Origin of the sequence: Pseudomonas sp. MS646 (assembly GCF_036693845.1) — a bacterium.
Lineage (GTDB): Bacteria > Pseudomonadota > Gammaproteobacteria > Pseudomonadales > Pseudomonadaceae > Aquipseudomonas > Aquipseudomonas chlororaphis_E.
Window position 1 is genome coordinate 3,130,304 of record NZ_CP144763.1, and the last position, 461,373, is coordinate 3,591,676.

367 protein-coding genes and 1 pseudogene (2 of these 368 only partly in view) are annotated in these 461,373 nt (G+C 62.7%); 184 read left to right on the forward strand and 184 right to left on the reverse strand.

Features of this window, described 5'->3' with window-relative positions; genetic code table 11:
- Window positions 1-177 carry the end of a sensor domain-containing diguanylate cyclase gene (locus tag V3H56_RS13830; RefSeq protein WP_047738615.1) on the forward strand. Its footprint begins 777 nt before the window's first position, so the window shows 177 of its 954 coding nt (coding positions 778-954); its start codon lies beyond the left edge, outside the window; the stop codon is at window positions 175-177.
- 73 nt (window positions 178-250) lie between these two features.
- Here the strand turns inward: V3H56_RS13830 and V3H56_RS13835 are convergent, their stop codons facing one another.
- The 3 genes from V3H56_RS13835 to V3H56_RS13845 form a co-directional block, all read right to left on the reverse strand.
- The gene (locus V3H56_RS13835; protein ID WP_047738617.1) at window positions 251-1,024 is read right to left on the reverse strand and encodes a creatininase; all 774 of its coding nucleotides are present in this window, start codon (window positions 1,022-1,024) and stop codon (window positions 251-253) included.
- Window positions 1,025-1,093: 69 nt separating this feature from the next.
- Window positions 1,094-1,645 carry a VOC family protein gene (locus V3H56_RS13840; RefSeq protein WP_042729138.1) on the reverse strand — a complete coding sequence of 184 codons (552 nt, stop codon included), beginning with the start codon at window positions 1,643-1,645 and terminating at the stop codon, window positions 1,094-1,096.
- Window positions 1,646-1,692: 47 nt separating this feature from the next.
- Window positions 1,693-3,114 carry a cytosine permease gene (locus V3H56_RS13845; protein WP_047738619.1) on the reverse strand — a complete coding sequence of 474 codons (1,422 nt, stop codon included), beginning with the start codon at window positions 3,112-3,114 and terminating at the stop codon, window positions 1,693-1,695.
- Window positions 3,115-3,444: 330 nt separating this feature from the next.
- Here V3H56_RS13845 and V3H56_RS13850 point away from each other — a divergent pair, with 330 nt between their 5' ends.
- Together V3H56_RS13850 and V3H56_RS13855 are read left to right on the forward strand one after the other, a co-directional pair.
- Window positions 3,445-4,113, forward strand: a complete 669-nt coding sequence (locus V3H56_RS13850; protein WP_047738621.1) for an NAD(P)H-dependent oxidoreductase — start codon at window positions 3,445-3,447, stop codon at window positions 4,111-4,113.
- 32 nt (window positions 4,114-4,145) lie between these two features.
- Window positions 4,146-5,501 (forward strand): amidase, encoded by a 1,356-nt coding sequence (locus V3H56_RS13855; RefSeq protein WP_047738622.1) that lies wholly within the window; start codon window positions 4,146-4,148, stop codon window positions 5,499-5,501.
- On the opposite strand, the gene V3H56_RS13860 is transcribed toward V3H56_RS13855, so the two are convergent.
- Window positions 5,491-6,429: a LysR substrate-binding domain-containing protein gene (locus V3H56_RS13860; RefSeq protein WP_042729142.1), complete on the reverse strand. Its 939-nt coding sequence runs from the start codon at window positions 6,427-6,429 to the stop codon at window positions 5,491-5,493. The two genes, V3H56_RS13855 and V3H56_RS13860, sit on opposite strands and share 11 nt — an antisense overlap.
- 87 nt (window positions 6,430-6,516) lie before the next feature.
- Complete coding sequence (locus tag V3H56_RS13865) at window positions 6,517-7,131, reverse strand: urea carboxylase-associated family protein (protein ID WP_042729143.1); 615 nt, start codon at window positions 7,129-7,131, stop codon at window positions 6,517-6,519.
- Between the two features lie 129 nt (window positions 7,132-7,260).
- Between V3H56_RS13865 and V3H56_RS13870 the strand changes: the two genes are divergently transcribed.
- Window positions 7,261-8,130 (forward strand): LysR substrate-binding domain-containing protein, encoded by an 870-nt coding sequence (locus V3H56_RS13870; protein WP_042729144.1) that lies wholly within the window; start codon window positions 7,261-7,263, stop codon window positions 8,128-8,130.
- A gap of 8 nt (window positions 8,131-8,138) precedes the next feature.
- Here V3H56_RS13870 and V3H56_RS13875 read toward each other — a convergent pair whose 3' ends face one another.
- The 8 genes and pseudogenes from V3H56_RS13875 to V3H56_RS13910 form a co-directional block, all read right to left on the reverse strand.
- Window positions 8,139-8,912, reverse strand: coding sequence for a 1,6-dihydroxycyclohexa-2,4-diene-1-carboxylate dehydrogenase (locus V3H56_RS13875; protein ID WP_042729145.1), 774 nt, complete (start codon window positions 8,910-8,912; stop codon window positions 8,139-8,141).
- A gap of 7 nt (window positions 8,913-8,919) precedes the next feature.
- Window positions 8,920-9,933 carry a benzoate 1,2-dioxygenase electron transfer component BenC gene (benC, locus tag V3H56_RS13880; protein ID WP_047738624.1) on the reverse strand — a complete coding sequence of 338 codons (1,014 nt, stop codon included), beginning with the start codon at window positions 9,931-9,933 and terminating at the stop codon, window positions 8,920-8,922.
- A gap of 10 nt (window positions 9,934-9,943) precedes the next feature.
- Complete coding sequence (benB, locus tag V3H56_RS13885) at window positions 9,944-10,432, reverse strand: benzoate 1,2-dioxygenase small subunit (RefSeq protein ID WP_047738626.1); 489 nt, start codon at window positions 10,430-10,432, stop codon at window positions 9,944-9,946.
- A pseudogene (locus tag V3H56_RS13890) lies at window positions 10,429-11,229 on the reverse strand (SRPBCC family protein); the annotation flags it as partial. The pseudogene V3H56_RS13890 and the gene benB, both read right to left, overlap by 4 nt.
- 417 nt (window positions 11,230-11,646) lie before the next feature.
- Window positions 11,647-12,606 carry an AraC family transcriptional regulator gene (locus V3H56_RS13895; RefSeq protein ID WP_042729148.1) on the reverse strand — a complete coding sequence of 320 codons (960 nt, stop codon included), beginning with the start codon at window positions 12,604-12,606 and terminating at the stop codon, window positions 11,647-11,649.
- Between the two features lie 106 nt (window positions 12,607-12,712).
- Window positions 12,713-13,642 carry a catechol 1,2-dioxygenase gene (gene catA, locus V3H56_RS13900; RefSeq protein ID WP_047738628.1) on the reverse strand — a complete coding sequence of 310 codons (930 nt, stop codon included), beginning with the start codon at window positions 13,640-13,642 and terminating at the stop codon, window positions 12,713-12,715.
- Between the two features lie 54 nt (window positions 13,643-13,696).
- Window positions 13,697-13,987, reverse strand: coding sequence for a muconolactone Delta-isomerase (gene catC / locus V3H56_RS13905; protein WP_042729150.1), 291 nt, complete (start codon window positions 13,985-13,987; stop codon window positions 13,697-13,699).
- A gap of 10 nt (window positions 13,988-13,997) precedes the next feature.
- Window positions 13,998-15,146, reverse strand: a complete 1,149-nt coding sequence (locus V3H56_RS13910; RefSeq protein ID WP_161796104.1) for a muconate cycloisomerase family protein — start codon at window positions 15,144-15,146, stop codon at window positions 13,998-14,000.
- A 126-nt stretch (window positions 15,147-15,272) separates the two neighbouring features.
- On the opposite strand from V3H56_RS13910, the gene V3H56_RS13915 reads away from it, so the two are divergent.
- A complete protein-coding gene (locus V3H56_RS13915; protein WP_042729152.1) occupies window positions 15,273-16,166 on the forward strand; it encodes a LysR family transcriptional regulator in 894 nt (297 codons plus the stop codon).
- Between the two features lie 62 nt (window positions 16,167-16,228).
- Here the strand turns inward: V3H56_RS13915 and V3H56_RS13920 are convergent, their stop codons facing one another.
- From V3H56_RS13920 to V3H56_RS13930, 3 genes are all read right to left on the reverse strand, one after another.
- Complete coding sequence (locus V3H56_RS13920) at window positions 16,229-16,366, reverse strand: hypothetical protein (RefSeq protein WP_160310728.1); 138 nt, start codon at window positions 16,364-16,366, stop codon at window positions 16,229-16,231.
- Complete coding sequence (locus tag V3H56_RS13925) at window positions 16,363-17,058, reverse strand: tRNA (adenine(22)-N(1))-methyltransferase TrmK (RefSeq protein ID WP_123579063.1); 696 nt, start codon at window positions 17,056-17,058, stop codon at window positions 16,363-16,365. The genes V3H56_RS13920 and V3H56_RS13925 overlap by 4 nt, the downstream gene beginning before the upstream one ends.
- 118 nt (window positions 17,059-17,176) lie before the next feature.
- The gene (locus V3H56_RS13930) at window positions 17,177-18,625 is read right to left on the reverse strand and encodes an MBL fold metallo-hydrolase (protein ID WP_080922042.1); all 1,449 of its coding nucleotides are present in this window, start codon (window positions 18,623-18,625) and stop codon (window positions 17,177-17,179) included.
- 196 nt (window positions 18,626-18,821) lie between these two features.
- Between V3H56_RS13930 and V3H56_RS13935 the strand changes: the two genes are divergently transcribed.
- Window positions 18,822-19,691 carry an AraC family transcriptional regulator gene (locus V3H56_RS13935; protein ID WP_042729154.1) on the forward strand — a complete coding sequence of 290 codons (870 nt, stop codon included), beginning with the start codon at window positions 18,822-18,824 and terminating at the stop codon, window positions 19,689-19,691.
- 12 nt (window positions 19,692-19,703) lie between these two features.
- Here the strand turns inward: V3H56_RS13935 and V3H56_RS13940 are convergent, their stop codons facing one another.
- Both V3H56_RS13940 and V3H56_RS13945 read right to left on the reverse strand, forming a co-directional pair.
- Window positions 19,704-20,222: a hypothetical protein gene (locus V3H56_RS13940; protein ID WP_042729155.1), complete on the reverse strand. Its 519-nt coding sequence runs from the start codon at window positions 20,220-20,222 to the stop codon at window positions 19,704-19,706.
- 164 nt (window positions 20,223-20,386) lie between these two features.
- Window positions 20,387-21,793 carry a hypothetical protein gene (locus V3H56_RS13945; protein ID WP_338473454.1) on the reverse strand — a complete coding sequence of 469 codons (1,407 nt, stop codon included), beginning with the start codon at window positions 21,791-21,793 and terminating at the stop codon, window positions 20,387-20,389.
- Window positions 21,794-21,967: 174 nt separating this feature from the next.
- On the opposite strand from V3H56_RS13945, the gene V3H56_RS13950 reads away from it, so the two are divergent.
- Window positions 21,968-22,402 (forward strand): YeeE/YedE family protein, encoded by a 435-nt coding sequence (locus V3H56_RS13950; protein WP_047738635.1) that lies wholly within the window; start codon window positions 21,968-21,970, stop codon window positions 22,400-22,402.
- A 1-nt stretch (window position 22,403) separates the two neighbouring features.
- Complete coding sequence (locus tag V3H56_RS13955) at window positions 22,404-22,823, forward strand: YeeE/YedE family protein (protein ID WP_042729158.1); 420 nt, start codon at window positions 22,404-22,406, stop codon at window positions 22,821-22,823.
- 72 nt (window positions 22,824-22,895) lie between these two features.
- Here the strand turns inward: V3H56_RS13955 and V3H56_RS13960 are convergent, their stop codons facing one another.
- Window positions 22,896-23,291, reverse strand: coding sequence for a cupin domain-containing protein (locus V3H56_RS13960; protein WP_042729159.1), 396 nt, complete (start codon window positions 23,289-23,291; stop codon window positions 22,896-22,898).
- Between the two features lie 99 nt (window positions 23,292-23,390).
- Here V3H56_RS13960 and V3H56_RS13965 point away from each other — a divergent pair, with 99 nt between their 5' ends.
- Window positions 23,391-24,005, forward strand: coding sequence for a helix-turn-helix domain-containing protein (locus V3H56_RS13965; protein ID WP_338473455.1), 615 nt, complete (start codon window positions 23,391-23,393; stop codon window positions 24,003-24,005).
- Here V3H56_RS13965 and V3H56_RS13970 read toward each other — a convergent pair.
- The gene (locus V3H56_RS13970; protein ID WP_042729161.1) at window positions 24,002-24,577 is read right to left on the reverse strand and encodes a TetR/AcrR family transcriptional regulator; all 576 of its coding nucleotides are present in this window, start codon (window positions 24,575-24,577) and stop codon (window positions 24,002-24,004) included. The two genes, V3H56_RS13965 and V3H56_RS13970, sit on opposite strands and share 4 nt — an antisense overlap.
- 139 nt (window positions 24,578-24,716) lie before the next feature.
- Between V3H56_RS13970 and V3H56_RS13975 the strand changes: the two genes are divergently transcribed.
- The 6 genes from V3H56_RS13975 to V3H56_RS14000 all read left to right on the forward strand — a co-directional run bounded on the left by V3H56_RS13975 (window position 24,717) and on the right by V3H56_RS14000 (window position 30,667).
- Window positions 24,717-25,514, forward strand: a complete 798-nt coding sequence (locus tag V3H56_RS13975; RefSeq protein WP_338473456.1) for a crotonase/enoyl-CoA hydratase family protein — start codon at window positions 24,717-24,719, stop codon at window positions 25,512-25,514.
- 111 nt (window positions 25,515-25,625) lie between these two features.
- Entirely contained in the window at window positions 25,626-27,314 is a 1,689-nt protein-coding gene (locus tag V3H56_RS13980; protein WP_338473457.1) for an AMP-binding protein, read from the forward strand.
- The gene (locus V3H56_RS13985; protein WP_080964346.1) at window positions 27,311-28,234 is read left to right on the forward strand and encodes an alpha/beta fold hydrolase; all 924 of its coding nucleotides are present in this window, start codon (window positions 27,311-27,313) and stop codon (window positions 28,232-28,234) included. Before V3H56_RS13980 ends, V3H56_RS13985 begins: the two co-directional genes overlap by 4 nt.
- The gene (locus V3H56_RS13990) at window positions 28,231-28,956 is read left to right on the forward strand and encodes a nitroreductase family protein (RefSeq protein ID WP_338473458.1); all 726 of its coding nucleotides are present in this window, start codon (window positions 28,231-28,233) and stop codon (window positions 28,954-28,956) included. Before V3H56_RS13985 ends, V3H56_RS13990 begins: the two co-directional genes overlap by 4 nt.
- A gap of 21 nt (window positions 28,957-28,977) precedes the next feature.
- Window positions 28,978-29,415 carry a hypothetical protein gene (locus V3H56_RS13995; protein ID WP_212803833.1) on the forward strand — a complete coding sequence of 146 codons (438 nt, stop codon included), beginning with the start codon at window positions 28,978-28,980 and terminating at the stop codon, window positions 29,413-29,415.
- A gap of 94 nt (window positions 29,416-29,509) precedes the next feature.
- Complete coding sequence (locus V3H56_RS14000) at window positions 29,510-30,667, forward strand: PatB family C-S lyase (RefSeq protein ID WP_338473459.1); 1,158 nt, start codon at window positions 29,510-29,512, stop codon at window positions 30,665-30,667.
- Between the two features lie 186 nt (window positions 30,668-30,853).
- On the opposite strand, the gene V3H56_RS14005 is transcribed toward V3H56_RS14000, so the two are convergent.
- Entirely contained in the window at window positions 30,854-31,258 is a 405-nt protein-coding gene (locus tag V3H56_RS14005) for a VOC family protein (protein WP_047739559.1), read from the reverse strand.
- A 125-nt stretch (window positions 31,259-31,383) separates the two neighbouring features.
- Here V3H56_RS14005 and V3H56_RS14010 point away from each other — a divergent pair, with 125 nt between their 5' ends.
- Window positions 31,384-32,241, forward strand: coding sequence for an SDR family oxidoreductase (locus V3H56_RS14010; RefSeq protein ID WP_338473460.1), 858 nt, complete (start codon window positions 31,384-31,386; stop codon window positions 32,239-32,241).
- 65 nt (window positions 32,242-32,306) lie between these two features.
- Here the strand turns inward: V3H56_RS14010 and V3H56_RS14015 are convergent, their stop codons facing one another.
- From V3H56_RS14015 to V3H56_RS14025, 3 genes are read right to left on the reverse strand one after another with little or no spacing between them, the layout of a single operon-like run.
- Window positions 32,307-32,756, reverse strand: a complete 450-nt coding sequence (locus V3H56_RS14015; RefSeq protein ID WP_047738647.1) for a YetF domain-containing protein — start codon at window positions 32,754-32,756, stop codon at window positions 32,307-32,309.
- Window positions 32,757-32,763: 7 nt separating this feature from the next.
- Complete coding sequence (locus tag V3H56_RS14020) at window positions 32,764-33,282, reverse strand: hypothetical protein (RefSeq protein WP_042732059.1); 519 nt, start codon at window positions 33,280-33,282, stop codon at window positions 32,764-32,766.
- Window positions 33,283-33,291: 9 nt separating this feature from the next.
- Window positions 33,292-33,792, reverse strand: coding sequence for a CinA family protein (locus V3H56_RS14025; RefSeq protein ID WP_212803836.1), 501 nt, complete (start codon window positions 33,790-33,792; stop codon window positions 33,292-33,294).
- A gap of 166 nt (window positions 33,793-33,958) precedes the next feature.
- Here V3H56_RS14025 and V3H56_RS14030 point away from each other — a divergent pair, with 166 nt between their 5' ends.
- On the forward strand, window positions 33,959-34,570 hold the full coding sequence (locus V3H56_RS14030) for a Yip1 family protein (protein WP_047738651.1): 612 nt from the start codon (window positions 33,959-33,961) through the stop codon (window positions 34,568-34,570).
- A gap of 82 nt (window positions 34,571-34,652) precedes the next feature.
- Here the strand turns inward: V3H56_RS14030 and ligD (V3H56_RS14035) are convergent, their stop codons facing one another.
- Genes ligD (V3H56_RS14035) through V3H56_RS14050 form a run of 4 tightly spaced genes read right to left on the reverse strand, consistent with a single transcriptional unit; the run spans window position 34,653 to window position 40,818 of the window.
- Entirely contained in the window at window positions 34,653-37,289 is a 2,637-nt protein-coding gene (ligD, locus tag V3H56_RS14035) for a DNA ligase D (RefSeq protein WP_338473461.1), read from the reverse strand.
- Entirely contained in the window at window positions 37,286-38,449 is a 1,164-nt protein-coding gene (locus V3H56_RS14040) for a carboxylate-amine ligase (protein ID WP_042728829.1), read from the reverse strand. Before V3H56_RS14040 ends, ligD (V3H56_RS14035) begins: the two co-directional genes overlap by 4 nt.
- Window positions 38,421-39,422, reverse strand: coding sequence for a class I SAM-dependent methyltransferase (locus tag V3H56_RS14045; RefSeq protein WP_042728830.1), 1,002 nt, complete (start codon window positions 39,420-39,422; stop codon window positions 38,421-38,423). The genes V3H56_RS14040 and V3H56_RS14045 overlap by 29 nt, the downstream gene beginning before the upstream one ends.
- 10 nt (window positions 39,423-39,432) lie before the next feature.
- Window positions 39,433-40,818, reverse strand: coding sequence for an iron-containing redox enzyme family protein (locus V3H56_RS14050; RefSeq protein ID WP_338473462.1), 1,386 nt, complete (start codon window positions 40,816-40,818; stop codon window positions 39,433-39,435).
- Window positions 40,819-41,160: 342 nt separating this feature from the next.
- On the opposite strand from V3H56_RS14050, the gene V3H56_RS14055 reads away from it, so the two are divergent.
- Window positions 41,161-42,495 carry a cation:proton antiporter gene (locus V3H56_RS14055; RefSeq protein ID WP_338473463.1) on the forward strand — a complete coding sequence of 445 codons (1,335 nt, stop codon included), beginning with the start codon at window positions 41,161-41,163 and terminating at the stop codon, window positions 42,493-42,495.
- Between the two features lie 3 nt (window positions 42,496-42,498).
- Here V3H56_RS14055 and V3H56_RS14060 read toward each other — a convergent pair whose 3' ends face one another.
- The 4 genes from V3H56_RS14060 to V3H56_RS14075 all read right to left on the reverse strand — a co-directional run bounded on the left by V3H56_RS14060 (window position 42,499) and on the right by V3H56_RS14075 (window position 49,156).
- Window positions 42,499-43,035 carry a hypothetical protein gene (locus V3H56_RS14060; protein ID WP_042728833.1) on the reverse strand — a complete coding sequence of 179 codons (537 nt, stop codon included), beginning with the start codon at window positions 43,033-43,035 and terminating at the stop codon, window positions 42,499-42,501.
- A 119-nt stretch (window positions 43,036-43,154) separates the two neighbouring features.
- Window positions 43,155-45,086, reverse strand: coding sequence for a PAS domain-containing sensor histidine kinase (locus tag V3H56_RS14065; protein ID WP_042728834.1), 1,932 nt, complete (start codon window positions 45,084-45,086; stop codon window positions 43,155-43,157).
- 102 nt (window positions 45,087-45,188) lie between these two features.
- Complete coding sequence (locus V3H56_RS14070; protein WP_338473464.1) at window positions 45,189-47,495, reverse strand: ATP-dependent DNA helicase; 2,307 nt, start codon at window positions 47,493-47,495, stop codon at window positions 45,189-45,191.
- Window positions 47,492-49,156: a VRR-NUC domain-containing protein gene (locus V3H56_RS14075; RefSeq protein WP_338473465.1), complete on the reverse strand. Its 1,665-nt coding sequence runs from the start codon at window positions 49,154-49,156 to the stop codon at window positions 47,492-47,494. Before V3H56_RS14075 ends, V3H56_RS14070 begins: the two co-directional genes overlap by 4 nt.
- Window positions 49,157-49,378: 222 nt before the next feature.
- On the opposite strand from V3H56_RS14075, the gene V3H56_RS14080 reads away from it, so the two are divergent.
- Window positions 49,379-49,603 carry a YgdI/YgdR family lipoprotein gene (locus tag V3H56_RS14080; protein WP_042728837.1) on the forward strand — a complete coding sequence of 75 codons (225 nt, stop codon included), beginning with the start codon at window positions 49,379-49,381 and terminating at the stop codon, window positions 49,601-49,603.
- Window positions 49,604-49,688: 85 nt separating this feature from the next.
- Here V3H56_RS14080 and V3H56_RS14085 read toward each other — a convergent pair whose 3' ends face one another.
- The 8 genes from V3H56_RS14085 to V3H56_RS14120 all read right to left on the reverse strand — a co-directional run bounded on the left by V3H56_RS14085 (window position 49,689) and on the right by V3H56_RS14120 (window position 62,692).
- A complete protein-coding gene (locus V3H56_RS14085) occupies window positions 49,689-51,542 on the reverse strand; it encodes a polyurethanase (protein ID WP_338473466.1) in 1,854 nt (617 codons plus the stop codon).
- Window positions 51,543-51,704: 162 nt separating this feature from the next.
- Window positions 51,705-54,725 carry an autotransporter serine protease gene (locus tag V3H56_RS14090; RefSeq protein WP_237614130.1) on the reverse strand — a complete coding sequence of 1,007 codons (3,021 nt, stop codon included), beginning with the start codon at window positions 54,723-54,725 and terminating at the stop codon, window positions 51,705-51,707.
- Window positions 54,726-54,964: 239 nt separating this feature from the next.
- Entirely contained in the window at window positions 54,965-56,302 is a 1,338-nt protein-coding gene (locus V3H56_RS14095; RefSeq protein WP_042728840.1) for a TolC family outer membrane protein, read from the reverse strand.
- A gap of 13 nt (window positions 56,303-56,315) precedes the next feature.
- Window positions 56,316-57,650, reverse strand: coding sequence for an HlyD family type I secretion periplasmic adaptor subunit (locus V3H56_RS14100; RefSeq protein ID WP_042728841.1), 1,335 nt, complete (start codon window positions 57,648-57,650; stop codon window positions 56,316-56,318).
- Window positions 57,647-59,422, reverse strand: a complete 1,776-nt coding sequence (locus tag V3H56_RS14105; protein WP_042728842.1) for a type I secretion system permease/ATPase — start codon at window positions 59,420-59,422, stop codon at window positions 57,647-57,649. The genes V3H56_RS14100 and V3H56_RS14105 overlap by 4 nt, the downstream gene beginning before the upstream one ends.
- Window positions 59,423-59,497: 75 nt before the next feature.
- Complete coding sequence (locus tag V3H56_RS14110; protein WP_212803846.1) at window positions 59,498-59,920, reverse strand: AprI/Inh family metalloprotease inhibitor; 423 nt, start codon at window positions 59,918-59,920, stop codon at window positions 59,498-59,500.
- A 76-nt stretch (window positions 59,921-59,996) separates the two neighbouring features.
- Window positions 59,997-61,454 carry a serralysin family metalloprotease gene (locus V3H56_RS14115; protein WP_338473467.1) on the reverse strand — a complete coding sequence of 486 codons (1,458 nt, stop codon included), beginning with the start codon at window positions 61,452-61,454 and terminating at the stop codon, window positions 59,997-59,999.
- A 332-nt stretch (window positions 61,455-61,786) separates the two neighbouring features.
- Window positions 61,787-62,692, reverse strand: coding sequence for a LysR family transcriptional regulator (locus V3H56_RS14120; RefSeq protein ID WP_338473468.1), 906 nt, complete (start codon window positions 62,690-62,692; stop codon window positions 61,787-61,789).
- A gap of 132 nt (window positions 62,693-62,824) precedes the next feature.
- Here V3H56_RS14120 and V3H56_RS14125 point away from each other — a divergent pair, with 132 nt between their 5' ends.
- On the forward strand, window positions 62,825-64,267 hold the full coding sequence (locus V3H56_RS14125) for an MFS transporter (RefSeq protein WP_338473469.1): 1,443 nt from the start codon (window positions 62,825-62,827) through the stop codon (window positions 64,265-64,267).
- Between the two features lie 193 nt (window positions 64,268-64,460).
- Window positions 64,461-64,739: a DUF1652 domain-containing protein gene (locus V3H56_RS14130; protein WP_003201764.1), complete on the forward strand. Its 279-nt coding sequence runs from the start codon at window positions 64,461-64,463 to the stop codon at window positions 64,737-64,739.
- 205 nt (window positions 64,740-64,944) lie between these two features.
- Here the strand turns inward: V3H56_RS14130 and V3H56_RS14135 are convergent, their stop codons facing one another.
- The 5 genes from V3H56_RS14135 to V3H56_RS14155 all read right to left on the reverse strand — a co-directional run bounded on the left by V3H56_RS14135 (window position 64,945) and on the right by V3H56_RS14155 (window position 74,093).
- The gene (locus tag V3H56_RS14135) at window positions 64,945-67,401 is read right to left on the reverse strand and encodes a UvrD-helicase domain-containing protein (protein ID WP_338473470.1); all 2,457 of its coding nucleotides are present in this window, start codon (window positions 67,399-67,401) and stop codon (window positions 64,945-64,947) included.
- A gap of 278 nt (window positions 67,402-67,679) precedes the next feature.
- Window positions 67,680-69,326 (reverse strand): phosphoglucomutase (alpha-D-glucose-1,6-bisphosphate-dependent), encoded by a 1,647-nt coding sequence (gene pgm, locus V3H56_RS14140; RefSeq protein ID WP_053144664.1) that lies wholly within the window; start codon window positions 69,324-69,326, stop codon window positions 67,680-67,682.
- A 91-nt stretch (window positions 69,327-69,417) separates the two neighbouring features.
- The gene (locus V3H56_RS14145; protein ID WP_338473471.1) at window positions 69,418-70,815 is read right to left on the reverse strand and encodes a PLP-dependent aminotransferase family protein; all 1,398 of its coding nucleotides are present in this window, start codon (window positions 70,813-70,815) and stop codon (window positions 69,418-69,420) included.
- Window positions 70,816-70,911: 96 nt separating this feature from the next.
- Entirely contained in the window at window positions 70,912-72,402 is a 1,491-nt protein-coding gene (locus V3H56_RS14150) for a hypothetical protein (protein ID WP_338473472.1), read from the reverse strand.
- A gap of 665 nt (window positions 72,403-73,067) precedes the next feature.
- Entirely contained in the window at window positions 73,068-74,093 is a 1,026-nt protein-coding gene (locus tag V3H56_RS14155) for a zinc-dependent alcohol dehydrogenase family protein (RefSeq protein WP_042730643.1), read from the reverse strand.
- A gap of 257 nt (window positions 74,094-74,350) precedes the next feature.
- Here V3H56_RS14155 and V3H56_RS14160 point away from each other — a divergent pair, with 257 nt between their 5' ends.
- Window positions 74,351-75,265 (forward strand): LysR family transcriptional regulator, encoded by a 915-nt coding sequence (locus V3H56_RS14160; RefSeq protein WP_042730644.1) that lies wholly within the window; start codon window positions 74,351-74,353, stop codon window positions 75,263-75,265.
- Between the two features lie 212 nt (window positions 75,266-75,477).
- On the opposite strand, the gene V3H56_RS14165 is transcribed toward V3H56_RS14160, so the two are convergent.
- Window positions 75,478-76,026 (reverse strand): hypothetical protein, encoded by a 549-nt coding sequence (locus tag V3H56_RS14165; protein WP_338473473.1) that lies wholly within the window; start codon window positions 76,024-76,026, stop codon window positions 75,478-75,480.
- 400 nt (window positions 76,027-76,426) lie between these two features.
- Complete coding sequence (locus V3H56_RS14170) at window positions 76,427-76,927, reverse strand: Lrp/AsnC family transcriptional regulator (RefSeq protein WP_024778535.1); 501 nt, start codon at window positions 76,925-76,927, stop codon at window positions 76,427-76,429.
- Window positions 76,928-77,046: 119 nt separating this feature from the next.
- On the opposite strand from V3H56_RS14170, the gene V3H56_RS14175 reads away from it, so the two are divergent.
- The 5 genes from V3H56_RS14175 (at window position 77,047) to V3H56_RS14195 (ending at window position 82,098) form a co-directional block, all read left to right on the forward strand.
- The gene (locus V3H56_RS14175) at window positions 77,047-78,081 is read left to right on the forward strand and encodes a histone deacetylase family protein (RefSeq protein WP_042730647.1); all 1,035 of its coding nucleotides are present in this window, start codon (window positions 77,047-77,049) and stop codon (window positions 78,079-78,081) included.
- 49 nt (window positions 78,082-78,130) lie between these two features.
- On the forward strand, window positions 78,131-79,183 hold the full coding sequence (locus V3H56_RS14180) for an ornithine cyclodeaminase (RefSeq protein ID WP_338473474.1): 1,053 nt from the start codon (window positions 78,131-78,133) through the stop codon (window positions 79,181-79,183).
- A gap of 143 nt (window positions 79,184-79,326) precedes the next feature.
- Window positions 79,327-80,742 (forward strand): amino acid permease, encoded by a 1,416-nt coding sequence (locus tag V3H56_RS14185; RefSeq protein WP_338473475.1) that lies wholly within the window; start codon window positions 79,327-79,329, stop codon window positions 80,740-80,742.
- 406 nt (window positions 80,743-81,148) lie between these two features.
- On the forward strand, window positions 81,149-81,742 hold the full coding sequence (locus V3H56_RS14190) for an N-acetyltransferase (protein ID WP_338473476.1): 594 nt from the start codon (window positions 81,149-81,151) through the stop codon (window positions 81,740-81,742).
- Window positions 81,739-82,098 carry a cupin domain-containing protein gene (locus V3H56_RS14195; protein WP_042730651.1) on the forward strand — a complete coding sequence of 120 codons (360 nt, stop codon included), beginning with the start codon at window positions 81,739-81,741 and terminating at the stop codon, window positions 82,096-82,098. The genes V3H56_RS14190 and V3H56_RS14195 overlap by 4 nt, the downstream gene beginning before the upstream one ends.
- Before the next feature lie 63 nt (window positions 82,099-82,161).
- On the opposite strand, the gene V3H56_RS14200 is transcribed toward V3H56_RS14195, so the two are convergent.
- Genes V3H56_RS14200 through V3H56_RS14230 form a run of 7 tightly spaced genes read right to left on the reverse strand, consistent with a single transcriptional unit; the run spans window position 82,162 to window position 88,617 of the window.
- Entirely contained in the window at window positions 82,162-82,944 is a 783-nt protein-coding gene (locus tag V3H56_RS14200) for a PhnD/SsuA/transferrin family substrate-binding protein (protein ID WP_338473477.1), read from the reverse strand.
- A 43-nt stretch (window positions 82,945-82,987) separates the two neighbouring features.
- Complete coding sequence (locus tag V3H56_RS14205) at window positions 82,988-84,316, reverse strand: LLM class flavin-dependent oxidoreductase (protein WP_338473478.1); 1,329 nt, start codon at window positions 84,314-84,316, stop codon at window positions 82,988-82,990.
- Between the two features lie 30 nt (window positions 84,317-84,346).
- A complete protein-coding gene (locus V3H56_RS14210; protein ID WP_338473479.1) occupies window positions 84,347-85,252 on the reverse strand; it encodes an ABC transporter substrate-binding protein in 906 nt (301 codons plus the stop codon).
- A gap of 49 nt (window positions 85,253-85,301) precedes the next feature.
- On the reverse strand, window positions 85,302-85,985 hold the full coding sequence (locus V3H56_RS14215; protein WP_338473480.1) for an ABC transporter permease: 684 nt from the start codon (window positions 85,983-85,985) through the stop codon (window positions 85,302-85,304).
- Complete coding sequence (locus tag V3H56_RS14220; protein ID WP_338473481.1) at window positions 85,985-86,614, reverse strand: ABC transporter permease subunit; 630 nt, start codon at window positions 86,612-86,614, stop codon at window positions 85,985-85,987. Before V3H56_RS14220 ends, V3H56_RS14215 begins: the two co-directional genes overlap by 1 nt.
- Complete coding sequence (locus V3H56_RS14225) at window positions 86,611-87,642, reverse strand: ABC transporter ATP-binding protein (RefSeq protein WP_338473482.1); 1,032 nt, start codon at window positions 87,640-87,642, stop codon at window positions 86,611-86,613. Before V3H56_RS14225 ends, V3H56_RS14220 begins: the two co-directional genes overlap by 4 nt.
- Window positions 87,643-87,672: 30 nt before the next feature.
- Window positions 87,673-88,617 carry a fatty acid desaturase gene (locus V3H56_RS14230; RefSeq protein WP_338473483.1) on the reverse strand — a complete coding sequence of 315 codons (945 nt, stop codon included), beginning with the start codon at window positions 88,615-88,617 and terminating at the stop codon, window positions 87,673-87,675.
- A gap of 594 nt (window positions 88,618-89,211) precedes the next feature.
- On the opposite strand from V3H56_RS14230, the gene V3H56_RS14235 reads away from it, so the two are divergent.
- The 8 genes from V3H56_RS14235 (at window position 89,212) to V3H56_RS14270 (ending at window position 97,544) form a co-directional block, all read left to right on the forward strand.
- On the forward strand, window positions 89,212-89,889 hold the full coding sequence (locus V3H56_RS14235) for a thermostable hemolysin (protein ID WP_047738686.1): 678 nt from the start codon (window positions 89,212-89,214) through the stop codon (window positions 89,887-89,889).
- On the forward strand, window positions 89,879-91,360 hold the full coding sequence (locus V3H56_RS14240; RefSeq protein ID WP_047738688.1) for an AMP-binding protein: 1,482 nt from the start codon (window positions 89,879-89,881) through the stop codon (window positions 91,358-91,360). Before V3H56_RS14235 ends, V3H56_RS14240 begins: the two co-directional genes overlap by 11 nt.
- Window positions 91,357-92,031: an iron-containing redox enzyme family protein gene (locus V3H56_RS14245; protein ID WP_047738690.1), complete on the forward strand. Its 675-nt coding sequence runs from the start codon at window positions 91,357-91,359 to the stop codon at window positions 92,029-92,031. Before V3H56_RS14240 ends, V3H56_RS14245 begins: the two co-directional genes overlap by 4 nt.
- Window positions 92,018-92,827, forward strand: a complete 810-nt coding sequence (locus V3H56_RS14250) for an SDR family oxidoreductase (protein ID WP_047738691.1) — start codon at window positions 92,018-92,020, stop codon at window positions 92,825-92,827. The genes V3H56_RS14245 and V3H56_RS14250 overlap by 14 nt, the downstream gene beginning before the upstream one ends.
- Window positions 92,824-93,468: a tetratricopeptide repeat protein gene (locus V3H56_RS14255; protein ID WP_053144681.1), complete on the forward strand. Its 645-nt coding sequence runs from the start codon at window positions 92,824-92,826 to the stop codon at window positions 93,466-93,468. The genes V3H56_RS14250 and V3H56_RS14255 overlap by 4 nt, the downstream gene beginning before the upstream one ends.
- An 11-nt stretch (window positions 93,469-93,479) precedes the next feature.
- The gene (locus V3H56_RS14260) at window positions 93,480-94,142 is read left to right on the forward strand and encodes a response regulator (protein ID WP_042732275.1); all 663 of its coding nucleotides are present in this window, start codon (window positions 93,480-93,482) and stop codon (window positions 94,140-94,142) included.
- A complete protein-coding gene (locus V3H56_RS14265; RefSeq protein WP_047738695.1) occupies window positions 94,139-95,509 on the forward strand; it encodes an ATP-binding protein in 1,371 nt (456 codons plus the stop codon). The genes V3H56_RS14260 and V3H56_RS14265 overlap by 4 nt, the downstream gene beginning before the upstream one ends.
- 178 nt (window positions 95,510-95,687) lie before the next feature.
- Complete coding sequence (locus tag V3H56_RS14270) at window positions 95,688-97,544, forward strand: ABC transporter ATP-binding protein (RefSeq protein WP_338473484.1); 1,857 nt, start codon at window positions 95,688-95,690, stop codon at window positions 97,542-97,544.
- Window positions 97,545-97,592: 48 nt separating this feature from the next.
- On the opposite strand, the gene V3H56_RS14275 is transcribed toward V3H56_RS14270, so the two are convergent.
- Window positions 97,593-98,678 (reverse strand): MarR family transcriptional regulator, encoded by a 1,086-nt coding sequence (locus V3H56_RS14275; protein WP_338473485.1) that lies wholly within the window; start codon window positions 98,676-98,678, stop codon window positions 97,593-97,595.
- Window positions 98,679-98,830: 152 nt separating this feature from the next.
- On the opposite strand from V3H56_RS14275, the gene V3H56_RS14280 reads away from it, so the two are divergent.
- Together V3H56_RS14280 and V3H56_RS14285 are read left to right on the forward strand one after the other, a co-directional pair.
- Window positions 98,831-100,054 (forward strand): multidrug effflux MFS transporter, encoded by a 1,224-nt coding sequence (locus V3H56_RS14280; protein WP_212802596.1) that lies wholly within the window; start codon window positions 98,831-98,833, stop codon window positions 100,052-100,054.
- A 39-nt stretch (window positions 100,055-100,093) separates the two neighbouring features.
- Window positions 100,094-100,795, forward strand: coding sequence for an SDR family oxidoreductase (locus V3H56_RS14285; RefSeq protein ID WP_338473486.1), 702 nt, complete (start codon window positions 100,094-100,096; stop codon window positions 100,793-100,795).
- 681 nt (window positions 100,796-101,476) lie between these two features.
- On the opposite strand, the gene V3H56_RS14290 is transcribed toward V3H56_RS14285, so the two are convergent.
- Window positions 101,477-101,863 (reverse strand): hypothetical protein, encoded by a 387-nt coding sequence (locus V3H56_RS14290; RefSeq protein WP_338473487.1) that lies wholly within the window; start codon window positions 101,861-101,863, stop codon window positions 101,477-101,479.
- Window positions 101,864-102,093: 230 nt separating this feature from the next.
- Between V3H56_RS14290 and V3H56_RS14295 the strand changes: the two genes are divergently transcribed.
- Window positions 102,094-102,315, forward strand: a complete 222-nt coding sequence (locus tag V3H56_RS14295) for a hypothetical protein (RefSeq protein ID WP_338473488.1) — start codon at window positions 102,094-102,096, stop codon at window positions 102,313-102,315.
- Between the two features lie 314 nt (window positions 102,316-102,629).
- On the opposite strand, the gene V3H56_RS14300 is transcribed toward V3H56_RS14295, so the two are convergent.
- On the reverse strand, window positions 102,630-103,040 hold the full coding sequence (locus V3H56_RS14300) for an NUDIX domain-containing protein (RefSeq protein WP_123579082.1): 411 nt from the start codon (window positions 103,038-103,040) through the stop codon (window positions 102,630-102,632).
- A 290-nt stretch (window positions 103,041-103,330) separates the two neighbouring features.
- Between V3H56_RS14300 and V3H56_RS14305 the strand changes: the two genes are divergently transcribed.
- The gene (locus V3H56_RS14305) at window positions 103,331-103,615 is read left to right on the forward strand and encodes a hypothetical protein (protein ID WP_338473489.1); all 285 of its coding nucleotides are present in this window, start codon (window positions 103,331-103,333) and stop codon (window positions 103,613-103,615) included.
- Window positions 103,616-103,955: 340 nt separating this feature from the next.
- Here the strand turns inward: V3H56_RS14305 and fabF are convergent, their stop codons facing one another.
- The 3 genes from fabF to V3H56_RS14320 all read right to left on the reverse strand — a co-directional run bounded on the left by fabF (window position 103,956) and on the right by V3H56_RS14320 (window position 109,475).
- Entirely contained in the window at window positions 103,956-105,242 is a 1,287-nt protein-coding gene (gene fabF, locus V3H56_RS14310) for a beta-ketoacyl-ACP synthase II (protein WP_338473490.1), read from the reverse strand.
- Window positions 105,243-105,309: 67 nt separating this feature from the next.
- Window positions 105,310-108,369 (reverse strand): efflux RND transporter permease subunit, encoded by a 3,060-nt coding sequence (locus V3H56_RS14315; RefSeq protein ID WP_338473491.1) that lies wholly within the window; start codon window positions 108,367-108,369, stop codon window positions 105,310-105,312.
- Complete coding sequence (locus V3H56_RS14320) at window positions 108,366-109,475, reverse strand: efflux RND transporter periplasmic adaptor subunit (RefSeq protein WP_338473492.1); 1,110 nt, start codon at window positions 109,473-109,475, stop codon at window positions 108,366-108,368. Before V3H56_RS14320 ends, V3H56_RS14315 begins: the two co-directional genes overlap by 4 nt.
- Before the next feature lie 220 nt (window positions 109,476-109,695).
- Between V3H56_RS14320 and V3H56_RS14325 the strand changes: the two genes are divergently transcribed.
- A complete protein-coding gene (locus V3H56_RS14325; RefSeq protein ID WP_338473493.1) occupies window positions 109,696-111,156 on the forward strand; it encodes an efflux transporter outer membrane subunit in 1,461 nt (486 codons plus the stop codon).
- Between the two features lie 47 nt (window positions 111,157-111,203).
- Window positions 111,204-111,989: an SDR family oxidoreductase gene (locus tag V3H56_RS14330; protein WP_338473494.1), complete on the forward strand. Its 786-nt coding sequence runs from the start codon at window positions 111,204-111,206 to the stop codon at window positions 111,987-111,989.
- 52 nt (window positions 111,990-112,041) lie between these two features.
- Here the strand turns inward: V3H56_RS14330 and V3H56_RS14335 are convergent, their stop codons facing one another.
- The 8 genes from V3H56_RS14335 to V3H56_RS14370 all read right to left on the reverse strand — a co-directional run bounded on the left by V3H56_RS14335 (window position 112,042) and on the right by V3H56_RS14370 (window position 129,975).
- The gene (locus tag V3H56_RS14335; protein WP_338473495.1) at window positions 112,042-113,313 is read right to left on the reverse strand and encodes an outer membrane protein transport protein; all 1,272 of its coding nucleotides are present in this window, start codon (window positions 113,311-113,313) and stop codon (window positions 112,042-112,044) included.
- 51 nt (window positions 113,314-113,364) lie between these two features.
- On the reverse strand, window positions 113,365-114,144 hold the full coding sequence (locus V3H56_RS14340) for a thioesterase family protein (RefSeq protein ID WP_042730454.1): 780 nt from the start codon (window positions 114,142-114,144) through the stop codon (window positions 113,365-113,367).
- A 223-nt stretch (window positions 114,145-114,367) separates the two neighbouring features.
- Window positions 114,368-114,988, reverse strand: coding sequence for a TetR/AcrR family transcriptional regulator (locus tag V3H56_RS14345; protein ID WP_042730455.1), 621 nt, complete (start codon window positions 114,986-114,988; stop codon window positions 114,368-114,370).
- A 1,118-nt stretch (window positions 114,989-116,106) separates the two neighbouring features.
- Window positions 116,107-124,224 carry a calcium-binding protein gene (locus V3H56_RS14350; protein WP_338473496.1) on the reverse strand — a complete coding sequence of 2,706 codons (8,118 nt, stop codon included), beginning with the start codon at window positions 124,222-124,224 and terminating at the stop codon, window positions 116,107-116,109.
- Window positions 124,225-124,232: 8 nt separating this feature from the next.
- Window positions 124,233-124,754, reverse strand: coding sequence for a hypothetical protein (locus V3H56_RS14355; protein WP_152622921.1), 522 nt, complete (start codon window positions 124,752-124,754; stop codon window positions 124,233-124,235).
- A 129-nt stretch (window positions 124,755-124,883) separates the two neighbouring features.
- Window positions 124,884-126,305, reverse strand: coding sequence for an HlyD family type I secretion periplasmic adaptor subunit (locus V3H56_RS14360; RefSeq protein WP_042730124.1), 1,422 nt, complete (start codon window positions 126,303-126,305; stop codon window positions 124,884-124,886).
- Complete coding sequence (locus tag V3H56_RS14365) at window positions 126,298-128,460, reverse strand: type I secretion system permease/ATPase (protein ID WP_042730125.1); 2,163 nt, start codon at window positions 128,458-128,460, stop codon at window positions 126,298-126,300. Before V3H56_RS14365 ends, V3H56_RS14360 begins: the two co-directional genes overlap by 8 nt.
- Before the next feature lie 105 nt (window positions 128,461-128,565).
- On the reverse strand, window positions 128,566-129,975 hold the full coding sequence (locus V3H56_RS14370) for a TolC family outer membrane protein (protein WP_042730126.1): 1,410 nt from the start codon (window positions 129,973-129,975) through the stop codon (window positions 128,566-128,568).
- Window positions 129,976-132,127: 2,152 nt separating this feature from the next.
- Here V3H56_RS14370 and V3H56_RS14375 point away from each other — a divergent pair.
- The 7 genes from V3H56_RS14375 to V3H56_RS14405 all read left to right on the forward strand — a co-directional run bounded on the left by V3H56_RS14375 (window position 132,128) and on the right by V3H56_RS14405 (window position 143,560).
- Window positions 132,128-132,892 (forward strand): transporter substrate-binding domain-containing protein, encoded by a 765-nt coding sequence (locus V3H56_RS14375; RefSeq protein ID WP_042730127.1) that lies wholly within the window; start codon window positions 132,128-132,130, stop codon window positions 132,890-132,892.
- A gap of 198 nt (window positions 132,893-133,090) precedes the next feature.
- Window positions 133,091-134,344 (forward strand): efflux RND transporter periplasmic adaptor subunit, encoded by a 1,254-nt coding sequence (locus V3H56_RS14380; protein ID WP_042730128.1) that lies wholly within the window; start codon window positions 133,091-133,093, stop codon window positions 134,342-134,344.
- Between the two features lie 14 nt (window positions 134,345-134,358).
- Window positions 134,359-137,538, forward strand: a complete 3,180-nt coding sequence (locus V3H56_RS14385) for an efflux RND transporter permease subunit (protein WP_042730129.1) — start codon at window positions 134,359-134,361, stop codon at window positions 137,536-137,538.
- Window positions 137,535-138,956, forward strand: a complete 1,422-nt coding sequence (locus tag V3H56_RS14390) for a TolC family protein (RefSeq protein WP_042730130.1) — start codon at window positions 137,535-137,537, stop codon at window positions 138,954-138,956. The genes V3H56_RS14385 and V3H56_RS14390 overlap by 4 nt, the downstream gene beginning before the upstream one ends.
- 213 nt (window positions 138,957-139,169) lie before the next feature.
- A complete protein-coding gene (locus V3H56_RS14395) occupies window positions 139,170-140,225 on the forward strand; it encodes a tetratricopeptide repeat protein (protein ID WP_042730893.1) in 1,056 nt (351 codons plus the stop codon).
- A 165-nt stretch (window positions 140,226-140,390) separates the two neighbouring features.
- Complete coding sequence (locus V3H56_RS14400) at window positions 140,391-141,893, forward strand: ATPase domain-containing protein (RefSeq protein WP_047738712.1); 1,503 nt, start codon at window positions 140,391-140,393, stop codon at window positions 141,891-141,893.
- Window positions 141,890-143,560: an ATP-binding protein gene (locus tag V3H56_RS14405; protein ID WP_042730895.1), complete on the forward strand. Its 1,671-nt coding sequence runs from the start codon at window positions 141,890-141,892 to the stop codon at window positions 143,558-143,560. The genes V3H56_RS14400 and V3H56_RS14405 overlap by 4 nt, the downstream gene beginning before the upstream one ends.
- Before the next feature lie 125 nt (window positions 143,561-143,685).
- Here the strand turns inward: V3H56_RS14405 and V3H56_RS14410 are convergent, their stop codons facing one another.
- The 5 genes from V3H56_RS14410 to V3H56_RS14430 are packed head-to-tail and all read right to left on the reverse strand — an operon-like array spanning window position 143,686 to window position 150,202.
- Window positions 143,686-144,063 carry a response regulator gene (locus V3H56_RS14410; protein WP_042730896.1) on the reverse strand — a complete coding sequence of 126 codons (378 nt, stop codon included), beginning with the start codon at window positions 144,061-144,063 and terminating at the stop codon, window positions 143,686-143,688.
- Window positions 144,056-145,321 carry a hybrid sensor histidine kinase/response regulator gene (locus V3H56_RS14415; RefSeq protein WP_047738714.1) on the reverse strand — a complete coding sequence of 422 codons (1,266 nt, stop codon included), beginning with the start codon at window positions 145,319-145,321 and terminating at the stop codon, window positions 144,056-144,058. Before V3H56_RS14415 ends, V3H56_RS14410 begins: the two co-directional genes overlap by 8 nt.
- Before the next feature lie 5 nt (window positions 145,322-145,326).
- Window positions 145,327-145,914, reverse strand: coding sequence for a chemotaxis protein CheB (locus V3H56_RS14420; protein ID WP_042730898.1), 588 nt, complete (start codon window positions 145,912-145,914; stop codon window positions 145,327-145,329).
- The gene (locus V3H56_RS14425) at window positions 145,911-146,726 is read right to left on the reverse strand and encodes a protein-glutamate O-methyltransferase CheR (RefSeq protein ID WP_042730899.1); all 816 of its coding nucleotides are present in this window, start codon (window positions 146,724-146,726) and stop codon (window positions 145,911-145,913) included. The genes V3H56_RS14420 and V3H56_RS14425 overlap by 4 nt, the downstream gene beginning before the upstream one ends.
- Complete coding sequence (locus tag V3H56_RS14430) at window positions 146,726-150,202, reverse strand: response regulator (protein WP_212802602.1); 3,477 nt, start codon at window positions 150,200-150,202, stop codon at window positions 146,726-146,728. Before V3H56_RS14430 ends, V3H56_RS14425 begins: the two co-directional genes overlap by 1 nt.
- Window positions 150,203-150,461: 259 nt before the next feature.
- Between V3H56_RS14430 and V3H56_RS14435 the strand changes: the two genes are divergently transcribed.
- From V3H56_RS14435 to V3H56_RS14485, 11 genes are all read left to right on the forward strand, one after another.
- On the forward strand, window positions 150,462-150,833 hold the full coding sequence (locus tag V3H56_RS14435) for a response regulator (protein ID WP_042730901.1): 372 nt from the start codon (window positions 150,462-150,464) through the stop codon (window positions 150,831-150,833).
- A 77-nt stretch (window positions 150,834-150,910) separates the two neighbouring features.
- Complete coding sequence (locus tag V3H56_RS14440; protein WP_053145062.1) at window positions 150,911-152,203, forward strand: glycosyltransferase; 1,293 nt, start codon at window positions 150,911-150,913, stop codon at window positions 152,201-152,203.
- Between the two features lie 82 nt (window positions 152,204-152,285).
- Entirely contained in the window at window positions 152,286-153,191 is a 906-nt protein-coding gene (locus tag V3H56_RS14445; protein WP_047738721.1) for an AraC family transcriptional regulator, read from the forward strand.
- 334 nt (window positions 153,192-153,525) lie between these two features.
- A complete protein-coding gene (locus V3H56_RS14450) occupies window positions 153,526-154,836 on the forward strand; it encodes a sugar ABC transporter substrate-binding protein (protein WP_042732676.1) in 1,311 nt (436 codons plus the stop codon).
- Between the two features lie 180 nt (window positions 154,837-155,016).
- Window positions 155,017-155,949 (forward strand): sugar ABC transporter permease, encoded by a 933-nt coding sequence (locus tag V3H56_RS14455; RefSeq protein WP_042732677.1) that lies wholly within the window; start codon window positions 155,017-155,019, stop codon window positions 155,947-155,949.
- A 10-nt stretch (window positions 155,950-155,959) separates the two neighbouring features.
- Entirely contained in the window at window positions 155,960-156,790 is an 831-nt protein-coding gene (locus V3H56_RS14460; RefSeq protein ID WP_042732678.1) for a carbohydrate ABC transporter permease, read from the forward strand.
- Window positions 156,791-156,829: 39 nt separating this feature from the next.
- Window positions 156,830-157,933 carry a sn-glycerol-3-phosphate ABC transporter ATP-binding protein UgpC gene (gene ugpC, locus V3H56_RS14465; RefSeq protein ID WP_047738724.1) on the forward strand — a complete coding sequence of 368 codons (1,104 nt, stop codon included), beginning with the start codon at window positions 156,830-156,832 and terminating at the stop codon, window positions 157,931-157,933.
- A gap of 15 nt (window positions 157,934-157,948) precedes the next feature.
- A complete protein-coding gene (locus tag V3H56_RS14470) occupies window positions 157,949-159,430 on the forward strand; it encodes a mannitol dehydrogenase family protein (RefSeq protein ID WP_338473497.1) in 1,482 nt (493 codons plus the stop codon).
- Window positions 159,431-159,545: 115 nt separating this feature from the next.
- Window positions 159,546-161,033, forward strand: a complete 1,488-nt coding sequence (gene xylB / locus V3H56_RS14475; protein ID WP_338473498.1) for a xylulokinase — start codon at window positions 159,546-159,548, stop codon at window positions 161,031-161,033.
- A gap of 12 nt (window positions 161,034-161,045) precedes the next feature.
- A complete protein-coding gene (locus V3H56_RS14480) occupies window positions 161,046-161,984 on the forward strand; it encodes a carbohydrate kinase (RefSeq protein WP_338473499.1) in 939 nt (312 codons plus the stop codon).
- A 194-nt stretch (window positions 161,985-162,178) separates the two neighbouring features.
- The gene (locus V3H56_RS14485) at window positions 162,179-162,439 is read left to right on the forward strand and encodes a DUF2790 domain-containing protein (protein ID WP_042732137.1); all 261 of its coding nucleotides are present in this window, start codon (window positions 162,179-162,181) and stop codon (window positions 162,437-162,439) included.
- An 83-nt stretch (window positions 162,440-162,522) separates the two neighbouring features.
- On the opposite strand, the gene V3H56_RS14490 is transcribed toward V3H56_RS14485, so the two are convergent.
- The 4 genes from V3H56_RS14490 to V3H56_RS14505 all read right to left on the reverse strand — a co-directional run bounded on the left by V3H56_RS14490 (window position 162,523) and on the right by V3H56_RS14505 (window position 166,008).
- Window positions 162,523-162,801, reverse strand: coding sequence for a DUF1652 domain-containing protein (locus V3H56_RS14490; protein ID WP_042732138.1), 279 nt, complete (start codon window positions 162,799-162,801; stop codon window positions 162,523-162,525).
- 395 nt (window positions 162,802-163,196) lie between these two features.
- On the reverse strand, window positions 163,197-164,204 hold the full coding sequence (gene ilvA / locus V3H56_RS14495; protein WP_338473500.1) for a threonine ammonia-lyase, biosynthetic: 1,008 nt from the start codon (window positions 164,202-164,204) through the stop codon (window positions 163,197-163,199).
- 265 nt (window positions 164,205-164,469) lie between these two features.
- Window positions 164,470-165,618 carry a PQQ-dependent sugar dehydrogenase gene (locus V3H56_RS14500; protein ID WP_042731143.1) on the reverse strand — a complete coding sequence of 383 codons (1,149 nt, stop codon included), beginning with the start codon at window positions 165,616-165,618 and terminating at the stop codon, window positions 164,470-164,472.
- 45 nt (window positions 165,619-165,663) lie between these two features.
- Window positions 165,664-166,008, reverse strand: coding sequence for a hypothetical protein (locus tag V3H56_RS14505; protein WP_123579091.1), 345 nt, complete (start codon window positions 166,006-166,008; stop codon window positions 165,664-165,666).
- A gap of 213 nt (window positions 166,009-166,221) precedes the next feature.
- Here V3H56_RS14505 and V3H56_RS14510 point away from each other — a divergent pair, with 213 nt between their 5' ends.
- Both V3H56_RS14510 and ligD (V3H56_RS14515) read left to right on the forward strand, forming a co-directional pair.
- Window positions 166,222-167,121 carry a Ku protein gene (locus V3H56_RS14510; RefSeq protein ID WP_042731141.1) on the forward strand — a complete coding sequence of 300 codons (900 nt, stop codon included), beginning with the start codon at window positions 166,222-166,224 and terminating at the stop codon, window positions 167,119-167,121.
- Between the two features lie 33 nt (window positions 167,122-167,154).
- Window positions 167,155-169,116 carry a DNA ligase D gene (ligD, locus tag V3H56_RS14515; RefSeq protein WP_338473501.1) on the forward strand — a complete coding sequence of 654 codons (1,962 nt, stop codon included), beginning with the start codon at window positions 167,155-167,157 and terminating at the stop codon, window positions 169,114-169,116.
- Window positions 169,117-169,137: 21 nt separating this feature from the next.
- Here the strand turns inward: ligD (V3H56_RS14515) and lpxO are convergent, their stop codons facing one another.
- The gene (lpxO, locus tag V3H56_RS14520) at window positions 169,138-170,037 is read right to left on the reverse strand and encodes a lipid A hydroxylase LpxO (protein ID WP_047738732.1); all 900 of its coding nucleotides are present in this window, start codon (window positions 170,035-170,037) and stop codon (window positions 169,138-169,140) included.
- Between the two features lie 400 nt (window positions 170,038-170,437).
- Between lpxO and V3H56_RS14525 the strand changes: the two genes are divergently transcribed.
- Together V3H56_RS14525 and V3H56_RS14530 are read left to right on the forward strand one after the other, a co-directional pair.
- Window positions 170,438-172,024, forward strand: a complete 1,587-nt coding sequence (locus V3H56_RS14525) for an ABC-F family ATPase (RefSeq protein ID WP_080922119.1) — start codon at window positions 170,438-170,440, stop codon at window positions 172,022-172,024.
- Window positions 172,025-172,299: 275 nt separating this feature from the next.
- Entirely contained in the window at window positions 172,300-173,493 is a 1,194-nt protein-coding gene (locus tag V3H56_RS14530) for an MFS transporter (protein ID WP_042731138.1), read from the forward strand.
- On the opposite strand, the gene V3H56_RS14535 is transcribed toward V3H56_RS14530, so the two are convergent.
- Together V3H56_RS14535 and V3H56_RS14540 are read right to left on the reverse strand one after the other, a co-directional pair.
- Window positions 173,487-174,524, reverse strand: coding sequence for a dienelactone hydrolase (locus V3H56_RS14535; RefSeq protein ID WP_042731137.1), 1,038 nt, complete (start codon window positions 174,522-174,524; stop codon window positions 173,487-173,489). The genes V3H56_RS14530 and V3H56_RS14535 overlap by 7 nt on opposite strands.
- Before the next feature lie 178 nt (window positions 174,525-174,702).
- The gene (locus tag V3H56_RS14540) at window positions 174,703-175,311 is read right to left on the reverse strand and encodes an FMN-dependent NADH-azoreductase (RefSeq protein WP_042731136.1); all 609 of its coding nucleotides are present in this window, start codon (window positions 175,309-175,311) and stop codon (window positions 174,703-174,705) included.
- Window positions 175,312-175,442: 131 nt separating this feature from the next.
- Here V3H56_RS14540 and V3H56_RS14545 point away from each other — a divergent pair, with 131 nt between their 5' ends.
- Both V3H56_RS14545 and V3H56_RS14550 read left to right on the forward strand, forming a co-directional pair.
- Window positions 175,443-176,351, forward strand: coding sequence for a LysR substrate-binding domain-containing protein (locus V3H56_RS14545; RefSeq protein WP_042731135.1), 909 nt, complete (start codon window positions 175,443-175,445; stop codon window positions 176,349-176,351).
- The gene (locus tag V3H56_RS14550) at window positions 176,348-176,701 is read left to right on the forward strand and encodes an MmcQ/YjbR family DNA-binding protein (RefSeq protein WP_053145102.1); all 354 of its coding nucleotides are present in this window, start codon (window positions 176,348-176,350) and stop codon (window positions 176,699-176,701) included. The genes V3H56_RS14545 and V3H56_RS14550 overlap by 4 nt, the downstream gene beginning before the upstream one ends.
- Before the next feature lie 3 nt (window positions 176,702-176,704).
- Here V3H56_RS14550 and V3H56_RS14555 read toward each other — a convergent pair whose 3' ends face one another.
- Window positions 176,705-177,121 carry a DUF1294 domain-containing protein gene (locus V3H56_RS14555; RefSeq protein ID WP_042732652.1) on the reverse strand — a complete coding sequence of 139 codons (417 nt, stop codon included), beginning with the start codon at window positions 177,119-177,121 and terminating at the stop codon, window positions 176,705-176,707.
- Complete coding sequence (locus V3H56_RS14560) at window positions 177,118-177,948, reverse strand: undecaprenyl-diphosphate phosphatase (protein WP_042732651.1); 831 nt, start codon at window positions 177,946-177,948, stop codon at window positions 177,118-177,120. Before V3H56_RS14560 ends, V3H56_RS14555 begins: the two co-directional genes overlap by 4 nt.
- Before the next feature lie 274 nt (window positions 177,949-178,222).
- On the opposite strand from V3H56_RS14560, the gene V3H56_RS14565 reads away from it, so the two are divergent.
- From V3H56_RS14565 to V3H56_RS14605, 9 genes are all read left to right on the forward strand, one after another.
- Window positions 178,223-179,857, forward strand: a complete 1,635-nt coding sequence (locus V3H56_RS14565; RefSeq protein ID WP_042732650.1) for a methyl-accepting chemotaxis protein — start codon at window positions 178,223-178,225, stop codon at window positions 179,855-179,857.
- 186 nt (window positions 179,858-180,043) lie between these two features.
- Window positions 180,044-180,607, forward strand: coding sequence for a nicotinamide riboside transporter PnuC (pnuC, locus tag V3H56_RS14570; protein WP_042732649.1), 564 nt, complete (start codon window positions 180,044-180,046; stop codon window positions 180,605-180,607).
- Window positions 180,604-181,143 carry an AAA family ATPase gene (locus tag V3H56_RS14575; protein ID WP_042732648.1) on the forward strand — a complete coding sequence of 180 codons (540 nt, stop codon included), beginning with the start codon at window positions 180,604-180,606 and terminating at the stop codon, window positions 181,141-181,143. Before pnuC ends, V3H56_RS14575 begins: the two co-directional genes overlap by 4 nt.
- A gap of 295 nt (window positions 181,144-181,438) precedes the next feature.
- Window positions 181,439-181,885 carry a hypothetical protein gene (locus V3H56_RS14580; protein WP_047738741.1) on the forward strand — a complete coding sequence of 149 codons (447 nt, stop codon included), beginning with the start codon at window positions 181,439-181,441 and terminating at the stop codon, window positions 181,883-181,885.
- Between the two features lies 1 nt (window position 181,886).
- Window positions 181,887-182,465 (forward strand): adhesin, encoded by a 579-nt coding sequence (locus V3H56_RS14585; RefSeq protein WP_338473502.1) that lies wholly within the window; start codon window positions 181,887-181,889, stop codon window positions 182,463-182,465.
- A 62-nt stretch (window positions 182,466-182,527) separates the two neighbouring features.
- Entirely contained in the window at window positions 182,528-183,526 is a 999-nt protein-coding gene (locus V3H56_RS14590; RefSeq protein WP_047738745.1) for a hypothetical protein, read from the forward strand.
- 172 nt (window positions 183,527-183,698) lie between these two features.
- Window positions 183,699-184,379, forward strand: a complete 681-nt coding sequence (locus V3H56_RS14595) for a C39 family peptidase (RefSeq protein WP_042730468.1) — start codon at window positions 183,699-183,701, stop codon at window positions 184,377-184,379.
- A gap of 57 nt (window positions 184,380-184,436) precedes the next feature.
- A complete protein-coding gene (locus tag V3H56_RS14600; protein WP_042730467.1) occupies window positions 184,437-185,183 on the forward strand; it encodes a hypothetical protein in 747 nt (248 codons plus the stop codon).
- A gap of 45 nt (window positions 185,184-185,228) precedes the next feature.
- Window positions 185,229-186,512 (forward strand): transporter, encoded by a 1,284-nt coding sequence (locus V3H56_RS14605; protein ID WP_042730466.1) that lies wholly within the window; start codon window positions 185,229-185,231, stop codon window positions 186,510-186,512.
- A 67-nt stretch (window positions 186,513-186,579) separates the two neighbouring features.
- Here V3H56_RS14605 and V3H56_RS14610 read toward each other — a convergent pair whose 3' ends face one another.
- Window positions 186,580-187,905 carry a sigma-54 dependent transcriptional regulator gene (locus V3H56_RS14610; protein ID WP_042730465.1) on the reverse strand — a complete coding sequence of 442 codons (1,326 nt, stop codon included), beginning with the start codon at window positions 187,903-187,905 and terminating at the stop codon, window positions 186,580-186,582.
- A gap of 342 nt (window positions 187,906-188,247) precedes the next feature.
- Here V3H56_RS14610 and V3H56_RS14615 point away from each other — a divergent pair, with 342 nt between their 5' ends.
- From V3H56_RS14615 to nhaB, 3 genes are all read left to right on the forward strand, one after another.
- Window positions 188,248-188,514: a hypothetical protein gene (locus tag V3H56_RS14615; protein ID WP_003181216.1), complete on the forward strand. Its 267-nt coding sequence runs from the start codon at window positions 188,248-188,250 to the stop codon at window positions 188,512-188,514.
- Between the two features lie 183 nt (window positions 188,515-188,697).
- Window positions 188,698-189,987 (forward strand): delta-60 repeat domain-containing protein, encoded by a 1,290-nt coding sequence (locus V3H56_RS14620; RefSeq protein WP_042730464.1) that lies wholly within the window; start codon window positions 188,698-188,700, stop codon window positions 189,985-189,987.
- A 92-nt stretch (window positions 189,988-190,079) separates the two neighbouring features.
- Window positions 190,080-191,582 (forward strand): sodium/proton antiporter NhaB, encoded by a 1,503-nt coding sequence (gene nhaB / locus V3H56_RS14625; RefSeq protein ID WP_042730463.1) that lies wholly within the window; start codon window positions 190,080-190,082, stop codon window positions 191,580-191,582.
- A gap of 111 nt (window positions 191,583-191,693) precedes the next feature.
- Here the strand turns inward: nhaB and V3H56_RS14630 are convergent, their stop codons facing one another.
- From V3H56_RS14630 to gnd, 3 genes are read right to left on the reverse strand one after another with little or no spacing between them, the layout of a single operon-like run.
- Window positions 191,694-192,515 carry a Cof-type HAD-IIB family hydrolase gene (locus V3H56_RS14630; RefSeq protein WP_042730462.1) on the reverse strand — a complete coding sequence of 274 codons (822 nt, stop codon included), beginning with the start codon at window positions 192,513-192,515 and terminating at the stop codon, window positions 191,694-191,696.
- Window positions 192,512-194,032 carry a glucose-6-phosphate dehydrogenase gene (gene zwf / locus V3H56_RS14635; RefSeq protein WP_042730461.1) on the reverse strand — a complete coding sequence of 507 codons (1,521 nt, stop codon included), beginning with the start codon at window positions 194,030-194,032 and terminating at the stop codon, window positions 192,512-192,514. Before zwf ends, V3H56_RS14630 begins: the two co-directional genes overlap by 4 nt.
- Complete coding sequence (gene gnd, locus V3H56_RS14640; protein WP_042730460.1) at window positions 194,029-195,009, reverse strand: phosphogluconate dehydrogenase (NAD(+)-dependent, decarboxylating); 981 nt, start codon at window positions 195,007-195,009, stop codon at window positions 194,029-194,031. Before gnd ends, zwf begins: the two co-directional genes overlap by 4 nt.
- Window positions 195,010-195,284: 275 nt before the next feature.
- Between gnd and V3H56_RS14645 the strand changes: the two genes are divergently transcribed.
- Together V3H56_RS14645 and V3H56_RS14650 are read left to right on the forward strand one after the other, a co-directional pair.
- Entirely contained in the window at window positions 195,285-195,458 is a 174-nt protein-coding gene (locus V3H56_RS14645; protein WP_172679699.1) for a DUF6026 family protein, read from the forward strand.
- A 420-nt stretch (window positions 195,459-195,878) separates the two neighbouring features.
- Window positions 195,879-197,618: a phosphoethanolamine transferase CptA gene (locus V3H56_RS14650; protein WP_042730459.1), complete on the forward strand. Its 1,740-nt coding sequence runs from the start codon at window positions 195,879-195,881 to the stop codon at window positions 197,616-197,618.
- A 93-nt stretch (window positions 197,619-197,711) separates the two neighbouring features.
- Here the strand turns inward: V3H56_RS14650 and zapE are convergent, their stop codons facing one another.
- The 3 genes from zapE to V3H56_RS14665 form a co-directional block, all read right to left on the reverse strand.
- Window positions 197,712-198,830 carry a cell division protein ZapE gene (gene zapE, locus V3H56_RS14655; protein WP_042730458.1) on the reverse strand — a complete coding sequence of 373 codons (1,119 nt, stop codon included), beginning with the start codon at window positions 198,828-198,830 and terminating at the stop codon, window positions 197,712-197,714.
- A gap of 183 nt (window positions 198,831-199,013) precedes the next feature.
- Window positions 199,014-199,355, reverse strand: a complete 342-nt coding sequence (locus V3H56_RS14660) for a nuclear transport factor 2 family protein (protein WP_042732615.1) — start codon at window positions 199,353-199,355, stop codon at window positions 199,014-199,016.
- 51 nt (window positions 199,356-199,406) lie between these two features.
- Window positions 199,407-200,123 carry a YafY family protein gene (locus V3H56_RS14665; protein WP_042732614.1) on the reverse strand — a complete coding sequence of 239 codons (717 nt, stop codon included), beginning with the start codon at window positions 200,121-200,123 and terminating at the stop codon, window positions 199,407-199,409.
- 157 nt (window positions 200,124-200,280) lie between these two features.
- On the opposite strand from V3H56_RS14665, the gene V3H56_RS14670 reads away from it, so the two are divergent.
- Window positions 200,281-200,751 carry an LEA type 2 family protein gene (locus V3H56_RS14670; protein ID WP_042732613.1) on the forward strand — a complete coding sequence of 157 codons (471 nt, stop codon included), beginning with the start codon at window positions 200,281-200,283 and terminating at the stop codon, window positions 200,749-200,751.
- 1 nt (window position 200,752) lies between these two features.
- Here V3H56_RS14670 and V3H56_RS14675 read toward each other — a convergent pair whose 3' ends face one another.
- Entirely contained in the window at window positions 200,753-201,676 is a 924-nt protein-coding gene (locus tag V3H56_RS14675; RefSeq protein ID WP_042732616.1) for a carbon-nitrogen hydrolase family protein, read from the reverse strand.
- Window positions 201,677-201,761: 85 nt separating this feature from the next.
- Here V3H56_RS14675 and V3H56_RS14680 point away from each other — a divergent pair, with 85 nt between their 5' ends.
- Window positions 201,762-202,670: a LysR substrate-binding domain-containing protein gene (locus V3H56_RS14680; protein WP_053145142.1), complete on the forward strand. Its 909-nt coding sequence runs from the start codon at window positions 201,762-201,764 to the stop codon at window positions 202,668-202,670.
- A gap of 3 nt (window positions 202,671-202,673) precedes the next feature.
- On the opposite strand, the gene V3H56_RS14685 is transcribed toward V3H56_RS14680, so the two are convergent.
- Window positions 202,674-202,928 (reverse strand): hypothetical protein, encoded by a 255-nt coding sequence (locus V3H56_RS14685; RefSeq protein ID WP_003181187.1) that lies wholly within the window; start codon window positions 202,926-202,928, stop codon window positions 202,674-202,676.
- A 158-nt stretch (window positions 202,929-203,086) separates the two neighbouring features.
- Between V3H56_RS14685 and V3H56_RS14690 the strand changes: the two genes are divergently transcribed.
- Window positions 203,087-203,404: a DUF883 family protein gene (locus V3H56_RS14690; protein WP_042732611.1), complete on the forward strand. Its 318-nt coding sequence runs from the start codon at window positions 203,087-203,089 to the stop codon at window positions 203,402-203,404.
- A gap of 178 nt (window positions 203,405-203,582) precedes the next feature.
- Here the strand turns inward: V3H56_RS14690 and V3H56_RS14695 are convergent, their stop codons facing one another.
- The 3 genes from V3H56_RS14695 to V3H56_RS14705 form a co-directional block, all read right to left on the reverse strand.
- Complete coding sequence (locus V3H56_RS14695; protein WP_338473503.1) at window positions 203,583-205,451, reverse strand: feruloyl-CoA synthase; 1,869 nt, start codon at window positions 205,449-205,451, stop codon at window positions 203,583-203,585.
- Between the two features lie 131 nt (window positions 205,452-205,582).
- A complete protein-coding gene (locus V3H56_RS14700) occupies window positions 205,583-207,031 on the reverse strand; it encodes an aldehyde dehydrogenase (protein WP_338473504.1) in 1,449 nt (482 codons plus the stop codon).
- 107 nt (window positions 207,032-207,138) lie between these two features.
- Window positions 207,139-207,969 (reverse strand): p-hydroxycinnamoyl CoA hydratase/lyase, encoded by an 831-nt coding sequence (locus tag V3H56_RS14705; protein WP_042732035.1) that lies wholly within the window; start codon window positions 207,967-207,969, stop codon window positions 207,139-207,141.
- A gap of 214 nt (window positions 207,970-208,183) precedes the next feature.
- Between V3H56_RS14705 and V3H56_RS14710 the strand changes: the two genes are divergently transcribed.
- A complete protein-coding gene (locus V3H56_RS14710) occupies window positions 208,184-208,666 on the forward strand; it encodes a MarR family transcriptional regulator (RefSeq protein ID WP_338473505.1) in 483 nt (160 codons plus the stop codon).
- A gap of 57 nt (window positions 208,667-208,723) precedes the next feature.
- Here V3H56_RS14710 and V3H56_RS14715 read toward each other — a convergent pair whose 3' ends face one another.
- Complete coding sequence (locus V3H56_RS14715) at window positions 208,724-210,031, reverse strand: OprD family porin (protein WP_338473506.1); 1,308 nt, start codon at window positions 210,029-210,031, stop codon at window positions 208,724-208,726.
- A gap of 309 nt (window positions 210,032-210,340) precedes the next feature.
- Between V3H56_RS14715 and mhpT the strand changes: the two genes are divergently transcribed.
- Window positions 210,341-211,552, forward strand: a complete 1,212-nt coding sequence (gene mhpT / locus V3H56_RS14720; protein ID WP_338473507.1) for a 3-(3-hydroxy-phenyl)propionate transporter MhpT — start codon at window positions 210,341-210,343, stop codon at window positions 211,550-211,552.
- On the opposite strand, the gene V3H56_RS14725 is transcribed toward mhpT, so the two are convergent.
- Window positions 211,531-212,442, reverse strand: coding sequence for an AraC family transcriptional regulator (locus tag V3H56_RS14725; RefSeq protein ID WP_042732980.1), 912 nt, complete (start codon window positions 212,440-212,442; stop codon window positions 211,531-211,533). The genes mhpT and V3H56_RS14725 overlap by 22 nt on opposite strands.
- A 230-nt stretch (window positions 212,443-212,672) precedes the next feature.
- Between V3H56_RS14725 and V3H56_RS14730 the strand changes: the two genes are divergently transcribed.
- On the forward strand, window positions 212,673-213,446 hold the full coding sequence (locus tag V3H56_RS14730) for an L-iditol 2-dehydrogenase (RefSeq protein ID WP_123579106.1): 774 nt from the start codon (window positions 212,673-212,675) through the stop codon (window positions 213,444-213,446).
- 192 nt (window positions 213,447-213,638) lie between these two features.
- On the forward strand, window positions 213,639-214,490 hold the full coding sequence (locus tag V3H56_RS14735) for a CAP domain-containing protein (protein WP_338473508.1): 852 nt from the start codon (window positions 213,639-213,641) through the stop codon (window positions 214,488-214,490).
- A gap of 701 nt (window positions 214,491-215,191) precedes the next feature.
- Here V3H56_RS14735 and mqo read toward each other — a convergent pair.
- Both mqo and V3H56_RS14745 read right to left on the reverse strand, forming a co-directional pair.
- Window positions 215,192-216,832 (reverse strand): malate dehydrogenase (quinone), encoded by a 1,641-nt coding sequence (mqo, locus tag V3H56_RS14740; RefSeq protein WP_338473509.1) that lies wholly within the window; start codon window positions 216,830-216,832, stop codon window positions 215,192-215,194.
- 351 nt (window positions 216,833-217,183) lie between these two features.
- A complete protein-coding gene (locus V3H56_RS14745; RefSeq protein WP_338473510.1) occupies window positions 217,184-218,389 on the reverse strand; it encodes a heparan-alpha-glucosaminide N-acetyltransferase domain-containing protein in 1,206 nt (401 codons plus the stop codon).
- 520 nt (window positions 218,390-218,909) lie between these two features.
- On the opposite strand from V3H56_RS14745, the gene V3H56_RS14750 reads away from it, so the two are divergent.
- A complete protein-coding gene (locus V3H56_RS14750; RefSeq protein WP_047737935.1) occupies window positions 218,910-219,827 on the forward strand; it encodes an IS110 family transposase in 918 nt (305 codons plus the stop codon).
- A 197-nt stretch (window positions 219,828-220,024) separates the two neighbouring features.
- Here V3H56_RS14750 and V3H56_RS14755 read toward each other — a convergent pair whose 3' ends face one another.
- The 9 genes from V3H56_RS14755 to pedF all read right to left on the reverse strand — a co-directional run bounded on the left by V3H56_RS14755 (window position 220,025) and on the right by pedF (window position 229,904).
- Window positions 220,025-221,395, reverse strand: a complete 1,371-nt coding sequence (locus V3H56_RS14755) for a hybrid sensor histidine kinase/response regulator (RefSeq protein WP_338473511.1) — start codon at window positions 221,393-221,395, stop codon at window positions 220,025-220,027.
- Window positions 221,379-222,536: an alcohol dehydrogenase-like regulatory protein ErcA gene (gene ercA / locus V3H56_RS14760; protein ID WP_157061548.1), complete on the reverse strand. Its 1,158-nt coding sequence runs from the start codon at window positions 222,534-222,536 to the stop codon at window positions 221,379-221,381. The genes V3H56_RS14755 and ercA overlap by 17 nt, the downstream gene beginning before the upstream one ends.
- A gap of 132 nt (window positions 222,537-222,668) precedes the next feature.
- Entirely contained in the window at window positions 222,669-222,740 is a 72-nt protein-coding gene (gene pqqA / locus V3H56_RS14765) for a pyrroloquinoline quinone precursor peptide PqqA (RefSeq protein ID WP_003243383.1), read from the reverse strand.
- A 231-nt stretch (window positions 222,741-222,971) separates the two neighbouring features.
- The gene (locus tag V3H56_RS14770; protein ID WP_042729339.1) at window positions 222,972-224,492 is read right to left on the reverse strand and encodes an aldehyde dehydrogenase family protein; all 1,521 of its coding nucleotides are present in this window, start codon (window positions 224,490-224,492) and stop codon (window positions 222,972-222,974) included.
- A 284-nt stretch (window positions 224,493-224,776) separates the two neighbouring features.
- The gene (locus V3H56_RS14775; protein WP_338473512.1) at window positions 224,777-226,552 is read right to left on the reverse strand and encodes a PQQ-dependent methanol/ethanol family dehydrogenase; all 1,776 of its coding nucleotides are present in this window, start codon (window positions 226,550-226,552) and stop codon (window positions 224,777-224,779) included.
- Between the two features lie 287 nt (window positions 226,553-226,839).
- Window positions 226,840-227,775, reverse strand: coding sequence for a quinoprotein relay system zinc metallohydrolase 1 (locus V3H56_RS14780; protein ID WP_338473513.1), 936 nt, complete (start codon window positions 227,773-227,775; stop codon window positions 226,840-226,842).
- Between the two features lie 16 nt (window positions 227,776-227,791).
- On the reverse strand, window positions 227,792-228,508 hold the full coding sequence (locus tag V3H56_RS14785; RefSeq protein WP_234408022.1) for a quinoprotein dehydrogenase-associated SoxYZ-like carrier: 717 nt from the start codon (window positions 228,506-228,508) through the stop codon (window positions 227,792-227,794).
- Window positions 228,509-228,561: 53 nt separating this feature from the next.
- Window positions 228,562-229,437 (reverse strand): transporter substrate-binding domain-containing protein, encoded by an 876-nt coding sequence (locus V3H56_RS14790; protein WP_047737925.1) that lies wholly within the window; start codon window positions 229,435-229,437, stop codon window positions 228,562-228,564.
- A gap of 5 nt (window positions 229,438-229,442) precedes the next feature.
- Window positions 229,443-229,904, reverse strand: a complete 462-nt coding sequence (pedF, locus tag V3H56_RS14795; RefSeq protein WP_338473514.1) for a cytochrome c-550 PedF — start codon at window positions 229,902-229,904, stop codon at window positions 229,443-229,445.
- Window positions 229,905-230,156: 252 nt separating this feature from the next.
- Between pedF and exaA the strand changes: the two genes are divergently transcribed.
- Both exaA and V3H56_RS14805 read left to right on the forward strand, forming a co-directional pair.
- Window positions 230,157-232,037 carry a quinoprotein ethanol dehydrogenase gene (gene exaA, locus V3H56_RS14800; protein WP_042729333.1) on the forward strand — a complete coding sequence of 627 codons (1,881 nt, stop codon included), beginning with the start codon at window positions 230,157-230,159 and terminating at the stop codon, window positions 232,035-232,037.
- Window positions 232,038-232,167: 130 nt separating this feature from the next.
- Window positions 232,168-232,812 carry a pentapeptide repeat-containing protein gene (locus tag V3H56_RS14805; RefSeq protein WP_042729332.1) on the forward strand — a complete coding sequence of 215 codons (645 nt, stop codon included), beginning with the start codon at window positions 232,168-232,170 and terminating at the stop codon, window positions 232,810-232,812.
- A 183-nt stretch (window positions 232,813-232,995) separates the two neighbouring features.
- On the opposite strand, the gene V3H56_RS14810 is transcribed toward V3H56_RS14805, so the two are convergent.
- Window positions 232,996-233,634, reverse strand: a complete 639-nt coding sequence (locus V3H56_RS14810) for a response regulator transcription factor (protein WP_042729331.1) — start codon at window positions 233,632-233,634, stop codon at window positions 232,996-232,998.
- Window positions 233,634-234,890 (reverse strand): sensor histidine kinase, encoded by a 1,257-nt coding sequence (locus tag V3H56_RS14815; RefSeq protein WP_047737922.1) that lies wholly within the window; start codon window positions 234,888-234,890, stop codon window positions 233,634-233,636. The genes V3H56_RS14810 and V3H56_RS14815 overlap by 1 nt, the downstream gene beginning before the upstream one ends.
- Window positions 234,891-235,299: 409 nt before the next feature.
- On the opposite strand from V3H56_RS14815, the gene V3H56_RS14820 reads away from it, so the two are divergent.
- From V3H56_RS14820 to V3H56_RS14845, 6 genes are all read left to right on the forward strand, one after another.
- Window positions 235,300-236,484 carry an ABC transporter substrate-binding protein gene (locus V3H56_RS14820; protein ID WP_338473515.1) on the forward strand — a complete coding sequence of 395 codons (1,185 nt, stop codon included), beginning with the start codon at window positions 235,300-235,302 and terminating at the stop codon, window positions 236,482-236,484.
- Between the two features lie 27 nt (window positions 236,485-236,511).
- A complete protein-coding gene (locus V3H56_RS14825) occupies window positions 236,512-237,501 on the forward strand; it encodes a YVTN family beta-propeller repeat protein (protein ID WP_042729328.1) in 990 nt (329 codons plus the stop codon).
- Window positions 237,498-238,229 carry an ABC transporter ATP-binding protein gene (locus V3H56_RS14830; RefSeq protein WP_042729327.1) on the forward strand — a complete coding sequence of 244 codons (732 nt, stop codon included), beginning with the start codon at window positions 237,498-237,500 and terminating at the stop codon, window positions 238,227-238,229. Before V3H56_RS14825 ends, V3H56_RS14830 begins: the two co-directional genes overlap by 4 nt.
- The gene (locus V3H56_RS14835) at window positions 238,226-239,017 is read left to right on the forward strand and encodes an ABC transporter permease (protein ID WP_338473516.1); all 792 of its coding nucleotides are present in this window, start codon (window positions 238,226-238,228) and stop codon (window positions 239,015-239,017) included. The genes V3H56_RS14830 and V3H56_RS14835 overlap by 4 nt, the downstream gene beginning before the upstream one ends.
- Window positions 239,018-239,275: 258 nt before the next feature.
- On the forward strand, window positions 239,276-239,809 hold the full coding sequence (locus tag V3H56_RS14840) for a PQQ-dependent catabolism-associated CXXCW motif protein (protein ID WP_047737916.1): 534 nt from the start codon (window positions 239,276-239,278) through the stop codon (window positions 239,807-239,809).
- Window positions 239,810-239,862: 53 nt separating this feature from the next.
- Complete coding sequence (locus tag V3H56_RS14845; protein ID WP_338473517.1) at window positions 239,863-240,528, forward strand: response regulator transcription factor; 666 nt, start codon at window positions 239,863-239,865, stop codon at window positions 240,526-240,528.
- Between the two features lie 158 nt (window positions 240,529-240,686).
- Here the strand turns inward: V3H56_RS14845 and nahK are convergent, their stop codons facing one another.
- The 9 genes from nahK to V3H56_RS14890 form a co-directional block, all read right to left on the reverse strand.
- Window positions 240,687-243,329 (reverse strand): hybrid sensor histidine kinase/response regulator NahK/ErcS', encoded by a 2,643-nt coding sequence (gene nahK, locus V3H56_RS14850; RefSeq protein ID WP_338473518.1) that lies wholly within the window; start codon window positions 243,327-243,329, stop codon window positions 240,687-240,689.
- Window positions 243,259-244,416, reverse strand: coding sequence for a nitric oxide-sensing protein NosP (nosP, locus tag V3H56_RS14855; protein WP_042730214.1), 1,158 nt, complete (start codon window positions 244,414-244,416; stop codon window positions 243,259-243,261). The genes nahK and nosP overlap by 71 nt, the downstream gene beginning before the upstream one ends.
- Before the next feature lie 208 nt (window positions 244,417-244,624).
- The gene (locus V3H56_RS14860) at window positions 244,625-245,152 is read right to left on the reverse strand and encodes a nitrous oxide reductase accessory protein NosL (protein WP_338473519.1); all 528 of its coding nucleotides are present in this window, start codon (window positions 245,150-245,152) and stop codon (window positions 244,625-244,627) included.
- A 30-nt stretch (window positions 245,153-245,182) separates the two neighbouring features.
- The gene (locus V3H56_RS14865; protein ID WP_338473520.1) at window positions 245,183-246,013 is read right to left on the reverse strand and encodes an ABC transporter permease subunit; all 831 of its coding nucleotides are present in this window, start codon (window positions 246,011-246,013) and stop codon (window positions 245,183-245,185) included.
- Window positions 246,010-246,927: an ABC transporter ATP-binding protein gene (locus V3H56_RS14870; RefSeq protein WP_042730211.1), complete on the reverse strand. Its 918-nt coding sequence runs from the start codon at window positions 246,925-246,927 to the stop codon at window positions 246,010-246,012. Before V3H56_RS14870 ends, V3H56_RS14865 begins: the two co-directional genes overlap by 4 nt.
- Entirely contained in the window at window positions 246,924-248,243 is a 1,320-nt protein-coding gene (locus tag V3H56_RS14875) for a nitrous oxide reductase family maturation protein NosD (RefSeq protein ID WP_042730210.1), read from the reverse strand. The genes V3H56_RS14870 and V3H56_RS14875 overlap by 4 nt, the downstream gene beginning before the upstream one ends.
- 26 nt (window positions 248,244-248,269) lie before the next feature.
- Window positions 248,270-250,198 (reverse strand): TAT-dependent nitrous-oxide reductase, encoded by a 1,929-nt coding sequence (gene nosZ, locus V3H56_RS14880; protein WP_047737914.1) that lies wholly within the window; start codon window positions 250,196-250,198, stop codon window positions 248,270-248,272.
- Window positions 250,199-250,252: 54 nt separating this feature from the next.
- The gene (locus V3H56_RS14885; RefSeq protein ID WP_047739526.1) at window positions 250,253-252,403 is read right to left on the reverse strand and encodes a NosR/NirI family protein; all 2,151 of its coding nucleotides are present in this window, start codon (window positions 252,401-252,403) and stop codon (window positions 250,253-250,255) included.
- Window positions 252,404-252,579: 176 nt separating this feature from the next.
- A complete protein-coding gene (locus V3H56_RS14890) occupies window positions 252,580-254,043 on the reverse strand; it encodes a hypothetical protein (protein ID WP_338473521.1) in 1,464 nt (487 codons plus the stop codon).
- Window positions 254,044-254,249: 206 nt separating this feature from the next.
- Between V3H56_RS14890 and V3H56_RS14895 the strand changes: the two genes are divergently transcribed.
- Complete coding sequence (locus V3H56_RS14895) at window positions 254,250-256,916, forward strand: excinuclease ABC subunit UvrA (RefSeq protein WP_338473522.1); 2,667 nt, start codon at window positions 254,250-254,252, stop codon at window positions 256,914-256,916.
- A gap of 458 nt (window positions 256,917-257,374) precedes the next feature.
- On the opposite strand, the gene hemN is transcribed toward V3H56_RS14895, so the two are convergent.
- From hemN to V3H56_RS14915, 4 genes are all read right to left on the reverse strand, one after another.
- Window positions 257,375-258,763, reverse strand: coding sequence for an oxygen-independent coproporphyrinogen III oxidase (gene hemN / locus V3H56_RS14900; RefSeq protein ID WP_338473523.1), 1,389 nt, complete (start codon window positions 258,761-258,763; stop codon window positions 257,375-257,377).
- Window positions 258,760-260,133, reverse strand: a complete 1,374-nt coding sequence (locus tag V3H56_RS14905) for a coproporphyrinogen III oxidase (protein ID WP_338473524.1) — start codon at window positions 260,131-260,133, stop codon at window positions 258,760-258,762. The genes hemN and V3H56_RS14905 overlap by 4 nt, the downstream gene beginning before the upstream one ends.
- A gap of 95 nt (window positions 260,134-260,228) precedes the next feature.
- The gene (locus V3H56_RS14910) at window positions 260,229-260,672 is read right to left on the reverse strand and encodes a membrane protein (RefSeq protein WP_047737903.1); all 444 of its coding nucleotides are present in this window, start codon (window positions 260,670-260,672) and stop codon (window positions 260,229-260,231) included.
- Window positions 260,673-260,875: 203 nt separating this feature from the next.
- On the reverse strand, window positions 260,876-261,793 hold the full coding sequence (locus V3H56_RS14915) for an IS110 family transposase (RefSeq protein ID WP_047737935.1): 918 nt from the start codon (window positions 261,791-261,793) through the stop codon (window positions 260,876-260,878).
- 440 nt (window positions 261,794-262,233) lie between these two features.
- Between V3H56_RS14915 and V3H56_RS14920 the strand changes: the two genes are divergently transcribed.
- The 13 genes from V3H56_RS14920 (at window position 262,234) to V3H56_RS14980 (ending at window position 280,195) form a co-directional block, all read left to right on the forward strand.
- Window positions 262,234-267,846 (forward strand): putative Ig domain-containing protein, encoded by a 5,613-nt coding sequence (locus tag V3H56_RS14920; RefSeq protein WP_338473525.1) that lies wholly within the window; start codon window positions 262,234-262,236, stop codon window positions 267,844-267,846.
- A gap of 674 nt (window positions 267,847-268,520) precedes the next feature.
- Window positions 268,521-269,453 (forward strand): 4-hydroxyproline epimerase, encoded by a 933-nt coding sequence (locus tag V3H56_RS14925; protein ID WP_338473526.1) that lies wholly within the window; start codon window positions 268,521-268,523, stop codon window positions 269,451-269,453.
- Window positions 269,450-270,565, forward strand: coding sequence for an FAD-dependent oxidoreductase (locus tag V3H56_RS14930; protein ID WP_123579123.1), 1,116 nt, complete (start codon window positions 269,450-269,452; stop codon window positions 270,563-270,565). Before V3H56_RS14925 ends, V3H56_RS14930 begins: the two co-directional genes overlap by 4 nt.
- Before the next feature lie 46 nt (window positions 270,566-270,611).
- Window positions 270,612-270,848: a 2Fe-2S iron-sulfur cluster-binding protein gene (locus tag V3H56_RS14935; protein WP_042729823.1), complete on the forward strand. Its 237-nt coding sequence runs from the start codon at window positions 270,612-270,614 to the stop codon at window positions 270,846-270,848.
- Entirely contained in the window at window positions 270,845-272,101 is a 1,257-nt protein-coding gene (locus V3H56_RS14940) for an FAD/NAD(P)-binding oxidoreductase (RefSeq protein WP_042729822.1), read from the forward strand. The genes V3H56_RS14935 and V3H56_RS14940 overlap by 4 nt, the downstream gene beginning before the upstream one ends.
- Window positions 272,102-272,315: 214 nt before the next feature.
- Window positions 272,316-273,065, forward strand: a complete 750-nt coding sequence (locus V3H56_RS14945) for an AraC family transcriptional regulator (RefSeq protein ID WP_042729821.1) — start codon at window positions 272,316-272,318, stop codon at window positions 273,063-273,065.
- A 234-nt stretch (window positions 273,066-273,299) separates the two neighbouring features.
- Window positions 273,300-274,118 carry a transporter substrate-binding domain-containing protein gene (locus tag V3H56_RS14950; RefSeq protein WP_047737892.1) on the forward strand — a complete coding sequence of 273 codons (819 nt, stop codon included), beginning with the start codon at window positions 273,300-273,302 and terminating at the stop codon, window positions 274,116-274,118.
- A 10-nt stretch (window positions 274,119-274,128) separates the two neighbouring features.
- Window positions 274,129-275,907, forward strand: coding sequence for an aconitase family protein (locus V3H56_RS14955; RefSeq protein ID WP_338473527.1), 1,779 nt, complete (start codon window positions 274,129-274,131; stop codon window positions 275,905-275,907).
- A complete protein-coding gene (locus V3H56_RS14960; protein ID WP_042729818.1) occupies window positions 275,900-276,565 on the forward strand; it encodes an amino acid ABC transporter permease in 666 nt (221 codons plus the stop codon). The genes V3H56_RS14955 and V3H56_RS14960 overlap by 8 nt, the downstream gene beginning before the upstream one ends.
- Before the next feature lie 9 nt (window positions 276,566-276,574).
- The gene (locus V3H56_RS14965) at window positions 276,575-277,225 is read left to right on the forward strand and encodes an amino acid ABC transporter permease (protein ID WP_047737887.1); all 651 of its coding nucleotides are present in this window, start codon (window positions 276,575-276,577) and stop codon (window positions 277,223-277,225) included.
- Window positions 277,218-277,940 (forward strand): amino acid ABC transporter ATP-binding protein, encoded by a 723-nt coding sequence (locus V3H56_RS14970; RefSeq protein ID WP_338473528.1) that lies wholly within the window; start codon window positions 277,218-277,220, stop codon window positions 277,938-277,940. The genes V3H56_RS14965 and V3H56_RS14970 overlap by 8 nt, the downstream gene beginning before the upstream one ends.
- Before the next feature lie 117 nt (window positions 277,941-278,057).
- Window positions 278,058-279,086 (forward strand): proline racemase family protein, encoded by a 1,029-nt coding sequence (locus V3H56_RS14975; protein WP_338473529.1) that lies wholly within the window; start codon window positions 278,058-278,060, stop codon window positions 279,084-279,086.
- 191 nt (window positions 279,087-279,277) lie between these two features.
- The gene (locus tag V3H56_RS14980) at window positions 279,278-280,195 is read left to right on the forward strand and encodes a dihydrodipicolinate synthase family protein (RefSeq protein WP_047737879.1); all 918 of its coding nucleotides are present in this window, start codon (window positions 279,278-279,280) and stop codon (window positions 280,193-280,195) included.
- A 208-nt stretch (window positions 280,196-280,403) separates the two neighbouring features.
- On the opposite strand, the gene V3H56_RS14985 is transcribed toward V3H56_RS14980, so the two are convergent.
- The 5 genes from V3H56_RS14985 to V3H56_RS15005 all read right to left on the reverse strand — a co-directional run bounded on the left by V3H56_RS14985 (window position 280,404) and on the right by V3H56_RS15005 (window position 285,767).
- Complete coding sequence (locus tag V3H56_RS14985) at window positions 280,404-281,468, reverse strand: 2,3-butanediol dehydrogenase (protein WP_234408019.1); 1,065 nt, start codon at window positions 281,466-281,468, stop codon at window positions 280,404-280,406.
- Window positions 281,469-281,550: 82 nt separating this feature from the next.
- Window positions 281,551-282,663 (reverse strand): acetoin dehydrogenase dihydrolipoyllysine-residue acetyltransferase subunit, encoded by a 1,113-nt coding sequence (locus V3H56_RS14990; protein ID WP_338473530.1) that lies wholly within the window; start codon window positions 282,661-282,663, stop codon window positions 281,551-281,553.
- Complete coding sequence (locus tag V3H56_RS14995) at window positions 282,663-283,679, reverse strand: alpha-ketoacid dehydrogenase subunit beta (protein ID WP_047737872.1); 1,017 nt, start codon at window positions 283,677-283,679, stop codon at window positions 282,663-282,665. Before V3H56_RS14995 ends, V3H56_RS14990 begins: the two co-directional genes overlap by 1 nt.
- A gap of 34 nt (window positions 283,680-283,713) precedes the next feature.
- Window positions 283,714-284,691 carry a thiamine pyrophosphate-dependent dehydrogenase E1 component subunit alpha gene (locus tag V3H56_RS15000; protein WP_047737870.1) on the reverse strand — a complete coding sequence of 326 codons (978 nt, stop codon included), beginning with the start codon at window positions 284,689-284,691 and terminating at the stop codon, window positions 283,714-283,716.
- A 2-nt stretch (window positions 284,692-284,693) separates the two neighbouring features.
- On the reverse strand, window positions 284,694-285,767 hold the full coding sequence (locus tag V3H56_RS15005) for an NAD(+)/NADH kinase (RefSeq protein ID WP_338473531.1): 1,074 nt from the start codon (window positions 285,765-285,767) through the stop codon (window positions 284,694-284,696).
- 343 nt (window positions 285,768-286,110) lie between these two features.
- Here V3H56_RS15005 and V3H56_RS15010 point away from each other — a divergent pair, with 343 nt between their 5' ends.
- Window positions 286,111-287,991, forward strand: coding sequence for a sigma-54-dependent Fis family transcriptional regulator (locus V3H56_RS15010; RefSeq protein WP_338473532.1), 1,881 nt, complete (start codon window positions 286,111-286,113; stop codon window positions 287,989-287,991).
- A 16-nt stretch (window positions 287,992-288,007) separates the two neighbouring features.
- Here the strand turns inward: V3H56_RS15010 and V3H56_RS15015 are convergent, their stop codons facing one another.
- The 3 genes from V3H56_RS15015 to V3H56_RS15025 all read right to left on the reverse strand — a co-directional run bounded on the left by V3H56_RS15015 (window position 288,008) and on the right by V3H56_RS15025 (window position 290,223).
- A complete protein-coding gene (locus V3H56_RS15015; RefSeq protein WP_042732458.1) occupies window positions 288,008-288,352 on the reverse strand; it encodes a hypothetical protein in 345 nt (114 codons plus the stop codon).
- Window positions 288,353-288,566: 214 nt separating this feature from the next.
- Window positions 288,567-289,805: a cytochrome c biogenesis protein DipZ gene (locus V3H56_RS15020; RefSeq protein ID WP_338473533.1), complete on the reverse strand. Its 1,239-nt coding sequence runs from the start codon at window positions 289,803-289,805 to the stop codon at window positions 288,567-288,569.
- A 154-nt stretch (window positions 289,806-289,959) separates the two neighbouring features.
- Window positions 289,960-290,223 carry a DUF2790 domain-containing protein gene (locus V3H56_RS15025; protein WP_047737861.1) on the reverse strand — a complete coding sequence of 88 codons (264 nt, stop codon included), beginning with the start codon at window positions 290,221-290,223 and terminating at the stop codon, window positions 289,960-289,962.
- 228 nt (window positions 290,224-290,451) lie between these two features.
- On the opposite strand from V3H56_RS15025, the gene V3H56_RS15030 reads away from it, so the two are divergent.
- The 4 genes from V3H56_RS15030 (at window position 290,452) to V3H56_RS15045 (ending at window position 297,291) form a co-directional block, all read left to right on the forward strand.
- On the forward strand, window positions 290,452-291,192 hold the full coding sequence (locus tag V3H56_RS15030) for a response regulator (RefSeq protein ID WP_047737859.1): 741 nt from the start codon (window positions 290,452-290,454) through the stop codon (window positions 291,190-291,192).
- The gene (locus V3H56_RS15035) at window positions 291,189-292,508 is read left to right on the forward strand and encodes a HAMP domain-containing sensor histidine kinase (protein ID WP_047737857.1); all 1,320 of its coding nucleotides are present in this window, start codon (window positions 291,189-291,191) and stop codon (window positions 292,506-292,508) included. The genes V3H56_RS15030 and V3H56_RS15035 overlap by 4 nt, the downstream gene beginning before the upstream one ends.
- 276 nt (window positions 292,509-292,784) lie before the next feature.
- Complete coding sequence (locus V3H56_RS15040) at window positions 292,785-294,578, forward strand: thiamine pyrophosphate-requiring protein (protein ID WP_047737855.1); 1,794 nt, start codon at window positions 292,785-292,787, stop codon at window positions 294,576-294,578.
- 142 nt (window positions 294,579-294,720) lie between these two features.
- Window positions 294,721-297,291, forward strand: coding sequence for an EAL domain-containing protein (locus V3H56_RS15045; protein WP_338473534.1), 2,571 nt, complete (start codon window positions 294,721-294,723; stop codon window positions 297,289-297,291).
- Between the two features lie 333 nt (window positions 297,292-297,624).
- Here the strand turns inward: V3H56_RS15045 and V3H56_RS15050 are convergent, their stop codons facing one another.
- From V3H56_RS15050 to gspG, 9 genes are all read right to left on the reverse strand, one after another.
- Complete coding sequence (locus V3H56_RS15050) at window positions 297,625-310,212, reverse strand: filamentous hemagglutinin family protein (protein ID WP_338473535.1); 12,588 nt, start codon at window positions 310,210-310,212, stop codon at window positions 297,625-297,627.
- A 212-nt stretch (window positions 310,213-310,424) separates the two neighbouring features.
- Window positions 310,425-311,597 (reverse strand): substrate-binding domain-containing protein, encoded by a 1,173-nt coding sequence (locus V3H56_RS15055; RefSeq protein ID WP_042729748.1) that lies wholly within the window; start codon window positions 311,595-311,597, stop codon window positions 310,425-310,427.
- 523 nt (window positions 311,598-312,120) lie between these two features.
- The gene (gene gspF, locus V3H56_RS15060; RefSeq protein WP_338473536.1) at window positions 312,121-313,332 is read right to left on the reverse strand and encodes a type II secretion system inner membrane protein GspF; all 1,212 of its coding nucleotides are present in this window, start codon (window positions 313,330-313,332) and stop codon (window positions 312,121-312,123) included.
- Entirely contained in the window at window positions 313,332-314,750 is a 1,419-nt protein-coding gene (gspE, locus tag V3H56_RS15065) for a type II secretion system ATPase GspE (RefSeq protein WP_042732945.1), read from the reverse strand. The genes gspF and gspE overlap by 1 nt, the downstream gene beginning before the upstream one ends.
- A gap of 169 nt (window positions 314,751-314,919) precedes the next feature.
- Entirely contained in the window at window positions 314,920-317,286 is a 2,367-nt protein-coding gene (gspD, locus tag V3H56_RS15070) for a type II secretion system secretin GspD (RefSeq protein ID WP_338473537.1), read from the reverse strand.
- Window positions 317,283-317,849, reverse strand: coding sequence for a type II secretion system protein GspM (gspM, locus tag V3H56_RS15075; protein ID WP_338473538.1), 567 nt, complete (start codon window positions 317,847-317,849; stop codon window positions 317,283-317,285). The genes gspD and gspM overlap by 4 nt, the downstream gene beginning before the upstream one ends.
- On the reverse strand, window positions 317,842-319,014 hold the full coding sequence (gene gspL / locus V3H56_RS15080) for a type II secretion system protein GspL (protein WP_338473539.1): 1,173 nt from the start codon (window positions 319,012-319,014) through the stop codon (window positions 317,842-317,844). Before gspL ends, gspM begins: the two co-directional genes overlap by 8 nt.
- Window positions 319,011-319,997 (reverse strand): type II secretion system minor pseudopilin GspK, encoded by a 987-nt coding sequence (gspK, locus tag V3H56_RS15085; protein WP_047737840.1) that lies wholly within the window; start codon window positions 319,995-319,997, stop codon window positions 319,011-319,013. The genes gspL and gspK overlap by 4 nt, the downstream gene beginning before the upstream one ends.
- 8 nt (window positions 319,998-320,005) lie before the next feature.
- Window positions 320,006-320,455 carry a type II secretion system major pseudopilin GspG gene (gene gspG / locus V3H56_RS15090; protein WP_042732916.1) on the reverse strand — a complete coding sequence of 150 codons (450 nt, stop codon included), beginning with the start codon at window positions 320,453-320,455 and terminating at the stop codon, window positions 320,006-320,008.
- A 147-nt stretch (window positions 320,456-320,602) separates the two neighbouring features.
- Here gspG and gspI point away from each other — a divergent pair, with 147 nt between their 5' ends.
- On the forward strand, window positions 320,603-320,977 hold the full coding sequence (gene gspI / locus V3H56_RS15095) for a type II secretion system minor pseudopilin GspI (protein WP_338473540.1): 375 nt from the start codon (window positions 320,603-320,605) through the stop codon (window positions 320,975-320,977).
- Window positions 320,978-321,086: 109 nt separating this feature from the next.
- Here gspI and V3H56_RS15100 read toward each other — a convergent pair whose 3' ends face one another.
- The gene (locus V3H56_RS15100; protein WP_338473541.1) at window positions 321,087-321,521 is read right to left on the reverse strand and encodes a type II secretion system protein N; all 435 of its coding nucleotides are present in this window, start codon (window positions 321,519-321,521) and stop codon (window positions 321,087-321,089) included.
- 116 nt (window positions 321,522-321,637) lie between these two features.
- On the opposite strand from V3H56_RS15100, the gene gspH reads away from it, so the two are divergent.
- A complete protein-coding gene (gene gspH / locus V3H56_RS15105; protein ID WP_042732041.1) occupies window positions 321,638-322,090 on the forward strand; it encodes a type II secretion system minor pseudopilin GspH in 453 nt (150 codons plus the stop codon).
- Complete coding sequence (locus tag V3H56_RS15110; RefSeq protein ID WP_338473542.1) at window positions 322,087-322,698, forward strand: type II secretion system protein GspJ; 612 nt, start codon at window positions 322,087-322,089, stop codon at window positions 322,696-322,698. The genes gspH and V3H56_RS15110 overlap by 4 nt, the downstream gene beginning before the upstream one ends.
- 237 nt (window positions 322,699-322,935) lie before the next feature.
- Here V3H56_RS15110 and V3H56_RS15115 read toward each other — a convergent pair whose 3' ends face one another.
- From V3H56_RS15115 to V3H56_RS15125, 3 genes are read right to left on the reverse strand one after another with little or no spacing between them, the layout of a single operon-like run.
- Window positions 322,936-323,877, reverse strand: a complete 942-nt coding sequence (locus tag V3H56_RS15115; protein WP_338473543.1) for a FecR domain-containing protein — start codon at window positions 323,875-323,877, stop codon at window positions 322,936-322,938.
- Window positions 323,878-323,914: 37 nt separating this feature from the next.
- Complete coding sequence (locus tag V3H56_RS15120; protein ID WP_042732043.1) at window positions 323,915-324,460, reverse strand: sigma-70 family RNA polymerase sigma factor; 546 nt, start codon at window positions 324,458-324,460, stop codon at window positions 323,915-323,917.
- Window positions 324,457-325,089, reverse strand: a complete 633-nt coding sequence (locus tag V3H56_RS15125) for a secretin and TonB N-terminal domain-containing protein (RefSeq protein WP_042732049.1) — start codon at window positions 325,087-325,089, stop codon at window positions 324,457-324,459. The genes V3H56_RS15120 and V3H56_RS15125 overlap by 4 nt, the downstream gene beginning before the upstream one ends.
- 206 nt (window positions 325,090-325,295) lie before the next feature.
- Here V3H56_RS15125 and V3H56_RS15130 point away from each other — a divergent pair, with 206 nt between their 5' ends.
- Complete coding sequence (locus tag V3H56_RS15130; RefSeq protein WP_042732044.1) at window positions 325,296-325,637, forward strand: hypothetical protein; 342 nt, start codon at window positions 325,296-325,298, stop codon at window positions 325,635-325,637.
- Between the two features lie 50 nt (window positions 325,638-325,687).
- Here the strand turns inward: V3H56_RS15130 and V3H56_RS15135 are convergent, their stop codons facing one another.
- A complete protein-coding gene (locus tag V3H56_RS15135; protein ID WP_338473544.1) occupies window positions 325,688-326,128 on the reverse strand; it encodes a carboxymuconolactone decarboxylase family protein in 441 nt (146 codons plus the stop codon).
- 203 nt (window positions 326,129-326,331) lie between these two features.
- On the opposite strand from V3H56_RS15135, the gene V3H56_RS15140 reads away from it, so the two are divergent.
- From V3H56_RS15140 to V3H56_RS15155, 4 genes are all read left to right on the forward strand, one after another.
- Window positions 326,332-327,765 carry a PLP-dependent aminotransferase family protein gene (locus V3H56_RS15140; RefSeq protein WP_338473545.1) on the forward strand — a complete coding sequence of 478 codons (1,434 nt, stop codon included), beginning with the start codon at window positions 326,332-326,334 and terminating at the stop codon, window positions 327,763-327,765.
- Window positions 327,766-327,888: 123 nt separating this feature from the next.
- Complete coding sequence (locus V3H56_RS15145) at window positions 327,889-328,182, forward strand: putative quinol monooxygenase (RefSeq protein ID WP_047737828.1); 294 nt, start codon at window positions 327,889-327,891, stop codon at window positions 328,180-328,182.
- 250 nt (window positions 328,183-328,432) lie between these two features.
- Window positions 328,433-328,837 carry a cupin domain-containing protein gene (locus V3H56_RS15150; RefSeq protein ID WP_338473546.1) on the forward strand — a complete coding sequence of 135 codons (405 nt, stop codon included), beginning with the start codon at window positions 328,433-328,435 and terminating at the stop codon, window positions 328,835-328,837.
- Window positions 328,838-329,258: 421 nt separating this feature from the next.
- Entirely contained in the window at window positions 329,259-330,176 is a 918-nt protein-coding gene (locus V3H56_RS15155; RefSeq protein ID WP_047737935.1) for an IS110 family transposase, read from the forward strand.
- A gap of 116 nt (window positions 330,177-330,292) precedes the next feature.
- On the opposite strand, the gene V3H56_RS15160 is transcribed toward V3H56_RS15155, so the two are convergent.
- Window positions 330,293-335,161 (reverse strand): NAD-glutamate dehydrogenase, encoded by a 4,869-nt coding sequence (locus tag V3H56_RS15160; RefSeq protein ID WP_042732100.1) that lies wholly within the window; start codon window positions 335,159-335,161, stop codon window positions 330,293-330,295.
- A gap of 465 nt (window positions 335,162-335,626) precedes the next feature.
- On the opposite strand from V3H56_RS15160, the gene V3H56_RS15165 reads away from it, so the two are divergent.
- The 8 genes from V3H56_RS15165 (at window position 335,627) to V3H56_RS15200 (ending at window position 342,810) form a co-directional block, all read left to right on the forward strand.
- Entirely contained in the window at window positions 335,627-335,980 is a 354-nt protein-coding gene (locus V3H56_RS15165; RefSeq protein ID WP_047738773.1) for a hypothetical protein, read from the forward strand.
- 329 nt (window positions 335,981-336,309) lie between these two features.
- Window positions 336,310-337,335 (forward strand): LacI family DNA-binding transcriptional regulator, encoded by a 1,026-nt coding sequence (locus V3H56_RS15170; protein ID WP_047738775.1) that lies wholly within the window; start codon window positions 336,310-336,312, stop codon window positions 337,333-337,335.
- 147 nt (window positions 337,336-337,482) lie between these two features.
- Complete coding sequence (locus V3H56_RS15175; RefSeq protein WP_042732488.1) at window positions 337,483-338,265, forward strand: AP endonuclease; 783 nt, start codon at window positions 337,483-337,485, stop codon at window positions 338,263-338,265.
- The gene (locus tag V3H56_RS15180) at window positions 338,258-339,238 is read left to right on the forward strand and encodes a sugar kinase (RefSeq protein ID WP_042732489.1); all 981 of its coding nucleotides are present in this window, start codon (window positions 338,258-338,260) and stop codon (window positions 339,236-339,238) included. The genes V3H56_RS15175 and V3H56_RS15180 overlap by 8 nt, the downstream gene beginning before the upstream one ends.
- A 92-nt stretch (window positions 339,239-339,330) precedes the next feature.
- Entirely contained in the window at window positions 339,331-340,629 is a 1,299-nt protein-coding gene (locus V3H56_RS15185; protein ID WP_042732490.1) for an MFS transporter, read from the forward strand.
- Window positions 340,630-340,643: 14 nt separating this feature from the next.
- Entirely contained in the window at window positions 340,644-341,621 is a 978-nt protein-coding gene (locus tag V3H56_RS15190) for a D-glycerate dehydrogenase (protein ID WP_338473547.1), read from the forward strand.
- Window positions 341,622-341,829: 208 nt separating this feature from the next.
- Window positions 341,830-342,141: a hypothetical protein gene (locus V3H56_RS15195; RefSeq protein ID WP_338473548.1), complete on the forward strand. Its 312-nt coding sequence runs from the start codon at window positions 341,830-341,832 to the stop codon at window positions 342,139-342,141.
- A gap of 93 nt (window positions 342,142-342,234) precedes the next feature.
- The gene (locus tag V3H56_RS15200) at window positions 342,235-342,810 is read left to right on the forward strand and encodes a hypothetical protein (RefSeq protein ID WP_338473549.1); all 576 of its coding nucleotides are present in this window, start codon (window positions 342,235-342,237) and stop codon (window positions 342,808-342,810) included.
- 558 nt (window positions 342,811-343,368) lie between these two features.
- On the opposite strand, the gene V3H56_RS15205 is transcribed toward V3H56_RS15200, so the two are convergent.
- A complete protein-coding gene (locus V3H56_RS15205; protein ID WP_042732319.1) occupies window positions 343,369-343,737 on the reverse strand; it encodes a DUF6124 family protein in 369 nt (122 codons plus the stop codon).
- Between the two features lie 601 nt (window positions 343,738-344,338).
- Here V3H56_RS15205 and V3H56_RS15210 point away from each other — a divergent pair.
- From V3H56_RS15210 to V3H56_RS15250, 9 genes are all read left to right on the forward strand, one after another.
- On the forward strand, window positions 344,339-345,298 hold the full coding sequence (locus tag V3H56_RS15210; RefSeq protein ID WP_042732320.1) for a MoxR family ATPase: 960 nt from the start codon (window positions 344,339-344,341) through the stop codon (window positions 345,296-345,298).
- Window positions 345,299-345,307: 9 nt separating this feature from the next.
- On the forward strand, window positions 345,308-346,252 hold the full coding sequence (locus tag V3H56_RS15215; protein WP_042732321.1) for a DUF58 domain-containing protein: 945 nt from the start codon (window positions 345,308-345,310) through the stop codon (window positions 346,250-346,252).
- The gene (locus tag V3H56_RS15220) at window positions 346,249-346,743 is read left to right on the forward strand and encodes a DUF4381 domain-containing protein (protein WP_042732322.1); all 495 of its coding nucleotides are present in this window, start codon (window positions 346,249-346,251) and stop codon (window positions 346,741-346,743) included. Before V3H56_RS15215 ends, V3H56_RS15220 begins: the two co-directional genes overlap by 4 nt.
- Window positions 346,736-347,815: a VWA domain-containing protein gene (locus V3H56_RS15225; protein WP_047738786.1), complete on the forward strand. Its 1,080-nt coding sequence runs from the start codon at window positions 346,736-346,738 to the stop codon at window positions 347,813-347,815. Before V3H56_RS15220 ends, V3H56_RS15225 begins: the two co-directional genes overlap by 8 nt.
- A complete protein-coding gene (locus V3H56_RS15230) occupies window positions 347,812-349,545 on the forward strand; it encodes a tetratricopeptide repeat protein (RefSeq protein WP_338473550.1) in 1,734 nt (577 codons plus the stop codon). The genes V3H56_RS15225 and V3H56_RS15230 overlap by 4 nt, the downstream gene beginning before the upstream one ends.
- Entirely contained in the window at window positions 349,542-351,179 is a 1,638-nt protein-coding gene (locus V3H56_RS15235) for a BatD family protein (protein ID WP_042732757.1), read from the forward strand. The genes V3H56_RS15230 and V3H56_RS15235 overlap by 4 nt, the downstream gene beginning before the upstream one ends.
- Before the next feature lie 225 nt (window positions 351,180-351,404).
- The gene (locus V3H56_RS15240; RefSeq protein ID WP_338473551.1) at window positions 351,405-352,649 is read left to right on the forward strand and encodes an exonuclease SbcCD subunit D C-terminal domain-containing protein; all 1,245 of its coding nucleotides are present in this window, start codon (window positions 351,405-351,407) and stop codon (window positions 352,647-352,649) included.
- Complete coding sequence (locus V3H56_RS15245; RefSeq protein ID WP_338473552.1) at window positions 352,646-356,287, forward strand: AAA family ATPase; 3,642 nt, start codon at window positions 352,646-352,648, stop codon at window positions 356,285-356,287. Before V3H56_RS15240 ends, V3H56_RS15245 begins: the two co-directional genes overlap by 4 nt.
- Window positions 356,284-356,886 carry a glutathione S-transferase gene (locus V3H56_RS15250; RefSeq protein ID WP_338473553.1) on the forward strand — a complete coding sequence of 201 codons (603 nt, stop codon included), beginning with the start codon at window positions 356,284-356,286 and terminating at the stop codon, window positions 356,884-356,886. Before V3H56_RS15245 ends, V3H56_RS15250 begins: the two co-directional genes overlap by 4 nt.
- Before the next feature lie 138 nt (window positions 356,887-357,024).
- Here V3H56_RS15250 and V3H56_RS15255 read toward each other — a convergent pair whose 3' ends face one another.
- The 7 genes from V3H56_RS15255 to V3H56_RS15285 all read right to left on the reverse strand — a co-directional run bounded on the left by V3H56_RS15255 (window position 357,025) and on the right by V3H56_RS15285 (window position 363,488).
- Window positions 357,025-357,150, reverse strand: coding sequence for a hypothetical protein (locus V3H56_RS15255; RefSeq protein WP_338473554.1), 126 nt, complete (start codon window positions 357,148-357,150; stop codon window positions 357,025-357,027).
- 170 nt (window positions 357,151-357,320) lie between these two features.
- Entirely contained in the window at window positions 357,321-357,500 is a 180-nt protein-coding gene (locus V3H56_RS15260) for a hypothetical protein (RefSeq protein WP_042732538.1), read from the reverse strand.
- Between the two features lie 156 nt (window positions 357,501-357,656).
- The gene (locus V3H56_RS15265) at window positions 357,657-358,832 is read right to left on the reverse strand and encodes a lactonase family protein (RefSeq protein WP_042732539.1); all 1,176 of its coding nucleotides are present in this window, start codon (window positions 358,830-358,832) and stop codon (window positions 357,657-357,659) included.
- Window positions 358,819-359,115, reverse strand: a complete 297-nt coding sequence (locus V3H56_RS15270) for a DUF5629 family protein (RefSeq protein WP_042732542.1) — start codon at window positions 359,113-359,115, stop codon at window positions 358,819-358,821. Before V3H56_RS15270 ends, V3H56_RS15265 begins: the two co-directional genes overlap by 14 nt.
- A 235-nt stretch (window positions 359,116-359,350) precedes the next feature.
- On the reverse strand, window positions 359,351-360,931 hold the full coding sequence (locus V3H56_RS15275; RefSeq protein ID WP_042732540.1) for an aldehyde dehydrogenase (NADP(+)): 1,581 nt from the start codon (window positions 360,929-360,931) through the stop codon (window positions 359,351-359,353).
- A 12-nt stretch (window positions 360,932-360,943) separates the two neighbouring features.
- Window positions 360,944-361,936 carry an AraD1 family protein gene (gene araD1 / locus V3H56_RS15280; RefSeq protein ID WP_047738796.1) on the reverse strand — a complete coding sequence of 331 codons (993 nt, stop codon included), beginning with the start codon at window positions 361,934-361,936 and terminating at the stop codon, window positions 360,944-360,946.
- 229 nt (window positions 361,937-362,165) lie between these two features.
- Window positions 362,166-363,488 carry an MFS transporter gene (locus V3H56_RS15285; protein ID WP_042732818.1) on the reverse strand — a complete coding sequence of 441 codons (1,323 nt, stop codon included), beginning with the start codon at window positions 363,486-363,488 and terminating at the stop codon, window positions 362,166-362,168.
- 192 nt (window positions 363,489-363,680) lie between these two features.
- On the opposite strand from V3H56_RS15285, the gene V3H56_RS15290 reads away from it, so the two are divergent.
- The 3 genes from V3H56_RS15290 (at window position 363,681) to V3H56_RS15300 (ending at window position 371,238) form a co-directional block, all read left to right on the forward strand.
- Window positions 363,681-365,417: an IlvD/Edd family dehydratase gene (locus V3H56_RS15290; protein WP_042732819.1), complete on the forward strand. Its 1,737-nt coding sequence runs from the start codon at window positions 363,681-363,683 to the stop codon at window positions 365,415-365,417.
- Window positions 365,418-365,672: 255 nt separating this feature from the next.
- Window positions 365,673-366,392 carry a FadR/GntR family transcriptional regulator gene (locus V3H56_RS15295; protein ID WP_053145315.1) on the forward strand — a complete coding sequence of 240 codons (720 nt, stop codon included), beginning with the start codon at window positions 365,673-365,675 and terminating at the stop codon, window positions 366,390-366,392.
- A gap of 139 nt (window positions 366,393-366,531) precedes the next feature.
- Entirely contained in the window at window positions 366,532-371,238 is a 4,707-nt protein-coding gene (locus V3H56_RS15300) for a DUF6543 domain-containing protein (protein WP_338473555.1), read from the forward strand.
- Window positions 371,239-371,414: 176 nt separating this feature from the next.
- On the opposite strand, the gene V3H56_RS15305 is transcribed toward V3H56_RS15300, so the two are convergent.
- From V3H56_RS15305 to V3H56_RS15340, 8 genes are all read right to left on the reverse strand, one after another.
- A complete protein-coding gene (locus tag V3H56_RS15305) occupies window positions 371,415-373,790 on the reverse strand; it encodes an RND family transporter (protein ID WP_047738801.1) in 2,376 nt (791 codons plus the stop codon).
- Between the two features lie 43 nt (window positions 373,791-373,833).
- The gene (locus V3H56_RS15310) at window positions 373,834-374,886 is read right to left on the reverse strand and encodes a YCF48-related protein (protein ID WP_123578978.1); all 1,053 of its coding nucleotides are present in this window, start codon (window positions 374,884-374,886) and stop codon (window positions 373,834-373,836) included.
- A 356-nt stretch (window positions 374,887-375,242) separates the two neighbouring features.
- Window positions 375,243-377,900: an aminopeptidase N gene (gene pepN, locus V3H56_RS15315; RefSeq protein ID WP_338473556.1), complete on the reverse strand. Its 2,658-nt coding sequence runs from the start codon at window positions 377,898-377,900 to the stop codon at window positions 375,243-375,245.
- 13 nt (window positions 377,901-377,913) lie between these two features.
- Window positions 377,914-378,744, reverse strand: a complete 831-nt coding sequence (locus V3H56_RS15320; RefSeq protein WP_042729993.1) for a DUF2797 domain-containing protein — start codon at window positions 378,742-378,744, stop codon at window positions 377,914-377,916.
- Entirely contained in the window at window positions 378,741-379,001 is a 261-nt protein-coding gene (locus tag V3H56_RS15325; RefSeq protein ID WP_042729992.1) for a DUF1315 family protein, read from the reverse strand. Before V3H56_RS15325 ends, V3H56_RS15320 begins: the two co-directional genes overlap by 4 nt.
- A gap of 83 nt (window positions 379,002-379,084) precedes the next feature.
- Window positions 379,085-379,960: a rhomboid family intramembrane serine protease gene (locus tag V3H56_RS15330; RefSeq protein WP_123578976.1), complete on the reverse strand. Its 876-nt coding sequence runs from the start codon at window positions 379,958-379,960 to the stop codon at window positions 379,085-379,087.
- Window positions 379,957-380,931: a metallophosphoesterase gene (locus V3H56_RS15335; RefSeq protein WP_185057668.1), complete on the reverse strand. Its 975-nt coding sequence runs from the start codon at window positions 380,929-380,931 to the stop codon at window positions 379,957-379,959. Before V3H56_RS15335 ends, V3H56_RS15330 begins: the two co-directional genes overlap by 4 nt.
- Window positions 380,928-381,818: an NAD(+) kinase gene (locus tag V3H56_RS15340; protein ID WP_003180647.1), complete on the reverse strand. Its 891-nt coding sequence runs from the start codon at window positions 381,816-381,818 to the stop codon at window positions 380,928-380,930. The genes V3H56_RS15335 and V3H56_RS15340 overlap by 4 nt, the downstream gene beginning before the upstream one ends.
- A gap of 105 nt (window positions 381,819-381,923) precedes the next feature.
- On the opposite strand from V3H56_RS15340, the gene V3H56_RS15345 reads away from it, so the two are divergent.
- Complete coding sequence (locus tag V3H56_RS15345) at window positions 381,924-382,889, forward strand: DUF1853 family protein (RefSeq protein ID WP_212802654.1); 966 nt, start codon at window positions 381,924-381,926, stop codon at window positions 382,887-382,889.
- A 130-nt stretch (window positions 382,890-383,019) separates the two neighbouring features.
- On the opposite strand, the gene V3H56_RS15350 is transcribed toward V3H56_RS15345, so the two are convergent.
- Together V3H56_RS15350 and V3H56_RS15355 are read right to left on the reverse strand one after the other, a co-directional pair.
- On the reverse strand, window positions 383,020-384,303 hold the full coding sequence (locus tag V3H56_RS15350) for an arsenic transporter (RefSeq protein WP_042729988.1): 1,284 nt from the start codon (window positions 384,301-384,303) through the stop codon (window positions 383,020-383,022).
- Window positions 384,304-384,551: 248 nt separating this feature from the next.
- Window positions 384,552-385,112: an NADPH-dependent FMN reductase gene (locus V3H56_RS15355; protein ID WP_042729987.1), complete on the reverse strand. Its 561-nt coding sequence runs from the start codon at window positions 385,110-385,112 to the stop codon at window positions 384,552-384,554.
- 184 nt (window positions 385,113-385,296) lie between these two features.
- Here V3H56_RS15355 and V3H56_RS15360 point away from each other — a divergent pair, with 184 nt between their 5' ends.
- Entirely contained in the window at window positions 385,297-385,530 is a 234-nt protein-coding gene (locus V3H56_RS15360; RefSeq protein ID WP_053145339.1) for a hypothetical protein, read from the forward strand.
- A gap of 227 nt (window positions 385,531-385,757) precedes the next feature.
- Window positions 385,758-386,651, forward strand: coding sequence for a LysR substrate-binding domain-containing protein (locus V3H56_RS15365; protein ID WP_338473557.1), 894 nt, complete (start codon window positions 385,758-385,760; stop codon window positions 386,649-386,651).
- Here V3H56_RS15365 and V3H56_RS15370 read toward each other — a convergent pair.
- Both V3H56_RS15370 and dnaQ read right to left on the reverse strand, forming a co-directional pair.
- Entirely contained in the window at window positions 386,617-387,231 is a 615-nt protein-coding gene (locus V3H56_RS15370) for a GNAT family N-acetyltransferase (RefSeq protein WP_042729984.1), read from the reverse strand. The two genes, V3H56_RS15365 and V3H56_RS15370, sit on opposite strands and share 35 nt — an antisense overlap.
- 205 nt (window positions 387,232-387,436) lie before the next feature.
- The gene (gene dnaQ, locus V3H56_RS15375; RefSeq protein ID WP_042729983.1) at window positions 387,437-388,183 is read right to left on the reverse strand and encodes a DNA polymerase III subunit epsilon; all 747 of its coding nucleotides are present in this window, start codon (window positions 388,181-388,183) and stop codon (window positions 387,437-387,439) included.
- A gap of 181 nt (window positions 388,184-388,364) precedes the next feature.
- On the opposite strand from dnaQ, the gene V3H56_RS15380 reads away from it, so the two are divergent.
- Window positions 388,365-390,410 carry a patatin-like phospholipase family protein gene (locus tag V3H56_RS15380; protein WP_338473558.1) on the forward strand — a complete coding sequence of 682 codons (2,046 nt, stop codon included), beginning with the start codon at window positions 388,365-388,367 and terminating at the stop codon, window positions 390,408-390,410.
- A gap of 74 nt (window positions 390,411-390,484) precedes the next feature.
- On the opposite strand, the gene rnhA is transcribed toward V3H56_RS15380, so the two are convergent.
- Together rnhA and V3H56_RS15390 are read right to left on the reverse strand one after the other, a co-directional pair.
- Window positions 390,485-390,937, reverse strand: a complete 453-nt coding sequence (rnhA, locus tag V3H56_RS15385) for a ribonuclease HI (RefSeq protein WP_042729981.1) — start codon at window positions 390,935-390,937, stop codon at window positions 390,485-390,487.
- Window positions 390,938-391,028: 91 nt separating this feature from the next.
- Window positions 391,029-391,787, reverse strand: coding sequence for a methyltransferase domain-containing protein (locus V3H56_RS15390; protein WP_042729980.1), 759 nt, complete (start codon window positions 391,785-391,787; stop codon window positions 391,029-391,031).
- 65 nt (window positions 391,788-391,852) lie between these two features.
- On the opposite strand from V3H56_RS15390, the gene gloB reads away from it, so the two are divergent.
- The 8 genes from gloB to fabI all read left to right on the forward strand — a co-directional run bounded on the left by gloB (window position 391,853) and on the right by fabI (window position 402,636).
- The gene (gene gloB / locus V3H56_RS15395) at window positions 391,853-392,620 is read left to right on the forward strand and encodes a hydroxyacylglutathione hydrolase (RefSeq protein WP_338473559.1); all 768 of its coding nucleotides are present in this window, start codon (window positions 391,853-391,855) and stop codon (window positions 392,618-392,620) included.
- 99 nt (window positions 392,621-392,719) lie between these two features.
- Window positions 392,720-394,168, forward strand: a complete 1,449-nt coding sequence (locus V3H56_RS15400) for a transglycosylase SLT domain-containing protein (RefSeq protein ID WP_042729979.1) — start codon at window positions 392,720-392,722, stop codon at window positions 394,166-394,168.
- Window positions 394,169-394,428: 260 nt separating this feature from the next.
- Entirely contained in the window at window positions 394,429-396,258 is a 1,830-nt protein-coding gene (locus tag V3H56_RS15405) for an extracellular solute-binding protein (protein ID WP_161796105.1), read from the forward strand.
- Window positions 396,255-398,111 (forward strand): extracellular solute-binding protein, encoded by a 1,857-nt coding sequence (locus tag V3H56_RS15410; RefSeq protein ID WP_338473560.1) that lies wholly within the window; start codon window positions 396,255-396,257, stop codon window positions 398,109-398,111. The genes V3H56_RS15405 and V3H56_RS15410 overlap by 4 nt, the downstream gene beginning before the upstream one ends.
- Window positions 398,112-398,115: 4 nt before the next feature.
- The gene (locus V3H56_RS15415; RefSeq protein WP_042729169.1) at window positions 398,116-399,189 is read left to right on the forward strand and encodes a microcin C ABC transporter permease YejB; all 1,074 of its coding nucleotides are present in this window, start codon (window positions 398,116-398,118) and stop codon (window positions 399,187-399,189) included.
- Between the two features lies 1 nt (window position 399,190).
- Window positions 399,191-400,210, forward strand: a complete 1,020-nt coding sequence (locus V3H56_RS15420; protein ID WP_042729170.1) for an ABC transporter permease — start codon at window positions 399,191-399,193, stop codon at window positions 400,208-400,210.
- Window position 400,211: 1 nt separating this feature from the next.
- Window positions 400,212-401,822 carry an ABC transporter ATP-binding protein gene (locus V3H56_RS15425; protein WP_042729171.1) on the forward strand — a complete coding sequence of 537 codons (1,611 nt, stop codon included), beginning with the start codon at window positions 400,212-400,214 and terminating at the stop codon, window positions 401,820-401,822.
- Window positions 401,823-401,841: 19 nt separating this feature from the next.
- Complete coding sequence (fabI, locus tag V3H56_RS15430) at window positions 401,842-402,636, forward strand: enoyl-ACP reductase FabI (RefSeq protein WP_042729172.1); 795 nt, start codon at window positions 401,842-401,844, stop codon at window positions 402,634-402,636.
- 106 nt (window positions 402,637-402,742) lie between these two features.
- Here the strand turns inward: fabI and V3H56_RS15435 are convergent, their stop codons facing one another.
- Window positions 402,743-403,705: a sensor domain-containing diguanylate cyclase gene (locus tag V3H56_RS15435; RefSeq protein ID WP_338473561.1), complete on the reverse strand. Its 963-nt coding sequence runs from the start codon at window positions 403,703-403,705 to the stop codon at window positions 402,743-402,745.
- Between the two features lie 147 nt (window positions 403,706-403,852).
- On the opposite strand from V3H56_RS15435, the gene V3H56_RS15440 reads away from it, so the two are divergent.
- Window positions 403,853-404,677 (forward strand): AraC family transcriptional regulator, encoded by an 825-nt coding sequence (locus tag V3H56_RS15440; protein WP_042729173.1) that lies wholly within the window; start codon window positions 403,853-403,855, stop codon window positions 404,675-404,677.
- A gap of 102 nt (window positions 404,678-404,779) precedes the next feature.
- On the opposite strand, the gene V3H56_RS15445 is transcribed toward V3H56_RS15440, so the two are convergent.
- Complete coding sequence (locus tag V3H56_RS15445) at window positions 404,780-405,367, reverse strand: LysE family translocator (protein ID WP_047738822.1); 588 nt, start codon at window positions 405,365-405,367, stop codon at window positions 404,780-404,782.
- Window positions 405,368-405,516: 149 nt separating this feature from the next.
- On the opposite strand from V3H56_RS15445, the gene V3H56_RS15450 reads away from it, so the two are divergent.
- The 3 genes from V3H56_RS15450 to V3H56_RS15460 all read left to right on the forward strand — a co-directional run bounded on the left by V3H56_RS15450 (window position 405,517) and on the right by V3H56_RS15460 (window position 407,919).
- On the forward strand, window positions 405,517-406,599 hold the full coding sequence (locus V3H56_RS15450) for a trifunctional transcriptional activator/DNA repair protein Ada/methylated-DNA--[protein]-cysteine S-methyltransferase (RefSeq protein ID WP_042729175.1): 1,083 nt from the start codon (window positions 405,517-405,519) through the stop codon (window positions 406,597-406,599).
- A gap of 21 nt (window positions 406,600-406,620) precedes the next feature.
- Window positions 406,621-407,235: a DNA-3-methyladenine glycosylase gene (locus V3H56_RS15455; protein WP_042729176.1), complete on the forward strand. Its 615-nt coding sequence runs from the start codon at window positions 406,621-406,623 to the stop codon at window positions 407,233-407,235.
- A 195-nt stretch (window positions 407,236-407,430) separates the two neighbouring features.
- On the forward strand, window positions 407,431-407,919 hold the full coding sequence (locus V3H56_RS15460) for a GFA family protein (RefSeq protein WP_047738824.1): 489 nt from the start codon (window positions 407,431-407,433) through the stop codon (window positions 407,917-407,919).
- A 117-nt stretch (window positions 407,920-408,036) separates the two neighbouring features.
- Here V3H56_RS15460 and miaE read toward each other — a convergent pair whose 3' ends face one another.
- Window positions 408,037-408,642, reverse strand: a complete 606-nt coding sequence (gene miaE / locus V3H56_RS15465) for a tRNA isopentenyl-2-thiomethyl-A-37 hydroxylase MiaE (protein ID WP_047738826.1) — start codon at window positions 408,640-408,642, stop codon at window positions 408,037-408,039.
- A 159-nt stretch (window positions 408,643-408,801) separates the two neighbouring features.
- On the opposite strand from miaE, the gene V3H56_RS15470 reads away from it, so the two are divergent.
- Window positions 408,802-409,665 (forward strand): universal stress protein, encoded by an 864-nt coding sequence (locus V3H56_RS15470; protein WP_053145369.1) that lies wholly within the window; start codon window positions 408,802-408,804, stop codon window positions 409,663-409,665.
- 180 nt (window positions 409,666-409,845) lie between these two features.
- Here V3H56_RS15470 and V3H56_RS15475 read toward each other — a convergent pair whose 3' ends face one another.
- Window positions 409,846-410,316 carry a DUF1289 domain-containing protein gene (locus V3H56_RS15475; RefSeq protein ID WP_042729180.1) on the reverse strand — a complete coding sequence of 157 codons (471 nt, stop codon included), beginning with the start codon at window positions 410,314-410,316 and terminating at the stop codon, window positions 409,846-409,848.
- Between the two features lie 407 nt (window positions 410,317-410,723).
- Between V3H56_RS15475 and acnB the strand changes: the two genes are divergently transcribed.
- Window positions 410,724-413,324: a bifunctional aconitate hydratase 2/2-methylisocitrate dehydratase gene (acnB, locus tag V3H56_RS15480; protein ID WP_042729181.1), complete on the forward strand. Its 2,601-nt coding sequence runs from the start codon at window positions 410,724-410,726 to the stop codon at window positions 413,322-413,324.
- Between the two features lie 260 nt (window positions 413,325-413,584).
- Here acnB and V3H56_RS15485 read toward each other — a convergent pair whose 3' ends face one another.
- Window positions 413,585-414,865, reverse strand: a complete 1,281-nt coding sequence (locus V3H56_RS15485) for a serine/threonine transporter (protein ID WP_042729182.1) — start codon at window positions 414,863-414,865, stop codon at window positions 413,585-413,587.
- A gap of 301 nt (window positions 414,866-415,166) precedes the next feature.
- Between V3H56_RS15485 and V3H56_RS15490 the strand changes: the two genes are divergently transcribed.
- A complete protein-coding gene (locus V3H56_RS15490) occupies window positions 415,167-416,120 on the forward strand; it encodes a 2-hydroxyacid dehydrogenase (protein WP_042729183.1) in 954 nt (317 codons plus the stop codon).
- A gap of 40 nt (window positions 416,121-416,160) precedes the next feature.
- Here V3H56_RS15490 and tssA read toward each other — a convergent pair whose 3' ends face one another.
- The 5 genes from tssA to V3H56_RS15515 are packed head-to-tail and all read right to left on the reverse strand — an operon-like array spanning window position 416,161 to window position 423,707.
- Window positions 416,161-417,243, reverse strand: coding sequence for a type VI secretion system protein TssA (tssA, locus tag V3H56_RS15495; RefSeq protein WP_042729184.1), 1,083 nt, complete (start codon window positions 417,241-417,243; stop codon window positions 416,161-416,163).
- A complete protein-coding gene (locus tag V3H56_RS15500) occupies window positions 417,240-421,097 on the reverse strand; it encodes a type VI secretion protein IcmF/TssM N-terminal domain-containing protein (protein ID WP_338473562.1) in 3,858 nt (1,285 codons plus the stop codon). The genes tssA and V3H56_RS15500 overlap by 4 nt, the downstream gene beginning before the upstream one ends.
- The gene (locus V3H56_RS15505) at window positions 421,094-421,855 is read right to left on the reverse strand and encodes a DotU/TssL family secretion system protein (protein ID WP_338473563.1); all 762 of its coding nucleotides are present in this window, start codon (window positions 421,853-421,855) and stop codon (window positions 421,094-421,096) included. The genes V3H56_RS15500 and V3H56_RS15505 overlap by 4 nt, the downstream gene beginning before the upstream one ends.
- Before the next feature lie 18 nt (window positions 421,856-421,873).
- The gene (gene tssK / locus V3H56_RS15510; RefSeq protein ID WP_338473564.1) at window positions 421,874-423,205 is read right to left on the reverse strand and encodes a type VI secretion system baseplate subunit TssK; all 1,332 of its coding nucleotides are present in this window, start codon (window positions 423,203-423,205) and stop codon (window positions 421,874-421,876) included.
- A 49-nt stretch (window positions 423,206-423,254) separates the two neighbouring features.
- Complete coding sequence (locus V3H56_RS15515) at window positions 423,255-423,707, reverse strand: hypothetical protein (RefSeq protein WP_042732185.1); 453 nt, start codon at window positions 423,705-423,707, stop codon at window positions 423,255-423,257.
- Window positions 423,708-423,930: 223 nt separating this feature from the next.
- Between V3H56_RS15515 and tssB the strand changes: the two genes are divergently transcribed.
- The 10 genes from tssB (at window position 423,931) to V3H56_RS15565 (ending at window position 435,761) form a co-directional block, all read left to right on the forward strand.
- Window positions 423,931-424,491 carry a type VI secretion system contractile sheath small subunit gene (gene tssB / locus V3H56_RS15520; protein ID WP_338473565.1) on the forward strand — a complete coding sequence of 187 codons (561 nt, stop codon included), beginning with the start codon at window positions 423,931-423,933 and terminating at the stop codon, window positions 424,489-424,491.
- Between the two features lie 30 nt (window positions 424,492-424,521).
- Window positions 424,522-426,003, forward strand: a complete 1,482-nt coding sequence (gene tssC / locus V3H56_RS15525) for a type VI secretion system contractile sheath large subunit (protein WP_042732187.1) — start codon at window positions 424,522-424,524, stop codon at window positions 426,001-426,003.
- Between the two features lie 224 nt (window positions 426,004-426,227).
- Window positions 426,228-426,725, forward strand: a complete 498-nt coding sequence (locus tag V3H56_RS15530) for an Hcp family type VI secretion system effector (RefSeq protein WP_024776584.1) — start codon at window positions 426,228-426,230, stop codon at window positions 426,723-426,725.
- A gap of 12 nt (window positions 426,726-426,737) precedes the next feature.
- A complete protein-coding gene (gene tssE, locus V3H56_RS15535; protein ID WP_042732188.1) occupies window positions 426,738-427,181 on the forward strand; it encodes a type VI secretion system baseplate subunit TssE in 444 nt (147 codons plus the stop codon).
- The gene (tssF, locus tag V3H56_RS15540; RefSeq protein WP_047738841.1) at window positions 427,165-428,955 is read left to right on the forward strand and encodes a type VI secretion system baseplate subunit TssF; all 1,791 of its coding nucleotides are present in this window, start codon (window positions 427,165-427,167) and stop codon (window positions 428,953-428,955) included. Before tssE ends, tssF begins: the two co-directional genes overlap by 17 nt.
- On the forward strand, window positions 428,919-429,944 hold the full coding sequence (gene tssG, locus V3H56_RS15545; RefSeq protein WP_338473566.1) for a type VI secretion system baseplate subunit TssG: 1,026 nt from the start codon (window positions 428,919-428,921) through the stop codon (window positions 429,942-429,944). The genes tssF and tssG overlap by 37 nt, the downstream gene beginning before the upstream one ends.
- Before the next feature lies 1 nt (window position 429,945).
- A complete protein-coding gene (gene tssH / locus V3H56_RS15550) occupies window positions 429,946-432,489 on the forward strand; it encodes a type VI secretion system ATPase TssH (RefSeq protein WP_338473567.1) in 2,544 nt (847 codons plus the stop codon).
- A gap of 54 nt (window positions 432,490-432,543) precedes the next feature.
- Complete coding sequence (locus tag V3H56_RS15555) at window positions 432,544-433,191, forward strand: endonuclease/exonuclease/phosphatase family protein (protein ID WP_172679700.1); 648 nt, start codon at window positions 432,544-432,546, stop codon at window positions 433,189-433,191.
- 4 nt (window positions 433,192-433,195) lie between these two features.
- Complete coding sequence (gene tssI, locus V3H56_RS15560) at window positions 433,196-435,205, forward strand: type VI secretion system tip protein TssI/VgrG (RefSeq protein ID WP_338473568.1); 2,010 nt, start codon at window positions 433,196-433,198, stop codon at window positions 435,203-435,205.
- Window positions 435,206-435,218: 13 nt separating this feature from the next.
- Window positions 435,219-435,761: a toxin-antitoxin system YwqK family antitoxin gene (locus V3H56_RS15565; protein ID WP_338473569.1), complete on the forward strand. Its 543-nt coding sequence runs from the start codon at window positions 435,219-435,221 to the stop codon at window positions 435,759-435,761.
- Window positions 435,762-435,974: 213 nt separating this feature from the next.
- On the opposite strand, the gene V3H56_RS15570 is transcribed toward V3H56_RS15565, so the two are convergent.
- Entirely contained in the window at window positions 435,975-436,370 is a 396-nt protein-coding gene (locus V3H56_RS15570) for a DUF4280 domain-containing protein (RefSeq protein ID WP_042732222.1), read from the reverse strand.
- A 173-nt stretch (window positions 436,371-436,543) separates the two neighbouring features.
- On the opposite strand from V3H56_RS15570, the gene V3H56_RS15575 reads away from it, so the two are divergent.
- The 5 genes from V3H56_RS15575 to V3H56_RS15595 all read left to right on the forward strand — a co-directional run bounded on the left by V3H56_RS15575 (window position 436,544) and on the right by V3H56_RS15595 (window position 447,166).
- Window positions 436,544-437,611 carry a phosphotransferase family protein gene (locus tag V3H56_RS15575; RefSeq protein WP_047738853.1) on the forward strand — a complete coding sequence of 356 codons (1,068 nt, stop codon included), beginning with the start codon at window positions 436,544-436,546 and terminating at the stop codon, window positions 437,609-437,611.
- Between the two features lie 25 nt (window positions 437,612-437,636).
- Window positions 437,637-438,404, forward strand: coding sequence for an SDR family oxidoreductase (locus V3H56_RS15580; protein WP_042730564.1), 768 nt, complete (start codon window positions 437,637-437,639; stop codon window positions 438,402-438,404).
- A 349-nt stretch (window positions 438,405-438,753) separates the two neighbouring features.
- Entirely contained in the window at window positions 438,754-439,869 is a 1,116-nt protein-coding gene (locus V3H56_RS15585) for a Gfo/Idh/MocA family oxidoreductase (protein WP_338473570.1), read from the forward strand.
- Window positions 439,870-440,036: 167 nt separating this feature from the next.
- Window positions 440,037-444,368: a SpvB/TcaC N-terminal domain-containing protein gene (locus tag V3H56_RS15590; protein ID WP_338473571.1), complete on the forward strand. Its 4,332-nt coding sequence runs from the start codon at window positions 440,037-440,039 to the stop codon at window positions 444,366-444,368.
- A complete protein-coding gene (locus tag V3H56_RS15595; protein WP_234407895.1) occupies window positions 444,365-447,166 on the forward strand; it encodes an RHS repeat-associated core domain-containing protein in 2,802 nt (933 codons plus the stop codon). The genes V3H56_RS15590 and V3H56_RS15595 overlap by 4 nt, the downstream gene beginning before the upstream one ends.
- Window positions 447,167-447,359: 193 nt before the next feature.
- On the opposite strand, the gene V3H56_RS15600 is transcribed toward V3H56_RS15595, so the two are convergent.
- A complete protein-coding gene (locus V3H56_RS15600) occupies window positions 447,360-448,808 on the reverse strand; it encodes an FAD/NAD(P)-binding protein (protein WP_338473572.1) in 1,449 nt (482 codons plus the stop codon).
- Between the two features lie 19 nt (window positions 448,809-448,827).
- Window positions 448,828-449,391, reverse strand: coding sequence for an XRE family transcriptional regulator (locus V3H56_RS15605; RefSeq protein ID WP_042730567.1), 564 nt, complete (start codon window positions 449,389-449,391; stop codon window positions 448,828-448,830).
- Between V3H56_RS15605 and V3H56_RS15610 the strand changes: the two genes are divergently transcribed.
- The 7 genes from V3H56_RS15610 to V3H56_RS15640 all read left to right on the forward strand — a co-directional run bounded on the left by V3H56_RS15610 (window position 449,386) and on the right by V3H56_RS15640 (window position 456,594).
- Window positions 449,386-450,408 carry a DMT family transporter gene (locus tag V3H56_RS15610; RefSeq protein ID WP_042730568.1) on the forward strand — a complete coding sequence of 341 codons (1,023 nt, stop codon included), beginning with the start codon at window positions 449,386-449,388 and terminating at the stop codon, window positions 450,406-450,408. The genes V3H56_RS15605 and V3H56_RS15610 overlap by 6 nt on opposite strands.
- Window positions 450,409-450,536: 128 nt before the next feature.
- Complete coding sequence (locus V3H56_RS15615; RefSeq protein ID WP_338473573.1) at window positions 450,537-453,458, forward strand: monovalent cation/H+ antiporter subunit A; 2,922 nt, start codon at window positions 450,537-450,539, stop codon at window positions 453,456-453,458.
- Entirely contained in the window at window positions 453,458-453,802 is a 345-nt protein-coding gene (locus tag V3H56_RS15620) for a Na+/H+ antiporter subunit C (protein ID WP_003180540.1), read from the forward strand. Before V3H56_RS15615 ends, V3H56_RS15620 begins: the two co-directional genes overlap by 1 nt.
- Window positions 453,799-455,484, forward strand: coding sequence for a monovalent cation/H+ antiporter subunit D (locus V3H56_RS15625; RefSeq protein WP_042730570.1), 1,686 nt, complete (start codon window positions 453,799-453,801; stop codon window positions 455,482-455,484). Before V3H56_RS15620 ends, V3H56_RS15625 begins: the two co-directional genes overlap by 4 nt.
- On the forward strand, window positions 455,481-455,969 hold the full coding sequence (locus V3H56_RS15630) for a Na+/H+ antiporter subunit E (RefSeq protein ID WP_042730571.1): 489 nt from the start codon (window positions 455,481-455,483) through the stop codon (window positions 455,967-455,969). Before V3H56_RS15625 ends, V3H56_RS15630 begins: the two co-directional genes overlap by 4 nt.
- On the forward strand, window positions 455,966-456,244 hold the full coding sequence (locus V3H56_RS15635; RefSeq protein ID WP_024780040.1) for a K+/H+ antiporter subunit F: 279 nt from the start codon (window positions 455,966-455,968) through the stop codon (window positions 456,242-456,244). The genes V3H56_RS15630 and V3H56_RS15635 overlap by 4 nt, the downstream gene beginning before the upstream one ends.
- Complete coding sequence (locus V3H56_RS15640) at window positions 456,241-456,594, forward strand: Na+/H+ antiporter subunit G (RefSeq protein ID WP_042730572.1); 354 nt, start codon at window positions 456,241-456,243, stop codon at window positions 456,592-456,594. The genes V3H56_RS15635 and V3H56_RS15640 overlap by 4 nt, the downstream gene beginning before the upstream one ends.
- A gap of 216 nt (window positions 456,595-456,810) precedes the next feature.
- Here V3H56_RS15640 and V3H56_RS15645 read toward each other — a convergent pair whose 3' ends face one another.
- From V3H56_RS15645 to V3H56_RS15655, 3 genes are all read right to left on the reverse strand, one after another.
- Window positions 456,811-457,248, reverse strand: coding sequence for a DUF3995 domain-containing protein (locus tag V3H56_RS15645; protein ID WP_042730573.1), 438 nt, complete (start codon window positions 457,246-457,248; stop codon window positions 456,811-456,813).
- 133 nt (window positions 457,249-457,381) lie between these two features.
- Window positions 457,382-458,392 (reverse strand): ABC transporter substrate-binding protein, encoded by a 1,011-nt coding sequence (locus V3H56_RS15650; protein WP_047738866.1) that lies wholly within the window; start codon window positions 458,390-458,392, stop codon window positions 457,382-457,384.
- Between the two features lie 187 nt (window positions 458,393-458,579).
- Window positions 458,580-459,029, reverse strand: coding sequence for a hypothetical protein (locus V3H56_RS15655; RefSeq protein ID WP_047738867.1), 450 nt, complete (start codon window positions 459,027-459,029; stop codon window positions 458,580-458,582).
- 756 nt (window positions 459,030-459,785) lie between these two features.
- Between V3H56_RS15655 and V3H56_RS15660 the strand changes: the two genes are divergently transcribed.
- Entirely contained in the window at window positions 459,786-460,022 is a 237-nt protein-coding gene (locus V3H56_RS15660; RefSeq protein WP_042730576.1) for a DUF2789 family protein, read from the forward strand.
- A gap of 187 nt (window positions 460,023-460,209) precedes the next feature.
- On the opposite strand, the gene V3H56_RS15665 is transcribed toward V3H56_RS15660, so the two are convergent.
- On the reverse strand, window positions 460,210-461,373 hold the 3' portion of the coding sequence (locus V3H56_RS15665) for a methyl-accepting chemotaxis protein (protein ID WP_047738869.1). It continues 441 nt past the right edge of the window; 1,164 of the gene's 1,605 nt are visible here — the last part of the coding sequence; its start codon lies beyond the right edge, outside the window; its stop codon occupies window positions 460,210-460,212.

Genomic DNA, 461,373 nt, shown 5'->3' on the forward strand with positions numbered 1-461,373 from the left:
GCCATCGAAGGCCTGGAAGTGATGCATGGCGACCAGCGCATCCGCTTCACCATCAGCCTGGGCGTCGCCGACCTGAGCCAGCCCGCCAACAGCCATGCGGACCTGATCGCCTGGTCGGACCACGCCCTGTACACCTCCAAGGAGTCTGGGCGTAATCGGGTGACGGTGTATGGGTAAATAGCACGTCAGCCCAGCTCAGTTGATTGCGAGATACCTCAACTGAACTGGGCCTTTGTGGCCTTATCAGGTTTCAGACTTCACCCAGGGCGAACTCGAACCGCACCGCTTGCACGATCCCGCCGATGACATCGCCCACCAGCCATTGGCCCTTTTGCGCACTGGCACCCAACGCCGATGAGAGCACGCCACTGGCGGGCACCCATTCGGTGCGCGTGGGGTACAGGTCGTAGACCGGGAATTCGGCCGGGCCATGGGCGGGAATCCGGTCAAGCGCCACTAATTGCGGGTGATAGTGCAGCATCATCGAGGTTTCGATGACCGCCGCATGTTCCAGGGCGATACCGGGGAAACCGTCGGGGAAAATCCGCTCGATCGTCTGGGGCTGCAAGAACTCCCAATGTTCCAGGCGCATGACCTGCAGGCCAGCGTCCGGGCCGATGTCGCGCAGGGCCAGGTCGATGCCCTCGGTCACGAACCATTGGTTCTCGTAATGCCCAATCACCAGGACCAGGCGCTTGACCCCATGGCGATGAAACTCGCGCACGGCATCGCGGACCATCGCGATCAGCGTCGCGCCGTCCACGCTGGTGGTGCCGCAAAAGTGCTGCCCTCCTCCGCACTTGGGCTGGGATTTGTACCCATAGGCCAGCGCCGGCGCGACGATGCCGTGGATTTCCCGGGCGACGTCTTCGCTGATGGCGCTGGCCAGCAAGGCGTCGGTGCCCAGGGGCAAGTGCGGTCCATGCTGTTCGGTCGCACCGATCGGCAGAAACACCACGGCACCGGATTGCACGCGGCGCTCGTATTCGACCCAACTGAGGTTGTCCATCCGGACGTTGTTCATGGCTGTCTTCCCATCGTCGGTTGTGAGGCAAAAGTCCCGACGCCAGGGGCGCCGGGAGCCGCGTCGTGCCTACGGGCGCGCCGGGTACCAGGATTCGGGTTCCGGATAATCCCAGTCCCCAGGGAACGCATAGGTCTCAAACACGGTGGTGGTGTCGGCCTCGGTGCCGAAGAACGCAAAATGGTTCACCCCCATCCAGGAGCCCGACTGCACGCACTTGAAGCCACGGCGTTGCAACTCGGCGATGCGTTCTTCGAAGGGAATGTTGTTGCAGTCATAGGCCACGTGCTGGATGCCTTCGCCGTGCTTCTCCAGGAAGTCGGCGAAGATCGTCGGGCCGGACACCGGCTCCATCAGTTCCCAGACCATGTTCCCAGACTGGGCGAAACAGACCTTCAGGACGAATTCGGCCGGCTCTCCGTGGTAGGTCTGGTTCTCGGTGTTGTCCGGGCTGAAGGTGTACACCCGCCATGGGCCAATCCCCAGCTTGAGCAAGCCATCCATGGTGCGCTGGTGGTCCCGGGTCACGATCGCGATTTCCACGACGTTGCCCAGGAAGGCGTCGACCTCGGCCCCGGCACTCAATGCCGACAGCACGTTAGTTTGTTCAAGATGAGACATATGCATTGACCTCTTTCATCGTTAATAGGTGTTTTACAGACAACTTCTTATTCAGCGACTGCCGGGGTGTGAACCGTTGCCACTCGCCGGGAAAGATGCAGTAAGTAATAACTGCCGCCGCCCACGCTTAATCCTGCCAACCAAGACAAATCGATTCCGCCCAAGGCCATTGCAATCGGCCCTTGTAATGACGCGACGGTGCCAACTTGAAATAACCAGGCCGCCAGTACACCCACGGCAAGGGCCAATACGCCTTTCCAGTTCACGTCGGTGCAGGCACTTTGCGAGTGGTGGCAGTACAACGAATCGAGATCCACCCGGCCGCGGCGGATCAGGAAAAAGTCCACCAGGGTGATACCCGCCCAAGGGCTGATCCACACCACAAAGAACACCATCAGGTTTTCAAAGGCATGGACGAACTCACCCGATTGCAGGAACAGATAAAGAATGAACAGTGCCACCACCCCCGAGACCAGCGACACCGCCCAGCGCGCAATGCGCAGGTCCAGCGACAGGGTCGCCAACGCCGCCGAGTAGATGACCACGATGTTGGTGGCCACCGGGCCGTGCAACAGCACCAGCAGCACCGGCAGCGCCATCGTGCCGAACACTGCGATGATCAGTTGCGCCGGGTCCGAACCGCCACCCGCCGAAGCAATCGCGGCGCCGAGGAAGGCGAGCCAGACGGTGGGCAGGAACATGCCCAGGAACGTCGAGCGAAACACCTGGCCGTCGGACAGTTTGGTCTGGGTGAACCGGGTGTAGTCCGAGGCGTAGACCAGCCATGAGATGCCCCAGCCGATCCCGATGGCCGTCATCAGGCTGCTCATGGCCGAGAGCTTGCCGATTCCCTGGATGGTGGTCGTTTGCCACTGGATGTCCACGTGCGTGAACGCCAGCACGGTCATCACCATCATGATCACCAGAATCACCGGCATGGTGTAGCGCTCGAAGCACTTGATCGCGTTGAACCCCCAGGCCGCGATGACCACCTGCAGGACCATGACCGCCACGGCGATCAGGTACTTGAGTTCCATGCCGCCACTGACACCGACTTTCTCCAAGGCCGCCACCGACAGGTCGAGGACGATCCAGGTGTTGGTCGCCACCCACCCCATGGGCATCAGCACTTGCATGAGGGTGGGCAGGTAGGCGCCGCGCCGACCGAAGGCGAGCCGCGACAGCACCATCTGCGGCACCCCGGTCCGGTGGCCCATGATGCAGATGCCGCCGAACAGGGCCGCACCCAGCAGGTTGCCGATGACAATCACCAGGAGCGTTTCCATAAGGCTAAGCCCCAACTGGATGCCGATGGCACCGAGCACCCAGTTGATCGGTGCCACGTTGGCGCCGGCCCAGATCCAGAACTGGTCCAGGGGTGTGGACGTACGATGGCTGTCGGGCATGGGTTCAATGCCCAGCACATCGTGATTGACTTGACTGACTTCGGAGTTTCGACGCGTTGACATTATTATTTTCCTCGCTGATCGGCGACCACGTGAATCGCTGCGAATCATTAAATCGAGGTGCGAAGATTTAAGTAATTGATTAAACCTAAAAGGCCGTTTAGAAATATTCGCGGCTTTAGTTTTATTCAATTGCGCGCGACAACCAGAAGTGCAATTGGCACTTCAACGCGCCACAACCGCTCAAAAGAAGATGACCAGGTTAAATAAAATTAGCGGGTTGAGTTTTATTGGCCAAGCGCACAATAAATATCAATAGCCGAGCCGACGACCGTCGTGGCCCACTGGATCCGCTGCCGAGACATTTCGCCTCGGCATTTGAGGGAGTTATTCATGACCACGTTACTTCATATTGATGCCAGTGCACGCTCCGATCGCTCCTTGAGCCGTAAACTGTCCAAGGCGTTCGTCGACACCTGGCTTGAACGCGACAAACTGGCGCGGGTCATTACCCGTGACGTCGGGCACAACCCGCCTCCGTTCGTGACCGAGGCCTGGATTGCGGCGGTATTCACGCCCGAGGCACAGATGACCGCTGAAAAGCGCGAGCAAATCCGCCTTTCGGATGAGTTGATCGATGAAATCGACCGTGCCGACGTCATCGTCATCGGTACGCCGATGTACAACTATGGGATGCCCGCCGCGCTGAAATCCTGGTTCGACAAGGTGATCCGCATCGGCAAGACCTTCACCTTCGACCTGGGCCGGGGCGACTACCCGCTGGAACCGATCATGAGCGGCAAGAAACTGATCATCCTGTCTTGCCGAGGGGAATTCGGCTTTGGCCCCGGTGGTGTACGCGAAACCATGAACCACCTCGAAACCCATATCCAGACCTGCGCGCATTACCTGGGCGTGAACGAAACCCACGTCATCGCCATCGATTACCAGGAGTTCGGCGACGCTCGCCACGAAGCCTCCATCGCCGACGCCTTCGATGCGGTGCCGGTACTGGTCGGGCAACTGATCGGAGAACGACACAACCTGCGTGCGCCGGCTTGAGCAGCCGGCTTAACCCGACGAAGGGAGACGACATGACCACCCTGTTGCACACCGCCGAGCGACTGAAGCAAGGCCTGACGACACCTGACGAACTGGTCGCGGCGGCCTTGGTCGCCGCCCGCCATGGCGCTCATGTGTTCATTGAACTGTTTGAACAACGGGCCATCGAGGCGGCGCGGGCCTCGACCGAGCGCTGGCGGGACGGAACCCCGTTGAGCCCGTTCGACGGCATACCCTATGCGGTCAAGGACCTGCTGGACGTCGCCGGCACCCGGACCACCGCGGGCTCCATCACTCGCCTGGACGCGCCGATGGCGGACGCCGACGCCCAGGTCATCGCTGCGCTCAAGGCGCGGGGGATGATCGCCCTGGGCAAAACCAATCTCTCGGAGTTCGCCTACTCGGGCCTTGGCCTGAATCCACATTTCGGTACGCCGAAGGGCGACATGGCCGTGGGCGAACGCCGCGTACCCGGTGGTTCGTCGTCCGGCTCAGCCATCGCGGTGCAACGAGGCATCGTCAGCTGCGCCCTAGGCACCGACACCGCCGGATCGATTCGCGTCCCGGCGGCGTTCAATGGCGTGGTCGGGTACAAGGCCAGCACCGGTCGCTACAGTATGCACGGCGTCCACCCGCTCGCCGTCACCCTGGACAGCCTGGGGCCGTTCGCCCGGACCGTCGCCGATTGCGTCGCCCTGGATGCGGCCATGCGCGGTGCTGCCTGCCCGGCCATCGAGCCCGGCGCGCTTTTCCGCCTGCGCCTGGTGGTCGACGATGCGGTGCTGGCCGATGACGCGTTGCAGCCAGCCGTCCGCCACAACCTGTTGGCCATGATGGAATGTCTTCGTGGCGCTGGCGCACAGGTTGAACACCGTGCTGTGCGCGCCGTGGCCAGCACCCGGGAGCTGATCGCCCGGGATGGCTGGCTGGGGGCGATAGAAGCCTGGCGGCTGTTGGAGGCGATCGTCGAGGGGCCGGACGGCGCGCGTATGGACCGACGGGTCCGGGCGCGCCTGCGTTCGGCCAAGGCCATCGGCCCTGGGGTCGAAGCCAGGATTCGCCAGGCCCGCGACGAGTTGATGGCGGCCATCGAACGTGAGCTCGACGGTGCTCTGCTGGTCATGCCGACGGTCAAGCATGTCGCGCCGGCGATGGCGCCCCTGGAACAGGACGACGCGCTGTTCGCCGCGGTCAATCTGCAAACCCTGTCGCTGACCATGATCGGCAGCCTGCTGGATATGCCGGGGGTGGCCGTGCCGTCTGGCACGGACCCCGCCGGGCTACCGACCTCGGTATTGTTCTCGGCCCCGCAAGGCCACGATGACGCACTGCTCGGCGCGTGCCTGGCGATGGAAAGCACCCTTCACGCGGCGAAAGTCAGGGGGTAGGCAACGGCTGGCCGGCCAGGTCATCCAAGGTGTTTTCCCGGAATGACCTGGCTTCGCCGAGCAACCAGTCGCGAAACACGCCCAGGCTACGGCGCGAGGCACCCGGGTTGTTCTCTATCAGGTGGTACGTGAAACCTGGCAAGGTCGGGCCTTCGACCCGGCGCATCCGGCCAGAGCGCAACGCTTCGTCCATCAGCACCGTGCTGCACAACAACGGCCCGAGCCCGCGCTCCACCGCGTGCAGCGCCAGGGTTTCCTCGCTGTACCAGGAGATGCGCAATTCCCGCGACGGATCATGCGCGACCCTGGCGAGCCAGGCTGACCAGGAAGGCGCTTCGAGGGCCTGGTTTTTCCACTTGAATGCCAGCAATGCGCGCTGGTGAAAATCATCAATGGTGGGCGCCCGTCCGTCAGGACAGATGCGGGCGTCCGCCACCGCCATGTAACGGTCCTCGAACAGCACCGGCGCGCGGGCATTGGCGGTGAGCGGGCCATAACGAATCGCCAGGTCGACAGTTTCGGTGCGCAGGTCCACGACTTTCTCCGAGGCATGAATCGAGACCACAATGTCCGGGTAAATGGCGTTGAAGGCCGCCAGCCGCGGCATCAGCCACCGTTCGGCGAACGCCCGCGTGGTGGACACCTGGATGGCATCCGCGGCCTTTGGTGCGTCGATCAGGGCGAACGCCTGGGCGATCTGGTCGAAGCCGTCGCGCAACAACGGATAGATCGCCTGGCCGGCCGCGGTGAGCGTGACCGTCCGGCCCCGCTCCAGGAGTTTTTGCCCCAAGCCGTCTTCCAGTTGTCGGACCTGATGGCTGACCGCAGCGACCGTGACGGAAAGCTCGTTCGCCGCCGCTGAAAAACTCTGGTGTCGTGCGACGGCTTCAAACGCCCGAACGGAGTTCAGGGGAGGTATTTTGCGCATGGTTGTGCAGCCTCTTATCGGTGTGGCTTACCACGGACCCAGTATCCTGCTGACCGGTCGCGGCCGCCAGCAGGCTTTACCGGACGCTCAGATCACGCAGTAGTGAATATCCTGGGGCTGCATCCCATTGACGGCCGTGATGTCCTGGGGGCAGGCCGAGAGCACGACCACGGCGTCCATCGCCGCTTGCAGGCAGACGTAGTGCCCTGGTTCGCTGACCGGCGCCGCGAACTCGATGCGCCCGTCCCGATGAACCGGCACGTTCATGAACAGATTCAACGGGCTCGGAGTATCTGGCGCCGTCAGGCCCAGGGTCTGCAAGGCCAGGAACAGGTTCTCGTTGCAACTGGCATGATGGCCGACCACCCCCAGTTGCACGTAGCGGGTCGGATCGCAGGCGGCCACCAGGGAGTCATGGACACCAGGCGAGGTGTCTTCGATGAGCGTCAGGATGATGCGGCGCTGGTTGGTCAACAAGCCGTCTCCCTTGCACGGGTTGAGCTTCAGCCAGAAAGGACGGCTGTGCTCCATTGACATCGACTCCGTCAGGTCATCCGGGTTGAACGCCCAGGTGTCCACGACTTGCTTGCCGTGGGTGTTGACCACCTTCAGGGTCTGCCCCTTGCTCAGGCGGATCGCCACGCCGTGCCGGGCCGGGAGGCGGAGGTGTTCACCGGGATGGATCGAAGTCACTGCGTTCATGTGTTTGCCCCTTCTGGACAGATGGATTGGCCCGTGTACTGGACCCCTGCCCAAAGCAAAACATACGACCCGTGTACAAACCAATAATATAAAGTGGCCTCGGTATAAGTTGGATTTATAGGAAAAACCATGCGAATCCGTCAGCTCGAATGCTTCAGGACGTTGATGATCCACGGCACCATGACCCGGGCGGCAGAGTTGCTGAACATTTCCCAGCCCGCCATCAGCAGCACCATTGCCAACCTGGAGCACGACACCGGCCTGACCCTTTTCGTGCGCAAGGGCGGGCGCCTGCAACCGACGCCCGAGGCGCGGCTGTTTTTCGTCGAAGCGCAACGGGCGCTGGAGGCCGTGGAGAAAACACAGCGCATCGCCAGGGAAATTCGCACCGGCAAGCGCGGACATCTGGCCATTGCGGCCTACGCCAGCCTGTCGATCGCGCTGTTGCCTCGGTTGATGGCCGAGTTCGCCAGGGAACGGCCAGGGCTCGAACTCAAGCTCATTACCCGCAACTCACAATCGGTCCGTGAGCTGATGACCACCCAGCAGTTCGACCTGGCCGTCGCCGAGTTGCCCCTCGACTACCCCGCCGCCCACATGGACGTCATCCGCTATGAATGCCAATGCATGCTGCCGCCGGGCCATCCCTTGGCCGATAGGGACGTGATCACCCCGGCGGACCTGGACGGCGTGCCGTTCGTTTCGCTGTTCAAGGGCGACCCCATCTATCAGCAACTGGCCACGGCCTTCTCAGCCTATGGCGCCGCCTGGAACGTGGTGGCGGAAACAGAGTTCTTTTCCAGCGCTTGCGAACTGGTGCGCTGCGGCCTGGGGGTGGGCCTCGTCGACCCGGTGGTCAGTCGGCCCTTCACCGAACACCTGCTGCTCAAGCCGTTTTCGCCCCCGATCCAGTATGAAATTGCCCTTCTGCTGCCCACCCAGGAAGAACCGTCGCAACTGGCGCGCGCGTTTGCAACGTTCCTCAAGCAGCAGTTGTGAGCACAGGCTCAGCCCAGGTCGCCCCCACCCACCGGCAAGGTCACACCGGTGATGTATGACGCGTCGTCGGACGCCAGGAACAGGATCGCGGCGGCTTGTTCGTCCAAGGTGCCGTAGCGTTTCATCAGGCTGCTGTCCAGGGTCTGGTCGACGATTTGCTGGTACCAGGTTTTTTCCTGCGGGCTTTGCTCGGCGCTGTTTCGCGGGATCAACCGGGGCGGTGCCTCGGTGCCGCCGGGTGCCGTCGCGTTGACCCGCACCCCGCGACCGGCGGTTTCGAAAGCCAGGCACGCGGTCAATGCGTTGACCCCACCCTTCGCGGCGCCGTAGGGCACCCGATTGATGCTGCGCGTGGCGATGGAGGACACGTTGACGATCGCGCCGCTGCCCTGCTCAAGCATCAATGGCAACGCCGCGTGGCAGCACCACAGTGTCGGGAACAGCGAACGGCGCACTTCGGCCTCGATCTGCGGGGCTTCGTAATGTTCAAAAGGCTTGGCCCAGATCGTGCCGCCGACGTTGTTGACCAGCACGTCCAGGCGGCCGAAATGCGCCACGGCGAGGGTCATCACGCGGCGGCACTCGTCGTACTGTTCCAGGTCCGCCGTCAAGGCAAGCACCGGGTGAGCCGATGCCAGTTCCTCCTGCAACGCCAGCACTCGCTCAGAACGGTCCACCAGGATCAACCGCGCACCTTCGGCCGCCATGCGTTGCGCCACCCGCAGCCCGATGCCCTGGGCGGCGCCGGTGATCAACGCGACTTTTTCGTTGAATCGACTCATGAACACCTCAAGCCGCGCTGGCGGCAAATTTTTCGTAGTAGAAGTTCGCCGGGGCAATGCCCTGCTCGCCCATGAACTGGCTGACCGCCTCGACCATGGGCGGCGGACCGCACAGGTAAACGTCGACGTCACCCTCGTTCAGATACCCAGGCTCGATGTGCTCGGTCACATAACCCTTGAGCGGATGCTGGCTGGCCGGGTTGGCCACGCAGGCAGCGAAGCTGAAGCGGGGGATTCGGGCGGCGAAGGCTTGCAGCCGTTCCAGCTCCACCAGATCGACATCGTTGCTCACGCCATAGATCAGGTGGACCGGGTGCTCACTGCCCAGTTCGGCGATTTTTTCCAGCATCGCGGTAAACGGGGCCAGGCCGGTGCCACCGGCCAGCAGCAACAGCGGCCGCCGTATGTCACGCAGGTAGAAACTGCCCAGCGGCCCGGCCAGCCGCAGCGTGTCACCGGCCTTGGCCTGGCCGGTGAGGAAGCTGCTCATCAGGCCGCCCGGCACGTTGCGAATCAGGAAGCTGACTTCGCCGTCGCGCGGCAGTGAGCTGAACGAGTAGGCGCGGGTCTGGTCGCTGCCGGGCACGCCGAGGTTCACGTACTGGCCCGGCAGAAACGCCAGCGAGCTCAGGGCCTCGCCTCTGATCGACAAGGCGATGGTGCTCTGCGACAACTGGCGCACCGCACTGATGTTCGCCTCGAAGTGGGCCTGTTGCGTGCGGCAGACGTCCGAGGATACGGGCACCTTCACCACGCAATCGCTCTGGGCGCGCATCTGGCAGGTCAACACAAAGCCCTGCTGCGCTTCGTCGGCGGTGAGCGCATCGTCGATGTACTCCTCGCCCAAGTCATAGCGCCCGGCCTCGGCAAAGCACTTGCAGGTGCCGCACGCGCCGTCGCGGCAGTCCAGGGGAATGTTGATGCCCTGGCGGTAAGCGGCATCGGCCACGGTTTCGCAGGCGGTGGCCTCGATGAACCGGGTGACGCCGTCTTCGAAGTTCAATGCAATGGAATGAGTCATGACGGCTGCCTCACAGGTGATAGACATCGATGACCTGGCGAACGTAATCGTTCTTCAGGACCACTTTCTTGGCCTTGATCAGCGGGTTTTCACCGCGCATGTCCAGGGTGTAGAAGCTGCTGCCGAAATAGCTGTCGACGGTCTTGTAGCGAAAGCTCAGGGTGTGCCAGTTAAAGCGCACCTGGCACAGGCCGTCGCGTTGTTCGAGCAGCTCGATGTTGCTGAGGTTGTGGGACGTGCGGGTGTCCGGCACGGTGGCGCTGGAACGCTCGGTCTTGATCCGAAAGACCCGGTCTTCCAGGCCGGTGCGGTTGCCGTACCAGATCAGGGAGATTTCCCGCTGCGGGTCTCCGGTCAACTCGTCGTTGTCGTCCCAGGCGGGCATCCAGAACGTCGCATCCGGGGCGTACAGCTCCAGCCAGGCGTCCCATTGGCGGTCGTCGAGGTAGCGGGCTTCGCGGTAGAGAAAGTCGCGCACGGCGTCATGGGTAATGGTCATTGCACGGCCTCCACGGCGATCCGTTCCGACTGCTCGGCCGCCAGGGCCTTGAGCAGGGTTTGCTGCCAATACTTGTGCTGCAACACGAACAAGCCTTCGTCCTCGGTGCGCACACCGCTGAGCAACGGCTGCAGGTCGATCTCCCTCGCGGCCTCATCGGCGCCCTCGACCCAGTGCTCGGCGCCCCGAGACATGTCGTTCCAGGCGGTCGCACTGCCCTGGTAGCCGGTCTGGCAAGAACGGAACTCTTCCAGGTCATCGGGCGTGGCCATGCCACTGACGTTGAAGAAATCCTCGTATTGCCGGATCCGGCTCGAACGGGCCTGGTCGCTCTCGCCCTTGGGCGCGATGCAGTAAATGGTGATTTCCGTGCGGTTGACCGAGATCGGCCGGGCGATGCGGATCTGCGAGCTGAACTGGTCCATCAGGTAGACGTTGGGGTACAGGCACAGGTTGCGCGAGTGCTCGATCATCCAGTCGGCGCGGGCCTTGCCGAAGCCCTGGGCGAGCTCATCGCGGCGCTCGTACAGCGGCCGGTCCTCGGGGTTCGCCCATCGGGTCCAGAGCAGCATGTGGCCGCGGTCGAAGGAATAGAAACCGCCGCCTTGCCGGGCCCAACTGCCGGCGCTCATGGTCGGGTTGCAATCGCCGGCCTCGCGCTGCTTGCGCTGGTTCTGGGTGGCCGCGTAGTTCCAGTGCACGGAACTGACGTGGTAGCCGTCCGCGCCGTTTTCCGCCGTGAGTTTCCAGTTGCCTTCGTAGATGTAGCTCGACGAGCCCCGCAGCACTTCCAGGCCGATACGACTCGAAACGCGCGACCCGGGTCAGGGTCAGTGAACATCTCGCGCTTGCAGCGATAGATGCCGTGTTCCTTGTCGTCTTCAAGCAGGGAGTGAAGGTATTCGGGTCGCAGGGACATGGCCGCCGCCTCCATTGTTTTTGTTCAGGCAGGGCCATGCTAGGACGGGGGGATGGGGTGCACTATCCGAAGGTTGCAGACCTTTATCCGTTTTGCGCAGGGAGAATCGACTGGCGAATTGAGTTGGATGCGTTGCCGTCTTCGCGGGCAAGCCCGCTCCCACAGCGTTATTGGGTGGCTCAAGATGTGTGTCCGCCCCAGACGCCCTTGTGGGAGCGAGCTTGCTCGCGAAGGCGGTGGGTCAGTTGATGAAGAGGTCGACTGACCCACCGCATTCGCGGGCAAGCCCAGCGCATCAGTGGCGGCGTTTCAAGGTCTCGGAAGGCAGTTCGCCGAATTGCTTGCGGTAGCTGTCGGAGAAGCGCCCAAGGTGCAGGAAGCCATAGTCCAGGGCCACTTCGGTGACGTTGCGAACGTTGCACGCAGGGTCGCTCAGGCAAGCCTTGATACGCTCCAGGCGTTGCTGCCGGATGTAGTTCTTCGGTGTGGTGCCGGCATGGCGCTCGAACAACCCGTACAGCGACCGCAGGCTCATCCGCGCCTGGCGGGCCAGCGCCTCGCTGTCGATGTCCTGTTTGAGGTGGCGGGCGATGTAATCGGCGAGCCCCTCGAACGTGGCCGCCTGCGAGCCGAGGCAGGTACGGCTGACATTGGTTTTCATCAGGCCAAGCATCTTGCTGGCGATGATCTGTGCGTAGTGTTCCTGCACCCTGGGCACCGGCTCGCTGGCTTCGGCTTCCTGGCAGATCATGGCCAGCAGGCCGACAAACCCTTCCAGTTCATCGAGCCGATAACGGTTCTCCAGGAACCGCACGCCCTGCCCCGGATACCGCCAGCGTTGCTCGTCACAAAGCGACTCAAGCAGCTGGACCGGCAGCTTGATGATGAATTTCTCGCAGTCGGCCGAATAGGTCAGGTCCACCGGTTCGTCGGGGTTGATCAGCAACAGTTCGCCCGGCGTGAAGGCGTGTTCCAGCCCACGACCGCGCCACAGGCAATGGCCGTGCAACAACACTTGCAGGTGATAGACGTTCTCCAGCGCCCCGGACGTGACGCGCACGCTGCCGCCGTAGCTGATGCGACACAGGTCGAGGCTGGCGAACTTGCGGTGGTTGAGGCTGGCCAGCGGCCGCCCGGAACGGGGCATGCCGATGCGATGGGTACCGACATGCTGGTTGATGTAGCCAGAGACTGCATGAGGGTCGGCGTGATCGAACACGGTACTGCGCTGACTCAAGAGTTGCGCGTGCATCATCGGGTCACTCCCGTTCTTGTTATGGGGCCCAGGCCCTAAGCGGCGCTGCGGCCCAAACGCCGACGGCACGGGAAAAGTCCCGTGCCGCAGGTCACCGTCGTAGGGTTCAGGCTTCGAGTGCGCGAACACGCTCGTGGCGCTGCTGCTCTTCGGGCTGGGCGGACGGCTGCAAGGTAAAGTCAAAATCGATCTCGGCAAACCGGCCACTGACACCCCGGGCGCTGGCGCGCGCCGGATCGTCGCTGAAGGTGATCCTGGCGATCAGTTCGTCGCGGGTCGCGTAAGCGAAATCGTCATGCAGGTACTGGTCGCCATCCAGGTTGATCTGGGTGGTGAGGTGCCGATGGTCCGGTGCCGAGATAAAGAAGTGGATGTGCGCCGGACGCTGGCCATGGCGACCCAATTGATCGAGCAATTGCTGGGTCGGACCGTCCGGCGGGCAGCCATAACCCGACGGCACGATGCTGCGAAAGCGATAGCGGCCCTCGGCGTCGGTGACGATGCGCCGGCGCAGGTTGAACGCCGATTGCGTGGTGTCGAAGTACGAGTAGGTGCCGCCAGTGTTGGCGTGCCAGACGTCCACGACAGCGCCGGCCAAAGGCTCGCCAGCGGTGTTCAGGACTCGGCCCTGCATGAACAGGGTCACGCCCGGGTCGGCGCCGTCATCCAGGCGCGCCTCGCCTTGGCACAACGGCGCGCCGGCCACATACAACGGGCCTTCGATGGTACGTGGCGTCCCGCCGTACTTGCCGGCCTGCTCGTCTTCGGCATCCATCAGCAGGTCGAGGTAATGCTCAAGGCCCAGGCCGGCCACCAGCAGCCCGGCTTCCTGGCGCGCGCCAAGGACGTTGAGGTAATTGACGGCCTTCCAGAATTCCTCCGGGGTCACGCCAAGGTCTTCGATGATGTTCACCGAATCACGCAGGATCCGGTAAACCAGAGCCTTGGTGCGCGGGTTCCCTTCGTCGTTGAACAGGCCGCTGGCTTGCTCGAGAAACTGCTGGACGCCGGCCGTGTGGGAAATCTTGATGTTCATTTCGGTAGTTCCTCATCTTGTAATTATGAGTGTAGCGAGGCGGCCCCAACGGGCTCAGCGATCATCCTCGTGAATCGAGGACGGGTGGCGGCACATCGCAGTGACTTCGATCGCCATGTACGGGTACAGCGGCAGTTGCATCAGCAGGTCATGCAGTCGCTGAACGCTGTCGACGTCGAACACGCTGTAGTTGGCGTAGAGCCCGGCGATGCGCCACAAATGACGCCACGTGCCCTGCGCTTGCAGGCGCTGGGCCAGGGCTTTCTCGTCGGCCTTGAGCCGCGCGGCCCGTTCGGGGTTCATGTCGACCGGCAGGTTCACGGTCATCTTTACGTGGAACAGCATGGGGCTCTCCTCAGGCGCTTTGGACGTGGGTGGCGGTCTTGTCACGGCGCAAGAACGCCAGGCGCTCTTCATCCAGGCTCACCCCCAAGCCGGGGGCCTTCGGCACGTGCAGTTCGAAATCGCGGTAGACCAGGGGGGCATTGAGAATGTCTTCGGTCAGCAACAGCGGGCCGAACAATTCGGTGTCCCAGGCGAGTCGGTCCAGGGTCACGAACGCGTGGGCCGACGCCAGGGTGCCCAGGCCGCCTTCCAGCATTGTCCCGCCGTACAGCGCGATACCGGCCGCTTCGGCAATGGCCGCGGTGCGCAATACAGCGCGCGGGCCGCCGTTCTTGGCGATTTTCAGGGCGAACACCGAAGCCGCGCCTTCGCGGGCGAGATTGAATGCATCCTCTACGCTTTCGATGGATTCGTCGGCCATGATCGGTGCCGGGCTGATGGCGTTCAGGCGTGCCATGCCGGCGCGGTTGTTGCGCGAAATCGGTTGTTCGATCAAGTCGATGCCGTTGCTGCCCAAAACCCGGCAAGCCCGCAGCGCCACCGCCTCGTCCCAGGCCTGATTGACGTCGACCCGCACGCTGGCACGTTCGCCCAACGCTTTCTTGATCGCAATGGCGTGCGCCAGGTCACGGTTGACTTCACCGGCGCCGATTTTCAGCTTGAAGATCCGGTGACGGCGCAGATCGAGCATTTTTTCCGCTTCGGCGATGTCCCTGTCGGTATCACCACTGGCGAGGGTCCAGGCCACCGGCAGTGAATCACGGACCCGTCCGCCCAGCAGTTCACTGACCGGCAGGCCGAGGCGTTTGCCCTGGGCATCGAGCAAAGCGGTTTCGACGCCGGACTTGGCAAAGGTGTTGCCACGGATGCAACGCTCCAGGCGCAGCATCGCGGCGTTGACGTTACGGCTGTCCTGGCCGAGCAGCAGCGGTGCGAAGTGCCGGTCGAGGTTGGTCTTGATGCTTTCGGGGCTTTCGTTGCCATACGCCAGGCCACCGATGGTGGTGGATTCACCAATGCCCTCGATGCCATCGGCGCAGCGCACGCGGATGATCACCAGGGTCTGGTGCTGCAGGGTGTGCATGGCCAGCTTGTGCGGGCGGATGGTTGGCAGATCGACGATGATCGTCTCGATCGACTCAATGGCGGTTTCCAGCATCTCGATACCCATCAGGTTCTTAAAATTCTGGAACCGATTCTGGTACGGCTTTTTTCGGGAAGCCAATATAGAATTGGTCTGAATCGATACCTTGAAGGTATTAACCATTCACTCATGGGAGGCCCCATGGAACTGCGCCACCTCCGGTATTTTCAGGTCCTGGGGCAAACCCTCAATTTCACCCGCGCCGCTGAACGCCTGCACATCGCCCAGCCACCCCTGAGCCGGCAGATCCAGCAGTTGGAAGACGAATTGGGGGTCATGCTGCTGGAGCGTGGGCGTCCACTGAAACTCACCGACGCCGGGCGTTTTTTCTTCGAGCAGACCACCACCCTGCTGGAACAGTTGGAGAAGGTCTGCGGCAATACCCGGCGCATCGGTGAGGGCGCAAGGCGTTGGTTGGGGATCGGTTTCGCGCCGTCAACCTTGTACGGCGTGCTGCCGGAACTGATTCGCCGCCTGCGTAGCCACGAGGCGATGGCGCTGGAACTCGGGCTCTCGGAAATGACCACGCTGCAACAGGTCGAGGCGCTCAAGGCCGGGCGTATCGACATTGGCTTCGGGCGCATCCACATCGACGACCCGGCGATTGTCCAGCGAGTGCTGACGGAGGATCGCCTGGTGGTCGCCCTGCCCGCCGGGCATCCGCTGATCGGTCAGCCGGTGACGCTGGATCAACTGGTCACCGAACCTTTCGTGCTCTACCCCGGCAACCCACGCCCGAGCTATGCCGACCATGTCATGGGCCTCTTCAAGGCGCGAGGCCTGAGCATCAATGTTGCCCAGTGGACCAACGAACTGCAGACCGCCATCGGCCTGGTGGGCGCCGGCATGGGCATCACCCTCGTGCCGGCCTCGGTGCAGGTGTTGCACCGCGACGACATCGGTTTCTGCACGCTGCTGGAGGACGACGCGACCTCGCCGATCATCCAGAGCCGACGGGCCAACGACGCGTCGCCAGCGATGATCCATTGCTTGGCCCTGATCGACGCGCTGAGGGAAGAACTCGGACGGCAATGACGCCTTCTTGCTGCCGGCAGGAAAATTAACGAAACGAGCGGCATCACGGGCGGTCTAGAAAATTAAGCCCATCTGATGAGAGTGTTCTTATGTTGAAATTCCTTGGCGGCACCGTTGGCATCATTTTCCTGATCGGCCTGATCGTGGTCATTGCGCTGTTCAAGTTCATCTTCTGATGACAAGGACGGCTTGATGGTCATGCCAGCAGCGCGGTAATCCACTTCACCTCGCGGGCAACGGCCTGCACCTTCGCCTCGGGCACGGCCTGCCGCGCCTGGGCGAAGCTGGCCAGTGTCTTGTGCTTCTGGCGCAGCAGGCGCTGCCACTTGGCCAGGAAGGCCGGGCTGCGTGACTGCAACTGCAAGGGGCCGAAGTACAGCTCCTGGGCGGTATACAGCACCGGGCCCGTGCGCTCGGCAACGATGATTTCATAGTCAAAGCGGTTCTCCCGCAGCACCTCTTCGCAGAGAATCCGATAGTCGTTCTCCATCAACCACTGGCGCAACGGCTGCTCACCGCCGTTGGGTTGCAGGATCAGGCGTTCTTGTCCGCTCAGGCGCGCTTTTGCGCTGTCGAGGATGTCGCGGATTGTCTCCCCGCCCATGCCGCAAAGGCTGATCGCCGTGATCCCATCACTTGGCTCGATCGCTTCCAGCCCGTTGGCCAGGCGCACCGTGACCTGGCGCTCCAACTCGCTTTCACGCACGGTTCGCTCGGCGGCCGCGAACGGCGTCAATGCCACCTCACCGGCCACTGCGGCTGTAATAGCGCCACGGCGAACCAACGCCACCGGCAGATAAGCGTGATCCGAACCGATGTCGGCCAATCGCGCGCCCAACGGCACGTGCGCCGCCACGCGTTCCAGACGCATGGACAATGTCTGTTCGTTCAACTGCCGCCCCTTTGACCCTCAACGTCCGGCACCTTTTGCCCGGATCGGGGCGCGATTCTGGCGAGCCACGTCGTGTAATTCAAATTTATGCGACAAGTCTCCCTCCAGCGCCGGCCGATCACGACGGGGGAATGGAGATCTGGCCCTCCTGGCCCGCCTCCCGGTATCTCGCCCGCAGCACCTCGGCCAGGCGCTGCTTGGCCTGGTCCTCGCCGTGGATCAGGCGGATTTCCCCGGGCCAGGCCTTCATTCCGGTGACAAAGCCCACCAGGTCAGCCTGGTCCGCATGGGCCGAGTAGCCGCTGACGCTGTCGACACCGGCACGGATGTCGACGCGAGCGCCCTCCAGCATCACGAATCCGCCCTCCGGCCCGTGGGTCAAAATGTCCCGCCCAGGCGTGCCCTTGCCCTGATAGCCGACGAACACCACGTTATGCCTCGGATCGCCCAACATGGCTTTGAGGTAGTTGACGATTCGCCCGCCGGAACACATGCCATTGCCGGCGATGACGATCGCGGGACGAGCGGTGTCGGTAAGGTGCTCGACGATGCGTCGGTGTTCATCATGGCTGTCGACCGTGATCAGTTGCTTGAAGGACAGCGGCTTGCGGCCTTGTTCCAGGCGTTGCCGGGCGTCGTCATCCCAGAAGCCCTGCAGCTCCTTGTAGGTGCGGGTGAATTGGCTGGCGAGCGGTGAGTCGAGAATGATCGGAATCTGCGGCCAGTCGATATCTGCAGCGCCGTTCCTGGCGTTGGCCTGGGGCTCACAGGCCGGGCTGGACAGGCCTTTTTCGTGAAGGATCTCTTCCAGTTCATACAGCAGGTCCTGGGTCCGGCCGATGCTGAATGAGGGGATCAGCACCGTGCCCTGGTCCGCCAACGCCCGCTCGATGGCGGCCAACAGGCGCTCGCGGCGATGGGCCCGGTCTTCGTGGCGGCGGTCACCGTAGGTGCTTTCCATGATCAGCAGGTCGGCGCGCTCAGGTGGCACCAGGTCAGGCAGGATCGGCGAATGTGGCGCTCCCAGGTCACCGCTGAACACCACGCGCCTGCCCGCCGGTTCCTCGTCCAGTTGCAATTCGACATACGCCGAACCCAGTACATGCCCGGCCGGTTGCAGGCGCACCTTGCAACGGGTCTGATCGGTTTCGTGCAGGGTGAACCAGTTGCCATAGGGCAAGGCAATGATCCGTTGCTCGACGACCTTGAGGTAGCGCTCCAGTTGCTCCTGATCGCGACTGATCGACAGGCGAAACGCATCCTCAAGCACGATCGGCAACAGCCGCGCCGAGGGCTCGCTGCACAGGATCGGACCCTCGAAGCCCGCCGCCAGCAGGTTGGGAATCCGCCCGACATGGTCGATGTGCACGTGCGTGACGATCAGGGCCTTGATGCCTTCGATGGAAAAATCCAGGCCCAGCGCATCGTTCCCGCCCTGCCCCTCGTCCTCTCCCTGGAACTGGCCGCAGTCGATCAGCAGACTGTAGGTCTCGTCCATCCAGACCTGATGACACGAGCCGGTCACACCTTCGTGCGCACCGTGGTGAATGACTTTCGGGTTGTTCATCAGGTTTCCTTGGCGGACGCTGGCTTGACGTCTTTTCGGCAACGCGCCGAGCGAGATAGTTTCCGCCGGTTAATGCCCTTCGCCACGCGCGATGGTGGGCTGAGCGGGAATCGACGCCTTGAGCAAGCACGGCTAGGTATCTCTACCGGCTATCGTTGATGCTATTGCCGACCGTACTTCCAGGAAGGTTATTCCAGTGCCTGACATGCCGAACCACCACGCGTACCTGAAACGCTTCAACGCGGTACTCGCCTACATCGAGGCCAATCTCGAAGCAGACTTATCGGTGAATGCGCTGAGCCAGGTGGCGAACTTTTCGGCGTTTCATTTCCATCGACAGTTCACGGCGTTCGTCGGGGTGTCCGTTTCACGCTATGTGCAACTGATGAGGCTGCGACAGGCGGCACACCGGCTCACCGCCCAGGCAGACTGTTCGGTGCTGGATGCCGCCCTCAGTGCTGGCTTCGAAAGTCCCGAAGCCTTCAGCAGAGCGTTCAGACGAGCATTCGGCCGGTCGCCGAGCGTTTTCCGCAAGGCGCCAAACTGGCAGGTCTGGAATGCGGTATTCGCCATCCCTCACTTTTCCAGGACCATCATCATGCAAGTCAAAATCGTGCAACGTGCCGAAGTCAGAGTCGCCGCGCTTGAACACTGCGGCCCTTCCGAACGCGTCGACGAGAGTGTGCGCACATTCGTCGAGTGGCGCAGGCAGAGCGGGCAATCGCCGGTGGCGTCCAGTCGGACGTTCGGCATTCCCTACAGCAACCCCGACACGACCCCGGCGCACGCGTTCCGCTTCGCCATTTGCGGTGAAATTCACGAGGCCGTGGTGCCCAATGAATTCGGCATTCGCGAACACGTCATTGCCGGGGGACGCTACGTGGTGGTGCGCCATTCGGGGTCGCCGGATCACATCGGCGAAACGATCTATCCGATCTATCGCGACTGGCTTCCCAACAGTGGCGAAGAACTGCGCAATGAGCCGCTGTTCTTCGAATACCTGAGTGTCTATCCCGAAACGCCGAAGAGCCAATGGCAGACGGATGTGTATGTACCGCTGCAGTAGCGGCGCGACGCGTTACTTGACCTCGACCAGTCGCTGGGCGTTCGAGCCTTCCAGGGACAGGTGGATGACGCCGGTCTTGCTGGGGAAGTTCGGCGCGTCGTCGTCGGTGTTTTCCATCACGGGGATGTCGATCAGGGTTTGCTCGCCCGCCGGGTCGCTGACCAGCTTGGCATTGAGCTTGTCGATCGAACGCCAGCTGTCACCGCCAATGCGGATGACGTCCAGCAGGCTGTAATGCAGCATGCCTTCTTCGTTTTCTTCAGGCGTGAAGGCGGCCAGGTATTGGCTGTAGTTGTTGCCGCCGCCGAAGCCTTCGATGGTGAACACGGCGAGCGTCACCTGGCTTTCCTCGCCGGTGTTCAAGGTCTGGGCCGTGGTCGCCTCGGGGTAGCCGGTGGCGTAGCTGTCCTGGAGCAGTGCCACCAGGTGTCCGACCTGCTCTTGCAGGGCTTTGGGCACACTGGCCGGCTCGGCGGCGTGGGTCAGGGAAGAAAACAGGAACAGGCTGGCGGCAAGCAGACGCAATGTCATGGTGAGAGATCCTTTCATGATGAGCGATCCAAGGTGTTGGAGATGATCGCGGATGTTAGCGCGTGGATGGGAATTTGCTATCGAATTTCGGGCAGGCAAGCTCCACCCCGATAACCCAAAGGAGCAAGCCTGCCCGCCAAGGCAATGGCTCAGCCGCCCTGAAATCAAGGCTGACGCCTCAGGTACATCCCCGGCAGATCCTCCGGGGACTCGAACGCTTCGTTGTGGCCGATGACCGCGAAGTGGGGTAACAGCTGTATGTGATAAGGCCCGCCGTCGCCCAACGCCTGTGGCCCGCGCACGATGATCAGGTTGTCGGCGTCCATTGGCACCACTTGGTGCTCCCGCAAGACTTCCCGGGCCGTCGCGGCGTCCCTCACGGTCACGGTGAACTCTGCGACTTCCCTGCCCTCGGCATCCCGCTCGGGCAGGATCTTCAAGTCCAGGTCGGCGTCGTGCCCCTGGGCGTCCTTACGCATCTGGTAATGACCGCTGCGCTGGGCGGAACCGACTTTACCGCTCGCTTCGACATCCGGTTCGCCCGCATCACCGTGCAGCATGACCGCCATTTGCCGGTCATTGCCCTTGACGCCACTGATCCAGGTGCCGGTGAAGTCATAGGGCTCGGCCTGTCCCTGAGTGATCCGCCAGATACCTGTCTGGCGGCCATCGTCGGCAAATTCCTGGAGGACCGCGTAGCTGTCATCGCCGTCGTTGTTCATAAAGCCGGCCAGCTTGATCGGTTTACCGTTGCCGCCCTTGGTATAGCGCACTTCACCGATCATCAGCGCGCCCTGTTGCTGGTACCAGAGGTCCACCGGGACTTTGCCGCCGACGGTGCCCTTGAGCATGATCGGGTCCTCGTAGTCCGGCCCGCTCAGGCTGGTCTGCTCGTGCCACTGGCCGTCCTTCAACTCACCGTAGGTCTGGCGTTTATAGCCGCTGGGCATGCTGGAGCTGTCGCCAAGCTCGCTCGGCTCGACCTCATCCTCGCTGGAAGAGCGAAGCCGGACCAACGCGTCACCCTGCATTTGCCACTGGGTGGTACGGGTCGAGCAGCAGCCGCGGTCGGTCTGGGTGAACAAGATATGGTCCAGGGCAATCACCGAGAACATCCCGCTGCTGGCTTGCTTCGCCAGGTCCGTCAGGGCGGCGTTGAGTACCCATTGGGGTTTGTTCGGGTCTTGCAGGTAGACGTCGAACATCGGCTTGTAGCGCGACTCAGGGTCCGTGCCGTTGCGAATCGCCAGGTCCTGGCGACCGTCGAAGTTGAAGTCGGCGAAATACAACAGGCTGAAGGGACCCAGCAGCCAGGGGTTCACCTTGCCGTCGCGATCGACCGGCACATTGCCGGCCGGCGTCTGCAACTGCTGCAAGACTGCCTGCGTGTTGTTGTCGCGCACGGTGATGAACGCTTGCGCCAGTTGCTCGGGGTCTTCGGGCGGGTTCGGGAACAGGACGTCGACCCGATATTGGCCGTCGCGGTCATTGACCGAAAAAGAGCGCGGTTCAGCCATCGCCGGCGCCACCAGGGCCGCGGAAAGAAGCACACCACTGACAAGCGAACGCATCCATCGCTTCCTTGCTGAAAATCGGGGAGGCGCAGTGTAACGACAAGCTCGCCCCCATCGCGACAGCAGGCCGACCTTTCAATGCAGTTGTAAGAACTGCATCACAGGACGACACTTGGATTTTCGCCGCGCCAGGCTCGGTGCGACGGCCAACCCTGCAACAGTGACCCCATCATGACAATCGACTGGCTCAACTTCACTCCGTGGTCCTCCCTCGCCGGCGGCGTATTGATCGGCCTCGCCGCCGCCCTGTTTGTCATCGCCAACGGTCGCATCGCCGGCATCAGCGGGCTGATCGGCAGCCTTTTGCAGCGTGGCAGCGAAGGCGTCGATGAGAAGGCGTTGTTTCTGCTGGGCTTGCTGGTCGCGCCGCTGTTATGGGGTGTGTTTGCCGTGGCGCCGCGAATCGAATTCCAGGGCGGCTGGCTTGGCCTTGCGGTCGCCGGCCTGTTGGTGGGCCTCGGCACCCGCTACGGCTCGGGCTGCACGAGCGGCCATGGCGTGTGTGGCCTTTCCCGCCTGTCACCGCGTTCGATGGTGGCCACGGCCTGCTTCATGTTCAGCGGTTTCGCCACCGTGTTCATCCTGCGCCACGTGCTGGGGGCCTGACATGGTCAAGTTGACGGCTTTTATCGCGGGTGTACTGTTTGGCTTCGGGCTGCTGCTATCGGGCATGACCAACCCGGCAAAAGTACTGGCGTTCCTGGACTTGGGCGGCGCCTGGGACCCTTCCCTGGGCCTGGTGATGGCCGGTGCGATAGGCGCGGCGATTGGCCCGCTGACCTGGGCCCGCCGCCGTTCACGCTCATTACTGGGCAACCCGATGCAATGGCCGGCCAAGCGCGAACTGGACCGGCGCCTGATCGGTGGCAGCCTGGTGTTTGGCATCGGCTGGGGCATCGCCGGCATTTGCCCCGGCCCCGCGGTTGCCCTGCTGCTGACAGGGCATTGGCAAGTCATCCTGTTCAGCGTGGCGATGCTGGTGGGCATGCTGTTGTTCAGCGCCCTTGAGCGCCGAAACCTGCGTTGATGAACAGTCCAATGCCCGGCGGCGCAAGCCAGTCCCTTCGCCACCGGGCAGCCGTGCAGCTGATTTGCACCGTCAGTCGGCGGTGCCGCTGGTGACCACGGTGAATTTGCGGCTGAACTCGAACACCTCGCAGATCCCCGTGTGCCCGGCCGGAATCGACACGCCGTCGCCCGCCCCCATTTCAAAGCGTTCGCCGGTGTCCATCGTGATCGCGATACGCCCTTCAATCAGCACGAAGGCTTCATCGTTGTCAAAACGCCAGTGAAACTTCGCCGGTTGCGAGGTAAAGAACGCGACGGACTTGTGCGGGGTTTTCACGCCGACGGTTCGCAGCAGTTTCATGCGGGTGTCCGGTTGGCCCTCGATGACATCGTCACCCAACGGATAGGCCAGCCAGCCATCTGGCGTGTTCAATGAAGCAAGCGCTACGGAGTCGATGGGGTTGGGCAGTCGGGGACGCGCAGTCATGTCTTCAATACCTCGTGCAGGAATGTATGGATGCGACTTATGACAAATGGCATAGTCGGAGCCGAGCCTACACCCAAATATGACGATTGGCATAACTTTATGAAAATTTCGACTCGGGACCGGATGATCGCCGGCGCGGCGGACCTGCTGCGGCGAAAAGGCATGACCGCCACCAGCATGCGGGAAATCGTGCGTCACTCGAACACGCCACGCGGTTCCATCGCCCACCATTTCCCCGGCGGCAAACGTCAACTGCTCGAAGCGGCCGTGGACCATGCGGGACGGGAAGTGAGCGAGCCGCTGGCCCTACTGCTGAGCAGCAAAGGCCCGGTCGAAGGCCTGGAGCGGTTTGTCGACAGGTGGCGCCAGGCCCTCGAAGACACAGCGTTCCAAGCCGGCTGCGCGGTGTTGGCCGTGGCGGTCGAACATTACGTGTCCGACCAGCGCGGCGAGTCCGAGAGTGAGCTGGAAAGGCAAGTCCAGCGGCAGTTGCTGGATCAAGCCCACGGGATATTCACTCAATGGCAGGCGATCATCGTCCGGGCCTTGACGGACGCAGGTGTAACGCCCACGCGGGCCCACAGCCTGGCACTGTTGACGATCGCCGCCATCGAAGGCTCGGTCGCGCTATGCCGGGCCGCCCGCAGCACGGCACCGCTGGACGTCATCTGGCAGGAACTCAAGCAAACCCTGGAGCAGGCGCTGGCGGTCTAACCGGCGATCTCGGCCGCTTCCAACTGATGCACACCGCGCGCGATCACGCCGTCCAGGTAGCCCGCGTCGCCGTAGATGCGCGTCAACAGGATCGCACCCTCGAAATCAGCCACCAGTTGCCGGGCGAGCGCGGTGGCCTGCTCCTGGTCGTAGCGCCCGATGAAGAGCCTGGAAAACGCGGCGGTCCAGTCGTCCAGGAAGGCGCGGATCGGTTCCATCAGTTCGGTCTTGCCATACGTGGCGTCGATGGCAACCACCCCCATCAGGCAGCCGATCGAATCCTGCTGGAACAACTTCCTGGCCTTGCGCCCCATCGCCTCGAACCGCTCCTGGGGCGAACGGCTTTCATCGTAGGCAATGGCGAACAAGGTTTGCTTGAGGCCGGCATGGGTCCACTCCAGCACATCGCGCAGCAACGACTCCTTGTTGGAGTAATGGTGATAGAACGAAGCCTTGGTCAACCCGCACGCCGACGACAGCGCGTCCATGGTCGTGCCATGGTAACCAAGGCGCTTGAACGTGTTTGCGCAGCGCTGGAGCAGCTCATCACGGGGAATTTTCAACGGTCGCACGGTCAGTCCTGCTCTCGATCAGTGGGATTGATTCTATGACATAAGCCTGGGCGTCTCAATTTGACGGTTACCGAATGTTTGTTTAGTTTCTGCAAACCAAACGTACGTTAAGTAACTGAACAGTGTCCAGGAGCCCTACATGAGCGAAACAAACAGCGGTGCGGGTCGCGTCACCCGCGAGCAACGTGGCCATCTTTTCCTGATCGGCCTTGATCGGGCGGGCAAACGCAACGCCTTCGACAGTGCCATGCTCACCGACCTGGCCCTGGCCTTCGGTGAGTTCGAGCGCGACGAGCAATCGCGTTGTGCGGTGCTGTTCGCCCACGGCGAACACTTCACCGCCGGCCTCGACCTGATGGAACTGGCGCCGAAGCTGGCCTCGGGTGGTTTCCAGTACCCGGACGAAGGCATTGACCCCTGGGGCGTGTCGAAACCGCGTCGGACCAAGCCCGTGGTCGTCGCCGTCCAAGGCACCTGCTGGACCGCCGGCATCGAACTGGTGCTCAACGCCGACATTGCCATCGCCGCCAGCAACACACGCTTCGCCCACCTGGAAGTGCTGCGGGGCATTCCACCCTCTGGCGGCTCGACCGTTCGCTTCACCCAGGCCGCCGGCTGGACCAACGCCATGCGCTACATGCTGACCGGTGAAGCCTTCGACGCCGACCAGGCATTGGCCATGCGCCTGCTGACCGAAGTGGTCGAGCCCGGCCAGGAGTTGGCCCGAGCCCTCGAATACGCCGAGCGCATCGCCAAGGCCGCACCCTTGGCCATCAAGGCCACCTTGCAATCGGCTTTCCAGGCTCGGGATGAAGGCGACGCCGCCGCGCTCTCGAACCTCAATGCCCTGCTGTTCTCGCTGATCAAGAGCGAAGACGTGCGCGAAGGCGTGATGGCGATGATGCAAAAACGTGAGCCGGTGTTCAAAGGTCGCTGACCCTCGGACGCCGCCCGGACGTCCCGATCGCAACGGGTTCGGCAGCACTGGCCGAGCCACTGATCGGGGCGCCCGGATAACTTCAAACGGTCCCTGCGGGATGGAGCAAGCATGAACGGCTCGAACAACGACTGCGCAAGGCTGAAGCTGGTCAACGTAACAGGCAATGCAAGCGTGAACCTCGACCTCGAAGCGACCACTGTCGACGAGCTGCTGCATCAGCGCGCATCCCTCAACCCGCAGTCAACGGCGTTGTCTGCATGGGGGCAGGACATCAGCTATGCACGCCTGCAAGCGCTGAGCGCATCGGTCGCGACCTGGCTCATCAATCAGCGATTGCAGCCCGGTGCCCGGGTGGCTGTCGCCCTGCCGAACATGCTGGCCCATCCGATCGCCTGCCTCGGCGCGATTCGCGCAGGGCTCATACCCGTTTGCGTGAACCCTTTGTATACCGCGCAGGAACTGGCGCAAGTGTTCAAGGATGCGGAGATCAAGGCGGTGTTTTTCTTCGGCCCCATGGCCGCGAGCGTGAGGCACGCCATGGCCGAGGCCGGTACGGGCATCGCGGTGCACATTGCCCCCGGCGACCAATTGGGCTGGCGGCGTCCGCTGGTCAATTGGGTGGCCCGGCGACGTCTTGCGGTTCAGTCCGACAAGGTCGACGGCGCAGTTCCCTGGCGAAAAGTGGTCGCGACGAGGCCGGCCAGCCTCGGCCAGCGGCGCCCCCCTTCAGCCGACCAGGCGGCGTTCATGATCTACAGCGGCGGCACCACTGGCCACCCCAAGGGCGTGCCTATCACCCACGATGCCCTGCTCTTCAACGTTGCCCAACAGTACGCCGCCCTGCGAACGCACCTGGAGCACACCGCTGGAAGCGGCTACACCCTGATGCTCGCGGTGCCGCTCTACCACATCCTCGGCCTGGGTAACCTGCTGTTCACATTGGCCAAGGGGGGCAAAGCGGTCCTGGTGATGAACCCGCGCGACACGAAGGCGCTTGTCAAGGAGTGGGCCCGGCACCGGATCAGCAGCTTCCCCGGCGTCAACACGCTGTACAACTCGCTCGGGGACAGCGCGGCCTTTCGGACGCTTGATTTCAGCACGTTGAAACTCTGCCTTGGCGCGGGCATGCCGGTGAGCGAAACCACGGCAAAACGTTGGCGACAGGTGACGGGTTGCCCGATCACCGAGGCCTACGGCATGACCGAGACCGGCCTGATCGCCTGCAACCCCGCCGGCACATCACATCCAGGCTCCGTGGGACTGCCGGTTGCCGGGATTGAAATTTCCCTGCGCGATGACGCCGACCAGGCGGTCGCTTTCGGCGAAGGAGAAATCTGCGTCCGCAGCCGAGCCGTCATGACCGGGTACTGGCGGCGCCCCGAGGAGAACGCTTCGGCCTTCACCCACGACGGTTTCTTCCGTACCGGAGACATTGGAGTGTTCGACCCCGATGGCTACCTACGCCTGATCGACCGCAAGAAAGAGATGATCATCTGCTCGGGATTCAAAGTGTTCCCCTCGGAAATCGAACGGGTGCTCAACGCTCACCCCGGCGTGATGGAGTCGGCGGTCGTGCCGGCCGCCGATGACAAGACCGGCGAAGTCCCGATCGCCTATGTCGTACGGCGGCATTCGACCCTGGATGAAGCCCACGTACTTGCCCACTGCCAGGAGCACCTGGCCAGCTACAAACGCCCCCGTCGCATCGTCTTCCGGGATGAATTACCCAAGAGCAACGTCGGCAAGATTCTTCGCAAAGAGCTGATCGCCGCCGCACGAACGGAACAACCCTCATGAGCAAACCTGTAACGTCCAAGGCCTTCTCAGTCATCGATCAGGTGAACCTGACAACAAGCGATGGTTTTCGTCTCGCCGCCACCCGCTACTGCGCCCAGGGCACGCCGAAGGGTAACCTGATCATGGCGGGCGCGACGGGCGTGCAACAACGCTTCTATCGGCGCTTTGCCCAACACGCCAGCGCGCGTGGCTTCAACGTGTTGACCATCGATTACCGGGGCGTCGGTGAGTCTCGGCCAAAGACGCTCAAAGGCTTCGAGATGTCTTATCTGGACTGGGGGTACCAAGACCTGGCCGTAGCCGTCGAGTTCATGGACGACGGTCACACCCCGCTATTTTGGGTGGGCCACTCCTTTGGCGGGCACGCACTGGGCCTGCTACCCAACCACGATCGGATCACCGCGGCCTATTGCTTTGGGACTGGCGCCGGCTGGGCCGGATGGATGCCCCGGCTAGAGGCCCTCAAGGTTCGCCTGCTGTGGACATGGGTGCTGCCGTTGATTGTCGCCTGCAAGGGCTACATGGCGTGGAGCATCCTAGGCATGGGCGATGACTTACCGCTGGGCGTCTACAAGGATTGGAAACGCTGGTGCGCCCATCCCCATTATTTTTTCGACGACCCGGCCATGGCGCACGTCGCCGATCTGTACGCCGAGGTACGCCTGCCGGTGGTGTTCGCCAACGCGATCGACGATCCCTGGGCGCCACCCGTGTCACGGGATGCCTTCATCAAGGGGTATCGAAATGCGCCGGTGCTGACCCGCGACCTTGCGCCCGACTCACCCCAGCAGGCCATCGGGCACATGGGCTACTTCCGCGCGTCGGCCACTCGGGCCTGGGATGAGATGCTCGATTGGTTCAGCGCTTCACTTGAATCGGCGGCGCCACGGCATCGCAACGGCACGGGGGATTACCGATGAACGCTCCGGCGCCCCGAACAGGCCATGCCGAAGGTTTTCGTGAATTGGTGAACAGCCGGCGCGCGGTTCGTCGCTTCACGGCCGAGGTGGTGCCGGATGACGTCATTCGCCAGTGCCTGGAACTCGCCATGCTGGCGCCCAGTTCCTGCAACCTGCAGCCGTGGAGCTTCCAGGTCGTACGCAACCCTGCGGTCCTCCAGCGCCTGCACCGGGTGTGCCTCGGCCAGAGCGCAGCCAAGGCGCCCCTGATCATCACCGTATTGGCGCGCACCGGCACCTGGGACCAGGCGTGCCGTGATGTACTCAGGTTCTGGCCCGCCCCCTCGGTGCCTGAAGCCATCGAGCGGTTCTATACAAATACCGCCCCCTTCCAATACAACCAGGGGTGGATGGGGTGGCGTGGTTTTTTCAAGCGCCAATGGGTCAGGCTGGCGGGCCTGGGACGGGCGGTCATGCGCACGCCCAACAGCCAGGAGCAGATGCGTCTGTGGGCCGTGAAATCGACGGCGCTGGCGGCCCAGAACCTGATGCTCGCCTTCCAGAGCCACGGCTACAGCACCTGCCCGATGGAGGGTTTCGACGAGAAACGCCTCAAGCGCGTATTGCCCATCCCTCGCGATGCCAACGCGATCATGCTGCTGGCCGTCGGGATGCCGGGAGAACGCGCGGTCTACAACCCGCGCTTGCGCTTCCCGCTCGAACAAAGCGTTTCCTGGCATTAAGAGCCTGCCGAGGTGTTCATCATGAGAGTCGACCTCCTGCTGCAATTGCACCTGTTCGCCGTGGCCTTCTGGCTAGGCGTCGTCGCGGTCGAGTACCTGATCGAACGAGGTCGGGCGCAAAGCCGAAGCCAGGGCTTCACCGTGGCCGCGCTGCATCGCCGGATAGATCTCCTCTTCGAGACACCGGCGTTCGGCGTGGTCCTGATCAGTGGCTTGCTGCTGATCGAGCCGTCCCGCCTCGACGGCCTCTACGCCTTGAAAGTCGTCGCCGGTACTGTCGCCGTGCTGGGTAACGTGCTTTGCGTCATACCGGTTTTGAGGCGCCATGCCGCGGCGCAAAGGGATGACCTCGCCGCCGTCATCCGGCAGTCCAGGTTGATCGACCTGATTTCCATGCTGGCCATCCCGGCGGGCGGCGTGGCACTGATTTGCGGGTTCTACCTGATGGTGCAACGCTGAAACCCTGCCGCCCTCACCCACAAAGGCCCCTTTTTTCAACGAATCTTTGCTTTATCATGGCCCCCATCCCAATTCCCGGACTGATGGAACGACCATGACTTTCGATTTCGACACGGTGTTCGAGCGCCACGGCACCGGCAGCACCAAATGGAGTCGCTACCCGGCCGACGTGCTGCCGATGTGGGTGGCGGACATGGACTTCCCTGCCCCGCCCGTGGTCATCGAGGCGCTGCACAAGCGCCTCGAACACCCGATGCTGGGCTACAGCGTGGCCCAGGACAACCTTCGCGCAGCGGTCGTGGCCGACCTGTGGAACAAGTACGCCTGGCGGGTCGAGCCGCAGCAGATCGTGTTTTTGCCGGGGGTCGAGCCGGGCTTCAACATGGCCCTGCACGCCCTGGTCGCGCCCGACCAGAATGTCGTGGTGCAGGTGCCCAACTACCCGCCGCTGCGCAACGCCCCGGGGCATTGGCAACTGAACAAGATCGAACTGGGTTTCAATGCGCTCAATGGCGAGTTCCATACGCCCCTCGGCCCGCTGCGTGACGCCCTGCAAGGGGGCGGTGCGTTGTTGTTGAGTAACCCCCACAACCCGCTGGGCAAGGTGTTCGGCCGCGAAGAGTTGCAGGCGGTGGCTGATATCTGCCTGGCGCAGGGTGCCTGGATCATCTCCGACGAGATCCATGCCGACCTGTGCTTCGACGGGCGCGTGCACATTCCGACCGCCTCCCTCAGCCCGGAAATTGCCGCACGCACCATCACCCTGATGTCCGCCAGCAAGGCCTATAACATCGCCGGGTTGAAGACCTCGTTCGCCATCATCCAGGACGCCAGGTTGCGCGAGCGGGTCAACGCTGCCCGCGCCGGCATGGTCGACAGCGTCAATGCCCTGGGGCTGGAAGCGACCTGCGCGGCCTACAGCGAAGCAGGCCCGTGGCTCGAAGCCTTGAAGGCCTACTTGCAAGCCAACCGCGACTACCTGGTGGAAGCGGTCAAGACGCGTCTGCCCGGTGTCACCATGACGGTCCCCCAGGGCACCTACCTCGCCTGGTTGGATTGCTCGGCGCTGGGGCTGGAGGATCCGCAGGGGTTCTTCCTCCAGAACGCCAAGGTCGGCCTGAGCGCCGGCCTGGATTTCGGCGATGACGCCGGCCAGTTCGTGCGCCTGAACTTCGGCTGCCCGCGGACGCTGCTGGAGGAAGGCATTGCGCGGATGGAACGCAGCCTCAAGGCCAGGGTGTGTACGAAATAGTTTGAAACGCAGGTTAGACAAGGCAAAAACCGGCTTGGAAGCGCAGTTGACTGGTTGTCAATGAGCATTCCGAGCCGGTTTTTAACGCCGCATAACCAAGTTTCAAGCTATTTCGTACATAGCCTAGGGGCTGAAGGCGGTGGCGAAGGGCTGCTCCCTCGCCATCCAAGGGGCTGAAAATTGCGCTCACACCCGTAGGTCCGGCGCATGCACGAAGCACAGCTTGTTGCCTTCCGGATCCCGACAATACGCCCCAAAGTATCCGGGCGAATAATGCGCGCGCAGGCCTGGCGCGCCTTCGTCGCAGCCGCCCATGGCGAGCGCCTGTTCCCACGCGGCGCGCACGGTTTGCGGTGAGTCGGCGGCGAAACTGACCTGCATGCCATTGCCCCAGGTGGCGGGCAGACCGTTGAACGGTTCCTGCACGAACACCAGCGGCCATGGCCTGCCAGGTTGCTGCCAGCCCTCGCCGGGCGGGCCCGTGTCGTTTTCACTGGGCATGCGCACCAGGCCCAGGGTACCGAGCACCGCATCGTAAAAGGCGACCATTTTCGCCAAGTCGCGTGCGCCGATCATCACATGACTGAACATGCCTACCTCCTCTTCGATTTCGTCCCCCGTGCAGCTCATCGACCCGTCTGACAATCCAACCGAACTCTACCCGAGGCCCCAACGTCCACCCTCCATTGCAACCACATCCCGCATGGAGAACGATCATGGTCGACTACCCTACCCCACCTTTTCCGAAACAAAGCCAGCCTGTGCCCGGCTCCCAACGAAAAATGGACCCTTACCCCGACTGTGGCGAGCAGAGCTACCGCGGTTCCGGACGTCTGTCGAACAAGATAGCCCTGATCACCGGGGCCGACAGCGGTATCGGTCGTGCCGTGGCGATTTCGTTTGCCCGGGAAGGTGCCGACGTGGCGATTTCCTACCTGGATGAACACGAGGACGCCCAGGAAACGGCGCGCTGGGTCGAACAGGCTGGCCGCCAATGCCTGCTGCTGCCCGGCGACCTGGCAGACAAGGCCCAATGCCGCCGCGTGGTCGACGAGACCGTCGCGCGGTTCGGCCGCATCGACGTCCTGGTCAACAACGCGGCGTTCCAGATGACCCACGAAAACCTTGAGGACATCCCCGACGAGGAATGGGTGCGCACCTTCGATATCAACATCACTTCGATGTTCAGGATCTGCCAGGCGGCCCTGCCCCACCTGAAGGCCGGGGCGTCGATCATCAACACCAGCTCAGTCAACTCCGACATGCCCAAGCCGACACTGCTGGCCTACGCCACCACCAAGGGCGCCATCGCCAACTTCACCGGTGGCCTGGCCCAGATGCTGGGGCCCAAGGGCATACGGGTGAACAGCGTGGCGCCGGGGCCGATCTGGACCCCGCTGATCGTGGCGACCATGCCCGAGGAAGAGGTGCAGAACTTCGGCTCCCAGACCCCGCTGGGCCGGCCGGGGCAACCGGTGGAAGTGGCGCCGATCTATGTACTGCTGGCCTCGGATGAGTCCAGCTACATTTCCGGTTCGCGCTATGGCATTACGGGCGGCAAGCCGATTCTCTGATCGGTAACCCGTGGCGAGGGGGACTCCCTCGCCACACAGCTCGCTCGCCAGGCTAGGGGTCGCGCTCAGGCTGACTCCCTGGCAATCACCGAGATCTTCCCGTTGCGCTCGATAATCGCAAACTTGATCTGCTCCAGGGTCTCGATGCCCTGGCTCGCGCGCGCCGCCTCCATGATGTCTTCCTCCACCAACCGTGCATGGCGCAGGCGACCATGCAGTATCCGACCGTCCTCGACAATTATGGTCGGCCCGCCGTCGATCAATTGCGATACCCACTTGGAGCGCAGCTTGAGCAGCGACAAGCCGACATCGATGGCAATCAACGTGACGATCACCATCAGCGAGTTGGTCAGCGAGAAATCGTCGCCCAACAGCGCTTGCTGCGTCGCCTCGCCAATGATCATCAGCAGCACGAAATCGAAGGTGGTGATTTCCGCCAGCGAGCGGCGGCCGGCAATCTTGAACAGGACCAGCAATGCCACATAGATCGCGGCGGCGCGCAACACGGAATCCATAGGTCACCTAAGGGAAAACGAACTGTTCGAAACTGACTGAGCGGCCACCGGGGATGGCGATGCGGCTGTGGTAGGTTCCCAGGCCATCGCTGAGGACGGACAGATAAAGGGTAGCCTGGCCCTGGGCGTCGGCCTGCACCCAGAACTTCATACCTTTACCCGCGGCCGCCGAACGCAAGGGTTGGGGCTGCAAGGCCTCGACGTCAAAGCCTTCTAGCCAATCGCCACCCAACTCCACTTCGAGCACTGCGTTGGGCGCGCCCTTGAGGTGAGCAGTCAGCGGGTTGGTGGAACCGTTACGGTGGAACCTTTCATACTCGACGGTGAGCCCGCCATCGTCGCTTCGCACCTCGCGAGAGCTCAACGGCCCACGGGAAAACAGGCCGAGCAACGTCAGGATCACCAGCAGCACCAGTCCATACCAACCGACCCGCTCGAACCGCCAGACTTTGAGTTGATAGGCCATGTCTTCGCGCACCGGAAACGTGCGGCTGTGAAAATCCTCTGGCTCGCTGTGCCGGGGCATGGCGTCCACCTATCTCGATTCACCCGCCAGGGCGCGTTGATGGAAATGCCGCAGTTGCAGCAGCGCATGCTCGGCGGCGCACAACTGCACCTGGTTGCGACTGCCGAAGAAGCGTTCCCGGCGGCTGAACAATGCTCGCCTGCCGTGCACTTCGAAGGCCCAGGCGAAACAGACGGTGCCGGCCGGAATGCCGTCCATGTCGTCCGGTCCGAGAATGCCGGTGGTGGCCACGGCCACGTTGGCGTCGGCATCGTGCAGCGCGCCGAGGGCCATTTCCTCGGCCACTTCGCAACTGGTGAGATTGAAGGTGTCGATGGTCCGCGGGCTGACGCCCAGCAGTCGCTGCTTCGCCTCGGGGGAATACACCACATAGCCGCTCTCGATCAGCGACCCACTGCCCGGTATTTCGGCCAGTATCGTGACGATCAGGCCGGCGGTGCAGGACTCGGCCGTGGTCAGGCGCAAGTCGTGCTCACGCAAGTAATCAACCATCCTCCGGGCAACTGTCATGGCACACGATCCTCCAAGGGTGCTGATGGGTTGACCCCATGGCCACCAATTCATTCCGTCTGATCGGAGGTCGCCTGCGCGGGCCAAATAAATGAAACCTCGGGCGCGCGGTGCACCTCAAAATTTCAGGGCCTCACGCTGAGGCTGTCACGATCAGGAGGTCGTCATGTCTGCACTTTTCGTCAAACTGTTCACCCACCCTGAGTTCGCCTGGAAGGACATTCGCCAAGAAGAGCAAGCTCACCCGCGTCATTACCTGGCGCACTTGCTGTTGCTGGCCTTGATTCCGGCAGCCTGCCTGTTCATCGGTATCACCTGGACCGGCTGGAGCCTGGCGGAAAACGAAACCGTACGGCTGACCCAGGCCAGCGCCCTGCAACTGTGCGTATTGCTGTACCTAACCATCGTCGCCGGCGTGGCGCTGATGGGGGTGTTCATTCGCTGGATGTCCCGTACCTTTGAGGCGCGCCCGTCTCTCAACCAGTGCATTGGTTTTGCCGCCTACACCGCCACGCCGTATTTCCTCGCCGGCATTTCCGGGCTTTATCCGAGCCGTTGGCTGGCGGTGGCCGTGTTGCTGGCCGCGTCGGCCTACTCGACGTTCCTGCTCTTCGTCGGCCTGCCGCGGTTCATGAACCTCAGGAAGGAACAAGGGCTGCTCTACTCGGCCTGTGTGTGGGGCGTCGGCTTGCTGGTGCTGGTGACCATCCTGGTGGAAATGATTCTGCTCTGGTTCAACGTGTTGCAGCCGGAGTACCTGCGGGTGCCGGTGGGTTGATCACAGAGGGGCTTATCTGGCTTATGTGGCGAGGGAGCAAGCTCCCTCGCCACATAAGCCCTCCCCGCAGGAAGCCTGGCCTCTACTTGGCCGTTTTCTTCATGCCTATCCGTCGGCGCATGTCCGCCGTGATGCTCTGGCGGGTTTTCTTCAGGTCGGCCCAGGGCTCATGCCCGACCTCCGCCAGCCGCTCATGGACGTTGTGCACGTTCCACAGGTTCGCCCCTTTGAGTTGCGCCACCTCGTCGCGGTAGATCGGCACCGACACCGGCAGCCCGTCGCGGGTACGCACGGCGTAGGCGCAGATCGTCGTGGCGCCGAGGCCGTTGCGCAGGTAATCGATGAAGATCCGCCCGACCCGGTTCTTCGGACCCGAGACGGCCGAGAACCTGTCCGGCAGCAGCTTGGCGATGTGGCTGACAATGGCGTGGCTGAAATCCTTGACCTCGTCCCATCCGGCTTTTCGAGTCAGCGGGACGACAATGTGAATGCCCTTGCCACCACTGGTCTTGAGAAACGCCTTGAGACCCAGCTCATCGAGCACCGACAGGGTCAGTTGCGTCGCTTCCACCATGCGCTTCCATGGCAGCGCCGGGTCCGGGTCGAGGTCGAGGACAAAGCGGTCGGGCTTGTCCAGGTCCACCGTCGTCGCGTTCCAGGTGTGCAGTTCCACGGTGCTCATCTGCACCGCGCCAATCAGCGCTTGCGCATTGTTGATGATCATCACCGGCTGCCCGGTGACGTCCTTGTCCAGGGTGGTGATGCCGGGAATCGCCAGGCGCTCGGCGTTTTTCTGGAAGAACAGCTCGCCGGCAATGCCGTCCGGTGCGCGCACCAATGCGACCGGGCGCTCGGCCAGTTCGGGCAATATGAACTCTGCGACACTGGCGTAATACTCGGCCAACTGCCGCTTGGTGGTGCCGGTGGTCGCATCGATGACGCGATCCGGGTGGGTGATCCGTACCTTGCCGTCCAAGGCCGACGTGTCGCCGGCCTTGTCCTTGGCTTTTGCCTTGGATTTGGTGGCGGGCTTCGCGTCGCTCTGGGATGGGCGCTTGGCGGTGGTTTTTTGGGCGGCGGTCTTGTCCACGGGTTTGGCTAGCTCCTGGGTGATGGCCTTGGCCGGTTTATCGTCGCGCAAGCCATGGAACACGGCGTGGCGCACCGAGCCTTCCTTCGTCATCTCGGCGAACGCGACTTCGGCCAGCAAGGTCGGCTCCAACCAATGCACGCCCTTGGCTTCGTAACCGGTCGGCGGGTTGATGACAGCAGGCTTCTTACGCTCCAGGGGCAGCAGTTGCTGGTGGATGCTCTTGAGGGTCGCTTCGTTGAACCCGGTGCCAACCTTGCCGGCGTAGCGCAACTGGCCGCTGTCGGCGTCGTGCAGCCCCAACAGCAAAGCGCCGAAGGCACTGCGGGCGCCCTTCGGCTCGCTGAATCCGATCACCACGAACTCCTGGCGATTCTTGCATTTGAGCTTGATCCAGTCACTGCTGCGGCGGGAGGTATAGACGCTGCCGATGCGCTTGCCGATCAGCCCTTCCATCTGCATCTGGCAGGCGCTGTTGAGCAGCGCTTCAGGGGTTTGCTCAAACGCATCGGAAAAACGCAGCAAGGGGCTGTCATTGGCCTGTAGCACGGCTTGCAGCGCCGTGCGGCGGTCTTGCACCGGGACGTTGCGCAAATCCATGCCGTTGAGATAAGGCAGGTCGAACAGGTAGTAGGCGATCTGGCCGCTGCTGCCTGCGTCGAAGGCATTCTGCAGGGCCTGGAAGTCCGGCACACCGTGCTCATTGGCGACCACCATCTCGCCGTCGAGCCAGGCCGACTCCAGCCCCAGCGCCGCCAGGGCCTCGGCCTGTGTGGGCAATTTGTGGGTCCAGTCATGGCCATTGCGGGTGATCAGGCGCACTTCACCGTGGTCGATCCGCGCCATGATCCGATAGCCGTCGAACTTGATTTCGTAGAGCCACTCGCCGTCGGGAGCGCTTTCGACCAAGGTCGCCAGTTCCGGCTTGAGGGTTTCGGGGAGGGGGCCGGCCACTGCACCGTCAAGGGTGGTCTTGCCGCGCTTTTTCAGCGGTTTTGCCTGGGCTTTCTCGGGTTGCTTGATCGCTTTCGCCGCGGCGGCCTTGCCCCGCCGCCTGGGCACCAGGGTGCGCTCGCTGAGCACGCTGTCCGGTTCGGCCTGGACCACGTCGTATTCAGTTTCGGGGCGCGCGGCGTCGTCCTGGTGCTTGATCAGGAACCACTGCTCCTGCTTGCCGGGCATGTGGGTGCGCACCAGGTTCCACAGGCCGGCGAGCTTTTCGCCTTGCAGTTCGAACTTGAGCCGGCCCTTCTCATACGCTTCATGGGGATCGCCCTGGGGAATCCATACGCCCCGGTCCCAGACGATGACATCCCCCGCGCCGTAATGTCCTTCGGGAATGTTGCCTTCGAAAGTCGCGTAGTCCAGCGGGTGGTCTTCGACGTGAACCGCCAGGCGCTTGGACTTGGGGTCCAGCGACGGCCCCTTGGGCACGGCCCAGCTCTTGAGCGCGCCATCCAGTTCCAGGCGGAAGTCGTAATGCAGTCGCGAGGCGTCGTGCTTCTGAATGCAGAACTGCAAGGCGTGGGTGGTTTTCGCTGACTTGCGCGGACGCCGCTTCGCCGCCGGTTCCGAGGTGGCGCCGAAATCTCGCATGCGGTTGTAGTCGTCAAGGGTCTTGGCGCTCATGGTCCACCTGCGACGTGTTGCAGCGTCGGGTCGGCCACCGGCAGCCCGGCGCTCTCCGACACCAATTGATCGACCACCCGGCTCAAGGCCTGCTCCACGGAGTCGCCCAGCAACAGGCCTTGTTCGTAGAGCACGATCTGACGGTCGGCGCTGGTGCCTTCCTGGACGATGCGCCGTGCCTGCTTGAATACCTCCTGGCAGCCCAGCTCGGCGGCGGTTTCACCGAAGGTCTGCTCGGCCACGGTCAGCCATTCGCCAATGAGCATGGGCTGCTCCTGCCCTTCGGCAATGAACTCGGCGAGGATGCCGTGACGCTTGGCCCTCCAGCGGTTTTCCTTGAGGGTCCAGTGTGAGGTCAGGCTGTACCCGGCGCCCGGCTGGGGCTGGTCGATGGCGTGGGCCACCATCACCCGGAACAACGAGACCAGGCACAACACGTCCTCGACCCGCGGGCAGGCATCGCAGATGCGCAACTCCAGCGTGGGGTAGCGCGATGACGGTCGCAGGATCCACCAGCAATCGCTGGGCTGATGAATCGAGCCGGTGCGCATGAGCAGGTTGACGTACCCGGCAAACGCCAATTCGTCCTGGAAATATTCCGGCACGCCCATGCGTGGCCATTCATCGCAGGCCACCTGGCGGTAACTGCTGAAGCCTGTGTAGGCGCCGTTCCAGAACGGTGAGGAAGCGCTCAACGCGAGAAACATCGGCAACCACGGCAGGATCTCGTTCATCACCCGCACCCGGTCACGGTCCACCGGCACCTCGACATGCACATGCAGGCCCGACAGCACGCTGCGCCGTGCCACCCGTTGGTAATCATCGAACAGTTGCTGGAAATGCAGCTCATCCGTGGGCTGCAAGCCCTGAGTGACCATCGGATGGGAGCCGGCGCTGAGCAGGCCCAGGCCGAACGGCGCCAGGCGCTGGGTCAGGCCGCTGCGCACCTGGGTCAGGTAGTCGGCGGCCGCGTCCAGGCTGAGGAAGATGGGCGACGCCATCTCGACCTGACTGAGGAACATCTCATGGGCGAAATGCTCGCCCAGCTCGGCCCGGCATGCCGCCACTGCCTCGGCAGGCGGCTGGGTGGGCATGCACCGGGTTTGCAGGTCGGTGACGAAGTACTCCTCTTCAATGCCGAACTTCAGACGCCTGTTCATCGATAATCCCTCCGATACCCGCGCCAATGCGGGTCACGACCAACGCCACCACGGCGATCCTTTCCACCTCCTGGTAACCCGGCGTCAGCAGTTCCTCGCCAAACACGTCCGGGTCCAGTTCCTTGTAGGTCCAGCCAAATTCCGCCGAGTCGCGCCAAGGCTCCAGCGCTTCCAGGAACGGGTCACGGCCATCGACCATCGCCACGCCGGTGTAGAGCACCAGCGAGCCGCCGGGGGTCAGCCGGGGCAAGGCCTGCTCGACGATGCGCAGCGACAGCCCGGCGCCCAGCACACCGCCGCCATGGCGATAGGCACGTTCCGACGGGTCAGCCATATACGGTGGATTGGCGACGATCAGGTCAAAATCGCCCTCGACATCCTGGAGGACGTCGCTGCGGGCAATCTCGACATTGGCCACCTCGCCCAGGGCGGCATTCACCGCTGTCAGGCGCAAGGCCAGGGGGTTGATGTCCAGCGCCAACACCTGGGCCTCGCGCCGGGCCCGGGCGATCACGATGGCGCCGACACCGGCGCCACAGCCGATGTCCACGGCACGATGCACCGCCGTGAAACTCTGTTGCAGGTGGGCATGGATCAGTTGGGCGAACCGGTAGCTGTCCGGGCCGAAGAACACCGCGTCGCTGGCCTGGGTGGGAAATTGCGAATGGGCGAACAACAAGCCGTCCAGGCTCGACCAGCGCACTCGGCTGCGCAGCAAACCATCGCGTTCCTCCAGCACCTCGGCTTCTTGCAATTGGCGCTGCTCATCGGCCGAAATCAGCCCGGGAGCAAACGGCCGCGACCAGCCGAACACATCCCGCAGGGTCTTGGAGTGCTCGTTGCCGGGCCGTTGGTTGACCCGTTCATGGGTCAACGGCGTCGGGGTGATGAAGCGGTAGCCGTCGGCTTGCAGGCGCCGCCCCAGTTGCAACAGCGCCAGGTCGGAGGTGGACAGGCGATCTTCCTGATTCATGCAGGGCTCCCTAGCGAATGGCGGACTTGAGTTCGATGAAACGACGCGTGGCCAGCAGCCCGGCCGGATGGCTGTGACAGCGTGCCGAGAGCCAGGGCATCAAGGTCTGCATCTGCTCCTCGGGGGACTGGCTGCGCAGCGTCTGTTGCAGGCTTTGCACATCGGGGTCGTCGACTGGCGTCTGCGGTTCGCTGGTGGTGCCGAAGCTGCGGCGCGGACGGTTGCGCTCGCTCTTGTGCAACCAGTCACCGGCGATCCAGTCGTGCAGCAATTGCTTCTCATAGGGGCTGAACACGCCGAACATCGCCGCCCCTGCGCCTTCGATCAGCATCCAGAAGCGGCTGTCCTGCGGATCCTGATGGCGCTTGATCCAGCCCTTGTTCTGCATCGCCTCAAGGAAGCCTTCCAATTGGCCGGGGGCCGCCAGCCACTGGTTGACGGTCTTGCCTTCGAACTTGCAGTAATCGGAATGCATGTGCTGGCCGAACGGGCGCTTGCGTTCGAGCATGTCCAGCACTTCACGGCCGAGGTCGAACGATTCGATGATCGCCCGGCTGCCTTGGCCCAGGTCATTGAGCCGATACCCCAGGGTCACCCGCTGCCAGAACGCCTCGCGATCCGCCGCCATCGGCATCAATTGCATCAATGCCTGCACGGCCTTCTGGGCATGGCCGGTGCTGGCGTTGTCGATGGTCACGTGGAGGATGAAATAGTACGGGTCGATGTCCAGTTCGCTCAGCTCGTAGGCGCTGATCAACAGGTGCAGGGGCAACTGCTCGTAACCCAGGTTGTAGCCAATCACTTCCGGCAGGTACTCATCGCCGGCGTAGCCCAGCGCCAGTTGCACAGCCCCTTGCAGGTAGCGCTCATCGTCGATGTCCGGGGCATCGACCAAACCGTGTTCGGCGAGCAGCTTACGGTAGATCACCACATGGTTCTGCGCCGGATGGCCGTCGCCCAGCTCCTCCAGATACGTGCACAGCAGGCCGTCGAACCGGTGGTCGTGCCAATGTTTCAATACGCCGTACAGCCAAGCACCGTCCACCAACTTGGTCGGCGCCACGGCTTGCAGGAAATACAGCGCGTGGGCCTTGCCGCTGAAGTACTCCCGCGGGCCGCCGCTTTTGCGCCGCTCCAGGTAATCGGCGTATTGCCGGGCTACACCGGCACTGTGGGCTTCGACCCAGGCTTGCAGGGCCTGCGGCTCGTCGGGGGTTTCCTGGGGCAAGGCCCCGGCCTGTTCGAGGCACGACTGGATGAAGGCCTGTGCGACGGCGTGTTTGTCCGCATCGTCGGGGCCCTGGAGCAGCCGTTCATAGCATTGGCGCACCTGCCCGGCATCCCTGACGGGATGGAGGGTGGCTGGCCGGGATTGGAGGGGTGTCAGCGCAGTCATAAGGGCCTCATTGGTTCACGGCAGGACGCTGATTCAGCACGTCTCTTAAGGTGCAGAGCCCCGCGTGCGACGAAAAATTCCCTCCGATGAACAGGCCGCCGGATAAACGGGGCGGTGTCGTTTTGGTGGGAACCCTCGCTTCGCTCCAGGCCTCGAATATCAAGAACCACCCGGTTCAGTGCTTGCGTGGCGAGGGAGCTTGCTCCCGCTGGGTCGCGAAGCGGCCCCGACAGGCAGGCGAGCGCTGCGCACTCGAACGGGAGCAAGCTCCCTCGCCACACAAGCGCATTCGCCACTTAAGACCGTGACAGCCCACAGCAATCGGCCAGCCAAGGAGCAACCATGATCTTCACAGTGTGGGTAGCGGTGCTCGGTGCCGTGTTGTTGACCTTGGCCCTCACGTCGTCCTACCTGCGCTGGATGCCGGTCACCACGTCAGCCATGTGCCTGGTGCTGGGCGTTGCCATCGGGCCGGCGGGGTTGGGTTTGCTGAAGCTGGACATCACCGACTCGTCCGTCTGGATGGAGCATCTCACGGAGATCGCGGTGGTGTTCTCGCTGTTCGTCAGCGGCCTCAAGCTGCGCCTGCCCTTCAAGAACCGGACCTGGCGCGTTGCCTATGGGTTGGCGGGCCCGGTGATGATCCTCTCCATTGCGGGCCTGTGCCTGACCCTGCACTACCTGTTCGGCCTTGGCTGGGGTGTGTCGATGTTGATCGGCGCGATGCTGGCGCCCACCGACCCGGTGCTGGCGGCCCTGGTGCAGGTCAACGATGCGCGGGATGACGACCGAGTGCGTTTCGGCCTCTCCGGTGAAGCCGGCCTGAACGACGGCTCGGCCTTCCCTTTCGTGATCCTTGGGCTGTTGATGCTGCGTGAAGACGGCGGCTTTGTCGGCGAGTGGGCCTTGCGCAATGTCCTGTGGGCGGTGCCGGCGGGCCTGCTGATCGGCTATTGGATGGGACGCGGGATCGGCAAGCTGACCCTGTCGATGCGCATCAAGAACGCCGACAGCACGCTGTCACCCAACGATTACCTGGCCTTGGCGCTGATTGCCCTGGCCTATGTCGCCGCCGAGTCCGTGCATGCCTATGGCTTTCTCTCGGTGTTTGCCGCCGGTCTCGGGCTGCGCCAGGCCGAGGTGCAATCCACCGATGAAGAAGATGCCCCGCCAGCGGAGCACCTGGTGCAACCGGTGGTGGGCCATGAGGCCGTCGATCCGCGCCAGGCGGTGCTCGGCGACACCCAGTCCCTGGGCGACGGCCAGGTGGCTGCCGGGGTGATGATGAGTGACATGCTGGCTTTCGGCAGCCTGGTGGAGCGGGCGATGGAGGTGTTCCTGGTGACGCTGCTCGGGGTGGTGCTCGCCACCCATTGGGACTGGCGCGCCCTGGCCATCGGCGCCCTGCTCTTCGCCGTCATTCGCCCGTTGAGCGTGTTACTCATGCCTTGGGGCCGCTTGCTGGACGCACCGCAACGGCTGTTGATCGGCTGGTTCGGCATTCGCGGCATCGGTAGCCTGTTCTACCTGTTCTTCGCCTTGAACCATGACCTGGCGCCACAAGCGGCGCAGCTGTGCATCAACCTCACGTTGTCGGTGGTGGCCTTGAGCATCCTGGTTCATGGGGTCAGTACCCAGCCCACCCTGGCGTGGTACGAACGGCAGAAAACCGGCTGACCCTCAGCCGATCGGATCCGTCACCTGGATCAGCACCGCATACACCCCCAGCAGCACCCAGAACGTGGCGAAGATCCACGGTGTGCGCACAGAAAACAGCAGCGACTTGCGATACCCCTTGTGGGTCGATTCCCGCTCGCTGAACAACGGCGACTCGTCGTAGACCAAACCCATGACCGGCTCGGCGCGCAGCAGTTCGCTCTGCTTGAAGTGCCAGTGGTCGATGATCTCGTAGGCCGCTCGAATCCCCGGCCAGGCATTGAGTGAACTCAGGAACCCCAGCAGCGCCAGGAACGGCGGCACGATCAGGGTGAACAACTTGCCCCACTCCGGGTTCAGGTTGGCCATGCACGAGGCAAAGGCAATCACCAGGAAGGATTGGGCGGCCAGGTAGGCATCGGTCCGATTGGCGAGGATGCTGGTTTCGTACTGGATTTCACGCCGATAGAAATCCAGTCGTTCCTTGGGCGAGCCGAACAGCTTGGCATTGTGTTCGCTCAATTCTTCTTCCGGCGTCTGGCCGGTCAATATTCTGGGCATTGCGTGAAGGGTCGCTGGTGGCAAATGAGGTTCGTTGGAAACCCGCGCCGCCGGGCAAGTTCAAGGCAATGGACCAGAGGCAGTGCACGCTTGCCAAAAGGGCCTGGCCAAGCCTCCGCCTAATTCATTGCCTGCCCGATGACCTGCACCAGGTCGATCTGCTTGAACGGCTTGGTCAGGCGCGGCAATTGGCTGGCGAAGCCTTCCAGGCGTTCGGCGTAGCCGGTGGCGAGGATGATGGGCAGGTCCGGCTGCCGGTCGCGCAGTAACTTCGCCAGTTGGGCGCCGTCCATCTGCGGCATGGCCATGTCGGTGATCACCAGGTCGATGTCCGGGTTGCGCTCATGCAGTTCCAGCGCCTGCGACCCTGAATGCGCGCACAAGACCCGGTGCCCGAGGTCTTCGATCAACAGGCGGGTACTGGTCAGCACCAGGCTGTCGTCATCGACCACCAGCACCAGCAACTCAGGAGGGGTAGGCGCTGCCTGCGCCTCGACCACGGCCTTCTCCGACGCTGCGCTATCGGCCAGTGGCAACCACAACTGCGCGCTGGTGCCCACGCCCTTCTGGCTTTCGAGGATCAGGCGGCCACCCAACTGCTCGGCCAGGCCGTGCACCATGGACAATCCCAGGCCCGTGCCCTTGCCGACCCCTTTGGTGGTGAAGAATGGCTCCACGGCCGAGGCCAGCGTGGCCTCATCCATGCCCTCGCCTTCATCGGTAATCGACAGGCAGACGTAGCGCCCCGGCTTCAACGACGCCTGCGCCCCGGCCTCGGTGGCCAGGCGCTCGTCGGCGGCGATCAGGATGCTACCGCCATGGGGCATCGCGTCCCGGGCATTGGTCGCCAGATTGAGGATCGCCAACTCCAACTGGTTGACATCGGCCAGCACCGGCGACAGCGCCTCGGTGAAGCGAGTCTGGATGTGGATCGAAGGGCCCATGGAGCTTTGCAGCAAGCCGCTGATGCCCTGCACCAGCACCGGCAACTCGACCGACTCGGCACTCAGCTTCTGCCGCCGGGCGAACGCCAGCATCCGCTGGGTCAGCGATACGCCGCGCAACGCGCCCTGGGTCGCGTTGTCGAGCAGTTGGGCCAGTTTCGGATCGTCCGGCATGCGCTTGCGCACGATTTCCAGGTTGCCGAGGATGACCGTCAGCAGGTTGTTGAAGTCGTGGGCGATGCCGCCGGTAAGCTGGCCGATGGCTTGCAGTTTCTGCGACTGGAACAGCGCCTCGCGGGCCTGTTCGAGGGCCTGCTGCGCCTGGGTGGCATCGGTGATGTCGCGGGTGATCTTGGCAAACCCCAGCAGGGTCCCGGTGTCGCTGCGGATCGCATCGATGACCACGTGGGCAAGGAAACGCGTACCGTCCTTGCGCACGCGCCAGCCCTTCTTTTCGAAACGCCCCTCGCTGGCGGCGATGCTCAGCGCCCGCTGCGGTTCACCGGCGGCGCGGTCCTCGGGGGTATAGAACATCGAAAAATGCTGGCCGATGGCTTCGGCCGGCAGATAGCCCTTGATGCGTTGCGCGCCCTGGTTCCAGTTGGTGACCTGGCCATCAGGACCGAGCATGTAGATGGCGTAGTCGGTGACGCTTTGCACCAGCAGGCGGAACTGCTGCTCGCTCTGCTTGAGGGTTTCCTCGGCCATCTTGCGGTCGGTGAGGTCGCGGGTGATCTTGGCGAACCCGAGCAGTTCACCGCTCTGGTTGTCGATGATCGGGTCGATCACCACATGGGACCAGAACAGCGTGCCGTCCTTACGCACCCGCCAGCCCTCACCCTCGAAACGCCCCTCGCGCACGGCCGTCTCCAGCGCCCGCTGCGGCAGGCCGGCGGCGCGATCCTGATCCGTGTAGAAACGCGAAAAATGCTCACCCAGGATCTCCGCTTCCTCATACCCCTTGAAACGCCGGGCACCGGAGTTCCAGCTGGTGATGATGCCCGAGGGGTCGGTCATGTAGATCGCGTAGTCGACCACGGCGTCGATGAGCAGGCGAAAGCGCTGCTCCTGGTTTATGCGCGGCGACTGGGGGGTATTCTCAAGCATGTGGGCCGAGGCATCCGTGTGGATTTTTTCGAAGTATGGGGCAAGTCGCGCGCCATGAAAAACTATTGCCTCCCACACAGGATTCCCGCTGGCCGGCAGGCTTCAGTTTCCTGCACCTATCCGCCGGGTGCCGGATTGCTCCGGGTTCACCGACCACCAGCGTGGCAGCAACTGCTGCACGCGCGCCTCGCCGAACCGGTCGTCGATGAGCATCACCACGCCGCGGTCCTGCTGGGTGCGGATGACGCGCCCGGCGGCCTGCACGACTTTTTGCAGGCCAGGGTACAGGTAAGTGTAGTCATAGCCATCGCCGAAGATCGCCGCCATGCGCTGCTTGATCTGCTCATTGACCGGGTTGAGCTGCGCCAGCCCCAGGGTGGCGATGAATGCACCGATCAGGCGCGAGCCGGGCAAGTCGATGCCCTCGCCGAACGCCCCGCCAAGCACCGCGAAACCGATGCCCTGGCTGTGCTCCATGAACCGGTCGAGGAAGGCCTGCCGCGGGGCTTCACCCATGCCGCGCGATTGTGCCCACGTGACGATCTCCGGGTGCCGCTCGGCAAACAGCCCGGCGACTTGCTGGAGGTAATCGAAACTGCTGAAAAACGCCAGGTAATTGCCCGGACGCGCGCTGAATTGGCGAGCCATCAACGCGACAATCGGCTCCAGAGACGCCTGGCGGTGGGCGAAGCGCGTGGAAATCCGGCTGACGACCTGAACGTCCAACTGATCGGCCTGGAACGGTGATTCAACGTCGATCCACACCGTCTCGGCCGGTGTGCCCAACAGGTCGGCGTAATAGTGCCGCGGACTCAAGGTCGCGGAAAACAGCACGCTGCTGCGGGCCGCGGTGAGCCTTGGCCGCAGGAACCCGGCCGGCACCACGTTGCGCAGGCACAGGGTCGAGCCGCTGCGCTGGCGGCCGAGCTCGCGCTTATGGATGTCGAACAGAAACTGCTCGTCGAACGACTCGGCCACCCGGCCAAACTGCAGGGCATCGAAATAGAACGCCTGCAAGTCACCGTCCAGCCCTTGGGGGTGCTCGTTGAGGTAATCGCCAATGGCCGTGGTGCAGGTGGCCAGGGCTTGCAGGAATTTCTCCGGCAGTCGTTCATACGCCTGGTACGCCGCCACTTGTGGTGCATGCAAGGCGTTCCACTGGCGATTGACCCGTTCCAGCGGCTTCTTCAGGGCCTCGGGCGCGGTTTTGCGCACCGTGGCCAAGGTCGCTTGATCCAGGATCGCGCTGTACATCTGCCGGCCGCGCTCGACCAGGTTGTGGGCTTCGTCCACCAAGGTCGCGACCGTCCAGCCATTGGCCTGGGCCAAGCCGAAAAGCAAGGCACTGAAGTCGAAATAGTAGTTGTAGTCGGCCACCACCACGTCGGCCCAGCGGGCCATCTCCTGGCTGAGGTAGTACGGGCAGATCCCGTGGGCCAGCGCGACTTCGCGCAACGCCGCCTGATCAAGCAGGCTCACCTGGCTCGCGGCCACCCGCGCCGCCGGCAGACGGTCGTAGAAGCCCTGGGCCAACGGGCAGGATTCACCATGGCAGGCTTTGTCCGGATGCTCGCAGGCCTTGTCCCGGGCAACCATCTCCAGCACCCGCAGCGGCATTGACGGGGCGCTTCGGGTGATGACCTGGGCGGCGTCCAGCGCCAGCTTGCGCCCTGGGGTTTTCGCCGTGAGGAAGAACACCTTGTCCAACTGCTGCGGCGCCAGGGCCTTGAGCATCGGGAACAGCGTGCCGACGGTCTTGCCGATGCCGGTGGGCGCCTGGGCCATCAGGCAACGCCCGGTGCTCACGGCCTTGAACACCGACTCGGCCAGGTGCCGTTGCCCGGGCCGAAAGTCGGCATGGGGAAAGGCCAGGGACTGCGCCCCCAGGTTGCGGGCGTGCCGATGGGCCATTTCCTGCTCGGCCCAGGCCAGGAACAGCGCACATTGCGCTTCGAAGAACGCCAGAAGCTCGCCGGCCTCGAACCCCTGCGTGAGGCAGGTTTCCTTTTCGCTGACGACGTCGAAGTACACCAGTGCCACGTCGATGCGCGAAAGCTGCAACCTCTGGCACATCAACCAGCCGTAGATCTTCGCCTGGGCCCAGTGCAACTGCCGGTGGTTGGCCGGTTGCCTGGCCAGGTCGCCGCGATAGGTCTTCACTTCTTCAAGGCAGTTGCGCGCCGGATCGTAGCCATCGGCGCGGCCTTTGACGTTCAGCGTCTGGTAGCGCCCTTCCAGGCTAACCTCGGCCTGATAGACCTCGCTGCGCCGCGACGCCACGGTGCGATGGCCGGCGATGCCTTCCAGGGCCGTGGGCGACGGCGTGAAGCGCAGGTCGAGATCACCCACCTTGGCGGTGAACTCACACAAGGCCCGCACCGCAATGCTGTAGCTTGGCGCGGGGTTCATGCGCCCTGCTCCGCACCTTCTGGCAGCCACTGCACGTAGCACACTGCGACGGGCATGCGGTGCTCATGGCAGAACTCCAGCCAGCGCAATTGATTGTCTTGCAGCCGATCCCCCGGCCCTTTGACCTCGATCATGCGGTAGGTCTTGTGCTGCGGCCAGAACTGGATAAGGTCCGGCATGCCGGCGCGGTTGGCCTTGATGTCCAACAGCAATCGGCTGAACCAGTGCTTGAGGTGTTCGGCCGGCAAGCAGTCGAGGGCCTGTTCCAGCAATGTCTCGGACAACGCACCCCAGAACACGAACGGCGACTGTACGCCCCACTTCTCGGCAAAACGACCCAGGATGGTGTGCCGATAGCGGCCATCGTCCAGCTCGGCAAAACACGCCGCGAACAGCTCGGCCCGACGGGCATGGAAGTCTTCATTGAGCAGGTCCACCGGCCCACGCTGGAACGGGTGGAAAAATGCCCCCGGCAGCGGCGCGAAAATCGCCGGCCAGCACAGCAGGCCGAACAGCGAGTTGATCAGGCTGTTCTCGACGTAATGCACCGGGGCGGCGTCATCGTGCAGGTGAGCCTGGACGTAATACTCCACCGACAGGGTCGGATCGACCCTGGGCAGTTGCAACTCCAGCCGCTGCACTTCACGGGCCAGGGCGCGCGGCACCGGCGGTCCGCCAAGCTTGCGGCGCAGCCGCGGCACGATCCTGAGCAGGGCCTGGGTTTCGGCGGCGCTTTGCGGTGCCTGTGCCGCCGCCTCGCCCAGTTCCAGGGCCAGGGCATATTCGCCGATGCGCTCCAGCACGCGGATCATCCGCAACCGTGCGCCGGGGTAGGTGCATTCACGGTAGATACACAAGGCCAAGGCAAAATCGCCCATGCGTTCGCCCTGCTCGCCGAACTGGTACAGCAACTTGCCGCGCCGGCGCTCCAGCCACGGATTGTCCAAGGTCAGGGCATTGACCTGGGCGACGATCGCTTCCAGCGGCTCGCCGGCTTCGAAGCGTTGCTGACACTCATGGAGGAACACACAGGCGTCGACGTCCTGGCGGTTGCGCAGTCCGCGGGACTCGGTGCTGAATTCGACGCTTTCATAGGTGAAGATGCCCAGGTCCGCCAGGACGAACTCCGACCAGTCCTGGTAGAGGTTGCCGAAGAACATCAGCCGCAAGCGGTCACACAGCGGCATGATCGTCAGGCTGTAGAGTCGGTCGTCAAGCTGCGGACACCAGGCGTGGAACGCCTGCGGCGGGTCGGCTCGCTCGGCGACGGCCAGGAGCCATTCGGTCTTTTTCGCCCTGGGCTGCTCGATCAGGTGCCCCAGGCACTGCAGGATCTCCGCCTTCAGCAACACGTCGAACAGCTCGACAATCCCCAACTCGGCCTGGTCCTCGACCCAACCCAGGGCCAGTAACGGCTGCACGGCCAGGCCAATCTCACCGATTTCCGGGTAGTTGAGCTTGCTGTGGCGAAACCGCAGCCCCTTGCGCATGACCATCCGCACCAGCAAGCCTTGGGACGCCCGGGGCATTGCGGCAAAATCGTCAACGAAGCGCTGCTCTTCGAAGCTGAGCACATCGGCATACCGCTGCGTCAGCCAGCCCAGCACTTGCTGAAAGTTGTTCAGGTAATAGAAGGGATCGTCGAGGGAACTGGCTGTCACGGGAAGAAGCGCCACGGATGCAGGAGTACTGGTTATGCATACAGATAGCAGCTACGAACACCCCAGGCAACTGCAAAAGATGAACGGTCCCCTATATTTAGAGATGAAATCCTTCGCTAAGTGATGAACTTTCCTACAGAGAGCAGGACCAATGGCGGTTAGCTACGTGATGGCGCAGTCGAATCAGCTGGGCCGTGGTTCTTTTGATCGAGAGGTTTGGATATGAACATCAGGTTTCTGAGCCTGCCCCTGGCCGCCGTGGCCTTCCTGACATTGGCCGGTTGCGCGTCGCCCACCGTGGTGACCTTGCAGAACGGTACCCAGTACCTGACCAAGGACACCCCCAATACCCGTACCTCCGATGGGTTCTACGAGTTCGAAGACATCGCCGGCAAGAAAATCCGCGTGCGCGCCGACGACGTGGCAACGATCCGCAAGGAAGATTGATCACCGTGGCGAAGGCGCTTGCTCGCGCTTGAGTGTGAGCAAGCGCCTCGTCGCAGGTTACTCAGTCACCGTCCATGCCTGGTCATCAGGCGAACACGATACCCTCACCGCCCACCTGCCCAACCCCGACACCCACCAGGGTCACCGAGCTGTCCCCCACTTGCAGCAGCGTGTCGCTGCCGACCTGGGACAGGTGCTGTCGATAGTCATACCCTTCCCCGGCCCCCTGCACACCGATGAACACCAGTTTGTCGCCCGCGTCGAAACTGCTGATGCGATCCTGGCCGAATGCACCGTTGAAAATGAACGTGTCACGTCCACCGCCCGATTGCATGACGTCGTTCCCGGTGCCCCCCACGAATGTGTCGTCGCCCGCGCCGCCCAGCAGCCGGTCGTTGCCGGCGTGACCGAACAGCCAGTCGCCCGTCGCGTGGGCCACGAGACTGTCATCGCCCGCAGTGCCCTTGACCGCTGACGCGTACGCCGTCAGGTTGCCGCCGGCCAACAGGCCATTGGCGGTGACGCTGTGGCTGACCTCGTCCTTGAGCATGCCCCACAACGATCCAGGTTCCTGGCTCACCAGCGTGCCGATGTCGCGGGTGATGCTGATCCCGCCGTGGGCATCGCGCATGTACAACGTTCCGGCACCATCGCTGGCAAAGGTGAAGTCGTGCACCGACTGCTGCAGATGCAGGCTGTTGTGGCCCTGCCCGCCCAGTATCACGTTGTAGCCTCCGCCGTCGCGGAAGGTGTCATTGCCGGCACGGCCTTCCAGGTAGTCGTTGCCCTGGCCGCCCTGGATCAGGTCGTCCTTGTCGGTGCCGAGGATGAACGTGCTGCCGGTGTGGGCCTCGGCGTTGCGGTTGAGGTCTTGCACCCAGGTGTTGCTGCGGGCCGGGTCCGACAGGTTGGCGACGACGATGGTCGAGTCTTTTTGCGTAAGGTCGTAGAACGCCGAGCTGATGATCCGGCCCATGCCATCGGCGTAACCGGTGGGCAGGTGGGAGATCCAGGTGGGGATGTTGAGGATGGAAAACGGCAGCACGTTCCACCCGGTCGAGGCGTAGTGATCATTGAAGCTGACGATGTTGTTGGTCGCCGAGGCCTGCTGCACGTCGTGCACGCCCACCGACGCCAGGTTGAACGTCGAGCCGTCCAGCGCCCGGAACACCGGGTCGTTTTCGTAACCGATGTTCAGCACCTTGTCGGTGCTGCTCTGGGTTGGCGACGCGTAGGCGATGTAGTTGGCGTTGTTGTAGAACCCGGACCACTGGCTGGTGCTCAGGTCGGCCAGGCTGTTGACCGCCAACCCGCCGAGGCTGTGGCCGCTGACCAGGACGTTTTCCCCGCCAAGGCCATGGGCCTGGGCAAACCGGGCGACGTCGCCGAGCAGCGTGCCGAAGGCTTCGCCGGCGTAGTTTTTGGCATAGTCCTTGGGCCCCAGCGCGGCCATCACGTCATTGATCACGTCGCCAATGGAGTCGCCGATCAGGTTCTCCCGTGGGCCGCTGGTCCCGCGAAACGACACGCCGATCTCGGTCAACTGCCCGGCGGCGTCGTACTTGCCCAGGATTTCTACCTGGGCGGTGGTGTAGCCGGCCTTTTCGCCGAAGAACGTACCGCGCCCGTCGACCTTGCCGGTGTAGCCCAGTTGCGACGCGCTGATGGGCGTCCAGCCGGCCTTGTGCAACGCCTCCAGGGCCAGTTTTTCCGAATCGGGGTTCCATGGCACGCCGGGAATCACCCCTTGCGAATCGGTGCCACCGAGCAGCGCGGTCACCAGGGTCGCCGGCAGGCCGGTGCCGAAGCCGTATTGCTGGTAGCCGACGGCGAACCCGTTGTCGAGGTTGTGGTAGGAGTACAACATGATCGCCATCGCATCGCCGACCAGGGCTTTGGACGCCTCGGTGCCGAAGGTCTTGTAGTCATAGATACCCATGTCCTGCTGCCTCTTTTTTGTTGTTGGAATGCGGAAAAACCTAGGAAATCGTTGTGGCGAGGGGATTTATCCCCGTTCGACTGCGAAGCAGTCGCCTGTGGTTGGGGCTGCTGCGCAGCCAGCGGGGATAAATCCCCTCGCCACAGGGACTGCCTTACCTGATCAGAACTGCCAATCCAGCGTCAGCCCCATGCCATGGCTTTTGTCCCGGGATCCGAGCAGGCCGTTGTAGTCCAGGTTGACCCGCACATCCTTGGCCACCGCCAGCCCGGCACGGGCACCGATCACGGCGGCGTTGCGGTCCATGGACACGCTCTGCACCGCAAAGGTGTTGCTGCTGCCGGCGAAGGCCAGGTCCTGTTCCGAACGGGTATTGCTCAAGTTGTGCTGCCAGCCGAGGGAGCCGGAGAGTTCCAGCTGCTGTTTCTCCGAGAGCGCCAGGCTGCGGCTCGCTCGCACACCCAGGGTCGAAAGCAGCGCATCGCGACGGTCGTCGTTACCTCGCAGCGCGGCGTTGTCGCCTTTTTCATGGAAGCTGTCGCTGTCCAGATGCACATAGGCCAGGTTGGCAAACGGCTCCAAGGCCAGCGGCTGCACGTCGAGGCGGTAGGCGGCTTCGGTGAAGAGCTGGGCGGTCTGGGCGTCGCGCTTGGTTTTCTCCCGGCCGCTGACATCACCCCATTGCACGTCCCGTTTGACGTCGATGCGATGCCAGCTGTAGGCACCGCCGACGGTAAGGCGCACGGCGTCGATTTCATGCCCCAGGTAGGCGCCCAGGTGATAGCTGTCGGCCTTGGCGGACGAGTGCGTGCCATCGCCCATGCTCAATGAACTGTCGCTGTAGCCGGTGACGACACCCAGGCGAGTCTGCTCGCCGATCAACCCATCGGCCCCCACCAGCAGCCCGCCAATGGAGCTGTTGGCGCTGGCATTGTCATTGCCGCCATCGCTCTTGCCCCAGGCCCCGAGCACCTTGACCCAGACGTTGCTGTCGGCAGTGCTTGGGGTATTCGCGTCATACAAGGCGTCCTGGCGCAAACGATCGCCGACGGCTTCACGCAAGTGGCGGCTGTCGTTGATCAGCAACGTGCCGACGGCCGGGTGGATTTCGCCAGAGAGTTGCTGGAAGGCTTGCTGCGCCGCGGCGGCACTGGGCGACAACAGCAAGGCTTCGTAAAGGCCGTTGCCAGCGCCCAGTTGCTCGGCGGCGGTCGCTACGGAGCGCTGGTTGGGCGTCAGGCCAAGGCTGGCGAACGACACGGCGTTGCGCTCGACCGCCAGTTGAATGCCATTGGCGCTGTAGGCCAGGTCGCCGCCGAGAAACGCGTAGTTGGGCAAGACCTGGCCAAAACGCCCGTCGATACCGCCGGCGGCCTGCAGGATGTTGAACTGCGTGCCCAGCAGGCTCTTCACCTCACGGGCCGTGAGCAGCGTCGGGCTGTTTTCCAATGACAGCGACACCGTAGCGCCGTCGATGGAAGCCTTGCCGCCCGCCACGATCAAATCGCTGGAGGTCGGCGAGACCTCCACTGCGTAGGTCGAACCCGGCTCGAAGGTCACGTCTCCTGCCACCTGCAGTGTGCCGATGGAGTTGCCCGGTGCCACGCTGCCGCCGCGATTGGCGGTCAGGCCGGCAACGCGCCCGTTGCCGCCGAGGACGCCGCCGTCATTGACGGTCACCGTCGAGGCCAGTGAACCGTTGACGGCCAGTCGGCCTTCATTGACCAGGGTCGGCCCGCTGTAGCGGTTGTCGCCGGTCAGCACCAGGGTGCCGAGGCCTTCCTTGGTCAGCCCGCCGTGGCCGGCGATGTTGTTGCGCCAGACGTCCAGGCCACACTGGATCCCGCTGCACACGCGCTCCGTGGGCTTGCCGGCGTCTATGGTCGCGCCAATGCCCGGCAGGTCGACCACGAACTGGCCATCGCCGTAGGCCCCGTCGATCCGGAACGCTTCGGGAATGTCGGCCTCGGTCACCAACATCGACGGACCGTCGATGGCCTTGCCCAGGTTGATCATGCCCCAGCCGTACAGCGCATCGACGCCCGGCGCGCCCATGTCGGTGGCCGTGGTGCGCAGCACGCTGGCAACCTGAGCACCGGTCATGTACGGGAAGCGCTCCATCAACACGGCGACGCTGCCGGCCACATGGGGGGCGGCCATGGAGGTGCCGCTCTTGTTGCCGTAGCCCACGGTCAGGTCATCGGCGCTGGTACCGCCGATCACCGCACTGTAGACCCGCGTGCCCGGCGCCGAGACGCAGAAACTGGCGGTGTAGCCGCAGCGCGAGGAGAAGGTACTGATGGTGTAGGGATCGGGGCTGGCGGTATCCGGGTTGACTTGCAGCGCCGCGACGGTCAGCCAGTTGGGGGCGATGTCCGGCACGAAATACGCCAGGCCGGCGATGGCGTCGGGGTTGTTGAGGTTGTAGTCGTTGCCGGCGGCGAAAATCGTCACGATGCCGCTGCGGGCCGCCGCGATGGCGCCCTCGTAGGCGCCGCCCGGCTTGGTCCCCAGCAGCGGGCGGATCTGGTCGAATTGCAACTGCGCGTCCTGCACGGTGAAGTGCGGGAACGCCGGGTCGCGCCCGCCCTGGTCGAAGCGGTCGGTGATGCCGATGCCCCAGCTGTTGTTGATGATCCGTGCGCCGCTGGCGATCAGCGCGTCCCAACCGGCCTTGTACACCGCGCCGTCGTTGCCCAGGATGATGCCGTCCTCGGGGCCGGGGTCGCCGTTGTCGGCGCTGATGATCTGTGCGTTGAACGCCACGCCGTGCATTGGCCCACCGTCGCGGCTGCCGGCGGCGATCCCGCCGACGTGGGTGCCGTGGGAGCCCAGCTTGCCGTCGGAACCGACCGTGGGCGAACCGTCGTAGCGAAACGGATCACCGGCCTTCACCGGAATGTACGGGTCGGTGTACTCGCGGATGCCGCTGGTGACCAGGGTCACGACTTTATCGCTGCCGGAGAACTCCGGGTGGGCGGCATACACCGGCTGGTCGAAGATCCCCAGTTTCACGCCCTTGCCGGTGTAGCCGGCGGCATAGGCCTGCTGGGCGTTGATCGCGCCCAGGCCCCATTCGGCGTTGAATTCGCTGCTGCGCCAACTGTCCGGATCGCCTGCCTTGCCCGCCTCGACATACGGCGCCGCCTGCGCCGTGCCCAGGCTTGCCAGTGCACAGAGCATGGCGTGGTTGAGGGCCTTGGGCACAAACACGCGACGGGTTCTTGCGGGTTGTTTTTTGTTATCAGTCTTCATCAACGAACCTTCCTTAGTGGCTGCAAAAATCCTGTGCTGACCTATGCCGGTCCCCGTGGCGAGGGAGTTTGCTCCCGCTGGGCTGTGCAACAGCCCCTGCTTGTGAGCGCTTCGCACTCAAGCGGGAGCAAGCTCCCTCGCCACAAAGGCCGGACAGCCATCCCTAGTCAATGGCTGACGAACGCCTCATCCACCTTCGCCAGGTCCTGCGCCCCCAGCGTGCCGGCGTAGTAATGCAATTTGGTCCAGGCCATGAGGTAGTCGTAGCGGGCCTGGGCCAGGTCGCGGCGAGTGGTGTAGAGCTGTTGCTCGGCATTGAGCGCGTCGAGGTTGACCCGCTCGCCGCCGAGGATGCTTTGCCGGGTCGAGACCACCAGCGCTTCGGCCGAACCCAGGGCTTTCTGGTAGGCGCGCAATTTGTTCACCCCCGAGACGCAGGCGCTGAACTGGCGGCGCAATTCGATCAGCGTCTCGCGGGTCTTGGCGTCCAGCTCGTATTCGGCCTGCTCCATGTTGCGGCTGGCCTGGCGGGTGGACGCCGAGACCCCGCCGCCGGCGTACAGCGGCACGCTGATCTCGACGCCAATGGTGTTGGTGTCGTAGCGCTGGTTGTAGGTGTTGCCGCTTTCCGACTCGTTCTGGCGCATGGTCGCGTAGGCACTGACTTTCGGTAGATGCCCGGCGCGGTTGCGCTCGACCTCGAAACGCGCGACATCCACGGCCTGGCGCTGGGAGGCCAGGTTCGGGTTGTTGCTCACCGCCAGCTCATGCCAGCTGTCGAAGTTGGCCGGTTGCAGGCTGAAGGTCTGGAACGTGTCGTTCAGCGGTGCCAGATCGCCGATGTCCAGGGCCGGCACGCCGATCAACGCCCCCAGTTCGCGCAGGGACGCATCCTGCTCGTTGCGAGCCTCGATCTCTTCCGCCGTGGCCAGTTCGTAGCGCGATTCGGCTTCAAGGATGTCCGTACGCGTGCCTTCGCCCTGGCGAAACAGCTCCTCGTTCTGGTGGAACTGCTGCTCGAAGGCCTTTTTCTTCGCCAGGGCAATGTCGATCTGGTCCTGGGCGAACAACGCCTGGGTGTAATAACTGAGCACCCGCACCAACAATTCCTGGCTCTTGCCGCGAAAGTTCTCGTCGGCGAACAGCGCCTGGGCGACGCCCTTGCGGTACGCCGCGTAAGCCTCGTAGTCCAGCAAGGGTTGTTGCAGGGTCAGGCTGGAGCCGTAGCTGCTGTAGTTGCGATCATCATGCTGGCTGGCGCCACGGTCATTGAGGTAGGTGACTTTCGATTGGTTGCGGCCCTTGTTGTAGCTGTAGCCCAGGTGCGGCAGCAGCCCGGCACGACCAATGGCGCGGTTCTCCAGGCCCGCATCGCGTTCCTTGATCGCCCCCAGGTAGACCGGGTCGTTGCGCAGGGCCTGCTCATAGAGTTCAAACGGGCCCATGGCCCAGGCGTGGTCGCACGCGCAAATGGCCAACAGGGCCAACCGGAAAAAACGCTTCATACCACAGCACACCTTATTCTTCGGTCAACGCAGAGCCAGCTCGGTCGAGCAGCGGTTTGAACAGGTAATTCAGGAGCGAGCGCTCGCCGGTGCGCACGAACATCTCCGCCGGCATGCCGGGCTTGATCACCAGGCCATTGAGCTTCTCCAGCGCACGGTCGCTGACGCTGCTGCGCAGGACGTAGTAAGGCGCACCAGTCTTCTCATCGATCATCTGGTCGGCGGACACCAGGCTGACTTCCCCCGGCACCCTCGGCGTGCGGTTCTGGTTGAAGGCGGTGAACAGGATGTCCACCGGCAAGTGCGTACCGACCTTGTCGACCAGGTTCACCGGCAAGTGCCCTTCCACCTCCAGGCGCGTGCCTTGGGGCACGATCTCCAGCAAGGTGTCGCCTTGGCGCACCACCGCGCCTTCGGTGTGCACACCGAGGTTGACGGCGATGCCGTCGGCGGTGGCGAGGATCTCACTGTGTTGCAGCTCGAACCCGGCGGACTTCAACTGCTGCTGCAAGGTTTCGCTCTTGAGCTGGGCGTCGGCCAGTTGACTGCGGACTTCTTTCTGGTATTCCTCGCCGTGCTGCTGCAGTTTGAGCCGCGACTCGACAATCCCCTGCTCCACCCGGCCGCTTTCGCCGCTGTTCTGCGCCAGTTCCTGCTGCACCTGCGACAACTGCCGCTGATAGTCCAGCAGTCGGTTACGCGGGATGTAGCCGTTGTCCGCCAAGGGTTGCAGGTTGCCCAATTGCAATCGCAGTGATTCGGCCTGGGCCGTCAGGTCACTGCGGGCGCGGCGCATGCCCGCCAGTTGCGCGGTGGCGCCGTCGATACTGGCGCGCAATGCCGCCTGCTCGCGGGCGAAGGCTTCGCGGCGGCTGCTGAACAGTTGCCGCTGGCCTTCGAGCACCAGGGCCAAGCGCGGGTCCGGGTCGTGGCTCAACTCGGCCGGGAAGCTCACACGGGCCAGGTTATCGCGCTCGCTCTGCCAGCGTGCCAGGCTGGCCCAGGCCATGCGGTACTGGGCTTGCAGCGATTGGACGTCGGCGTCGGCCTGGGTCTGGTCCAGGCGAAACAGCGGTTGGCCCTGCCTCACCGCCTCGCCTTCGCGCACCAGGATCCGGCTGACCACGCCGCTGCTCATCGACTGCACCGCCTTGCGCTTGCCAGACACCACCACGGTGCCCTGGACCGGGATGCCCTGGTCCAACGGCGCCAGGCTGGCCCAAGTGAAGAAACTGCCGGCGCCAATGAGCGCCAGTGCCCAGCCGATGCGGGTGAAAAACCGCGCATCGCGCTCGGGGCTTTCGAAGATCCGGGTGTGTTCGAGGTTCATGTCGCGATCCTGGCTCATGCGCCGCTCGGCTTGTTGGCTGTCGGGTAGTGGCGGCTCATGCTCAGGCCGGTGGGGGCGGCCTGGGGTTTGTCCCGGGCCGACTCCGCCTGGCCGGACAACGCCCGCAGCACGTCCTGGCTGGGGCCGAAGGCCTGCAAGCGGCCTTCGTTGAGCACCAGCAGCTTGTCGGCCTGGGCCAATGCCGAGGAACGATGCGTCACCAGCACCACGCTGGTGCCCTGGGCTTTCATCTGCGCGATGGCACTGGCCAATGCCGCTTCGCCCACCGTGTCCAGGTTGGAATTGGGCTCATCGAGCACCACCAGGCTCGGCCGGTCATACATCGCCCGGGCCAGCGCCACCCGTTGCTTCTGCCCGCCCGAAAGACCGCTGCCGTCTTCCCCCAGCACCGTGTCGTAGCCCTGGGGCATGCGCAGGATCAGTTCATGAACGCCGGCCTGTTGCGCCGCGGCAACGACCTTCTGCGGGTCGGCCTCGCGAAAGCGAGCGATGTTCTCGGCAATGCTGCCGCTGAACAGCTCGATGTCCTGGGGCAGATAGCCGATGTAGGGACCCAGTTGGTCGCGGTTCCAACGATGGATGTCGGCCCCATCGAGGCGCACGGTGCCACCCAGGGTTGGCCAGACGCCCACCAGCACCCGGGCCAGGGTCGACTTGCCGGACCCCGATGCGCCTAATACGCCGAGCACTTCCCCCGCCGCCAGGCTGAAACTGACCTGTTGCAGCGTCGCGTTGCGTTGCCCCGGCGGGCCGGCACTGACCTGTTCAAAGCTGACCTGGCCCTTGGGCGCCGGCAGCGCCATGCCTTCGTCTCGGGGAACAAACGCCTGCAACAGCGCATCGAGGCGGCGATAGGCCAACTTGGCGCCGCTCCACTGCTTCCACACGGCGATCAACTGGTCGATGGGGCTCAGCACCCGCCCCATCAGGATCGAGCCGGCGATCATCATCCCGGCGGTCATCTGGCCCTTGATCACCAGCAGCGCGCCTAAACCCAAGACCAGGGATTGCAGGCACAGGCGCAAGGTCTTGCTCACGGAACTGATCACCGCGCCGGTGTCGCTGGCCCGGTTCTGCAGGCCGAGGAACCGCGAATGCACGGCGAACCAGCGGCTGCGCAGCGCGTCGAGCATGCCCATGGCCTGGATGGTCTCGGCGTTGTGCAAATGGCTGGTCGCCAATTGGCTGGACTGCTGCGAATAGACACTGGCCTGCCCCAGCGGCTTGCGGGTCATGACCTCGTTCAGGCAGGCCAGGCCGATCAACAACGCCGTGCCGACACTGGCGAACACCCCGAGCCAGACATTGAACAGGTAGATCACCAGCAGGTAGACGGGAAACCACGGCGCATCGAAGAACGCGAACAGCGCCGGCCCGGTGACGAATTGGCGCAGTTGGGTCAGGTCGCCCAAGGACTGCCCGGCGTTGCCCTCGCCCTGGCGCAGGTTGCGCTCGAACGCAGCTTTGTATACCTGGAGGTTGAAACGTCGCTCCAACTGGCTGCCGATGCGGATGACGACGAAACTGCGCACCATCTCCAGCAACCCGATGAACACAAAGAAGCCGACAACCATCAGCGACAACATCAACAAGGTCGTTTCGTTTTGCGAGGACAGCCCACGGTCATAGACCTGGAGCATGTAGATCGACGGCGCAAGCATCAGCACATTGATCAATGCGGTAAAACATCCGACGCTGATCAAAATACTTTTATATTCGCCCAGGGCTTTAAACAGCGGCACCGCCCCGGCACTCCTTGCCTTATTCATGCATCTTCCTTGCGTGTTGGCTGTATCAGGCCGCCTGGCCGTTAATCAACTTACTGATTTTTAGCGCCACTGTGGTTAGTGCGTGACTTGCGACTTATTACGTTCAAGCCTAACTACCAAACCGGACTTCAACGTCACTTGATAACGGTCTTGCTGGCGCAGCCCCAGATGAACCCGGGTGTTGTGCTGGCCGATCAACGAAAGACCGTCGGGTTCGGTAAACCACTGCACCGGTTCCTCTCCCAACCAATGCCCCAGGCATTCGGTTTGCCCGCCCAGGGTCTGGTCTACCTTGAGTTCCACCAGGCAGGTGTTGGAGGGTTTGTCCTGCAATGCCTGGCTCTGGGCGTCATCCTGTGGGCCCGACAGCACGGCCAGCCATTGACCGGCCAACTGCGAGGGTTCTATCAACAACAGGCTGCGGGCCATGGTGGCGTCTCCGAAAAACAGCATCAGCGTAGCGAGTGTCCAGGCGGTTGCCGAAAGCCTGCAAGGCATGGTGTGTTCTCGCGTTCAAAAGGTCTGGATTGTGTGGCGAGGGGCGTTACCCCTCGCCACGTTACTCAAGCTGACATCACGCTACGATATCCGTGACCGCCGCCTGGCCGACGGTGTTGACCAGGAAGTCCGCCACGCCATGCCCGGAGAAGTCCACCGACAGCAGGCTGTTGCCACCCGATGTCGACAGCACGGCGTCGCCCGCGGCACCGGTGAACGCGTTCACGAAGTGCAGGCCCGCGCCCTTGGTGATGCCGGTCAGGTCGATCTTGTCCAGGCCGCTGACAAAGTCGAGGATCTGGTCCGCCGCACCGGGCCGCGAGTCGCTGCTGGCCGCGAACACGAAAGAGTCCGACCCCGAGCCGCCCCACAGTTTGTCGGCTCCACCCGCCCCCCAGAGGATGTCGTTGCCAGCACCGCCCTTGAGTTCGTTGGCGACCGCGTTGCCGATCAGCAGATCGCTGCCCGAACCGCCGATGGCGTTCTCAACGATCGCGCCCTTGGCGATGGACACGTTGCCCACCAGGCCACCCACGTCAGAGAACGAGGCATCGTTGAGGTTGATCTTCTGGTTCTGGGTGAAGCCGGAGAAGTCAAGGGTATCGCGACCGCCCGCGTCCCAGACCGAGAACACGACTTTGTCCGAGGAGGACGTGGCACTGAGGAAATCCCGGCCGGCGTTGGAGTTGAAACCGTAGGTGGTATCGCCCGTGCGGATGCTGGTGTTGGCGCCGTAGAGTTTTTGGATGGCCGCAATGTCATCCATCAGCGGGCCGGAGGAATAGGCTTCGACGCCGCCCTTGCTGAAGTTCTGGTTGGTGTTGCTCTCACTCCAGTAACTCATGACGCTGTAGCCGCGAGTGTCCTGGCCATAGGTGGCGTCATCGTAGGTCGGTGCGCCTTCGCCGGCGTTGTAGTCACCGGGGTGCGCCAGGCCCAGGGTGTGACCGATCTCGTGGGTCAGGGTCTGGCGACCGTAGTTGTTCAGGTCAGGGTTCTTGTTCTGGGTGTAGCCGCTGTTGATCAGGTACCACGAGGTGCCGTCGTAGCCGGCACCGGTGCCCGGCAGGTAGGCGAATGCCGCCGCGCCATCCTGGCCGCTGCTGTAGTTGCCGAAGGTCATGTGACCGTCGCCGCCGCTGGCCTTCTCGGTAAACGTGACGTTGGCCACGTCTGCCCAGGACTGCATCGCCAGGGCTGCCTGGGCTTTCTGCTGGGCGCTGAACTGGCTGAAGCCGCTGATGCCATGCTTGTTCATGGTGCTCGAAGAAGCGGACGTCAGGAACGTGTAGGTCAGCTCGATCTTGCCGCTGCCATCGCGGTCCTGGTACGCCGCGCCGTCACGCAGCAGCTGCGTGGCCGCCTGGTCGACGGAATAGGACGGTTTGCCGTTGACGGTCAGGTTGCCGCCACGATCGTATTGGTGGCTGAAACTATTGATCTGATTGAACGCACTGCTGGCGGCCGCCAATGATTGCGGGGCCCAGAGCAGTTGTTCGGCGGAATCAATAGCGCTGTTTTTGACTTTCGACATAAACACACTTCCTTGTTTGCAAATGGAACATTTTTCAGACGACAGGCGATCTCTGGCGAGATCGTCCTATCACTCGCCCAATGAGGGACGTAAGAAACCTGACACAATTGGAAATCAAACGTCTAGCAGTTTTTTCGAGGTCAATTTCTGTTCCCAGCCTTCATGCCCACAAACAACAGGTTTCGCCCGTTACGCACTCACTAGTTAAAAATTCGAATGCCGATTGTCGGACAAAACTCTATTTAAATATTAAATAGCGACAACTAACAATTTGCCCGAAAGCCGCACTTACGCCAACTAAGTGCCAGCGAAATGCTATTAATCAATATCTACTAAATCGCCATGGATTTGCGCGCGCACACTTCCCGCAGGCAGCCCCGAAGCCAGCGATGCACCGGGTCGGCATCCATACGCGGGTGCCACAGCATGGCAATGGTGAACTCAGGCACCGGAAACGGCAGCGCGAAGCTGTGCATGCCCATGCGCAGGCTGGCGGTGTAGCGCGCCGGCACGCTGGCAACCAGGTCGCTGGAGCGGGCCAGCCCCAACGCCGACGAAAAGCCTGGCACGGTGGTGACAATGTCCCGCGACAGGCCCAATGGTTCCAGGATCCGGTCGATGGGCCCTTGATCGAGAAAACGCATCGAAACCCCGATATGCCCGCACGCCGCATAGCCCTCGGCAGTGACGACGGCCTGGCTCAGCGGGTGTCCGGCGCGCACCACCCCGATCAAGCGATCACCGAACAGCGCCTGGGTCCGCAGTTCCGGGCTGGTGTCCTTGTCGACGACCGCGGTTTCCAGGTCCACGGTACCCTCGCGCAACGCCGTGCTGTCGCGATTGGCCTTCTCCACGAAACGCAGGCGTACGCCGGGCGCCTGCTCGTTGATGCGGGCAATCAGGTCGATGGCGAAGTTCTCGACGAAGCCCTCGCGGGTGCGCAAGGTGAAGGTTCTGTTCAACTGACCCAGGTCCGGCGTCGCGACCGGCCGCAGCACCGCCTGGGCCTCTTGAACCAGATGGCTGACCTGTTCGCGCAGCGCCAGGGCACGGGGCGTTGGCACCAGCCCTCGCCCGGCCCTGACCAGGAGCGGATCCCCCGTGGTTTCGCGCAACCGGGCCAGCGCCCGACTCATCGCCGACGGGCTCAACCGCAGTCTTCGCGCCGCACGGGCCACGCTGCCTTCGGACAGCAGCACATCCAGGGTGACGAGCAAATTGAGGTCGGGAACGGACATGGCAGGGCCCTAGCGTAAATAGATGGCGTTGGGTGCAGCTATAACGTGCAAACGCTGCGTCTTCCGCCATGTTATGCCCAGGCGTAACGTTCTGACAGCGCCACGTTCAAGGCCGCAGACACAGGTGACCCAATGAAAACCCATGTTCCGCCGACAACCACCCACCCCCTTCCCTCTGCCTCGCGCGGGGCCTTGGCCAGCTTGGCGCTTTCGACGCTGCTGGCGTCCCTGGGCGCGAGTGTCGCCACGGTGGGCTTGCCGACCCTGGCCCAGGCATTCGAGGCATCCTTCCAGCAAGTCCAGTGGGTGGTGCTGGCGTACCTACTGGTAATAACCACGCTGATTGTCAGCGTCGGGCGCCTGGGGGACCTGATGGGTCGGCGCAGACTGTTATTGATCGGCATCGCGCTGTTTACGGCCGCCTCGGCAGGCTGCGGCGCGGCGCCTTCGCTAGGCTGGCTGCTCACCAGTCGGGCCCTGCAAGGCCTGGGTGCCGCCATCATGATGACGCTGACCCTGGCCCTGGCCAGTGACACCGTCAGCCAGGGCAAGACCGGCAGCGCCATGGGCTTGCTGGCAACGTTGTCGGCGGTGGGCACCGCCCTCGGGCCGAGCCTGGGGGGAGCACTGATCAGCGGCTTTGGCTGGCAGGCCCTGTTTCTGATCAATGTGCCCCTCGGCGTGCTTACCCTGGTACTGGCCTGGCGCTCGCTGCCGGTGCGACCACCCCAGGCGACTGGCGCGCGCTTCGATGTCTACGGCACGCTGGTGCTGGCAGCCACCCTCGGTGCCTACGCCCTGGCCATGACCTCCGGGCGTGGCGACTTTGGCGGGCGGAATGTGGTGCTGTTGCTGATTGCGGCCCTGGGCGTCGGGCTGTTTGTGTGGGTCCAATCCCGGGCCGTCTCGCCGCTGATCCCGTTGACCGCATTCCGGGACCGCCTGTTGGTGTCCGGGTTGGCAACGAGTGCCGTGGTCGCCACGGTGATGATGGCGACGTTGCTGGTCGGCCCCTTCTACTTGTCGATCGCCCTTGGCTTGCCGGCGGCACTCGTCGGCCTGGTGCTGGCGGTGGGTCCCTGCGTGGCCGCGCTGGCCGGCGTCCCGGCCGGGCGCCTGACCGACCGCATTGGTGTGCGCCCCATGCGCCTGGCGGGACTGGCCACCATGGTCCTTGGCAGCCTGATGCTGTCGCTGGTTTCACCGGCGCTCGGCATCGGCGGCTACCTTGGCGCCATCGTGGTGACGACCCTCGGCTACGCTTTCTTCCAGACGGCCAACACCACCGCCGTGATGGCCAATGTGGCCGCCCACCGGCGAGGCGTGATTGCCGGCCTGCTCAACCTGTCGCGTAACCTGGGCTTTTTCACGGGGGCATCGGTGCTGGGAGCGGTATTCGCCCATGCGTCGGCGACGCCTGATATCGGCAATGCCAGCCCCGAGGCGATCGCAAGCGGCCTGCACACCACCTTCGCCGTCGCGCTGGCCCTGGTCGTCCTGGCCCTGCTCATCGCCTTCAAATACCGCGCGCCAGAGCCCTTGCGCGAGGTTCAGGATGGCCTGCCCGAAGCATGATGGCAAAACAGAATCTACCGTTTAGGCCTTGATGCAGATCAAAAGAATTGAACCAATCGCTAAACGGACTGAAAAAAGCCACATGACATTCATTTTCAGGTGCTATTTTTAGTTCTCACTGGTAGGGCCAAGATGGCTCTTCCTTCCTGACATGAGCAAAAGGAAGCGCTCGATTGAAGAAGGTGGGCAACACATGAATAAAGGATCTTTCAGCAAGGTTACCTTCCCCAACGCCTGCCAGCTGATGCGCTGGCACTTTCATCCAATGGGCTTTGAAGCCAGCATGGACGCACCCGGCAGCATGGTCGCCCGATTGTTTGACCGTGCCAGTGGCGAGACCATGATCGCCATCGCCGGCATCCCCTGCGCAACCGTGATGAACGCCCCGGATGTGGAGCGCATCATTGAAGCAGTGGAAGCCGAGCTGGAAGCCTTCGTGCCACCGGTTGGCTTGCGCAGGTTTGCTTCCTGACCGATCAACTCACCCGCTCCACCAGTTGGAGCGGGTCGCGTCACAGCCATCGCGTTCCCCTAACCCCCCTGTGGGAGCGAGCTTGCTCGCGAAGGGGTCAGCTTGGCCGCCCTCTTACTGTCTGATCTACCGCTTTCGCGAGCAAGCCCGCTCCCACAGGGGCCGAGCCGATTGCAGTTGCTCCTCACCGCCCACTTGGCCTGCCTCAACCATTGCGGGCCCGCCGATGGTCCGCAAAGAACGGTTTGCCCGTGCCGATACGATCCGAAGCCTTGGGGGCGTTCGCCGCCTGGCCATCCGGGGCATCGACATACCAGTAGCAGTGCTGCACCGCGCGGGTGATGCCCACATACGCCAGGCGCAGGATCTCGTCCTTTTGCGCAGTGTCGTAGGGTTCGGTATCGCCGTCGTGGCCCAGCCCGGCCATTCGGTAGACCTGGTTCTTGTAGGGCGAGCGGGTCAGGTGCTGGCAATCGCCTAGCAGGAACACCGCATCAGCTTGTAACCCCTTGGCGCTGTGATAGGTCATTTGCCTGAGCCGTCGTGTTTCGTGCGGCAAGCTAGAATCCACATTAACAGTTGGCGAAATATACTTTTCAATCAATGATTTATCGCTGCTTTTTCGATACAACATCAAGATTGAATCGCCCTTTTGATAGTGTTCTTCAAGCCGCCGAGCCAGGCCTTCGTCATCCCGATCCAACACGTTGACCGGGCTCAACGATCGAGGCTGGCCGCTCGCCTTGGCCTTTTTCCCGGGGATCGCGGCGGCCGCTCGCACGATGTGCTCGGCGGCATCGATGATGTGCTGATGACTGCGGTAGTTATCGGTCAGCATCACCCGCGTGGTCGCCGGCGACGGGAACTGCTTGTTGAACGCCATGAAAAAGCTTGGCGAACTGCCGCGCCAGCCATAAATCGATTGCCAATCATCACCGACGCACAGCAACGAAGAACGCTGGGCGCCGCGCCCCACGTGCATCGCCGGGCCTCGGCTGCGCACTTCGCGAAGGCTGGCGCGCAACCAGGAGACGATTTGCGGCGAAACGTCCTGGAACTCGTCGATCATCAAGTGCGACAGGGGCCTGAGCATGCTGTCGCTCAATAGCTTGAAGTTTTCCGGCGTGTGCTCGCTGAACAACGCGAACATCCGGTTGTAGGTCATGATCGGTGGCGACTGGTCCAGCAGGTGATCCTCGAACGCCCGCCAGTAGCGGCTCAATGCCTCGAAGAAGTAACGGTCAGGGTCATCCTGGGCAAACGACATCCGCCCCACGGCATCCGGTACATCCAGGCCAAGGTTCTCGATAAAACCTGCGGCGGCGACAAAACAGTCCAGCAACGGCGCCGAGGCCAGTTCGCCCTTGACCTTGTAATCGAAGCCGGGACCGGCGCTGGCATCCCCCGCCAGCGAAGCCAGAACACGCTTGGATGACTCATAGCTTTCAATCCAAATCAAAGGCTTACGACAGAAAGCTTGAAATAAGGTGCGCTTTACCGCCCACTCGGCGCGCACACTCAGCTTGGCCCCCGGACGGCTCAGGCGAGCATCTTCCCGCGGATCGAAACCCAGCACGACCCAAGCATCCAAGGACGGGATGTAGCCGTGGCAGCGAAAGGTCGAGCCGTTGATTTCAAAGGCTTGCCGCTTCGACTCGACGCCTTTGATAGGCCAGGCGCCGGCGCGCACCCACAAGTCTTCGATCGCGTCACACAACGCCTCATCGCGCTGGGCCGCCAACTCGGTCACGGCCACACGTTTTTGCACGTCCGGGTGATCGCGCTCCAGTTCCTTGAGTTGCAGCGCATGCCGGGACAGCGGCTTGATCAGCTCGCGAAATCGCTCGTCCCGTTGGTAAAGCCGGTGGTAGCAGGCATTGAGATGCTGGCGCTGGACATCATTGATGCGCAAATCAAAGGGGTTGCCCTGCCCATCGTCGTCATTCACCTCGCGGTGGCTGAGGGCCTCGAACGCTTGAAGGCGCTCGAACCCGGGCAGGCTGCGGACCATCGGCAAGATCCGCGAGTGGAAGGTGCGCACCAGATCACGCGCCTGCTTGAGGCTGATCGCACGCCCCCAGAGGCCAAATACGTCGATCAGCTTCTGGATGAAGTCCTTGCGCGACTCCCGGGTAAACGTCACCACGGTCATCGAGTCCAATTCGAAACCCAGGTAATGCACCAGCAACAGGATGCGCAGCACCAGCGTCGTGGATTTGCCCGCGCCCGCCCCGGCGACCACCGAGGTCGAGGGGGTGTCACTGAAAATCATTTTCCATTGCGCGGCGCTGGGTTGCCCATGGGCCGGCAGCAACCGGGCGACATCGGCCTTGATACGCTTCTTCAATTCGGCGTTCAACGGCAGGCGCCAGTCATCGAACAGCGAGTCATCGACCTGCGGGGCCGGGTGCTCCGTGCTGCGGGAATCACGGATCAACAGGACCTGACGTCCATCTTCCAGCCCTTCTTTATAGCCATAGTCAAAACCGGCGGTATGGCCGCTGCGAAACCCGTCGGCCTGGCCGTGCAGCCAGGAACTGCGGTGCTGGGCTCGAAGCCGTGTCAGGCCATGACCAAAAAACCGCGCCGCCAGGCGTTTAAGCCACGGCATCTGCGCAAGAGGCAAGAGATCGGGAGGAAGATCGGGAGTGTGTTGCGACACGCGTAGGAACTCCGGTGTTCTGAAACATGGCAGACATGGTGTCTGCATTTGCCGTCAGGTTCCACCAGAAATCTTATTTGTCATGGGGTTAGGCGATGAAGTGAAAGGTATCTGGAGCTTTAAAGGCTTGTGTAGGGACGAGCCTGCTTGCGAAGGCGGTGCTTCAGTCGACATCTCTGTTGAATGTACTACCGCCTTCGCGAGCAAGCTCACTCCCACAGGAGGCGGATTGGCGTCATGCCTGGGGAAGTCATCTTCCACAGGCATGAACGCCCCACTCACTGCCCGGAGATCGCCCCGTCCACCAGGGTTTGCGCTTCGGCCACCAGTTGTTTGAGGTGATCTTCACCAATGAAGCTCTCGGCGTAGATCTTGTAGATATCCTCGGTGCCCGACGGACGAGCCGCAAACCAGCCGTTTTCGGTCATGACCTTCAGCCCACCGATGGCCTGGTCGTTGCCCGGCGCGTGGCTGAGGATGTTCTGGATCTTCTCGCCGGCCAGTTCGGTGGACGCCACCTGCTCCGGCGACAATTTGCTCAACAATGCCTTCTGCTGCGGGCTGGCCTTGGCGTCGACGCGCACCGAGAACGGCTCGCCCAACTCTTCGGTCAGGGCGCGGTAAGCCTGGCTGGGGTCACGACCGGTGCGAGCGGTCATTTCGGCCGCCAGCAGCGCCGGGATCAGGCCGTCCTTGTCGGTACTCCAGACGCCACCGTCCTTGCGCAGGAACGATGCGCCAGCGCTTTCTTCACCGCCGAAGCCCAGGGAGCCGTCAAACAGGCCATCGGCAAACCACTTGAAGCCCACCGGCACTTCATAGAGGCGCCGCCCCAGGCGCTTGGCCACGCGATCGATCAGGCCGCTGCTGACCACGGTCTTGCCCACGGCCGCATCGGCGCGCCATTGCGGCCGGTTCTGGAACAGGTAGTCGATGGACACCGCCAGGTAGTTGTTGGGAGCCAGCAGGCCTCCGGACGGCGTGACGATGCCATGGCGGTCATGGTCCGGGTCGCAGGCGAAGGCCACGTCGAAACGCTCCTTCAAGCCGATCAACCCTTGCATGGCGTGGCTGGAGGATGGATCCATGCGGATTTGCCCGTCCCAGTCGACGGTCATGAAGCGGAAAGTCGAGTCGACCTGGGTGTTCACCACGTCCAGGTCCAGGCGATAGTGCTCGGCAATCGCCGGCCAGTAGCGCACCCCGGCACCGCCCAGCGGGTCGACGCCCAGGCGCAGACCCGCCGCGCGGATGGCATCGAAATCGATGACGTTGACCAGATCGGCCACGTAACTGTTGACGTAGTCGTGACGGTGGGTCGTGCTCGCCTTCAGGGCTTGTTCATAGCTGATGCGCTTGACCCCGGCCAACTCATTGGCCAGCAGCTCGTTGGCCTTGGCCTCGATCCATTTGGTGATGTGGGTGTCGGCCGGGCCGCCGTTGGTGGGGTTGTATTTGTAGCCACCGCTTTGAGGCGGGTTGTGGGACGGCGTGATGACAATACCGTCCGCCAGCCCCGTGGTGCGGCCACGGTTGTAGCAAAGAATGGCGTGGGAAACCGCCGGTGTCGGGGTGTATTCGTCGCCCTCGGCGATCATCACGGTCACGCCGTTGGCGGCGAACACTTCCAGCGCGCTTGCGCCTGCCGGTGTCGACAGCGCGTGGGTATCGATGCCAATGAACAGCGGCCCAGTGATGCCCTGGGCTTCGCGGTACAGGCAGATCGCCTGACTGATGGCCAGCACGTGCCACTCGTTGAACCCCAGGTCGAAGGAACTGCCACGGTGGCCGGAGGTGCCGAACGCCACGCGCTGGGTGGCAACCGATGCGTCGGGGCGGCCGGTGTAATAGGCCGTCACCAGTCGCGGGATATCGATCAACAACTCTGCCGGTGCCGGCTTGCCCGCAAATGGACTGACTGTCATGCAAAACCTCTGGATAGAGTGGCTCGGGAAATGGGATGCAGTTTACTGACAGTTCGACCATGGCGCGATGGGTTCGATCCATCACCCGCCATTACGCGGGTTCGAGCCGCAGGGCATCGGCCAGTGCGCAGAGTGCCGCGTCCAGGTCCTGCGTGCCATTCAGGGCATGCGTCAGGCGCAGATGTTGTCCATACAGCCCCTGGAGGCTGAACAGTTCGCCAGGCGCGATGACGATGCGCTGGGCCAGCAGCCGCTGGAACACCCGCCGCAGGTCGACCTGCCGTGTCGACTGCAACCAGATCGTCGCCCCGCCCTGGGGCTCAGGCCAATGCAGGCTGTCCCCCAGCCGCTCGCGCAACAGCTGGTTCGCCGACACGGCGCTGTCGCGCAACAGGCGCCGCAACACCAGCAAGTGCTGGTCGACCCTGCCATTGCTGTACAAACGGGCGATGGCTTTCTGGCGAATGGGTGACAGGCGAAAAGCCCGTAACAGGAAATGGCGCTGCAGATGCAGGGTCAGCTGGCGCGACAGCACGTAGCCATACGGTGCTTCCGGGCCGATGGTTTTCTCGAAAGTGGAGTAGACGATCAGCCGATCGGGGTCGAGCAGGTCGCGAAACGGCACGGTGCCGGCTTCGAACGCCAGGTCGGTATAGCTGTCGTTCTCCAACACCCAGGTCCCGTGCCGCTCCAGCAGCCGGGCGACGGCACGGCGGTTCTCGTCAGGCACGAGGGTCCCCCTGGGCATGTTCAGGATCGAAGACAGCATCACCAGGCACACCGTTTCGTTCACCAGCAAGTGTTCGAGCTGTTCAAGATCGAAACCCCCGGCGGCCTGCAGCGGCAGTTCGATGACGTTGACCCCGGCCGCCTGCAGCAGGCGCAGGACCGTCCAGTCGCAGGGTGATTCAATCAATACAGTGGCGTCCCGGAGCGCCAGCGCAGCGATCAGGATCTCCAGGACGCCCCGCAGGTCAGCGCCCAGGTAGACATCGTCGGCATTCCAGCATCGGGCCGGCGAAGAGGTGTAGCGGGCCGCCAGCGCCGTGCGCAACTCCAGCTCACCCCAAGGCTGCGAGGGCATTTGCGGGGAACGCGGGTACTGGCGCAGCAACTCGCGTTCGAGCAGCAACAGCGGACTGTCCAGCGGCTGCATGGACGCCGGTTCATCGGCACTGAGCACCCGCATGCCCGGCCGTCGCACATTGACGTACAAGCGCTCCAGCAGGTCGTCACCGCCCTCGAGGCTTGCGACGCAAGGCACCGGCAACGCGTAGTAGCCGGATTTGGCGATCGAGTAGACCCGGCCTTCCTTTTCCAGCAGTGAATACGCGTACTGGATGGTGGAAATCGACACGTTCAGGCGCTCGGACAATTGCCGCAATGACGGCAGGCGCACCCGGGCATCGACCCCCATCTCGTTGATCAGCGTGGTCAGGTACCGATAAACCGCCTGGTAGGCGAAGTCTGTCTCCCGGCAGCCCTTCATGGCATCAGGCCCAGGCGGCGAGCCCTGCCCGGCCGTGCCGCAGCGCCCGGCGGCATGACGGGAAGCAGGGTGCAGGAAACCATCAAGCCTCGCTCCTCAATGCCGGGCCGAGCGTTCGCACAGGTCATCATCGCCCTGCTCGGCTTGTGCCGCGTCGACACCGTCCAAGGCCTGTTGCAGGTCATGTTCGGGCTGGTTTTCCAGCCGTTCCGAGCGCGTGACGCTCGACCGATACAACGTACCGAGCACGTCCATGGGCAAACCGCTGACATCGACCATCCAATGTGCCACCTGGTCGGCAATGGCCGCGCCCTGCATCGCCTTGTGCAGGTCCGGCATCGCCACCAGCATGCCCGGGTGGCAGCAGCGCAGGAAATGCTCCAGGCCCGCCCCCTCTTCCACGAACGGCGCAAACAGCATGCACACCAACTGCGTTTCGCTGAGCCCCATGATTTTCTGCGCCTCCTGGGCGGCCTGGACACGGCGCTGCGGGATTTGCAGGGGCGAGCCGAACATCGCCTGCGCCTGCTCGCAGGCGTATTCCGGCAGTTGCTTGCGGTGCATGATCATCACCGCGCGCTGCGCGTAGTCCCCATACCCGGCTTCATAGCTGCGCCCATGCAGATAGCAGGCCTGCAAGCCATGCAAGTGCGCCGACAGCAGCGGGCTGAGGTATTCGTTCTCGGACGTCGACGGAATGAGGTTCTCGGTCTGCACCCGCAGGAATTCATTGAACAAAGGCCAATTGGTGCCTTCCAGACGATCGACGGTCAAGTCATCGATACCGATGTGCCCCACCCGCCGACAGGCCTCGAAGTGACCTTCCGGCTGCCACGGGACCAAGTGCTCGGGACCGTAGACCTGCCCATAGAGCTCGCTGCCAAGGGTATCCAACTGGGCAAAGAGGCTGTCGAAACCGTTGCCGCTGTCGGCCACCAGGCCGATCTTGCCGGCCGCGCGCCGAAGCCCCGACATGAAGTTTTTCTGCTGGCGCGGCGTATCACTGCTGACCAGTGAGTCCACCCCCGCTTCCCAGCGCGCCATGTGCCGATAGAACTCCGCCATGGCCAGGTAACCCTCGTCCCCGACCTCCAGGGGGCTGTCCACCGAACGCAGGTGCCCCAGCACCAGCATGTCCATGCGATTGGCTTCGTGTCCCGCCACCGACAGCGGCTGCGTGTGATTGAACGGCACCACCTCGCGATTATCGGCCATCAGCAGCTCGACCCGAGGGTCGTCATAGACGAACAGCGCGCTGTAGCAGCGATGGATGTTTTCCAGGGTGGCCTGGGTGGTCTGGCTCAGGCGAGGCGTGGCCACGCGCAAGGCGAAGGTCGCTGGATGCCGGCCTGCGATGCTCAACTGTGCGGCTCGCAGTGCCGTCAGCACATAGAAGCCATCCCGGCTGCCGTTCTGCACTGTCAACACGCGATAATCACCCATCCGATCGATGCCTCCGGCGGCGACAATTAAACGCTGGATCAACAACTGCAATGCGGTTCGTTCTGCCCGGGAATAAAAACCCAACAGTCGCTGCAATACTTGTTGATACACGTGAGTCATTGCTTGCTCATGGATTGCACTCATAGCCATTTACCTGGAAATTCAACGGTCGGCGTCGCCTTCGCACCCACGGGCCGAGCGACGTATTGATCTGGATAGATTGTTCTAGTGCTGCAAAGAGTATTAGCAGTACATTCAAGCCTTGCTTGCTGTCATTATTTGATACATACGTTTGCGGATTCGCTCGCCGCCTTCAACCCGCCCCTGAAAGCCGCATGGGCACTGGACGTGGTTGATCCCCTAGCACGTCCTAGGAGATTTCCGACAACGTCCCACAGACAATGAGCACATGAAATAAGGAACTTGCCGAACTTGAATCGACGCCCCACTACAACCGGCACGATTGACGATCGGTAGATAGGCTTACACCAAGTAAGGCTCAATGCACCTTGATTATAATTTGAAGGGCAACCCCCTTCGGAAAAGTTATACCACGCCACGACTTCTTCCTTGAGACGAAAACAAGCGTTCAATTATCAGGACTTAAACAATGATTGGAAGATACAGATTAAGGACAAAAACCAGTTCAGATGCGGGCGGGCAAACAGATCAGAAAGAGACGGCCCCAGCCAGGGCACTTGGGCAGGCAGGTACCCGGCAACGAGACCGGCAGCACAGGAAGGAAAGGCAGGCGCTCAGGCCGTAGGCAGCGCAAGAGCCGGGACACTGACTCTTGCGCGAGGCGTCGATCAGGCAGGATCGACGACTTGGAGGGCAACACGTTCGCGGCAAGGACATTCGTCCATGTAGCGATGGGCTTCGACAAACTCGGTGAATGGGAAGATCCGGGTCTTGAGGGGCACCACCACGCGGTCTGCTGTCAGTTGGTTGATGTCGCGCAGGGCCCGTTGCAAAGCCACTTGGTCCTGGACGATGCCCAGTTCCGGCTTGCCGGTAAAGTTGCCGATGCAATGCACGAAGAACTGGATGTTCTTCTGGAACGCCGCACACGCCGGGAACGGCGTCTGGTTGCCGCCCTGCAGGCCATACAGCACCAGGCTGCCACGCGGTGCCAGCACATCGCCGAGCAGCGACATCTGCGGCCCGCCGAGGCCGTCGAAGACCACGTCGACGCCACGGTTGTCGGTCAGCTTGTTGATTTGCATCAGCAAGTCCTGCTCCTCGGTGACGATGACCTTCTCGGCCCCCAGGGACAACAGGTATTCACGCTCGTCGGCCGTCTTGGTCGCCGCGATCACCCGCACGCCCAGGGCCTTACCCAGTTGCACGAAGGACGGGCCGGCGCAGTGGCTGGCATCGGTGACCAGGGCGAACTGCCCCGGCTTGACCCGCGCCAGGTCGACGTAAGCGAAGTAGGCGATCAGCAACGGCGTGTAGTGCACGGCCGCCTCGATCGGGCTGAGCACATCAGGGTAACGGGTCAGCGCGGTGCGCGGCAGCACGATGACTTCACCGTACACCGGATAATCGTTAGGGCTCTCGGCCGGAAAGCTGGCGACCTTGTCACCCACGACCAGGTCGTCGACACCCTCGCCCACGGCCGTGACCACGCCGGCCATCTCATGGCCCAACCCGGAAGGCAGGCGGGCCTGGGACGAAGCCAGGTTCTGGCGCCACAAGGTGTCGTACCAACTGATGCCGATCGCTTCGACACGGACCTGCACTTCTCCTGGCGCAGGAAGAGCCGCCGCATGCTCTTCGCATTTGAGCACCTCGGCACCACCAAACTTGTGAAAACGGATCGTGCGGGACATCGCAAACCTCGTCAAAGTAACCTCTAATGCCATGAACTCTATCCGGGCTTTGTACCCAAGACCATCAGTGGCTATTAATAGTCGACATGCCTGTCATTGATTCCGCAGCAAGAAAATGAACCGTTCCTGTCGGCTTTATCCCTGGGAAACCCGAATTAGCCAGTGCAGAGTACCAGCCTTTCCCCGTAAGATTCATGCCGGCCATTGTTGCCATATGGCCGCCCACGTCAAGCTTACCGAATCAGCCAGGACCCCAGATGAATCGTAATGACCTGCGGCGTGTCGACTTGAACCTGTTGATCGTGTTCGAAACACTGATGCATGAGCGCAGTGTGACCCGTGCGGCCGAGAAATTGTTCCTCGGCCAGCCGGCCATCAGCGCCGCGCTGTCACGCCTGCGCAGCCTGTTCGATGACCCCCTGTTCGTGCGCACCGGCCGCAGCATGGAGCCTTCGGCCCGGGCGGTGGAGATATTCGCCCTGCTCTCCCCAGCCCTGGATTCGATTTCCACGGCGGTCAGCCGCGCCGCGGAATTCGACCCGGCCACCAGCACCTCGGTGTTTCGGATCGGCCTGTCGGACGACGCCGAATTCGCCCTGCTGCCGATGCTGCTCAAGCGCCTGCGGGCCGAAGCCCCCGGCATCGTGCTGGTGGTACGCCGCGTCAACTACATCCTGATGCCCGGACTGCTGGCCTCCGGGGAAATCTCCATCGGCGTCAGCTACACCGACGACCTGCCGGCCAACGCCAAGCGCAAGGTCTTGCGGCGCAGCATGCCCAAGGTCCTGCGGGCCGACACCGCGCCGGGACGCCTGACCCTGGACGAGTTCTGCGCCCGCCCCCATGCGCTGGTGTCCTTCGCCGGCGACCTCAGCGGCTTTATCGACGAAGAACTGGAAAAGCTCGAGCGCAAGCGCCACGTGGTATTGGCCGTACCGCAGTTCAACGGCTTGAGCACCTTGCTGGCAGGCACCGACATCATCGCCACCGTGCCCGACTACACCGCCGACGCCCTCACCGCCGCCGGCGGCGTGCGCGCCGAAGACCCACCGATACCGGTGCGCAGCTTCGAACTGCACATGGCCTGGCGCGGCTCCCAGGACAACGACCCAGGGGAGCGTTGGTTGCGGTCGCGGATTCAGATGTTCTTCGGCGACCCCGATAGCTTGTAAATGGAGTTCCAGTGAATTCCATAAAAACATAGCTGGCCACTGACGTAGACCACCCCGCGGTGCACCACGTCGGGTACAGAGTCGCCGCGCGGCGCGAGCGGTTCGGGGAGCGCGACACCGATTTGGGCAAGCTTTGCGCACGAGATCATGTGGGTTCCTGGTGATAGACAGACCGTCGGGAGCCGACAGCCTACTATCCGGAAACCTGCGGTTTACTTGCCCAGAATGTTCTTCAACGCAGCGGTGTGGCCGGCCGGGTCGTTTTCGCTGGACATCACTTCGATGATGGTGATCTTCTGATCGCTCATCGTCATCAGCGAGGCCATCAGCAGTTTCAGGCCGTTGAAATCGTCGGTGCCGTCCAGGCGGTACATCCTCAAGCCGTTCACCTGGATGGTCTTCTCGCTCGTCATGCGAAAGTTGGGTGAGGCGGCCTGCTGCTTATCCTTCAAGGTATCCACGGCAATGCGAAACGCAGCGTCCGGGGTGGTACCCGCAGTCGGCGCCGGACCTTCGGTAACAATGATGGCCCGCTCGCTTTTCGGATCGAAGTACATCGTGCCGCCGTTCTCGCTGTTCAAGATACGGGCCTCGACGCCTTCCAGCACGAAGTTCAGCTTGCCGCCTGCCAGGGACACCGATTGCGTGTCCGATACCGCCGTAGCGTTAGACGAGGCAGCAACTGCCATGGTGGCCGAGCCGCTCAAGGCAGTAAGCACGCACAAGGAAAGGGTCCAGCCCAACAGCAAATGCTTCGACATTGATAGCGCCTTATTTTTCAGGCCGTCGAATGCCGATGACCTGTCGCGCGAACAGCCTAGCTTACTTGCGTGCTCACTTGTCCAGTGATGTTGTTCACAGCCGCAGCGTGTCGCTTATATTTGCGGCCAACATGGGGTTGATACCCTTCGCGAGGAGCGCCCGTAGTTCTCAACCCTCGACGTATTGAGTGCGTTTTCACGCAGCCTGGGCCGAAAGCTGCCATTCGCGGGAGCAGGTGTATTAAGCCAGGGATCACGTAATGTGGAGCTTTTATCTAACGCTCAGCTTGCGCTTCGTCTCAGCTAACTGGCGCATATGGAAGCGCTTTCAGCAGATACTTATGACGACGGACGTGGCGGGAAGGTTTTAGAGCCTTGTTCAGCCCAGAACGTCCGATCTTCAATCCTTGCTCAATTTGGGTATGGCCATACGGCTACCCGCTTTGATTTCGCGCAAAGCCAGACTCGACTGAATAGACGCGATGCCGACCTGGCGCCTCAGCACTTGCTCGATAAAGTCGCTATAGCTATCAAGATCCTCGGCCAACACTTGAAGTACATAGTCGGCATCTCCGGTGATCTTGTGGCAAGCCAATACCTCTGGCAATTGCGCAATCACTGCCTCGAAGGCGTCCGGAGCGTGATCGGCATGGGTGGAAAAGCGAATGTGCACGAATGCCATGATATCCAGCCCGAGCATTCGCCGATCAAGGTTGGCTTGATAGCCCTTGATGACACCCGCCTCTTCCATTCGCTTGCGCCGCCGCCAGCACGGAGTAAGGCTCAACGACAGCCGTTCACTGAGTTCGGCATTGGAAATGTTCGCGTCCTCCTGCAACAACTCAAGAATAGCCAGATCGGTTTCATCAAGACTGATGCGCTTGGATATTTTTTTCTGCATGAAACCACTCCTTAGTAAAAACTTCCGAATAATCCGCCAAATCGTGGAAAGAAAGCAAAGAAAGCGCAGCCATGCCGGAACAGAATATTTGCACTGGCTCACATTAACGGATGCGCAGAATGTTTACAGTTTTCAGTGATTCCCACCGGTTGCACCACGGCACCGAATTGAAAGACGGCGCGCTCAAACCGTCTTTCGAACAGCCGAGTCGGGCCGACACGGTGCACAACCGCGTCAAACAGGTTGGACTTGGTCAGATCATCGAACCGCGCGCTTTTGATCGCTCGTGCTACGTCAACGCGCACAGCGAGCGCTACGTCAGTTTTCTGGAAAATGCCTGGAGCGAATGGTGCGCAACCGGTCGCACTCACGATGCCTTGCCGCTGGTATGGCCGGTGCGCGATCTGGCCGGCGAAGAGGTGCCAACGTTCATCGATGGCAAGCTTGGCTTTTATGCCATGGACGCTGGCTCACCCATTACCGCAACGACCTGGCAAGCCGTGAAAACCAGCGCCGATATCGCCCTCACCGGCCTGGCCCTGCTCGATGAAGGCCACGACAGTACCTTCGCCCTATGCCGTCCACCTGGTCATCACGCCGCACGCGAATACATGGGCGGTTATTGCTACCTCAACAACGCCGCCATTGCCGCGCAGCAGGCCATCACCCAAGGCGCCAAACGTGTCGCGGTGCTGGACGTCGACTTCCATCACGGCAACGGCACGCAGAACATTTTTTATCAGCGCAGCGACGTCATGTTCGTGTCGCTGCACGGCGAACCGGCGGTGTCCTACCCGTATTTCTCGGGTTACGGCCACGAAGTCGGCGCAGGTGCCGGCGAGGGTTACAACGTCAACTATCCCCTGCCGAAAAACACCACCTGGGAGAGCTATCGCAACGCCCTGCTCCATGCCTGCAAAAAACTCCAGCAGTTCTCGCCGCAAGTGCTGGTGATTTCCTTGGGAGTCGACACCTTCAAGGACGATCCCATCAGTCACTTCCTACTGGAAAGTGAAGACTTCATTGGCATCGGTGAACTGATCGCGAGCGTCGGCTGCCCGACCCTGTTCGTGATGGAGGGCGGCTACATGGTCGATGAGATCGGCATCAATGCCGTCAACGTACTGCACGGTTTCGAGAGCAAACGCAGCTGAGCCCCCCACGCTCTACAACCTTTCAATGCCTGGATCGGAGAATAAGAACATGACGCTTTTTATAGATGTCGATGATGCTGCACGCTTGTTCACCCAAGTCGGTATCCGCCGCGCCATCCGCGAAATGGCGGGCTACATCGAAGCCGACTACGCACGCTGGGCGCAGTTTGATAAATCACCGCGCACGGCCAACCACTCAACAGACGGCGTGATCGAGTTGATGCCGACCGACGATGGCCAGCAGTACTCGTTCAAATACGTCAACGGCCACCCCAACAACGGCCAGCAGAATTTACTGACGGTCATGGCCTTCGGACTTCTGGCGGATGTGCAGAGTGGCTATCCTACCCTGCTCAGCGAACTCACCCTGACCACCGCCGTGCGCACAGCAGCCACCTCCGCGTTGGTCGCGCAATCGCTGGCTCGCCCCGGTGCGACCTCGATGGCCCTGATCGGCAATGGTGCCCAAAGTGAATTTCAGGCGCTGGCCTTTCATGAAATGTTGGGCGTCAACGAAATCCGTATTTTCGATATCGATCAAGAAGCGTCCCTCAAACTGAAGCACAACCTCGCGGCGTTCCCAGACATCGAAGTGATTCTGGCCAGCTCGGTGAAGGACGCGGTCAAGGGCGCGGACATCGTCACCACAGTCACCGCCGACAAAGCCTACGCAACCATTCTGACGCCCGAGATGATCGAGCCCGGCATGCACATCAATGCGGTCGGTGGTGACTGCCCTGGTAAAACCGAACTGCACGCCGACATCCTGCGCAACGCCCGGGTCATCGTCGAGTTCGAGCCGCAAACTCGCATTGAGGGCGACATCCAGCAACTGGAAGCCGGCTCCCCGGTGATAGAGTTTTTCCAGATTGTGCAGGGCGAAGTGGCCGGACGCGAAAACGATATGCAAGTGACGGTGTTTGATTCGGTGGGCTTTGCCTTGGAAGACTTTTCGTCACTGCGCTATCTCAACGACCTGGCTCAGGCACAGCAAATCGGCCAGCGTGTCCACCTGGTCCCGACGCCGGCCAACATCAAAAATCTATTCCAACTGCTGGATCCGCCACCGGCCAAAGCCTCGCGTCTACGCACCGTCAGTTGATCGGTGATGACCGCTCTTCGCCACTTGGCGAGGGGCCATTCACCCTCCAAGCATCGTCTTGATTAGCCGCTGCTTCTCTAACAAAAACGCTCGACACCTACTTTCTGCCAAAACTCAAAAACATAAAATCAAGAGGTTTTGCAATGAAATCGAACCCTTCCGGGCTGCTTGAACAGCCCGCGTTGCAGCGCACGCTCAGCAATCGTCACATCCAGTTGATGGCCATGGGCGGTGCCATCGGGACCGGCCTGTTCATGGGCTCTGGGAAAATTATCGCCCTCTCCGGGACGTCGATCATCCTCATCTACATGATCATCGGTCTGTTCGTGTTTTTCGTCATGCGCGCCATGGGCGAAATGCTCCTGTCCAACCTCAACTTCAAAACCTTTGCTGACTTCGCCGGCGCCTACCTCGGCCCGCGCGCAGCGTTCTTTCTCGGCTGGTCGTACTGGCTGAGCTGGAGCGTAGCGGTGATCGGCGACGCCGTCGTGGTCGGCGGATTCTTCCAGTACTGGTTTCCGGATATGCCGGCATGGATACCCGCCGTCGGCATGCTGGCGACACTGTTCGCGTTGAATGTGCTCACGGTCAGACTGTTCGGTGAGGTGGAGTTCTGGTTCGCGATCATCAAGATCATTGCCGTCGTGACCCTGATCGGCGTCAGCACCGTGTTGATTGTCAGCTCCTTCGTCTCCCCCAGTGGTGTCACCGCATCCCTGAGTCACCTGGTGGACAAACAGGCGGCTTTCCCTAACGGATTGCTTGGCTTCTTCGCCGGATTTCAAATGGCGATCTTCTCCTTCGCCGGCACCGAGCTGATCGGCACCGCCGCCGCTGAAACCCGCTCGCCGGAGAAGACCCTGCCCAAAGCCATCAACTCTATTCCGCTGCGGATCATCCTGTTCTACGTCCTCGCGCTGAGCTGCATTATTGCCGTGACATCGTGGCAACAGGTTTCCCCCGTCAAAAGCCCTTTTGTCGAACTGTTCCTCGTCGCCGGGTTCCCCGCAGCGGCCGGTATCGTCAACTTCGTGGTCCTGACCTCGGCGGCCTCATCGGCCAACAGCGGTGTATTTTCATCGAGCCGCATGCTGTTCGGGTTGGCGAATCAAGACAACGCTCCGGGTATTTTTCGGCGTCTATCAGGCAACAGCGTGCCTTTGCTGAGCCTGGCCTTCACAACACTATTGATGCTGCTGGGTGTGCTCGTGCTGTTCATCGTTCCGGAAGTCATGACGGCATTCACCATCGTTTCCACCGTGTCTGCGATCCTGGTGATCTTCACTTGGTCAACCATTCTCGCGTCTTACATTGCCTACCGCAAAAAGCGTCCTGAGCTTCATGCCAAATCTGCTTACAAGATGCCCGGCGGCGTTCCAATGGCATGGTTCTCAATGGCTTTTCTGGGCTTCGTTCTCTGCCTGCTGGCATTAAGACCTGACACCCGCGTTGCCCTGTTGGTCATGCCGGGGTGGTTCATATGGCTGGCAATTGCTTATCAGTTAACACGTAGGTGGAAGCCTGAAACCGCAGTTGAATCGGCAAACCAATTCGGTTGAGCTGCTCTAACGAACCCTCTGCGCTGGAGGGCTGTAACAAAGAGACAGCCCTCTATTTGAATCGCTGAGAAGTCGTCCTAGAGCCTAGTCAAAATGTTCTTCGGCGCCCCCGACAGCCTGTAATCGAGCGTCACCAACCGAACCCAGCAAACACGCTGACGGCGAAGTCCCTGATCTATGCTTGGAAGTCAGGGCATCGAGCAAGGTCGGCAAATCCCCCTCCAAGATTGGCGATTGAAGCATCCATTTTACTGCCACGTGTATTTGAGCATGGGGCGGCGTCGCACGCCGTGCTGATGGTGTTCGCCCAGAGCATGATGGGGGCCGCTCAAACCGCCTACCCTGCCACCCTGTCAAAGGCGTAATCCTTAAAAACTAACCACCCGATCCCATGGAAGCACCCTACATGCCTATCGACTTCAGACCCGCTCAAGCCTCGGACGCGCACGATATTGCGCGCTTCTTTCAACTGACATCGGAGGGCATGGCCGATTACATATGGAGCAAGCTTGCCGCACCGGGAGAAGCATTGCTGAGTGTCGGTGCGTCTCGCTATTCCAGGGAACACGGCGACTTTTCCTACAAGAACTGCCTGATGGCCACTTTCGAAGGGCGTGTCATCGGCATGATGCATAGCTATGTCTTGCGCGCGACCCCTGACGGGCCTGTCGAGACCGACCCGGTCCTCGCGCCTTATTCCGACATGGAAATACCCGATACCTTGTACATATCCAGCCTGGCTCTGGACGAGGCCTGGCGAAACCAGGGGCTGGGCGTCAAGTTTCTTCGCCACGCCCAGCAGCGCGCCGAAGACTCTGGGTTGGAGGGGCTATGCCTGATCGATTATGCAGAAAACCACGGTGCCCGCCGATTCTACGAACGGCATGGTTTTCAAATTGTTAAAACCTGCCAGATCGTTCCGCACCCGATGCTGGGCGTAACCGGTGAAGCCTACTTGATGTATCGCCCTACCCAAAACGTGCTCGAGAAAAAACCATGAACAAGAAACTGACCGTATTCCGCGAACTGGATATCCAACCGGTGCGCGACCTTCCCTTTTTTGAAGAAGTCCTGGAAGGCACCCCTCACACGCTGACGTCCAAGTACTATCACGATGAACAGCAAGGTCGCATTTCCGGAGAATGGGAAGCCAGTACCGGAGCGTGGCGCATCGACTACAAGGTTTGGGAGTTCTGCCATGTCCTGAGTGGGCGCTGCGTCATCGAGCTTGAAGGTTGCGCCCCGCTCACACTGGCCGCTGGCGACACGTTCATTATCGAACCGGGCGCCAAGGGGACATGGACCGTGCTGGAAGACATGAAAAAGAACTTCGTGATCCTCTTGCCCGCGCAATAGAGCCCTGTGTTCACGGTTGTATCGGAAACCATCGAGGGGCGACCATTCCAGGCCCCTCACCGCTCAGGACGACACAAACGAAAAACTGCGACGGGTCGCATGGCGTTCATACGCCAGGAGACACTCGTAGTCCGCCTCACTGGCTGGCAGGACCTCCGTGAGGGCCAGCGTTCGGGAAACCTCGGGAAGCTGTTTCAGCGCCTCGTTCATTGCGGCCCTGATTGAATCTGCGTCTGTCGCCGTCCGACGAATCGAGGTGATGTAAGGCAGGCAGGGGCTGCGCACGCTTTGCGCCAGGATCTTCAAGCCGTTTATCTCGTCACTGTTATCTCGGGCAAGGTAGTCGTAGGTGACGCTGTCGACGGAGGCCAGATCACCGTCGTGGTCCTTCAGCCTTCGCATGCTTTCCCTGTGCGACCCTGTGAGCGTCATTTTGGAAAAGAACCCGTGGTCGCTGATCCCCGCCAGCGTGTGGCGCAGTAGATTCATTCCCGAGTTGGAATCCTGGGCGTTGATCAGCCCATGGCTGCCCTGGAAACCGACCAGATCAGTCACCGTCGAATCCGCCCTGCAGAGCAGCAGGCTGCAATGATCGCCGCCCGAGCTATGAGCCAGCGCATAACTGGGGCGCCCCACCAGCCTCACGTTTGCGCGCAGTGACGTGATGAATGGGTAACCACAGGTCTGGGATAACAAGAGATCCGGGGCAAGCCACTGGGACGCAGGATCGACGATCCGTTTCTGCTCACGGCGTTCGCCCAGCAGCTCCAGGACGCGTTGCAGCCAGGCCTCCTGCGCCTGAACAACCCTGGCAGGCGCGAGGTACATGGACAGATCGCTGGTCATATGACAATCCCGTGGTGGACGTGATGAGCAGCTTGGCTGCCGATCACAACAAGAAGCTGTTGCCGGGTTTTTCCAAGCCCAAACGGTCCCTCAGCGTCCCGGGCGCGTACTCTTTGCGAAAAACGCCTCTGGCTTGCAGCAAAGGCACCACGCCGCGCACGAATGCTTCAAAGTCCGTCGGCAAAAACGGGAACATGAGATTGTAGCCGTCGACGGCATTTGACTCGTACAGCGCACAAAGCTTATCGGCAATCTGTTCCGCCGTTCCAATCAACAGCCAGGTACTGGAGCTCTTGACCAGGCGGCGCCCTATTTCGCGGATAGACAAGGATGCATCGTACTGCTTGAGGAGGGACAGCTCAGTTCGAATGCCATCAAACCCGGATTCGTCCGGCAACGCGGGCAAAGGTCCGTCGGGTGATAGCCCCGTCAAGTCGAGGCGGGTGTAGCTGGAGACCAGATCAATCGCCACAGCATCGATGATGAGGCTGTCCTCCAGTTGTCGGCGCCGTTCTTGCTCAGTCTCATCCTCCAGAACCACCGGAAGCACGCCGGTAATGATTTTCAGGTCGCGGCTATGCCTGCCCTTCGATTCCAGGCGGTGATTCAGATCGGCCCTGTATGCCAGGCCTTCTTCGACCGAATGGATGAAGCAGAAATGCACGTCCGCATGGGCCGCGGCCAGATCCTTGCCTGCTTCGGAAGACCCCGCCTGAGCCAGGACCGGATAACCTTGAGGTGGACGTGGCACATTAAGCGGCCCGCGTACGTTGAAGTGCACGCCTTTATGGTTGATCGGGTGAATTTTCGAGGGATCGGAAAAATCGCCAGTGTCCTTGGCAAACTCAAGTGCCCCCTCCTCCCAGGAGTCCCAAAGTTGCTTGACGACCTGGATGAACTCTTCGGCCCGACGATAACGGTCAGCGTGTTTTGTGAGGTCCGACAATCCAAAGTTGCGAGCCTCTTCTTCCAACCAGGAGGTCACGATATTCCAGCTGGCTCGCCCGCCACTGAGATAGTCCAGTGAAGCGAAGTAGCGTGCGAGGTTGAACGGCTCGTTGTAGGACGTTGACGCAGTGCCCATCAGTCCGATGTGCTCGGTAACGGCAGCCAGCGCAGACAACAGCGTAATGGGTTCAAGCCGGGCATTTGCATAGTGCCTCAGCCCGCTGGCCACGGAATCCCAGACCGCAACGTGGTCGGCGACAAACACCGCATCGAACTTGGCTGCCTCGGCAGCCTGCACCAACTTGACGTAGTAACCCAACGTCAGCACTTCATGGGTCGGTGACAGCGGATGACGCCAGGAAAAACGATGGTCCCCCTGGGGATTAAAAAAGAACAGATTCAATATCATGCTGTTATCGGACATAACGCCTCCGCGCCTCTCGCCATATCACGTTCAGTGGGTCGTTTTGCTGGTATGTTCGGCGACCCATTGCGCCGCTACCTTGGCGGGGTCCTTGTGATCGATATCCACGAGGCGGTTGAGTTGCTTGAGGTCGTCATCGGTCAGCTTTGCCGAGACCTCATTGAGCGCCCTGGTGACGTCGGGGGTCAGCAACGCCCTGCGTCCCAGCGGCGTAATGTTTTGCAGAGGTTGTTGATGCTTGTCGTCCTCAAGCACCACCCAAGGTTCCTTGGCCAGGATGCCTTGCGTGGAGACGACGGTAGCGACATCGATAGCGCCTGAATTCAACGCCAGCCGCGACAAGGGCCCGCCCATGTCCAGCGACTTGACGCTCTTGAAGTTGATGCCGTAGACCGCTTTCAAACCGGGCAGGCCTAATGCGGAAGTGGCGACTTCCGGTGGCCCACCCACGGTGAGTTCACCTGAGACAGGGGCCAGGTCGGACAAGGTGCGCAAGTTGTACTTTTGCGCGGTCTTTTGGGTCACGGCCCAAGCGGTAATGGACCCTGTCGAAGAGGATTCGAGCAATTGCAGGCCTGCCGGCAACTTCTGCTGCAAGGCGCTGACGATTTGCGTTTGGCTGGTGAGGGCCGTCTTACTGTCATAGAAACTCAGCAGCGATCCGATATATTCAGGTACGACATCGACATCGCCGTTTTCCAACGCCTTGGCGATGATCTGGCGATTCCCCAGGTTGAGCCGGGTCTTGACGTCAATCCCTTGATTTTTCAGGGCCGATGCATAGATGTTGGCCAGAATGGTCTGCTCGGAAAAGTTGGCCCCGCCGACGGTAATGGATTGCGCACTGGCAAACAGGCTGCCGAGCAACGCGCACAATCCCAGCAACAGTGAAGTGGCGCGCGGTAACCGAGCCTTCAAACGGTGTTTGTCGTTCATTTTGATTTGCACCTCTGCAAAAATTAATAGGCACGTTTAAATGCCATGATCATGTAGCACTCGGTTCAACATCATTTGCTCGCCATTTTTGAAGCATGAGTGTGTCTATCCGTGAGCACACCCACTCGCTGGCGATCGCCAGGGCCGATACCACCAGGGCGCCACCAATGATTTGCGGCGTATCGTTACGGCCAAGTCCGTCGATCAAAAACCTGCCAAGTCCACCGAACCCGGCATAGGCGGCGATGGTCGCCGTAGCAATAAGTTGCACCAGGGCCGATCTGAATCCAGAAAAGATCAATGGAAATGCCAACGGCAATTCGAGTTGAATGAACATCTGCCACCTGCGCATCCCCATTGATCTAGCAGCCTGCCTGAGGGACGAATCCACTTGATCGATGCCCACATAGGTATTGGTTAATATCGGCGGGATGCTCATGGTGACCAACGCAATAATCACCGTACTGGTTTCATAGCCAATGAGCATGATTGCAAGTATCACAATCCCGAGCGACGGCAATGCTCGCCCAATGTTGAACACCCCTATGGCCACCTGCGCACCTTTGCGGTAATTGGCCATGAGTACTCCGAGAGGCAACGCTATCGCACAAGCAATGGCGAGGCTCAACGACACGTAATAAATATGCTCCGCCAGTCGAGTCAGTATTCCGTTTTCACCCGACCAGTTTTCCGACAGTGAAAACCAAAGATAAACATCTGTGATCATGTCCATCAGCGCACCCAAGGCACCAGCCACTTATCGATTGAATAAAACAGATAATCGAAACATAAGGCCAACATCACCGTCAGGATAAGGCTGACCGCCACCGGCGTTGTAAAACTCTGCGCCAACCCGGTAATGAAGAGTTGCCCCAGCCCGCCTTGACCAATTAATGCGGTAACAGTCACCAGTCCGACCAGGGTCACCGAGGTGGTGCGCAGCCCAGCCAATAACGAAGGCAACGCCAGGGGAAGTTCAATCCCGAAAAACCGCTGCAGGCGCGTATACCCCAGCGCACTTGCCTCTTCCAGCACCTCCTGAGGGTTACTCGCCAGCCCCGCCAAGGTGTTCTGCAACACAATCAGCAACGAGTACAGACTCAAACCAATCACCGCCGTTGTCTTCGACAAACCGGTAAAAGGCATGATCAGGATGAACAGTGCCAGGGATGGAATGGTGAAAAGTACTCCACTGACATAAATCATCGGCCGCGCCAATCCCGGTTTCCACAATGTCAGGAGCACCATGACACTTGCTAACAGCAACCCAGCAATCAACCCCAAACTAACCAGTTGAACATGATCAATTAACAACTGCCCGATCAGTTGCCAGTTTTCCAACACCCAGGCTCCATCCATCATGGCGCACCTCCAACGCGGCGCTGATTGAGGGCGCTGTGAAGGCTGGCAATCGAGAGGCATCCTTCGTAGCCACCCTCTTCGTCAACTCGAACAACCACACCGATTGGAGCAGTCAGAATTTTAACCAGAGCATGGTGCAACGAGTCATTGCTCGACACGGTTGTCAGTTCGGGAACAGGCACATCCGATTCACTGACCCATTTCAACGGATTGGACTTGTCATCCAGCAAGAGTTTGAATTCGCAAGCGATGTCGTCGTTTGGAAGATCGGAGACTTTCATCAGCGAGAGTCTTTTTAACAGAGGGTCCTTGCCGATGAAGTTCCTCACAAAGTCACTGGCAGGATGAGCCAGGACATTGTGCGGCGTGTCGAACTGCACCAGCTTCCCTTCGCCCTCGAAAATGGCAATCCGGTCACCAATCTTGATGGCCTCCTCCATGTCATGGGTCACCAGGATGATGGTTTTATGCAAACGCCTCTGAAGTGCAACCAGTTCGTCCTGCAAGCGCTCGCGTATCACCGGATCAAGTGCGGCAAAGGGTTCGTCCATCAATACCACCGGAGGGTCCGAAGCCAATGCCCTCGCCAGGGCGACCCGACTCTTTTGACCGCCCGACAACTGATTAGGGTATCGATCGAGAAACTCCGGCTGAAGCCCCACCAGGGAAATGAGCTCACTCACGCGCTGGCGGATGTCCGGCTTGCTCCACCCCAAGAGCCGCGGTACGGCGCCGATGTTCTCTGCAACCGTCTGGTGAGGAAACAAGGCCGAACTCTGCATCATGAAGCCAATGCCGCGACGAAGCGTAACGACATCAAGCTCATCGGTGGCCACGCCATTGACACGGATACGGCCACTGTCCTGGCTATCCAACCTGTTGATCATTCGCAGGATGGTTGTTTTGCCACACCCGCTGGGCCCGACGAATACGCAGATCTCCCCTTCGCGGACATGCAGCGTTAAATCGCTGACGGCCATCCGTAGGCTGCCTTTATGCGTTTTATTGATGGCTTCAAAACGTATCATTTTCCGACGCCCAGATTAGCTTCAGTCAGTTCAGTGGCTGGCAGGATGACGTGGGCAATCCACCGGATTGACCAGATGTCGGTGCAGTAATTGGAAGTAACCGTGGATGACATAGCCGTTGTTTCGAGCGATCCATTGGCTACGCCTGGCCCAGTACACCCGTGGCAGATAAAACCAGGGCAAGCCGGGCAGATCGTGATGTACCAGATGAAGATTGAGGTTCAGGAACAGCCAACTCAACGGCCCCGACGATTCATTGATAACCGTGCGGTGTTCTGGAAGCGCTGATGGCCGGTGCTCGTAAAATGAGCGGATCATCGAAATGGACAAGGCCGGCAGTGATACTAGAAACAGGTACTGCACAGCGCTGATGGCGCTGTAGCGTTCAACCCAGCTCAGCACCATGACGACACTGAGCACGTGCACGACCCACATCCGCCCGGCGCTCCGCCCCGGGCTAAACAAACTTCTGACTTCGCTACTTAGAAGGGATATCACCGCGAAAGGCGCGCCCATCAGCAAGCGGCCGCCCACGGTCTTGTTCACCCATAGCAACGCTCTGACATAGCCCGGTGACTGTGACCAGGCTGCGCGTGTGACGTAGCGACTTTCTGGATCGTGCCCAGGCACCGTCAGCATCGCGTCGTCGTGATGCGCCAAATGCGTGTCTCTATAAATATCGTAGGGGTACCAGACCGCGAACGGCAGGAACCCGAGGGCCTTGTTCACGGCCGGCCAACGGGTTGGATGGCCGTGAATCAGTTCATGCTGAATAGACAGCCACAGCACGACCAGGGGAATCAGCAGAACAAGGGTGAACACTTCGCCAAGTGCCTGCCCATAAAAGATAATGCCGGCCCAGGCCATGTAGAAACCAACCAGCAATAGCCAGGTGGGCCATTCAGTCTGGCTGGCCAATGTCATGGTCAGTTTGCCGACTTCAGCGCGATGCGCTTCATCCAGGTAGTTTGGCATTGTTGTCAGTCGCGATAAGGAGTGTTCAGGTCAGGCATCCAGTCGCTCACGCGCCAAGTCGTGCCCTTATGAACCAGGGCAATACTTGGAGATAACGGCTGGACTGATGGCAGGGAGATATCCCTTAGCGATGCTTCACATGGCGTAAAGAAGAAACGCCAAGCCTTCGCTGATTGCACTGCTGGCTTCGCTGTTAGCCTGACAAGGCAGAGGTTTGCCGGTCACGGATGGAACGGCAATGGAGGCACAAGGACTGATGCAGGTATTGCCAGAGAGGAAAATCGCGGCCTGGGTTGCGTCATGAGACAGAACCTCAAGGCTGGTTTGTAAGAGTCGGGCGCCGGACATAGTCGTACCATTAAATAGGTTAAACATATCCGGCGGTCCGGTCAGCGCAATGTAGCAGAATGGTTAATGCGCCAAAGGAATATATTTTCTTATGCTTATTCAGTAAAAGAATAAGTATTGACCAGCATATCCCTCCCCCTGGTCATCCACGACCCCACCCCGTCATTAACCCTTCTTCACCTTCAGACTTCGTTAAGAAACGGCACGGATACTTCGCTCAAATCCATTGAGGGAGGCGTTCTGCCCATGCCCGAGTCCGATTGGAACATCCCCCTGCCCCTGCACTTTGGCCAGGCTGAAACACCCCTGATGAGCCTGTCCGGTGCAGAGCACGGTGACGCTCAGCGAGCCGTATTCGAAGCGTTTATCCAACAGCGTTTCCGCAAGGCCCACGGTGCCGACATCCGTCAGTTCATGCCCCAGTTGTTGGGCGTGCACAACGGCACTGGCGAGCTCTGCGCGGTGGCCGGCCTGCGCCGCGCGCACCTTGAGCCGCTGTTTCTCGAACGTTACCTGCAAGCGCCGATCGAGCTGCTGGTCAGCGCAGCCGCCGACCGTACGGTGGACCGTCGCGTGATCGTCGAGGTCGGCAATCTCGCGGCCAGTGACACCGGCAGCGCCCGTCTGTGCATCATCGCCATTACCTACCTGCTGGCCATGGGTGGGCTGGAGTGGGTGACTTTCACCGGCAACATCGGCCTGGTCAACAGCTTCCACCGCCTGGGCCTCAAGCCGGTGACGCTGTGCGCCGCCGACCCCGAACGCCTGGGCGAGGAGCGCCATCACTGGGGCAGCTATTACGAAAGCAAGCCCTGGGTGCACGTGGGGAACATCCGTGCCGGGTTCATTCATTTACGCAACATCGGCTTGTTCACTCGCCTCGGTTTGCCCACGTCGATTGAAGGTGCCTGCCATGTCGCTTGAACTGCAGCGTTTCCAGGAAACCTTGCGCAGCCATGCCGGACGAAACGACGGCACCGTGGCGCTGTGGGGCGACACCCAGAAGATCGACTACGTGACCCTGTACGCCCAGGTGCTGTATCGCCAGGAGCGCTTGCGCGAAGAACAGGCGCACGTCATCGCCCTGGCGCTGGACAATGGCATCGAGGCGATGCTGTGGGACCTGGCCGCGCTGTGGGAAGGCGTGGCCTGCGTGACGCTACCGCCGTTTTTCAGCCCGGCCCAGCGGGCCCATTGCTTGATGCAGAGCCAGGCGACACGGGTCGTTGCCGAGCCGGAGCTTGCGGACGAATTAATCGCCGCTGGCTACACCCGGCGCGGTGAATTCTGGTGTCGCACCTTCGAGGGTGGGCAGCGCCTGCCGGCCGGCACCGCCAAGTTGACCTTTACATCCGGCACCACCGGCACGCCCAAAGGCGTCTGCCTGAGCGCCGACAGCCTGCTACGGGTGGCCAGGGAACTGGAGCAGGCCAGCCTGCCCAGCGCGCCGCAGCACCATGTGGCACTGCTGCCGCTGGCGATCCTGCTGGAGAATCTCGGCTGCTACGCCGCCCTCTACGCCGGAGCCACGTTGAGCCTGCCAAGCCAGAAAACCCTGGGCATCCAGGGCGCCAGCGGCGTGGACGTGCCGCGCCTGCTGAGCAACCTCGCCGACCGCAAGGCGCAGAGCCTGATCCTGGTGCCCCAGTTGCTGTTGATGCTGGTCAGCGCCGCCGAACAACAGGCGTTCGACCCGCGTCACCTGCGCTTTGTCGCGGTGGGCGGGGCTCGGGTGGCGCAAGACCTGCTGCACCGCGCGCAGCGGCTCGGCCTGCCGGTCTACGAAGGCTACGGCTTGTCCGAATGCGCTTCGGTGGTGTGCCTCAACCGCCCCGGCGCTCACCGGCCTGGCAGCGTTGGCAAACCCCTGCCCCATGTTGAAGTACGCCTGGCCGAGGACGGTGAAGTGCTGATCAAGGGCTCGACCCTATTGGGTTACCTGGGCGAACCGCTGCACACCGAACAATGGTGGCCGAGCGGCGACCTGGGTGAATTCGACGCCGAAGGGTTTCTTTACCTCAAGGGTCGCAAAAAGCATCAGTTCGTCACCAGCTTCGGGCGCAACGTCAATCCAGAGTGGATCGAGTCCGAACTGACCCAGCGCCGCCACATCGCCCAAGCCTTCGTGTACGGCGAGGCCCAACCACTCAACCATGCCTTGCTCTGGCCCCATCGCCCTGATTGCAGCGACGAGCAACTGGCCGCCGCCGTCGCCGAAGCCAACCAGGCACTTCCCGGCTATGCCCAGGTGCACCGCTGGACCCGCCTGCCCCAGCCCTTCAGCGCCGCCAACGGTTTGCTCACCGCCAATGGGCGTCCCCGTCGTGACGCCATCGTCGCTTTGTATCGCAACCAACTGACTGAATCCGCCCTTTCCGAGGAGCCTGCATCATGAGTTTTTTCGACACCCTGCAAGAAGCCACGCAACAGGAACGCCACGAGTTGTTCAACCTGCCGATCATCGTCGATGCGTTGCAAGGCCGGGTCAGCCTGGACAGTTATCGCGCGTTCCTGGCCCAGGCCTACTACCACGTGCGCCACACGGTGCCGCTGATGATGGCGTGCGGCGCGCGCCTGCCAACACGCCTGGAATGGCTGCGCAAGGCGGTGTGCGAGTACATCGAGGATGAATATGGCCACGAACAGTGGGTGCTCAACGATATCGCCGCATGTGGCGGGGACCGTGACGCCGTTCGAGACGGCCAGCCTTCGCTGTCGATCGAACTGATGACCAGCTTCCTCTATGACACCATCGCCCGAGGCAACCCGGTAGGATTGTTCGGCATGGTCAATGTGCTCGAAGGCACCAGCATCGCCCTGGCCACCCACGCCGCCGGCAGCATCCGCGAACGCCTGGCCTTGCCGGAAACCGCTTTCAGCTACCTCAGCTCCCACGGCTCGCTCGACATCGAGCACATGCAGACCTACCGCCGACTGATGAACAAGCTTGAAGACCCGGAAGATCAGGCCGCGGTGATGCATGCCTCGAAGGTTGTCTATCGACTCTACACCGACATGTTCCGGGGCCTGCCCCGTGAAGCGCAGGCACACCATGCAGCTGCATGAGGCGCGAGTCGTGCTGACCGGCGCCAGCGGCGGCATCGGCCTGGCGATCACCGAGACCTTGTGCGCGGCCGGTGCGCGGGTACTGGCGGTGGCGCGGCACCAAGACGCGCTGCTGGCCTTGCTCAAGCGCTATCCGCAGAACCTCAGTTGGGTGGCCGCCGACCTGACGTTGGCGGCCGACCAGGGCAAGGTGCTGGCTGCCGCCGAGAGCGTGGGCGGCATCAACCTGCTGATCAATGCGGCCGGGGTCAACCACTTCGCCATGCTCGAACAGCTCGACGACAGTGACATCCAGGGGATGCTGGCGGTGAACGTCGGTGCGCCGATCTGCCTGACCAAACGGCTGCTGCCCATGCTCAAGCAGGCGGACAGCGCAATGGTGGTCAATGTCGGCTCCACTTACGGCTCGATCGGCTACCCCGGTTATGCCAGCTACTGCGCGACCAAGTTTGCCCTGCGCGGTTTTTCCGAAGCCTTGCGCCGGGAACTGGCGGATACCCGGGTCAGTGTCCTGTACGTCGCGCCCCGCGCCACCCGCACCTCGATGAACAGCGCCGCCGCGCAAGCCTTGAACGATGCGCTCAAGGCCAGCGTCGACGACCCACAAGCCGTGGCGTCGGCGGTGGCCCATGCCATCGCCGGGGAGCGCCGCGATGTGTACCTGGGCTGGCCGGAGCGCTTCTTCGTGCGCCTCAACAGTCTGCTGCCAAACCTGGTGGACCGCGGCCTGCGCAAGCAACTGCCGCTGATCCGCCGCCTCAGTGAAAAAACCGAGAACGAGCCACCAAAACCATGAAAAACATCCTCGCATGCCTGTTGCTAGGCGCCCTCAGCCAAGGTGCCTGGGCAATGGACACCGCCGATCAGCAACGCCTCGATGGCATCCAGCAGAGCTGGGCGCACATCCAATACGAAATGCCGGAAAAACAGCGCGCCGCCGCATTCGAGCAGTTGGCGGCGCAAGCCACACGCTTCACTGCCGAACGTCCGGCGGTCGCTGAGGCCTGGATCTGGAAAGGCATCGTCACCAGCAGTTGGGCCGGCGCCGAGGGCGGCCTCGGAGCGTTGGGCAAGGCCAAGGACGCCAGAGCCGACCTGGAAAAATCCCTGAGCCTGGACCCCAAGGCCCTGCAAGGCTCAGCCTACACCAGCCTCGCCGCGCTGTATGACCGGGTCCCAGGCTGGCCGATCGGCTTTGGCGACAGCGACAAGGCCGAGCAACTGCTCAAGCAATCGCTGCAACTGAACCCCGATGGAATCGACAGCCTGTACTTCTGGGGCGATCACCTTTACCGTCAAAAGCACTACGCTGAAGCCAGGGCGGCGCTGCAAAAAGCCCTGCAAGCCGCGCCCCGTCCGGGCCGGGAAAGCGCCGATGCCGGGCGGCGCAAAGAGATTGCCGCGCTGATGGTGGACGTGGACAAAAAACTCGACTGATGGGAGTCCAGGTGCGTTTATTACTGATAGAGGATGACGTGGCCCTCGGCGAGGGCATTCAGCAGGCACTGGGGCGCGAGGGCTACACCGTGGACTGGCTCAAGGATGGCGGTAGCGCCCTGCACTCATTGCTCAGCGAAACCTTCGACCTGGCCGTGCTCGACCTCGGGTTGCCGCGCATGGACGGCCTCGACGTGTTGCGCCGCTTGCGCAATACCGGCTCGAACCTGCCGGTGTTGATCCTCACCGCTCGCGACGCCACCGAGGATCGCATCGCCGGGCTGGATGCCGGCGCGGACGATTACCTGGTCAAACCTTTCGACCTCAACGAACTCAAGGCCCGCTTGCGGGCCTTGTTGCGACGCAGTGCCGGGCGGGCCCAGGCGTTGATCGAGCACGCCGGCATCAGCCTCAACCCCAGTACGCAGCAAGCCAGCTACCACGGCCAGCCCGTCGCCCTGACGCCCAAGGAATACCAGCTCCTGCACGAATTGCTGTCACCGCCGGGCCGGGTCATCACCCGGGACCAACTGATGCAACTGCTCTACGGCTGGAGTGAAGAAGCCGAAAGCAACACGCTGGAGGTGCACATCCATCACCTGCGCAAGAAATTCTCGGCCGATCTGATCCGCACCATCCGTGGCGTGGGCTACCTGGTGGAAGAACGCCGATGACGTCGATCCGCCGCCGCACCCTCACCTTGATCATCGGCCTGCTGCTCGCAGGGCTCGCGGTACTCAGCGCGTTCAACCTGCACGACAGCAACCACGAAATCGCGGAAGTCTATGACGCGCAGTTGGCGCAAAACGCGCGGCTGCTGCAAGGGGTGATGCGCATGCCGTTGGCGGCGCAGCAGCATGCCGACCTGTACCGGGCGTTCAACGACGCATTGGCCGACGCGCCGTTGCGCGGCGACGGCCATCCCTACGAGCGCAAGATCGCCTTCCAGGTATGGAACCGTGCAGGCGACGTCCTGGTGCACACCGCCAGCGCGCCCTCCTTCCGCTCGCCGCCGACCCAGCCTGGGTTCAGCGACGTGGTGGACCTGAACAGCCGTCACTGGCGCGCCTTCATCCTCGAAGACCCACAGAACGGCCTGCGCATCTGGGTCGGCGAACGGGGTGACGTGCGCGCGGATCTGGTCGACCGGATCGTGCGTCACACGCTGTGGCCGAACGCGATCGGTAGCCTGCTGCTCGCAGCGATGGTCTGGCTCGCCATCGGCTGGGGCCTCAAGCCGCTGGCGAACATGGCGGCGACCCTGCGCGCACGCCACAGCGGCTCCCTCGAACCCCTGCAACTGACGCCGCTGCCCAGCGAGCTCGAACCCATGCAGGCGGCGCTCAACCGCATGCTCGCGCAGATACAGGAAGTGCTCGGGCGCGAGCGGCGCTTTATCGCCGACGCCGCCCACGAGATGCGCACCCCGCTGGCGGTGCTCCGGGTGCACGCGCAAAACCTGCAGGAGGCCGGCACCGAACAGGAGCGACGGGAGTCCCTGGCGTTCCTCATCGCCGGGGTCGATCGCACCAGTCGCCTGGTCAGCCAGTTGTTGACCATGGCCCGCCTCGAACCCAAGGCCGGCGCACCCGTGCTGGAGCACATCGACCTCAGCGAGACCGTGCGCAACAGCCTGGTGCAGCTCACCCCGTGGCTGTTGAGCAAGCACCTGGAACTGGCCTTCGACGTCAGCGACCAACCGTTCCATGTCCTGGCCGACGCGGCCACTGTCGACATCGCCCTCAACAACCTGATCACCAACGCCGCCAATTTCTCCCCGGAACACGGCGTGATCACCGTACAACTGACCCGGGTCGACAACTTCTACCAACTGAACGTCGACGACCAGGGACCGGGCATCGACGAGGCGGATCGAGCACGATTGTTCGAGCGGTTCTACAGCCGCGGCAGTCCACAAGGCGCGGGCCTTGGCCTGACCATCGTCGCCACCATCGCAACGCGTTTGGGCGGACGGATCGAACTGCTCAACCGGCCAGAGGGCGGCCTTCGGGCTACGTTGTCGATCCCTGTCAGAGAATAATCGTGCAAGCGCGCCTGACTTCCTCGCGATGCTGTTGTCAGAGATGACTTGCAGGGGGCGTTCAAGCGGCTGGACATGGGCGCGGCCTGCCCGGCTCACAGAACATCGGGCCGTACGCCCCTCAAGGCAGACGTAACATGGGACAATCACCCCCGACTTGATCCTTTCGGAGGCCACAATGCTTCGTGTGTTCGAACGAAGACTCGACCCTTTCCCACCTGATGAAGCGCCCCCGCCCCCGGTCGGCCTGACCCGTTTCCTGTGGGCCTGCACGCGGGGTGCCCGCGGTTACATCCTTGTGTTCGCGCTGTTGAGCGCCGGCGTGTCGATTTACGAAGCCTGGCTGTTCTCGTTTCTCGGGCAGGTCGTGGACCTGCTTTCGACCTGGCAGGCCGGCGGTGATGCACAGGGCCAGGAGAGCCGTGTGCTATGGGGGATCGGCATCGTACTGATCACCAGCATCGGGCTGGTGGCGTTGCGGACCATGGTCCAGCACCAGGTGCTGGCGATCAATCTGCCGCTGCGGTTGCGCTGGGACTTTCACCGGCTGATGCTGCGGCAAAGCCTTTCGTTCTTTTCCGATGAGTTCTCCGGTCGGGTCACGACCAAGGTGATGCAGACGGCGCTGGCGGTGCGCGAAGTGTTGTTCACCGTCATCGAGATCGCCCCCGGGATTGGCGTGTACTTCATTGCGATCATTGCCCTGGCCGGCGGTTTCGCCCTGAAACTGATGCTGCCGTTCATTGCCTGGATCGTGCTGTTCGGGCTCGCCATGCTGTATTTCGTGCCGCGCCTGGGACAGGTCGGCCAGGAACAGGCTCACGCACGTTCGTCGATGACCGGGCGCATCTCGGACGCCTACACCAACATCACCACCGTGAAGCTGTTCTCCCACTCCAAGCGTGAGGCGCACTTCGCGCGGGCGGCGATGGAAGATTTCAAGCAGACGGGCTTTCGTCAGATGCGCCTGGTCAGCCAGTTCGAGATCGTCAACCAGGCCCTGGTGGTGGCGCTGATCATCGGCGCGGGCGGCTATGCCTTGTGGCTGTGGCACCAAGGTGAAGTCGGCACCGGCGCGGTGGCGGCGATCACGGCCATGGCACTGCGGATCAATGGCATGTCGCATTGGATCATGTGGCAGATGACCTCGCTGTTCGAAAGCATCGGCACCGTGCAGGACGGCATGGAAACCCTCACCCGGGGGCCCAAGGTCCAGGACGCGCCTGACGCCAGCGTGCTGGTCCCTGCTGGCGGCGCGGTCACGTTCGACAACGTGAGCTTCAACTACAGCGGCGAGCGTCAGGTGCTCGATGGCTTGAGCCTGAGTATCCGCCCGGGCGAGAAGATCGGTCTGGTGGGCCGCTCCGGTGCCGGCAAGTCGACGCTGATCAACCTGCTGCTGCGCTTCTACGACGTGGACAGCGGCGAGATTCGCATCGACGGGCAAAACATCGCCAAGGTGACCCAGGACAGCCTGCGCAGCGCCATCGGCATGGTCACCCAGGACACGTCCCTGCTGCACCGCTCCATCCGTGACAACATCGCCTATGGCCGCCCGGACGCGACCGACGAACAGATCCACCAGGCCGCGGTGAACGCCCAGGCCGACGGGTTCATCCAACAACTGAGCGACCGCCAGGGCCACACCGGCTACGACACCTTGGTGGGCGAACGTGGCATCAAGCTTTCCGGTGGCCAGCGCCAACGCATTGCCATCGCCCGGGTGATGCTCAAGAACGCGCCGATCCTGTTGCTGGACGAAGCCACCAGCGCCCTCGACTCGGAAGTCGAAGTCGCCATCCAGGAAAGTCTCGATGAAATGATGGAAGGCAAGACCGTCATCGCCATCGCTCACCGCCTCTCGACAATCGCGGCCATGGACCGCCTCATCGTCATGGATGACGGACGCATCATCGAGCAAGGCACCCATGCCGAACTGCTCGCCAGGAACGGCACCTACGCCCGGCTGTGGCAGCACCAGAGTGGCGGGTTCCTCGGTGAAGACCAGGGGCTGACCGAGGCCGAGGCGATGTGATCAAGGGCCGGGCGCCCTTCACGGCGCCCGGCCCTATAGCCTGGGATGCTATTCGCCCGCCCCTCGCGCAAACGCCGCCAGCGCTTGTCGCGCCTCCCAATTGAGCGGCCAAGCCGCCTCGATCGCCTGGCCGACCGCCAGGAGCTCTTCGCGCAAGGCCTCGCCGGCATCGGTCAGCGCAATCAGCACTCGACGCTCATCGTCCTTGTCCCGCGTGCGTGTCACCCTGCCCGACGCCTCCAAGCGCTTGAGCAAGGGGGTGATGGTTCCGGTGTCCATGCCGAGCCTGGCGCCGAGGTCGCCCACGGTCCTGGGGGCGTCATTGAACAGCTCCAGCATCGCCAGGTACTGCGGGAACGTCAGGCCCAAGGGATCCAGCAAGGGCTTGTGAAGGCGCATCATCCGATTCGAAGCGCTGTACAAGGCGAACGACAGATGGGCGTCGAGTCCGGTTGCTGACGCCTGTCGCTCAACATTATCTAGCTTGCTAGATATTGTTGCGACAGGTTGCTTGTAAGCATCACTGCTTTCCTCGACTGGCGCCGATGTTGTGGGCTCCTGCGCCTGCCGATCAGCGGCGAGCAGTTCTTCATGGGTCGCCCGCAGGATGCGTGCGGAAAATGCCTGATCGTCGACCGCTCGGGCCAGCACCATCGCCCCCACTATCGAGGCGACAAAGCTGGTGGCTTGGTCTTCCCTCGAGCGACCAGGCCGCCATGGCAGGCCGGACTTCAACGTCTCGACCATGCGCGCCACCCGCTGAGTAAAGGAGCGGCGCATGCCGGGCTCACGCGCCACGTCAATCGCCAGCGCGGGCATGGCGCAGCCGGTTTCCGGGTGGTCCCGGTGCGACTCGGCAAGGTACATGGCCAGGAACGCTTGCTTGGGCACGTCACTGTTCGACAAGGTCTCGCGCAGCTTCTGCGCCAACTGATCCATCGCCCGTTCGAGGCTGGCGCACGCCAACACTTCCTTCGAGTCGAAGTGCGCATAAAACGCACCATGGGTCAGCCCTGACGCCTTCATCACCTCGGCAATGCTCGCCCCGGCAACACCCTTGGCACGAAACAGCCGAGACGCTTCTTCAACAATGCTCTCGTAGCGCTCTGCTGTCTGGTCCGAGGAATACCTCATGGAAACCTCCGTTTTTGTGCTTGACGGATTGCATGATGATCATCATGCTTGCCGCTAAATATGATGATCATCATACATAACAACGACCTTGTTGGCTGATTTTTGTCTCCTGGTCGCTCACCACAACCGCTTCGATCAACAGGCTTAAAGGGATGACGACTTCCGTAAGCGACTCCACCCAGGCACTTCAGCCCCTGACCGGGCGGACCGTGGCGCTGCTGGCAGGCCTGGCCGCCATCGGCATGCTCTCCACCAACATCATTCTGCCGGCATTTCCAGCCATCGGCGACGAACTCGGGGTGACCACCCGCGAGCTGGGGCTGACCCTCTCCAGCTTCTTCATCACGTTCGCGCTCGGCCAGTTGATCGTCGGCCCGCTCGCCGACCGTTACGGGCGCCAGAAGCTGGTGTTGGGCGGGCTGTGCGTCTTTGTCGTCGGCACCGTCATCGCAGGTTTCGCGCCGACCCTGGAGGTCATGATCGCCGGGCGCGTGGTCCAGGCGCTGGGCGTGTGCGCCACCTCGGTCCTGTCCAGGGCGATTGCACGCGACCTGTTCGAGGGCGAGACCCTCGCCCGCGCGCTGTCGTTGACCATGGTCGCCACGGCTGCCGCACCGGGGTTTTCGCCGCTGGCGGGCAGTGTGCTGACCGACACCCTCGGCTGGCGCGCCATTTTCATCCTGGTGGGGCTGGCAGGCATCGCCCTCGCCCTCTTCTATGTCCGCGGCCTTGGCGAAACCCACCCCGCTGACCGCCGGGCACCGCATTCGGCCAGGAGCGTGCTGCTCGCCTATCGGCGCCTGGCCCTGGACAAGCGCTTCATCCTGCCGGCCGTTTCCATGAGCCTTTTGATGAGCGGCCTGTTCGCCTCGTTCGCCGCGGCCCCGGCCATCCTGATGAAAGGCCTGGGCCTGACGTCGCTGCAGACCGGCCTGTACTTCGCCTCCACGGTGTTCGTGGTGTTCGCGGCGGGCATGGCAGCGCCGCGCCTGGCTCACCGCCATGGCGCGGCGATCATCGCATTGCTGGGAATCATCTGCGCCATGGCTGGCGGGGCCTTGCTGCTGGTGGGCCCGGCCAATCCAAGCCTGGGTGGCTACGCCCTGTCCATGATCACCTTTCTTTGGGGCATGGGGCTGGCCAATCCGCTGGGCACGGCCATCGCCATGGGGCCTTTCGGCAAGGAGGCCGGAATGGCGTCGGCACTGCTGGGCTTTGTCTCCATGGCCGCCGCCGCACTGACCACCTGGCTGGCCTCGGTCCTGCCTTTTGCGCCGGTCACGGCACTGGGAGGCATTCAGGTCACGGCGTGCCTGATTGCCCTGGTCCTGTTCGTCCTGCGAGGCAGCCTCGTCAAACAACCCCTGCGGGGCTGATGCCTCGCTTTCTCTTTCGTCAACACCTGGAGATTCAACATGCAAATCAAAGGCAGTGTGGCCCTGGTCACCGGCGCCAATCGTGGCTTGGGCAAGGCGTACGTGCAGGCCCTTCTCGCAGCAGGCGCCACCAAGGTGTATGCCGCGGTCCGCGACCCCGCCACCGTCGAAGCCCAACCGAACGTGGTACCACTGAAACTCGACGTCACGCGCCCTGAAGACATCGCCGCGGCGGTCGAGAGCGTGCAAGACCTGACGCTGCTGATCAACAACGCTGGCATCCACGGCAACCAATCGAAAGCCAACATCAGCCTGGAGAACCTTCGCCAGGAGTTCGAGACCAACGCCGTCGCGCCGCTGGCCACCAGCCTGGCCTTCGCACCGATCCTGGCCGCGAACGGTGGCGGCGCGATCGTCAACATGCATTCGGCCCTGAGCTGGGTCAACCTGCCCAACACGGTCACGTATTCGGCAAGCAAGGCCGCCGTGTGGTCATTGACCAACGGCCTGCGTTTGCAACTGGCGAGCCAGGGCACCCTGGTGGTCGGCGTGCATGTCGCCTTCGTCGACACCGACATGACACGAGGCCTCGAAGGCGTGCCAAAGGCCTCGCCCCACGACGTCGTCCAGCGTGTGCTGGAGGGCGTCATCAATGATCAGCCAGAGGTGTTGGCCGATGAGACGAGCAACCAACTCAAGCAGAACCTGAGCAACGGCGTCTACCTTAGGCCGATTGCTTAAGGACGCGAATGCGGGCTGCCGGGGGGAGCCCACCTCCCCCTGGTAAACACTCTATCAGTCTGGCTTTTTGAGGAAATCGAAAGCCTCCCCGGGGATGGAACAAATCGCGAATCACCATCTGACTACCTGCAAAGCGCGAATACCTCGTATGAGAACTGGTCCAACAATCGACCAAACACGGCGGATTGGCCAGCGCATTTATCAGCCATGACGGCAGAAACCGGTCAGAGACAAACGTTTATGAACGACCGCCTGCAACCCAAGCGGCCTTTTAAACTTAATCATCTGGGCCTGATTTTATGAGCAATAACTCGTAGGTCAGATCTGCTTCATGAAAGGTGGCGCACCACTCTTGAAAGCCCGATCGAGGCTCGCATGATAGGCGGACGATGATTCCGGAATCCGTGTTAAATGTTTCTTTGACGACTGCAATATCTCCTGGCACTGCATCACGAACATTTATCCAATCGACGTACAAAGCCTTTGTAGAATCGACGTGAGTCAACTTTATAAAATTCCCTTTCACAAGTGTCATAACCTCGGTCGATACCTCTTACAGATCAGAGAGAGAGTTGTTCGAATGACTGCCTGGCGAGCGCTATCAGTCAAGGCAGGCTGAAAACGGCCGCCCGATCCGCACCTGCTTCCAGCCAAAGAGCGAAAACTCTCAATTTGTGAGAGCTAGCCTCTAAGGGCACGTAATATTTCTCGGACCAACGGCTTCGTGTTTTTCTCACTGGGGTCAGTCTCAGGCGGGTCGCTACTACGGATCCACTCGCCTTGATCGAACGCTTGATAAAGCGAGAATGCAGGCTGAGGCATTTCGTTGGTCATACCCACCTCAACCACGGCATTCACGATCCCGTTCATGACGTCATCGCAAAAATCGTAGATCAAAGATCCCTGTAGATAACCTTCTGCAACCGCAACGGACAGCTCGTTCAGCACATCTTGCGGTGTGACATCAAACTCCTCACAAGTGGCGGCAATATCACCCAGGGTTAAACCCTCTGCGCCAGCTTTCATCGAAAGCTTCTCGAGCTCATTCTTCGGCAACACCCTGATCATGAGCTTCTTCCGGTTGGGTACGAAGGTACGCTTGCATCACTCATAAGCTTTCTATCCAACAGAGCGGCCGCAGAGCCGCCACATGTTCAATGCCATGCTGCAATACGGTTTCATTGACGGTCAACTTCAAATCCAGGCAATGTCCGTTTCGGGTTAGCAGCCGTCATTCCTTGCACCAACCAAACCGGCTGGGTACGCTCTGAAATCGCTTATAGCCACGGGAGGTGCATATGGAAAGCCATGCAGCATTGGAAATCGAAAAAGCTGCTTACGATGAGTTTCTGATCCAATGGAATCAAGACGCCTTCCAACAACAGAGGCTCGGTCAAGCCTTCTACAATTTTTTCAACCTTCATAAGCTCACGGATCAGAGATTGCTGACTGGTCTATATGACGCTGACGGTCAAAAAGCTACAGCCTTGATCTCCCGAATGTTCAACATCAGGCAGTAGCCGACGACCGGCCAAGAACAACCGGTGGGATTGGATTGCACCGAGTTCTACTAGAGATTATTAACATGCTGGTCGAACGCCAAAGATGCCACCAAGGATACATACGAGCAATGCTTATCCGCTCTAGAAAAATCTCACTTTGGGTGTGCGAAGAATGTGAGGCGACGTGGAAGAGTCAGGTTGAAGTAAACGTCAGCAAGTTTGAAGACTACGGAACGTTGATGGCCGGTATCAGACGCAGTCCTTTATGGTCAGAGCTGGAACCACAGTAGTGGATGCCGGCCTGACCACCCCAGGAAAAGCTGTAAGCGCACTTAGGCTTCAGTGAGCCTTTTCCGAAGAAAGCTCAAAGCATCCCTGAAAACCTGATGCCAACTCTCAGAGGGCTCGCTCACGAGAGGATGCCAAAAGAATCTGAATTCATGGCCTCCATCATCTTCTGCAAAATGCACCCAAGTATCTGGAAGGTCTTGGGCAACATGACATTCATGAAATGCCCATGTTTGTCCAGTTACGATGGAGCGCCGCTCCCCCAAATGTCGCCCAACTGTCGAATGAATCCCTGCTTCTTCTTTCAGCTCTCGAACCGCAGCCAGGTCGGCTGACTCACCTGGCTCGACACTGCCTTTGACCAGCTGAAAGCCTGCTAATGGATGCTCGAACGCTAAGATTTCAAGCGTTTCGCGGACTCGCAGAACTACAGGACAAGATTTATCTGCTTCCATGCCGTCACACCTACCCCAATCCTTACGCGTGAGTCGGGAAGCATAAGCGAAGCAAGCTGTCATCGAAACCGGAGAGGACGAAAGATTCGCAAGGTGTGTTTAACATCCGCTTACCAACAATTTTCATAACGTGGCTATTCCTGTTCATCCGCGAGTCAAGATGGCAGGTGCATCAGGTTAGGGACTTCACTGTTCGCTTCTGGCCGAAAGCTGACGACCTCAAAACCCCTGAATCGGCCAGGCGAACGATAGGTTAGGATATGGAGTCCCCTCACGTAGGTCTTCATTACATGCATTTGATCTGCGAAGTTGAAGAAATCTTCGAAGTCAATGGTGTCGGTTGCGTGATTTGCCCTGGCATCCCTCATGACTTTCCGCACCCGGTACGTTCAAGCGTGGCACTTGTTATTGAAACACCAATGGGGGACAGAATCGAAACCACCCTACAAAATCTGATGTGGGTTCGTGGGGGCAAGCAACGTCTTCACGACCCGTTTAGCATAGCGGGTGACATTCAGAAGACAGATATACCGTTGGGTAGCCGTGTTTTTCTTCTTCACGGCTCCAAAACCTAAGAAGCAAAACAGAGGGACAGATTCATATTGTCCGCTGCCTCGGTAAATAAATCCGTCCCTTTACCGCTGGTGGTCGGCGTGCATGTCGCCTTCGTGGACACGGACATGACACGAGGCCTCGGCCCACGATGTCGTCCAGCGTGTGCTGGAGGGCGTCATCAATGATCAGCCAGAGGTGTTGGCCGATGAGACGAGCAACCAGCTCAAGCAGAACCTGAGCAACGGCGTCTACCTTAGGCCGATTGCTTAAGGGCGCGAATGCGGGCTGCCGGGGGGGGGGGGGGGGGAAAGTCCACTTTCCCCCCGGCAAACGTTCCCACGCTAACAGCTCACTGGAACATCAAGCATCCCAGCGCCGCAGCAACAAGCTGGCGTTGACGCCGCCAAAGCCGAAGCCGTTGGACAGCGCATGAGTGATCGGCATTTTTCGCGCGCTCAGGCCGACCAGGTCCAGCCCCTCGGCCGCTTCGTCGGGGTGATGCAGGTTCAGCGTGAGCGGCACGATCTGGTCGCGCAGGGCCAGCACCGTGAAAACCGCTTCGATCCCCCCAGCCGCGCCCAGCAAATGCCCGGTCGCGGATTTGGTGGAGGTGATCGCCACGCCGCGATCGCGCCCGAACACCGCGCCAATCGCCGCGAGTTCGCCGCTGTCGCCGACTTGAGTGGACGTGGCGTGGGCGTTGATGTGCTGCACGTCCGCAGGGCTGACAGCCGCCTGACGCAGCGCCTGTTCCATGGCGCGCCGGGCGCCGTTGCCGTCTTCCGGGCCGGCCGTCAGGTGGTAGGCATCGGCGCTGGTGCCATAGCCGACCAGTTCCGCCAACGGCGTGGCCCCACGGGCCAGGGCATGCTCCAGGGATTCGATCACCAGCACCCCGGCCCCTTCGGCCATGACGAACCCATCCCGATCCCGATCAAAGGGCCGCGACGCTTGCTGCGGATGCTCGGCGAAGCCGGTGGACAGCGCCCGGGCCGCCGCAAAGCACCCCAGGGTCACACGATCGATCGCCGCCTCGGTGCCGCCGCACAGGGCGACGTCCGCCTCACCGCTGCGGATCAGCCGCGCCGCGTCACCGATCGCCTGCACGCCGGCCGCACACGCCGTGACAGGTGCACCGAGCGGGCCTTTGAAACCGTGCCGGATGGACACGTGCCCGGCGGCCATGTTGGCCAGGAACGCCGGCGCGGTGAACGGTGACAAGCGACGCGGCCCGCGGGCATCCGTGGTGCGGACGGCGTCGGCAATGGCGCCGAAGCCACCCACACCCGACGCGATGATCGTCGCGGTGCGCTCCTGCTGCTCGCTGCTAGTCGGGTGCCAGCCCGCTTGCGCCAGCGCTTCATCGGCAGCCACCAGGGCGAACTCGATGAAGCGGTCCATCTTCTTGCGATCCTTGGCCGAAATCACTCGTTCCGGGGCATAGCCGGCGACGGCATCATCTTCCAGCGACGGCACTTGGCCGCCCACGGCAACTCCCGTGCCTTCGGTGATGGCGTCAGCCAGCCGACGGATGCCGGACTGGCCGGCCAACAACCGTCGCCAGGCCTCCTCCACCCCACAACCCAATGGGCTGACGAGGCCGACACCGGTGACGACGATTCGCTTCTGACCTGTGGGACTCAACATAAGCACCTCTTCGTTTTTCAATCGACCCGCCCTTCACCAGCCTGACGCACACTGGCCGCAGCCTGCTTCATTGCGCCGGATGACCGGGACGGATCTTGAACCAGATGGAATACATCGCCGGCAGGAACACCAGCGTCATGATGGTGCCGACGAACGTACCGCCGATCAGCGTGTAGGCCAGCGTGCCCCAGAAGACCGAGTGCGTCAGCGGAATGAACGCCAGGATCGCCGCCAGGGCCGTCAACAACACCGGGCGTGCACGCTGGACCGTGGCCTCGATGACGGCGTTGAACGGATCCAGCCCTTCCTGCGCGTTGTGATGGATCTGCCCGATCAGGATCAGCGTGTTGCGCATCAGGATGCCCGACAGCGCGATCAGCCCGACCAGCGCGTTGATGCCGAACGGCTGATGGAAAATCAGCAAGGTCGGCACCACGCCAATCAACCCCAGGGGCGCTGTGAAAAACACCATGATCATCGCCGAGATCGAACGCACCTGGATGATGATGATCAGCAGCGTCAGGGCAATCATGATCGGCACCAGCGGCACGATCGCCTTGCCGGCCTTGCCCGATTCCTCGATGGCCCCGGCCTGCTCGATCCGGTAACCCTGGGGCAGCGTGTCGATGATCGGCTGCAATTGCTTGATGATCGCGCTCGACACGTCCGGCGGCTGCAAGCCTTCGGCGATGTCGCCGCGCACGGTGATGGTGGGCGTGCGGTCACGCCGTCGCAGGATCGGGTCTTCCATGCGCACATCGACCTCGCCGACCTGGGACAGGGGAATGCGTTGGCCCGTGGCCCCTACCAGGGTAAAGCCTTCGATCCTGGCCGGATCGAGACGGATGTCCCCCGCGGCCCGACCGACCACCTGCACCGAGCGGATGTCCTCGCGCACCGCCGTGATCGGCACGCCCGCCAGCAGGAATTGCAGCTGCTGGGCAACGGCGCTGGAGGTCAGCCCGACCGCCTGCAAACGGTCCTGGTCCAGGTTGAAGTGCAGCGTCGGCGTCAGCGGTCCCCAGTCGGTGTTGACGGTCCTCATCAGCGGGCTGGTTTGCATGACGTCCTGGACGCGACTGGCGATCTCCCGCAGTTTCGACGGGTCAGGCCCCATCACCCGGTACGCCACCGGGAACGGTGAGTACGGACCGAAGACGATCTGCGTGGCCCTGACCCGCGCCTCTGGAGCGAGCCCTTCGGCCACCGCTTCGCGCAGCCGGAACTTGAGGGTTTCCCGGGCTTGCTGATCGTCTGTCAGCACCACGATCTTGGCGAACGATGGATCCGGCAGCTCCGGCGCGATCGCCAGGAAGAAACGCGGCGCCCCCTGCCCGACGTAGGCGGTGATGATCTTGGCTTCCGCCTGCTTCTGCAGCCACGCCTCGACCTTGGCGGTGGTGGCGCTGGTCTGCTCGATGGAAGTGCCATAGGGCATCTGCACTTCGATCATCACCTCGGGGCGGTCGGAGGTCGGGAAGAACTGTTTCTTCACCTGGCCCATGCCCAGGATGGACACGGCAAACAGGGTGATGACCGTGCCGGCCACCAGCCATTTACGCGCGATCACCCGCGCCAGGATGCGACGAAAGCGGTTGTAGCGTGGCGTGTCGTAGATGGCTGCGTGCCCGCCTTCGACCTTTTTGATGTCCGGCAACATTTTCACCCCCAGGTAAGGAGTGAACGCCACCGCGACGACCCAGGAGGCGATCAGCGCGATGCCGACGATCCAGAACATGTTGCTGGTGTATTCGCCGGCAGTGGACTGGGCAAAGCCGTTGGGCATGAAGCCGATCGCCGTCACCAGCGTACCGGAGAGCATCGGCGCGGCCGTGTGGCTCCAGGCATACGCGGAGGCCTTGATCCGGTCGTAGCCCTCCTCCATTTTCACCACCATCATTTCGATGGCGATGATGGCGTCGTCCACCAGCAACCCGAGGGCCAGGATCAGCGAGCCCAGGGTGATCCGGTCGAAGTTCTTGCCGGTGGCCGCCATCACCACGAACACGATGGCCAGGGTCAAGGGCACAGCCGCCGCGACCACGACCCCGACGTGCCAGCCCATGCTGATAAAGCACACAACCATCACCACCAGCAAGGCGACGAAGAACTTGACCATGAACTCGTCGACCGCCGAGCTGATGTTGACCGCCTGGTCGGTGACCTTGGTCAGCGTCATGCCCAGCGGCATTTCTTCATTGATCTTGCTGGTCTCGGCATCGAGCGCTTTGCCCAGATCCAGGCCGTTCCAGCCTTCGCGCATGATCACGCCCAATAGCAACGCCTCTTCGCCATTGTTGCGCACCAGGAAGGTCGCCGGATCTTCATAGCCGCGCTCCACCGTCGCCACGTCCGAGAGCTTCAAGGTCCGGCCCTGGATGGACAGCGGCGTGTCGCGGATTTTTTCCAACTTGTCGAAGGCGCCATCCACCCGCAAAAAGACCTGTGGCCCATGGGTTTCGATGGAACCGGCGGGGGTCAGCACGTTCTGGCTGTTCAGGGCGGCGAAGATATCCTGGGGAGACACCCCCAGGGTCGCCAGCCGATCGTGAGAAAAGGAAACGAAAATACGCTCGGCCTGCTCGCCGATAATGTTGACCTTCTTCACCCCTGCCACGTGCAACAGGCGCTGGCGCAGAACCTCGGCATCACGCGCCAGCAGGCGCTGCGGCTCGCCCTTGGCCTTGAGGGCGAACAACGCAAACGTCACGTCCGAGTACTCGTCGTTGACTAACGGCCCGATCACCCCCGTCGGTAACTTGGAGGCTTCGTCGTCGAGTTTCTTGCGCGCCTGATAAAACTCCTCCTGCACCTGTGAAGGCGGCGTGCGGTCCAGCAGCGACACCATGGTGAACGCCAGGCCGGGACGGGTGTACGTTTCCGAGCGGTCGTACCATTTCAATTCCTGCAGGCGTTTTTCCAGGGGCTCGGCCACCTGGTCCTGCATCTCCTGCGCCGTCGCGCCCGGCCAGGCCGTGATCACGGTCAGTTGCTTGACGGTAAAGGGCGGATCCTCCGCGCGGCCCAGCGTGAAGAAGGCCAGGGTTCCGGCGACAGCAATCAGAAAAATCAGAAAGACCGTAATGGAGCGCTCGCGCACCGCGAGAGCCGAAAGGTTGAGGCTCATTGGTGGCTCCCGGCGACCTTCACATCGTTTTGTGGCAGCAGCCTGACGGACTCACCCTCACGCAACAGATGGGCGCCCAGGCCGATGATCTGCTCGCCGACATTGAGACGGCCGGTGACGCGTGCCGCGTCATCGCTCAAGCCCAGGACCTGCACCGCTCGCCAGGTGACTTTGGCCGGCTCACCGTCGATGGCCCACACGCCTACGCCATTGCCCGGGTCGTACAACGCCGCGATCGGCACTTGCATCACCGGCCCCTGGGCCGCGCCTTCGGCGATGCGCAGCGTCACCGTCGAACCCAGCGGTGCGTTGGCCAGTGCGCCTTCGAGCACATAGCGCGCTTCGAAGGTGCGGGTCACCCGGTCTGCCGAATCGGACAGCAACCTGAGTTTCGCGGTGACAGCTGCGCTGGAGCGACCATAAAGCGTCGCTTGCGCACTCGAGCCGACGGCGGGCCGCAGGGTTTCCGGCAACTGCACGACGGCTTCGCGTTGCCCGGCTCGCGCCAGCCGGACCACCGGTTGCCCAGGGCTGACGACCTGCCCCGGCTCGGCCAGCGTTTCCATCACCACACCGTCGGCGTCGGCGACGAGCACCGCGTAGCCGGACGCATTGCGAGCCACGTCGGCCTGCGCCTCGGCAGCGCTGAGCTGGGCCTTGGCGGTGTCGGCGGCGGCTTTGATCTGGTCGTAGCCCGACGCCGAAATCGCGCCGGCGGCCACCAACTCACGATACCGCACTTCATCATCCGCGGTTTGCTTGGCCCTAGCGCGTGCGGCCGTGACCGCTTCTTGCTGGGCCCGCGCCTGCAAGCCCAGGTCGATCGGGTCCAGGCGCATCAAAGGTTGACCCTTTTTAACGGTCTGGCCCGCATCTACCAATCGCTCCAGCACCTTGCCGGAAACACGAAAGCCCAGGTCACTCTGAACCCGGGCGGCCACGACGCCGGTGAAAGAACGGGCACTGGCAGAGGCCCCCTGCACTTGCACCACCCTCACCAGAGGAGCAAGCGTGCGCGGATCGGTGGCAGTGGATGAATCGCCACACGCCGTGAGGACGAGAGGCAATACGCAAGCGGCCAGGGTGACAGGTCGGAGCCGGAGCATGGGTTCCCTTTATTGAGCAGAGGACGGGGAGCTCATTCTTGCTATCGTGACCAATTCTGTCAATGGTCACCATTTCAGGTTTTATTTTCAGTTCACCTCACATCTAGGTAATCCTAAGTAAACAGGGAGTCTTGGATCCGTTCGAGCGCGTTGCTCATCCATTGACAGCTTGTGACCGATCTATAATATGGTCACAAATATTGATCCTAAGGATACTTCAATGCCTCCCTTCCGCCCCCTTGCTCTGTTGGTAGGCGCCAGCCTGATGGCCGGCTGCGCGGTCGGTCCGGATTACCAGCGTCCAGACGCTGCGCTCTCGGATCGCTTCCTGGGCCAGTCCTCTGTCGAACAAAGGCGCGGTGCTGCGCACACCAACCTCGACACCTGGTGGGAGGGATTTGGCGACCCGGTACTGAGCGATTTCATCGCCAAAGCGCTGGAGCAGAACCTTGACCTTGCCCAGGCATCGGCGCGCGTTGCCCAGGCGCGAGCCGGCCTTGGCGCCGCCAATGCCGCCCTGCTGCCCTCGGGAAACATCAGCGGCCAGACCGCACGCGCCTATCAATCGGTCGAGACCCCGTTGGGCCGGGTGCTCGATTCGACGCCTGGCTTTGACCGATACGGCAATGCCTATGAGCTGGACCTGAGCGCGAGCTGGGAGCTGGATATCTTTGGTGGCCTGCGACGCGGACGCGAAGCCGCATTGGCCGACTACCAGGCCTCCGAGGCCGGTGTCGCCGCCACAAGACTTGCCGTCGCCGCGCAGACCGCTGACATCTACATCACCCTGCGCGGCCTGCAAGCGCGACTCGACATCGCGAACCGCCAGGTCAAGACCCAGCAGGACTTGCTCGAGAAAGTCCAACTGCTCTACAGCAAAGGCCTCGCCGCCCACTATCAGATCCGCCAGACCGAGGGCGCGCTCGCTCAAGTGCAGGCCACGGTGCCTGTGCTGCAGACTGGCCTGGATGCCGCGCTGAATGCACTGGATGTCATGCTCGGCACACCGCCAGGCACCCATCGCCAGCAATTGGCCGAGAGGGGCAGCATTCCCCTGCCCCCTCAAATCAACGAAATGGGGACGCCGGCTGATCTGCTGCGCCGGCGGCCGGACCTCATCGTCGCCGAGCGCCGGCTCGCCGCTTCCAATGCCCGCATCGGGGAAGCCATCGCCGAGTACTACCCGAAATTTTCCCTCAGTGCGTTGCTCGGCAGTGCCACCAGCGTGTCGGCCGGGCACCTGTTCTCCGGCGGCGCCAGCCAGGCTTCTGGCGCACTGGGACTGCGCTGGCGGCTGTTCGACTTTGGCCGGATCAACGCGCAGATCGACCAGGCCAAGGGGCAGGAAGCTGAAGAACTGGCGGCCTACCGCCAATCCGCGCTTCGGGCCACGGAGGATGTCGAGAACGCGCTCTCCGCCCTGGTGAACCGAGAGTCCCAGGCGACCACCCTCATTTCAGGCGAAGCGTCACTGAGCGAGGCTCGCCAGTCGTCCTTTATTGCCTATCAGAAAGGTGCGGCCAGCCTGATCGACGTCCTCAACGCCGACCAGACGCTGCTCCAGGCATCCGATGCACGGGCACAGGCACGAACCGAGGCGGCGCGCGCGGCAGTCGCGGCGTTCAAGGCCCTCGGTGGCGGCTGGCAAGCGCCTCAGCCGCAGCCCGTGGCGAGTCGATGATCTGACATGTTGTTTTCAATCTTTCTTTACCACCGGAGTCCAGCCACATGAAAAGCAACGACAATTCCTGGGTGCTCATCACGGGTGCTTCCAGCGGCTTCGGCGAGGAGTTCGCCCGGCAATACGCAGCCCAGGGAAAATCCCTGGTTCTGGTAGCCCGCAGGCTGGACAAGCTTGAAGCGCTGTCGGCCCAGTTGCGCGAGCGCTTCGGCATCGACGTCATCGTCGAGCAGGTCGACCTGTCTTCGGTCCCGGCGATCATCGAGCTGCACAAGCGGCTGGGTCAACAGGGTATTGTGGTCGATGTACTCATCAACAACGCTGGCCATGGATTGCAGGGCCCGTTCATGGACCACGCCGTTGACCAGTCCCTGGCAATGATCAATCTGGACATCGCCAGCCTCACGGTCATGACTCGCCTCTTCGCGCAGGACATGCGCATCCGCCGTCGCGGCCACATTTTGCAGGTCGCCAGCTTGCTGTCCTATCAAGGCGTGAAGCATTTTGCGGTCTATTCAGCCGCCAAGGCCTACGTACTCCGCTTCTCCGAGGCGCTGCACCAGGAGCTCAAGGCCGATGGCGTGGTCGTGACCGCACTGTGCCCGGGCATGTCCGATACCGGGTTTGCCCAAAGCGCCAGCCAGAAACTCACGCCGGTGCTGAGGAAGGTGATGATGCAACCTCAACCGGTGGTTCGCGCCGGCATCCGCGCGCTGCAAGCCGGGCGCATGAGTGTCGTACCCGGTTTCGGCAACAAGGCGCTCACGGTGTTGACCTGGGCCACGCCGCGCTGGCTCCACCAGCGCCTGATGGCCAATGTCATGGGTGTATGAAGGTCGCCGTGTGCCGGGCGCCGCACAGGCGCCCGGCACACGGCATGTCGCGTCAGAAGCGATAGCTGATCGAAGTACCGAAACCGCTGGCGCTGTTGCGGTATTTGGCACTGTACGCGCCACGGGTCGCAGAGGTTTCGTTGACCCGCACGCTCTCTTCCTGGAGATAGGAATACGCCAGGTCGATCGTCACATCCTGCACCGGCGTCCAGCCGGCACCGAAGCTGAGCACGGTGCGATCACCGGTTGGAATCCGCGGCCCGCGGTTGGTGTTGTTGGCCGGCGACTGATCCACCGACATGCCGGCGCGCAGCACCCACTGGTCGTTCAACCGGTATGCCGCGCCGATTGCATGGGCCCAGGTGTCATGCCAGTTCTGTTCTTCGCTGACAGTGCCCAGCGCGCCGCTCAACAGTGCAGGCAAGCCTGAGTTCTCGATGGTCAGTTCCTTGAAGCGACTCCAGCGTGTCCAGGTACTGCCCAGATAAAGGGTCCAGTCGTCATTGAGCTGATGAGTGAGCGAGAGATCGACTGACTCCGGGAGGTCCACATCCAGTGACGCGTCATAACTACGCCCGCTGACCCCGACGACGCTGAAAATCCCGCCGGTGAGCTTGGACTTCGCGTCCAGGTGATAACTGACCTTGGAGTGATACGTCAGCCCCAGGCGGGTCCGGTCGGTGGCCTGCACCAGGAGACCGGCATTGAAGCCGAGTGCGGTGTCGTCGCCGTTGCTTTTCAGCTTCCCATCGTTGCTGCCGGGGCTCAGAGGATTGGGGACCATTCCGGAGATCTCACCGCTGATCCGGTTGATGGTCGGCCCGAACCCGATCGACACCTTGTCGTTGAAGGCATAGCTGACAGTGGGCTGGAAGGTCAGCGTCGTCACTTCGCTTTTGTTGGCGTAGTAACGCCCGGCAAAGTCGCTGCCGTAATCGGTGATCAAGCCAAACGGCACGTAGAAACCCACGCCGACGGCCCAGTGCTCGTCCAGCGGCTTGACGTAGTAACCCATCGGCACCGTGGTGGTTGGCACCATGTCACCGTCTTGCTGGCCGCCGAATGTGCTGCGGGTCTGGCTGATATCGCTCTTGGCAAACAGCGTCGCTGCGCCGAGGCTGACCTGCTCGTGCTTCAAGCGCGACATGCCCGCCGGGTTACCGAAGACCGTGCTGGCATCTTCCGCTGAAGAGGAACGCCCGGCAAAACCCACCCCCATCCCACTGACGCTCTGTTCATTAAGGGCGAAGCCGCTTGCAAACACCTGGGAAGTGGCAAGGGTGACGGCGAGCCCCAAAGGGGCCTTGAGCAAGATTTTTTTCATTATTAGAACTCTAGGAACACTGGCTGAGGGGTGTAACGGTTTGCTTTTCTATCAGGTGAAAATGGCCACGGTCTGACGTGCCCAAAGCACTCGCCGCCCGCTCTCGTCCCAGACCTCCATGTCCTGTAACGAATAGCCTTCGAAGGCCTGGCGACTGAAGGAACCGATAAGAAACCATTCGCCGGCCACGGCGGGCTGCGGCAGATCGATTGTCCAGGACGCCGAGCTGATGGCGGCCGGCTCCGTGAAGCAGGTCATGGCGGCTGGCGGCAGACTGTCCGCGAGGGCGATCAGGGCCACCGCCGGGTCCACCCCTTGGGCATCCAGGTGACGGACCCACATCAATAGCTCGGGATTTTGCGCACCGGACACCGGCAACGAGCCGCCTGCGGGACGCATCTCGAAGTTGAAGGCGCAGGCCGGCGCAATGGCGCGGTCCAGCTCCAGCGTGGGGTATCGCGACGGGCCTTCCACCGGCGGGCAACCCCACGCCTCATGGGTAATCCGGCTGGCCCGTGGCTGCGCAAACAGCAAGGTCGTGCGCAACGCCAGCTCATCACCGGACGTGCAGTCGACCGACACTGAAGTCACGGATCGCCCTTCGCGCAACACGCTTGTGTGGAATGTCTGGGGTTGCGTGACGGGCCCAATGAATGACACCTGCGCAGACTTGAACGGCGGGAAGCCTTCAGGCCGCTCGCGCAAAACCGTCTCCAACGACAATGCCGCCGACAAGCCACCGAAGATCGTTCGACCTTGCTGCCAATTGGCCGGAGCCACAAATGGCACGCCCGGATCAAATTGCGCCAAAACCTCAGCGAAGCGGGTCATATCGACGTTCTCCTACGGAGCTGAACGAGAACCCGCACGAGCGTCGCAAACACATGCCGAAGCTGGATCGAGGGGATCTCTGGATCGTTGAAGCCATACTTATTCAAGTGACTAATTGTGTCAATAGTCACTATGCAGACAAAAAGCGACTTCTCGGTCAGGCCCCTACCGAAAGCGAGGAACGTGGTGTGGTTTGGGACGGCTGCGCGCGGCAGCCCTCCGTTCAGGGCATCAGGCTGCGCAGGATGAGGTTCGCGGTCAGCGTCGGCGCAACCTCGACGTGGTCGAGGCTGTACTGCAGCAACAGAGGATTGACGAAAGGTCGAAGGGTCAGGTGGATCGCTTCAACGGTTTCGTCCAGGGGAGTCTTGCGCTCGAACTCACCGCTTTCACGCCCTTCGCGCACCACCTGCACCACGAATTGCTTGATCCGTGCGTCATACACCTGGGAGCTGGGCCAGCGCTCCGACGCGGAGAATGCGGCAATGTCGTAGAGCTTGCGATCATTGAAGAACAGGTCGATTCCGGTGGTGATCAAGGTCTTGACCAGACGGCGAAAGCGCTCTGTCGAAGAGAGCCCTTGCTCGTTGATGGCCTCCTCCACGGCCTCGACGATCTTCGCAAGACAACTGGAGCAAATGGCCTCGCCAATCGCCTGCTTAGAATCGAAGAACTTATAGATGTACGCCTTGGAAAAGCCGATGGCCTTGGCCAAGTCGGACACAGTGGTCTTGGCGTAACCGTATTGACTGAAATGCTCGTTGGCCGCCGCGACAATCTGGTCGCGAATGTCATGATCGGCAGGGCCGCGAGTGCTGGGCGAAGGTGCTGGAGACTGGTTCATAGAAAGCAGCTTACGCATCCCAGCGAGCGATGACAACTTGTGACCACTTACGAATACCGTCACAAGGTAACCATTCGTCAGTTGCATAAGGGATGCGGTGAGTGGTTGCCCTGCGCTCGACCGCACACCCTGCTGTTAAGTCTGCCCGGCCACCTAGCGACCCAACTAAGTCTGCGGCCGTCGATCGGATCGAGATTGGCGCAAATAAAAATTAATTCGCAATAAGCCGCATCAATTTAAAGCGTAGCTCGCAATTGATTCTTTCCAGACAATTGACTAAATATTACACACGCAACACAGTAGACGCCGCTGGGACACCACTTCGCGCGCTACGGCAATGTATGGTAAGGAATACCAAATACTTGAAGTCAATGACGACTTCCTCTCAGGGAAAGAGCCTGTAACACCTAGCCTTCGCGGTTCCTCCAGCCCGCCCTGCTTTAGGCCTCCTCTACGATTTTTACTACAAAAATCTGAAGCTTTCCGATTAAGCCACGGCATCAATTTGAAATTTTGTTTCTCACTTTTTTTGAGGTCAGCTGCTGCGCAGCAGATTTCACGGTAGAGCGCCTCATATCCATATGAAAGGCGTATGGGCTGGCTTACCGATCGGACTGATCAAACAGATGTCGCCATTTTATCGATCTCAATCAGTCGCCCAATTCATGCTGGAAAGCGGTCGAGTAAAGGGGTAGCGGCTGTAACGCATTTATTGTTTCACTAGCCTATGACAGTGCAGTTCCATATAAGGACATTGCACTCTATGGAATAGCTCGTGGTTCTCTACGATTTTCCGTATCGCCCCAACGTGCCCTGAATCCCAGCTTCCGGGAGGAAACGTTAAGAGGCCGAACCCAAACGGCCCACCTCAACATCATCGCAGGTATGTTGACGCTGATATTGGGGCAGACGCCATCAGGGAATCGATACTCATCCTTCGAGTCGCTGACGTCAGTGATCGACGCCCTAGTCGCTTTCCACGGTCATCGTCCTGGCATAAGCGAAGAAACCCTGCTCGCTACGTTTGCGATGGACAAAAAAACTGCCCCCGCCAACGTGCCTGCGCGGGGGCAGCTTATTTAGATACCGCTCAATGTGAAAGGAACGTTTACGGCAACTTACTTCCAGTTTGCTGCCAGTACCGAGTCAAGCTGAGCTCGCTGATCCGTGGTAATGGTCATTTCAGCACCTGGAGCCACACCAAACGAAGCCATCGTGTCGACCAGACTCTGAACTTGACTATCAAGCAACGTCTTTCCGTCAGACAATTTCATGGCCTCAATGTGATAAACACCCCCTTGATACCAGTTACTGACTGTCAGCTTCTCGTCTCCGCCAACGACGCTTATTTCCAAATCAGACCCACTCCTGCGGAACCAAAGGTCTTGAGGGCTAAGATCCGTCCCAAGCGCTAAGGTATCGCTCATTCCATAGCCTGGATCATACTCATTGACAGTGTCCTGGCCATCGCCGCGGTTAAACAGATAGGTATCCGCGAAGTATCCGCCGGTCAATGTGTCGTCCCCTGCCCCTCCCGACAACGTGTTGTCTCTTGAGTTGCTAGACACCTGAATCACGTCGTTCCCAGCCTCACCGAATAACCGGTTAGTACCGGCTCCGCCGTCAAGCACGTCGTTACCAGCACCGCCATAGATATTGTCATTGCCGTTGGAGCCCGACAGGCTATCGGCTCCTGCTGTGCCTACCTGCCGCAGGCCCTTAGCTGCGATATCCGCCAGAGCCCATGACGTACCGTCGGCGAACTCGACACGCTCAAGCACGCTCTGTGTCACCACAGAAGCACTCGACGTCGCCCCGTCAAACCAGCCTTTAACTTTGACCTGGTCTATACCGTTGCTGTGCATGAACACGACGTCCGCCCCTGACTTGTAAGCTTGGATGTCGCTAGCCAGGATCCCTGTCCCAAACCTCAAGGTATCGATGCCACCATAACCAGGGTCGTACTCGGAGATCGTGTCCTGACCGTCTCCCAGGTTGAACACATAAGTGTCTGAGAAGTAGCCGCCCGTCAGAGTATCGTTACCAGTGCCGCCAACCAGGAGGTTGTCCCTTGAGTTCGTAGCAACCTGGATCAAATCGTTGCCAGCATCACCGAACAGTTGGTTAGTTCCGCCTGCCGCGTCTAGTGTGTCGTCTCCACTTCCGCCGTAGATAATATCGTTACCATTCCAACCGAGCATGGTGTCGGCATTGTCCGTGCCCGTTTGATTCAATCCTGTTGCAACCATGTCGGACCAAGTCCAATACGTGCCATCGGCAAACTCGACACGTTCGATGACGCTTTGACTTACAGAGCTTGTATTCGAGGTCACGCCATCGAACAAGCCTTTGACTGTTATCTGATCAGTCCCGTTTCGATGAAGAAAGGTCAAGTCGAAACCGGTTCTGCGCATGAGGATATCGCTGGCTTGGACTCCGGAACCAAACCGCAAGGTGTCGAGGCCGCCGTAACCCGGATCGTATTCGGAGATCGTGTCCTGGCCATCACCCAAGTTGAACAGATAGGTGTCTGAGAAATAACCACCGGACAACGTATCGTTACCGGTCCCACCGGCCAAGGTGTTATCCCTCGAGTTATAGGCGACTTGGATTACATCATCGCCGGCATCCCCGAACAGTTGGGTGGTACCGGCTCCGCCATCCAAGGTATCGTTTCCACTTCCTCCATGGATGATGTCGTTGCCATTAAAACCAACCAGGTTGTCCGCCCCCGCGTTCCCCGTCTGGCTCAGACCCGCTGCAACCATATCCGACCATGTCCAGAATGTGCCGTCTGCGAATTCAACGCGCTCAATGAGGGTCGAGGTGACGGCGCTCGCATCGCTACCATTGCGGTCGAACACCCCCTTAACCATTAGCTGGTCCGAGCCGTTACGGTGCAGAAACATTAAGTCAGCACCAGTCCGACGTATCACAATGTCGCTGGCGACAATATCGCTGCCAAAACGTAGAGTATCCGTCGCTACGTTACCGCCGTCATACTCGCTGATAGTGTCCTGACCATCACCTAGGTTGAACACGTATGTGTCCGAGAAATAACCACCAGTCAAGACATCGTTACCCGAGCCGCCGGCCAGTGTGTTGTTCCTTGAATTGTAAGCGACTTGAATAACATCATTGCCTGCATCACCGAATAGCTGATTCGTACCGGATCCGCCATCCAGTAGGTCATCACCGTCTCCACCATTGATGCTGTCGTTACCGCTCGACCCCGATAGGCTATCGTTCCCGGCTGTACCGACTTGGCGAAAGCCCTTAGTTGCGATATCAGCCAGAGACCATGAGGTTCCATCAGCGAACTCTACACGTTCGAGTACACTCTGAGTCACGGCAGCCGCACTGGAGCTCGTTCCATCAAACCAGCCTTTGATTCTGACTTGGTCGGTGCCATTGTTGTGCATGAAAACGACGTCAGCGCCTGACTTGTAGGCTTGAATGTCGCTAGCCAGAATCCCCGCCCCGAACCGCAAGGTATCGATGCCACTAAAACCAGCGTCGTATTCCGAGATCGTGTCCTGCCCATCTCCCAAGTTGAACAGATAGGTGTCTGAGAAGTAACCTCCGGTCAACGTATCGTTACCGGTCCCACCGGCCAATATGTTGTCCCTTGAGTTATAGGCGACCTGGATTACATCATCTCCGGCATCTCCAAACAGCTGGTTGGTACCGGTCCCGGCATCCAAGGTATCGTTTCCAGCGCCAGCGTGAATGTTGTCGTTGCCATTGAAACCGACCAAGGCATCGGCGCCCGCCGTGCCCGTCTGGTTCAGACCCGCCGCAACCATGTCCGACCATGTCCAGAACGTGCCGTCGGCGAACTCAACACGCTCAATGAGGGTCGAGGTGATAGCGCTCGCATCGCTACCATTGCGGTCAAACACCCCCTTAACCGTCACTTGGTCCGAGCCATTACGGTGCAGGAACATTAAGTCAGAACCAGTCCGACGCATCACAATGTCGCTGGCGAGAATACCGCTGCCAAAACGCAGGGTGTCCATCGCCGAGTGGCCGGCGTCGTACTCCGTGATAGTGTCCTGGCCATCACCCAGGTTGAATACGTAAGTGTCCGAAAAGTAGCCACCGGTCAATGTGTCGTTACCGGTCCCACCGGCCAATGTGTTATCCCTCGAGTTATAGGCGACTTGGATTACATCATCGCCGGCATCCCCGAACAGTTGGTTGGTACCGGCTCCACCATCCAAGGTATCGTTTCCACTTCCTCCATGGATGATGTCGTTGCCATTGAAACCAACCAAGTTGTCCGCCCCCGCGGTCCCCGTCTGGCTCAGACCCGCTGCAACCATATCCGACCATGTCCAAGTTGTGCCATCTGCAAACTCAATACGCTCGATGAGAGTCGAGGTTACGGCACTGGCAGCGGAAGTATCGCGGTCAAAGACTTCTTTGACCGTCACTTGGTCCGAGCCGTTACGGTGCAGGAGTACCAAGTCAGAGCCAACACGACGCATCACAATGTCACTGGCGAGAATACCGCTGCCAAAACGCAGGGTGTCAGTCGCCGAGTTGCCGGCGTCGTACTCGGTGATCGTGTCCTGACCATCACCCAGATTGAACACGTAAGTGTCCGAAAAGTAGCCACCTTTCAGCGTGTCCTTTCCAGTACCGCCAGCCAAAATGTTATCTCTAGAGCTAGAAGCGACTTGAATACTGTCGTCCCCTGCATCGCCGTACAGCCGATTGACTCCCGCTCCGCCGTCGATAATGTCATCCCCGTCCCCACCCCGAATGTTGTCGTTCCCCGAACCGCCAGCCAACACATCCCCCAGCTCCGTGCCAACTTGGCCCAAGCTGATGGAGGAAATATCTGAAAATGACCACACTGTGCCGTCGGCGAACTCGATACGCTCAAGAACGCTCTGCGTCACTACAGAAGCACTAGACGTCGTCCCGTCAAACCAGCCTTTGATTCTGACTTGGTCAGTGCCATTGTTGTGCATGAAAACGACGTCAGCGCCTGACTTGTAGGCTTGAATGTCGCTAGCCAGAATCCCCGCCCCGAACCGCAAGGTATCGATGCCACTAAAACCAGCGTCGTATTCCGAGATCGTGTCCTGCCCATCTCCCAAGTTGAACAGATAGGTGTCTGAGAAGTAACCTCCGGTCAACGTATCGTTACCGGTCCCACCGGCCAATATGTTGTCCCTTGAGTTATAGGCGACCTGGATTACATCATCTCCGGCATCTCCAAACAGCTGGTTGGTACCGGTCCCGGCATCCAAGGTATCGTTTCCAGCGCCAGCGTGAATGTTGTCGTTGCCATTGAAACCGACCAAGGCATCGGCGCCCGCCGTGCCCGTCTGGTTCAGACCCGCCGCAACCATGTCCGACCATGTCCAGAACGTGCCGTCGGCGAACTCAACACGCTCAATGAGGGTCGAGGTGATAGCGCTCGCATCGCTACCATTGCGGTCAAACACCCCCTTAACCGTCACTTGGTCCGAGCCATTACGGTGCAGGAACATTAAGTCAGAACCAGTCCGACGCATCACAATGTCGCTGGCGAGAATACCGCTGCCAAAACGCAGGGTGTCCATCGCCGAGTGGCCGGCGTCGTACTCCGTGATAGTGTCCTGGCCATCACCCAGGTTGAATACGTAAGTGTCCGAAAAGTAGCCACCGGTCAATGTGTCGTTACCGGTCCCACCGGCCAATGTGTTATCCCTCGAGTTATAGGCGACTTGGATTACATCATCGCCGGCATCCCCGAACAGTTGGTTGGTACCGGCTCCGCCATCCAAGGTATCGTTTCCACTTCCTCCATGGATGATGTCGTTGCCATTGAAACCAACCAAGTTGTCCGCCCCCGCGGTCCCCGTCTGGCTCAGACCCGCTGCAACCATATCCGACCATGTCCAGGTTGTGCCATCTGCAAACTCAATACGCTCAATAAGGGCCGAAGCAAGAGCGCTACTATCAGAAGTATTTCGATCGAACACTGCTTTTAGGGTTACCTGATCGATACCATTACGATGCATGAACACCAAATCGGAACCAGTCCTACGCATCAAGATATCGCTGGCGAGTATGTCTTCGCCGAAACGAAGAACATCCGTAGCGCTATAACCGGGATCATATTCCGAGATTGTGTCCTGACCGTCACCTAAATTAAACAAATAAGTGTCTGAAAAGTAGCTGCCGGTCAACGTATCGTTACCGGTTCCTCCGGCTAAAGTATTGTCCGTTGAGTTGTAGGCGACCTGGATTACATCTTCGCCCGCCTCACCAAAAAGCTGATTCTTACCAGTTCCACCATCAAGAATATCGTTTCCACTACCACCATGGATGATGTCGTCACCGCCGCCACCATAGAGAGTGTCGCTGCCGTCGTCCCCTCTCAAGCTATCGTTACTACCTTGGCCGTGCAAAGTGTCATTACCCAATCCCCCTACCAACGAGTCAGCAGCATCGGTTCCTGGCAGAAGGTCGTCCCCCTCAAATCCATTCTGGGCCATGGTGCTAATGAAATCTGACGTCCACACAGTTCCATCAGCGAAGTTAACTTGCTGAACTCGGTAAGAGAGACCACCCGACGGTTCAAAATAATATTTTATCGTCAGACGATCTGTTGTGCCCCTCAAGGAAATGACTAAGTCTGTGCCAGATTGGCTGAGTATAACATCCTCAGAAGTAATACCATCGGCAAATGTAATGGCATCGAATTCGGCGACGCCTAATTGAGGATTATTAATTGTATCCTGCCCCCAACCCTTGCCGAATTGATAAGTATCTGAACCTTCGCCACCCTCTAGGAAATCGTTCCCAAATCCGCCTATCAAGACGTCATTGCCAGTGCTTCCGTAGAGGCTATCATCACCCTCGCCACCTGCAAGCACATCATTTCCATCACCACCGTTGACTAAATCTTTCCCCTCATCCCCATCAAGAAGGTCATCATTAGCAAGACCATATAACTTATCATCGCCCAAGCCCCCCTTGAGGGTATTGATAGAGGCATCACCCCAAATGACATCATTCCCGTCGGTTGGACGTTGTACGACCATCTTTATTTGGTCAATTGTCCAAAAGCTGCCGTCATCAAATACGACGCGATCGACCGCGTAACCATGATTAGCAACAGTATCCTCGTCAAAATAACTCTGTATCGTAACTGAATCCGACGTACCCTTTATTTCCAAAATCAGATCATAGTAGTTGCGTCGAACTATAATATCCGCTGCGGTTATGCTTGGACCAAATAGCAGCTTGTCAATTTTAGAACCACTTACGTCTTGATCGGCATTAAAAATGGTATCCTTTCCATCGCCCCTACCGAATTCGTAGACATCAGCACCATCTCCACCGGCAAGATAATCTTCCCCCACACCGCCCGACAACAGATCATCGCCTAGACCTCCGTATATACGATCATTGCCACTGAATCCATACAAAGAGTCATCCAGGCCCGTACCATTGAGGACATCGTTCCCAAACCCACCAAAAGAACTATCTTTTCCGATATTCTTTAACAAGCTATCGAAAAGTCCGTCTTCGGTCGCAGGGGCAAGCTGGAGCCGTTCGATCAAACCACGCCCGAAATCTCCAAGCTCAGAAAGACTCCTTCCAAACTCAGTTATAGACACAGCTCCAGCTTCATGATCATTGTCGAACTGCACCTTCAGCTTAGAAATTATAGAGGACACATTCCAAACGCTGCCAGTTTCGGTCAATTCAATTTCCACACCATCAAACATTGATGAGAAATGAGTTTGCAGCATTAGCTTGCCGTAAACGGCCGCCATAAGATTATCAAAAGACTGGAGCAAGATTGCTGCCGCCGGGCCATGGGGATTGGGATCACGAGTTCCCCAACACCAAGTCCCCAAGTAATTCTCACCCAGAAACGCTTCTAATACCGCAAGTTTCCTCGCATCCCCGATTACGTTTCCATAGATCTGAGTTGCTGCACGGCTTTCAGGATCGATATCTTCGACCCCGGCCCAATGATATAGGATGTCAATGACCAAGTTTTGGCGCGTAGTTGAATCATTGGCATTGACAAACTGTTCAAGAAGCGACTTCAACTCCCCCGAAGCATCAAGCGCCATTGCGGTATGCAAATTATGTACATTCCCAAATCCATCCAAATTAGGGAGTATACTGATAGCGCTAGGTATAGTCGTTTCAGCTAGGTCAATCGTGTCCGCACCGTCCGCTATGAACCAGACGTCTTCCGCAATACCAATACTTCCGTCCGTGCGCAAAAAAGTTCCCACCTGACGATGTTGATTGCCACTAGCATCTATAACCGACGCTGAAACATCACCATTAGCATCAACAGCGCCAGGTTCTTCGTACCCGGTATTGATAGCGGCGACTCCCACACTTTCAAGAGAATAAAGCTCACCAGACTGGCTGACACCATCAGAATTATCATCTACCCAGACCCGCACTTGCGAAAAAGCGGAATCGCGCACATCAAATACGCCATCTCCATTTTCATCAAGCGCGCTTAATGATAGAAAACCATTTGCAGCCTTATTTCCGTTTGCTCCCATCGAGTTATTACCAAACAACTCGCTGCCGGCATCAATCGTACCGTTTCCGTTTCTGTCGAGAACCAATAACCCGTCATCTGGAGCCACCCAGCCTGACGCTTCGGAAAACTGATTACCATCGTGATCAAAATGGATGCCAGCAGATAGGCCAAGTGTTTCGACACCATCTCCATCTAGATCCAAAATGATCGGACTTCTCGTTATCTCTGCAGTACCGAATGCCCGTTTCATATCCAAGATCAACTTATTATTAAGTTCTTGAGTCCACGGCATAATAAGATGCGCCCTTAATGCCTCAATATTACTTGTCGGCCAGATTGCACCCTCGTACCCTTCAGAGTTAAGATCCACAAGACTTAGTGCTTTCCACACAAAATCAATGCAACTATTATTGATCCCTGAATACTGTAGACTGAAATTATATGCCTCTGGACTCTGCGCAAAATCGAGCAGGGTTTGATATTGATAGTCAGTTATATTTATCTGTTGACTATATTCAGTTCCTAAGTAATGTTCATCGTCATGACGCTTAACTTCGCCAGGCCCGTAGGGACTTCCGTCTTCGATGGGAGCAAAACCGAAGCTTAGAGCGCTTCCATCATCTGAAACCAACTCAAACCATAGATGCCCAGTTTGAGACGCACCTCCATCCGATAAAGGGGTGCCACGACTAGCGACGTTGACCATTAACTTAGGCATAAATTCCTCTATTTACCGTAAAACGCTTTGATAAAAGTAACTGTGGCGCTATTTGGCCTTATGCTTTCCGCGGAGCCATCGCGCCGAACAATCAAACGATAACGTCCCGACTTAAGAAATAAATCAGCAACTTCAGCATGCAAAACACCCTCACCCCAAGAGGATAACTTTGGATTTTTTTTGGTTGCTTTATATACTTGGCGACCAGATGATTCCTCTATAAGCTGAACTTGCACATCAAAAGGAGCTCCCGACTCAACGGCCTTACCAGGCGCCTCCATATGCAAGCCCCCCACCGCCCTCCACAAATCTGCCCGACTAGCCAGATTGTGCGCATCATAATAATAATCCACGCGAATTGAATAACGACTGTCTCGCGGCACATCGACTAGCTTCTCCGAAACACTGCTAGAGCCCTCAAGTCTGAGTTCAACGCGCTGCCCTTCCGCCCGTATATTTACCGTGGCAAAAAGAAATAGAATTGAAACAATCGACAGGACAACCAGCTTGTAATATTTTCTTATTTGCATCTTTGCCCACCCCTAATCCATACATCACTAGAACTCATAAGAACAACCCCACCTGGAACGACGTGACGACCACCCCCCAACCTAATTTGCGGAATAAACACATAGTTTTTAGCAACCATGCTCCTCCCACTATCGCTCTCGCAAACTTTCATTAACTGCAATTTGCAACGGACTTAGAAAGTACTCGATTATCCTACGCTGATCCGTTTTGACTTCCGCGGTGACCGCCATGCCAGGCAACAACCTTATATTTTGTCCTTTCACCGTTAAATGATCCGACTCAAGCCGTATCTTACCGCTGTAAATCAAACCACGTTTCTCGTCCTCAACGGCGTCATCAGAAATACTTATAACTTCACCGCCAACCGCTCCGTATTTGGTAAATGTAAATGTTTCGACTTTTACAGTGACGGCCTGCCCCGGATGCACAAACCCAACATCTTTATTTTCAAACACAGCTTCAACCTCAACCGGCTGCCCGGTGGGTACGATCGTCAACAGCGGCAGTGCCGGCGTCACCACCCCTCCCACCGTATGTACATTCACCTGCTGCACCGTCCCATCCACTGGTGCCTCCAGTGTCGTCAACCCATCCTGATATTCAGCTTTGGCAAAATCCTGCTTCAAGGACGCCACCTTCTGATCTGCCTGCTGTAACAAATCCAGCATAGACCGTCGGGTTTGGGCCACCACGCCAGCTCTTCTGCGTTCAGCCTCCTGCCGCGCCGCTGAGGACTGCAACAAACTGGCTTGTTGCACGCTCAACTGCCGTTCAATGTCCAACCGAGCCTGTTCTTTTTCCAGGTAGGCATGGCGAGCGATGTACTGCTTCTCCAAAAGATGCCGGTAGTCATCCGCGAGCTTCGCGACGATAGGTAGGGTCTTCTGCAAACTGGCGACCTGGCCCCGGGCCGACTGTATGTCGGCTTGGCGCTGAGCGATCTCGGCCTCAGCGGTCTCCAAGCCGCTGCGGTACTCTTGGTACTGGCCTTGCAGCCAACGCTCCGCAGCCAACACATGCTCGGGATCGGCGCCCGGAATCGCGCCATTCAGAGTTTTGGGCGCTCGCTGTTGATCAATGGCATCAAGCATGGCACTTGCCCGAGCGCTGTCGATTCGAGCGGCTAACAGGTCGCTTTGCACGCGGCCCACGTCAGCCTCTGCGGCAGTAGAGTCCAGCTCCAACAACAACTCACCGGCTTTTACAGTCTGACCATCGTGGACATGAATGGCTTTGACCACTGCCGTTTCACTGGATTGAATAACCTTGCTCTTGCCACTGGGGATGATCTTGCCGGTGGCGGTCGCCACGACATCGATCTTGCCAATACACGCCCAGGCCAAGGCTAATGCCGCGAAACTCATGATCGCCCACATGAACACCCGAGGTGCCGGATGTGTCGGACGCTCCTGTAGTTCAAGAGAAGCTGGCAAAAACTGTATTTCATGCGCCAGGCGCTTCGGCGCATCCATGCTTCGGCGGGCTCTCCAGGATTCGCGCAAGACGTGCCGGTACCGTCGCAGTAAGCCTGTCGTTTCAGCGTTAGACATTGCTGGCTCCTTGCTGCAAACGATACAAACGTGAGTAATGCCCAGCCTGATGGTTCAAGAGTTCGGCATGACTGCCCTGCTCCACAATCTGGCCGCGGTCTACCACCACAATACGATTGGCATCGCGCACGGCTGAGAGCCGGTGGGCAATGATGATGACCGTGCGCCCCTTGCAGATGTCCTTCATGTTCTGCTGCACAACGCGCTCCGACTCATAGTCGAGTGCGCTGGTAGCTTCATCAAAGATCAGGATCCTGGGGTTACCCATCAGTGCGCGAGCAATAGCGACCCGCTGCCGCTGACCACCGGACAGCGAGGCACCATGCTCACCCACTACGGTGTCATAGCCTTCTGGAAGCTCCAGAATGAACTCGTGGGCGCCTGCGAGCTTGGCTACCTGAATAACCTTCTCCAGCGGTACGCCGGGATCGGCAAGCGCGATGTTTTCACGGATGCTGCGAGCGAACAGCATGTTGTCCTGCAGCACTACACCAATCTGTCGGCGCAACGAAGAGACGTCTGCCAGCGCAAGATCCATTCCGTCCACCAATACCCGCCCTCGCTCCGGGACGTGCAACCTCTGAAGCAAGCGGGTCAAAGTGCTCTTGCCAGAGCCTGAGCGTCCGACAACGCCGATTACCTGTCCCGCTTCAATGCGAAGGCTTACCCCCCGCAGGATCTCCGCCCCATCAGGGCGATAGCGGAAGTGCACCTGATCGAACTCGACATGTCCGCGAATCGGCGGCAGCGAACTGCGCGTCGCCTGAGCCATCTCGGTGCGCGTATTGAGGATGTCACCCAGGCGCTGCACGGAGACGCCGGTCTGTTGGAAGTTGGTCCATAGCTGCGCAAGGCGCATGATCGGTTGCGCTACACGACCGGCCAGCATGTTAAAGGCAATCAGTTGACCTACAGACAACTGCCCATCGATGACCAAACGAGCCCCCACCCATAGGGTCGCCACCGTGACCAATTTGCCAATCAGTGACACGCTTTCGTTAGCGATGGTAGACAGCGTCTGGGTTTTGAAACCGGCCGCCACGTAACCGGCCAGTTGGTTGTCCCATTTACGGATGGCCTGGGGCTCGACGGCCATCGATTTGAGGGTGTCGATACCATTAACGGTCTCGACCAGAAACGCCTGGTTCTCAGCGCCTCTGGCGAAGCTGTCGTTCAACCGTGAGCGCAGTACGGGTGTAATCAGCACCGACACCAGAATATAAAGCGGCAACGACGCCAGGACGATGAGGGTCAACCAACCGCTGTAGTAGAACATCACCGCCAGGAACACGACCGAGAACAGTACGTCGAGGACCAAGGTGATCGCGTTACCGGTGAGGAAGCTGCGGATGTTTTCCAACTCCCTGACCCGCGCTACGGAGTCACCAACACGCCGGGCCTGGAAATAGGCCAGCGGCAACGTGATCAAGTGCCGGAACAGCTTGGAGCCCAACTCCACATCAATGCGACTGGCCGTATGGGCAAATACATAGCTGCGCAGTCCCGTCAGACCCGATTCGAACAGCATCACCACGGCCAACCCCACCGCAATGACGTCAAGGGTAGTCAGACCGTGGTGCACCAACACCTTGTCCATCACCACTTGAAAGAAGAGCGGGGTCACCAGCGAGAATATCTGCAACACGAACGAAACCAGCATGATTTCGCCCAGCAGCTTTCTGTATTTGACGATGGCGGGAATAAACCAGGTGAAGTCGAATCGAGATGATTCACCAGACGTATTTGCCTCCGAGCGAATCAGTAGCACCTGGCCCGTCCAGCGAGACTCAAGCGCCTCAAAAGTAATCACTTCGGGCCGCTGCACGGCTGGGTTGTGGATCAGCACCTTGCCTTGGTCCAGGCGCGCGATGATGAAGAATGCGCCATTCACATCCGTAGCGATGGCTGGCAACGGTGTGCGATGAAGTCGGTCGATGGTCGTGCTCGCGGCCTTAGCTTTGAGACCAAGCTTACGTGCCGCTAACAGCATGTCCGCCTGACAAAAGGGGCGGTCGACACTGCCGAACTCATGAGCGAGTTGCTCAGCGGAAGCCGCAACTTGATGAAACCGAGCGAGCATCACAAGAGAAGCTAATCCGGTGTCAAATAGGGGCGCATTTTCAGGCGTCGATTCGCCCGCTTCGCTTTCGATCATTGCGGTTACAGATTCCTTGCGCAGGCGACAGCCCGAGCCTCTGGCACGATAAAAATCACGATTAAGAAAACTTTGATGCCTGGGGAAGCATCAAACAAAATCCATTCAAACTCCCGGAGGAAGGAAATCTCGCTCCGGCACGTAATCCTGCTTCAAATAGACAGATAAGGATTTGAGGTCATCAACACTTAAAGTCCCTGCGGCCTGCTTCAGCTTCAGGTTGTCGATAATGTAGTCATAGCGTGCGTTGTTATAGTCGCGAACCACTGCATACAGTTGCCTTTGCGCAGTCAGTACATCCGCGATATTTCGCGAGCCGATATCAACTCCGACCTGATTGGCCTCGACGGATTTTCTGGCAGAGACAATGCCTTGGCGGCGGGAAGCAATTTGCGCGATATCAGTATTGACACTTCTGAACGCATTTCGAGTGTTCAGCACAATCTCACGACGTCGATCTTCCTTTTGGTCCTGACTTTCCAAAAGCCGCTCGGCTGACTCTTTAACTTTGGAGCGGGTCATTCCGCCTGAATAGATTGGAATATTCAGCTCAATGCCGATGCTGCTCTGCGAAACATCGTCACGATAGCCGTTGCGGCCAAAGTCGGTAGGGTTGCTGTAACCGAAACTATCGTTGTCACCCTTACGGTAAGAGGCTACCGCATCGATCGTGGGTAAATGGCCAGCCTTATGCTGCTTGAGGGTTTGGGCAGCAGCTTGCTCGGCTTGCTCACTGGCTTGGAACTGCAGGTTCTGACGAACCGCTGTGTCGACCCAGGACTGTGCCTCGTTAGGGATCGGGGATTCGACGGGGAGCTGATGTCCGATTCCAGAAATGGTGCTGTAGGATCGGTTGGTCAAACGACCCAATGCTTCATACGCATCGTCAACCTTTCGCTGCACCACTTGCCGATTCGCTTGCACGTTGTCATAGGCCGCTTGAGCGTCGTACACGTCAGTGATGCTCGATGCTCCGTCTTCCAACCTGCCTTGCGCCTGATCGCGCTGATGGAGCAAAGCGGCTTCTTCAGCCTGGACCGCTGCCAGAGCATCAAGCTGACGCAACGTCTCAAAGTATGCCTCAGCGGCAGTCAACGCCAACGATTGCACCTTAACCGAAAGCTCCAACTCCGCTTGAGCGACACTCGACTCTGCCGCCTTCAATTGAAACCATCGGTCGACGCGAAAAAGGGGCTGACTGAGATTGGCTCGAAACGTGGTCCCGCTGCGCTCTCGACTGAGCGAGGGTTCGTCGCGCTCCAAACGAACTGTTTCTGAGGTTGCACCAGCCGTCAAATTGGGCAGCAGACCGGAGCGAGCTTGGGGTACCGCTTCGCGCTGAGCCAGATAGGCGTGGCGAGCCGCAGCCAGTTGTGCATCGTTTTTAAATGCAGACTGGTACACACCAATAAGATCGGCGTGATCTGAAGACGAACGATCAAAAGAAAAAGCTAAAGGGCTCGATGCGCAGCCCGCAATAAGTACACATCGGCAAACCGAGTCAATGAGATTCATTACTGCTTATCCAGGAAGCGATCACTTAAAAATCCATTCCATTAGCTCGGCTCAACGCCTAAAAACTTTACTCCTTCCTACCTGTAGAAAAGATTTTTCGTTCCAGGATGTGCCCAATACCAAAGAGTCTAATTTTTTTCGGCAGCATTAAACGCTTATAAATGCTATAAAAATCACACACACTCGACTTTCGCTATATACCAAATAACAAATAATTCTAAATACCTTCGACCTGCCATACCAAACTCCCGCCAAAACGCAACGCCCATTCGTCAGATTGATTGGATTCTCGAAAACTATATATAGCACCACGCCTTATAACCAAACACGGCACAGCGCTTATCCGAATTTACGAATATGTGTTTATGGTTGGTATGGCAGCTTTTCTTGAAAGATATCAAAAAGCCATCACCCAATCCATGTGCTTCCTAATTGTGAGCTTCCAATGCAAATCGACTTTCAGGTCAGGTCAGCCAGTTGCACTCACATCTTTTTTATAAGTCATTGATTGTAATGATCTTTAGTAAGGATAAGCTGAGTTCGCTTCCTGCTTCTATTCCCATGAGACGGCATGTAAGGCTAATCGATTTTCGACCAACGGCAGGGTTTGGGTCTAAACGATGAAATTCCGAACAGTGTTAAATGGGCACGCAAGGAGTGGCCAGAACTACCATCACTCGCATGTCCTAGATAGTCAGGCGGAATGCTGAGGAATGGGCTATTGGCCTGCTCCTCCTAATGACTACTCAGCAAGCCGTAAGAAAGATGATGGGTGAACGATTCCGGGCACCGCCCGCATGTACGACCGATATCGACAGCCAGCGCAAGCAGCTCGCGACGTTCGTTCAGTAGATACAAACGCAAAAAAATAACTCCAGCGCCTGCGCTCCAAGCTATTCGAAAGCTCCGAAGCTGACCACGAACACCCGTTATACTTGGCGACATGGCCATGGTGTTGACTCTGTTCGCTATACATCAAATATCGAGCCCCTTCCGTCGTGATAGGCGAAACAACGAATCATGAAGACTCATTACTCCATTCAATCACGCCGCAGGGTTCCCTACCGACTTTCTATAGCATCGCTGAACATCTATGGGGGCGAGGATGTGATGTCGATACAGACGGTGATTGCGCTGGCCCAGATGATCATCAATGGACAGAACTGACTTTGTCGCTTCGCGGTTCATCGGGACAGCGCTTGGACATTGATCCCGTCTCACTCATGCCACTGAGGTTGGTAATCCGCTCATCGCACCCAAGGCTCTGCCAAAGAGCAGCCGAGTATCTCCTGTCTGTCTCGGGAAGCTCTGTCGCTCAGGAAGAGATGATCATCGAGTGACAAGGCTCGCCTTCCCTCCCCCGTTGCCAGCCACTCTTCACTCACGCTGAGCAAACGCGCCAACTGCTCTATACGCATTTAGCGAGCCAATTCGTCAGACACTGCGGGCTGATGCTAAGCAGCTCCGAAGAACTAGCGAAAGAGATGTAGTGCTCTCCTAGCGTGGCCCTCAAACGTTGCCCACTGGCCCGTCGGGAGCGTGAAAGCGAATGTCTACGCTGGTCGTTCTTACCGCTGGTCATTAACAATGCTCTGCCTACTGCAACTGCGAATAACCGGACCCAATGTAGGGGACAAAATGCAGGATGGGATAGGGTGAGCGCGCCTCGATTCGCATAAAGGGAATCGCCCCACAAAAGACGGTTAAAAAGACCTACAGACCGAACCTAAGCGAGGGATGCGCTGACGTATCAGGCGGCAGCAGACATGTCAGGAGAAGCTGATAATAAGTCCATCACCACGAGCAGGCACACCGACGTGGGCCCCAGACGAAGCCTGAATCGATGCAATCTGCCAAAACTCTTGTGAGAGCGAGTTCGAGACTCATCGACGGCGGGCTGTTACGACGTGATCTTGTACCGGCTATCCATCGAGCCGCTGCTCATCCAAATCCGAGGCTTGCGCCAAGTAAATGATCTATACCTTCAGAAACACGCAATCAGGCCAAGGTGGCACTACGGACGTGACCGGATGGAACGATCGTGGCGTATCCGAATCTCTGCCTCCTATAAAGAAGCCGGCCTGTAGACGTTGTAACCGGCGCCCCGCACGCCTGGATTGGCGCACCACTTTCAATGCCTGAAGTATCGTCCATGAGTCCGACCCAACGCGTTTTGAATGCCCCCAGCAAAGCGCTGTACCGAGTTTGCCTATTGCTGGCGCTGCTGGCTGCCCGCGCGGCGAGCGCTGAGCCTCCCGTCATTGAACTGCACATCCTCGATGCACCGCCGCTGACGTTCGTCGACGATCCCAGGGGCTACGGAATCGTCGGCGATGTCGCCGTGGCGGCCATGGCCAAGGCCGGCTATCCGGTGAAAATCCACGTGCTGCCCTGGGCCAGGGCGCAGAAACACGTGAGCGAGGAACACGATCACCTGATCACCCCGCTGTCGCGCATACCGGGCCGCGAGAACCGCTTCACCTGGATCGCGTCGATCATGCCCATGGAGCGGGCATTCTTCAGCCTGGAACAGCGGGTCGACAGCTTCGCCCAGGCGCGGGACACCTTCCACAAGATCGGCGTCGGCCTGGGCAGTGCGCAAGAAGAGATCCTGCGCACCGAGGGCTTTCGCGATGACCAGATCTACCCCTTGGCCATTGGCGAGAACCCGGCTCAACTCCTGCTGATGGGGCGCATCGATGCCTGGTTCAACGGCGTGCCCGAGAGCCGCTACATCTGGCCCAAGGTGTCCAAGCGCAAATTGCTCATGAGCCCGGTGGGCAGCAATGCCGATCTCTACCTGGCCTGCTCGAAGCAATGTTCCCCGAAGATGGTCGACGACCTGCGCAAAGCCGTGGACGCCCTTCGCGCGGAGGGCGCGATCAAGCGAATCCATGACGTCTACCTGCCGAGGTAGACAGCTGGCGAGGTCGCCCCTCGTCAGCCAGCCATCATTAGTTTTATTGATAGCAGCCTAACGAAAGCCCCGGACTAGAGGCGTTATCGATGGCTTATATCATTCCGAATGATAGTTACCTTTATTTCATTCGATTCGTTCCCTTGACGCACGCCACGCATCATCCGCCCATTCTCAATACATTGGCGGATGCTATCCATGGAACATTCACTTTCAAAACTGCGTTTTCCCCTCGCCCTGCTGGCGGTGCTGGTGATGAGCGCCTGCGGCAAGACCCCGGACACGGCGGCCTCCATGCCACCGGCCAAAGTCAGCGTCGCCAAGGTCCTGGAACAACCCGTCAACGAATGGGATGAATTCACCGGGCGCCTCGAAGCACCGGAAACCGTCGAGATCCGTCCACGGGTCTCGGGGCAGATCGACGACGTAGCCTTCACCGAAGGTGCGCTGGTCAAGAAGGGCGACCTGCTGTTCCAGATCGACCCACGCCCGTTCCAGGCTGAGGTCCGTCGGCTCGAAGCCCAACTGGCCCAGGCCCGCGCCACGGCGACCCGTAGCGAGAACGAAGCCCAGCGCGGCGACCGCCTGCGCCAGAGCAACGCCATCTCCGCCGAACTGGCAGACTCGCGCACCACCGCCGCCCAGGAAGCCCGTGCCGTCGTCGCGGCCATCCAGGCACAACTGGACCTGGCCAAGCTGAACTTGAGCTTCACCCGCGTCACCTCGCCCATCAGCGGACGCGTCAGCCGCGCGCAGATCACCGCCGGCAACCTGGTGACCGCCGACGTCACGCCGCTCACCAGCGTGGTGTCCACCGACAAGGTCTACGCTTACTTCGACGCGGACGAGCGGGTCTTCCTCAAGTACACCCAGCTCGCCCGCCAGGGCCAGCGCGGCCAGGCTACGCCGGTCTACATGGGCCTGTCCAACGAGGACGGCAACCCGCACCTGGGCCAGATGAACTTCGTCGACAACCAGGTCAACCCGCAGACCGGCACCATCCGCGGTCGCGCCGTGTTCGACAACAAGGACGGCGAGTACACCCCAGGGTTGTATGCCCGCCTGAAACTGGTGGGCAGCGGCACCTACTCCGCCGTGCTGATCAACGACGAAGCCGTCGGCACCGACCTGGGCAAGAAATTCGTGCTGGTGATGGACGCCGACAACAAGCCGGCCTACCGCGCCGTCGAGCTGGGGCCGAAGATCGAAGGCCTGCGCATCGTGCGCAACGGCCTGAGCAAGAACGACACCATCATCGTCAAGGGGCTGCAACGGGCACGTCCGGGTTCGCCGGTTACGCCTGAAACAGTACCGATGGCCAGCGACGACACCCTCGCGGCCCTGGCACAACAACGTAAAGCGCTCGAAGCCAGCAACCTGCCTCAAGTCGCGCCTTCCAAGGCAGCGTCCGGAGCGGCGGGCAAACTGGCCGCGACGACCCCACGCGGTTAAGGGACTGAATCCAGATGAAATTTTCCCAGTTCTTCATTTCGCGGCCGATCTTCGCAGCGGTGCTCTCGCTGCTGATCCTGATCGCCGGCGCCATCTCGCTGTTCCAATTGCCGATCAGCGAATACCCCGAAGTGGTGCCGCCGACCGTCGTGGTCCGCGCCAACTTCCCCGGCGCCAACCCCAAGGTCATCGGCGAAACCGTGGCCGCGCCCCTGGAACAAGCCATCACCGGTGTCGAAAACATGCTGTACATGTCCTCGCAATCGACCGCTGACGGCAAGATCACCCTGACCATCACCTTCGCCCTGGGCACCGACCTGGACAACGCCCAGGTGCAGGTGCAGAACCGCGTCACCCGGACCGAGCCCAAGCTGCCGGAAGAAGTGACCCGGATCGGCATCACGGTGGACAAGGCCTCGCCCGACTTGACCATGGTCGTGCACTTGACCTCGCCGGACAAACGCTACGACATGCTCTACCTGTCCAACTACGCCCTGCTCAACATCAAGGACGAGCTGGCGCGCCTGGGTGGCGTGGGTGATGTGCAGTTGTTCGGCATGGGCGACTACTCCCTGCGGGTCTGGCTGGACCCGAACAAGACCGCCTCGCGCAACCTGACCGCCACCGATGTGGTCACCGCGATCCGTGAACAGAACCGCCAAGTGGCCGCCGGTGCCCTGGGTGCGCCACCGGCGCCGAATGCCCAGGCCTTCCAGCTCTCGATCAACACCCAGGGTCGCCTGGTAAGCGAGGAAGAGTTCGAGAACATCATCATTCGTTCCGGCGCCAACGGCGAGATCACGCGCCTGAAGGACATCGCCCGGGTCGAGTTGGGCTCCAGCCAATACGCCCTGCGTTCGCTGCTGGACAACCAGCCGGCGGTGGCGATTCCGATCTTCCAACGTCCCGGTTCCAACGCCATCCAGATCTCCAACGACGTTCGCGCCAAGATGGACGAACTGAAGAAGGGCTTCCCGGCCGGCATGGACTACAGCATCGTCTATGACCCGACGATCTTCGTGCGCGGCTCCATCGAAGCGGTGGTCCACACCTTGTTCGAAGCACTGATCCTTGTAGTGCTGGTGGTGATCCTGTTCCTGCAGACCTGGCGCGCCTCGATCATTCCGTTGGTGGCGGTGCCGGTCTCGCTGATCGGTACGTTCGCCGTGATGCATCTATTCGGCTTCTCGCTGAACGCCCTCTCGCTGTTCGGTCTGGTATTGGCCATCGGTATCGTGGTGGACGACGCGATCGTGGTGGTGGAGAACGTCGAGCGGAACATCGAGTTGGGCCTGGCCCCTGTAGAAGCGACCAAAAAGGCGATGGGCGAAGTGACCGGGCCAATCATCGCCACGGCCCTGGTGCTGTGCGCGGTATTCGTACCGGCGGCATTCATCAGTGGCTTGACCGGGCAGTTCTATAAGCAGTTTGCGTTGACCATCGCGATTTCCACGGTGATTTCGGCAGTCAACTCCCTGACCCTGTCGCCAGCCCTGGCTGCGGTATTGCTCAAAGGCCATGACGCGCCCAAGGACCGTTTCTCCAAGTTCCTCGACAAGCTCTTTGGTGGCTGGCTGTTCCGTCCGTTCAACCGTTTCTTCGAGCGCGCCAGCCATGGTTATGTGGGCACCGTCGCTCGAGTGATTCGCAGTAGCGGCATCGCCCTGGTGCTCTATGCGGGCCTGATGGTGTTGACCTTCTTCGGTTTCTCCACCACCCCGACCGGCTTCGTGCCCGGCCAGGACAAGCAATACCTGGTGGCCTTTGCCCAATTGCCTGACGCCGCGAGCCTGGACCGTACCGAAGACGTGATCAAGCGCATGTCCGACCTGGCCCTCAAGCAACCGGGCGTGGAAAGCGCGGTGGCCTTCCCTGGCCTGTCGATCAACGGCTTCACCAACAGCCCGAACGCCGGCATCGTGTTCGTGACCCTCAAGCCCTTCGACGAGCGCAAGGACCCGAGCCAATCGGCCGGTGCCATTGCCGGGGCCTTGAACGGCCAGTTCGCCGGGATCCAGGAAGCCTACATGGCGATCTTCCCGCCGCCACCGGTACAAGGCCTGGGGACGATCGGTGGTTTCCGCCTGCAAATCGAAGACCGGGGCAACCTGGGCTACGACGAGCTTTATAAAGAAACCATGAACATCATCACCAAGAGCCGCAGCGTGCCGGAACTGGCCGGTCTGTTCACCAGCTACACGGTGAACGTGCCCCAGGTCGATGCCGCCATCGACCGTGAAAAGGCCAAGACCCACGGCGTGGCCGTCAGCGACATCTTCGACACCCTGCAGATCTACCTGGGTTCGCTGTATGCCAACGACTTCAACCGCTTCGGCCGCACCTACCAGGTCAACGTCCAGGCCGAGCAGCAGTTCCGCCTCGAAGCCGACCAGATCGGCCAGCTCAAGGTGCGCAACAACCGTGGCGAGATGATCCCGCTGGCGACCTTCATCAAGGTCAGCGACACCTCGGGCCCTGACCGCGTGATGCACTACAACGGCTTCATCACCGCTGAAATCAACGGTGCCGCCGCCCCGGGCTACAGCTCCGGCCAGGCCGAGAAAGCCATCGAGAAGCTGCTCAAGGACGAACTGCCCAACGGCATGACCTACGAGTGGACCGACCTGACGTACCAGCAGATCCTCTCGGGCAACACCGCGCTGTTCGTGTTCCCGCTCTGCGTACTGCTGGCGTTCCTGGTGCTCGCGGCGCAGTACGAAAGCTGGAGCCTGCCGCTGGCGGTGATCCTGATCGTACCGATGACCCTGCTGTCGGCCATCACCGGGGTGATCGTCTCCGGCGGCGACAACAACATCTTTACCCAGATCGGCTTGATCGTACTGGTGGGGCTTGCCTGCAAGAACGCGATCCTGATCGTCGAGTTCGCCAAGGATAAACAGCTCGAAGGCATGAACCCGCTGGCAGCGGTCCTGGAAGCGTGCCGCCTGCGTCTGCGGCCGATCCTGATGACCTCCTTCGCCTTCGTCATGGGCGTGGTGCCCCTGGTGTTCTCCAGCGGCGCCGGTGCGGAAATGCGCCATGCCATGGGTGTCGCGGTGTTCTCGGGGATGCTCGGCGTGACCTTCTTCGGCCTGCTGCTGACCCCAGTGTTCTATGTACTGATCCGTAACTTCGTCGAGCGCAGCGAGGCCCGCAAGGCCGCCCGGGTCTTGAAACTGGAGGCGCAACAATGAGTTTGAAAGCATTCGTGCCGAGCTTGCTGGTCCTGGCACTCAGTGCCTGTGCCGTGGGCCCGGACTACCAGGCCCCGCACACGGAGGCGGCGAACATCACCACCGCCACCGACGGTGCCGCCGGCCAGAAAAACTTCGACCGCGCCCGTTTCGAAGGCGTCTGGTGGCAGCAGTTCGAAGACCCGACGCTCAATGCGCTGGTCACTCGTTCGCTGGAAGGCAACCGCGAGTTGCGCGTGGCCTTCGCCCGTCTGCGGGCCGCGCGGGCGATCCGCGACGACGCCAGCAATGACGCCATGCCGACCATCACCAGTCGCGCCAGTAGCGACCTGGGCAAGGGCCAGATTCCCGGACAGACCACCGATCGGGTCAACACCGAGCGCTACGACCTGGGCCTGGACATGGCCTGGGAACTGGACCTGTTCGGGCGCATCCAGCGTAACCTGGAAGCCACCGACGCCGACCAGCAGGCGGCCGAGGCTGACCTCTACCAATTGCAGGTGACGATGATCGCCGAGCTGGTGGACGCCTACGGTCAACTGCGGGGTGCGCAACTGCGGGAAAAAATCGCCCTGGCGAACCTGAAGAACCAGCAGGACTCGCGCAAGATCACTGAAAGCCTGCGCGATGCCGGCGTCGGCGACCAACTGGATGTGGTGCGCGCCGATGCGCGCCTGGCCTCGGTGGAAGCCAGCGTGCCCCAACTGCAGGCCGAACAGGTGCGCCAGCGCAACCGCATCGCCACGTTGCTGGGCGAGCGCCCGGACAGGCTGAGCGTGGACCTGAGTCCCAAGCAGTTGCCGGCGATTGCCAAGGCACTGCCGATCGGCGATCCGGGTGAGCTGCTGCAACGACGTCCGGACATTCTCAGTGCCGAACGCCAGTTGGCCGCTGCCACGGCGCGCATCGGGGTGGCCAAGGCCGACTTGTTCCCACGGGTCAGCCTGAGCGGCTTCCTCGGCTTTACCGCCGGGCGCGGCTCGCAGATCGGCTCCTCGGCCGCCAACGCTTGGGCACTGGGCCCGAGCATTACCTGGGCAGCCTTCGACCTGGGCAGCGTACGGGCACGCCTGCGCGGTGCCAACGCCGAAGCTGACGGCGCCCTGGCGACCTACGAGCAGCAAGTGCTGCTGGCCCTGGAAGAATCGGAAAACGCCTTCAGCGACTACGGCAAGCGCCAGCAACGGCTGATCTCGCTGATCCGCCAGAGTGAATCGAGCCGTGCCGCCGCCGACCTGGCCGAAATCCGCTACCGCGAAGGCACCGTGGACTTCCTCGTGCTGCTCGACGCCCAGCGCGAACGCCTGGCCGCCGAAGACACCCAGGCCCAGGCCGAAGTCGACCTGTACCGCGGCATCGTCGCGATCTACAAGGCCCTCGGTGGTGGCTGGCAACCGGAGACCGTCGCCAGCAACTGAGCCCCTTTGTAACCGAGCTCCTTTGGTTGGCCGCAACCAACCAATTGCCTTGCCCCGCCTCTCATTCGGACGCGGGGCTTTTTTTGCCCGGGGATTGGAGAGGCCGCCTTCGCAAGCAAGGCTTCCCTACAGAAACCATTACAAGGTTTGACTCAAAGCCCGGCCTGACCGAAGCTTGCGACATTTCATGTTTCACGGTTATGGATTACCTGCATGTCCCCGTCTCGCCGCTATTGGCTTCTGAGCCTGTCCGCCCTGCTCGTGATCGGTCTGGTCGCGATCTGGCTCCGTAGCACCACCCCCCAGATTCCCGAAGCCGTCAAGCGCGGTTACAGCGAAGCCCTGGAACAGGCGCGCAACGGGCAACCGGGGGCGGCGCGGATGCTTTACCAGCAACTGGGCCGCCCGGACCTTTCGCCCAAGCGTCGGGTCTGGCTGCACGCCGAGCTGCCGAACTACCCCAGCCCCCAAGCCCTGAAGCTCGCCGATGCAGACCTGCACAGCGAATCGCCGCCAGTGCGCCGCGCCGCCATCGGCAGCATCGTCGGCCTGGTGCCGACCGGCCAACGCAGCCTGCTGCTGGGCCCCCTGCTCGATGACAACGACCAGCAAGTGCGCTTTGCCGCCGTGAACGCCCTCCTGGGCTTGTCGCCCGACGAGCTGGGCTTGTACTTCGGCGCCATGCAACTGGCGATCGACACCTGGGAACAGGTGCTCGAAGACGGCCCGCCAAGCGCCGAATCCCACTACCAGCTCGCCCGACTGCACCTGCACAACGCCGAGTTGAAAAAGGCCCAGCAAGCGCTGGAACAGGCGTTAAAGCTGCAACCGGACAATTTGCCGGCGCTGGTCATGCAGATCGAAGTGCTGGACAAGCAAGGCCAGGGCGAAGCGGCGCGACAACTGCTGGCTCGCCAGTTGCAAACCCAGCCGGACTCGGCTTATCTGCAACATGCCTTGGGCCTGTGGCTGTTGCATCACGGCCAAAGCGAATACGCGGTGCTCGGCCTCTCGAAAGCCGTGGAGCTTGAGCCTGACAACAGCACTTACCGTTATGACCTGGCGACCACGTTGCATGCCGAGCAGGAACTGGAGGCCGCGCAGAAACAGCTCCAGGAGATCGTCCAGCGCCACCCGGCCAATCGCAAGGCGCGGGTATTGCTGATCAATTACTGGAAGGAGAGCGGACAACTGCAGAACGTGCAGATCCTGCTGGCCAAACTCGAACAGCTCAACCCGGACGACCCGGCCTTGCAGCAAGGGCTCTAGCCATCGCAACGGCGGTGCGGACGTTACCTGCGAAGTTGTGCAGCAACGCTCGTTTTGTCAAAGGAAGCGGAACCGCCATCACCCCCCAAGGTCAAGTATTCAGGCAGCTCATTTTCAGGCCCCGCGAGGCCTGCTGCCACATCCCTAGTCATGAGAGGGCATTTTTTGTCTACATCCAACGAGTTGATCAGTGCCAAAGCCGCCACCGGTATCGAAGGGCTGGACGACATCCTTTCCGGTGGCTTGTCCCGCAGTCACGTGTTCCTGCTGGAGGGGGAACCGGGAACCGGCAAGACCACGGTCGCGTTGCAATTTTTGCTGGCTGGCGCCCAAGCCGGCGAGCGCTCGCTGTACATCACGCTGTCGGAAACCGAGCGTGAATTGCGCCAAGGCGCGGCGTCCCACGGGTGGACGATCGATGAAAACGTGCACATCTTCGAGCTGACGCCCCCTGAAAGCCTGCTTAACGCCGAGCACCAGCAAAGCCTGCTGTATTCCTCTGACCTCGAACTGGGGGAAGCGACCCGGCAAATCTTCGAAGTGGTCGAGCGGGTCAAACCCAGCCGCGTGGTGCTCGACAGCCTGTCGGAGATCCGCTTGCTGGCGCAGAGTTCGCTGCGTTATCGCCGCCAGATCCTGGCCATCAAGCATTATTTCGTGCGCTACGACGCCACCGTGCTATTGCTCGACGACCTCACCACCGAATCGCTGGACAAGACCGTGCACAGCGTCGCCCATGGGGTGATCCGCCTGGAAGAACTGACGCCCACCTACGGCGCCGAACGTCGACGCATCCGGATCGTGAAGTATCGTGGGCAGAAGTACCGCGGCGGGTTCCACGACTTCACCATCATGGGCGATGGCGTGCATGTGTTCCCGCGCCTGGTGGCCGCCGAGCACCGGGGTACCTACCAGCGCCTGCAGTTGTCCAGCGGCATCGCCGAAATGGACGCACTGCTGGGCGGAGGCATCGAAACCGGTTCGAGCACGCTGATACTGGGCCCTGCCGGTACGGGCAAGTCGTTGATCGCGCTGATCTTCGCCGCTGCGGCCGTACAACGAGGGGAAAAGGCTGCGCTGTTCATTTTCGACGAAGAACTCGGCCTGTTGTTCGAGCGCATGAGAAACCTTGGCATTGATCTGCAGGCCCTTCAGGACACTGGCAACCTGCTGATCGAGCAGGTAGACGCCGCCGAACTGTCTCCCGGCGAGTTCTCCCACCGGGTACGACGTTGCGTCGATGCCGGCGACATCAAGACCGTGGTCATCGACAGCATCAACGGCTACCAGGCCGCGATGCCGGAAGAGAACGCCCTGGTGCTGCACATGCACGAGCTGTTGCTCTACCTCAACCGCAAGGGCGCCGCTACATTCATGACCGTGGCCCAACATGGCCTGGTCGGTGACATGCAGGCCCCGGTGGACATCACTTACCTGGCCGACACGGTGATTCTGTTGCGTTATTTCGAAGCCCTGGGCAAGGTCCGCCGGGCCATTTCCATCATCAAGAAACGCACCGGCACCCATGAATCGACCATCCGCGAATACCGCATCAGCAGCAGGGGCATGACCATCGGCGAGCCGCTGGAAGCGTTCCAGGGCGTATTGCGTGGGGTACCGACCTACATGGGAGCGGATAATCCGTTGCTCAAGGATGAATCACAGTGACGTCAGTCGAGCCCGTGTCGGAGCGGGCGTTGATTCTCGCTCCGCTGGGACGGGACAGCCAGATCGCCCTGATGATTCTCAATGAAGCCGGTTTTGGCGGCCTCATCTGTCGGCACCTGGGCCACCTGTGCGAAGAACTGGCGCATGGCGCCGGGCTGCTGGTGATTTCCTCGGAAGCCCTGATGGGGCCTGACCTGGAGGCATTGTTCCTGCACATCGAGCAGCAACCGGCCTGGTCCGACCTGCCCATCGTCCTGCTGACCCATCACGGAGGCCCCGAACAGAACCCTGCGGCGCGCATTGGCGCGCAACTGGGCAACGTGACCTTCCTCGAACGGCCGTTCCATCCGGTGACCCTGGTCAGCCTGGTGACCACGGCCCTGCGTGGCCGCCGAAGGCAATATGACGCCCGGGACCGCCTGATCGACCTGAGCAACAGCGAACAGCGGCTCCAGACCACCCTCGAAACCCTCGAACAACAGGTGGAAGAACGTACCGCGCAGCTTCGCCACAATGAAGAGGCCTTGCGCCAATCCCAGAAAATGGAGGCCGTCGGCCAGTTGACGGGGGGCATCGCCCACGACTTCAACAACATGCTGACCGGGATCATCGGCAGCCTGGAACTGTTGCGCCGACGCCTGGCCCGGGGGCGCACCGAAGACCTGGACAGCCTGATCGACCTGGGGGTGACATCGGCCAACCGCGCCGCCGGCCTGACCCACCGACTGCTGGCCTTCTCACGCCGCCAGTCGCTGGACTCCAAGGCCGTGCAGATGAACACCCTGGTGCTGTCCATGGGGGAGCTGCTGCAACGTAGCCTCAACGAGAGCATTCGCCTGGACATGCAACTGGACGACCAGCTCTGGGTCGCCGAGGCGGACCCCAACCAACTGGAAAGCGCCCTGCTCAACCTCGTGCTCAACGCCCGGGACGCAATGCCGGATGGCGGCAACCTGGTGGTGCGGACCTCCAATCAGCACCTGGACACGACCTTTACCGACGCCTACAGCAACCTCAAACCTGGCGACTACGTGGTGCTGAGTGTGCAGGACACCGGCTGCGGCATGCCTGAAGCAGTGATGAACCGCGCGTTCGATCCGTTCTTCACCACCAAGCCGATCGGCCAGGGCACCGGGCTCGGGCTGTCGATGATCTATGGCTTCAGCAAGCAGTCGCGCGGTCACGTGGCCATCGACAGCACGGTGGGCGAAGGCACCACCGTGACCCTGTACCTGCCGCGTTTTGTCGGCGAAGAAATCCACGAACCCCAGGTCGCCGCCCAGCATCCGCCGTACGCACAGGATGGCGAAACCGTACTGATCGTCGAGGACGATTCCGCGGTGCGGGTGCTGGTCAGTACCGTGCTCAGCGAACTGGGCTATGCCTTCGTCGAAGCGGCAGACGCCAATGAGGCGGTGCCGATCCTGCAGTCAGGCCAGCGCATCGACCTGCTGATCAGCGACGTCGGCCTGCCCGGCATGAACGGCCGGCAACTTGCGGAAATCGGCCGGCAGATCCGCCCCGACCTGCGCGTGCTGTTCATCACCGGCTACGCCGAACACGCAGCGGTACGGGGCGGCTTCCTCGACCCCGGCATGCAGATGATCACCAAGCCGTTCACATTCGACCTGTTGACGGCAAAGGTGCAGGAAATGATCGGAGGCTGAGCCTAACGGCTTCGTGGCGACTCGTGGCGAGGGAGCTTGCTCCCGCTGGGCTGCGCTTGCGAGACCGCAAAGGCAGCCCATCCTTCCCGGATGGGCTTACGGTCAACCGCCCTGCCCCCGGTTTCTCAGGACAGCATCGACTGCATCATGTCTTGCAACACGTCCAGGTCGAAGGGTTTTTCCAGGATCGGTGCCTTGCGGGTGATGGGGCTGTCGGTGTCGCGTACTTCCTGGGCGTAGCCGCTGATAAAAATGACCTTCAATTCCGGGCGCAGCTTGACGGCCGGCTCGGCAATCTGCACCCCGGAGATCCCGCCCGGCAGGCGGAAATCGGTGATCATCATGTCCAGGTGCGGCTTGCTCGCCAGGATCTCGAACGCCCGCGCACCGTCCTCGGCCTCCAGCACGCGGTATCCCTCGCCCGACAGGTAAGCCGACAGCACCATCAGGATCGACGGGTCGTCTTCGACGATCAGTACAACATCTTGCGCATCTTCACTCATGAGAAGCCTTTGTTCGATCAATAGCTGCTGATACGACCCTGGGGTCACTCAGAGGTTGCGTTTGTCCGACAACTTTCTGAAGAGGCAGGGAAACACGAAACAACGCCCCTTCATTGAGGCGACTATTGACCGTAATGGTACCCCCATGGGCCGTCACAATCTGCTCGGAAATGAACAGCCCCAGTCCCAGGCCGGCGGTGACCGCCTTCGAAGAGACCCGCTCGAATTGCTGGAAGATGCGCCGCTGGTTTTCCTCGCTGATGCCAATGCCATGGTCCTGGACCTCGACACACGCGTGCTCGGGGGTCTGGTAGACCCGCACTTCGATCGGGCCCTTGCCGCCGTAGCGCAGCGCATTGGTCAGCAGGTTCGACACCACCTGCTCGATCCGGAACTCATCCCAGAACCCTTCCACCGCCGGGTCAGCCGTGCAAATCAGCGAGCACTCGGCAATCGCGATCTGCGGCTGGAAGTTGCGCACCAGGTTTTCCACCAGCGCCGTGAGGTTCATGCGCGAAGGTCGGATCGACAACTTGCCGGTGCGAATCCGTGACACGTCCAGCATGTCTTCGATCAACCGGATCAGGCTCTTGATCTGGCGCTCGTCGCGCTCGACCATGGCGCGCACCTTGTCCAGGGTGAAGGCTGCGGCATTGTCCCGGGCCAGGTGCATCTTGCGCAGTTGGGTCTCCAGGATCAGCCCATTGAGGGGCGTGCGAACCTCGTGGGCAACGATGGACATGAAATCGTCACGCATGCGCACCGCCTGCTCCAGCTCGCCGCGGGTGACCTGCAGCTGCTGCAGCAACGCCTCCTGCTCCCGGCGGCTCTGCTCAAGGGCGATCACCTGCTCCTTCATGGCCTTGCGCTGGCGGTAGAGCTCGACGAACACACTGACCTTGCTTTTGACGGCATGGGTGTCCAGCGGCTTGTGCAGGAAGTCGACGGCACCGTTCTCGTAGCCGGTGAACGCATAGTTGCGTTCACGACCGGCGGCGCTGACGAAGATGATCGGGATGCTGCGGGTCTTTTCCGTGCCGCGCATCAGCTCGGCCAGTTCGAAACCGTTCATGTCCGGCATTTGTACGTCGATGATGGCCAGGGCAAAGTCATGCTGCAGCAGCAGGGACAGCGCGCCGTCCGCCGAGAGAGCCTTGAAGACCTCGCGGTCGTCGCCCTTGATCAACGCTTCCAGGGCCAACAGATTCTCCGGCAGATCGTCGACGATCAGCAGTTTGGCTTGAATATCTCTTGGCATGTGGTTCATTCCAGCCCGGCCAGCAACTGGCCGATGGCTTGCAAAGTAAGAATATGATCGGGCTCGTGCAGGGCCAGCGCCGCTTCGGGCATGGTCGCGACCTGGGCTTCGCGGGGATCCTGCACCACCGTGTAGCCTCCCAGCTCGCGAACCTTCGCCAGGCCCTTGGCGCCGTCGCTGTTGGCACCGGTCAGGACCACCGCCAGCAGATGCCGGCCGTAGACATCGGCGGCCGACTCGAACAACACGTCAATGGACGGTCGGGAATGGTGCACCGGCGCTTCGAGGCTCAACGACAGGCTGCGGTCGGCCTCGACCGACAAGTGATAACCGGGCGTGGCGACATAGAGGGTGCCGGGCACGATGTCCTGCTTGTCCCGGGCCTCCTCGACCGGAACCGCGAGACGGTGGCCGAATACCTGGGCCAACTGGCTGTCGCGCTCATCGGGCAAATGCAGCACCACCAGGATCGGCAAGCCGAAGCCCTTGCGCAGGTGTCCGAACACCTTGAGCAACGCTTCGACACCACCGGCGGAGGCGCCAACGACAATCGCCTCGATGGGAAACTTGGGTCTGTCCATCGTCTCGTTCATAACTTGCGATAGATCCGTTCCGGTTTGACCAACGGCTCGAATGCGTTGCCGTAGGTCGAGAAATCCAGCGTTTCCTTACTGCCCAAGACCAGGAAACCACGGTGGCACAGGGATTCGTGAAACAGTCCAAATGCGCGATCTTGCAATTTTTTATTGAAATATATCAATACGTTACGACAAGAAATTAATTGAGTTTCTGAAAAAACACTGTCGGTCGCCAGGCTGTGATCGGCAAAGGTCACGTTCTGGCACAGGGTCTTGTCGAACATCGCGTAATCGTAGGCCGCGGTGTAGTAATCGGCAAACGAGCAGCGTCCCCCGGCCCGCTGGTAATTCTGGGTATAGCTGCGCACGTTTTCCAATGAAAAGATGCCCTGCTTGGCCTTTTCCAGCGAACGCGGGTTGATGTCGGTGGCGTAGATGAGCGTGCGATCCAGCAGGCCTTCCTCGCGCAGCAGGATCGCCATGGAATAGACCTCCTCCCCCGTGCTGCACCCGGCGATCCAGATCTTGATCGAGGGGTACGTCCGAAGCAGGGGCACGACTTCCTCGCGGATCGCCAGGAAATGCGTCGGGTCGCGAAACATCTCGCTGACAGGGATCGTCAGCAGCTGCAGCAACTGCATGAACGCCCCCGGGTCGTGCAGCACGCGCTCCTGCAACGCCGAGATGGTCTTGCATTCGAATTGGGTCAGCGCGTGGAGGACCCGGCGCTTGATGGAAGCGCCGGAATAATCGCGGAAATCGTAGCTGTACTTGAAGTAGATCGCGTCGATCAACAAGCGCAATTCAATGTCTGAGTCTCGTTCCACTAAATTCTTTCCATATTCGGCAACCACACGCGAATCAGCGAGAACAGACGATCCAGATCGATCGGTTTGGCCAGGTAATCGTTGGAGCCCGCCGCCAGGCAGCGCTCCTGATCATCCTTCATGGCCTTGGCCGTCACGGCAATGATCGGCAACTTGCGCCAGCGGGGGTCCTTGCGGATCAGCGCGGTGGCTTCGAATCCGTCCATTTCCGGCATCATCACGTCCATCAACACCAGGTCGATGTCGTCGACTTCGTTCAGTCGCTCGATCGCCTCAAGACCGTTGCGGCCGATGACCACGATCGCTCCCTTGGCCTCCAGGGCGCTGGTCAGGGCGAAAATGTTGCGCACATCGTCGTCCACCAGCAGCACCTTGCGGCCCTCGAATACCTTGTCACGGCTGCGGGCGGTCTGGAGCATCCGCTGCCGTTCATGGGACAACCGGGATTCGACTTTGTGCAGAAAAAGTGTGACCTCATCCAGCAGCCGCTCCGGCGAACGGGCGCCCTTGATGATGATCGAGCGCGAATACTTGCGCAGCTCGGCCTCTTCGTCGCGGGTCAGGTTGCGACCGGTGTAGACGATCACTGGCGGGAATGAACAGATGTCCTCGGTGGACATGCGCTTGAGCAGGTCGTTGCCGAGCATGTCCGGCAACTTGAGGTCGATGATCATGCAGTCATAGACGTTGTCGCGCAGCAGGTCCAGGGCTTGCTGGGCCAGGCCAACGGCGGTGATCTCAATGTCATCGTCGCCGATCAGGCGGGTAATGCTGTCGCGTTGCAGGTCGTCGTCTTCCACCAGCAAGACCCGCTTGACCTTCTGCGTGAGCTTGGCTTCCAGGCGGGCGAACACGTCCTTGAGCTCTTCGCGCGTGGTCGGCTTGACCGCATAGCCGATGGCGCCCATGTGCATCGCGGCCTCGACGCGGTCCTCGACGGAAATCACGTGCACCGGGATGTGCCGGGTGCCGGCCTGTTCCTTGAGGCGCTGCAACACCGTCAACCCGGAATGATCCGGCAGACGCATGTCCAGCAGGATCGCGTCGGGGCTCAGCCGTGACGCCAGGTCGAACCCTTCGTCGGCACCGTGGGCCACCAGGCACTGATAACCGAGTTCGTGGGCGAGGTCGAACAGGATCCGGGCGAACTTGGGCTCGTCCTCGATCACCAGGATGCAACGGCTGTCGAACGGCGCATTGTCCCGATCATCGGCGAACTGGGCAATGGGCGTCTCCACGTCGGCAATCAGCGCAGCCGGCGCCGGCTTGGGCACCACGGGTGCCGTGGTCGTCGGGGTGAATGTGCGCGGCGCGACCGGTTGCTCGCCAGCCTCGACATAGCGCTCCGGCAGTACCAGGGTAAACACGCTGCCCTGCCCCGGCTCGCTGGAAACCGAAATCGAACCGCCCAGCATGGCCGCCAGGTCCCGGGAAATCGACAAGCCCAGGCCGGTGCCGCCATAGCGCCGATTGGTGGTGCCGTCCGCCTGGCGGAAGGCCTCGAAGATGATCTGCTGCTGGTCAGCCGCAATGCCGATGCCGGAATCGCGCACGATGAAGGCAATGCCGGAGCCCGGTTGACCGGCCACAGTGAGCGAGACTTCGCCGTGCTCGGTGAATTTCACCGCGTTGGACAACAGGTTCTTGATCACTTGCTCCAGGCGCTGGCGGTCGGTGTACAGCATCGGCGGTGCGTCCGGCAGCAACTGCACCTCGAACGCCAGGCCCTTGTCCGCCGCCAGGGGCTTGAACATTTCCCGCAGCCCTTCGACCAGGCGCGGCACGCTGGTGTTTTCCGGACGCACTTCGAGCTTGCCGGCCTCGACCTTGGAGATGTCGAGAATGTCGTTGATCAGGTTCAGCAGATCATTGCCGGCGGAATAGATCGACTCGGCGAACTTGACCTGTTCCTCGGTGAGGTTGTGCTGCGGGTTTTCCGCCAGCAGCTTGGACAGAATCAGCGAGCTGTTGAGCGGCGTACGCAGCTCGTGGGACATGTTGGCAAGGAACTCGGACTTGTACTTGCTCGAACGCTGCAACTCTTCGGCGCGCTCCTGCAACTGGACCTGGGCCTGGTTCAGCTCGTTGTTCTTCTGGTCCATGGCGTCGCGTTGCTCGGCCAACTGCTCGTTGGTCTGCTCCAGCTCCTGTTGCTGGGCCTCCAGATGCGCCTGGGATTCCTTGAGGATGCGCGACTGCTCCTCCAGTTCTTCGTTGGCGGTCTTGAGTTCTTCCTGCTGGACTTGCAACTCTTCGTTCAACTGTTGGGTTTCGGCCAGCACTTCCTGCAAGCGCTGGCGATAACGCGCGGCCTCGATGGACGTGCCGACATTGCCGGCCACTCGCTCCAGCAACTCGATGTCGCGTTCGCCGAGCGGGCGCAGGAAGCCCAGCTCGATGACGCCGTTGATCCGTCCATCGTCGCTGGTCGGGACCACCAGCACACTGTTGGGCAACCCCTGGCCCAAGCCGGAGCTGACCTTCAGGTAGTCATCGGGCACTTCATCCAGGCGGATCAGGCGTCCTTGCTGCACCGCCTGGCCGGCGATGCCTTCACCGGCCTCGATGACCTGGCGCTGCTGTTCTTCATCCTGGGACATGCCATAGGTCGAGACGCGCCTCAGGAGGCCGCTTTCTTCGCGCACGTAGATCGCCGCCACGGCCGTGTCCAGGTACTGGGCAAAGAACTGCAGGATGTTGCGCCCCAGCAGGTTGAGCGTCAGTTGTCCCAGGACCTGCTCGGCCAACTGAGTCTGGCCGTTGCGCAGCCAGGCGAGTTTTTCCAGGTGCGCGGCGCTTTGTTGCTGGACTTTCAGGCTGGCACTGTAGCTGTTGGACAGCCCCAGCAGGTCCCGACGGCCGATGTACGCCAGCAGGCCGCTGACCAGCGCGACGAACACCAGGTACAGGGCGATGCTCCAGACGGTGGTGGCCCGTACCCGCTCGTTGCGTTCGGCGCGCAACTGCTGTTCGGTCTCGACGATGTCCTCGAAGGTCTTGCGGATTTCGTCCGTCAAGCGCTTGCCGCGCCCGGCCTTGACTGCGCCGCGGTAATCGCCGCTGCTGCGTTGCAGGTCGATCATGCTCTGGGCGTAGCCGGCCCATTCCGTCTGGAGTGCCTGGACCCGGTGCAGGCGGTCAGTCTGGATCGGGTTGTCGGCTGTCAATTCCAGCAATGTATCGAGTGCCGCTGAAATCTGTGGCTTGGCCACTTCATAGGGGTCGAGGAAATGCTCGTCGCCGCTCAACAGGTAACCGCGCATGCCGGTTTCCAGGTCCACGCTCAGTTTGATGGCTTCGTTGGCATTGTTGATCACCCGGTCAGTGTGGCCGACCCACTGGATCACCGACAGCAGGTAGGTGATCAGCACGACGAAAAACACCGCGCTGAGGGCGCCGATGCCCAGTGGCAGGCTGATGTTGCGGCTCAGGAGTTTACGAAAACTCTGCTCGTCGACCGAAGACGGAAGGGTCATGGAATAGGCCTTGGTGGACAGTTGAAAAGCGTGGAGTTTGCCCGAAAAATACCGGCTGATTCCACATTTTCCGACAAGTCAAAGGCGCAATTCCCACAGGCAGTCTGCCTTGCAGCGAAGAAGCGACTATCCTTGTCAGCTCTTGTACTATAGATCCTTTCTTGTACAACTCCGGGAACTTGTGCCACCTCGCCACTTACTGATGCATGAGGCGAATCATATTGATGCCCCACCCGTCCCTTTTTTCGAGAATGCCGATATGTCCACCCCTGTTCCCGCCACCCCACCCACCATTCTGGTCGTCGAGGACGATGACATTGTACGGATGCTGATCGTCGATGTGCTGGAAGAGCTGGAGTACCGGGTGCTGGAGGCAGATGGCTGTGACCAGGCGCTGGAATTTTTGCGCAACGAGCAGCAGCCCATCGCGCTGATGATGACCGACGTGGGCCTGCCGGTGATGGACGGCCGGGAACTGGCCAAGCAGGCCAGGCTGGTGCGCCCCGGGCTGGCGATCCTGTTTGCCAGCGGCTATGCCGAGAGCATCGACGTACCCGAGGGCATGGCGGTGATCGGCAAGCCGTTTTCCATCGATCAGTTGCGCGACAAGGTCCAAGGCATTCTTTCTTGAGCCCGGGCGTAATCTTGGTCACTATCGGCGCCCCGCGCGCCGACGGCGCCTGATTCGATCCAAGGAAGCGCCCGCCCATGCGTCACCCCACCGCCACCAAAGTCCTGGTTATCGGCTATGTCTGGCCAGAGCCACGCTCATCGGCTGCCAGCGGGCACGTCATGCAGATCCTGGAAACCTTCCTCGGCCAGGGCTGGGACATCACCTTCAGCAGCCCCGCCGGTTTTGGCGAACACCGCGCCGACCTCGCCGCCCTGGGCATCCGCGAGGAGCCGATCGAACTCAATAGCAGCAGTTTCGATACCTTCATCCGCGAACTGGCGCCCGATATCGTCCTGTTCGACCAGTTCCTGATGGAAGAGCAGTTCGGCTGGCGGGTGGAGAAGCACTGCCCCACCGCCGTACGCGTGCTGGAGACGTCCGATCTGCAAAGCCTGCGCCACGCCCGTCATCAACGCCTCAAGGATCGCCTGAAAGTCGACGACACCGCCCAGGACTTCAGCGATCTGTTCGCCCCGGCCCTGCGTGAGGAGTTCGAACGGATGGCCGACACCGACCTGGCCAAGCGAGAAATCGCCGCCCTGTACCGCTGTGACCTCAACCTGATGGTGTCCGAGGTCGAAATCGAACTGTTGGTGGAACACTTCAAGCTGCCTCGCAGCCTGCTGCATTGGTGCCCGCTGATGCTCGACCTGTCCAGTGAGGTGCCCGTGCCGTTCGAAGACCGGGCGCACTTTCTCAGCATCGGCAACTTCCGCCATGCGCCGAACTGGGATGCGGTGCTGTGGATGAAAAACGCCATCTGGCCGTTGATCCGCCAACAACTGCCGACGGCGCAACTGCACTTGTACGGTGCCTACACCCCGCCCAAGGCCGCCGCGCTGCACAACCCGGCGCAAGGCTTTCACATCATGAACTGGGCCGAAGATGCCTTGCAGGTCATGTCTGCCGCCCGCATCTGCCTGGCCCCCCTGCGCTTCGGCGCGGGCATCAAGGGCAAATTGATCGACGCCATGCTCTGCGGCACGCCGAATGTCACCACCCCCATCGGCGCCGAGGCCATGCAGGGCGAGAACCCCTGGCCCGGCGTGATCGCCCACAGCGCCGAGGCCATCGCCAATGCGGCGGTGCAGTTGTACCGCGACCAGGCACGCTGGACCCAGGCCCGGGACGCCGGCTTCGCCCTGTTGCAGGACCGCTACCGCAAACAGGTGCACGGCCCGGCGCTGATCGAAAGCATCGAGGCCTGCCGAGCGCAGTTGGCGCAACGACGCCGCGACAATTTTACCGGCAGCATGCTGCGCCATCACCAGCACAAGAGCACTCAGTACATGGCCCAGTGGATCGAGGAAAAAAATCGCAACGGCTGAGGCGCAACATCGGCTCCGGGCTGGCACCCGCCGTACGAAGGGGGCATTATCCAGCGGCGATAACAACAAAAGCGCCAGGCCCATGACCCGAACAGCGAGAGTCACCGACCCTTCCTATGAGTTGATGGATGACCATAACGGGCTGTCCATCATCTACCGCCAGCACGGTTTCCCGTGCCCGCTGGTGCGCTGGCATTTCCACAAGGAATACGAGCTGCACCTGATCGTCGCCAGTTCCGGCAAGGTGTTCATCGGCGACTACATCGGCAACTTCTACCCGCAGTCGCTGTTTCTCACCGGCCCTAACCTGCCCCACAACTGGATCAGCCAGGTGGCCGAGGACGAAGTGGTGCCCAAGCGCGACATGCTGGTGAATTTCACCGACGAGCTGTTCGAAAGCGGCCACCAGGTCTTTGCCGAGCTCAAGACCGTCGCGCCGCTGTTGGAGCGAGCCCAGTACGGCATCGAGTTCCGCTGCAAGCGCACCATTCGCCAGGCCATGATCCTGATGCAGCGCATCGCCGACGCCCAGGGCATGAGCCGCCTGGGGCATTTCTTCATCCTGATGGAGCTGCTGGCAGGCACCGACGACTACCAGTTGCTTTCCGGCTCCACCGCCTCGCAACCGGCAGACGAGCACAGCATCGACCGCACCAACCGCGCGGTCGACTACATCTTTGCCCACTACGCCCGGGAACTGTCCCTGGAAGAAGTCGCCGAGCACCTGGGCATGAAGCCGACTTACTTCAGTCGCGTGTTCAAGCAGGCTACGGGCCGGTGTTTCATCGAATTCGTCAATCGCCTGCGCATCAGTAAATCCTGTGAACTACTGGCCGACGGCGACAAACCGGTCACAGACGTATGCTTTGAATCGGGCTTCAACAACATTTCCAACTTCAACCGGCGCTTCCAGCAGCTCAAGGGCATGACCCCGTCCCATTACCGGCGCCTGGCGGTGCAACGTTTGACCGAGCAGAACCTGGGCTGAGACTTTTTTTGCATCGCCCCCTTCCTTCTGTGGCGAGGGGATTTATCCCCGCTGGGCTGCGAAGCGGCCCTCTCTCATTCCAACTGATACGCCGCAACGGCAAACACCCTGGGGCCGCTGCGCGACCCAACGGGGATAAATCCCCTCGCCACAGGTAAACCTTCTCACTTGGCTTTTTCTTTACAGTGCAAAAAAGTATCAGCACAAGTGCGACGGATGATTTGTCACGCCGTGCAGGGCGGGCTGTAATCAGCGCACATTCTTCCCTTCATCCGGAAGACACAAAAACAATAACTGTCCTTCTGCAGCCCCTGGCGCGGAAAAGGAGTGCGCGATGAAACCTTCGGTAAAAGCTCTGCTTGTCTCCACCTGCATGACCCTCAGCAGCGTCAGTTTCGGCGCACAGACCCTCACCATTGCCACCGTCAACAACAGCGACATGATCCGCATGCAGAAGCTCTCGAAGACCTTCGAGGCCGAGCACCCGGATATCCAGTTGAATTGGGTGGTGCTCGAAGAAAACGTCCTGCGCCAGCGCCTGACCACCGACATCGCCACCCAGGGCGGCCAGTTCGACGTGCTGACCATCGGCATGTACGAAGCCGCACTCTGGGGCGCCAAGGGCTGGCTGGAGCCGATGAAGGACCTGCCGGCATCCTACGATCTGGACGACGTCTTCCCTTCCGTGCGTGACGGTTTGTCCGTCAAAGGCTCGCTGTACGCCCTGCCGTTCTATGCCGAGAGCTCGATCACCTATTACCGCACCGACCTGTTCAAGGACGCCGGGCTGACCATGCCCGAACACCCGACCTGGACCCAGATCGGTGAATTCGCCGAAAAGCTCACTGACAAATCCAAGGAACAGTACGGCCTGTGCCTACGGGGCAAAGCCGGTTGGGGCGAGAACATGGCCCTGATCACCACCCTGGCCAATGGTTTCGGCGCGCGCTGGTTCGACGAAAAGTGGCAACCTGAATTCAATGGCCCCGAATGGAAGGATGCGCTGAACTTCTACGTCAGCAACATGAAGAAATCCGGCCCGCCGGGCGCGTCCAGCAACGGTTTCAACGAAAACCTGGCGCTGTTCAACAGCGGCAAGTGCGCGATCTGGGTCGACGCCAGCGTCGCCGGCTCGTTCGTGACCGACAAGACCCAGAGCAAGGTCGCCGATCACGTCGGCTTCACCTTCGCTCCCCACGAAAAAACCGACAAGGGCACCTCGTGGATGTACTCCTGGTCGCTGGCGATCCCCACCAGTTCCAAGGCCAAGGACGCGGCCAAGGTCTTCACCACCTGGGCAACTTCCAAGCAATACAGCCAACTCGTCGCCAAGACCGACGGCATCGCCAACGTTCCGCCAGGCACTCGTACTTCGACCTACAGCGACGAGTACATGAAGGCGGCGCCGTTTGCCAAGGTAACGCTGGAATCGCTGAAAGTCGCCGACCCGAAAGCGCCAACTCTCAAACCGGTGCCTTACATCGGCATCCAGTTGGTGACCATTCCTGAGTTCCAGGCGATCGGCACCCAGGTGGGCAAATTCTTCTCTGGCGCGCTGACCGGCCAGCAGAGCGTGGACCAGGCGCTGACCGCCGCGCAATCGACCACCGAACGCGAGATGAAACGCGCCGGTTATCCCAAGTAACCACGCTGCTTTCATTGTTTTGTAGGAGTTCCCGTGTGGGAGCGAGCTTGCTCGCGATGGCGGTGTGACAGCCACCTTGATATCGACTGTCAGGACGCTATCGCGAGCAAGCTCGCTCCCACACGGGACGGCCCCCACATTCAGGGATATTCATTCGCCTGCACACATCGGTCCAATGCCATGAATACTTCGACGACAACCACCAAGGCGCCCATCGGGGTTGCCCCGCCGGCGCGCAAGATCCGCCTGGCGAACCCTGGCTGGTTCCTGGTCAGCCCATCGGTGGCCCTGTTGCTGCTGTGGATGATCGTGCCGCTGGGCATGACCGTCTACTTCTCGATGATCCGCTACAACCTGCTCTATCCCGGCGAGAACGAGTTCGTCGGGCTGGAGAACTTCACTTACTTCCTGACCGACTCGGGGTTCATGCCCGGCGCCACCAATACCCTGTTGCTGGTGGGCAGCGTGCTGCTGATCAGTATCGTGCTCGGGGTATTGATCAGCGCGTTGCTGGAGGCCAGCGAGTTTTTCGGTCGCGGCATCGTGCGCGTGCTGCTGATCTCACCATTCTTCATCATGCCCACCGTCGGCGCGCTGATCTGGAAGAACCTGATTTTCCACCCGGTTTCGGGAATTCTCGCCGCCGTGTGGAAACTGTTCGGCGCACAACCGGTGGACTGGCTCGCCCACTACCCGTTGTTGTCGATCATCATCATTGTGAGCTGGCAATGGCTGCCCTTCGCGATCCTGATCCTGATGACCGCCATGCAGTCCCTCGACCAGGAACAGAAAGAAGCTGCACGGCTGGACGGTGCCGGCCCGATCGCGATTTTCTGGCACCTGACCCTGCCGCACCTGGCCCGGCCGATCGCCGTGGTGCTGATGATCGAGACGATTTTCCTGCTGTCGGTGTTCGCCGAGATCTTCACCACCACCAACGGTGGCCCGGGCTACGCCTCCACCAACCTCGCCTACCTGATCTACAACCAGGCGCTGGTGCAGTTCGACGTCGGCATGGCGTCGGCCGGTGGCCTGATTGCCGTGGTCATCGCCAACATCGCCGCCATCATCCTGGTGCGGATGATTGGCAAAAACCTCACCGACAAGCATTGAGGCCGCCACCATGACACTTCAACAATCGCGCCGCCTGCAAAGCCTGCTGCTGGGTACGCTGGCGTGGGCCATCGCCATCGTGATCTTCTTTCCGATCTTCTGGATGGTGCTGACAAGCTTCAAGACCGAAATCGATGCGTTCGCCACGCCGCCGCAGTTCATCTTTACGCCGACGCTGGAGAACTACCTGCACATCAACGAGCGCAGCAACTACATCAGCTTCGCCTGGAACTCGGTGGTCATTTCCTTCAGCGCCACCGCTCTGTGCCTGCTGATCGCGGTGCCGGCGGCCTACTCCATGGCGTTCTACGAAACCCAACGCACCAAAGGCACGTTGCTGTGGATGCTATCCACCAAGATGCTGCCTCCGGTGGGCGTGCTGATGCCCATCTACCTGCTGGCCAAGAGCTTTGGCCTGCTGGACACGCGGATCGCGCTGATCGCCATCTACACGCTGATCAACCTGCCGATCGTGGTCTGGATGATCTACACCTACTTCAAGGACATTCCCCGCGACATCCTCGAAGCCGCCCGCCTGGACGGGGCCACGCTGTGGCAGGAGATGGTGCGCGTGCTGTTGCCGATCGCCAAGGGTGGCCTGGCGTCCACCGTGCTGCTCTCGCTGATCCTGTGCTGGAACGAGGCGTTCTGGTCACTGAACCTGACATCGTCCAAAGCCGCGCCGCTGACGGCGCTGATCGCCTCGTACTCCAGTCCCGAAGGGCTGTTCTGGGCCAAATTGTCCGCCGTCTCGACCCTCGCCTGCGCGCCGATCCTGATTTTCGGCTGGATCAGCCAGAAACAGCTGGTGCGCGGTTTGTCTTTCGGCGCCGTGAAATAACGCGCCCTACACCCTTATAAGAAGTGGAGGCCCATCCTCATGGCCAACCTGAAAATCAAGAATCTGCAAAAAGGCTTCGAAGGCTTTTCCATCATCAAGGGCATCGACCTTGAAGTGAACGACCGCGAGTTCGTGGTGTTCGTCGGCCCCTCGGGCTGCGGCAAGTCCACGCTGCTGCGGCTGATTGCCGGACTGGAGGAAGTCAGCGACGGCACCATCGAACTGGACGGGCGGGACATCACCGAAGTCAGCCCGGCCAAGCGCGACCTGGCGATGGTCTTCCAGACCTATGCCCTGTACCCGCACATGAGCGTACGCAAGAACATGTCCTTCGCCCTGGACCTGGCCGGCGTGCCCAAGGCCGAGGTCGAGAAAAAGGTCAACGAAGCCGCGCGCATCCTCGAACTGGGGCCAATGCTCGAACGCAAGCCCAAGCAGCTGTCCGGCGGCCAGCGCCAGCGCGTGGCCATCGGCCGGGCCATCGTGCGCAACCCGAAGATTTTCCTCTTCGACGAGCCCTTGTCCAACCTCGACGCCGCACTGCGGGTGCAGATGCGCCTGGAGCTGGCGCGGCTGCACAAGGAACTGCAAGCGACCATGATCTACGTGACCCACGACCAGGTCGAGGCCATGACCCTGGCCGACAAGGTGGTGGTACTTAACGGCGGGCGCATCGAACAGGTCGGCTCGCCCCTGGAGCTGTATCACCAGCCGGCCAACCTGTTTGTCGCCGGGTTCCTCGGCACGCCCAAGATGGGTTTTCTCAAGGGCAAGGTCAGTGGGCTCGACAGCCTAGGCTGTGAAGTGCTGCTGGACGCCGGCACCCGGATCCACCTGCCCTTGAGCGGCGCCCGCCTGAGCGTCGGCGCAGAGGTCACCCTGGGGATTCGCCCGGAACATCTGAACCTGGCCCAAGCGGGCGATTGCACGCTGGCGGTCACCGCCGACGTCAGCGAGCGACTGGGCAGCGACACGTTCTGCCACGTCGTCACGGCCTCGGGCGAGGCCCTGACCATGCGAGTGCGTGGCGACCTGGCCAGCCGCTTTGGCGAGCAACTGAACCTGCACCTGGACGCTGAACACTGCCACCTATTCGATGCCGATGGCGTAGCGGTCCCCCGTGCGCTGCGCGCCGCCGCCTGATTGTCGAGAACCGCGATGAAACTCAACCGACAGAACCTGCACAACCTCAACCCGGCGGTCGCCCTGCCCGCCTACTCTTTGAGCGACGTCCGCCAAGGCATCGCCCACATCGGCGTCGGCGGCTTTCACCGGGCCCACCAGGCGTACTACACCGACGCCCTGATGAACACTGGCACCGACCTGGACTGGGCCATCTGTGGCGTCGGCCTGCGGGCCGAGGATCGCCGCGCCCGGGACGACCTGGCCGGCCAGGACTACCTGTTCACCCTGTACGAGCTGGGTGACACCGACGACACCGAAGTCCGGGTGATCGGCGCCATCAACGCCATGCTGCTGGCCGAGGACGGCGCCCAGGCGTTGATCGACAAGCTCGCCGACCCGCAGATCCGCATCGTCTCGCTGACCATCACCGAAGGCGGCTACTGCATCGACGACAGCAATGGCGAGTTCATGGCCCACCTGCCACAGATCCAGCACGACCTGGCCCATCCCGACGCGCCGAAGACCGTGTTTGGTTTCCTCTGCGCCGCGCTCGCCAAGCGTCGCGCCGCCGGCACCCCGGCGTTTACCCTGATGTCCTGCGATAACCTGCCCCACAACGGCGCCGTGACCCGCAAGGCGCTGCTGGCCTTCGCCGCGCTGCGGGACGCCGAGCTGGGCCAGTGGATCGACCGGAACGTCAGCTTCCCCAACGCCATGGTCGACCGCATCACACCCATGACCAGCGTCGCCCACCGCCTGCAACTGCACGACGAACACGGCATCGACGACGCCTGGCCGGTGGTCTGCGAGCCGTTCGTGCAATGGGTATTGGAAGACAAGTTCGTCAACGGTCGTCCGGCCTGGGAAAAGGTCGGCGTGCAGTTCACCGACGACGTCACCCCCTATGAAGAAATGAAGATCAAGCTGCTCAACGGCAGCCACCTGGCGTTGACCTACCTGGGCTTTCTCAAGGGCTATCGCTTTGTCCACGAGACCATGAACGACCCGCTGTTCGTGCGCTACATGCGCGCCTACATGGACCTGGACGTCACGCCGCAACTGGCGCCGGTGCCGGGCATCGACCTGGCCGACTACAAGGACACCCTGGTGGAGCGCTTTTCCAACCAGGCGATTGCCGACCAGCTGGAGCGGGTGTGCTCGGACGGCTCGTCGAAGTTTCCCAAGTTCACCGTACCGACGATCAATCGCCTGATTGCCGACGGGCGCGAGACACGTCGTGCAGCCCTGGTGGTGGCAGCGTGGGCCGTGTACCTCAAGGGCGTGGACGAAAATGGCCTGGCCTATACGATTCCAGACCCACGGGCAGCGTTCTGCCAGGCGCTGGTGGCCGACGATGCGCTGGTGACCCAGCGATTGCTGGAGGTGGAAGAGATCTTTGGCACGGCCATCCCCCGCTCGCCGGAGTTCGTGGCAGCCTTCGAATGGTGCTGCAACAGCTTGCGCGAACACGGGGTAACGCGAACACTTGAGCGAGTATTGGCTGACACGGAATAAACCTGCGGATCCGGCCGCTTTTTGTGGCGAGGAGATAATTCCCCCCGCCACAGGTTCCACCATGTCCCGGTCCAAACAGTTCTGTGCTGACGGTTCATTGATATCAAGGATTTCTATGGCAAACCAACAACTGTTCCTGGGCATCGACTGCGGCACCCAAGGCACCAAGGCGCTGGTTCTGGACGCCACCAGTGGCCAGGTCCTGGGCCTCGGTGCGGCGGCCCACTCCATGATCAGCGGCCCCAACGGCTGCCGTGAACAAGACACCGGGGAATGGCTCGAAGCCTTCACCCAAGCGACCCGGCAAGCGCTGGCCAACGCCGGTGTGGATGGCCAGGCCATTCTCGGCATCGGTGTGTCTGGCCAGCAACACGGACTGGTGCTACTCGACGAGCAAGACCAGGTGCTGCGCCCGGCCAAGCTCTGGTGCGACACCGAAACCACGCCGGAAAACGACCGGTTGCTGGCCCACCTGGGCGGCGAAAGCGGCTCCCTGGCGCGCCTCGGCGTGGTCATCGCCCCCGGCTACACCGTGTCGAAACTGCTGTGGACCCGGGAGCAGCATCCGCAGGTGTTCAACCGCATCGCCCGCATCCTGTTACCCCACGACTTTCTCAACCACTGGCTCACCGGCCGCCACTGCACCGAATATGGCGACGCCTCGGGCACCGGCTATTTCAATGTCCGCACCCGTCAATGGGATGAGCCATTGCTGCACCACATCGATCCCAGCGGACGCCTGCAATCGGCGCTGCCGGAACTGATCGAGGCGCACCAACCGGTCGGGCGCATCCTGCCGGCCATCGCCGCGCACCTGGGCATCAACCCTGACGCCGTGGTGGCCAGCGGTGGCGGCGACAACATGATGGGCGCCATCGGCACCGGCAATATCCAGCCCGGCGTGATCACCATGAGCCTCGGTTCCTCCGGCACGGTATACGCCTATGCCGCTCAGCCAGTGGTCAGCCCGCAACCGTCGGTGGCGACGTTCTGTTCCTCCAGCGGTGGCTGGCTACCGTTGATCTGCACCATGAACCTGACCAACGCCACCGGGGCCGTCCGTGAGCTTTTGGCGCTGGACATCGACGCCTTCAACAGCCTGGTGACCGAAGCCCCGATCGGCGCCGAGGGCGTGTGCATGCTGCCGTTCCTCAACGGCGAGCGGGTCCCGGCCCTGCCCCACGCCACTGGCAGCCTGCTGGGCCTGACCACCACCAACCTGACCCGGGCCAACCTGTGCCGCGCCGTGGTCGAAGGCACCACCTTCGGCTTGCGCTATGGCCTGGACCTGCTGCGGGCCAACGGGCTCCAGGCCCAGAGCATCCGGCTGATCGGCGGCGGCTCGAAAAGCCCGGTGTGGCGGCAGATCGTCGCCGATATCATGGACACCACGGTCATCTGCACCGAACAGAGCGAAGCGGCCGCCCTCGGTGCGGCCATCCAGGCTGCCTGGTGCCAGTCAGGTGCGCAACATGGCCTGGCCGAGCTGTGCGAGCGTTGCGTCAAGCTCGACCCGGCCAGCGAAACCCAGCCTGTCGCCGCGCATGTCGCGGCGTCGCAACAAGCTTATGAACGATACCGACAACACGTCGCAACCCTTTGAGAGCGGGCAACTATGTATCTGGTGTGTGGTGAAGCACTGTTTGATTTTTTCAGCGGGACCGAGGCGCAGACCCCTGCCTCGCAGGTGAACTTCAAGGCCCTGGCCGGTGGCTCGCCGTTCAACGTGGCCGTGGGGCTGCGCCGCCTGGGGATCGAGGCCGCGCTGTTCACCGGCCTGTCCACCGACTACCTCGGTCGACGCTTGCACCAGGTCCTGGTGGATGAAGGCGTCTGCACCCATTACCTGCGGGAGGTCGATGCGCCGACGACCCTGGCGATGGTCGCCGTGGGCGCCAATGGCTCCCCCCATTACAGCTTTCGAGGGGAAGGCTGTGCCGACCGCCAGTTGCACCTGGAGCACCTGCCGGCGCTGGGCCCCGAAGTACGTGGCTTGCACGTGGGCTCGTTTTCCCTGGTGGTCCAGCCGGTGGGCGATACGCTCCTGGCCCTGGTGCTGCGCGAAAGCGGCCGGCGCCTGATCACCCTGGACCCCAACGTACGACTCAACCCGCAACCGGACATCGAACTGTGGCGCTCACGGATGGCGATGCTGGTGGAGTACGCCGACCTCATCAAGGTCAGCGACGAAGACTTGAGCCTGCTCTACCCCGAACTCGATCCCCAAGCGGTCATCGAAGGGTGGCTGCAACACCGTTGCCAGTTGGTCTTCCTGACCCGTGGCGGCCAGGGCGCCACGGTGTTCAGCCGGCAGTATGGCGCCTGGTCAATGCCCGCCTTCCCAGTGAAGATGGCAGACACCGTCGGGGCCGGCGACACGTTCCAGGCGGCGTTGATTGCCTGGCTGACGGAACAGCGACTGGATTCGATCGAAGGGCTGCACAGCCTGAGCCGCGAACAGATTGGCGCCATGCTCGAGTTCGCCATGCGTGCCGCCGCCCTGACCTGCGGCAAGACCGGGCCGGACCTGCCCTACCGGCACCAGTTGAACTGATCCCCCAGCAACTGCCGCCCGCTCGGGCCTGGCAGTTGCCTGGGTGCCCCGCAGCCAAGCGCAGCGCTTAACCGCCTTTTAATCCCGCGATCCGACACTGACCCGGACCGCGCCCTCCTCACCCCAAGGCCCTGCGCGGCAGACCTCGGTGCCCAGGCACCCGGTCGTCCTCTCTCTGCTGCGGAGTTCTGATCATGAATATTCGTGCGTTAATCGCCGCTGTGTCGTTGCTCAGCCTGGCCGGCTTCGCCGGTCTGGCCCAGGCCGACGACCTACAGCCCACGCCCTATCGCTATGGCATGCCGTTGGAAATCAAGAAGGTGCTGTCGTTGACGGAACCGTCCACACCTTATTGCGAAGTGGTCACTGCCCAGATGGTGTACATCGACAAAGCGGGGCAAACCCGAGATATCTCGTACAACAAGCTGTCGCAGGCTTGCACGAGCGCGGACTGAACGCCAACGCCCTGAAAAAACTGGACGCCGGGTTCGGATGTTGACCGGACCCAGGCGTCAGGCTTACCGGGAAAAGGCCGCCGTTAGCGCCCGGTCATTCGGTGTTGCTGATGAACATGGCTGCCCATGTGGTGGCCGTGATCGAGTTCGGTACGCAACTCGGCAATCAGGTCGTTGATCGCCCGGCAACCGGTGAGCTTCTTGGCATCGATATCGGATTTGATCAACGCCACGCGATCGGTCTCATGATCGTCATAAATCTTGACCGTCATTGTCAGATCGGGTGACAAGCTGCATTGGGAGCGCTTGGGCAACAAGCTGCTTTCAATGATGTTTCGCATTTCGAGGGCAGATAAAAACATGGCGACTCTCTCCTGTTGAGGCGGCCAACTTATGTATACGACGGCGGTATTTTCGTCCGTTTCTTCCCTGCGGACTGGGACTACGAATGCCGAGCCGTTCGTTCGTCTTTTGGCGTTGTGATTCAATGAGTCCAACCAGCGGACTCCTGAACACTCTCGCTCCTGGACACTCTCGCAAAAAATATGCCTGCAATGCCGAAAACAGAGATTGATATCAATCAATGACTTAGCGACGTTGCCTGGCGCACCGCCCGTGCAGAATGCAAGGAAACGGCGCTTTCTTCATGCAAACTGCAATTGCATTCATCCTGTCGAAGCCAGAGTAGCCCCAATTTGGCTCGCGCAAGTGGGCGTCCGTCGCCTCGTTCAAAAAAAGTGTGACGTGGCGTAAAAATTCAAACGGCGTCTACCGCCGCGCGCTCCGCCACATGGCGCAAGCTGTCGAAATTGATGTTGGCCCCCGAGTTGATCGCCACCCAGGTCTGGCCTCGCAGACCGGTGCGGGCGGCGTACTGCTTGATGCCCGCCACCGCCAGCGCACCCGAGGGCTCGGTGATAGAACGGGTGTCGTCATAGATGTCCTTGATCGCCGCGCACAGTTGGTCGTTACTCACGGTGATCACTTCATCGACGCAGAACCGGCAAACCTCGAAGCTGTGGACGCCTATCTGCGCCACGGCGACGCCGTCGGCGAAAGTGCCCACTTCGGCCAGGATGACTCGCTCTGCTGCGCTCAACGCGGCGGCAAGGCACGCAGAATGCTCAGACTCGACCCCGATGATCCGCACGTCTGGCCGCAGGTACTTGATGTAGGCAGCGATCCCGGCGATCAATCCGCCACCGCCCACCGGAACAAAGACCGCATCCAGTTGGCCAGGGTGCTGGCGCAGGATTTCCATGGCGACGGTGCCCTGCCCGGCAATCACTTGCGGGTCATCGAACGGCGACACGAACTCGCGCCCCGTCTGCCGGGCCAGTTCCAGCGCATAGGCCAGGGCGAATGGAAAGCTCTCGCCGTGCAACAACGCCTCGGCGCCGCGGTTGCGCACGCCCAGCACTTTCAGCTCCGGGGTCGTGAGGGGCATCACGATGCTGGCCGAAATCCCCAGCTCCCGGGCCGCCAGTGCCACGCCCTGGGCATGGTTGCCCGCCGAGGCGGTGATGACACCCCGGGCGCGCTGCTCCGGGGTCAGTTGCACGAGTTTGTTGTAGGCACCGCGGATCTTGAAAGAAAACGTCGGTTGCAAATCCTCGCGCTTGAGCAGGATCCGGTTGCCCAAGGTTTCAGACAATGCCGGGGCCGCTTGCAGCGGCGTGCGCACCGCCAGCTCGTACACCGGCGCGGCGAGGATCTTCTTGACGTAGTGTTCCAGCAGGGTTTGCTCAGCGAGGGTAGCGGTCATGGCGGTCTCCTGGTTTGGACAGAACCCGGGAGACAGAAAGAAAAAACCCGCCTCCAGGGCGGGTTGGGTGCAGCCGACAGCTAACCCGCCAAATAAGGAATGGCGGTAATAATGCTTGGCTGGCTGCGCAGTACGGTGAAAGTCATGCCTGGAAACTAGCCGGGCGTTGGAGGCAAGTCAATTGCAATTTGCGCCCATGAGGTCTGCTTGTGGGAGCCTGGCCACGGCAACCCGACTCCCAACAGCCTCGTGGGCGCGACCTTATCTATTTCAGCCCGACTTTATACAACGCCCCGCTGGCCTCATCCGTCAGCACATACAGGTAGCCATCCGGCCCCTGGCGCACGTCGCGCACGCGCTCGCCGAGTTCACCCAGCAGGCGTTCCTCATGAACCACCTTGTCGCCTTCGAACTCCAGGCGGATCAGCTCCTTGGACGCCAACGCCCCGATGAACACGTTGCGCTGCCAGGCCTTGAAGCGGTCGTTGTCGTAGAACGCCATGCCGCTGAGCCCTGGCGACACTTGCCAGACATGCAGCGGGCCAAGGGTGCCTTCGACGGTCTTGCCCTGGGCTTCGGGAATCGGGGCACCCGAATAGTTGATGCCGTGGGTCGCCAGCGGCCAGCCATAATTCTGGCCTCGCTCGATGACGTTCAGCTCATCGCCGCCCTTGGGCCCATGTTCGTTCTCCCACAAGGTGCCATTCCAGGGGTTCAGGGCTGCGCCCTGGGGATTGCGCATGCCATAGGACCAGATCTCGGGACGGACGTTTTTCTGCCCGACAAAAGGGTTGTCGTCCGGGACCTTGCCGTCCGGGTAGATACGTACGACCTTGCCCTGCAGCTTGTCCAGGTCCTGGGCGGTAGGCCGGTCATTGTTCTCCCCCAAGGTAATGAACAGGTAGCCGTCCCGGTCGAACACCAGCCGTGAGCCGAAGTGATTGCCCGTCGACAGCTTGGGTTGCTGGCGGAAGATCACATTGAAATTTTCCAGGCGCTTGCGGTCTTCGGACAGTTGTCCCCGGCCCACGGCAGTGCCCGCCTTGCCATCGGCTCCCGCTTCGGCATAAGACAGATAGACGGTGCGATCCTGCAGGAAGTCCGGTGACAGTACGACGTCGAGCAAGCCGCCCTGCCCCTCGGCCCACACCTCGGGCACGCCGCTCAATGGCGCAGAGAGCTGGCCATCAGGGCTTACCACGCGCAGATTGCCCGTGCGCTCGGTGACCAGCATGCCCTGCTGGCCGGGCAGGAACGCTACAGACCAGGGATGTTGCAGCCCCTTGGTCAACGTGGTCACCTCCAGGGTGCCTTCCTCGCTCTTGAACTGTTGGGTCTGCGCGGCTGAAACCGGCGTGACCAGGGTGAGAACCGCGCTGGCGCAAAAGATCGCCAGGAGTGTTTTAGGCAACATGCACACGTCCTTCTGTAGTGGAAATAAGTCAGCCAGGCTCCACGCCTAGCGATGGCTGTCCTGGGTTCCTCTGGGGGGTGTCGGGGATTCGATGGTGGGCCGTGGCGAGCCCGTTGGCGGGCCGGAGCGTGGGTAGCCGTTGCCGATCCCGCCATTGTCCAGGGTGGGTGGTCGAGGCACCGGCACCGTCGGGTTGTTCTGGATCGTCGGCACACTCGGCCGGGTGCCCTGCATGCTATTGGGATTGGCCCGCCGTGTCGGGCTGTTATAGGGGTTGCTGTTGCCCGGCAGGTTCTGGGCGACGACGAACGCCGGGCTGGGCGATGGCGCGGCGGCCTGGGCCAGCGGGGCCATGAGTAGCGCCATGAGGGCGAGCATCAGCCGGTTCATTTCGGACACCTCCTGGATTCAGCCATATCGAAAGCACGCTACGCCGCAGGTTCGCCGTTGTTAAGCGAAATATCCCCGCGAAGATGTAACCAGGCATCTCTAAGACGGCCCCTGCGTCGCACTGACGACGCTTGCCAGCCAGCGCACGGTGGAAACTTTTCCAAAGGCCCGACGGTCACCAGAGAGACATCCATCGACAAGGACATCACCACCATGGCCAGGGCAATCTGGAAAGGCGCAATCAGTTTCGGACTGGTCCACATTCCTGTCGCGCTGGTGTCGGCGACCTCGTCCCAAGGCGTCGATTTCGATTGGCTGGACAAGCGCAGCATGGACCCGGTGGGCTACAAACGGGTCAACAAGGTCACGGGCAAGGAAGTGACCAAGGAGAACATCGTCAAAGGCGTCCAATACCAGAAAGGCCAGTATGTCCTGCTCGACGAAGAGGAAATCCGCTCGGCGCACCCCAAATCCACCCAGACCATCGACATTTTTTCCTTTGTCGACAGCGAGAAGATCCCGCTGCAAAACATCGACACCCCGTATTTCCTGGCACCCGACAAGCGCGGCGGCAAAGTCTATGCGCTGCTGCGCGAAACCCTGGTCAAGACCCACAAAGTGGCCCTGGCCCATGTCGTGCTGCACACACGCCAGCACTTGGCCGCGCTGATGCCGCTGGAGTCGGCGCTGGTGCTGGTGATGCTGCGTTGGCCGGCGGAGGTGCGCGAGCTGGACATTCTCGAACTGGGTGATGAGGTCACCAAGCCCCAGCTGGTCAAGGGTGAACTGGACATGGCCAGGCGCCTGGTGGAAGACATGAGCGCCGACTGGACGCCGGAAGAGTACCGCGACAGCTTCCAGGACAGGATCATGGAACTGGTCGAGAAGAAAGCCAACGAGGGCCGGCTCGAAGCGGTAGAGACCGACCCGGGCGAAGAACAACGCAAGAGCGCCGACGTCATCGACCTTACCGAACTGCTCAAGCGCAGCCTGGGCAGCAAAGGCAAGGCGCCGGACAAACCGACAAAAACCGCGGCAAAACCCTCTGCAAAAACAGCGAAAACCAGCAAGTCCGCCCCCGCAAAAAAAGCCACCAAGGCCTCCCGGGGCTAAGCCCCGGCTGCCAGCTATACAAGGGAACCTGTCATGGCCAAGGCCAAGCGCGAATCTGCCCGTGTGTCCGCTACCCATCGGGACAAAACCACCCGCCCCAACCGCCACCCGCTGCCCGAACGGCTGTTACCACAATTGGCAACACCCGTGGAACAGCCGCCCTCGGGCGAATGGCGCTATGAAGTCAAATTCGATGGCTACCGGCTGATGACCCGCATCGAGAACGGCAACATTCGCCTGCTCAGCGGCAATCATGAGGACTGGACCGCGCGGCTCAAGTTGCACGTCGACGCCCTGGCCGAATTGAACCTGGGGGACAGCTGGCTGGACGGTGACCTGATCCTGCTGGACGACGACGGTCAATCGGACCTCGCCGCCCTGCGCAACGCCCTCGATATTGGCCGCACCGTGGACCTGGTGTACGTGCTGTTCGACGCGCCCTTCCTCAATGGCGAGGATCTGCGGCAAACGCCGGTGGAAGAGCGCCGCGCCGCGCTGAAGCAGGTCCTGAGGGGCCACGCCGGCAAGCGCTTGCGGTTTTCCGAGGCTTTTTCCGCCAGCGAGGACGAAATACTCGAAAGCGCGAGCGCCCTGTCACTGGACCGAGTGGTCGGCAAACGCCTGGGCAGCCCCTATGTGTCGCGGCGCAGCAGCGATTGGGTCAACCTCAAATGCCGATTGCGCCAAGCCTTCGTGATTGTCGGCTTCACCCGCCCCCAAGACCGGCCCGACGGCTTCGGCGCGCTGCTGCTTGCGGTCAACAACGGTGCCGGACTGGTGTATGCCGGGCGAGTTGCCACGGGGTTTACCCGGGCGCAGAGGGAGCAACTGCAAGCGGCCTTGTCCGCGCGGGAACGCGACACTTCGCCCTTGGCCAAACCGGTCAGCCCCGTGCAGGCGCGTGGTGTGCAGTGGGTCGAACCCGATTCGGTGGGTGAAGTCGAATTCACCGAATGGACCGCCAATGGCCTGGTGCACCGCCCGGCCTTCGTCGAACTGCTGGCCGACATGCCGGCGGGCAAGATCGTCCGCGAGCACCCGTTGCCGCTCAAGCACCAAGCCTCACCCCCGCAACGCGGCCGCAAGCAGCGTACGGTGGAGGTGGCGGGTGTGAGCATCACCCACCCTGACCGGGTCATCGACAGCCTCAGCGGCGTGCAGAAAGCCGAGCTGGCTCAGTACTACGCCGACATCGCCCCGTGGATCCTGCCGCACTTGAAACAACGGCCCGTCGCGTTGCTGCGCGCGCCCGACGGGATCGGCGAGGAACAGTTCTTCCAGAAGCATGCCGATCGCCTGGAGATCCCCCACATCAGGCAACTGGACCAGGCGCTGGACCCGGGCCACGCGGCCCTGATGGAAATCGACAGCGTCCAGTCGCTGGTCAGCGCCGCACAGATGGGCACCGTGGAATTGCATACCTGGACCGCCACCCACGAGCGGATCGAAACGCCTGACCTGTTTGTCCTGGACCTGGACCCCGATCCGTCGTTGCCCTGGAGCGCCATGCTGGAAACCACCCGCCTGACCTTGTCGGTGCTCGATGAGCTGGGCTTGCAGGCGTTCCTCAAGACCAGTGGCGGCAAGGGCATGCACGTCATCGTGCCGTTGGCGCGCAGCGAAGGGTGGGACACCACCAAGGCATTCGCCAAGGCAATCTCCCAGTTCCTGGCGCGGGAGGTGCCGCAAAAGATCACCGCCACCCTGGGCCCGAAGAATCGGGTCGGCAAGGTATTCGTCGATTACCTACGCAACGCCCGCGGCGCCAGCACGGTGAGCGCCTACTCGGTTCGGGCGCGGCCGGGGTTGCCGGTCTCGGTGCCGATTGCCCGCGCCGAGCTGGATGGCCTGCGCAACGCCCAGCAATGGGACATCAACACCGCACTGGAACGGGCCCGGGGCCTGGGGGCCGATCCGTGGGAAGGCTATGCCCATCGCCAACGGATCGGCGCCAGGATGTGGGAGCAATTGGGCGCGAAGAAGCCCGTGCAATGATCACCTAGGCCAGGCGCGCCTTCAGATCCAGACGAAAATCGCCAGCAGAGCGCCGAAGAAGGCCCATTTCTGCAAGTAATACAGCTTGCGGTTGCGCTTCTTCAGCGCCTTGCCTTGCAGTCGGATCTTGTACAGCCTGGAAAACGCCCGGTTCAAGCCGCCGGTCTTGTCACCGGCGTCGTTGGGGGCACCGGCGGCGGCCATCACGGTGCGGCTGAACCAGCGGTTGAACGCCGTGGCCCAGCGAAACCTCATCGGCCGTTCCACGTCGCAGAACAGGATGATGCGGTTATGGGGCGTGGTGTTTTCGGCGTAATGGATGAACGTCTCGTCGAACACCACCGCCTCGCCATCGCGCCAATGGTAGGACTCGCCATCGACATTGATGTAGCAACCGGCATCGTTCGGCGTTTCCAGGCCCAGGTGATACCGATAGGAGCCGGCATACGGGTCGCGGTGGCGAACCAGCTTGGAGCCCGGCGGCAGCTCGGCGAACATCGCCGCCTTGATCGAGCCGATGCCTTGCACCAGTTCGGTGGTGCGCGGGCACAGCTTCATGGCCGACGGGTGGCTGTCGCCGTACCACTTGAGGTAGAAGCGCTTCCAACCGGTCTTGAAGAACGAGTTGAAGCCTACGTCATCGTACTGATTGGAACGTTTGATCTCCCCGGCCTGCAGCAGGCTCAGGCCTTCGGCGCGGATCTCTTGCCAATGGGTCTGCAACGGGCTCAGGTCTGGAAAGTCGGCGGGGCTCAGGTACGGCCGGTTGGGCAGCTTCGAGCACAGATAAAGCAGGCAATTGATAGGCGCGAGGAAAGACGAATGGTCGCTCAGTTGCCGCCCGAACTTGTGCCGCACGCGCCCCCGCAGGTGTACGTAGCCGATGGACAGGATGTAGATCGCAGCGAGAATGAGTTTCACGAAGTCCGTCGCAATACTGGAGTGAACAGGCTGCTTATCCCGCTCGATCAGACGACACGGGAGGTGGCATGAGTGAGATGGCATTCTAGCCAGAGTTTGTAACTGAAAGTTATCCTCATTTGTGAAAAACTGTCTTGCCCGAGCAATACCCTATCGTTAATGCGGCCAGACCAGTACAATCGCCGCCAAACTTCAGCGCCCCCTTTTTTGGCCGATACCGCGACCCCGGCTTCGGCGCACGTCGACCGGGCCAGGCGCTCCGTATGCTGCTGTCCTCTTATGCCGGATGGACCCTTGCGCTCGCCGCGACGCCTTTAGTGCGCTCCCGATCGGCGCAAACAGGTACTGAACAGGTACTGCCGCACCCTTAGCTACTCTGAATGTTCCGCAGGATAAACCTTTGATCTCTACAGCTAACATCACGATGCAGTTCGGCGCCAAGCCGCTGTTCGAAAACGTCTCTGTCAAATTCGGCGCGGGCAACCGCTACGGCCTGATCGGTGCCAACGGTTGCGGCAAGTCGACTTTCATGAAAATCCTCGGTGGCGACCTCGAGCCGTCCGGCGGCCAGGTCATGCTCGAGCCGAACGTGCGCCTGGGTAAACTGCGCCAGGACCAGTTCGCCTACGAACAATTCACCGTGATCGATACCGTGATCATGGGTCACGAAGAGCTGTGGAAGGTCAAGGCCGAGCGCGATCGCATCTATTCCCTGCCGGAAATGACCGAAGAAGACGGCATGGCCGTGGCCGAGCTGGAAACCGAGTTCGCCGAAATGGACGGCTACACCGCCGAATCCCGTGCCGGCGAACTGCTGCTGGGCCTGGGCATTCCATTGGAGCAACACTTCGGCCCGATGACCGAAGTCGCGCCGGGCTGGAAGCTGCGCGTGCTGCTCGCCCAGGCGCTGTTCTCCGATCCGGAAGTGCTGTTGCTCGACGAACCGACCAACCACCTGGACATCAACACCATTCGCTGGCTGGAAAACATTCTCACGGCGCGTAACAGCACCATGATCATCATTTCCCACGACCGGCACTTCCTCAACAGCGTCTGCACCCACATGGCCGACCTGGACTACGGCGAGCTGCGCCTGTTCCCGGGCAACTACGACGAGTACATGATCGCGGCCACCCAGTCCCGCGAGCAGCTGCTGTCGGACAACGCCAAGAAGAAAGCCCAGATCGCCGAGCTGCAGACCTTCGTCAGCCGCTTCTCGGCCAACGCCTCGAAAGCCAAGCAGGCCACCTCCCGCGCCAAGCAGATCGACAAGATCCAGCTCGCCGAGGTCAAGCCATCGAGCCGCGTGAGCCCGTTCATCCGCTTCGAACAGACCAAGAAACTGCACCGCCAGGCGGTGACCATCGAGCGCATGTCCAAGGGTTTCGACGGCAAGACCCTGTTCAAGAACTTCAGCTTCACCGTCGAAGCCGGCGAGCGCGTGGCGATCATCGGCCCCAACGGCATCGGCAAGACCACCCTGCTGCGCACCCTGATGGGCGAGCTGGCGCCGGATGCCGGCTCGGTGAAGTGGACTGAAAGCGCGGAACTGGGCTACTACGCCCAGGACCATGCCCATGACTTCGCCGACGATGTCAGCCTGTTCGACTGGATGGGCCAATGGACCCAGGGCGAGCAGATGATCCGTGGCACCCTGGGTCGCATGCTGTTTTCCAACGACGAGATCCTCAAGTCGGTCAAGGTCATCTCCGGTGGTGAACAGGGTCGCATGCTGTTCGGCAAGCTGATCCTGCAAAAGCCCAACGTGCTGGTGATGGACGAACCGACCAACCACCTGGACATGGAATCCATCGAGGCGTTGAACCTGGCGCTGGAGAACTACCCGGGCACGCTGATCTTCGTCAGCCACGACCGTGAGTTCGTCTCGTCCCTGGCCACTCGCATCATCGAGCTGAGCGCGGACGGCGTGGTCGACTTCAGCGGCACCTACGACGACTACCTGCGCAGCCAGGGTGTGATGTTCTAAGTCAGCCTCGAGCTGCAAGCTACACGTGAAAAGCCCTGTCCGATGTGACAGGGCTTTTTCATTTCAGCCGCACATCCCCTGTGGGAGCGGGCTTGCTCGCGAAAGCGGCCTGCCTGCCAACACTCTTATCAATGACACACCGTCTTCGCGAGCAAGCCCGCTCCCACAAGGGATCTGTGGTGACCTTCAATGTGCACATTTAGTTAGCCTGCTTTCTTTTATCCGTTCCCCGAGCCATGATGAAGCACTCTTACCGCCGCCCGCGAACGAGCCCCATGTCCACACCCTCTTCTTCGCCCAGTTCCCTGTCGATCACCCTGCAGATCGTCTCGATCGTTTTCTATACCTTCATTGCCTTCCTCTGCATCGGCCTGCCGATTGCCGTGTTGCCGGGGTATGTGCACGAACAGCTGGGCTTCAGCGCGGTGGTGGCGGGGTTGACCATCGGCTCCCAGTACCTGGCCACCCTGCTCAGCCGGCCCATGGCCGGGCGGGTGTCGGACAGCGTCGGCACCAAGCGTGCGATCGTCTACGGCTTGTCGGGGATTGTGCTCAGTGGCGTGCTGACCTTGCTCTCGACGCTGCTGCAAAGCCTGCCGCTGGTGAGCCTGGTGATCCTGATTGTTGCCCGCTTGCTGCTCGGCATCGCCCAGGGCCTGATTGGCGTGGGCACTATCAGTTGGTGCATGGGCCAGGTGGGCGTGGAGCATACCGCCCGCTCGATTTCCTGGAACGGCATCGCCTCGTACGGGGCCATCGCCATCGGTGCTCCGCTGGGGGTGGTGATGGTCGATGCGCTGGGGTTCACCAGCCTGGGGCTCGCGTTGTCGTTGCTGGCCGGCTTGGCGCTGCTGATGATTCGCCACAAACCTTCTGTGCCGGTCATCCGCGGCGAACGCCTGCCCTTCTGGGCGGTGTTCGGGCGCATTGCGCCATACGGCGCGAGCCTGAGCCTGGCCTCGATCGGCTATGGCACCCTCACCACGTTCATCACGCTGTTCTATGTCAGCCGCGGCTGGACCGGCGCTGCCTGGTGCCTGACGGTCTTCGGCATCTGCTTCATCCTGGCGCGGTTGCTGTTCATTTCCAGCATTGCCCGCTTCGGCGGCTTCAGCTCGGCCATCGCCTGCATGAGCATCGAAACCGTGGGGCTGGCGCTGCTTTGGCTGGCGCCGTCCACCGCATTCGCCTTGGTAGGTGCCGGGCTGGCGGGGTTCGGGCTGTCGTTGGTGTACCCGGCGCTGGGCGTGGAAGCGATCAAACAAGTGCCCAACACCAGTCGCGGCGCAGGGTTGAGCGCTTACGCGGTGTTCTTTGACCTGGCGCTGGCGATTGCCGGCCCGCTGATGGGGGCGGTGGCGCTGAACCTGGGCTATTCGTCGATCTTTTTCTGCGCGGCGCTGCTGTCCATCACCGGCCTCGGCCTGACTCTGCTCCTACGTCGGCGGGCCGAACAGAAAGGCTATTGATCGGCAGTATTCAAGCCCGCTCGGCTCGGCTTGCCCAAGGCGTCGCTGAAAAAGCGCCCGGCCTCGGAAATCATCGTCCGGTGGATGTCTTTACGGTCAACGCCATCGGCATCGGTGCACAGGGCCGGCATTGCGGCAATCTGCTCTTCGGTGCACGGCGCCAAAAAGACGAAATGCCCAGCGCCCGCCAGTGTCTTGAAGTCCGGTGCGATAGGCAGCTTGCGCGCCAGCGCGGCGGCATTCTTGTCGAAGGCCACGAGCTTGTCGCCGTCACCGCTGTAGAGCAGCACCGGCACATGGACGTCCGCCAGGGTGTGCCGGCCAAACTTCAGGCTCAACGGCGCCATGAGCAACAGCGCCCGAACCCTGGGGTCGGCCTCGGGTTGCAGGTCATCCCGGTCGGCGATCAACTCGCCCTGGGTGTTGCAGGCGTCACGGTCGTCAGGCCGCTCCTGGCAATAGCGGCGCAGGCGATTAAGGTCGGGCGTGGCACCGGACAGGATCAACGCGGTCTCGCCCCCGGCCGAATAACCGATGACCCCCACTTGCCCGGCATTGACGAACGGCGAGAGCATCGAATCGTTCAGCGTCGCGGTAATGGCGGCGGAAATCTGGATCGGCCGCCCGTACAGGTTGCTCAAGGTGCCGAGCCGGCTATGGTCCTGGGCGTTATCCCCGGGATGAATCACCGCCACCACCACGAAGCCCTTGCGCGCCAATGAGGTGGCCAGGTCGTGCAGGGCCAACGGCGTACCGGTATTGCCGTGGGACAGCATCAGCAGAGGGAAACGGCCAATGGCGATCTGGGCTTCCGGGGCGGCATCGATCTGGTAGCCACCCAGTTGGCTGGACTGGTCCCTGGCGGTAGACGGGTAGAAGGCAATGGCGTGCATCGGCTGGCGGTCCAGCGGATCGAGAAAGCTCAGCTCATGGAATCCGGCGCTCCAATGCGGATGCGGCGCCGGGGCGGCCTGCACTGAACCCAGGCTGCCGAGCAGGCAAAACAGTAATTGCGCACCAAGACGTATCATCGCATCTTCCACTTTCACCACCCGGCCAGATACCCGGTGGCTCGCAGCTTGGCGTGCATAACCTGCGCCAAAAGCCTTCGCCAGATGCAGGAAAACTCTGCACCCTGGCCGTCCATGACGATCAGAGTACAGAGTTTTACCGAAGTTGCCCGAAACGCTTGGCTTTTTTACCCAAGCTTTACGCAGCGGCGAACTGCTCGCCGATCTGGGCCTTGGCGGCAGTCATGGCCTTGGCGTGCATCTCCTCACCGTAGGCCAGGCCTTCGGCACGGATCACTTCGATGTCGGTGATGCCCAGGAAGCCGAACATGTGCTTGAGGTAGTCCTCATGGGCCAGGCCGCTGGGTTGACCGGCGTGCAAGCCGCCTGCGGTGGACACGATCACCAGCTTCTTGCCACCGCACAGGCCCACAGGACCGGCTTCGCTGTAGCTGAAGGTCTGGCCGGCCACGGCAATGCGGTCGATCCAGGCCTTGAGCTGGGTCGGAATGGTGAAGTTGTACATCGGTGCCGCGATGACGACCGCGTCAGCGGCCTGGAATTCGGCCAGCGTGGTGGCACTGAGCTCGGCTTCGTGCTGCAAGGCGGCGTCGCGCAGTTCAGCGCTGGTGCCGGCGGCAACCAAAGTCTGGGCCGAGAAATGGCTGATGGCGTCGGCGGCCAGGTCACGATAGGTCACCACAATGCCGGGCTCGGCGGCCTGCCAGGCCTGCACCACTTCGCGGCTCAATTGGCGGGAAGCGGAGCTGTCGCCCAGGATGCTCGAATCGATGTGCAGCAGTTTCATGTGAATGCTCTCCAAGTGAGGATCGCAACCAGGCGATCAATTGAGGACAATCCTATCGACGAAACCAATAGTCGATAAGACTGCATTGATGCGATAGTTCGTCCTACTGGCAGGACAATAGAGCGCCGAACATGCAAGACCTCAATGATTTGTACTATTTCGCCAAAGTTGTCGAAGCTGGCGGCTTTGCTGCCGCCGGCCGCACCCTGGGCATCCCCAAGTCACGCCTGTCGCGGCGCATTGCCGAGCTGGAAGAACGCCTCGACGCCCGCCTGCTGCAGCGCACCACCCGACAGCTAAAGCTGACGGCGGTCGGCGAACGCTACCTGCGCCATTGCCAGGCCATGTTGCTGGAAGCCGAAATGGCCGACGAGGCGGTGGCGAGCATGTCGAGCGAACCCCGTGGACGCTTGCGGGTGTCGAGCCCGGTCGGCCTGGCCCACCAGATCCTGCCGGGGGTGATCAGCGCCTTCCTGGCGAAATTCCCCCAGGTCCAGTTGGAAATGATCCTGGTCAACCGCCGGGTCGACCTGGTCAGCGAGGGCATCGATGTGGCGCTGCGGGTGCGCGACATCGGCGACGAAGACCCGCTGCTGATGACCCGCCGACTGCGCCAGGCGCGGCTGCTGATGGTCGCCAGCCCTGCGCTGATCGAAGGACGCCAGGTCAACACCCCGGAGGACCTCAAGCAGCTGCCGGTGCTTGGGGCACTGGAAGCCGATCGCCTGGTGCACATGCGCCTGCTCAAGGCCGATGGCCAAAGCGCCGAGCTGACCCTGGAGGCGCGCCTGGGCATCGACGATTTCATCGTGCGGCGCGCCTGCACCCTCGCCGGCCTGGGCTTCACTTTATTGCCCAGCATGTATTGCGAGCAGGAGTTGCTGGACGGCAGACTGGTCGAACTGTTGCCTGGCTGGTCGTCGCCGGACGGCTGGCTCCAGGCGGTCTACCCTCATCGGCGCGGCATGCTACCGGCAGTGCGCGCGTGGATCGATCATCTGGTGGAAGCCTTCGAGCTTTGTGGGGAACGAATGATATGAGTTTGAGCGAAGAGGATGTCGCGGCGTTCTGCCTGGGCTTGCCCGGTGCGCGAGAAGATTACAAATGGGGCGGCGTGCGGGTGTTTTCCATCGCCGGCAACAAGATGTTCGCCCTGCAAGGCCTGCGCAGCGATTCACTGGCGTTCAAGGTCGACAAGGATTTGTTCCTCGGCCATTGCGATCGGCCGGGCATCCACCCCGCTCCGTACCTGGCGCGGGCCCAGTGGATCATCATGGAGGTGCCTTACCCTCTGGGCGACGACGAACTGCGCAGTCTGATCCGGCGTTCCCATCAACTGGTGGTGAGTAAATTGCCCAAGCGCGTCCAGGTCGGCCTGCTGATGGACTGACACTCAGAACCGCCGCAACAGGCCGCCCAGGAACAACTGGTCGACCCAGAACACCTGGTGCAACAGCACGATGCACCAGAACACCAACTGGAACGAGACCTTACGGGTCTTGTGGCGGAACACCTGCTGGGCCAACAGGGCACCGGGCCAACCGCCCGCCAGTTCCACGGCGTGCAGCACGTTTTCCGGGGTACGCCAGGCATCGGCGCGAGCCTTGCGCTTGTCGCGCCAATACAGCACGAACGCCACCGCGCTGACGACGCCATAGGCCACCAGGGGCACCCACGACTCCGCCCGCAGCGCCAGCGTTAGCGAGCCGAACAGCGGCAAGCCACACAGCAACGCGAACACCACCAGTTTGAGCCGCCAGTGCTGCACCGCGCCATTGGCGGTGCGCTTGCGGGTGCCTGAATCGTTCATGGCTGGGCGGCAGACCAGTCCACCCAGCCGAACTGCCAGGTGGCCAGGATCAACAGACCGAAGGCAATCCGGTACCAGGCGAACACCGCGTAGCTGTGGCTGGCGATGAAACGCAGTAAGGCCTTGACGGCGATCATGGCGAAGATGAACGCGGTGACGAAGCCGATGGCAAACACCGGGAAATCCGCCGGGACGAACAATTCACGGTACTTGTAGCCCGAATAGACGGCGGCGCCGACCATGGTGGGCATTGCCAGGAAGAACGAGAACTCGGTCGCGGTCTTGCGCGAGAGGCCGAACAACAATCCGCCGATGATGGTGGCGCCGGAACGGGAGGTGCCGGGAATCATCGCGATGCACTGTGCCAGGCCAACCTTCAAGGCGTCCTTCCAGGTGATGTCGTCTACCGTTTCGGCGTGTACCCGATGCTGACGCTTCTCGGCCCAGAGCATCACCAGGCCGCCCACCACCAACGCCGCGGCGACCGTGATCGGATTGAACAGGTAATGGTGAATCCAGTCGGCCAGCAACACGCCCAGCACCACCGCCGGCAAGAAGGCGATCAGCAGGTTGGCGGTAAACCGACGCGCACTCGGCTGGGTCGGCAAGCCCAGCACGACGTCAAAGATTTTTTGCCGGAATTCCCAGACCACCGCCAGGATCGCGCCGAGCTGGATGATGATGTTGAACGCCATGGAGCGCTCGCCGCCAAAGTCCAGCAAGTCGGCGACCACGATCTGGTGCCCGGTGCTGGAAATCGGCAGGAACTCCGTCAAGCCTTCTACCACGCCAAGAATCAGTGCCGAAAAGGCGGTCCACAAATCCATTCATCCCCCAAAAAAGCCCTGTCTGCCAGGGTCTCATCAAAATTAAAGTGTCAGGCAGGTGCCCGCGGCGGGTGCACGATAACTGCGACCGCTCAAAAAAAACCAATGAAACATCAACTCAGGCTCAGGTTTTGCGCCGCGGGGCCGAAATCCTATCAGACAAGCCCGAATAACGCTGCCGCGTTATGGGGTTAGAAAAGTCAGGCGATACCGACGGATGCTCGAGCTCCGCCGGTCGTTGCTGACAAGAATAAGAAAACTGGAGTGACAGCGTATGAATAGCTTGCGCAATGTGTCGATCAGCCGACGCTTATGGCTCATCCTGGTCGTGGCCATCGTGATGCTGTTCACGTTGGGCGCCTTGATGCTCAAACAGATCCATTACGATCTGTATCAGGCCAAGGTACAGAAGACCCAGCACGTGGTGCAGACCGCCAGTGGCGTGCTGAGCTATTACCATGGCCTGGAAACCGCCGGCACGCTGACCCGCGACGCGGCACAGAAACAGGCGCTCAGCGCCGTGCGCGGCCTGCGCTACAACGACACCGATTATTTCTGGATCAATGACCTGACGCCGGTCATGGTCATGCACCCGACCAACCCGAAACTCGAAGGCCAGAACCTCTCGGCGATCCGCGACCCGAACGGTTTTGCCCTGTTCAACGAAATGGTCGCCATCGCCAAGTCCAAGGGCGCGGGCATGGTGGATTACCTCTGGCCGAAGCCGGGCGCCGATGCCCCGGTGGGCAAGACTTCCTACGTCAAACTGTTCGAGCCTTGGGGCTGGGTGATCGGCTCGGGGGTATACGTGGACGACGTGGCCGCGGAATTCCGCACCCAGTTGATCAAGGCGTCGCTGGTCGGCCTGGGGATCACCCTGATCATGGCCGTGCTGTTGACGCTGATCGTGCGCAGCATCGTGCGGCCCTTGCAGGAGACGGTGAACGCCATGGCGAACATCGCCAGCGGTGAAAGCGACCTGACCCGCACCCTCGACACCCATGGCCAGGACGAAGTCACGCAACTGGCCCGGCACTTCAACGCCTTTACCGCCAAGCTGCGCCAGGTGGTGAGCCAGTTGCAGGCCTCGGCCAGTGCCCTGGGGCAATCCTCCAACGAGTTGGGCAGCGACGCCGCACAGGCCCAGGAACGCAGCCAGCAGCAGTCGCAGCAAATGGAACTGGTGGCCACGGCGATCAACCAGGTCACCTATGGCGTGCAGGACGTGGCGAAGAACGCCGAACATGCCGCCAGCGAAATGCGCGACGCCGAATCCCAGGCGCAGCAGGGCCAGGTGAACATCGACGGCAGCTTGCAGCAGATCGATCGACTGTCCCAGACCATCGACCAGGCGGTGGAGGTGATCCGCACCCTGGCCAGCGAAAGCACCCAGATTGGCAGCGTCCTGGAGGTGATCCGTTCGATTGCCGAGCAGACCAACCTGCTGGCCCTCAACGCCGCGATCGAAGCCGCCCGCGCCGGCGAACAGGGCCGCGGTTTTGCGGTGGTGGCCGATGAAGTGCGGCTGCTGGCGCAGCGCACGCAGAAATCCACGGCCGAGATCCAGGCGATGATCGAGCGCTTGCAGAACCATTCCGAAGCCGCGGTCAAAGTCATCAGCGACAGCAGCCGGGCCTCGCAACTGACCATCGAACAGGCCGGCCTGGCGGGCGCCAGCCTCAACGCGATCGGCCAGGCCCTGCGCAACCTCAACAGCCTGAACGCCTCCATCGCCAGCGCGACCTTGCAACAGGCCCATGTGGTGGAAGACATCAACCAGAACGTCACCCAGGCTGCCGGCCTGTCCCACAGCACCGCCCTGGCCGCCGAACAGTCGAGCCTGGCGAGCACCCGGCTCAAGGCGTTGAGTGAGCAATTGAACGGGTTGCTCACTCAGTTCCGCGTCTAGCCGGTAGACCGGCTTCGCGGGCAAGCCCGCTCCCACAAGGGATCTACGGTGAGCACAAATCCTGTGTCCGCCAAGGATCAACCTGTGGGAGCGGGCTTGCTCGCGAACGCTCCAGCATTGAAGTTGGAGCTGCCCCCACCATACCGTTTACAATCGCCGCCCTCTCCACTTTCCCAAGGAACCACCATGTCCGGGCTCGAACTGTTTGCCGCGGCCCTCGGCGTGATCGCTGTCTGGTTGACCGTCAAGCAGAACCCCTGGTGCTGGCCGATCGGCCTGGTGATGGTGTTGCTGTACAGCTGGATTTTCTACGACGTGAAGTTGTATTCCGACATGTTGCTGCAGGTGATCTACGCCGTGCTGCAGCTCTACGGCTGGTGGCAATGGACCCGCGCCGGGCAGGCCCATGAAGGCCGTCAGGTCACGCGCCTGCAAGCGCCGTCGGTGTGGCTAGGCCTGGGCATCGGTGCGGCGGGAAGCCTGGTATTGGGCGCGGCCATGGCCCACTGGACCGACGCCGCGCAGCCCTGGCTCGACGCCGCATTGACCGGTTTCAGCCTGGTGGCCCAGTGGTGGATGGCGCAGAAACGCGTGCAATGCTGGCCGCTGTGGATCGCCCTGGACTGCATTTTCGTCGCCCTGTTCATCTACAAGGGCCTGTACCTGACCGCCGCCTTGTACGCGCTGTTCACCCTCCTGGCCGTGCAAGGCTGGCGGGAATGGCGTGCCGACCCGGCGCTGCGCGCATGAAAGTGGTCGTGCTGACGGGCCCGGAATCCAGCGGCAAGAGCTGGCTGGCCGAGCAGTTGCAGACGCACTTCGGCGGCCTGCGGGTGGACGAGTATGTCCGCCATTTCATGGAGCAGAACCCACGCGACACCTGCCTGGCCGACATCCCCGAGATCGCCACCGGGCAACTGGCCTGGGAGGACGCCGCCCGAGCCCGCCAGCCGGCGCTGCTGATCCTCGACACGCACCTGCTGAGCAACATCCTCTGGAGCCAGACCCTGTTCGGAGATTGCCCGACCTGGCTCGAACCGGCGTTGCTGAGCCGCCATTACGACCTGCACCTGCTGCTGAGCCCCGAGCAGGTCGAATGGACCGGCGACGGCTTGCGCTGCCAGCCGGAACTCGCCGAACGCATGGCCTTTTTCGAGGCGATCGAGCATTGGCTGGTTCGCCATGGGCAGCCCTACCAGTTGATCGAAGGCAACTGGGCGCAACGCCAGGAACGGGTTTTCGCCGTCGTAACCCAGTTGCTCCACCCGGATGTGTTGCATCCCTGAAACACCTCCCCCACGCCAACCCCGCCTGCAAAGCCGCTTCATCCAACGGTCATCAGGGTTGTAAAGCCGCTGAAACACCCCGCTGAAAGGCTGGATCCAGAGCCCTGGGACAGCGGGACGCAGCCTGATGGACACGGGCATTGTCTCAGCGCTGAAACAGCTGCCCTCCGCCGTGCCGCTTCGCTGACGACAACCCATTGAATCCAAAGCCGTTTCAAAACACGGCACAACACCTGCTCTGCACCACTTCGCAACGCTGGACCAGGGCCAGCCCACCGAAGAAGGAATCGCCGTCGTGGGGACTTTCGAAAGAAGTTTGACCTGTCTGCTGTTGATCGGCTGCGCCACCAGCGCAACCCTCAGCCCGCCGGTGCAGGCCGAAGGCAACGGCGTCATTGTGCTCAGCCGTGACGTGCAACCCATTCCCATCGGTCGCAATGGCGGCAAAGACCCCTACCCGACCACCGTCAATGCCAACCCATCCGAACGAATCCATCAGGTGACCACCAGCACCGAGCTGAGCGATGGCGAGTTCGCCAGCGTCGCCAGCGGCTCGTCGATCCGCGGCACCGTCACCCCGAACACCGGCATGCAAGGCCTGAATGTGGTGACCAACCCCAACGGCATGCCCGGCATGAGTGCCGGTCACGGCGGCGGCAGCGGCGGCGCGATCTCCGGCACCATCAACCGCTCGCTCAGCTCCGGCCTGGCCCCATTGGGTCGGCTGGCGGGAGGCCAATGAGATGAAGCCCGTCCTTTGCCTGCTGGCCTTGCTCGGCTCCTCCATCGCCCTTGCCGACCCAGGCGTGGCGGTGGTCAACAGCGCCAATCTGCAGGACTCCGGCAGTCGCTACACCGGCAACCTCAACATCAACCAGGCGGCCGGCGACCAGACCCAGCAGACCAATACCCGGGCCATTGCCATTGGCACCGACGCCCAGGCCACCACCACCGTACGCCAGCGTATCGACACGCCGGCCAACCCGAACATGAACGCCACCGCCCGTATCGGCGGCAACGCATTCACCCATGGCGACGGCGTGCTGGGCGTCAACCAGTCCGCCGGGGCCAACAACCAGATGGCCAATGTCATGCGAGTGGGCATCAGTGCCCACCCGCAGAGCATTGATGACAGCGCCCTTTCCCAACAGAACGTGGCGTTGCTACCGAACTCAGGAGCAACTGGCGCCCCAACCGGCAGTCGCCAGGTCGTGACCAGCGACCAGGCCTTCACCGGCAGCCGAGGGGTGATTCAGGTGAACCAGAGTGCCGGGGTGGGGAACCACATGGCCAACACCCTGAGCATCCGGGTCGCTGACTGACCCGGCGCAGTGTGCATAAGAAAGTACCGACACTTAACCAACGACACGCAAGGAGAAACACTATGAAACCTACAATGGCACTCAAACCATTGGTTTTCGCTCTCGCCGCTGTCATGGCCATGGCCGCGCAGGCTGGCGGTAACGATAACAATCACGGCAATGGACATGGCAATGGGCACGGCCATGGCAACCATGGCCAACAAGGTCCGACGCTGGATCAAATGCTCTCCATCAGTGCCGGCGCTGGGGCTACGGTGCTGGACGAGCAGAACAGCGACGGCAACGTGGTGACCAACCAGGCCACCCGCAACACCGCTGACGCCAAGGACTCGCTCAATGGCAGCAACGGCAACATGGGCGCCAACGTCGCAGGTGGCGACGGTAACCAGCAGGACAATGCCGCCGCCCTGGCCACCGCTGACGAAAGCTTCATCTTTGGCTCGGCCGTCGCCATGTCCAGTGCTACCCAGGTCAATAACAACAACTACGTCAAGAACAACTCCACCCAAAACAATGCCTCGCTCACCAACGCGGGCAACAACGGCTCCGGCAACATCGGCATCAACGTAACCGCCGGCAACTTCAACCAACAGAAAAACAACCTGGCCATCGCCGTTTCCGGCGGTCGCGTCGCCCAAGCCTCGGCGTCGGCCGACCAGACCTCCACCGGCCTGGAAGTGGACAACAAAGGCGTGCGGACCTACAAGACCGACACCCTCACCAGCACCTACAGCGCCTCCGGTACGTTCAAGGCAAAAGGCAGCGGCACCGCCGAAGACGACAATCATGGCGGCTGGGACAACAAGGGCGGCGGTTATGGCGGCGGCCACGACGACGACAAGTTCAAGTTCAGCGCCGTGGGCACCTTCGACCTGGCCGGCAGCAACACCCAGCAGGTGTTGACCCGCGATGGCTGGAAAAACCCTGTGATCAACAACGCCACCATGAGCAACTCCATGAACGGCTTCTCCGGTAACGGTGGCGCCAACGTGTCGGCCGGCGTGGGTAACCAGCAGAGCAACTCGCTGTCCATTGCCGCCGGCTGCAAGGCTTGCATGTAGATGCGCATGAAATGAAGCCCCCGGAACCGGTCGTGCTAGCCATTCACGGGATTTGAAATGGGCCCGTGGCGAGGGAGCTTGCTCCCTGGCCACAGGGTTCACAAAGACCTTGAGCCAATAGCGTTGTCCACGAACGGGGCTTTTTTTCCACGACTCCCCAGGCGTATCGATCATGCGTGCAATGGCCCTTTCCCTGCTGCTTTGCATGGCTTGCGTGGCTGAGGCCGCGCAGATGCCGGTGGCCGCCCTGCCTGGCGGCATGTTGGTCTTCAAGCCGGTGCAAAGCGTGCGCGAGCGCAAATTCAGCGACATCGTCGAGCAGAAAACCGATTTCAGCTGCGGTGCCGCCGCGCTGGCCACGGTACTGCGCCAGGCCTATTGGCTGGATGTCGATGAAGAACACGTCATCAAGGGCATGCTGGTCAATGCCGACCAGAACCTGGTCCGCACCCAGGGGTTTTCCATGCTCGACATGAAACGCTACGTGGAAACCATCGGGATGCGCGCCCGAGGCTACCGGATACCGCCCGAAAAACTCGAAGCGGTGACCATTCCGGTGGTGGTGCTGATGGAAATACGCGGCTACAAGCACTTCGTGGTATTGCAGCGCGCCGACAAGCAATGGGTCTATATCGCCGACCCGGTGCTGGGCCATAAACGCTACGCCCAGGAAGATTTCGTCAAGGGCTGGAACGGCATCGTCTTTGCCATCGTCGGGCCAGGCTACGACAAGACCAATGCGTTGCGCAGCCCTCCGCAACCGCTGACGGCACGTAACAAGCTGGACGGGTTCAACCCGGTCAGGGATGCAGAACTGATGGATTTCGGCTTCATACAGAGCGACTTCTTTTAATCGCCGACCAACGCCAACATAACGACAATAAGGAGCAGGACGCTCCGGGAGCAGTACATGAAAACGTCACATTGGCTGACGCTGGCCTGCCTGGCCGCGTCAGTCCCGGCCCATGCCTATGCCGGATTCAAACCCATCGAAGTCAAGGATCAGGAGCTTGCCGAACTGCGCGGCCGGTATGTCATGCCCGGCCGGATCATCAGCTTTGGCATCGTCATGAGCAGCACCTGGCGCAACGCCAGTGGTGACCTGATCGGCGCCAGCAGTTCGATGCAGATCCAGGCCGCCACCATCAAGCCCGAATTCTACGTCTCCACCATCAAGCAGACCGGCAACGGCAGCGTCCCGGACCAGGGCAGCGGCAACATCACCGGTGGCGCAGGCCTTGGCACGGGCCAGGGCGTGACCCAGAGCGTACGCGCTGCCGGCGACGGCAACACCGCGTACAACAACGTCGACATCAATGTGAAGGAGAGCAGCCAGGCACCTGCCCTGGCACCCGCCCAGGGCCAGTTGCTGACGCGCGGCCAGACCATCAGCGGCAGCAACGCCGCCGGCAGCGTCGCGGTCACGGCCACCAGCAGTGGCGTGCAGATGGCGATCCAGGCCAGTCGCAACCAGGGCAGCAGCCTGCAACAAGTCGCCCAGGGCGGGCTGTTGCAGAACACCCGCCTGCTGGGCAACAGCAACCTGGTCAGCAACATGACCCAGCTCAACGTGGTGCTGAACAACAACGGCCCCAGCGCCGGAGCGCTGGACTGCAACCTGACCCAATTGCGTGGCCTGCGTAACCTCGGTTATTGAACTACGCTGCCTTTCAACCACTGGGCAAATAGGGACGACATTTTCATGTATCGATCCGTATCGTTGCGCGCTGTGATGTGTTTGAGCACGTTGTTCCCGGCAACCTTGCTACACGCGGCGCCGGATGCGGACATCGAGGCCCTGAAACAGGAACTTCTCGAGCTCAAGCAACGGTACGAGGTCCAGCAAAAGGCCCTGGCGGTGCTCGAACAGCGGGTGCGCCAGGTGGAGGACCAGCCCGCCGCCCCACAACCCAAGCGCCTGGCCAAGTCGCCGGCCGACATGAAGGGCAATCAGAGCGTGGCCGGCAACGGTGCGACGACCGCCGGCGGCAGTGGCTACGGTCAATCCCTGGCCGATGACTCGCAACCGGCGCAAAGCGTGTCCAACCTCTATGACGAGGCCAGCGGCTTCTTCGGCGGCGGCAAGTTCAGTTTCGAGACCGGCGTGACTTACTCGCGCTACGACACCCGGCAATTGATCCTCAATGGTTTCCTGGCACTGGACTCGATATTCCTGGGCAACATCAACCTCGACCGGATCAAGGCCGACACCTGGACGCTGGACCTCACCGGACGCTACAACTTCGACAATCGCTGGCAGTTCGACCTCAACGTACCGGTGATCTACCGCGAGTCCACCTACCAGTCGGGTGGGGCCAATCAAGGCGCGGCCGGTGTAACCAGCGAAGAAACCGTGACCCGCGACCCCACTATCGGTGACGTCAACTTCGGCATCGCCTACAAGTTCATGGACGAGTCGGTCAACAGCCCCGACGCCGTGGTCACCCTGCGGGTCAAGGCGCCCACCGGCAAGGATCCGTTCGGCATCAAGCTGCGCCAGTCCCAGGCCAATACCAACCTGTTCGTGCCTGAAGACCTGCCCACCGGCAACGGCGTCTGGTCGATCACCCCGGGCCTCTCGCTGGTCAAGACCTACGACCCGGCGGTGCTGTTCGGCAGCCTGTCCTATACGCACAACCTTGAAGAATCGTTCGACGACATCAGCTCCACCGTCAACCAGAAGACCCCGGGCAAGGTGCGCATCGGCGACAGCTTCCAGATCGGCGCCGGCATCGCCTTTGCCCTGAACGAGAAGATGAGCATGTCGTTCTCGGTCTCGGACCTGATCCAGAAGAAAAGCAAGCTCAAGGAGGACGGCGGGGACTGGCAATCGGTGGTCTCCAGTGACGCCAACGCCGGCTACTTCAACATCGGCATGACCGTCGCCGCCACCGACAACCTGACCATCGTGCCGAACCTGTCCATCGGGCTCACCGACGACGCGCCGGACTTCACCTTCAGCCTGAAATTTCCGTATTACTTCTAGGTAGTGTCCCCAGTGGAAGCGAGCAGGCGCGCTCCCACTGCCTATCGCCTATAGGTTCCGGGAGGGTTCAGCGGATCTGATGCTTGTGCAGCAACCGATAGAACGTTGGCCGGGACACGCCCAGTACCCTGGCCGCGACGCTGAGGTTGTCGCTGTGGCGATTGAGCACGTCACTCAATGCCTGGCGCTCGGCACGGGTCTTGTAGTCTTCGAGGGTGCCCATGGGGGCGACCACCCCCTGGGGGCTGGCCAGGCCGAGGTCATGGGCCTCGATCTGTCGCCCTTCGGCCAGCACCAGCCCGCGCCGGACCCGGTTGGCCAACTCCCGCACGTTGCCGGGCCAGTCATGCATGCCCATCGCCACCAACGCATCCTCGCTGAAGCTGCGGGGCCGGCGCCCGGTTTCCTGGCTATAGAAATGGGAAAAATGACTGGCCAGCATCGCCAGGTCGCCATGGCGCTCGCGTAGCGGTGCCATGACCACCTGCAACACGTTCAAGCGATAGTACAAGTCCTCGCGAAACCGCTTGAGCCCGATGGCCGCTTCAAGGTCCACATGGGTGGCCGCCAGGATCCGCACGTCCACCGCGATGGGCTGGCTGCCACCGACCCGCTCGATGTGCCGCTCCTGCAAGAAGCGCAGCAAGTTGGCCTGCAACTCCAGCGGCAGGTCGCCAATTTCATCGAGAAACAAGGTGCCGCCATGGGCCGCCTCGATTCGCCCAATCTTGCGCTGGTGCGCACCGGTGAAAGCGCCCTTCTCATGGCCGAACAACTCGGACTGGATCAGGTGTTCCGCAATGGCCCCGCAGTTGATCGCAATGAAGGGCTTGTTGCGTCGGTGGGATTGGAAATGCAGGGTGCGCGCGACCAACTCCTTGCCGGTGCCGCTCTCGCCGCGAATCAGCACTGGAGACTCGGTGGGCGCCAGCTTGCCCAACAACTTGCGCAGTTCCCGGATCGGTTTGCTGTCACCCAGCAATTCATGTTCAGGCTGGTCGATGTGTATCGAACCTTGCCCACGCAACCGCGCCATGCCGAACGCCCGCCCCAGGGTGACCTGCACGCGGGAGACGTCGAAGGGCAAGGTGTGGAAGTCAAAAAACCATTCGCAGACAAAGTCACCGACGTTCTGCAGGCGCAACACTTCCTGGTTGAGCACGGCGATCCATTCGGCGCCGCTGCGGCTGATCAATTCCTTGACCGCTTCCGGGCGCTCCAAGTGAAACGGCTGCAACCGCAACAGGCCGACATCACAGGTGCGATCGCCGGCGTGTTCGAGGGCACAGCTGTCCACGTCCCAGCCGATGGACCGAAGGCCGGGCAATAGACGATGACAATCGTCGCAGGGATCAACCACGAGCAGACGACGCGACGTACTGGCTTCGAGCATGACTGATCCTTGGCGCCAAAATAAGGAAATATGATTAGAAACAGTCGTTTGGCAAACCTGCATGTAACAGTAGCAAGAAGTTGACACACCCTTGTATCAATTGATTATCGAGACGGCACAAAACTGGTTATAAGCGCGATTCTAATTAACGAATCCGTCATTGATTCTTTCACCACGCTTTCAAACAAAAGCCACCACGCCGGGTCTGAAAGAAAATCGAAATTTATTCAACAATTGTGTGACCCGCCCCCGGGTTCGGAACATCAGTACAAGTAACCAGCCGCACGGTACGCCCAACCGCCGGCACATCATTTGATTGGGCACCTTTTAAGAGAAGACGCCATGAACGCCCCGCTCCGTATCAACGAAGCTCTTTTGATTGCCGACCGCGCATTCCGTCCCTTCCAGTGCGTGGCCTGGGCCCCACAAGACGGTAACGGCGAACTCAGCCTGACCGTCATCGACCGCACCAATACCCACATCGGTCGCACCCAGATTCCAAGCAGTGCCTATACCGACCCGGCCCAACTGGCCAACTTGTTGAAACAAGCCCGCGCCGAATTGAGCCAGGAAGGCTATAAGTTGCAGTCCTGGTCCATGCCGGAATAACTCGCAGCCAGCGTTATTTATGGTGGCAGGCTTGGCACTGGATCAGAAAGCCATCGTTATGGCACGAAACGCCCCTGCATCTGCTGGACCTGACAGTTGTGCACTTTCACATTCAGGGTTTGAATGTTGCCTTCATGCCGTCGTCGCCCTTTCGGGGCGTTCGACGCACAAGGAGAGGCATGCATGCCCGATCAATCCGCATTGGCGTTTCCCAAGGCTGCGGCTCACGCAGGGCAACTTGACCCAGGCTTTGCCGACAACGGCAAAGCCTGGGTTCATTTCGTGGACAGTACGTCGAGCCTGCTCACCGGGCTGACCCTGGACCGTGCCGGTCGGGCCTTGGTAGCCGCCCGGGTCGAGACCGCCCAGGGCACCCGGTTCGGGCTCGCCCGCCTCAACCAGGACGGCTCCACCGATCCGGGCTTCGGGACGGGCGGCAGCGTGATCGGCTCGTTCGAGAACGGCTTCGACGCCACCGCAGGCAAAGTGATCGAGTTGCCCGACGGACAGATCCTGCTCTGCGGCCTGCACTACGAAAGTAACGACCACACCCTCCCCGCCCTGGCGTTGTTCGATCGGCAAGGCCACGCTGTGCCTGGATTCGGCAACGCCGGCCGACAGATCGTCCGGCTGTGCGGCAACCTTTCCCAAGGCCTGCGCGACCCTTGGCTTCCGCCGGGTGTGCCCGGCCTTGAAGCCTGTGACATGCAAGTGCAGGCCGATGGCCGGATACTCCTGCTGGCCAATCATCACTTCCAACTGTCCGACCATGTCGGCGTGCTGATCCGACTCCTACCGGATGGCGAACTGGACAATACCTTCAACGGACGCGGCTTTGTGATGGTCCGCCGCCTGCTGAAAAACACCTGGCTGGGCTGCCTGACGCTCCAGGCCGATGGCCACATCCTCGTCGGCGGGGCCATCGACCTGCCCCAGCATGGCCTGATCGCGCGCTACGACCCCCACGGCAACCTCGACAGCGGCTTTGGCGACGCAGGCTTCCTGTCCATCCTGGCCCAGGACCACAGCGTGATGGTCAGCCAGATCGTCGAACATGCAAACGGCGACCTGCAGGCGTTTGGCAGCAGTCGCGACCCGATGCACAGCCTGTCCCTGAAAGTGTGCCGCGATGGCGTACCGGATCACCACAGCAACCAGGGCCAATGCCGACTGTTGGAAATCGGTCGCGGCGCCAGCCAATGGACGGCTGCCCAGGTCCAGGCGGATGGAAAACTGTTGACCGCCGGCGCCACCCTCGGCGGTATCGAAGCCGACTTCGTACTGGCCCGGCATTTGCCGGACGCCAGCCTCGACCCGGATTTCGGCGAAGGCAACGGCTGGGTTCGCACGCGCTTGGGCTACAGCCTGGACACCGCTACCGGGTTGGCGGTGCAACCCGACGGAAGAATCCTGGTGGGCGGCTACTCACTCAACGGCAGCTACCGTGCGGTGGTGGCCCGGTATTGGGCCTGAGCCCCGTCGCATTTGAAGGACATTTGCTTCTGCGCTTGATATTGCGCATGTGTTACGGCAAGTTGCGCGCTTCTAATTAAAAGGAGCAGCCGATGTCCGGTCCAATGGCTCAGGCTTTCGCGCACAACTTTCTGGGGCATTCCCCACGCTGGTACAAGGCGTGCATCATCACCTTCCTGATTCTCAACGCCGTGGTGCTGTGGACGCTGGGTCCGATCGTTGCCGGCTGGATGTTGGTGGTGGAATTCATCTTCACCCTCGCCATGGCCCTCAAGTGCTACCCGCTGATGCCCGGTGGCCTGCTGCTGGTCGAGGCTCTGCTGCTGGGCATGACCACGCCCAAGGCGCTGTACGACGAACTGCTGCACAACTTTCCGGTCATCCTGCTACTGATGTTCATGGTGGCCGGCATCTACTTTATGAAAGACCTGCTGCTGTTCCTGTTCTCACGCCTGCTCCTGGGCGTGCGTTCCAAGGCGCTGCTGGCGCTGATGTTCTGCTTTCTCTCGGCGTTCCTGTCGGCCTTTCTCGATGCCCTGACCGTCACCGCGGTGATCATCAGCGCCGCGGTGGGCTTTTATTCGGTGTATCACCGCGTGGCCTCGGGCAACGATCCGCGCCAGGACAGCAGCGTCGATGAAGACCACGCCCTGCCTACCTTGCACCACGAAGACCTCGAGCAGTTCCGGGCCTTCTTGCGCAGCCTGCTGATGCATGGCGCCGTCGGCACCGCGCTGGGCGGCGTCTGCACCCTGGTGGGCGAGCCGCAGAACCTGTTGATCGGCCATGAGATGGGTTGGCATTTTGTCGAGTTTTTCGTGAAGGTCGCGCCGGTCTCGCTGCCGGTGCTGGTTGCCGGGCTGGTGACCTGCGTGGCGCTGGAAAAGCTGCGCCGGTTCGGCTACGGCACATTGCTGCCGGATAACGTGCGGGCGGTGCTGGCCGACTACGCCGAGCAGGACAACCGCGAGCGCACCTCACGCCAAAGGGCGGCGCTGATCGTCCAGGGCATCGCCGCGCTGATCCTGATCGTAGGACTGGCGCTGCACATCGCTGAAGTCGGCCTGATCGGCCTGATGGTGATCGTGCTGATCACTGCGTTCACCGGCATCACCGACGAGCACCGCCTTGGCAATGCATTCAAGGACGCCATGCCGTTCACTGCACTGCTGGTGGTGTTTTTTGCGGTGGTGGCGGTCATTCATGACCAGCAACTGTTCACGCCCTTGATCCAATGGGTGCTGGCCCTGCCCGCCGACCAGCAACCGGGCATGCTGTTCATCGCCAACGGCCTGCTATCGGCCATCAGCGACAACGTGTTCGTCGCAACCATCTACATCACCGAAGTGAAGCAGGCCTTCATATCTGGCCACATGAGCCGCGAACAGTTCGAAACCCTGGCGGTGGCCATCAACACTGGCACCAACCTGCCCAGCGTCGCCACCCCCAACGGCCAGGCCGCGTTCCTGTTCCTGCTGACCTCGGCAATTGCCCCGCTGATTCGCCTGTCCTATGGCCGCATGGTCTGGATGGCACTGCCCTATACCGTGGTAATGGGCGGGCTGGGTTGGTATGCAGTGACCTACTGGCTGTAACTGAAGAAAGACTGTGGGAGCGGGCTTGCCCGCGAAGGCGGTAGGTCAGTCAACCTCTTCATCGACTGACCCACCCTTTTCGCGAGCAGGCTCGCACCGGCGTGCTTGGGGTTATCGGGGCAGGATGTAGCGTTCGATTGCCAAGGCCGCACCGTCTTCGGTGTTGGCGGCGGTGACGACATCGGCCTGGCGCCGGATCGCTTCTTCCGCTTGCCCCATGGCAATCGACAAGCCTGCACGATGGAACATCGCCGGGTCGTTGCCTCCATCGCCCATGGCGGCGGTCTGCTCCAGCGGCACGCCGAGGAAATCGGCCAGTGTCGCCAACGCTTCACCCTTGTTGGCCTTGAGCGCCGTGACGTCCAGGTAGATCGGCTGCGAACGCGACACCTGGGCCTGGCCGTTGAGCAGCGGGTGCAGGCGCGCCTCCAGCTCCACCAGCAAATCAGTGTTGGCGCTGGTGGCGACGATCTTGTCGATGCGTTCCAGGTAAGGCTCGAAGCTCTCGACCTGCACCGGCGGATAGCCCAGGCCGCGGGTTTCCACCGGGACCATCGGCCCGTGGGCATCGCGCACCAGCCAATCGCCGTCGGCAAATACCCAGGCCTCAATGCCAGGCTGATCGGCGTACAACGCCAGGGTGGTCCGCGCTACCTCGGGCGGCAGGTAGTGCACCGCGAGGAAACTGCCGTCCGGATGCACCAGCGTGCCGCCATTGAACGCCGCGGTGGGCAGGTCGACACCCAGGGCCTCGATGTATTGCAGCATCGCCCGGGGCGGCCGACCGGTGGCGAGGCTGAACAACACGCCGGCCTCGCGCAAAGAACGCACGGCTTCGATGGTACGTTGGTTGAGGCTGTGGTCGGGCAGCAACAGAGTGCCGTCCATGTCACTGAGCAGGAAGCGGAAGGGGCGTTTCAACGGCTCGCTCATCCGAGGCCGTGCCAGACGCGACCATCGCGTGTCAGCAGGTCATCGGCCGCGGCCGGCCCGTCTTCCCCGGCCTTGTACGGCTGGAACGTCGCGTCCTGCTGCCAGGCGTCGAGGAACGGCTGCACCGCGCGCCAACCATTTTCAATATTGTCGGCACGCTGGAACAGCGTTTGATCGCCCGTCAGGCAATCGTAGATCAGGGTTTCGTAACCCGTGGACGGCTGCATTTCGAAGAAGTCCTTGTAGGCAAAGCCCAATTCTATGTTTGCCATGTCGAGGGCCGGGCCGGGCCGCTTGGCCAACAGGTCGAACCACATGCCTTCGTTGGGCTGAATCTGGATTCTCAGGTACGTAGGTTGCAATTCGTCGACGTCGGTGTCGCGAAACTGCGCATAAGGCGCCGGCTTGAAGCAAATGACGATTTCCGTGTCACGCACGCTCATGCGCTTGCCGGTGCGCAGGTAGAACGGCACGCCCACCCAACGCCAGTTATCGATCATCACCTTGAGGGCGACGTAGGTTTCGGTGGTGCTGTCGGCCGCCACGTTGGCTTCTTCGCGATAGCCGTTGACCGCCTTACCGCCCAGTTCACCGGCGGTGTACTGGCCGCGCACCGAGTTGGCGCGGGCCTGCTCCACCGACCACGGCCGGATCGCACCCACGACCTTGGCCTTCTCGCCCCGCACCGCATCCGCGCCGAAGGCCGCCGGCGGCTCCATGGCCACCATCGCCAGCAGTTGGAACAGGTGGTTGGGCACCATGTCCCGCAGGGCGCCGGTGCGTTCATAGAAACTGCCACGGGTTTCCACGCCGACGGTTTCGGCCGCGGTGATCTGGACGTGGTCGATGTAGTGGTTGTTCCAGAACGCCTCGAACAGGCTGTTGGAGAAACGGCTGACCAGAATGTTCTGCACCGTTTCCTTGCCCAGGTAATGGTCGATCCGGTAGATCTGTTTTTCGCTCATGACCTTGAGCAGGCAGGCATTCAGCGATTCAGCGGTGCGCAGGTCGGAGCCGAACGGCTTTTCGATCACCACGCGCCGGAACGCATCCGGCTGCTCCTGAAGCAGCCCGGCCGCACCGAGGCGGCTGACCACCTCGCTGAAGAAGCGCGGCGCGGTCGCCAGGTAGAAGACCGCGTTGCCGGTGCCGCTGGCGGCGATTTTCGCCGCCAGCGCGTCATAGGTGCTGTCATCGAGAAAGTCACCCTGCACGTAGCTGATGCCTTGCGCCAGGCTGGCCCAGCGCTGCGGGTCGAGCGCGTGTTCGGCGTCGCCGCCTTTGCTCGCCGCTTCGCTGCGAATGAACGCCTCCAGCTTGCTGGCGAAGTCCGCATCGCTGATGGCGTTATGGTCAACTCCAACGATCCGCAGCCCATCTCCCAGCAGGCCGTCACGACTCAAGTGGTACAGCGCCGGCATCAGCAGGCGCTTGACCAGATCGCCATGGGCGCCGAACAGGAACAACGTGGTCGGCGGTGCAGGTTCTGCCTTGGATTTGCTGCCGATCGCGGTCATTTTTTCGGTGTCTCCACGTGGCCGCCAAAGCCGAAGCGCATGGCCGAGAGCATCTTGTCGCCATAGGTGCTCTGCTGGCGCGAGCGGAAACGGGCGAACAACGAGCTGGAGAGCACCGGCACCGGCACCGCCTGCTCGATGGCGGCCTCGATGGTCCAGCGCCCTTCGCCGCTGTCGGCGACCTCGCCGGAGAAGCCATCGAGTTTCGGATCGCTGGCCAGGGCGTCGGCGGTCAGGTCCAGCAACCAGGACGACACCACGCTGCCGCGACGCCAGACCTCGGCGATATCGGCGACGTTCAAGTCGAAACGCTGCTCTGGTGGCAGGCTTTCGCTGGATTTGGTCTTGAGGATGTCAAACCCTTCGGCGAAGGCCTGCATCATGCCGTACTCGATGCCGTTGTGGATCATCTTGACGAAATGCCCGGCGCCCGCGGGGCCCGCGTGGATGTAGCCGCGTTCGGCACGGTCGTCGTCGGACTTGCGGTCGCGAGTCCGTGGGATATTGCCCATGCCCGGCGCCAGGCTGTCGAACAGCGGGTCCAGGCGCTTCACCACTTCGGCGTCACCGCCGATCATCATGCAGTAGCCGCGCTCCAGGCCCCACACGCCGCCGGAGGTGCCGACGTCGATGTAGTTCAGGCCCTTCTCCAGCAGGGCGTGGGCCCGGCGGATGTCGTCCTTGTAGTACGTGTTACCGCCGTCGATGATCACGTCGCCCGGCTCCAGCAGGCCGCTGAGCACGGTGATGGTGTCTTCGGTCGGCGCACCGGCCGGCAGCATGACCCAGACCGCCCTTGGCGCCTCAAGGGCGGCCACCAGCGCTGGCAGGTCGGCGACGCCAGTGGCGCCTTCCTGGCTGAGATTTTCGACGAACGCAGCGTTGCGGTCGTAGACCACGGTGGTGTGCCCATTGAGCATCAGGCGCCGCGCAATATTGCCGCCCATGCGGCCCAGTCCAATAATCCCGAGTTGCATGTGCTGATGCTCCCTACTACAAATAAAGGTAAGTCAAAGGTTTAGCTCAAAAGACAGTTGGGGGTTAGTCCAGAGCATTGCTGCATAGTTTCCGGGTAATTTGAGCGATCACAAGGGATAACGCTCCAATCCCGGCCAAAGACACAGCGACCATGAAAAATAAAAAAGTTCCAATCACAAGCAAAAGAAATCAGAATCGGCGCCGATAGTAGAGGTGTCGACCAAAATGCTGGCGACATCTCTATAGTTGATGTACGCCATTTGCGAGGTGAGCAATGGGCCCAGTCGTTACCGCACGTCCTCCCCAAACCCTTTATGTGACCATTCGTCGCGATGAATTGCGCCTTCTCAAGGAAGAGCGTGATCTGCTGCTAGATGAAGTGACGCAGTTGCGCATGCAGTTGCAGCACGCACAGCTGTCCCACCAGAACCAGGCTGTGGCGCGGTAAGCGTCCCAGAGGCACGGCATCAGGAAGGGACATTGGGCAACCCGGTGTCCTTCCCATGAAAAACAGCCCTCCCTCGTGTGGCAGGGCTTTGTGAAGCCACCTTGTGGGAGCCTGCTCCCACAAGCCTGATCCTCATCCTCATCCCCTTTCCCGATACCCGCCACCGTGGGTGCGAGCCAGCCTGCGGAAACCGCGTTTGCGTGAAACTCAATGGCGGCTGAACCAACACCTTCGCGAGCAGGCCCGTCTTCACAGGAAGGCGCCCTCCTTACGCACCTAAGTCAGCATTTTGTAACCAAAAAACTCACGAAGTTTTCACAAGCGGCTCGCGATACTGCCGACCTTTAGGGTTGCTCGGCGTGTGCCTGCGGTCACCAATCCGGTACCGCCAGGCGCGTCGATAACAGGCTGGAGCGCTTGATGAGTTTGTTCAAACGCAGCACAACGACTGCGAAAGGTTTTGACTGGGCCGGGCTTGGCTGGCTGTTCCTGTTCTTCTGGTATTTTTCGGGCATAACCCAACTGCTCATTCTGCTCAGCGACACGTCCGGCTTCACCGGGTTTCGCCAGGCATTCGTGATGAGTGCCCTGTGGCTGGCGCCCATGCTGCTCTTCCCCGCCCGCACCCGCCTGCTCGCGGCCCTGATCGGGATCGTGCTGTGGGCCTGTTCCATGGCGAGCCTGGGGTATTTCTTCATTTACCAGCAGGAATTTTCCCAGAGCGTCATCTTCATCATGTTCGAGTCGAACGTGGCGGAAGCCGGCGAATACATGACGCAGTATTTTGCCTGGTGGATGGTGCCGGCGTTCCTCGCCCACACCGTCGTGGGCTACCTGCTCTGGACCCGCCTGCGCCCGGTCTACCTGCCGCGTGGGCAGGCCATTGTCGCAGCGGCGGCCATCGTGGTGGCCGTGGTCGGCTATCCATTGATCAAGCAGACCCAACGCACCGGCAGCTTCGCCGGTGGCCTGGAAAAATTCGAAGACCGCATCGAGCCCGCCGTGCCTTGGCAGATGGTCGTGGCCTACCGACGCTACGGCGAACAACTGGAAAACATGCAAGGCATGTTGCACAGCGCCAGCAAGATCGCGCCGCTGAATCACCTCAAGGACGCCATGGCCGACCAGCCGGCGACCCTGGTGCTGGTGATCGGTGAGTCGACCAACCGTCAACGCATGAGCCTCTATGGCTACCCGCGCGAAACCACGCCGGAACTGGACAAGCTCAAGGACCAGCTCGCGGTGTTCGACAACGTGATCACCCCGCGCCCCTACACCATCGAAGCGCTGCAGCAGGTGCTGACCTTCGCCGACGAGGAAAACCCGGAGCTGTACCTGAGCACGCCTTCGCTGGTGAGCATGATGAAGCAGGCCGGCTACAAGACCTTCTGGATCACCAACCAGCAGACCATGACCAAGCGCAACACCATGCTCACGACCTTCTCACAGCAGGCCGATGAGCAGGTGTACCTCAACAACAACCGCAACCAGAACGCCGCCCAGTACGACGGCGACGTGATCGAGCCCTTCAACAAGGCCCTGGCCGACAGTGCCCCGCGCAAGTTGATCGTGGTGCATCTGCTGGGCACCCACATGAGCTACCAGTACCGCTATCCGCCGACGTTCGATAAGTTCACCGACCGCCAGGGCGTGCCGGCAGGTGTGCGTGACGACCAACTGCCCACCTACAACAGCTACGACAACGCGGTGCTGTACAACGACTTCGTGGTTTCCAGCCTGATCAAGGACTACGCCAAGAGCGATCCCAACGGCTTCCTGCTGTACCTCTCGGACCACGGTGAAGACGTCTTCGACTCCCAGGGCCATGACACCCTGGGCCGCAACGAAGCCAAGCCGACCGCGCCGATGTACACCATCCCGTTCATGGCCTGGGCTTCGCCCAAGTGGCGCGAAAGCCATGACTGGAGCTTTGCCGGCGACCTGTCGCGGCCCTACAGCAGCTCGCACCTGATCCACACCTGGGCAGACCTGGCGGGCCTGAGCTTCGACGAGCTGGATCACAGCAAGAGCCTGGTCAGCGACCAGTTCAAAGCGCGACCACTGATGATCGGCAACCCGTATGAAAGCCAGCACAAGGGCCTGATCGATTTCAGCCTGATCAAACCCAAGGCGCCTGTGGCTGAAATCGTCCAGAAATGATCGAAAACGGCAGAATGCCCCTGGCTTCTGCCATGACCATTTCCATTTCACATCGGTAGTACCGACGGCGTGGGGCCGACGGCGAGGGCCCGGTCAGGCGGGTTGACCAAAACGTTGCATCTGCATTTCCTGGAGCCGACTGAGCGTGCGGCGAAACGGGAATTGCAGATAGCCTTCGGTGTACAAGTCTTCCATCGGCACCTCGGCGCACAGGTACAGCGGCACCTTGCGGTCGTAGCACTCGTCGACCAGGGCAATGAAACGCCGCACGCCATCGTCATGGACTGACAATTGCGGCAGTTCACGGTCGCCGGCCTCCACCCGCTCGACCCCATCCTCGGTACCACGGGCAATGCGCCCTTCGCGCTGTTCGGCGCTCAGGCAAGGCACATCGCCGAGCAGGATGACGCTGAAACGGTCACACAAGGCCATGAAATCCAGCGCCGAGAACGGTTGCTCACAAAGATCGGCGTAGCGGCTCCAGAGCACCGTATCGCCAGCCCGGACGGGCTCGAGCAGGCGATGGCCGACTTCGATCGGCCCGCTGGCGAGCGTTTGCCCACCCGCCAACTGGTCAAAGACCGCGGCAAACGGGTCGGGTTGCCCGCAGTCGCGTACCCAGTAGCGTTGCTGCACCGTGCCCGGGTGTTGGCGATGGTCCTGCCACCCGTTCACCGGCACCACTTGCATGTATTGCTTGATCGCGCTGATGGTCGGCAGGAAGCGTTCACGGTTGTGGCCGTTGGCATAGAGTTCTTCGGGCGGCAGGTTGGACGTACTGACGATCACCATGCCTTGTTCGAACATCACCTGGAACAGCCGTCCGAGGATGATGGCGTCGCCGATGTCGGTGACGAACAATTCGTCGAAGCACAGCACCCGCACCTCGGCACTCAGCTCCCGGGCCAAGGCCTGCAAAGGGTCCGGTGTGCCGGTCAGTTGGAAGGAGCGCTGGTGCACCCAGGCCATGAAGTGATGGAAGTGCTGGCGGCGCGCCGGCACTTTGAGGCTCTCGTAGAAGCGGTCCATCAGCCAGGTCTTGCCACGGCCCACCGGCCCCCACAGGTAAACGCCCTTGATCGACTTGCGGCCTTCGCCCAATGCCTTGTGGCATTGTTCCAGGGCCATGATCGCCAGTTCCTGGGCCTCGTCCTGGACGAAGCCGTGGTGTTCGATGGCGTGCTGCCAGGCACTCAGGGGGGAGTCAGTCATGCGGCCCAGGTCCGGGGGAAGAAGGACCGGGAGTATGCCATGTGAAGGCATCGAAAAACCTGTGGCGAGGGGATTTATCCCCGTTGGGGCGCGTAGCGGCCCTGTCTTTTTGCGGTTGCTGCGCAACCGATCGGGGATAAATCCCCTCGCCACAACAGCGTTCACTTCAGAGCGACAGAAACACTAGACCGAGATATCCAGCCGGCTGATCTTGCCCTGTTCGTCGAGCCGGAAGGTGTAGCGCAACTCCAGCGGGCTGCCGGGAAAGGTGCCGGAGATCAGGTTCTGCACCAGCACCTTGCCGGTACGTTGCTGCACATTGAGCACTTGCACCCTTGGCTGGTAGCGCTGGGCGGTGTCTTCCATCCATTGGGCGATGGCCTGGGCACCGAGGCGGTGGTGGCCTTCATCGAACACGCTGGCGTTTTCGGCGAAGAAACGCGTCACCGCCGAGCTGTCACGGGCGTTGGCGGCGGCAATATAGCCGGCGATGGCCGGGGCCAGGGAAGAGACGGGGTTGGACATGGCAGGGCTCCTTGTTTTATCGATCTGGCGCCATGCTAGAACACTGCTGTGTCAGTTTTTGTCAGGAGTGAAGCGCCCGTTTTCGTCCAGTTGCATCAGTGCGAACCAGGCGCGCAACAGGTCGCTGCGCCGCCCGGGGTAGCGCTCGCCCTGCTCGGCGGCCGAGGCAATCCGGTCGGTGCGGAAGGTACGGTAGGCCCCTCGCAATTCGCACCAGGCCACCACTACCCGCGCCTCGTTGAAAAAGCCCAGGGCCAGCGGCCAGATCAACCGCTGGCTGGGGGTCTTGTTCACGTCGGCGTAATCGATGTGCAGCTTGGCCTGGGTGCGAATGGCCTGGCGATAGACATTCAACTGCACGGTGTTCTGCGGGTAGCCATAACCCGGCGGCCCGGGCAGCACCGTGGGATTGCGCAAGGCGTCACGAACGTCCGGGGCAAGCACCGCCTCCACCTTCGCCAACGCGTCGGCGGCAGCCTTGCCCAGCACGTCGTCGCCACGCTGGTCCACGTAGCGCAAGCCCAGCACGATGGCTTCGATCTCATCGGCGGTGAACATCAGTGGCGGCAGGAACAGCCCACTGCGCAAGACATAGCCAATGCCCGCCTCACCCTGGATCGGCGCACCGAGGGCCGTCAGCTCAGCGATGTCACGGTACAAGGTACGCTCGGACACGTTCAGCTCGACAGCCAATGTCGCGGCGGTAACCGGGCAACGCTTGCCCCGCAAGACTTGCAGCAAAGTGAGCAGCCGGGTAGTACGCGACACGATGGGCGATCCGCAGGGAAATAATTGCCGCAGATTAGCAGAGACGGGTGTCAGAAAATGTCAGGAGCCAGCCTTTTCATGGCCAGGCGCCGGTTGCCGATAATTGCGGTAGCCTGATGACTGCCAGCCCCCCTGATTTCCATTGCGAGAGTTGACCATGCGCAGATTGTTCGGCCTGTCCCTGCTACTGATGTTGCTCAGCCTGAGCGCCTGCGCCCTGTTCCCGCAGCGCGACCCGCTGACGATCAACGTGGTCGGCATTGAGCCGCTGCCCAGCCAGGATCTGGAAATGCGTTTTGCCGTGAAGCTGCGCGTGCAGAACCCCAACGACACCACCCTGGACTACAACGGCGTGGCGCTGGACCTGGAAGTCAACGGTCGGCCCCTGGCCTCGGGGGTCAGCGACCAGACCGGCTCCCTCCCCCGGTTTTCCGAAACAATACTGAGCATCCCGGTGAGCATCTCGGCGTTTTCCGTACTGCGCCAGACCCTCGGCCTGAGCCAGACCCAAAGCCTGGATAACCTGCCTTACGTGCTCAGGGGCAAACTCGCCGGCGGAGTGTTCGGCACCCGGCGCTTCGTCGACCGAGGCACCCTCGACTTACGCGGTTCCACGGCCACCTGGTGAATCATTGGATGAAACGCACACCCGGCTTGGCCCGTTCATCCACCACCAGTTCGAAGATGTCGGGCCGGGCGTAATGGCCGACCACGTCGTAGTCGTACCGCGCGCGCACCAGCTCATCGGTATCGATTTCAGCGGTGAGCAACCCGGCGCAGTCCTTCAAAGGCCCGGCCAGCACATCGCCCATGGGCCCAACGATCATGCTACCGCCCGCGATCAACGGGCGTTCGGCAGGCCAGTTCGCAACCTCGATGCCCAACGCTTGCGGCGAGGCCTGAACCTGGCAGGCACTGACCACGAAACAGCGCCCCTCGTGGGCAATGTGGCGCAGGGTCACTTGCCACATCTCGCGCTCATCCACCGTTGGCGCACACCAGACGTCCACGCCTTTGGCATACATCGCGGTGCGCAGCAACGGCATCATGTTTTCCCAGCACACCGCCGCGCCCACGCGACCGACCTGGCTGTCGATCACCGGCAGGGTCGAGCCATCGCCCTTGCCCCAGATCAACCGTTCGGTGCCCGTCGGCATCAGCTTGCGATGCCGGGCCACCAGGCCCGCCTCGGGTTCGAAGTACAGCGCGGTGCAGTACAAGGTACTGGCGCAGCGCTCGATCACGCCCAGCACCAGGCTGGCGCCCGTGCGTGCCGACAATCCGGCCAGGGCTTCGGTTTCGACCCCGGGCACGTCGATGGCATTGGCGAAATAGCGGGCAAACGCTTCGCGTCCTTCCGGCAGGCGATACCCCAGTTGAGTGCCGAAACCTTCGCCCTTGGGGTAGCCACCCAGCAGGGCTTCGGGCATCACCACCAGGCGCGCCCCCGCCTCGCGGATGGCGTCTTCATAGGAAAGGATCTGGGCCAGGGTGTCGCCCTTGCCGCCGGGCAATGAACCGATTTGCAGGGCCGCCACAATGGATTTGGGCATGGTGTTCAACTCCGTCATCAACAAGTGTTGCTGATTTTCCGGCGTCGACCGATCATGAATAAAGCCCCAACCGCTGCTAAATGATATGAGTCTCATGAATATCGCCGACATCGACCTCAATCTGCTCAAGACCTTCGAAGCGCTGCATGACGAGTCCAGTGCCAGCCGTGCCGCCCTGCGCCTGGGTGTGACCCAGTCGGCCATCAGCGCCGCATTGCGCAGGCTGCGCAGCCTGTATGACGATCAACTGTTCGTGCGCACCGGTCGGGGCCTAGCGCCGACGTTGCGAGCCAACCAGTTGAAGCCGGTGATCAGCGAAGCCTTGAACAAATGCCGCCAGAGCCTGGCGATGGTGGACCCGCACGCCAACCATTATCAGGGGCGCTCGGTCATCGTCGGGCTGTCCGACGACTTCGAGATCGCCTACGGACGGCGCCTGGTAGAAGAAGTGGCGCAGCGTGCACCGGGCCTGCGCCTGATTTTTCGCCAGACCCACAGCCAGATCGTTGGCCTGGCGCTGATGGAGCGTCACCTCGACCTGGCGATCACGGCCGGCGGTTTCGCCCAGCGGCTGCTCAGCCGCCAGGTGCTGGGGGAAGGCGACTACGCTTGCCTGGTCGACCCGGCCAGCCTGGCGCAAGCCTCGCCGACCCTCAGCCTGGAGGCGTTCGTGGCCCGCGAGCATTTGTTGGTGTCTTCCGGTGGTTTTATCGGCATCACCGATGAAGGGTTGGCCGGGCTCGGCCTGAGTCGACGGGTGTCTGCCTCGACCACCCATTTCGCCGCGCTGCCTTTCCTGCTCAAGGGCAGCCAGGCCGTGGCGACCATTCCGACCCATGCCGCCCAGGCCATCGCGGCCCTCGGCGGCCTGGCGTTGCTGCCCTGCCCTCTGGCGCTGCCTCGCTACCCCATCGAACTCGGCTGGCGAACCCAATTGCAGATGGACCCGGCCGTGATCAAGGTTCGCGAGGCAATTGTCGCCGCCTTCGCGTAGGGCTTACTTGTTGGCCGCCATCAGCCGGTTGACTTCACTGCGCACCATGTTGGCGTATTCCGGCGGCGACATGCCGTCCAGTTCGGCGCGCACCCACTCGGCCCACTTGCCCTTGCGCTTGGAACGCTCGCCGAACAGCCGCGCCGCATCACCCTTGGCCTTGCCCAGGTTGTTTTGCCACAGTTCAAAGAGTCGGGATTTTTCGTCTTCCAGGGCGGCGCGCTCGGCCAGGGGCTTGTCAGCCAGATTGAAGCTCATGGGAATTACCTGTTGCGTAAATAGGCGACATCTTACACCTTGCGGCGAACAGCCTTAACCCGCTTTTGGGAATGACCGGTTGCGAGCAGCCCCGTCGCAACTTTTAAGCCCGCGCAGCACTCCATAGTTCACTGCCATCATTTACAAGGAGATACACCATGGCGCGTAGAAGCACCGTGCAAGCAAACGGGGAGCAAATCAAGGACCAGGCCTTCAGCGAGCTGAAGGCGTTGATCGAAGAGTCGGAGAAGTTGCTCAAGAACAGCGCCGCACTGGTCGGCGAAGACGCGGAGAACCTGCGCGGCCAGATCTCCCAGAAACTGCAACAAGCCCTGGATTCCCTCGCCAGCGCGCGGGAGCGAACCCGCCCGATGGTCGACGCCACTGAAACCTACATCGGCGGCCACCCGTGGCAGACCGTGGCGATCTCCGCCGGGTTCGGGCTGGTGGTGGGCTTGCTGCTGGGACGGCGGTAAGCCACCCCTTGTGGGAGCGGGCTTGCCCGCGAAGGCGGTAGCACGGTCAAGTTCATCGCTGACTGACGCGCCGCTTTCGCGAGCAAGCTCGCTCCCACAATGAGGATGGCGGGCTGCTTGAGATTGAGACTCGACGCTAAACTTTGTGGGAGCGGGCTCGCGGTACAACTTGCACCCGCTAGCCCGCCCGCAGGATCGACGCATCCTCGCCCCGATACAGCGCCTCGACTTTCTCCGCCCGCCACTGCAACACCGCACGCTGGTTGAGCGAACCCTTGTCGGTGATTTCACCACGGTCGATGGAAGCCGGCTCATCGAGCAGGGCAATCCATTCCACACGGCTGGCATTCCCGCTGGCCTGATGATTCAGGCGCCGCAACCATTCAGTGAACCATTGGCGCACCGCCGAGCTGGCCAGCACCTGGGCATCAGTGGCATCGGCGCCCAGCCCCGACAGGCGACGGCACTCGGGGAGTCGTGGAAACACCAACGCGCCCAGGCATTCGCGATCAGGCGCGGTGACCACCAGGTCCAGGACATAAGGCGTGCCTTCCAGTACGGCGCGATTGCGCAGTGGCCCGACGCTGACGAACACCCCGGACGACAACTTGAAGTCCTCGGCGATCCGCCCGTCGAACATCAGCCCCAATTGCGGATTGCTCGGGTCGGCCAGCTTGATCGCGTCACCAGAGCAATAGAACCCTTGCTCGTCGAAGACTTCGGCGGTCTGCTGCGGTGAGCGCCAGTAGCCCGGCATGATGTGCGGTCCGCGAAACCGGCCTTCGAACTTACCGTCCACCGGTACCAGCCGCACTTCGCAGCCCGGGGCCGGCAGGCCGATGTAGCCGGCCATCGACAGCGGCCCGGTAGTGAAGGTGCAGGACGGCGCCGCCTCGGTCATGCCCAGCCCTGCCATCATGCGGATGCGTTCGCCGCAATGGGCCTCGGCGATCTTGTCGAGGCGGTCCCAGGTGCTTTGGGACAGGCCGGCGGCGGCAAAGAAAAACAAGCTGATGCGCTTGAAGAAACGCTCGCGCAGTTCGCCGTCCTGCTCCAGGGCGCTGACCAATTCTTCCCAGCCCTTGGGGACCGTCAGGTAGGCCGTGGGCGAAATCTCCTTGAGGTTGCGCAAGGTCTCGGCGAAGCCCTGGGCCGTGGGTTTGCCGTCATCCAGGTAAAACGTGCCACCGTTGTAGAGCACGATGCCGACGTTGTGGCTGCCACCGAACGTGTGGTTCCACGGCAACCAGTCCACCAGCACCGGCGGCGCCTCGCCAAACACCGGGAAGGTCTGTAGCAGCATCTGCTGGTTGGCACAGAGCATGCGCTGGGTGGTGATCACGGCTTTGGGCAACTTGGTCGAGCCCGACGTGAACAGGAACTTGGCGATGCTGTCCGGACCCGTGGCGGAGAACGCCCGCTCCGCCGCCTCGCCGCCAGGCTGGGCTAGCAGGCTGGAGAAGCGCGTCATGGCGCGGCCCGGCAGCTCGCCACGCACGCTGATCAAGGGCACGTTGGCCGGCAGCACGGTATCGATCGCCCGCTCGAAAGGCGCCGTGTCGCTGACGAACACCAGCCCGGGCTGCAGCAGGTCGCAGACGTGACGCAGCTTGGCGAAGTCCTGGGACAGCAGCGAATAGGCCGGCGACACCGGGCAATACGGGATCCCGGCGTACATTGCGCCCAGGGCCATTTGCAGGTGTTCGATGTCGTTGCCGGACAGCAGCGCCAAGGGTTTTTCCGCCGACAAACCAAAACCCAGCAGGCTTTCGGCGATGGCGCGGACACTGTCGAGCATCTGCGCGTAGCTGACCCGGCGCCAGCCACCTCCCCCGTCGCGGGCGGCGATGAAGGTGTGCTGCGGGCGGACTTCGGCCCAGTGCACCAGGCGATCGAGCAAGCGCGCCGGCAAGGGCGCCAAGGGTTCCAGGGAACGCATGTGCAAGATGCCGTGCTCTTCCCTGACTTCTACGGCGGGATGACCGATCGACACCTGGCGATAACGCCCGGCCGGGGTCCGGGAGGACGATCTGAACTCGGAACTCACGTACATTTCCTCCACCAAGGCACGGTCGGCTCGCATGAAACGAGCGGAGCGTGGCAGCGTCTGGCTGCGGCCTTGTCATTATTATTGGCCTGCATCGCGGCGGCGCTGGGCCGCCGACGATGCGACGGGTTTCAGATCGGGTAATGCCGGGCGCCATTCTGCAAGGTCACCCAGCGCAACTGGGTGAAATGCTCGATGGACGCCTTGCCGCCAAAGCTGCCATAGCCACTGGACTTGACCCCGCCGAAAGGCATCTGCGCTTCGTCGTGCACGGTCGGGCCGTTGATGTGGCAGATGCCCGATTCGACACGCTGGGCCAGGGCCAGGGCACGGGTGGTATCACGGCTGAAGATCGCCGCCGACAAGCCGAACTCGGAGTCATTGGCCAGGCGCAGCAGGGCTTCGTCGCCGTCACCGCGCAGCAGCACGGCCACTGGCCCGAAAGACTCCTCGCGGTACAAGCGCATGTCGGCGGTGACGTTGTCGAGCAAGGTCGGCTGCAGGATGCTGCCGTCCAACTGCCCGCCCGCCACCAGCTTCGCGCCCTTGCCCAAGGCATCGTCGATCAGCCCCTTGATGCGCTGGCCGGCACTGGCATCCACCAGCGAGCCCAGCACCGAATCACCGTTTGCCGGGTCACCGGCGCGCAACGTGGCGATCTTCGCGCTCAAGCGCTCGACAAAGGCATCGGCGACACTGGTGTCGACAATCAGCCGCTCGGTGGACATGCAGATCTGTCCCTGGTTGAAGTACGCCCCGAAGGCGGCCGCCTCTACCGCGGCATCCAGGTCGGCGTCATTCAGCACCAGCAACGGTGCCTTGCCGCCCAGTTCGAGCAAGGCCGGCTTGAGGTGCCGCGCCGACAGTTCACCGACAATCCGCCCGACGTGGGTCGATCCGGTGAAATTGACGCGGCGCACGGCCGGATTGGCGATCAGCCGCTCGACAATCGCCGGCGCATCGGCTGGCGCGTTGCAGATCACGTTGACCACCCCGTCGCCCAGGCCGGCGTCCTGAAGGACCTGGCCGATCAGCCGGTGCACCGCCGGGCTGATTTCGGACGCCTTGAGCACCACGGTGTTGCCACAGGCCAGGGGCATGGCGATAGCGCGAGTGGCGAGAATCACCGGGGCGTTCCACGGCGCAATGCCGAGCACCACGCCGCAGGGCTGGCGCAGGGCCATGGCAAAACTGCCGGGCACGTCCGAAGGGATGATTTCGCCGTTGATCTGGGTGGTCATCGACGCCGCTTCGCGCAGCATGTTGGCCGCCAGGTGTACGTTGAATCCGTACCAGTTGGCCATGGCGCCGGTTTCGCCGGCGGCGGCGATGAACTCGCCGCTGCGGGCTTGCAACTGTTCGGCGGCGCGCAGCAAACGCGTGCGGCGCTCGTTGGGCGCCAGCGCGGCCCAGGCGGGGAACGCGGCTTGGGCCGCGGCCACGGCGGCGTCGGCATCTTCCAGGGTGGCGGCGGCGACGCGCGAGACCACGTCACCGGTCACCGGGTTGCAGCGCTCGAAGGTCCGACCGTCACGGGCCGGGCACGACTGGCCGCCGATCAACAGGGGCACGTCCAGCATGGTGATTCCTCTTTATTGTCTTTATCGGGAATGCAGCGCAGCGGTGTAACAGTAGCGCCGGGGCGACGCGGCGAACAGCGGGATGCGGCCCGCTATCGCCTGTCGCCTCAGCGCTTATAGGTTTGCAAGCCAGGCTTGATGGTCTTGTCGTCCAGGAACTGCTTCATGCCCTGTTCGCGACCGCCTTCGGTGTCCAGCAGGCGCGACTGGTCGAGCTTGGCGTACAGGTAATCCTCGTTCTGCTCCCAGGTCAGCTCGCGGCAGCGTTTGAAGCCATGCTTGGCCGCCCGCAGCACCACCGGGTTTTTCTCCAGCAGGTTGCGCGCCAGCTCCACGGTAACTTCGCGCAGTTGCGCCAGGGGCACACTCTCGTTGACCAGGCCCATTTCAGCGGCTTTCTGCCCGCCGAACGTCTTGCCGGTCATGATGTAGTACAGCGACTGGCGATGACCCACTGTGTCGGCCATGGCCTTGCTGACCAGGTTGCCGGGCGGGATGCCCCAGTTGATTTCCGAAAGCCCGAAGGTCGCTTCGTTGGCACAGATCGCCAGGTCGCACGCCACCAGCGGGCTGAAACCGCCGCCGAAGCACCAGCCGTTGACCATGGCGATGGTCGGCTTGGCGTACATGCGCAGCAGTTTCCACTGCCATTGGGAGGCCTCGCGGCGGATTTTTTCCTGGAGGATTTCCGGCCCGGCATCCACTTCGCGGAAATATTCCTTGAGGTCCATCCCGGCGGTCCAGGCATCCCCTGCCCCAGTCAACACCAGGACGCCGGCGGCCGGGTCCTGCTCCAGGGTCTCGAGCACGTCGATCATCTCGCGATTGAGGGTCGGGCTCATGGCGTTGCGTTTTTCCGGGCGGTTGAGCGTGACCCAGGCGATGCCCTCTTCGATCTCGACCTTGACCGTTTTCCAGCGACCTTCGTAGTTGCTCATGATGCGGGCTCTCTTGTTCTTTGGCTGAAGATGAGCAAAAACTAAACCTGAAATTTAGTTATGTCAATTAACTATTAATCGATTTACCTGTGTTTTTCCAGCGATGCGAAGGCAGCTGCAAATCAGGAATTCGCGCTCGCCCATAGCCAGGGCGTCGCAACCTCGGCAAAATGCATAGCCTTATTAATTACTCATCCCAAGGATGCTCATTTCGATGGCCAAGTCTTCCAAGCTTGCCGAAACCGCCGAGCCCGCGGCCGCCGGTGCCGAGGCGCCGCTGGACACTGCGCTGGACGACCTGATCGGTTATGCCCTGCGTCGCGCCCAGTTGAAACTGTTCCAGAACCTGATCGGTCGGCTGGCCGTCCACGACCTGCGGCCCGCCCAGTTCTCGGCCCTGGCGATCATCGACCAGAACCCCGGCCTGATGCAGGCTGACCTGGCCAGGGCCCTGGCCATCGAACCACCGCAAGTGGTGCCGTTGCTGAACAAGCTGGAAAGCCGGGCCCTGGCCGTACGCGTGCGCTGCAAGCCGGACAAGCGTTCCTATGGGATTTTCCTGAGCAAGAGCGGGGAAACCCTGCTCAAGGAACTCCAGCAGATCGCCGCCCAGAGCGACCTGGACTCCACGACAGCGCTGTCGGACGATGAGCGGGAGCAATTGCTGCGGTTGCTGAAGAAGGTGTACCAGCAGTAAGGCCCGCACCCAGCCCTGTGGCGAGAGGATCATCCTCGCCACGGGTCTGGCGACGCTTCACCAGATCGGCACGTTGTAGGTCACCAGGAAGCGGGTCTGGTTCTCATCGCGAAACGCCGCGGTGCCCGGAAAGTCATTGCGGTAGATCGATTTGCGCGCCAGCAGCCCGACGTTCTTCAGCGGACCACTCTGGATCACGTAGCCCAACTCCATCTGGAACTCTCGCTCCTTGCGATCCTCGGCACCGAGGGCCGCCAGCTCGATGTGGTCTCCCCGGACATACCGCAGCCTTGTCCTCAGGCCCGGCACACCGACGGCGGCGAAATCATAGTCATGGATCGCCTGCCAGGTGCGTTCCTTGGCATTGAGGAAATCCGAACTCATGGTCATCTCGCTCAAGCCCATCAACTCGGTGCCCGACAAGTAGGGTGTGGCCGTGTCGCCGCTGGCGTGCATGTAGCCCAGGCTCAACCGATGCCCGCCCAGGCGATAGCCGACCAGTGCCGACACGTTGATGTTATCGACCTTGCCGGCCTTGGCAGCCCCGTCCTCGCCGCTGAAGAAGCTGCGCAGGTCGGTGGTCAACACCCCGTCGCCCAACGGCAGGTCATGCAGCAGCGCCAGGGTGTCCTGACGGTATAGGTCGGCCACTTCGGTGTGATAGGCGCGCAGGCTCAGGCTCTTGCCGACTTGATAGTCGCCGCCGACATAGGCCATGTGGGACGTCGTCGCCGCGCCATTGAAGCGCCGGTTGGGCGCGGCAATGCTCATGGGTTGGTAATCGGTGGAATCGCGTCGGTTGATGCGGTCGATGTAGCCGGTGTTCAAGGTCAGGCCGTCGATGTCCTTGCTACTGAGAGTCGTACCGCGAAAGGTCTGCGGCAACAGGCGTGACGGACTGGCAAAGGCGAACGGCAGGAAGATCGAGACATCGCCGGTCTTCACCGTCGTCTGGCCAACGCGCAACTTGCCGGTGATGGCCAGACGCGAATATTCATCGGCGGCACGCTTGTCACTGCTGGACACCGGCAATAACTCGGTGCCGCTGCGGTCCGGCGACGAATCCAGCTTGATCCCGAGCAAGCCGCGGGCATCCAGGCCGAACCCTACCGTGCCGGGCGTAAACCCCGACTCCATGTTTACGATCGCCGCCTGGGCCCACTCCCGGGCCGCGGTCTTGGCGCCGTCGTCCTTGTAGTCGCGGTCCATGTAGTAATTGCGCAGGGTCAGGGTGCCGTGGCTGTCATCGATGAATCCTTCTGCCAGCGCCGCGCTGGAACCCAGGCTCAATCCCAGGCAGGCCAGCAGTTGAACGAAGGGTGAAACAGGGGCCGCCGCCAGGGCGGCCCGCGCAAGATTCGGCATGTCCTATGTCCACTTATTGTTGTTGTTTTTGATCACCCTCGACGCCTTCGGGTCGGGGCTCTGGGCAAGGAGAATGGAAAGGCCGTGAAGGTTTCGTCAACTCAACCGTCCGATAATCGAACATTAATATCATTAATCAATTCAGCAAAATCTCTAGAAATACATTTCAACCTAATGATTTCACTGTTTATTTTTACCGCTCCAGCGATTTCCTCTCATCCATTCATTTTTTAGTTAGCTTTGTTAATCTAAATTGCGCTGGTCGCTCTCGGTCAGTGCCCCAGGACAAAAACAATAAGAGGATTTGCCATGAACCAGCCGACACGTCGTGCGACGCTGACCATTGCCTTGTGTTTCATCGTTGCGCTGATCGAGGGGTTTGACTTGCAGTCGGCCGGCACCGCCGCCGCGGGCTTGCGGCAGACGTTCACCCTCGACCCGAAAATGATGGGCTGGGTCTTCAGTGCCGGGATCATCGGCCTGCTGCCCGGGGCGTTCTTCGGTGGCTGGATCGCCGACCGCATTGGCCGCAAGAAAATCCTCATCGCCGCCGTCCTGCTGTTCGGCGTGTTCTCCCTCAGCACGGCCTACGTCGAGCAGTTCTCCAGCCTGCTGCTGGTGCGTTTCATGACGGGCCTGGGCCTGGGTGCCGCCCTGCCCAACCTCATTGCCCTGTGCGCCGAAGCCGTGGGTGAGCAGCGTCGCGGTACGGCAATCAGCGTGATGTACGCCGGGGTTCCGCTGGGCGGCGCGCTGGCGGCGGTGGTCGCCATGTTGTTTGGCGAGCACTGGCAGATGACGTTTTTCATCGGCGGACTGGCACCGCTGCTGGTGGTGCCGTTGATGCTGCTGTGGCTTCCCGAGTCCAGCGCCTTTCGCCAGGTCCGGGAGGTCGGTGGCGACGCGCGTGCTTCAACCGGCCAGGCACTGTTCGGCGAAGGTCGAGGCCGGACCACCCTGGCCCTCTGGCTGAGCTATTTCTTCACGCTGACGGTCATGTACATGCTGCTCAACTGGCTGCCGTCGCTGCTGCTGGAACAAGGCTTCAGCAAGCCCCAGGCGGGCCTGGTCCAGATGCTGTTCAACATCGGTGGCACCCTGGGTTCGTTGATTGGCGGCCTGTTGCTGGACCGCTGCAATGGTTTGAAGGTGGTGCTGTTCGTCTACGCCGGGCTTCTCAGTGCCCTGGCCGGGGTCGGGCTATCGGTGGGCATCGTGCCGATGGTCATCGCCGGATTCGCCGCCGGGCTGTTTGTCATGGCCGCGCAATTGGTGCTCTACGCACTGGCGCCGCCCGCCTACCCCACGGCCGTGCGCGCCACGGGCGTCGGTGCAGCGGTAGCCATCGGGCGCCTGGGCTCGGTCGCGGGCCCCCTGGCCGCCGGGCAGATCCTGGCGGCCGGCGCGGGAACCACCGGTGTGCTGCTGGCGACATCACCCGGCCTGCTGATTGCCGCCGTGGCCGCGATCAGTGTGATGGCCCGTGTCGTGCCGGTGGGTCAGGCGCACGTGGCCCGTTGAGCCAACAGCCGGCGATATTCGCTGGGTGTCTGGTTCATCTCGATGCGAAAGTGCCGGTTGAAATTGGACAGGTTGTTATACCCCACCTCGAAACAGATCTCGGTCACCGGCAATTCGCTGTGCAACAGCAAGCGGCAGGCACGCTGGACCCGCAGCTTGCGCATCAGGTCGACAAAACCATGCCCGGTGATGCGCTTGAAGAAGCGCGAGAAACCGGGCTCGCTCATGTTCAGCCGCCGGGCGATCTCTGACAGGCGCAGGTCACCGGTGAGTTCGGCGTGCAGGTATTCGAAAGCCTGATGGATGCGCTCGCTGCTGCGGGCATCGAGGGTCGGCGCATAGCAAGGGCTTGCCAGGCTCAGCACGTCGGTGTCAGGGGCCTGGCCCAGGGCTTCGAGCAACTCGAGGAACAGCGCCAGGCGCTTGAGCCCCCGGGCCGGGCCGATGGCTTCGAGCAACTGCGCGGCACGCCGTGCGGTGTCGCCGCTGAAGGCCAGGCCACGACGGGCGCGCTCGAACAGCCCCTGCACCTGCGCCAGCTCGGGCAAGGTCGGACGCAAGGCCAGCCACGCCGCACCGTCGAACTGCAGGACCACATCGCGCCCCGCCAGGTATTCGTCGGGGGCCAGGTCCGCCATCCAGTCGTGGGGCAAGCCGGGACCGATCATCGCCACATGGCCGGGACCGAAAGGCCCGATGTAGTCGCCCGCCAACAACTTCCCGCTGCCCTGGCGAATCAGGTGGATTTCGAACTCGGGGTGGTGGTTCCAGCGCGCCAGGGGGTACGGGTAATCGTGCTCGTACCAACGAAAACTGTGCTCGGGCTCGGGCAGGATGACCTCCAGCTCGGCCGGGCGCTGCTCGAACAGGGGGGCTCGGTGATCAGGCATGTCGCATCTCGTCTGGCCTCATGACGGCACCTTACGCCGGATGACCGGCGCCCTGCCAGCCGCGGCTTGACCGTTCACCGATACTTTTTTAACCCGCAGTGCCCTGCGTTAAAAAAGTATCGGTTGGCGATGCTGCCCGCGTTTGTCCGCCTTCGGGCTCGCTGCTGTAATCGGCCTGCCGCCGCCATGGCGACACCCCACCCTTTTGCCATAGAACACAGGACCATCCCATGAAACGACTGGAAGGAAAAAGTGCCCTGGTCACCGGCGCCGCCCGAGGCATCGGCAAGGCGTTTGCCCAGGCCTACATCAACGAAGGTGCCACCGTGGCAGTTGCCGATATCGACCTGGATCGGGCCCGGGCCACCGCCGCCGAGCTGGGCGAAGACGCCTACGCGGTCAGGCTCGACGTGACCGACCAGGCTTCGATCGACGCAGCCATTGCAGCGGTGGTGGCACGTGCAGGCAAACTGGACATCCTGGTCAATAACGCGGCGCTGTTCGACCTGGCGCCCATCGTGCAGATCACACGGCAAAGCTATGAACGGCTGTTCTCGATCAACGTCGCCGGCACGCTGTTCACGCTCCAGGCCGCGGCCCGGCAGATGATCGGCCAGGGCCACGGCGGCCGGATCATCAACATGGCAAGCCAGGCCGGACGCCGTGGCGAAGCCCTCGTGGGTGTCTATTGCGCCACCAAGGCAGCGGTGATCAGCCTGACCCAGTCCGCCGGGCTGGATCTGATCAAGCACCGGATCAACGTCAACGCCATCGCGCCCGGCGTGGTGGAGGGCGAGCATTGGGACGGCGTGGACGCGCTGTTCGCCCGCCATGAAAACCTGCCCCTGGGGGAAAAGAAACGCCAGGTCGGCCAGCAGGTGCCTTACGGCCGCATGGGCACCGCGCAAGACCTGACAGGCATGGCGGTTTTTCTCGCCTCGGCGGACAGCGAATACGTGGTGGCGCAGACGTACAACGTCGACGGCGGCAACTGGATGAGCTGAAGCTCGACGGATTTGCACCTTCAAACGCCGGTGATGGACTTATTTGCCTGAAAATTGATCCCAGTACTTGAGGATTGTCCCGAACGGTGCCCAGCGGTGCCGCTCAGGGAATTTCAAGAGAGCGTGAATACCGTTGCCCCAGCGGGGCAAAAATTGCGCATCATAGGCGCCGTCCGCTCAAGGGAGATTTACATGCGTGCCATTTCATCCGTCATGCGTCTTGTCGTGCTGTCGCTGGGGCTGCTGTTCGCCGCCAGCGCCGCAGCCACCGAAGAGACGCAACTGGTCGAGTCCATCAACCTTTACCGCAGCCAATCCCAAAGCTGCTCCGGGCAGGCTTCGCTGGAGTTGCCACCGCTGGCGATGGATTCCCGGCTGATCCTGTCGGCCAATGGCATCGGCGACCTGCAGCAGGCACTCGCGCGCACGGCCTACCCGATGGTCAACGTCCAGGCCATCAGCCTGTCCGGGCCACGAGATGCGCAAGGCGCGATGAAGGCCATCCAGGAAAGCTTCTGCCAGGTGGTCCTCGACCCGCAGTTCGTCGACATCGGCGTCAGTCGCATGGACCGTGAATGGCGCATCGTGGTGGCCCGGCCACTGCTGTCGGCGCGCCTCGGTGACTGGCAGGCCGAAGGCCAGAAACTGCTCAAGCTGATCAACAGCGCTCGGGCCCAACCGCGCCGCTGCGGCACCGAGACCTTTGCCGCCACCACCCCGCTGACCTGGAACGCGACCCTGGCCCTGGCCGCCGTGACCCACACCCGTGCCATGGCCAACAACAATTTCTTCGACCACAAGGACCGTGACAACCGCATGCCCGGCGACCGTGCCGAACTCGCCGGTTACCTGGGCCAGTTGATCGGCGAGAACATTGCCGCCGGGCAAGACACCGCCCTCAAGGTGGTGGACGGTTGGCTGGCCAGCCCCGGGCACTGCGCCAACCTGATGAACCCGCAGTTCCACGAGCTGGGCGCCGGTTACGCCACCGACCCGAAAAGCGATGCGGGGATCTATTGGACGGCGATGTTCGGCACCCAGTAGATGAAAAAAATGAGTGGCGAGCGGACTCATCCCCTCGCCACAAATTTGCCAACTTTCTTAAGTGAACAGCGTTACGCCAGACTGTCTGCCTCTAAAACTCCAGAGCAATAGTCCAATCGCTATAAAGTCCAAAAACATTATTCCGATCAGACATCAACAACTGTAATCCTTGACAGTAGAAACAATCCTCCGGGCACACCATGATCACCCTGGTCACAAACTGCTCTTGAGGAAAATAAAATGAGCACTGAATATCGATACTCAGCGTATGCGGATCGCGGTACCCATAACACTCAATACGGAACGATTACCGCAGACTCACCGGAGGCGGCTGTCCAGGCTGTAAAGGATAAATACAGCAGTTCCCACGTGGTCACCGTTTCCTTGTCGGTAAAAAAGACGTCGGAGGATCCAACACAGCCGACACAATATATCGAGATAGTGACCAAGGCATGAAGGACAGTCCTCTGCATAATTACAGCGCGACTTTCAACAGGGTCGCTTGATCTGGAAAGATATAATCAGCACCACCCAGGAAAACCAGGAACAGCACTTGATCTGGATACTGAACAGCGCATAAAAAAAATCCGGACCCCTCTCGGACTCCGGATTTTCCCTGACGAGTTAAGGTCAACAATCCCTAACTCAACCGCATAACACTCGACAAGCCGCGTTTTGCATTACACCAGACAACGTCAGGCTTACAGCGCCATGTCAGCCGCTGGATTGGCTTCGCGGGCAGCCGCTGGCTGGGCCGGGGCCGGGGTGCCTGGCTTGGTGATCACCGGCGGCGTGTCCAGTTGCAGGACTTCGCTGGTGTAGGCCCATTCCTGGGCAACGCGCTCAGGGCTGTCGTTGAGCTTGGTGCCATAGCTTGGCACGATCTGGTGCAGTTTTTCCTGCCAGGCCGGGGTGGCGACCTTGTCCTTGAAGACCTTCTCCAGCACGGTCAGCATGATCGGCGCAGCCGTCGAAGCACCTGGCGAAGCACCCAGCAGGCCGGCGATGCTGCCGTCCTGGGAGGCGACCACTTCGGTGCCCAGTTTCAGCACGCCGCCCTTCTCTTCGTCACGCTTGATGATCTGCACGCGCTGGCCGGCCTGCCACAGGCGCCAGTCTTCCTGTTTGGCCTCTGGGAAGTATTCCTTCAGCGCATTGAAACGATCTTCGTCCGACAGCATCAGTTGACCGGCCAGGTACTCGACCAGTGGGTACTGTTCGATACCGACCTTGGTCATCGGCCACACGTTGTGGGTGGTGGTGCTGGTCAGCAGGTCAAAGTACGAACCGTTCTTCAGGAACTTGGTCGAGAAGGTGGCGAACGGGCCAAACAGGATCACACGCTTGCCATCCAGCACGCGGGTGTCCAGGTGCGGCACCGACATCGGTGGCGCGCCGACCGAAGCCTTGCCGTAGGCTTTGGCCAGGTGCAGTTGGGCAACGGTCGGGTTTTCGGTGACCAGGAACGAACCGCCCACCGGGAAACCGGCGTACTCGCGCGCTTCCGGAATGTCGGACTTCTGCAGCAGGTGCAGGGCACCACCGCCAGCGCCGATGAACACGAACTTGGCGTCGGTCTCGGTTTCGGTACCGTCCTTCAGGTTCTTGTACGAAACGCGCCAGGTGCCGTCTTCGTTGCGGGTGATGTCTTCCACTTCGCTGGACAGTTTCAGCGAGAAGTTCGGTTTGCTCTGCAGGTAGGCAGCGAACTGGCGAGTGATTTCGCCGAAGTTCACGTCAGTGCCCAGGGGACTCCAGGTCGCCGCGACTTTCTGGCTCGGGTCACGCCCTTGCATCATCAGCGGCACCCACTTGCCGATCTGCGCTGGGTCTTCGGAATACTGCATGCCGGCGAACAACGGGCTGGCCTGGAGGGCTTCGTAGCGCTTCTTCAGGAACGCGATGTTGTCGTCGCCCCACAGGAAACTCATGTGCGGCGTGGAGTTGATGAACGAACGTGGGTTCTTCAGCACGCCGTTCTTGACCTGCCAGGACCAGAACTGACGGGAGATCTGGAAGGCTTCGTTGATTTCGATGGCCTTGGAGATATCGACCTTGCCGTTCTTGTCTTCCGGCGTGTAGTTCAGTTCGGCCAGTGCCGAGTGACCGGTACCGGCGTTGTTCCAACCGTTGGAACTTTCTTCGGCAACACCGTCCAGGCGCTCGACCATCTCCATGGTCCAGCCCGGCTCCAGCTCATTGAGCCAGACGCCGAGTGTCGAGCTCATGATGCCCCCACCAATGAGCAGGACGTCCACTTTTTTTGCCTCGGCGGCGTGCGTGGTCGCAAGACCCATCGCCATCGCCAGGCCCAGTAGCGCCGTGTGTGTTTTCTTCAACATGTGTGTATCCCTAGGATGGAACGCCATTCCGCCCTCCTGCCCTGATCAAGGATAGATCACGCCCGTAGCCGGCAGCGCCAGCGTGACAGGTTCGATAGGACTGGAGGATGGACCTACAGGACCGAGCAAATAGGTCGGCCTCAGATTTATGTCTCTCCGGCGCTGACTTCTTGTAGGTCTTGGCTTCAGCTGAGTGAGGGACACTGCAAAACGGTTGTGTTCGGGTCTGGTTTGACCGTGCCCGATTGTCGCAGCGGGGGGAGTTTACATAATGAAATAACCAGACCGAAGCATCTTTTTACATTACGGACGAAAAACGCCGGCCAGATGACGGCGTTTTATTGGCTCTGATCAGAAATACTTGAGCAGCGCGATGTCCCGTCGCCGTTGCTTCAGCTCGGCGAACCAGCGGGTCGGGAAGAACAGCACCACCCCCAGCAGCACGCTGCACACCCACACCAGGGGCAAATGATCGAAACCGAAGTACGCACCCTGGTTGGTGCCCCAGAAGGCAACCGCCAGCAGGTAAAGGGCCTTGAGCACGTAGAGATGCAACAGATAGAAAAACATCGGCGCGCCGCCGTAGACCGCCAGCAAGGCGATGGTGCCCCGCGCCTGAGCCTTCTCGAACAATGCCAACAGGATCAGGCCAACCCCCAGTGTCGGTAGCAGGAACATCAACGATGGCGGGTACTTCGTCGCACTCAGGAAACTCATGGCGGTGCGCAGCGCATCGCCGGTCTGCACCCAGGGCTTGTCGCCATAGACGTTCAGGTAGCGGATGACGACGAATGCCACCAGCAAGCCGATGCCCACCTGCAACAGCCGCCGCACTCGCACGGCGGGGTCCACCTGCCGGGCAAACCACGGTCCGATGGCCCAGCCCAGCAGGATCACGCCGATCCAGGGCAGCACCGGGTAAGTGGTGCGGGCGCGGGTGAATTCGGTGAGGTCGATGAACGCCCGCTGATGCAGGATCGACCAGGGCACGAAGAACGGCGAGTCAGGCCCCAGCACGATGCCGTCCAGCAGGTTGTGGCCGGCGACAATGGCGACGCCGATGACGATCAGCCAACTGCGCTTGAGGTGCAACAGCACGGCCAGGGTGATCATGCAAATGCCGATGCACCAGATCACCTGCAGCCACAAAGTCTTGGGGGGAAACTCGGCGGTCCAGGCGAAACACACGAACGTGAGTTCCAGCACGACCAGGAACAACCCGCGCTTGAGCAGGAACACCGAGGTTTCGCCGGCGGTGTGCTTCTGGCTGTAGAGCCAGGCCGACAAACCGGTGAGGAAGATGAACACCGGGGCACAGAGCGTGCTGAGCAACCGGGTGAAGAACAGGTCCGGGGGGACACTCAACGCATCGATCGGGTCGCTGACCTGCCGGTGCAGCAGGAATGTTTCGCGAACATGGTCGACCAGCATCAGCAACATCACGAACCCTCGCAGGGCATCGATGGCCAGCATGCGCACATGGGTTTTGGCGAGGCTCGTGGCGAGGGCGGGCGCGGCGACGCCGGACAGGCTCGTCACAGGGGAAGAGAGGCTCATGGCAATACTCGTCGGGGACCCGTACAAGACAGGGAATGAGAATCCCTGTCAAAAGAAAGCGGATAACATAACACAAAACATCGCGACGAATAGCCCTTCACGGTGGGCACGGGCCTGCTTGCGAAAACGGCGGTTCACTCAGGCTTGTGCCGGCTGATCCTCCGCTTTAGAAAGCCGCTCCCACCAATTCTTCGGCCGGTCCGGATGGCCTGCCCAACGCATATTCATTGTGGGAGCGGGCTTGCCCGCGAAGACGGCTGCACATCCGACATCTTGGTTGACTGACCCTCCGCTTTCGCGGGCAAGCCCGCTTGTGTCTGAGTAAGGGAATAAACTCTGGGGTGAGAGGGGTAGATGGCAAGCTGTGAGTCCGCGGTGCTTGAAGCACGAGTGGGAGCAAAGCTGCCATCTACCTTTCTACTCTGGCCCATAAGCCCGAACAGTTGGACGAGCGGCACTCGAATCACAAGCGTGGGCAAAGCCAGAGCACTCTCATTTCTGAGTGTAAGAGGGTTTTGCCATGATTTCCTGGGTCGGTATCGATATATCCAAATCAAATCTCGTCGTTTGGGTTCGACCACAGAACCAAGGCTACGAGGTCCCCAATACGCCTGAGGGTTTTGCACAACTGGTCGAACAGCTAAGCCCGTACACGATTGGCCGGGTGTTACTGGAAGCCACGGGCGGCTATGAACGAAAGGTTATGGCAGCACTGCAGGAGGCAGGTTTCAATGTGCTCAGGATCAACCCTCGTCGGGCTAGAGCCTTCGCCGTAGCAATGGGCAAGAATGCCAAGACCGACCCCATCGATGCGGCTGTTCTTGCCGATTTTGCCGAAGCTCTGCATGCGTCTCACGAAAAGCCCATTTCACCTGAGCGTGAAGCACTGCGGGAGCTGATTCAGCTGCGCGAACACTTCGTCCAGCAACGAGATGACAACAAGCGCCGGCTACAGCAGGCTCAGCTTCCGGCGGTTATCGAGGTGATCAAAGATCATATTCGCTACCTGCAAATCCAAATCAAGCAGTTTGGCAAAGCCATTAATCAAAGCATGCGTAAGCTGGATGCGGAGAAAGCCGACCGACTCACATCAGTTAAAGGGATCGGCACTGTGGCGACTGCTAGTTTGTTGGTTTACCTGCCTGAGCTCGGTGAGCTTGATCGCAGAGAGATCGCGTCCCTGGCGGGAATCGCCCCCTACAACGACGACAGTGGCAATCACAGCGGCAAACGTCAGATTTACGGAGGAAGAGCGCGGGTCAGACGTGCGCTTTATATGTCGTGCTGGGTTGTCATCCGCTATCACGCCGACTTCAAGGCCCGGTACGAAGCACTTCGAGGGCGAGGCAAGAGCGCGAAAGTCGCGCTCATCGCCTGCATGCGAATATTGCTAATCAGACTGAATGCCATGCTTCGAGACGGCACTGAATGGCGGTGACGGGTGGTAGAGGTAAGACAGTTGCTCCCACAGGTTCTTCGGCCGACCCGGATGGCGTGTCCGACGCCTATTCATTGTGGGAGCGGGCTTGCCCGCGAAGATGGCTGCACATCCGACATCTTGGTTGACTGACCCTCCGCTTTCGCGAGCAAGCTCGCGCCTACAGGGGATCCGTCGCAGGGGATGAGTACACCGCGCTAGCCGAGCAACTGGCTCAACACCGCCCGCAACTTGCCGGGCTTGACCGGTTTGTTGAGCAACGGCGCTTCCAGTTTGCGCAAGGCGCGGCGGCATTGGTCGCTGCGGTCGGCGGTGATGATCACGGCCGGGATCGCCCGACTGAAGTGCTCGCGCAAGCGCCTGACCACTTCACAGCCCACCACCCCATGATCGAGGTGAAAATCCGCCAGGATCAGCTCCGGCGCACGCCCTTGCAACACGTCGATGGCGCCCGCTTCGTCGGTGGCGGTCAACACTTCGCACCCCCACTGCCCCAGCAACGCGGCCATGCTCTGCAGGATGCTCAGTTCGTTGTCGATCACCAGCAGCCGACGGCCCGGTAGCGGATTGCCGGTCACCGCCTGGACGGGCATCTGCGACACAGGCAACGGTTTCTCAGTGGAGAGCGGCACCTCGATGCTGAACACCGAACCCCGTCCCGGACGCGAGCGAACCTGGACCCGGTAGCCAAGGATGTGGGCGATGCGCTCGACAATCGCCAGCCCCAGGCCTACCCCCTTGCGATCGGCCGCTCGGCCGACATCCAATTGGTTGAATTCGAGAAAGATCGATTCCAGGCAATCGGCGGCGATGCCGCGCCCGGTGTCCCACACCTCCAGGCTCAAGCGCCCTGCCCGGCGCCGCGCCGCCAGGAGAATGCCGCCCTGGTCGGTGTAGCGGCAGGCGTTGCTGAGCAGGTTACGCAGGATCCGGGTCAGCAGCCGAAGGTCGGTCATCACCGCCTCGTCGGCGAACCGCACCCGCAGCTCCAGCCCCGCCGCCCCGGCCACCGATTGAAACTCCGAGGCCAGGGGCGCCAGCAGCTCGTCCAGCCCATACGGCGCCAGGTCGGGCCGGACGGCGGCCTGGTCCAGGCGGGAAATGTCCAGCAGGTCGGTGAGCAGGTCTTCTGCACCTTCCAGGGCCTGGTGAGTGCGCTCCACCAGCACCCGCTCGGTGGCGGGCAGTTGCCGCTCGCGCAGCGTGGCGATCAACAGGCGCGCGGCGTTGAGCGGTTGCAGCAGGTCATGGCTGGCGGCGGCCAGGTATTTGTCCTTGCTGCGGTTGGCGGCCTGGGCCGCGTCCCGGGCGTCGCGCAATTGCCGCTCGACCCGCTCGCGCTGGGCGATCTGCTGTTGCAGGTTGTGGTTGGCTTCCAACAGCGCATCGGTGCGTTCAGCCACCCGTTGCTCCAGTTGGTCATTGAGTTGCTGCAAGCGCTGGCGGGCCAACTCCAGCTCATCGAGACGCGCCGCCAGCTCGGGGTAATGGCTCTTGCGCGTGGAGTGATTGCCCAGCCCGAGCAAACCGGCCAGGGCCTTTTGCTGCTCGTCAGAGGGCTTCGCCATAGACGACCTCGACATCCCGTTGGCTCGACTCCCGAGGGTTGGTGAGGATGCAGGGATCGTGCATCGCATGCTGCGACAGGAACGGGATGTCCGAGGTGCTCACGCCGTGCAGGCCCAGGGTTTCGTGAAAACCGATGGTGCGCTTGAGCGCGATCAGGTGTTCCACCAGCCGGCTGCGGATCTGCCGGTGATTGAGCCCACGGCAATCGATGCCCAGCGTCTCGGCGATCACCTTGAAGCGCTCCGGCGCCGAGTTGTAGTTGAACGCCACGACGTGTTCCACCAGCACCGCGTTGCACAACCCGTGGGGCAAGTCGAGGAAGCCGCCCAGGCTGTGGGACATCGCGTGCACCGCGCCCAGGATCGCATTGGAGAACGCCAGCCCGGCCTGCATGCTGCCGAGCATGATCTTTTCCCGCAGCGCGACGTCCGCCGGGTTGGCGATCATCTGCACCAGGTTGCTGTTGATCAGGCGCATCGCCTCCAGCGCATGGGGGTCGGTCAATGGCCCGTGGCCGGTGGACACGAACGCCTCGATGGCATGCACCAGCGCGTCGATGCCGGTACAGGCCGACAGGAACGGGTCCATGCTCAGGGTGGTTTCCGGGTCGATCAGCGACACATCCGGCACTGCCGCCTTACTGACGATGGAAAACTTCATGCGTTCCTGCTGGTTGGAGATGATCACGAACTGCGACACGTCGGCCGAAGTGCCGGCGGTGGTGGGAATCAGGATCAACGGCGGGCTGGGCACATGCAGGGTGTCGACGCCTTCGAATTCGAGAATGCTGCGGCCATGGGCAACGACGATGCCGATGGCCTTGCCGCAATCCATCGGGCTGCCGCCGCCGACCGCGACGATGACGTCGCAGTGGTTCTCCCGGTACAGCTCGGCACCGAGCATCACTTCCTCGACCCGGGGGTTGGGCGAGACCGCACTGTAGAGGGCATAGTCGATGGCCTGGGCCTGGAGGCTGGCCTCGACATCGGCCACCCAGCCGGCGGCGATCACGCCGGGATCGGTCACGATCAGGACCTTGCGCGCACCAAAGGTCTTGGCGTAGTTGCCAACATTGTGTCGGCATCCGGCGCCGAACATGATTTCAGGAGAAACGAACTTGCGCAGCGGGCTGAGACTCATCTTTGCAGGGGCGTGGCTCATTGGTAAGCCTGTTGTTATTGTCCGGGGATACTCTGAGCCTAAAGCATCCCGCCGTGAATGCAATCAGACCAATGGGTAGCCCGGCCTGGACGCGCCAGACCGGGCCGGCACTCATCGGTTGGCGAAGTACATCGTCACTTCAAAGCCAATACGCAGGTCGGTGTACGCGGGTTTAGTCCACATGGGTCTTTCCTCTTCTTGTACCGGACGATTCCGGTGACTCATTAATGCACGGTGCGCCCTGGGTTCGAATGCTACTTTCGCAGCGGTGGGCGGGGTGCGTTGGTAGCGATTTCAGGCATCACACAACACTCAATTGTAGGAGCGGGCTTGCTCGCGAAGGCGGTGGTTCAGCTTGCAGAAGTGCTGAATCTACTGACGCCTTCGCGGGCAAGCCCGCTCCCACAGGGTTTACTAGAAGAACCCCAGCGGATTGACGTCGTAGCTCACCAGCAGGTTCTTGGTCTGCTGGTAGTGATCGAGCATCATCTTGTGGGTTTCACGCCCCACGCCGGATTTCTTGTAGCCGCCGAACGCGGCATGCGCCGGGTACAGGTGGTAGCAGTTGGTCCATACGCGGCCGGCCTTGATCGCCCGGCCCATGCGGTAGGCGCGGTTGATGTCGCGGGTCCACAGGCCGGCGCCGAGGCCGAATTCGGTGTCGTTGGCGATCGCCAGGGCTTCGGCTTCGTCCTTGAAGGTGGTCACGCCCACCACCGGGCCGAAGATTTCCTCCTGGAACACGCGCATCTTGTTGTGGCCCTTGAGCAGGGTCGGCTGGATGTAATAGCCGCTCGACAAGTCACCTTCCAGGCGCTCGGCCGCGCCACCGGTGAGCAGTTCGGCGCCCTCTTCCCGGGCAATGTCCAGGTACGACAGGATTTTGTCGTATTGCTGCTGCGAGGCCTGGGCGCCGACCATCGTTTCGGTGTCCAGGGGATTGCCACGCTTGATCTTGGCGATCTTCTTCATCACCTCGGCCATGAACGGAGCGTAGATCGATTCCTGCACCAGGGCGCGAGACGGGCAGGTGCAGACCTCGCCCTGGTTGAAGAACGCCAGCACCAGGCCTTCGGCGGCTTTTTCGATGAAGGCCGGCTCGGCCTGCATGATGTCCTCGAAGAAGATGTTCGGCGACTTGCCGCCCAGCTCCACGGTGGACGGGATGATGTTCTCGGCGGCGCATTTCATGATGTGCGAGCCGACCGGGGTGGAACCGGTGAAGGCGATCTTGGCGATACGCTTGCTGGTGGCCAAGGCTTCACCGGCTTCGCGGCCGAAACCATGGACAATGTTCAGCACGCCGGGCGGCAGCAGGTCGGCGATCAGCTCGACGAACACCGTGATCGACAGCGGCGTCTGTTCCGCCGGCTTGAGCACGATGCAGTTGCCGGCCGCCAGGGCCGGGGCGAGTTTCCAGGCGGCCATCAGCAGTGGGAAGTTCCACGGGATGATCTGCCCGACCACGCCCAGCGGTTCGTGGAAATGGTAGGCGGTGGTCAGCTCGTTGATCTCGGCGGCGCCGCCCTCCTGGGCCCGGATGCAGCCGGCGAAATAACGGAAATGGTCGGCTGAAAGCGGCACGTCGGCGTTGAGGGTTTCGCGCACGGCCTTGCCGTTGTCCCAGGTCTCGCTGACCGCCAGCAGTTCCAGGTGTTGTTCGATACGGTCAGCGATTTTCAACAGCACCCGCGAGCGGTCCTGGACCGAGGTCTTGCCCCAGGCGTCGGCGGCGGCATGGGCGGCGTCCAGGGCCTTGTCGATGTCGGCGGCGCTGGAGCGTGGAAATTCGGCGATCACTTCGCCATTGACCGGCGAGGTGTTGGTGAAATATTCGCCGTGGACGGGCGCGACGAACTCGCCGCCGATGAAGTTGCCGTAGCGCGGCTTGAAGGAAACGACGGCGCCTGGGGTTCCGGGTTGTGCGTAGATCATGATGGGCCTCTGCCTGGTCGATGCCTGTCACGGGACAGGCGATAGGCCGATGGTAGAGAGCCCCGTGCGGCGGACGAATGCGTCGTTGGCAGGGAAGCTCTCGTTATTTGGTCGTAGGTTTTGCCGCGATCTGAGGATGACCCGGGCTTTTTTGTGGGAGCGAGCTTGCTCGCGATGGCGGCGGATCAGTCAACATCAATGCAAGATGTTCTGGCCCCATCGCGAGCAAGCTCGCTCCCACAGGTTCTACATTTTCCACAGGTTCTGCACTTGCCAGAGTTGGCTCAGTGCTTGGCCACCAAGTCCTTCGGCAACTTGAAGGTCCAGAGCATGCCGCCCTGGTTGAAGTCCTTCACCCGCTTGGCGACTTCGCCGCCCCACAGCGGCACCGCGCCGCCCCAGCCCGAGACCACGGAGACGTACTGCTCGCCGTCCATTTCCCAAGTGATCGGTGAGCCCAGCACACCGGAACCGGTCTGGAATTCCCAGACCTTCTCGCCGGTCTTGGCATTGAAGGCCTGGAGGAAGCCTTCAGGTGTGCCGGTGAACACCAGGTTGCCCTTGGTGGTGAGCACCCCGCCCCACAGCGGCGCGAAGTTCTTGTGGCGCCAGACTTCCTTGCCGGTCTTGGGGTCAATGGCCCGCAGCACGCCGATGTAGTCTTCGTTCAGCGGCTTGATGGTGAACCCGGCCCCGAGGAACGCCGCGCCCTTCTTGTAGGCGATGCCTTCGTTCCAGATGTCCATGCCCCACTCGTTGGAAGGCACATAGAACAAGCCGGTGTCCTGGTTGTACGCCATCGGCATCCAGTTCTTCGCCCCCAGGAACGCCGGTGCGACGAACACCGAGCTGCCCTTGGCCTCGCTGCCCGGCGCGCCCGGACGGCTGGCTTCGTTGTAGATCGGCCGTCCGTCCTTATCCAGACCCGTGGCCCAGGTGATCTTGTCGACGAACGGGAAGCCACGTATGAACTTGCCGTTGGTGCGATCGAGCACATAGAAAAAGCCGTTGCGGTCGGCCGTGGCTGCCGCCTTGATGTCCTTGCCGCCTTCCTTGAAGTTGAACGAGATCAGCTCGTTGACGCCGTCGTAGTCCCAGCCATCGTGCGGCGTGCTCTGGAAGTGCCACTTGATGCTGCCATCGTCCGGGTTCAGGGCCAGGCGCGACGAGGAATAGAGGTTGTCGCCAGGACGCAGGTGGGAGTTCCACGGCGCCGGGTTGCCGGTACCGAACAACAGCAGGTTGGTTTCCGGGTCGTAGTAACCGCCCAGCCACGGCGCGGCACCGCCCGTTTTCCAGAGATCGCCCGGCCAGGTCTTGCCGGCCTCACCGCCGGAGATCCCGTTCTCGATGGCCTTGCCATCCTTGTAGACATAACCCATGTGGCCTTCCACGGTCGGACGGGTCCACAGCAGCTCGCCGTTCTTCGGGTCGAAGGCGCTGATCTGGCCCACCACGCCAAACTCGCCACCGGCCACGCCGGTGATCAGCTTGCCGTTGATCACCAGCGGCGCGGCACTGATGGAGTAACCTTCCTTGTGGTCGGCGACCTTCTTGCTCCACACCACTTTACCGGTGTCCTTGTTCAAGGCCACCAGCTTGGCGTCGAGGGTGCCGAAGAACACCAGGTCGCCATACAACGCCACGCCACGGTTGATCACGTCGCAGCAAGGGCGGATGTCATCGGGCAGACGCGCGTCGTACTGCCAGAGTTTCTTGCCGGTGCGCGCATCCACGGCAAACACCCGCGAATAGGACCCGGTGAGGTACATCACCCCGTCCTTGATCATGGGCTGCGCCTGTTGGCCGCGCTGCTTCTCACCACCGAAGGAGAAGGCCCAGACCGGGCGCAAATCCTTGACGTTGTCGGTGTTGAGGGTTGCGAGCGGGCTGTAGCGCTGGCCCTGGACGCCCAGGCCGTTGGTCACGACCTGCTGCGGGTTCTTCGGGTCCTGGAGAATTTCCTGATCGGTCACGGCGGCCAAGGCCGAACCGGACAGCAGCATGGCACTGAGCAGCAAGCTCACGGCGAAGGGTTGGCGACGTGCGGGATGAGTCATGACGGCTACCTCTGCGATTATTGTTATACCCGGGAAATTTTCCCGGTCTGGCGCAGATTCTTGGGCCCGCAGCCCCTGCCAACAATTGCCCGCTGTGTTGAGTTTTCTAGTTCCTTGGTACATGTGATGCGCAGGCCGGAGCAAGCATATCCCCGTGGCGAGGGAGCTTGCTCCCGCTGGGCTGCGCTGCAGCCCCCATTTTTGGCCCACCTTGGGCTATCAGGTTTGGCTGGATATTTTCAGGGCCGCTGCGCGCCCCAGCGGGAGCAAGCTCCCTCGCCACAGGATTATCGAGGTTTGCTGTCCACCCGCTTCATCCCCGCCCGCTCATACCGCGGATACAGGTGGCTGACACTGCGGATCAACTCATACCGGCTCAGGCTGATTGCGGCGAAGCGCTCGGGGATGGGGCTGCGGATCATCTCGGCCATGTCGTCGCCCCGTGCGGCGCCTTCGCGCATCAGTTGATCAAGCCAACCGAGGTAATCGCGCATCTGCACAAAGGGGCCGCTGTCGCTTGCCACCGGGCCGTGGCCGGGCACGATCAGTTTCCAGGGCAAGGCCTGCAAGGTGTCCAGGTCGTGGACCCAGACATTGAGCCCGGGGCTGTTGGGAGTGGTCAGGGCGCGCTCGTAGAACACCAGGTCACCGGCGAACAATACGCCCGTGGTTTCATCGAGGATCGCCAGGTCCGCGCCGGTGTGCCCGGCCATCTGCAACAGCCGCAACGAATGATTGCCCACCTGCAGCGGGCCAGGCTCCAGCACCTGGGTCGGTAGCAGGACTTCGGTGCCGCGCATCCAGTCGCCCACCAATCGGTACATGTTCTCCGCCAGCGCATCGCCCTGCTCGCGCAACAGTTGCGTGGTGCCCGCCAGCGCGCCGATGGGCACGTCGCCGAAGGCCTGGTTGCCGAGCACATGATCGGGGTGATGATGGGTCAGCAGCACCTGGATGACCGGTTTGTCGGTCGTTGCCGCGATGGCCTGGCGCAGGGCCTCGCCGTAGCGCTTGGACGGCCCGGTGTCGATCACCACTACCCCGGCGTCGGTGACGATGAAGCCGCTGTTGACGATGTTGCCGCCGTTGGCCTTGGCAAAGTTCTCGGTGCTGCCTTCCAGCAGCCAGGTATCCGCAGCGATCTGCCGGGGCTTGAGCCCATAGTCCGAGCCGGCCCAGGCCGGCCAGCACAGGCCTATGAAGATCAGCAACAACCAGCGCATGGCGCACTCCTTGTGGTCAGGGGATCGCCGCTTCGAAAGCATTGCCGCTGTTGTCACGCAGCAATAACCGGGTGCGGCCCGGGCCTTGGATATCGAAACCCAGGTTGGGGTTTTCGCTGACGGCCGGGAAGAGCTCCAGGCGCGCCAACGCCTCGCCGTCGGCGCCCAGCAGTTGGGCCTGGTTGAGGTAGAACTCGGGGATACCGCTCACCAGGCCGTTGTCCATCGGGTGGGCAACCTGCACACGCAAGCGACTGCTGTCGCCCCGGGGATAGCGGGCCCCGAGCACTTCGCCCAGGTGTTCTTCCCAACCGGGCTGGGTGCGCACCACGCTGGGCGCGGTGCAACCGCCACCGGCCGCGTCGATCAAGGTCGAGCCAACGTGCCACAGGCCATCGCGGGTTTGCACGGCGGCACGCAACGGCGTGGCCTGCTCGATGCGAATGCGGATCGACAGCCAGGGCTGCACCCGCGCCACCGGCTGGAAATCGACGATTTTCGGCAACGGGTTCAGTTCAGCCCAGGCCAACACCCGCACCACGTCCGCGCCGAGGGCCCGGGCATCGATTTCCAGCGGCACCTGGCGCGCATCTTCGGCAAAGGGCGGGGCCACCAATCGGACGCGATCGTCGAACACGAACGGCGCATCGCCCAGCAGTTGCTTGTGATAGAACGCCCACATCACCGACGGCACCGGATCCTTTCCCGGCTCGACGGCCGCCAGCCCCATCATCGGCAGGCCAAGCCCCAACAGCCCACACACGAGCCATTTCATCCCTTGCGCTCCTACTGATACATCTGCGGCACGTCATACCGCAGGCCGTAATGGGCATAGATGGCCTTGAGGCTGCCGTCGCGGATCAGACCCTCCAGGGCCTCTTCCACCGCATAGGCCAACTGGCGGTTGCTTTCATGCACCGCCATGCCGATTTCCCAACGCTGCTTGCCCATGTTCGGGTAGGCGTTTTCCGCCAGCGCCAGTTGCGGGTCGGCGGCCTGGTGCACCTGCCAGTCAACCTCCCCGCGCATGGCCATGACCGCATCGACCTCCCCGGCCTGCATGGCCTTGAAGGCCTGGTTCACGCCGGGGTAATGATGGGTTTTGGCGCTGAGCATGCCGTTGAACACCGACGTCAGGTAGAACGACGGCACGCTGTCCACTTCCACGCCAATGGGGTGCTGCTGGAACACCGCGACACTCGCCACCGAGTCCAGGCGCCGACGGTCAAACGCCACCTGCCAGCACTCCTGCTGATAGGGACCGAACATCACCACCTGGGCATTCTCCAGCTCACCGACATCGTTGCGCTTTTGCACGTAGTCGTGATCGTAGGGCACCCGCATCATCAAGTCGGCAAGCTGGCGGTCGTGCAGCGGGCTGGCGCGCCAGATGTAGTCGCGTAGGTCGTCATCGAGCTTCTCGCCCGGCGGCGCCCAGATCAATTGCAGGCGCACGCCCAGGGCCTTGGCCAGGGCTTGCGCCAACTCGACGTCGACGCCCCTGGGTTGGCCCTGGTCTTCGAAGCTGTAGGGGGCGAAGTCCTTGTAGACCGCCACCTTCAACTCGCCGGCGGCGATCATCTGGTCGTAGCTGCGCACCTGCGCCTGCACCGCCTGGCCCCACAGCAGCAGGCTGCATATCACCCACGCGAACAGGCGCATGACGGTCACTCCTCGACGTGCACGCTGTCCAGGTAAGAGCGCACCGCCCACAAGGCCTCCTGGCTCAGGTAGTCGGCCATTTTCGGCATGTAGACCCGACCGTCGCGCACGGCACCGTGGCGCACGCGCTCGACGAACCATTCGTCTCCGGCCTCGGCGGCATCGAGCAGGCGCAGGTCCGGGGCGATGCCACCAGACTTGGCCTCCAGGCCATGGCAGGCCGCACAGTTCTGGTTGTACGCCGAAGCACCGATTTCCACCGCTTTATCGCGCTCGGGGGAATTGCGATAAGGGTTCTGGGAAGCCCAGCCGTCGGCGTCGAGCGGCAGGTTGCTGTCCTTGACCGGGGTCAGCCCTTTGGTTTCCACTGCCTGGGGCACTACGTTGCCGTGGGCCCACACCGGGCCTGCGCCGATCAGCCCCATCAGCAAGGCGCCAGCGATGATGGCGTTGCGTTTTGTTGTCATTGTTATGCCCTCTCAGATTGCACGCAAACCTCTCTGCAGAGGCCGTGCCGTCATCTTAGAAAGCGCCCGTTCCCCGCCGAATGCTGCTTTGGTGGCCGGGGTCTAGTTCCTTGGTAGCAAGCCCTCCGACGCAAGTCGCAAAGACACCCGGATCGGGAAGTCTTCCCGGCAAGGGCGGGACTTTTTCCGTATCGGCCAGGCATCGCCACGACCGACCCTAGTCAGGCCAAAACCTCACTGGGAATCGCTACCATGACAATAAGAACACTGCCCCCCTTCTCCCCCCTGGCCGTTGCCGTGCAGGCCCTGATGCTGGCCGGCAGCCTGACGCTGGGCACGCTGGCCCACGCCGCCGCGACCGCTCCGGGAGTGACCTGGGAAGACATCGCCAACGATCACCTGACCACCCGGGATGTCCTGCAGTACGGCATGGGCACCAACGCCCAGCGCTGGAGCCCGCTGGCCCAGGTCAACGACAAGAACGTGTTCAAGCTGACCCCCGCCTGGTCCTACTCCTTCGGCGACGAAAAGCAGCGCGGCCAGGAGTCCCAGGCCATCGTCAGCGACGGCGTGGTCTACGTCACCGGCTCGTATTCGCGGGTCTTTGCCCTTGATGCCAAGACGGGCAAGCGCCTGTGGACCTACAACCACCGGCTGCCGGACAACATCCGTCCGTGCTGCGACGTGGTCAACCGTGGCGCGGCGATCTATGGCGACAAGATCTACTTCGGCACGCTGGACGCCCGGGTGGTCGCTCTGGACAAGAACACCGGCAAGGTGGTCTGGAACAAGAAGTTCGGCGACCACGCCGGCGGCTACACCATGACCGGCGCGCCGGTGCTGATCAAGGACAAGACCAGCGGCAAGGTGCTGTTGATCCACGGCAGTTCCGGCGACGAGTTCGGCGTGGTCGGCCAGTTGTTCGCCCGCGACCCGGAGACCGGCGAAGAGGTCTGGATGCGCCCCTTCGTCGAAGGCCACATGGGCCGCCTCAACGGCAAGGACAGCACGCCCACCGGTGACGTCAAGGCACCGTCCTGGCCCGATGACAAGACCACCGAGACCGGCAAGGTCGAAGCCTGGAGCCATGGCGGCGGCGCACCCTGGCAGAGTGCGAGCTTCGACCCCGAGACCAACACCATCATTGTCGGCGCGGGCAACCCCGGCCCCTGGAACACCTGGGCGCGCACGGCCAAGGACGGCAACCCCCACGATTACGACAGCCTCTACACCTCAGGCCAGGTGGGCGTCGACCCGAGCACCGGCGAAGTGAAGTGGTTCTACCAGCACACGCCCAACGATGCCTGGGATTTTTCCGGCAACAATGAGCTGGTGCTGTTCGACTACAAGGACAAGGACGGCAAGGTGGTCAAGGCCACCGCCCACGCCGACCGCAACGGTTTTTTCTATGTGGTCGACCGCCACAACGGCAAGCTGCAGAACGCCTTTCCCTTCGTCGACAACATCACCTGGGCCAGCCACATCGACCTGAAGACCGGCCGCCCGGTGGAAAACCCCGGCCAGCGTCCGGCCAAGCCCCTGCCCGGCGAAACCAAGGGCAAGCCGGTGGAAGTCTCGCCGCCGTTCCTCGGTGGCAAGAACTGGAACCCCATGGCCTACAGCCAAGACACCGGGCTGTTCTACGTGCCCGGCAATCAGTGGAAGGAGGAGTACTGGACCGAAGAAGTGAACTACAAGAAAGGCTCGGCCTACCTGGGCATGGGGTTTCGCATCAAGCGCATGTACGACGATCACGTCGGCACCCTGCGGGCGATGAACCCCACCACCGGCAAGGTCGTCTGGGAACACAAGGAGCCCTTGCCGCTCTGGGCCGGCGTGCTGGCCACCAAGGGCAACCTGGTGTTCACCGGCACCGGCGACGGGTTCTTCAAGGCCTTCGATGCCAAGACCGGCCAGGAGCTGTGGAAATTCCAGACCGGCAGCGGGATCGTCTCCCCGCCCATCACCTGGGAGCAGGATGGCGAGCAGTACATCGGCGTCACCGTCGGCTATGGCGGCGCGGTGCCGTTGTGGGGCGGCGACATGGCCGAACTGACCAAGCCGGTGGCCCAGGGCGGGTCGTTCTGGGTGTTCAAGATCCCGAGTTGGGACAAGGCAACTGCGCAGAAATAACTCCTGACCTGTACGCCATCCCTGTGGGAGCGGGCTTGCTCGCGAAAGCGGTGGTTCGGTTGATATGGATTTTGACTGTGCCGACGTCTTCGCGAGCAAGCCCGCTCCCACACTTACCTGAGTTGATGCCATGAAACTCTTGCCATTGCTGCTTCTGCTCGTCGGCGCCTTTGCCCAGGCTGACGACTCTGACACCGTTCTGACGATCAACGGCTGCGTCATCGCCGAATCCAGCCAATGCCCCGGCGCCCATCTGCGGGGCGCCAAACTGGCGAACCAGGACTTGCGCAAAATGAACCTCAGTGGCGCCGATCTGCGCGATGCCGACCTGCGGCACGCACGCCTGGACCTGGCCAACCTGGAGAAAGCCCAGTTACAAGGCGCCAACCTGACCCGCGCCAGCCTGCAACAAAGCAACCTGCGCCTGGCCGACTTCAGCGGCGCCACGCTCAAGGCCATCCAGGGTTGGGGGCTGTTTGCCCAGGGCGCGCAGTTCCAGCGGGCCGACCTGAGCGCCGCCTACCTGCAATTCGCCCGCCTGTCCGGCGCCAGGCTGCAAGGCGCCAACCTGCAGGCCGCCGACCTGGAAATGGCCTGGCTGAGCAAGGCCGACCTCACGGCCGCCGACTTGCGCGACGCCAACCTGCAAGAAGCCAAGCTGGGGGAAAGCAACCTGGCGCAGGCCAACCTGAGCGGCTCACGCCAGCACTACGGCAATTTCCAGGATGCGAATATGGAGGGCTGCGAGGGGTGTCCAACCTCCTGGGATAAATGAAATATTGCAAACACTGCATTCACTGTGGCGAGGGGATTTATCCCCGCTGGGGTGCGCAGCAGCCCTAAAATCTGACACTCGGTGTATCAGGAACATTCGAGTGATTGTTTTATCGGGGCTGCTTCGCAGCCCAACGGGGATAAATCCCCTCGCCACAATGATTGATTCCAGGGAGGTCGGCTGTCACCCCGCCACCCGCACCACCCCCAGGTCGATCCCCAGGTGCACCAACTCGGCGTGAGAGCTGACCTGCAGCTTGCTCTTGAGCAGCGTCAGGTGGTTGGAGACGGTCTTGGCGCTGATGCACAACTGCTCGGCAATCGTGCGCGCCGGGGTGCCCTTGGCAAGCATGACGAAGATTTCCAGCTCGCGCTGGGTCATGCATTGCAGGCGCGGGTCGACGGCGTGCCGGGAGCTGGCGCAGGCCAGCTGCGTCGCCAGGGACTGTTCGATGTAGGCATGTCCGGCCAGCACCCGGCGGACCGCTTCCACCAGCACCTGGGGCGCCGAATTCTTGGTCAGGTAGCCCGCCGCGCCGGCGTCCAGGGCCTGGCGCACCAACGGCAGTTCGTCGTGCATGCTGAAAAACAACACCCGCAGTTGCGGCAGGCGCTGGCGCAGGCGCCGGGTGGTTTCCAGCCCGCTGATGCCCGGCAGGCCAAAGTCCATGATCACCAGGTGAGGCAGTTGTTCCTGGACCAGGTTCAGCGCCTCCTCCCCGGTGGCCGCCTCCCGCACCTGCAAGTCCGGCATCAGTGCCCGCAACAGGCTGGCATAGCCCTGCCGAACCACCGCATGATCATCCACCAGCAAAATGTTCATCAGCCCTCCAGAGGCATGTTCAAGGCCAGCGCCCAACCGTCGCCGGGCTGGCTGATAATGCGCAACTCGCCGCCGAGGCTGCGGGCCCGCTCCATCATCGAATGCAGGCCCACGCCAGCGCGCGGCGGCTGCTTCGCACCGCGGCCGTTGTCACGCACCAGCAGGCGCAGGCGCCCAGCCCGGTGTTGCAGGCGGATCCGCACCCGCGTGGCGCCTGCGTGCCGGGCCACGTTGGTCAACGCTTCCTGCAACAAGCGATACAGATGAGTCTTGTCCGCCCCCGGCAACGCCGGCAGCGCTTGATCGATGTGCACCTGGCAAGCGATGCCCTGGTTCTTCTGCCATTGCCCGGCGAGCAAGCCGACGGCTTCGTGCAACGACAAGTGCTGCAAGACCACCGGGTACAGGTCATGCACCAGCGCGCGGAACCCCTGCTGCAAATGCTCGCAGTGTTCCTCCAACTGACCGACCGTCTGCTCCAGCACCGGTGGCTGGTCCAGCACCAGGCGCAGCAGGCAGGCCCGAGCGCGAATGCCCGCCACATACTGGCCCAGGTCATCGTGCAGGGTCTGGGCCAGTTGGGTGCGCTCCTGCTCCTGCACGGCCAACAGCGCCTGGGTGAGCCGGGCATTGTCGGCCTGGGCCTGGGCCAGCGCGGCGGTCATCCGGTTGAAATGCCCGGCCAGTTGCTGGGCTTCAGGCACGCCTTCGGCCGGCAGGCGCACGTGCAAGTTCCCGGCTGACACCTGGCGCAGCGCATCGAGCAACTCATCCAGCAGGCGCATGCCCTGGCGCACCGCCCAGCGAATCACCAACAGGCTGACCAACAGAGCCAGGGCGCAGACGCCCAGCAGTTGCACCAGCGAGTCGAGGATCTCATCGATTTCGTCCCGAGGATCGACCGCAATCCAGGCCCGTCGACCGTCCCGCAGGTCCACCACTTGAGGGGCGGGCCCATCCTCCAGCAACCGCTGGCCGAGCCAGTCCTTGAGCCCGGCGTCGGGGTCGGCCGGAAACTGTTCCCCCGGCGCCAACCAACGGACGCGGACGTGGCGCAGGCTACCGGTGAGTCGCGGTTGCAGGCTGGCCGGGTCGCGTTCGGCGGTTTCGCGCAGGTAATGCACCACCGACCCGGCCGATTGCAGTTCGCGCTGCACATCGGCGACGGCCTGGTGCAACAGCAGCGTGGCGCAGGCCAGGGTCACCAGGGCGAAGAACACCGTGACCCAGAGATTGATTCGCCAGAGGGCTGACATGGTTAGTGGCCTGTTGTCGGAACTGACGCACAACCTTCATGCACGCCACAGCTCCTTTGTGGGAGCGGGCTTGCTCGCGAAAGCGATGGGTCAGCTTGCATCGGCATCGACAGGACTGCCGCCTTCGCGAGCAAGCCCGCTCCCACAGAGGGTTGTGGGTGTTTGCTGGTTTTGTGCTTGCCAGCCAACCGATCAACCCCGATCAAACTCAGGATCAGCAGAAACGGCAACAGCAGCGCTTTGATAATCCGCATGGTCTGTCCCCTTCTGGTCAATGACGATTGCCTGCATGCTAAAACCCCGGCACCCGCGGCGGGTTACTACCTTGGTACTGGCCCGGCGGTACTTTCTGCATATTTCCCCCGGCCCACCGGCTTCCTATGCTGGCGCTACCTGCAATGGAGGTGGTATGCGCCGGCTCGTCAGTTACGCCTTGATTCCCTTGCTGGCAACGGCCAGTGGCTGGCTGCCGGGCGTCATCCAGGCTGCTGAGAACACGCCCTTGCAAGTGCGCATCGGTTACCTGGGCTATCGCCCCGACCCAGGGCCATTGCTGTCCAACGTGATCGCCGAACCCACCGACGCGGGGCTGCGCGGCGCCGAACTGGCGGTGATCGACAGCAACAGCACCGGGCGTTTCCTGAAGCATGACTACCGCCTGGAAAGCGCCCAGGTCGACACCCCCGAAGCCCTGCTGCAGGCGGCCCGCGTCCAGCATGAACAGGGCTTGCGGCTGTTCGTGGTGAATGCACCGGCGGCGAGCCTGCGCCAGCTCAGCGCCGCGCTGCCCGACAGTCTGATCTTCAACGCCGGCAGCCCCGACGACAGCCTGCGCACCACCGACTGCCTGGGCAACGTGCTGCACAGCCTGCCCGACCGGGCCATGCTCGCCGATGCGCTGATGCAGTTCAGCGTGGTGCGCAAATGGCAGCGGGCGCTGTTGATCGTCGGCCAGACCGCCGACGACCAGGCCTACGCCGCGGCCCTGCGCCGGGCGATGAAGCGCTTCGGAATGAAAATCGTCGCCGAAAAGGCCTGGCAGTTCGACAACGACCAACGCCGCAGCGCCCAGGCCGACATGCCGCTGTTCACCCAGGCCGCCGAGTACGACGTGGTGCTGGTAGCCGATGAGCGCGGCGATTTTGGCGAATACCTGCCCTACCAGACCTGGTACCCGCGCCCGGTCGCCGGCACGCAGGGGCTGACCCCCACCGGCTGGCACAAGACCGTGGAAACCTACGGCGCCGCCCAGTTGCAAAAACGCTTCGAGAACCTGGCCGGCCGCTGGATGAACGACCGCGACTTCGCGGCCTGGATCGCCGTGCGCAGCATCGCCAGCGCGGTGAGCAAACTGCGCCAGGACGACCCCTTTGCCATCCGCCAACTGGCCCTGGGCGACCAATTGCCCCTGGACGGTTTCAAGGGCCGTAAACTCAGCTACCGCCCCTGGAACGGCCAACTGCGCCAACCGATTCCCCTGGTCCAGCCGCGAGCGCTGGTCAGCACTTCGCCCCAAGAGGGCTTCCTGCACCCCACCAATGAAATGGACAGCCTGGGCTACGACCAGCCCGAAGTGAGCTGTCGCTACCCCTGATCGCACACAACAATAAGGAAAACCGCCATGCGCCGCCCGCTGTTCCAACCGACCCTGCTCTGCCAGGTTCTCGCCCTCGGCGCTGTGTTGCTCGCCGCCGGCCCGGCCGCCGCCAGCATCGCCTGGGTCTCCAACGAAAAAGACAACAGCCTGAGCCTGATCGACATGCAGAGCCTGGAGGTCATCGAGACCCTGCCGGTGGGCCAGCGCCCCCGCGGCCTGCTGCTGTCCCACGACAATCGGCTGCTGTACATCTGCGCCAGCGATTCGGACCGGGTCCAAGTGATGGACGTGGCCACCCGCAAGATCATCAAGGAACTGCCCTCCGGCAAGGACCCCGAGCAATTCGCCCTGCACCCCAACGACCGCTGGCTCTACGTCTCCAACGAGGACGACGCGCTGGTAACAGTGATCGACACCCAGACCTCCCAGGTGCTGGGCCAGGTTGGCGTCGGGGTCGAGCCCGAAGGCATGGCCGTCAGCCCCGACGGCAAGTGGGCGGTCAACACCAGTGAAACCACCAACATGCTGCATTGGATCGACACCAGCACCCAGACCCTGGCCGACAGCACCCTGGTGGACCAGCGGCCGCGCTTCGTCGAATTCAGTCGCGACGGCACCCAACTGTGGGCCTCGGCGGAAATCGGCGGCACCCTGACGATACTCGACGTCGCCACACGTCAGGTGCTCAAGACCCTGACGTTCCAGATCAAGGGCGTGCACCCGGACAAGGTCCAGCCGGTGGGCATCAAGCTCAGCGCCGACGGCAAGTACGCGTTCGTCGCCCTCGGTCCGGCCAATCATGTGGCGGTGATCGACGCGAAGACCTTCGAAGTGCTCGATTACCTGCTGGTGGGCCGGCGGGTCTGGCAACTGGCGTTCACCCCGGACCAACGCCAATTGCTGGCAACCAATGGCGTGAGCGGCGATGTCTCGGTGATCGACGTTGAGAGCCGCAAGGTGCTCAAGTCGGTGAAAGTCGGGCGCTACCCCTGGGGCGTGGTGGTGACGCCATGAACGCGCTGGAGGTCAGCGACCTGAGCTTCGCCTACGGTGCGCGCGAGGCCCTCCGGCAGGTGAACTTCAGCCTGCCGGCCGGGCATTTCGCGGCATTGCTGGGCCCCAACGGCGCCGGCAAGTCCACGCTGATTGCCTTGCTCACGCGCCTGTACGATGTGCAGCGCGGAGACATCCGCGTCGGCGGTCATTCGTTGCAGGCCTCGCCCCGTCCGGCGTTGCGGCAACTGGGCGTGGTGTTCCAGCAAAGCACCCTCGACCTGGACCTCAGCGTCGAACAGAACCTGCGTTATCACATCGCCCTGCATGGCTGGTCGCGGCGCCAGGGCGCCACCCGGATCGACGCCGAATTGGCGCGCCAGCACCTGACCGAGCGGCGCCACGAACGGGTGCGCGACCTCAATGGCGGTCATCGGCGCCGCGTGGAAATCGCCCGAGCGCTGCTGCACGAGCCGCGCCTGCTGTTGCTCGACGAACCGAGTGTCGGCCTCGACCCGGCCAGTCGCCTGGCCCTGGGCGAACACATCCGCCAGTTGTGCCGGGTACAGGGTATCAGCGTGCTGTGGACCACCCACTTGCTGGACGAAGTGCAACCCAGCGATGACCTGTTGATCCTGCACCAGGGCCGCCTGGTCGCCCGCGGCCGCGCCGACAGCGTCAGCCAGGCCCATGGCGGCACCCTGGGCTCGGCCTTCAGCCGATTGACCGCTGCAGGAGCTGCGTCATGAACGCCTATTGGCAATGTTTCAGCGGCATCGTCATGCGCGAATGGTTGCGCTTCGTGCTGCAACGCACCCGCCTGCTCAGTGCCCTGGTGCGCCCGTTGCTGTGGCTGCTGGTGTTCGCCGCCGGCTTTCGCGCGGCCCTGGGCATCGCGATCATCGCCCCCTACGACACCTACATCCCCTACGAGGTGTACATCGTGCCCGGGCTGGCCTGCATGATCCTGTTGTTCAATGGCATGCAAGGTTCCTTGTCGATGGTCTACGACCGGGAAATGGGCAGCATGCGCGTGCTGCTGACCAGCCCCCTGCCCCGGGCCTTCCTGCTGGCGAGCAAGCTTGTGGCAACGTCGCTGATCTCGCTGCTGCAGGTCTATGCCTTTCTCGCCATTGCCTGGTTGTACGGCATCCAGCCGCCGGTCATGGGCCTGCTGCTGGCATTGCCGGCCCTGCTGCTGGTGGCGCTGATGCTCAGTGCCCTGGGCCTGCTGCTGTCCAATGCGATCCGGCAACTGGAGAACTTTGCCGGGGTGATGAATTTCGTGATCTTCCCGATGTTCTTCCTGTCCTCGGCGTTGTACCCGCTGTGGAAAATGCTCGAGGCCAGCCCCTGGTTGTATTGGCTCTGTGCGCTGAACCCGTTCACCCATGGGGTGGAGCTGGTGCGCTTCGCGTTGTACGAGCAATTCAATCCGCTGGCGCTGGGGGTGTGCGCCGGCCTGACGCTGGTGTTCGCCCTGCTGGCGGTGTGGACGTTCAACCCCCAGCATGCGGCGCTGCGCAAGGCGGGTTGATCGGCTCACGCCAATCCCTTGTGGGTGGACTCCTGTGGGAGCGAGCTTGCTCGCGATAGCGGTAGTTCAGTCAACATTAGAGATGACTGACAAACCGCCATCGCGAGCAAGCTCGCTCCCACAGGGTTTGTGTACCCCTGCATAGGCACAGCGCCTATCCGAAATTACGACTTTAGTACTGGTTTTCCTGTCTATGGTCGCATTCACAAGACCTCGACCCTGGCATGTAATGGGCGCATAACAAAAAGGATAAATCCTATGCCCCGTTTGCTGGCCATGGTCTTGCTGGGCCTGGCGCTGAATGCCGCGCAGGCCGACACGCTGCTGTTTTCCCCGCAGGGCTACCGCATTGCCCAGTACCGCAGCCCGACGCCGAGCACCGTCGACGGCGCCCAAACCCTCGACACCCCCGCCCTGCAGCACCTGCTCGAACAGGATCCGCCGCCGGTGCTGGTGGACGTCTACCGGCGGCCCTGGCTCCAGGGACGCTTCATCGACAATGAACCTCACGCCAACCTGCCCGGCAGCCTGTGGCTGGCCAATACTGGCGACGGTGAACTGGAGCCGGCCTGGCAGGACTACTTCAGCCGCCACCTGCGCGACGCCACCGCCGGACGCCTGGAGCAACCACTGGTCTTTTATTGCCGCTCCGATTGCTGGTTGAGCTGGAACGCGGTAAAACGCGCCGCCGCCATGGGCTATAAGCATCTGTACTGGTATCGCGATGGCCTCGATGCCTGGGAGGCAGCCAACCTGCCCCTGCAAGCGGCCCGCCCCCAACCTTTTCCCTGATCCTGAATGCGTGCACCTGCTCCAGCCACAACACAATAACGAGGTGAATGGCCATGTATAAAATTCTGATAGCCGACGATCACCCACTGTTTCGCGAAGCCATCCACAACGTCATCAGCGACGGTTTTCCCGGCAGCGAGGTCATGGAAACCGCCGACCTGGACAGTGCCCTGGCATTGACCACCGAACACGACGACCTGGACCTGATCCTGCTGGACCTGAACATGCCCGGCATGCACGGGCTCAATGGCCTGATCAACCTGCGCAACGAGGCCCCCACCATTCCCGTGGTGATCGTCTCGGCCGAACAGGACAAGCAGGTGGTGCTGCAAGCCATCACTTATGGCGCGGTGGGGTTCATCACCAAATCCTCGCCGCGCTCGCAAATGACCGACGCCATCGAGCAGATCCTCAACGGCAACGTCTACCTGCCGCCAGACATCATCCGCACGCAGAAAAGCCCGACGGGCCGCCGCCTGAACGAAACCCCGGCCTTCCCCGCCGAACTGCTCCAGGCCCTGACCCGCAAGCAGCTGCTGGTGCTCGAACGCATGACCAAGGGCGAGTCGAACAAACAGATCGCCTACACCCTGGACATCGCCGAAACCACGGTCAAGGCCCACGTCTCGGCGATCCTGCGCAAACTCAACGTGCACAACCGAGTGCAGGCGATCCTCAGCGCGGGGGATATTGATTTTGGGGCTTATCTGCGGCGTTGATGCTGTTCGAACCCTAAACATGCCGGTTGTGGCGAGGGGATTTATCCCCGCTGGGGCGCGAAGCGGCCCTAAAAACGGCAACTCGGTACACAAGATGGAACCAGGGGCTGCTTCGCAGCCCAACGGGGATAAATCCCCTCGCCACAGTGAGGTTCTACCTAGTGGCTCTGGCCCCCGCCTAACAAGTGGCTCATCGCAATCTTCAGCTTCATCGGGCGCACCGGCTTATGCATCAGGGTGTGGCCGCGCTCGCGGATCTGCTGCTTGAGTTCGTTGCTGTAATTGGCGGTAATCATCATGGCCGGGATCGGTGCCGGGCGCCGGGCGTTGATCCGGGCCACCGCGTCGACGCCGTTCTGGTCGTGGTCCAGATGATAGTCGGCGATCAGCAGATCGGCGCCGGCGGGGTCGTCGTCCATCTGGCGCGCCAGGTCCTGCTCCGACAACGCCGTCGTCACCTGACAGCCCCAGCCTTCCAGCAAGGTGCGCATGCCGGCACAGATCGCCGCATCGTTGTCCAGCACCCAGACCCGGGCACCGCGCAGGCGCCCCAGCATCGGTTCGCTCATGTCCGGGCACGGCAACGGCTTGGGCGCCGTGGCGCTCAGGGGCACGTCGATGGCGAACATCGAGCCCTTGCCCGGCCACGAGCGCACCTGAATCCGATGCCCGAGGATCCCGGCAATTTTCTCGACGATCGCCAGTCCCAGGCCCAACCCTCGGTCCTGGTTGGGCCGCTGCACATCGCCGCGCTTGAACTCCTGGAAAATTTCCTCGAGCCGGTCTTCGGCGATGCCGATGCCGCTGTCCCAGACCTGGATCGACACCTGCCCACGATGCCGTCGGCAGCCCAGCACGATGCGCCCGCTGGGGGTGTAGCGAATGGCGTTGCTCAACAGGTTGCGCAGGATCCGCGCCAGCAACTGCATGTCACTGCGCACCAGCACCGAACAGCCGACAAAGTGCAGCGCCAACCCCTCGCTGCGGGCCACCTGGGCATACTCGGCCGCCAGGTTGTCGAGCAGTTCGCTCAGGCCGAACGGCGCGACATCGGCCTTGATCACGCCGGCGTCCAGCTTGGAGATGTCCACCAGGGTGCCGAGCAAGTTCTCGACGTCTTCCAGTGAATTGCTCACATTGCGCACCAGGTGCGCGTTGGCGACCGGCTCGCGGCGCTCCAGCAACGCGCTGGTGAACAGCCGCGCGGCGTTGAGCGGTTGCAACAGGTCATGGCTGACCGCGGCGAGGAACTTGGTTTTCGACAAGTTGGCCTGCTCGGCCTCTCGCTTGGCCTCGCGCAGGCGCACTTCCACCCGGCTGCGCTCATCGATTTCACGCAGCAACTGGTCGTTGAGGCACGTCAGTTCGGCGGTGCGTTCCTGGACCCGCTGTTCCAGGTTCTGATAAGCCTGGTGCAGTGCCTCGGCCGTGCGGCGGCGTTCGGTGATGTCGCGGATGAGCACGAAGATCCCCACCACTTCACCGTTGGCCAGGCGGTTGGGCACGTAGGAGCGCAGCATGTAGCGCTCCTGGTTGTTGATGTTGGTTTCGGCGAACTCGAACGTCACGCTTTCGCCCGCCAGCGCGCGGGCCACGTAGGCTTCCAGGCGCTGGTAATGCTGCTCGCTGTGGGCCTCGCGCAGGCTCTGGCCGAGCATCACGCCACGGGGCCAGCAGTACCACTGCTCGTAGACTTTGTTGGTGAATTCATAGACCAGGTCAGCGTTGAGGTAGGCAATCAGCGCTGGCACGTGGTCGGTGATCAAGCGGATCCAGCGCTCGCTTTCGCTCAGTGCCTCGGCATGCTGGTAGCGCTCGGTGATGTCGGTGAACGTATTGACGTAGCCACCAGTGGGCAGCGGATGGGTGCGGATCTCCAGGACCCGGCCGTCCGACAGGCGCTGTTCGCATTCGTGGACCGAGCGGCCATTGCTGTCGCGGCTGGCCGGGGTCAGCAATTGCAGCTCGGAGTCGCCAATCACTTCGCTGAACGAACGATGGGCCGCCACGGGAGCCAGGCCGCTGAGTTCGAGGAAGCGCCGGTTCCACAGCTCCAGCACACCCTGGGCATTGACCATCGCCACGCCCTGGGACAGGTTGTCCACGGCCCGTTGCAGCAGGTGGGACTTCTGTGCGATGGCTTGCTCGCGACGCACGGTTTCACTGAGCTTGACGTCGGTGATGTCGGTGAACAGCATCACCCGCCCGCCTTCCTGGGTCGGCCGCTCGCTGACCTGCAGCCAGCGACCGTTCTGCATGCGGTACAGCACGTGCTCGTCGGCCTGCCCCCGCGGCTCCTCGCTGAACAGGCCGTTGGCGGTCATCAGGCGCTTGACCTCGCACAGGCGCATCCCGGCGATGATGCGCACCCGGCTGTGGGCCCAGAAAGCCTTGAAGCGGCTGTTGAACAGGACGATGCGCTGCTGCGCGTCGAACAGCACGAACGCATCGGAGATGCTCTCGATGGCGTCGATCAGGTGCCGATGGGCGGTTTCCGCCCGCAACCGCGCCTCGCCCAGCAGGTGATTGCCGGCCTTGAGCTCGGCCATGGCCTGGTTCAGCGCATCGGTGCGTTCGCGCACTTGTTCGGCCAGCACCACCGAATGCTGGAACGCCGCGTACGGGTCGTTGCCACGGGTCACCCCGGACTCCACGCGTTCGATCAGCGCCGCGTTGATCCGCCGCAGCTTGCGGTTCTCGTGTTCGAGGTTGGCCAGTTGGGCCTGCAGCTCAGCGATGGCCGGGGGCGCGATGACGGGCAATGGCAACTCCGGTGAACGTCTGGTTGATGTGCATGCCATTGAACTGTTCTCCATAGGTGTTGAACCCCAGCACCCGCTGTTCGCGCAGGAATTGGCCGATCTGCTCCAGGCCGCCGCGGTCTTCGAGCTCCAGGCGCCTCAGGAAACAATCGCAGCCGATGGTCAGCAGCACGTCGCCAAGCCGCGCCTGCAAGCCGTCGAACAGGGCCTGCAGGTTGTCCAGCAACGGCCCTGGCGTCATCGCCGTGAGGACGATGCCGTTCTCCACCGCACAATAGAAACTCAGGCTCAGGTCCGGGTGCACCTGCTGGATCGCCCGCACGTAGTACTGGTCGTTGATGCGCACCGCCAACGGATGTGCCGCGAACACCCGGTAATCGAGGGCACTCACCGGCACGCCGATATGCCGGGCGTACTCCTCGGCGGCGGGCTCGGCGTTGAGTTCGTAGACCCGTCGCGAGGCGCTGTCGGCGCCGGTCACCACCAGTTTTTCTTCCCGGGGCAGGATGTGGTGGGTGGTGAAGACCTCGAATTCCAGCCAGGTATTGATCAGCACCACCACCGCCGCGCCGCTGTGGAACTGGCCTTCGAAGTACACGTGGGTGTGGGTCAGGTGGTTGTCGTCGCCGGCCGAACCGCCGAAATGCGGGATGTCTCCCAACGCTGCGCTCAAGGCCGCCAGGACCATTTCTTCGCGACTGGACAGGCCGTCGAGCAGGGTCAGCGCAAAACTGTGGCCCTTGATCGGCGCCAGGGCGTTGCTGCGACACCCGCCGGCCAGACGCTCGACCATCTGCTGGGCGTCGATCAGGCTAAAGTGCTCCATTTCGCCGATCAGCTCGGCGGCGATGGAAAAATGCCGGTGGTCGAATCCCACCGCCGTCACACAATTGCGCCCGTAGCCCTGGGGGGTGATTTCACCCGCGCTGGTGCAACCCACCAGGCGAATCCCGCCAAAGCTCTGGGACAGTGCCTGACCGAGGGCCGGCAGGTCGTAGGCGGCGGAACAGAAAAACAGCACGAAACCCAGGTGCGGGTGCAACAACTGCCGCGCCAGCGCCTGGGCCACTTCCTGGACATCCGTCGCCGCGGACATGGCGCTGACCACGCCTTCTGCCTGCTGCATTTACGCCTCCGGCGGGTGCGTGATAGGGACCTTGAGTGTACGAAGATAGGCCGGGGCGACGAATGCTACTTGGGTAGTGGGTGGACGCTTCGATGGGATGAGACGACGGCGGCAAGCCCTTCGAGAGCGTGGCGAGGGCGCTTGCTCGCTCGCCACGACTGCCGTGCAGCTCATTGTCGTGCCGCACGATTCACGTGCTACACCAACTTCAGTGACTCATCGACGACATACCTCCCGCCTGCCCCAGCACCTTCTGGTCGATGTCCTCCAGGCGCAGGACCTGGCCGCCGGTCTCGGTAGCCAGCTTCTGCGCGGCCTGGGCTTCGGCGAACGAGGCCAGGACGACGCCCATGGCGCCCTTGAGCCCGGAGCCGACCACGAAATAGGCGCTGCGGGCGTCGATCAGGTGCGCGTCATCCGGGCTGTCCCAGTGGCTGCGGCCCATGTCATGGACGAGCAACTTGACGTCGGCCCGATGGTTTTCCGGTTGCAGCCACCAGCCGAGCATTTCCGCCGGGGAGCAGAACTTTTTCACCCCATCGGCCCCGACCGCCGCGCCCTTGGGCCCAGGAAAATCGGTGATGACCATGCCGCATACATGGCACTCGTCACTGCGATGGAACGCCAGCGGCGCCTCGCCGGCCGCTGGCGGCACGGCCTGGTCACACGCCACCAGTGCCAGGCACACCAGCATCCCGGCCAGCAGGCGGCTCGCCTTGGAATTCACCCTGTTCATCGTTGCAGGCTCCTTATCAAGATCAGACATTCACGGGCACCGGCGCTGGAACAGCCGATAGGCCAGCCACAACGGCACGGCCATCCACACCACCAGGCACATCCACAGCCCGGGCGCCGATACCGGCAGATCGCTGCCCAGGGTCAGCACGGCGGCGCCGTGGGTGGCCGAATCGAATCCGGACAGGTTGATCAGCCGATAGACATCGGTGGGGTTGAACAGCAGCAGCCATGGCAACAGTTGCGGGTTGAAGCGCCCTTCGCTCAGCACCAGCAGCGCCAGCAACGCCAGGTCGAACACCAGTACGAAGAAGAACCACACCCCCAGGGCCAACCCGGCGGCGGTGGATTTCTCCGCCGACAGGCAGCTCAGTACATAGGCCAGGCCGAGGAACACCCACCCCAGCAGCGTGCTGGACACCATGAAGCGCCCAAAAGCCCAGAGCAGCAGGCTCAGTTCGACGTCATCCACCAACAGGGCAATGGCAAGTATCGCGCAGCCGAAACCGATGAACGTCGCCAGGGCCAGGATCAGGCCGTGTCCGACGAACTTGCCCAGCAGCAACTGACCGCGCCCCAACGGGTAGGTCAGCAACAGCAGCAAGGTGCCGCTTTCGTCCTCGCCGACGATGGCGTCATAGGCCAGCAGCAAGGCGATCAGGGGCATCAGGAAGGTCGCCAGGCTCGACAGGCTCGCCACCGTCGCCGGCACCGAGGTGAAGCCCAACTGCCCCGACGCCGCGGCGCCCAGCCAGGCGATACCAATGGCCAGCACGGCGAACAGCAGACTGATCGCCAACAACCAGCGATTGCGCAGGCCGTCGCAGAACTCCTTGCGGGCCATGGTCTGGATCGGGTTCATTGATGGGCCTCCTCGCTGGCTGCACGGACCATGTAATGGCGGTACAAGTCCTCCAGGGACGGCGGCTTGATCTCGACGTCGGTCGGGTTGTGCTGCGCCAGCAGTTGGCGCAACAGTGCGAGCTTGCTGCCGTCCGGCGCCGACACTTGCAAGCCCTCGGCGCCCCAGCCCTGGGTGACATGCCCTTCGCTGCGCCAGTGCTGCTGCAACTGCTCGGCGCGGGCCAGGCCCGAGGCCCGGATCAGGGTCGGCAGACCGGCGTCCTTGCGCAGCCGGGCCAGGCTGCCCAGGGCCAGCAGGCGCCCGCGGGTGAGGATCGCGGCGCGGTTGATGTGGGCCTCGACCCCCGGCAGGACATGGGAGCAGAGAATGATGCTGGTGCCCTGCCAACGCAGGCGATCGAGCAGCTGATAGAGGTCTTGGGTGGCGATGGGGTCCAGGCCCACGGTGGGCTCGTCCAGCAGCAACAACCGCGGCTGGCCGAGTAATGCCTGGGCCAGCCCGAGGCGCTGGCGCATGCCCTTGGAATAAGTCCGCACCCGGCGCCGGGCCGCGTCCGCCAGGCCCACCTCCTCCAGCAACCGTTCGACCTGCTCCGGCGCCGCGCCCTTGAGCCGGGCAAAATGACGCAACGTCTCCAACCCGCTCAACTGCGGATAGAACATGACGTTCTCCGGCAGGTAGCCGAGCAGGCGTCGCACACTCGGGTCGCAGGGCTCGCGCCCGAAGACCCGCACCTGGCCCTCGCTGGCCCGCAGCAAGCCGAGGATCAACTTCATGGTGGTGGTCTTGCCCGCACCGTTGTGCCCGAACAGGCCGAGCACTTCGCCCTGGGCCAGGTTCAGGTTCAGCCCGTGCAGCACGGCAACGTCGCCATACTGCTGGCTGACGCCTTCGATCTCGACGACGTTCAAGACGCGTCCTCCTGAGCCCTGTTGCGTGGTGGGGGTTGGACCGGCGCCGCCATCAGCGGATGGCTGTCCAGCACCCCGGGGGATTTCATCACCGGGAAGGCTCGCTGTACCCAGCGCAGCAATTCGATGCCCGGACTGTTCATCAACAGCCGCACCTGCGGGTACAGCCACAGCAGGCGGTCGACGTTGTCGTTGGGCTCGTAGACCACATCTCCCAGGCCGTCGCCATTGCGATCCCACCCCAGGTAGTCACTCCAGTAGTTGCCGCGCCCGTCTGCCGACCACTCCTGCAGGCGGGTGGCGACGTACTTGACCTGGCGCTGGTTATGGACGAAGGCATTGCCGGCGATGCGGTTGTCCTCCGAGCCGGCGGTCAAGTGGATGCCCACCGCACTGCGCTCGAAATGATTGCCTTCGATGCGATTGAACAATGAGTTGTAGATGAACAGGGCCTTGCCCTCGGCACCGACGATCATGGTGTCGCCGGTGGACCCGTCGCGCACGTCGGTGACGACGTTGTCGCGCAGGGTTGAATAGGTGATGTAGTTCATCAGGATCCCGTAGTTCTGGTCCTGTTCGGAGCGATTGCCGATGACCGTCAACTGGCGGCTCTGCATCAGCGCATAACCGGTGCGGGTCCGCCGGGTGACGTTGTCCAGCAGGCGGTTATCGTTGGCGAACATGTAATGCACGCCGTAGCGCAGGTCCTCCAGGACATTGCCCTGGAGCAGGTTGCCGTTGGAGGTGTCGATGTAGATGCCGTCGCGGGTGTCGCGCACCTGGTTGCCGATGACCTGGGCCCCGTGGACCGCATACAGGTGGATGCCGTTGCCCCGGTCCTGGGAACGCAGGCTGGCGTCGCCCTGGATGCGATTGTCGATCAGGCTGACGTCCCGTGTGCCATCGACCCAGATACCGAAGCCCTGGCCCTGCATCCGGTTGCCACGTACCACCGCTCCCTGGGCGACAGGCTTGATGAACACCGCGGCGTTCATCGCCGTCAGGTCATGGCCCCAGTCCAGGAACGTACAACCCTGGATGCGCACGTTCGGCGCCTGGATGATCACGCCGTTGCCCTCGCCCTGCCCCAGGAATACCGCATCCGGCGCACAGGTGAGGGTCATCGGCTGATCGACGCTGAACGAGCCCCGGTACTGCCCCGCCGGCAGGCGCCATTGCTGGTCGCCCTCGGCCTGCAAGGGCAGGTCGGTGATCGGCTGCGGCGCGCCGAACGCGCCGCCCGATAACAGGCCCAGCATCAGCGCAATGACCGGTTGGCACGCGCGGCCCGTGGGTTGCTGCGGTTTCCCGGCCATTGGGCCTGTCTCCTCGTTCGGCCGACTCAGGCTTTTTCAACCAGCATGCGACCGACCATCTCCATGTGCAGGGCGTGACAGAACCAGCTGCAGTAGTACCAGTGCAGGCCGGCCTTGTCGGCGGTGAAGGTGATGGAGGACGTCTGCTGCGGGCTGATTTCCATGCTCACGCCGTGGTTGGTCATGACAAAGCCGTGGGACACGTCCTCGATCTGGTCGATGTTGGTGATGGTGACCGTCACTTCGTTGCCCTGCTTGACGGTGAATTCGGTCAAGCCGTAGGCCGGCGCCATCGACGTCATGTACACCCGCACCTGGTTGCCATCGCGGATGACCTTGTTGTCGGTCTCCAGGTTGATACCGTCCTTTTTCGCCAGTGCCACCGTCTCGGCGAAGAACGGGTCGTTGCGGTTCCAGATTTTCTGGGTCTTGATCTGGTCGCGCCGGGCGAGGATGCAATCGTGGGGTTCGGCGAAGGCCGGGCCGTCGTGCACCAGCTTCATTTCTTCGCCGGAGATGTCGATCAACTGGTCGTTCTCCGGGTGCAGCGGCCCGGTAGGCAGGAAGCGGTCCTTGGAGAACTTGCACAGCACCACCAGCCACTTGCCGTCCGCCTCGCTGGTCTCGGTCAGGGACGCATGGTTGTGCCCGGGTTGGTACTGCACGTCGAGTTTCTGCTTGATGTAGTTGACCTTCTCGCCCTTGTAGGCGCGGATGGCCTCGTCCATGTTCCACTTCACCACCTGGCTGTCGATGAACAAGGTGGTGTAGGCATTGCCGCGCCCGTCGAAGGTGGTGTGCAGCGGCCCCAGGCCCAGTTCCGGCTCGGCGACGATCACTTCCCGAGGGTCTTTGTAGCGGCCTTCGAACAGGTCATCCAGGCGGTCGATGGCAATCATCGAGACAGTCGGCGACAGCTTGCCGTTGGCGATGAAGTACTTGCCGTCGGACGAGGTGTTGCAGCCGTGGGGGTTCTTCGGCACCGGGATGTAGCGAGTGAATTCAGAGTCCTTGCCGTCGGTCTTGCGACCATCGACCACCGGCACCTTGGAGCCGTCCAGGGTGATGAACTTGCCGGCCTTGATCGCCGCCTCGATCCGCGGGATGTTGAACACCACCACCCAGTCGCGCTCGTTGCGCATCATGCCGCCCAGGTCGTAGGCCTTCTCGGAGTTGTAGCAGGTGCTGGCGGCGTATTTGCCGGTGTAGTCGGCATCGGAGTTATCCAGGTTGCCGTCGACGATCACCTGGAACGCCATTTCCATTTTCTCGGCATCGATGGCGTTGAACATCGTGAAGCTGTTCTTGTCCTGCAGGTCGAAGGTATGGCCATCGTTGGGATGCGGGATCACGAACTCGGCGTTGGCGAACACGTACTTGGTGTAGGGCACCTTTTGCAGGCGCAGGCCGTGGATCGCCTGCACGTTGGGCACGGTGAGGATCTTGTCGCACTTCATGATGTCCAGGCGAATGCGCGCGATCCGGGAGTTGGCCTTGTCGTTGATGAACAGGTACTTGCCGTCGTACTTGCCGTCGGTCATGGAGATGTGCGGGTGGTGGCAGTCACCGTTCTTGTACTTGGCGCTCTCCCCCAGGATGCGCTTGCTTTCGTTGGTCAGGCCCCAACCGGTGGCCGAGTCGACGTTGAACACCGGGATGCGCATCAGCTCGCGCATCGACGGCACGCCCAGCACCCGCACTTCGCCTTGGTGACCGCCGCTCCAGAAGCCATAGTATTCGTCCAGTTCGCCGGGGCCGACATGGACCTTGGACTTGGCCTCCTTGGCTTCCTTGGCGGCCGCCGCCCATGACTCCCGGGTGAAAGTCCCGGCGCCCAGCGCCGTGGCACCGGCCAGCACGGCGCCGGTGACCGCACCGGTGCCGAGAAAACTGCGCCGGCTCACGCCCCGCGGTTCTTCCACCACGTCCGGCGTGGCGTTTTTCTTGTCGCTCATGCTGTGTGCTCCATCAAGAATGAAAGGGTCAGGGGGCGGGTTTTTCCAGGTGCCTCAAGGCGCCGGGGTCACCTGCACCACGGGAATCAATTGGGGGTCGGCCACCGCGGCCTTGCCGCGTTTCTTGCGCTTGTTGATCAACGGCGGGCATTTGTTTTCGTTGTGCCAGGTCATCTGGCAATCGAGGCAGTAGTGGCACTCGTTGGCGTTGATGCGACCGTCGGGATGAATCGCCTGGATCTCGCATTCCTTGGCGCACAACTGGCAGGGGTTGCCGCACTCCTTGCGGCGCTTGAGCCAGTCGAACAGGCGCAGGCGTGTCGGCATCGCCAGGGCCGCGCCCAGCGGGCAGACATAACGGCAATAGACTTTGCGCGTGAACAGGTTGACCACCAGCAGGCCCAGGGCATACGCCACGAACCACCACTGGCGGTCGAACCGCAGGGTGACGGCGGTCTTGAACGGCTCGACTTCGGCCAGGCGTTCAGCGGTGGCCATCGACTCCAGCGAAACGCCGAACAGCACCAGCAAAATGATGTACTTGAGCGCCCACAACCGTTCGTGGACCGCGAATGGCAGTTCGTACTGGGGCACCTTGAATTTGCGCGCCAGCTCGTTGATCAACTCCTGCAACGCACCGAACGGGCACAGCCAGCCGCAGAACACCCCACGTCCCCAGAGCAGGATGCTGGCGGCGGTGAACACCCAGAGGATGAAGATCAGCGGGTCGGTGAGGAACAGCTCCCAGCGGAAGCCTTCGAACAGGGCATGGACGAAGGTCAGCACGTTGACCACCGACAATTGGGCCAGGGCGAAGCCGCCGAGAAACACCACGGTGAACACCAGGTAGCCGCGGCGCACCCAATGCAGCAGGGTCGGCCGCCGGGCCAGAGCGTCCTGGAAGAACAGGATGACGGTCAGCACCAGCAACGCCGCCCCCAGCAGGCTGATCTCCAGACTTTTCTGGTACCACAGCGTCAGCCACATCGGCCGGCTGGCCTCCTGCGCCGCAGCCAGTTGTTCGGCGCTGGGCAACGGCCGTTCCAGGTAGGCTTCGGGCAGTTGATAGGCCAGCTCGAAGCTGCTGAACGTACCGCTGACCGGCCCGGTCTGGCGGCGCACCAGCAACTCCAGGCTCCAGGGCGCGCCGGGGTCGAAGCGATGGGTGGCGCGGATGATGAAAATCGCCATTTCATCGAAGGCCGGCATGTCGTCGGCGGCGACATCGTCCAGGCGCTGGAAGTCCAGGTCGCGGAAGCTGATGGTGTCGCCGAACTGGCGCAGCACCACCCGATCGAAAATCCCGCCGCGCACATAACCCGACCCTTTGAACGAGTAGCGCCCGCTGCCCATGACCGCGATGGCCTGCTCGCCCGGCTTGAGTTCGCTCATCAGCGTGCGGTATGGGCCCTCGCCCAAGAGGTTGCGGCCGATGGTGGGCGGGTTGAGGTGGGTCACGTACAAGTCGATGAAGGTGTCGTCGGCCTGCTCGGCGCTGGCGACTTCCACCTGCTCGGCCTCGGTGCCCTTGAACGAGGCGTCGACCTGGCCCCGCGTCAGGTGCAGGCGACGCACCGCGCCGCTGCCGGTCAGCGTCGCCCAGTCGGCGGGTTCGAAGTTGTCCTCACGCACGCGGGCCGGTGCCACCGTCAACCCGGCGTTGCCCTTGACCAACCCCAGGGCAACCGCGACATCGTGGGCGGCGCGCATGATCACCTCGTTGACCACCATCGCCGTCACGGTGGCGCCGGCAATGGCATCCACCGTCACCGCATTCGGGTCACTGGAGTGCCCCACCACCACTCGCTGGCTGACCTTGACGCCGCTGTAGCGCGCGCTGAAGGCGTGGAGTTTTTCTTCGGCGATGCCGATCAACAGGATCGGCTCATGGTGTTCGAGCACGTAGGCGTCGAGGATCACACCGGCCGGATCGAGGATGACCTGCACGTTGATTGGCTTGCCCGAATAGGCCGGGATGTCCACCACGTCGAGGCTTTGGAACACGTAGCCTACGACCTTGCCCGCCGCCGACAGCGTGCGCACCTTGTAGGGGCCTTCAGGCTCGGAGATCGCGTCGCTCTGGCCCAGCACATGGTGGATGCGCTGCTGCTGGATGTCCCCGTAGTCCTTGGCCTGGGCGAGGCCCGCGAACAACAGCAGGAAAACCAACAGGCCACCCAGCCAGTGGCGGAACAGGTGCAGCATCGCAAAGGAAGGGGTCATGGACGCCAGGGCTTAGGACAGGATCTTGGCGAACATCCTAGGGGCCAACCTTTTTTTGGCCCTTGATTGAAATCAACTTGCTACAAAAGCGCTGTCGGAAGCCTGCGTGCGAAGCCCCCCAGTGCACCAGGCCCATCCCCTACAGCGAGCAAGCCCCCTCAATGCAACCCATAGGCGTAAATCCCCAGGTCATTGTTGTCGTACCAATTGCCCTTGGCCCAGAACACTCGATCCTGGCCCGGCTGGAAACCCAGCACCCCCAGGTAGCCGTCCACATTCAGCTTGTGCCAGGAACCGCCCCAGTCCGTGGAGTAAAACACCCCGTCCGCGGAAATGCTGGCGTCCGACCACCAGTAGAGCCAACGCGGTGGGTGATGCTCGCTGCTGGTGTTGATCAGCAAGGTGTTTTGCCCGACCCAAAAGTTATCGCCGCGCAAGCGGCTGTCCGAGGCCAGGGGCGCAAACACGCTGGGCAACTCGCCCGTGGGGCGCCAGTTCAGTGTGCCGGTGTCCAACTCGGCTACGACGTCCTGGCCCTGATGCCCCTGGTCGATCAGGCCAAACACCCGCCCGGCCTCGTTCTGCGCCAGTGCATCGATAAACAGGTTGTCGTCACGCTGCCTGGCCACCATCTGCCACTTCCCGGCCTGGCGTTGCAACTCGGCCCGCGTCGTGACATTGACCGCGACGTTGTCGCTTTTGCCATCCGGATGACTGCCCCAAAAACGTTGGGACAACCAGATGAACGCGCGCTGCCCATCGACCTGAATGACGTGACCACGGATTTCGCCCCGATCCTCCGAGTCGGTATGCCACTGCACGACGTCAGGTCGCTGGTCATGGGCGTACTGGGCGCTCACCAGCAGCGATTCGGCGATGACGATCGGGGTGCTGGTTGCGCCGCGATCGGCCGAATAGAACACGCCGGTAGCAATGCCACCGGGCACCTCTGCGTCCATCGCGCTCAACGAGCCCCAGGCCCACACTTCATCCGATCCGTGAAAATAAGGATCGAGGCTCCAGGCCACCTGATCGGCCTCGGCGAAGAAACCTTGCTTCAACCCTGTCCACTGCTTGCCCTGGTCATCGCTGCGCAGGACAACCGTCTGCCGCGGACCGTCAGTGGTCCACGCGTCGGGCCGGTCCAGGCCGGTGAGCAGGAACAGGCTGGCGCCATCGGGACTGGCGACCAGGCACGCGGCGCCGCTGACATGGGCTACCAGTTGGAACTGCCCCTGGGCGTCGAGCCGTGAGATGAATGAGGTTTCTGTCTCCCGCGCCGAGAAAACGCTGAAGGCGCTAGCGTCCTGCGCGGCCTCGATCTCCTTCGGTTTGCCGTAGACCACGGTGTCCAGGTTCACGACCTCGGCCGCAGGCTCCAACATTTGCGCATCGCCTTCCAGGCGCCCGACCAGCCAGGTGCCTTTCGGGGTCGCGACCACGCCCGTGCAATACTGGCTCATCGCCCGCTGGCGGGTGTCTTTCACGGCGCCCACGTCTTGCCGGCCTGGGCTGTCGCCGCCCCAATCCAGCTTGGCGCTGGTGATCGTCCACATGTACCACAGCGCCGCGGCGGCCAGCAGGGCAACAAACAGTTGAGTCAGAAGCTTCGATCGAGGCATGGGAGGTCCGTATCCTGGGAAAACTGGAAATGCTTTTCTCATCTCCCGGGGCCCGAGTAAATTTTTATCGCACGAGAACGGTTGAACCCGGTCGCATTATTGTCAGGGCTGTGACTCAGGTTGCATTCTTCAGCCGATCCATCACGCCACGTCACAAAAGCCCCGAAAGCCACGACGCCTCAAGCAGACGCACACAAGGAATTTCCATGCCCTCCCGCTCCGGCCCCGCCTCCCCCTCGTCCTTGCCCGAAAGCGCCGGTTGTGTCCGGGTGCGCGGCGCCCGCGAACACAACCTCAAGAACGTCGACGTCGACATTCCACGCGATGCCCTGGTGGTGTTCACCGGTGTGTCGGGCTCCGGCAAATCCTCGCTGGCCTTCTCCACGCTCTACGCCGAGGCCCAGCGCCGCTACTTCGAATCCGTCGCGCCGTATGCGCGGCGCCTGATCGACCAGGTGGGCGTGCCGGACGTGGACAGCATCGAAGGCCTGCCACCGGCCGTGGCCCTGCAACAACAGCGCGGCACGCCCAGCGCCCGTTCTTCGGTAGGCAGCGTCACTACCCTGTCGAGCCTGATCCGCATGCTCTATTCCCGTGCCGGCAGCTACCCGGCCGATCAACCGATGCTCTATGCCGAGGACTTCTCCCCCAACACGCCCCAGGGTGCCTGCCCGGAGTGTCATGGCCTGGGCCGGGTCTATGAGGTGACAGAAGCGTCCATGGTGCCGGACCCTTCGCTGACCATCCGCCAGCGGGCCGTGGCCGCCTGGCCCATGGCCTGGCAGGGGCAGAACCTGCGCGACATCCTCGTCACGCTGGGCTATGACGTCGATGTGCCCTGGCGGGACCTGCCGAAAAAGCAACGCGACTGGATTCTCTTCACCGAAGAAACCCCCACGGTCCCGGTGTACGCCGGGCTCACCCCGGCCCAGACCCGCGCCGCCCTCAAACGCAAGCTCGAACCCAGCTACCAGGGCACCTTCAGCGGCGCCCGGCGCTACCTGCTGCACACCTTCATGCATTCGCAAAGCGCGCAGATGCGCAAACGCGTGGCCCAATACATGCGCGCCAGCCCCTGCCCCGTGTGCGAAGGCAAGCGCCTCAAGCGCCAGGCGCTGACGGTGTCCTTTGCCGGCCGAGACATCGCCGAACTGTCGCACCTGCCATTGCTGGAACTGGCCGAGGTGCTCAAGGGCGTCCTGGCCCCCGACTACCTCGAACAAGCCGAAGAACCGGGCGCGGTGCTCACCCATCAGCAGACCCGGGCCGCCCGCGAGCAACGCGCCGCCCGGGGCGATAACCCGCACGCCGGAGGACCGGACGCACGACACACCCACAACCTGTCCCTGGAAAAACGCCTGGCGGCCCAGCGCATCGCCGCCGAGTTGCTGGAGCGGATCGTCACGCTCATCGACCTGGGCCTCGGCTACCTGGCCCTGGAACGCAGCACGCCGACGCTGTCCTCTGGCGAGCTGCAACGCCTGCGCCTGGCAACCCAGCTCAATTCCCAGTTGTTCGGGGTGATCTACGTGCTCGACGAACCCTCCGCCGGCCTGCACCCGGCCGACAGCGAGGCGCTGTTCGATGCCCTGCAACGGCTCAAGGCCGCCGGCAACTCGGTGTTTGTGGTCGAGCACGACCTGGACACCATGCGCCGCGCCGACTGGCTCATCGACGTCGGCCCCGACGCCGGCGAACAAGGCGGCAACATCCTCTACAGCGGCCCGCCCCAGGGGCTTGGGCAGGTGCAGGCCTCGCGGACCCGCGCCTACCTCTTTGCCGAAGACACCGCGAGCCCCCGTGCCCCTCGGCCACCCAAGGACTGGCTGCGCCTGGAGGGCATCACCCGCAACAATCTCGACAACCTGAGCGCCGCCTTTCCCTCGGGCTGCTTCACGGCGGTGACCGGCATCTCCGGCTCCGGCAAATCCAGTCTGGTGAGCCAGGCCCTGCTGGACCTGGTGGGCGCCCACCTGGGCCAGGCCAGCGCCAACGCCGAACCCGAGGAACAGAGCCTGGAGGACGAACCCGTGCAAACCAGCGGCGGGCACGTGACCGCCGGGCTCGAGGGGATCAAGCGGCTGGTCCAGGTGGACCAGAAACCCATCGGCCGTACGCCGCGCTCCAACCTCGCCACCTACACCGGGCTGTTCGATTACGTGCGCAAACTGTTCGCGGCCACGCAACAGGCCCAGGCGCTGGGGTTCGATGCCGGGCGGTTTTCCTTCAACGTCGCCAAGGGCCGCTGCGAGACCTGCGAGGGCGAAGGTTTCGTCAGCGTCGAATTGCTGTTCATGCCCAGCGTGTACGCTCCCTGCCCCACTTGCCACGGGGCGCGCTACAACCCGCAGACCCTTGAAGTCAGCTGGCAAGGCCTGGACATTTCCCAGGTGCTGCAACTGACCGTGAACCAGGCCCTCGACGTGTTCGCCGAACAAGCAGCGGCGCGGCGCACCTTGCAAGTGTTGCAGGACATCGGCCTGGGCTACTTGCGCCTGGGCCAGCCGGCCACGGAACTGTCCGGCGGCGAGGCGCAGCGCATCAAACTGGCGACGGAACTGCAACGCAAGGCCCGGGGCGCCACCTTGTACGTGCTGGACGAACCCACCAACGGCTTGCACCCCCAGGACGTGGACCGCTTGCTGGTGCAACTCAATCGTCTGGTGGATGAGGGCCACACGGTGGTCGTGGTGGAACACGACATGCGCGTCGTGGCGCAAAGCGACTGGGTCATCGACATCGGCCCCGGCGCCGGGACCCAGGGCGGGAACGTCGTGGTGTGCGGCACACCGGCCAAAGTCGCCCAATGCCAGGAAAGCCGCACCGCCCCATTCCTGGGCCGAGCCTTGCAACCTGGCACATCAACCCGGTGACCAGTTCCTCGCCACAGAAAGCTGGGCGTCACCCGTGGCGAGGGAGCTTGCTCCCGCTGGGCTGCGCAGCAGACCCAGAAGTGCTCGCCCCGCGCGCTATCTGATTGACTGCATCAAAACCCAAGGGGGCCGCTTCGCGACCCAGCGGGAGCAAGCTCCCTCGCCACGGAAAAGCGGGGGGCGGCAGGCTTTGAGGGGCGGACCGGGTTGGTCTGCTCCGCAAAATCCCCTAGCCACAGGTCCGTACCCTGCGTCACCCGTGGCGAGGGAGCTTGCTCCCGCTGGGCTGCGCAGCAGACCCAAAAGTGCTGGCCCCGCGCGCTATCTGAATGACTGCATCAAAATCCAAGGGGGCCGCTTCGCGGCCCAGCGGGAGCAAGCTCCTCGCCACGGAAAAGCGGGGGCGGACCGGGTTGGTCTGCTCCGCACATGCTTGACCACAGGTCTGTACCGCGCGATTACACCGTGCGCGAGTACTGGACCGTTCGATCCGCGCCCAGGTAGGCATCGAACGCCATGGCCACGTTGCGCATCATCAATTGCCCCTGGGGCAGCAATACCAGGGCGTCGTGGTGGATCTCCAGCAAGCCGTCGCCGACCAGTTCCTGGAGCGCGGCCAGGGCCTCGGCGAAGTAGGTGTTGAAACAAATACCGTGTGCCGCCTCGATCCGGGCGAAGGCGATGCGTCCGTGGCACATCAGTTCACTGATGATCTCGCGCCGCAGAAGGTCGTCAGCGCTCAGGCGGTAGCCCCTCTGCACCGCCAGCATGCCCTGGTCCAGGCGCGCGTAATACTGGGAGAGTTCCTTGACGTTCTGGTTGTAGCTATCCCCCACCTTGCCGATCGACGACACCCCCAGACCAATCAAGTCGCAATCGGCATGGGTGGAGTAACCCTGGAAGTTGCGCTGCAGCGAACCCCGGGCGCGGGCGAGTACCAATTCGTCGTCCGGCAGGGCGAAATGGTCCATGCCGATGTAGACATACCCGGCCTCGGTCAAGCGGTTGATGGTCAACTCCAGCAATTGCAGCTTGCGCTCGGGCGGGGGCATGTCTTCAGGGCGGATCATCCGCTGGGCACGCACCCGGCTGGGCAGATGAGCGTAGCTGTAGGCGGCAATACGGTCGGGGCGCAGGGCGATGATCTTGCTCAAGGTCACGTCGAAACTGGCGATGGTCTGCAACGGCAGGCCATAGATCAGGTCGACGCTGATCGACTTGAAGCGTGCGGCTCGCGCCGCCTCTACCAGCTCGGCCACTTGTGCCTCGCTTTGCACCCGGTTGACCGCGACCTGCACCTGGGCGTCGAAGTCCTGCACGCCAAAGCTCAGCCGATTGAAGCCCAACTGCCGCAGGCCCAGGACCTGCCCGGCATCGATCGTACGGGGGTCGACTTCGATGGAGAACTCGTGGGCATCGCTGTCGTCCATGTCGAACGATTGGTGCAGGCAGTCCATCAGGTCCGCCAGTTGCTCGTGGGTCAGGTACGTCGGCGTGCCCCCGCCCAGATGCAATTGGGTCAGCTTGCGCGAGCGGTCGAACAGCGCGGCCTGGAGGGCAATTTCGCGTTTCAGGTAGGTCAGGTACTCGGCCGCGCGAGGGGTCTTGCGGGTGATGATCTTGTGGCAGGCGCAGTAATAGCAAAGGCTCTGGCAGAACGGGATATGGATGTACACCGACAACGCCTTGGGCTGCGGCGCCTGGTTGCTGCGCTGGGCGGCCTGGCGGTATTCGTCCATGGCAAACGCCTGGTGAAACTGCGGGGCGGTCGGATAGGAGGTGTAGCGCGGCCCCGGGCGGTCGTATTTTTCCACCAGGGCACGATTGAAACCGGATACGGCGTTCATGAAGGATTCAACTTTTCCAGGGCGTGTAGGCTCGCGTCATTCGGATCCGGGTCGAACAGATTGCAGATCGCGTCCACATTCAGGCGCCCGGCAGGCAGGATGCCGATAAAACGGCTGGTCAGTTCGATCAATCCCTTGTCGTGCAACGCCTCCAGCAACGGCCAGATGGACGCGAAGTACTCGCGAAACACCAGGCCGAAACGTGTTTCGATGGCCGGGATATCCAGCTCCAGGTCGCAGGCCAGTTGCTCGGTCACGGTCGCCTTGACCTGATCCTGCGCCTCACAGCGCCAGCCGCGATACACCGGCAGTTGCCCGGCGTCCAACTGCTGGCAGTAATGCAACAGGTTGTCGGTGTTCTGCACATACAGATGCTCGATCTGCGTGACCGCCGACAACCCGAACCCCACGTGATCGCAACAGCCATGGCGGGTGAACCCCAGGCAATTGCGATGCAGGCGTCCATGCTCCTGGGCCACCGCCAGGTCATCGTCGGCCCGCACGAACTGGCCCAGGCCGATGTAGTGATAACCGGCGCCGATCAGTTGCTCGCAACAGATGCGGCGCATGGCGTCCTTGTCGGCCGGGCTGCAATAGGCGCCGGCCACGCCGGTGCTTTTCGAGCGATAACGATACGGCGCGCGGCCATAGTCAAAGACGTGCAGCCGGTCCGGCTCCAGCTCGATCAGCGTCGCCAGCTTCAACGCAAAGCTTTGCGGCGTTTGCCAGGCATGGCCGTAACCGAGGTCAATGTTGATGGACCGAAAGCCGAAGGTGCGCGCCGCATCGATCAGCGAATGAATCGGTGCCGGGTTCTGGTAGCAGTCGACGGACAGCTCGCTGTCGATGCCAATGTCGGGCACACCGATGCTGACATGGGTGAAACCCTGGTCACGGATCAGGCCCATGGTCGACCAGTCCGTGTGGTGCAAGTCCACCTCGATACTGTGGTCGCCGCTGTCGTACTCGCAAAAGTCAAAGCGCTTGCGCAGGTCGCCCATCAGCCGTTGCAGATGGGCGATGACCGGAGTACCGCCGGTCAGGCAGAACGCCTCGACCCGTCGTCCTGCGCCCAGATGGCAACCCACCAGCCCCATCTCGTACGTCAGGCGTTGCAGGTAGCCGTCGATTTCGCCGCAGCGACAGTCGTGGGCCAGGGGTGAACACGAGGCCAGGCGCAAGCGCGACGGCAGGTGCACGGCCAGGGACAGCGGCCGACGTTTCTGGCGGCTGTTGCGCAGCCCCCTGAGCAGGTCGAGCGAACCGATGCCGGCGTGGAATTTTCGTGTAGCGACCGGACAGTCGAAATCTGCCACCACTGGGGCACGTCCCGAGGGTCGCTCACCGAGGGTATTGAACAAATCGAACATGGCAATCTCCGAATGGCGGCGCGAGCACAGTGTCCGCTGTAACCCGGCCGGCCACCTTGACTTGTATCAAGCGCCTGGAAACCAAGGCGCCGCGCCTACCAGCCGATGTAGAACATGCCCTTGGCCAGCAGCACGATCGTCACCATGTGCAGGAACACGCTGGTGTGGATGATGTGCACGTAGCGGGCATTCATCCGCCCGCGCCGGAACAGCCACATCGCCCAGAGAAAATGCCCCAGCACGCTGCCGGCCAGCAGGATCTTCAAACCCAGCAGCAAGCCGAAGGACGACTGCAAGGGCGACATCAGCGCCGGCCAGTAGCGCAACCAGACCATCGCGGCCCCCGCGCCGAACAGCACCAGCAACACCCAGGGCATCAACTGCCGCGCGCGCCGGCTGATGCCCTGCTCCAGCAGCACCATGACCTTGACGGGCAGTTGCTTGCGAATGCTTTCGAGAAACAGCACTTCGAAAAACACCGTGCCGATGAACACCAGCGCGGCGAACAGGTGCAAGGTCAGAAACAGCGGATAACTCATGCGGCCCCTCGGATGCGCTCGATGGTTTATTGCAGGCTACCGCGTGGGACGTGGGGGGTGGTTGATGCCAATCAAGTAAACCGCAATCGCTGCGGTGCGCTTTGGGAGTGAGCAGGCTCGCTTAAATGCATTGGGACCGAACACTCAATCTGTGCTCACAACCGATCACCCTGTGGGAGCAACTGTCTTACCTCTGCCACCCGTCACCGCCATTCAGTGCCGTCTCGAAGCATGGCATTCAGTCTGATTAGCAATATTCGCATGCAGGCGATGAGCGCGACTTTCGCGCTCTTGCCTCGCCCTCGAAGTGCTTCGTACCGGGCCTTGAAGTCGGCGTGATAGCGGATGACAACCCAGCACGACATATAAAGCGCACGTCTGACCCGCGCTCTTCCTCCGTAAATCTGACGTTTGCCGCTGTGATTGCCACTGTCGTCGTTGTAGGGGGCGATTCCCGCCAGGGACGCGATCTCTCTGCGATCAAGCTCACCGAGCTCAGGCAGGTAAACCAACAAACTAGCAGTCGCCACAGTGCCGATCCCTTTAACTGATGTGAGTCGGTCGGCTTTCTCCGCATCCAGCTTACGCATGCTTTGATTAATGGCTTTGCCAAACTGCTTGATTTGGATTTGCAGGTAGCGAATATGATCTTTGATCACCTCGATAACCGCCGGAAGCTGAGCCTGCTGTAGCCGGCGCTTGTTGTCATCTCGTTGCTGGACGAAGTGTTCGCGCAGCTGAATCAGCTCCCGCAGTGCTTCACGCTCAGGTGAAATGGGCTTTTCGTGAGACGCATGCAGAGCTTCGGCAAAATCGGCAAGAACAGCCGCATCGATGGGGTCGGTCTTGGCATTCTTGCCCATTGCTACGGCGAAGGCTCTAGCCCGACGAGGGTTGATCCTGAGCACATTGAAACCTGCCTCCTGCAGTGCTGCCATAACCTTTCGTTCATAGCCGCCCGTGGCTTCCAGTAACACCCGGCCAATCGTGTACGGGCTTAGCTGTTCGACCAGCTGTGCAAAACCCTCAGGCGTATTGGGGACCTCGTAGCCTTGGTTCTGTGGTCGAACCCAAACGACGAGATTTGATTTGGATATATCGATACCGACCCAGGAAATCATGGCAAAACCCTCTTACACTCAGAAATGAGAGTGCTCTGGCTTTGCCCACGCTTGTGATTCGAGTGCCGCTCGTCCAACTGTTCGGGCTTATGGGCCAGAGTAGAAAGGTAGATGGCAGCTTTGCTCCCACTCGTGCTTCAAGCACCGCGGACTCACAGCTTGCCATCTACCCCTCTCACCCCAGAGTTTATTCCCTTACTCAGACACAAGCGGGCTTGCCCGCGAATGGGCCAGCAGCCACACCCCAAAATCACGCCCAAGCGTCAACAAAACGTTACACGTCGTTTTTCGAGTTCCGACCGTTGATCAGTTAGTCCAGATTTTTGACACTTGCCCGATGCGCGGTCACAACTTTCGCGCTCCGTTGGGTCTTAACTCGGTGGTCGCCGATGGAATATTGGCTCCTAACGAGGTTTTTAGCCTGATACGGAGATAAGCTCATGATTTTCAACGTACAAAATTTTGGCGCCAAAGGAGATGGCATCACTGACGACACGGCGGCGATACAAAGTGCGATTGATGCGGCGGCCGCCGCCGGGGGTGGGCAGGTGTACATGCCCACCGGCACCTACATTGTCTCCGGCGGCGAGGAACCTTCCGACGGCTGCGTGATGCTCAAGAGCAATGTCTACCTGTACGGCGACGGCATGGGCGAGACCACCGTCAAGGTGGCCGACGGCTCCGACACCAAGATCACCGGGGTCATTCGCTCCGCCTATGGCGAGGAAACCCACGACTTCGGCGTCAGCAACCTCACCATCGACGGTAACCGCGACCACACCACCGGCAAGATCGACGGCTGGTTCAACGGCTACATTCCAGGCCAGGAAGGCTACGACTCCAACGTCACCCTCGACAGCGTCGAGATCAAGGATTGCTCCGGGTACGGTTTCGACCCCCACGAGCAGACCGTCAACATGGTCATCAAGAACAGCGTGTCCCACGGCAACGGCCTGGACGGCTTCGTCGCGGACTTCCTCAGCGACAGCACCTTCGAGAACAACGTCGCCTACGACAACGACCGCCACGGCTTCAACGTCGTCACCAGCACCCATGACTTCACCCTGACCAACAACGTCGCCTACAACAACGGCGGCAACGGCATCGTGGTGCAGCGCGGCAGCGAGAACATCCCCTCCCCGAGCAACATCACCATCACCGGGGGCGAGGTCTACGGCAATGGCGCCGAAGGCGTGCTGGTCAAACTGTCGAGCGATGTCAGCGTCACCGGCGTCGACATCCACGACAACGCCAGCGCCGGGGTGCGCATCTACGGCAGCAACCACGTCGAGATCACCGACAACACGCTCAACAACAACTCCCTGGGCAGCCCGGTACCGGAAATCATCATCCAGTCCTACGACGACACCCAGGGCGTGTCCGGCAAATATTTCAACGGCAGCGACAACACCATCCAGGGCAACCTCATCAGCGGTAGCAATCAGTCGACCTACGGCGTTGCCGAGCGCAACGAAGACGGCACCGATCGCAACGCCATCATCGCCAACACCATCAGCCACACCAGCAAGGGCGCCACGCTGGTCTATGGCGATGGCAGCTACGTCAGCGCCACGGTCCCGATGACCACCGTACAAGGCACTGCGGGCAACGACACCTTGCAGGGCACCTCCGCCAGCGAGATTTTCTACGGCGGTGCGGGCAATGACATCATCAACGGCGCGGCCGGCAGCGACATCCTGGTGGGCGGTGCCGGCGTCGACAAGCTCACCGGCGGCACCGGCGCCGACACCTTCCGCTTCGTCGCCCAATCCGACAGCTACCGCAACGCGACCACCAGTTTCGACGACACCATCACCGACTTCGACGTCACCCAGGACAAGATCGACCTCGCCGGCCTTGGTTTCACCGGGCTGGGCAACGGCCGTGGCGGCACCCTGCAGATCAGCTACAGCGCCAGTAACGACCGCACCTACATCAAGGACTTCGACGCCGATGCCAGTGGCAACCGCTTCGAGCTGATCCTGTCGGGCAACCTTGCCAGCACCCTGACCGCCAGCAATTTCATCTTCAACCGAGTCGTCACCGGCACCAGCGGCAGCGACTCGTTGTTGGGCAGCGAGTCAGCCGACACGCTGCTCGGCCTGGCCGGCAACGACAGCCTCAGCGGCGGCGCGGGTGACGACAAACTCGACGGCGGCGCCGGCATGGACACCCTCACCGGCGGGGCCGGGGCCGACACCTTCGTGTTCTCCAATCGCCTGGACAGCTACCGCAACTACAACACCGGCGGGGCCAACCTGGGCGACCTGATCACCGACTTCAACGTGGCGGCCGACAAGATCGACCTGTCCGCCCTGGGGTTCACCGGCCTGGGCGATGGCAAGAACAACACCGTGTACCTGGTGCTCAACAGTGCCGGCACCAAGACCTACATCAAGTCTTTGACGGCCGATGCCGACGGCAACCGCTTCGAAGTGGCACTGGACGGCAATTACCTCAACACGCTGACCAGCGCCAACTTTGTCTTTGCCAGCACGTCGCCGACCAACCAGGCTCCAGTGCTGGCCACGCCGCTGCTGGATCAGAGCGCCACCGAAAACACCGCGTTCAGCTACGTGGTGCCGGCCACCAGCTTCACCGACCCGGACAACGACAGCCTGAGCTACACCGCCAAGCTGGCCGATGGCAGCGCCCTGCCCAATTGGCTGACCTTCGACGCCGTCACCCGGACATTCAGCGGCACCCCCAGCGACACGGCGTCCGGTACCTACGCCATCCAGGTCACCGCGACCGATGGCAGCAACGCGGCGATCAGCGACACGTTCACCCTCGCCGTACAGGACGTGCCCGCCGCCCCGACGGTGATCAACGGCACACCGAACAACGACACCCTGACGGGCACCGCGGCCAACGAGCAACTGTTCGGCGGTGCGGGTAACGACACCCTCAACGGTGGCGCCGGCAACGACATCCTGGTGGGCGGCACCGGCGTCGACAAACTCACCGGCGGCGCCGGCGCCGATGTGTTCCGCTACACCTCCAAGCTCGACAGCTACCGCACCGGCTCTACCAGCGCCAGCGACCAGATCCTCGACTTCGATGTGGCGGCCGACAAGATCGACGTCTCGGCGCTTGGCTACACCGGCTTGGGCAACGGTCTGAACGGCACGCTGCAAGTGACCTACAGCGCCTCGACCAACCGCACCTACCTCAAGGACCTCACCGTCGACGCCAACGGCAACCGCTTCGAGGTGTCGTTGGCGGGCAACCTGGTGAGCAGCCTGACGGCCAGTCACTTTGTCTTCGCCGACCAGAACACGCCCAGCAACGTGGCGCCGGTGGTCACCATCGCGCTGCTCGACCAGAACGCCACGGAGAACTCGCCGTTCAGCTACACCGTGGCCCACGACAGCTTCACCGACGCCAACCAGGACCTGCTGACCTACACCGCGACCCTGGCCGACGGCAGCGCCCTGCCCACCTGGCTGCATTTCAATGCCAGCAGCCTGAGCTTCACCGGCACGCCGACCAACACCGCGTCCGGCACCTACAACGTCCTGGTCAAGGCCACCGATCCGTCCGGGGCTTCGGTCAGCGACAGCTTTGCCCTCGCCGTGGCCGATGCACCGGCCAGCACCATCACCGGCACCAACAACGCCGAAACCCTCAACGGCACGGCGGCCGCCGACCTGATCCTCGGCCTGGGCGGCAACGACACGATCAAGGCCGGCACCGGCGCCGACATCGTCGATGGTGGTGCCGGACGCGACTCGCTGTACGGTGGCGACGGGGCCGATACGTTCCGCTACACCAATGTGCTCGACAGCTACCGCGACTACGACACCGGCGGCGTCACGGCCACCGACACGATCTATGATTTCACCGTCGGGGTCGACAAGATCGACGTGTCGAGCCTGGGTTTCCTCGGCCTGGGCGATGGCAGCAACAGCACGCTGTACATGACCCTGAACGAGGCCGGCGACAAGACCTACGTCAAGTCCGCCGAGGCCGACGCCGATGGCAATCGCTTCGAAATCGCCCTCAACGGCAACTACCTCAACACCCTGACCGCCAGTGATTTCGTCTTCGGCGAACGCGCCCAGCAAGACATCCTGTACCTGCCGACTCTCGGCCAGTCCAACGCGCGGCTGCTGCGCATGACCGAGGACGACGACCAGTCCGGCACTTCGATGCTGGTCAAGGACCTGGACCGCTACACCTCCTACGACGTGCGCAGCCAGTTCACCGATGCCGATGGCAACGGGATCGACATTGCCGTCGGCGGCAGCACGGTCAACGGCCTCTCGACCCTCGGCGCCGAGGAACTGAAGCTGTGCTGGTGGCTGACCGACACCAACCAGCCCGGTCCTGCGCTGTTGCGTGCGGTCACCTTGCTACGCGACCAGCTCAGCGAACTGCAATCGATCGACAACGTCACCATGGGCATTATCTGGGGCCAAGGCGAGGAAGCCGCCCAGGAAATCGCCCGTGCCACGGACAAGACAGCGGCGGCAGCAGCGTACAAGGCCGCGACCTTGAAGGTGTTCGACTACCTGCACGCGCAATTGGGCAACTTCAACGTGTACCTGATGGAGACCGGTCACTACGAGCAGGACGCGGCCCGGGCCCGTGGCTATTCGGAAGACAAGATCGCGGCCATCGTCGACGGGGTCGGCTACGTGCGCGCCGTCCAGGAAGCCATCGCCACCGAACGCGCCGACGTCAAGCTGGCGGTGGACTACACCGACTTGCCCCTGCGTTATGAAGTCGATCCGCTGGTGTACCCCGATGACGTCTGGCACTTGCACGAGGAATCGGCGGAAATCGTCGGCCAGCGCCTGGCCGACTACATCGCCGATGACCTGGGTTTCCACGGCAACCCCAACGACAACAACAGCGTGCAGGCCATCTTCGACGGCGCGCAAAACGAAGGCGGGATGATCTCCGGGACCGACCAGGCCGATACCCTGGTGGGCAGCTCGGGCAACGACACCCTGGACGGAGACCTGGGCGCCGACACCCTCACCGGCGGGGATGGCAACGACATCTACGTGGTCGACAACGCGTTCGACAGCGTGATCGAAACCAACACCTCGGCCTCGCAGATCGACACGGTGAAGGCCTCGGTCAGTTGGACCCTGGGCGCCAACCTCGAAAACCTGGTGCTCACCGGCGTCTCGGACATCGACGGCACCGGCAACGAGCGGCGCAACTTCATCACCGGCAACGCCGCCCATAACGTGCTCGACGGCGCGACCGGGGCCGACAGCATGAGCGGTGGCGATGGCAACGACACCTACTACGTCGACAACGCCAGCGACACCGTGATCGAAACCAACAGTGCCGCGTCCGGCGGGATCGACAGCGTGCACAGCAGCCTGGCGAGCTACACCCTGGGCAACAACGTCGAGAACCTCTACATCGACAGCGCGGCAGCCGCCAACGCTACCGGCAACGCTTTGGACAACACGCTGTTCGCCGGCGCCGGCAACAACGTGCTGGACGGGCGCGACGGCAATGACACGGTGTCGTACGAGCGCGCCCAGGCCGGCGTGACAGTCAACCTCTCGACCTCCGCGCAACAGGACACGCAGGGCTCCGGGCTCGACACCCTGAAGTTCATCGAGAACCTGACGGGCAGTGCCTACGCCGATACGCTGTCGGGCAACAGCGCCGGGAACATCCTCAACGGCGGTGCCGGCAACGACACCCTGGTGGGCGGTTCGGGCGACGATCGGCTGATCGGCGGCGCCGGCACCGACAACCTCACCGGCGGCACCGGCGCAGACACGTACGTCTTCGCCGCGCTGTCGGACATGGGCGTCGGGGCACTGCGCGATGTGATCAACGGCTTCAAGACGGCCGAGGGCGATCACCTGGACCTCACCGGCCTGGACGCCAACCCGCTGACGGCGACGATCGACGCCTTCACCTTCATCGGCAGCAACGCCTTCGACCCCACCAACGCCACCGGCCAACTGCGCTTTGCCGACGGCATCCTCTCCGGCAGCACCAACGCCGACGCCACTCCCGAGTTCGAGTTCGAACTGGTCGGCGTCAAGGAACTGCACGCCAGCGACTTCACCGCCTGAGTGAACCCAACCCTGTGGGAGCCCAGCTCCCACAGCGGCCCAGGCAATGCCCCCTGACAACCCACCACCCTCTTGCGAGAGCGAACTTGCTCGCGAAGACACCAGCCCATCCAAACTCCCCATCACCGACACCCCGCTTTCGCGGGCAAGCCCGCTCCCACACGAGGTTTGGCGTATACGCAGCCTTTGCATACACCGCCTAATCCTGTGGGAGCGGGCTTGCCCGCGAAGACGTCGGCACATTCAACATCTGCATAACAGACACACCGCTTTCGCGGGCAAGCCCGCTCCCACACAGGATTTGGGGTGTACTCTGCCTTTGCATGCACCAGCAAGATCTGTGGGAGCGGGCTTGCCCGCGAAGACGTCGGCACATCGAACATCTGCATGACAGACACACCGCTTTCGCGGGCAAGCCCGCTCCCACACAGGATTTGGGGTATTCGCAGCCTTTGCATACACCGCCTAATCCTGTGGGAGCGGGCTTGCCCGCGAAGACGGCGGCACATCCAACATATTCATAACAGACACACCACTTTCGCGGGCAAGCCCGCTCCCACCGTCCAAGTACGTGCTGTGCCGATTTCGTCATCGCTCGTGAATAAATCCATCAAGCCGGCACCCACCCCCGCGGGCGACGCTTGTGTTCAATCCATTGAACGGACGCGGCCCTCATGAAACGCATCACCGTGATCGACTCCCACACCGGCGGCGAGCCAACGCGCCTGGTCACCGGCGGTTTTCCCGACCTGGGCCGGGGCAGCATGGCCGAGCGCAGGCAGCGCCTGGCCGAGCAGCACGATGCCTGGCGCAGCACCTGTGTGCTGGAGCCGCGCGGCAGCGATGTGCTGGTGGGGGCGTTGTTGTGTGAACCGGTGGACCCGAACGCCTGTGCCGGGGTGATCTTCTTCAACAACAGCGGCTACCTGGGCATGTGCGGCCACGGCACCATCGGCCTGGTGGCATCGCTGGCGCACCTGGGCAGGATCGGCCCCGGCGTGCACAGCATCGAGACCCCGGTGGGCACCGTCCAGGCCACGTTGCATGAAGATCGCTCGGTCAGCGTGCGCAACGTACCGGCCTACCGCTACCGCAAAGCGCTGCGCCTGGAAGTGCCCGGCATCGGCCCGGTGGTGGGTGACGTGGCCTGGGGCGGCAACTGGTTCTTCCTGATGGCCGACCACGGCCAGCGAGTGGCCAGCGACAACCTCGACGGGTTGACCGCCTACACCTATGCCGTCCAGCAGGCCCTGGAGCAGCAAGGTTTTCGAGGCGAAGACGGCGGCCTGATCGATCACATCGAGCTGTTCGCCGACGACCCTCGCGCCGACAGCCGCAACTTCGTGCTCTGCCCCGGCAAGGCCTATGACCGCTCCCCGTGCGGCACCGGTACCAGCGCCAAGCTGGCGTGCCTGGCGGCGGACGGAAAACTGCAACCAGGACAGCTCTGGCGCCAGGCCAGCGTGATCGGCAGCGAATTCGAAGGGTCTTATGAGCCCGCCGGCGAGCGTATCGTGCCGACCATTCGCGGCCGGGCGCACATCAGCGCCGAAAGCACGCTGATCATCGAGCCGGACGACCCGTTCGCCTGGGGCATCCGTTCGTGAGCGAACACCCGGTCGCCGACGTGATCGTCATCGGCGCCGGCATCATCGGCGCCGCCTGCGCGCGCTCATTGGCCCAGCGTGGCTTGCAGGTGCTGGTAATGGACGCCGGCTGGCATGGCGCCACGGCGGCGGGCATGGGCCACCTGCTGGTGCTCGATGACAACCCAGCGGAACTGGCCCTCAGCCAATACTCCCTGCAACGTTGGCGCGAACTGGCCCCCGCCCTGCCCGCTGCCTGCGCCTGGCGCAACAACGGCACCCTGTGGCTGGCGGCCAATGCCGAGGAAATGGCGGTGGCCGACGGCAAGTACCTCAACCTGCTGGCCCACGGCGAGGCGTGCGAATTGATCGGCCGCACAGCACTGCGCCAGCGCGAACCCGAACTGCGCGAAGGCTTGGAAGGCGGGTTGCTGATCAAGGGTGACGGGATCCTGTATGCGCCGGCCGCCGCGCGCTGGATGCTCGAAACCGCCAACATTCGCCAACAGCGCGCCCAGGTCAGCGAAGTCGATGGCCACCGCGTGCGCCTCGCCGACGGACGCTGGTTGAGCGCTGAAGCGGTGGTCCTCGCCAATGGCATCCAGGCCACGCAACTGTGCCCGGAACTGCCCATCGAGCCGAAGAAAGGCCACCTGCTGATCACCGATCGCTGCCCCAACCGCGTGTCCCACACGCTGGTGGAACTGGGCTACGTCACCAGCGCCCACACGGCCAGCGGCCCTTCGGTGGCGTGCAACATCCAGCCCCGGCCGACCGGCCAACTGTTCATCGGCGCCTCCCGGCAGTTCGGCACCGTCGACCCACAGGTCGAAGGCTGGATGCTGGCGAAGATGCTCAAGCGCGCCACCGACTACCTGCCAGGGCTGGCCCAGCTCAACGGCATCCGCGCCTGGACCGGCTTTCGCGCCGCCAGCCCCGATGGCCTGCCACTGGTGGGCCAGCATCCGCAACGCAAGGGCCTGTGGCTGGCGGTCGGGCACGAAGGGTTGGGCGTAACGACCGCGCCTGCCACCGCCGACCTGCTGGTGGCACAGCTGTTCAACGAAACCTCGCCCCTGGCCCCGCAGGCCTACTTGCCACAGCGATTCCTCGGCGAGCCTACCCATGTCTGAAGCACACGGGTACCTCAGAATCCATTCAACTGAAGGTCTCAGCCCCATGCCTGAACTCCTCCTCGACGGCCACCCACTCTCGGTCGCCAGCGGCACCAGCGTCGCGGCGGCGCTGGCGTTGGGCTCCGACGGTTGCAGCCGCACCTCAATCAGTGGCCAGCGACGCGCGCCGCTGTGCGGCATGGGCATCTGCCAGGAATGCCGGGTGATGATCGACGGCCGGCAGCGCCTGGCGTGCCAGACCGTGTGCCGCGATGGCATGCACGTGCGGACCCGCCCATGAACGAGCTCACCGACCTGCTGATCATCGGGGCCGGCCCCGCCGGCATGGGCGCGGCGCTGGCGGCGGCCAGCAGCGGCATGCGCATCGTGGTACTGGACGACAACCCGCTGCCCGGCGGGCAGATCTGGCGCGACGGCCCCCAGGCCAACCTGCCCACCGAGGCGCGGCGCCTGCGCGAGCAACTGCAAGCCTGTGACAACGTGCAGTGCTACCCCGGCACTCGGGTGATCGCCTGCGCCGCCGACAAGACCCTGCTGGTGGAAGATACCGAGCGCGGCTGGTCCATCAGCTATGACCGCCTGATCCTCTGCACCGGCGCTCGTGAACTGCTGCTGCCCTTCCCCGGCTGGACACTCCCCGGCGTGACGGGCGCCGGAGGCTTGCAGGCATTGATCAAGGGCGGCTTGCCGGTGCGTGGCGAACGCCTGGTGATCGCCGGCAGCGGTCCGTTGTTGCTGGCCAGTGCCGCCACGGCGAAACATCAGGGCGCGCAGGTGCTGCGCATTGCCGAACAGGCCAACCGCGCCCGCGTGCTGGGTTTCGCCGCGCAATTGCCGCGTTGGCCAAACAAGTGGTTGCAGTCGTTCAGCCTGCTCGATGCCCACTACCGCACCGACAGTCATGTGCTGCAAGCCCTGGGTCGGGACCGCCTCGAAGGCGTGCGCCTGTTCCAGCAGGGCAAGACCGTGGAACTGGCCTGCGATCGGTTGGCCTGTGGCTTCGGCCTTGTTCCCAATGTCCAGCTCGGCCAGGCCTTGGGCTGCGGTGTGCAAGACCAGGCCCTGGCGGTCGACGCCTGGCAAGCCACCACCCGGCCCGGGTATTACGCCGCCGGTGAATGCACCGGGTTCGGCGGCAGCGAACTGGCGCAGGTGGAAGGCGCCATCGCCGGTTTTGCGGCGGTTGGCAACAGCGCCGCGGCCCAGCGACTCTGGCCGCGCCGGGCACGCTGGCAGGCGTTCGCCCGGGCATTGAATCGCGCTTTCGCCCTCGATGCCCGACTCAAGACCCTGGCTCGCCCCGACACCCTGGTCTGTCGCTGCGAAGACGTCCCCTACGCTGACCTGCTCGGCCACGAAAACTGGCGCGAAGCGAAACTGGCCAGCCGCTGCGGCATGGGCGCCTGCCAAGGCCGGGTGTGCGGCGCCGCGCTGGAGCATCTGTTTGGCTGGACACCGCCCACGCCTCGCCCACCGTTCAGCCCGGCGCGGATCGAAACGCTGCTGGCGCTGGGAGAAAACGCCCCCACCTGACACCAGACGGCGTGTCGGGCGAGCTTGATCGCCAATGGGGTGGGTCAGCGCGTCCAGGGAGGCAGGAGTAGCGTCTTCGCGAGCAAGCTCGCTCCCACAGGGCTTGGAGTGCAGCCGGACCAGCCTGCTCGCGAAGGCTACGTGACAAGCACCCCATTTCCATCCGACACTCCCGACACACACAAGCCCGCTCTGAAAAAGGCGTCGCTGAACCATGTACCCCTCGCTCAACAGCTTCACCCCCTGCGAGCTGGAAACCCTGCTGGGTAGCCTGCACCCCATCGCGCCGCTGCTGGACACCCTCGCCGACGTGGTGTTCTTCATCAAGGACCGCGAGGCCCGCTACGCCTTCGTCAACCAGACACTGGCCCGGCGCTGCGGCTTCAAACGCAGCGCCGACCTGCTCGGGCTCACCGCCGAACAGGTGTTCCCCGAGCGTTTCGGCCCGCTGTATACCGAGCAGGATCGCAAGGTCCTGGCCAGCGGGCGCGAACTGGCCGACCAATTGGAGCTGCACCTGTACTACGGCAACCAGCCGGTGTGGTGCCTGACCCACAAACTGGCCTTGCGTGACCCGAACGGCAGGATCGTCGGCCTCGCCGGCATTTCCCGCGACCTGCAACTGCCGCAATCCAGCCATCCGGCCTTTCAGAAACTGGTGGCGGTGGATGCCCACATCAAGCGTCATTTCGCCCACCCCATCAGCCTGGCCGAACTGACGGCCATCGCCGGGTTGTCGGTGGCCCAGCTGGAGCGTCACTGCAAGCGCATCTTCCAACTCACGCCCCGGCAGATGATCCACAAGGCGCGCCTGGAAGAAGCGTCGCGGCTGTTACGTGAGCAGGACGTGCCGATCACTGAGATCGCCCTGCGTTGCGGTTACACCGATCACAGCGCCTTCAGCCGTCAGTTTCGCGCCCTGACCAGCCTGTCGCCGAGTCAGTTCCGGGAAAACCATCGCTGACCCCTGTTCCTTTACGGGGCACTGCGCGGCGCGTTTGCTCCCATCTGTAACACCATCGGGCCTCCGCTGATCGCCTCCTTGTCAGCCACCTTTCCAGGCTAACGCCTCTAGACCGCTCCTCTTAACGCGTGCCCGCCTCCTGCCGGGAAATGGGCACGCCGCTTGCTTATTTAATATCGTATACGAAATCCTCAATACGATATTTCACCGCACTTATTCGACAGCGAGGCATATATGAAGAACCCTGCACTGGCCGTAGCCCTCAGCGTTGTCCTCACTCCCCTGTTCATCGCCCCGGCCCAGGCCGACAAACTCGACGACATCATCGGTTCCGGCAAACTGCGTTGCGCAGTGACCCTGGACTTCCCACCCATGGGTTTTCGCGACGAGAGCAACAAACCGGCAGGCTTCGACGTGGACTATTGCCAAGATTTGGCGAAAGTCCTGGGGGTAGACGCCGAAGTGGTGGAGACGCCGTTCCCGGACCGGATCCCGGCGCTCATTTCCGGGCGCGCCGACGTCATCGTCGCGTCCACCTCCGACACCCTGGAGCGGGCCAAGACCGTCGGCCTGACGGTGCCCTACTTCGCCTTCCAGATGGTGGTGCTGACCCGCGACAACACCGGCATCAACACCTTCGCCGACCTCAAGGGCAAGGCCGTCGGCAACACCAGCGGCACCTACGAAGCCATCGCCCTGGAAAAAGACCAGAAGAACTGGGGCAGCGGCAGCTTCCGCGCCTACCAGTCGCAGAACGACACGTTGCTGGCCGTCGCCCAAGGCCACATCGATGCAACGGTCGTAACCAACACCGTGGCGGCCGCGACCCTCAAGTCGGGTAAATACAAGAACCTGAAGATCGCCGGCGACGCGCCCTATGTCATCGACTACGTGTCCCTCGGCGCCAAGCGCAGCGAGTACGGCCTGCTCAACTACCTCAACCTGTTCGTCAACCAGCAGGTACGCACCGGTCGCTACAAGGAACTGTTCGTCAAATGGGTCGGCACCGATATCCCGCCGGCCAACCTGACCGTTCCCCAGGTCTACTACTGAGGATCGGGGCATGCCAAGCACGCCTGTGCGTGTCAAAGGCCGCAGCCTGGTGGAGGGTGCCGCCCAGGGCGCCCTGCTGTTCGCCGACGTCGGCCTGAGTTTCTGGGGGGGCGTGGACCCGGCCAGCGGCGAGGTCATCGACCGCCACCATCCGTTGAGCGGCGAGCGCCTGGCCGGGCGCGTGCTGGCAATTCCCAGCGGGCGCGGCTCCTGCACCGGCAGCAGCGTGCTGATGGAGTTGATCAGCAACGACCACGCCCCCGCCGCCCTGGTGCTGGCCGAAGCGGATGAGATCCTGACCCTCGGCGTGCTGGTGGCGCAGGTGATTTTCCAGCGTTCTCTGCCGGTGGTATGCGTGGGCCATGAGGCATTCAATCGCCTTCGCGGCCAGGGTTTCGTGCGCGTTGAAGGCGACCGCCTGACCTTGTTCGGCCGACGCCCTCAGGATCATTGGCGTGCGACGGACGTGCCGTGGCAGTCACCCGCGCCAGTGTCCCTGCACCTCACCGAACAGGACCGGGCGCTGCTCGACGGCGCCCACGGCAAGGCCGCCCAGGTGGCGATGCAGATTGTCCTGCGCATGGCCGAGATCCAGGGCGCGACGCGCTTGCTGGACGTGACCCAGGCCCACATCGACGGCTGTATCTACACCGGCCCGGCCAGCCTGCGCTTTGCCGAACAACTGGTGCAATGGGGCGCCCAGGTGCGCGTGCCCACCACCCTCAATTCGATTTCCGTGGACCAGCGCCGCTGGCGGGAGTTGGGCGTCGATCCGGCGCTCGGCGAACCCGCCAGCGCCTTGGGCGATGCCTACATGGCGATGGGCGCGCAGTTGAGCTTTACCTGCGCACCCTACCTGCTGGACACGGCCCCCAAGGCTGGCGAGCAGATCGTCTGGGCCGAGTCCAACGCGGTGGTCTACGCCAACAGTGTGCTGGGCGCGCGAACCCAGAAATACCCGGATTTTCTCGACATCTGCATCGCCCTGTGTGGACGCGCCCCGTCGAGCGGTTGCCATCTCGACGACCAGCGCCTGGCCGGGCTGCTTGTCGACGTGCCGCAGCCGGCGCACATGGATGACAGTTTCTACCCGCTGCTGGGCTACCACATTGGTGCCCTGGCGGGCCGGCGCATTCCGTTGATCCGCGGCTTGGAACATGCCATGCCCAACCTGGACGACCTGAAAGCCTTCGGCGCGGCATTCGCCACCACCAGCGCCGCACCGTTGTTCCACATCGCCGGAGTCACACCCGAAGCCCTCGACCCGAACGATGTGCTGGCGCCGGGTGTGCCGTTGCCGGTGGAGACGGTCGATACGGCTGGCCTGCTGGCCAGTTGGCGCGAGCTCAATAGCGCCCGGGACACGCGGGTGGACGTGGTGTCCCTGGGCAATCCGCACTTCTCCCTCAGCGAGTTCGCGGCGCTGGCGAGCCTCTGCGCCGGCCGGATCAAGCACCCGGATGTGGTCCTGGCCATCACCTGTGGCCGGGCGGTACTGGAGCAGGCCCGCGACGCCGGGCACCTGGCCGTCATCGAGGCGTTCGGCGCGGTGCTGGTGACCGACACCTGCTGGTGCATGGTCGGCGAACCGCTGATCCCCGCCCACGCCACCACCCTGATGACCAACTCCGGCAAGTACGCCCATTACGCCCCCGGCCTGGTCGGACGCGGGGTGCACTTCGCCGGCCTGGCGCAGTGCGTCGAGGCGGCGTGCGCCGCCAGCGCCCCTGGCCAGCCGCCAGCCTGGCTGCACCCCATCGTCCGCACGGAGAGCCCCACCGATGTTTGACTACAGCTTCCAGTGGCGCCCGGCCTTGCGGGCCCTGCCCGACATGCTCGCCGGGGCCTGGGTGACGTTCGAGACCGCGGCGCTGTCGATGATCTTCGGGGTGTTGATCGCCCTGGTCCTGACCGTGATGCGCCAGGCACGTCATCCGCTGCTGCGGGGCGTGGGCAACGGTTGGGTGTCCATCGCCCGCAACACGCCCTCGCTGTTCCAGATCTACATTCTGTACTTCGGCCTCGGCTCCCTCGGGCTGCACGTCAGTTCGTGGCTGGCCTTGCTGGCCGGGATCACCTTCAACAATGCCGGCTACCTGGCGGAAAACTTCCGCGGTGGCCTCAAGGCCGTGCCCGGCACGCAGATGCGCGCGGCCCGTTCCCTGGGGATGAGCGCCTTCCAGGCCTACCGGATGATCATCGTTCCGCAATTGCTGCGCATCGTGTTCTACCCGCTGACCAACCAGATGGTCTGGGCAGTGCTGATGACCTCCCTTGGCGTGGTGGTCGGGCTGAACAACGACCTGACCGGCGTCACCCAGGAATACAACGTCAAGACGTTCCGCACCTTCGAATACTTCGCCCTCGCGGCCGTGCTGTATTACCTGATCGCCAAGCTGATCGTCGGCCTCGCCCGGCTGCTGTCCTGGCGCCTGTTCCGTTATTGAGGGCTCGTCATGTTTGCCACCAGCCTCACCGTCAACGACCTGCTGTTCCTGCTCGACGGCGCCTGGGTCACGCTGCAGTTGACCGCGTGGTCGATCCTGCTGGGCACCTTCGCCGGTTTGCTGTTCGGCTTGCTGCGAGCGCTGCTGCCCCGTGCCAGCCTACCGCTGGCCTGGGTGCTGGACGTGTTTCGCAGTGTGCCGTTGCTGATCCAGTTCGTGCTGTTCAACTCGCTCAAGAGCATCGTCGGCCTGGACCTCAGCGCCTTTGCGGTCGGCTGCATGGTGCTGGGGGTCTACGCCGCGGCCTATTTCACCGAGATCGTGCGCGGCGGCGTGCTGGCGGTGCCTCTGAGCACGCGGCGGGCCAGTCGTTCCCTGGGCCTGAGCTACCTGCAGGACCTGCGCTTCATCGTCCTGCCGATTGCCACGCGCGTGGCGTTTCCCGGCTGGCTGAACCTGGTGCTGGGGGTGATGAAAGACACCGCCCTGGTGATGTGGATCGGCATCGTCGAACTGCTGCGCGCCTCGCAAACCATCGTCACACGCATTCAAGAACCCCTGTTGGTGCTGTGCATCGCGGGCCTCATTTACTACGTCATGAGCCTGGTGGTCGCCCGCCTCGGCGCACGCCTGGAAAGAAGGTGGCAGGAAAATGATTGAGATTGAAAACGTGCACAAATCCTTTGGCGACCTGGAAGTGGTCAAGGGCGTGAGCCTCACCGTGAACAAGGGTGAAGTGGTGTCGATCATCGGCGGCTCGGGTTCCGGCAAGTCGACGCTGCTGATGTGCATCAACGGCCTGGAGCCGATCCAGAAGGGCAGCATCCGCGTGGACGGGGTGGAGGTCCATGACCGCGCCACCGACCTCAATCACTTGCGACAGAAGATCGGCATCGTCTTCCAGCAATGGAACGCCTTCCCCCACCTGACCGTGTTGGAGAACGTGATGCTGGCCCCGCGCAAGGTCCTGGGCAAGAGCAGGCAGGACGCCGAAGCCCTGGCGGTGAAACAGCTGGAGCACGTGGGCCTGAGGGACAAGCTCAAGGCGTTCCCGAGCAAGCTGTCCGGCGGCCAGCAACAGCGCATGGCCATCGCCCGGGCCCTGGCGATGTCACCGCACTACATGCTCTTCGACGAAGCCACCTCGGCCCTCGACCCGCAACTGGTGGGCGAAGTGCTGGACACCATGCGCCTGCTCGCCGAGGACGGCATGACCATGGTGCTGGTGACCCACGAGATCCGCTTCGCCCGGGACGTGTCCGACCGCGTGGCGTTCTTCTGCAACGGCCGGGTCCACGAGATCGGGCCGCCGGACCAGGTGATCGGCAACCCAATGCAGCCGGAGACGGCGGCGTTTCTCCGGTCGGTGAAGTAGCCGGTGACGCCTTCGCGGGCAAGCCCGCTCCCACAGGGGTTTTGTGTTCAACCCCGAACCCTGTGGGAGCGAGCTTGCTCGCGAAAAGCCCGCGATGAACAACACAAGGAGCAGCCAATGCGCTCATCCAGGATCCTTCACATAGTCAGTTGCCACGCCGAAGGCGAAGTCGGCGACGTGATCGTCGGCGGCGTCGCGCCACCGCCCGGGGCGACGGTGTGGGAGCAATCGCGCTGGATCGCCCAGGACGAGATCCTGCGCAACTTCGTCCTCAACGAACCCCGGGGCGGCGTGTTCCGGCACGTCAATTTGTTGGTGCCGGCCAAGCACCCGAAGGCACACATGGCCTGGATCATCATGGAACCGGCCGACACCCCGCCGATGTCCGGTTCCAACTCACTGTGCGTGGCCACCGTGCTGCTGGACAGCGGCATCCTGCCGATGACCGAGCCCCAGACCCACTTGGTGCTGGAGGCCCCCGGCGGGCTGATCGAAGCCGTGGCCGATTGCCGCGACGGCAAGGTGCAACGGGTGGAAATCAAGAACGTGCCCTCCTTCGCCGACCGCCTCGACGCCTGGATCGAGGTCGAAGGCCTGGGCTCGCTGCAGGTGGACACGGCCTATGGCGGTGACAGTTTCGTCATCGTCGACGCCCAGCGCCTGGGTTTCGCCATCCAACCCTGTGAAGCCGCCGAGCTGGTGGCCGTGGGCCTGAAGATCACCCGCGCCGCCAATGAGCAACTGGGCTTCGTCCATCCGCTGAACCCCGACTGGTCGCACATTTCGTTCTGCCAGATCGCCGCGCCGCTGGTCATGGAGAACGGCATCGCCACCGGCGCCAACGCCGTGGTGATCCAGCCCGGCAAGATCGACCGCTCGCCCACCGGCACCGGCTGCTCGGCGCGCATGGCCGTCCTGCAGGCCAAAGGGTTGATGCAAGTGGGCGACCGATTCATCGGACGCTCGATCATCGGCTCCGAATTCCACTGCCGCATCGACTCGCAAACCGACGTGGCCGGACGCCCGGCGATCTATCCGTGCATCGCCGGGCGGGCGTGGATCACCGGCACTCATCAACTGCTGCTGGATCCGGCTGACCCATGGCCGCAGGGCTATCGGCTTTCAGACACCTGGCCCGGCGCATGATGACACCCCACCGTGGCGAGGGAGCTTGCTCCCGCTGGGGCGCGAAGCGGCCCCGCAATCTGGCTGATACCCCGAGTCGTCAGTTTTCAGGACTGCTCCGCAGTCCAGCGGGAGCAAGCTCCCTCGCCACATAAAACATTCGCTTCATTCATATTCGCCTACGTATACGAAATACCAAAACGGAGACAACCATGAGCAAACGCATCAACTGGAGCGGCGTATTTCCCGCCGTCACCACCCAATTCAACGATGACTTTTCCATCAACCTGGAAAAAACCCACCAGGTGATTTCCAACGTTATCCGTGACGGCGTATCGGGCCTGGTGGTCTGTGGTTCGGTGGGGGAAAACACCTCGTTGAGCGCCGAGGAAAAGATCGCCGTGACCGAAGTCGCGGTGGACGCCTCCCGTGGCCGGGTCCCGGTGATCTGCGGGGTGGCCGAGTTCACCAGCGTGCAGGCGGCCAAGGTCGCCAACGCGGTACGCAAGGTCGGCGTCGATGGCGTGATGCTGATGCCGGCGCTGGTCTACGGCTCCAAGCCGTTCGAGACCGCCGAGCATTTTCGCTACGTGGCGCGCCAGGCCGACGTGCCGCTGATGGTCTACAACAACCCGCCGATCTACAAGAACGACGTGACCCCGGACATCCTGATTTCCCTGGCCGACTGCGACAACGTGGTGTGTTTCAAGGATTCGTCCGGCGACACCCGACGCTTCATCGACGTGCGCAATGAAGTGGGCGACCGCTTCGTGCTGTTCGCCGGGCTGGACGACGTCGTGCTGGAAAGCCTCGCGGTGGGCGCCGAAGGCTGGGTCTCGGGGATGTCCAACGTGTTCCCGAAGGAAGGCGAAACCATTTTCCGCCTGGCCCGCGCCGGGCGTTTCGCCGAGGCGATGCCGATCTACGAATGGCTGATGCCGATCCTGCACCTGGACGCCCGCGCCGACCTGGTGCAATGCATCAAGCTCTGCGAAGCCATCGCCGGCCGCGGCAGCGCCCTCACCCGCCCTCCCCGCCTGGCCTTGCCTGAGGAAGACCGGGTGTATGTGGAGCAGATCATGGCCAAGGCCCTGGCCAACCGGCCGGTGCTGCCGGATGTCGGCCTCTGAAGCCCCCATAGATCAGCGCCTGTGAGAGATCACGGCCTGTGGGAGCGGGCTTGCTCGCGAAAGCGGTCTGTCTGACAAAACCATGCTGGATAGACCGCCATCTTCGCGAGCAAGCCCGCTCCCACAGGATTCCGGGCGGTTCAGTCGGGTAAAAAAAGGGCGATGACCGTCGCCGGCCATCGCCAAAAATCGCCTACCTCAGGCGCTCTCAGATCCGTGCGGGCGACACGATGATTTTGACGTTGTGTTCCTTGTTGTTGACCAATTCCTCGAACCCTTGCCCGACAATCTGCTCCAGTTGAATGCGCCCGGTCACCAACGGCGAAATGTCCAGGCGGCCATCGGCGATGAAGGCGATCACGTCGGCGAACTCGCCGTTGTAGGCCAGCGCGCCCAGCACCTGCTTCTCGGTGGCGACCAATTCGAAGAAGTTGAACTGGCTCGGTTCTTCGAAAATCCCCACCAGCACGCATTTGCCGGCCTTGCGGATCAGGTCGATGGCCAGTTTGGCGGTGTGTTTGTTGCCGATGCACTCAAAGCTCACATCCGCACCCAGGCCACCCGTCAAACGACGCACTTCGGCCAGGGCATCGCAGTCGTTCGGGTCGATCACATGGCTGGCGCCGACTTCCAGGGCCTTGGCCTTGCGCGCGCCGGACATTTCCAGGGCGATCACCTGGGCCGCGCCAGCCGCCTTGGCGCACATGATGGTGCAAAGGCCGATGGTGCCGGCGCCAACCACCACCACGTTCTGGCCCAACAGGCTGCCGGCCTTCTTGACCGCGTGCATGCCCACCGCCAACGGCTCGATCAACGCACCGGCCTCGGCCGGAAAGTGGGCGGGCAATTTGTACAAGAGGTTGGCCGGCACGTTGACCAGTTCCGCAAAGGCGCCGTTGTTCATCAACCCGGTGAAGGCCAGGTTCTCGCAGATGTTGTAGAGCCCGTGGGTACAGTAGTAGCAAGTGCCGCAATGCTGGCAGGCATCCGCCGCCACCGGCTCGCCGACGCTGAAACCTTCCACCCCGGCGCCCAGCTCGACGATCTCACCGCAGAACTCATGGCCGAGGATGCACTGCCCTTTGATCCCGGTCAGCGGGTGCGGCGCGTCCACCGGAATGAACACCGGCCCGGCCACGTATTCATGCAAGTCGGAACCACAGATGCCGCACCAGTGCACGCGGATCTGTACCCAACCGGCAGGCGGCGCCACCGGCAGTGGCACGTCTTCGACGCGGATATCGTTGCGGCCATGCCAGACGGCGGCGCGCATGCTGCGGGTAGGCGTGATTGAAACGTTCATCGTATTGCCTCCAGAAATTGAGGGGCCGCGATTCGCTCGCCGCCCGCATGGGTCAGTGCTGCTGGATGAACTCGAGGATCAGCCGATTGACCTGCTCGGCCGCCTCCATCTGGACCATATGGCCCTGGCCGGACAACACCTCGACCCGTGCCGCCAGCCCCTCGCTATGGGCCGCCGGGATGATCGCGTCGTCGCTGCCCCAGATCACCAACGTCGGTACGTGGCCGGCCTGCACCACCTCCCGCAGGTCGGTCTGTTGCCGGCCGTCGGTGAACAGCGTCGCCGCCAGTTGCTTGAGGGCTGCGTCCACCCCCTCCAGGCGCTTGTACTTGAGCATGTCGTCGAGCATCTGCCGGTTGACCAGCTCGGCATTGGAAAACAACTGCACCAGTTGCGGCTTGAGGGCGTTGCGGTTGGCGGCCTCGACGAAGCCTTGCAAGTAACCACCGTTGATCTGCGTGCCCAGGCCGGCGCTGCCGATCAAGGTCAGGGAGCGAACCCGCTGAGGCATCAGGCGCGCGGCGTTCAGCGACACCGCTCCACCCATGGAATGCCCCACCAGGTGCGCGACGCTGATGTCCAGATGATCGAGCAAGGCCAGCACCACGCCGCTCAGTTCATCCAGGTCGCCGCGTTGCAGGGCCTTGGCGGATTCGCCATGACCCGGCAGGTCCAGGGCAATCACCCGACGGCCCACCGCCAAGGCTTCATGGTTGAACAGCCAGTTGTTCAGGTCGCCGCCAAAGCCGTGCACCAGCACCAACGGCGTGCCCCCTTCGCCACGTTCGAAGTAGCGGATCACCCGGCCGTCCAGCTCGACTTTCTGCGGTTTCGGCCCGGTGTCCTCGGCGGCGGCATCGCCCGGCACGAAGCTGGACTGGAACTGCTCGATGACGGCGTCGATCTCGGCCTCGCTGGCCTCGCCCTCCACCACGATGCCGAGCAAGGCGCCGACCGCCAGGGTCTCGTCCTGGCGCGCGACCTGCCGACGCAAAATGCCGGAAAACGGCGCCTCGACGCTGCTGGAGATCTTGTCAGTCTCCACGTCCAGCACCTCATCGCCCTTGGTGATGGCCTGGCCCTCCTCCTTGAGCCAGGCATCGACCCGGCCTTCGGTCATCGACAGGCCCCACTTGGGCATGGTCAGGGTATGAATCTGGCTCATCAGCGCTTGCTCCACTCGATCACGTTGAGCACGGCTTGCTCGATCTTCGCCGCGTCAGGGATGTACAGGTCTTCCAGGGCATCGGAGAACGGCACCGGCGTGTGGGGCGCGGTGACCATTTCGATCGGAGCCTTGAGGGCACCGAAGGCTTTCTGGGCCACCAGCGCCGAGATGTCCGTGGCCATGGAACAGCGCGGGTTGGCCTCGTCGATGACCACCAGGCGGCCGGTCTTCTCGACGCTCTCCAGGATGCTGTCCTCGTCCATCGGGCTGGTGGTGCGCAGGTCGATGACTTCGCAGTCGATACCGCGCCCGGCCAGGCTGCGCGCCGCGTCCATGGCGGTATTGACCATGCGTCCGTAGGACACCAGGGTCACGTCCTTGCCGTCGCGCAGGAAATTCGCCTCGCCAAACGGGATGGTGTAGAGCTCTTCGGGGACTTCGCCCTGCAGGCTGTAGAGCAATTTGTGCTCGCAGAAGATCACTGGGTCGTTGTCGCGGATCGCCTGGATCAGCAGGCCCTTGGCGTCATAGGGCGAGGACGGGCACACCACCTTGAGCCCCGGGATGTGGGTCCACAGGGAAGTGAGCATCTGCGAATGCTGGGCGGCGGCGCGCAGGCCGGCGCCGACCATGGTGCGGATCACCAACGGCGTGGCGGCCTTGCCGCCGAACATGTAGCGAAACTTCGCCGCCTGGTTGAGGATCTGGTCCAGGCAGCAGCCGGCAAAGTCGACGAACATCAGTTCGCACACCGGACGCACGCCGCAGGTGGCCGCGCCGACCGCCGCGCCGACGTAACCGATTTCCGACAGTGGGGTGTCGAGCACACGCCCGGGAAACTGGTCGTAGAGGCCCTTGGTGACGCCGAGCACACCGCCCCAGGCGTCGTTTTCACCGGGCGCACCGGCACCGCCGGCGACGTCTTCGCCCATGATGAAGACGCTGGCGTCGCGGCGCATTTCCTGGGCCAGGGCTTCGTTGATTGCCTGCTGATAACTGATTTTTCTCGCCATGATGGAATTCTCTGTTCTTGTTTTATAGGGGCGTTCAGGGGTAGGAGACGTAGACGTCGGTCAGCAGGTCCGCCGCGGTGGGCTTGGGATCGGACTTGGCCTTGTACACCGCGTTCTCGATCAACAGGTCCACCTCCTTATCGATCAGGTCCAGTTGCTCGACCGTCAGCAACCCGGCCCGGGTCGTGCGTTCACGGAACTGCATCAGGCAATCCTGGTGCTCGCGGAAATGCTTGACCTCGTCGGGCGCCCGGTAAGTCTGGGCATCGCCCTCGAAGTGGCCGTAGTAGCGCGTCAGCTTGACCTCGATCAGCGAGGGCCCCTCGCCCGCCCGGGCACGCTCGACCGCGGCGCCGGCGGCTTCATGGACCGCGAAGAAATCAAAGCCATCCACCGTGACCCCGGGCATGCCGAAGCCGGCGGCGCGGTCGGCGATGTGATCGCAGGCCACCGACCAGTTGGAGGCGGTCGCTTCGGCGTAGCCATTGTTCTCGGCGATGAACAGGCACGGCAGGTTCCACACCGACGCCATGTTCATGGCTTCGAACACCGCGCCTTCGTTGGAGCCGCCATCGCCGAAGAACACCACGGCGACACTGTCGGTGCCCTTGAGCCGGGCCGCCAGCGCGGCGCCGACCACCAGCGGCGCGCCCGCCCCGACGATGCCGTTGGCGCCGAGCATGCCCTTCTCGATATCGGCAATGTGCATCGAGCCGCCCTTGCCCTGGCAGACCCCGGTTTTCTTGCCGTAGATCTCGGCCATCATCCCGTAGACGTCCACGCCCTTGGCGATGCAATGGCCGTGGCCACGGTGGTTGGAGGCGATGCAGTCGTCATCGCCCAGATGCGCCATGACCCCGGCGGCCGACGCCTCTTCGCCGGCATAGAGGTGGACGAAGCCGGGGATCTCGCCGGTGGCGAATTCCACGTGCAGGCGCTCTTCGAACGCACGGATGGTGCGCATCACCTGGTAGGCGTGCAGCAGTTGATCGTGGGTGAGCGGTGTCGACATTTTTATTCTCCTGGGGTGTCTTCTTGAAGATTCAGAGGGTGTTGCGGGTGTTCGCGGCCGATTGCCAGCAAACGGTGTTGCGCGGCGTAGGCCAGCACCGCATTGACGTCGATGCTCAGCGGGCCGCCGGCATCGAGGGTGACCGTTGGCCGGTCCTGCGCGTTGAATTCGATTTCCCGCTCACCGTCCAGGGCCAGGGTGCCGCTGGAAAGCGACAGGCCGTGGGCGATGCCAGGTTCCAGGGGCCCGGCAGCGAGCACGCCACAGCCTTGCAGCAGCCCTGGCGCGAGCGGCACCAGCAGCGCTTCGGGGGATTGCGGGTCCAGGCGCATCCAGGCGCCCCCCGGTGCCTGGCGTGAAACCGGAAACCACAAGCCGCACAGCGCCGACAGGCCAATGGATTGCGGTTCGGCGAAGGTCACGAAGACTTCGGCCAGGTCCTGTGCGCGACTGATGGCCCGGGCGCCGACGAAGCGCAGCGGCGACACGGCGACGTCCACCAAGGCGACTTCGCGCAAGCCACGTCCGGCATCACAGACCAACAAGCGCTTGTTGCGGCGCAAGCCGATCGAGTCCGGGATCCGGCCACTGGCGTACAACCCGCCGGCCAAGCCAGCACTGGTGGCCTCGCGCAGTTCGGGAAAAGCATTGTTGGTGCCGGTGGACAGGGTCAGCAGCGGGATGTCGCCGACCTCGGCGGCCACGGCCTTGTGGGTGCCGTCACCGCCCAGCACAGCGATCAGCGCGACCTCGCGTTCGGCCATCAACCGCGCCGCCCGTCGGGTGTCCTCGACGGTCTGGCGCAGGGTCAGGTCAAGGAACTCCAAGGCCGGCCAGTGGCTGCTGCGCGCCTGGCGGCCGTGGCTGTTCTTCAGCAAAGCGGCGGCCATGCCAATCATGTCGGTGGGCATCAACACCTGCTCAACACCCGTGGCGCCGAACGCGGCCAGCAAGCGCTGGATCACCGACACCTTGTCGGTGCTGGAAAACAGCCCGGCGTTGGCGGTCAGGCGCCGAACGTCACGGCCCGATGCCGGGTTGGCGATGATGCCCACCGTCAAGGGCCGGCGACTCATGACGTCACCGTCAGCGTGAAGGGAAAACGACCTGGGCAGAAAGACATGGGCGCACCTCGTTTTTATTATTCGAAGACCCGTCGAGCGGGCCCTAGGCACAGAGCAAGGCCGGTGCCAGTTCCTGAGAAAACCCGCTGAAAGCCCGTTCCAGAGGCCTCCAGACGAAATGAACGGGTGCCAGAGGCCAGGCCCCGTGAGACGCCGCATGTCAGCCTGCACGGGTGCTTGCCGAGACCGTGAGACGTGGCGTCTCACCCCAGCCCTGAGGCCGGCCAGGCTTGTCTGCTTCCGGCGAACGGCGCTTAATGGGCGCACAACGATAAGAAGCTGAATCGGAGGCCCCATGCTTTCCGCTCACTCCCGGGCGCATGTCGATTGCGTCAGCCGCGTGGTGAAGAACGCCGACCGGTTGCCCCAGTTGCCCGTGCCAGACCTGATCCTCGACTCCTGGCGTCGGTCCATGGAGCAACACCACCTGGACCCAGGCTCCTTGCAGGGCCCGCGCATCCTCTCCGAGGACGTGCTCAAGCAGTGTCGCGAGCGCTCCGAACTGTTCCTCAACATCGCCAGCGAAGAAGTCGCCCGCCTCCATGGTCGGGTGCGCGACGCCGATTACTGCGTGTTGCTGACCGACGCCCAGGGCCAGACCATCGACTACCGCGTGGAAACCACCCTGCGCAACGACTGCCGCAAGGCCGGGCTTTACCTGGGCACCTGTTGGTCGGAGGGTGAAGAAGGCACCTGCGGGGTGGCGGCCGTGCTCACGGCCAAGGCACCGGTGACGGTGCACAAGCGCGACCATTTCCGCGCCGCGTTCATCGGCCTGACCTGCTCGGCGGCCCCGGTCTTCGACCCTCAGGGGGAACTGCTCGGCGTGTTGGACGTGTCGGCGGTGCGCTCACCGGATGATCGGCGCTCGCAGCACCTGATCCGGCAAATGGTGGTGCAGAGCGCCCGGGAGATCGAACAAGCGTTTTTCCTCAGCAGCGCCCAGGGCTACTGGGTGCTGCGCGGTCACCGCAACGCCGGCTATGTCGACAGCCAACCGGACTTCCTCTTCGCCTGGGACGACGACGGTTGCCTGCAAGCGCTGAACCCGGCTGCCCGCCAATACCTGCTGGAACGCTACGGCCAGTTGCCGAGCCATATCAGCCAGGTCTTCGATCAACAGTGGCTGCACCGTGCCCGAGACGAACACCTCTACCCCCTGCTGGGCCACGGCAACGGCCCAGCCCTGCACGGCCGCCTCAGCGCGCCACGCCAGCGGGCCACCAGTCGGCCCCGGGTCGCGCTGGCACCGGCCGAGCTCGATCCACGCCTGGCCGACAGCCTGCGCCTGGCGGTACGGGTCAAGGACCGCAACCTGCCGGTGCTGGTCCAGGGCGAAACCGGGTCCGGCAAGGAAGTGTTCGCCCGTCAACTGCACCAGGCCAGCGAACGCCGCGACCGCCCGTTCGTAGCGCTCAATTGCGCGGCGATTCCCGAAAGCCTGATCGAGAGCGAGTTGTTCGGCTATGTCGCCGGGGCCTTCACCGGCGCGTCAGCCAAAGGCATGCAAGGCCTGCTGCAACAAGCCGATGGCGGGACGTTGTTCCTGGATGAAATCGGTGACATGCCGCTGGCGCTGCAAACCCGCCTGCTGCGGGTGTTGGCCGAAGGCGAAGTGGCGCCGCTGGGTGCTTCACGGCGCAAGGCCGTCGACATCCAGGTGATCTGCGCCACGCACCGCGACCTGGAGACGCTGGTGGCCAGCGGCGAATTTCGCGAAGACTTGTACTTCCGCCTCGGCGGCGCCCGCTTCCAACTGCCACCGCTGCGCGAGCGCACGGATCGACTGGCCCTGATCAATCGTATTCTCGCCGAGGAGGCGGCGCTGTGCGGCACGCCTGTGCAATGCAGCGACGCGGCCCTGGAATGCCTGCTCGGCTATCACTGGCCGGGCAATATCCGCCAGTTGCGCCATGTGCTGCGCTACGCCTGCGCGGTGTCCGACGCCGACGTGATCCAACTCCGCCACCTGCCCGAGTCACTGCACGGCAGTGACGTTGCCTTGGAGGCGTCGGAACCAAGCGCCAGCCCGGAACGCCAGGCGCTGCTCGATGCCCTGGTGCGCCATCGCTGGAAGCCCACCGCCGCGGCCCGCGCCCTGGGCATTTCCCGGGCGACCCTGTATCGACGGGTCCACCAGCATGGCATCGAAATGCCGGGACGCAGGCCGGCTTAGCGCAGTTGGTGCTCGATCATTTCTGCGCCAGCTCGTGGCGCACGCACTGCTCGTAGTAGGTCTGCTTGACTGCGGCGGGCTTGAGGCGCGAGGCACTGTTGTAGGTCTGCTCGGTGATGCCCAGGGCGGTCATGCGCATCCAGGGCCGGGGAAACTTGCGCACCTGCAGCTTCTTGCGTGCGCCGTACAGGGTGATCCCGGACAGTTTCGAGGCCTGTGCCCCTGCCGCGATGTCCGATCCCCAGCGACACACCGATTGCTGGTTTTGCGTCAGTGCCCTGGCCTGGACCTCAAGCGAGACGGCCGCCAGGAGAACCGTCACCGCGCCCCATCGCGCCAGGCTCGACATAGAAATTTGCATAGGTTTGTCGCTCAACATTCTGAAATAAAAGAAGTTTGACGACGTTTTCGCAAGCAAGGGGCCAGCACTGACGTGCGCCCCCTGTGGCGAGGGGATTTATCCCCGTTGGGCTGCAAAGCAGCCCCGTAGATCTATCTGACGCATCGAGTCGTCAGGTTTTGGGGCCGCTTCGCGACCCAACGGGGATAAATCCCCTCGCCACAGGGTTTGTGCACTATTGACCTTTGGTGTGATGAATTGCGGCTGCGTCCGCCTTGGCCTCTTGCAGCAACTGCTGGATCACCTGTTCCTGCTCGGCATAGCGCCCTTCGCCGAAGTGGCTGTAGCGCACCTGCCCCTTGGCGTCGATGAAGTAATGCGCCGGCCAGTACTGGTTGTCGAAGGCACGCCAGATCGCATATTGATTGTCGATGGCCACCGGGTAGTGGATGCCCAGCTTGCGCACCTGCTCACGCACGTTGTCGATGATCTTCTCGTAGCCGTATTCCGGGGTATGGACGCCGATGACCTCCAGCCCATCCTTCTCGTATTGCTTCGCCCAGCCGTTCACGTAAGGCAGCGTGTGCTGACAGTTGATGCAGTCGTAGGTCCAGAAGTCCACCAGCACCACCTTGCCGCGCAGCGATTCGGCGCTCAGCGGCGGCGAGTTCAACCATTGCACCGCGCCGTCCAGCGAAGGCATGTCTCCCTTGGCCTCAAGGGTCGGCATGGGGCTGGCGCTGGCCTTGCTGACCACGTAGTCGATCGCCTTGGGCACCTTGTCCAGCAGGCTCTGCTCCAGGCTCGCGCCCCCTTGGGAAGAGGTGTTGGCCAATAACCGATCATCGGCACCGGTGCCAATCGCCACCGCAGCCAACAGCACAACTACTCCGCTGCCCCGGCGCAGCCAGGCCGTCACCGGCAAGGACAGCTTCAGCCGGGAGACCACGCCGCGTCCGGCGAAGATCAAGGTGCCCAGGGACAAGGCGCTGCCCAGGCCATAGGCGAGCAGCAACAGGCTGGTTCCGGCGTTGGCGCCCTGCAGCATGGCACCGGTCAGGATCACGCCGAGTATCGGCCCGGCGCAAGGCGCCCAGAGCAGCCCGGTGGCGACGCCGATCAGCACCGATGCCAGCGGCCCACCCAGGCGCCCGGCGCCGGCGTCCACCCGGTTGCCCAGGTGCACCAGCGGCCGTGCCAGCCAGGTGCCGACCCGGCTGAAGATCAGCGACAAGGCAAACAGCACCATCACCGCCAGGGCGACTTGCCGGCCGACGTTGCTGGCGCGCAGCACCCAGTCGCTGCTGACCACCGCCAGGCTCGACACCAGGGCGAACGTCAGCACCATGCCGCCAAGGGTCAACAACATGGAACCTGGCGCACGATTGGCCCGAGCGAACAGGAACGGCACCACGGGCAGAATACAAGGGCTGAGGATCGTCAGGATCCCGCCGAGGAAAGCGATCAGAAGCATGGCATCACCTCAATAAACAAGCGTGACCGTGGCGAGGGAGCTTGCTCCCGCTGGGTCGCGCAGCGGCCCCAATCCAGGCGCCTCGGTGTCAAATCGTCGGGGGCTGCTGCGCAGCCCAGCGGGAGCAAGCTCCCTCGCCACGAGGTTGAGGGACTCAGTTCCCGTCACTGCAATGATCGGAAAACTTGCTGTAGTCCAGCGCCTGCTGGTGACCTGCCGAATCCAGGTAGGTCATGTGGGCGTTGACCACGCCGCAGTCCGGGCCGGCATCTTCGGTCATCGAGAGCACTTTCTGGATGTCCAGGTGGGTGCCGTAGGTGTAGGTTTGCGCCTGGACGTTGCCTTCGGCCCGGGCGGACAGCGTGCAGATGTTCAGGGCGGCGAAGAGGCAGGCGGCGTAGATGGCTTTGGTGTTCATGGCGGTGTCCTCGGTGCAGTCAATGAGTTTTCTGTCGAGGCCGGTTGCGTTGCCCCGTTGGACGCCATTGAATGCTGCCCAGGTATCGCGCCTGTATCGGGCCGGGGGGCTTTTTGCATTCCTGTGTATCCGTCGCGCGCCAGATACACTGCAATACAAACCGCCGCGGGCCGCGCCGGCTGGCGCCTGTAGACTGACCACACCGAAACGCCAAGGGGACTGGGCACCATGGATCATGTCGATCACGTATTGATTGTGGATGACGATCGCGAGATCAGAGAGCTGGTGGGCAACTACCTGAAGAAGAACGGCCTGCGCACCACCGTCGTCGCCGATGGCCGGCAGATGCGGGCGTTCCTGGAGACCACCCCGGTGGACCTGATCGTGCTCGACATCATGATGCCCGGCGATGACGGCCTGGTGTTGTGCCGCGAATTGCGCGCCGGCAAGCACAAGGCTACGCCGGTGCTGATGCTCACCGCCCGCAATGACGAAACCGACCGCATCATCGGCCTGGAAATGGGCGCCGACGATTACCTGGTCAAGCCCTTCGCCGCCCGGGAACTGCTGGCCCGCATCAACGCCGTGCTACGCCGCACCCGCATGCTGCCGCCCAACCTGGTGGTCACCGAAAGCGGTCGCCTGCTGGGGTTCGGTCGCTGGCGCCTGGACACCACCGCCCGCCACCTGCTGGACACCGACGGCACCCTGGTGGCCCTGAGCGGCGCCGAGTACCGTTTGTTGCGGGTGTTCCTGGACCATCCGCAGCGGGTGCTCAACCGTGACCAGTTGCTCAACCTGACCCAGGGCCGGGACGCCGACCTGTTCGACCGTTCCATCGACTTGCTGGTCAGCCGCCTGCGCCAGCGCCTGCTGGACGATGCCCGGGAACCGGCCTACATCAAGACCGTGCGCAGCGAAGGTTATGTGTTCTCGCTGCCGGTGGAAATCCTCGAGGCGTCGGTATGAACCTGCCGCTGCGCTGGCCACGCACCCTCGCGTCGAGGCTGTCGCTGATTTTCCTGGTCGGCCTGATCCTGGCCCAGGGCCTGTCCTTCGGCGCCCAGTACTACGAGCGCTACCAGAGCGCTAAGTCGACCATGCTCGGCAACCTGGAAACCGACGTTGCCACCTCCGTCGCCATCCTCGACCGCCTGCCCGCCGCCGAGCGTCCGGCCTGGCTGCCGAAACTCGCCCGGCGCAACTACGGCTACCTGCTGGAAGAAGGCCAGGCCGGCCAGCCGATGCAGACCGACGATGCGCCGATCTCGATGAGTTCGATCCAGGACGCCATCGGCCAGGCCTACGCCCTGACCTTCACCGACCTGCCCGGGCCGCAGAAGCACTACCAGGCTCACCTTCGCTTGAGCGACGGCAGCCCGTTGACCATCGACGTGCGCCCGGCAATGGTGCCGCTGTCGCCGTGGTTGCCGATGGTCTTGCTGGGGCAACTGGCGCTGTTGATCGGTTGCACCTGGCTGGCCGTGCGCATTGCCGTCGGCCCGCTTACCCGGCTGGCCCAGGCGGTGGAAACCCTCGACCCGAATGCCCACAGCGTGCGCCTGGACGAAAAAGGCCCCACCGAGGTGCTGCACGCCGCCAAGGCGTTCAATGCCATGCAGGACCGCATCGCCGCCTACCTCAAGGAGCGCATGCAGTTGCTGGCGGCGATCTCCCATGACTTGCAGACGCCCATCACGCGCATGAAGCTGCGCGCCGAGTTCATGGACGATGGCCTGGAAAAGGACAAGCTCTGGAGCGACCTGAGCGAGATGGAGCACCTCGTGCGCGAAGGCGTGGCCTATGCCCGCAGCATCCATGGCGCCACCGAGGCCAGCTGCCGAATCAACCTCGACGCGTTTCTCGACAGCCTGGTGTTCGACTACCAGGACACCGGCAAGGACGTGCACCTGTCCGGAAAAAACGCCGCGGTCATCGACACCCGCCCCCATGCCTTGCGGCGCGTGCTGGTCAACCTGGTGGACAACGCACTGAAATTCGGCGGCGCGGCCCAGCTCCATGTGCAGCCCACCGACAACGGGCAACTGTCGATCCAGGTCCTGGACCGTGGCCCCGGTATCGACGAACAGGAACTGGCCGAAGTACTCAAGCCGTTCTACCGGGTCGAAAGCTCGCGCAACCGGGAAACCGGCGGCACCGGGCTGGGGCTGGCCATCGCCCAGCAACTGGCAATCGCCATGGGCGGCTCGCTGACCCTGAGCAACCGCGACGGCGGCGGCCTGTGCGCCGAGTTGCGCCTGGGTCGCGACACCTCGATGAATTAACCGCGATCCAATGTGGCGAGGGGATTTATCCCCGCTGGGCTGCGCAGCAGCCCCAACGCAGCTGACTCAATCCTCTTGACACACCGAGGCGACAGGTTCCAGGGCCGCTTCGCCGCCCAGCGGGGATAAATTCCCTCGCCACATTGACTAATCCAGTGATCTTTTTCGTTACCCCTGCCGCCGGAAAAAATCGAAACCTTGAACCGCTTGCATCGGTCCAGTCCTGTATGACCGTCAACGCCGCGCGCCTGCGCGGCCTACCTACGAGGGACAGACATGAGCATGACCGTCGGTGATTTTCTGGTGGAACGCCTTTATGAATGGGGGGTTCGTCGTATCTATGGTTATCCGGGCGATGGCATCAACGGGGTCTTCGGCGCCCTGAACCGGGCGAACGGGAAAATCCGCTTCATCCAGGCCCGCCACGAGGAAATGGCCGCGTTCATGGCCTGTGCCCACGCCAAGTTCACCGGTGAACTGGGGGTGTGCATCGCCACCTCCGGGCCGGGCGCCTCGCACCTGATCACCGGCCTCTACGACGCCCGCATGGACCACATGCCGGTGCTGGCCATCTGCGGCCAACAGGCTCGCGCAGCCCTGGGCGGGCACTACCAGCAGGAACTGGACCTGGTCAGCCTGTTCAAGGACGTCGCCGGAGCGTTCGTGCAGCAGGCTAGCGCACCGTCCCAGGTCCGCCACCTGCTCGATCGCGCCGTGCGCACGGCCGTGGGCGAGCGCCGGGTCACGGCGTTGATCCTGCCGAACGACCTCCAGGACCTGGAATACACCGCCCCGCCCCACAAGCACGGCACGGTGCATTCCGGCGTCGGCTACCGCAAGCCCAGGGTCGTGCCGTACGAAGACGATCTGCGCAAGGCCGCCGAGGTCCTCAATGCCGGCAAGAAAGTCGCCATCCTGGTAGGCGCCGGTGCACTAGGGGCCACCGACGAAGTAATCGCCGTCGCCGAGAAACTCGGGGCCGGCGTGGCCAAGGCGTTGCTCGGCAAGGCCGCCGTACCGGACGACCTGCCCTGGGTGACCGGCTCCATCGGCCTGCTCGGCACTGAACCCAGCGACGACATGATGGCCGGCTGCGATACGCTGCTGATGATCGGCTCCGGCTTCCCCTACGCCGAATTCCTGCCTCCTGAAGGCCAGGCCCGCGGCGTGCAGATCGACATTCAACCGGACATGCTCAGCCTGCGCTACCCCATGGAGGTCAGCTTGCACGGCGACAGCGCCGACACTCTGCGGGCCCTACTGCCACTGCTCGAAACAAAGACCGATCGCACCTGGCGCAAGAAGATCGAGCACTGGCGCGAACGCTGGGACAAGACCCTGGAAAAGCGTGCCCTGGTCTCGGCCAAGCCGATCAATCCGCAGCGCGTGACGTTCGAGCTGTCGCCGAGGCTGCCGGACCGCGCCATCATCACTTGCGATTCCGGCTCCTGCGCCAACTGGTTCGCCCGGGATATCCAGATCCGGCGCGGCATGATGTGCTCGCTGTCCGGCGGCCTGGCGTCCATGGGTGCCGCCGTGCCCTATGCCATTGCGGCGAAGTTCTGCCACCCGGATCGGCCAGTGGTCGCCCTGGTGGGCGATGGCGCCATGCAGATGAACAACATGGCTGAGCTGATCACCGTTGCCAAGTACTGGCGCACCTGGGCCAACGGCACCTGGATCTGCGCGGTGTTCAACAACCGCGACCTGAACCAGGTGACCTGGGAGCAACGGGTGATGGAGGGCGATCCGAAGTTCGAGGCCTCCCAGGACATCCCCGACGTGCCCTACCACCTGTTCGCCGAATCCATCGGCCTGAAGGGCATTCTGGTGCTGCACGAGGACGATGTGGCGGCGGCCTGGGAGCAAGCGCTGGCGGCGCAACGGCCGGTGCTGATCGAATTCCGCACCGACCCTGACGTGCCGCCGCTGCCGCCGCACATCAAGCTGGAACAGGCGAAGAAGTTCGCCTCCACGCTCCTGCAGGGTGACCCGAACGAACGTGGCATCGTGGTCGAGACCGCCAAACAGGTGCTGAGCGCCCTGCTGCCGGGCACCAAAAAAGACTGAACCACAACACCAGCCTGGTTTCAGGCAACGCCAACGGCCGCCCCGCACGGGCCGTGTCGACTGTCAGGTCAATTAAGTTAATCGATCAGACAGCCGATACAGGGACGTGCGGGATATTTCGCGTTTAGCTGATGGCTTGTTTATGACTGAAGATGCTGGCAACGACTCAACTGTCCTCTCGGGCTCGCCAAGCCGAAACTTCACTCGCCGCACCTTCCCGGCCATCATGCTGGTGCTGTTTTTCATGTCGGCCCTGGCGATTGCCGTGTTGCTCAACATCACGGCCGCCCAGGACCAACGCGCCCGTGAACAGAGCCTGTTCTTCGCCCAACGGGCCATCGAGGGCATCCGCACCGGCATCGCACGGGACTTGAACGACTACTCCAAGTGGAGCGACGCCTACCGCCACCTGCATGTCGAAGTGGACAAGGCCTGGGCCTTCGACCAGGAAAACGTCGGCAGCAGCGTCTTTTCGCTCTACGGCTACCAGGCCGTGTTCGTTATTTCCCCGACCGGCAAGACCGTCTATTCGGTGATCGACGGGCAGCTGAGCGACGTCACCGCCGATGCCTGGCTGACCGGCAACCTGCGGGCCCTGGAGAAAAAAGCCAGCGCCGAGAACAATCGCGACGAAGTCATCGTCGAGATGTTGCACCACGACGGCGCCCCAGCGTTCGTCGCCACGTCCGCCATCACCACCGGCACGGATAACAGCGTGCCACACATTCCCGGCCCGCCCAGCCTGATGTTGTTCGTCAAGGTCCTCGATGGCGCGTCGTTGCAGAACCTGGCGCGGGACTTCGTCCTGCCCGATGCCCACGTCGCCCGCTCGCCCGGACCACCCGACACCGCCCAGTTTCTACTGAACGACCTGACCCAGGAGGCACTGGCCTGGCGCCCGCTGACGCCGGGCAGTGACCTGCGCAAGGCCTTGCTGCCGGTGCTGGCCGTGGCGCTGCTGGTGCTGGCGATCCTGGCGCTGGCGGTGTTGCGCCATGCCCTGGTCATGCTCCGCGCCCAGGAGCGCCAGTACGCCAGCCTGCTGGCCCATCGCAAGGCGCTGGAGCGCAGTGAAGAGCGTTTCCGCGACATTGCCGAGGTATCGTCCGACTGGCTGTGGGAAGTCAACTCGGCCGGAACCCTCACCTACCTGTCGGAACGCTTTGAACAAGTGACCGGCTTCAGTCCGGCGGAATGGCTGGGAAAGCCGCTGCACCGGTTGCTTCATCCCCATGACGGATCGATTTCCATCGCCCATTGGCTGCTGGGCGGCGCCAACAGTGCCGAGCCGACCGCACTGCTGTGCGAATACACCGCGCGCAACCTGCGCACACGCACCTGCAAGATCGCCGTGCGGGCCATCGAGGCCGGCACCCTGGGCTTTCGCGGCACCGCCACCGACATCACCGAGGAGTTGCGGGCGCTGGCGCAGATCAAGCACCTGTCGCTCCACGACCCGTTGACCGGGCTGGCCAACCGCAATCGCTTGTTCGACTGCCTCAGCGAACACCTCGGCCGCACCGACGGCGCACCGCTGGCCGTGCTGAACCTGGACATGGACCGCTTCAAGCCGGTCAACGATTCCCTGGGCCACGCCGTGGGCGATAAGGTTTTGAAGGAAGTGGCCCATATCCTCCAGCAGAACGTACGCAGCACCGACCTGGTGGCGCGCCTGGGCGGCGATGAGTTTGTCATCGTCATGCCTGAACCGGGCGAGGCCAGTGACCTCGACCAGCTCTGCCAGCGCCTGATCGATTGCATGCAGCGGCCGATGCACCTGGACGGCAACACCTTGTACCTGGGCGTGAGCATCGGCGTTGCCTGGGCGCAACCGGGCGACGAGCGCGCCCACGAGTTGCTGCGCCAAGCCGACATCGCCCTGTACGCCGCCAAGGCCGCGGGCCGCAACACCTGGCGCGTGTACGTGGAAGCCATGGGCAATGTCGCCCGCGACCGGCGCCGCTACGAACAGCAACTGCGCGACGCGATGCAGCAGGGCCAATTGGAACTGCGCTACCTGCCTCGCTTCGACATGAACGCCGAGCAATTGCATGGGTTCGAGGCGCAGGCCTTCTGGCACCACCCCGAGAAAGGTGAACTGGGGGGCGCCGATTTCATTCCCATTGCCGAGACTTCCGGCCAGTTGGAAGAACTGGGCACCTGGATGCTGATCAACGTCTGCGAAGAAGCGGTGAGCTGGCCGAGCGCGGTCAGCGTGTCCATCGCGGTTTCCCCCAGGTGGTTCAGCAGCAGCTTCCTGCTCAAGCAGGTGCAAGCGGCCCTCGATGCCAGCGGCCTGGCGTCGCATCGGCTGACCCTGGAGGTGGCTGAAGGGGTTCTGCTGGCCGATCACAAGGCGGTCGCCGCGACCCTCCATGCCCTGAAAAACCTGGGCGTACGGATCAATATCGACAAGTTCGGCACCAACATCGCGTCCTTGCGCGAAGTGCTGAACCAGCCATTCGATGGTATTCGCTTCGATCGCAACATCCTCTCGCAACTGGGCCTGGAGCAGGATGAGGAAGGCGTACTCGCCATGATCCGCCTGAGTCGCAGCGTGGGGTTGAGGGTGACCGCCGAAGGCATCGAGAACGCCCGGCAGTTTCGCCAGTTGCGCAGCGTGGCCTGCGACCATGTCCAAGGCCCCTACTTCGGCTCGCCCCTGGCCCGCTCGGAAATGGCCTCGTTCTTTACCACCCCGCGGTGGCTGTGAGCCCTGGCGGGCACTGACCGACCGCCTTCGCGGGCAGTTGGATTGGGGCCCACCGCAAGAGCCAGGCCGGCTGTCAGACCGCCTTCGCGGGCAAGCCCGCTCCCACAGGGATCTGTGGCGGGCACACACCTCAAGCCCACCACACAACACTGTGGGAGCGGGCTTGCCCGCGATAGCGCCAGGTCAGTCGACACCTTCATCCACTGACCCGCCCTCGTCGCGAGCAAACCCGCCCCCACACAGGGGAGCTGTGGCGGACACGCACCTCAAGCCCACCACACAACGCTGTGGGAGCGGGCTTGCCCGCGAAGGGGCAGGCCCGGTCTGCCCCGGTCACAGACTCAATCGCCCCCGCTCCTCTTCCGTCAAGCGCTGCCGGGTCTGTTCGTCCAGTGGCCCGGCGCCGAGCACTTGCACCGGGCTGGCCGGGTCGTAGGCGCGAGGGGCCTCGCGGCTGGCGCCGTCGCGGGACGGAGCCAACTGCTCGGAGCCGAAACTCACCACCTGCACGGTGAACACCGACGCCTGGTTCTGCCGCGCCGCGTTCTGCTGCTGGCGGGTCACGTCCTCGGCCGCCTGGGTGGCCGAGGTCGCCGCCGCGCTGGCGGAGGTGATGGCCCCGGTGTTCACCGAAGCCGCCAACGGCACGCCGGAGGCCTTGCCCTGGGTCTGGATGTTGGCCGCGTTCACCACGGTCAATGCCGCGATGTTGACGTTGCCCGACACCCGGATCCCCGCCTCGCCGGCATCGATGGTGCCCAACGGCGCGATCAGGTCGATATCCCCCGGCGCCACTTCGGCAATGGGGTTGAGGGTGGCGATACCGGCCCCGGTGCTCGGTACCGAAGGCGACAGCGTCACGTTGCCCCAGGTGTCGTACAAGCGCTTGGGCGGCGTGTACACCACGGTGGTCTTCGAACCCCGACCGGCGTTGATGTCGCCCTGGGCCGACCAGCCAAGGATCGAACCGCCAAAGGTGGTCATGATCCGGCTCTGCCCAAGCAGGATGCTGTTCTGCGCATACAACTGGATATCGCCCTCACCCTGGGTGATGACCCCGGCGGTGGACGGCGGCGCGTTGCCCTCGATACCGAAAGTCTGGCCGCCGCCCGGGGTCAGCATCTGGATACTGCCGCCGAAATCGGTGTGCACCCCCGCCCCGCCGAACATCGTGATGTCGCCCTTGTAGGTGATCGGATTGCCCGCCACGTCCTTGGTCGGGAACAACAAGTCGATAGCCTCGCGGCCCCGCAGGTAACTGCCCTGGCGCACGCCGCCCACTTCGTTGTACTCGCGGCCGCCGGCCTTGAGCTCGGCAAAGTACACGTCACGGGCAAACACCCGCTGTTGCTCGGCCGGCAGTGCCGCGAAGTAGCTGCGGGCCTGCTCGGTATCGCCGCTGAAACCGAAGCGCCTCTCCAGCCAATCCACCAATTCGGTTTCATAGGTCTTGGCGACCTTGCCGTCCTGGCTCGCCAGCGGCACACCGGCCAGGGCCTGGTTCGCCGGATCCAGGTAGGCCTTGACGAAGCGCTCGTAGTCCGGCCCGTCGAGGCCCGCGCCGGCCTGCAACACCAGGCTCGCGCCAGGGCGCGAATCCCCCGGTACCACGGCGCCGAGGCTGGTGATGCTGACCTTGTCGTCCATCAGGATATTGCGCCCGGCGGTGATCTCCAGCAGGCCGGGACCGGCGACGTTGAAGGTGCTGTAGAGGATGTCGCGCCCGGCTGACACGATGGAAATGTCGGTGGGGTTGTTGTGGATGAAGAGGTTGCCGGAGACGGTGTAGTTCCCCGCTTCAGCGTTATCACTGCGCGATCCGGCCAGCGGAACCCCGCTGCTGACGATGTCTCGCCCAGCCATCATCCGGACAGCTCCAGCGCCTTCATATGCAATTCGCCCCGGCCATCTGGCCGTGGAAACCGACGTCATCGACCGCCCGGTGGTGACTGCCAGCAAATCGCCTTCGAGTGCATAGAAGCGAGCAGGATCGGCATTGAGAGCCCATTCGCTGGAAGCGCTGCTAGTGTCGAAGGCAAACAGCGGCAGCATGTTCGAACTAAGGCGCACGGGATTACCGTCGGCCGAAAGATTGCTGACTTTGATACTGATGCCGTTATCGACAGAAGCGACATAGGCTGGCCGGAATGGCGTAGCCAAAGCGGCCGATGCGGCACCGGAACGACTGACCGACATGTCGCCGCCGTAGATGGAATCGCCGGCTAGGAATTGCAATTCACTGTTAGGGCCAGGTGCGAGCAACAGCGCTGGAAGATTGTTAGCGTCGTAGACTGCGCTGGTACCTATCGCCTTAGCCCTGCCGTAATACAGGCTACCACTGGCCGCCACAGCCCGCAGGATTGAGGGGTAGACCATTGCAAGGTCCGTATCCAGCCCCAACGTCAGAGGCGTCAGGTTACCTCCCGACGTCCATAGATCAATCGCCGTGTTGGCAGTCCATAGCGTAAACCAGCTCACACCCGATCCGTTAATCGCGTCACTTTTGAATGGAGATACGCTCATCATCAATGCCCGACCTGGGTCTGCAACGTCCTGAACGACGAGATCGCCCAGGGTAGATAGATTGAAAGTGGCGTCGCCCGGCATCAGAGTCAGCCCACCGGTGGCGTCGCCACGTGTGGATTTGAAGGAATCGTATGCCCGAGTCTCTCGAGGGGACTGCACAGTGGCGGCGTTGCCATAGCGAAGATCGATTCGGCCAATGGCACCGCTATCGATCTGCGCGTGCCCCCGCAGGTTGATGACCGCACCGTTGAGATGCCCGCTCGTGAACAAGCTCCCGGGATTCAAGGCACCGCCCACCCGCAGATTGAGATCGCCGCCGCCGGTCAATTGCAGACTGCCATCGGCGCCCACACGCCCGGTACTGCCTACGGCAAGCACCAATCCTTGACTGCGGCTGTTGCTGCGGGACTCAAGAAGGCTACCCGCCATTTGATCGATCACCCCGGCATCGCCCGCGACCTGAACATTCAGGTTACCGCCGCCCAAGGTACCAAACCCGGTAAATCCAACCATCAAATCAGCCTTGCCATTCTGTGCTGCGGTATAGCTCCCGAAATTGATCCACCAGGCAGCGGGTTGTGCCTGGGTATCGGTAGAAACCGAGCCGTTGCCTTGGCGCCACAGCCAGTTCCCGACATTCGCAGTGTCATAACCCAAATCGCCGGGATTGGGTCGCGCATTACCGCTGCTAGTCACCGCGTCCATTGTATTGCCGGTCAGACTCCCGCCAACGTTCAGAGTCAGGTTGCCGCCAAAATCCGGGTACCAAGCGCGGTAAAGACTAGTAGTACCGCCATTCACAAACTGCTCGTTGTCACCGAATGCATCGTTAAGCACCTTTCCTTCCGCACCCAGCGCCTTAGGTTGGTTGTAAGGATCGTTGGCATGAGTCGCGCTCGCCGAGCTGCCTGCGGTATAGACGCCGTACAGCGAATCCATTTTCACATCACCTGCCGAGAACAGCTCAAGGTCAGCCGCGCCGGTACGAACCACGCTCCACCGTTGGCTGCCAGCTTTGTAATCGGCTTGTCCGACTGCTTGGCAATAAGAGGGATTTTCGGTACACAATTCCGGGTACCCGATGGCACCAAAATCAATCGGTTGACCGGCGAGACTCGGATCCCCCCATTCGATAGCCCCTACTTCAGTCCATATATATCCACTGCTGGCCTTACAAAAATCCGGTAAATCAGTACATAGCCCTGGGTAACCAATCGCCTCGAAGTCAATCGGTTGGCCTGCCATGCTGGTGTCGCCAAAAAAATCCAATGACCCTGCTTCGGTCCACAACATCTCGCCAGCCTTAGGCACACCAAACATACCGTAATGACTATCCGCCAAACGAAGATCCCCGCCAGCCGTCACAGGCTTCACGACCCGACTGTCCGCCGCCTGCGTATCGGCGCCGGCCACCAGCCGTAGGGACCAGGACTGCGACCCCTCGGCCAACATTGGCGCAATGGCCCAATTGCTGCCCGCCACTTCCGGACGCAACTGCACCGACTCGACACCCGCCGGCAGCTTGATGTCGGTACCTGAAGGAATTTTCGAACCCACATTCAATGCCAGGGGACCGCTGAGACGCACGACGTTGGTCAAGCCATGGGGCGCGTCCGCAATGCCTGGCAGTGCAACGCCTTTAGGCCAGATCAGGCTGCCAATGGTTGCGCTGCTGCCCAGCAGGCTCCCAGCCCCCAGCACTGTGCCCGCATCAAGGGTCTGAGTCGAAGCCAACAAAGTGCCGGCGGCGAACAACAGATTACCCAAGGCGTCATGCACCGCCGCGGCAAGCACCGTGCCCGCCGGCAGTACCAAAGGTTGATCAAGCGTCGCGGCTACTGGCAGGCGCGTTCCCGCCGCCAATGTGGCGCCCTTGAGCGGCACGTCGAAGTTGAGCACCGAGCCGGCCGGAAACGCCGTGTCCTCCGCCAGGATCACGCCGGTACCGGGCACGACGATATCGCCTGCCGCAAAATCAATACCCGGCAATAGCACCCAGCCCTTGTCATCGTTGCTGGCCGGCGGCTGGGCGAAACCGTCGGTGATGCTGCCATAGATATTCAGATCGCCCCCGGCGCGCAACGTCAGGCTGGCGGATTCGCCGGAGCCATAGACATTGTCCAGTTGGTTATGCCGATTGAGGCTCTCATAGCGATAGCGCGACAGGTCCAGGTCGCCTTGGACCACCAGGTCGCCATCGGCCGTCGCGCTCACCACCTCCACACCAGGGCGCAGATGGAATACATCGCGATAGCGGCTGTTTTTCAGTCCGGCGAGTTTGCGCTGCAACAGATCGTCGTTGTCGTGGGCCTGAGTGATGAACGCGGTGTTGTCGTCATGCACATCGTCCAACCACGCTTGATTGATGACCTGATAAGGCTTGCCGCTGGCTGCCGGTACGTTGACCAACGGTGCATCGTCGTATTGCCACATGGCCACCAGCGCGATCGAACGGGCGCCTTGGACATCCACGGCGCCGCTGGCATCGATTGCCACGTCGCCGCCTGAAACACCGCCCAGTCGTGGTGCGTTGAGTTGCAATGTTCCGCGGGCGCGACCGTCATGCATGCCCGGCTTACTGCCCAGCGCCACCTCGGTGCCATGGCGCAGGTCGATACGGGCACCATTGCCCAGGGTCAGCAGCCCTTGGCGTGCGGTCAGGTCCACGATGGCGCGGTTCGGTGAGTCGATGATCTTGCCGTAGCTGTCCACCCGCAGGCGTCGGCCATGGGCATCGAGCACCGCTGCGCTGCCCAGGGTCAGGGCATTGCCGGCGGCCAGATAAATACTGCCAACGCGCTCACCGCTGGCGTCGACCTTGCCGTTGACCAGCAAGCTGCCGTTGTCCACCGACACATTGATCGACGAGGCCTTAAGCCCGTCGCCGATCACCAGGTCGCCCTGTTTGAGCTGGAAGCCACGGGATCCGTAGACCTGCCCATCGTTCAAGCGCTGATTCAACGCCGCGAACTGCTCACTGAGACTGCCGCTGCCGCCCAGACGCTGCGCCTGGATTTCCACGCTGCCGGCCAGGTGCGGCATGGCGGTGCCACCGGCGTCGTATTCGCCCGTGCTGCTGCCGAGAATCCGCCCTTGCAGGTCCACCACGCCCGCCGCCCCGTCCACAGCCACGGCGCTGAGCCGGCCGGCCTGGTTGTTGCGGGCCGAGAAGTCGATGGTCGAGCCATCGGCCTGGCGGATGTCGCCGTTCTGGCTTTGCAGAATCACCTCGCCACCGGCGCTGTAGCGCGTCACATCGTTGAAAGTCACCGTGCGACCCGCCACATCGATCAACGCCGCATCGGCCAGGGTCAGGTCGCGGGTCGCGCTCAAGGTCAGCTTGCCACTGGGCAGCACCACCGCACTGGCCAGGTTGAGGCTGGCACTCTTGAGGGACAACTCGCCACCGAGCCCGGAAACGGTGCCCGGCTTAGCGCTCGCGCCCGCCACGTTGATCGCCCCACCCGCGCTGATGCGGTTGATCGAACCGGCTTCACCGGTCAACAACGGAGTAAGAATATTCAGATTGCCGCCGCTGTAGGCAAAGCCCGTTTTCGGGTCGTATGCACCCTGGGTCTGATAGACCGCCAGGCTGCCTTTGTGATTGGCGGTCAGACGCTCGCTGGCGTTGAGGTTGACGTTGGCAAAGCCCAGGGCCAGACGGTCCAGGGTAGTGACCGAGCTGGGCTGGGCGAATTCACCGTAACCAAACTCGATGCGCTGGGCCTGGATGTCCAGGCGACCGGCGCCGGTGCCGGCCCCGTCGGCGATGACCGAACCCGGCGCGCCGACGGCACCGTTCCAGATCAGGTTGGCGGTGCGGATGGTCGCTGCATCGCCGGCGCCGCCCGCGCCATAAATTGCCGGGGTGCTGAGCATCAGGTTGTTCAGGCGCGACTTACCGGTGGTCGAATCATAGGTGTCGAGGCTGACGGTGCCATAGAAATTCAGCGCCTGACTGGCCGACAGTTCGAGGGTTTCCAGGGCCGGAGCACCATATTGGGTGTCCCCGCGCAACAGGCGATCCAGAACGGTCTGGCTCAGGGTCAGACCGGCAGGCAATACATTGCGCCCCGACGCATCGCTCAATGCCTGGGCGGTGCCGACGTTGATGTTGCTCAGGGCCAGGGTCAGGTGACGGGTGCCGTAACGCACCTGGTCGTCCAGTTCCAGGCTGCCAGCGGTGCCTGCAACGATACTGCCTTCGGAGTGAATGCGTGTGACGCCACTGCAAGGCGTCAGGCGGCAGCCACCGATATTGATGGAGCCTGCGCCGCCCGATGGAGGGGCCAGTACGCTGAGCAAACCATTGGAGGCGGCCAGCATATTGGCGTCGTTATTGAGACTGTAAACAAAGCCAGCTCGGGCGTCGTAAGCAGCCGCGCCACGACCGATGGTGTTGATGACAGCGCCCTGTTCCATCGATAACTCGCCGCCATTGGCCAACAGGAAAACCTCAGGTGCTGCTAAAGCCGCACCTTCACGCAATGTCACGCTACGCGACATCTCAGACACCGGAGTCACGTAATTTCCGCTTTGACCGTAACTAACCGAAAACAGGCCGCCTATGACCTGACGCGAAGCGTTCAATGCATTCAGGCTTTCGGCAGTGAGGGTCACGCCCTCGAAACCAGCCGTGGCCCCACGCCCATCCGCAACCACCTCCAGCGCGCTCCGGGCGTAACCAACCACTGAGACGGAACCGCCGAAGCCTCCCGCCTGAGGCGCGAACTTGCCGACACCCTTGAAGGAGAATGCTTGATCCCCTGCTCCAGGGGCCAGGTTCAGTTTCAAGGTCTTGGCGTCTACCGGCAACATTGCCCGGGGTACGCCCAGGCGAGCGGCATCGGCCACGGCGAACTGCGCGTAGCTCGTTTCGTTGTATTGCGAGTAGCGGCGCAGCACATCCCCCGACGTCAGAATGACCTGACTGGACAAACTGTTACGCTGACCGGTATTGGCCACCGACAACACCCCGGCGGTGGTCCAGGAACCGTTGCGCATCTGTTGCGCGCCCGTTGTGATGCCTTGCCCCGCCAAGCCATTGACCTCGACCCGGAACGCGCCCGGCAGCAACGCATAAGTGGACGGCATCAGGGTGTAAGTACCGGCAGCCAGCCCGGGCACACCGGCACCGATGGTGATCTGCTGACCGACCCTCGGATCCACCGCGCCACCTTCGGCAGCGACCGGCGCATACTGACTCTGGTTGCCCGGCACAATGGCGTAGACCGGGTTGCTGGAAAGACCAGGCAAGGTGAAACCGCCATTGGCACCCATTTGTACCAGCGGATTGAAACGGGCGTCAGTAGAACCACCACGGCCTGAGATAAAGCCAGCGCCGAGCAAATCACCGCCACCAGACAGGTCAAGCACCGAACCCTCCTGTGCCGTGACCGATCGCCCGCCCAGAATAACGCCGATGTTAATGTCAGCGTTTAGACTGGGTACTGCACCCTGTCCTAGCAACACCACCTTCTTGCCAGCGTACTCATAACTTTGACCGTCGACCGTGCCGCCATAGGGCAATCTCAGGCCCAAGCCGCTGACCGACGTCAGGCTGCCCGGCAACAGACTTACCCGATCGCTGATGGCATACCCCCCTACACCGCCGTTGGTGCCGACCTCAATCAATCCCAACGGCGCCCGAACCACGCCACCCTGTTCGATGTTCGCGCTACCCAGTTGCAAGCGCCCGAATACCGAATAGGGTACCTGGGGCGTCGTCTGGGTTGTGCGCCCGATTACCAGGCTGCGTGCCGGGTCGTAGAGAGGGGTACCATTATCCGATGTGCCCCAACCAGACCCCGCCAACACCCGAGCCCCGACTCCGGTTGCCGGATACAGCTGGGCCGCTTGCAACAGCATGTCCGAAGGGGTCAGCAATTGCGTGGTAAACCCCGTAGGCATATCGGCGCTCGAGAACCCGGCCAGGAATCGCAGATCACCCCGGCTGCTCAGCTGGACCTGATCGAAACCTGCGCGCTCAAGTCCCACAGTGCTGTCATCGGCCTGCCTCACTGTGCCTTTGCTGCTGAACATCACATTGCCTTGCACATCCAGCAGATCAGCATTGACGGAAAACAGCGCCTTGTTCGCCAATAGAGACACCCCGCCACCCTCGACCACTGGCCGGGTGTAAGGATCAAAACTCGGTCGAGTGGTCGCCAGCCCTGTCGCAGTAGACAGCAACACATGGGGTGCATTGAACTCGACCCGAGTATTGGCTGGCGCGGTTGCACTCAATCCAAAGCTGCGGGCGTACAGGCTCAGGCTTTGTCCGAGGGACATCGACAGGTTGCCATCGACGCTCATCAGTCCGTTGCTCAACAAGGACAAATTGTCGAAACCACCGGCCAGGACCTGATCGATACCTAGCTGGCCGTGACCATAAACCAACGAGTCCGCCGAGGTTTCAGCTGTATCGCCCAGCGGGCTTGCCTGCGCGACTTGCTTCAGAACCAGTTCACGAACACTCAACACTCGGGCATTGACCGCGCTTTTCAGGTAATAGGGGGTTTCCAGCGCCACCGACAGACTGCCACCTGCCGCCCCGCCGCCCCCCGAGCGGGCGCTGAACGCGCCGTCCAGGTACAGGCCATTGGCCGACGCCAGGGAAATACTGCCGCCATTGCTCGCTACCAACGTACGGCCCTGACCCGGAACATCCAGCACGGCCTGGCTGCCATCCGCTTGCAGACGGGCACCGTCGCGCACCACCACAAACAGCTCGGAGGCAGACGTCGATCCTTTCGCGGCATCGATCTGGCCGCCAATGACAATCTGCCCGCCGTCGCGCACCAGGCCATAGGTCTGGCCGCGCATATCCTGAGCTGTCATCGCCCGGCTCGATACATCGATCAGCGCCTGCTCGCCCAGCCAGATGGAACGACCGTGGCCCTGGGCATTGACCTGATCGCGAACCGCATCATCGACGCTCAACTCGGTAAGGCTGACCCGCCCGCCCCAGGCGTTAAGCGTGCCGTTGGCGGTCAATTGCCCGCTGCTCCGGACATCGATGCCCTGGCCTGGATCAACGGTAATCACACTGCCCTTGCCCAAGCTCAATACCGTACTGGCCATGTCGGCCGCGCCGGAGTTTGGCGTGCCTGCGGTGAGACTCAGGCTCGCGCCGCGACGCTGGGTCAGGACACCTTTGACCGCGTCTTCCTGATACAGCTCCGGCGTCCAGCGCTGCAAGGCAGCGGCCGGCTCCGCGTCGCTGCCGGTGACCAACGCCTGTTCACCAATACGGTACACCGGCATCGTCACATCGACCCGAGTCCCGTCGGCCACAGTCAGGCCTTCGTTGCCGGTGATGTCATAGGCCGAGAAACCCTTGTCGAAGAAATCGCCGTCCAGTTGCAGAGTGCCAGCTTCGAGGGGGGTGCCGCTGTTGCCGATCAGCACTTTGCTGGCCGCCAGCTTCAAGGTCCCGCCACCACTCACGCCAGTACCGCGCAGTTCACCTTCGAGGTTCAAGTCGCCGTTACCGGACGATGCACCGGTACTCGCGGTCAAGGTCAAGTCTCCACCCTTGCCGCCGCGAGTCTTGCCATCGGCCATCACGGCAGCGCCGGAGCTGACGTCGATCAGGCTGCCCTGCCGCACATCAATATCGCCACTGCTACGCACGGACACGCTGCCGCCGTTAATGAACGGCAGGCCTTGGCGGTCGTTGCCGTCGAGCAGCAGATTGCTCCAGCGTCCGGCGGTGTTCAGCTTGACGCCTTCGCCCAATGTGACCGTCGCCCGCTGTCCCGTAACGGGTGAAAGCGTGACGTCTCCCATCTGGAAATTGTCGGTCCTGACCTGCTTGAGGATGTTACCCAATACAATGCGACCACTGCGGGCCGTCAGGTCGGCGTTCACTTCCACCTGCGGCGCATAAAGCGTGATATCCCCGCCGTCGGCTACCTTGAGTGCGCCGTCAACCTTGATGCCTTCAGCCCCCGCTACCTTGACTGCGCCGAGCTGGAAGCCATTGAGCAGCGCGTTATCCAGCACCAACTTGCCTTGCCGGTCGCTGCCGACCGCCGAGGTCAGGTCCAAGCCTGCGGCAATCTTGTCGGTCACTTTGCCGACGGTGACCTGATCGAAGGTGGGGTTCAAGCCACTGTTGATCACGCCACTGGTCTTGTCATAGATCGGCGTGTAGCTGCCCACCCACAACTCGGCCCGACGGGCCACGGCGTTTTGCGATTGCTGGTAGCCGTCGAGGTTGAAGTTCGGCGCCTGGGTCTGGCGTTCGCCCTGGTACACCTCGCCGACGATATGGCCTTCCAGCACGGCGTTGCGGGTCGACACCACCAGCTTGCCGGCATCGCGACTGACGGTGTAGCCGGCTTCAAAACGTTCGCGCGGGGCAATGAGCGGGTTGTAGTAGTAATCAGTCTGGCCCCAGCGCTGGCTGTGGTCTTCGTAACCCTTGTAGATGCCGGTGTAAAGGATGTCACCCGGGGCCTTGGACAGCTCATACAGACGACCATTGGCACCCTTGAGCCAGGATTGGCGCAGGTACCCGCTCTGCACATCCAGGGTGCCACCGGACAGGTTCAGTTGCGCCGCCTGCTGGGTCACCACGTCGTTGCCGGTAAACGTCAGGGTACCGCCCTGGGCCGCCCATTCGCCGACACTGTGGCCCCGGGTGCCCAGGTAGCCGCCGACTTCCAACAGACCACCGGCTGTGTACCAGCGGTCGGTGGCGTAACCGTTGGTGCCTGCAGGGACGTAGACCAGGTCACGCACGTCCACCCACACATCGCTGTTGGTCAGCTTGCCGCCTTCGCGGTTGATCGGCGCATCCCGTTGTTCGTTGCCTTGGACGTTGACCTTGATGGAATTGGACTCCATCGCCACCTTGACGCCGATGGCGCCGGACACGTCGATCATCGCGCCATCGCGCACCAGGCTGCGCCCCGCGGCGCTGACCGCAACCTGCCCGCCGGTGGCCAGGGTGATGGAGCCGTTCTGGAAGTCGACGCTACCACCGCTGACGATCTCGACCCGCGACTGGTCGCTACGGTCGACCACGCTGCTGAGGTTGTTGAACTGACCGGTGATCAGGTTGTTCGGCGTGCCATCCAGGCCCGCGGGCCCGGCATTGCGTTGGCTATCCAGTGCACTGCCGCCCGCGGCGTCGAGCAGCACGGCGGTGGCACTGCCCTGCCCCAGGGTCACGCTGCCGGTGCTGTCGCTGAAAGCGTTGAGCAAATGCACGGTGCCGCGGGTGTCCACTGAACTGCTGGCCACCACCACGCCGTTCTGCTGCACATTGTGCCCGGTGAGGGTGATGTCGCCGGTGCTGGCCTGGATCAGACCGCTGTTGATCACCGTGCCGGCGCTGCTGCCCGGTTTGAGCGACGTCGCCACCTCATTACCACGAGTGGTGGAGCGCGAGTTGCCGCTGGTGCCCTGGCCGCGACGGATATAAAAACTGTCGCCAGCCGCGAGGGTGGTCTGGCCCTTGGCGGTGATGATGGAGCCGGCGTTCTCCACCTCGCTACCCAGCAGCAAGGCATAGCCACCGCCTGCGGTGGAAGTGGCGGCGCGGTGGGTTTCAATTTGCGCACCGCGTTGCACTTCGACCTTGCCGGCTGCATCGGTGAAGGTTGGCTGGGTGCCGGTGGCATCGACGTACAAGCCGCGCTGGCTGAACTGCTCGTCAGTGATGTTAGCCGCGACCGCCGCCAGGTTTCGCACGTTGACCTGGCTGCTGCCGCTGAAAATGATGCCGTTGCGGTTGACTAGCATCACCGTGCCGTTGCCCTTGATCTGGCCCTGGATCTGGCTCGGCCGGGCTTGAGGATCGTTGACCCGGTTGAGCACTGCCCAGTCCGCTTGCTGCTGGAAATCCACCGTGGTGTTACGCCCGACGTTGAAGGTTTCCCAGTTGAGAATCGCCTTGTCGGCGGTCTGCTCGATCTTCACCGTGGTCTTGCCGCCGGCCTGGGTCTGCTGCGGCCCCTTGGCGTTGAGCCAGCCCTGGGTCAGGCTGTTGTCGACCTTGAGGCCGCCCTCGCCCAGCCCGTCGGGCACGACCTGCACCTGCCCGAACGCCGCTTGCCGCCCGGCCGCCTGCGCCGCCTGCTGGGCCGCGATCGCGGCCACGGTGTTGTTGAGGTTGGTCAACGAGCGCTGCAACTGGGCATTGGCCCGCTGCTGCTGGGCCAGGGGCGGCGGCATCCCAGGCACCGCAGTGGTCGGCCGTGCCGCACCACCGGCGGGGGCCGCACCCTTCGCCGCAAACCAGGCCGAACTGAACGCCGTGGCCGCCTGGGCATTGCCGGCCACCATCAACAGCGCGATGGCCTGGGCCAGCGGCTTGAGCCGCCCCATCGACAGCTCGCCATCGCGACGTGGAACGTTCGGTTTCATCGGTTTGCAGCGCAGCATCCTACTCATCCTTTCGGGTTCGCTCTAAGGGGCGCAACGCAGTGCTATCAAGCTGCCAGCGTTGGTTATAGGGGTTAGGCGGTTACAGCCGCTCGGGACCGAACGGATGTCATGAAAATTTCATGTGGCTGTGTTGGTTCGGGCCTTACGCAAAAAATCAGCAACGACTTGCGCCGTTGCTGATCGGTGTTGCGTGGAACTGGAGCGAGTGCTTACAGCGGACGACCAATGCCGTTGCAAACGTTGGTGTTACCAATGCTGAGAGCGTTGGTGCTGGTGAGGAAGCTGCTACGAACGGCTTGCTTCCAGGCCGCTGGCAGCGGCACGAAGCGGTTTGCAGTGATGGCGGCGTCGTTGCTGCTGGCCGCAGTAGCATTGTAGTGACGGGTGAAGAAGTCACGAACCTGCGTGGTTTGTGCAGCGTCGGCATAGCACTGGCTGAAGATCAAGTTGGTGAAGCCCAGGATCGGATAACCGGTGGTTGGGTAAGCCACGACGCTTGGATCGTTAGGGTTAGTGGTTGCGGCGAACACCGGTACCCAGGCGTTCGGGTTGGCACGATTAGCAGTGGCCGGCACGGGTACCGCAGCGATGGCGGTCGAAACGTTGGCTGGGGCTGGAGACACACCGGCAACCCGCGCTACTTTGGTGGCGTCATCCAGACCAGCCAGAGTCGTCGCAGCGTAATCCGGGCTCATGTAGGTGATGCGGCCTTGGGCAGCGTTCAGCGCAGTCATCACAGCCTGGCTGCCGGTGGCGGCTACAGCGCCAGTCGGCAGGCCACCGCTGTAGCTGGAAGCGAAGGTGGTGGTGATAGCAAAAGTGCCGGTTTCAGCGCACTTGGCGTTCAGGAAGCGGGTGAACAGCTCGGTGGTGCCGCTGCTTTCAGCGCGATAGACCACGGTGATCGCGCCAGTGCGGCCGGAACCGGTGATCTGGCTCCAGTCGGTCAGGCGGCCGGAGAACACGCCGCACAGTTGGTTGACGCTCAGGTCGACGTTGGCAGTGCCGGTCTTGTTGAACGGAATAGCGACCGAGGTGGCTACCGAAGGCACCTGGATTAATGGACCCCAGGCAGCGCCGTGGGCAGTGACGTAGTTGCTCAGCTCAGTGGCGCTGAGTTTCGAATCGCTGCCCGCCCAGTGCACGTTCTTGCTGGTGTTGCCGGCCACGAACTTGGTGTAGTCGTTGTTCAGGAACGCCAGTTTGCCGTTGCCGCTGCCTACGCCGATGTAGGGGGCGAAACCGGCGGTCAGTACGCCGGAAGTCTGGTACAGCGGCTGAGGCAAGGTAGCACCACCGCCATTGACATCGGCCATGGCAGCCTGGGCGGCGCAGAGGCCGGCGAGGGTCAGGGATACTGCGAGAACGTTGCGCTTAAACATGAAGAATCTCCTTTCATCGTGTTCGTACGTAGGTTGGGTGACGCAGGCTTGCCGTCATGGCGCTCGGTCCGGTGCCGCAGGCGTTGGGGTGAGGCCATGGCGTAGAAATTCGCAGGTTCCGGTGACAGATAGAGGAAAAAACCTCGGGAGCTGGAGGCCGATTTCCGGGTTTTTTTCTCGGGTGTTCGAGGGCTCTGGACCGGCATTTTCAGCCTGTTCAACGGCGGCGTTTGGCAGGGCTGCGGTGCAGCGTGCGGCGGGTGGTCAGGACCAGGGGAAAATGACAGAACGAGGAACCCGAGTTTGATGGGGGGCGGGCTCGGGAGTTGAGGTGGAGGCCGTGATTTTTTTTGCCGGACGGTTTTGTGGCGAGGGGATTTATCCCCGTTGGCTGCGAAGCAGCCCATGACTGTTCACTTCGGTGGGGCAAGCCGGTCGCATCCAGTCTTTTGGGGTCGCTTCGCGACCCAGCGGGGATGAATCCCCTCGCCACAGGAACTGTGTTTGCCAGGCTGCCGTGGGCTCATTGCACCAACTGATTGATCTCGATGATCGGCAGCAGCACCGCCATGACGATCACCAGCACCACGCCGCCCATGATCACGATCATCAGCGGTTCCAACAGTGCGGTCATGCCCATGGCCCGGCGTTCGATGTCGCGGGACAGGGTTTGCGCGGCGCGTTCGAGCATCGGTGGCAGGCAGCCGGTTTTCTCGCCGCTGGCGATCAGGTGGATCAGGATCGGCGGGAAGACTTTTTCCACTCGCAGGGCGGCCGCCAGGTTGACCCCTTCGCGGACCTTGGCGGTGGCGTCACTGACACTCAGGCTCAGGCGTTCGTTGGAGAGTGTCTGGCGCGCCGCCTCCAGCGCCCGCAACAACGGCACCCCGGCACCGCCAAGGATCGCCAGGGTGGAGGCGAAACGCGCGGTATTGAGCCCCAGCACGAACCGCCCGATCAGGGGCAGGCGCAGCACCCGCGCATGCCAGCTGAGCCGCGCCGCCGGGTTGCGCAAGTACAGCCGCCAGCTCCAGAAACCGCCGGCCAGCAGGCAAAAACACAACCATCCCCAGGCGCGGATGAAGTCACTGGCGGTGAGCATGGCCAGGGTCAGCCCCGGCAGATCCTGACGGGCCTGGGAGAAGGCGCTGACCACCTGGGGCACGACGTAGCTGAGCAGGAAAATCACAATGGCGATCGACACCAGTCCCACCACACCCGGGTAGATGAATGCCGTAAGGATCTTGCCCCGCAGGTTGTTACGCTCCTCGATGTAATCGGCCAGGCGCTCCATGACCTGGGCCAGGTCGCCGGACTCCTCCCCCGCCGCGATGAGCGCCCGATAGATCTCCGGGAAGTCCCGAGGCCGTGCCGCCAGGGCTTCGGCCAGGCGCATGCCGCTGCGTACATCGGCGCGTACCGCGCCCAGGGTCTGGGCGATGTGCTTGCGCTCGGCCTGCTCCACCGTGGCGCTCAATGCCGCCTCCAGGGGCAGGCTCGCGCCGAGCAGGCTCGCCAGTTGCCGGGTGGCCCAGGCCAGGTCGTTGTCCGAGAGCCGGGCACTGAACAGCCCGCCCCCGCTGGCCTGGGCCGTGTTGCGTTCGGCTTCGACCTGCAACGCCGTCAGCCCGCGGCTGCGCAACAGGCTGAACGCGGCGCTCTGGCTGTCGGCCTCCAGATGCCCTGATTCGATCTTGCCCTGGGCGTCGGCCGCCTCGAAACGGTAGCGATTCATCAGGCGTCCCGTGTCACGCGCAGGATTTCTTCTGGCGCCGTGGCGCCGCTGCGCACCCAACGCTCACCGTCCTCGCGCATGCTGAACATGCCGGCCTCGCGGGCGGCGGCGCGCAAGGCCTGCTCGCCCGCGCCCTGGTGGATGAGCGTGCGGATGTCGTCGTCAATGCAGAACAGCTCATGGATGCCGGTACGGCCGCTGTAGCCGGTCTGGTTGCAACTCGGGCAGCCCACCGGACGCCAGGTGCCCGGCGTGGCCGGATCAGGTTGCTTGCAGTGCGGGCAGAGTCGGCGCACCAGGCGCTGGGCCAGCACGCCGAGCATCGACGAGGCCAGCAGGAACGGCTCCACGCCCATGTCGATCAGGCGGTTGACGGCCGACACCGCGTCGTTGGTGTGCAGCGTCGCCAGCACCAGGTGCCCGGTGAGGGAGGCCTGCACGGCAATCTGCGCGGTCTCCAGGTCACGGATCTCGCCGATCATGATGATGTCCGGGTCCTGGCGCAGGATCGCCCGCAACGCCAGGGCGAAGGTCATGTCGATCTTGGCATTGACCTGGATCTGGCTGATGCCCGGCAGGTCGTACTCCACCGGGTCCTCGACGGTGAGGATGTTGTGGACGCTGGCATCCAGCCGCGCCAGCGCCGCGTAGAGGCTGGTGGTCTTGCCGCTGCCGGTGGGGCCGGTGACCAGCACGATGCCGTGGGGCTGGCGGATCAAGTGGTCGAGCTTGCCCAGCACGGCAGCGTCCATGCCCAGCGTCTCCAGCTGCAGGCGCCCGGCCTGTTTGTCCAGCAGCCGCATCACCACCCGCTCGCCGTGCCCGGTGGGGACGGTGGAAACCCGGATGTCGATGGGGCGCCCGGCCACGCGCAAGGCAATGCGACCGTCCTGGGGCAGGCGTTTTTCAGCGATGTCGAGTTGGGCCATGATCTTGATCCGCGACACCAGCGCCCCATGCAGCGCCTTGCGCGGCGAGACTACGTCGCGCAGGGTGCCGTCGACCCGATAGCGCACCACCGAATGGCTCTCGAAGGGCTCGATGTGGATGTCGCTGGCCTCGTCCCGGGCCGCCTGGGTCAGCAAGGCGTTGATCATGCGGATCACCGGCGCGCCGTCCTGGGTGTCCAGCAGGTCGGTGATCTCGGGGATGTCCTGCATCAGCCGGTCGAGGTCCACCTCGTTCTCCGCCGCGCCCACCACGGCGGCGGCGCTGCCGGTGTCGGCGTAGGCCGTGTTGAGCAAGCCATCGAGCTCTTCGTCGCGCACCCGCTCCAGGGGCACCTCGCCGAATTGCCGGCGCACTTCGCTGATGGACCAGCCCGGCGTCGACGGACACACCACCAACACCGCGCCCGCCTCGCCCTGGCGCAACACCAGGCGCTGGGCCTTGGCCCAGGCGTATGGGAGGGTGGTCATGAGCGCACCCGCGCCATGGCCTGCATGCCTACCGTGGCGAGGGAGCTTGCTCCCGCTGGGCTGCGCAGCAGACCCGATGCCTGGCGCCTAGGTGTGTCCGGTCGCTCGGGTTCGACCTGATTGGGGTCGCTTCGCAACCCAGCGGGAGCAAGCTCCCTCGCCACCGTCGTCATTGTTTGATCGGCTCCGTTACAGGCACCGCCTTGATCGCCGCCCTGGGCGTTTGCAGCGCGGCGGGAGCGCTGCCGGGGATCGCCCGGGACGCCGCCGGCAGTTGCGGGGCCTGGATGTCGGGCATGGCCCAACTGCGTTCCGGTTGCAACAGGCCCTGGGCGCGGCGCATGAAGTCGTAGCGGTTGAGGGTGATGCTGCGCCCCGCCGCCGTGTCGCGGATGATGTAGGGCCGCAGGAACACCATCAGGTTGGTCTTGGTGGTCTGCCGGCTTTCGTTGCGAAACAGTGCGCCGATGCCGGGCAAGGTCGAGAGCCACGGCACCGCGTCGTTGCTCTGGCTGTAGCCATCCTGCAGCAACCCGCCCAGGACCATGATCTGGCCGTCGTCCAGCAGGATGCTGGTGTCGATGGCGCGCTTGTTGGTGACAATCCCCGTGGTGCTCGAAGCGCGGTTGTCGACGCTGCTGACCTCCTGGTAGATATCCAGCTTGACCGTACCGCCCTCGGAAATCTGCGGCCGGACGTTGAGCTTCAGGCCCACCTCTTCGCGGGTCACGGTCTGGAACGGGTTGTTGCTGGTGCCGCCGCCCCCGGTGACGTAGCTGCCGCTGACGAAAGGAATGGTCTGGCCGACGAAGATGCTCGCGGCTTCGTTGTCCAGGGTCAGCAGGTTCGGCGTCGACAGCACATTGGTGCCGCCCTTGCTCTTCAAGGCCCGGGCCAGGACCTTGAGGTCGAGGATCTTGCCGATGCCGGGAATGTCCACGGTGCCGTTGACCAACCCGAGGTTCAGGCCCTGGGGCAATACGTCAATGCTGGTCTTGCCGTTGAGGTTGAGCCCGCTGCCGCCCAGGTTGACTCCGCCGATCACCCCGCTGCCGCCGAGGTTGCCGGTCTGCCATTGCACGCCGAACTCACTGGCGTCGTCTTCGCCGACCTCGACGATCAGGCTCTCGATCACCACCTGGGCGCGCCGCTGGTCGAGCAGGTCGATGACTTCCCGCAGGTTGCGATACAACGGGTCGGGCGCGGAGATCAGCAAAGTGTTGGTAGTGGCATCCGCCTGGATAGTCACGCCACCCGCGCTGAAAGCGGTGTTCTGCTCGTTCTTCGTCGAGCTCGTGCCCTGCCCGCTGCTGCCCTGGCCGTAGCCATTCCCGTTGCTATGACTTGAAGAGCCGCTACCGGTGGAGGTGCTGGTGCCATCGGTGCTGCTCTGTCCGCTTTGGCCGTTGGTGCTGGCGCCCATGCCGCTGAGCACCGAACGGGAATTGTCGTTGCCCTCGCCTTCGCTTTCGCCAGTGAGCAAACCGCGCAGGGCCTGAGCCAACTTGCCGGCCTGGGCGTTGCGCAGGTACACCACGTGCAGGTTGCTCGGGTTGTTCTGGGCGTTGTCGAGTTTGTAGATCAGATTGCGCGCCAGCTCGGTGCGCTCGGGGCTGCCGGCCCGGATGATGATGGAATTGGAGCGCGGGTCGCCGATCACGTTGATTTTCTGGGTCTGATCGCCGCCCTGGGTTTCCAGCAAATCGGAGACCATCTGCGCGATGTCCACGGCGATGCCGTTCTGCACCGGCACCACATCGGTGTCGATGGCGCTGGGGGTGTCGATGCCTTCGATGAGTTGCGCCACCCGCGACAGGTTCTCGGCGTAGTCGGTGACGACAATGGTGTTGTTGCCGGGGTAGGCATTGATCGGGTTGTTCGGTGAAACGATCGGGCGCAGCACCGGGATCAGGTTGACCGCGTTCTCGTATTGCAGCCGGAAGGTGCGGGTCAGCATGCCATTGCCGGCCGGTTTGTCGGCGCTGTAGATCGGCCCGCCCAGCAGCTTGGCGTCGGCCTCGGGCACCACCTGGGCCACGCCGCCGACGTCCACCACGCTGAAGCCCTGCATGCGCAACGCCGCCAGCAGCATGGCGTAGGCCTGGCTTGCCGGCACCTGCCCTTCGGACACCAGCGTCAGGTTGCCCTTGACCCGAGGGTCCACCAGGAACTGCTGGCCAGTGGATCGGGACAAGGCGCGCACCACGGCCTGGATGTCCGCCTCGACGAAATTCAAGGTCACCGGCTGATCCCCCAACGGGTTGCGCGCCGGCGGCGGGTTACGCGATTCGCGGGCACGGGACGTCAGGTCGACCTGGTGACGCACCACCGGTTTCTGCTCACGCGCCGCCTGGGCTCGCTGACGGTCGAGCAACGCGTCGCCGCTGCGCTGCGTGCTGCCCAACGGAACGCCCAACTCGCTGTCCACCAGCAACGGTGGCTGCGAGGCCGGCGGCGTGCTGTTGCACGCGCTCAATGCCAGCAACAACAGCGGCGCGGCCTTGCGCCAATGACGTGGGTAACGGGCCCCCTTCATGAAGCTTCCTTAGCGCCTTGCGCCTGATGCATGCGAACGGTTCCGGACAGAGTGCCGGCGGTATTTTCAAGACCAGTGGAAGCGGCCGCAGCGGTGCGTTGCAGGCGCGCCTCGGACACTTCCAGGGACAATGGCCCGGGGTTGCTCAGCAGCCAGCCGATCACCCCGTCGGCCGGCGCGTCGGTGAAGGTCAGTTGCCAGGCGTTGGCCGTTTCGGCGCCGGGCGGCTGCAATTGGTAGTGATCGCCCAGCCCGCTGGCGTCCAGGGTCTGGCGCAGGGCTGCTTCCAACGGCTGGCCTGGCGCCGGCCCGGCGACGTCCCGCAGCAGCACTTCGAGGGCTTCGGTCTGTGAGCGCAGCTTCGGCGTTTCGGCCTGCCAATAGGCGATGGTCTTCAACGGCGGCTCGATCAACCCCAGCCAGACCAGGCTACCGCCGAGCACCAGCGCGCTCAGGGCCACGGCCCGTCGTTCGCGCACGGCAAGGCCTTGCCAGAAGGTCCGGCAGCGGCTGCGCAGGGTTTGCCAGCGGACGCTCAGCACGGCCAGGGACGGCTTATTCATCATCGTCTTCCGCGGTATCTTCGGGGGTGGCCTGGCCGGCCTGGGCCATGCGCAAGGTCCAGCCCTGGTCAACGGCGACGACATCGATGCCGGCCTGGACCAGGGGGCCTTTCCAATCGTCTTCGGCGGCGGCCTTCGGCGCGTCGGGCACGAGCTCCAGGCGCAACTCGCCGTTCTCGAACACCAGGGCCTGGGCGTTGCCGCTCATGAACGGCATGGCACTGCCGGCCTGCTGCATCAGGCTGACGAAGCGTTGGCTGAGGTCCGTCGCCGTACCGTCCTGGCGCGCGGCAATCTGTTGCCGGGCCTGTTGCAGCGGATTGAGCACCACCGGCAAGTCCGGGAACGCCTGCTTCACCCGTTGGCTCATTTGCGCCTTGAGCCGTTGCCCCTGGGCCGCCTCACGGGCGGCGTAAAGGTTCAGGCCCACCACCCACACCGCCACGGCCATGGCACACAGGGCCGCCGCCCGGCCCCAACCGCCGCGTCCGGCCGTGTTGCGCGACAGACCGGTATGCAAACCCCAGCCCGGCGCGCTGCCGGTCCAGCGTTGGATGTCAGCCAGGGGCGTGATCGACGCCTGGGGCGGCGCTGCGCCGATCCAGTGCAGACCGGGCCCAGTGGCCATCAACCACTCGTCCAGCGCCTGTTCTTGCAACGGCTGCACCTCGGCCTGCTGCGGACCATGGCGCAGCAACAGGTGACCGTCTTCGATGCAAGCCACCGGGCCGGCCAACACGGGCAAGGCATAGGCCGCCGGATACAGGCCGCGCAACTTGAGCCCGGCCTGGTGCAACAACTGGCCCAGCCGGGCGAGCGACTGCCGGTCCAGCCAGGCGATCTGGACCTGCCCGTCGGCACCCCGCGGGCTGTGAGCCACCTGCATGTGTTCGCTGGCGCCGAGCATCAGGGCCTGGGCCGCGCACGTCACCGCGGCGGTGATCTTCGCCGCCGGCAACAGCGGCAGCTCCAGGCGAGTCAGCAGGCTGTCGCGGGGATGAAGAAAGCACTCCACCGAGAGATTCCGGGCGCCCTGCCCCAACGCCCTGAGGCTGCTGCGCCCGTGCTCGCGCACCTGGCCCTGGCGGTCCAGCGCCGCGAACGCCACCGGGCTGTCGAGGTCCAGTTCGGCCAACGGCGCCAACGCCACGCGCAACCGTGTCATACGCCCACCCTCGACCAGATCACCCGGGGCAACCGGTCCTGGCTGCGTTGCAGCAACGCATCGACTTCAACCCGCCGTTGACCGCTGCGGGCCTGGCCGCGCAGGCGGAACCAGTCGCTGGTGATGCCCACCTTGACCGTGGCCGTTTCCAGCTCCGGCATGCGCAGGCGGTTGACGAAATCCCCGCGATTGACGAACCAATGGCCGCCCTCCCGCTCCCGCACCAGCGCCTCGGCCCGCTGCAACGACAACCCCGGCACAGCGGCGGCCAGTACCGGGGCGCTGGCGGTGTTGCCGTTGACCCAGGTATTGGCCGGCAGGATCGTCACGTAGGGCGCCAGCGCTGCCAGCACGGCAGGCGTGACGCCCTTGACGTCGCCCAGGTCGCGCACGGTGCGCAGCATCGGTCGGGTCGGTTTGAGTAATGCGGCATCCGCGTCAGGCGAGGTGTCCCGGCCACTGTCGAAGGTACGCCCCATGGGCGCTGTGTCCGCCCGTTCCGGGTTCAGCGTGCGCGGGTACGCTTCAATGACGCGCTCGATGATGCGGTCGCGCACGCTGGCGGCGATCCCCAACTGCCCGCAGAGCCGTTCGAAGGCATTCAATTGTTCCTCGTCGACACGTTCATTGGCGACAAGGTTGCGCAGGTTGAACTTGCCCTGCTCATCTTCGAGCTGCCCTTCGAACGGCGTATCGACCTGGTTCGAACCGGGCAGGACAATGGGTTTTGCCCAAGGCTGGCCGAAGCGCGTCAACGGGTCACGCTGGCGGGCCTCCCACAGCAACTGGCGACTCAGCGCCAGGCCGCCTTGCATCCGCGCACTGCCTTGGATGCGCAACTGCTCGGCTTCCAGGCTGCGGGTGAACAGGGCCTGGCGAGTGAGCATGCCACCGGCGATCACCGCGACCACGGCAGCGATCAGCAAGGCGCTGATGACCGCCATGCCGCGCTGCTTCGCCGCGACGGGCGAATTCGTTCCCATCACGGTCCTTAGAGCTGCCAGGAGCCAATGTCGGCATTCACGCCGTCGCCGTCGGGCTGGCCGTCGGCGCCCAGGGAGAACACGTCGACTTCGCCATTGGCGCCGGGGTTGAGGTAGTTGTAGGGACGGCCCCAGGGGTCGTTCGGCAGGCGTTCCAGGTACGAGCGCCAAGTGCCGTTCTTGGCGTCGGCGGGTTTCTCCACCAGCACCTTGAGGCCCTGGTTCATGCTCGGGTAGCTGCCGTGGTCCAGGCGATAAAGCTTCAAGGCTTGCATCAGCCCGCCAATGTCCTGTTTCGCCGCCGTCGCCCGGGCCTGGTCGGGACGGTCGAGCACCTTGGGCACCACCATGGCCGCCAGGATGCCAAGGATGACCACCACGACCATGATTTCGATCAGGGTGAAGCCCCGCTGCCCGCGTGGGCCTTGGGGACGGGCGTTGTAACGGGCGATCTGCATCTCGACGGTCCTTCGCTGGATTCGATACGAGGCGCAGTGTTGCAAGAAAATATGTCAGTGATATTGAAATTGCTCAGGAGCTTGCGTCGTCAATCGGTCACGAACGCGGGCTAACCTCAAGGGCTGCATTTGCCTTGAGCCCACCCCATGCCCCGCCCCGCCTCGCACGCCGGCTTCACCCTGATCGAAGTGCTGGTGGCCCTGGCGATCATCGCCGTGGCCATGTCGGCCGCGGTGCGTGTTGCGGCGGTGATGACCCAGGGCAATGGCTTGCTGCGCGACAAATCCATCGCCCTGCTGGCCGCCCGCAGCCAACTGGCGCAATTGCAATTGGAGGGCCGGCTGGCACCCGGCCTGAAGGTGTTCGACTGCGATCAGGGGCGCCTGTTGCTGCGCTGCGAACAGACCTTGCGCACGGCGCAGGACGGTCGGTTGTTGCGGGTGGAACTGAACGTGTCGGACCGCAGCCGCGAGGCCCCGCCGCTGGCGCGGCTGGAGACGTTGGTTGTTCGGGAAAACTGAACCACGGATGTCGTGGCGAGGGAGCTTGCTCCCGCTCGGTTGCGCAGCAACCGCAAAACGTTGGGGCCGCTGCGCAGCCCAGCGGGAGCAAGCTCCCTCGCCACAGTGTTCAGCGTGGCCGGGTCAGGACCGGCAAACTCACCGAATCCGGCAACTGCGCCAACGCCAGCCGGGTCTGCTCGCTGCCACGCTCGATCACCACCGCTTGCGCCTCGATCGCCACCAGCCGCACGCCTTGGGCCACCCGCTCGCCCACCAGGAAGCTGCGCGGCGGGCCCTCGTTGAGGCTCAGGATCGCCACGGCGCCATGGGCACCGGCCATCACCCCGCTGACCTTGATCTGCACCGGCGCCGGCTGGTTGGAGAACCATTGCAGCGCCGGGCTATCCGAACGCTCGGCCATGCGTTGCGGGGCGACATCCGGCGTGCGCGACTCGGCAGAGGTCAGCAACAGCGACGACCAGGTCGCCACCCCAGCCAACGCCGCCAACAACGCCAGCGCCTGGACGATATGCGCCGGGGATACCCGTTCGATGAACGCCATGGCCTGAATCTCCTTTTTAATTCCGACCCCCAGCGTACCCGGCAAATCTCTCCGTTTTATTTCACACCCTTATCATCTTGCCCGTGCAGGATGGTCCCGACGCAAAGGAGCGCGCGATGGCCCGGGACACGCAACGCGGTTTCACCCTGATCGAATTGATGGTGGTGCTGGTGATCATCGGCATCGCCAGCGCGGCCGTGAGCCTGAGCATCAAGCCGGACCCGCTGAAGGTGCTGCGCCAGGACGCCGAGCGGCTGGTGCAGTTGCTGCAACTGGCCCAGACCGAAGCGCGCACGGATGGGCGGCCGATCACCTGGCGCTGGGACGCCAAGGGTTTCAGCTTCAGTCGCCGCGGCGACCAGGACACCGCGCTGGATCGCTTCAAGGATGATCCCCAGTTGCATCCGCGTCGCTGGCAGAGCCCGTCGATGGACGTTCGCGTGGAGCCCAGGCAACGGGTGGTGCTCAACGCCGAGTGGCTCGGCGAGCCGTTGCAGATCCGCCTCTCGGATGGCCAGAACAGCCTGAGCGTGCAACGCAATGCCGCCGGGCGGGTGCAGATCCAATGAACGCTCGGCAAACAGGTTTCACCCTGCTGGAAGTCATGGTGGCGATTCTGCTGATGGCGGTGGTCAGCCTGATCGCCTGGCGCGGGCTGGACAGCGTGACCCGGGCCGACAGCCATTTGCAGGCCAGTACCGAGCAGACCGAGGCCTTGCTGCGGGCGTTGAATCAGTTGGAGCGCGACGTGGCCCTGCGCGCCAGCATCGAGTTGAGCGAGCCGCTCAAGCCCGGCATCGACGACGAACCCTCGACCGCTCCACCCGCCCTCACCGTGCGCAGCACCGACGGCCAGGGCTTTCGCCTGGATGTGATCCGCGTGGCCGCCGCCCGGGACGGCGCGCTGCAACGGGTGCGCTGGTGGCTAAAGGGCAACACGCTCTACCGCGCCCAAGGCCCGGCACGCGACCGCTATCCGCTGCCCGCGCCGGATGACGGAGTCGCCGTGCTCAATGAAGTCAGTTCGGCGGGACTGCGCTACTGGGACAAGGACAAAGGCTGGCGCAAGCTCAGCGGTAACCGCCAGGAGAACCCATCCGGCATCGAAATCAGCCTGACCCGCGAGACGCCCCAAGGCACTGAACGGTATCGACAGGTGTTAGGGCCGTTGGAGTAAGGCGAAGCTGATTCAACGGCAGCAGGATCAATGCCCCACAGCTGCATCCAGTGCAACCGCAGACGTTAGGTCGGCTGTCAGGCCGCCTTCGCGGGCAAGCCCGCTCCCACAGGGGATTGAGGTTTGGCCGCGAGAGTCATGCCGTCTTCGCGAGCAGGCTCCCACAGTCAATGCTCCACCGCGAACGCTGTGGGAGCGGGCTTGCCCGCGAAGGGGCCCGCCCAGACGCCGCCAGGCTCAACTCAGGACCACCACACCGCCCGGCAGCTCGGTGCATTTTGCCCCATAGGCATCGCGGATCAGCAGCGCCACGCCCGCCAGTTGGTCGAGGCGGAACCGCGCCTGGACCTTGCGCAAGCCCAGTTCGCGATTGAGCAGCAGCAACATGCCAGGGCGGTAGCGGTTGATTTCATCGATGACGCTGGCCAGGGTCGCGTCGTTGAACACCAGCACCTGGTCGCGCCAGGCAATGGCCGCCGAAACGTCGGCCTGCTGGGGCGTACCGACCCGGGCGGTGTCGTAGGTCAACTGCATGCCCGGTTCCAGGCGAAAACGCTGGCCCCGCACCTCGACCTGGACGATGCCTTCCAGGCAGGTCGCACAGACCCGCTGATCGGTGTAGCGAACGTTGAAGCGCGCCTTGGCGGCGCTGATCCAGCCGGCGCCGGCCTGGACGCTGACGGCCTGGGTGCTGCGCCCCAGCACTTCAATCTCGCCGCCGAGCAACTCCAGGCCGGCCCCGCCATCGTTCAGGGCACGACGGCTGAGGCGCGTCTGGGTGTTCAGTTCCAGGCTGACGCCATCGGCCAGTTCCACCCGGCGCTGCTCACCGACATCGGTCACATAGTCGGCGCCCAGGCCGGACACACCACCCGGCACCGTCGCCCGGATCAACAGGAAACCGGCCGACGCCGCAATCGCGCCCCCGAGCAAGGCCCGTCGACCGAAATGCCGCGGCGCCTGCAACGCCGCGACCGCCGGTTGCAAACCGTGCCACAGCGCCTTGGCGTCTTCGAACGCTTGCGCGTGTTCGGGGCTCTGCCCGCACCATTGGCGCAGGGCCCGGGCATCGGCCACGGTGGCGCGCCCCGAGGTGAGCAGGATCAACCAGTCTCGGGCCTCGCCGGCCAACCGGGCCCGGGGCGTGGCGTCAGGGGAAGTGATGCTGAAGATATTCAAGCGCAAACACACTCGCGAATGGGTCGGGTCTCTACTCTCAAGACGGTTTTCCCGCGCCGGGACCGAACCGCTGAATGACTTTTCTTTCCAGACGCAGGGCGCAATGCCCCAGCGCAGCCTTGACTTCCTTTTCCACCATGCGCGTGGAAATGCCGAAACGCTGGGAGATTTCCAGGTGCGGTGCTTCTTCCAGGCGCGCGGCAATGAAGATCCTGCGCCGCCGCGCCGGCAGCTCGTACAAGGCCTTGAGCAGGATCTGCAACTCCTTCTGCCCGCCCACCACCCGGGCCGGGTCCTGCGCTTCATCCGAGACCTGCAGCAACTCCTCGACCTCATCGCCGGTGAGCAGCCGGGCATCGGCCTGGCGGCGGTCGGCCGCGATGTTCAGGGCCATGCGGTACAAATAGGCGTTGGGCTGGGCGATCTCCTGGGTGTCGACCATGCGATCGACCCGCAGGTAGGTTTCATGCAGCACATCATTGGCCAGTTCCTCGGAACCCAGGCGCCGACGCAGGCGTACCTTGAAATCCTCATACGAGGTGAGGAACAGCTTCACCAATGGGCTGCGGCCGATCTCTTTCATCGCCCGGACACCCCTTCCCCTGCTGTGCATTCCATGCTTCTTCCTGATGAGTCGGGTAACAAGAGCAGGGTCACCGGCTGGCGCAGCGAACTGGGCGCCGGGCGGTCGATCCTGAGGTTTTGCAAGCTGTTGACCAACGCCTTGTCCCGCAGCAGATCACCCGTGGAACTGACCAGGCGACTGTGCTGGACCACCCCGTCACGGCCGATCCAGATCTGCAACACCGCCCGAAAGCTGCCCGGTTGGGTCAACGGCGAGCGACACAGGTTGCGTTGGATCACCGTCTGGATCGCGGCGGCGTAGTTGCTGTCGCTCAGGCCCGGCGTGACACCGGCAGGCAGCGCCACGTCGCGGACCTGCACCGGCTGCAACGTGAACGCGTCTGCCCGGGCGTAATGCGCCGCCAGCCCGGTCCCGCTGAGCAGCACCCTCAACCCGTCGGCGGGTGTGAACCGCCCCTGGACGCCCAGCGTCTGGCGTTGGCTCGACAGCTGATGGTCCACCAGCACCGCCATGCCCGTCGCGCGGCTGAATTGCTCCAGCGCCGTGGTCAGTGCCTGGGGCGCGATGTCCAGGTCCACCAGGCTCGCCGCCTGGACAGGCCCGGTCAACAGGCACCACGACACCACCAGCCAGCCCAAGGGCGCCCAGGTCAAACCACGTCTGCCCCCGCCCCCGGCTCTGCCCTGCTGCACGACTGACGTATCCGTTGAAAACCGTCATCCTGAGGGGTGTTTATGAATGTCGTATGACATCTGATACAAATCCCCCGCAGCGCACTAGACTGATGCCCTGACAACGCACCGTCCCCCTGGGACGGGCCAGGAGGTCGGTGATGAAACAGTGGATGCGCATGACAGCGGGCCTCGGTCTGCTGCTGGCCCTGCCCTGGGCCCAGGCGGAAGAGGCGCCGGCGTGTATCGAGGTGACGGTCGGCGGCTACAAGACCCCGGACTACAACTGCCTGAGCCGGCAGATGGGCAATGACCCGCAAGCGGCGGCTACCGCGCAACGGGCCCGGGAAGCGCTGGACGTACCCGTCAACGAACGCGCGCCGAATAGCCTCGGCCTGGTCACCCCGGCAGCCACCGGGGTGCGTATGGGCAATGCGTTTGGCAACTCGGTGAAACCGCAGCGCCCCCCTGCTGCGCCGAACAACTCACCGTTGCCCAAGTGACGATGCTGCCCTCGCCACAGGATGGCATCCAGATATGAGTTGGCAGGTCATCAACCGCCCGGACGCTGGCGAAAACTCACCGCCAGGCGGTTCCAGCTGCTGATGGTGCTGATCGCCAGGGTCAGGTCTACCAACTCTTCCTCGCTGAAACAGCCGCGGGCCAGGGCGTAGACCTCGTCCGTCACCTGGCTTCGAACCAGCAGCGTGACCGCTTCGGTCCAGGCCAGGGCGGCATGTTCGCGGGGAGTGAAGAAACCGCTGTCACGCCATACCGCTACGGCATACAGACGCCGCTCGGTTTCGCCCAGGCGGCGCGCCTCCACCGAATGCATGTCGGTGCAGAAGGCGCAGCCGTTGAGTTGCGAGGCGCGGATCTTGACCAGGTGCAGCAGCGCCGGCTCGATACTCAGGCGACTGGTCATGGCTTCCAGGCCGATCATGGCTTTCATTGCCCCCGGGGAGGCACTGTAGTAATCCAGACGCGGGCTCATGGCGGGCTCCGTGGCGATTGAAGCCTTTACGGTAGGCCCTGGGGGCGTTCGGCGACAGGTCCAATTCGTCGAAAAATCCGGGACCAGCACGCAGCAGGCCAATCGGCGGGATTTTCTCCACGCAACTTCAAAGCAGCGGCACAATGCGGGTAATCTTGCGCCTTTGACGCTGGCCGCCAGCAATCGCCCAGGAGCCTGCGGGTATGGAACTTCATGTTGTCATCAACGGCCGCAAGGACCTGGCGGGCCAGCTGTATCAACAACTGCGCAGCGCCATCGAAGGCGGTCGCCTGGCCGCCGGCACGCAGTTGCCGCCCAGCCGCCTGCTGGCCGAGCAACTGGGCATTTCCCGCAAGACCGTTTCCGACACCTACGCGCAGCTGACCTACGAAAACTTCCTCACCGGCATCATCGGCAAGGGCACCTACGTCAATGCGCGACCGGCCCGGATCGTGCGCAAGCAAAGCCACCGCGAACTGGCCGGCGCCGAGGTGGTCGAGGCCTGGCGCACCATGCCGGACCTGATGCGCCATCCGACCCTGGAAGGCGCCCTGCGCTACGACTTCATCGGCGGCGCCACCGGCAAGGGCCAGTTCCCCCTGGACGACTGGCGCCGCTGCACCGCCCATGCACTGCGCCAGATCGCCAGCGCCAAGGGTTTCTATAGCCAGCCCGAAGGCCTGCCGGCGCTGCGCAACGCCATTGCCCGGCACATCGCGTTTTCTCGCGGGGTCAATTGCCAGGACGATGACGTGGTGGTGTGCAACGGCGCGCAGCAGGCCCTGGACCTGATCTCGCGAGTGTTGACCCGCCCCGGCAGCCTGGTGGCCATGGAAGATCCGGGCTATCCGCCGGCACGCTTGCTGTTCGGTTCCCAGGGCGCGACGGTGACCGGGGTGCCGGTCGACGAGCAAGGCATGCGCGTGGACCTGATTCCTGACGGCACACGGCTGATCTATGTCACGCCGTCCCATCAGTTTCCCCTGGGGATGCCCATGAGCCAGGCCCGCCGCGAAGCCTTGCTGGCCCGGGCCTACGAACTGGGGGCAATCATCATCGAAGACGATTACGACAGCGAGTTCCGCTACGAAGGCCGGCCCGCCGATTCGCTGCAGAGCATGGACGAGCGCGGGATCGTGGCGTATGTCGGCACGTTCTCCAAGACGTTGCTACCCGAACTTCGCCTTGGCTACGCCATCCTGCCGCCGGCGATCCTCGAAGCGGTGATCCTGGCCAAGCGCCTCACCGACCAGCACACCTCCACCCTGCCGCAATGGGCACTGGCCAAGTTCATCGCCGAGGGTTGCCTGCTCAAGCACATCCGCCGCTGCCACACGCTGTACGCCGGCCGACGCGAGCGCCTGCTGGCGCGCATGGCCGGGGATCTGTCGCCGTGGTTCGACGCCGTGCCCACCACGGCCGGCTTCCACATGGCGGCGTTGTGCAAGGTGCCAATCGACCTGGCGCTGGTGATCGAACTGGCGAAAAAAGCCGAGATCGGGCTGTACAGCCTCGAAGGCTTCTTCAATGAAACGCCGGTACGACCGGGCCTGTTCTTTGGCTTTGGCGCCATCGAGACCCTGGACATCGACATCGCCCTGGACCGTCTGCGCGACATCTTGCAGCAAGTCGCCTAAGCCATTGGACTGGTGGTTTATCGGCCCATTGGCTGTTTGAGCATGGACCCGACGGGCTTATCCTGCACGGGTGTCATCAAGGGTTGAGTAACATCCGTCCGACTTGATTCAGGAGCCCGAACAATGTCTCGCCACGTGATCAATACCGTAGAAGTGCAGGCCGCCGCCGGGCGTTCGGAGGAACTGGGCCGGCAGTTGCAGCAGATCGTCGAAACCCTGCGGGCACTGCCGGGCTGCGATGCCTACCTGGTCGACCGTTGCCCGGAAGACGGCGACCGTTGGAGCGTCAGCGGCCGCTGGCAGTCGGAAGCGGCCATGCAGGCCCACTTCAACTGTCCCGAGGTACAGGGCTTCATCAGCCTGATCGACAACCGCCTGGCGCGCAGCGTGGACTTCAACAGCTTTCCGATCGTCTGATGCCGCGTCGTGCACACAAACCCGTGGCGAGGGAGCTTGCTCCCGCTGGGTTGCGCAGCAGCCCCTTTTATGAGCGCTTCGCACTCAAGCGGGAGCAAGCTCCCTCGCCACAGGTTCGGGGCTCGCCAATTGCGTATGGGTAGATCTCGATTGGTCTACCCACCTTCCGAAAGATTGGACGTTTGTTTGCCAGGACATGGGGCTTAGGGTGGGTTCATCGAGAACCACTCAACCCAAAGGTCCTACCGCCATGAAAGCCCTCTACCTGATCGCCGCCCTCAGCTTGCTGCCCGTTACCCCAGTGCTCGCCCACGACGTGGCCCCTTCGGAAAAGGTCAATGTGTTGCAGGAAAAAGCGCTGAAAAACCTGCCCGGCAAAAAAGCGATGATGCTGACCGTGGACTACGCCCCGGGCCAATCCTCCATCGCCCATAAGCATGAGGGCACGGCGATGGCCTATGTACTCGAAGGCGCCATCACCTCCCAGGTCAAGGGTGAGCCGGCGATCACTTACAAGGCAGGCGAGTTCTGGTATGAAGCCGCAGGCTCCGAGCACCTGGTGTCGAAGAATGCCAGCACCACCGAACCGGCGAAGCTGCTGGTGTTCATGGTGTTGGGCGAGAAAGAAGCGGTGTTGATTCCCCTGAAGAACTGACACGGGCTTGCTCGCGAGTGCAGTGGCTCAGCTGATGAAGAGGTTGACTGGCCCACCGCTTTCGCGGGCAAGCCCGCTCCCACAGTGTTATTGGGTGGGCTCAAGATGTGTGCCCGCCCCAGATTCTCTTGTGGGAGCGAGCTTGCTCGCGAATGCAGTGGGTCAGCTGATGAAGAAGTTGACTGACCCACCGCTTTCGCGGGCAAGCCCGCTTGTGTCTGAGTAAGGGAATAAACTCTGGGGTGAGAGGGGTAGATGGCAAGCTGTGAGTCCGCGGTGCTTGAAGCACGAGTGGGAGCAAAGCTGCCATCTACCTTTCTACTCTGGCCCATAAGCCCGAACAGTTGGACGAGCGGCACTCGAATCACAAGCGTGGGCAAAGCCAGAGCACTCTCATTTCTGAGTGTAAGAGGGTTTTGCCATGATTTCCTGGGTCGGTATCGATATATCCAAATCAAATCTCGTCGTTTGGGTTCGACCACAGAACCAAGGCTACGAGGTCCCCAATACGCCTGAGGGTTTTGCACAACTGGTCGAACAGCTAAGCCCGTACACGATTGGCCGGGTGTTACTGGAAGCCACGGGCGGCTATGAACGAAAGGTTATGGCAGCACTGCAGGAGGCAGGTTTCAATGTGCTCAGGATCAACCCTCGTCGGGCTAGAGCCTTCGCCGTAGCAATGGGCAAGAATGCCAAGACCGACCCCATCGATGCGGCTGTTCTTGCCGATTTTGCCGAAGCTCTGCATGCGTCTCACGAAAAGCCCATTTCACCTGAGCGTGAAGCACTGCGGGAGCTGATTCAGCTGCGCGAACACTTCGTCCAGCAACGAGATGACAACAAGCGCCGGCTACAGCAGGCTCAGCTTCCGGCGGTTATCGAGGTGATCAAAGATCATATTCGCTACCTGCAAATCCAAATCAAGCAGTTTGGCAAAGCCATTAATCAAAGCATGCGTAAGCTGGATGCGGAGAAAGCCGACCGACTCACATCAGTTAAAGGGATCGGCACTGTGGCGACTGCTAGTTTGTTGGTTTACCTGCCTGAGCTCGGTGAGCTTGATCGCAGAGAGATCGCGTCCCTGGCGGGAATCGCCCCCTACAACGACGACAGTGGCAATCACAGCGGCAAACGTCAGATTTACGGAGGAAGAGCGCGGGTCAGACGTGCGCTTTATATGTCGTGCTGGGTTGTCATCCGCTATCACGCCGACTTCAAGGCCCGGTACGAAGCACTTCGAGGGCGAGGCAAGAGCGCGAAAGTCGCGCTCATCGCCTGCATGCGAATATTGCTAATCAGACTGAATGCCATGCTTCGAGACGGCACTGAATGGCGGTGACGGGTGGCAGAGGTAAGACAGTTGCTCCCACAGTGCTGTTTGGTGGATTCCGGTCCGAACGGGGGTAAAAAAAAACCCGCATCTCTCGATGCGGGTTTTTTCATTTCAACGCCGGATCAGTTGGCCGTCACGACCGTCTGACCTGCCAGCGCCAGGTCCAGCAGTTCGCGGTTGGCGACTGCGTACATGGCGTAGTCGGTGCCGCTGGCGGCACGGATGTCTACCAGCATGGCGCGCCAGCGCTCGACCATGTCCTGGTGCTGCTCCAGCCACAGGGCCAGGCGGGTTTCCACGTCCTGGGAACCGTCGCCCTCTTGCAGGACCGAGATGGTGATCGCCCGTTGCTGCCAGTCGACATCATCGCGGAACGCTTCGCGGGCCAGGGCCTGCCAGTTGTTTTCCACCGGCAATGCGCTGATCTGTTGCAGGTACCAGGTGACGTCCAGGGCACTGCCCACGGCGAAGTAGGCCTTGGCCACGTCCGCGGCGTTCTGGCCGGTGACGTCCGACGCCTCGATGATCGGCAGCAAGGTGTACAGGTGGGTGGTGCCTGCAACCATGCGCGCCAGCAACTCCGGCACACCGGCGGCCACGTAGGCCTGGTAGCGGGTCTGCCAACCTTCGCGGGTCGGGCCTTCCAGCAGTTCGTCGAGCTTGAGGCCCAGCGCGGCCAGGTGCGGACCGAAGTGAGCGACGTCGCGGGCGGCGTTCTGCTCGTTGCGGCGGCTGCGCAGGAACCAGCGAGTGGCGCGGCGGCCCAGGCGCATCAGCTCATCCATCAGCTCCAGTTGCACGTCGGCGGAAACCTGGTGGTCCAGGGCCTCGATCTGACGGAACCAGTGCGGGAGATGGAAGATGTCACGCACGATCACGTAGGCACCCGCCACGTTCGCCGGGCTCATGCCCGTGGACTCCTTGAGCCGTTGAACGAAGGTGATGCCCATGTGGTTGACCAGGTCGTTGGCGATCTGGGTGCTGACGATCTCGCGCTTCAGGCGATGGCGGCGCATGGCCTCGGAGAACTTGCTCACCAGCGTTGGCGGGAACGCGGTTTCCATGTCACGGGTCAGGTAGTCGTCATCCGGGACCAGGGAGTTGAGCAGCGCTTCCTTGAGGTCGATCTTGCTGTAGGAGATCAGCACCGACAGTTCGGCACGGGTCAGGCCATGGCCTGCCGCAACGCGTTCGGCCAATTGCTCTTCGGTAGGCAGGAACTCGATGGCACGGTCCAGCTTGCCCCGCGCTTCCAGGTCGTTCATCAGGCGCTTGTATTCGGCGATCCGCACGAATGCACGGCGGGCCGCCAGGGACAGCGCCTGGGTCTGCTTGTAATTGTTGCCCAACACCAGGCCGCCGACTTCGTCGGTCATGCTCGCCAGCAACTGGTTGCGTTGCTTGTCGGTCATGTCGCCAGCCTGCACCACTTCGTTGAGCAGGATCTTGATGTTCACTTCGTGGTCGGAGCAGTCCACACCACCGGCGTTGTCGATGAAGTCGGTGTTGGTGGCGCCGCCATGCAGGCCGAACTCGACGCGACCCAGTTGGGTCATGCCCAGGTTACCGCCCTCGCCCACGACCTTGCAGCGCAGCTCGTTGCCGTTCACGCGCAACGCATCGTTGGCCTTGTCGCCGACGTCGGCGTGGCTTTCGGTGCTGGCCTTGACGTAGGTGCCGATACCGCCGTTCCACAACAGGTCCACCGGTGCCTTGAGCAAGGCGTTCAGCAGTTCGGTCGGGGTCAGTTTGTCGGCGCTGATGTCGAAGCGCTCTTTCATCTGTGGCGAGATGGCGATGCTCTTCGCGCTGCGCGAGAAGATACCGCCGCCTTCGGACATGATGCTGGTGTCGTAGTCGGTCCAGGCCGAACGCGGCAGGTCGAACAGGCGCTTGCGCTCGGCGAAGCTGCTGGCCGGTTCCGGGTTCGGGTCGATGAAGATGTGCAGGTGGTTGAACGCGGCCACCAGTTGCAGCTTGTCGGACATCAGCAAGCCGTTGCCGAACACGTCGCCGGCCATGTCGCCGACGCCCACCACGGTGATGCTGTCTTGCTGGACATTGATGCCGCGCTCGCGGAAGTGGCGCTGCACGCCAACCCACGCGCCCTTGGCGGTGATACCCATTTTCTTGTGGTCGTAACCGGCCGAGCCACCGGAAGCAAAGGCATCGCCCAGCCAGAAGCCGTAGTCGATGGCGATGCCGTTGGCGATGTCGGAGAAGGTCGCGGTGCCCTTGTCGGCCGCCACCACCAAGTACGGGTCATCGTCGTCATGGCGCACGACGTTGGCCGGCGGCACCAGGGCGCCGTCCTTGAGGTTGTCGGTGATGTCCAACAGGCCCGAGATGAAAATGCGGTAGCAGGCGATGCCCTCGGCCGCGATCTCGTCGCGGCTGCCACCCAGCGGCAGGCGACGCGGCAGGAACCCGCCCTTGGCGCCGACCGGCACGATCACCGAGTTCTTCACTTGCTGGGCCTTCACCAGGCCGAGCACTTCGGTGCGGTAGTCTTCTTCACGATCGGACCAGCGCAGACCGCCACGGGCAACGTTGCCGAAGCGCAGGTGCACGCCTTCGACCCGCGGCGAGTAGACGAAGATCTCGAACTTGGGCACCGGCTTGGGCAGTTCGGGGATCAGGTGCGGGTTGAACTTGAAGCTGAAGTAGGACTTGTTCTGGCCGTTGGCGTCGGTCTGGTAGAAGTTGGTCCGCAGTGTGGCCTTGATCAGGTCCAGGTAGCGACGCAGGATGCGGTCTTCGTTGAGCACCTGGACGTCGTCCAGCGCCGTGAGGATCGCCTGTTCCAGGCGCAGCTGCTTGTCTTCCAGGTCCTCGGCGCTGAGTTTGCGCGCCAGGTAGAAGCGGGTCTTGAACAACCGGGTCAACTCGCGGGCGATGTCGGTGTGGTTGTTCAGGGTGCTGGCGATGTAGCCCAAATCGAAGCCCAGGCGGATCTGCTTCAGGTAACGGGCATAGGCACGCAGCAGCGCCACGTCGCGCCATGGCAGGCCGGCGGTCAGCACCAGGCGGTTGAACGCGTCGTTTTCGGCATCACCGCGCACGATGTGCACGAACGCATCCTGCAACGTGTCGTTGAGCTGCTGGATATCCAGGTCCAGGCCTTCGGCGGCGGTGAACGCGAAATCATGGATCCAGAACTCGCGGCCATTGGTGTGGCGCAGGCGGTACGGGAATTCACCCAGCACCCGCAGGCCGAGGTTTTCCAGGATCGGCAGGACGTCGGACAACGCCAGCGGCGTGTCGGCGTGATACAGCTTGCAGTGCAGCTCACGCTGGCCGGAAACCTGGCCCAGCGGCTGGTAGAAGCTCATCACCAGCGGGTTCTTTTCATTCAGGCTCAGCAGGTGTTGCATGTCGACCACGGCCGAGTGCGCGGCGAAGCGCTCGCGGTAGCCGGCCGGGAAGCCTTTGGGGAAGTCGGCCAGTACATTGGTGCCCTGGGCTTCGCCGAAGCTCTCGATCACCAGGCTGGCGTAGTCGTCCTTCCAGCTGCGGCAGGCCTGGACCACTTCTTTTTCCAGCAGCAGCGGGTCGATGTCGATCCGGTTCTTCGGGTCCACTCGCAAGATCAGTTGCACGCGCGCCAGGACGGATTCGGAGAAGAACGTCCAGAACTCGCAGTCCGTGGCCTTCAGGCGGTCCATCAGCACCTGCTGGATCTTCTGCCGCACTTCGGTGGAATAGATGTCCCGTGGCACGTAGGCCAGGCAGTAGCAGAAACGCCCATACGGGTCTTTGCGCAGGAACACGCGGATCTTGTTGCGTTCCTGGATCTGCACGATGGACATCACGGTGCTGAACAATTCGTCGACCGGGGTCTGGAACAGGTCGTCACGGGGCAGCACTTCGACCACCTGGGCCAGTTCCTTGCCCAGGTGCGCCTTGGCCTGGAAGCCCGAGCGACGCTCGATTTCCTCGACCTTGCGCCGGATGTACGGGATGACCCGGACACTTTCGCCGTACACCGAGGAGGTGTACAGGCCCATGAAGCGGCATTCCTTGATGACCTTGCCGTTGGCGTCGATTTCACGGATCGACACGTAGTCCGGGTACGCCGGACGGTGCACGCGGCTCGGGTGCGCGGCCTTGGCGAACGACAGCAGGGTTGGTTCGCGCAGGTAATTGACGGCGTAGTCTTCGATGCGCAGGTCATCGGCGGTGAGGCCAGCGCGCAGCAGCTTGGTCAGGCCCAGGAAGGACTCGGGGTTGTACTCGATGTGGCCGCCATCGGCGTCTTCACGCACCACGAACTCTTCATAGCCGAGGAACGTGAAGTGGTTGCCCACCAGCCATTCCAGGAAGCTCTTGATCTCGCTCTTTTCGTCGGCATCGATGACGTGGGCGCTGTCGTCCAGGCCCGCCAGGATTTCCTGGACCTTGGCCTTCATCGGTTCGAAATCGGCCACCGCCACGCGCACTTCGCCCAGCACTTGCTCGAGTTCCTTGGTCAGGACACTGAGTTCGGTGGCGTTGGCGCAGCGGTCGATTTCCAGGTACATCAACGACTCTTGCAGGATGCCGTCGCCCTGGGTGCCCTTGGGCAGGATTTCCAGCAACTCGCCCTTGCTGCCGCGACGCACGCTCAGGACGGTGGTTTGCAGGGTATGGATGCTGTAGCCGCGACGGTTCAGTTCGGTGCGCACCGAATCCACCAGGAATGGCAGGTCGTGGTGCAGCACTTCCACTGCCGTGTGCGTCGACTGCCAGCCGTGGCGTTCGTAGTCGGGGTTGTAGACACGCACCTGCGGTTGCGCGTGGTCGAAGCGCTCAAGCAGGCGCCAGGCAGACAGGGTGCAGCCGGCGAGGTCGGACAACCGGCGTTGGGTGAGTTCATCGAGGGAAATGATGCCGAAGAATTGTTCAGCGAACAGCGCCACTTGTGGCAGTGCCTGTTCACTGATGTGCTGCGCCAGTGCCGCTTGCAGTTGGTGCTGGAAGTCGGCTTTGCTGGCTGCGGTGAAGAACGCCATCTGTGGTACTCCGCTTGGGCTTGTTATTGATGGAAGCGTCGCGTGCAGCCCCTTTCGGGGCCGTCGGCCATCCCGTTCCTGATTCTCGGGCAGAGGAAACAGGATGACAGGTGGGTGAAGCTGGACGGGACCCGCAGGTCACATTCCTTTTCCATGTAATTTCCATGTAATGAACACCTGCAAAAAACACCCTGGGGGCGGCCTTTGCAGGAGCACATCCGTTGCGCAGCTTAACGAGTGCGATCAGGTGCCTGCTTGCAGCGCTGCGACATATTCGGTCATCGGCTAGCTGTCTGGCACAGACGTCCTGAACAACCCTAGCAGCCCGAGGGCCAAACGGCACCCCGGGGCATGAAATCCCATGCAGGTTGTGCGCCGGTTGGCAGTAACCCTGCAGAAAATCATCGAGGCTGGCAAACTCCTCCTTTTGCACCCGCAGGGCTCATTGAGCCAGGAGCCATCACCATGCAAATGACCACCGCCCTTCTGATCGCCAACCCGTGCGACGACGAAGAAGACAACATGGCCATGCTCTGCTGCCACAGCACTCAAGGCGACATGTTCCTGATGACCCGCTACCCCGACGAAGACAGCCTGGAGATCGCCCTGGATGGCGAACCGTCGACCCTGGACGGGGTCAAGGTCACTCTCAGCCCGACCCGCTTGCTGATTGAAATTGCCGCGGCAGATGCCGATGCGTTGAATGGGGATGATGTGCTGGAGATCACCCATGACACCGATGAAGCGGACTTGGCCGAGGTGGAGCTGACGTTGCAGAACATTCTCAGGGATGTGGGGACGTACGTCAGGCTGGTTTGATTTCAGCGTTTGTAAGGCCGCCTTCGCGAGCAAGCTCGCTCCCACAGGGGATCGACACAACGCCTCCAACCATTGTGGGAGCGAGCTCGCTCGCGAAGACGTCAGGTCAGTCACCACCTTCTTCACTGACCCACCGCCTTCGCGAGCAAGCCCGCTCCCACAGGGATCGACACGACACCTCCAACAATTTTCGGCAAGCCCGAATCCGGATCACGCCCACACCGCCGGTCGCACCCCTCGCACAATGCCCTTGACGACCCATCGGGTTCTGAGGTTTCCTGAAACCGGTTTCAGAGCCGCTAATAACTCCAACAGGCAGGTTTACAACCGTGAATTCCTTTTCCGCCGCCCAGCGCAGCCGCGTGACCATGCTTGACGTCGCCGAACGCGCCGGGGTTTCCAAGGCCAGCGTCTCGCGCTTTATCGGCGAGGACCGCGCCCTGCTCTCCGAGGCCATCGCCCGGCGCATCGAGCAGGCGATCGACGAGCTGGGCTATCGCCCCAACCAGATGGCCCGCGGCCTCAAGCGCGGCCGCACACGCCTGATCGGCATGCTGGTGGCCGATATCCGCAATCCCTATTCAATTGCCGTGATGCACGGCGTGGAAACCGCCTGCCGTCGCCACGGCTACAGCCTGGTGGTGTGCAACACCGACCGCGATGACGAACAGGAACGTCAGCACCTGGCCCTGTTGCGTGCCTACAACATCGAAGGGCTGATCGTGAACACCCTGGGCCATCACCGTGACGAGTTGCTCGAACTGCGCCGCGAAATGCCCCTGGTGCTGGTGGATCGCAAAGTCGATCGGCTCGAAAGCGACCTGGTGGGGCTGGACAACCCGGCGGCGGTGACGATGGCGCTCGACCATCTCGAACAACGCGGCTATCGCGACCTGCTGATGGTGACCGAGCCGTTCGACGGCACCAGTTCGCGGATCGAGCGCGTCGACAGTTTCAAGTCGGGCATCGAGCAACGCCCTGCCTTGGCCGGCGTCGTGGTGGAAATCTGCGATCAGTTGAAGGCCCGGATCCAGGCCTTCCTGGCCCAGCCTGGCCCGGGTCCCAAGGCGCTGTTCTGCGCCAACGGCATCGCCGCCCTGGCCGCCACCCAAGCGCTGCGGGAATTGGGCTGTCACCTCTTCGACGACGTGGGCCTGATCGCCCTCGATGACCTGGACTGGTACCCGCTGGTGGGCAGCGGCATCACAGCCCTGGCCCAGCCAACTGCCGAAATTGGCGCCCGCGCCTTCGAGTGCCTGCTCAAGCGCTTGCGCGGCGACAACGGGCCGATACAAACCCTGGATTTTGCAGCGCAGCTGATCGAGCGCGGGTCGACGCGGGGGGTGGTTCGGTGAAAGTGCCTTTCGCGAGCAAGCTCGCTCCCACAAGGAATCGTCGATATGGCACTGCTCCCCTGTGGGAGCGAGCTTGCTCGCGATGAGCCTCTCAAGCAGAACCTTTTTTTTGATCAAAACTGAAACCGGTTTCAGAGGTGTAAAACAATGAACAAGCCACCCGTTTCCATCAGCCTGTCCAGCTACGGCGCCGACCTGGTGCGCCAGCAAGGCCAAGGTCGTTTCACCACGCTACTGGCTGCCGCCGGCGCCTCGCGCATCGAATGGCGCGAGGAACTGCTGACCCACGAACAACCCGCCGAGCTGGCTGCCGACGCCCGGGCCCAAGGCCTGCAGAGTATTTTCTCCTCGCCCCTCGAGTTGTGGCTCGCTGACCGCACCCAGCCCAATCCTGACCTGGCGCCGACCTTGCAACGGGCCGAGGCGTTTGGCTCGACATGGTTGAAGGTCTCGCTCGGGCATTTCACCGGCACCCATGATCTGACCGCCCTGGCGCAGGTGCTCGCCACCAGCGCGGTGCAATTGCTGGTGGAAAACGACCAGACGTTGCAAGGCGGGCGGATCGAGCCCTTCCAACGGTTTTTCGCCGCCCTCGAACCACTGGGATTGCCCATCGGCATGACCTTCGACATCGGCAACTGGCAATGGCAAGACCAGTCCGCGACGCTGGCGGCCCGCGAGCTCGGACGCCACGTGCGGTATGTGCATTGCAAGGCGGTGGCCCGGCGCGACGACGGCAAGTTGATTGCGGTGCCACCGGTGCTGGCGGATCTGCACCTGTGGGAGCAACTGTTCAAACACATGCCCGCCGGCGTGATGCGCGCCGCCGAATACCCGCTGCAAGGCGATGACCTGCTGCAATTGACCACTGAACACGTGGCCGCCCTGGCCGGTCTCGGACAACCTCGTCGGGAGCCTGCCCATGCCTGAGTTCGATGTCTTGTCGTTCGGCGAAACCATGGCAATGCTGGTGGCCGACCATTGCGGCGACCTGGCCTGCGTCAACCATTTCAGCAAGCGCATCGCCGGGGCCGACAGCAACGTTGCCATCGGCCTGGCGCGGCTGGGCTTCAACGTGGCGTGGCTGAGCCGGGTCGGCGCCGATTCCCTGGGACGTTTCGTCGTGCAGACGCTGGAGCGTGAAGGCCTGGATTGTCGCCATGTGACGGTCGATCCTGCGCACCCGACCGGGTTCCAGTTCAAATCCCGCACCGACGATGGCAGCGACCCGCAGGTGGAGTATTTCCGTCGTGGCTCGGCGGCCAGCCACCTGTCGCCCGAGGCCATCGCCCCCACCCTGCTGGGTGCCCGGCACTTGCATGCCACCGGGATTGTGCCGGCGCTGTCGGCCACGGCCCGCGAGATGTCCCTTGAATTGATGAACCGCATGCGCGAGGCCGGTCGCAGCCTGTCCTTCGACCCCAATCTGCGGCCCAGCCTGTGGGCCAGCGAGTCGTTGATGATCCGCGAGGTCAACCGCCTCGCCGCCCTCGCCCACTGGGTCTTGCCCGGCCTCGGGGAAGGCCGCTTGCTGACCGGCTTCGACGACCCGGCCGACATCGCCGCCTTCTACCTGGACCTGGGCGCCGAAGCCGTGGTGATCAAGCTCGGTGCCCAAGGTGCCTACTACCGCACGCGGCTGGACCAGGGCTTCGTCGCCGGCGTACCGGTGGCCCGGGTGGTGGACACGGTCGGCGCCGGGGACGGGTTCGCCGTCGGCCTGATCAGTGCCCTGCTGGAAAGCCGGGGGATCACCGAGGCGGTACAGCGCGCCAACTGGATTGGCAGCCGCGCGGTACAGAGTCGGGGGGACATGGAAGGCTTGCCGACCCGCGATGAGTTACTGACTGAATTTGACGACGCCCATCGCGAGCAAGCTCGCTCCCACAGGGGTTGCCGCTAGACCTGTAGGAGCGAGCTTGCTCGCGATAGAGGCCGCAAGTACACCCCAAACACACCTGCTGCAACAAAAACAACAAGCTCAGGAGTCACGACATGCAAACGCTCAACCTCGCCACCCGCCGCTGGTGGTACATCATGCCCATCGTGTTCATCACCTACAGCCTGGCCTACCTGGATCGAGCCAATTATGGCTTCGCGGCGGCCTCGGGCATGGCCAAGGACCTGATGATCACCCCGGGGCTGTCCTCGCTGCTCGGCGCGCTGTTTTTCCTCGGCTACTTTTTCTTCCAGGTGCCCGGGGCGATCTACGCCCAGAAACACAGCGTGAAGAAGCTGATCTTCGTCAGCCTGATCCTCTGGGGGTCGCTGGCGACGTTGACCGGCGTGGTCTCCAACGCCTACTGGCTGATCGTGATTCGCTTCATGCTGGGCGTGGTCGAAGCCGCCGTCATGCCGGCCATGCTGGTGTACCTGTGCCACTGGTTCACCCGCGCCGAGCGCTCGCGCGCCAATACCTTCCTGATCCTCGGCAACCCGGTGACCATGCTGTGGATGTCGGTGGTGTCGGGCTACCTGGTGCAGCAATTCGACTGGCGCTGGATGTTCATCATCGAAGGCCTGCCGGCGGTGCTCTGGGCCTTCGTCTGGTGGCGCCTGGCGGATGATCGTCCGTCCCAGGCCAAGTGGCTCAGCCCCCAGCAAAAGCAGGACCTGGAAAGCGCACTGGCGGCCGAACAGGTCGGGATCAAGGCAGTGAAGAACTACGCCGAGGCCTTCCGCTCACCCAAGGTGATCATCCTGGCGTTGCAGTTTTTCTGCTGGAGCATCGGGGTCTACGGGTTCGTCCTGTGGCTGCCGTCGATCCTCAAGGCCGGCCTGCAAATGAGCATGGTCGAGGCCGGCTGGCTGTCGTCGCTGCCGTACCTGGCGGCCGTCGTCGCCATGCTCGTTGTGTCCTGGGGCTCGGACAAGGCCCAGAAGCGCAAGCGTTTCGTCTGGCCGCCGCTGCTGGTGGCGTCCATCGCGTTCTACGCCTCGTACCTATTGGGACCTGAACATTTCTGGTGGTCCTACAGCCTGCTGGTGATCGCCGGCGCCTGCATGTACGCGCCCTATGGGCCGTTCTTTGCCATCGTTCCGGAAATCCTGCCGGCCAACGTCGCCGGCGGCGCCATGGCGCTGATCAACAGCATGGGCGCGCTGGGCTCCTTCGGCGGCTCGTACCTGGTGGGCTACCTCAACGGCTCCACCGGCTCACCGGGCATGTCCTTCCTGCTGATGAGCGGCGCATTGCTGCTGTCGGTGGTGCTGACCCTGGCCCTCAAGCCCGGTGCCAGCGACCGCGCCACCCCCAACTCCGTGGCGCCACACCCGGCGCCCGCCCATTCCTGAATCGAGATCCGCTCATGAAAAAGCACGTGGTGTTGTACAAGGCGCTGTCGGCGCAATTGATGGCCCGTTTGCAAGCGCAGGCCGACGTCACCCTCATCGACCGCCTCGACGCCCAGGGCCTGGCGCAACTGCGCGATGCCCTGCCCGGCGCCCATGGCCTGTTGGGCGCGAGCCTGAAGCTGGATGCAGGGCTGCTGGACCTGGCGCCGAACCTGCAAGCCATCGCCAGCGTCTCGGTAGGGGTCGACAACTACGACATCGACTACCTGACCGAACGCCGGATCCTGCTGAGCAACACCCCCGACGTGCTGACCGAGACCACCGCCGACACCGGCTTTGCGCTGATCCTGGCAACGGCCCGTCGCGTGGTGGAACTGGCCAACCTGATTCGCGCCGGCCAATGGCAAAAAAGCATCGGCCCCGAGCATTTCGGCAGCGATGTCCACGGCAAGACCCTGGGCATCATCGGCATGGGCCGCATCGGCGAAGCCTTGGCCCAACGCGGCCACTTCGGCTTCGGCATGCCGGTGATCTACCACAGCCACTCGCCCAAGCCCGCCGTCGAGCGGCGTTTCAACGCCCGCTACTGCTCGTTGGAAACCCTGCTGCGCCAAGCCGATTTCATCTGCCTGACCCTCCCGCTGACCGCAGAGACCCAAGGGCTGATCGGTGAACACGCCTTTGCGCAAATGCGCCCCGAATCCATCTTCATCAACATCTCCCGGGGCAAAGTCGTTGACGAAGCGGCACTGATCGACGCCCTGCGCAACGGCCAGATCCGCGCTGCGGGGCTGGATGTGTTCGAGCGCGAGCCCTTGAGTGCGGATTCGCCGTTGTTGCAGATGGACAACGTGGTCGCCACCCCGCACATGGGCTCGGCCACCCATGAGACACGCGAAGCGATGGCCCGCTGCGCGGTGGAGAATCTGCTGGCGGCATTGGCGGGTGAGCGGCCGGTGAACCTGGTGAATCCGGGGGCGTGGAAAGGCTAGAGGTTTGTCACCGGCATCACGGCCATCGTGAGTGGGCTTTGGTGGCGGTGATGCTGTTCCTACCGAGAACCCGGACCCGGCCTACGCCAACATCGGAAGCGGCGCCATAGCCCTTCCAGCGTCCCTGCTGCTATTCATTGATCACCGACGAAAACACGCCAGGTGGTGAGTTCGCAATGAAACAGACAAGGCAACCGGGGGTGATTGCATGCATGCCATACAGGTCATGATCAGGAGTGCCTACAAGACACATACCACTCTGCTGGTGTCCACGCTCATCACCCTGATAACGCTCAAACTGATCGTGCTCGCTTCACCGCTATTGCTGGGATGGGCAGGAGCAGGTGCGTTACTCGCTGCTGTACTAGCACTATTTTATCCCGCAGTTGCAGCATCCGCCCTTGGAATAGTAGCGGTAGCTCTATTAACAGCCACCATCTCGTCCATTCTCGATGCCAACCAGGTTGATATTATCAACAACGCAATTCTAAATGAATTTCGGGATCACCAACCCCAGTAACGGGAGTTCCTTGGTGCCGAATTTAGCCATATTGAATTCGGCACTATCTTGATTACATCAATGCCATAAACTGCCGATCAAATCAGGAGCATCATGAAGAAACGACCACAAGAGATACAACCTCCATATTGGTTGTTTGTCCTCGCCGCAACCCCTATCTTCTTCATTAACTTCCTGCTACCTTCCTACCCAATCACCCCTACAGAGTTGGCCATTGCCGCCTTCATAGACAACCACCTCTTTGGGCAAGTTGGTTTTTGGTCATCTCAATTCCCTTTCAGCTCAAAAGCAACCGCAAACTACCTTGCATGCATTGGCCCCGTATTTGCCATACTGGCCTTCTACAAGACTTATCAAACAATGAGGATCGACCCTAAACAGTACGAAAATTATTCACTATTAAAATACGCGCTCATCCCTCCCCTTGCGGCGCTTTATATATTGCTTTTTTTATTCATGTTCTATCTGACCTCAACCAACCTAGCCAGCAACAGCCAAAAATACAGTTTCTACGGGTCATACGCCCTCAGCTTTTCACTGTTCTCATCCTCCATGCTCATTATTTTTTACATAACACCTCTAATAGTGCATCGTTGCTTTATCTATTTACCTGCCCTATTACTTGAAAACTGGAGAGATAAGAGATCGCAGATTCGTCCTCCAAAATAATGCCTATAACGTTTTAAGAAACGGGATCATCCAAGTGGACAATACTGCATTTCAAACTATTTCGTACACAGCCTACAACGGCTGCAACTTGGGGTGATCGTGATGCATGAAGGAGCAATCGTGGACGATGGTCCGTGGCGGGGGCTGGTCGACAGGCCGGCGGTCAAGCTGCTAGTGGAGGCGATTCGGATGCAGAACTAGCGCAATAGGGTGCTGAGCTCCAGCCGTCATCGCGAGCAGGCTTACCTCCACAGGTTCCAGGGTGAACCTCGGATTCCGAAGGTGCCACAGGTCCCATGTGGGAGCGAGCTTGCTCGCGAAAGCGGTGTGTCAGTCAACATCAATATCAACTGATCCATTGCCTTCGGGCAAGCCCGCTCCCACAGGTTCCAGGGTGAGCCTCGGATTCCGAAGATGTCGCAGGTCCCATGTGGGAGCGAGCTTGCTCGCGAAAGCGGTGTGTCAGCCAACAGCAATATCAACTGATCCATTGCCTTCGCGGGCAAGCCCGCTCCCACAGGTTCCGCGGTGTGTACCGGTCCCTGGGGCTGTTACAACTTACGTCGGCTGACGGGTTTCGATGTTGTCCAGTGCACGGTTGGCCAACAGGCTGCCCAGTTCGATCAGTTGTTGGATGCCCAGGAGGAAGTGCCGGCGTGAACCCTCCAGGTCGAAGGCCAGGTCATTGACCATGACGTTGGCCGAGGCCAGGGTTTCGCTGAGGTTGGCAAGCAGGCTTTCGGTGTCGATGTCTTTGTTGACGGTGAAGAGTTGGTCGGGGGCAGGACCCGCTTCGGGTTTGTCCGGTTTCGGGTTCAAATAATGGTCGAGCACGCGGTCGGTGACTTTGTCGTGTTTTTGGGATTTGGTTTTTGGGCGCGGTGACGTTGGTTCGGTGTTCGGCGGGTTTGGAGTTGCTTTGAACATATATAAAGCTCCAGGTGAGAAATTGGAGCCATTCCTCTCGCTACCAAACGAATGGGTGATGGCCATACGGAGGTTGGTAGACCGGTCACCTGACAACCCGGCGCATCCGAAGACGCCCTACGCATGGCCACCATAAAACAGAGGGCGAAGAGCCCTTTGCATTCGATGGACTGCGCGTCAGGAGGCCGGGCTACCAAACCCGATCGCTGATTCATCAGCGACCCGAAAACGATAGAACCGGTCTCCCAGACGCACAAGCCGGCGGATTCTGGCGCAGTCGTAGGCAACGGCGCAAGACAACGTAGCCCAATACAGAACACTCCTACATCCAGATAAACACCCATTCACTTTGTGAGTGCTTCGCACCGGAGCGCCAGCCCGGTCAAGCGGGAGCAAGCTCCCTCGTCACAGCGTCAGTGCGCTTGTCCCGGCGGTATTCAGCGCAAGCGAGTCCACCCCACAATGTTCCCAAGCCGATCACAATTGTGCACACCCGATCAAAATCCTGTTAGTCGCCACCCCCCGCCATGCATTAAAGTAACGCCCCCAGCCCCGACGTTATCCGAACGCCAGGGGCCACCCTTTCCAGGAACAGTCACCGATGGAACATCGTGAAGCGCTTTTGGCGCTGCGAACCTTTCTTTCAACGCAGATTCTCGGCCAGGAAAAACTCATCGAGCGCCTGCTCATCGCCCTGCTTGCCGACGGCCACATGCTGGTAGAAGGCGCGCCAGGGCTGGCGAAGACCAAGGCGATCAAGGAGCTGGCCGAAGGGATCGAAGCGCAGTTCCATCGCATCCAGTTCACCCCCGACCTGCTGCCCGCCGACATCACCGGCACGGAGATTTATCGCCCGGAAACCGGCAGTTTTGTCTTCCAGCAAGGGCCGATCTTCCACAACCTGGTGCTGGCGGACGAGATCAACCGTGCCCCGGCCAAGGTCCAGTCCGCCTTGCTGGAAGCCATGGCCGAGCGCCAGGTGAGCGTTGGGCGCAGTACGTATGAACTGTCACCCCTGTTCCTGGTGATGGCCACGCAGAACCCCATCGAGCAGGAAGGCACCTATCCGTTGCCCGAGGCCCAACTCGACCGGTTCCTGATGCACGTCAAGATCGGTTTCCCGGATGCGACGGTGGAACGCCGGATCCTGCAACAGGCCCGGGGCGAGGCGCTCAATGGCGAGGCCAAGCCCGAGCGGCGGGTAAGCCAGCAGGCGATTTTCTCGGCGCGCAAGGAAATCCTCGGCCTGTACATGGCCGACGCCGTGGAGGAATACCTGGTGCAACTGATCATGGCCACCCGCAACCCGGCCAAGTTCGACCCGGAGATGGCCGAGTGGATCGCCTACGGTGCCAGCCCACGGGGTTCCATCGCCCTGGATCGCTGCGCCCGCGCCCACGCCTGGCTGGCCGGCCGCGACTTTGTCAGCCCCGAGGACATCCAGGCCGTGCTGTTCGACGTACTGCGCCATCGCATCATCCTGTCGTTCGAGGCCGAGGCCGCCGGTATCGACCAGGACCGGGTCGTGCAGCGGATTCTCGACGTCGTCGCTGTCGCTTGAGCAGGCGTCATGACTAACCCACTGGCGCCCGCACCGGGCATCCGCGTCAGCCTTTCGGAGCTGATCGAGATGCGTCATCGCGTGCGCGAAGTGCAGTTGTTCTCGACCCCGGGCCAACGCAGCCCGTTGATCGGCCTGCACCACTCCAAGCTGCGCGGACGCGGCGTGGATTTCGACCAGGTGCGGGTCTACCAGGCCGGCGACGATGTGCGCACCATCGACTGGCGCGTCACCGCCCGCACCCAGGAACCTCATACCAAGTTGTTCCACGAAGAGCGCGAGCGGCCGATCTTCATCATGATCGAGCAGAGCCACCGCCTGTTCTTTGGGTCGGGCCTGCTGTTCAAGTCGGTGCTCGCGGCCCAGGCCGCCAGCCTGATCGGCTGGGCCGCGCTGGGCCACAACGACCGCGTCGGCGGCCTGGTGTTCGGCAATAACACCCACTACGAGGTCAAGCCCCGGCGCAGTAAACAAAGCCTGTTGCAATTGCTCAACCGCCTGGTGCGGGTCAACCAGTCGTTGCACCCCGAGGGCGAGCCGGACCGCGATTCATTCGGCATTGCCCTGCGTCGGGCCCGGGAAGTGCTGCGCCCGGGCAGCCTGGCGATCGTGATCTGCGACGAACGCGCGCTGTCCGACAGCGCCGAGCAACAACTGAGCCTGCTGTCACGTCATTGCGACCTGTTGCTGCTGCCGCTCTCGGACCCGCTGGACCACGCCCTGCCCGCCGCCGGTTTGCTGCGCTTCGCCCAGCGCGGTGCGCAACTGGAGCTCGACACCCTGAATGTCGAACTGCGCCAGGCCTATCGCGCCCAGGCCGAGGCGCGCCAGGAGCGCTGGGAGTTACTGGCGCAGAAACTGCGGATCCTGATGATGCCCCTGAGCACCCAGGGCGACATGGTCGAGCAATTGCGCGAGTACCTGAACCCCAAGCGGGCCGGGATCAGCCGATGAACAGCCTGGACCAGTTGCAGCCACTGATGGCGCCGCCCCCCATTGGTTTCTGGCCACCCGCGCCGGGCTGGTGGTTGCTGCTGATATTGCTGCCACTGTTGGGCCTTGGGCTGTGGCAGTTGCGCCGTTTCCTACCCGCCAAGCGCGCCATCAGTCGCACCGAGCAACCCCTGGACCCGGTGCGCCTGGCCGCGCTGGCCGAACTGGCGCTATTGCCCAAGCCCTACGATGGCGCACCGGCCGGGGCCTGGTTGCAGCAGCTCAACGGCTTGCTCAAGCGCCTGTGTCGCAACCACTACCCCTACAGTCAGAGCCATACCCTGAACGGCCGCCAATGGCTGGCCTTCCTGGATAACCGCTGCCCGGCCGCCGGGCTGACCCGTTGGATGGTCCTGGTCGAAGGGGCCTACAAACCCGAATGCAAGCTGGACGACAAAGCCATTGCCGGCCTGACCCAGGCAGTCGACATCTGGATTCGCAAACATGTTTGAGTTCGCCTGGCCGTGGATCTTCGCGCTGTTGCCGCTGCCGTGGCTGATGCGCCTGCTGCTGCCCGCGGCCGACAGCGGCGAGCCGGCGCTCAAGGTCAGTTTCCTGGGGGAGCTCGAAGGCCTTGTCGGGCGTCGCGCCCGCACGCAACTGCCGAGCTGGCGCCAGCAAGCGCCTTTCATCCTGCTCTGGCTGCTGTTGTTGATCGCCGCCGCCCGTCCGCAATGGCTGGGCGAGCCGCTGCCCATCGCGGCCAGCGGCCGCGACCTGCTGGTGGCGGTGGACGTTTCCGGCTCCATGGACTTCCCTGACATGCAGTGGAAGGACGAAGAAGTCAGCCGTCTCGCGCTGGTCCAGCACATGCTCGGGGATTTTCTCGAAAGCCGTGAAGGTGACCGTGTCGGCCTGATCCTGTTCGGCAGCCAGGCCTATCTGCAAGCGCCCCTGACCTTCGACCGGCGCACCGTGCGCCGCTGGCTCGACGAAGCGCGCATCGGCATCGCCGGCAAGAACACCGCCATTGGCGATGCCATCGGCCTGGCCCTCAAGCGCCTGCGCCAGCGTCCGGCCCACAGCCGTGTGCTGATCCTGGTCACCGACGGCGCCAACAACGGTGGGGAAATCGACCCGCTGACCGCCGCCCGGCTGGCGGCCGACGAAGGAGTGAAGATTTACCCGATCGGTATCGGCGCCGACCCGGAGCAAAGCGGCACGGCGGGATTCCTCGGCGTCAACCCAAGCCTGGACCTCGACGAGGCGACGCTACGGGAAATTGCCCAGGCCACCGGCGGGCGTTATTTCCGCGCCCAGGATGGCGAACAGTTGCTGGCGATCAAGACCACCCTCGACCAGCTCGAGCCGGTGACCCAGCAACCGACCCAGGCCCGCCCGGCCCAGGCGCTCTATCACTGGCCCCTGGCCGTGGCACTGCTGTTGAGCATGCTGCTGGTGGCCCGCGAGCGCTGGCCGGACAACCCCTTGCAACGCCTGTTCAACCAGCCGCTGTTCCAATCGACCCCTCATGCCGAGTGGCGCCAGCGGCTCAAGCGCCTGCGCTTGCGGAGGCGTCGATGACTGCGCTCTGGCCGCACTGGTTGCGCCCCGTCTTTATCCTGCTGCTGCCGCTATTGGGCTGGTTGCTCTGGCAACTGTGGCACCGCCAGCGTCGGGTGGGCCGCTGGCAGATGATCCTGCCGGCCGCGTTTCATTCGGTGCTGCTCAGCGGTGGCAAGGGTCGCGAAAGCCGACTGCCGTGGATTGCCCTCGGCCTGGGTTGGCTGTTGACGGTACTGGCGTTGCTGGGTCCAAGCTGGGCACGGGTCGAACAGACCAGCCAGAAGCCTGCCGACCCGCTGGTGGTGGTGCTGGAACTGACGCCGGAAATGCTCGCCACCGACGTGCCGCCCACGCGCCTGGAGCAGGCCCGACGCAAGGTGCTGGACCTGCTGCACAACCGCAGCGACGCCCAGACCGCGATCATCGTCTACGCCGGCAGCGCCCACACGCTGGTGCCGCTGTCCGATGACCTGTCCACCAGCGCTAACCTGCTCGAGGCCCTCAAACCCTCGATCATGCCCCAGGGCGGCCATCGCGCCGACCTGGCGGTGATCAAGGCGATGGCCCTGCTGAACCAGGCCGAACTCGGCCACGGCCGGATCCTGCTGATCGCCTCGTCGCTGAACGAGCAGGAGCGCCAGGGTATCCACCAGGTCTTGGACGGTTCGCCCACGCAATGGCTGATGCTGGGCGTCGGCACCCGGGAAGGCGCGCCGGTGGCCCAGGAGGATGGCAGCTACCTCAAGGATGCCCAGGGCGCGATCCTGGTGCCACGCCTGGACAGCGCGGGGCTCAAGTCCTTCGCCAATGAACTGGACGGGCGTTATCGTCCGGCGCGCCTGGACGACAGTGACCTGCGCGGCCTGGGCCTGCTGGATGGCCCGCGTCATCTGCGCGAGGACGGCCAGATGCTGCGCCTGGACGCCTGGGCCGACCAGGGCTACTGGCTGCTCTTGCCACTGTTGCTGCTGGCGGCCTGCGCGGGCCGGCGCGGCTGGCTGTTCTGCCTGACGTTGCTGCTGGTGTTGCCGCAGACCAGCCAGGCCTTCGAATTCGAGGACTTGTGGCTGCGTCCCGACCAACAGGGCCAGCATTTGCTCAAGCAGAAACGCCCAGCCGAGGCCGCCGCGCATTTCGAGGACCGCCAATGGCAAGGCGTCGCTCTCTACGAAGCGGGCAATTACAGTGAAGCCGCCCGGCGCTTCGCTGAAGGCACCGACGCCCGCGCCCACTACAATCGGGGTAATGCCCTGGCCAAAAGCGGCGAGCTGGAAGCCGCGGTGGATGCCTACGAGCAGGCGCTGGAGTTGCAACCGGACCTGCGCCCCGCCCAGACCAACAAAACCCTGGTACAGAGCCTGTTGAACGAGCAGGCGGCGCCGGAGCAAACCCCGAAACCGACGCAAAACGAAGAACCGGGACCTGCCGAGCAAGCGCCGGACGCGGCGTCTTCCGCCCAGTCCTCGGAACCGGGCCAGCCCTCGGCTGAAACGGCGACGCCGCAGGAGCAACCCCAGGCGCACCCGGCACCGCCCTCGGGCGCCCAGGACGTGCCCGGCAGCGAACTGCCCGACGAGCAGACCACCACACCGCCGTTGCGCCCCGCCGCCGGACAGCGCAATGAAGAAGAACAGCGCCAGGCGCTGGAGCAATGGCTGCGCCAGATCCCGGACAATCCAGGCGAACTGCTCAGGCGTAAATTCTGGTACGAACAACAAAGCCATCAGGCCCAGGGAAAAACCCCATGACCCGCTTCACCGCCTACCTTCTCGTCCTGCTGTTCTGGGTGTGCCCAACCCAGGCCGCACAGCTGACGGCCAGCGTGGATCGCAGTCGGCTGAACTCCGGCGAAACGGTGGAACTGACCCTGGAATCCAATGACGCCACGTTGTTCGGCAAGCCCGACCTGGCCCCGCTCCAGGCACTGTTCGAGGTGCGCGGCACCCGGCAGGTCAACCAGTTGACCACCCTCGACGGAGAGAACCGCGCCACCACCCGCTGGATCGTGACCCTGCTGCCGCGCGAAAGCGGCACCGTGATCATTCCCCCGTTGCAACTGGGCGAAGTGACCAGCCAGCCCATCACCCTGCAAGTGATCGAAAGCGAGACCCGCAACGCGTCCGGCACCCTTGCCCCGGTGTTCATCGAGGCCAGCCTCGACCAGAACAAGGTGTATGTGCAGGCCCAGGCGATCCTGACCCTGCGCATCTACCATTCGGTGTCGCTGTACGACGACAGCAGCCTGACGCCGCTGCACATTCCCGACGCCCGCACCGAACAACTGGGCGAGTCGCGCACCTATGAAAAAGTCATCAACGACGTGCGCCACGGTGTCATTGAGCTGCGCTACGGCATCTACCCGCAACGCAGTGGCGAACTGACGATTCCGGCCCAGACCTTCAGCGCCACCCTGGTGGAACCGGTGGCCCAGGGCGCCGCGCCGACGGGCCCGAAACCCGGCCAGTTGATGCACGTCAGCTCCGAGCAACTGGTGCTGACCGTCAACCCCAAGCCGGCCAGCTACCCGGCCGATGTGCCCTGGCTGCCGGCCCGCAGCCTGTCGTTGAGCGAGAGCTGGAGCCCGGAGCCGACCCATAGCCAGGTCGGCGACTCCCTCACCCGCAGCCTGACCCTCGAAGCCGAAGGCCTGGCCAGCGCCCAACTGCCACCGCTGCCGGCCACCGAGATCAACGGCCTGCGACGCTACCCCGACCAACCGGTGCTCAGCAGCCGCAGCAGCGAGCGCGGCCTGGTGGGCAGCCGCGAGGATCGCGAAGCGCTGGTGCCCAACCGCAGCGGCACCATCGAGTTGCCGCCGGTGGAAGTGGTCTGGTGGAACACCCTGGAAGACCACCTGGATCGCACCAGCCTCCCGGCGCGCACCCTGCAAGTGGCGAACAACCCGAGTCTGATGGTCGATACCCCGCCGGGAGCCCCGCAGGTGGTGACCACCGTCGACAGCGAAACGCTGTGGTACTGGCAACTGGGGACTTTCATCCTGGCCTGCACGACCCTGCTCGGCTTCGGCCTGTGGTGGCGCGCACGCTCGCAGCCGGCGGTCCTACGCTCGGCCCAGGCCGGACCCAGCCCGCGCACGTTGCTGGACGACCTCAAGCGCACCTGCCTGGCCAACGACCCCCATGCCACCCGCCAGGCCCTGGACGCCTGGGCCCGCCAGCAGCCGGAAACCCTGGCCGACATGGCCGCGCGCTTCGTGCCGCTGTCCGACGCCCTCGACGGCCTCAACGGCGCCCTCTACAGCGAAACCGGCCAACACTGGCAAGGCGACGACCTGTGGCGCGCCATCCGCACCATCCCCACCGCAGAACGCGCCCAGGACCTGCTGGGCGACAGCGGCTTGCCACCGCTTTATCCCAAATAATCCCCGACACTTGTGGCGAGGGGATTTATCCCCGCTGGGCTGCGAAGCGGCCCTAAATACTTACGCCTCGGTGTACCAGACAGATTGAGTCGCCTGTTCTGGGGCTGCTTTGCAGCCCAGCGGGGATAAATCCCCTCGCCACAGGATCGGTTCTTCCCAGTAAACTCTGCACTTTTCCAGCCGCCCTCTTCACCCGCGGCCATCACCTGTTTTCTGGAGTTTGCCTTGCGTCTGTTTCACACCTCCGACTGGCACCTGGGGCAAAACCTGCACGGCCAGGAACGCGATTTCGAGCACGCGTGTTTCCTTGAATGGCTGCTGCGCCAACTGGCCGCCGAGAAGCCCGATGCCCTGCTGGTCGCCGGCGACATCTTCGACACCGTCAACCCGCCGGTCAAAGCCCAGGAGCGCCTGTACGACTTCATCGTCAGCGCCCACGAGCAAAACCCCAACCTGACCATCGTGATGATCGCCGGCAACCACGATTCCGGCTCGCGGATCGAACTGCCCGCGCCCCTGATGCGGCGCCTGCGCACCCATGCCTTGGGCCGGGTGCTGTGGCTGGACGACGGCCAGTTGGACGTCGAACGCCTGCTCCTGCCGCTGCCCGACGCCAAGGGCAAGGTCAAGGCGTGGTGCCTGGCACTCCCCTTCCTGCGCCCCGCCGAAGTCACCGGCGCGCACTTGGGCGACGATTACCTGCGAGGCATCGGCCAGGTCCATGAGTGGCTGATCGCCGCCGCCAACGACAAACGCAAGAAAGGCCAGGCACTGATCGCCGTCAGCCATGCGCACATGGCCGGCGGCTCGGTGTCCGAGGACTCCGAGCGCAGCCTGATCATCGGCAATGCCGAAGCGCTGCCCGCCAGCCTGTTCGGCCCGAGCATCAGCTACGTCGCCCTTGGCCACCTGCACAAGCCGCAGAAGGTCAACGGTGAAGAACGCATTCGCTACAGCGGCTCGCCGATCCCGCTGTCATTCTCCGAGATCGGCTATCAGCACCAGATACTCGACATCACCCTGGACGGCGACACCCTGGCCAAGGTCGAGCCCCGGCTGATCCCCCGGGCCGTCAATCTGCAACGGATGGGCCCGGCGCCGCTGGCCGACCTCCTGGTGCAACTCAAGGAACTGCCCGACGTCGACCTGCTGGCCGACGTCCAGCGTCACCCCTGGCTGGAGGTGCGGGTGCGCCTCGACGAGCCGCAACCGGACCTGCGCCATCAGGTGGAAACCGCGCTGCAAGGCAAGGCCGTGCGTCTGGTGCGCATCGCCGCCGAATACGCCGGCCAAGGCGACAGCGGGCGCACCGACGAGGACGCCGCGTTGATCGAACTGGATCAACTGAGCCCCGAGGAACTGTTCAGCCGCGCCTGGCAGGACACCTATGGCAACGAAGTGGACGAACAGACCCTCAAGGATTTCGCCGTCCTCCTGCAAGACGTGCAGTTGGAGGACGAGCAGCCATGAAGATCCTCGCGATCCGCCTCAAGAACCTGGCCTCCCTGGCCGGGCCTTTTGAAATCGATTTCACCGCCGAACCGCTGGCCAGCGCCGGCCTGTTCGCCATCACCGGCCCCACGGGCGCCGGCAAGAGCACCTTGCTCGACGCTTTGTGCCTGGCGCTGTTCGGCGCGGTGCCGCGCCTCAACAACACCGCGCGCGATGCCAAGGTGCCGGACGCCGACGGCGAGATTGCCACGGGCGACCCGCGCACGCTGTTGCGCCGTGGCACCGGCGAGGGCTATGCCGAGGTGGACTTTCGCGGCATCGACGGTCGCCGCTATCGCGCCCGCTGGGAAGCCAATCGCGCCCGGGAAAAGGCCGGCGGCAAGTTGCAGGCCAGCCGCCAGAGCCTACGGGACCTGGACAACGATCAATTGCTGGCCAGCCAGAAAGGCGAGTACAAGACGCAGCTCGAAGCCGTCCTGGGCCTGAACTTCGAGCAGTTCACCCGCGCCGTGTTGCTGGCCCAGAGCGAGTTCAGCGCGTTTCTCAAGGCCGATGACAACGACCGCAGCGAGCTGCTGGAAAAACTCACCGACACCGCCCTGTACACTCGCTTGGGACGTCGCGCGTTCGACAAGGCCAAGCAGGCCAAGGAAACCCACCGGCAGTTGCAAGACCAGGCCACCGGCGTCACCCCGCTGGCACCCGAGGCCCGGGCCGAGCTGGACCAGCGCTTCAACGACGCCCAGCAACAGCTCAAGGCCCAGCAGGCCCAACTCAAGCAACTGGAGTTGCAGCACACCTGGCTCAAGGACCTGCGCCAACTGCAGGATGAACACGCCCACGCCGCCGAGCAATTGCAACAGGCCCAGGCCGATGGGAACGCCCTGGCAGAGGAACGCCTGAAGCTGACGCGCCTGGAGCAACTGGCTCCCCAGCGCCATCAATTCATCCGCCAGGCGGAATTGGCTCGGCAGCTGGAGCCCCTGACGGCGCAGGTCCAGCAGCTCGGCCAGCAGCAAATCGACTTGCAGGCCCAACAGGTGGTGCTGGACAAAGGCCTGGAGGATGCACAGCAGGCCCTGGTCCTGGCCCGGCAACAAAGCAGCGACACGGCACCGTTGCTGCGCCAGGCCTTTGAAGAACAAAACACCCTGGCCCGCCTCGCAAAAGAGGCAAGCCAAGCCGCCGAGCGCCAGGAGCAGGCGCAACAGGCCTGCACCGAAGGCCAGAAAACCATCGATACGCTGCTCGACCAGCAAAAGCAGTTGGCCGAACGCCTGCAACGCATCAGCGGCGAGCTCGAACAGAGCAGCCACCTGGCGCCCCTCAGCGAGGCCTGGAATGCCTACCGCGATCGCCTCCAACAACTGATGCTGATCGGCAATCGCCTGAACCAGGGCCAGGCCGAACTCGCCACGCTGGAACAAAACGCCAGCGACGCGGCCCAGGCGCTGACGTCCCTGCGCCAGGCGCTCGACGTGCTCTACAAGGAAGCCGGCGCTGAATCGGAAGCGGTCGCCGAACAGATCCAGTTGCTTGGCAACCTGCTGCAGGACAACCGCAAGCAACTGCGCGCATTCGAAGCACTGACGCGACTGTGGGCCAGCCAACAAGACCTGGACAAGCGCGGCGCCGACCTCGAACAGCGCCAGCAACAGGCGTTGCAGACCCGTGATCGCCTAGTGCGTGAAGGCGGCGAAGCCAAGGCCGAACTGGCGCTGGCCGAGCAGGCCCTGACCGTGACCCGCGAATTGCTGGAACGGCAGCGCCTGGCCCGCAGCGAGAGCGTCGAGCAACTGCGCGCGCAGTTGCAGGACGATCAACCGTGCCCGGTCTGCGGCAGCGTCGAGCATCCCTACCATCAACCCGAGGCCCTGCTGGAAAGCCTCGGGCGTCACGATGAAAGCGAGCAAGCCAACGCGCGCAAGGCCGTCGAAGCACTCAATGAAAAAGTCATCGACTTGCGCGCGCAGTACAGCGGCGTCATCGCCCAGCTCAAGGAACTCAAACAACAGCACGAACACCTGGCCAGCCAGCAGCAAAGCCTGGCCCCGAGCCTGGAGGCCCATCCCCTGTCGGCGCAACTGCTGGCCCAGGATCCCGACCGGCGCGACGCCTGGCTGACCCAACAAGACAGCCAGTTGAACCAACTCATCCAACAGGACGAGCAACGGCAAACCGCCCTGCTGACCTTGCAACAAGACGCCGCGCGCCTGGCGCAGCAGCTGCGCCAAGCCGAAACGGCGAACCAGCAGGCGGCCCAGCACCTGAGCAACCAGCAACAGGAACTGGCCCGTGATCGCCAGCGCCTGGACGACGAGCTGGGCCATTTCAGCGCATTGTTGCCGGCTGATACCTTGCAGGCCTTGCGCACCGAGCCCGCCGCGACGTTCCTGCAACTCGACCAGCAGATTGCCCAGCGCCTGGCGCAATTGGAGCAGCAGCGCGACGAACTCGCCGAACAGCTCAATCGCCAGCAGACCCTGGAAAAAGAACAGGACCGCCAGCAGACCCGCGTGCAGCAGTTGGAATCGGCGCAACAGCAGTTCCAGGCCCTGGCCGAACAGCAGCAGGCCTGCCAGCAGAGGCTCGCGCAACTGCTGGGCGAACACGCCAGCGCCGAACACTGGCAGCAGCGACTTGACCAGGCCCTGGAGCAGGCGCGCACGGCCGAGGCCTCCGCCGGTCAACAGCTACAGGCACTGCGCAACGCCTTGGTGCAACGGGCAGCCGAGCTCAAGGCCCGGCAGGAACAGGTGCAAGCCTTGGAAACCGAGCAGCAGGCATTGGTCGCTGGCATCGCCCAATGGCGCGCGTCCCATCCCGAGCTGGACGACGCGGCGCTGGAGGCCTTGCTGGCGTTGGACGAGGCAGGCGTCAGCCAGCTACGCCAGCGCTTGCTCAACAGCGAAAAGGCCATCGAACAGGCCCGTGTGCTGCTCACCGAACGCGAGCAGCGTTTGCACAATCATCAGGCCCAGCACAATGGCAACCTGTTGCCCGAGCAGTTGGCCAACGCCCTTGCCGAGGTGCAGGGCCAATTCGCCGCCAGCGAACAACGTTGCGCCGAACTGCGCGCCGAACAGGCCGAAGACCAGCGCCGACAGAACGCCAACCAGGCCCTGGCGCAACAGATCGAGCAGGCCTATGCCGAGTATCAGCGCTGGGCGCGCCTGGATGCGCTGATCGGCTCGGCCACCGGCGACCGTTTCCGCAAGCTCGCCCAGGCCTACAACCTTGACCTTTTGGTGCACCACGCCAACGCCCAGCTCCGGCAACTGGTCCGTCGCTACCGGCTCAAGCGCGGCGGCAGCATGCTCGGGTTGCTGGTGATGGACACGGAAATGGGCGACGAACTGCGCTCGGTGCATTCGCTGTCGGGTGGCGAGACGTTCCTGGTGTCCCTGGCCCTCGCGCTGGGCCTGGCCTCGATGGCGTCCAGCACGTTGCGGATCGAGTCGCTGTTCATCGACGAAGGTTTCGGCAGCCTCGACCCCGAGTCCCTGCAACTGGCGATGGACGCGCTCGACGGCTTGCAGGCCCAGGGCCGCAAGGTGGCGGTGATTTCCCATGTGCAGGAAATGCACGAACGGATCCCGGTGCAGATCCAGGTGCGTCGCCAGGGCAACGGCTTGAGCACGGTGGAGGTGAAATGAGCCACGCCACGCTTTATTCCTTCCGGCGCTGCCCTTACGCCATGCGGGCGCGCATGGCCTTGCGCTACGCCGCGGTGGAACTGGAGATTGTCGAAGTCAGCCTGAAGGCCAAGCCGGCCGAGATGCTCTCGCTTTCCAGCAAAGGCACGGTGCCGGTGCTGTGGGCCGATGGCCGGGTAATCGATGAGAGCCTGGAGATCATGAACTGGGCCCTGGCCCAGCATGATCCGCAGGACTGGCGGTTGCTGGGCGATCCCGTCGGTCAAGCGGCGACGGCGGCGTTGATCGAGGAAAACGACCAGGGGTTCAAGCAGCACCTGAATCGCTACAAGTACCCCGAACGTCATCCGCAGCATCCGGTGGAACACTATCGAACTGAGGGTGAGGGGTTTCTACGCACGTTAGAAGCGTTGCTCGAAACCCGGCCCTTTCTGGTCGCACCTCACCAGAGCCTGGCCGACGTGGCCTTGATGCCTTTCATACGCCAGTTCGCCCACGTCGACCGCGAATGGTTTGCCCAGGCGCCCTACCCTCATCTGCAACGATGGCTGCAACGGTTTCTGGAGTCGGAGCTGTTCGTGGCGATCATGGCGAAGTGACTAACAGCCCACACATCACCCCTGTGGCGAGGGAGCTTGCTCCCGCTCGATTGCGCAGCAATCTCAAAGAAAGGTCTGCTGCGCAGCCCAGCGGGAGCAAGCTCCCTCGCCACAACAGCGGTCGCGTTCGATCCTAGGTCAATCGTTCAGCAAACTGAGTAATCGCTCCCGCGCCACTTCCAGTTCGCCGGGAACCGGCTGGGCTGCGGAGACGATCGGGGTGGAATAGAGGAACAGCAGCATCACTGCCAGACGCATCGCCATGGTGTCGATCCTTATCGGCAAAGGAGTCAATTTGTCAGCGTCAAATTTAAACACATGGCCAAGTGATATTACAGCAGGATTTCCGGCGAACCCCGAAAACGACGAAGCCTGCGATCTTTTCTCTTTTTGAAAGACGAAAAGATCGCAGGCTTCAGTTGCAGCAGGGTCGCTCAGTGTTGGGCCTTGTGGTCCAGCGCGGCGTAGAAATTGGCGCTTTGTTGCAAGTACTTCTGGGTGTAGCTCTGGGTGTGGTTTCTTTTCTCGCTGATTTCGACACTGGCACTGGCAGGCAGCGCGACAGTGGCCGAGATGGCGGAAGCGGCGATGACGGAGAAGAGATTGAAGTTCATGGCGGTAGTCCTCGGATTCAGTTGGCTTGTCTGCCCGGTTGGGCCGTGAAGCAAACTTACGCGCCGAGGCGTCCCGCTTTGAAATGCTTTGCGCTACTAGCGAATATCAGTCCCGTTGATACAACCACGCAGGCCCCGAAAATCGGGGCCTGCGGTCTATTGCCGCAGGATGAACTTCAGGTCGCTGGGGGCATCCATCGCCAGTTTCTGCACGGTTTTACCCAGCAGGCCGGTCTTGGGATCACGCTCGATCACGACAATCTGGTTGCTCTTCTGGTTGGCCACCAGCAAGAACTTCTCGCTCGGGTCGAGGCTGAACTCGCGAGGGTGATCGCCTTCCACGGAACGGCGTTGCAGCTCCTTGAGCGTCCCCGCCGCCGGGTCGATGGCGAACACCAGCACCTCGTTGGTGGTGCCGCGATTGCTGACGTAAAGGAACTTGCCGTCCCTGGACGCATGCAGCCCCGCCGCTGCTTTACCTGCCTGGGGCTTGCCGGCCGCCAGGTCCACCAGTTGTCGCTGGGCCAGGCGCCCGTCCTGATAGTCGAACACCGCCACTTGCGCGGTCATCTCCATGGTCAGCCAGGCGTGCTTGCCATCACCGCTGAACAACAGGTGCCGTGGCCCGCTGCCGGGTGGCAACTGCACAAACGCCGGATCCGCTGGCGTCAGTGGCAACTCAGGATTGGCCTTGGGGTCGTAGCGGTAGATGAACACCTTGTCCGCCCCCAGGTCGTTGGCGAACACATACTTGCCGTCAGGTGACGACACCGCCGAGTGAACGTGGGCCGACATCTGCCGCTCGGGGTTGACTCGACTCGGCTGATGGCTGCTCAACTGCACCACCGGCGCCAGCTTGCCATCGGCGCCGACCGGCAGCACCGCCAGGGTGCCGCCCGGGTCTTCCACGACCGAATAGTTGCTCACCAGCAGATGCCGGCCATCGCCGCTGAGGCTGGAATGGGTCGGCTCATTGCCCAAGGATTGCACCTGGTTGATCAGGCTCAGCTCATGGCTCTTGGGATCGATGGCGTAGCTGCTCACCTTGCCCACCGGGTCTTTCTGTCCCGGTCCGTTTTCGTTGACCGCGAACAGCCGGGTCATGTCCGGCGACAGGGTCAGCCAGGAAGGGTTGTCGGTCTTGACCACTTGCAAGGGCTTGGGATCGAGCTGACCGGTGCGGCTGTCGAATTGCAGGCGATAGATGCCTTGGCTCTGGCCGGCGGTGTAGGAACCCACCAACAGCGGGTAATGCTCATCGGTTGCGGCCTGCACACCCATGGCTCCCACGCTGCCAGCCATCAACAGTGGCCAGAGACTACGCATCTTCATGTTCGTCGTCCTCATCGTCGTGGCCGCTGGTCGCTTCCACGCATTCCAAGTGGTGGTCACCCGAATCGCTGGTGATGATCCAGTGCTTGCGGGCCGGGTCGAAGGTCGCGGCCTGCATCTGCGCCGGGGTAAAGCGCCAATGTTCGAGGGTACGGCCGTTCATGCACTCGACGTGCAACTGGTCCTGCTCGTCGAGGGAGAAATCGAATGCATGCAGCCCGTCGATGATCAGCATGTCGCATTTGTGAAGGGCATCGAGCAGAGTGTCAGTTACGGCAGTCATGGGCATCAGTCATTCATTGGGGAAGTGGACATGATAGCCCAATGGGCGAGTGGGCCGTGGCCATCACTTCAGAAGCGACGTTGGCTGGGTCGGCCTCTTCGCGGGCAAGCCCGCTCCCACAGTTGGATTTCCAGCGAACACAAACGCTGTATTCAAAAAGATCCCCTGTGGGAGCGGGCTTGCCCGCGAAGAGGCCGGCCCATTCAACATCAATGCCACGGCCCCACCGCGATCCTCAGAGCGCCTCGCGCCCCGGCACCCCGTCCACCAACCGCAGGATGCCCAGCGGGTTGGCGTTCTTCAACGGTTCCGGCAGCAGGCTGTCGGGGTAATTCTGGAAGCACACCGGCCGCAGGAAACGATCGATCGCCAGCGTGCCCACCGAAGTGCCGCGTGCATCGGACGTCGCCGGATACGGCCCGCCGTGGACCATCGAATCGCACACTTCCACCCCGGTCGGATAACCGTTGAGCAAGATGCGCCCGACCTTCTGCTCCAGCAATGGGGTCAATTCGCCGAACTGTTCGAAGTCCGTCGGCTCGCCAATGATCGTCGCGGTCAGTTGGCCGTGCAGGCCATTGAGCGCTGCGGTGAGTTGTGCCTGATCGGCCACTTCAACGAACACGGTCGTCGGGCCGAACACTTCTTCCTGCAACGCCTCGTCACCGTTGATCAGCAGGCTGGCGTCGGCCTTGAACAACTGCGGCTGGGCCTGGTTGCCCTGCTGCGCGCGCCCGGCCAAGTGCTCGATGCCTGGGTGGGCGAGCAACTTCTGCAAGCCTTTGCCATAGCTTTGCAGGGTCCCGGCGTTGAGCATGGTTTGCGGCGCCTGGTCACCGATCAGCGCCGCCACTTGCTGGGTGAACGCAGTGAATTGCGCTGAACGGATGCCGATTACCAGGCCCGGGTTGGTACAGAACTGACCGCAGCCCATCACCACCGAGGCCGTGAGGTCGCGGGCCACGCTGTCGGCGCGGGTTGCCAAGGCCTGGGGCAGGACGATCACCGGGTTGATGCTCGACATTTCGGCAAACACCGGGATCGGCTGGGGCCGCGCCGCCGCCATGTCGCACAGCGCGCGTCCGCCCTTGAGAGAACCGGTGAAGCCCACTGCCTGGATGGCCGGGTGCTTGACCAGCCACTCACCGACGCCACCGCCGTAGATCATGTTGAACACACCCGCCGGCATGGCGGTTTTTTCCGCCGCGCGGATGATCGCGTCAGCCACCCATTCGGCCGTTGCCATGTGCCCGCTGTGGGCCTTGAACACCACCGGGCAACCGGCGGCCAGGGCAGCGGCGGTGTCGCCACCGGCAGTGGAAAACGCCAGGGGGAAATTGCTCGCGCCGAACACCGCCACCGGGCCGAGGCCGATGCGGTACTGACGCAGGTCCGGACGCGGCAGCGGCGTGCGCTCCGGCAACGCGCGATCGATCCGCGCGCCATAGAAATCGCCCCGGCGCAGGACCTTGGCGAACAGGCGCATCTGGCCGCTGGTGCGACCGCGTTCGCCCTGGATGCGGGCCGCGGGCAAGGCGGTTTCACGGCAGACCACGGCCACGAACTCATCGCCCAGGGCGTCCAGCTCATCGGCGATGGCGTCGAGAAATTCCGCGCGGCGCGCGGCGCTCAGGCTGCGGTATGCCGGATACGCAGCGGCCGCGGCCTTGGCGGCGGCGTCGACTTCTTCGGCCGTGGCCTGGACGAACTCACCCGGCAAGGCTTCGCCGCTGCTGGCATCGAAACTCTGCAAACGCGTCTGGCCGGCCGCGCTGCGCGCGCCACCGATGTAGTTGTGGCCAAGGATCTGGTTCATGCAAGTCTCCTTTTAGAGTGTGCCGATAGTGCCTGGGGTGAACACCGCGTCCACCGGGGCGATGCCATTGACCAGCGGCGCGCCGAATTCGGCCTGGCTGATCTCGAACACGTCCCCCGGCTGGGTGCGGATGCCATCGGCGAACGACAGGGTCGCGGTGCCGAAGAAATGAACGTGGACGTCCCCCGGACGCAGGAACTGACTGTACTTGAAATGGTGGAACTCCAGGTTTTCGAGGCTATGGCACATGTTCGCCTCGCCACTGAGGAACTCGTTCTGCCACAGCACTTCGCCATTGCGCAGGATACGACTGCTCCCGGACAGATGTTGAGGCAATTCACCAAGGCGAAGTTCCGGACCAAAACTGCAACTGCGCAATTTCGAATGGGCCAGGTACAGGTAATTCTTGCGTTCCATCACGTGGTCGGAGAATTCGTTGCCCACCGCGAAGCCCACCCGGTAAGGCTTGCCGTCGAAACCGATGACATACAGGCCGCTGATTTCCGGCTCCTCGCCGGCATCCTCGGCGAACGGTGGCAAGGGGAACGGCTGGCCCGGGCGGACCACGATGCTACCGTCGCCCTTGTAGAACCATTCCGGTTGCACGCCCGCCTGTCCCGAGGCGGGCTTACCGCCCTCCACGCCCCACTTGAAGATGCGCATGGTGTCGGTCATGGCCGCTTCGTCACCGGCCTGCTGGTGCATCTTGTCCCGCGCCGACGCGCTGCCCAGGTGGGTCAGCCCGGTGCCGCTGACCAGCAGGTGCGCCGGGTCCGGGTGATCCAGTGGCGGCAGGATGCGCAGCTCGGCGAGCAACCGCGCGTAGTCGTGACCGGCCCCCAGGCCCAGGCCATTGACCTGTTGCTCAAGCTTCACGCCTGCCTTGATGGCCGCCAGCGCCAGCTCGCGCACGCTCGTCGCACTGTGCACTTCGCGCACCTGGTCGCCGTCGACCACACCGACGCGGCGCTCGCCGTTGGGCAATTCGAACTGAACTAAACGCATGGTTTTCTCCTGTGAAACAAAACGTGAATATGCAGTGAAACGGTCAGCCCCCTTGCCAGCTTGTGTGGCGAGGGAGCTTGCTCCCGCTCGACTGCGTAGCAGTCGCAAAACAGGCGATTATGTTTTGCCTGAATAAACTCGATGCCTGATATTAGGGGGCGCTTCGCACCCCAGCGGGAGCAAGCTCCCTCGCCACAAAAACGCGCTCCCACAGGCGATCGCAGTGACCTCAAGTACGCGTCGCCCCCCGGGCACTGGCCGCGAACTGGTCCGCCGGCAGCACGTGCTTGCGTTCCAGCAGGCGATAGACCACGCCGGTCAGCACCAGGCCGAACACCATCACGCACGACAGGAAATACAACCCCGACGCCAGGCTGCCGGTGTACTCCTTCAGCGCACCGATCACGAACGGCCCGATGTAGCCGCCCAGGTTGCCCACCGAGTTGATCAACGCAATGCCCGCCGCCGCACTGGCGCCGGCGAAGAAGCGCCCCGGCAATGTCCAGAACACCGCCGTGCAGGAAAACAGCGCGAACGCCACCAAGCACAACGCCGCCAGTTGCAACACCGGAACCGACAGCCAGGCACTGAGGAACAGGCCCATGGCACCCAGGACATAGAGCACCGCCAGGTGACCGTAGCGATCATTCAGGCGGTCGGAGCTGCGCGGGATGATCAGCAAGCCGAGGATGCCGAAGATGTACGGCACCGACGACACGAAACCGGTCACCAGGTCACTGCCACCGAACTGCTTGATCAGCGTTGGCAGCCACAGACCCAAGCCGTAGATGCTCAGGGTCACCGGCAGGTAGAACAGCGCCAGCAGCAAGACCCGCTTGTCCTTCAGGGCGTGCAGCGGGTTGCCGTGACGGGTCTGGCCGTATGCCTGCAAATCCTTCTTCAGCTCGCCGGTCAGCCAGTCCTTCTCCGCCTGGTCCATCCACTTGACCTGTTGCGGGCCGTCGGGCAGGTAGCGCAGCACCGGCCAGGTCAACAGCACCGCCGGCAGACCGATGACGATGAACAACCACTGCCAGCCATGCAGGCCCAGGACCCCGTCCATGCCCAGCAAGCCGCCGGACACGGGGCCGGTGATCATCATGGCAATGGGTTGGGAAAGAATGAACAGGCCCAGGATCTTGCCGCGATGGCGCACCGGGAACCACTGGGTGATGTAGTACAGCACGCCGGGGAAGAAGCCAGCTTCGGCGGCCCCGAGCAGGAAGCGCATCACATAGAAGCTGTTGGGCCCCTGCACGAACGCCATGCCAATGGTGATGGCGCCCCAGGTGATCATGATCCGGGCGAACCAGCGGCGCGCGCCGAAGCGTTCGAGCATCAGGTTGCTCGGGATTTCCAGCAGGAAGTAGCCGATGAAAAACAGCCCCGCGCCCAGGCCGTAGGCGGCGTCGCCGATGCCCAGGTCGGCGCCCATGTGCAGCTTGGCAAAACCTACGGCGGAGCGGTCCACGTAGGCGATCAGGTACAGCAGGATCAGGAAGGGAATCAGTTTCAGCGTGATGCGACGAATAAGCCGCAGTTCCTGGCTCATGGGACCGTTCTCCAATTGTTGTTGTTATAGAACTCGGGGGATTTCTCTCGCGCACGACCGCCAGGACAATCCCTCCGTTGAACCGGACTATATAGTAATACTATTTACCCAACAACACTTCCAAACGGCGCAAATTGCGCTTATGTTACGCTTCAGTTCGAACAATATAGTCATACAATAAGAGAATCGATCATGTCTGATAAGAAACCCTCCCTGCGCTCGGCCCAATGGTTTGGCACCGCCGACAAAAACGGCTTCATGTACCGCAGCTGGATGAAAAATCAGGGCATCGCCGACCATCAGTTCCATGGCAAGCCGATCATCGGCATCTGCAACACCTGGTCGGAGCTGACACCGTGCAACGCGCACTTCCGGCAGATTGCCGAGCATGTCAAACGCGGCGTGATCGAGGCCGGGGGCTTCCCGGTGGAATTCCCGGTGTTCTCCAACGGCGAATCGAACCTGCGCCCCACCGCCATGCTGACCCGCAACCTGGCGAGCATGGACGTGGAAGAGGCGATCCGCGGCAACCCGATTGACGGCGTGGTGCTGCTCACCGGTTGCGACAAGACCACCCCCGCCCTGCTGATGGGCGCCGCCAGTTGCGATGTACCCGCCATCGTCGTCACCGGCGGACCGATGCTCAACGGCAAGCACAAGGGCCAGGACATCGGTTCGGGCACCGTGGTCTGGCAGTTGAGCGAACAGGTCAAGGCCGGCACCATCACCCTCGATGACTTCCTCGCGGCCGAGGGCGGCATGTCCCGCTCGGCCGGCACCTGCAACACCATGGGCACGGCCTCGACCATGGCCTGCATGGCCGAAGCCCTCGGTACCTCGCTGCCGCACAACGCTGCGATTCCGGCGGTGGACGCACGCCGCTACGTGCTGGCCCACATGTCCGGCATGCGCGCCGTGGAGATGGTCCGCGAAGATCTGCGGCTGTCGAAGATCCTGACCAAGGAAGCCTTTGAAAACGCCATCCGCGTCAACGCGGCCATCGGCGGTTCCACCAACGCGGTGATCCACCTCAAGGCCATCGCTGGGCGCATCGGCGTGCAACTGGAGCTGGACGACTGGACCCGCATCGGTCGCGGCATGCCGACCATCGTCGACCTGCAACCGTCCGGGCGCTTCCTGATGGAAGAGTTCTACTACGCCGGCGGCCTGCCCGCCGTGCTGCGCCGCCTCGGCGAAGCGAACCTGATCCCCCACCCCGACGCCCTGACGGTCAACGGCAAGAGCCTCGGCGAAAACACCAAGGACGCGCCGATCTATGGCCAGGACGAAGTCATCCGCACCCTGGACAACCCGATCCGCGCCGACGGCGGCATCTGCGTGCTACGCGGCAACCTGGCGCCACTGGGGGCGGTGCTCAAGCCTTCCGCCGCCACGCCTGAGCTGATGCAACACCGCGGCCGGGCGGTGGTGTTCGAAAACTTCGACGAATACAAAGCGCGGATCAACGACCCGGAACTGGACGTGGACGCCAGCTCGATCCTGGTGATGAAGAACTGCGGGCCCAAGGGTTATCCGGGCATGGCCGAGGTGGGCAACATGGGCTTGCCGGCCAAGCTGCTGGCCCAGGGCGTTACCGACATGGTGCGCATTTCCGATGCCCGCATGAGTGGCACCGCCTACGGCACCGTGGTGTTGCACGTGGCGCCGGAAGCGGCCGCCGGTGGCCCGCTGGCGGCGGTGAAGGAAGGTGATTTCATCGAACTGGATTGCGCCAGCGGTCGCCTGCACCTGGACATTCCCGACGCCGAACTCGCCGCCCGCCTGGCCGATCTCGCCCCGCCCCAACAATTGCTGGTGGGTGGCTATCGCCAGTTGTACATCGACCATGTGCTGCAAGCGGACCAAGGCTGCGACTTCGACTTCCTGGTCGGCTGCCGCGGGGCGGAAGTGCCACGGCACTCTCATTGATCCAACATTGACTACTCCCACAGTGATTTTGAGGCGGTCCGGAAATCCCGTCCGCCAGAAATCCTTGTGGGAGCGGGCTTGCTCGCGAAGACCGCGGCACCGTCAACATCAATATCGACTGACACGCCGCCTTCGCGAGCAAGCCCGCTCCCACAGTTCTAATCCTCAGTGGATTCAAGTTCGCACTAGCGACCCGCCCACGCCGCGCCTGCTATCATGCGCAGCACCCCTCCCGCACAGGATCGCTTCGCGTCCATGGATTACCGCAAACCTTCCGACCGCAAAAGCATGCACGCGCGCATCGTCCAGGAACTGGGCATGCAGATCGTTTCCGGGCGCTTCAAGCCAGACGACAAACTGCCAGCCGAAGCCTTGCTGTGCGAGGAATACGCCGTGAGCCGTCCGGTCCTGCGCGAGGCCACCCGGGTGCTGGTCGCCAAGGGCCTGGTGTATTCACGCCCGCGGGTGGGCACGGTGGTCAAGGCCCGGCGCGAATGGCACATGCTCGACCCGGACGTGTTGCACTGGTTGATGCAAAGCAGCCCGCAAAACGAGTTCTTCGGCTTGCTGACCAGCGTGCGCAGCATCATCGAACCCGCTGCCGCCGCCCTGGCTGCGCAGTTCGCCACCGACGCCGACATCGCCGCCATCCGCGAAGCCTATGAACGCATGGACGCCGCCCCGACGCCCGAAGCCCTGCTGCAACCGGACCTGGACTTCCACAGCCGCATCGCCGACGCCACCCACAACGACCTGCTCGCCAACTTGTGCAACATGTTGTCGGTGGCCATCGCCGAAGCGCTCAAGCATTCCAACCAACGGCCCAACCTCCACGAGCTGGCGATGCCGCGGCACAGGGCGATCCTCACCGCCATCGAGAACCGCGACGCCCTCGGCGCCCGCCACGCCACGCTGGTGCAACTGGACGACGCCCGCAGCGCATTGAACGTTGTGCTGGGAGCCGATCCCGCTTGATCAGGTCAGAAAGCGCAACGCTTGGCTAACCGACATTGTTCTCAACAGGCGGTACTTATGTACCGCCTGCCCATGCCATGGAAGTCGATACTTTTCTCGCCGTCATCCCGACGGCCATGTTTCGTGAAAAGGACTTCTCATGAGCACTCCTTCCACCGCTGATTCGATCCCTGCGCTGGCCCAATGTGTCAGCCTGCAATTCGCCAGTCGCCCGACCCTCGAACAGGTCGCCCGGCGTCTGCTCGAACAGGCCCTCAAGAAAGCCGATCCGTGGCTGGACATCGACCTCTTAAAGACCCAACTGGCGACGCCGGACGTCACCACTCGCGGCTGGCACTTCCAACCCTTGATGGGCGTGGTCCTCGATTACCTGGCCAGCGGCACACTCCCGGACTTCACCTCGAAGGGAGCACTTGACTGCTTTCTTTCCGACGCCCCGCCACGGCGCCTCTGGTCAGGCGATCGACGCCTGGACATGCAGGTCATCCGGCGAGCGATCCTTGAACTGCCCTGGAGCGTACCGATCGACCTGGAAGATGCGCTGGTCGGTTACTGGAGCGCTGACATCAGCGGCGACGACCAAGCCAACGCGAGCCGCCACACCAGCCGCTGGTGCTGGCTCAGCGATGTGCTGCGCAACACCCTGAGCCTTCGTGGCCTGCAACAACCCGGGCTCACGGAGGTGGCGCGCGAGACCCTCGACCAGATCGTCCGGTGGCCGGACCACGAGCAACGTTTGTGCCTCAATCGACAAGCGCCGGTGTATGCCTACCACCTGGAAACCCAGCTCACCCAGGGTGGCAACCAGACGACATTGGTCGCCAGCGAGATCCTCCTGACCCGCGTCCATCAGGGCATGCGCGAATGGCTCTTGTGCAGCCCCAGCAGCGCAGTGTTGTCCTTTGCCTCCCTGGAGGCCTTCGAGCACCACTGGGGCAAACGCATTGCCAGCCAATACACCGTCGACACCATCACCTGCCAACGCCAAGAGATCAGTGGCAACGTCTTCGAGCACCAGGCGGCCATGCTGCTGGAGCAGCAACTGGCCGACCTGCAAGCGGTGCAGTTGCCCGCCGGGATCGACACCCAGGCGCTCACGCATCTCTACAGCGACCTGAGCGACCCGGCCCGCTCGCTGCTGGACGCCCCGCGGCTGTCACCCGACATGAAGGATCGCCTTGGCCCTCTGCTGCCCACCTGGCTGAAAGACGCCGCCATCGTCGACCAGACGACACTCCAGCACTACAGCCTGGCGCTGGCCAGCGCCAAGCGACGCCACCAGGGCCAGACCTTTCTCAGCGGCATCGACGACATCAAGGCCTTTACCACCAACGCCTTGCTCGAACACCTGGGAAAGGCCAACGACCGCAGTCCGAACCCGCTGCCAGCGAGCCCACTCCAACCCGACGACGTGGTGCTGACGTTCAGCGTTTCGGCGGGTTATCCCGGCACCATCGGCCTCAGCGAAAAGCGGCAGATGAGCCTGACCGAACTGGCCATCCACAACCTGGTCGGTCGCCCCAGCGGCACCTTCACCCTCAGCCATCGCCTGGGCCAGGCGCTGCCGACCTGGCTGACGCCGGCCTTTATCAACCCACTGATCGAACAGGTCGACATTGGCGCGACCTATCCTCGCTATCTGCGCGAGCATTTGGTCGACGACGTTCCCCGGGCGCAGGCGCGGCAACGGATCTTCGCCGAACAGCTCCCGGCGCAACTGATGCTTGAAGCCTTGAAACAGAAACTGGCCGGGGAGAACGGCATGACCGTCCAGGGCCTGCGCCTGCTGGAAGCCGTGCTCCAACCCGACGCGGCGAGCCAGCGGGTCGACGGTCGCCCGGTGGTCATTCGCCAGTTGCGGGTGTTGCGCCAACCCAAGGCCCGGCCCGACAGCGTGGCCAACATGTTCATCATCGAGGCTCAGGACATCGCCAACGGTCCGCACCTGTTGTATCGGCCGCTCTACGCGCCCTCGCTGCAGCAATTCCCGACCCGCGAGGCGCTGATGCAGGCCATTGCCACCTCCGGGGACCTGCAGGACAGCATCCTGACCTGGCTGCCCGACGCCGCACGCCCGATCTACGCCAACGGTGGGTTCCTGGAGCCTCACATCATGCGGTTCTTCAACGGTGACGAATTCAGTGTCCCGGACAAGCCTGCTCCCGCCACGCTCGCCCTCGACGACGCCCACGGCGAACTGCTGCAATCGCTGCACAAGGGCGAGCTGATGCAGTACCTCTACGGCTGCAACGCCCAGGCCCTGGTGACCCAGGCCGACCGGGATTCGGTGTCCAATCGCGAAAGTCGCTGGGCGGTGTTGCTCGAAGGCGGCGGCCTGTTGTTCAACACCTTGCTGTTCCCTTTGCTGCGCGGCCCGGCCATGACCACCGTCTGGCTCTGGAACCTGATGGCCAGCGCCCAGCAGGACATGCCGGCGCTGATCAGCGCCGACCCGGTGGCCCGCGAGTTTGCCGCGGTCGACCTGCTCGTCAACCTAGCCCTGCTGGTAAGCCAGTTGCCTGCCGGCCGTGGGCCGGTGCCGCGTGCCGCGCTGCCCGAGTCGGTGCAACAGGAGGCCATGCGCCCGCCCGCGCCGCGCGCCGTCGCCGAGCAATGGCCCGAACCGGCGGCGCCCACCCTCGTGGAGGGCACCGTGGCCGAACCTGACGCCCCCGCCGAGTCCAACAGCCGGCGCCTGGATTTCAATTTCGCCAGGGCCAGTGGCCAGCCGACGCCGCAACAACAGGCGCGATTGCAACAATTGCAGGTGCCCTCCCCCAAGACCTTGCCCGACCCCATTGAAAACGGCCCGTTCAAGGGCCTGTACGTGATCGACAACAAATGGCATGCCCAGGTCGAAGGGGCCTTCTATCGGGTCACGCCTGAATACGATGGCAGTGCAACCATCGTCGACCCCCTCGCTCCGCTCGACGCCGACAAGAACGGTCCGCCGTTACGAGTCGATGACCAGGGCCATTGGCACCTGGATTTGCGCCTGCGTCTGCTCGGCGGTTCACCCCCCAAGCGGGTGGACGCCCAGCGCCGTGTCAACCTGGAGCGGGCCAAGCAGTTGACTGATGAATCCAACCGGTTGGAAGCGCAAGATGCCGATCGGCAAAAAGCCCTGGACGTGGCTCAGCAAGTCATGACCCGGACCGAGGAAGGTGGCAACTACACCGAAGCCCAGCGGGCGGCGAAACGCAAGATTTTCTACGACCTGCTCAAGGAACAGACCGAGGCGTACCTGACGCTGGCGAACAGCGCGGCCGAACGCGCCAGCCTGGGCATCGGTTTCCCGTCCGGCTCCATGCATGTGCTCATGGAAAACGTGATCAACAATGCCCGCAAGGCGTTCGTGATCACTGAACAGGAGCTCCTGGCCCTCCAGCGAGCACATCCTCAGTTTAGAGAGTCTACCGACATCAGGGAAATGGTCATCCGTGACGTCGAGTCTTATATGAAATACCTCGACACCAAGAGCAACATCAATGACCAGGCGATCCATTGGCTGGAACTCAAGGACGACTACCTCGAGCGGCTATTGAACCTCGACGCCTCGGGCGCACGGGCGTTCGAACGGCTGACCCGCAACCGTCCCGCCAATGAGAGTAACGCCTTTGGCAGTAAAATCCGGCAACTCACCACGCTCCCCATGTTGTCGGTGAAAAACCGCCAATCCGCCCTGCCCGACCGCCTGCTGCGCATTCTCATACCACTGATGGAACACATCCGTTCCCACGATGACCTGCAAACCTACGACGTCTCCCCGTCAGACAGAATCGAAGTGCTGGAAAGCCTGACCGAGCACTACGGCAAGACCCTGGATACGTTGAAGGGGACAAAGGCCCTTTACCTGGACGACATCAACGAATCCTATTTCGACAGGTTGCTCAAACTGGTCGAGGGTCTTTACCAGGAGGTCTCCAACAAACTCGCCGCTGAAATCAAACCCGAGCCAAAACCGCGCAAGCGTATACCGAAGCGCCCCAGGACCGGCGCCGGGCTGCCGCAGAAAAAGTTGATCAGAACCCGCCACAATGGCGTCTTGATCGGCGACCTGAAACCCGCCGGCACGAGCCAACCCATCGAAGTTGTCGAAATGCACTCCAAGGGCAGCAACCAAATACTTGCCACCTATTCGCGCCACGAGGATGTCTGGGATGTGGTCGATGTACGCCGCCCGACCCCGGCGCCCCAGACCCGATCGTTCAAGGCCATCCGAACCCAGGCACGAGAACTGCTCGACGAATTGGACAAGCGCATGAGCCGCGCCGAAAGCTACAAGACACACTGTCGGCATCCTCAGGAAATAGAGGAAATCCTGAACAATGAGGCAAGTCACTTCCGCACGCTCGGCGAAGAACTCGACCGGGCGTTCAGTGCATCGCCCGCCTCGCGCACCCCGGCCAACGAGGAACTGAGCCGACAATTGTCAGACGCCGCCCACCAACTGACCACCAAGGGCAGCGACCTGCGTATCGAACTGAGCCTGAAACTGCCACCCACCGACGGCAACCTGCGGTTCCTGTTCGAGAAAAACCTGATACAGGTGGCCCGGCTCGGCGACCGCACGGCCCTGCAAGGCGCCCGCAAGGACTTCCTCCAGGAATACGCCATCAACGACCGAGACGGCTTCCCGATCTGGTACGCGCATTTTCATTACGAAGCGGCCGACACACCGAAGGACAACTTCAGCGTTGCGCACCTCAAGACCAAGGAGCAACGCAAGGAGCACTACCACTCACTGCTGGCCAAGGCCACCAGCCCCTATGCGGTGGTGAATGTACATCGAGGGCAGATCAGCAAGTCGCTGGCCCAGAGCCGGTTTCTGCCGTTGGCGCCTTGATCGACGAACACTGCAAACAACTGTGGCGAGGGAGCTTGCTCCCGCTGGGCTGCGCAGCAGCCCCTGAACCTGCCCCCTCGATGTATCAGATTGATGGAGGCGGCTCTTTTGGGGCTGCTTCGCAGCCCAGCGGGAGCAAGCTCCCTCGCCACGGGTTCTGCGCTGAACTTAACCGGTCAATGGGCAAACAACGAATTGCCCTTCTGCCCCGCCAGTTTTTCCGGCTTGATCAGGAATCGCGCCAGTGCCGGCAGCAGCCACAGCGCACCGAACATGTTCCACAACAGCATGAACGTCAGCATCAGGCCCATGTCGGCCTGGAACTTGATGGCCGAGAAGATCCAGGTGCACACGCCGATGGCCAGGCACAGGCCGGTGAACAGGACGGCTTTACCGGTGGACTTGAGCGTCTGGTAGTACGCTTCCTGCAACGGCAACCCGGCCCGCAGGAAGCTTTCCAGGCGGCTGTAGATGTAGATGCCGTAGTCCACGCCAATCCCCACGCCCAACGCCACCACCGGCAGGGTCGCGACCTTCACACCGATGCCCATGAACGCCATCAGCGCGTTGCCCAGCACCGAGGTCAGCACCAGCGGCAGCACGATGCACAAGGTCGCCGCCCAGGAGCGGAAGGTGATCATGCACATGGTCGCCACACAGATGTACACCAGGATCAGGATGGTCAGCTCCGACTCCTTGATCACCTCGTTGGTGGCCGCTTCGATGCCGGCGTTACCGGCGGCGAGGATGAACTCCAGGCCATCGCGGTTGTTTTCCTTGGCGAATTCCTGCACCGCCGTGACGGCGCGGTCCAGGGTCTCGGCCTTGTGGTCGTTGAGGAACACCAGCACCGGCGCCAGGGAGCAACTGTTGTTGTACAGACCATCAGCCCGGGCGATGGAGTTGTTCAGCACGTCAGGGTTGCGCGACAGGGTTTCCCACTTCAGGTTGCCCTCGTTCATGCCCTTGATCATCTGCTTGGACACGGTCACCAGGGAAATCGCCGACTGCACGCCCTCGGTGTTCTGCATCTTCCACATCAGCTCGTCGATCGGCGCCATGGCTTCGTAGCGCGAGCAGCCCTCGGCCTTGGTCTTGACCATCACCACCAGCACGTCGGAACTGGTGGAGTAGTTGCTGATGATGAAATTGTTGTCCTGGTTGTAGCGCGAGTCCGGCCGCAGTTCCGGCGCGCCCTGGTCGAGGTCGCCGATCTTCAGGTTCTGGCTGTACCACAGGCCGCCGCCGAAGGCGATCAGGGCCAGGGCAATGGACACCGGCGCGACCTTGGCGCTGGCGAAGTTCGACAGCACACGCCAGAACGGATGCTCGCGGGTCGCGTCCTTCTTGCTGCGCTCGATGGCACGCTTGCTGATGCCGACGTAGGAAATCGCCACGGGCAGCAGGATCAGGTTGGTGAACACGATCACCGCCACGCCGATGGAGGCACCGATGGCCAGCTCGCGGATCACGCCGATGTCGATGATCAGCAGGGTAATGAAGCCGACGGCGTCCGCCAGGATCGCGATCATTCCCGGCAGGAACAGCTGGCGGAACGTGCGCCGCGCGGCGGTCAGGGCGTTGTCCGCCTCGCTGGACTGCAAGGCGATGCCGTTGATCTTCTGCACGCCGTGGGAAATGCCGATGGCAAAGATCAGGAACGGCACCAGCATCGAGTAGGGATCGAGGCCGAAACCGGCGGCGTGCATCAACCCCAGTTGCCAGACCACCGCCACCAGCGTGGTGCTCAGTACCGCAATGGTGCTGCGCATGCAGTGGGTGAACCAGTACAACAGCACCAGGGTGATGACGAAGGCCACGCCGAAGAACATCACCACCATGATCAGGCCATCGATCAGGTCGCCGACCTTCTTGGCGAAACCGACGATGTGGATCTGCACGTTGTGGTTCTGCGCCTCGAACTTGTTGCGGATCTTGTCTTCAAGCTCGTGGGAGAACTTCTGGTAGTCCAGCGCCAGCAACTTGCCCTGGTCCTGCGGGTCCGGGTAGGACTCCAGCAACGGGATGTCGATGATGCTCGACTTGAAATCGTTGGCCACCAGGCGCCCGACCTGGCCGGACTTGAGAACGTTGTTGCGCAGCAGGTCGAGGCTGTCGGCCGAACCGTTGTAGCTCTGGGGAATCACCTCGCCACCGGCAAAGCCCTCCTCCGTCACCTCGGTCCAGCGCACGCTCGGGCTCCACAGCGACTTGAGCCCGGAACGGTCGACGCCGGAAATGTAGAACACCTCGTCGTGGATCTGGCGCAGGGTCTCCATGTATTCCTTGGAGAAAATGTCACCGTCGGTGGCTTCCACCGAGATCCGCACGGTATTGCCCAGGTTCGCCAGGTCATTGCGGTGTTCGAGCATCTTCTCGATGAAAGGATGCTTGAGCGGGATCATTTTCTCGAAACTGGTGGACGGCCGGATCAGCGTGGCCTGCCAGAACAGGAAAAGGCTGACCAGCAGGCAAATGACGATCACTGCCGGGCGGTTATTGAAAATCAGGCGCTCGAGGAACGTCGCCTTGTCTTGGTGATGACTGCTCATGGGGTCCGCCTTCTTGTTTTTTTGCCCGTCGTGCAGGCTCGACTCATTTGCTCAGTTCAGCACCGGTGGCCGTGGTGGCGCGCACGCCGCCTTGCCCCGCCAGGATCAGGTTGCCGTTGCCCGCCGCCGTGACCGCGGCCACGGAAATCCGGTCCGGACGGTTGTACACGCTGAAGCTCACGCCATCGTCGGTGCTACGCACCACGCTGCCGCCGTTGCCGACGATCACGATGGAGCCGTCCGCCAGCAGCGTGCCTCCCGACAGGCCGAACTCCAGGGCCCCGCGGGCGGCCTTGAGTTCGACCTGCTCCCAAGAGCCGCCGAAGTCGGTGGAGCGATAGAGATTGCCGCGCAAGCCGTAGGCCAGCAGCGTGGAAGGCTGGGCGGTGCCGATGACGCCGAACAGCGAGCCTTCATAGGGGCCTTCGAGCTTTTCCCAGGTCTGGCCCCCATCGGCGGAGCGGAACATGCTGCCGGCCTCGCCCACGATGAACAGGCCGGCGTCTTTCACGGCCGTGATGGCGTTGAGGTGGAACTGGTCTTCGTTGTCGAGGCGGTCGCTGGCGTCTTCCCAGTGCTTGCCGCCGTCGGTGGTTTCGAACAGCGCGCCATAGGCGCCGACGGCGAAGCCATGGCTGGGGTCCTTGAACCAGACGTCCAGCAGCGGCGCTTCGCGCTTGAGTTCTTCGAATTGCTTGGTCCAGGTGCTGCCACCGTCGTCACTGGCCAGGATCTGCGCGTCGTGGCCCACGGCCCAGCCGTGCTTGTCGTCGACGAAGAACACGGCGGTGAGCATCTGGCGGGTCGGCACCTTGGCCTGGGTCCAGGTAGTGCCCTGGTCGTCCGAGTAGACAATGTGGCCCCGGTCGCCAACCGCCACCAGCCGCTGGCCGGCGTGTACCACATCGAGCATCAGGGTCTTGCTGGCCTTGGCCGATTCGACGGAATAGATGACATCGGTGGTCGACGCCGCAACGGCCATCACCGGCGCCGACAACACGGCAGAGCCCAGCAGCGAGAGCGCCGAAGCCAGCAACGCCACTCTGCGCAGCACCGGCGGGCGACAGCGGCCCACCGCCATGACAGGCTCATTCATAGACCTTTCCCCCATTTATTATTGTTGGTCATTCAACCTTTCAGGGCGCCGTAAGCAACTTGATCGCGGCGCAAACCTGCAATCTAGAGCCACTTCGGAAGCTGACCTATCCTATCGGGCTTTCGAAAGGTCTGACAATCGACGCCACGTTATCTTTTGTTAACCATGGGGAGATCGGCCGAGGGTGAATCAGAAGGTATTCGCGAGGATGATGGATGTGGCGAGGGAGCTTGCTCCCGCTGGAGGCCGAAGGACTCCCTGCCCTGATTCATCCACTGTTTCCAGCGAGACGTGAGTCAGGATCGGGCCTGCTTCGCAGGCCAGCGGGAGCAAGCTCCCTCGCCACGACGGGTGATTTACGCCAGGCTCTTGCTCACCACCTCGAACACATCGCTGGACAGCCCGCCGGAGGCCAGGATGCGCTCCAGTTCGGCCTTCATCAGCGCCTGGCGAGCGCTGTCGTACTTGCGCCAGCGGGTCAGCGGCGCCAACTGGCGCGAGGCGATCTGCGGGTTGAAGCCGTTGAGCTGGATGACCAGGTCGGCCAGGAAGCGATAGCCCGAGCCGTCGGCGGCGTGGAAGTTGATCAGGTTCTGCCCGGCAAACGCGCCGATCAGCGCCCGCACCTTGTTCGGGTTCTTGATATTGAACGCCGGGTGTTCCATCAACGCCTTGACCCGCGCCAGGCCACCGGGCAGCGGGCTGCCGGCCTGGACGCTGAACCATTGGTCCATGACCAGCGGGTTGCCCTTGAAGTTTTCCGCGAACACTTCCAGGGCGCGGGCCTTCTCGGCCTCGAACGGCGAATTGACCAGCACCGCCAGCGCCGTCAGGCGTTCGGTCATGTTGTCGGCGGTGTCGAACTGCTCCAACGTGGCACTCAACACCTGCGGCTTGTCGGTGAGCATCAGGTACGACAGCGCAATGTTCTGCAAGGCGCGCCGGGCGAAATGCTCGGCCTCGGCCACGTACGGCGTACGCCTGGACAGGTCGCGGTTGGCTTCGTAGCGCAGCCACAAGGCCTCGAACAGGCTCTCGGCCAACTGCTGGCGGGCGAACTCGCGGGCGGCGTGGATCGCCTCGACGTCCGCCACTTCGCTGATTTCCGTCAGGTAGGCTTCGCTCGGCAGCGAAAGCATTTCCGCGACCATGGCCTGGTCCAGGGATTCGTCCGACAGCACCGTGCGCAATGCGGTGACCAGGCGCGGGTCCAGCACCAGGCTCGCCCCCTTCTGGTGCTGGCCGATCAACTCCTGCAACACCTGCACCGACAGTTGCTGGCCGGCGTCCCAGCGGTTGAAACCGTCGCTGTCGTGCTGCATCAGGAACATCAACTGGTCGCGGTTGTACGGGAAGCTCAGCTTGACCGGTGCCGAGAAGCCGCGCAGCAGCGATGGCAGCGGTTGTTCGGCGATGTCGACAAAAGTGAAGGTCTGCTCGGCCTCGGTCACCGAGATGACACGCGACGTGCCGCTCGCGGCGGCTTCACCGGCCAGGCGCAAGGGTATCTCAGCGCCCTGGCGGTCCAGCAGGCCCAGCTCGACGGGAATCACGAACGGCAGTTTTTCCTGCTTGTCCGGGGTTGGCGGGCAGCTTTGACTGAAGGTCAGGCTGTAGGTACGAGCCGCCGCGTCGTAGGACTCGGTCACCGCCAGCCGTGGCGTACCGGCCTGGCTGTACCAGCGCTTGAACTGGGTCAGGTCGACGCCGTTGGCGTCCTCCATGGCCTTGATGAAATCATCACAGGTCACGGCCTGGCCGTCGTGGCGCTCGAAGTAAAGGTCGCTGCCCTTGCGGAACCCTTGCGCCCCCAGCAGCGTGTGGATCATGCCGACCACTTCCGAGCCCTTTTCGTACACGGTCAAGGTGTAGAAGTTGGAAATCTCGATAAAGCTGTCCGGACGCACTGGGTGGGCCATGGGGCCGGCGTCTTCGGCGAACTGGTGGGTGCGCAGGTAGGCCACGTCCTGGATGCGTTTGACAGTGGCGGAGTTCATGTCGGCGGAGAAACCGGCGTCGCGGAACACCGTGAAGCCTTCCTTGAGCGACAACTGGAACCAGTCGCGGCAGGTCACGCGGTTGCCCGACCAGTTGTGGAAGTATTCGTGGGCGACGATCGCCTCGACCCGCTGGTGCGCGGCGTCGGTGGCGGTTTCGGCGCGGGCCAGCACGGCGCTGGAGTTGAAGATGTTCAGGCCCTTGTTTTCCATGGCCCCCATGTTGAAGTCGTTGACCGCGACAATCATGAAGATGTCCAGGTCGTACTCACGGCCATACACCTGCTCGTCCCAGCGCATCGACTTCTTCAGGCTGGTCATGGCGTGCTGGCATTTGTCGATGTTTTCCGGTTCGACATAGATGCGCAGCGCCACGCTGCGCTCGCTCGACGTGGTGAAGGTGTCTTCGACGCACCACAGGTCACCGGCCACCAGGGCAAACAGGTAGGCCGGCTTCTTGAACGGGTCTTCCCAGGTCGCCCAGTGCCGACCGTCTTCGCCAGGACCGCTGGCGATCGGGTTGCCGTTGGACAGCAGCACCGGGTAGCTGTGCTGCTCGGCCACCACGGTGGTGGTGAACTTGCTCATCACGTCCGGGCGGTCGAGGTAATAGGTGATCTTGCGGAAACCCTCGGCCTCGCACTGGGTGCAGAACATGCCGCCGGACTTGTACAGGCCTTCCAGGGCGGTGTTGGTTTCCGGGTGAATCCGGACGGTGGTGTCGACGGTAAAGGCCTGGGCCTTGGGCTGCACGGTCAGGTGGCTGTCGTCCAACTGATAGTCACCCGAAGTCAGGTCAGTGTCGTCGAGCTTGATCGAAATCAGCTCCAGGTGCTGGCCATCGAGCACCAGCGGCGGCAGGCCGGCACCGCGCTCGGGGTTGCGGCGCATCACCAGTTGCGCATGGACCAGGCTGTGGTCCTCGAACAACTCGAAGGTCAGGTGCGTCTCGTCGATCAGGTACTCGGGCGCCTGATAGTCCTTCAGGTAAATCATCTTCGGTTGTTCGGTGCGCATGGGTCGAATCCTTCTACTGATGCACGGCCAGCTGGTAGGCCGTGTATTTACGAATGTTGATCACGCCAGTGTCGAAAATCAGGTACTGGCCCTTGATCCCCAGCAACGTGCCTTCGGCGATCGGGTCCTTGTCCAGGTTGAAGCTGACGATCTTGGTCGGGTATTGCTCCACCGGATAACGGATCTCGAGGGGTTCGACGTCCGCTATGGTCTGGATCGCCTGCAAGCCGAATCGTTCCTGCAACCCCTGCAATCCCGGGGCGCAGCTTTCAAACAGCGCATCGCGGATCTGCGGCAGGTCCACCGCCACGGCGTCGCCCTTGAGCAAGGCGCGCCAATTGGTCTTGTCCGCCACCTGGCTGCGGAACAGGTCTTCGACAAACCCCGACTGCTGACGGGTGGCGACCCGCAGGATAGGCAACGCCTGGCTCGCGCCCTGGTCCAGCCAGCGGGTCGGCAGTTGGGTGGCACGGGTGATGCCGACCTTCACGCCGGACGAGTTCGCCAGGTACACCACGTGATCGGTCATGCAAAACTGCTCACCCCATGCCGGCTCGCGGCAGGTGCCCGCCTCGAAATGGCAGCGCTCGGGGCTCATGATGCACACATCGCACTGCGCCAGCTTGGTCATGCACGGGTAGCAATACCCCTGGCTGAAGCTGGTCTTGGTCCGGCGTCCGCAATGGCTGCAATGGATCGCACCGAGGAACTCCAGGCGCACCCTGCTGCCGATCAACGGATTGACCGGCACCTCGAGATCGCCCAGACGCAAGGCATAGTGAACGTTCGGCCCGTCAAGGCGCGCCGACATCTTGCTGATTGCACCGCGGCCAATCTCGATCAATGGATGGCGTCCGACTTGAACAGGATGTTCGGCACTTCGTGCGCCTTGGACTGGCATTCCTGCGGCCCCATGTAACCGGTGCGCTCTTCTTCGGGCAGGTTCTGGATTTCCCAGGCGATCATCGCCTGCAACGACAACTCGCGCTGTTCGGCGGTGAGTTTGTTGCCATCGGCCCATTTGCCGATCTCCACCGCCAGCTTCAGGCTGCGATAGATGTCGGGGGTGATGTTCTGGATCATTTCGTTGAACGAGGACATGGGTTCTCCGCGCGTTCGTTAGTGACAATAAAGATAAGTGGGCTATTGGTCATTCGTGGCGAGCGAGCTCCCTCGCCACAGGATCATGGTCGGGCCATTTTACGGCGAGCGAACAGCCCGCCCAACAAGCCCGTGAAGCAACCGATGAGCAGACCGCCCACGTGGGCGCCGTTGGCGATTTCTCCGAAACCGATCAGCGAAACCAGCCCGGACATGCACAGCACCAGCCACCCCAGCATCATCGCCAGGACGCCACGGGGCAGGCGGTAAACCGGATTCGGCGCCAGCCATTGATAAATCCAGCAATGCCCCAGCAGGCCGTACAACACGCCGGACAAACCGCCGAACAGTGATGCGCCGCTGACCAGGTACTGGACGAAATTGGACACCAGGCTGAACAGCAGCGTCAGCCCCAACAGATTGATGCCGCCCTGGCGCGCCTCGATCCGCCGCCCCAAGTCCCAATACCACAGGCCATTCATGGCAATGTGCAGGAAACCGAAGTGGATCAGCATCGGTGTCACCAGGCGCCACCACTGCCCCGCCGCCAGGCTGTCGGCCAGGGGGGTGAACTGGATGTAGTCACCGGCAACGCGAAATTCGAGGAAGGTCAGCCAACGCAATGCCTGGAGATTCTCGCCCAACAGGGTCACGACGCCGACCACCAGGCTCAACAGCAACACCAGGGCGGTCATCGGGCTTCGCGTCAATTGCTCGACGACGCCCGGTCTTTTCGGCGCAGGGCCGATGGCCGGCAGCTCCAGGGTCTGTTGGGGATCGCCCTGCGGAAAACGGCCATACAGGGTGCGCACATCTTCGCCCATCTCGTCCGGCACCCAGAGCACTTGCTCGCCCGCCTCCTCGCTGACCCGGTGTGGCACCTGCAGGCGTTGCAGCAACGTGACGAAACCGCTCAGGTCCGCTGTCAACGGCAAACGCAACACCGCGACCAGGTTCACGGCATCACCTCAGGCCGCTCGACATCGACCCAGACGAACTTATGCGGGTCCAGGCGGGTTTCCTGGTCGAGCCGGTAGGCCGCCAACTTGCCGTAAAGCACCGCGCTGTAGTCCAGGCACGCCAGGTTCGGACGGATCGGCGCGGGCTTGCCGCTGCGCCAATAGTGGCCGACGAACAACAGGGGTTCATCGATGCCATAGCGCAACAAGTTGTTCTTTTCGTCGGCCGACAATGGCCTGCGCGCCACCGGCTCGGGCAAGGCGTCGGGCTGGAACACGATGTCGCCGTAGGTCTTGGGATCGTCTTCCCAGAACTTGGTGCGGAAGAACGAGCGGGTCAGGCCATCGCCACCGGTGAGGGTCATCCCGTGGGGCAGGCGCATGTCGGTGCCGCGCAGCAGGCGATCGAACACCGTGCAGGCGAAGCTGCCCGGTTGCGCCGACGCCTGGAGGAAGTGCTCGTCGACGCAGCCGTCAGGGAACAGGCCGCGCAACGGTTCGATCAGGCCGGCGTCCCAACAGGCGTGCACAACCCGGAACCGGCCCGCGTCGACAAACAGCGGCAATTCATAGAACCACTTGAGGAAGTCATGCCAGTCGCCGGGGTGCTGCTCGAATTGCGTCAGGGTCTCGTGCAGCAGGCGAGCGTGGCGCGGGGTGTGCTCGCGCACGTAGCGCTGGCCGCTGCCGGGCAATGCCGGGGTGCTCCAACCCAGGGCGTTGAATTCGTGGTTGCCCATGATGCACAGCGCCTGGCCGGCCTCGACCATGTCGTGGACGATGTGCAGCGCTTCGCGGATCCGCGGGCCACGGTCGATGATATCGCCCAGGAACACGGCCATGCGCGACGGATGTCGCCAGACCCCGCCCTGCTTGTGATAACCGAGTCGGTCCAGCAGGTGTTCCAGAGTCAGGGCGCATCCGTGCACGTCACCGATCAGATCGTAACTGCGCGCAGGATCGAGCATCAGTCGCCTCCACCTCCGAGCCGACTGCCCCAGCCGAGCTTGGTCCGGCAGACTTCATAGTAATTGTGATCCAGCGGGTGGATCAGGCGCAGCTTCTGCGCTTTCTTGCTGACGGTGATGGTGTCACCCGGCGCGCAGGTGAAATGGTTCTGGCCGTCACAGGACACTTGCGGGTAGATCTGCATATCCTTGGACACGACGATTTTCAGCTCACTGTTGCCATCGACCACGATGGGTCGCCCAGACAAGGTATGGGGGTACATGGGCACAATCACAATAGCGTCGAGCTTGGGGTGCATGATCGGGCCGCCGGCGGACAGCGCGTAGGCCGTGGAACCGGTGGGCGTGGCGACGATCAGGCCGTCGGCCTTCTGGCTGCAGACGAACTGGCCGTCGATGTACAGCTCGAATTCGATCATCCGCGTGGACTTGCCCGGGTGCAGCACCACGTCGTTGAGGGCGTCGCCCTGGCCGATGGCTTCGGCGTGCCGGCGCACCTCGGCTTGCAGCAGGAAACGGTTTTCCACCAGGTAGTGGCCGTCCAGCACCTCGGCGACCTTGATCTCCAGCTCGTCCGGCCGGATATCGGTCAGGAAGCCCAGGCTGCCGCGGTTGATCCCCAGCACCGGGATATTGTGCCGCGCCAGGGCCCGCGCAGCCCCCAGCAGGCTGCCATCACCGCCAACCACGATCACCATGTCACAAACCTCGCCGAGCATCTTGCGCGACGACGTTTGCAAGCCGTGGCCGGGCAACACTTCGGCGATGGTGTCTTCGAGGATCACATGCAGGTGTCGCTCCAGGAGGAAACGTTTGAGACGGCGAACGGTGTCCAACACCTGTGAACTGCCCAGGCGACCGATGATGCCGATATTGCGAAATTGCTCCATGAGGCTCCTGCGAGGGTCTGCGGCGGGCGAAAATCACGATTATGGGCGAAAGCGCTCCATAGACAAAATTCTTTAAGCCTTCGCCGCAGCAGCTATGCTCGCAAAATGATCCTGTTCCCTGAATTACTGGACCTGCCCCGTCGCCTGCGCCACCCCGAGGTGCGCGACCTGGCGTGGGCGCTGCTGGCCCCACCGATGCTCATCGACACGCCCTGGCCCCAGCGCCATCCGCTGACCCGCAGCGATTGGGTGCGAAACCCCGACCGACTGGAACACTGGCTCAGGCAGCTGGACCGCGACAGCTATTCGTTGCTGCAGTGGTTGTCACAGGGACGGACGCGACGCCTGGGGCTGTATTACGAAAGGTTGTGGCAGTTCGCCGTACAGCACGCACCGGGCATCGAACTGATCGCCGCGAACCTGCCGATCCGGCGCGAGGGCCATACGCTGGGGGAACTGGACCTGTTGTTGCGCGACGACGACGGCATTCATCACCTGGAACTGGCGATCAAGCTGTACCTGGGCCCTCAACAGGGCGATGGGCAAGACGCCGCGCAATGGCTGGGCCCGGGCAGCCATGACCGGCTCGACCGTAAACTGGCGCACCTGCGCGAACACCAGTTGCCGATCTCGGCGCGCCCGGAAAGCCGTGAGGCCCTGGCGGCGCTGGGCATCGAACCCTCAGGCGACGAGCGGCTGCACTCCGAACTCTGGCTGGGCGGCTATCTGCTCTACCCCTGGCCGAACCACGCCGAACCACCCTTGGGCGCCCACCCCCGGCATCTGCGCGGCAGTTGGTTGCATCAGCGCGATTGGCCGGCATTCGTCGCCCAACGTCCGCCAGGGCGCTGGCAACCCCTGCCCCGCGCCGCCTGGCTGGCCCCGGCGCATTATCCGGCCGAACAGACCTGGAGCAGCGCACAACTGCAAGCCTGGCGACAGGCCCTGGACCCGATGGCGCCAGCGCAATTGCTGGTGCGCCTGGGGGAAAACAGCGCGGGCGAGTGGGAAGAAGCCGAGCGGGTGTTCCTGGTGGCGGATCTCTGGCCGGCTGTGCCGGGTAATGGCTGAACGTTGCTGTGCCTGGATGGCCGCCTTCGCGGGCAAGCCCGCTCCCACAGGGTTCTGTGGTTGCCAGCAAGATTGCAGGCGCTGCGGTCATTGTGGGAGCGGGCTTGCCCGCGAAGGCGGCCACCTCGCTTTAGAAGGACAACCGCACAGCCAGCGCCGCCAACGTCACCAGCAACACCGGTGCCGTCAGCACGATCCCGACCTTGAAGTAATAGCCCCAGCCGATGCGAATGTCCTTGCGCGCCAGCACATGCAGCCAGAGCAAGGTGGCCAGGCTGCCGATCGGGGTGATTTTCGGGCCCAGGTCGCTGCCGATCACGTTGGCGTAGATCATCGCCTCCTTCACCGCCCCGGTGGCCTGGCTGGCGTCGATGGACAAGGCACCGATCAGCACCGTCGGCAGGTTGTTCATCACCGACGACAGCAGCGCCGTCAGCACGCCGGTGCCCATGGCCGCGCCCCATACGCCGTACGCGGCAAAGCTGTCGAGCCAATGGGCGAGATAGCCGGTCAGCCCGGCGTTGCGCAGGCCATAGACCACCAGGTACATGCCGAGGGAGAAGATCACGATCTGCCACGGCGCTTCCTTCATCGCCTTGCGGGTGGAAATTTTGTGGCCGCGGGCCGCCACGCCCAGCAGCAACGCGGCGCACACCGCCGAGATCGCACTGATGGGAATGCCCAGCGGCTCTAGGGCAAAGCAGCCCACCAGCAGGATCACCAGCACCGCCCAACCGGCATAGAACGTCGCCTTGTCGTGGATCGCCGTGGCCGGATCGTCCAGTTGTTGCGGGTCATAATCGCCGGGAATGTCGCGCCGGAAGAACCACAGCAGAATCCCCAGGCTGGCCGCCACGCTCACCAGGTTCACCGGCACCATGACCGCCGCATAGCGGTTGAAGCCGATGCCGAAAAAGTCTGCCGACACGATGTTCACCAGGTTCGACACCACCAGCGGCAGACTCGCGGTGTCGGCGATGAAGCCGGCGCCCATCACGAACGCCAGGGTCGCCGCCGGGGAAAAGCGCAGCGCCAGGAGCATCGAGATCACGATCGGCGTCAGGATCAACGCCGCCCCGTCGTTGGCAAACAGCGCCGACACCAGCGCCCCGAGCAACACCATGTAGGCAAACAGCTTGCGCCCGCTGCCCCGACCCCATCGGGCCACGTGCAGGGCCGCCCAGGCGAAGAACCCCGCCTCGTCCAGCAACAGGCTGATGATGATCAACGCGACGAACGTGCCGGTGGCGTTCCAGATGATCTGCCACACCAACGGGATGTCGGCCAGGTGCACCACCCCGCTCAACAGGGCCAACAACGCGCCGAGCGTCGCGCTCCAGCCAACGCCAAGGCCTTTGGGTTGCCAGATCACCAGCGTAATGGTCAGCAGGAAAATCAATGACGCGATGAGCATGCGTTACAGCCTTGCGCAGAGGGATAGCTGAGGGGGGAAGAGGGGCGAATATAGGTAAACCTAGACATTCGGTAAAGCCAGGATCGAGCGCGCAGAGCACTTTTGTGGCGAGGGGATTTATCCCCGATGGGCTGCAAAGCAGCCCCAAAAAGTTGAGCAACGGTGTTTCAGACAGATTGAAGGGGGCGCTTCGCGCCCCAACGGGGATAAATCCCCTCGCCACAGAAGACCGCCTGAGGCCCCGGGGTTCAGGCCTTTTTATGCTGCTCGACCCACTGGCCATAGGCCGCGATAAATTTCTGCAGGAACGGCTTCAGCGACTCCGACAACTGGCCCGCCTCGTCGAACGCCGTACCGGCGCCGCTCAGGTAGCCTTCCGGTTGCTGCATGCAGGGCACATCGAGGAACACCAGGGACTGGCGCAAATGGTGATTGGCGCCGAAGCCACCGATGGCACCCGGCGAAGCACTGATCACCGCGCCCGGCTTGCCGCTCAGGCAACTCTGGCCGTAAGGACGCGAGCCCACGTCGATGGCATTTTTCAACGGTGCCGGCACCGAACGGTTGTACTCCGGGGTGACGAACAACAGCGCATCGGCCGCGCCCACCCGCTGGCGGAATGTCGCGTAGGCGGCCGGTGCCGGCGTCACGTCGATGTCTTCGTTGTAGAGGGGCAAGTCGCCAATCTCGACGATCTCCAGCTTCAAGTTGGCGGGTGCCAGGTCGGCCAGGGCCAGGGCGATCTTGCGGTTGATCGACGCCTTGCGCAGGCTGCCCACCAAAACGGCCACGGTGTAGACATTACTCATGAGAGGCTTCTCGACTGTCGGCTCAAAGGATCTGTAGTTATAGATGATCGGCGTTACATTTGGACCAGTGGAGCGACGAAATCCGGCCGGCTGGACTATTTTTTTCTTGTGGGAAAACTTACCGCGATAGACCAAGGTCTACAGAACCGCAAATCGAGTGATCTATTTCCAGAGGTTCTAAGCAATGGCAGCAGTACTTGTCGGACAATTCCATGCGCGAGACGCCGAAGGCCGCGTCTATTCGGTGCATGAGTTCCAGGAATCGACCCCGTCGCCCGAGGGATACGGCAAGGAGCCTGTCACCACTTATAAGCTGGCCATTGGTGATCGCGTCAACAAACTCGACGAAGACCGCTTCCTGCTGGTGCAGTCGGGTATCGAGCTCATCCGCGAACCTGAAACGCTAATCGCCTCGTAACCGTTGTTATGAGCAGAAGTCATGCCCGGACTTGGGTTAGGCTCTGTCTGAAAAGCCTTGATACTCGTTCATGCTGCGTTGAAAACCGGCTCGGAATGCTCACTTACTCCAGTAACCTCCGCTTCCTCGCCGGTTTTCGCCTTGCCTGACCTTCGTCTCAAGACTTTTCAAACAGAGCCTAGGATTCGGCCACCCAATGGCTTATCCGCCGAACACGGACTTCTTGCATGCGTTTACGCCACATCGAAGTGATCCAGGCGCTGCTGCAGACCGGTCATCTCGGCACAGCGGCCGAATGGCTGCAACTGCCAGTGGCAGAGGTCGAGGCAATTCTGCGTGATGCCGAGGCCCAACTGGGGTTCATGCTGTTTGCCAGTGTGCGCGGACGCTTGCAGGCCACCCGGGAAACCCTCGAACTGCGCGACGGCATCACGCGGGTGTACGACACCCTCGAACCGGTGCAGCGGCTGGCCAGCAGCCTGAAACACTACCAGGCGCCGCCACTGCGCATCATCTGCACCCCGCCCTTGGCCCAGCAATTGTTGCCCCAGAGCATCGCCGCTCTGCGCCGACGCTTCGCGGATGCCCCTTGTACCCTGCTCAGCCAGCCAACCCGCGGCATCGTCCAGAGCTTGCTCCTGCGCGAAAGCGACCTGGGCCTCAGCCTGCACAACCCGGAACATCCCGACATCCATTGCCAGGTGATCGCCCAGGGCAAACTGCAGTTGCTGGCTCCCCATGGCTGGCTGCAACCGCGGCAGAAGTACATTTCGCTCCAGGACCTGGCGGGACAATCATTGGTGGGGCTCGAAGGGCACGACCCGTTGAGCCCGGCGTTCGAGCACAAGTTGGCGGCGTTGCGCCCGGCACCGGTGATCCAGATCCGCGTCCAGACCCACCAGATGATGCGGGCCATGGTCGAGGCCGGCGAAGGCCTGGCCATCGTCGACCCTTTTACCGCGTCGGGCGCCAAGAGCGCGGGCCTGGACACCTGCCCGCTGGCACCCGCCATCCTGATTGACCTTTATGCATTGAGCCTCAAAGGCCGCGAGCCCTCGCCCGCCCTTGAATCACTGCTCGAACGGGTCAAGGAACAAGCCGAGGCGCTGCTGGGCCACTGATCGCCATGCCCAGCGGATCGTCGAACAGCCGATACCAGAACAGCGCCACCTCGGCGGTGTGGCGGTCGATGCCGCGATAGCGCAGGTGATCGATCCCACCCAGTACGTAACCGCAACGCTCGTAGAGCCGGCACGCGCCCAGGTTGTTGTTCTGGGTTTCCAGCATGATGCCCGGCAGCTTTTTCTTGCGACTCCAGAACTGCGCGACGTCGAGCAAGGCCTTGGCCACCCCATGGCGACGGGCCGGGGCATGCACCGCCAGCTCGTCGATGTGGGCGAACCCGTTCCAGTTAGTACTGACCACCAAGTGCCCCACCGGCTGGTCATCCAGGTACGCCATGAAGATTTCGCTGTCCGGAGCATCGCGGAAGCTGCTGAACTCCTCGGGATCGATGCCATAGCACTTGCGATAGGGAACGATCGGCGTCACCGGCCACTGGCTCACCGGGCGACCGACCTGCGCCGTGCCGTAGTCACTGACCTCGAAGCTGAAGTCACTGCCCCAGATATAGGCAGCGAAACCGTCATCGACAATGCGCACCGACAGCCCGGGGTGCTTGGGATTCATGACCGGTTGCATACTGGGAAACGTCCTCATTCCTTGAGACAACCAACGGCGCATAGCCATCCATTGCCCTGGTCTTTCAAATCTTCACTCATCAAGCGGGATCCGTAGCCTGCCCGTAACCTGAGGTTAGAAGGTCATGGCGATTGTGGCGAATGAACAAGGTGGGTCCGCGGGAGCGAGCGGGCTCGCGCCCACAGGCATTTATGCGCCAAAGCCCTCAAGCCTCAGCCAACTGCGTCCACAGTGCCGGAGCACCGGCCGACTTGGCGATGGCTTCCAGACGCGCGGCATGTTCGGCCAGGTCGCTTTCGCTGGCACGAATGATCCGGGCGGGACGGCGGTCTGCCGGCAGGCGACGGATTTCCGTGGCCTGGTTGCCCGACCCCTCGCCCGAACCGTTGCCATCGGAGGCGTTGCCCGCCAGGGACAGGCTGGTCTGCCCGCCGGTCATGGTCAGGTAGACGTCGGCCAGAATTTCCGAGTCGAGCAAGGCGCCGTGCAGCTCACGGCCGGAGTTGTCGACGTCGTAGCGCTTGCACAAGGCGTCGAGGCTGTTGCGCTGCCCCGGGTGCCGCTCCCGGGCCATCACCAGGGTATCGAGGATGGTGCAATGCTGGCTGATGTCGGCGCGGTCATGCTGGCCCATCAGCGCGAATTCGTTGTTGATGAACCCAACGTCGAACGCCGCGTTGTGGATGATCAACTGCGCGCCCTTGATGAATTCGAAGAACTCATCGGCCACTTCGGCAAACCGCGGCTTGCCCACCAGGAACTCGTTGGTGATGCCGTGGACGCCAATGGCGCCCTCGTCACTCTCGCGGTCCGGTTGCAGGTAAACGTGGAAATGGCGACCGGTCAGGCGCCGGCCAATCAGCTCGACACAACCGATTTCGATAATCCGGTGACCATCGGTCACCGGCATGCCGGTGGTTTCGGTATCCAGTACAACAGATCTGTTGGCCATCAGTGTTCAGCTCTCAACGGGCAGGCTTGCAAAAGCGCGGATGTTAGCACGCTCCCTTCGCCAAGGGATTCCCGAGACCCGGCTGGTGCAAATGAATGATGGCTCAGTGGCACTAAGCCACCCAGGTGCTAGCCTCACGCCACTGGCCTTCGCTCAACGCCAGGTCCCTAAGGAGCGTGACATGTATCACATCCCTCGACCCCATGAAAAAACACTCGGCGCTGGCGCCACGAAGTGGGCAACGTTCACCCTCGCCCTGTTATCCGGTTGCGCGTCGATCGACGATAAGCCCAACCTCGGCCGTACCGACGGCGAGCAACCCGATCCGGCACGCTACGAAGAAAGAAGCGCGGCGCTGAGGGCGGCCGAGAATTGCCTCCTGCGCTCGTATCGGCAACAGCTTCACACGCCACCCAACGCCATCGACGCCCCCTGTACCGGGCAGGAAATCGCCGGCTATCGCCCGGAACTCGGCCTGTCCCTGTCTGGCGGCGGGATGCGCTCGGCGACATTTTCCATCGGGGTTCTCGCGGGCCTGCAAAAACAGGGGCTGCTCGACAAGATCGACATTGTCTCTTCGGTATCAGGCGGCAGTTATGCCAACTTATGGCTCACCCACCAGCTCTTCGGCGCCAGGCACTACACCGCACACACTGTCACGCCTGACGAGTTGTTCAAAAGCTATTACGTGTACAAGGCCGTGCGGGATAGCCCGGACATCGAACCCATGGCGCGCCCCCACCATGCCGATCAAACAACCAGACGGTTCCAGACCTACCTTGAAAACAACAGCTACCTGATCACCAGGACGCAGGATTCGAATTACGGCGCGTTTATCAACCAGAGCAGCTACATCGGCGAAATGGTCGGACGCGGGGCGGTCTGGGTGCCTTCCGTGCCCCTCAATATTCTCGCGAACGGCCTCTTCAGGTGGCAGGTCAACTTGAACCCTTGGGAGTCGGCCTACCAGCACGGGATCGACCGGACGTTCGCGGCCTATCCGACAGACTGGCATTCAACCTTAAAAGACGCGCCGCCCAGTTACGGCGAATTGGCGGACGCGGCAAAACGCGGTGAGATACCGTTTTTCATCGTCAACACCACCGCCGCCTACGGAGGCAGCGTCGAATGGCTGCGCACCGCCGACTTCGCGGGCTTCAACTCCGACCTGGCGAGCGTCGTCTATGAGTTTTCACCGCTGGCCTACGGCAATACCGCGTTTGGCTACTGCGACTATCAGGACGACACAAAGAGGGCAACCTACGGAGTACCTTGCTACCCCGCCCGCGCGCCCAGGCTCTCCGAAGCCGTCATGATGTCGGGCGCCGCTGTCGACGACCTTAAACTGACCGACCAGCCCCTGGCCTATGTCCCCGTGGATGCGCTGGCCGACGCCCTGAATCTGTCGCTCGGCCGGTACGTGGCAAACCCCAGGGTTGAGCCGGCCACTCGCGCTTGGCACAAAGCCCTGCCGTTCCCTTTCTACTTCGCCACCAACCGGCGATATGACGAAACTCGAGACTCGGTTTACCTCAGTGACGGTGGGCACTCGGAAAACCTCGGGCTCTACGCCCTGGTGAAAAGACGGGTCAAGAACATCATCACGGTTGACGCAGAACACGAAGCCACCAGCCAGGGCGACCAGCGGATGGCCGTGTTCGACGCCTTGCAGCGCTTGCGGTGCCATCTGGGCAAGGAGGAAGGACTGAAGTTCTACAAGGTAGAAGGCTCGGCCACCGTCCCGGACAAGTTTCTCGACGCCGATGCCTGTGAAACGTTTAGCCGCAAGGATATTGGATTCAACTTCGTTAAATCCAACCCCTTCTTTCGGTTCGATATCTGCCCCGACCAAGGGTGCACGCCCGAAAACCGGATCCGGGTTCTGTACGTCAAACTGTCGACCCAGGAAGCGTCCATGCCGCCAAACCCGGACTGGAGTCGCCGGTTGTCGAACTGCGATGGCGACAATGACTTTTCCTGCGAAGCGGTCTGGCTCTACCAGCAGGGATTGTCTGCGTGCAAACACCAATGGCTTGGCGAATGTGATCGCTTTCCGCAAGTGGCGACCCAGGACATCAATTACCCCAGAACGCAGGTCAACGGTCACCGAGCGCTGGGTTATGACATTGGCCGCCGGATCACGCTCTCGGAACAGGGCCCCGCTGGGGAGCCCTTCAATCCCTGGCATCCAAAACCCGACGTGTCCATCAACACCACGGGGTTCTGATGCCGTTGACCGCCAGAAGTTGAGCCACGCCGGCCCGTGAAGGCTGGCGTGGTCTGGGCAGCACAGCCGCGGTGTCAGCCCTGCTTGTAGCCCCGCACTTCATCCACTCCGCGGTTGGCCAACTGGTCGGCCCGCTCGTTACCCGCGTGACCGATGTGGCCGCGCACCCATTTCCAGGTGACGTTGTGGCGGTTGACCTGCTCATCCAGCTGTTTCCACAGGTCGGCGTTCTTCACCGGTTCCTTCGCGGCCGTCTTCCAGCCACGCTTCTTCCAGTTGGCCATCCATTCGTTGATTCCCTTCATCACGTACTGCGAGTCGGTCACCAGCAGCACGTCGCACGGCCGCTTGAGCTCTTCCAGGCCACGAATGGCGCCCATCAGTTCCATGCGATTGTTGGTGGTATTGGCTTCGCCGCCCCAGAGCTCCTTCTCCACGCCCTTGCACACCAGCAACGCGCCCCAGCCGCCTGGGCCAGGGTTGCCCTTGCAGGCGCCGTCAGTAAAGAGTTCTACGCTATCGCTCATGCCAATCTATCCAGGAAAAAAATGCAAAGGCCCGCTGGTCGAAGCCAACGACGCCCGTGACCGAAATGTCGGCCGATCATCAGAAAAAGGTTTACGGCTCGATGTGGCGACGATTGACCTTGGCCATGGGCAAGGGAATCAGCTTGCCCATCGGCTCGCGGCGCACCTGGCGTACCGGGCGCAGCCCTACGGCGATCTTGCGCGCCACCAGCAGGTAGAAACCGCCGCCGGACAGTTGCCAGTCACCGGCCTTGCGCTCCCAGCCGGCCAGGCGGGCCTGCCACTTGGGCGACGCAAGCGGCGGACGATAGCACCCGAAGCGGCGTTTCTCCAGCGCGAAACCGAGCAGGTTGAGCCAGTCGCCCACCCGCGAGGCCGAGATGCAACGGGCCTGGCGCAAGGCGTCCTGGGCGAAGACGCGGCGCAGGCCCCAACTGCTCCAGGGGTTGATACCGATGATCAGCAGGTGCCCGCCGGGGCGCACGCTGCTCGCCGCTTCACGCAACAAGCCATGGGGCGACAGGCAGAAGTCCAGGCCATGCTGCATGACCACCACATCGGCGGCGTGCTCGCTGAGCGGCCAGGCCTGTTCCTCGCAGACAATTTCCACCCCGGGCAAGGGCGCGCCCAGGCGCACGTTGCGCTGGACCTGCGGCGCCGACGGCGGCGTCTGCGCCGAAGGCCCGTAGTGCACCAGGTAGCCACCAAAGAACCGGCCCAGCTCGTCTTCGAGCATGCGTCGTTCTTCATCCAGCAAAAATTGCCCGACAGGACCGGACAGCCATTCACGGGCGGCGCTGATCAACGCCAGCCAGTCGGGATCGGCCTGGGCGAACGCTTCATCAGTCATTGCATTCTCCAACGCGTCAGGAAGTTCTAAGATGCGCCTTTGTTTTCAGCTTGGCGAATTCCGCGATGATACAGATCAGTGCCCTGCCCGCGTTCACCGATAACTACATCTGGTTGTTACAGGATCACTCGACCCGGCGTTGCGCGGTGGTCGACCCGGGCGATGCCGCACCGGTCCAGGCATGGCTCGATGCGCACCCCGGCTGGGTACTGGGCGACATCCTGATCACCCATCATCACCATGATCACGTCGGCGGCGTGCAGGCGCTGAAAAAGGCGACGGGCGCCACCGTCCACGGCCCGGCTGGCGAGAACATCCCGGCGCGCGACACCGCGCTGAACGACCACGACAGGGTCAACGTGCTGGGCTGGGACTTCGAGGTCTTCGCCGTGCCCGGCCACACCCTGGGACATATCGCCTACTACCACCACGGCTTGCTGTTCTGTGGCGACACCTTGTTCGCCGCCGGCTGCGGCCGCCTGTTCGAAGGCACCCCGGCGCAGATGCATCACTCCCTCAGCCGCCTCGCCGCGCTGCCTGAAGACACCCTGGTCTACTGCACCCACGAGTACACCCTCAGCAACCTGAAATTCGCCGCGGCCGTCGAGCCGGACAACCCTGACATCGCCGCGCGCCTGGCCAAAGTCAGCCAACAACGCAGCGACGGCGTCACCACCCTGCCCTCGACCCTGGCCTTGGAAAAACTCACCAATCCGTTCCTGCGCACCACTGAAACATCCGTTAAACAAAAAGCAGACGAACGGAGCGGCCAGCGAAACCAGACGCCGAGTGAGGTTTTTGCGGCCTTGAGGGCTTGGAAAGATACGTTCTAAGGGCGCTACCGATTGATACAAAAATTCTGAATGGTTGACCTGTTGGGGTGCGCTTTCTAGAATCGCCCGACATTTTCGCCCGGAACTTACTTCCAGCCAATGTCGTCATCTATACGCAGGTCCGCCCAGTCAGACACATTGACCCGCTTGGCCCAGGCCATCGCGGTGGCTGTGTCCGCCACGCTGGCGGGCTGCCAGAGCACGAGCCAGGTGCCGCAAACCGACGCGGCCCACACGCCGAACCTCGCTGCCCGGGCCAAGCAGAAGCCGTTGTGGCTCAGCGAAAAACCCAGTCCCCAGGTGCCCCAGGATGTCTGGGAGCGCATGCGCCAGGGCTTCCAGTTGCAGGAAACGGCCGGCGTCAATCCCCGTATCGAGCAGCAGCGGCTCTGGTTCGCCAGCAACCCGTCGTTCCTCGAAGGGGCCGGTGAACGCGGCAGCCTCTACATCCACTACATCGTCGAACGCCTCGAAGAACGCAACATGCCGTTGGAGCTGGCCCTGCTGCCAGTGATCGAAAGCGCCTACAACCCCATGGCCTACTCCCGGGCCAACGCGGTGGGGCTATGGCAATTCATCCCGTCCACGGGGCGTTATTTCAACCTGCGCCAGACCCGTTTCTATGACGGACGCCGCGACATCACCGCATCCACCACGGCCGCCATGGACTACCTGACGCGGCTGCACGACATGTTCAACGGTGACTGGCTGCTTGCCCTGGCGGCCTACAACGCCGGCGAAGGCACGGTCAGCCGCGCCATCGAGCGCAACGAGAAGCTCGGCCTGCCCACCGACTACTGGAACCTGCCACTGCCCGCCGAGACCCAGGCCTATGTGCCCAAGCTGCTGGCATTGTCCCAGGTGGTGCTCGCCCCCGATGCCTATGGCGTGAACCTCAACCCGATCGCCAACGAACCCTACTTCCAGGTCGTCGAGATCAACCAGCGCATGGACCTGTCCAAGGTCGCGGCGGTGGCCAATATCGACGAGGACGAGCTGTTCCAGCTCAACCCGGCCTTCAAGCAGCGCACCACGATCGACGGCCCGCAACATTTGCTCGTACCCACCTCCAAGGCCCAGTTGCTGACCGCCAGCCTGTCGACCATGCGCCCGGAGGAGTTGATCAGCCCGCGCTCGCTCAAACCGGTCTTCGAAACCGCCGACGACAGCGAAGTCGAAGGCGCCCGGCGCAGCTACCGGGTCAAGCGCGGCGACAACCTGGCCCAGATCGCCAAGGCCAACAATGTCCAGACCAAGGACCTGCAACGCTGGAACAAGCTGAGCGGCAACAAACTCAAGGTTGGCCAGACCCTGGTGATGCAGGACACCAAGGCTCCCAAGGCCAACGGCAAGCGCATCAACACCGTGGTGGCCGCCAACAGCAAGGACCAGAAGAAGCAGACCCAGTACAAGGTCAAGCAAGGTGACTCGCTGTACGTGGTGGCCAAACGCTTCAACGTCGAGATGCAACATCTCAAGCGCTGGAACCCGCGGATGGGCAAGGCGCTCAAGCCCGGGCAGATGCTGACGGTCTACTCCCCGCACTGACAGTCATGTAGCCGGGGCAGCTTTGTGGCGAGGGAGCTTGCTCCCGCTGGGTTGCGCAGCAACCCCAAAAGCAGCGACTCAATCATCTCTCACACCGAGGTGCCAGGTTCGGGGTCGCTTCGCACCCCAGCGGGAGCAAGGCCCCTCGCCACAGCTCAAGCAAACCCTGAAGCTTTGAGCCCCCGCCTTTTTCCTGCCGATACAAGCTGTTACTGTACCTGCCATAACGCCCAAGCCGCCTGGATCGGATCTCAGACTTGATACGTCCCCTCCTCTTGCTCCTGATCAGCCTGGCCTTGAGTCCCTGCGCCAGCGCCACCATCAGCGAAAGCCATGGCTATGCGCAGTTCGGCACGCTCAAGTACCCGGCCAGATTCACCCACTTCGACTGGGTCAATCCGCAAGCGCCCAAGGGCGGTACCTTGCGGGTCATGGCATTCGGCACTTTCGATACACTCAACCCGTATACCTTCAAGGGCAGCAGTCCGGTTTCCACGCCTAATTTCCTGCAATACGGCATCAACGAGCTGAACGAACCGTTGATGGTCGGCACCGGCCAGTACGCGCCGTCCGGCGATGAGCCGACGTCCAGCTACGGTCTGATCGCCCAGTCGGTGGAGTACAGCGAAGACCGCAGCTGGGTGGTGTTCAACCTGCGACCCGAAGCGCGGTTCCATGACGGCGTGCCGATCACCGCCTACGACGTGGCCTTCTCCTACCGCACCTTGCTCAAGGACGGTCACCCGCAATACCGCACCAACCTGCAGGAAGTGCTACGGGTCGATATCCTCAACCCACTCAAGATCCGCTTTGTCTTCAAGCGCGCCGGCAACCCCCTGTTGATCCTGCGCCTGGGCGAACTGCCCGTGCTGCCCCAACATTACTGGAAAGGCCGCGACTTCAAGGCAACGACCTTCGAGCCGCCCCTGGGCAGCGGGCCATACCGCATCACCAAGGTGCAACCGGGCCGCCAACTGGTGTTCGAGCGGGTCAAGGATTACTGGGGCAAGGACCTGCCGGTCAATCGTGGCAAGTACAACGTCGACCGCATGGAGGTGGAGTTCTACCGCGACAGCGATGTCGCCTTCGAAGCCTTCAAGGCGGGTGAGTTCGACATCTACATCGAGCACCAGGCCAAGAACTGGGCCAACGGCTACGAGTTCCCGGCAGTCAGGCGCGGCGAAGTGATCAAGGCGCAGATCCCCCACCAGATCCCGACCCAGACCCAGGGCCTGTTCATGAACACCCGGCGCGCCACGTTTGCGCAGGTCAAGGTGCGTGAAGCGCTGGGGCTGATGTTCGATTTCGAGTGGACCAACCGCACGTTGTTCAGCAGCGCCTACAAGCGCACCCTCAGCTACTACCCCAACAGCGAATTTTCCGCCAGCGGCCTCCCTGTGGGCCATGAATGGCTGCTGCTCAAGCCCTACCGCGAACAACTGCCGCCGCGCCTGTTCACCGAACCTTTCAGCCTGCCCCAGACCGACGGTCGCGGCATTCCCCGGGAAACCCTGCGCAAGGCGCTGGGGCTCTTGAAAGAAGCCGGCTGGACGCTCAACGGCCAGCGACTGCTGGACGCCGACAGCCGCCCGCTGAGCTTCGAGATCCTGCTGGTGAACCCGAACCTGGAGCGCATCCTGCAACCTTACGTCGAGAACCTCGCCAGTATCGGCATCCAGGCCCGGTTGCGCACCGTGGACCGCGCCCAGTACAAGCAGCGCCTCGACCAGTTCGACTTCGACATGATCCTGCTGACCCTGAACCAGACCCTGAGCCCGGGCCTGGAACAATGGCAGTACTTCCATTCCAGCCAGGTCGGGGTCAAGGGCAGCAAGAACTACGCCGGGATCGCCGACCCGGTGGTCGACCATCTGCTGGAAAAGCTGCTGGCCGCCCAGACCCGGGACGAACAGGTCGCCGCCGGCAAGGCCCTGGACCGCGTGCTGCTCTGGCAGCACTACTGCATTCCCAACTGGTATCTCAACTATCATCGCCTGGCGTACCGCAACCGGTTCGCCTTCGTCACCACGCCGCCCTACACTCTGGGCCTGAGCGCCTGGTGGCTGAAGTCTTCGGAGAAAGATCAATGAAGCCTATACGTGCCCTGCTCCTGCATGCAGGCGGCCTGCTGTTCGCCGGGCTGGCCTGCGCCGCGCCGCAGCACGCCTTGACCCTGTACAACGAACCGCCGAAATACCCGGCCGACTTCAAGCATTTCGACTACGTCAACCCCGCCGCCCCCAAGGGCGGGATATTCCGCCAGGGCGGCTTCGGTGGCTTCGACAGCCTCAACCCGTTCATCAGCAAGGGTGTGCCGGCCGACGACATCGGCCTGATCTACGACACCCTGGCCAAACAGGGCCTGGATGAACCCTTCACCGAATACGGCTTGATCGCCGAGAAAATCGAACGGGCCCCGGACAACGCCTGGGTCCGCTTCTACCTGCGCCCCGAGGCCCGGTTCAACGACGGCCACCCGGTGCGCGCCGAAGACGTGGTGTTCAGCTTCCAGACCCTGACCAAGGACGGCGCCCCGATGTTTCGCGGCTACTACAACGACGTCGCCGAAGCCATCGCCGAAGACCCGCTCAAGGTCCTGTTCAAGTTCAAGCACACCAATAACCGTGAATTGCCGTTGATCCTCGGCCAACTGCCGGTATTGCCGAAACATTGGTGGGCCGATCGCGATTTCAACAAAGGCAACCTGGAGATTCCCCTCGGCAGCGGCCCCTACAAGGTCACCGAAGTGAAGGCCGGGCGCTCGATCCGCTATGAGCGAGTGAAGGACTACTGGGGCAAGGACCTGGCGGTCAACCGCGGTTTCTATAACTTCGACGTGCTGACCATCGACTATTACCGCGACAACACCGTGGCGGTCGAGGCCCTGAAGGCCGGGCAGTTCGACTTCTGGCTGGAGATGACCGCCAAGAACTGGGCCAACGCCTACAACATCCCGGCCGTCACCGAGGGGCGCCTGATCAAGGAACAGATTCCCAACGGCAACCCCACCGGCATGCAGGGTTTTGTCTTCAACCTGCGCCGGCCGGTGTTCCAGGATGTGCGGGTGCGCAAGGCCCTGAGCCTGTTGCTGGATTTCGAATGGACCAACAAGCAGCTGTTCAACGGCGCCTATGCCCGCACCCGCAGTTATTTCGAAAACTCGGAAATGGCCGCCACCGGCCTGCCCGATGAAGACGAACTGAAGATCCTCGAACCCCTGCGCGGCAAGATTCCCGAACAGGTCTTCACCGAAGCGTTCCAACCTTCGATGTGTGACGGCAGCGGCATGATCCGCGACCAGCAGCGCAACGCCTACCAACTGTTGCAGGAAGCCGGCTGGCGTATCGTCGACGACAAGATGGTCGATGCCCAGGGCAAACCGGTGGTGCTGGAGTTCCTGCTCGCCCAGACCGAGTTCGAACGGGTGCTGCTGCCGTTCAAGCGCAACCTGAGCGACCTGGGCATCGACCTGGTAATCCGCCGGGTGGACGTGTCCCAGTACATCAACCGCGTGCGCTCCCGGGACTTCGACCTGGTGGTGGGCAGTTTCCCGCAATCGAGCTCGCCGGGTAACGAACAGCGCGAATTCTGGATGTCGGCCGCCGCCGACAGGCCTGGCAGCCGCAATACCATGGGCCTCAAGGACCCGGCGGTCGACCAATTGGTGGAACAGTTGATCAACGCCGACTCGCGCAAGAGCCTGGTGGCCCATGCCCGGGCGCTGGACCGGGTGCTGCAATGGGGCTACTACGTGATCCCCAACTGGCACATCAAGACCTGGCGCGTGGCCTACTGGAACCACATCGGCCACCCGAAAGTGACACCGACCTATGACATCGGCACCACCACCTGGTGGGTCAAGCCCGACACCAAGCCTGCCGTGGAAGTAGAAAAACAAGTGATGGAACAACAGAACAACGCTGCTCCTGCGAGCGTGGAGTAACCCGATGCTGGCTTATACATTCAGGCGGCTGCTGCTGATCATCCCGACGCTGTTCGGCATCCTCTTGATCAACTTCGTCATCATCCAGGCCGCGCCTGGCGGGCCGGTCGAGCAGATGATCGCCAAGCTCGAAGGGTTCGAAGGCGCCACCAGTCGCATCGCCGGCGGCGGCGCCGAGGTGTCGGTGGCCGGGTCCAGCTATCGCGGCGCCCAGGGCCTGGACCCCAGCCTGGTCAAGGAAATCGAGCGGATGTACGGATTCGACAAGTCGGCTCCCGAGCGCCTGTGGATCATGATCAAGAACTACGCCCAGCTGGACTTCGGCGACAGTTTCTTCCGCGATGCCAAGGTCATCGACCTGATCAAGGAAAAGATGCCGGTGTCCATTTCCCTCGGGCTGTGGAGCACGCTGATCATGTACCTGGTGTCGATCCCGCTGGGGATCGCCAAGGCCACGCGGCACGGTAGCCATTTCGACGTCTGGACCAGCTCGGCGATCATCGTCGGCTACGCGATCCCCTCGTTCCTGTTCGCCATCCTGCTGATCGTGGTGTTTGCCGGCGGCAGTTACTTCGACTGGTTCCCGTTGCGCGGGTTGACCTCGAACAATTTCGAGACACTGACCCTGGGCGGCAAGATCCTCGACTACTTCTGGCACCTTGCCCTGCCGGTGACCGCCCTGGTGATCGGCAACTTCGCCACCATGACCCTGCTGACCAAGAACAGCTTCCTCGACGAAATCAACAAGCAATACGTCGTCACCGCCAAGGCCAAGGGCCTGACCCGCCGCCGGGTGCTCTACGGCCACGTGTTCCGCAATGCCATGCTGCTGGTGATCGCCGGCTTTCCTTCGGCCTTCATCGGGATCTTCTTCACCGGATCCTTGCTGGTGGAAGTGATCTTCTCCCTCGACGGCCTCGGCCTGATGAGCTTCGAGGCGGCCATCAACCGCGACTACCCGGTGGTCTTCGGCACCCTGTTCATCTTTACCCTGCTGGGGCTGGTGGTGAAACTGATCGGCGACCTGACCTATTCTTTTGTCGATCCGCGCATCGACTTCGAAAGTCGGGAGCATTGAGATGAACCTTTCCCCGCTCAATCGCCGCCGTTTCGAACTGTTCAAGGCCAACAAGCGTGGCTGGTGGTCGCTGTGGCTGTTCCTGGCGCTGTTCATACTTAGCCTGGGCGCCGAGCTGATCGCCAACGACAAGCCGCTGGTGGTGCATTACGACGACGGCTGGTACTTCCCGGCCCTCAAGCGCTACCCGGAAACCACCTTCGGCGGCGAGTTTCCGCTGGAAGCCAACTACAAGAGCCCGTATATCCGCGAACTGCTGGCCGCCAAGAACGCCTGGGTGCTGTGGGCACCGATTCCGTTCAGCTACCAGAGCATCAACTACGACCTGAAGGTCCCGGCACCGGCACCGCCCTCGGCCATGAACTGGCTGGGCACCGACGATCAGGGCCGCGACGTGCTGGCCCGGGTCATCTACGGCTTTCGTATCTCGGTGTTGTTCGCCCTGACCCTGACCGTGCTCAGTTCGATCATCGGCGTGATCGCCGGCGCCCTGCAGGGCTTCTACGGCGGCTGGGTCGACCTGGCTGGCCAGCGCTTCCTGGAAATCTGGTCCGGGCTGCCGGTGCTGTACCTGTTGATCATCCTGGCCAGCTTCGTGCAGCCGAATTTCTGGTGGCTGCTGGGGATCATGCTGCTGTTTTCCTGGATGAGCCTGGTGGACGTGGTGCGCGCCGAGTTCCTGCGCGGGCGCAACCTGGAATACGTGCGTGCCGCACGGGCATTGGGCATGCAGAACGGCGCGATCATGTTCCGCCACATCCTGCCCAATGCCATGGTTTCGACCATGACGTTCATGCCGTTCATCCTCACCGGCGCCATTGGCACCCTCACCGCCCTGGATTTCCTCGGTTTCGGCTTGCCCGCTGGCTCGCCGTCCCTGGGCGAACTGGTGGCCCAGGGTAAATCCAACCTCCAGGCCCCCTGGCTTGGGATCAGCGCGTTCGCCGTGCTGGCCCTGATGTTGAGCTTGCTGGTGTTCATCGGCGAATCCGCGCGCGATGCCTTCGATCCGAGGAAATGACATGAACACTGACAACCTGATCGAAGTCCGCGACCTGGCGGTGGAGTTCATTGTCGGCGAACGCCGCCAGCGCGTGGTCGAAGGCGTCAGCTTCGACATCCACCGCGGTGAAACCCTGGCGCTGGTGGGTGAAAGCGGCTCGGGCAAGTCGGTGACGGCCCACTCGATCCTGCGGTTGCTGCCCTACCCGCTGGCCCACCACCCCACCGGGACGATCCGCTACGCCGGGCAGGACCTGCTGGGCCTGAAGGAAAAGACCCTCCGCCACCTGCGCGGCAACCGCATCGCGATGATCTTCCAGGAACCGATGACCTCGCTGAACCCGCTGCACTGCATTGAAAAACAGATCAATGAAGTGCTCGGCATTCACAAGGGCCTGAGCGGCAAGGTCGCGACCCGGCGCACCCTGGAGCTGCTGGAGCTGGTCGGCATCCCCGAGCCGCACAAGCGACTCAAGGCCCTGCCCCATGAATTGTCCGGCGGCCAGCGCCAACGGGTGATGATCGCCATGGCCCTGGCCAACGAGCCGGAACTGCTGATCGCCGACGAGCCGACCACGGCCCTGGACGTCACCGTCCAGCTGAAAATCCTCGATCTGCTCAAGGATCTGCAGGCACGATTGGGCATGTCGTTGCTGCTGATCAGCCACGATTTGAACCTGGTGCGAAGAATTGCGCATCGCGTATGTGTCATGCAGCGCGGTTGCATCGTCGAACAGGCATCGTGCGAAGAATTGTTCCGCGCGCCGCAGCATCCGTACACTCGGGAACTGCTGGGTGCCGAACCCAGCGGCACCCCGGCGAACAACGTTGTCGGACCGCCGCTGTTGGAGGTCGAAGACCTGAAAGTCTGGTTCCCGGTCAAGAAAGGCCTGTTCAAGCGCACGGTAGACTACATCAAGGCCGTGGACGGTATCCGCTTCAGCCTGCCCCAGGGGCAGACCCTGGGCATCGTCGGCGAGAGCGGTTCGGGCAAGTCCACCCTGGGGTTGGCGATCTTGCGGTTGATCGCCAGCCAGGGCGGGATCCGGTTCGAAGGCAAACAGCTCGACAGCCTGTCGCAGCAGCAGGTAAGACCGCTGCGCCGGGAGATGCAAGTGGTGTTTCAGGACCCGTTCGGCAGCCTGAGCCCGCGGATGTGTGTCAGCCAGATTGTCGGTGAAGGCCTGCGGATCCACCGGATCGGCACCGAAGCCGAGCAGGAACAAGCGATAATCGCGGCATTGAAGGAGGTAGGCCTGGATCCGGACACCCGGCACCGCTACCCCCATGAATTTTCCGGAGGGCAGCGGCAGCGTATCGCCATTGCCCGGGCCCTGGTGCTCAAGCCGGCGTTGATCCTGCTGGATGAACCCACGTCGGCCCTGGACCGTACCGTGCAACGCCAGGTGGTGGAGCTGTTGCGGTCGTTGCAAACCAAGTACAACCTGACGTACCTGTTTATCAGCCATGATCTGGCTGTCGTCAAAGCGCTGAGCCACCAACTGATGGTGGTCAAGCATGGCCAAGTGGTCGAACACGGTGATGCCCGCAGCCTATTCGCTGCGCCGCAACACCCCTATACACAGCAGTTGCTGGAGGCCGCCTTCCTGGCCCCAACAACTGCCGAATAACCTGAAAGAGGAGCAACACATGGGTTTTCTCGCCGGTAAGCGCGTACTGATCGTCGGTGTCGCCAGCAAGCTGTCCATCGCATCCGGCATCGCCGCCGCCATGCATCGCGAGGGCGCTGAGCTTGCCTTCACTTATCAGAACGACAAACTCAAGGGTCGTGTCGAAGAGTTCGCGCAAGGCTGGGGTTCGAGCCCTGAGCTGTGCTTCCCGTGCGACGTGGCCAGCGATGAAGAAATCGCCAAGGTCTTCGAGCAACTGAGCCAGAAATGGGACGGCCTGGACTGCATCGTGCACTCCGTCGGCTTCGCACCGGGCGACCAACTGGACGGCGACTTCACCGAAGCCACCACCCGCGAAGGCTTCCGCATTGCCCACGACATCAGCGCCTACAGCTTCGTGGCCCTGGCCAAGGCCGGTCGCGAAATGATGAAAGGCCGCAACGGCAGCCTGCTGACCCTGTCGTACCTGGGCGCCGAGCGCACCATGCCGAACTACAACGTCATGGGCATGGCCAAGGCCTCCCTGGAAGCCGGCGTGCGTTACCTGGCCGGCTCCCTGGGCCCGGACGGCACCCGCGTCAACTGCGTCTCGGCCGGTCCGATCCGCACCCTCGCTGCCTCCGGCATCAAGAACTTCCGCAAGATGCTGGCCGCCAACGAAGCGCAAACCCCGCTGCGTCGCAACGTCACCATCGAAGAAGTCGGCAACGCCGGCGCCTTCCTGTGCTCCGACCTGGCGTCGGGCATCAGCGGTGAAATCATGTACGTGGACGGCGGCTTCAACACCACCGCCATGGGCAACATCGAAGAGTAATCTTCACCGCCCATGAAAACGCCGCGGCGCCTGCAAAGGCCCCGCGGCGTTTTTCATTGCGGCCCCAATGCAGCATGAACAAGTATCAAGGCTTTTCAGACAGAGCCTAGCGCCGATTCGCCTGTTTCTGGGTGTACATGGCAGCGTCCGCATCAGCCATCAGGCCCTCGATGCTGTGGTGGCGCTGCGGGTCGTATTCGATCTGGCCGACGCTGAAGCGAATGTCATAGCCCCGCCGCAACATCGCGTTGCGTTCATCGAGGATTTCCCTGAGGCGCGCCATGATCGCGGTAGTCTCGACATGGGACGAGCCGGTGAGCAAGGCCACGAACTCATCGCCGCCCAGGCGGCCGACCACATCACTTTCGCGAAACGCAATGCGCAGCACGTCGGCGAAGGTCTTCAACGCGGCGTCGCCCTCGGCGTGGCCGAATCGATCATTGATGGGTTTGAAGTCATTGAGGTCGAAAAACAGCAGCGTCGCCGGTCGGGACAAGCGCTCACACACGCCCAAGGCATGTTGGGCCAGGGTCATGAACCCGCGCCGATTGGACAGCAGCGTCAGTTCATCCATGCTCGCCATCTGCACGGCGATCATTTCCTGCTCGGCCATGCTCGCCAGGTCACGCAGCAGTTCACGCTCTTCTTCGTTGAGTGTGCGCGGACGGGTGTCGATCAGGCACAACGTCCCCAGTTTGCTGCCATCTTCCAGCCCCAGCGGGTGCCCAGCGTAGAAACGGATACCCGGCAGGCCCGTGACCAGGGGATTGTCGCGAAACCGCTCGTCCAGCTCCGCGTCGCTGATTTCCATGATGTGGTCCTGCAGGATCGCATGGCCACAGAACGACACCGACCGCGGCGTTTCCGTGGCGTCCAGGCCGGCGCTGGACTTGAACCACTGCCGGTTGGCATCCACCAGCGACACCAGCGCAATGGGCACATCGAACAGTCGCCGGGCAAGCCGGGTCAGGCGATCGAAGCGCTCCTCGGGCGCTGTATCAAGCAGTTTGAGCGACTGTAGATTCTTCACACGAACAGCTTCGTTGTCAGGTTTGCCTGGCTCGAGCATCGGGAACTCCATTGACGGAACTCCTCGAAGTCTAGACCAGACCCACGGTGCTTCCACCGTTGAAGCCGTGCGAGGTCGAATCGAGTGGGCATTTGCCTGCCAGCGCTTATACACTGCGACCCAGGTTCAACCGGAGCACATCGACCGATGAAGCACGCCACCCCTGACGCCGCCCCCCGCTTCTGGCGCGACGCGGCCCTGCCCTTCATCGAGGCCCGAGCCATCGCCGACGGGCGCAAGGTCTGCTATTCGCGCCACGCCCACGACCATTTCTCCATCGGCGCGATCACTGCCGGACGCAGCACTTACATTCACGAGCACTCGCACTTGCAGGTGGCAAGCGGCACGGTGGTGTTGATGAACCCCGGCGCCGTTCATGCCTGCAACCCGATCGACGACCAGCCTTGGTCATACCTCATGTTGTACGTGGACAGCCAATGGCTGCGGGACCTGCAACGGCGTATCGGCTTTGACCAGGGCCTGGAGTTCCAAGGCTTCGCCACCACCCACAGTCGCGACGTCGAGTTGTTTGCGGCGTTGCAGCGCCTGTATGGGCAACTGGTGGATGAACGGCTCGCCGCCCATCACAAGCACGCCGCCGCCGAAGCGTTCTTCACGGACCTGCAACAGCGCCTCAACCCGGCCGGTCGCCCGGACCGGGGCAGCCATCCGGGCTTGATGCGGGCGGCGCAATTCATTCATGACCACTGCACCGAAGCCCTGAAGCTGGAAGACATCTGCGCCGCCGCTCAGCTCTCGCCGTCCTACCTGAGCCGGGCGTTCAAGCGCCATTACGGGATGACGCCTCACGCGTTCCTGGTCAATCGACGGATCCAGTTCGCCCGCCGCCAGTTGCGCGAAGGCCGGCTGATCGCCGATGTGGCGCTGGACAGCGGCTTTGCCGACCAGGCGCATTTCCAACGGGCCTTCAAGCAACACCTGGCGGCCACGCCGGGCCAGTATCGCGGTTGATACTGCCCCACCACCTTGTTTGGACCAAAAACAGGTGGACCTCTGTGGCGAGGGAGCTTGCTCCCTCGCCACAACAGCATCCCGCCTCGAAAACACTTGTGCTCAAGGCAACAATAAATACACCGCACTGGCCACCAATAACACCGCCATCGCCCGGTTGAACAGGCGCAGGGTCGCCGGATTACCCAGCCAGGTGCGCAGAAAGCTCCCGGCATAGGCCCAACAGCCCACCGAGACGTAGCAGATCACCAGGTAGATCGCCGCGAACTGCCACACCAGCCGCGCCTCGCCGTCAGCCACGAACGCTCCCATCCCCGCGACGCAGGCCAGCCAGGCCTTGGGGTTGAGCCATTGCATCAGCGCGCCGTAGAACATTGAAGGCGCCCGACCCTCATCCGCCCCAGCCAGCTGCCCGTCGTCCATCGCCAGTTTCCAGGCCATGAACAATAGAAACCCGACGCCACCCAGTTGCACCACCCGGGTCAGTGCCGGCCAGCGTTGCAGCACTTCATGCAACCCCAGCCCCATCAACACCAGCAGCAGGACAAACCCCAGGGTCGCGCCGCCCACATGGCGCAAGGTGGCTCGAAAGCCATATCGGGCGCCGGAGCTGAGGGCCACGATATTCACCGGTCCCGGCGTGATGGAGGCCACCAGGGCAAACGCCGCCATGGATAGAATCAGAGTCATCGCATACCTTCTTCATGTCTGTGAGGTGGCGATCAGGGTAAAAGGCCCATGGCGGGGTGTATTGAAGAAAACTGCCTTGATCCGGCACAAAGAATTCACTGTCGATTTTGCGGTGGAGTCGTTGCGGACACGGTTCTATGCTCAACCCCATGAACCTACATGACTCGCTGCTCCCGCCCCACGCCGAAATGGTCCGCGCCATGCTCGAACGAGACACCGCCTACGAGGGGGTGTTCTTCACGGCGGTCAAGACCACTGGCATTTTCTGTCGCCCCAGTTGCACGGCGCGCAAGCCGAAGCCGGAAAACGTGGAGTTCTTCGCCCACGCCGACGAAGCCCTGTCCGCTGGCTACCGCGCCTGCCTGCGCTGCAAGCCGCTGGACGCCGCGGCCATCGCGCCGGACTGGATCCAGGCCCTGCTCAAGGCCGTGGACGCCGAACCAGACCTGCGCTGGACCGACGCCCTGCTGCTGGAGCAAGGCATCGAGCCGCTGAAACTGCGGCGCTGGTTCAAGCAGCATTTCGGCATGACCTTCCACGCCTACCTGCGTACCCGCCGCCTGGGGATCGCCCTGGGCGGGATCAAGGCCGGGGCGTCCATCGACCACGCGGCGTTCGATTCCGGCTACGAATCCTTGAGCGGCTTTCGCGATGCCTTCGTGAAATCCTTCCACATCACCCCAGGACGCGCCGCCCTCAGCGAACCCTTGCTGTTCACGCGCCTGACCACGCCGTTGGGACCGATGCTGGCCATGGCCGAACGGCGCGGCCTGGTGCTGCTGGAGTTCCTCGACCGCCCTGCCCTGACCAAGGAATTGGAAGAGCTGCAGCAGCGCTACGGCTACACGCTCGCACCGGGTCACAACGCCCACTTGCAGCAGATCGAAGGCGAACTGGCGGACTACTTCGCCGGCAAGCTCACGGCGTTCACCGTCCCGTTGCACATGCCCGGCAGCGCCTTCGCCGCCCGGGTATGGGCCGAACTGCTCAAGATCCCTTATGGCGAAACCCGCAGCTATGGCAGCATCGCCGCGGTGTTGGGCAGCCCCGGTGCCAGCCGGGCCGTGGGCCTGGCCAACGGGCAGAACCGCTTGGCCATCGTCGTCCCTTGCCATCGGGTGATCGGTGCGGACGGCGCGTTGACCGGCTATGGTGGTGGACAGCCGCGCAAAGCCTTTCTATTGCGGCTGGAACACGCCGCAACGCAAGTTTCATTGCCCCTGGCGTTTTGATCGACTTCACAAGAGCTGCCGATGCCCGTTCCCTACCATGACGCCAGCGTCTTCCTGGCCCAGCTCGACGAAGACTGGCAACGACACGTCGAAGCGACCGGCCCCTGCCTGTTGCAGCCGAGGCCAACCCGCGATCCCTACGAAGCGCTGGTGCGGGCGATTGCCTATCAGCAACTGCATGCCAAGGCCGGCGATGCGATTCACGGCCGCTTGCTGGCGTTGTTCCCGGGCCAGGCCTTCCCGACGCCCGAGCAATTGCTGGCCACCGACGTCGCGCAGATGCGCGGCTGCGGCTTTTCCGCCAGCAAGATCGCCACCATTCACGGCATCGCCCAGGCGGCGCTGGACGGAATCGTGCCGGATTACCCCACCGCGCTGGCCATGGACAACGAAGCGCTGATCGAACGCCTGGTCACCCTGCGTGGCGTCGGACGCTGGACCGTCGAGATGCTGTTGATCTACAGCCTGGAGCGCCCCGATATCCTACCGGTCGATGACTTTGGGGTTCGAGAGGGCTACCGACGGCTGAAAAGACTGGAACAACAACCCAGTCGCCGGCAGATGCTGGACATCGGCCAGGCCTGGAGCCCTTATCGGACGGTGGCGGCGTGGTACCTGTGGCGAATGCCGAAATAATGTTGGCTGCACCGACGTCTTCGCGAGCAAGCCCGCTCCCACACTGACCGAGAGCGGGCAGAAGACCCGACACAGATCCCCTGTGGGAGCGGGCTTGCTCGCGAAGGCGGTCTCATGGCCAGCCTCAACTCAACTGCCATGACACAGATTGTCTAGGCTGTACTGAGTCATTTCCAATCCCACTGGAGGCTCCCCATGCAGCTAGAAGGATCCTGCCACTGCGGCGCGGTGTCGTTCACCCTCGACAGTGCTCACCCCTACCCTTATCAGCGCTGTTACTGCTCAATCTGCCGCAAGACCCAGGGCGGTGGTGGTTTTGCGATCAACCTGGGTGGCGATGCGCGGACCTTGAAAGTGCGCGGGCGCAAGCACATCTCGGTCTACCACGCGCGGCTCAAGGACGAAGGCGATGAACGCGCCCACCGCAGCAGTGCCGAACGACATTTCTGTTCCTTGTGCGGTTCGGGGCTATGGCTGTTCAGCCCCGAATGGCCGGAGCTGATTCACCCCTTTGCCTCGGCCATCGACACACCGCTGCCGGTACCGCCGGAGCACACCCACCTGATGCTGGGTTCCAGGGCGCCGTGGGTGGAAGTCGAGGCGCATCCGGATGACCAGCTGTTCGAGGTTTATCCCGAGGAGTCCATTGCTCGGTGGCATGAGCGCCTGGGGCTGGTCACTTAGAAATGCAGTGCTGCATAAGGCCCCTTCGCGAGCAAGCTCGCTCCCACAGGGATTTGTGAACTTCCCAAGTCCAATGTGGGAGCGAGCTTGCTCGCGATGGCGTCAAGGCAAACAGCCCTATGCCGCAGGCACACCACTGTGGAAACGAAACTCCACATCCGGCGATTCGATCAGTTCCCGCTCGGCCTCGCGGACCTTGTCGATCACCTGGGCAATGTCCTTCGCGTCCCCGTACTGGTAGGCCAGTTTCAGATACCCCTGGAAATGCCGGGCCTCGCTTTTCAACAGGCCGAAATAGAACTTGCCCAGCTCTTCGTCCAGATGCGGCACCAACGCCTCGAAACGCTCGCAACTGCGCGCTTCGATGAAGGCGCCCACCACCAGGGTGTCCACCAGCTTGACCGGTTCATGGCTGCGCACCACCTTGCGCAACCCCGAGGCATAGCGCCCGGCCGAGAGTTGGCGCAAACCGATCTTGCGTTTTTTCATCAGGCGCATGACCTGCTCGTGATGCACCAACTCTTCCCGGGCCAGGCGCGACATCAGGTTGATCAGGTCGACGTGGGAATGGTACTTGGCGATCAGGCTCAGGGCGGTACTGGCGGCCTTGAACTCGCAGTTCTTGTGGTCGATCAGCAAGGTTTCCTGGTCGGCCAATGCCGCCTGGACCCAACCGTCGGGTGTACGGCAGCCAAGGAACTCGTGGATTTCGGGAAGGATCATGGGGCTCACGGACAAAGGTAATCGAGCGAAGGGCGCCGATTATACCGGCCCGCCTCAAGACCACCAGCCACGACTGTTGATATGCATCAAGTCGACGGTTGACCCACAGCAACTATAGTTGAGCAACGCCATGCCTTTTCATTGCAGGAGACGCCGATCATGCAAGCCATTCGCAGCATCCTGGTGGTCATCGAACCCGAACATGCGGAAAGCCTGGCGCTCAAGCGCGCCAAGTTGATCGCCGGCGTGACCCAGGCCCACCTGCATCTGTTGGTCTGCGACAAGCGGCATGACCATGCCGGCCTGCTGAGTGTGCTCAAAGCCGGGTTGGCGGCGGACGGCTACAGCGTGACGACCGAACAGGCCTGGAACGAAAGCCTTCATGAAACCATCATCGACGTGCAACAGGCCGAAGGTTGCGGCCTGGTGATCAAGCAGCACTTCCCCGACAGCCCGCTGAAGAAAGCCCTGCTCACCCCCGCCGACTGGAAACTGTTGCGCCATTGCCCGACTCCGGTGCTGCTGGTGAAAACCGCCGGCTCATGGAAGGACAAGGTGATCCTGGCCGCCGTTGACGTGGGCAATGCCGACGGCGAGCACCGCCACCTGCACACCACCATCATCGACCACGGCTACGACATCGCCGGCCTGGCCAAGGGGCACCTGCACGTCATCAGTGCCCACCCCTCGCCAATGCTCTCGGCGGCCGACCCGACCTTCCAGCTCAAGGAAACCATCGAGGCCCGTTATCGCGAACAATGCCGGGCGTTCCAGGCAGAATTCGACATCGACGACCAGCACCTGCACGTCGCCGAAGGCCCGGCGGACGTATTGATCCCGTTCATGGCCCACAAGCTGCAGGCGGCGGTGACGGTGATCGGCACCGTGGCCCGCTCCGGGCTGTCCGGGGCCCTGATTGGCAACACCGCCGAAGCGGTGCTCGATACGCTGGAAAGCGACGTGCTGGTGCTCAAGCCGCAGGAGGTGGAGGACCATCTGGTGGAGCTGGCGGTCAAGGATTGAAGCGAACCGATCTTGTGGCGAGGGGATTTATCCCCGCTGGGCCGCGAAGCGGCCCCAAATCAGGCAACCGAGCATGTCAGGTCGATCGTATCGACCACACTAGGGCTGCTTCGCAGCCCAACGGGGATAAATCCCCTCGCCACAGGTGTTTCTGCAGTTCCCAGGCGGCACATCACTGTCTCAACCGCCAAACGCATCCTTGAGAAACCCTGGCGCAATGTAGCGCTGGTAATGGGCTTCGGACAAAAGGAAAAACTCTCGATCGATGGCGTCCCGCAGGTCCGGCAGCTCCCAATCGCGGAACTCCGGCAGCAATACCATGCCGTAGGCTTCCAGATTATTGATGACCCGCGCGCCGCGGGCGATCAACTGATAGGCCCAGCAATACTCCGACTGGTGCGGCACGAAGCGGATCTTGCGATCTTCGAGCTGCCGGCGCAGCAGGCCGGGGTCGAACACCTCCAGCTTGGCCACCATCACCTGCACCAGCAACTGCTCCAGGCGCATCCACACCGCGCGCTTCTCGTCCTCGTTGTAGCCGTTCCAGTGGATCACTTCATGGTGGAACCGCTTGCAGCCCCGGCACACCAGGTCACCGTAGACAGTGGAGCAAAGGCCGACACAAGGGGTCTTGATGAGCTGGTTGGGCATAAGGAAAAACACACGCAAAAGCAGGACAGGCCGGCATGTTAGCCCTTTGTCTAAGATTGATCACCCCTCAAACTTCCCGCTCGAACTTACCTTTAATTTTTTTTTGCCGTAGAATCAGCCAGCCTTTTAAGGCGCCAATGTCCGTTAGAAGCTGTTTTCAAAGCGTCACGAGCACAGTCGTTCCTTCAGAGCGGTGTTGGCGGAGGGTCTTTCCAGCGGGGAAAGCCCAACGCCAACCCTCATCAGCTCCCCGTTCTGCAGGCGTAAAACTTTGAAAGCAGCTTCTGTGAGGAACCCCGGAAACTCTGGCGTGGTGGCCCAAAAAGCCCCCGACGCGCATGAGTACCGCGGGTTTCTGGATGAGCGTCCCGGACACCCATTTGGGACCACTGATGAGGGTAATAACTGTGCTTGAAGCCTACCGCAAACATATCGAAGAGCGCGCCGCACTGGGTATCGTTCCCCAGCCGCTTAACGCCGAACAAACCGCAGGCCTGATCGAGCTGCTGAAAAATCCTCCGGCGGGCGAAGAAGCTTTCCTCGTTGACCTGATCACCAATCGCGTTCCGCCTGGAGTCGACGAAGCCGCCTACGTCAAGGCCGGTTTCCTCTCCGCACTGGCCAAGGGCCAGGCCCAATCCCCCCTGCTGGACAAGAAGCGTGCCGTCGAGCTGCTCGGCACCATGCAGGGCGGCTACAACATCGTGACCCTGGTCGAGCTGCTGGACGACGCCGAACTGGCGCCAGTGGCCGCCGAAGAACTCAAGCACACCCTGCTGATGTTCGACGCCTTCCACGACGTGGCTGAAAAAGCCAAGAACGGCAACGTTCACGCCAAGGCCGTGCTGCAATCCTGGGCCGAAGGCGAGTGGTTCAAGAAGCGCCCGGTGCTGGCCGACAAGATCAGCCTGCGCGTGTTCAAGGTTCCTGGCGAAACCAACACCGACGACCTGTCCCCTGCCCCGGACGCCTGGTCGCGCCCTGATATCCCGCTGCACGCCCTGGCCATGCTGAAAATGGCCCGTGACGGCATCGTTCCGGACGAGCAAGGCAAGACCGGCCCGATGAAGCAGATCGAAGAAATGCGCGGCCAGGGCTTCCCGATCGCCTACGTCGGCGACGTGGTCGGCACCGGTTCCTCGCGTAAATCCGCCACCAACTCGGTGCTGTGGTTCTTCGGCGACGACATCCCGTACGTACCGAACAAGCGTGCCGGTGGTTTCTGCTTCGGCAGCAAGATCGCCCCGATCTTCTACAACACCATGGAAGACGCCGGCGCCCTGCCGATCGAATTCGACGTGTCGAACATGAACATGGGCGACGTGATCGACCTGTACCCGCATGCCGGCAAGGTCTGCAAGCACGGTACCGACGAAGTCATCACCACGTTCGAAATGAAGACCCCGGTCCTGCTCGACGAAGTGCGTGCCGGCGGCCGTATCCCGCTGATCATCGGCCGTGGCCTGACCGAGAAGGCGCGCGCCGAGCTGGGCCTGCCACCGTTCGACCTGTTCAAGAAGCCTGAAGCACCTGCCGAAAGCACCAAGGGCTTCACCCTGGCGCAGAAGATGGTCGGCAAGGCTTGCGGCGTAGCCGGTGTGCGTCCTGGCACCTACTGCGAACCGAAGATGACCACCGTGGGCTCCCAGGACACCACCGGTCCGATGACCCGTGACGAGCTGAAAGACCTGGCCTGCCTGGGCTTCTCCGCTGACCTGGTGATGCAGTCCTTCTGCCACACCGCGGCGTATCCGAAGCCGATCGACGTGACCACCCACCACACCCTGCCTGACTTCATCATGACCCGCGGCGGCGTTTCCCTGCGTCCGGGCGACGGCATCATCCACTCGTGGCTGAACCGCATGCTGCTGCCAGACACCGTGGGCACCGGTGGTGACTCGCACACCCGCTTCCCGATGGGCATCTCGTTCCCGGCCGGTTCTGGCCTGGTGGCGTTTGCCGCAGCCACCGGCGTCATGCCGCTGGACATGCCGGAATCGATCCTGGTGCGCTTCAAAGGCAAGATGAAGCCTGGCATCACCCTGCGTGACCTGGTTCATGCCATTCCTTACTTCGCCATCCAGAAAGGCCTGCTGACAGTCGAGAAGAAAGGCAAGAAAAACGCCTTCTCCGGCCGCATCCTGGAAATCGAAGGCCTGGAAAACCTGACCCTGGAACAGGCTTTCGAGCTGTCCGACGCCTCGGCCGAACGTTCCGCCGCCGGTTGCACCATCAAGCTGTCGAAAGAGTCGATCACCGAGTACCTGCAGTCCAACATCACCCTGCTGCGCTGGATGATCGGCGAAGGCTACGGCGATGCCCGGACCCTGGAGCGTCGTGCACAAGCGATGGAAGCCTGGATCGCCAACCCAGAGCTGATGGAAGCCGATGCCGACGCCGAATACGCCGAAGTCATCGAAATCGACCTGGCCGACATCAGCGAGCCTGTGCTCTGCGCGCCGAACGACCCGGACGACGCCCGTCTGCTCTCCAGCGTTGCTGGCGAGAAGATCGACGAAGTGTTCATCGGTTCGTGCATGACCAACATCGGTCACTTCCGCGCCGCCGGCAAGCTGCTGGATCAGGTCAAGGGCCAGCTGCCAACCCGCCTGTGGTTGTCGCCGCCGACCAAGATGGACGCTCACCAGCTGACCGAAGAAGGCTACTACGGCATCTACGGCAAGGCCGGTGCACGGATGGAAATGCCAGGTTGCTCGCTGTGCATGGGTAACCAGGCACGCGTGGAGCCGAACTCCACCGTGGTGTCGACGTCGACCCGTAACTTCCCGAACCGTCTGGGCGACGGCGCGAACGTCTACCTGGCTTCGGCCGAGCTGGCGTCCGTGGCTTCGATCCTGGGTCGCCTGCCGACCGTCGAGGAGTACCTGGAATACGCCGGCAAGATCGACAGCATGGCAGCGGACGTGTACCGCTACCTGAGCTTCGACCAGATCGCCGAGTTCCGTGAAGCGGCTGCAAACGCCAACATCCCGGTCGTTCAAGCCTAAGGCTTAGACGCTCGACTGAAACGCCGCCCTTCTTGCGAGGGGCGGCGTTTTTTTATGCCTGTAGATTGGTGCCAGCCGAACCATCGCCTTCGCGGGCAAGCCCGCTCCCACAGGGATGGAGGTGAACCTGACTCCCATCAACACCACAGAACCACTGTGGGAGCGGGCTTGCCCGCGAAGGCGTCAGCTCAGCCAACATCTTCGTGCCTGATCCAACGCTTTCGCGAGCAAGCTCGCTCCCACAAGGTGAGGGTTGCAGGTCAGGCGGCGAGGGAGTAGACCAGCGCGGTGATCGCCACCAGGCCTACCAGCACCACAAAGACATTCGACGCCTGGCCACGATAACGGGCCATGGCCGGGACTTTGCGGATGGCGTACATCGGCATCAGGAACAGGATGGCCGCGATCACCGGGCCGCCCAGGGTCTCGATCATGCCCAGGATGCTCGGGTTGAGCGTGGCGACGATCCAGCACACCACCAGCATGAACGCGGCCGTGAGGCGGTCCAGGGTCTTGGGAGCGGGACGACGGCCGCTCTTGACGATCAGCCCCTTGAGGCCTTCGCTCGCACCGATGTAGTGCCCGAGGAACGACTTGGAGATGGCCACGAACGCAATCAACGGCGCCGCAAAGGCAATGGTCGGATTACTGAAGTGGTTGGCCAGGTACGACAGGATCGACAGGTTCTGCGCCTTGGCCTCGGCCAGTTGCGCCGGGGACAGGGTCAACACGCAACTGAACACGAAGAACAGCACCATCACCACCATCAACACATGGGCACGCGACAGGATCTGCGCGCTGCGCGCTTGGGCATTGGCGCCGTAACGGCGCTTCTGGTCCACCGCAAACGCCGAGATGATCGGCGAATGGTTGAACGAAAACACCATCACCGGGATCGCCAGCCACAAGGTGTGCAGCAGCGCGGAAGGCTCAGGCACCGTCGACGCGGTACTCAGGATGCCACCATTCCAGTGCGGGACCAGGAACACCGCCAGGAACAGCAGCGCCACGATGAACGGGTAGACCATCAGGCTCATCGCCTTGACGATCACCTGCTCGCCGCAACGCACCACCGCCAGCAGGCCGAGGATCAGCACCAGCGAGAGTACCGCCCGGGGAGGCGGCTGAATGTGCAGTTGATGCTCCAGGAAGCTGCCCACGGTATTGGTCAGCGCCACGCTGTAGATCAGCAGGATCGGGAAAATCGCGAAGAAGTACAGCAGCGTGATCAGCGCACCGGCCTTGATGCCGAAATGCTCTTCCACCACCTCGGTGATGTCGGCGCCATCACGACCGGACAGCACGAAGCGGGTCAACCCACGGTGGGCATAGAACGTCATGGGGAATGCCAGCAGGGCCAGGATCAGCAGCGGCCAGAAACCGCCGAGGCCCGCATTGATCGGTAAAAACAGCGTGCCCGCACCGATGGCGGTGCCAAACAGCCCGAGCATCCAGGTCGTGTCCTGGCGACTCCATTGATCGAGAGTGGCTGGGGCTATCGTTTCAAAGCGCTCTTCGACGCTATTGGCCTGATCATTCATCCGGTCGGATCTCCGCGTTCCGGTCACATGCACCCGGCCAAGACGAGTCGGAAAACCCCGACAGGCAGCGCCCTGGCCGAAACAGGGGCGCGATTGTCCGGGATTAGCGAGCAGAAGCAAAGGCTTAGCTGAGGAGTGGTTGCCCATCACAACAAAAATGCCGGGGCACGCGCTGGCCAGGCTATCGCCGCTTTACACCAGCTCCTACACTCAGGACAAAATGCAACCTGTGGGAGCGAGCCTGCTCGCTCCCACGCTGATTGAGCCCGCCCGATCGCGCCAAAGCCCAAAGGAGCACAGCATGCCCGTCACCGTCCTGGTACTGGTTGAAACCGTCAATGAATACCTGCCGATCCTCGAGCGCCAGGGCTATCACCTGGAACTGGCGCCGACGCCGGCCGAGCGCAAGGCCGCGATTTTCGAACATGGCGAACGGTTCAACGCGGTGCTGACCCGTGGTCCCCTGGGCTTGACGGCGGAGGAAATGGCCGCCCTGCCCAACCTGCAGATCATCTGCGTGATCGGCGCCGGCTACGAGCAGGTCGACCTGCAGGCAGCGCGCAGCCGCGGCATCGTGGTGACCAACGGCGCCGGGGTCAACGCCTCCTCGGTGGCCGACCATGCCATGGCACTGCTGCTGGCGTTGGTGCGCGACATCCCCCGGGCCGACGCCAGCGTGCGCCGGGGCGAGTGGTCCAAGGTCATGCGCCCGTCCCTGGCCGGCAAGCGACTGGGCGTGCTCGGGCTGGGCGCCGTGGGCATGGCGATTGCCAAACGGGCCGCCCTCGGCTTCGACATGAGCGTCAGCTACCACAATCGCCGGATGCGCAACGACGTGCCCTATACCTTCTGCGCCACGCCGACGGAACTGGCACGGGCTTCGGATTTCCTGGTCGTCGCCACGCCCGGCGGCCTGGATACGCGCCAGTTGATCAACAAGCAGGCCCTCGATGCCCTGGGCCCGAACGGTTTTCTGGTGAACATCGCCCGGGCCAGCGTGGTTGCCACCGCCGAACTGATCAGCGCGCTTGAACACCGGCGGATTGCCGGGGCGGCCCTGGATGTGTTCGATCACGAGCCCGAAGTGCCGGATGCGCTGAAAAGCCTGCCCAATGTGGTCCTGACTCCCCATGTGGCCGGCCTGTCACCGGAAGCGACCCGTGGCACGGTCGAGTTGGTCGGCCAGAACCTGGACGCATTCTTTTCAGGCAAACCGGTGTTGACCCCGGTCCCGCTGCCCGAGTCCTACAGCTGATCGTGGCAGGGGCGCTCGCGCCCTCGCCACAGGACAGGGCTTACAGCACCCCCAGCAACGTCCACAGCCGTCGGGATTCGGCGTCGGCGCTGATCAACTCGCCCAGCAGCTCGCTCAACGGTTTGTTGCCCCACTCCACGCCCCGCCGGATCAAATAGGGCACCGGGCTGTGGGGCTCGGTGCGGGCCAGGTAACCGGCAATGACCAGCAGTTGGCGATAGGCTTCTTCGCGGTTGGCCGGTTCCTGGAAGACCTGGGCCGGCGCCACCTGTGACGGCTCGGCCGACGTCGCAGCCGTCGGCGCAGCGGGTGCCGGCGCGACGCTGGGTTGTTGTGGGTGCATCGCAATGAACTCCTCTACCAAGGCCAGCCAGGCCTGCATCACATCCTGCAGGGGTTTGTAGCTCGGGGCCAGTTGGTCCAGGCAGGCATCGCTCCAGGCTTGGAGCCGTTGCAGGTGTTGCAGGCTCAACATCAGGCTGCCCTGGCGATGCAACCAGAACGACAACGGCGTGCCGCGAATCAGTTCGTCGAGTTTCTTTTGATCGGTCCGCGCCGTCTCGACCGCGACCTTGGCGCTCTTGCTGTCATTGCCCAGCACCAGCCGGCGTTGCAGGCGTTGCCAGTCATGCAGGCAGAAATTGGCGTAGGTCGGGTCATCTCCATTGAGCAACGGCACCCGGGTCAGCAGCACCTCACTGTAGCGTCGCACCAACCACTCCAACGGCATCACCCGCCAGGAGCAGTCGCCGTCCTCGGCCTGGGGGTGCAAGTGCTCCGGGTAGCGTTCGCACAGGCCCGCCACCAGCGCCAAGCTGCCCGGCAAGCCCTCCAGGCCCGACAGGTGCAGCCAGGCCTCCCCCAGCCAGGCGCTGATCATCAGGTCCTTGCTGCGCTCAAGCAGCAGCAGGGTGGCGAGCCGTTCCAGCTCCGGCCATTGGGCGCGCTTGATCGGCGACTCCCAGACACCAGCAGGCAGACTGGTGTCGTCCTCGCGACGCAACTCGCGCAATCGGTCGTACACCGGTTCGTAGCGCAAATCCTGGCCACAGGGCGCCTGGGCGTCGAGCGGTTCCAGCAGTTGCGTGACCAATTCGGGCAATGGGCTGATCGGCAAGCTCATGGGGTCTCCTCACGGGTGGCGATGGTCGACGTCGACGAGGTCGCCATGAACGGCGAACGGGGCGCCCGGGTCGGCAGCGGCGGCATCGACAGCGGCAGCTTCGAGCCCTGGCTCATCAACGACACGCGCACGAACATCAGGGTTTGCTGGGCGACGCGATCCTGGGCCAGGCCCTGAGGCTGCGGGGCCTGCGTCGGATTGCGGGCGATCACCGGCAACTGCAAGGTCAACGGGAAATCGGTGTAGTCGACGTTGGGTTGGCGCTGGGCCGACACCAGCGAACGCATCAGGCGCAGCAATGACCACGGCCCCTGGTACTGCCAACCCGCCTCCAGGTCGCGCACCACCAGGTTCGGCTGCAGGGGGTCGTTGGCCGGACGCTGGTAGCCGTTGCGCGCCCAGCGCAGCGTCAGACTGACGGGTTGCCCGACCATCCAGCGCAGATTCTGCTGGGCCTCGCCCGGGTAGTTGATCTGTTGGTTGCCGGCGCTCAAATCCCAGGCGATCACCTGGTCGGCGCCACGTTCCTGCTCGCGATCGGTGCGCCAGCGCACGTCCATCTCCACGCCGAGAAGGCCACTCTTGTCCCGCACGAATAGAGGCCCGAGCCAGGTACCGGCCTGTTTCAAGCCCTTGAGAAAATCTTCGGCGGCCAGGCGGTCCGGGGTCTGGCTCAGGGTCAGCCCCGCCTGGGCCAGAGGCAAGCGGGTGTCGATCAACTCCAGCAGCCGCTGCACCCGCGCCGGGTCAGCGTCGCTGGCGCGCACATCCTGGGAAAACGGAAAGCGCCCGGCCAGGTACTGATTGAAGTAGTCGGCCAGGTCATTCCAGGCGGTCGCCGCCTGGTTCTGCTGCAGGTACAGGCAGCGTTGCAGGGCACTCTGTTGCAGTGCGACCGCACGCTGGGCCACGTCGCCGCGCCCGCCGGACAGGTTGGAGGTCTGCAGGATCTGCGCGCAGGAGGCCGTGTCCATCTCGATGAAGTCGCGGCTCACCAACTGTTCGAACTGCGCCGCCGAACTTGCCGGGTTCTGGCTCTTGTACTTGAGCAACTCGTCATTGAGGGCCATGAACCGAGCCACCTGGTCATGTTCCAGGGCCGACAGGTTGTCCTGCTGGACGATCAGCCATTCCAGCGCCGGCATACGCTGCTCGGCGATCTGCAACATGGCGGCGAACTGCTGGTTGAGGTTCAGCTTCAGGTCCTGGGGATCGGTGGCGCCATACAGTTGCAGGCCAAAGTTCTTCGACCCGTTCCAGCGCTGGACATCCGCCCGCTGGCTGAACAGCGGCTGGGCTTCGATCTCCTGCTGGGCGCTCCTGATCTGCGCCAGGGCGCGGCGATTGAGCAAGCGCTGCAAGCGCGTCGCCAGATCGCTGCGGTGCACGTCCATGAAGGCTTTTTGCAAGGCCACTGCCTGGGTGGTTTGCACGTTGAAGGGCATGCCCGGCAACTGTTCGTCGCTCTCATCCAGGCTCAGCCACATCGCCCGGGCCGCGGCGCCTTCAGCCGCCTGGATCAGGGCCTCCCGGTAAACCGGCGGGATGCGCGACAGTTCCTCGTTGGTGTAGCTCTTGTAGCTGGCGAAGTAATTCAGGGCCACGCTGAAGTCATCGCTGCCGCTGCCCTGCCCTGTTGGATCGGTGTCGCTGTCCGACGGGGCCTTCTGCAACGCCAACGCGACGAAATCACGTTTGAACAAGGCTTGGACCGCGCCGTTCAGCGCCGTGACGTGATCCTGCAACACCAACAGCCCACTGCCCTGTTGCACCAGCAAGTTGTCCCGGGAACCGGCCTGGACAATCCACTGGTCGCGAAAACTCTGCTGCAGCTTCGCCGCCTGGCTCTCCAGGTCCTGCTCGATGTCGGGACCAAGCAGCGTGCTGTGGCCGACCTTGTCCATCAGTTGTGTGTAACCGGGCACCAGGTCCTGACCCTTGCCGCGCCCCCAGGCCGCATTGGTCAGGCTCACCAGTGTTTGCAAATCGTCGATCAGCGCCATCAGGTCTTCGAGCTCGCTCAAGGAGTTGCCGCCACCGGCCTCCAGCCGTTGCAGGTGCAGCTTGAGGTAGCCGGCCTGGCGCACGAAGTTGTCCGCCAGGAAGTAATGATCGAGCCAGCGCTGCATCAGGCCGGTGAAATTGTCCGAGACCACCGGTCGCGCGGCGTTCAGGTCCAGCCCCTTCAAATCATCGTTGTGGGCGTCAAACAGCACCCGGTTGTAGAAGCGTGCGCGGCTCAAGGTGCCGGTGTTGAGGTTCAGCGACAACGCGTTGTCACTCAGTTGCACCAGTTCATCCAGGGGCGCCTTGGGGTTGTTCACCGCCTGGTTGAAGAGTTGGTTGTGCTGCTCCAGGCGTACCGCCCGCTCCACCAGGTCCTTGGCCTTCACGTAGCTCTGCCATTGCGCCGGGTCTTCACTTTGCACGTTGCCACGTCGCTCGGTGTTGCGGATCGCCTTGAGCTGCTCCAGGTCCGCCGCCAGCAGGTCGCGCAACGGCAGTATCCAATGGTGCCGGGCCGTCAGGCGCAAGCCCTCCTCCAATTGCGTGTCCACCGAGGAAAACCACGACGTCGGGAACACCACCGAGACGAAGCGCCAGCGCGGTGCCTTCTCCAGCATGCTCCAATAGTTCTGCACATTGTGTCGGGTCGGTTCCAGACGGGGCTTGTCCGGGTCGAGCACCCAATGGTTCTTGTGGGTGCTGAGGATCAGTTGCGAGAGCTCCTCGGCCTGTTCGATCGAGTCCTGCCAGACCCAGACCATGCCCCCCATCCAGGCCAACCCAACCACCAGCGCCACCGCACCGGCCAACCGATGCCAACGCTGGCGCAAGCGCAACAGTCGGGGCACCGGCTGCGCCAGGCCGCGCTCGGCCACCAGCCGCCGTGCCCACAACTGCCGGGCGAACACCGTCTGACGCAAGGCGCTGTCACTGGCGATCACGGCGTCGGCGCCAGTGGCCGACGCCTGGCTGGCGGTGAAATACACACCGCGAAAACGCGGCGCCTCGCCTTGGGCATTGCCTTGGAACACCGGCTCCAGAAGGATCTGCAAGGCTCGGCGCAAACCTTCGAAGCGCTCCGGCAGCCCATAGAGATCACTGCTCAATTGGCCCGACAGCGCCCCGATTTCGATGATCGATTGCGACAACGCGGCATTGACCTGATCCAGCGCCTGATCGCTCCATTGCGACTGCCACGCCGCCTCCGGCAGGTAGGGTGACGACCAGCCCAGCGTCGATTCCCGTGCCTCGGCGGGCAGTGCGCTGATCAATTCCTGGAAGCCGGGCAGTTCTTGCATCCCGGTAATCACCACGTACACCGGCAGACTCAGGCCGAAGCGTTGCAGCAGGTCGATGAAACTGCGCCGGACCTTAAGGCTAAAGTCGGCGGTGTGCTCGATGTCGCCGAGCCGGTCGAACGGCACGGTCCAGATCACCGCATCCAGTGGCCGCTTGCTGCGCAAGCGCAGGAGCAGTCCCAACAGGCGCCACCAATTGCCCCGCTGCCGGTTCATGCCTTCCTCGGGCAGAAACAACGCCTGGGGCACCACCAGCACCGCGCCCTCGGCATCCGACCACCAGCGGCCAAACCACGCCGCCTTGTCCGTCGGTTGCAGGCGCCATTGGGCGCACAGCTGGGCCCCGTCAGTGTCGTTGCCGAGCATCAGCAGCCAGGGCATCTGGTAGCGGTCCCGCACGCCTTGCTCTTGCTCCATGTGGCGCACGGCCCCATAGAAACTGCGGATCGCCGCCCCGCCCTGGGTGCGCAGCCACCAGAGCGCCGCCACCACCAACAGCACCAGGAGAATGGCGAGCACCACCAGCGCGACGATGCTCAAAGGGCTCATGAGTCCTGCTCCTGGACCACCGATTCGTTCAGTTGCAGCACCGGTTCGAGTGCCCCACGGATGTCGCGCCAGAACACCTGCCCCAACCCCGTCAGCAACACCACCATCGCCAGGATCGCCAGGCCCAGGCGCAACCCGTCCGGCAGCGATTGCTGCGCCGGCAACCGCAGCGGCGGTGTCGCCGCCGACAGCGCCAGGCGTTCGCTGACATCGACAAAGTCCGGTTCGTGCTGCCAGGCGAAGGTGAACAGCGCCACCCGCCATTTTTCATGCAGGACCTGGCCAGGCTCGCCCCGCAGGCGGCCCTGGAAACCGAGGATCAAACATTGCAGGTAGACATTGGCCAGGTCGCGGGTGCCGGGCATCTGCTCATCCAGCAGTTTCTTGATCGCCGCGGGCAAGCGCTCGCCGGCCTGGCGACTGGAATACATTCGCGATTCGAGCGGATGCTGCTGCCAGGCCAGTTGCCCTGGCCACGGGGTGAACAGCAGGGTTTCGTCCACCAGGGCGACGAAGGCATAGACCACCGACTTGACCTGCTCGCTCGCGGCGTCGCCAACGGTGGCGAACGCCATTCGCCACAGGCGCTGGGCGCAGCGCCCGGAAAACTCCACCACGCGGCTGACCACGACGGCGGGGTCGCTTTCCTTGGGCAGGTCCTGCCATTCCTGGGACCACTTCAGCCAGGCCTGGCGAAAAGCGCTGCTCAGCGGCGCCTCGTGCAGACCCCGAACCGCCCCGCCACTTCCGTCTGGCATACGACTCCCCTTTTGCGATCAGGCACTTTCACCGGCTTGCGCCACGAACAACACCACTTGCCACGGGCTGCTGGCCTGGGCCGACGCCGGCGCCACGATGTGCAGCGGCAATTGCCCGTCGAACCATTGCCCGCTGGCGGCCACCACAAACAGACGGGTGTCGTCGCCGACGCTGTAGGCGACCTGCTCATTGCGGCTCATGGCCTGGTGGGGCAACCCGCTCATGCGCTGTCGGCTCAGCAGCGGTACATGGGGCGCGGAGGCGATGATCGCGCCACGCAGCCATTCACCCGCCGCCTGCTCGCTGGCGCCGTTGGGCATGCGCAGGCCGATCACCAGGCGTTGGGTCGGTTGGTCGTCGGGCAACTGGATCGAGAAGACCTGTTCGTTACGTTCGAAGGCCAGGCTGCGATAGCCGGCGCGGATCAACTCCAGGGTGGTTTCCAGCCAGTCGAGCAACGGCTCGTAGCCGCGTTGCAATTCGAGGAAATCCAGCGGCGCGAAAGCCGGCACGCCCGCCAGCGGATCGAGGGCCGACCACGCGCCAGCCAACCCCAGCAGCGCGCCGTAAAGCGATTGCGGCGTCGCCACCCGGGTGTTCAGCGCCCCTTCGACTTCCGGCAGCCGCGCCCACAGCGCCGTCAATTGTCGACGGATCTCCAGGGCGTCGTCCTGGTTGCCGGCGGCCTGGGCCTGGCGCAACCGGCCGGCGAGGAACATGCATTTTTCCCGCGCCCGGGCGCACAGCTCGACGATGCGCCGGCCCAACAGCGATTCCGGCAACAGGACCGGCGTCGGTGGCGTGTAGGGCACGCGCCAGAAGCCGCCGCCCTCCTTGCGAATGCGCAGCAGCGGCAGGCAGATCGAGTCGGCCCGGCTCAACTGCGTGCACAGCCTGGGGTTGGGTCGCCAGACCGTGATCGACTCGGGAAACTCGCCGCTGGTCAGGTCTGGCAATGCCTCGCCGACCACCGATTGCAGGCGCCCCTTGAGCGGCAGCAGTTGCCCGGCACGCCAGAGCGGACTGACGGCCAGGTACACGGTCACGGTGGCGTCGTCGGTCTTGTTGACCGCCTCGTTGATGTCCAGCTCCAGGGTCGGCCCGACCCCGGCCTGCAGGTTGACCGCCAACCCGTCCGGCAAGGTGCCTTGCAGTTGCAGCAGTCGCACCTGGCCGGCGCTCAGGGCCGAGGGGTCGACGTCCAGTTGACTGACGCCCCAGAACCAGGGGTTGCAGGCACCGGCGAAATGCGCGGCCAGGGCCTCGGCGCGCAGCCCTTGCAATTGAAAATGCTGGGGCAGCAATTGCATGCCCTCATGCCAGCACACCGCGTCAGGTAACAGACTCATACGACTCCCTTCGACATCTCAATGTCGCCGCCCCCAGGGCGGCCCGCGGTCACTCGGGCTGGCCGTCATTGACCAGTGTCATCTCACGACTTTCGAACTTCAGCCAGGCCGTGCGCTGGTCGTCCAGCCGAAGCCGGTGGGCTCCGGGAGTGTTATAGCTGGCGAAGACCAAAAGTCCAGCGGCACGCCGCCCCTCCAAGGGGAAGGGCTGATGGTCGATGAATTGCCCCGGCACCAGCTCCAGTCCCCAGACCGCCATGCGTTGACGATAATCGCGCTGGAACTGTTCGCGTTCGGCAAACCATTGGCGGGCGGTGATCCCCGACAACTGCTTGAGCAGGTCCGGGTCTTCGACGGCGATGAAATCCACCGCGATCGGCGTGTTGTCATTGGCCCCGGAAGCGACGTCCAGGGTCAGGCTGTCCAGGTCGACGCTGGGAGCAAAGAGCGAGCAACCGGTGAGCACCAGGCTCAAAAAAAATCCGGAAAAAAACACACGCAAAATGAATCTTCCTTTTCTCAGCGGTCAAAAATTGTTTTTGCTTGCATTTTTATAGACCTGTTCTAGCGTCTTGGATAGTTCGGCCAGCACGGTCGAATGCGCCAGGTTCGTCAAGGGAATGACAGGTTTTCTGCCCTTCATTTGCAACCTGTGGATCAGCAAGGGATTGCGATGAGCGGGCCTCCCGATGCATTGCGCCCCACATGCATCGGAGACGGCCACCATGGCAGAAAGTACCCAGCACAAGCTCGACCGAGTTCGCCCTCCCCGCGTCCAGATCACCTATGACGTGGAAATCGGCAACGCCATCGAGAAAAAGGAATTGCCACTGGTGGTCGGCATCCTGGCCGACCTCTCGGGCAAGCCATTGGACCCGTTGCCCAAGCTCAATGAGCGGCGATTCACGGAGATCGACCGGGACAATTTCAACGAGGTGCTCGCCTCCATCTCCCCACGTGCCACGCTCCAGGTGAACAACACCCTCAGCGGCGACGACAGCAAGCTCAACATCGAACTCAACTTCCGCCACATCGACGACTTCGACCCGGTCAAGGTCGTGGAACAGGTCACCCCGCTGCGGCGCTTGTTCGAAGCCCGCCAACGCCTGCGCGACCTGCTGACCAAGCTCGATGGCAACGACGACCTGGACAAGCTGCTGCGCGACGTGATCGCCAACACCGAGGGCCTGCAGGAGATCAAGTCGGCGCGGCCCCAGGACGCCTCGCCGGAACTGCCCGCCGTAGCCGCCAACGATGACCCGGCCCCCGCCGAACCACAGGCCTGATCGCGCTCATTATTCAAGGGAGATAAAGCCATGCCTGCTTCATCCAGCGCTCAAACCAGCGAGAGCACGACCCAGACCCTGTCCCTGCTGGACAAGATCATCGCCGAGGGCCGCATGGCCCACGACGACAGCCAGCAGGACTACGCCCGCGACATGCTGGCCGAATTCGCCACCCAGGTTCTCGACGAAGGCATGGCCATCGACAAGGACACCGTGGCGATGATCAACGACCGCATCAGCCAGATCGACGAATTGATCAGCGCCCAGCTCAACGAAGTGCTGCACCATCCCGAGCTGCAGAAACTCGAAGCCTCCTGGCGCGGCCTGCACCTGTTGGTGCAGAACACCGAAACCAGCACCCGGCTCAAGTTGCGCCTGCTCAACGTGACCCAGAAGGAGCTGCAGAACGACCTGGAGAAGGCCGTCGAATTCGACCAGAGCGCGCTGTTCAAGAAGATCTACGAAGAAGAATACGGCACCTTCGGCGGGCACCCATTCAGCCTGCTGGTGGGCGACTACACCTTCGGCCGGCACCCGCAGGACATCGGCCTGCTGGAAAAACTCTCGAACGTGGCGGCAGCGGCGCATGCGCCGTTCATTGCCGCCGCCAGCCCCCGGTTGTTCGACATGACCAGTTTCACCGAACTGGCGGTTCCCCGTGACCTGTCGAAGATTTTCGAGAGCCAGGAACTGATCAAGTGGCGCTCGTTCCGCGAAAGCGAAGACTCGCGCTATGTGTCCCTGGTGCTGCCGCACTTCCTGTTGCGCCTGCCCTATGGGCCGGACACTCTGCCGGTGGAAGGCATCAACTACGTCGAGGACGTCAACGGCACCGACCACAGCAAGTACCTGTGGGGCAACGCCGCCTGGGCGCTGTCGCAACGCATCACCGAGGCCTTCGCCAAGTACGGCTGGTGCGCGGCGATCCGCGGCGCCGAGGGCGGTGGCGCGGTGGAAGGCCTGCCGGCCCATACCTTCCGCACCAGCTCCGGGGACCTTTCGCTCAAGTGCCCGACCGAAGTGGCGATCACCGACCGCCGCGAAAAAGAACTCAACGACCTCGGTTTCATTTCCCTGTGCCACAAGAAAAACAGCGACGTGGCGGTGTTCTTCGGCGGCCAGACCACCAACAAGGCCAAGCTCTACAACACCAATGAAGCCAACGCCAACGCGCGCATCTCGGCGATGCTGCCGTACGTGCTGGCGGCCTCGCGCTTCGCCCACTATCTGAAGGTGATCATGCGCGACAAGGTCGGCAGCTTCATGACCCGCGACAACGTGCAGACCTACCTCAACAACTGGATCGCCGACTACGTCCTGATCAACGACAACGCGCCGCAGGAGATCAAGGCGCAGTACCCGTTGCGCGAGGCGCGGGTGGACGTGACGGAAGTGGCCGGCAAGCCGGGCGCCTACAAGGCCACGGTGTTCCTGCGGCCGCACTTCCAGCTCGAGGAACTGACCGCGTCGATCCGCCTGGTGGCGACCCTGCCGCCACCGGTTGCGGCCTGACGACCGAAGCCTGCGGCGAGGGAGTTTTGTGGCGAGGGGATTTATCCCCGATGGGGCGCGAAGCGGCCCCGATTCCCGGCGACTCGGTGCTTGCGACAGATTGAGTCATCGGCACAAGGGGCTGCTGCGCAGCCCATCGGGGATAAATCCCCTCGCCACAAGGTTTGGCGTTCGTTCTTACGGTATTGGCACCACCTATTCGTTTTCTTCAGGAGTCCCACACCATGGATGCAATCATTCTCGACCTCGGCGGCGACATCAAGGGCGACAGTCTGCTGGAGGGCTTCACGGACAAGATCGAGGTCATGTCCTACAGCCACAACGTGGCCATGCAGGTCACCAATGACGTCAGCAACTCGGAGCGCACCTCCGGCCGGCCGCACATCGGTGAGTTCACCCTGACCAAGTTCATCGACAGCTCCACGCCCTCGCTCAACGAGTATTGCTGCGCCGGCAAGCCGATCCCACAGGCCGTCATCACCATCGGCCGCAACGCCGCCGAGGGCAGCGGCAAGATCATGCCGTTCATCGTCTACACCCTCACCAACGTCGTGCTGTCCAACGTCAGCGTCAGCGGCGGCACGGGCGGCAAGCCGGTGGAAACCCTGTCGCTGAACTTCACCAAGATCAAATGGGAGCTCACCGCCCAGAAAGACGACGGCACCAAGGAAGGTACGGCGGGCACGACCTGGGACCTGGCGGCCAACAAAATGACCAAGTAAGGAGGCTGCGCCATGGCCGGCTTCGGGTTTCGTCCGCCGCTGTTCGAACGCCTGGCCAGCCCGGCGGACGACACCGGTCGGGCGTTCGATCGCCAGGCGTTGCAGGACTCGGTCCACACCGAACTGTCGCGGCTGTTCAACACCCGGCGCGGGCCACGGGCACTGACCGAGCCACCGAGCATCCTCGACTACGGCATTGCCGACTGGACCGCGCTGCAACAGCAACGCAGCGATGATCGGCGCCAACTGACCCGGGAGATCCGCCAGGCGGTCAGCCACTTCGAACCTCGCCTGCGCCTGGGCGAGGTACAGGTCTGCCCGGTGCCCGGTCAGCCACAACAGTTGTGCATCCGGCTGCTGGGCGAACTGCGCGGCGACCCCCACGCCTGGCCGGTGGCCTTTGTGATCGAGCCCGCCGACGACGGCCTTGAGGTGCGCCATGAGCGACTCGATTGACCCGCAACTGCTGGACTATTATCAGCGCGAACTGACCTGGCTGCGTCACGCCGGGAGCCTGTTCGCCGAACGCTACCCCAAGGTCGCCCGGCGCCTGGAGTTGTCCCCTGGCGAATGCCCGGACCCCCACGTCGAGCGCCTGCTGGAGGGTTTCGCGTTATTGGCGGCGCGCCTGCAACGTCGGCTGGACGACGATTACGCCGAGTTCAGCGACGCCCTGCTCGAACAGCTCTACCCGTTGGCCATGCGCCCGTTGCCATCGTGTGCCATCGTCCAGTTCGAACCCGACCCGAGCAAGGGCAACCTCGACGAGGGCTACCCCCTGCCCCGCGACACGCCGTTGTTCGTCACCACTGACAAGGGCCAGAGCATTCACTTTCGCACCACCGCCGCCGTGCATCTGTGGCCGCTGGAAATCAGCGAGGCGCTGCTACTGGGCAGCGACGAGGCCCAAGCGCTGACCGGGGTGGTCCAGGCCCGTTCGGCCTTGCGCCTGAACCTGCGTTGCCTGGGTGAAAGCCAGTGGTCGACACTGGGGATCGAGCACCTGCGGGTGCACCTAGCCGCCTCGCCGATCATCAATGCCTGGCTCTATGACCTGTTGGGCGCCCACGCCATCAAGGTCCTCGCCGGGCCACCCGGCAGCGTGCCGGAGCCACTGGCCGGCCTGCCGCAAATAGTCGGTTTCGGCAGCGACCAGGCCTTGCTGCCGGACGAGGACGGCGTGCACCCGGGTATGCGTCTGCTGGCTGAGTACTTTGCCTTCCCCGACAAATTCGGTTTCTTCGACCTGCCACTGGCCGGCGCGAACAGCGACAACGCCTCCCTGTACCTCTACATCGTGTTCGACCGCGCTCCGGCCAGCCGCCTGCCGCTCCAGGCCAGCGACATCGCGCTGGGCTGCACCCCGGTGATCAACCTGTTCCCCAGAACTTCGGAACCGCTGCGCCCGGACGGCACTCGCAGTGAATACCGCCTGGTGGCCGACAGTCATCGGGAAAACAGCGTCGAGATCCACAGCATCCGTGGCATGCGCGCCAGTTCCAGCCAGGGCGTGCGCAAGGTGCCGGCCTACTACGGCAGCCAGCATGGCAACGACCCGTCGTGTTACTGGCATGCACGGCGGGTCAGCGGCATGAGCCCGAACCGGCTGGGCACCGACCTGATGGTCAGTCTGGTGGACACCCGGTTCGACCCACTGGCCGAGACTCGCGACTACAGCCTCACCGCCGAACTGCTCTGCACCAACCGACACCTGGCCCAGAGCCTGCCCGCCGGCACCCCGCTGGGCTTCGAGCGCCCGGGGCCGGTGGCCTGGGCCCGCCTGCGCAACCCACCCAGCCCCCAGAGCCTGCCGCGACTGGACGGCGAGTCGCGCTGGCGACTGGTGTCGCAATTGACCCTCAACCATTTGTCCCTGGTGGAAGGCCCCCAGGCGCTCGATGCCCTGCGCGAGATCCTGGAATTGCATAACCTGCGCGACGAGGCCAGCGCCCGGCGCCAGATCGACGGCGTGTTGGGGCTGGGCTGCGAACGGGTCATCGCCCATGTTGGCGAGGACGCCTGGCGCGGTTGGCGCAACGGCCTGGAAGTGCGCCTGCAACTGGACCCGCAGCATTTCGTCGGCAGCAGCGCCGTGCTGTTCTCCGGGGTGCTGGCGCAGTTCTTTTCCCTCTACGCCACCGCCAACCGCTTCGTGCGCACGGTGCTGGTCCAGTCCGACAAGGAGGTGAAGACATGGCAACCCCAAGCCGGCAAGCCCCTGACGCTCTGAACCTGAGCCAACGCCTGCGACGCGACCCGCAACGCTTCGAATGGCTCCAGGCGCTATTGGTGCTGGAACGCGAGCATCCCCAGGCCGAAACCCTCGGCAGCGGCACTGCCCCGCACGCCGAGGCGCTGCGCCTGCGCGGGCCGCTGACGCCCGTGTTCGCCGCCAGCGAAGTCGAGCGCCTGGAGCAGGACACCGGCTCACCACCGACCCTGACCACACCGATCTTCGGCCTCGGCGGCCCGGACGGTCCGCTGCCCTACGCCTACCAGGAATGGCTGCAACAACGGGCACGGGCGCGGGACCACGCCCCAGCGGAATTTCTCGACCTGTTCCAGCATCGTCTGCTCAGCCTGCTGTACAAGGTGATGCGCAAGCACCGCATTGCCTTGGGCTTCACCGCCCCCGGGGCTTCGGCCGTACAGGCGCAGTTGCGGGCGCTGACCGGCCTGCTGCCCAAGGCCCTGCAAGAGCGCCAGGCCGCTCCCGATTGCGCCGTGCTCGCCTGCACCGCGCTGTACGCCGACGGCCGTCGTTCCCTGGCCGGCTTCGCGGCCATTGTCCGTGAGCAATTCGGCCTGCCCGTGGAACTGACCGGCTATGCCGGGGGCTGGCGGGAAATCCCGCCGGCCAGCCGCAGCCGCTTGCAGGCCGGGGGACGCAACCTGTGCCTGGGTCGCACGGCCGTGGCCGGGACCCGGGTCTGGGACGAGCATGCCGGCGTGCGCCTGACCCTGGGCCCACTGAGCACCGTCCAGGCCAACGGCCTGCTGCCTGACGGCGACGTCCATCCGATGCTCGCCAGTCTCTATGCCTTGTATTTCGGCCCGGACCTGGACTGCACGCTGGTGCTGCTGGTCCGTGGCGCCGGGCCGTTGCAACTCGGCCACCCGACGGCGCCGCGCTTGAGCTGGAACGGCGGCCTGCAACGCCAGCCGAGCCTGGCCGTGCAACGCATCGAAACCCGCCTTCGTCAGCCGGAGATCGCCTGAAATGGAACTGGCCAGCCTGATCGGACGCCTCAACCCGGACAACCGCCGCGCCTTGGAACGGGCCGCGCAACGCTGCCTGCAACGCGGCCATCATTACGTCGAGATCGAACACCTGCTGCTGGAGCTGCTGGACATCGAAGGGGGTGACTTCGCCTGCCTGCTGCCGCGCTTCGGCCTGGAACGCGACGCCGTGGCGACCGAAACCAATCGCGCCTTGGAGCTGTTCAAGTCCGGCAGCACTCGCACCCCTGCCCTGTCGGCGCAGACCATCGGCCTGCTGGAGGATGCCGTGGTGCAGGCCAGCGTACTGGGCCTGGACAGCATCCGTTCCGGGCTGTTGTTGCTGGCCCTGCTCGATCGCGACGAGCGCCGCGGCTTGCTGCTCAACAGTGCCTCATCGCTGCTGCGCATCCCCCGGGACGCCCTGCGCACCCACCTGCTGGAGTGGACCGAAAGCTCCCGCGAACATACCGGCGGCGTACGCGCTGCCAAGCCTGGCGAGGCGCCGCAAAAGCAGGACCCGGTACTCGACCAGTACACCCAGGACCTGACCGCCGACGCCCGGGAAGGCCGCATCGATCCGATCGTCGGACGCGACAGCGAGATCCGCCAATGCATCGACATTCTGCTCAGGCGTCGGCAGAACAACCCGATCCTGGTGGGCGCCCCGGGCGTCGGCAAGACCGCCGTGGTGGAAGGCCTGGCCCTGCGCATCGCCGCCGCAGATGTGCCGCCGTCATTGCAAGAGGTGACGCTGCGGGTGCTCGACCTGGGCCTGTTGCAGGCCGGCGCGGGCGTCAAGGGTGAATTCGAGCAACGCCTCAAGGGTGTGATCGACGCGGTACGCAGCGCCGAAAAACCCATCATCCTGTTCATCGACGAAGCCCACACGTTGATCGGTGCCGGCGGTGCCGAAGGTGGCAGCGATGCCGCCAACCTGCTCAAGCCGGCCCTGGCCCGAGGCGAACTGCGCACCCTGGCCGCCACCACCTGGCTGGAGTACAAGAAATACTTCGAGAAAGACCCGGCCCTGACCCGCCGCTTCCAACTGGTGCAGGTCGAAGAACCAGACGAACTCACCGCCGTGGAAATGCTCCGTGGCGTCGCCACTAAATTGGAGCAGCACCACGGCGTGCAGGTGTTGGACGCGGCCATCCACGAAGCGGTGAAGCTGTCCCATCGCTACATTTCAGGACGCCAGTTGCCGGACAAAGCCATCAGCGTGCTCGACACCGCCTGCGCCCGAGTCGCCCTCGGCCAGCACGACGTACCGCCGCCGCTGGAAAGCCTGCGGCACCGCCAGAACAGCCTCAAGGATGAAGTCGAGCGCCTGCGACGCGAGCAAGCCACCGGCCTGGATCACCGCGAACGCATCACCCTGCTGGAAAGCGAATCGGCCAGCAACGTGCAGGCCATCCGCGAGCTGGAAACCCGCTGGGGCGAAGAACGCGAAGCAGTGCGCGAGCTGCTCGACACCCGGCGCGAACTGCTGGCCCTGAGCGAGCGGGCCGATGCTGAAAAACCCGACACCGAGGTCGATAACCGCATCGATGACCTGGCCGCCGAACTGCTGCGCCTGGAAGCCGGCCTCGATGCCATTCGCCAGGACGATCCCCTGGTGCCCGAACAGGTGGACAGCAAGACCGTCGCCGCCGTGATCGCCGGCTGGACCGGCATCCCGGTGGGCAAGATGCTCGCCGACGAGGCCCACGCCGTGCGCACCCTGGGCCAGCGCATGGGGCAACGGGTGATGGGCCAGGGCCCGGCGCTCGACACCATCGCCCAACGCCTGCAAGCCTACCGCGCCGGCCTCACCGACCCGCAGAAACCGGTCGGGGTGTTCCTGCTGGTGGGCCCCACCGGCGTGGGCAAGACCGAAACCGCCTACGCCCTGGCCGATGCCTTGTACGGCGGCGAACGCAACCTGATCAGCATCAACCTTTCGGAATACCAGGAAGCCCACACCGTCAGCCAGCTCAAAGGCGCCCCGCCCGGCTACGTCGGCTACGGCAGCGGTGGCGTGCTCACCGAAGCGGTGCGGCGCAAACCCTATTCGGTGGTGCTGCTGGACGAAATCGAGAAGGCTCACCCCGATGTGCTCGAAGCGTTCTACAACGTCTTCGACAAGGGGCTGATGGAGGACGGCACCGGCCTGGTGGTGGACTTCAAGAACACCGTGATGCTCGCCACCAGCAACGTCGGTGCTGAATTGCTGCTGGACACCCCGGCTGCGCAACTGGGCAGCGATGCCTTCAACGAAGCCTTGCGCAAGGTGTTGTTGCAAGCGTTTCGTCCGGCCTTCCTGGCGCGCATGACGGTGGTGGCGTACCGGCCGCTGGATGAGGCAACGCTGGAGGGGATCGTGTTGGCGAAGTTGGAAAAACTGCGTGCACGCTACAAGGCCGCGACGGGCAAGCCGTTCGAGTTCGACCCCGGGATCGTCAAGGCCGTGCTCGCCAAATGCAGCGCGGCCGGCGCGCGGGATATCGAAAATGTGCTGATGACGCAGGTGACGGGGAAGTTGGCGCAGTGGGCCCTGGAATAAACGCAACGCCGATGCAGCGCAGGGGGTGGCCTTATGAGAATTGGCAGTTTCAACGTGGAAAAAAACGGCAAGTCCTCCACGCTGGAAAAGCAGACGCAGGTGGATATCTTTCTCCACAACTGCTGCTCCAGCAATTACTGGGACGCGGACATCGTTTTCCTGTGTGAAATACATTCGGCGCAGATCGATAACTACCGTTCGAACCTGGCTGCCATTTACAAAAACTACAGCGTCTATTCCTTCACCGGCGGTCATTCGAATGCCTACATCGTCCTGGTCAAAAGCTTCGAGAGGTTGCAGGTGGTCAGCCAGGGCAGCCTCTTCACCTTGAACAGGGACCTGATTGCTGTCGAAGCCCACGGCGTGAAGGGCTACACCGGCTACGTATTTCTTGCCCATTTCAAGTCGGGACAGAACGGTGTGACCAAAAGCCAGCTCAAGTCCTGCACCGCCTTGGGCGGCAAGTGGGTGGCGACCGGCGATCTGAACCTGGATTACCAGAAGGTGGGAGAACTCGACACCGCCGGGCTGGCTTATGAGTGCTGGGGCGGCCAACAAACCCAAAGCAAGGGCGGCATCCTCGACTGGGTGCTGGCCTCCGTGGATGTCGCTGTCACGCCGGTCGACATCACGGGGCTCGCCCATGTGTTCGATATGTCCGGCCCCGATCACCGCCCCATCCTGTTCGATGTCAGAGGCTGAGCGCATGCCCCGCTCCACCGACAGCAACACCACCCTTTCCCTCACTGCCGCGACGCTGGCCGCACTGTACCCGGACTCGCTGTCCGGCGAAGAGCGTCTCAACGCACTGGGTTCGCACGTCCTCAACGGTCTCAACGACGGCGCCCCATTGACCCTCACCACGGCCATCGGTAGCCACGTCACCACGACCCTGCACAAGGACGCGCTGCTGCGCCCGCTGGACCTGCTGGTGGCCGAAATCCGCCAGTTGCCCGCCGACGCCACCGCCGAGCGCTATCAACTGCTGCTCAGGCCCTGGCTCTGGTGGTTGGGGCTGGCCAGCAACAATCGGGTGTTCCAGAACCTCGCGACATCGGACATCGTCACGACGATTTTCAAGGCCCACGGCTTTACCGACTTCAAGCTCGAGCTCACCGGCAGCTACAGCCCCCGCGAGTATTGCGTGCAGTACGGCGAAACCGACCTGGCCTTTGTCTCGCGCCTGCTGGAAGAGGACGGGATCTTCTGGTTCTTCACCCACGCGCAAGGCACGCACACGCTGGTACTGGCCGACAACAACGACGCCTTCGCGCCGATCCCTAACGGACCGACGGTGAACTACCTCGGGCAGAAAATTGGCGACCGCGAACTGCATGGCGTCCGGACCGGGCACGTGTCCCTGCAAGCGGTGGCCGGGGTCTACCAGGCGACCGACTACGAATTCACCACCCCCACCACATCGCTCTACAGCCAGGCCGAAGCCGTGGCCGGGCCGAGTTCGATGTACGAGCATCCGGGCGGCTACACCGCCAAGGCCCAGGGCGATGCACTGACCAAGCAGCGAATCGACGGCCTGCGCAGCCAGGCGCAGCGGTTTGTCGGCGAAAGCGACTGCCGCTGGCTGGTGCCGGGGTACTGGTTCACCCTGGCCGGGCATGAAGATCCGGCGCTGAACATCGACTGGGTGGTGACCTCGGTCAGCCACGAGGCCAGCCACGACAGCTACTACAATCGGTTCGAGGCGATTCCCAAGGCCACGGCCTACCGACCGGCCCGCCTCACGCCAAAACCGCGCATGCACCCCCAGACCGCGGTGGTGGTGGGCAAGGCCGGCGAGGAAATCTGGACCGATGAATACGGGCGAATCAAGTTGCAGTTTCCCTGGGATCGCACCGGCAAGAACGATGAAACCTCCTCCTGCTGGGTACGCGTGGTCCTGCCCTGGAGCGGCAAGGGGTTCGGCATGCAGTTCGTACCCCGGATCGGCCAGGAGGTCATCGTCACGTTCATCGACGGCGACCCGGACCGTCCGCTGGTGACCGGCTGCGTCTATAACGGCGACAACGCCTTGCCCTATGCGCTGCCGGCGAACCAGACCCAATCCGGGATCAAGACCCAATCGTCCAAGGGCGGCGGCGGTTTCAACGAGTTGCGCTTCGAGGACAAGAAGGACGCCGAAGAAGTGTTCCTCCAGGCCCAGAAGGACCTCAACATCAACGTGCTCAACGACACCACCGCCACCGTCGGCCACGATGAAACCCTCACGGTGCAGAACGCCCGTACCCGCACGGTCAAGGACGGCGACGAGACCGTCACCCTGGAGAAAGGCAAGCGCAGCGTGACGATCCAGACCGGCAGCGACAGCCTCGACGTCAAGGACACCCGCAGCGTGACCGTGGGTTCGGACCAGACCCACAGCACCGGCGGCAACTACGCGCACAAGGTCACCGGCAACTACGACCTCACGGTGGACGGAAACCTGACGATCAAGGTCAGCGGCACCCTGACCCTGCAAAGCGGCGGCAGCTTCGCGATCAAGAGCGGCGCCGACCTGGCGGCCCAGGCCAGTACGTCCATCAGCCAGAAGGCCGGCACGGCTCTGAGCAACCAGGCCGGCACTTCACTGGAAAACAAGGCCGGCACCACCCTGACCAACGACGCCGGCATCAGCCTGGTGAACAAGGCCGCCGCCGAACAGACCGTGGACGGCGGTGGCATGCTGACCATCAAAGGCGGCCTGGTGAAGGTCAACTGAGGGGAGCGCATCGATGGCCTCGAAAACACTCGACGTGGAACGTGGCGACAGTCAACTGAACGGCCAGTTGATCGACGGCCGGCTCGACGGCCCACTGCACATCGAAGAAGCCCGCCGTCCCCAGGCGAAACTCAACTACCACCGCGGTGAACTACAAGGCACCAGTACGTTGTATCACCCCAACGGCAAGGTTTCGGCGGTGCTGCCCTTCGTCAACGGCAAGCTGCAGGGTGTGGCGAGTTTCTATGCGGCCGAAGGCGGTTTGCAGCGCCAGGCCACCTACCGCGCCGGCTTGCTCCACGGCGAAGCCAATAACTACTTCCCCGACGGGCAACTGGCCGAGGCTGAGTTCTATCGCGACGGCGTGCGCGACGGCCGTTACCGCCGCCTGCACGCCAACGGCAACCCCGCGGTCGAGGCCCGTTACCTCAATGGCCAACTGCTGGAACCGGCCCACGCCTACGCCGAAGACGGCCGCCCGCTGGACGCCGAAGGCAAACCGATCTCCCGGCTGCGCTGGTGGCTGCGGCGCTGGAACGACCCGGCGCAGGCTTGAACTCCTTGCTTTTGCAGGGGGTGTACACCGCCTCTGCAGACACCACTGCCCCTGTGGGAGCGGGCTTGCCCGCGAAGACGGCGGTACATTCAACATATTCATGGCAGACACTCCGCTTTCGCGGGCAAGCCCGCTCCCACAAGGGATTTGGGGTGTACGCAGCTTTTGCTCGCACCTGCGCAGGAGACCACCAATAGCTGCACACCCAGCCAGTCAGGGAATCAACATCTGCACCTGCCCCGGCACGACAATCTTGATGACCCCGGCCCAGGAGCACATCAAGGTGCTGTTGGCATCGATGGCCGGCATGTTGCCCAGCAGCAGGGTCGGTGGGCCGCCCGGGATCCAGGGGGTGGCGGTGGCGGGGATGCAGGGCATGGGGGTGAGCACGCCCAGGGCGGCGGCCGTGGCGGCGGCGACGGTCGGGTTGGCCAGGCTCATGCACATGCCGAACGTGGTGACGTTCACCAACGGAATGTGATCCATGATGTTCGCTGCCGGCATCCCGCCAGTCAGCATTCGGTTGACCGGCAATACGTTGAGCACCGCTGGCGCGGCGCCGAAGCTGCATTGCAAGGTGGCGGTGCTGCAGACCTGCGGGCATCCCATCGCGGCGACTCCTTGAAGCGACCCCGAAACCATAGCTCACCTGGACGCATCAGGCCCGCTGATTATCCAGCAACACGCTAACCTATAAGACCCTGGCGTGCTTGTGACGCCTCCCGCGCGCCATTAGATTAGCCAATGATCGATGGCCTCCAAAATAAGCAGAAGGGATAAGCATGGCGTTTACTGATCAGTCCACCCGCGTGCGCGACGGTGAAGAACTCGATGCCAGTCTGATCGACCCGTACCTCAAGGCCCACATTCCGGGCCTCACCGGTTTGCCACGGATCAGCCAGTTCCCCGGTGGCGCGTCGAACCTGACCTACCTGCTGGAGTACCCCGAACAGGAGTTCGTCCTGCGGCGCCCGCCGTTCGGCCACAAGGCCAAGTCCGCCCACGACATGGGCCGCGAATTCCGCATCCTCAATCAGTTGCGCGAGGGGTTCCCGTACTGCCCGAAAGCCTACGTGCACTGCACCGACGAGTCGGTGATCGGTGCCGAGTTCTATGTGATGGAACGGGTCAAGGGCATCATCCTGCGCTCCGACCTACCGCCGGAACTGGGTTTCGACGCTGCCCGCACCGAAGCGCTGTGCAAGAGTTTCATCGACCGGCTGGTGGAACTGCACCGGGTCGACTACAACGCCTGCGGCCTGGCGGACCTGGGCAAACCCCAAGGCTACGTGGCCCGGCAGATCCGTGGCTGGAGCGAGCGCTACGAAAAAGCCCTGACCCCCGACGCGCCGCAATGGCAGGCCGTCAAGGACTGGCTCAACGACAAGATGCCCGCCGACCACCCGACGTCCAGCATCGTGCACAACGACTACCGCTTCGACAACGTCATCCTGGACCCCGAGAACCCGATGCAGATCATCGGCGTGCTCGACTGGGAATTGACCACCCTGGGTGATCCGCTGATGGACCTGGGCAACAGCCTCGCCTACTGGATCGAGGCCGACGACCCGGCGCCGGTGCAACTGATGCGGCGCCAGCCCAGCCACGCGCCCGGCATGCTGACCCGCCGCGAGTTCGTCGACTACTACGCCGAACGCGCCGGCATTCGCATCGACAACTTCGATTTCTACTACACCTACGGCCTGTTCCGCCTGGCCGGTATCGTCCAGCAGATCTACTACCGCTTCTACCACGGCCAGACCCAGGACAAACGCTTCGCGCAGTTCGTTCAGATGAACAAGCTGCTGGAGCAGATGAGCCTGCAGGTCATCCGCAAATCCACGCTCTGAGCGCACCTATAACAAGGGAAACCGCATGTCCAAGACTCAGTTGTTCGACCTCGACGGTAAAATCGCTTTCGTTTCCGGTGCCAGTCGCGGCATCGGCGAGGCCATCGCCAAGTTGCTGGCCCAGCAAGGCGCCCACGTGATCGTGTCCAGCCGCAAGCTCGACGGCTGCCAGCAGGTGGCCGACGCCATCGTCGCCGCGGGCGGCAAGGCCACCGCCATCGCTTGCCACATCGGTGAAATGGAACAGATCAGCCAGGTCTTCGCGGGCATCCGCGAGCAGTTCGGGCGCCTGGACATCCTGGTCAACAACGCCGCCACCAACCCGCAGTTCTGCAACGTCCTGGACACGGACCTGGGCGCCTTCCAGAAAACCGTGGACGTGAACATCCGCGGCTACTTCTTCATGTCGGTGGAAGCCGGCAAGTTGATGCGCGAGAACGGCGGCGGCAGCATCATCAACGTGGCGTCGATCAACGGCATCTCGCCGGGGATCTTCCAGGGCATCTATTCGGTGACCAAGGCGGCGGTGATCAACATGACCAAGGTCTTCGCCAAGGAATGCGCGCAGTTCGGCATCCGCTGCAACGCCCTGCTGCCGGGCCTGACCGACACCAAGTTCGCCTCGGCGCTGGTCAAGAACGACAGCATCCTCAAGACCGCCCTGGCCCAGATCCCGCTCAAGCGCGTGGCCGACCCGAGCGAAATGGCTGGCACGGTGTTGTACCTGGCCAGCGACGCGTCGAGCTACACCACGGGCGTGGCGCTGAATGTGGATGGCGGGTTTCTTTCCTGATACCCGCATATCCCAGATGTGGGAACGGGCTTGCCCGCGAAAGCGGTGTGTCAGTCGATGGAGATATTGGATAGACGGGCCTCTTCGCGGGCAAGCCCGCTCCCACAGGTTGATCCTGGGCGTGCACAGGATGTGTGTTCACCGTACATCCCTTGTGGGAGCGGGCTTGCCCGCGAAAGCGGTGTGTCAGTCGATGGAGATGCTGGATAGCCCGGGCCTCTTCGCGGGCAAGCCCGCTCCCGCAGAGATTTTCCATTGCATCAATGAATATTTATTCCAATATTTGCAATTAGGGAATTTTTATTCCATAAAGAGCCCTCTGACAATAACAACTCAAAGGGCTCTTCTCATGCGCGAACTCGGCATCGGTCTGATTGGCACCGGCTTCATGGGCCGTGCCCATGCCTTGGCGTTCCACCAGGCTAAGGCGGTCTTTGACCTTCCCCACCCCCTGACATTGGCGGCCCTGGCCGACGCCGACCCGCAGCGCGCCCGGCAATGCGCACAGAGCTGGGGCTTCGAGACGGCCCACAGTGACTGGCAACGGTTGATCGAAGACCCCAAGGTCAATCTGGTCGCCATCACCACTCCCAACCATTTGCACTTCCCCATGGCCATGGCGGCGCTGGCGGCGGGCAAACCGGTGTATTGCGAGAAGCCCCTGGCCGTGTCCCTCGACCAGGCCGACCAGATGCGCCAGGCGGCCAAGGCGGCGGGCGTGGTCACCCGGGTCGGCTACAACTACCAGCACAACCCGATCATCCAGTTGGCGCGGGAGATCATCCAGCGCGGGGAACTGGGCTCGATCGTCAGTTTCCAGGGCGAGTTCAGCGAAGACTTCATGGCCAACCCGGCCTCGCCCTGGTCATGGCGCTGCGAAGCGGCCCACGCCGGCGGTGCCCTGGCGGACCTGGGCAGCCATTTGCTGGCGATGGCCCGGCATCTGCTGGGCGATGTCGAGGCGGTGTGTGCCGTCAGCCAGACCGTGCACACCCAGCGCCCCGCCAGCGCCGGCAATCGCGAACAGCGCACCATCGCGGTGGACGACCATGTGCACGCGCTGCTGCGCTTCGCCAATGGCGCCTGTGGCACGGTGAGCAGCAGTTGGCTCAAGCACGGCTACAAGAACCACCTGGCCTTCGAGATCAGCGGCACCCTCGGCACCTTGGCGTTCGATCAGGAACGGCTCAATGAACTGCGCCTGTGCCGCGCCGGCGAAACCGGGTTCCAGCGCCTGCTGGCCGGCCCGGACCTCCCCGGCTACGCCGCCTTCAGCCCGGCCGCCGGGCACCAGTTGGGCTACAACGAACTGAAAACGCTGGAGGTGCAGGAACTGCTCATGGCCCTGGCCGGCGAAGCGGGCCACGGCACGGACTTCGAAGAGGCCTGGGCGGTGGAACGCCTGGCCGCGGCGATTCGCCTCGCGGCGCGGGAGCAGCGTTGGGTCAACGTGGATGAACAATGAGCGGTTGAGCCCCGGCTGTAGATAAACGGCGCTCGTGCGGGGGGATATACCTCCCGCACCATTTTCTTATTCCATTGATGGCTAGAAGACTGTCAACTCTGACAGTGGCTGGAGAGCCCCTGATCCGTGCAACATTAGCGCTCTGCACACCCGCACAGAGCCTGGCGATGGATCAACCGGACCGCTTGAGCATCACCCCTCCTTCACTGCCGAAGGGCGGCGGTGCCATTCAGAGCATCGGCAGCGGCTGGGGCGAAGTGGGCTCCACCGGCAAGGCGTTTTACGACTTGCCACTGCCAATCTCTCCAGGGCGCGGTTTCGCCCCGGCCCTGCAGCTCGGTTACGGCAGCAGCGTGGGCAACAGCTTGTTCGGGATCGGCTGGGTGCTGTCGCTGGGCTGCGTGGCACGGCGCACAAGCAAAGGGGTCCCGGCCTACACCGATGACGATGTCACGCTCGGCCCGGACGGCACCGTCTGGATGCCGGAACGCGACGATGACGCACAGATCATCCGCCGACCGGTGGACACCTATCAAGGCCTGGAACTGGGCACGGTCTATCAGGTGGCGCGCTATTTCCCACGCATCGAGGGCACCTTCGAACGGATTGAACATTGGCGCTCAGCCGAAGACCACCCAGGATTCTGGTTGATTCACGGGGCCGACGGCAGCCTGCACTTGTACGGCTTCAACGCCTCCTCACGCAGCACCGACCTCGAAGACGCGCTGCGTGTCGGCGAGTGGCTGCTGGAGGAAAGCCTCAATGCCCATGGCGAACATATCCTTTATGAATACGCTGGCGAAGATCATGCTGGCATGCCCGCCGATACGCCCCGCGACTTTCACGCGCAGTGCTACCTGAGCCGAGTGCGCTATGGCAATGCCGAGGCGAACGCTCACCTTTATCACTGGGCACCGACAGCACTCCGGCAAGCTCGCTGGCACTTCGACCTGATCTTCGATTATGGCGAACGCGACACCGGGCTGACGGACATTCCCGAGTACGAGCCGACGGGCGAGTGGCCCGTGCGCAGTGATCCTTTCGCCACCTACGGCTATGGCTTCCTGCTGGGCAACCTGCGCCTGTGCCGGCAAGTGCTGATGTTCCACCAGTTCGCCGAGCTGGGGAGCGCACCGCTGCTGGTGCAACGGCTGTTATTTGAGTACCACACCACGGACCTGGGCTACAGCCTGCTGTGCGCCGCGCACCAGCAAGGCTACGACCAGCAGGGCCGAATCGAGTCGCGCCCACCGGTGGCGTTCAGCTATTCGGCATTTTCGACCGAAGCCACCGAGTATCAGCCATTCGATGCCATGCCTGGCCTCAACGACGGCCAGCAATATCAGTTGGTTGACCTGTATGGCGAGGGTATCCCCGGCGTGCTCTATCGCAGCGACAAGGCTTGGTACTATCGCGAGCCGCTGCGCGCGCAAACGGCGCACACCGCTGATGAAGTGAGCTACGACACTTGGAAACGCCTGGATGCCATACCGGTGATGGACACCCGCAAACCGGTGCGCCAGTCACTGATGGACCTCACCGGCGATGGCCGACTGGATTGGGTGATCGCACAACCCGGCGTGAGTGGCTTTTTCACCCTCACCCCGGATCGCCACTGGTCGACGTTCGTCGCCTTCGGCGCCTTCCCCGTGGAGTTCTTCCATCCGCAAAGCCAACTGGCCGACCTGATGGGCGGTGGTTTGTCCGACCTGGCCTTGATCGGCCCACGCAGCGTGCGGTTGTATGCCAACCGTCGAGAGGAAGGCTTTGCAGCAGGCCAGGATGTCACGCACTTCGTCGAAACGGCCCCCGACGATCGCTTGCCCCTGTTGAGCCAGACGCAGACCGAATTGGTGGCCTTCAGTGATGTGCTGGGCACAGGCCAGCAACATCTGGTGCGCATTCGCCACAACGAAATCGTCTGCTGGCCCAATCGCGGCCACGGTCGCTTCGACCCGGGCATTCACCTCGCAAACCTCCCCTACGCCTACAAATCTTTCGACGCTTCGCGGGTACTGCTTGCCGATCTGGACGGTTCCGGCGCCGCCGACCTGATCTATCTCACCCACGAACACGCTGAAATCTTCATGAACCGCACCGGCATGGGGTTCGAGACCACCCCACGGATCCTGCCCTGGCCACCGGGCGTGCGTTATGACCGACTGTGCCAAGTCAGCGCCGCCGATTTGCAAGGCCTCGGCTGTTCCAGCCTGGTGCTGACCGTACCGCACATGAAGCCCCAACATTGGCGCTGCGATTTTGTCCAGGCCAAGCCGTACCTGCTGCACCGCACGAACAACAATATGGGCGCGGCCGGCGAGGTGATCTACCGCAGCTCGGCCCAGGAATGGCTCGATGAGAAAAAGGCCTTGCTGGCCGCGAACCTGGAGGTCGCCAGCCATGTGCCGTTTCCGATGCCCGTGTCCGTCCGGCAGATCCAGTTGGATGAAATCACCGGCAATCAACTGACCCAATGCTTTGAATACCGACAGGGCTTTTACGACGGCCAGGAACGCGAGTTCCGCGGCTTTGGCCTGGTCATGCAAACCGACAGCGAAACCACCGGTGACGAACAACACCAGGCCGGCTTTACCGCGCCGGTGCTGCGCAAGAGCTGGTTTCACACCGGGCGCATGCCCGACCTGCCGGGGCTCGATTACGACCCTTCGGACAACGCGGCGGTGCCCTTGGGCAGCGCCCTGCTGCTGGCTGCCAAAAGTGACGCAAAGGACGAAATCATCAGCGACGCCAATGACGAGACCTTGCACGACATGGCCTACGCATTGGCAGGCAGTCCGCTACGGGTGGAGGTATTCGGCCCCGACGATGACCCGCTGCAAGCCCGGCCCTATTCGGTGCAGCAATCCCGATACGCCGTGCGCCTGTTGCAACTGCGCGACGAGCACCAGCCCTATTGCAGGATGCAGCCGCTGGAGTTGGAGTCGATCGCCTACACCTACGAACGCCAACCCGACGACCCGCGCTGTCAGCACCACATCAACCTGGCCTGGGATTCCTACGGGGGATTGATCCATGACGTGACCGTCCACTATGCCCGGCGCAAGGATATCAATGACGAACCGCCGTTCAGCGAAGCCCATGAGCAAACCTGGTGGCGGGCCGCCCACGACGACGCGCAGCGCTTTCACTACCTGGAGGAAAACCGGGCCCGGTTCATTCATCTGGACGATCCACAAGCCGTTCGCCGGAGCTTGCCCTACCTGTCCCGTGGCAACGTCCTGGTTCTGCCAAAGACCGCGTTGCCACCGCAAGACATCCGTTACGAAGGCCTGCTCGAGCGCCTCGATGCACCGGCCTCGGACGACTGGCCGCGAGTCCTGAGCGCACTGGCCGAACAGCGCTATCAACACGCCGGCCAGACACTGCCGGCTGGCCAGGCCAGTTTCGAGGCACTGGCCGACTACCTTGAAACCGCCGAATTGGATGAGACGGCGCTCCAGGCCTATGCGGCGGTGCTCAGCCCCGATGAGTTGGCGGAAAAACTACCCAGGCTCGGCTACCGCCCCATGGTCGCCGCACTGCCGCCGGAACCGGACCGGATGTTGTGGTCGACGCGCAAGGGTTTCATGACCTACGCCGCACTGGAGGGGTTCTACCGATTGATCAGCGTCCGCCCCACTGAAAGCCAGGGGCCGACGGACGTTGTGTTCGATCCCTATCATTGCCTGCCGCTCAGCGTCACCACCGCTGACGGATGCAGCACACGCGTGGCCGAAGCTGACTATCGGTTCCTGTTGCCCCGGCGCATCGTCGATCCGAACCAGAACACCCAGGAAGCTTGCTTTGACGGCTTCGGTGAACTGTTGGCCAGCAGTTTCCATGGCACTGAGCGTGGCATCGAGGTCGGGTTCGACCCGATAGACGAGTACCAGCCGGTCATCCGTTTGCCCGCCGAAGCCATCGCCGCCCCCGACGCCGCCCTGCAAGGCGCGGCCAGCGTCTGTTTTCGCGATGCCTTCAGTTGGATGCAGCGCCGTGAACCGGTCCACGTGGCCATCCTGCAAGCCGACCGCTACCCGCACCCACCGGACAATCCCGGACGCAAAATCCGTATCGCCGTGCAGTGCTGGGATGGCTTTGGCCGCCGCCTGCAGAGCAAGCAGAAGGTCGAGCCAGGCATGGCCTATCAGATTGACGAGGACGGTGGCCTGGTGCTTGACGACGACCAGCCGGTGAGCGCGCCGGCCGCCGAGCGCTGGCGGGTCAGTGAACGGGTCGAATACAACAACAAAGGGCTGGCGGTGCGCGCCTACCGGCCGTACTTCGCCGATGGCTATCGCTACGTCAACGATGAATCGTTTCGTCGGTTCGGCCATTGCGACCAGCAGTTCTACGACCCTCTCGGGCGCCCGACCCTGACGATCACCGCCATTGGTTATTGGCGGCGTCAACGTTACCTGGGGTGGTACGGCATTGCCGAGGATGAGAATGACACGTTGGAAGAATCCCGGTTGAACAAGGCGTCGGGGGGGGCATGATGAACAGCCAGGCAGCCGGGCGCGTTCATGCCCATACGCCGACACTGACGGTCACCGACCCACGCGGGCTTGTCGTGCGGACGGTGGATTACTATCGATCCGTCGAAGGCGTGCAGGCCCAAGAGCGGGTCAACCGCAGTGCCTATGACGCGATGGGTCGCCTGGCCGGACAATGGGATCCGAGGTTGTGGCAGCTCACGGAGGAAGACGCCTCCACGCCGCCCAACCTGATCAACCGTCACTCGCTGTCCGCCAAGGTGCTGGGCTCGATCAGTGTCGATGCCGGTGAACGGATCAGCCTGTTCGGCGATGGCGACCAACGGGTCCAAACCTGGGACAGCCGAGAGACTGAGCAATGGATCGAATACGACGATCTGCTGCGGCCATTGGCCATTTACGAACAGGGCAAGGACGAAGCCTCGCGTTGCACCGAGCGTTATGAATACGCTGATGCCAGTGCCGATTTCGCTGCTCGCAATCAATGCGGGCAAATGATCCGGCATGATGATCCGGCGGGCACCCAAACATTGGACGAGTACGCGCTGACCGGTGGCGTGCTCGAACAGACCCAGCGGTTTTTACACTCGCTGCAAACGCCGGATTGGCCGCCCACACTGCCTGAGCGCGATACGCTACTGGAGCCGACGGCGCAGGCGGCAACCAGCGCGACGCGGTTCAGTCCGCTGGGCGATGTGCTGGAACGGATGGACGCCAAAGGCAATCGGCAACTGTTCGATTACACCGTCGATGGCCTGTTGTTCGCGAGCCATCTGCAACTGAGCGGCCAGGCATCGCTTCAGACGCTGGTCAGTGATATCGCCTACAACGCCTATGGCCAGGTCGAACAGGAAACGGCCGGTAACGGCGTTGTCAGCACCCTCGGTTACCGTGCCGAGGACGGACGCCTTCTGCGGTTGCACGCCGAGCGCAATGCCGAGGGTCCGCTGCAGGATCTTCGCTACGCCTACGATCCGGTGGGCAATGTGCTGAGCATCGAAGACGCTGCCTTGCCCATTCGCTACTTCGCCAACCAGCGGGTGGAACCGGCCAACCGTTATGAGCACGACAGCCTCTATCAGTTGATCCGGGCAACCGGCTGGGAAGCCGGGAGCGTCAGCCGAGGACCGCAATTCGACCGCTTCGCGGATCCACGCGCAGTCGCCAACTACCAGCAAACTTACCGCTACGACGCAGGTGGCAACCTGCTGGAACTGGTCCACACCGGCCCGCAACACCACAGCCGCACACTGACGGCCGCTCGCTACAGCAACCGTTGCCTGCCTGACCTGGATGACCGGCCGCCGACCGAAGAAGACATTGCCGCCGCGTTCGATGGCAACGGCAACTTGCTGGCACTGCAACCGGGGCAAGCGATGAGTTGGGATCTGCGCAATCAACTGCACGAGGTGCGCCCCGTCGAACGGGAAAGCGCTGACGATGACCGCGAACTGTACTGCTACGGTGGCGATGGCATGCGGCGACGCAAGGTCCGCTCCAGCCAAACCAATGCCCGTTCGCTGATTTCGGAAGTTCGCTATTTGCCAGGCCTGGAAATTCGCACTCACACGGGTACGGGCGAAGTGTTGCAAGTGATCTGCGTGCAAGCCGGACGCAGCGCCATGCAGGTACTGCACTGGGAAACCTCACCACCCGCCGGCATAAGCAACGACCAATATCGCTACAACCTGACCGACCATCTGGGTTCCAGCAGCCTGGAGCTGGATGGCGAGGCCGGAGTGATCAGCCAGGAAACCTACCATCCCTTCGGCGGTACGGCCTGGTTTGCCGGGCGCAGTGAGGTGGAGGCCAGCTACAAGACGGTGCGTTATTCGGGGAAAGAGCGGGATGCAACGGGGCTTTATTATTATGGGCTCAGGTATTACGCACCCTGGTTGCAATGTTGGATCAGTCCAGATCCACTGGGGAACGTGGACGGTTTGAATTTATTTTGTTTTGTCTCGAATTCACCCGTGAACTTTATTGATCAGCAAGGCGGCGTGAAATTTCCAGCCGCCTTGCTCGCTTCGGATGCAGTTCGAGGGCTCGTCAACGAAGCCCGATACCCCGAGGCTCTTTCAAGAGCACGCGCCGAGTCTGCTCCTGATGCTGCGGTAATCAATGCATGGGTACACTCTCTTATACCCTCGGTTGATATGACGTCTACGACCGTGTTTCAGTCAAGGAGCAGCAATAGCATTTATCAGGCTGATTCGGACGTGGAAGGAATACAGTTTCTCATCAAGAAAATGCAATCGCCGAAAGAATCCCAAAGCGAGGCGTTTGCTTATGAGGTCAGTGAACGACTGGGCTTTCATTTTGTACCACCCACCCAGTACAAAGCCAAATCGATGATTCAACAACGAGTCATCAATATAAAAACAAATACTCAGGAACAAAAAGCGCTGCCTGAGTCCGCCAAGCTTTTCTATTTCCTGATCAATGAGTTTGATGATAATTCGGGCAATCAGTTATGGGACGCTCATCAAAATGTTTATTTGATCGATCATGAGGCTGCATTTTCCGAGCAAAAAAACCCGGTTTTCAACCTGCAAACTATCAATTTGGCAAATATTTTCGACGCAGAGCGTTGGGAGAAATTCAATAGCGTCAGCATTAAGGAATGGAAAAGCTTGATTACTGAAAAATACTCAACTTTGTCAAAAGGTGAGACTAACGCTTTTCTGGGAAGAATCAGAGACGCGCAAGCGGCGGTACAGCGAGGGATTGATCGCGAAGTGTTGAGCTTTGGCGTGAAACGCGGTTTTCTACAGCGGGCTTTCGGACGTAAAGCCGCCTAGGCTGTGTACGAAATAGTTTGAAACGCAGGTTAGGCAAGGCAAAAACCGGCGAGGAAGCGCAGTTGACTGGTTGTCAATGAGCATTCCGAGCCGGTTTTTAACGCCGCATAACCAAGTTTCAAGCTATTTCGTACATAGCCTAGGCTGTGCCACGGGTGAAACGATTTGCGTCCCCCACCACGGAGGGACGCATTTAATCTGAAGTCAAGGTTCGCAGCCCAACCAATCGCCCTGCCAACACCTTAGCCTGACTCGCCACATCAGTCACGGCGGTACTTTCCCACCACATCCCCCGCAGTGGCGGACCCATGGCGAACAGCCGGTCGGCGGGCTCACCCCGGGCGTCGAGCACCGCACCGTCGGGCCTTGCGGCGATGCCCAGGGCCAGTGGGCCGGGCTGGATCAGGCCACGGGCCAGCAGTTGCTGCGGCAATAGCCGGGCCACCCGGCGCCAGTCGTATTCGATGCCACTGGAGTTGATCAACGCAGCGCCCTGCACCACGGTTGTCTCGGCTTCGCCGCGCCGACGGAGGCGAATTGCGACGGTGCCCTCGGCCGACTCGACCAGCCCCTTGAACGACGCCGCCTGAATCCGCAACCGCCCTTCCCCGTGCAGACGCGCCACCAGTTGCGCACTCAACGGCGGCGAACGATGGTGATGGCTCTCCCACCAGGGACGAATATGCCGCACGAACTGTCGGCGCTGTACATCGCTGGCCTGGCTCCACAAGCGCCCGATATGGGCGCGTACCGTGTCCAGCGGCGCCTGCCAATCGATGCCTTGGGCCTGGGCCTGGCGGCACTGGTGACGCAACGCGCGCATCAGTTGGCGCGGCGAACGCAGGCTGTGGTCTTCGGCAAGAAAGTCCGCCCACGCCGGCGGTTGGCGGCGCACATGCGGCAACAGCCCATGGCGGGAAAACACTTCGATGGGCCCACGGTGCCCGGCCTGTTCCAACGACACCACCGCATCGACCATGGTCAGCCCCGAGCCGATGATCAGCACCGTGGCCTGGGGATCGAGCTGGCGCATCGCGGCCACGTCCCAAGGGTCCAGGGCTGCGGCGTTCAAGCCGCTGGATTCGGTCTGCGGCGTTCGCGCCGCAGGGAACATGCCGGTGGCCAGCACGGCGAAACGCCCGCGCAGGACCTGGCCGTCATTCAGCGTCAGCAACACCGCACCCTCGACAAGCTGCAGATCCACCACCTCCCCGCGCACGTGCTCGGCCACGGAGCCGTGCTGAGCGCCGACCGCCCGGGCCTCGTCCAGGCGTTGTTGCACGTACAGGCCAAAGATTCCCCGCGGTGGAAACAGTTCGCTGATCGGCACGTGCTGCTGATCCGACTCGGGCCAGCCACCGGCCTCGATGAACGCGGTGAGCCATTGGGTCAGGTCATCGGCGTTGTCGGGATCGACGCTCATCCGCGCTGCGTTACCGTTCAGGGTATGCCCCAGTTCCACGGCGCTATAGGCCTCGCCTCGGCCCAGCTCGCTGCGTGGCTCGACCACCAGGACCTCACGGCGGCCCGGCAGGCGCAGCAATTGCGCCGCCAGCAAGGCACCGCTCAGGCCGCCGCCGACAATGATCACATCGGCTTCACGGGCAATGTCCTTCGCCTGTTGCTCCGGCGCTGTCTGCATACCGCTCTCCCCCCAGGCTTCAAATCACCACGTTGCGTACAAATCGCACCGCCACCGGCCCCTCATTGCGATAGGCGTGGGGCTGGTTGCTGGCGAACATGAAAAACTCACCGGCACCGATCTGCCGCGCTTCGTCGCCCAGCAGCAGCGTCAGGCAACCCTCGAACACATAGAGCTGCTCGCTCCAACCGTCGGCGTCGGGTTCAGAAGGATAATGCTCTCCGGGCTCCAGGCGCCATTCCCAGAGTTCGACCTCGCGGCTGGCAGTGGCCTTGGCCAGCAACACCGCCTTGCTGCCGGGGAAAGTACCGGCCCAGGCCAGTTCATTGATGCGGCTGGGGTCACGGGCATCGGGGGCCTGGATCAGGTCGCTGAAGGCCACGTCGAGGGCTTCGGCGACGCGGTCCAGGGTGGTCAGGCTGACATTCTTCTCGCCGGCTTCGATCGCCACCAGCATTCGCCGGCTGACCCCGGACCGCTCCGCCAATGCACTCTGGCTGAGCTGCGCGGCATGCCGCAGGCGGCGGACATTCTGGCTGACGTGTTGCAGGACGGACGCCCGCTGGCCGGATTCTTTGTGCACTATATTGCTCACATACTGGGGCTGCGCATTATACTGCCCAACTTCGGACGCATTGTGCGTCTGCCTCATGTGGCGCGCAAGGTCATGGCATCGGTGAACTCCCCTCAAGCTTCCCCTCGTTTCTCTCGATTCAGCAAGGCCGAATGCGTGCTGGTGCTGATCACCATGATCTGGGGCGGGACATTCCTGCTGGTGCAGCACGCCATGACAGTCAGCGGGCCGATGTTTTTCGTCGGCTTGCGCTTCGCCGCGGCGGCGGCCTTCGTGGCGCTGTTCTCGTGGCGTCACCTGCGAAACCTGACCCTGTTCGAACTCAAGGCCGGAGGTTTCATCGGTGTGGCGATCATGCTCGGCTATGGCTTGCAAACCGTTGGCTTGCAGACGATCCCCAGCAGCCAGTCGGCGTTCATCACCGCGCTCTACGTGCCTTTCGTACCGCTGTTGCAGTGGCTGGTGCTGGGCCGCCGGCCAGGCTTGATGCCCAGCATCGGCATCATGCTGGCGTTCACCGGGTTGATGCTGGTATCGGGCCCGGCCGGGGCCTCGTTGAATTTCAGCGCCGGTGAAATCGCCACGCTGATCAGCGCCATCGCAATTGCCGCCGAGATCATCCTGATCAGCGCCTACGCCGGCCAGGTCGACGTTCGCCGGGTCACCGTGGTGCAACTGGCAAGCACCGCCGTGCTGGCGTTCCTGATGGTGGTGCCCACCCAGGAAAGGCTTCCGGAATTTTCCTGGCTGCTGCTGTTCAGCGCCGTCGGCCTGGGGGCAGCGAGCGCAGCAATCCAAGTGGCGATGAACTGGGCGCAGAAAAGTGTCTCGCCGACCCGCGCCACGCTGATCTACGCCGGCGAGCCGGTCTGGGCCGGTATCGCCGGGCGCCTGGCGGGCGAGCGGTTGCCGGCGATTGCCTTGTTCGGCGCGGCCCTGATCGTGGCGGCGGTGATTGTCAGTGAGTTGAAAACCCGAGGCAAAGGCGTGATCGAGGCGGATGAAGTTCTGGAGCGCGAGGGCTGAGACAGCCCTCTGAACCGGCAAAGTCGGAAAACTCCACCTATCTTGTAGGATTCTGCGACACCCTCGCGGTTGGTGATCCGGGTCAGGGCACGTATGATCCTTGAGAACCTACCGCCGAATAGAAGCCTATGTCACTGATAGTTCTATTGCTTTTGCCCTTCATCGGCAGCTGTGTCGCGGCACTGCTGCCGCATAACGCCCGTAACGCCGAATCGCTGCTGGCAGGCCTCGTGGCCCTCGTCGGCACCGTGCAGGTGGCCTTGTTGTACCCGCAGATCGCCGACGGCGGTGTGATCCGCGAAACCTATTCGTGGCTGCCGAGCCTGGGCCTGGACTTCGTCCTGCGTCTGGACGGCTTCGCCTGGCTGTTTTCATTGTTGGTGCTGGGCATCGGTACGCTGGTGTCGTTGTACGCGCGCTACTACATGTCGCCGGACGATCCGGTGCCGCGCTTCTTCGCGTTTTTCCTGGCGTTCATGGGCGCCATGCTCGGCCTGGTGATCTCTGGCAACCTGATCCAGATGGTGTTTTTCTGGGAACTGACCAGCCTCTTTTCCTTCCTGCTGATCGGCTACTGGCACCATCGCGCCGATGCCCGCCGTGGCGCCTACATGGCCTTGATGGTGACCGGGGCCGGCGGCCTCTGTCTGTTGGCCGGGGTGATGCTGCTCGGCCATGTCGTCGGCAGCTATGACCTGGACAAGGTCCTGGCCGCCGGCGAACTGATTCGGGCCCATGCCCTCTACCCCATCCTGCTGGCGCTGATCCTGATCGGCGCCTTGAGCAAAAGCGCACAATTTCCCTTCCATTTCTGGCTCCCCCACGCCATGGCCGCGCCCACGCCGGTGTCGGCGTATCTGCACTCGGCCACCATGGTCAAGGCCGGGGTGTTCCTGCTGGCGCGCCTGTGGCCGTCGCTGTCGGGCAGTGAAGAATGGTTCTACATCGTCGGCGGCGCCGGTGCCTGTACGTTGCTGCTGGGCGCCTATTGCGCGATGTTCCAGAATGACCTCAAGGGCCTGCTGGCCTACTCCACCATCAGCCACCTCGGGCTGATCACCCTGCTGCTGGGCCTCAACAGCCCGCTGGCGGCCGTGGCGGCAGTGTTCCATATCCTCAACCATGCCACGTTCAAGGCCTCGCTGTTCATGGCGGCCGGGATCATCGACCACGAAAGCGGCACCCGCGACATCCGCAAGCTCAGCGGCCTGGTCCGGTTGATCCCGTTCACCGCGACGCTGGCCATGGTCGCCAGCGCGGCAATGGCCGGGGTCCCGCTGCTCAACGGCTTTCTGTCCAAGGAAATGTTCTTCGCCGAGACGGTGTTCATTTCCGCCACGGCCTGGGTCGAACTGGCGCTGCCGATCATCGCCACCATCGCCGGGACCTTCAGCGTCGCCTATTCCCTGCGTTTCACCGTGGACGTGTTCTTCGGCCCCGCCGCCACCGACCTTCCCCACACCCCCCACGAGCCGCCGCGCTGGATGCGCGCACCGGTGGAACTGCTGGTGTTCACCTGCCTGCTGGTGGGGATTTTCCCGGCCCAGGTGGTCGGTTCCCTGTTGGCGGCGGCGGCATTGCCCGTGGTGGGCGGCACGCTGCCCGAGTACAGCCTGGCGATCTGGCACGGCCTCAATGCGCCGATGATCATGAGCCTGGTGGCAATGTCCGGCGGCATCGTGCTGTACCTGCTGCTGCGCAATCAGTTCAGGCTGGGGCACATCAAGCACCCGCCATTCATTGGCCGGCTCAGCGGCAAGCGCCTGTTCGAGCGCTGCCTGGTGTTGATGATGCGCCAGGGCCGGCGCCTGGAGCGGCGGATCAGCACCCGTCGCCTGCAAGTCCAATTGTTCTGGCTGGTCCTGGCCGCGCTGCTGGCGGGGCTGATCCCGATGCTGCACAGCTCGCTGGTCTGGGGCGATCGGCCGAAGATCCCCGGCTCCATCGTGTTCGTCACCCTGTGGGTGCTGGCGATCGCCTGTGCCGTGGGCGCGGCCTGGCAAGCCAAGTACCACCGGCTGGCGGCCCTGACCATGGTCAGTGTCTGCGGGCTGATGACCTGCGTGACCTTCGTCTGGTTCTCCGCCCCCGACCTGGCCCTGACCCAACTGGTGGTGGAAGTGGTGACCACGGTGTTGATCCTGCTCGGGCTGCGCTGGCTGCCGCGACGGATCGAAGACGCCTCGCCGTTGCCCAATAGCGAACGCCGCGCACGCATTCGCCGCCTGCGGGACTTGTTGCTATCCATCGCGGTGGGCGGCGGCATGGCGTTGCTGTCCTACGCGATGCTGACGCGCCAGACGCCCAACGACATTTCCTCGTTCTACCTGAGCCGGGCCCTGCCCGAAGGCGGCGGCAGCAACGTGGTGAACGTGATGCTGGTGGACTTCCGCGGCTTCGACACCCTGGGGGAAATCACCGTGCTGGTGGCGGTGGCGCTGGCGGTGTTCGCCTTGCTGCGACGTTTCCGCCCGCCGAAGGAAAGCATGCAGTTGCCGGCGCAACAACGCCTGCTGGCGCCGGACGTGGTCACCGACCTGGTCAACCCGCGCCAGGCCAGCGACACCGCGCTGGGCTTCATGATGGTGCCGTCGGTGCTGGTGCGCCTGCTGCTGCCGATTGCCCTGGTGGTTTCGTTCTATCTGTTCATGCGTGGCCACAACCAGCCGGGCGGCGGTTTCGTCGCCGGATTGGTGATGTCGGTGGCGTTCATTCTCCAGTACATGGTGGCCGGCACCCAGTGGGTCGAGGCCCAGATGAGCCTGCGGCCGTTGCGTTGGATGGGCACCGGCTTGCTGTTCGCCACCGTCACGGGCCTGGGGGCGATGGCCGTCGGCTACCCGTTCCTGACCACGCACACCTGGCACTTCAACCTGCCGCTGCTGGGTGACATTCACCTGGCCAGCGCCCTGTTCTTCGACATTGGCGTATACGCCGTGGTGGTCGGCTCGACCCTGTTGATCCTCACCGCCCTGGCCCACCAATCGGTGCGCGCGCACAAACCGGGCCTGCAGGCCAAAGCCGCCCCTCTCAAAGGAGCCACTGCCTGATGGAAGAAGTCATCGCAATCGCAATCGGCGTGCTCGCCGCCTCCGGTGTCTGGCTGGTGCTGCGCCCCCGGACCTTCCAGGTGGTCATGGGCCTGTGCCTGCTGTCCTATGGCGTCAACCTGTTCATTTTCAGCATGGGCAGCCTGTTCATCGGCAAGGAGCCGATCATCAAGGACGGCGTGCCCCAGGACCTGTTGCACTACACCGACCCGCTGCCCCAGGCCCTGGTGCTGACCGCCATCGTGATCAGCTTCGCCATGACCGCGCTGTTCCTGGTGGTGCTGCTGGCGTCCCGGGGCCTGACCGGCACCGACCATGTGGACGGCCGGGAGCCCCGGGAATGACGTTGACGCCGCACCTGATCGCCGCCCCGATCCTGTTGCCGCTGCTGACGGCGGCGTTGATGCTGATGCTCGGCGAGAAACACCGACCGCTGAAGGCGCGGATCAACCTGTTTTCCAGCCTGCTCGGCCTGGGCATCGCCGTGTTGCTGCTGGCCTGGACCCAGGGCCAGGACCTGCCCGCCTCCATTGGCGTGTACCTGCCCGGCAACTGGCAGGCACCGTTCGGCATCGTCCTGGTGGTCGATCGTCTGTCGGCGCTGATGCTGGTGCTGACCGGGATCATCGGCGTCAGCGCCCTGCTGTTCGCCACGGCGCGTTGGGACCGCGCCGGCGCCAGTTTCCACGCGCTTTTCCAGATCCAGCTGATGGGCCTCTACGGTGCCTTCCTGACAGCCGACCTGTTCAACCTGTTCGTGTTCTTCGAAGTGCTGCTGGCGGCGTCCTACGGCTTGATGCTCCACGGCTCGGGACGGGCGCGGGTGTCGTCGGGCCTGCATTACATCTCCATCAACCTGCTGGCTTCGTCGCTGTTCCTGATCGGCGCGGCGCTGATCTACGGTGTCACCGGCACCCTGAACATGGCCGACCTGGCGTTGAAGGTGCCTTTGGTGCCGGAAGCCGACCGCGGCCTGCTGCACGCCGGGGCCGGCATCCTCGCGGTGGCATTCCTGGCCAAGGCCGGCATGTGGCCGCTGAACTTCTGGCTGGTGCCGGCCTACAGCGCGGCCAGTGCGCCGGTGGCCGCGCTGTTCGCGATCATGACCAAGGTCGGCGTCTACACCATCCTGCGCCTTTGGACCCTGCTGTTCTCCGGCCAGGCCGGCGCCTCGGCGTACTTCGGCGCCGACTGGCTGATCTACGGCGGCATGGCGACCATCGTCTGCGCGGCCATCGCCATCCTGGCGGCCCAGCGACTGGAGCGCATGGCCAGCCTGAGCATCCTGGTTTCGGCCGGGATCCTGTTGGCGGCCATCGGTTTCGCCCAACCGAACCTGGTGGCCGCGGCGCTGTTTTACCTGGTGAGCTCGACCCTGGCGCTCTGCGCGTTGTTCCTGCTGGCCGAACTGATCGAACGCTCGCGCTCGGCCAATGAACTGGCCTTGGAAGACGATTTCGACAGCTTGCCGCGCCCGCTGGAATCCTTGCAGCCGCCCAAGGGCATCAACCTCGATGACGAGCAGAAAGCCGTGGTCGGGCAAGTGATCCCCTGGACCATGGCGTTCCTCGGCCTGAGCTTCATTTTCTGTGCACTGTTGATCATCGGCATGCCGCCGCTGTCCGGCTTCATCGGCAAGCTGGGCCTGCTGAGCGCGCTGCTCAATCCCCAAGGGCTGGGGGCCAGCGCCGAGACGCCAGTGTCGAACCAGGCGTGGGGCCTGCTGGCACTGCTGATCCTGTCCGGGCTGGCCTCGCTGATCGCGTTCTCGCGCCTGGGCGTGCAACGCTTCTGGACGCCACAGGAACGACCGTCGCCGTTGCTGCGGCCCTTCGAATGCCTGCCGATCATCGTGCTGCTGGGCCTGGGCATCGCCCTGACCTTCAAGGCCGAGCCGCTGTTGCGCTATACCCAGTCCGCTGCCCAGGCGCTGAACAACCCGGAACATTACGTGATGTCAGTGCTGGCCACCCGTGCCATCCCCAGCCCCGAGGCGCGCGCCGCGACGCTGGAGATGCAGCCATGAAGCGCCTGTTCCCTGCCCCGTGGCTGTCCCTGGCACTCTGGTGGTTGTGGCTGGTGATGAACCTGTCCCTGAGCCCCGGCCACCTGTTGCTGGGGGCCGCGCTGGGCTTCCTGGCCCCGCTGATGATGCGCCCGTTGCGCCCGCGGCCGATCCGCATCCGCCGACCGTGGGTGATGCTGCGGCTGTTCCTGCTGGTGGGCCGTGACGTGCTGGTGTCCAACCTCGCGGTGGCCTGGGGCGTGCTGAACGCCGGTCGCCGTCCGCCGCGCTCGCGCTTCGTCAAGGTGCCGCTGGACCTGAACGATGCCAACGGCCTGGCCGCGCTGTCGATGATCACTACGGTGGTGCCAGGCACGGTCTGGTCGGAACTGGCCCTGGACCGCAGCATCCTGCTGCTGCATGTGTTCGACCTAGACGACGAGGCGGCCTTCATCGCGCACTTCAAGGCCACCTACGAGCGCCCATTGATGGAGATTTTCGAATGAGCCCGTTGCTGTCCAACGCGATTCTCCTGAGCCTGTTCCTGTTTTCCCTGGCGATGGTGCTGACCCTGCTGCGGCTGTTCAAGGGGCCGTCGGCGCAGGACCGGGTCCTGGCCCTGGACTACCTGTACATCGTGGCGATGCTGATGATGCTGGTGCTGGGCATCCGCTACGCCAGTGACACCTATTTCGAGGCGGCGCTGCTGATCGCCCTGTTCGGCTTTGTCGGCTCGTTTGCCCTGGCCAAGTTCCTGCTGCGTGGCGAGGTGATCGAATGAACGTGGAGTTATCGATGTGGATCGAAATCCCGGTGGCGATCCTGCTGGTGCTCGGCAGCCTGTTCGCCCTGGCCGGCGCCATCGGCCTGGTGCGGCTGAAGGATTACTTCCAGCGCATGCATCCGCCGGCCCTGGCGTCCACCCTGGGGGCCTGGTGCGTGGCGTTGGCCTCGATCCTGTACTTTTCGGGGCTCAAGTCCGGGCCGGTGTTGCACGCCTGGCTGATCCCGATCCTGCTGTCGATCACCGTGCCGGTGACCACCCTGCTGCTGGCCCGGGCGGCGCTGTTTCGCAAGCGCATGGCGGGGGATGATGTGCCGGCGGAGGTGAGCAGTCGCCGTGAGGGATAACGGGTATTTCGAGCGAACGCCTTTGTGGCGAGGGGATTTATCCCCGCTGGGTTGCGGAGCAACCCCAAAGCCTGCCACCTGTGTACATCCGATTGACCACGTTCAGCCGTTATAAGGGCCGCTTCGCGCCCCAACGGGGATAAATCCCCTCGCCACGGTGATGCCTTCAGTCGCCCTCCAGCGGGAGCAAGCTCCCTCGCCACAACAGCCTTGTCCTCAGACCCACGCCACCGCCAGCAACCCGGCCCCGAGCACCACGCACAACGGCGAATAGATCCAGGTGTCGAGCCTGGCAAACGTCGATTCCTTGAACTCCTTGAAGAAGCCCACCAGTTCCGACTCGCCGATGGCGCGGGCGAACATCAGCAAAGCGATCGCACTGATCAGCCATTGCAGCGCCCGGTGCGTGACCGGCGGTGCCAACAGCCCGCCCCGCAGGCTCACCAGAACCGCGATCAACAGCAGCGCCAGGGCCACCAGCAACGTCAACCAGCCCGACGGATCGAACGCCGGTCGCAACGCTTCGCCGTGCTTGGCCGGCACCTGGGGCACCACCGCCAAAACCGCCCAACGCCCACCCAGGGCCCAATACAAGTGAATCAAGCTGATGGTCGCAAACACTGCGACCAGCGACCGAGCCAAGAAAAGCGTCATTCGCCAGCCTCCTGAAAAAGGTTGAACAATCATCCTAGCTCGAATTTGGCAATTCGCCGGACGGGCGCAGACTGCCCGTTTGCGACGAAAGACGCATTGCCCAGGATCAAGAGTTCGAACGGCTGGCCATTCTTTAGAGACTGGCCGCGACTTTGTCCGCCACCTCCTTGGGCAGCCAGGCCTGCCAGACCTGCGGATGCGCCTTGAGGAACGCTTCGGCGGCCTCGCGCGGCGGTGTGCGTTTCTCGCTCATGTCGGCCAGGGCCTTGTTCAACGGATCGATGGGCAAATCGACCTTGGCGAAGAACTCGGCGATGTCCGGGTGTTGCTGCTGGAACGGCGTGGAGACGCCAATCGACAGTTTCGAGGCCAGGGATCGGGTCGGCTTCGGATTGGGATTATCGGCATCGGTGAGGGTTTTCCAGGCCTCGGCATCGAACGGCGGCTCCTGCAACTGCACCAGCTTGAACTTTCCAAGCAAGGGCGTGGGTGACCAGTAATAAAACAGGATCGGCTTGCCCCGGCGGATCGACGAGGTGATTTCAGCGTCCAGCGCCGCCCCCGAGCCACTGCGGAAATTCACATAGCTGTCCGTCAAGCCGTAGGCCTTGAGCTTCTGCTTGTTGACCACCTCGGACGTCCAGCCGATGGGGCTGTTGAGGAAACGGCCCTTGTCCGGGCTCTCCGGGTCCTTGAACACGTGCTTGTAGCGCGCCAGGTCCTGGACACTGCGCAAATCCGGCGCCACGGGCTTGATGCCTTTGGCCGGGTCGCCCTTGATGACGTACTCGGGCACCCACCAACCCTCGGTCGCGCCCTTGACCGTATCGCCCAGGGCGACCACCTTGCCCTCGGCCTCGGCCTTGACCCACACCGGACTGCGGCCAGCCCACTCTTCACCGATGACCTGGATGTCGTTGTTGGCCAGGGCGGTTTCCAGGGTGATGGTGGTGCCCGGCAAGGTGTCGGTCGGCAGGTCGTAGCCTTTTTCGACGATGATCCGCAGGATATCGGTGATCAGGCTGCCGCTTTCCCAGTTCAGGTCGGCGAAGTGGATCGGTGCCGAAGCCGCCGACGCCGGAAACGGCGCCCCCAACACAGCCAAGGTGGCCCAGGCAGCCAGCCACTGTCGAACTCGTTTCATGCTTTGCACCTCGTGCCAGATACAGACATAACCGAACGGCCCTGCGTCAGCGAACGCAAGCCTCTGAATAGTTCAGTCAATTGACTGTAGCCGAGGTTCCAGCGGCCCCCTGAGAAACTGCAAGCGAGCCAGGCACAATGGCCACCGCGCACACGGTTTTCGAGGCATTTTCAGCGGTGAAGCCGTATCACTCGCTGGCCTTGAAGGTCACGAGCTCGCCCTTGCGCCATTTGGCGGCCTTGGCGGTGACGGCTTTCAGGGTCTTGGTCAGGCCTTCCTGCAATTGTTCATTGGCGGCGAACACCGTCACCACGCTATGGCCTTCCTTGAACAGGATCGCATGGCCCGCGGGCGTCGTGACGAAGGCATAGTCACCCAGGCCATAGACCGTCAACTTGATTTCGCGAAAGCGGATTTCAAACTTGCCGCCCTCACGACTGGGCAACACCGCCGCGCGAAAATGATCACCGACCTTGAGTTCGAGCCTGGGCTTGTCATCGACCACCAGGGCCGACTCGGTGTCGATTTCGGCGACATAGATCCCTTCCGGGGTCTGCTCGGTGATGTAGACGAAACGCGACTGGAACAGTTTGACCAGTTTTGCCCGCAGGTCACCGAGTACAAACAACGCATGCATGTCCAGATTACTTACTGCCAAGGAAACATCCCCATCTTTGAAAACGGCCCGCCCGCTAAAAGGACGGACCACGAGAACCCGTGCCGACTGTAGTGTCGCAATGGACCTGTCTTTGAAATTCGAAATGAACGGCGCACCCCATCCCCGGCCGAGAGCAGACTAAAGGTTGCCGCGCTCGCCGTCTTTCCCGAGGGGGCGTCAGAGGCTGAAGGAAAACGCCACGCTGAGCATCGGAAAAGTGGGACGACTAACTTTAGGGAAATTTCTCACTTAGAAAAGCATTTTTCTGACATCGAGCCCAAAAAAAATTGCTTTAGATAGGCGCAGCCGTCTACACGACACTGCCGATTCTAGAGCAGCCGAAGGCGTGGAGACTACTCGCAGCACTCGACAATTCGTCGGTAAACCATAGAAAAGGAATTCGCATGGCTACTTTCATCCCGCTCCGGCCCCCTATCGTCCCTTGTGTCGTCGACACAGCCGATACCCTCGACGGTGTCGATTACCTGCCCATTTCGTTGATTCAACCGCGTTATCGAGTTGTCCTGGCCGGAAAGTGTTTCTTTCACATTGAAGAAACATCCACTGGGCGTGTAAGAGGTTTCCGCACCGACCATAACGAGGCCTGCTACCTGGTCAGGCGTCTCGAACAGAGTGCTTGAAGGCCTGATGTCGATCGAACTCCTGGCGCTCGCTTGTCTCTGATAGAAAGAAGCAACCCAGGCGTCATGACGGCGCCCGCCAAAGGAGAACCCCATGGAACAGCCTTCACACGAGCTCAGTACCCTGTTCGACCAACTCGGCCTGCCCTCGGACGGCAAAGCCATCGACGATTTCATCGTGGCCCACCCGCTGGCACCGGAGATCAAGCTGGTGGAGGCCGACTTCTGGTCGGATCAGCAGAAAGCCCTGCTGCGTGAATGGCTGCTGGCCGACGGCGAAGAGGCGGTCCTGGTGGACCAACTGAACGTGCGTTTGCACGACGGTAAATAACCTAGAGGCCATCGGTTGAGCCCCTGTGGCGAGGGGATTTATCCCCGTTGGGCTGCGTAGCAGCCCCTAGGTCACACATTGCGGCGTATCAGGTCGGCTGCAACCAGCCTTTTTGGGGCTGCCTCGCAGCCCAACGGGGATAAATCCCCTCGCCACGGGGTTTTGCGTTTATTCAATAGAGTGAACGTCAACGCGCCTTCTCAGGCTTGTAACCCAACCGCAACCCACCCCAATGACGGCCCTTGACCATGATCGGTACGGAGAGGTCGTGCATCAGTTCGCCCGTGTCGCGGGTGTAGGTCTGCAACAGCACCGGTTGCTGGTGACTGCCGCAGCGGATGCCGGTGCGGTCGGAGAACTTGCGCTTGGTGCGGTTGTTCAGGGTGTCCACCTGGGGATCGCCGGTCAACGGCTGGCTGAACACCTTGTTGTGGGTTGGCACATAGCCTTGCTGGGTGCAGGCGATCGCGAAGACCAGGCCTTCGTGCCGGGCGAGCAACGGTTCCTGGATCGGCGGCAGCACTTGGTCGGTGTAGCGGTCGAAGCGGGTCTGGAACTTGGCGGGCTGGGTATTGGGAATGGCCTGGTAGTTGCGGTCGAACAGGTCATCCAGGCTGACGCGGCCCTGGTCGATATCGGCCTCGAACTGCGCGGCAATCTGGCTCGCCCCTTCCCGTGCCAGGTCATAGACGCGCTGGTGATAGTCATCGAGGCCCACCTCGGCCAGGCGTTCGCTGATGGATTCGGCCTGGCCTTCCATCTGCACCGCCGCCTCGGCCAGGCGCTGGGTCTGCTGGTCGCTGATGGACAGGTCGCCGCGCATTTGCTCGATGGCATGGAACAGGCTGTCGAGCTGCTCGCGGTTGGCGTCGGTGCCCTGGGCGATAGCGCCGACCTGGGTTTCCACGCCTTCGGCGAGCCGGGCAATGTTCTCCAGGTGCTGGCCGGTGTGCTCGACCTGCTGCACGCCGCTGTCCAGGTCATCGGCCAGTTGACGGATCTGCTCCACCACCTGGGCCGTGCGCTGCTGGATGTCCGCGACCATCACCCCAACCTCGCCGGTCGCCGCCGCGGTACGTCCGGCCAAGCCGCGGACTTCATCGGCCACCACCGCAAATCCGCGGCCGTGCTCGCCAGCCCGAGCCGCTTCGATGGCCGCGTTCAGCGCCAGCAGGTTGGTCTGGCTGGCAATCGACTGGATCACCAGGCTGACCCGCTGGATTTCATCGCTGCGCACGCTCAAGGCTTCGATCAACTCGCGACTGTCGTTGGCCCGCTGGCTGAGCTGGTGCATGCGACTGATGGACTCCACCAGCTCGCTGCGCCCGGCCACGCTGCTGCGATGGGCCTC

Bases quoted from the DNA above. Each gene is read 5' to 3' on its own strand.
- V3H56_RS15055 (WP_042729748.1), bottom strand. From the start codon at position 311,597: ATGTTTAAGCGCAACGTTCTCGCAGTATCCCTGACCCTCGCCGGCCTC.
- V3H56_RS15655 (WP_047738867.1), bottom strand. From the start codon at position 459,029: ATGCATGCGTTGTTTGTACTCGGTGACCTGCGGGCAAAACTGGTCAAA.
- V3H56_RS14340 (WP_042730454.1), bottom strand. From the start codon at position 114,144: ATGACCCGCTTCGCTGAGGTTTTGGCGCAATTTGATCCGGGCGTGCCA.
- V3H56_RS15355 (WP_042729987.1), bottom strand. From the start codon at position 385,112: ATGAGTAATGTCTACACCGTGGCCGTTTTGGTGGGCAGCCTGCGCAAG.
- V3H56_RS15435 (WP_338473561.1), bottom strand. From the start codon at position 403,705: ATGCTCGAGCCAGGCAAACCTGACAACGAAGCTGTTCGTGTGAAGAAT.
- gspG (WP_042732916.1), bottom strand. From the start codon at position 320,455: ATGCAGATCGCCCGTTACAACGCCCGTCCCCAAGGCCCACGCGGGCAG.
- V3H56_RS14450 (WP_042732676.1), top strand. From the start codon at position 153,526: ATGAAACCTTCGGTAAAAGCTCTGCTTGTCTCCACCTGCATGACCCTC.
- V3H56_RS15590 (WP_338473571.1), top strand. From the start codon at position 440,037: ATGGATCAACCGGACCGCTTGAGCATCACCCCTCCTTCACTGCCGAAG.
- V3H56_RS13945 (WP_338473454.1), bottom strand. From the start codon at position 21,793: ATGCGTTCGCTTGTCAGTGGTGTGCTTCTTTCCGCGGCCCTGGTGGCG.
- tssC (WP_042732187.1), top strand. From the start codon at position 424,522: ATGCCTGCTTCATCCAGCGCTCAAACCAGCGAGAGCACGACCCAGACC.
- V3H56_RS15440 (WP_042729173.1), top strand. From the start codon at position 403,853: ATGAAGCACGCCACCCCTGACGCCGCCCCCCGCTTCTGGCGCGACGCG.
- V3H56_RS14685 (WP_003181187.1), bottom strand. From the start codon at position 202,928: ATGAGCTTCAATCTGGCTGACAAGCCCCTGGCCGAGCGCGCCGCCCTG.
- V3H56_RS15490 (WP_042729183.1), top strand. From the start codon at position 415,167: ATGCCCGTCACCGTCCTGGTACTGGTTGAAACCGTCAATGAATACCTG.
- V3H56_RS14925 (WP_338473526.1), top strand. From the start codon at position 268,521: ATGAAACGCATCACCGTGATCGACTCCCACACCGGCGGCGAGCCAACG.
- V3H56_RS14365 (WP_042730125.1), bottom strand. From the start codon at position 128,460: ATGATCGAAAGCGAAGCGGGCGAATCGACGCCTGAAAATGCGCCCCTA.
- V3H56_RS14390 (WP_042730130.1), top strand. From the start codon at position 137,535: ATGAGTTTGAAAGCATTCGTGCCGAGCTTGCTGGTCCTGGCACTCAGT.
- V3H56_RS14190 (WP_338473476.1), top strand. From the start codon at position 81,149: ATGCCTATCGACTTCAGACCCGCTCAAGCCTCGGACGCGCACGATATT.
- V3H56_RS14840 (WP_047737916.1), top strand. From the start codon at position 239,276: ATGCCCCGTTTGCTGGCCATGGTCTTGCTGGGCCTGGCGCTGAATGCC.
- V3H56_RS14785 (WP_234408022.1), bottom strand. From the start codon at position 228,508: ATGATGGGGCTGGCGGCCGTCGAGCCGGGAAAGGATCCGGTGCCGTCG.
- V3H56_RS13850 (WP_047738621.1), top strand. From the start codon at position 3,445: ATGACCACGTTACTTCATATTGATGCCAGTGCACGCTCCGATCGCTCC.
- V3H56_RS15295 (WP_053145315.1), top strand. From the start codon at position 365,673: ATGGATTACCGCAAACCTTCCGACCGCAAAAGCATGCACGCGCGCATC.
- V3H56_RS14970 (WP_338473528.1), top strand. From the start codon at position 277,218: ATGATTGAGATTGAAAACGTGCACAAATCCTTTGGCGACCTGGAAGTG.
- V3H56_RS14830 (WP_042729327.1), top strand. From the start codon at position 237,498: ATGAACGCGCTGGAGGTCAGCGACCTGAGCTTCGCCTACGGTGCGCGC.
- V3H56_RS14935 (WP_042729823.1), top strand. From the start codon at position 270,612: ATGCCTGAACTCCTCCTCGACGGCCACCCACTCTCGGTCGCCAGCGGC.
- V3H56_RS15035 (WP_047737857.1), top strand. From the start codon at position 291,189: ATGAACCTGCCGCTGCGCTGGCCACGCACCCTCGCGTCGAGGCTGTCG.
- V3H56_RS15195 (WP_338473548.1), top strand. From the start codon at position 341,830: ATGCATGCCATACAGGTCATGATCAGGAGTGCCTACAAGACACATACC.
- V3H56_RS14015 (WP_047738647.1), bottom strand. From the start codon at position 32,756: ATGGATTCCGTGTTGCGCGCCGCCGCGATCTATGTGGCATTGCTGGTC.
- V3H56_RS14430 (WP_212802602.1), bottom strand. From the start codon at position 150,202: ATGACCCTTCCGTCTTCGGTCGACGAGCAGAGTTTTCGTAAACTCCTG.
- V3H56_RS14835 (WP_338473516.1), top strand. From the start codon at position 238,226: ATGAACGCCTATTGGCAATGTTTCAGCGGCATCGTCATGCGCGAATGG.
- V3H56_RS15135 (WP_338473544.1), bottom strand. From the start codon at position 326,128: ATGAGCCCGCGTCTGGATTACTACAGTGCCTCCCCGGGGGCAATGAAA.
- V3H56_RS15570 (WP_042732222.1), bottom strand. From the start codon at position 436,370: ATGGGATGCCCGCAGGTCTGCAGCACCGCCACCTTGCAATGCAGCTTC.
- V3H56_RS14045 (WP_042728830.1), bottom strand. From the start codon at position 39,422: ATGAATCAGGAAGATCGCCTGTCCACCTCCGACCTGGCGCTGTTGCAA.
- V3H56_RS15155 (WP_047737935.1), top strand. From the start codon at position 329,259: ATGATTTCCTGGGTCGGTATCGATATATCCAAATCAAATCTCGTCGTT.
- V3H56_RS15445 (WP_047738822.1), bottom strand. From the start codon at position 405,367: ATGACTCTGATTCTATCCATGGCGGCGTTTGCCCTGGTGGCCTCCATC.
- gspF (WP_338473536.1), bottom strand. From the start codon at position 313,332: ATGAATCGCTACCGTTTCGAGGCGGCCGACGCCCAGGGCAAGATCGAA.
- V3H56_RS15470 (WP_053145369.1), top strand. From the start codon at position 408,802: ATGCAAGCCATTCGCAGCATCCTGGTGGTCATCGAACCCGAACATGCG.
- V3H56_RS15110 (WP_338473542.1), top strand. From the start codon at position 322,087: ATGAACGCTCGGCAAACAGGTTTCACCCTGCTGGAAGTCATGGTGGCG.
- V3H56_RS13835 (WP_047738617.1), bottom strand. From the start codon at position 1,024: ATGAACAACGTCCGGATGGACAACCTCAGTTGGGTCGAATACGAGCGC.
- V3H56_RS14780 (WP_338473513.1), bottom strand. From the start codon at position 227,775: ATGCGCTGGTTGTTGCTGATCTTCATAGGCCTGTGCTGGCCGGCCTGG.
- V3H56_RS15615 (WP_338473573.1), top strand. From the start codon at position 450,537: ATGTCACTGATAGTTCTATTGCTTTTGCCCTTCATCGGCAGCTGTGTC.
- V3H56_RS14505 (WP_123579091.1), bottom strand. From the start codon at position 166,008: ATGAACCGGCTGATGCTCGCCCTCATGGCGCTACTCATGGCCCCGCTG.
- V3H56_RS14335 (WP_338473495.1), bottom strand. From the start codon at position 113,313: ATGAAAAAAATCTTGCTCAAGGCCCCTTTGGGGCTCGCCGTCACCCTT.
- V3H56_RS15000 (WP_047737870.1), bottom strand. From the start codon at position 284,691: ATGTCGACACCGCTCACCCACGATCAACTGCTGCACGCCTACCAGGTG.
- V3H56_RS14550 (WP_053145102.1), top strand. From the start codon at position 176,348: ATGAGTTTGAGCGAAGAGGATGTCGCGGCGTTCTGCCTGGGCTTGCCC.
- V3H56_RS14125 (WP_338473469.1), top strand. From the start codon at position 62,825: ATGAAAACCCATGTTCCGCCGACAACCACCCACCCCCTTCCCTCTGCC.
- V3H56_RS14510 (WP_042731141.1), top strand. From the start codon at position 166,222: ATGGCCAGGGCAATCTGGAAAGGCGCAATCAGTTTCGGACTGGTCCAC.
- V3H56_RS14860 (WP_338473519.1), bottom strand. From the start codon at position 245,152: ATGAACAGGGTGAATTCCAAGGCGAGCCGCCTGCTGGCCGGGATGCTG.
- V3H56_RS14790 (WP_047737925.1), bottom strand. From the start codon at position 229,437: ATGCGCCTGTTCGCGTGGGTGATATGCAGCCTGCTGCTGTGGGGCCAG.
- V3H56_RS14440 (WP_053145062.1), top strand. From the start codon at position 150,911: ATGCGTCACCCCACCGCCACCAAAGTCCTGGTTATCGGCTATGTCTGG.
- V3H56_RS14745 (WP_338473510.1), bottom strand. From the start codon at position 218,389: ATGAGCCTCTCTTCCCCTGTGACGAGCCTGTCCGGCGTCGCCGCGCCC.
- V3H56_RS15100 (WP_338473541.1), bottom strand. From the start codon at position 321,521: ATGGCGTTCATCGAACGGGTATCCCCGGCGCATATCGTCCAGGCGCTG.
- V3H56_RS13865 (WP_042729143.1), bottom strand. From the start codon at position 7,131: ATGAACGCAGTGACTTCGATCCATCCCGGTGAACACCTCCGCCTCCCG.
- V3H56_RS15020 (WP_338473533.1), bottom strand. From the start codon at position 289,805: ATGCTTCTGATCGCTTTCCTCGGCGGGATCCTGACGATCCTCAGCCCT.
- V3H56_RS14670 (WP_042732613.1), top strand. From the start codon at position 200,281: ATGCGCAGATTGTTCGGCCTGTCCCTGCTACTGATGTTGCTCAGCCTG.
- V3H56_RS13955 (WP_042729158.1), top strand. From the start codon at position 22,404: ATGGTCAAGTTGACGGCTTTTATCGCGGGTGTACTGTTTGGCTTCGGG.
- V3H56_RS13995 (WP_212803833.1), top strand. From the start codon at position 28,978: ATGAGAGTCGACCTCCTGCTGCAATTGCACCTGTTCGCCGTGGCCTTC.
- V3H56_RS14620 (WP_042730464.1), top strand. From the start codon at position 188,698: ATGCCCGATCAATCCGCATTGGCGTTTCCCAAGGCTGCGGCTCACGCA.
- V3H56_RS13975 (WP_338473456.1), top strand. From the start codon at position 24,717: ATGAGCGAAACAAACAGCGGTGCGGGTCGCGTCACCCGCGAGCAACGT.
- V3H56_RS14585 (WP_338473502.1), top strand. From the start codon at position 181,887: ATGAAGCCCGTCCTTTGCCTGCTGGCCTTGCTCGGCTCCTCCATCGCC.
- V3H56_RS14455 (WP_042732677.1), top strand. From the start codon at position 155,017: ATGAATACTTCGACGACAACCACCAAGGCGCCCATCGGGGTTGCCCCG.
- V3H56_RS13990 (WP_338473458.1), top strand. From the start codon at position 28,231: ATGAACGCTCCGGCGCCCCGAACAGGCCATGCCGAAGGTTTTCGTGAA.
- V3H56_RS14920 (WP_338473525.1), top strand. From the start codon at position 262,234: ATGATTTTCAACGTACAAAATTTTGGCGCCAAAGGAGATGGCATCACT.
- araD1 (WP_047738796.1), bottom strand. From the start codon at position 361,936: ATGCGTTTAGTTCAGTTCGAATTGCCCAACGGCGAGCGCCGCGTCGGT.
- V3H56_RS14145 (WP_338473471.1), bottom strand. From the start codon at position 70,815: ATGAAGGGCTGCCGGGAGACAGACTTCGCCTACCAGGCGGTTTATCGG.
- V3H56_RS14150 (WP_338473472.1), bottom strand. From the start codon at position 72,402: ATGAGTGCAATCCATGAGCAAGCAATGACTCACGTGTATCAACAAGTA.
- V3H56_RS15600 (WP_338473572.1), bottom strand. From the start codon at position 448,808: ATGCAGACAGCGCCGGAGCAACAGGCGAAGGACATTGCCCGTGAAGCC.
- V3H56_RS14345 (WP_042730455.1), bottom strand. From the start codon at position 114,988: ATGAACCAGTCTCCAGCACCTTCGCCCAGCACTCGCGGCCCTGCCGAT.
- mhpT (WP_338473507.1), top strand. From the start codon at position 210,341: ATGAACCAGCCGACACGTCGTGCGACGCTGACCATTGCCTTGTGTTTC.
- ilvA (WP_338473500.1), bottom strand. From the start codon at position 164,204: ATGACCGCTACCCTCGCTGAGCAAACCCTGCTGGAACACTACGTCAAG.
- V3H56_RS15220 (WP_042732322.1), top strand. From the start codon at position 346,249: ATGAACAGCCTGGACCAGTTGCAGCCACTGATGGCGCCGCCCCCCATT.
- V3H56_RS14110 (WP_212803846.1), bottom strand. From the start codon at position 59,920: ATGCCTTGCAGGCTTTCGGCAACCGCCTGGACACTCGCTACGCTGATG.
- V3H56_RS14710 (WP_338473505.1), top strand. From the start codon at position 208,184: ATGGCCAAGTCTTCCAAGCTTGCCGAAACCGCCGAGCCCGCGGCCGCC.
- V3H56_RS14915 (WP_047737935.1), bottom strand. From the start codon at position 261,793: ATGATTTCCTGGGTCGGTATCGATATATCCAAATCAAATCTCGTCGTT.
- V3H56_RS15630 (WP_042730571.1), top strand. From the start codon at position 455,481: ATGAAGCGCCTGTTCCCTGCCCCGTGGCTGTCCCTGGCACTCTGGTGG.
- V3H56_RS14175 (WP_042730647.1), top strand. From the start codon at position 77,047: ATGTTTACAGTTTTCAGTGATTCCCACCGGTTGCACCACGGCACCGAA.
- dnaQ (WP_042729983.1), bottom strand. From the start codon at position 388,183: ATGGCCAACAGATCTGTTGTACTGGATACCGAAACCACCGGCATGCCG.
- V3H56_RS14030 (WP_047738651.1), top strand. From the start codon at position 33,959: ATGTCTGCACTTTTCGTCAAACTGTTCACCCACCCTGAGTTCGCCTGG.
- V3H56_RS14085 (WP_338473466.1), bottom strand. From the start codon at position 51,542: ATGGGTATCTATGACTACAAGACCTTCGGCACCGAGGCGTCCAAAGCC.
- V3H56_RS14660 (WP_042732615.1), bottom strand. From the start codon at position 199,355: ATGTCCAACCCCGTCTCTTCCCTGGCCCCGGCCATCGCCGGCTATATT.
- V3H56_RS14020 (WP_042732059.1), bottom strand. From the start codon at position 33,282: ATGCCCCGGCACAGCGAGCCAGAGGATTTTCACAGCCGCACGTTTCCG.
- tssB (WP_338473565.1), top strand. From the start codon at position 423,931: ATGGCAGAAAGTACCCAGCACAAGCTCGACCGAGTTCGCCCTCCCCGC.
- V3H56_RS14200 (WP_338473477.1), bottom strand. From the start codon at position 82,944: ATGACCAGCGATCTGTCCATGTACCTCGCGCCTGCCAGGGTTGTTCAG.
- V3H56_RS13960 (WP_042729159.1), bottom strand. From the start codon at position 23,291: ATGACTGCGCGTCCCCGACTGCCCAACCCCATCGACTCCGTAGCGCTT.
- V3H56_RS15530 (WP_024776584.1), top strand. From the start codon at position 426,228: ATGGATGCAATCATTCTCGACCTCGGCGGCGACATCAAGGGCGACAGT.
- V3H56_RS15460 (WP_047738824.1), top strand. From the start codon at position 407,431: ATGCAGCTAGAAGGATCCTGCCACTGCGGCGCGGTGTCGTTCACCCTC.
- benB (WP_047738626.1), bottom strand. From the start codon at position 10,432: ATGACCATTACCCATGACGCCGTGCGCGACTTTCTCTACCGCGAAGCC.
- V3H56_RS15290 (WP_042732819.1), top strand. From the start codon at position 363,681: ATGTCTGATAAGAAACCCTCCCTGCGCTCGGCCCAATGGTTTGGCACC.
- V3H56_RS14285 (WP_338473486.1), top strand. From the start codon at position 100,094: ATGCAAATCAAAGGCAGTGTGGCCCTGGTCACCGGCGCCAATCGTGGC.
- V3H56_RS14775 (WP_338473512.1), bottom strand. From the start codon at position 226,552: ATGACTCATCCCGCACGTCGCCAACCCTTCGCCGTGAGCTTGCTGCTC.
- gspI (WP_338473540.1), top strand. From the start codon at position 320,603: ATGCCCCGCCCCGCCTCGCACGCCGGCTTCACCCTGATCGAAGTGCTG.
- V3H56_RS13980 (WP_338473457.1), top strand. From the start codon at position 25,626: ATGAACGGCTCGAACAACGACTGCGCAAGGCTGAAGCTGGTCAACGTA.
- V3H56_RS15505 (WP_338473563.1), bottom strand. From the start codon at position 421,855: ATGCCAGACGGAAGTGGCGGGGCGGTTCGGGGTCTGCACGAGGCGCCG.
- V3H56_RS15415 (WP_042729169.1), top strand. From the start codon at position 398,116: ATGCTGGCTTATACATTCAGGCGGCTGCTGCTGATCATCCCGACGCTG.
- V3H56_RS15380 (WP_338473558.1), top strand. From the start codon at position 388,365: ATGTATCACATCCCTCGACCCCATGAAAAAACACTCGGCGCTGGCGCC.
- gspK (WP_047737840.1), bottom strand. From the start codon at position 319,997: ATGGGAACGAATTCGCCCGTCGCGGCGAAGCAGCGCGGCATGGCGGTC.
- V3H56_RS14895 (WP_338473522.1), top strand. From the start codon at position 254,250: ATGCCCTCCCGCTCCGGCCCCGCCTCCCCCTCGTCCTTGCCCGAAAGC.
- benC (WP_047738624.1), bottom strand. From the start codon at position 9,933: ATGACTCATTCCATTGCATTGAACTTCGAAGACGGCGTCACCCGGTTC.
- V3H56_RS14445 (WP_047738721.1), top strand. From the start codon at position 152,286: ATGACCCGAACAGCGAGAGTCACCGACCCTTCCTATGAGTTGATGGAT.
- V3H56_RS14080 (WP_042728837.1), top strand. From the start codon at position 49,379: ATGAACATCAGGTTTCTGAGCCTGCCCCTGGCCGCCGTGGCCTTCCTG.
- gnd (WP_042730460.1), bottom strand. From the start codon at position 195,009: ATGCAACTCGGGATTATTGGACTGGGCCGCATGGGCGGCAATATTGCG.
- V3H56_RS14280 (WP_212802596.1), top strand. From the start codon at position 98,831: ATGACGACTTCCGTAAGCGACTCCACCCAGGCACTTCAGCCCCTGACC.
- V3H56_RS14605 (WP_042730466.1), top strand. From the start codon at position 185,229: ATGTATCGATCCGTATCGTTGCGCGCTGTGATGTGTTTGAGCACGTTG.
- V3H56_RS15130 (WP_042732044.1), top strand. From the start codon at position 325,296: ATGAAACAGTGGATGCGCATGACAGCGGGCCTCGGTCTGCTGCTGGCC.
- nosZ (WP_047737914.1), bottom strand. From the start codon at position 250,198: ATGAGCGACAAGAAAAACGCCACGCCGGACGTGGTGGAAGAACCGCGG.
- V3H56_RS14490 (WP_042732138.1), bottom strand. From the start codon at position 162,801: ATGTTTTTATCTGCCCTCGAAATGCGAAACATCATTGAAAGCAGCTTG.
- V3H56_RS14215 (WP_338473480.1), bottom strand. From the start codon at position 85,985: ATGGACATGATCACAGATGTTTATCTTTGGTTTTCACTGTCGGAAAAC.
- V3H56_RS15210 (WP_042732320.1), top strand. From the start codon at position 344,339: ATGGAACATCGTGAAGCGCTTTTGGCGCTGCGAACCTTTCTTTCAACG.
- V3H56_RS15660 (WP_042730576.1), top strand. From the start codon at position 459,786: ATGGAACAGCCTTCACACGAGCTCAGTACCCTGTTCGACCAACTCGGC.
- V3H56_RS14320 (WP_338473492.1), bottom strand. From the start codon at position 109,475: ATGCTCCGGCTCCGACCTGTCACCCTGGCCGCTTGCGTATTGCCTCTC.
- V3H56_RS14375 (WP_042730127.1), top strand. From the start codon at position 132,128: ATGAGTCCGACCCAACGCGTTTTGAATGCCCCCAGCAAAGCGCTGTAC.
- V3H56_RS14330 (WP_338473494.1), top strand. From the start codon at position 111,204: ATGAAAAGCAACGACAATTCCTGGGTGCTCATCACGGGTGCTTCCAGC.
- V3H56_RS13840 (WP_042729138.1), bottom strand. From the start codon at position 1,645: ATGTCTCATCTTGAACAAACTAACGTGCTGTCGGCATTGAGTGCCGGG.
- V3H56_RS14555 (WP_042732652.1), bottom strand. From the start codon at position 177,121: ATGAACGATTCAGGCACCCGCAAGCGCACCGCCAATGGCGCGGTGCAG.
- V3H56_RS14325 (WP_338473493.1), top strand. From the start codon at position 109,696: ATGCCTCCCTTCCGCCCCCTTGCTCTGTTGGTAGGCGCCAGCCTGATG.
- V3H56_RS15185 (WP_042732490.1), top strand. From the start codon at position 339,331: ATGCAAACGCTCAACCTCGCCACCCGCCGCTGGTGGTACATCATGCCC.
- pnuC (WP_042732649.1), top strand. From the start codon at position 180,044: ATGTCCGGGCTCGAACTGTTTGCCGCGGCCCTCGGCGTGATCGCTGTC.
- V3H56_RS14270 (WP_338473484.1), top strand. From the start codon at position 95,688: ATGCTTCGTGTGTTCGAACGAAGACTCGACCCTTTCCCACCTGATGAA.
- V3H56_RS14540 (WP_042731136.1), bottom strand. From the start codon at position 175,311: ATGAAACTGCTGCACATCGATTCGAGCATCCTGGGCGACAGCTCCGCT.
- V3H56_RS14485 (WP_042732137.1), top strand. From the start codon at position 162,179: ATGAATATTCGTGCGTTAATCGCCGCTGTGTCGTTGCTCAGCCTGGCC.
- V3H56_RS15150 (WP_338473546.1), top strand. From the start codon at position 328,433: ATGAAAGCCCTCTACCTGATCGCCGCCCTCAGCTTGCTGCCCGTTACC.
- V3H56_RS14410 (WP_042730896.1), bottom strand. From the start codon at position 144,063: ATGAGTGAAGATGCGCAAGATGTTGTACTGATCGTCGAAGACGACCCG.
- exaA (WP_042729333.1), top strand. From the start codon at position 230,157: ATGACAATAAGAACACTGCCCCCCTTCTCCCCCCTGGCCGTTGCCGTG.
- gspE (WP_042732945.1), bottom strand. From the start codon at position 314,750: ATGACCACCCTCCCATACGCCTGGGCCAAGGCCCAGCGCCTGGTGTTG.
- nahK (WP_338473518.1), bottom strand. From the start codon at position 243,329: ATGGCATGCACATCAACCAGACGTTCACCGGAGTTGCCATTGCCCGTC.
- V3H56_RS14615 (WP_003181216.1), top strand. From the start codon at position 188,248: ATGAACGCCCCGCTCCGTATCAACGAAGCTCTTTTGATTGCCGACCGC.
- V3H56_RS15140 (WP_338473545.1), top strand. From the start codon at position 326,332: ATGGAACTTCATGTTGTCATCAACGGCCGCAAGGACCTGGCGGGCCAG.
- V3H56_RS13875 (WP_042729145.1), bottom strand. From the start codon at position 8,912: ATGAGTCGATTCAACGAAAAAGTCGCGTTGATCACCGGCGCCGCCCAG.
- V3H56_RS14755 (WP_338473511.1), bottom strand. From the start codon at position 221,395: ATGGCGAAGCCCTCTGACGAGCAGCAAAAGGCCCTGGCCGGTTTGCTC.
- V3H56_RS15565 (WP_338473569.1), top strand. From the start codon at position 435,219: ATGGCCTCGAAAACACTCGACGTGGAACGTGGCGACAGTCAACTGAAC.
- V3H56_RS14815 (WP_047737922.1), bottom strand. From the start codon at position 234,890: ATGTCAGCCCTCTGGCGAATCAATCTCTGGGTCACGGTGTTCTTCGCC.
- V3H56_RS15050 (WP_338473535.1), bottom strand. From the start codon at position 310,212: ATGCTGCGCTGCAAACCGATGAAACCGAACGTTCCACGTCGCGATGGC.
- V3H56_RS14995 (WP_047737872.1), bottom strand. From the start codon at position 283,679: ATGGCGAGAAAAATCAGTTATCAGCAGGCAATCAACGAAGCCCTGGCC.
- V3H56_RS14265 (WP_047738695.1), top strand. From the start codon at position 94,139: ATGACGTCGATCCGCCGCCGCACCCTCACCTTGATCATCGGCCTGCTG.
- V3H56_RS14060 (WP_042728833.1), bottom strand. From the start codon at position 43,035: ATGCCCAGAATATTGACCGGCCAGACGCCGGAAGAAGAATTGAGCGAA.
- V3H56_RS14220 (WP_338473481.1), bottom strand. From the start codon at position 86,614: ATGATGGATGGAGCCTGGGTGTTGGAAAACTGGCAACTGATCGGGCAG.
- V3H56_RS14090 (WP_237614130.1), bottom strand. From the start codon at position 54,725: ATGCTCTGTGCACTGGCAAGCCTGGGCACGGCGCAGGCGGCGCCGTAT.
- V3H56_RS15650 (WP_047738866.1), bottom strand. From the start codon at position 458,392: ATGAAACGAGTTCGACAGTGGCTGGCTGCCTGGGCCACCTTGGCTGTG.
- V3H56_RS14715 (WP_338473506.1), bottom strand. From the start codon at position 210,031: ATGCCGAATCTTGCGCGGGCCGCCCTGGCGGCGGCCCCTGTTTCACCC.
- V3H56_RS14250 (WP_047738691.1), top strand. From the start codon at position 92,018: ATGCAGCTGCATGAGGCGCGAGTCGTGCTGACCGGCGCCAGCGGCGGC.
- V3H56_RS15400 (WP_042729979.1), top strand. From the start codon at position 392,720: ATGTCGTCATCTATACGCAGGTCCGCCCAGTCAGACACATTGACCCGC.
- V3H56_RS13895 (WP_042729148.1), bottom strand. From the start codon at position 12,606: ATGATGCACGCGCAACTCTTGAGTCAGCGCAGTACCGTGTTCGATCAC.
- V3H56_RS14910 (WP_047737903.1), bottom strand. From the start codon at position 260,672: ATGAGTTATCCGCTGTTTCTGACCTTGCACCTGTTCGCCGCGCTGGTG.
- V3H56_RS14185 (WP_338473475.1), top strand. From the start codon at position 79,327: ATGAAATCGAACCCTTCCGGGCTGCTTGAACAGCCCGCGTTGCAGCGC.
- V3H56_RS15265 (WP_042732539.1), bottom strand. From the start codon at position 358,832: ATGAAGATGCGTAGTCTCTGGCCACTGTTGATGGCTGGCAGCGTGGGA.
- V3H56_RS14120 (WP_338473468.1), bottom strand. From the start codon at position 62,692: ATGTCCGTTCCCGACCTCAATTTGCTCGTCACCCTGGATGTGCTGCTG.
- V3H56_RS14885 (WP_047739526.1), bottom strand. From the start codon at position 252,403: ATGCTGCACCTGTTCCGCCACTGGCTGGGTGGCCTGTTGGTTTTCCTG.
- V3H56_RS14235 (WP_047738686.1), top strand. From the start codon at position 89,212: ATGCCCGAGTCCGATTGGAACATCCCCCTGCCCCTGCACTTTGGCCAG.
- V3H56_RS14315 (WP_338473491.1), bottom strand. From the start codon at position 108,369: ATGAGCCTCAACCTTTCGGCTCTCGCGGTGCGCGAGCGCTCCATTACG.
- mqo (WP_338473509.1), bottom strand. From the start codon at position 216,832: ATGTTGAAGAAAACACACACGGCGCTACTGGGCCTGGCGATGGCGATG.
- V3H56_RS15190 (WP_338473547.1), top strand. From the start codon at position 340,644: ATGAAAAAGCACGTGGTGTTGTACAAGGCGCTGTCGGCGCAATTGATG.
- V3H56_RS14460 (WP_042732678.1), top strand. From the start codon at position 155,960: ATGACACTTCAACAATCGCGCCGCCTGCAAAGCCTGCTGCTGGGTACG.
- V3H56_RS15045 (WP_338473534.1), top strand. From the start codon at position 294,721: ATGACTGAAGATGCTGGCAACGACTCAACTGTCCTCTCGGGCTCGCCA.
- V3H56_RS15620 (WP_003180540.1), top strand. From the start codon at position 453,458: ATGGAAGAAGTCATCGCAATCGCAATCGGCGTGCTCGCCGCCTCCGGT.
- V3H56_RS15410 (WP_338473560.1), top strand. From the start codon at position 396,255: ATGAAGCCTATACGTGCCCTGCTCCTGCATGCAGGCGGCCTGCTGTTC.
- V3H56_RS13860 (WP_042729142.1), bottom strand. From the start codon at position 6,429: ATGCGCAAAATACCTCCCCTGAACTCCGTTCGGGCGTTTGAAGCCGTC.
- V3H56_RS14950 (WP_047737892.1), top strand. From the start codon at position 273,300: ATGAAGAACCCTGCACTGGCCGTAGCCCTCAGCGTTGTCCTCACTCCC.
- V3H56_RS15500 (WP_338473562.1), bottom strand. From the start codon at position 421,097: ATGAGCCCTTTGAGCATCGTCGCGCTGGTGGTGCTCGCCATTCTCCTG.
- V3H56_RS15120 (WP_042732043.1), bottom strand. From the start codon at position 324,460: ATGAAAGAGATCGGCCGCAGCCCATTGGTGAAGCTGTTCCTCACCTCG.
- zapE (WP_042730458.1), bottom strand. From the start codon at position 198,830: ATGACTGACTCCCCCCTGAGTGCCTGGCAGCACGCCATCGAACACCAC.
- V3H56_RS15255 (WP_338473554.1), bottom strand. From the start codon at position 357,150: ATGGCGATGCGTCTGGCAGTGATGCTGCTGTTCCTCTATTCCACCCCG.
- V3H56_RS13910 (WP_161796104.1), bottom strand. From the start codon at position 15,146: ATGCTGGAAACCGCCATTGAGTCGATCGAGACGATCATCGTCGATCTG.
- pgm (WP_053144664.1), bottom strand. From the start codon at position 69,326: ATGACAGTCAGTCCATTTGCGGGCAAGCCGGCACCGGCAGAGTTGTTG.
- V3H56_RS14100 (WP_042728841.1), bottom strand. From the start codon at position 57,650: ATGAGCCAGGATCGCGACATGAACCTCGAACACACCCGGATCTTCGAA.
- V3H56_RS13920 (WP_160310728.1), bottom strand. From the start codon at position 16,366: ATGACCATCAAGCCGTCCTTGTCATCAGAAGATGAACTTGAACAGCGC.
- pepN (WP_338473556.1), bottom strand. From the start codon at position 377,900: ATGCGCACCGAACAACCGAAGATGATTTACCTGAAGGACTATCAGGCG.
- V3H56_RS15235 (WP_042732757.1), top strand. From the start codon at position 349,542: ATGACCCGCTTCACCGCCTACCTTCTCGTCCTGCTGTTCTGGGTGTGC.
- V3H56_RS14680 (WP_053145142.1), top strand. From the start codon at position 201,762: ATGAGTCTCATGAATATCGCCGACATCGACCTCAATCTGCTCAAGACC.
- V3H56_RS14040 (WP_042728829.1), bottom strand. From the start codon at position 38,449: ATGAACAGGCGTCTGAAGTTCGGCATTGAAGAGGAGTACTTCGTCACC.
- V3H56_RS14645 (WP_172679699.1), top strand. From the start codon at position 195,285: ATGGGCCCAGTCGTTACCGCACGTCCTCCCCAAACCCTTTATGTGACC.
- V3H56_RS14960 (WP_042729818.1), top strand. From the start codon at position 275,900: ATGTTTGACTACAGCTTCCAGTGGCGCCCGGCCTTGCGGGCCCTGCCC.
- V3H56_RS14115 (WP_338473467.1), bottom strand. From the start codon at position 61,454: ATGTCGAAAGTCAAAAACAGCGCTATTGATTCCGCCGAACAACTGCTC.
- V3H56_RS15300 (WP_338473555.1), top strand. From the start codon at position 366,532: ATGAGCACTCCTTCCACCGCTGATTCGATCCCTGCGCTGGCCCAATGT.
- V3H56_RS15005 (WP_338473531.1), bottom strand. From the start codon at position 285,767: ATGAGTCGCCGGCCCTTGACGGTGGGCATCATCGCCAACCCGGCATCG.
- V3H56_RS14955 (WP_338473527.1), top strand. From the start codon at position 274,129: ATGCCAAGCACGCCTGTGCGTGTCAAAGGCCGCAGCCTGGTGGAGGGT.
- V3H56_RS14225 (WP_338473482.1), bottom strand. From the start codon at position 87,642: ATGATACGTTTTGAAGCCATCAATAAAACGCATAAAGGCAGCCTACGG.
- V3H56_RS15580 (WP_042730564.1), top strand. From the start codon at position 437,637: ATGTCCAAGACTCAGTTGTTCGACCTCGACGGTAAAATCGCTTTCGTT.
- V3H56_RS14245 (WP_047738690.1), top strand. From the start codon at position 91,357: ATGAGTTTTTTCGACACCCTGCAAGAAGCCACGCAACAGGAACGCCAC.
- V3H56_RS15250 (WP_338473553.1), top strand. From the start codon at position 356,284: ATGAGCCACGCCACGCTTTATTCCTTCCGGCGCTGCCCTTACGCCATG.
- V3H56_RS14535 (WP_042731137.1), bottom strand. From the start codon at position 174,524: ATGATACGTCTTGGTGCGCAATTACTGTTTTGCCTGCTCGGCAGCCTG.
- V3H56_RS14805 (WP_042729332.1), top strand. From the start codon at position 232,168: ATGAAACTCTTGCCATTGCTGCTTCTGCTCGTCGGCGCCTTTGCCCAG.
- V3H56_RS14065 (WP_042728834.1), bottom strand. From the start codon at position 45,086: ATGCTTGAGAATACCCCCCAGTCGCCGCGCATAAACCAGGAGCAGCGC.
- V3H56_RS15350 (WP_042729988.1), bottom strand. From the start codon at position 384,303: ATGCTCATCGCGTCATTGATTTTCCTGCTGACCATTACGCTGGTGATC.
- V3H56_RS14025 (WP_212803836.1), bottom strand. From the start codon at position 33,792: ATGACAGTTGCCCGGAGGATGGTTGATTACTTGCGTGAGCACGACTTG.
- V3H56_RS14690 (WP_042732611.1), top strand. From the start codon at position 203,087: ATGGCGCGTAGAAGCACCGTGCAAGCAAACGGGGAGCAAATCAAGGAC.
- V3H56_RS14170 (WP_024778535.1), bottom strand. From the start codon at position 76,927: ATGCAGAAAAAAATATCCAAGCGCATCAGTCTTGATGAAACCGATCTG.
- V3H56_RS14255 (WP_053144681.1), top strand. From the start codon at position 92,824: ATGAAAAACATCCTCGCATGCCTGTTGCTAGGCGCCCTCAGCCAAGGT.
- V3H56_RS15345 (WP_212802654.1), top strand. From the start codon at position 381,924: ATGATCCTGTTCCCTGAATTACTGGACCTGCCCCGTCGCCTGCGCCAC.
- tssE (WP_042732188.1), top strand. From the start codon at position 426,738: ATGGCCGGCTTCGGGTTTCGTCCGCCGCTGTTCGAACGCCTGGCCAGC.
- pedF (WP_338473514.1), bottom strand. From the start codon at position 229,904: ATGACAACAAAACGCAACGCCATCATCGCTGGCGCCTTGCTGATGGGG.
- fabF (WP_338473490.1), bottom strand. From the start codon at position 105,242: ATGTTGAGTCCCACAGGTCAGAAGCGAATCGTCGTCACCGGTGTCGGC.
- V3H56_RS14725 (WP_042732980.1), bottom strand. From the start codon at position 212,442: ATGCCTGATCACCGAGCCCCCCTGTTCGAGCAGCGCCCGGCCGAGCTG.
- V3H56_RS14575 (WP_042732648.1), top strand. From the start codon at position 180,604: ATGAAAGTGGTCGTGCTGACGGGCCCGGAATCCAGCGGCAAGAGCTGG.
- ligD (WP_338473461.1), bottom strand. From the start codon at position 37,289: ATGAGCGCCAAGACCCTTGACGACTACAACCGCATGCGAGATTTCGGC.
- zwf (WP_042730461.1), bottom strand. From the start codon at position 194,032: ATGACCGCGATCGGCAGCAAATCCAAGGCAGAACCTGCACCGCCGACC.
- V3H56_RS14630 (WP_042730462.1), bottom strand. From the start codon at position 192,515: ATGAGCGAGCCGTTGAAACGCCCCTTCCGCTTCCTGCTCAGTGACATG.
- V3H56_RS14985 (WP_234408019.1), bottom strand. From the start codon at position 281,468: ATGCGCGCCGCCGTCTGGCATGGCCGCAACGATATCCGCGTCGAAGAC.
- nosP (WP_042730214.1), bottom strand. From the start codon at position 244,416: ATGCAGCAGGCAGAAGGCGTGGTCAGCGCCATGTCCGCGGCGACGGAT.
- V3H56_RS14820 (WP_338473515.1), top strand. From the start codon at position 235,300: ATGCGCCGGCTCGTCAGTTACGCCTTGATTCCCTTGCTGGCAACGGCC.
- V3H56_RS14825 (WP_042729328.1), top strand. From the start codon at position 236,512: ATGCGCCGCCCGCTGTTCCAACCGACCCTGCTCTGCCAGGTTCTCGCC.
- V3H56_RS14770 (WP_042729339.1), bottom strand. From the start codon at position 224,492: ATGATCTACGCACAACCCGGAACCCCAGGCGCCGTCGTTTCCTTCAAG.
- V3H56_RS14875 (WP_042730210.1), bottom strand. From the start codon at position 248,243: ATGGCCGGGAAACCGCAGCAACCCACGGGCCGCGCGTGCCAACCGGTC.
- V3H56_RS14730 (WP_123579106.1), top strand. From the start codon at position 212,673: ATGAAACGACTGGAAGGAAAAAGTGCCCTGGTCACCGGCGCCGCCCGA.
- V3H56_RS14965 (WP_047737887.1), top strand. From the start codon at position 276,575: ATGTTTGCCACCAGCCTCACCGTCAACGACCTGCTGTTCCTGCTCGAC.
- V3H56_RS15230 (WP_338473550.1), top strand. From the start codon at position 347,812: ATGACTGCGCTCTGGCCGCACTGGTTGCGCCCCGTCTTTATCCTGCTG.
- V3H56_RS15625 (WP_042730570.1), top strand. From the start codon at position 453,799: ATGACGTTGACGCCGCACCTGATCGCCGCCCCGATCCTGTTGCCGCTG.
- tssI (WP_338473568.1), top strand. From the start codon at position 433,196: ATGCCCCGCTCCACCGACAGCAACACCACCCTTTCCCTCACTGCCGCG.
- tssF (WP_047738841.1), top strand. From the start codon at position 427,165: ATGAGCGACTCGATTGACCCGCAACTGCTGGACTATTATCAGCGCGAA.
- tssH (WP_338473567.1), top strand. From the start codon at position 429,946: ATGGAACTGGCCAGCCTGATCGGACGCCTCAACCCGGACAACCGCCGC.
- V3H56_RS14160 (WP_042730644.1), top strand. From the start codon at position 74,351: ATGAATCGTAATGACCTGCGGCGTGTCGACTTGAACCTGTTGATCGTG.
- V3H56_RS14000 (WP_338473459.1), top strand. From the start codon at position 29,510: ATGACTTTCGATTTCGACACGGTGTTCGAGCGCCACGGCACCGGCAGC.
- V3H56_RS14300 (WP_123579082.1), bottom strand. From the start codon at position 103,040: ATGGAAGCAGATAAATCTTGTCCTGTAGTTCTGCGAGTCCGCGAAACG.
- V3H56_RS14560 (WP_042732651.1), bottom strand. From the start codon at position 177,948: ATGGATTTGTGGACCGCCTTTTCGGCACTGATTCTTGGCGTGGTAGAA.
- V3H56_RS14195 (WP_042730651.1), top strand. From the start codon at position 81,739: ATGAACAAGAAACTGACCGTATTCCGCGAACTGGATATCCAACCGGTG.
- V3H56_RS15260 (WP_042732538.1), bottom strand. From the start codon at position 357,500: ATGAACTTCAATCTCTTCTCCGTCATCGCCGCTTCCGCCATCTCGGCC.
- V3H56_RS15015 (WP_042732458.1), bottom strand. From the start codon at position 288,352: ATGCAAATTTCTATGTCGAGCCTGGCGCGATGGGGCGCGGTGACGGTT.
- tssK (WP_338473564.1), bottom strand. From the start codon at position 423,205: ATGAGTCTGTTACCTGACGCGGTGTGCTGGCATGAGGGCATGCAATTG.
- hemN (WP_338473523.1), bottom strand. From the start codon at position 258,763: ATGAACGCCGTATCCGGTTTCAATCGTGCCCTGGTGGAAAAATACGAC.
- V3H56_RS15285 (WP_042732818.1), bottom strand. From the start codon at position 363,488: ATGAGCCAGGAACTGCGGCTTATTCGTCGCATCACGCTGAAACTGATT.
- V3H56_RS13870 (WP_042729144.1), top strand. From the start codon at position 7,261: ATGCGAATCCGTCAGCTCGAATGCTTCAGGACGTTGATGATCCACGGC.
- V3H56_RS14810 (WP_042729331.1), bottom strand. From the start codon at position 233,634: ATGAACATTTTGCTGGTGGATGATCATGCGGTGGTTCGGCAGGGCTAT.
- V3H56_RS15420 (WP_042729170.1), top strand. From the start codon at position 399,191: ATGAACCTTTCCCCGCTCAATCGCCGCCGTTTCGAACTGTTCAAGGCC.
- V3H56_RS14230 (WP_338473483.1), bottom strand. From the start codon at position 88,617: ATGCCAAACTACCTGGATGAAGCGCATCGCGCTGAAGTCGGCAAACTG.
- V3H56_RS14370 (WP_042730126.1), bottom strand. From the start codon at position 129,975: ATGAATCTCATTGACTCGGTTTGCCGATGTGTACTTATTGCGGGCTGC.
- V3H56_RS15225 (WP_047738786.1), top strand. From the start codon at position 346,736: ATGTTTGAGTTCGCCTGGCCGTGGATCTTCGCGCTGTTGCCGCTGCCG.
- V3H56_RS15030 (WP_047737859.1), top strand. From the start codon at position 290,452: ATGGATCATGTCGATCACGTATTGATTGTGGATGACGATCGCGAGATC.
- xylB (WP_338473498.1), top strand. From the start codon at position 159,546: ATGGCAAACCAACAACTGTTCCTGGGCATCGACTGCGGCACCCAAGGC.
- V3H56_RS14500 (WP_042731143.1), bottom strand. From the start codon at position 165,618: ATGTTGCCTAAAACACTCCTGGCGATCTTTTGCGCCAGCGCGGTTCTC.
- V3H56_RS14650 (WP_042730459.1), top strand. From the start codon at position 195,879: ATGAGTTTGTTCAAACGCAGCACAACGACTGCGAAAGGTTTTGACTGG.
- V3H56_RS14130 (WP_003201764.1), top strand. From the start codon at position 64,461: ATGAATAAAGGATCTTTCAGCAAGGTTACCTTCCCCAACGCCTGCCAG.
- catC (WP_042729150.1), bottom strand. From the start codon at position 13,987: ATGCTGTTCCACGTAAAGATGACCGTGAACCTGCCGGTCGACATGAAC.
- V3H56_RS14205 (WP_338473478.1), bottom strand. From the start codon at position 84,316: ATGTCCGATAACAGCATGATATTGAATCTGTTCTTTTTTAATCCCCAG.
- V3H56_RS13950 (WP_047738635.1), top strand. From the start codon at position 21,968: ATGACAATCGACTGGCTCAACTTCACTCCGTGGTCCTCCCTCGCCGGC.
- V3H56_RS14975 (WP_338473529.1), top strand. From the start codon at position 278,058: ATGCGCTCATCCAGGATCCTTCACATAGTCAGTTGCCACGCCGAAGGC.
- V3H56_RS15025 (WP_047737861.1), bottom strand. From the start codon at position 290,223: ATGAACACCAAAGCCATCTACGCCGCCTGCCTCTTCGCCGCCCTGAAC.
- V3H56_RS14055 (WP_338473463.1), top strand. From the start codon at position 41,161: ATGATCTTCACAGTGTGGGTAGCGGTGCTCGGTGCCGTGTTGTTGACC.
- tssA (WP_042729184.1), bottom strand. From the start codon at position 417,243: ATGAGCTTGCCGATCAGCCCATTGCCCGAATTGGTCACGCAACTGCTG.
- V3H56_RS15310 (WP_123578978.1), bottom strand. From the start codon at position 374,886: ATGAATGAGCCTGTCATGGCGGTGGGCCGCTGTCGCCCGCCGGTGCTG.
- V3H56_RS13915 (WP_042729152.1), top strand. From the start codon at position 15,273: ATGGAACTGCGCCACCTCCGGTATTTTCAGGTCCTGGGGCAAACCCTC.
- V3H56_RS13985 (WP_080964346.1), top strand. From the start codon at position 27,311: ATGAGCAAACCTGTAACGTCCAAGGCCTTCTCAGTCATCGATCAGGTG.
- V3H56_RS14305 (WP_338473489.1), top strand. From the start codon at position 103,331: ATGCATTTGATCTGCGAAGTTGAAGAAATCTTCGAAGTCAATGGTGTC.
- V3H56_RS15640 (WP_042730572.1), top strand. From the start codon at position 456,241: ATGAACGTGGAGTTATCGATGTGGATCGAAATCCCGGTGGCGATCCTG.
- V3H56_RS15390 (WP_042729980.1), bottom strand. From the start codon at position 391,787: ATGACTGATGAAGCGTTCGCCCAGGCCGATCCCGACTGGCTGGCGTTG.
- V3H56_RS15485 (WP_042729182.1), bottom strand. From the start codon at position 414,865: ATGAATGATCAGGCCAATAGCGTCGAAGAGCGCTTTGAAACGATAGCC.
- V3H56_RS15010 (WP_338473532.1), top strand. From the start codon at position 286,111: ATGCTTTCCGCTCACTCCCGGGCGCATGTCGATTGCGTCAGCCGCGTG.
- V3H56_RS15275 (WP_042732540.1), bottom strand. From the start codon at position 360,931: ATGAACCAGATCCTTGGCCACAACTACATCGGTGGCGCGCGCAGCGCG.
- gspD (WP_338473537.1), bottom strand. From the start codon at position 317,286: ATGAAGGGGGCCCGTTACCCACGTCATTGGCGCAAGGCCGCGCCGCTG.
- V3H56_RS14355 (WP_152622921.1), bottom strand. From the start codon at position 124,754: ATGCAAATAAGAAAATATTACAAGCTGGTTGTCCTGTCGATTGTTTCA.
- V3H56_RS13965 (WP_338473455.1), top strand. From the start codon at position 23,391: ATGAAAATTTCGACTCGGGACCGGATGATCGCCGGCGCGGCGGACCTG.
- V3H56_RS15215 (WP_042732321.1), top strand. From the start codon at position 345,308: ATGACTAACCCACTGGCGCCCGCACCGGGCATCCGCGTCAGCCTTTCG.
- V3H56_RS14420 (WP_042730898.1), bottom strand. From the start codon at position 145,914: ATGAACGAGACGATGGACAGACCCAAGTTTCCCATCGAGGCGATTGTC.
- V3H56_RS15575 (WP_047738853.1), top strand. From the start codon at position 436,544: ATGGCGTTTACTGATCAGTCCACCCGCGTGCGCGACGGTGAAGAACTC.
- rnhA (WP_042729981.1), bottom strand. From the start codon at position 390,937: ATGAGCGATAGCGTAGAACTCTTTACTGACGGCGCCTGCAAGGGCAAC.
- V3H56_RS15145 (WP_047737828.1), top strand. From the start codon at position 327,889: ATGTCTCGCCACGTGATCAATACCGTAGAAGTGCAGGCCGCCGCCGGG.
- V3H56_RS14295 (WP_338473488.1), top strand. From the start codon at position 102,094: ATGGAAAGCCATGCAGCATTGGAAATCGAAAAAGCTGCTTACGATGAG.
- V3H56_RS15450 (WP_042729175.1), top strand. From the start codon at position 405,517: ATGAACCTACATGACTCGCTGCTCCCGCCCCACGCCGAAATGGTCCGC.
- V3H56_RS14990 (WP_338473530.1), bottom strand. From the start codon at position 282,663: ATGAGCCAGATTCATACCCTGACCATGCCCAAGTGGGGCCTGTCGATG.
- V3H56_RS14415 (WP_047738714.1), bottom strand. From the start codon at position 145,321: ATGCCAAGAGATATTCAAGCCAAACTGCTGATCGTCGACGATCTGCCG.
- V3H56_RS14380 (WP_042730128.1), top strand. From the start codon at position 133,091: ATGGAACATTCACTTTCAAAACTGCGTTTTCCCCTCGCCCTGCTGGCG.
- V3H56_RS14610 (WP_042730465.1), bottom strand. From the start codon at position 187,905: ATGCTCGAAGCCAGTACGTCGCGTCGTCTGCTCGTGGTTGATCCCTGC.
- V3H56_RS14010 (WP_338473460.1), top strand. From the start codon at position 31,384: ATGGTCGACTACCCTACCCCACCTTTTCCGAAACAAAGCCAGCCTGTG.
- V3H56_RS14980 (WP_047737879.1), top strand. From the start codon at position 279,278: ATGAGCAAACGCATCAACTGGAGCGGCGTATTTCCCGCCGTCACCACC.
- V3H56_RS14480 (WP_338473499.1), top strand. From the start codon at position 161,046: ATGTATCTGGTGTGTGGTGAAGCACTGTTTGATTTTTTCAGCGGGACC.
- gspH (WP_042732041.1), top strand. From the start codon at position 321,638: ATGGCCCGGGACACGCAACGCGGTTTCACCCTGATCGAATTGATGGTG.
- V3H56_RS14395 (WP_042730893.1), top strand. From the start codon at position 139,170: ATGTCCCCGTCTCGCCGCTATTGGCTTCTGAGCCTGTCCGCCCTGCTC.
- V3H56_RS14945 (WP_042729821.1), top strand. From the start codon at position 272,316: ATGTACCCCTCGCTCAACAGCTTCACCCCCTGCGAGCTGGAAACCCTG.
- V3H56_RS14565 (WP_042732650.1), top strand. From the start codon at position 178,223: ATGAATAGCTTGCGCAATGTGTCGATCAGCCGACGCTTATGGCTCATC.
- V3H56_RS14275 (WP_338473485.1), bottom strand. From the start codon at position 98,678: ATGAGGTATTCCTCGGACCAGACAGCAGAGCGCTACGAGAGCATTGTT.
- V3H56_RS15305 (WP_047738801.1), bottom strand. From the start codon at position 373,790: ATGAGCAGTCATCACCAAGACAAGGCGACGTTCCTCGAGCGCCTGATT.
- V3H56_RS15205 (WP_042732319.1), bottom strand. From the start codon at position 343,737: ATGTTCAAAGCAACTCCAAACCCGCCGAACACCGAACCAACGTCACCG.
- V3H56_RS14530 (WP_042731138.1), top strand. From the start codon at position 172,300: ATGTCCACACCCTCTTCTTCGCCCAGTTCCCTGTCGATCACCCTGCAG.
- miaE (WP_047738826.1), bottom strand. From the start codon at position 408,642: ATGATCCTTCCCGAAATCCACGAGTTCCTTGGCTGCCGTACACCCGAC.
- V3H56_RS15475 (WP_042729180.1), bottom strand. From the start codon at position 410,316: ATGCCCAACCAGCTCATCAAGACCCCTTGTGTCGGCCTTTGCTCCACT.
- V3H56_RS14050 (WP_338473462.1), bottom strand. From the start codon at position 40,818: ATGACTGCGCTGACACCCCTCCAATCCCGGCCAGCCACCCTCCATCCC.
- V3H56_RS13940 (WP_042729155.1), bottom strand. From the start codon at position 20,222: ATGACATTGCGTCTGCTTGCCGCCAGCCTGTTCCTGTTTTCTTCCCTG.
- V3H56_RS15340 (WP_003180647.1), bottom strand. From the start codon at position 381,818: ATGGAGCAATTTCGCAATATCGGCATCATCGGTCGCCTGGGCAGTTCA.
- V3H56_RS14290 (WP_338473487.1), bottom strand. From the start codon at position 101,863: ATGATCAGGGTGTTGCCGAAGAATGAGCTCGAGAAGCTTTCGATGAAA.
- V3H56_RS15455 (WP_042729176.1), top strand. From the start codon at position 406,621: ATGCCCGTTCCCTACCATGACGCCAGCGTCTTCCTGGCCCAGCTCGAC.
- ercA (WP_157061548.1), bottom strand. From the start codon at position 222,536: ATGAGTCTCAGCCCGCTGCGCAAGTTCGTTTCTCCTGAAATCATGTTC.
- catA (WP_047738628.1), bottom strand. From the start codon at position 13,642: ATGAACATCAAGATTTCCCACACGGCCGGCGTCCAGCAGTTTCTCGAG.
- V3H56_RS14675 (WP_042732616.1), bottom strand. From the start codon at position 201,676: ATGCCCAAATCCATTGTGGCGGCCCTGCAAATCGGTTCATTGCCCGGC.
- V3H56_RS15365 (WP_338473557.1), top strand. From the start codon at position 385,758: ATGCGTTTACGCCACATCGAAGTGATCCAGGCGCTGCTGCAGACCGGT.
- V3H56_RS14865 (WP_338473520.1), bottom strand. From the start codon at position 246,013: ATGAACCCGATCCAGACCATGGCCCGCAAGGAGTTCTGCGACGGCCTG.
- V3H56_RS14735 (WP_338473508.1), top strand. From the start codon at position 213,639: ATGCGTGCCATTTCATCCGTCATGCGTCTTGTCGTGCTGTCGCTGGGG.
- V3H56_RS14940 (WP_042729822.1), top strand. From the start codon at position 270,845: ATGAACGAGCTCACCGACCTGCTGATCATCGGGGCCGGCCCCGCCGGC.
- V3H56_RS14210 (WP_338473479.1), bottom strand. From the start codon at position 85,252: ATGAACGACAAACACCGTTTGAAGGCTCGGTTACCGCGCGCCACTTCA.
- V3H56_RS15040 (WP_047737855.1), top strand. From the start codon at position 292,785: ATGAGCATGACCGTCGGTGATTTTCTGGTGGAACGCCTTTATGAATGG.
- V3H56_RS15175 (WP_042732488.1), top strand. From the start codon at position 337,483: ATGAACAAGCCACCCGTTTCCATCAGCCTGTCCAGCTACGGCGCCGAC.
- V3H56_RS14590 (WP_047738745.1), top strand. From the start codon at position 182,528: ATGAAACCTACAATGGCACTCAAACCATTGGTTTTCGCTCTCGCCGCT.
- gspL (WP_338473539.1), bottom strand. From the start codon at position 319,014: ATGACACGGTTGCGCGTGGCGTTGGCGCCGTTGGCCGAACTGGACCTC.
- V3H56_RS14545 (WP_042731135.1), top strand. From the start codon at position 175,443: ATGCAAGACCTCAATGATTTGTACTATTTCGCCAAAGTTGTCGAAGCT.
- V3H56_RS15325 (WP_042729992.1), bottom strand. From the start codon at position 379,001: ATGTCCTCGTTCAACGAAATGATCCAGAACATCACCCCCGACATCTAT.
- V3H56_RS15245 (WP_338473552.1), top strand. From the start codon at position 352,646: ATGAAGATCCTCGCGATCCGCCTCAAGAACCTGGCCTCCCTGGCCGGG.
- V3H56_RS15360 (WP_053145339.1), top strand. From the start codon at position 385,297: ATGGCAGCAGTACTTGTCGGACAATTCCATGCGCGAGACGCCGAAGGC.
- V3H56_RS14905 (WP_338473524.1), bottom strand. From the start codon at position 260,133: ATGTTCGATTTGTTCAATACCCTCGGTGAGCGACCCTCGGGACGTGCC.
- V3H56_RS15635 (WP_024780040.1), top strand. From the start codon at position 455,966: ATGAGCCCGTTGCTGTCCAACGCGATTCTCCTGAGCCTGTTCCTGTTT.
- V3H56_RS14890 (WP_338473521.1), bottom strand. From the start codon at position 254,043: ATGCCTCGATCGAAGCTTCTGACTCAACTGTTTGTTGCCCTGCTGGCC.
- V3H56_RS14095 (WP_042728840.1), bottom strand. From the start codon at position 56,302: ATGAAGCGTTTTTTCCGGTTGGCCCTGTTGGCCATTTGCGCGTGCGAC.
- V3H56_RS14165 (WP_338473473.1), bottom strand. From the start codon at position 76,026: ATGTCGAAGCATTTGCTGTTGGGCTGGACCCTTTCCTTGTGCGTGCTT.
- V3H56_RS15180 (WP_042732489.1), top strand. From the start codon at position 338,258: ATGCCTGAGTTCGATGTCTTGTCGTTCGGCGAAACCATGGCAATGCTG.
- V3H56_RS15645 (WP_042730573.1), bottom strand. From the start codon at position 457,248: ATGACGCTTTTCTTGGCTCGGTCGCTGGTCGCAGTGTTTGCGACCATC.
- V3H56_RS13845 (WP_047738619.1), bottom strand. From the start codon at position 3,114: ATGTCAACGCGTCGAAACTCCGAAGTCAGTCAAGTCAATCACGATGTG.
- V3H56_RS14700 (WP_338473504.1), bottom strand. From the start codon at position 207,031: ATGCTGGACGTGCCCCTGTTGATCGGCGGCCAGTCGTGCCCGGCCCGT.
- V3H56_RS15165 (WP_047738773.1), top strand. From the start codon at position 335,627: ATGCAAATGACCACCGCCCTTCTGATCGCCAACCCGTGCGACGACGAA.
- V3H56_RS14005 (WP_047739559.1), bottom strand. From the start codon at position 31,258: ATGTTCAGTCATGTGATGATCGGCGCACGCGACTTGGCGAAAATGGTC.
- V3H56_RS15595 (WP_234407895.1), top strand. From the start codon at position 444,365: ATGATGAACAGCCAGGCAGCCGGGCGCGTTCATGCCCATACGCCGACA.
- V3H56_RS14470 (WP_338473497.1), top strand. From the start codon at position 157,949: ATGAAACTCAACCGACAGAACCTGCACAACCTCAACCCGGCGGTCGCC.
- tssG (WP_338473566.1), top strand. From the start codon at position 428,919: ATGGCAACCCCAAGCCGGCAAGCCCCTGACGCTCTGAACCTGAGCCAA.
- V3H56_RS14600 (WP_042730467.1), top strand. From the start codon at position 184,437: ATGAAAACGTCACATTGGCTGACGCTGGCCTGCCTGGCCGCGTCAGTC.
- V3H56_RS14435 (WP_042730901.1), top strand. From the start codon at position 150,462: ATGTCCACCCCTGTTCCCGCCACCCCACCCACCATTCTGGTCGTCGAG.
- V3H56_RS14155 (WP_042730643.1), bottom strand. From the start codon at position 74,093: ATGTCCCGCACGATCCGTTTTCACAAGTTTGGTGGTGCCGAGGTGCTC.
- V3H56_RS14845 (WP_338473517.1), top strand. From the start codon at position 239,863: ATGTATAAAATTCTGATAGCCGACGATCACCCACTGTTTCGCGAAGCC.
- V3H56_RS13855 (WP_047738622.1), top strand. From the start codon at position 4,146: ATGACCACCCTGTTGCACACCGCCGAGCGACTGAAGCAAGGCCTGACG.
- ligD (WP_338473501.1), top strand. From the start codon at position 167,155: ATGGCCAAGGCCAAGCGCGAATCTGCCCGTGTGTCCGCTACCCATCGG.
- nhaB (WP_042730463.1), top strand. From the start codon at position 190,080: ATGTCCGGTCCAATGGCTCAGGCTTTCGCGCACAACTTTCTGGGGCAT.
- V3H56_RS15160 (WP_042732100.1), bottom strand. From the start codon at position 335,161: ATGGCGTTCTTCACCGCAGCCAGCAAAGCCGACTTCCAGCACCAACTG.
- V3H56_RS14360 (WP_042730124.1), bottom strand. From the start codon at position 126,305: ATGTCTAACGCTGAAACGACAGGCTTACTGCGACGGTACCGGCACGTC.
- V3H56_RS15370 (WP_042729984.1), bottom strand. From the start codon at position 387,231: ATGCAACCGGTCATGAATCCCAAGCACCCCGGGCTGTCGGTGCGCATT.
- V3H56_RS14705 (WP_042732035.1), bottom strand. From the start codon at position 207,969: ATGAGCAACTACGAAGGTCGCTGGAAAACGGTCAAGGTCGAGATCGAA.
- V3H56_RS14240 (WP_047738688.1), top strand. From the start codon at position 89,879: ATGTCGCTTGAACTGCAGCGTTTCCAGGAAACCTTGCGCAGCCATGCC.
- V3H56_RS15200 (WP_338473549.1), top strand. From the start codon at position 342,235: ATGAAGAAACGACCACAAGAGATACAACCTCCATATTGGTTGTTTGTC.
- gloB (WP_338473559.1), top strand. From the start codon at position 391,853: ATGATACAGATCAGTGCCCTGCCCGCGTTCACCGATAACTACATCTGG.
- gspM (WP_338473538.1), bottom strand. From the start codon at position 317,849: ATGAATAAGCCGTCCCTGGCCGTGCTGAGCGTCCGCTGGCAAACCCTG.
- ugpC (WP_047738724.1), top strand. From the start codon at position 156,830: ATGGCCAACCTGAAAATCAAGAATCTGCAAAAAGGCTTCGAAGGCTTT.
- V3H56_RS14385 (WP_042730129.1), top strand. From the start codon at position 134,359: ATGAAATTTTCCCAGTTCTTCATTTCGCGGCCGATCTTCGCAGCGGTG.
- fabI (WP_042729172.1), top strand. From the start codon at position 401,842: ATGGGTTTTCTCGCCGGTAAGCGCGTACTGATCGTCGGTGTCGCCAGC.
- V3H56_RS14750 (WP_047737935.1), top strand. From the start codon at position 218,910: ATGATTTCCTGGGTCGGTATCGATATATCCAAATCAAATCTCGTCGTT.
- V3H56_RS14595 (WP_042730468.1), top strand. From the start codon at position 183,699: ATGCGTGCAATGGCCCTTTCCCTGCTGCTTTGCATGGCTTGCGTGGCT.
- V3H56_RS15270 (WP_042732542.1), bottom strand. From the start codon at position 359,115: ATGACTGCCGTAACTGACACTCTGCTCGATGCCCTTCACAAATGCGAC.
- V3H56_RS15585 (WP_338473570.1), top strand. From the start codon at position 438,754: ATGCGCGAACTCGGCATCGGTCTGATTGGCACCGGCTTCATGGGCCGT.
- V3H56_RS14105 (WP_042728842.1), bottom strand. From the start codon at position 59,422: ATGAATAAGGCAAGGAGTGCCGGGGCGGTGCCGCTGTTTAAAGCCCTG.
- V3H56_RS15425 (WP_042729171.1), top strand. From the start codon at position 400,212: ATGAACACTGACAACCTGATCGAAGTCCGCGACCTGGCGGTGGAGTTC.
- V3H56_RS14180 (WP_338473474.1), top strand. From the start codon at position 78,131: ATGACGCTTTTTATAGATGTCGATGATGCTGCACGCTTGTTCACCCAA.
- V3H56_RS13930 (WP_080922042.1), bottom strand. From the start codon at position 18,625: ATGAACAACCCGAAAGTCATTCACCACGGTGCGCACGAAGGTGTGACC.
- V3H56_RS14350 (WP_338473496.1), bottom strand. From the start codon at position 124,224: ATGCCTAAGTTAATGGTCAACGTCGCTAGTCGTGGCACCCCTTTATCG.
- V3H56_RS14070 (WP_338473464.1), bottom strand. From the start codon at position 47,495: ATGAACCCCGCGCCAAGCTACAGCATTGCGGTGCGGGCCTTGTGTGAG.